The organism is Klebsiella sp. w6 (assembly GCF_033100215.1).
Classification (GTDB): domain Bacteria; phylum Pseudomonadota; class Gammaproteobacteria; order Enterobacterales; family Enterobacteriaceae; genus Klebsiella; species Klebsiella variicola.
Genome location: NZ_CP136907.1, coordinates 1,257,948 through 1,719,320, shown reverse-complemented (window position 1 = coordinate 1,719,320; position 461,373 = coordinate 1,257,948). Strand labels below are relative to the sequence as shown.

The 461,373-nt window shown below is 56.8% G+C and carries 400 protein-coding genes, 8 tRNA genes, 2 other RNA genes, 8 pseudogenes and 1 riboswitch (2 of these 419 running past the window's edge); of the genes and pseudogenes, 139 read left to right on the top strand and 279 right to left on the bottom strand.

All coding sequences use genetic code 11. The features are described 5' to 3' along the window. The 16 genes and pseudogenes from wcaJ to galF form a co-directional block, all read right to left on the bottom strand. Positions 1-277 carry the start of an undecaprenyl-phosphate glucose phosphotransferase gene (wcaJ, locus tag R0140_RS08270; protein ID WP_012541089.1) on the bottom strand. Its footprint begins 1,121 nt before the window's first position, so the window shows 277 of its 1,398 coding nt (coding positions 1-277); its start codon is at positions 275-277; its stop codon lies off the left edge, out of view. 213 nt (positions 278-490) lie between these two features. After that, positions 491-1,555, bottom strand: coding sequence for an acyltransferase family protein (locus tag R0140_RS08265; RefSeq protein WP_255944474.1), 1,065 nt, complete (start codon positions 1,553-1,555; stop codon positions 491-493). 7 nt (positions 1,556-1,562) lie between these two features. Next, positions 1,563-3,311 carry a right-handed parallel beta-helix repeat-containing protein gene (locus R0140_RS08260; protein WP_131032960.1) on the bottom strand — a complete coding sequence of 583 codons (1,749 nt, stop codon included), beginning with the start codon at positions 3,309-3,311 and terminating at the stop codon, positions 1,563-1,565. Between the two features lie 20 nt (positions 3,312-3,331). Beyond that, the gene (locus tag R0140_RS08255) at positions 3,332-4,093 is read right to left on the bottom strand and encodes a WecB/TagA/CpsF family glycosyltransferase (protein WP_233443932.1); all 762 of its coding nucleotides are present in this window, start codon (positions 4,091-4,093) and stop codon (positions 3,332-3,334) included. A 15-nt stretch (positions 4,094-4,108) separates the two neighbouring features. Beyond that, positions 4,109-5,278, bottom strand: a complete 1,170-nt coding sequence (locus tag R0140_RS08250; RefSeq protein ID WP_131032962.1) for a glycosyltransferase — start codon at positions 5,276-5,278, stop codon at positions 4,109-4,111. Positions 5,279-5,289: 11 nt separating this feature from the next. Then, a complete protein-coding gene (locus R0140_RS08245; protein WP_255944475.1) occupies positions 5,290-6,378 on the bottom strand; it encodes a glycosyltransferase family 4 protein in 1,089 nt (362 codons plus the stop codon). Then, a complete protein-coding gene (locus tag R0140_RS08240) occupies positions 6,378-7,643 on the bottom strand; it encodes an O-antigen ligase (protein WP_255944476.1) in 1,266 nt (421 codons plus the stop codon). Before R0140_RS08240 ends, R0140_RS08245 begins: the two co-directional genes overlap by 1 nt. Then, positions 7,627-8,781: a glycosyltransferase gene (locus tag R0140_RS08235; RefSeq protein WP_131032965.1), complete on the bottom strand. Its 1,155-nt coding sequence runs from the start codon at positions 8,779-8,781 to the stop codon at positions 7,627-7,629. Before R0140_RS08235 ends, R0140_RS08240 begins: the two co-directional genes overlap by 17 nt. Positions 8,782-8,791: 10 nt before the next feature. Then, positions 8,792-9,958, bottom strand: a complete 1,167-nt coding sequence (locus R0140_RS08230) for a lipopolysaccharide biosynthesis protein (RefSeq protein ID WP_131032966.1) — start codon at positions 9,956-9,958, stop codon at positions 8,792-8,794. 3 nt (positions 9,959-9,961) lie between these two features. After that, on the bottom strand, positions 9,962-10,912 hold the full coding sequence (locus R0140_RS08225; protein ID WP_131032967.1) for a polysaccharide pyruvyl transferase family protein: 951 nt from the start codon (positions 10,910-10,912) through the stop codon (positions 9,962-9,964). A gap of 84 nt (positions 10,913-10,996) precedes the next feature. Then, a complete protein-coding gene (locus R0140_RS08220; protein ID WP_012541079.1) occupies positions 10,997-13,168 on the bottom strand; it encodes a polysaccharide biosynthesis tyrosine autokinase in 2,172 nt (723 codons plus the stop codon). 17 nt (positions 13,169-13,185) lie between these two features. Further along, positions 13,186-13,617: an arsenate reductase/protein-tyrosine-phosphatase family protein gene (locus R0140_RS08215; protein ID WP_071822029.1), complete on the bottom strand. Its 432-nt coding sequence runs from the start codon at positions 13,615-13,617 to the stop codon at positions 13,186-13,188. A 6-nt stretch (positions 13,618-13,623) separates the two neighbouring features. Further along, complete coding sequence (locus R0140_RS08210; protein WP_012541078.1) at positions 13,624-14,757, bottom strand: polysaccharide export protein; 1,134 nt, start codon at positions 14,755-14,757, stop codon at positions 13,624-13,626. 145 nt (positions 14,758-14,902) lie between these two features. Further along, positions 14,903-16,336, bottom strand: a complete 1,434-nt coding sequence (locus tag R0140_RS08205; RefSeq protein WP_131032969.1) for a capsule assembly Wzi family protein — start codon at positions 16,334-16,336, stop codon at positions 14,903-14,905. 957 nt (positions 16,337-17,293) lie between these two features. Then, the gene (locus R0140_RS08200; RefSeq protein ID WP_012541075.1) at positions 17,294-17,923 is read right to left on the bottom strand and encodes a phosphatase PAP2 family protein; all 630 of its coding nucleotides are present in this window, start codon (positions 17,921-17,923) and stop codon (positions 17,294-17,296) included. 315 nt (positions 17,924-18,238) lie between these two features. Next, positions 18,239-19,213 (bottom strand): annotated as a pseudogene (galF, locus tag R0140_RS08195) (GalU regulator GalF). Positions 19,214-19,983: 770 nt separating this feature from the next. Between galF and R0140_RS08190 the strand changes: the two are divergent. Beyond that, positions 19,984-21,567: a TerC family protein gene (locus tag R0140_RS08190; RefSeq protein ID WP_012967582.1), complete on the top strand. Its 1,584-nt coding sequence runs from the start codon at positions 19,984-19,986 to the stop codon at positions 21,565-21,567. A 572-nt stretch (positions 21,568-22,139) separates the two neighbouring features. On the opposite strand, the gene asmA is transcribed toward R0140_RS08190, so the two are convergent. From asmA to alkA, 4 genes are all read right to left on the bottom strand, one after another. Continuing rightward, positions 22,140-23,987 carry an outer membrane assembly protein AsmA gene (asmA, locus tag R0140_RS08185; protein WP_008804088.1) on the bottom strand — a complete coding sequence of 616 codons (1,848 nt, stop codon included), beginning with the start codon at positions 23,985-23,987 and terminating at the stop codon, positions 22,140-22,142. 30 nt (positions 23,988-24,017) lie between these two features. After that, positions 24,018-24,599, bottom strand: coding sequence for a dCTP deaminase (dcd, locus tag R0140_RS08180; protein WP_004151145.1), 582 nt, complete (start codon positions 24,597-24,599; stop codon positions 24,018-24,020). 90 nt (positions 24,600-24,689) lie between these two features. Beyond that, positions 24,690-25,331 (bottom strand): uridine kinase, encoded by a 642-nt coding sequence (gene udk / locus R0140_RS08175; protein ID WP_002912442.1) that lies wholly within the window; start codon positions 25,329-25,331, stop codon positions 24,690-24,692. Positions 25,332-25,445: 114 nt separating this feature from the next. After that, the gene (gene alkA, locus R0140_RS08170) at positions 25,446-26,294 is read right to left on the bottom strand and encodes a DNA-3-methyladenine glycosylase 2 (protein ID WP_032740104.1); all 849 of its coding nucleotides are present in this window, start codon (positions 26,292-26,294) and stop codon (positions 25,446-25,448) included. Positions 26,295-26,431: 137 nt separating this feature from the next. On the opposite strand from alkA, the gene yegD reads away from it, so the two are divergent. The 5 genes from yegD to R0140_RS08140 all read left to right on the top strand — a co-directional run bounded on the left by yegD (position 26,432) and on the right by R0140_RS08140 (position 31,751). Beyond that, complete coding sequence (yegD, locus tag R0140_RS08165; RefSeq protein ID WP_016531337.1) at positions 26,432-27,784, top strand: molecular chaperone; 1,353 nt, start codon at positions 26,432-26,434, stop codon at positions 27,782-27,784. Between the two features lie 289 nt (positions 27,785-28,073). Then, positions 28,074-29,930, top strand: coding sequence for a sensor histidine kinase (locus R0140_RS08160; RefSeq protein WP_032740368.1), 1,857 nt, complete (start codon positions 28,074-28,076; stop codon positions 29,928-29,930). Positions 29,931-29,944: 14 nt separating this feature from the next. After that, on the top strand, positions 29,945-30,646 hold the full coding sequence (locus R0140_RS08155) for a response regulator transcription factor (protein WP_012541069.1): 702 nt from the start codon (positions 29,945-29,947) through the stop codon (positions 30,644-30,646). A gap of 237 nt (positions 30,647-30,883) precedes the next feature. After that, on the top strand, positions 30,884-31,024 hold the full coding sequence (locus R0140_RS08145) for a small membrane protein (protein WP_046621842.1): 141 nt from the start codon (positions 30,884-30,886) through the stop codon (positions 31,022-31,024). Positions 31,025-31,139: 115 nt separating this feature from the next. Then, positions 31,140-31,751, top strand: coding sequence for a helix-turn-helix transcriptional regulator (locus R0140_RS08140; RefSeq protein WP_032740105.1), 612 nt, complete (start codon positions 31,140-31,142; stop codon positions 31,749-31,751). Between the two features lie 274 nt (positions 31,752-32,025). On the opposite strand, the gene R0140_RS08135 is transcribed toward R0140_RS08140, so the two are convergent. Continuing rightward, positions 32,026-33,258 (bottom strand): dicarboxylate/amino acid:cation symporter, encoded by a 1,233-nt coding sequence (locus R0140_RS08135; protein WP_155869522.1) that lies wholly within the window; start codon positions 33,256-33,258, stop codon positions 32,026-32,028. A gap of 342 nt (positions 33,259-33,600) precedes the next feature. On the opposite strand from R0140_RS08135, the gene R0140_RS08130 reads away from it, so the two are divergent. From R0140_RS08130 to yegS, 8 genes are all read left to right on the top strand, one after another. Beyond that, complete coding sequence (locus tag R0140_RS08130; RefSeq protein WP_012541067.1) at positions 33,601-34,839, top strand: MdtA/MuxA family multidrug efflux RND transporter periplasmic adaptor subunit; 1,239 nt, start codon at positions 33,601-33,603, stop codon at positions 34,837-34,839. Then, positions 34,839-37,961, top strand: a complete 3,123-nt coding sequence (locus tag R0140_RS08125; protein WP_032740106.1) for an MdtB/MuxB family multidrug efflux RND transporter permease subunit — start codon at positions 34,839-34,841, stop codon at positions 37,959-37,961. The genes R0140_RS08130 and R0140_RS08125 overlap by 1 nt, the downstream gene beginning before the upstream one ends. Further along, positions 37,962-41,039, top strand: a complete 3,078-nt coding sequence (gene mdtC / locus R0140_RS08120) for a multidrug efflux RND transporter permease subunit MdtC (protein ID WP_032730809.1) — start codon at positions 37,962-37,964, stop codon at positions 41,037-41,039. A gap of 1 nt (position 41,040) precedes the next feature. Then, positions 41,041-42,456 carry an MFS transporter gene (locus tag R0140_RS08115; protein WP_032740107.1) on the top strand — a complete coding sequence of 472 codons (1,416 nt, stop codon included), beginning with the start codon at positions 41,041-41,043 and terminating at the stop codon, positions 42,454-42,456. Further along, the gene (gene baeS / locus R0140_RS08110; RefSeq protein ID WP_008804077.1) at positions 42,453-43,955 is read left to right on the top strand and encodes an envelope stress sensor histidine kinase BaeS; all 1,503 of its coding nucleotides are present in this window, start codon (positions 42,453-42,455) and stop codon (positions 43,953-43,955) included. The genes R0140_RS08115 and baeS overlap by 4 nt, the downstream gene beginning before the upstream one ends. Further along, positions 43,952-44,674: an envelope stress response regulator BaeR gene (gene baeR / locus R0140_RS08105; RefSeq protein ID WP_004201558.1), complete on the top strand. Its 723-nt coding sequence runs from the start codon at positions 43,952-43,954 to the stop codon at positions 44,672-44,674. Before baeS ends, baeR begins: the two co-directional genes overlap by 4 nt. 316 nt (positions 44,675-44,990) lie before the next feature. Beyond that, positions 44,991-46,352 (top strand): prephenate-dependent tRNA uridine(34) hydroxylase TrhP, encoded by a 1,362-nt coding sequence (gene yegQ / locus R0140_RS08100; RefSeq protein WP_008804076.1) that lies wholly within the window; start codon positions 44,991-44,993, stop codon positions 46,350-46,352. A gap of 242 nt (positions 46,353-46,594) precedes the next feature. Continuing rightward, on the top strand, positions 46,595-47,491 hold the full coding sequence (gene yegS, locus R0140_RS08095) for a lipid kinase YegS (protein WP_008804075.1): 897 nt from the start codon (positions 46,595-46,597) through the stop codon (positions 47,489-47,491). Positions 47,492-47,730: 239 nt separating this feature from the next. On the opposite strand, the gene R0140_RS08090 is transcribed toward yegS, so the two are convergent. The 10 genes from R0140_RS08090 to dalD form a co-directional block, all read right to left on the bottom strand. Continuing rightward, positions 47,731-48,504 carry an ABC transporter ATP-binding protein gene (locus tag R0140_RS08090; protein ID WP_032740108.1) on the bottom strand — a complete coding sequence of 258 codons (774 nt, stop codon included), beginning with the start codon at positions 48,502-48,504 and terminating at the stop codon, positions 47,731-47,733. A 10-nt stretch (positions 48,505-48,514) separates the two neighbouring features. Next, positions 48,515-49,378 carry an ABC transporter ATP-binding protein gene (locus R0140_RS08085; RefSeq protein WP_032740369.1) on the bottom strand — a complete coding sequence of 288 codons (864 nt, stop codon included), beginning with the start codon at positions 49,376-49,378 and terminating at the stop codon, positions 48,515-48,517. Next, positions 49,350-50,255, bottom strand: a complete 906-nt coding sequence (locus R0140_RS08080; RefSeq protein WP_032740109.1) for an ABC transporter permease — start codon at positions 50,253-50,255, stop codon at positions 49,350-49,352. The genes R0140_RS08085 and R0140_RS08080 overlap by 29 nt, the downstream gene beginning before the upstream one ends. After that, positions 50,252-51,289, bottom strand: a complete 1,038-nt coding sequence (locus R0140_RS08075; protein ID WP_317703966.1) for an ABC transporter permease — start codon at positions 51,287-51,289, stop codon at positions 50,252-50,254. The genes R0140_RS08080 and R0140_RS08075 overlap by 4 nt, the downstream gene beginning before the upstream one ends. Next, positions 51,286-52,908, bottom strand: a complete 1,623-nt coding sequence (locus tag R0140_RS08070) for an ABC transporter substrate-binding protein (protein ID WP_032740110.1) — start codon at positions 52,906-52,908, stop codon at positions 51,286-51,288. The genes R0140_RS08075 and R0140_RS08070 overlap by 4 nt, the downstream gene beginning before the upstream one ends. A gap of 119 nt (positions 52,909-53,027) precedes the next feature. Then, positions 53,028-54,182, bottom strand: coding sequence for a mandelate racemase family protein (locus tag R0140_RS08065; protein ID WP_008804070.1), 1,155 nt, complete (start codon positions 54,180-54,182; stop codon positions 53,028-53,030). Positions 54,183-54,479: 297 nt separating this feature from the next. Then, entirely contained in the window at positions 54,480-55,142 is a 663-nt protein-coding gene (locus tag R0140_RS08060; RefSeq protein ID WP_032740111.1) for an HAD family hydrolase, read from the bottom strand. A gap of 48 nt (positions 55,143-55,190) precedes the next feature. Then, positions 55,191-56,468, bottom strand: a complete 1,278-nt coding sequence (gene dalT, locus R0140_RS08055; RefSeq protein ID WP_008804068.1) for a D-arabinitol transporter — start codon at positions 56,466-56,468, stop codon at positions 55,191-55,193. Positions 56,469-56,538: 70 nt separating this feature from the next. Next, the gene (xylB, locus tag R0140_RS08050) at positions 56,539-58,002 is read right to left on the bottom strand and encodes a xylulokinase (protein ID WP_032740112.1); all 1,464 of its coding nucleotides are present in this window, start codon (positions 58,000-58,002) and stop codon (positions 56,539-56,541) included. A 10-nt stretch (positions 58,003-58,012) separates the two neighbouring features. Beyond that, positions 58,013-59,380, bottom strand: coding sequence for a D-arabinitol 4-dehydrogenase (gene dalD, locus R0140_RS08045; protein WP_016161512.1), 1,368 nt, complete (start codon positions 59,378-59,380; stop codon positions 58,013-58,015). Between the two features lie 206 nt (positions 59,381-59,586). On the opposite strand from dalD, the gene R0140_RS08040 reads away from it, so the two are divergent. Then, positions 59,587-60,528 carry a sugar-binding transcriptional regulator gene (locus R0140_RS08040; protein WP_008804065.1) on the top strand — a complete coding sequence of 314 codons (942 nt, stop codon included), beginning with the start codon at positions 59,587-59,589 and terminating at the stop codon, positions 60,526-60,528. A gap of 81 nt (positions 60,529-60,609) precedes the next feature. Here R0140_RS08040 and fbaB read toward each other — a convergent pair whose 3' ends face one another. The 3 genes from fbaB to thiM all read right to left on the bottom strand — a co-directional run bounded on the left by fbaB (position 60,610) and on the right by thiM (position 63,380). Then, positions 60,610-61,662 carry a class I fructose-bisphosphate aldolase gene (gene fbaB, locus R0140_RS08035; protein ID WP_004201578.1) on the bottom strand — a complete coding sequence of 351 codons (1,053 nt, stop codon included), beginning with the start codon at positions 61,660-61,662 and terminating at the stop codon, positions 60,610-60,612. A 147-nt stretch (positions 61,663-61,809) separates the two neighbouring features. Further along, on the bottom strand, positions 61,810-62,610 hold the full coding sequence (gene thiD / locus R0140_RS08030; protein WP_032740113.1) for a bifunctional hydroxymethylpyrimidine kinase/phosphomethylpyrimidine kinase: 801 nt from the start codon (positions 62,608-62,610) through the stop codon (positions 61,810-61,812). Beyond that, complete coding sequence (thiM, locus tag R0140_RS08025; RefSeq protein ID WP_016161514.1) at positions 62,607-63,380, bottom strand: hydroxyethylthiazole kinase; 774 nt, start codon at positions 63,378-63,380, stop codon at positions 62,607-62,609. The genes thiD and thiM overlap by 4 nt, the downstream gene beginning before the upstream one ends. Positions 63,381-63,414: 34 nt before the next feature. Continuing rightward, positions 63,415-63,512, bottom strand: a riboswitch (TPP riboswitch). A 184-nt stretch (positions 63,513-63,696) separates the two neighbouring features. On the opposite strand from thiM, the gene R0140_RS08020 reads away from it, so the two are divergent. Continuing rightward, entirely contained in the window at positions 63,697-64,119 is a 423-nt protein-coding gene (locus tag R0140_RS08020) for a universal stress protein (protein WP_032730814.1), read from the top strand. Here the strand turns inward: R0140_RS08020 and R0140_RS08015 are convergent. After that, on the bottom strand, positions 64,116-65,030 hold the full coding sequence (locus R0140_RS08015; protein WP_181404147.1) for a LysR family transcriptional regulator: 915 nt from the start codon (positions 65,028-65,030) through the stop codon (positions 64,116-64,118). The two genes, R0140_RS08020 and R0140_RS08015, sit on opposite strands and share 4 nt — an antisense overlap. A gap of 120 nt (positions 65,031-65,150) precedes the next feature. On the opposite strand from R0140_RS08015, the gene R0140_RS08010 reads away from it, so the two are divergent. Together R0140_RS08010 and R0140_RS08005 are read left to right on the top strand one after the other, a co-directional pair. Beyond that, on the top strand, positions 65,151-66,962 hold the full coding sequence (locus tag R0140_RS08010; protein ID WP_032740115.1) for an adenine deaminase: 1,812 nt from the start codon (positions 65,151-65,153) through the stop codon (positions 66,960-66,962). 2 nt (positions 66,963-66,964) lie between these two features. After that, positions 66,965-68,308, top strand: a complete 1,344-nt coding sequence (locus R0140_RS08005) for an NCS2 family permease (protein ID WP_012967563.1) — start codon at positions 66,965-66,967, stop codon at positions 68,306-68,308. Here the strand turns inward: R0140_RS08005 and R0140_RS08000 are convergent. Continuing rightward, positions 68,298-69,197 (bottom strand): LysR family transcriptional regulator, encoded by a 900-nt coding sequence (locus R0140_RS08000; RefSeq protein ID WP_032740116.1) that lies wholly within the window; start codon positions 69,195-69,197, stop codon positions 68,298-68,300. The two genes, R0140_RS08005 and R0140_RS08000, sit on opposite strands and share 11 nt — an antisense overlap. Before the next feature lie 183 nt (positions 69,198-69,380). On the opposite strand from R0140_RS08000, the gene R0140_RS07995 reads away from it, so the two are divergent. After that, complete coding sequence (locus R0140_RS07995) at positions 69,381-69,698, top strand: RcnB family protein (protein ID WP_002912749.1); 318 nt, start codon at positions 69,381-69,383, stop codon at positions 69,696-69,698. Further along, on the top strand, positions 69,673-70,134 hold the full coding sequence (locus tag R0140_RS07990; protein ID WP_022064805.1) for a GNAT family N-acetyltransferase: 462 nt from the start codon (positions 69,673-69,675) through the stop codon (positions 70,132-70,134). The genes R0140_RS07995 and R0140_RS07990 overlap by 26 nt, the downstream gene beginning before the upstream one ends. On the opposite strand, the gene apbC is transcribed toward R0140_RS07990, so the two are convergent. Then, positions 70,131-71,240 carry an iron-sulfur cluster carrier protein ApbC gene (gene apbC / locus R0140_RS07985; RefSeq protein WP_008804054.1) on the bottom strand — a complete coding sequence of 370 codons (1,110 nt, stop codon included), beginning with the start codon at positions 71,238-71,240 and terminating at the stop codon, positions 70,131-70,133. The two genes, R0140_RS07990 and apbC, sit on opposite strands and share 4 nt — an antisense overlap. Before the next feature lie 153 nt (positions 71,241-71,393). Here apbC and metG point away from each other — a divergent pair, with 153 nt between their 5' ends. Next, entirely contained in the window at positions 71,394-73,427 is a 2,034-nt protein-coding gene (metG, locus tag R0140_RS07980) for a methionine--tRNA ligase (protein WP_032740370.1), read from the top strand. A gap of 110 nt (positions 73,428-73,537) precedes the next feature. Here metG and R0140_RS07975 read toward each other — a convergent pair whose 3' ends face one another. The 3 genes from R0140_RS07975 to R0140_RS07965 are packed head-to-tail and all read right to left on the bottom strand — an operon-like array spanning position 73,538 to position 76,457. After that, the gene (locus R0140_RS07975) at positions 73,538-74,008 is read right to left on the bottom strand and encodes a YehS family protein (RefSeq protein ID WP_008804053.1); all 471 of its coding nucleotides are present in this window, start codon (positions 74,006-74,008) and stop codon (positions 73,538-73,540) included. A 47-nt stretch (positions 74,009-74,055) separates the two neighbouring features. Continuing rightward, positions 74,056-74,775: a two-component system response regulator BtsR gene (btsR, locus tag R0140_RS07970; protein ID WP_008804052.1), complete on the bottom strand. Its 720-nt coding sequence runs from the start codon at positions 74,773-74,775 to the stop codon at positions 74,056-74,058. Beyond that, on the bottom strand, positions 74,769-76,457 hold the full coding sequence (locus R0140_RS07965; protein WP_032740117.1) for a sensor histidine kinase: 1,689 nt from the start codon (positions 76,455-76,457) through the stop codon (positions 74,769-74,771). The genes btsR and R0140_RS07965 overlap by 7 nt, the downstream gene beginning before the upstream one ends. A 229-nt stretch (positions 76,458-76,686) precedes the next feature. Between R0140_RS07965 and R0140_RS07960 the strand changes: the two genes are divergently transcribed. Further along, a complete protein-coding gene (locus tag R0140_RS07960; protein WP_002912762.1) occupies positions 76,687-76,800 on the top strand; it encodes a protein YohO in 114 nt (37 codons plus the stop codon). Here R0140_RS07960 and R0140_RS07955 read toward each other — a convergent pair. From R0140_RS07955 to bglX, 5 genes are all read right to left on the bottom strand, one after another. Beyond that, positions 76,775-77,512, bottom strand: coding sequence for an ABC transporter permease (locus tag R0140_RS07955; RefSeq protein WP_022064807.1), 738 nt, complete (start codon positions 77,510-77,512; stop codon positions 76,775-76,777). The genes R0140_RS07960 and R0140_RS07955 overlap by 26 nt on opposite strands. Continuing rightward, positions 77,496-78,443, bottom strand: coding sequence for an ABC transporter ATP-binding protein (locus R0140_RS07950; RefSeq protein WP_032740118.1), 948 nt, complete (start codon positions 78,441-78,443; stop codon positions 77,496-77,498). The genes R0140_RS07955 and R0140_RS07950 overlap by 17 nt, the downstream gene beginning before the upstream one ends. Continuing rightward, a complete protein-coding gene (locus R0140_RS07945) occupies positions 78,436-79,593 on the bottom strand; it encodes an ABC transporter permease (RefSeq protein ID WP_022064808.1) in 1,158 nt (385 codons plus the stop codon). The genes R0140_RS07950 and R0140_RS07945 overlap by 8 nt, the downstream gene beginning before the upstream one ends. A 7-nt stretch (positions 79,594-79,600) precedes the next feature. Next, positions 79,601-80,518 carry a glycine betaine ABC transporter substrate-binding protein OsmF gene (locus R0140_RS07940; protein ID WP_032740119.1) on the bottom strand — a complete coding sequence of 306 codons (918 nt, stop codon included), beginning with the start codon at positions 80,516-80,518 and terminating at the stop codon, positions 79,601-79,603. Positions 80,519-80,654: 136 nt separating this feature from the next. Beyond that, positions 80,655-82,952, bottom strand: a complete 2,298-nt coding sequence (gene bglX / locus R0140_RS07935; protein WP_075205777.1) for a beta-glucosidase BglX — start codon at positions 82,950-82,952, stop codon at positions 80,655-80,657. Between the two features lie 194 nt (positions 82,953-83,146). Here bglX and dld point away from each other — a divergent pair, with 194 nt between their 5' ends. After that, complete coding sequence (gene dld, locus R0140_RS07930; RefSeq protein ID WP_008804046.1) at positions 83,147-84,892, top strand: D-lactate dehydrogenase; 1,746 nt, start codon at positions 83,147-83,149, stop codon at positions 84,890-84,892. Positions 84,893-84,977: 85 nt separating this feature from the next. After that, complete coding sequence (locus R0140_RS07925) at positions 84,978-85,532, top strand: GNAT family N-acetyltransferase (RefSeq protein WP_008804045.1); 555 nt, start codon at positions 84,978-84,980, stop codon at positions 85,530-85,532. A gap of 463 nt (positions 85,533-85,995) precedes the next feature. On the opposite strand, the gene pbpG is transcribed toward R0140_RS07925, so the two are convergent. Both pbpG and R0140_RS07915 read right to left on the bottom strand, forming a co-directional pair. Then, positions 85,996-86,946, bottom strand: a complete 951-nt coding sequence (pbpG, locus tag R0140_RS07920; protein WP_022064810.1) for a D-alanyl-D-alanine endopeptidase — start codon at positions 86,944-86,946, stop codon at positions 85,996-85,998. Positions 86,947-87,134: 188 nt separating this feature from the next. Further along, entirely contained in the window at positions 87,135-87,722 is a 588-nt protein-coding gene (locus tag R0140_RS07915; protein ID WP_008804043.1) for a Yip1 family protein, read from the bottom strand. A gap of 153 nt (positions 87,723-87,875) precedes the next feature. Here R0140_RS07915 and R0140_RS07910 point away from each other — a divergent pair, with 153 nt between their 5' ends. Continuing rightward, on the top strand, positions 87,876-88,445 hold the full coding sequence (locus tag R0140_RS07910) for a DedA family protein (RefSeq protein ID WP_094916842.1): 570 nt from the start codon (positions 87,876-87,878) through the stop codon (positions 88,443-88,445). 32 nt (positions 88,446-88,477) lie between these two features. Here R0140_RS07910 and mdtQ read toward each other — a convergent pair whose 3' ends face one another. Then, positions 88,478-89,917: a multidrug resistance outer membrane protein MdtQ gene (gene mdtQ / locus R0140_RS07905; protein WP_008804041.1), complete on the bottom strand. Its 1,440-nt coding sequence runs from the start codon at positions 89,915-89,917 to the stop codon at positions 88,478-88,480. Positions 89,918-90,045: 128 nt separating this feature from the next. Between mdtQ and R0140_RS07900 the strand changes: the two genes are divergently transcribed. Beyond that, on the top strand, positions 90,046-90,780 hold the full coding sequence (locus tag R0140_RS07900) for a class I SAM-dependent methyltransferase (protein WP_072122946.1): 735 nt from the start codon (positions 90,046-90,048) through the stop codon (positions 90,778-90,780). Positions 90,781-90,813: 33 nt separating this feature from the next. Here the strand turns inward: R0140_RS07900 and R0140_RS07895 are convergent, their stop codons facing one another. The 5 genes and pseudogenes from R0140_RS07895 to dusC all read right to left on the bottom strand — a co-directional run bounded on the left by R0140_RS07895 (position 90,814) and on the right by dusC (position 97,871). Then, positions 90,814-92,208 (bottom strand): glycoside hydrolase family 1 protein, encoded by a 1,395-nt coding sequence (locus R0140_RS07895; protein WP_200083417.1) that lies wholly within the window; start codon positions 92,206-92,208, stop codon positions 90,814-90,816. Positions 92,209-92,223: 15 nt separating this feature from the next. Next, a pseudogene (gene bglF / locus R0140_RS07890) lies at positions 92,224-94,198 on the bottom strand (PTS beta-glucoside transporter subunit IIABC). A 30-nt stretch (positions 94,199-94,228) separates the two neighbouring features. Continuing rightward, entirely contained in the window at positions 94,229-95,062 is an 834-nt protein-coding gene (bglG, locus tag R0140_RS07885) for a transcriptional antiterminator BglG (protein ID WP_002912842.1), read from the bottom strand. A gap of 155 nt (positions 95,063-95,217) precedes the next feature. Continuing rightward, positions 95,218-96,582: a carbohydrate porin gene (locus R0140_RS07880; protein ID WP_008804037.1), complete on the bottom strand. Its 1,365-nt coding sequence runs from the start codon at positions 96,580-96,582 to the stop codon at positions 95,218-95,220. Between the two features lie 356 nt (positions 96,583-96,938). Beyond that, complete coding sequence (dusC, locus tag R0140_RS07875) at positions 96,939-97,871, bottom strand: tRNA dihydrouridine(16) synthase DusC (protein ID WP_012541036.1); 933 nt, start codon at positions 97,869-97,871, stop codon at positions 96,939-96,941. 358 nt (positions 97,872-98,229) lie between these two features. Here dusC and R0140_RS07870 point away from each other — a divergent pair, with 358 nt between their 5' ends. The 7 genes from R0140_RS07870 to R0140_RS07840 all read left to right on the top strand — a co-directional run bounded on the left by R0140_RS07870 (position 98,230) and on the right by R0140_RS07840 (position 103,002). Next, positions 98,230-98,634, top strand: a complete 405-nt coding sequence (locus tag R0140_RS07870) for a CidA/LrgA family protein (RefSeq protein WP_004201620.1) — start codon at positions 98,230-98,232, stop codon at positions 98,632-98,634. Further along, positions 98,624-99,319, top strand: a complete 696-nt coding sequence (locus R0140_RS07865; RefSeq protein WP_008804035.1) for a CidB/LrgB family autolysis modulator — start codon at positions 98,624-98,626, stop codon at positions 99,317-99,319. The genes R0140_RS07870 and R0140_RS07865 overlap by 11 nt, the downstream gene beginning before the upstream one ends. Positions 99,320-99,447: 128 nt before the next feature. Continuing rightward, on the top strand, positions 99,448-100,332 hold the full coding sequence (gene cdd / locus R0140_RS07860; RefSeq protein WP_012541034.1) for a cytidine deaminase: 885 nt from the start codon (positions 99,448-99,450) through the stop codon (positions 100,330-100,332). Between the two features lie 276 nt (positions 100,333-100,608). After that, positions 100,609-101,340 carry an outer membrane permeability protein SanA gene (sanA, locus tag R0140_RS07855; protein ID WP_008804033.1) on the top strand — a complete coding sequence of 244 codons (732 nt, stop codon included), beginning with the start codon at positions 100,609-100,611 and terminating at the stop codon, positions 101,338-101,340. 114 nt (positions 101,341-101,454) lie between these two features. Beyond that, the gene (locus R0140_RS07850; protein WP_022064813.1) at positions 101,455-101,976 is read left to right on the top strand and encodes a hypothetical protein; all 522 of its coding nucleotides are present in this window, start codon (positions 101,455-101,457) and stop codon (positions 101,974-101,976) included. Beyond that, positions 101,909-102,559, top strand: coding sequence for a HipA domain-containing protein (locus R0140_RS07845; RefSeq protein ID WP_223169293.1), 651 nt, complete (start codon positions 101,909-101,911; stop codon positions 102,557-102,559). Before R0140_RS07850 ends, R0140_RS07845 begins: the two co-directional genes overlap by 68 nt. Next, positions 102,556-103,002: a helix-turn-helix transcriptional regulator gene (locus tag R0140_RS07840; protein WP_131000017.1), complete on the top strand. Its 447-nt coding sequence runs from the start codon at positions 102,556-102,558 to the stop codon at positions 103,000-103,002. The genes R0140_RS07845 and R0140_RS07840 overlap by 4 nt, the downstream gene beginning before the upstream one ends. A 41-nt stretch (positions 103,003-103,043) precedes the next feature. Here the strand turns inward: R0140_RS07840 and mglC are convergent, their stop codons facing one another. From mglC to folE, 6 genes are all read right to left on the bottom strand, one after another. Beyond that, entirely contained in the window at positions 103,044-104,054 is a 1,011-nt protein-coding gene (gene mglC / locus R0140_RS07835; protein WP_002912871.1) for a galactose/methyl galactoside ABC transporter permease MglC, read from the bottom strand. Between the two features lie 15 nt (positions 104,055-104,069). After that, positions 104,070-105,590, bottom strand: a complete 1,521-nt coding sequence (gene mglA, locus R0140_RS07830) for a galactose/methyl galactoside ABC transporter ATP-binding protein MglA (protein ID WP_008804029.1) — start codon at positions 105,588-105,590, stop codon at positions 104,070-104,072. Positions 105,591-105,708: 118 nt separating this feature from the next. Continuing rightward, positions 105,709-106,707 carry a galactose/glucose ABC transporter substrate-binding protein MglB gene (mglB, locus tag R0140_RS07825; RefSeq protein ID WP_008804028.1) on the bottom strand — a complete coding sequence of 333 codons (999 nt, stop codon included), beginning with the start codon at positions 106,705-106,707 and terminating at the stop codon, positions 105,709-105,711. A 296-nt stretch (positions 106,708-107,003) separates the two neighbouring features. Beyond that, positions 107,004-108,026, bottom strand: coding sequence for an HTH-type transcriptional regulator GalS (gene galS, locus R0140_RS07820; RefSeq protein WP_012967553.1), 1,023 nt, complete (start codon positions 108,024-108,026; stop codon positions 107,004-107,006). Positions 108,027-108,181: 155 nt separating this feature from the next. Further along, complete coding sequence (gene yeiB, locus R0140_RS07815) at positions 108,182-109,339, bottom strand: DUF418 domain-containing protein YeiB (RefSeq protein WP_008804026.1); 1,158 nt, start codon at positions 109,337-109,339, stop codon at positions 108,182-108,184. 15 nt (positions 109,340-109,354) lie between these two features. Then, the gene (gene folE / locus R0140_RS07810; RefSeq protein ID WP_008804025.1) at positions 109,355-110,023 is read right to left on the bottom strand and encodes a GTP cyclohydrolase I FolE; all 669 of its coding nucleotides are present in this window, start codon (positions 110,021-110,023) and stop codon (positions 109,355-109,357) included. Positions 110,024-110,383: 360 nt separating this feature from the next. Here folE and fghA point away from each other — a divergent pair, with 360 nt between their 5' ends. Further along, positions 110,384-111,217 carry an S-formylglutathione hydrolase gene (gene fghA, locus R0140_RS07805; RefSeq protein WP_008804024.1) on the top strand — a complete coding sequence of 278 codons (834 nt, stop codon included), beginning with the start codon at positions 110,384-110,386 and terminating at the stop codon, positions 111,215-111,217. A gap of 70 nt (positions 111,218-111,287) precedes the next feature. Here fghA and cirA read toward each other — a convergent pair whose 3' ends face one another. The 3 genes from cirA to yieE all read right to left on the bottom strand — a co-directional run bounded on the left by cirA (position 111,288) and on the right by yieE (position 116,074). Beyond that, complete coding sequence (cirA, locus tag R0140_RS07800) at positions 111,288-113,261, bottom strand: catecholate siderophore receptor CirA (RefSeq protein WP_016161549.1); 1,974 nt, start codon at positions 113,259-113,261, stop codon at positions 111,288-111,290. 299 nt (positions 113,262-113,560) lie between these two features. Continuing rightward, positions 113,561-115,030 (bottom strand): amino acid permease, encoded by a 1,470-nt coding sequence (locus tag R0140_RS07795; protein ID WP_008804022.1) that lies wholly within the window; start codon positions 115,028-115,030, stop codon positions 113,561-113,563. Between the two features lie 177 nt (positions 115,031-115,207). Beyond that, entirely contained in the window at positions 115,208-116,074 is an 867-nt protein-coding gene (yieE, locus tag R0140_RS07790; RefSeq protein ID WP_008804021.1) for a DNA-binding transcriptional regulator YeiE, read from the bottom strand. 267 nt (positions 116,075-116,341) lie between these two features. Between yieE and R0140_RS07785 the strand changes: the two genes are divergently transcribed. Beyond that, positions 116,342-117,391, top strand: coding sequence for a YeiH family protein (locus R0140_RS07785; protein WP_012967550.1), 1,050 nt, complete (start codon positions 116,342-116,344; stop codon positions 117,389-117,391). Between the two features lie 71 nt (positions 117,392-117,462). Beyond that, positions 117,463-118,317, top strand: coding sequence for a deoxyribonuclease IV (nfo, locus tag R0140_RS07780; RefSeq protein ID WP_012967549.1), 855 nt, complete (start codon positions 117,463-117,465; stop codon positions 118,315-118,317). 52 nt (positions 118,318-118,369) lie between these two features. On the opposite strand, the gene fruA is transcribed toward nfo, so the two are convergent. The 3 genes from fruA to fruB are packed head-to-tail and all read right to left on the bottom strand — an operon-like array spanning position 118,370 to position 122,150. After that, positions 118,370-120,064 carry a PTS fructose transporter subunit IIBC gene (gene fruA, locus R0140_RS07775; RefSeq protein WP_032755021.1) on the bottom strand — a complete coding sequence of 565 codons (1,695 nt, stop codon included), beginning with the start codon at positions 120,062-120,064 and terminating at the stop codon, positions 118,370-118,372. Positions 120,065-120,080: 16 nt separating this feature from the next. Then, positions 120,081-121,019 carry a 1-phosphofructokinase gene (gene fruK, locus R0140_RS07770; protein WP_004103928.1) on the bottom strand — a complete coding sequence of 313 codons (939 nt, stop codon included), beginning with the start codon at positions 121,017-121,019 and terminating at the stop codon, positions 120,081-120,083. Continuing rightward, on the bottom strand, positions 121,020-122,150 hold the full coding sequence (gene fruB / locus R0140_RS07765; RefSeq protein WP_008804018.1) for a fused PTS fructose transporter subunit IIA/HPr protein: 1,131 nt from the start codon (positions 122,148-122,150) through the stop codon (positions 121,020-121,022). Between the two features lie 334 nt (positions 122,151-122,484). On the opposite strand from fruB, the gene setB reads away from it, so the two are divergent. Next, positions 122,485-123,666, top strand: a complete 1,182-nt coding sequence (gene setB, locus R0140_RS07760) for a sugar efflux transporter SetB (protein ID WP_032755022.1) — start codon at positions 122,485-122,487, stop codon at positions 123,664-123,666. 34 nt (positions 123,667-123,700) lie between these two features. Here setB and R0140_RS07755 read toward each other — a convergent pair whose 3' ends face one another. Together R0140_RS07755 and R0140_RS07750 are read right to left on the bottom strand one after the other, a co-directional pair. Then, on the bottom strand, positions 123,701-124,837 hold the full coding sequence (locus R0140_RS07755; RefSeq protein WP_032733367.1) for an HlyD family secretion protein: 1,137 nt from the start codon (positions 124,835-124,837) through the stop codon (positions 123,701-123,703). Between the two features lies 1 nt (position 124,838). Next, a complete protein-coding gene (locus R0140_RS07750; RefSeq protein ID WP_008804015.1) occupies positions 124,839-125,183 on the bottom strand; it encodes a DUF3302 domain-containing protein in 345 nt (114 codons plus the stop codon). A 213-nt stretch (positions 125,184-125,396) separates the two neighbouring features. Between R0140_RS07750 and R0140_RS07745 the strand changes: the two genes are divergently transcribed. Then, positions 125,397-126,329, top strand: a complete 933-nt coding sequence (locus tag R0140_RS07745; protein WP_032755023.1) for a LysR family transcriptional regulator — start codon at positions 125,397-125,399, stop codon at positions 126,327-126,329. A gap of 2 nt (positions 126,330-126,331) precedes the next feature. Here R0140_RS07745 and R0140_RS07740 read toward each other — a convergent pair whose 3' ends face one another. Continuing rightward, entirely contained in the window at positions 126,332-126,586 is a 255-nt protein-coding gene (locus tag R0140_RS07740; protein WP_008804013.1) for a YkgJ family cysteine cluster protein, read from the bottom strand. 147 nt (positions 126,587-126,733) lie between these two features. On the opposite strand from R0140_RS07740, the gene yeiP reads away from it, so the two are divergent. Next, positions 126,734-127,306, top strand: a complete 573-nt coding sequence (gene yeiP, locus R0140_RS07735; RefSeq protein WP_002912951.1) for an elongation factor P-like protein YeiP — start codon at positions 126,734-126,736, stop codon at positions 127,304-127,306. 1,207 nt (positions 127,307-128,513) lie between these two features. Here the strand turns inward: yeiP and uxuA are convergent. Beyond that, positions 128,514-129,704, bottom strand: coding sequence for a mannonate dehydratase (uxuA, locus tag R0140_RS07730; RefSeq protein WP_008804012.1), 1,191 nt, complete (start codon positions 129,702-129,704; stop codon positions 128,514-128,516). A gap of 207 nt (positions 129,705-129,911) precedes the next feature. On the opposite strand from uxuA, the gene R0140_RS07725 reads away from it, so the two are divergent. The 9 genes from R0140_RS07725 (at position 129,912) to yejF (ending at position 141,567) form a co-directional block, all read left to right on the top strand. Further along, positions 129,912-131,378, top strand: a complete 1,467-nt coding sequence (locus R0140_RS07725; RefSeq protein ID WP_038421541.1) for a mannitol dehydrogenase family protein — start codon at positions 129,912-129,914, stop codon at positions 131,376-131,378. A gap of 120 nt (positions 131,379-131,498) precedes the next feature. Then, the gene (locus R0140_RS07720) at positions 131,499-132,476 is read left to right on the top strand and encodes a CobW family GTP-binding protein (RefSeq protein ID WP_032740147.1); all 978 of its coding nucleotides are present in this window, start codon (positions 131,499-131,501) and stop codon (positions 132,474-132,476) included. A gap of 37 nt (positions 132,477-132,513) precedes the next feature. Beyond that, a complete protein-coding gene (locus tag R0140_RS07715) occupies positions 132,514-133,227 on the top strand; it encodes a phosphatase PAP2 family protein (protein WP_008804009.1) in 714 nt (237 codons plus the stop codon). A 426-nt stretch (positions 133,228-133,653) separates the two neighbouring features. After that, a complete protein-coding gene (mepS, locus tag R0140_RS07710) occupies positions 133,654-134,223 on the top strand; it encodes a bifunctional murein DD-endopeptidase/murein LD-carboxypeptidase (protein WP_004201653.1) in 570 nt (189 codons plus the stop codon). 187 nt (positions 134,224-134,410) lie between these two features. Beyond that, entirely contained in the window at positions 134,411-135,973 is a 1,563-nt protein-coding gene (locus tag R0140_RS07705) for a cyclic di-GMP phosphodiesterase (protein ID WP_023298002.1), read from the top strand. Positions 135,974-136,041: 68 nt separating this feature from the next. Next, complete coding sequence (locus tag R0140_RS07700; protein ID WP_023298003.1) at positions 136,042-137,847, top strand: extracellular solute-binding protein; 1,806 nt, start codon at positions 136,042-136,044, stop codon at positions 137,845-137,847. Positions 137,848-137,856: 9 nt separating this feature from the next. Beyond that, positions 137,857-138,951, top strand: a complete 1,095-nt coding sequence (locus tag R0140_RS07695) for a microcin C ABC transporter permease YejB (RefSeq protein ID WP_008804006.1) — start codon at positions 137,857-137,859, stop codon at positions 138,949-138,951. Further along, the gene (locus R0140_RS07690) at positions 138,951-139,976 is read left to right on the top strand and encodes a microcin C ABC transporter permease (protein WP_012541016.1); all 1,026 of its coding nucleotides are present in this window, start codon (positions 138,951-138,953) and stop codon (positions 139,974-139,976) included. Before R0140_RS07695 ends, R0140_RS07690 begins: the two co-directional genes overlap by 1 nt. 1 nt (position 139,977) lies before the next feature. Next, entirely contained in the window at positions 139,978-141,567 is a 1,590-nt protein-coding gene (gene yejF, locus R0140_RS07685; RefSeq protein WP_032740148.1) for a microcin C ABC transporter ATP-binding protein YejF, read from the top strand. A 3-nt stretch (positions 141,568-141,570) separates the two neighbouring features. Here the strand turns inward: yejF and R0140_RS07680 are convergent, their stop codons facing one another. The 3 genes from R0140_RS07680 to rsuA all read right to left on the bottom strand — a co-directional run bounded on the left by R0140_RS07680 (position 141,571) and on the right by rsuA (position 144,158). Then, positions 141,571-141,915, bottom strand: a complete 345-nt coding sequence (locus R0140_RS07680) for a YejG family protein (RefSeq protein WP_002912974.1) — start codon at positions 141,913-141,915, stop codon at positions 141,571-141,573. A gap of 330 nt (positions 141,916-142,245) precedes the next feature. After that, complete coding sequence (locus tag R0140_RS07675) at positions 142,246-143,442, bottom strand: Bcr/CflA family multidrug efflux MFS transporter (RefSeq protein ID WP_008804003.1); 1,197 nt, start codon at positions 143,440-143,442, stop codon at positions 142,246-142,248. Then, positions 143,439-144,158: a 16S rRNA pseudouridine(516) synthase RsuA gene (gene rsuA / locus R0140_RS07670; protein ID WP_008804002.1), complete on the bottom strand. Its 720-nt coding sequence runs from the start codon at positions 144,156-144,158 to the stop codon at positions 143,439-143,441. Before rsuA ends, R0140_RS07675 begins: the two co-directional genes overlap by 4 nt. A 146-nt stretch (positions 144,159-144,304) precedes the next feature. Here rsuA and R0140_RS07665 point away from each other — a divergent pair, with 146 nt between their 5' ends. After that, positions 144,305-146,062, top strand: coding sequence for a DEAD/DEAH box helicase (locus R0140_RS07665; RefSeq protein WP_012541014.1), 1,758 nt, complete (start codon positions 144,305-144,307; stop codon positions 146,060-146,062). A 136-nt stretch (positions 146,063-146,198) separates the two neighbouring features. Next, the gene (gene rplY / locus R0140_RS07660) at positions 146,199-146,483 is read left to right on the top strand and encodes a 50S ribosomal protein L25 (protein ID WP_008804000.1); all 285 of its coding nucleotides are present in this window, start codon (positions 146,199-146,201) and stop codon (positions 146,481-146,483) included. A 58-nt stretch (positions 146,484-146,541) separates the two neighbouring features. Here the strand turns inward: rplY and R0140_RS07655 are convergent, their stop codons facing one another. Further along, entirely contained in the window at positions 146,542-147,429 is an 888-nt protein-coding gene (locus R0140_RS07655) for a LysR family transcriptional regulator (protein WP_008803999.1), read from the bottom strand. Between the two features lie 103 nt (positions 147,430-147,532). Here R0140_RS07655 and R0140_RS07650 point away from each other — a divergent pair, with 103 nt between their 5' ends. Continuing rightward, complete coding sequence (locus R0140_RS07650; RefSeq protein ID WP_016161563.1) at positions 147,533-148,819, top strand: serine hydrolase domain-containing protein; 1,287 nt, start codon at positions 147,533-147,535, stop codon at positions 148,817-148,819. 20 nt (positions 148,820-148,839) lie between these two features. On the opposite strand, the gene R0140_RS07645 is transcribed toward R0140_RS07650, so the two are convergent. Beyond that, the gene (locus R0140_RS07645) at positions 148,840-149,436 is read right to left on the bottom strand and encodes an NUDIX domain-containing protein (protein ID WP_016161564.1); all 597 of its coding nucleotides are present in this window, start codon (positions 149,434-149,436) and stop codon (positions 148,840-148,842) included. Between the two features lie 81 nt (positions 149,437-149,517). On the opposite strand from R0140_RS07645, the gene R0140_RS07640 reads away from it, so the two are divergent. After that, positions 149,518-150,279: a DeoR/GlpR family DNA-binding transcription regulator gene (locus R0140_RS07640; protein ID WP_008803996.1), complete on the top strand. Its 762-nt coding sequence runs from the start codon at positions 149,518-149,520 to the stop codon at positions 150,277-150,279. A gap of 19 nt (positions 150,280-150,298) precedes the next feature. On the opposite strand, the gene yejK is transcribed toward R0140_RS07640, so the two are convergent. After that, positions 150,299-151,306 carry a nucleoid-associated protein YejK gene (yejK, locus tag R0140_RS07635; RefSeq protein ID WP_008803995.1) on the bottom strand — a complete coding sequence of 336 codons (1,008 nt, stop codon included), beginning with the start codon at positions 151,304-151,306 and terminating at the stop codon, positions 150,299-150,301. Positions 151,307-151,492: 186 nt separating this feature from the next. On the opposite strand from yejK, the gene R0140_RS07630 reads away from it, so the two are divergent. The 4 genes and pseudogenes from R0140_RS07630 to R0140_RS27795 all read left to right on the top strand — a co-directional run. Then, a complete protein-coding gene (locus R0140_RS07630) occupies positions 151,493-151,720 on the top strand; it encodes a YejL family protein (protein WP_004195346.1) in 228 nt (75 codons plus the stop codon). An 18-nt stretch (positions 151,721-151,738) separates the two neighbouring features. Next, a complete protein-coding gene (gene yejM, locus R0140_RS07625; protein WP_008803994.1) occupies positions 151,739-153,499 on the top strand; it encodes an LPS biosynthesis-modulating metalloenzyme YejM in 1,761 nt (586 codons plus the stop codon). A gap of 76 nt (positions 153,500-153,575) precedes the next feature. Further along, a tRNA-Pro gene (locus R0140_RS07620) sits at positions 153,576-153,652 on the top strand. 188 nt (positions 153,653-153,840) lie between these two features. Then, positions 153,841-153,936, top strand: a pseudogene (locus R0140_RS27795) (AraC family transcriptional regulator); the annotation flags it as partial. A 12-nt stretch (positions 153,937-153,948) separates the two neighbouring features. Here R0140_RS27795 and R0140_RS07615 read toward each other — a convergent pair. From R0140_RS07615 to R0140_RS07590, 6 genes are all read right to left on the bottom strand, one after another. Beyond that, positions 153,949-154,737 (bottom strand): pyrroline-5-carboxylate reductase family protein, encoded by a 789-nt coding sequence (locus R0140_RS07615; protein WP_032740152.1) that lies wholly within the window; start codon positions 154,735-154,737, stop codon positions 153,949-153,951. 207 nt (positions 154,738-154,944) lie between these two features. Then, on the bottom strand, positions 154,945-155,484 hold the full coding sequence (locus tag R0140_RS07610; protein ID WP_032730830.1) for an L-2-amino-thiazoline-4-carboxylic acid hydrolase: 540 nt from the start codon (positions 155,482-155,484) through the stop codon (positions 154,945-154,947). 4 nt (positions 155,485-155,488) lie between these two features. Beyond that, positions 155,489-156,331 (bottom strand): transporter substrate-binding domain-containing protein, encoded by an 843-nt coding sequence (locus R0140_RS07605; RefSeq protein WP_032740153.1) that lies wholly within the window; start codon positions 156,329-156,331, stop codon positions 155,489-155,491. Continuing rightward, positions 156,321-157,073: an amino acid ABC transporter permease gene (locus R0140_RS07600; protein WP_012541007.1), complete on the bottom strand. Its 753-nt coding sequence runs from the start codon at positions 157,071-157,073 to the stop codon at positions 156,321-156,323. Before R0140_RS07600 ends, R0140_RS07605 begins: the two co-directional genes overlap by 11 nt. 9 nt (positions 157,074-157,082) lie before the next feature. Then, positions 157,083-157,781 (bottom strand): amino acid ABC transporter permease, encoded by a 699-nt coding sequence (locus R0140_RS07595; RefSeq protein ID WP_008803989.1) that lies wholly within the window; start codon positions 157,779-157,781, stop codon positions 157,083-157,085. 8 nt (positions 157,782-157,789) lie between these two features. Next, on the bottom strand, positions 157,790-158,530 hold the full coding sequence (locus R0140_RS07590) for an amino acid ABC transporter ATP-binding protein (protein WP_032740154.1): 741 nt from the start codon (positions 158,528-158,530) through the stop codon (positions 157,790-157,792). 333 nt (positions 158,531-158,863) lie between these two features. Here R0140_RS07590 and R0140_RS07585 point away from each other — a divergent pair, with 333 nt between their 5' ends. The 4 genes from R0140_RS07585 (at position 158,864) to eco (ending at position 161,434) form a co-directional block, all read left to right on the top strand. Next, positions 158,864-159,073 carry a YdgH/BhsA/McbA-like domain containing protein gene (locus tag R0140_RS07585; protein WP_004102265.1) on the top strand — a complete coding sequence of 70 codons (210 nt, stop codon included), beginning with the start codon at positions 158,864-158,866 and terminating at the stop codon, positions 159,071-159,073. Between the two features lie 70 nt (positions 159,074-159,143). Further along, the gene (locus tag R0140_RS07580; protein WP_008803987.1) at positions 159,144-159,332 is read left to right on the top strand and encodes a hypothetical protein; all 189 of its coding nucleotides are present in this window, start codon (positions 159,144-159,146) and stop codon (positions 159,330-159,332) included. Between the two features lie 348 nt (positions 159,333-159,680). Continuing rightward, complete coding sequence (locus R0140_RS07575; protein ID WP_032736040.1) at positions 159,681-160,790, top strand: AI-2E family transporter; 1,110 nt, start codon at positions 159,681-159,683, stop codon at positions 160,788-160,790. Positions 160,791-160,942: 152 nt separating this feature from the next. Then, positions 160,943-161,434, top strand: coding sequence for a serine protease inhibitor ecotin (gene eco, locus R0140_RS07570; RefSeq protein ID WP_012967533.1), 492 nt, complete (start codon positions 160,943-160,945; stop codon positions 161,432-161,434). 65 nt (positions 161,435-161,499) lie between these two features. Here eco and mqo read toward each other — a convergent pair whose 3' ends face one another. Then, complete coding sequence (gene mqo / locus R0140_RS07565; RefSeq protein ID WP_012541003.1) at positions 161,500-163,134, bottom strand: malate dehydrogenase (quinone); 1,635 nt, start codon at positions 163,132-163,134, stop codon at positions 161,500-161,502. Positions 163,135-163,492: 358 nt separating this feature from the next. Between mqo and R0140_RS07560 the strand changes: the two genes are divergently transcribed. Further along, on the top strand, positions 163,493-164,653 hold the full coding sequence (locus tag R0140_RS07560; RefSeq protein ID WP_075205778.1) for a SulP family inorganic anion transporter: 1,161 nt from the start codon (positions 163,493-163,495) through the stop codon (positions 164,651-164,653). Here R0140_RS07560 and mgtE read toward each other — a convergent pair. From mgtE to R0140_RS07530, 6 genes are all read right to left on the bottom strand, one after another. After that, the gene (gene mgtE / locus R0140_RS07555; protein ID WP_012541001.1) at positions 164,616-166,052 is read right to left on the bottom strand and encodes a magnesium transporter; all 1,437 of its coding nucleotides are present in this window, start codon (positions 166,050-166,052) and stop codon (positions 164,616-164,618) included. The genes R0140_RS07560 and mgtE overlap by 38 nt on opposite strands. A 155-nt stretch (positions 166,053-166,207) precedes the next feature. Next, positions 166,208-167,851 (bottom strand): multidrug ABC transporter permease/ATP-binding protein, encoded by a 1,644-nt coding sequence (locus tag R0140_RS07550; protein WP_016161571.1) that lies wholly within the window; start codon positions 167,849-167,851, stop codon positions 166,208-166,210. Between the two features lie 74 nt (positions 167,852-167,925). Continuing rightward, positions 167,926-168,579, bottom strand: a complete 654-nt coding sequence (gene alkB, locus R0140_RS07545) for a DNA oxidative demethylase AlkB (protein WP_008803980.1) — start codon at positions 168,577-168,579, stop codon at positions 167,926-167,928. Continuing rightward, positions 168,579-169,643, bottom strand: coding sequence for a bifunctional DNA-binding transcriptional regulator/O6-methylguanine-DNA methyltransferase Ada (gene ada, locus R0140_RS07540; RefSeq protein WP_008803979.1), 1,065 nt, complete (start codon positions 169,641-169,643; stop codon positions 168,579-168,581). The genes alkB and ada overlap by 1 nt, the downstream gene beginning before the upstream one ends. A 73-nt stretch (positions 169,644-169,716) precedes the next feature. Beyond that, positions 169,717-170,769: an FAD:protein FMN transferase ApbE gene (gene apbE, locus R0140_RS07535; RefSeq protein ID WP_032740157.1), complete on the bottom strand. Its 1,053-nt coding sequence runs from the start codon at positions 170,767-170,769 to the stop codon at positions 169,717-169,719. 103 nt (positions 170,770-170,872) lie between these two features. Further along, positions 170,873-171,964 (bottom strand): porin OmpC, encoded by a 1,092-nt coding sequence (locus R0140_RS07530; RefSeq protein WP_008803977.1) that lies wholly within the window; start codon positions 171,962-171,964, stop codon positions 170,873-170,875. 771 nt (positions 171,965-172,735) lie between these two features. Between R0140_RS07530 and rcsD the strand changes: the two genes are divergently transcribed. Both rcsD and rcsB read left to right on the top strand, forming a co-directional pair. Further along, positions 172,736-175,393: a phosphotransferase RcsD gene (rcsD, locus tag R0140_RS07525; protein WP_023298016.1), complete on the top strand. Its 2,658-nt coding sequence runs from the start codon at positions 172,736-172,738 to the stop codon at positions 175,391-175,393. Positions 175,394-175,408: 15 nt separating this feature from the next. Beyond that, the gene (rcsB, locus tag R0140_RS07520) at positions 175,409-176,059 is read left to right on the top strand and encodes a response regulator transcription factor RcsB (protein WP_004201684.1); all 651 of its coding nucleotides are present in this window, start codon (positions 175,409-175,411) and stop codon (positions 176,057-176,059) included. A gap of 45 nt (positions 176,060-176,104) precedes the next feature. Here the strand turns inward: rcsB and rcsC are convergent, their stop codons facing one another. Beyond that, the gene (gene rcsC / locus R0140_RS07515) at positions 176,105-178,945 is read right to left on the bottom strand and encodes a two-component system sensor histidine kinase RcsC (RefSeq protein ID WP_012540994.1); all 2,841 of its coding nucleotides are present in this window, start codon (positions 178,943-178,945) and stop codon (positions 176,105-176,107) included. A gap of 131 nt (positions 178,946-179,076) precedes the next feature. Beyond that, entirely contained in the window at positions 179,077-181,710 is a 2,634-nt protein-coding gene (gene gyrA, locus R0140_RS07510; protein WP_008803974.1) for a DNA topoisomerase (ATP-hydrolyzing) subunit A, read from the bottom strand. 146 nt (positions 181,711-181,856) lie between these two features. On the opposite strand from gyrA, the gene ubiG reads away from it, so the two are divergent. The 4 genes from ubiG to yfaE all read left to right on the top strand — a co-directional run bounded on the left by ubiG (position 181,857) and on the right by yfaE (position 186,701). Then, positions 181,857-182,585 (top strand): bifunctional 2-polyprenyl-6-hydroxyphenol methylase/3-demethylubiquinol 3-O-methyltransferase UbiG, encoded by a 729-nt coding sequence (ubiG, locus tag R0140_RS07505; protein WP_008803973.1) that lies wholly within the window; start codon positions 181,857-181,859, stop codon positions 182,583-182,585. 344 nt (positions 182,586-182,929) lie between these two features. Then, positions 182,930-185,215 (top strand): class 1a ribonucleoside-diphosphate reductase subunit alpha, encoded by a 2,286-nt coding sequence (nrdA, locus tag R0140_RS07500; RefSeq protein WP_008803972.1) that lies wholly within the window; start codon positions 182,930-182,932, stop codon positions 185,213-185,215. A 101-nt stretch (positions 185,216-185,316) separates the two neighbouring features. Next, positions 185,317-186,447: a class Ia ribonucleoside-diphosphate reductase subunit beta gene (gene nrdB / locus R0140_RS07495; RefSeq protein ID WP_004140835.1), complete on the top strand. Its 1,131-nt coding sequence runs from the start codon at positions 185,317-185,319 to the stop codon at positions 186,445-186,447. After that, positions 186,447-186,701, top strand: coding sequence for a class I ribonucleotide reductase maintenance protein YfaE (gene yfaE / locus R0140_RS07490; RefSeq protein WP_002913017.1), 255 nt, complete (start codon positions 186,447-186,449; stop codon positions 186,699-186,701). Before nrdB ends, yfaE begins: the two co-directional genes overlap by 1 nt. A gap of 426 nt (positions 186,702-187,127) precedes the next feature. Here yfaE and glpQ read toward each other — a convergent pair whose 3' ends face one another. Further along, positions 187,128-188,198, bottom strand: a complete 1,071-nt coding sequence (glpQ, locus tag R0140_RS07485) for a glycerophosphodiester phosphodiesterase (RefSeq protein ID WP_080923856.1) — start codon at positions 188,196-188,198, stop codon at positions 187,128-187,130. Between the two features lie 9 nt (positions 188,199-188,207). Continuing rightward, on the bottom strand, positions 188,208-189,554 hold the full coding sequence (gene glpT, locus R0140_RS07480) for a glycerol-3-phosphate transporter (protein WP_002913019.1): 1,347 nt from the start codon (positions 189,552-189,554) through the stop codon (positions 188,208-188,210). Between the two features lie 271 nt (positions 189,555-189,825). On the opposite strand from glpT, the gene glpA reads away from it, so the two are divergent. From glpA to glpC, 3 genes are read left to right on the top strand one after another with little or no spacing between them, the layout of a single operon-like run. After that, positions 189,826-191,448: an anaerobic glycerol-3-phosphate dehydrogenase subunit A gene (gene glpA, locus R0140_RS07475; protein WP_032740166.1), complete on the top strand. Its 1,623-nt coding sequence runs from the start codon at positions 189,826-189,828 to the stop codon at positions 191,446-191,448. Beyond that, positions 191,438-192,697 carry a glycerol-3-phosphate dehydrogenase subunit GlpB gene (gene glpB / locus R0140_RS07470; RefSeq protein WP_060876315.1) on the top strand — a complete coding sequence of 420 codons (1,260 nt, stop codon included), beginning with the start codon at positions 191,438-191,440 and terminating at the stop codon, positions 192,695-192,697. Before glpA ends, glpB begins: the two co-directional genes overlap by 11 nt. Then, the gene (gene glpC, locus R0140_RS07465; RefSeq protein WP_008803967.1) at positions 192,694-193,872 is read left to right on the top strand and encodes an anaerobic glycerol-3-phosphate dehydrogenase subunit GlpC; all 1,179 of its coding nucleotides are present in this window, start codon (positions 192,694-192,696) and stop codon (positions 193,870-193,872) included. The genes glpB and glpC overlap by 4 nt, the downstream gene beginning before the upstream one ends. A gap of 28 nt (positions 193,873-193,900) precedes the next feature. Here glpC and yfaU read toward each other — a convergent pair whose 3' ends face one another. From yfaU to R0140_RS07430, 7 genes are all read right to left on the bottom strand, one after another. Further along, entirely contained in the window at positions 193,901-194,704 is an 804-nt protein-coding gene (yfaU, locus tag R0140_RS07460; RefSeq protein ID WP_032736049.1) for a 2-keto-3-deoxy-L-rhamnonate aldolase, read from the bottom strand. Positions 194,705-194,718: 14 nt separating this feature from the next. Beyond that, the gene (locus R0140_RS07455; RefSeq protein ID WP_032736050.1) at positions 194,719-196,008 is read right to left on the bottom strand and encodes an MFS transporter; all 1,290 of its coding nucleotides are present in this window, start codon (positions 196,006-196,008) and stop codon (positions 194,719-194,721) included. A 42-nt stretch (positions 196,009-196,050) separates the two neighbouring features. Continuing rightward, entirely contained in the window at positions 196,051-197,256 is a 1,206-nt protein-coding gene (gene rhmD, locus R0140_RS07450; RefSeq protein ID WP_016161581.1) for an L-rhamnonate dehydratase, read from the bottom strand. 16 nt (positions 197,257-197,272) lie between these two features. Next, a complete protein-coding gene (locus R0140_RS07445; protein ID WP_023323050.1) occupies positions 197,273-198,052 on the bottom strand; it encodes an IclR family transcriptional regulator in 780 nt (259 codons plus the stop codon). 204 nt (positions 198,053-198,256) lie between these two features. Beyond that, positions 198,257-199,453, bottom strand: a complete 1,197-nt coding sequence (locus tag R0140_RS07440; protein WP_008803962.1) for a nicotinamide mononucleotide deamidase-related protein YfaY — start codon at positions 199,451-199,453, stop codon at positions 198,257-198,259. Positions 199,454-199,555: 102 nt separating this feature from the next. Continuing rightward, entirely contained in the window at positions 199,556-200,098 is a 543-nt protein-coding gene (locus tag R0140_RS07435) for a YfaZ family outer membrane protein (protein ID WP_004201712.1), read from the bottom strand. A gap of 274 nt (positions 200,099-200,372) precedes the next feature. After that, positions 200,373-201,302 (bottom strand): Rpn family recombination-promoting nuclease/putative transposase, encoded by a 930-nt coding sequence (locus R0140_RS07430; RefSeq protein WP_032733383.1) that lies wholly within the window; start codon positions 201,300-201,302, stop codon positions 200,373-200,375. 137 nt (positions 201,303-201,439) lie between these two features. On the opposite strand from R0140_RS07430, the gene nudI reads away from it, so the two are divergent. Continuing rightward, positions 201,440-201,865 carry a nucleoside triphosphatase NudI gene (nudI, locus tag R0140_RS07425; protein WP_032740172.1) on the top strand — a complete coding sequence of 142 codons (426 nt, stop codon included), beginning with the start codon at positions 201,440-201,442 and terminating at the stop codon, positions 201,863-201,865. Positions 201,866-201,920: 55 nt separating this feature from the next. Here nudI and menE read toward each other — a convergent pair whose 3' ends face one another. From menE to R0140_RS07390, 7 genes are all read right to left on the bottom strand, one after another. After that, positions 201,921-203,297 (bottom strand): o-succinylbenzoate--CoA ligase, encoded by a 1,377-nt coding sequence (menE, locus tag R0140_RS07420; protein ID WP_032740174.1) that lies wholly within the window; start codon positions 203,295-203,297, stop codon positions 201,921-201,923. Beyond that, positions 203,294-204,259 carry an o-succinylbenzoate synthase gene (gene menC / locus R0140_RS07415; protein WP_317703965.1) on the bottom strand — a complete coding sequence of 322 codons (966 nt, stop codon included), beginning with the start codon at positions 204,257-204,259 and terminating at the stop codon, positions 203,294-203,296. Before menC ends, menE begins: the two co-directional genes overlap by 4 nt. After that, positions 204,259-205,116, bottom strand: a complete 858-nt coding sequence (gene menB / locus R0140_RS07410; RefSeq protein ID WP_008803957.1) for a 1,4-dihydroxy-2-naphthoyl-CoA synthase — start codon at positions 205,114-205,116, stop codon at positions 204,259-204,261. The genes menC and menB overlap by 1 nt, the downstream gene beginning before the upstream one ends. Positions 205,117-205,130: 14 nt before the next feature. Then, complete coding sequence (gene menH, locus R0140_RS07405; RefSeq protein WP_110196982.1) at positions 205,131-205,889, bottom strand: 2-succinyl-6-hydroxy-2,4-cyclohexadiene-1-carboxylate synthase; 759 nt, start codon at positions 205,887-205,889, stop codon at positions 205,131-205,133. Continuing rightward, the gene (gene menD, locus R0140_RS07400) at positions 205,886-207,556 is read right to left on the bottom strand and encodes a 2-succinyl-5-enolpyruvyl-6-hydroxy-3-cyclohexene-1-carboxylic-acid synthase (RefSeq protein ID WP_032740179.1); all 1,671 of its coding nucleotides are present in this window, start codon (positions 207,554-207,556) and stop codon (positions 205,886-205,888) included. Before menD ends, menH begins: the two co-directional genes overlap by 4 nt. A gap of 82 nt (positions 207,557-207,638) precedes the next feature. Then, on the bottom strand, positions 207,639-208,928 hold the full coding sequence (menF, locus tag R0140_RS07395; RefSeq protein WP_032740180.1) for an isochorismate synthase MenF: 1,290 nt from the start codon (positions 208,926-208,928) through the stop codon (positions 207,639-207,641). A gap of 135 nt (positions 208,929-209,063) precedes the next feature. Continuing rightward, complete coding sequence (locus tag R0140_RS07390) at positions 209,064-209,525, bottom strand: GNAT family N-acetyltransferase (protein WP_032730853.1); 462 nt, start codon at positions 209,523-209,525, stop codon at positions 209,064-209,066. A 57-nt stretch (positions 209,526-209,582) separates the two neighbouring features. Between R0140_RS07390 and rnz the strand changes: the two genes are divergently transcribed. Then, entirely contained in the window at positions 209,583-210,503 is a 921-nt protein-coding gene (gene rnz / locus R0140_RS07385) for a ribonuclease Z (protein ID WP_032736061.1), read from the top strand. A gap of 53 nt (positions 210,504-210,556) precedes the next feature. Here rnz and nuoN read toward each other — a convergent pair whose 3' ends face one another. The 14 genes from nuoN to R0140_RS07315 form a co-directional block, all read right to left on the bottom strand. After that, positions 210,557-212,014, bottom strand: coding sequence for an NADH-quinone oxidoreductase subunit NuoN (gene nuoN, locus R0140_RS07380; protein ID WP_008803951.1), 1,458 nt, complete (start codon positions 212,012-212,014; stop codon positions 210,557-210,559). Positions 212,015-212,020: 6 nt separating this feature from the next. Further along, a complete protein-coding gene (gene nuoM, locus R0140_RS07375) occupies positions 212,021-213,550 on the bottom strand; it encodes an NADH-quinone oxidoreductase subunit M (protein WP_032740181.1) in 1,530 nt (509 codons plus the stop codon). 301 nt (positions 213,551-213,851) lie between these two features. After that, the gene (gene nuoL, locus R0140_RS07370) at positions 213,852-215,693 is read right to left on the bottom strand and encodes an NADH-quinone oxidoreductase subunit L (protein WP_012540986.1); all 1,842 of its coding nucleotides are present in this window, start codon (positions 215,691-215,693) and stop codon (positions 213,852-213,854) included. Beyond that, complete coding sequence (nuoK, locus tag R0140_RS07365) at positions 215,690-215,992, bottom strand: NADH-quinone oxidoreductase subunit NuoK (protein WP_002913148.1); 303 nt, start codon at positions 215,990-215,992, stop codon at positions 215,690-215,692. The genes nuoL and nuoK overlap by 4 nt, the downstream gene beginning before the upstream one ends. Next, on the bottom strand, positions 215,989-216,543 hold the full coding sequence (gene nuoJ, locus R0140_RS07360) for an NADH-quinone oxidoreductase subunit J (protein ID WP_004201743.1): 555 nt from the start codon (positions 216,541-216,543) through the stop codon (positions 215,989-215,991). Before nuoJ ends, nuoK begins: the two co-directional genes overlap by 4 nt. Positions 216,544-216,553: 10 nt before the next feature. Next, positions 216,554-217,096, bottom strand: coding sequence for an NADH-quinone oxidoreductase subunit NuoI (gene nuoI / locus R0140_RS07355; RefSeq protein WP_008803948.1), 543 nt, complete (start codon positions 217,094-217,096; stop codon positions 216,554-216,556). A gap of 14 nt (positions 217,097-217,110) precedes the next feature. Beyond that, on the bottom strand, positions 217,111-218,088 hold the full coding sequence (nuoH, locus tag R0140_RS07350) for an NADH-quinone oxidoreductase subunit NuoH (protein WP_002913156.1): 978 nt from the start codon (positions 218,086-218,088) through the stop codon (positions 217,111-217,113). Next, on the bottom strand, positions 218,085-220,811 hold the full coding sequence (gene nuoG, locus R0140_RS07345) for an NADH-quinone oxidoreductase subunit NuoG (RefSeq protein ID WP_032740182.1): 2,727 nt from the start codon (positions 220,809-220,811) through the stop codon (positions 218,085-218,087). The genes nuoH and nuoG overlap by 4 nt, the downstream gene beginning before the upstream one ends. 31 nt (positions 220,812-220,842) lie before the next feature. Continuing rightward, entirely contained in the window at positions 220,843-222,180 is a 1,338-nt protein-coding gene (gene nuoF, locus R0140_RS07340) for an NADH-quinone oxidoreductase subunit NuoF (protein WP_002913158.1), read from the bottom strand. Further along, complete coding sequence (nuoE, locus tag R0140_RS07335; protein WP_032740183.1) at positions 222,177-222,677, bottom strand: NADH-quinone oxidoreductase subunit NuoE; 501 nt, start codon at positions 222,675-222,677, stop codon at positions 222,177-222,179. Before nuoE ends, nuoF begins: the two co-directional genes overlap by 4 nt. A gap of 2 nt (positions 222,678-222,679) precedes the next feature. Next, positions 222,680-224,488: an NADH-quinone oxidoreductase subunit C/D gene (gene nuoC, locus R0140_RS07330; protein WP_008803946.1), complete on the bottom strand. Its 1,809-nt coding sequence runs from the start codon at positions 224,486-224,488 to the stop codon at positions 222,680-222,682. An 87-nt stretch (positions 224,489-224,575) separates the two neighbouring features. Next, positions 224,576-225,250 carry an NADH-quinone oxidoreductase subunit NuoB gene (nuoB, locus tag R0140_RS07325; protein ID WP_002913178.1) on the bottom strand — a complete coding sequence of 225 codons (675 nt, stop codon included), beginning with the start codon at positions 225,248-225,250 and terminating at the stop codon, positions 224,576-224,578. A gap of 15 nt (positions 225,251-225,265) precedes the next feature. Then, entirely contained in the window at positions 225,266-225,712 is a 447-nt protein-coding gene (gene nuoA, locus R0140_RS07320; RefSeq protein ID WP_002913181.1) for an NADH-quinone oxidoreductase subunit NuoA, read from the bottom strand. A 649-nt stretch (positions 225,713-226,361) separates the two neighbouring features. Next, entirely contained in the window at positions 226,362-227,288 is a 927-nt protein-coding gene (locus tag R0140_RS07315; RefSeq protein ID WP_008803945.1) for a LysR family transcriptional regulator, read from the bottom strand. A gap of 876 nt (positions 227,289-228,164) precedes the next feature. Between R0140_RS07315 and alaA the strand changes: the two genes are divergently transcribed. After that, positions 228,165-229,382, top strand: coding sequence for an alanine transaminase AlaA (gene alaA, locus R0140_RS07310; protein ID WP_008803944.1), 1,218 nt, complete (start codon positions 228,165-228,167; stop codon positions 229,380-229,382). A gap of 81 nt (positions 229,383-229,463) precedes the next feature. Further along, a complete protein-coding gene (yfbR, locus tag R0140_RS07305) occupies positions 229,464-230,063 on the top strand; it encodes a 5'-deoxynucleotidase (protein ID WP_002913188.1) in 600 nt (199 codons plus the stop codon). 45 nt (positions 230,064-230,108) lie between these two features. Here the strand turns inward: yfbR and R0140_RS07300 are convergent, their stop codons facing one another. The 4 genes from R0140_RS07300 to yfbV form a co-directional block, all read right to left on the bottom strand. Then, entirely contained in the window at positions 230,109-231,941 is a 1,833-nt protein-coding gene (locus R0140_RS07300; RefSeq protein WP_008803943.1) for an SLC13 family permease, read from the bottom strand. A gap of 76 nt (positions 231,942-232,017) precedes the next feature. Continuing rightward, positions 232,018-232,677: a sugar phosphatase gene (locus R0140_RS07295; protein WP_008803942.1), complete on the bottom strand. Its 660-nt coding sequence runs from the start codon at positions 232,675-232,677 to the stop codon at positions 232,018-232,020. 11 nt (positions 232,678-232,688) lie between these two features. Then, the gene (locus R0140_RS07290; RefSeq protein WP_012540982.1) at positions 232,689-233,183 is read right to left on the bottom strand and encodes a YfbU family protein; all 495 of its coding nucleotides are present in this window, start codon (positions 233,181-233,183) and stop codon (positions 232,689-232,691) included. 87 nt (positions 233,184-233,270) lie between these two features. Continuing rightward, the gene (yfbV, locus tag R0140_RS07285; RefSeq protein ID WP_002913194.1) at positions 233,271-233,726 is read right to left on the bottom strand and encodes a terminus macrodomain insulation protein YfbV; all 456 of its coding nucleotides are present in this window, start codon (positions 233,724-233,726) and stop codon (positions 233,271-233,273) included. 338 nt (positions 233,727-234,064) lie between these two features. On the opposite strand from yfbV, the gene ackA reads away from it, so the two are divergent. Together ackA and pta (R0140_RS07275) are read left to right on the top strand one after the other, a co-directional pair. After that, on the top strand, positions 234,065-235,267 hold the full coding sequence (gene ackA / locus R0140_RS07280) for an acetate kinase (protein ID WP_008803940.1): 1,203 nt from the start codon (positions 234,065-234,067) through the stop codon (positions 235,265-235,267). A 200-nt stretch (positions 235,268-235,467) separates the two neighbouring features. Then, a complete protein-coding gene (pta, locus tag R0140_RS07275) occupies positions 235,468-237,615 on the top strand; it encodes a phosphate acetyltransferase (RefSeq protein ID WP_012967509.1) in 2,148 nt (715 codons plus the stop codon). A gap of 90 nt (positions 237,616-237,705) precedes the next feature. Here the strand turns inward: pta (R0140_RS07275) and yfcD are convergent, their stop codons facing one another. Genes yfcD through yfcF form a run of 3 tightly spaced genes read right to left on the bottom strand, consistent with a single transcriptional unit; the run spans position 237,706 to position 239,561 of the window. Next, positions 237,706-238,251, bottom strand: a complete 546-nt coding sequence (yfcD, locus tag R0140_RS07270; protein ID WP_012540981.1) for an NUDIX hydrolase YfcD — start codon at positions 238,249-238,251, stop codon at positions 237,706-237,708. A 57-nt stretch (positions 238,252-238,308) separates the two neighbouring features. Next, on the bottom strand, positions 238,309-238,860 hold the full coding sequence (yfcE, locus tag R0140_RS07265) for a phosphodiesterase (RefSeq protein WP_012967508.1): 552 nt from the start codon (positions 238,858-238,860) through the stop codon (positions 238,309-238,311). A 56-nt stretch (positions 238,861-238,916) separates the two neighbouring features. Then, a complete protein-coding gene (gene yfcF / locus R0140_RS07260; protein ID WP_016161591.1) occupies positions 238,917-239,561 on the bottom strand; it encodes a glutathione transferase in 645 nt (214 codons plus the stop codon). A gap of 190 nt (positions 239,562-239,751) precedes the next feature. On the opposite strand from yfcF, the gene yfcG reads away from it, so the two are divergent. The 3 genes from yfcG to R0140_RS07245 all read left to right on the top strand — a co-directional run bounded on the left by yfcG (position 239,752) and on the right by R0140_RS07245 (position 241,721). After that, the gene (gene yfcG, locus R0140_RS07255; protein WP_012967506.1) at positions 239,752-240,381 is read left to right on the top strand and encodes a GSH-dependent disulfide bond oxidoreductase; all 630 of its coding nucleotides are present in this window, start codon (positions 239,752-239,754) and stop codon (positions 240,379-240,381) included. 65 nt (positions 240,382-240,446) lie between these two features. Then, the gene (gene folX / locus R0140_RS07250; RefSeq protein WP_002913200.1) at positions 240,447-240,809 is read left to right on the top strand and encodes a dihydroneopterin triphosphate 2'-epimerase; all 363 of its coding nucleotides are present in this window, start codon (positions 240,447-240,449) and stop codon (positions 240,807-240,809) included. Positions 240,810-240,827: 18 nt separating this feature from the next. Next, positions 240,828-241,721, top strand: a complete 894-nt coding sequence (locus R0140_RS07245) for a TIGR01777 family oxidoreductase (RefSeq protein ID WP_008803933.1) — start codon at positions 240,828-240,830, stop codon at positions 241,719-241,721. Here R0140_RS07245 and R0140_RS07240 read toward each other — a convergent pair. Next, positions 241,701-241,820, bottom strand: a complete 120-nt coding sequence (locus tag R0140_RS07240) for a hypothetical protein (protein ID WP_046621444.1) — start codon at positions 241,818-241,820, stop codon at positions 241,701-241,703. The two genes, R0140_RS07245 and R0140_RS07240, sit on opposite strands and share 21 nt — an antisense overlap. A 119-nt stretch (positions 241,821-241,939) precedes the next feature. Here R0140_RS07240 and R0140_RS07235 point away from each other — a divergent pair, with 119 nt between their 5' ends. Beyond that, positions 241,940-242,467, top strand: a complete 528-nt coding sequence (locus R0140_RS07235; protein WP_022066030.1) for a GNAT family N-acetyltransferase — start codon at positions 241,940-241,942, stop codon at positions 242,465-242,467. 5 nt (positions 242,468-242,472) lie between these two features. On the opposite strand, the gene hisP is transcribed toward R0140_RS07235, so the two are convergent. The 5 genes from hisP to argT all read right to left on the bottom strand — a co-directional run bounded on the left by hisP (position 242,473) and on the right by argT (position 246,550). Next, a complete protein-coding gene (gene hisP / locus R0140_RS07230; protein ID WP_008803931.1) occupies positions 242,473-243,246 on the bottom strand; it encodes a histidine ABC transporter ATP-binding protein HisP in 774 nt (257 codons plus the stop codon). 7 nt (positions 243,247-243,253) lie between these two features. Continuing rightward, entirely contained in the window at positions 243,254-243,970 is a 717-nt protein-coding gene (hisM, locus tag R0140_RS07225) for a histidine ABC transporter permease HisM (RefSeq protein ID WP_002913207.1), read from the bottom strand. After that, positions 243,967-244,653, bottom strand: coding sequence for a histidine ABC transporter permease HisQ (locus R0140_RS07220; protein ID WP_004201769.1), 687 nt, complete (start codon positions 244,651-244,653; stop codon positions 243,967-243,969). The genes hisM and R0140_RS07220 overlap by 4 nt, the downstream gene beginning before the upstream one ends. Before the next feature lie 64 nt (positions 244,654-244,717). Next, positions 244,718-245,500, bottom strand: coding sequence for a histidine ABC transporter substrate-binding protein HisJ (gene hisJ / locus R0140_RS07215; protein ID WP_002913209.1), 783 nt, complete (start codon positions 245,498-245,500; stop codon positions 244,718-244,720). A gap of 267 nt (positions 245,501-245,767) precedes the next feature. Then, the gene (gene argT, locus R0140_RS07210) at positions 245,768-246,550 is read right to left on the bottom strand and encodes a lysine/arginine/ornithine ABC transporter substrate-binding protein ArgT (RefSeq protein ID WP_002913210.1); all 783 of its coding nucleotides are present in this window, start codon (positions 246,548-246,550) and stop codon (positions 245,768-245,770) included. Positions 246,551-246,595: 45 nt separating this feature from the next. Here argT and R0140_RS07205 point away from each other — a divergent pair, with 45 nt between their 5' ends. Then, on the top strand, positions 246,596-246,757 hold the full coding sequence (locus R0140_RS07205; RefSeq protein ID WP_012540975.1) for a hypothetical protein: 162 nt from the start codon (positions 246,596-246,598) through the stop codon (positions 246,755-246,757). A gap of 65 nt (positions 246,758-246,822) precedes the next feature. Here R0140_RS07205 and R0140_RS07200 read toward each other — a convergent pair whose 3' ends face one another. From R0140_RS07200 to pdxB, 10 genes are all read right to left on the bottom strand, one after another. Further along, positions 246,823-247,407 (bottom strand): UbiX family flavin prenyltransferase, encoded by a 585-nt coding sequence (locus R0140_RS07200; RefSeq protein WP_008803929.1) that lies wholly within the window; start codon positions 247,405-247,407, stop codon positions 246,823-246,825. A 134-nt stretch (positions 247,408-247,541) separates the two neighbouring features. Then, positions 247,542-249,059, bottom strand: coding sequence for an amidophosphoribosyltransferase (gene purF / locus R0140_RS07195; RefSeq protein ID WP_002913213.1), 1,518 nt, complete (start codon positions 249,057-249,059; stop codon positions 247,542-247,544). A 33-nt stretch (positions 249,060-249,092) separates the two neighbouring features. Next, complete coding sequence (gene cvpA, locus R0140_RS07190; RefSeq protein WP_002913214.1) at positions 249,093-249,581, bottom strand: colicin V production protein; 489 nt, start codon at positions 249,579-249,581, stop codon at positions 249,093-249,095. Between the two features lie 216 nt (positions 249,582-249,797). Then, complete coding sequence (gene dedD, locus R0140_RS07185; RefSeq protein ID WP_317703964.1) at positions 249,798-250,499, bottom strand: cell division protein DedD; 702 nt, start codon at positions 250,497-250,499, stop codon at positions 249,798-249,800. After that, positions 250,489-251,757 (bottom strand): bifunctional tetrahydrofolate synthase/dihydrofolate synthase, encoded by a 1,269-nt coding sequence (gene folC / locus R0140_RS07180; RefSeq protein ID WP_008803927.1) that lies wholly within the window; start codon positions 251,755-251,757, stop codon positions 250,489-250,491. The genes dedD and folC overlap by 11 nt, the downstream gene beginning before the upstream one ends. Positions 251,758-251,832: 75 nt before the next feature. Next, positions 251,833-252,753: an acetyl-CoA carboxylase, carboxyltransferase subunit beta gene (gene accD / locus R0140_RS07175; protein ID WP_002913220.1), complete on the bottom strand. Its 921-nt coding sequence runs from the start codon at positions 252,751-252,753 to the stop codon at positions 251,833-251,835. Between the two features lie 186 nt (positions 252,754-252,939). After that, the gene (locus tag R0140_RS07170) at positions 252,940-253,599 is read right to left on the bottom strand and encodes a DedA family protein (RefSeq protein WP_008803926.1); all 660 of its coding nucleotides are present in this window, start codon (positions 253,597-253,599) and stop codon (positions 252,940-252,942) included. A gap of 26 nt (positions 253,600-253,625) precedes the next feature. Further along, positions 253,626-254,438, bottom strand: coding sequence for a tRNA pseudouridine(38-40) synthase TruA (truA, locus tag R0140_RS07165; RefSeq protein ID WP_008803925.1), 813 nt, complete (start codon positions 254,436-254,438; stop codon positions 253,626-253,628). After that, positions 254,438-255,451: an aspartate-semialdehyde dehydrogenase gene (locus tag R0140_RS07160; RefSeq protein WP_012967501.1), complete on the bottom strand. Its 1,014-nt coding sequence runs from the start codon at positions 255,449-255,451 to the stop codon at positions 254,438-254,440. Before R0140_RS07160 ends, truA begins: the two co-directional genes overlap by 1 nt. A 63-nt stretch (positions 255,452-255,514) precedes the next feature. Then, positions 255,515-256,651, bottom strand: coding sequence for a 4-phosphoerythronate dehydrogenase PdxB (gene pdxB, locus R0140_RS07155; protein WP_032736066.1), 1,137 nt, complete (start codon positions 256,649-256,651; stop codon positions 255,515-255,517). Positions 256,652-256,761: 110 nt separating this feature from the next. Between pdxB and flk the strand changes: the two genes are divergently transcribed. Further along, the gene (flk, locus tag R0140_RS07150) at positions 256,762-257,742 is read left to right on the top strand and encodes a flagella biosynthesis regulator Flk (protein WP_048268659.1); all 981 of its coding nucleotides are present in this window, start codon (positions 256,762-256,764) and stop codon (positions 257,740-257,742) included. Between the two features lie 58 nt (positions 257,743-257,800). Here the strand turns inward: flk and R0140_RS07145 are convergent, their stop codons facing one another. The 4 genes from R0140_RS07145 to R0140_RS07130 form a co-directional block, all read right to left on the bottom strand. Beyond that, the gene (locus R0140_RS07145; protein WP_032730860.1) at positions 257,801-259,474 is read right to left on the bottom strand and encodes a carbohydrate porin; all 1,674 of its coding nucleotides are present in this window, start codon (positions 259,472-259,474) and stop codon (positions 257,801-257,803) included. Between the two features lie 60 nt (positions 259,475-259,534). Continuing rightward, entirely contained in the window at positions 259,535-259,846 is a 312-nt protein-coding gene (locus R0140_RS07140) for a PTS lactose/cellobiose transporter subunit IIA (RefSeq protein WP_012967498.1), read from the bottom strand. Beyond that, positions 259,833-261,179, bottom strand: a complete 1,347-nt coding sequence (locus R0140_RS07135; protein ID WP_049152770.1) for a PTS sugar transporter subunit IIC — start codon at positions 261,177-261,179, stop codon at positions 259,833-259,835. The genes R0140_RS07140 and R0140_RS07135 overlap by 14 nt, the downstream gene beginning before the upstream one ends. 108 nt (positions 261,180-261,287) lie before the next feature. Further along, positions 261,288-261,602, bottom strand: a complete 315-nt coding sequence (locus R0140_RS07130; protein ID WP_049152771.1) for a PTS sugar transporter subunit IIB — start codon at positions 261,600-261,602, stop codon at positions 261,288-261,290. Positions 261,603-261,797: 195 nt separating this feature from the next. On the opposite strand from R0140_RS07130, the gene R0140_RS07125 reads away from it, so the two are divergent. After that, positions 261,798-262,535 (top strand): GntR family transcriptional regulator, encoded by a 738-nt coding sequence (locus tag R0140_RS07125; protein ID WP_012540966.1) that lies wholly within the window; start codon positions 261,798-261,800, stop codon positions 262,533-262,535. Positions 262,536-262,584: 49 nt separating this feature from the next. On the opposite strand, the pseudogene R0140_RS07120 reads toward R0140_RS07125, so the two are convergent. From R0140_RS07120 to fabB, 3 genes and pseudogenes are all read right to left on the bottom strand, one after another. Beyond that, positions 262,585-263,684: pseudogene (locus tag R0140_RS07120) on the bottom strand (IS3 family transposase). A gap of 76 nt (positions 263,685-263,760) precedes the next feature. Beyond that, positions 263,761-264,933: an MFS transporter gene (locus R0140_RS07115; RefSeq protein ID WP_080923832.1), complete on the bottom strand. Its 1,173-nt coding sequence runs from the start codon at positions 264,931-264,933 to the stop codon at positions 263,761-263,763. Positions 264,934-265,143: 210 nt separating this feature from the next. Beyond that, complete coding sequence (gene fabB, locus R0140_RS07110; RefSeq protein WP_032755070.1) at positions 265,144-266,364, bottom strand: beta-ketoacyl-ACP synthase I; 1,221 nt, start codon at positions 266,362-266,364, stop codon at positions 265,144-265,146. A 158-nt stretch (positions 266,365-266,522) separates the two neighbouring features. Between fabB and mnmC the strand changes: the two genes are divergently transcribed. Continuing rightward, complete coding sequence (mnmC, locus tag R0140_RS07105) at positions 266,523-268,511, top strand: bifunctional tRNA (5-methylaminomethyl-2-thiouridine)(34)-methyltransferase MnmC2/FAD-dependent 5-carboxymethylaminomethyl-2-thiouridine(34) oxidoreductase MnmC1 (RefSeq protein ID WP_094918157.1); 1,989 nt, start codon at positions 266,523-266,525, stop codon at positions 268,509-268,511. A gap of 61 nt (positions 268,512-268,572) precedes the next feature. Here mnmC and R0140_RS07100 read toward each other — a convergent pair whose 3' ends face one another. Genes R0140_RS07100 through prmB form a run of 6 tightly spaced genes read right to left on the bottom strand, consistent with a single transcriptional unit; the run spans position 268,573 to position 273,130 of the window. Beyond that, complete coding sequence (locus R0140_RS07100) at positions 268,573-268,854, bottom strand: YfcL family protein (RefSeq protein WP_008803913.1); 282 nt, start codon at positions 268,852-268,854, stop codon at positions 268,573-268,575. A 31-nt stretch (positions 268,855-268,885) separates the two neighbouring features. After that, the gene (locus tag R0140_RS07095; RefSeq protein WP_012540963.1) at positions 268,886-269,434 is read right to left on the bottom strand and encodes an elongation factor P hydroxylase; all 549 of its coding nucleotides are present in this window, start codon (positions 269,432-269,434) and stop codon (positions 268,886-268,888) included. Continuing rightward, positions 269,434-270,243, bottom strand: coding sequence for a sulfite exporter TauE/SafE family protein (locus R0140_RS07090; protein WP_008803911.1), 810 nt, complete (start codon positions 270,241-270,243; stop codon positions 269,434-269,436). The genes R0140_RS07095 and R0140_RS07090 overlap by 1 nt, the downstream gene beginning before the upstream one ends. Further along, the gene (gene mepA, locus R0140_RS07085) at positions 270,243-271,067 is read right to left on the bottom strand and encodes a penicillin-insensitive murein endopeptidase (protein WP_047666833.1); all 825 of its coding nucleotides are present in this window, start codon (positions 271,065-271,067) and stop codon (positions 270,243-270,245) included. Before mepA ends, R0140_RS07090 begins: the two co-directional genes overlap by 1 nt. A 2-nt stretch (positions 271,068-271,069) precedes the next feature. Then, complete coding sequence (aroC, locus tag R0140_RS07080) at positions 271,070-272,155, bottom strand: chorismate synthase (RefSeq protein WP_023323061.1); 1,086 nt, start codon at positions 272,153-272,155, stop codon at positions 271,070-271,072. A gap of 42 nt (positions 272,156-272,197) precedes the next feature. After that, a complete protein-coding gene (prmB, locus tag R0140_RS07075; RefSeq protein WP_002913346.1) occupies positions 272,198-273,130 on the bottom strand; it encodes a 50S ribosomal protein L3 N(5)-glutamine methyltransferase in 933 nt (310 codons plus the stop codon). Positions 273,131-273,297: 167 nt separating this feature from the next. Here prmB and smrB point away from each other — a divergent pair, with 167 nt between their 5' ends. Further along, positions 273,298-273,849 (top strand): endonuclease SmrB, encoded by a 552-nt coding sequence (gene smrB, locus R0140_RS07070; RefSeq protein WP_023323062.1) that lies wholly within the window; start codon positions 273,298-273,300, stop codon positions 273,847-273,849. 18 nt (positions 273,850-273,867) lie between these two features. On the opposite strand, the gene sixA is transcribed toward smrB, so the two are convergent. From sixA to R0140_RS07050, 4 genes are all read right to left on the bottom strand, one after another. Beyond that, positions 273,868-274,353 (bottom strand): phosphohistidine phosphatase SixA, encoded by a 486-nt coding sequence (gene sixA, locus R0140_RS07065; protein WP_008803906.1) that lies wholly within the window; start codon positions 274,351-274,353, stop codon positions 273,868-273,870. A 209-nt stretch (positions 274,354-274,562) separates the two neighbouring features. Then, entirely contained in the window at positions 274,563-276,707 is a 2,145-nt protein-coding gene (fadJ, locus tag R0140_RS07060) for a fatty acid oxidation complex subunit alpha FadJ (protein WP_047666834.1), read from the bottom strand. Continuing rightward, a complete protein-coding gene (gene fadI, locus R0140_RS07055) occupies positions 276,707-278,017 on the bottom strand; it encodes an acetyl-CoA C-acyltransferase FadI (RefSeq protein ID WP_008803904.1) in 1,311 nt (436 codons plus the stop codon). The genes fadJ and fadI overlap by 1 nt, the downstream gene beginning before the upstream one ends. A gap of 157 nt (positions 278,018-278,174) precedes the next feature. After that, on the bottom strand, positions 278,175-278,459 hold the full coding sequence (locus tag R0140_RS07050; RefSeq protein WP_012967491.1) for a YfcZ/YiiS family protein: 285 nt from the start codon (positions 278,457-278,459) through the stop codon (positions 278,175-278,177). Between the two features lie 373 nt (positions 278,460-278,832). Between R0140_RS07050 and fadL the strand changes: the two genes are divergently transcribed. Beyond that, entirely contained in the window at positions 278,833-280,155 is a 1,323-nt protein-coding gene (gene fadL, locus R0140_RS07045; protein ID WP_012967490.1) for a long-chain fatty acid transporter FadL, read from the top strand. A 62-nt stretch (positions 280,156-280,217) separates the two neighbouring features. Here fadL and mlaA read toward each other — a convergent pair whose 3' ends face one another. Further along, the gene (mlaA, locus tag R0140_RS07040; RefSeq protein ID WP_008803901.1) at positions 280,218-280,979 is read right to left on the bottom strand and encodes a phospholipid-binding lipoprotein MlaA; all 762 of its coding nucleotides are present in this window, start codon (positions 280,977-280,979) and stop codon (positions 280,218-280,220) included. 289 nt (positions 280,980-281,268) lie between these two features. Here mlaA and R0140_RS07035 point away from each other — a divergent pair, with 289 nt between their 5' ends. Both R0140_RS07035 and R0140_RS07030 read left to right on the top strand, forming a co-directional pair. Then, on the top strand, positions 281,269-282,198 hold the full coding sequence (locus R0140_RS07035; protein ID WP_023298041.1) for a formate/nitrite transporter family protein: 930 nt from the start codon (positions 281,269-281,271) through the stop codon (positions 282,196-282,198). A gap of 90 nt (positions 282,199-282,288) precedes the next feature. Next, a tRNA-Arg gene (locus tag R0140_RS07030) sits at positions 282,289-282,363 on the top strand. Positions 282,364-282,595: 232 nt separating this feature from the next. On the opposite strand, the gene R0140_RS07025 is transcribed toward R0140_RS07030, so the two are convergent. The 35 genes and pseudogenes from R0140_RS07025 to tssB form a co-directional block, all read right to left on the bottom strand. Beyond that, positions 282,596-283,819 (bottom strand): GIY-YIG nuclease family protein, encoded by a 1,224-nt coding sequence (locus tag R0140_RS07025; RefSeq protein WP_032740191.1) that lies wholly within the window; start codon positions 283,817-283,819, stop codon positions 282,596-282,598. Positions 283,820-283,890: 71 nt separating this feature from the next. Beyond that, positions 283,891-284,289 (bottom strand): YdcA family protein, encoded by a 399-nt coding sequence (locus R0140_RS07020; RefSeq protein ID WP_072023782.1) that lies wholly within the window; start codon positions 284,287-284,289, stop codon positions 283,891-283,893. Between the two features lie 305 nt (positions 284,290-284,594). After that, a pseudogene (locus R0140_RS07015) lies at positions 284,595-284,723 on the bottom strand (type VI secretion system lipoprotein TssJ); the annotation flags it as partial. Between the two features lie 75 nt (positions 284,724-284,798). After that, positions 284,799-285,356, bottom strand: a complete 558-nt coding sequence (locus R0140_RS07010; RefSeq protein ID WP_050484407.1) for a hypothetical protein — start codon at positions 285,354-285,356, stop codon at positions 284,799-284,801. Then, on the bottom strand, positions 285,346-286,230 hold the full coding sequence (locus R0140_RS07005; RefSeq protein ID WP_032740192.1) for a glycine zipper 2TM domain-containing protein: 885 nt from the start codon (positions 286,228-286,230) through the stop codon (positions 285,346-285,348). The genes R0140_RS07010 and R0140_RS07005 overlap by 11 nt, the downstream gene beginning before the upstream one ends. Beyond that, complete coding sequence (locus tag R0140_RS07000) at positions 286,231-288,702, bottom strand: type VI secretion system Vgr family protein (protein ID WP_049152783.1); 2,472 nt, start codon at positions 288,700-288,702, stop codon at positions 286,231-286,233. 4 nt (positions 288,703-288,706) lie between these two features. Next, positions 288,707-289,231 carry a type VI secretion system lipoprotein TssJ gene (tssJ, locus tag R0140_RS06995; RefSeq protein WP_064160751.1) on the bottom strand — a complete coding sequence of 175 codons (525 nt, stop codon included), beginning with the start codon at positions 289,229-289,231 and terminating at the stop codon, positions 288,707-288,709. A 160-nt stretch (positions 289,232-289,391) separates the two neighbouring features. Next, on the bottom strand, positions 289,392-290,474 hold the full coding sequence (tssG, locus tag R0140_RS06990) for a type VI secretion system baseplate subunit TssG (protein ID WP_064160750.1): 1,083 nt from the start codon (positions 290,472-290,474) through the stop codon (positions 289,392-289,394). Beyond that, positions 290,438-292,207, bottom strand: coding sequence for a type VI secretion system baseplate subunit TssF (gene tssF / locus R0140_RS06985; protein WP_110185080.1), 1,770 nt, complete (start codon positions 292,205-292,207; stop codon positions 290,438-290,440). The genes tssG and tssF overlap by 37 nt, the downstream gene beginning before the upstream one ends. 33 nt (positions 292,208-292,240) lie before the next feature. Continuing rightward, complete coding sequence (gene tssA, locus R0140_RS06980) at positions 292,241-293,848, bottom strand: type VI secretion system protein TssA (protein ID WP_070550110.1); 1,608 nt, start codon at positions 293,846-293,848, stop codon at positions 292,241-292,243. Beyond that, positions 293,845-294,042, bottom strand: coding sequence for a hypothetical protein (locus R0140_RS06975; RefSeq protein WP_317703963.1), 198 nt, complete (start codon positions 294,040-294,042; stop codon positions 293,845-293,847). The genes tssA and R0140_RS06975 overlap by 4 nt, the downstream gene beginning before the upstream one ends. A 296-nt stretch (positions 294,043-294,338) precedes the next feature. After that, complete coding sequence (locus R0140_RS06970) at positions 294,339-297,710, bottom strand: ImcF-related family protein (RefSeq protein ID WP_317704052.1); 3,372 nt, start codon at positions 297,708-297,710, stop codon at positions 294,339-294,341. Then, a complete protein-coding gene (locus tag R0140_RS06965; protein WP_032740193.1) occupies positions 297,703-298,911 on the bottom strand; it encodes a membrane protein in 1,209 nt (402 codons plus the stop codon). Before R0140_RS06965 ends, R0140_RS06970 begins: the two co-directional genes overlap by 8 nt. A gap of 2 nt (positions 298,912-298,913) precedes the next feature. Continuing rightward, positions 298,914-299,177: a PAAR domain-containing protein gene (locus R0140_RS06960; protein ID WP_009309568.1), complete on the bottom strand. Its 264-nt coding sequence runs from the start codon at positions 299,175-299,177 to the stop codon at positions 298,914-298,916. Positions 299,178-299,239: 62 nt separating this feature from the next. Further along, positions 299,240-299,539 (bottom strand): lysozyme inhibitor LprI family protein, encoded by a 300-nt coding sequence (locus tag R0140_RS06955; RefSeq protein ID WP_317703962.1) that lies wholly within the window; start codon positions 299,537-299,539, stop codon positions 299,240-299,242. A 216-nt stretch (positions 299,540-299,755) separates the two neighbouring features. Continuing rightward, positions 299,756-300,199, bottom strand: coding sequence for a hypothetical protein (locus R0140_RS06950; RefSeq protein WP_317703961.1), 444 nt, complete (start codon positions 300,197-300,199; stop codon positions 299,756-299,758). Between the two features lie 52 nt (positions 300,200-300,251). Continuing rightward, complete coding sequence (locus tag R0140_RS27790) at positions 300,252-300,443, bottom strand: hypothetical protein (RefSeq protein WP_368473240.1); 192 nt, start codon at positions 300,441-300,443, stop codon at positions 300,252-300,254. 213 nt (positions 300,444-300,656) lie between these two features. Next, positions 300,657-301,037 carry a DUF4087 domain-containing protein gene (locus R0140_RS06945; protein ID WP_072023783.1) on the bottom strand — a complete coding sequence of 127 codons (381 nt, stop codon included), beginning with the start codon at positions 301,035-301,037 and terminating at the stop codon, positions 300,657-300,659. 160 nt (positions 301,038-301,197) lie between these two features. Further along, the gene (locus R0140_RS06940) at positions 301,198-301,641 is read right to left on the bottom strand and encodes a hypothetical protein (RefSeq protein ID WP_110185078.1); all 444 of its coding nucleotides are present in this window, start codon (positions 301,639-301,641) and stop codon (positions 301,198-301,200) included. Beyond that, positions 301,638-304,040: a glycoside hydrolase family 24 protein gene (locus tag R0140_RS06935; protein ID WP_317704051.1), complete on the bottom strand. Its 2,403-nt coding sequence runs from the start codon at positions 304,038-304,040 to the stop codon at positions 301,638-301,640. Before R0140_RS06935 ends, R0140_RS06940 begins: the two co-directional genes overlap by 4 nt. A gap of 342 nt (positions 304,041-304,382) precedes the next feature. Continuing rightward, complete coding sequence (locus R0140_RS06930; RefSeq protein ID WP_317703960.1) at positions 304,383-304,853, bottom strand: DUF3828 domain-containing protein; 471 nt, start codon at positions 304,851-304,853, stop codon at positions 304,383-304,385. Positions 304,854-304,926: 73 nt separating this feature from the next. Continuing rightward, on the bottom strand, positions 304,927-305,280 hold the full coding sequence (locus tag R0140_RS06925) for a YbjP/YqhG family protein (protein ID WP_258316171.1): 354 nt from the start codon (positions 305,278-305,280) through the stop codon (positions 304,927-304,929). A gap of 200 nt (positions 305,281-305,480) precedes the next feature. Continuing rightward, positions 305,481-307,838 carry a type VI secretion system Vgr family protein gene (locus R0140_RS06920; protein WP_317703959.1) on the bottom strand — a complete coding sequence of 786 codons (2,358 nt, stop codon included), beginning with the start codon at positions 307,836-307,838 and terminating at the stop codon, positions 305,481-305,483. 635 nt (positions 307,839-308,473) lie between these two features. Beyond that, positions 308,474-309,022, bottom strand: a complete 549-nt coding sequence (locus R0140_RS06915) for a hypothetical protein (RefSeq protein WP_053091185.1) — start codon at positions 309,020-309,022, stop codon at positions 308,474-308,476. Next, on the bottom strand, positions 309,006-309,851 hold the full coding sequence (locus R0140_RS06910) for a CHAP domain-containing protein (RefSeq protein WP_064160745.1): 846 nt from the start codon (positions 309,849-309,851) through the stop codon (positions 309,006-309,008). The genes R0140_RS06915 and R0140_RS06910 overlap by 17 nt, the downstream gene beginning before the upstream one ends. 232 nt (positions 309,852-310,083) lie before the next feature. Continuing rightward, positions 310,084-310,617 carry a hypothetical protein gene (locus R0140_RS06905; protein ID WP_049152847.1) on the bottom strand — a complete coding sequence of 178 codons (534 nt, stop codon included), beginning with the start codon at positions 310,615-310,617 and terminating at the stop codon, positions 310,084-310,086. 7 nt (positions 310,618-310,624) lie between these two features. Beyond that, on the bottom strand, positions 310,625-312,946 hold the full coding sequence (locus R0140_RS06900; protein ID WP_207305353.1) for a pesticin C-terminus-like muramidase: 2,322 nt from the start codon (positions 312,944-312,946) through the stop codon (positions 310,625-310,627). Between the two features lie 9 nt (positions 312,947-312,955). Then, positions 312,956-315,313 (bottom strand): type VI secretion system Vgr family protein, encoded by a 2,358-nt coding sequence (locus R0140_RS06895; RefSeq protein ID WP_317703958.1) that lies wholly within the window; start codon positions 315,311-315,313, stop codon positions 312,956-312,958. Continuing rightward, positions 315,310-317,964, bottom strand: coding sequence for a type VI secretion system ATPase TssH (gene tssH / locus R0140_RS06890; protein WP_131027636.1), 2,655 nt, complete (start codon positions 317,962-317,964; stop codon positions 315,310-315,312). The genes R0140_RS06895 and tssH overlap by 4 nt, the downstream gene beginning before the upstream one ends. Before the next feature lie 175 nt (positions 317,965-318,139). Further along, entirely contained in the window at positions 318,140-318,631 is a 492-nt protein-coding gene (hcp, locus tag R0140_RS06885; protein ID WP_032740200.1) for a type VI secretion system effector Hcp, read from the bottom strand. A 2-nt stretch (positions 318,632-318,633) separates the two neighbouring features. Continuing rightward, entirely contained in the window at positions 318,634-320,310 is a 1,677-nt protein-coding gene (locus R0140_RS06880) for an OmpA family protein (protein ID WP_032740201.1), read from the bottom strand. Next, positions 320,310-320,999, bottom strand: a complete 690-nt coding sequence (tssL, locus tag R0140_RS06875) for a type VI secretion system protein TssL, short form (protein WP_032740202.1) — start codon at positions 320,997-320,999, stop codon at positions 320,310-320,312. Before tssL ends, R0140_RS06880 begins: the two co-directional genes overlap by 1 nt. Beyond that, positions 320,996-322,345 carry a type VI secretion system baseplate subunit TssK gene (gene tssK / locus R0140_RS06870; RefSeq protein WP_032740203.1) on the bottom strand — a complete coding sequence of 450 codons (1,350 nt, stop codon included), beginning with the start codon at positions 322,343-322,345 and terminating at the stop codon, positions 320,996-320,998. The genes tssL and tssK overlap by 4 nt, the downstream gene beginning before the upstream one ends. Before the next feature lie 11 nt (positions 322,346-322,356). Then, positions 322,357-323,901: a type VI secretion system contractile sheath large subunit gene (gene tssC, locus R0140_RS06865; protein ID WP_032755082.1), complete on the bottom strand. Its 1,545-nt coding sequence runs from the start codon at positions 323,899-323,901 to the stop codon at positions 322,357-322,359. A 42-nt stretch (positions 323,902-323,943) separates the two neighbouring features. Then, entirely contained in the window at positions 323,944-324,435 is a 492-nt protein-coding gene (tssB, locus tag R0140_RS06860) for a type VI secretion system contractile sheath small subunit (RefSeq protein ID WP_032755085.1), read from the bottom strand. 550 nt (positions 324,436-324,985) lie between these two features. On the opposite strand from tssB, the gene R0140_RS06855 reads away from it, so the two are divergent. Further along, positions 324,986-325,468, top strand: a complete 483-nt coding sequence (locus R0140_RS06855; RefSeq protein WP_008803899.1) for a WbuC family cupin fold metalloprotein — start codon at positions 324,986-324,988, stop codon at positions 325,466-325,468. A gap of 375 nt (positions 325,469-325,843) precedes the next feature. Beyond that, on the top strand, positions 325,844-326,704 hold the full coding sequence (locus R0140_RS06850) for a hypothetical protein (RefSeq protein ID WP_012967487.1): 861 nt from the start codon (positions 325,844-325,846) through the stop codon (positions 326,702-326,704). Here R0140_RS06850 and cynR read toward each other — a convergent pair. Then, complete coding sequence (gene cynR / locus R0140_RS06845; RefSeq protein WP_039102406.1) at positions 326,701-327,642, bottom strand: transcriptional regulator CynR; 942 nt, start codon at positions 327,640-327,642, stop codon at positions 326,701-326,703. The genes R0140_RS06850 and cynR overlap by 4 nt on opposite strands. A gap of 132 nt (positions 327,643-327,774) precedes the next feature. Between cynR and R0140_RS06840 the strand changes: the two genes are divergently transcribed. The 3 genes from R0140_RS06840 to ypdK all read left to right on the top strand — a co-directional run bounded on the left by R0140_RS06840 (position 327,775) and on the right by ypdK (position 329,836). Then, positions 327,775-328,233 (top strand): nucleoside deaminase, encoded by a 459-nt coding sequence (locus tag R0140_RS06840; RefSeq protein WP_032740207.1) that lies wholly within the window; start codon positions 327,775-327,777, stop codon positions 328,231-328,233. Beyond that, entirely contained in the window at positions 328,230-329,426 is a 1,197-nt protein-coding gene (locus tag R0140_RS06835; RefSeq protein WP_016161608.1) for a cyanate transporter, read from the top strand. The genes R0140_RS06840 and R0140_RS06835 overlap by 4 nt, the downstream gene beginning before the upstream one ends. Before the next feature lie 338 nt (positions 329,427-329,764). Next, complete coding sequence (gene ypdK, locus R0140_RS06830; RefSeq protein WP_099119320.1) at positions 329,765-329,836, top strand: membrane protein YpdK; 72 nt, start codon at positions 329,765-329,767, stop codon at positions 329,834-329,836. A gap of 70 nt (positions 329,837-329,906) precedes the next feature. On the opposite strand, the gene alaC is transcribed toward ypdK, so the two are convergent. Then, entirely contained in the window at positions 329,907-331,121 is a 1,215-nt protein-coding gene (gene alaC, locus R0140_RS06825) for an alanine transaminase (protein WP_008803894.1), read from the bottom strand. Between the two features lie 88 nt (positions 331,122-331,209). On the opposite strand from alaC, the pseudogene R0140_RS06820 reads away from it, so the two are divergent. Next, positions 331,210-331,383 (top strand): annotated as a pseudogene (locus R0140_RS06820) (phytanoyl-CoA dioxygenase); the annotation flags it as partial. Positions 331,384-331,397: 14 nt separating this feature from the next. Here R0140_RS06820 and R0140_RS06815 read toward each other — a convergent pair. After that, positions 331,398-331,505: pseudogene (locus R0140_RS06815) on the bottom strand (hypothetical protein); the annotation flags it as partial. On the opposite strand from R0140_RS06815, the gene R0140_RS06810 reads away from it, so the two are divergent. After that, a complete protein-coding gene (locus tag R0140_RS06810; protein WP_012540955.1) occupies positions 331,504-333,201 on the top strand; it encodes a sensor histidine kinase in 1,698 nt (565 codons plus the stop codon). The pseudogene R0140_RS06815 and the gene R0140_RS06810 sit on opposite strands and share 2 nt — an antisense overlap. An 11-nt stretch (positions 333,202-333,212) precedes the next feature. Beyond that, positions 333,213-333,950 carry a LytR/AlgR family response regulator transcription factor gene (locus R0140_RS06805; RefSeq protein ID WP_012967486.1) on the top strand — a complete coding sequence of 246 codons (738 nt, stop codon included), beginning with the start codon at positions 333,213-333,215 and terminating at the stop codon, positions 333,948-333,950. A 52-nt stretch (positions 333,951-334,002) separates the two neighbouring features. Here R0140_RS06805 and glk read toward each other — a convergent pair whose 3' ends face one another. Further along, on the bottom strand, positions 334,003-334,968 hold the full coding sequence (gene glk, locus R0140_RS06800) for a glucokinase (protein WP_012540954.1): 966 nt from the start codon (positions 334,966-334,968) through the stop codon (positions 334,003-334,005). A 263-nt stretch (positions 334,969-335,231) separates the two neighbouring features. On the opposite strand from glk, the gene R0140_RS06795 reads away from it, so the two are divergent. Next, positions 335,232-336,467, top strand: a complete 1,236-nt coding sequence (locus R0140_RS06795; protein WP_012967485.1) for an ion channel protein — start codon at positions 335,232-335,234, stop codon at positions 336,465-336,467. Here R0140_RS06795 and R0140_RS06790 read toward each other — a convergent pair. Then, positions 336,464-338,125 carry an alpha-keto acid decarboxylase family protein gene (locus tag R0140_RS06790; protein WP_023340586.1) on the bottom strand — a complete coding sequence of 554 codons (1,662 nt, stop codon included), beginning with the start codon at positions 338,123-338,125 and terminating at the stop codon, positions 336,464-336,466. The two genes, R0140_RS06795 and R0140_RS06790, sit on opposite strands and share 4 nt — an antisense overlap. A 180-nt stretch (positions 338,126-338,305) precedes the next feature. On the opposite strand from R0140_RS06790, the gene mgrA reads away from it, so the two are divergent. Beyond that, the gene (gene mgrA / locus R0140_RS06785) at positions 338,306-339,298 is read left to right on the top strand and encodes an L-glyceraldehyde 3-phosphate reductase (protein WP_177341814.1); all 993 of its coding nucleotides are present in this window, start codon (positions 338,306-338,308) and stop codon (positions 339,296-339,298) included. 130 nt (positions 339,299-339,428) lie between these two features. After that, positions 339,429-339,782: a DUF2502 domain-containing protein gene (locus R0140_RS06780; RefSeq protein WP_008803887.1), complete on the top strand. Its 354-nt coding sequence runs from the start codon at positions 339,429-339,431 to the stop codon at positions 339,780-339,782. A gap of 57 nt (positions 339,783-339,839) precedes the next feature. On the opposite strand, the gene R0140_RS06775 is transcribed toward R0140_RS06780, so the two are convergent. Further along, positions 339,840-341,081 (bottom strand): Nramp family divalent metal transporter, encoded by a 1,242-nt coding sequence (locus tag R0140_RS06775; RefSeq protein WP_012540951.1) that lies wholly within the window; start codon positions 341,079-341,081, stop codon positions 339,840-339,842. Between the two features lie 346 nt (positions 341,082-341,427). On the opposite strand from R0140_RS06775, the gene nupC reads away from it, so the two are divergent. Continuing rightward, positions 341,428-342,630 carry a nucleoside permease NupC gene (gene nupC, locus R0140_RS06770; RefSeq protein ID WP_012540950.1) on the top strand — a complete coding sequence of 401 codons (1,203 nt, stop codon included), beginning with the start codon at positions 341,428-341,430 and terminating at the stop codon, positions 342,628-342,630. Between the two features lie 48 nt (positions 342,631-342,678). On the opposite strand, the gene R0140_RS06765 is transcribed toward nupC, so the two are convergent. The 3 genes from R0140_RS06765 to R0140_RS06755 form a co-directional block, all read right to left on the bottom strand. After that, complete coding sequence (locus R0140_RS06765) at positions 342,679-344,850, bottom strand: EAL domain-containing protein (protein ID WP_032740209.1); 2,172 nt, start codon at positions 344,848-344,850, stop codon at positions 342,679-342,681. Between the two features lie 209 nt (positions 344,851-345,059). Beyond that, positions 345,060-345,135, bottom strand: a tRNA-Ala gene (locus tag R0140_RS06760). A gap of 41 nt (positions 345,136-345,176) precedes the next feature. Further along, a tRNA-Ala gene (locus R0140_RS06755) sits at positions 345,177-345,252 on the bottom strand. A 219-nt stretch (positions 345,253-345,471) separates the two neighbouring features. Here R0140_RS06755 and R0140_RS06750 point away from each other — a divergent pair. Together R0140_RS06750 and R0140_RS06745 are read left to right on the top strand one after the other, a co-directional pair. Continuing rightward, positions 345,472-345,825 carry a YfeC-like transcriptional regulator gene (locus tag R0140_RS06750; RefSeq protein WP_008803883.1) on the top strand — a complete coding sequence of 118 codons (354 nt, stop codon included), beginning with the start codon at positions 345,472-345,474 and terminating at the stop codon, positions 345,823-345,825. A gap of 3 nt (positions 345,826-345,828) precedes the next feature. Further along, the gene (locus R0140_RS06745) at positions 345,829-346,221 is read left to right on the top strand and encodes a MerR family transcriptional regulator (RefSeq protein WP_008803882.1); all 393 of its coding nucleotides are present in this window, start codon (positions 345,829-345,831) and stop codon (positions 346,219-346,221) included. A gap of 52 nt (positions 346,222-346,273) precedes the next feature. Here the strand turns inward: R0140_RS06745 and gltX are convergent, their stop codons facing one another. Further along, the gene (gltX, locus tag R0140_RS06740) at positions 346,274-347,692 is read right to left on the bottom strand and encodes a glutamate--tRNA ligase (RefSeq protein WP_008803881.1); all 1,419 of its coding nucleotides are present in this window, start codon (positions 347,690-347,692) and stop codon (positions 346,274-346,276) included. A gap of 259 nt (positions 347,693-347,951) precedes the next feature. Here gltX and R0140_RS06735 point away from each other — a divergent pair. The 6 genes from R0140_RS06735 to R0140_RS06710 all read left to right on the top strand — a co-directional run bounded on the left by R0140_RS06735 (position 347,952) and on the right by R0140_RS06710 (position 348,741). Beyond that, a tRNA-Val gene (locus R0140_RS06735) sits at positions 347,952-348,027 on the top strand. Positions 348,028-348,072: 45 nt separating this feature from the next. Beyond that, positions 348,073-348,148, top strand: a tRNA-Val gene (locus R0140_RS06730). Between the two features lie 46 nt (positions 348,149-348,194). Beyond that, a tRNA-Val gene (locus tag R0140_RS06725) sits at positions 348,195-348,270 on the top strand. Positions 348,271-348,274: 4 nt separating this feature from the next. Next, a tRNA-Lys gene (locus R0140_RS06720) sits at positions 348,275-348,350 on the top strand. Positions 348,351-348,372: 22 nt separating this feature from the next. Further along, positions 348,373-348,508: non-coding RNA, RtT sRNA (locus R0140_RS06715), on the top strand. Between the two features lie 95 nt (positions 348,509-348,603). Further along, positions 348,604-348,741: non-coding RNA, RtT sRNA (locus tag R0140_RS06710), on the top strand. 83 nt (positions 348,742-348,824) lie between these two features. On the opposite strand, the gene R0140_RS06705 is transcribed toward R0140_RS06710, so the two are convergent. Further along, positions 348,825-349,751 (bottom strand): LysR family transcriptional regulator, encoded by a 927-nt coding sequence (locus tag R0140_RS06705; protein ID WP_008803880.1) that lies wholly within the window; start codon positions 349,749-349,751, stop codon positions 348,825-348,827. Between the two features lie 88 nt (positions 349,752-349,839). On the opposite strand from R0140_RS06705, the gene R0140_RS06700 reads away from it, so the two are divergent. After that, on the top strand, positions 349,840-350,838 hold the full coding sequence (locus R0140_RS06700; RefSeq protein WP_008803879.1) for a bile acid:sodium symporter family protein: 999 nt from the start codon (positions 349,840-349,842) through the stop codon (positions 350,836-350,838). Here R0140_RS06700 and R0140_RS06695 read toward each other — a convergent pair. The 3 genes from R0140_RS06695 to zipA form a co-directional block, all read right to left on the bottom strand. Next, positions 350,835-351,053, bottom strand: a complete 219-nt coding sequence (locus R0140_RS06695; protein WP_002913440.1) for a DUF3820 family protein — start codon at positions 351,051-351,053, stop codon at positions 350,835-350,837. The two genes, R0140_RS06700 and R0140_RS06695, sit on opposite strands and share 4 nt — an antisense overlap. 1 nt (position 351,054) lies before the next feature. After that, positions 351,055-353,070, bottom strand: coding sequence for an NAD-dependent DNA ligase LigA (gene ligA, locus R0140_RS06690; protein ID WP_012540946.1), 2,016 nt, complete (start codon positions 353,068-353,070; stop codon positions 351,055-351,057). Between the two features lie 69 nt (positions 353,071-353,139). Beyond that, entirely contained in the window at positions 353,140-354,195 is a 1,056-nt protein-coding gene (gene zipA, locus R0140_RS06685; RefSeq protein WP_032740211.1) for a cell division protein ZipA, read from the bottom strand. A 230-nt stretch (positions 354,196-354,425) separates the two neighbouring features. On the opposite strand from zipA, the gene cysZ reads away from it, so the two are divergent. The 5 genes from cysZ to crr all read left to right on the top strand — a co-directional run bounded on the left by cysZ (position 354,426) and on the right by crr (position 359,297). Further along, a complete protein-coding gene (cysZ, locus tag R0140_RS06680; protein WP_008803876.1) occupies positions 354,426-355,187 on the top strand; it encodes a sulfate transporter CysZ in 762 nt (253 codons plus the stop codon). A gap of 176 nt (positions 355,188-355,363) precedes the next feature. After that, a complete protein-coding gene (gene cysK / locus R0140_RS06675) occupies positions 355,364-356,335 on the top strand; it encodes a cysteine synthase A (RefSeq protein ID WP_032740212.1) in 972 nt (323 codons plus the stop codon). Between the two features lie 380 nt (positions 356,336-356,715). Then, a complete protein-coding gene (gene ptsH / locus R0140_RS06670; protein ID WP_002913505.1) occupies positions 356,716-356,973 on the top strand; it encodes a phosphocarrier protein Hpr in 258 nt (85 codons plus the stop codon). A gap of 44 nt (positions 356,974-357,017) precedes the next feature. Continuing rightward, entirely contained in the window at positions 357,018-358,745 is a 1,728-nt protein-coding gene (gene ptsI, locus R0140_RS06665) for a phosphoenolpyruvate-protein phosphotransferase PtsI (RefSeq protein WP_008803874.1), read from the top strand. A 42-nt stretch (positions 358,746-358,787) separates the two neighbouring features. Next, positions 358,788-359,297 (top strand): PTS glucose transporter subunit IIA, encoded by a 510-nt coding sequence (crr, locus tag R0140_RS06660; protein ID WP_008803873.1) that lies wholly within the window; start codon positions 358,788-358,790, stop codon positions 359,295-359,297. A 40-nt stretch (positions 359,298-359,337) separates the two neighbouring features. Here the strand turns inward: crr and R0140_RS06655 are convergent, their stop codons facing one another. Then, complete coding sequence (locus R0140_RS06655) at positions 359,338-359,577, bottom strand: hypothetical protein (protein WP_012540941.1); 240 nt, start codon at positions 359,575-359,577, stop codon at positions 359,338-359,340. Next, positions 359,577-360,440, bottom strand: a complete 864-nt coding sequence (gene pdxK, locus R0140_RS06650; protein ID WP_012540940.1) for a pyridoxine/pyridoxal/pyridoxamine kinase — start codon at positions 360,438-360,440, stop codon at positions 359,577-359,579. The genes R0140_RS06655 and pdxK overlap by 1 nt, the downstream gene beginning before the upstream one ends. Positions 360,441-360,522: 82 nt before the next feature. On the opposite strand from pdxK, the gene ptsJ reads away from it, so the two are divergent. Then, positions 360,523-361,821 carry a MocR-like B6 salvage transcription factor PtsJ gene (ptsJ, locus tag R0140_RS06645; RefSeq protein WP_016161615.1) on the top strand — a complete coding sequence of 433 codons (1,299 nt, stop codon included), beginning with the start codon at positions 360,523-360,525 and terminating at the stop codon, positions 361,819-361,821. 181 nt (positions 361,822-362,002) lie between these two features. Next, positions 362,003-362,398 (top strand): YybH family protein, encoded by a 396-nt coding sequence (locus R0140_RS06640; protein ID WP_008803870.1) that lies wholly within the window; start codon positions 362,003-362,005, stop codon positions 362,396-362,398. Here the strand turns inward: R0140_RS06640 and cysM are convergent. The 5 genes from cysM to cysP form a co-directional block, all read right to left on the bottom strand. After that, positions 362,395-363,306: a cysteine synthase CysM gene (cysM, locus tag R0140_RS06635; protein ID WP_012540938.1), complete on the bottom strand. Its 912-nt coding sequence runs from the start codon at positions 363,304-363,306 to the stop codon at positions 362,395-362,397. The genes R0140_RS06640 and cysM overlap by 4 nt on opposite strands. Before the next feature lie 118 nt (positions 363,307-363,424). Further along, entirely contained in the window at positions 363,425-364,519 is a 1,095-nt protein-coding gene (gene cysA / locus R0140_RS06630) for a sulfate/thiosulfate ABC transporter ATP-binding protein CysA (protein WP_012540937.1), read from the bottom strand. Further along, positions 364,509-365,384, bottom strand: coding sequence for a sulfate/thiosulfate ABC transporter permease CysW (gene cysW / locus R0140_RS06625; protein ID WP_008803867.1), 876 nt, complete (start codon positions 365,382-365,384; stop codon positions 364,509-364,511). Before cysW ends, cysA begins: the two co-directional genes overlap by 11 nt. Further along, entirely contained in the window at positions 365,384-366,217 is an 834-nt protein-coding gene (cysT, locus tag R0140_RS06620; RefSeq protein WP_002913626.1) for a sulfate/thiosulfate ABC transporter permease CysT, read from the bottom strand. Before cysT ends, cysW begins: the two co-directional genes overlap by 1 nt. Then, positions 366,217-367,233 (bottom strand): thiosulfate/sulfate ABC transporter substrate-binding protein CysP, encoded by a 1,017-nt coding sequence (gene cysP / locus R0140_RS06615; protein WP_012540935.1) that lies wholly within the window; start codon positions 367,231-367,233, stop codon positions 366,217-366,219. Before cysP ends, cysT begins: the two co-directional genes overlap by 1 nt. Positions 367,234-367,433: 200 nt before the next feature. Between cysP and R0140_RS06610 the strand changes: the two genes are divergently transcribed. Continuing rightward, positions 367,434-367,796, top strand: a complete 363-nt coding sequence (locus R0140_RS06610) for an endonuclease domain-containing protein (RefSeq protein ID WP_071787359.1) — start codon at positions 367,434-367,436, stop codon at positions 367,794-367,796. A gap of 96 nt (positions 367,797-367,892) precedes the next feature. Here R0140_RS06610 and R0140_RS06605 read toward each other — a convergent pair whose 3' ends face one another. From R0140_RS06605 to R0140_RS06590, 4 genes are all read right to left on the bottom strand, one after another. Further along, complete coding sequence (locus tag R0140_RS06605; RefSeq protein WP_008803864.1) at positions 367,893-368,792, bottom strand: Dyp-type peroxidase; 900 nt, start codon at positions 368,790-368,792, stop codon at positions 367,893-367,895. Between the two features lie 94 nt (positions 368,793-368,886). Next, on the bottom strand, positions 368,887-369,462 hold the full coding sequence (locus R0140_RS06600) for an RpoE-regulated lipoprotein (protein WP_008803863.1): 576 nt from the start codon (positions 369,460-369,462) through the stop codon (positions 368,887-368,889). Between the two features lie 61 nt (positions 369,463-369,523). Continuing rightward, on the bottom strand, positions 369,524-369,973 hold the full coding sequence (locus R0140_RS06595) for a DUF2919 domain-containing protein (RefSeq protein WP_008803862.1): 450 nt from the start codon (positions 369,971-369,973) through the stop codon (positions 369,524-369,526). After that, positions 369,960-370,385 (bottom strand): GNAT family acetyltransferase, encoded by a 426-nt coding sequence (locus R0140_RS06590; protein WP_002913637.1) that lies wholly within the window; start codon positions 370,383-370,385, stop codon positions 369,960-369,962. Before R0140_RS06590 ends, R0140_RS06595 begins: the two co-directional genes overlap by 14 nt. A gap of 211 nt (positions 370,386-370,596) precedes the next feature. Between R0140_RS06590 and amiA the strand changes: the two genes are divergently transcribed. Beyond that, entirely contained in the window at positions 370,597-371,469 is an 873-nt protein-coding gene (amiA, locus tag R0140_RS06585; protein WP_008803861.1) for an N-acetylmuramoyl-L-alanine amidase AmiA, read from the top strand. Further along, on the top strand, positions 371,469-372,368 hold the full coding sequence (gene hemF / locus R0140_RS06580) for an oxygen-dependent coproporphyrinogen oxidase (RefSeq protein WP_023298048.1): 900 nt from the start codon (positions 371,469-371,471) through the stop codon (positions 372,366-372,368). Before amiA ends, hemF begins: the two co-directional genes overlap by 1 nt. Positions 372,369-372,411: 43 nt before the next feature. Here hemF and eutR read toward each other — a convergent pair whose 3' ends face one another. The 18 genes from eutR to maeB all read right to left on the bottom strand — a co-directional run bounded on the left by eutR (position 372,412) and on the right by maeB (position 389,794). Next, entirely contained in the window at positions 372,412-373,464 is a 1,053-nt protein-coding gene (gene eutR / locus R0140_RS06575; protein ID WP_023298049.1) for an HTH-type transcriptional regulator EutR, read from the bottom strand. A gap of 45 nt (positions 373,465-373,509) precedes the next feature. Beyond that, positions 373,510-373,995 carry an ethanolamine utilization microcompartment protein EutK gene (gene eutK, locus R0140_RS06570; protein WP_023298050.1) on the bottom strand — a complete coding sequence of 162 codons (486 nt, stop codon included), beginning with the start codon at positions 373,993-373,995 and terminating at the stop codon, positions 373,510-373,512. Between the two features lie 11 nt (positions 373,996-374,006). Further along, on the bottom strand, positions 374,007-374,666 hold the full coding sequence (gene eutL, locus R0140_RS06565) for an ethanolamine utilization microcompartment protein EutL (RefSeq protein WP_008803857.1): 660 nt from the start codon (positions 374,664-374,666) through the stop codon (positions 374,007-374,009). A 9-nt stretch (positions 374,667-374,675) separates the two neighbouring features. After that, positions 374,676-375,578 (bottom strand): ethanolamine ammonia-lyase subunit EutC, encoded by a 903-nt coding sequence (eutC, locus tag R0140_RS06560; protein WP_012967471.1) that lies wholly within the window; start codon positions 375,576-375,578, stop codon positions 374,676-374,678. Positions 375,579-375,598: 20 nt separating this feature from the next. Next, positions 375,599-376,960, bottom strand: a complete 1,362-nt coding sequence (gene eutB, locus R0140_RS06555; RefSeq protein WP_032740214.1) for an ethanolamine ammonia-lyase subunit alpha — start codon at positions 376,958-376,960, stop codon at positions 375,599-375,601. Positions 376,961-376,971: 11 nt separating this feature from the next. Then, positions 376,972-378,375, bottom strand: a complete 1,404-nt coding sequence (eutA, locus tag R0140_RS06550) for an ethanolamine ammonia-lyase reactivating factor EutA (RefSeq protein ID WP_023298051.1) — start codon at positions 378,373-378,375, stop codon at positions 376,972-376,974. After that, positions 378,372-379,604 carry an ethanolamine utilization protein EutH gene (gene eutH, locus R0140_RS06545; RefSeq protein WP_008803853.1) on the bottom strand — a complete coding sequence of 411 codons (1,233 nt, stop codon included), beginning with the start codon at positions 379,602-379,604 and terminating at the stop codon, positions 378,372-378,374. The genes eutA and eutH overlap by 4 nt, the downstream gene beginning before the upstream one ends. A gap of 199 nt (positions 379,605-379,803) precedes the next feature. Continuing rightward, the gene (gene eutG, locus R0140_RS06540) at positions 379,804-380,991 is read right to left on the bottom strand and encodes an ethanolamine utilization ethanol dehydrogenase EutG (RefSeq protein WP_023298053.1); all 1,188 of its coding nucleotides are present in this window, start codon (positions 380,989-380,991) and stop codon (positions 379,804-379,806) included. After that, on the bottom strand, positions 380,981-381,820 hold the full coding sequence (gene eutJ / locus R0140_RS06535; RefSeq protein ID WP_012967467.1) for an ethanolamine utilization protein EutJ: 840 nt from the start codon (positions 381,818-381,820) through the stop codon (positions 380,981-380,983). The genes eutG and eutJ overlap by 11 nt, the downstream gene beginning before the upstream one ends. Positions 381,821-381,829: 9 nt before the next feature. Continuing rightward, positions 381,830-383,233 (bottom strand): aldehyde dehydrogenase family protein, encoded by a 1,404-nt coding sequence (locus R0140_RS06530; RefSeq protein WP_016161620.1) that lies wholly within the window; start codon positions 383,231-383,233, stop codon positions 381,830-381,832. 11 nt (positions 383,234-383,244) lie between these two features. Further along, positions 383,245-383,532 (bottom strand): ethanolamine utilization microcompartment protein EutN, encoded by a 288-nt coding sequence (gene eutN, locus R0140_RS06525; protein WP_012540924.1) that lies wholly within the window; start codon positions 383,530-383,532, stop codon positions 383,245-383,247. 128 nt (positions 383,533-383,660) lie between these two features. Beyond that, a complete protein-coding gene (eutM, locus tag R0140_RS06520) occupies positions 383,661-383,951 on the bottom strand; it encodes an ethanolamine utilization microcompartment protein EutM (RefSeq protein WP_000387720.1) in 291 nt (96 codons plus the stop codon). Positions 383,952-383,989: 38 nt separating this feature from the next. Then, complete coding sequence (pta, locus tag R0140_RS06515; RefSeq protein ID WP_032740217.1) at positions 383,990-385,006, bottom strand: phosphate acetyltransferase; 1,017 nt, start codon at positions 385,004-385,006, stop codon at positions 383,990-383,992. Continuing rightward, on the bottom strand, positions 384,996-385,805 hold the full coding sequence (eutT, locus tag R0140_RS06510) for an ethanolamine utilization cob(I)yrinic acid a,c-diamide adenosyltransferase EutT (RefSeq protein WP_032740219.1): 810 nt from the start codon (positions 385,803-385,805) through the stop codon (positions 384,996-384,998). The genes pta (R0140_RS06515) and eutT overlap by 11 nt, the downstream gene beginning before the upstream one ends. Further along, the gene (gene eutQ, locus R0140_RS06505) at positions 385,802-386,491 is read right to left on the bottom strand and encodes an ethanolamine utilization acetate kinase EutQ (RefSeq protein ID WP_008803846.1); all 690 of its coding nucleotides are present in this window, start codon (positions 386,489-386,491) and stop codon (positions 385,802-385,804) included. Before eutQ ends, eutT begins: the two co-directional genes overlap by 4 nt. Next, positions 386,469-386,948, bottom strand: coding sequence for an ethanolamine utilization acetate kinase EutP (gene eutP / locus R0140_RS06500; RefSeq protein WP_023323086.1), 480 nt, complete (start codon positions 386,946-386,948; stop codon positions 386,469-386,471). The genes eutQ and eutP overlap by 23 nt, the downstream gene beginning before the upstream one ends. Before the next feature lie 12 nt (positions 386,949-386,960). Further along, on the bottom strand, positions 386,961-387,296 hold the full coding sequence (gene eutS / locus R0140_RS06495) for an ethanolamine utilization microcompartment protein EutS (RefSeq protein WP_032740220.1): 336 nt from the start codon (positions 387,294-387,296) through the stop codon (positions 386,961-386,963). A 218-nt stretch (positions 387,297-387,514) separates the two neighbouring features. Next, a complete protein-coding gene (gene maeB, locus R0140_RS06490) occupies positions 387,515-389,794 on the bottom strand; it encodes an NADP-dependent oxaloacetate-decarboxylating malate dehydrogenase (protein WP_008803844.1) in 2,280 nt (759 codons plus the stop codon). 294 nt (positions 389,795-390,088) lie between these two features. Between maeB and tal the strand changes: the two genes are divergently transcribed. Both tal and tkt read left to right on the top strand, forming a co-directional pair. Beyond that, the gene (gene tal / locus R0140_RS06485; protein WP_008803843.1) at positions 390,089-391,045 is read left to right on the top strand and encodes a transaldolase; all 957 of its coding nucleotides are present in this window, start codon (positions 390,089-390,091) and stop codon (positions 391,043-391,045) included. Between the two features lie 16 nt (positions 391,046-391,061). Continuing rightward, positions 391,062-393,056 (top strand): transketolase, encoded by a 1,995-nt coding sequence (gene tkt / locus R0140_RS06480; protein WP_008803842.1) that lies wholly within the window; start codon positions 391,062-391,064, stop codon positions 393,054-393,056. Here the strand turns inward: tkt and R0140_RS06475 are convergent. The 3 genes from R0140_RS06475 to aegA form a co-directional block, all read right to left on the bottom strand. Continuing rightward, entirely contained in the window at positions 393,046-394,092 is a 1,047-nt protein-coding gene (locus R0140_RS06475) for a DUF1176 domain-containing protein (protein WP_023298057.1), read from the bottom strand. The genes tkt and R0140_RS06475 overlap by 11 nt on opposite strands. Positions 394,093-394,155: 63 nt before the next feature. Next, complete coding sequence (gene nudK / locus R0140_RS06470; RefSeq protein ID WP_002913754.1) at positions 394,156-394,752, bottom strand: GDP-mannose pyrophosphatase NudK; 597 nt, start codon at positions 394,750-394,752, stop codon at positions 394,156-394,158. A 58-nt stretch (positions 394,753-394,810) separates the two neighbouring features. Continuing rightward, entirely contained in the window at positions 394,811-396,793 is a 1,983-nt protein-coding gene (gene aegA / locus R0140_RS06465; protein WP_023298058.1) for a formate-dependent uric acid utilization protein AegA, read from the bottom strand. 372 nt (positions 396,794-397,165) lie between these two features. Here aegA and acrD point away from each other — a divergent pair, with 372 nt between their 5' ends. Further along, positions 397,166-400,279, top strand: coding sequence for a multidrug efflux RND transporter permease AcrD (gene acrD / locus R0140_RS06460; RefSeq protein WP_032733414.1), 3,114 nt, complete (start codon positions 397,166-397,168; stop codon positions 400,277-400,279). A 127-nt stretch (positions 400,280-400,406) separates the two neighbouring features. On the opposite strand, the gene ypfM is transcribed toward acrD, so the two are convergent. After that, complete coding sequence (gene ypfM / locus R0140_RS06455) at positions 400,407-400,466, bottom strand: protein YpfM (RefSeq protein ID WP_100181659.1); 60 nt, start codon at positions 400,464-400,466, stop codon at positions 400,407-400,409. A 365-nt stretch (positions 400,467-400,831) separates the two neighbouring features. Between ypfM and R0140_RS06450 the strand changes: the two genes are divergently transcribed. Genes R0140_RS06450 through R0140_RS06440 form a run of 3 tightly spaced genes read left to right on the top strand, consistent with a single transcriptional unit; the run spans position 400,832 to position 402,546 of the window. Then, the gene (locus tag R0140_RS06450) at positions 400,832-401,185 is read left to right on the top strand and encodes an ArsC family reductase (RefSeq protein WP_008803838.1); all 354 of its coding nucleotides are present in this window, start codon (positions 400,832-400,834) and stop codon (positions 401,183-401,185) included. Positions 401,186-401,188: 3 nt separating this feature from the next. Beyond that, on the top strand, positions 401,189-402,316 hold the full coding sequence (gene dapE, locus R0140_RS06445) for a succinyl-diaminopimelate desuccinylase (RefSeq protein WP_012540914.1): 1,128 nt from the start codon (positions 401,189-401,191) through the stop codon (positions 402,314-402,316). A gap of 26 nt (positions 402,317-402,342) precedes the next feature. Further along, positions 402,343-402,546, top strand: coding sequence for a YpfN family protein (locus tag R0140_RS06440; protein ID WP_002913768.1), 204 nt, complete (start codon positions 402,343-402,345; stop codon positions 402,544-402,546). A 48-nt stretch (positions 402,547-402,594) separates the two neighbouring features. Here the strand turns inward: R0140_RS06440 and ypfH are convergent, their stop codons facing one another. The 6 genes from ypfH to dapA all read right to left on the bottom strand — a co-directional run bounded on the left by ypfH (position 402,595) and on the right by dapA (position 409,240). Continuing rightward, a complete protein-coding gene (gene ypfH, locus R0140_RS06435) occupies positions 402,595-403,290 on the bottom strand; it encodes an esterase (protein WP_008803836.1) in 696 nt (231 codons plus the stop codon). Positions 403,291-403,366: 76 nt separating this feature from the next. Then, a complete protein-coding gene (locus tag R0140_RS06430) occupies positions 403,367-405,370 on the bottom strand; it encodes a tRNA(Met) cytidine acetyltransferase TmcA (protein WP_110185287.1) in 2,004 nt (667 codons plus the stop codon). A 9-nt stretch (positions 405,371-405,379) separates the two neighbouring features. Continuing rightward, the gene (locus R0140_RS06425; RefSeq protein WP_023298061.1) at positions 405,380-406,249 is read right to left on the bottom strand and encodes a KPN_02809 family neutral zinc metallopeptidase; all 870 of its coding nucleotides are present in this window, start codon (positions 406,247-406,249) and stop codon (positions 405,380-405,382) included. 119 nt (positions 406,250-406,368) lie between these two features. Continuing rightward, positions 406,369-407,082, bottom strand: coding sequence for a phosphoribosylaminoimidazolesuccinocarboxamide synthase (purC, locus tag R0140_RS06420; RefSeq protein WP_002913801.1), 714 nt, complete (start codon positions 407,080-407,082; stop codon positions 406,369-406,371). Between the two features lie 228 nt (positions 407,083-407,310). After that, complete coding sequence (gene bamC, locus R0140_RS06415) at positions 407,311-408,345, bottom strand: outer membrane protein assembly factor BamC (RefSeq protein ID WP_008803834.1); 1,035 nt, start codon at positions 408,343-408,345, stop codon at positions 407,311-407,313. A 16-nt stretch (positions 408,346-408,361) separates the two neighbouring features. Next, positions 408,362-409,240, bottom strand: a complete 879-nt coding sequence (gene dapA, locus R0140_RS06410; protein ID WP_002913803.1) for a 4-hydroxy-tetrahydrodipicolinate synthase — start codon at positions 409,238-409,240, stop codon at positions 408,362-408,364. Between the two features lie 153 nt (positions 409,241-409,393). Here dapA and R0140_RS06405 point away from each other — a divergent pair, with 153 nt between their 5' ends. Together R0140_RS06405 and bcp are read left to right on the top strand one after the other, a co-directional pair. Then, positions 409,394-409,960 carry a glycine cleavage system transcriptional repressor gene (locus R0140_RS06405; protein WP_002913804.1) on the top strand — a complete coding sequence of 189 codons (567 nt, stop codon included), beginning with the start codon at positions 409,394-409,396 and terminating at the stop codon, positions 409,958-409,960. A gap of 3 nt (positions 409,961-409,963) precedes the next feature. Then, positions 409,964-410,434, top strand: a complete 471-nt coding sequence (gene bcp, locus R0140_RS06400; RefSeq protein ID WP_008803833.1) for a thioredoxin-dependent thiol peroxidase — start codon at positions 409,964-409,966, stop codon at positions 410,432-410,434. A 60-nt stretch (positions 410,435-410,494) separates the two neighbouring features. On the opposite strand, the gene R0140_RS06395 is transcribed toward bcp, so the two are convergent. Then, positions 410,495-411,559, bottom strand: a complete 1,065-nt coding sequence (locus R0140_RS06395; protein ID WP_008803832.1) for an AI-2E family transporter — start codon at positions 411,557-411,559, stop codon at positions 410,495-410,497. A gap of 54 nt (positions 411,560-411,613) precedes the next feature. After that, positions 411,614-411,730, bottom strand: coding sequence for a hypothetical protein (locus R0140_RS06390; protein WP_012540910.1), 117 nt, complete (start codon positions 411,728-411,730; stop codon positions 411,614-411,616). Positions 411,731-411,781: 51 nt separating this feature from the next. On the opposite strand from R0140_RS06390, the gene bepA reads away from it, so the two are divergent. From bepA to R0140_RS06375, 3 genes are all read left to right on the top strand, one after another. After that, positions 411,782-413,245, top strand: a complete 1,464-nt coding sequence (gene bepA / locus R0140_RS06385; protein WP_008803831.1) for a beta-barrel assembly-enhancing protease — start codon at positions 411,782-411,784, stop codon at positions 413,243-413,245. 9 nt (positions 413,246-413,254) lie between these two features. Further along, a complete protein-coding gene (gene arsC / locus R0140_RS06380; RefSeq protein ID WP_008803830.1) occupies positions 413,255-413,614 on the top strand; it encodes an arsenate reductase (glutaredoxin) in 360 nt (119 codons plus the stop codon). Between the two features lie 127 nt (positions 413,615-413,741). After that, on the top strand, positions 413,742-414,653 hold the full coding sequence (locus R0140_RS06375; RefSeq protein WP_012540909.1) for an Rpn family recombination-promoting nuclease/putative transposase: 912 nt from the start codon (positions 413,742-413,744) through the stop codon (positions 414,651-414,653). Here the strand turns inward: R0140_RS06375 and R0140_RS06370 are convergent. The 5 genes from R0140_RS06370 to bglK all read right to left on the bottom strand — a co-directional run bounded on the left by R0140_RS06370 (position 414,650) and on the right by bglK (position 420,003). Continuing rightward, on the bottom strand, positions 414,650-415,351 hold the full coding sequence (locus tag R0140_RS06370; protein WP_020947395.1) for a DnaA inactivator Hda: 702 nt from the start codon (positions 415,349-415,351) through the stop codon (positions 414,650-414,652). The genes R0140_RS06375 and R0140_RS06370 overlap by 4 nt on opposite strands. A gap of 98 nt (positions 415,352-415,449) precedes the next feature. Then, positions 415,450-416,736 (bottom strand): uracil permease, encoded by a 1,287-nt coding sequence (gene uraA / locus R0140_RS06365; RefSeq protein WP_012540908.1) that lies wholly within the window; start codon positions 416,734-416,736, stop codon positions 415,450-415,452. Between the two features lie 86 nt (positions 416,737-416,822). Beyond that, positions 416,823-417,449, bottom strand: a complete 627-nt coding sequence (gene upp / locus R0140_RS06360; protein ID WP_004201927.1) for a uracil phosphoribosyltransferase — start codon at positions 417,447-417,449, stop codon at positions 416,823-416,825. Between the two features lie 217 nt (positions 417,450-417,666). After that, positions 417,667-419,100 (bottom strand): 6-phospho-beta-glucosidase, encoded by a 1,434-nt coding sequence (locus tag R0140_RS06355; RefSeq protein ID WP_012967454.1) that lies wholly within the window; start codon positions 419,098-419,100, stop codon positions 417,667-417,669. Between the two features lie 9 nt (positions 419,101-419,109). Next, positions 419,110-420,003, bottom strand: coding sequence for a beta-glucoside kinase BglK (gene bglK / locus R0140_RS06350; protein WP_049153709.1), 894 nt, complete (start codon positions 420,001-420,003; stop codon positions 419,110-419,112). A 263-nt stretch (positions 420,004-420,266) separates the two neighbouring features. On the opposite strand from bglK, the gene purM reads away from it, so the two are divergent. From purM to ppx, 4 genes are all read left to right on the top strand, one after another. Continuing rightward, a complete protein-coding gene (gene purM, locus R0140_RS06345; protein ID WP_008803825.1) occupies positions 420,267-421,304 on the top strand; it encodes a phosphoribosylformylglycinamidine cyclo-ligase in 1,038 nt (345 codons plus the stop codon). Further along, entirely contained in the window at positions 421,301-421,942 is a 642-nt protein-coding gene (gene purN, locus R0140_RS06340; protein ID WP_049153712.1) for a phosphoribosylglycinamide formyltransferase, read from the top strand. Before purM ends, purN begins: the two co-directional genes overlap by 4 nt. 179 nt (positions 421,943-422,121) lie before the next feature. Next, positions 422,122-424,182: a polyphosphate kinase 1 gene (ppk1, locus tag R0140_RS06335; protein WP_004890441.1), complete on the top strand. Its 2,061-nt coding sequence runs from the start codon at positions 422,122-422,124 to the stop codon at positions 424,180-424,182. Positions 424,183-424,185: 3 nt separating this feature from the next. Then, positions 424,186-425,718, top strand: coding sequence for an exopolyphosphatase (gene ppx / locus R0140_RS06330; protein WP_008803823.1), 1,533 nt, complete (start codon positions 424,186-424,188; stop codon positions 425,716-425,718). 55 nt (positions 425,719-425,773) lie between these two features. Here the strand turns inward: ppx and R0140_RS06325 are convergent, their stop codons facing one another. Next, a complete protein-coding gene (locus tag R0140_RS06325) occupies positions 425,774-428,002 on the bottom strand; it encodes a sensor domain-containing phosphodiesterase (protein WP_049153714.1) in 2,229 nt (742 codons plus the stop codon). Positions 428,003-428,372: 370 nt separating this feature from the next. On the opposite strand from R0140_RS06325, the gene R0140_RS06320 reads away from it, so the two are divergent. Next, positions 428,373-428,546, top strand: coding sequence for a YfgG family protein (locus R0140_RS06320; protein WP_012967451.1), 174 nt, complete (start codon positions 428,373-428,375; stop codon positions 428,544-428,546). Positions 428,547-428,645: 99 nt separating this feature from the next. On the opposite strand, the pseudogene R0140_RS06315 reads toward R0140_RS06320, so the two are convergent. Beyond that, positions 428,646-429,555, bottom strand: a pseudogene (locus R0140_RS06315) (LysR family transcriptional regulator). A gap of 72 nt (positions 429,556-429,627) precedes the next feature. On the opposite strand from R0140_RS06315, the gene R0140_RS06310 reads away from it, so the two are divergent. Further along, entirely contained in the window at positions 429,628-430,917 is a 1,290-nt protein-coding gene (locus R0140_RS06310) for an MFS transporter (RefSeq protein ID WP_049153734.1), read from the top strand. A gap of 69 nt (positions 430,918-430,986) precedes the next feature. On the opposite strand, the gene guaA is transcribed toward R0140_RS06310, so the two are convergent. Then, the gene (guaA, locus tag R0140_RS06305) at positions 430,987-432,564 is read right to left on the bottom strand and encodes a glutamine-hydrolyzing GMP synthase (protein ID WP_016161630.1); all 1,578 of its coding nucleotides are present in this window, start codon (positions 432,562-432,564) and stop codon (positions 430,987-430,989) included. Positions 432,565-432,631: 67 nt separating this feature from the next. Continuing rightward, positions 432,632-434,098: an IMP dehydrogenase gene (gene guaB, locus R0140_RS06300; protein ID WP_004151980.1), complete on the bottom strand. Its 1,467-nt coding sequence runs from the start codon at positions 434,096-434,098 to the stop codon at positions 432,632-432,634. Between the two features lie 158 nt (positions 434,099-434,256). On the opposite strand from guaB, the gene xseA reads away from it, so the two are divergent. Then, complete coding sequence (gene xseA, locus R0140_RS06295; protein WP_008803810.1) at positions 434,257-435,648, top strand: exodeoxyribonuclease VII large subunit; 1,392 nt, start codon at positions 434,257-434,259, stop codon at positions 435,646-435,648. Here the strand turns inward: xseA and R0140_RS06290 are convergent. From R0140_RS06290 to R0140_RS06235, 12 genes are all read right to left on the bottom strand, one after another. Further along, positions 435,632-435,850: a zinc ribbon domain-containing protein gene (locus R0140_RS06290; protein ID WP_004201901.1), complete on the bottom strand. Its 219-nt coding sequence runs from the start codon at positions 435,848-435,850 to the stop codon at positions 435,632-435,634. The two genes, xseA and R0140_RS06290, sit on opposite strands and share 17 nt — an antisense overlap. Positions 435,851-435,899: 49 nt before the next feature. Next, positions 435,900-436,979: a Gfo/Idh/MocA family oxidoreductase gene (locus R0140_RS06285; RefSeq protein ID WP_049153716.1), complete on the bottom strand. Its 1,080-nt coding sequence runs from the start codon at positions 436,977-436,979 to the stop codon at positions 435,900-435,902. A 117-nt stretch (positions 436,980-437,096) separates the two neighbouring features. After that, complete coding sequence (der, locus tag R0140_RS06280; protein ID WP_008803808.1) at positions 437,097-438,575, bottom strand: ribosome biogenesis GTPase Der; 1,479 nt, start codon at positions 438,573-438,575, stop codon at positions 437,097-437,099. Positions 438,576-438,688: 113 nt separating this feature from the next. Then, positions 438,689-439,867 (bottom strand): outer membrane protein assembly factor BamB, encoded by a 1,179-nt coding sequence (bamB, locus tag R0140_RS06275; RefSeq protein ID WP_008803807.1) that lies wholly within the window; start codon positions 439,865-439,867, stop codon positions 438,689-438,691. Positions 439,868-439,877: 10 nt separating this feature from the next. Further along, positions 439,878-440,498, bottom strand: a complete 621-nt coding sequence (locus R0140_RS06270; RefSeq protein ID WP_004201892.1) for a YfgM family protein — start codon at positions 440,496-440,498, stop codon at positions 439,878-439,880. Between the two features lie 34 nt (positions 440,499-440,532). Further along, positions 440,533-441,807 carry a histidine--tRNA ligase gene (gene hisS, locus R0140_RS06265; RefSeq protein WP_012967446.1) on the bottom strand — a complete coding sequence of 425 codons (1,275 nt, stop codon included), beginning with the start codon at positions 441,805-441,807 and terminating at the stop codon, positions 440,533-440,535. Positions 441,808-441,898: 91 nt separating this feature from the next. Continuing rightward, on the bottom strand, positions 441,899-443,020 hold the full coding sequence (ispG, locus tag R0140_RS06260) for a flavodoxin-dependent (E)-4-hydroxy-3-methylbut-2-enyl-diphosphate synthase (protein WP_008803805.1): 1,122 nt from the start codon (positions 443,018-443,020) through the stop codon (positions 441,899-441,901). Positions 443,021-443,046: 26 nt separating this feature from the next. Further along, positions 443,047-444,039 carry a cytoskeleton protein RodZ gene (rodZ, locus tag R0140_RS06255; protein ID WP_032736108.1) on the bottom strand — a complete coding sequence of 331 codons (993 nt, stop codon included), beginning with the start codon at positions 444,037-444,039 and terminating at the stop codon, positions 443,047-443,049. Between the two features lie 276 nt (positions 444,040-444,315). Continuing rightward, positions 444,316-445,482, bottom strand: a complete 1,167-nt coding sequence (locus R0140_RS06250; protein ID WP_008803802.1) for a dual-specificity RNA methyltransferase RlmN — start codon at positions 445,480-445,482, stop codon at positions 444,316-444,318. Positions 445,483-445,965: 483 nt separating this feature from the next. Further along, positions 445,966-446,397 carry a nucleoside-diphosphate kinase gene (gene ndk / locus R0140_RS06245; RefSeq protein WP_004144312.1) on the bottom strand — a complete coding sequence of 144 codons (432 nt, stop codon included), beginning with the start codon at positions 446,395-446,397 and terminating at the stop codon, positions 445,966-445,968. Between the two features lie 160 nt (positions 446,398-446,557). Then, entirely contained in the window at positions 446,558-448,882 is a 2,325-nt protein-coding gene (pbpC, locus tag R0140_RS06240) for a peptidoglycan glycosyltransferase PbpC (RefSeq protein ID WP_110222368.1), read from the bottom strand. After that, on the bottom strand, positions 448,883-453,832 hold the full coding sequence (locus R0140_RS06235; protein ID WP_080923920.1) for an alpha-2-macroglobulin family protein: 4,950 nt from the start codon (positions 453,830-453,832) through the stop codon (positions 448,883-448,885). Between the two features lie 206 nt (positions 453,833-454,038). On the opposite strand from R0140_RS06235, the gene sseA reads away from it, so the two are divergent. Next, positions 454,039-454,896, top strand: a complete 858-nt coding sequence (sseA, locus tag R0140_RS06230) for a 3-mercaptopyruvate sulfurtransferase (RefSeq protein WP_080923921.1) — start codon at positions 454,039-454,041, stop codon at positions 454,894-454,896. A 226-nt stretch (positions 454,897-455,122) separates the two neighbouring features. Beyond that, positions 455,123-455,965: a hypothetical protein gene (locus tag R0140_RS06225; protein ID WP_008803796.1), complete on the top strand. Its 843-nt coding sequence runs from the start codon at positions 455,123-455,125 to the stop codon at positions 455,963-455,965. A 70-nt stretch (positions 455,966-456,035) separates the two neighbouring features. On the opposite strand, the gene sseB is transcribed toward R0140_RS06225, so the two are convergent. The 7 genes from sseB to iscA form a co-directional block, all read right to left on the bottom strand. Continuing rightward, positions 456,036-456,812 carry an enhanced serine sensitivity protein SseB gene (gene sseB / locus R0140_RS06220; protein ID WP_008803795.1) on the bottom strand — a complete coding sequence of 259 codons (777 nt, stop codon included), beginning with the start codon at positions 456,810-456,812 and terminating at the stop codon, positions 456,036-456,038. A gap of 97 nt (positions 456,813-456,909) precedes the next feature. Continuing rightward, entirely contained in the window at positions 456,910-458,196 is a 1,287-nt protein-coding gene (gene pepB, locus R0140_RS06215) for an aminopeptidase PepB (RefSeq protein ID WP_012967441.1), read from the bottom strand. 107 nt (positions 458,197-458,303) lie between these two features. Continuing rightward, positions 458,304-458,504 (bottom strand): Fe-S cluster assembly protein IscX, encoded by a 201-nt coding sequence (gene iscX / locus R0140_RS06210; protein ID WP_002913954.1) that lies wholly within the window; start codon positions 458,502-458,504, stop codon positions 458,304-458,306. Between the two features lies 1 nt (position 458,505). Continuing rightward, on the bottom strand, positions 458,506-458,841 hold the full coding sequence (gene fdx / locus R0140_RS06205; RefSeq protein WP_004201872.1) for an ISC system 2Fe-2S type ferredoxin: 336 nt from the start codon (positions 458,839-458,841) through the stop codon (positions 458,506-458,508). Between the two features lies 1 nt (position 458,842). Continuing rightward, the gene (gene hscA / locus R0140_RS06200) at positions 458,843-460,693 is read right to left on the bottom strand and encodes a Fe-S protein assembly chaperone HscA (RefSeq protein WP_022064875.1); all 1,851 of its coding nucleotides are present in this window, start codon (positions 460,691-460,693) and stop codon (positions 458,843-458,845) included. A 15-nt stretch (positions 460,694-460,708) separates the two neighbouring features. After that, the gene (gene hscB, locus R0140_RS06195; RefSeq protein ID WP_008803792.1) at positions 460,709-461,224 is read right to left on the bottom strand and encodes a co-chaperone HscB; all 516 of its coding nucleotides are present in this window, start codon (positions 461,222-461,224) and stop codon (positions 460,709-460,711) included. 74 nt (positions 461,225-461,298) lie between these two features. After that, positions 461,299-461,373, bottom strand: the 3' portion of a protein-coding gene (gene iscA / locus R0140_RS06190) for an iron-sulfur cluster assembly protein IscA (protein ID WP_002913979.1). It continues 249 nt past the right edge of the window; 75 of the gene's 324 nt are visible here — the last part of the coding sequence; the start codon falls outside the window, past its right edge; its stop codon occupies positions 461,299-461,301.

Here is a 461,373-nt window from a genome sequence, read left to right as displayed (position 1 = left end):
ATAGACTCAACGTCCAATTTTTAAATATTAAAATTATTTCAGCAGATAAATCAACTCCACGCCACGAACGATAAAAATCAGTTATACCACCTATCATTTGAAATATGACAAGCACAGTAAGAAATATAAGAATGTGTTTATACTGAACTGATTCCCCATTGAGTAAACAAGCAACATATATGCCGATAAAAATAATGCTAATATCAGAAAAACGCTGTACCATAGATAACAACGATGCATTAGCATTTGATCTAGTACGATGATGTGAGAATATCATAGTTATTTACTCTTTTGTAAATTCTGAACTGTTTAGAATCACTAATCCATTAAGATATTTATAAATATTCACAAAAACATATTTCAGACATAAAAACATCTTCGATCCAAAAAAAATAAAATTAGTTATAATGTTTTAGTAACAAAGAAGGAAGAAAATATTAACACAAGGCATAAAGCATAGCTTTTCGGAAAGAAAATTAAATCTAAAACATTAAATGCTACTTTTTTTTCTCGAGAATAGATTCTCCAGAGAAAAAACACCATTCAGAGAGAAAAGATGAATATGCATTTTTTTAAAAAATTTATAGAATAATATAGGCATTAAAATACCCAAAACGATTCCTAAAAAAAGATGGATACCCACATTGTAAACACCCAAAATTTTTGACATAAAAATCCTAACACCAGAACCCACCAAAACATGCATAAGATAAATTGGCATAGAATAACTGCCAAGGAAACATAGTAATTTTTTAATGAAAGATTTATCAAGCTTAGACAAAGCAATACAAAGGGCCACAATAACACCTGTTCCAATTAAGGAAAAAATAAGTGCTAAAACATTAAACTTGTAACCCATTACATTTTCAAATATGTATATTATTTGAAAGATAAAAGGGACTATAAAACTAGTTGCAAAAAAAACAGTATTCTTTTGTATTTTTATATCTAATCTATAGTACGAGAAAACTAATCCCGATAGTATAAACACAGAATTATGCACAATATAATTAAGGGGGTTTGTATCAAGGACATTTGAAAATGCCAGATAAATAAATATTGAAAGAAGAAAAGAAGAAACAATGACAAAAGTTGTATTTATTTTCAGTTTTTCTTTTAAAGTCAATATTAAAGAGATCAATATAAAATTTAAAAAAAGAGAATATAAAAACCAAAATTGAGCTCTGGGATGCCAAAGTAACCCAAAAACATCAGAAAGCCTTACATTTCCGTTAGTATATTTTGACAATAAGAATTCGGTCAGGCCTTGTATAATACTCCAAATAATATAAGGATAAAGTATTGTATCTACTTTATTAAAAATAAAGGATGGAAGACCGCGAACTTGAAAACTTTTCATTAAGAAAAGCCCAGAAAGGAAGAAGAACAACGGCATATGAAAGGAATATATTAAAGAATCGATAAAATGAAACCATTTAGTATCGCTTATGATCCCGGAATTATATAAACCTCTTGAGATATGTCCGTAGACTACAAGTACTATCCCAAAACCTTTGGCGTAATCAACCCATTCATTCCTGTTTGCATTCTGCATAATTACCTCAATGTGATTTAGTTTGGTATAATATATTACCTTGAGTTTTTGAATGCGGCTGTTCCGTATGAATTCTTATATTTCCTGCTGAATCATCCCAAATATAAAAATCACCAAGTTTTAAAAAATAAACGTTATCGTGATCAGCTTCGTTTGACCCTATTGCCAAGCTACAGTTTAATTCTAATGAATTATCTACAATTTTAGATGCAGAGATAGTTAAAGGAGAATTATTGTGATCATAAAAAACAAACTCGCCCCTATTTGTTATTTCTAATATTTTACGTCTAGCTTCAGTACTCTCGACTATGAAAGCTGGCTTGGTGTTATCATTACTAACAATTTTTTTGAATTCAGTTTCTGAACCCAATGTAGCATAATCATTGTTAATTATAGTTGATTTTAAACCATTTACTGGAGATATCATATAACTACTTTTATCGAAACTATCGCCAATTAAAGAACCTGAAGCACCATCATCTAACTCAAGAAGGTATTTTGGCCGTTGACTTTTTTCAGAATATGTAAAGTGCGAATTCCCTGTAATTCCAACTCCATGTACATTCTTTGAGAGAAAAATATTTGAGTATTGTCCTGATTGTGACTTAGAGTTATTAAAGAAAAAGTTGTTTACGATAAGATGGCCTTGTTTGCTAGGACTTTTACTTAAGATAATAATTCCATGCTCACCATTACTATTAATAACATTACTAGCAAGGTAACCGTTAATAGCATTATTTTTTAAAACAATACCGTTACGATGATTGAAATATATATCACTATTTGAAATCCTATTGGTAGGTTGCCCAAGGACTACACCATTTCCTTCTTTAGTATATCCAATAGCGCAATGAGATATATTCCAATCGACACCGTTTATTACGATGCAGTCATCATTGCTGTACTCAAATTGACAATTATCAAGTATTCCCATATGACGACCATATTCGGATAGTAGACAATGTCCTGAAAAAGAGTTTATATTACAATTATACATTAAAATAGAAGGTGAGTATTGTTTAGTATCGTTTTTCGCTATATACAAACCATTCAATGGTGAGCTTTGATTTACATTTCTGGCCGAGATGGTCAAGTCATAAAAAGTGGGTGATTCAGGGCAAGTAATAGTAATAAAGTTACCAGAAACTCCGTCAAGAGGAATTAAGGCCGCATCGATTCGTCTTCCGGCACCTTTAATAATAAGTGGACCATTAATGAAGAGATTTCGAGCACGATATTTTTTGGGTGCCAAGATAAGAACTTTGTTAATTGAGGCATCAAGCGCATTCTGTAAAGCAGTTGTATCATCGGTGCTTCCATCCCCTTTTGCCCCAAAAAACTCTGGTTCCATTAAGTATGTATTTTCACGCTTCCAGCGCCTTCCATCTGAAATAATAATTGTTCCATCATTATCTTTGCTGGTTTTATCATTTTCATCATAGTAAAACACACCTCCGCCTTCATTAGAAGAGGGGTAATAACCTTTTACACTAATTCGTTGGCCATGGTTTTCAGGAATAATTGTTCTTAATTCGTTAATCGATTCACATTGTCCGATTAACGCTAAACCTGTAGGTTTTGATAGTGCTGATGCGATTTCAAAATTTGAATTGTCACCAGAAGCTGGAGGTCTTGAATTATTTTGCGCCTTATTGGCCGAGATTTTAGTGACTTCAGCAGATTGACTTTTATTAGACAATCCCATATATGCTAAGGTTGCAATAAAAGATTTAAACAACAAGCTTCTTCTTTTCAATTTGCTCTCCTGTCACAAACTTAGACTCTATTTCTAAAGAATAAAAACCATAATACATATTTGAAATTTCGGTAATATCTTGGGACAAGCCTCCTCGGTTGACTTAACGCTCTATGTAACCACTCTAAATGAGCTTTCTGCATCCATGTTGGAGCCCTTTTAGTTTTTCCTGTAAGAAAATCTAAAGATGCACCAATACAAAATAGTTGAGCCGAAAAAGAATTGGGATTTCCGTTATTTATTCTTTGATAAAGTGAAAATGCAAGGTGCTCCTGTGACGGAGATCCTACAGCCAAGAACACAAAATCAGGATTACTGTTAATAATAAAATCAACACAAGCTTCAACTTCGTTAATTCTTTTTACAAATCCCATTGAAGGATTAAAATGTTCAATATTTTGCAATTGAAATAATTTTTTTAATTGCACTATTTGTTTGTCTGTTGTTCCTATAATAGTTACTCTAGCCCTTTTAACCCAGTCAAGCTTCAGTAACTCTCTAGTTAGATCGCTGCCTGGAACTACATTAAGAATAGTTTGTTCATTAAAGGTGGATAACTTTTGTACAATGCGACTATCACATAATCTATAATCTGATATTTCGTACGCTTTACAAAATGAAGGATCATCTAAATTTCGCAAGCGTTGTAAATGATCAATATTCGGAGTAACAATAATTTTAAATACATCTTTTCTAATGAAATTATGATGAATAATATCAAGAAAATCATTCATTGAGACATCATTAATTGTAATAGTGTCAAATTTTTTTAAATTAGTCATTTCCATAACTCCAAGCTATAATCTTCCTAATATTACTTCTTTAAATTTATTAATTTTACTTGAATACCATTCATTGCATTCATGCTTTAGAGCTAATAGATCATTTTGGCTTACTTTTCTTTCAAGGTTGGTCATAATCTGTTTGGCCATTTCAGAAGCTTGACGTGAACTATAAACATAAGAAGGTATATCTTCTAATCCACGCAAAGCAAACTCGGATGCAACAATAGGGCGCCCAATGGTAATTGCGTCTAGCGTTTTAATTTGGACACCAGCACCAGAAATAGATGGTATTGCAATAACTTTCGACCTCGATAAGAATTCGTGTGCATCCTCGACAAATCCCTTATACTTGACATTTTTAAATTTATCCGCTAACCAATCAGCACCTTTACCAGCAACTTGAATTGTAATTTCCATCGGTAACAAAGGATACACATTATCAAAGAACCACCGAAGCCCTTTCATATTCGCATCCCATGACCAAGTTCCTAGTAGAGATACATCATACTTTGCTTCAGGTAAAGGTTGTAAATCTGGTTCTAACAATGGCAATGCATCAAAAGTTATACAAGTTAAACTATTATATTCTGAATTATTTAGCTTTGAATAATACGCAGTATCATTTTCACTCAAAGACCATATTTGATTAATTTTTTTAATAGAGGACAGTTCAATTTTTTTTAATTTTGATGATTCTAAACGAAGAATATTACGTTTCAACCAATTTGAAGAGTCATTTGCAAGATCATCATAAAGCTGACTCTCAACATTATGACTTATCAAAATCACTCTTTGTTCGCTTGAAAAATAATCACATATCCATAGCATCTGCGTATGATCTATAAATATATAATCATATTGCTTTTGTTTGAGCTTAGCATTCACTATTTCTAGGAACTTAGCACCAACATACTTTTCAGATGAAAATGGTACCTTTTTAACTAATGAGCTCAAAAGCCACTTCAAAGTTTCCTTTTTGTGTCCCTGTGTTTCAATGACTCTTGCTTCAGCGACATTATAATTATTCGGAAGGCTCAAATTCGTTTCATCTGGCCTAACGTAGCCGACCACATCAACATCAGCGCCATTTGAAATCAATCCGGTTATTATCTGCTTTGTAACAATCTCCCCACCAGACTTTGCTTTTATAGGTAAGATCGTTGTTAAGAATAATATATTCATAAGCCCCTACTTTATATACCAAGTATTTTTTTACTTAGTTCAATATATATTTTTGAGTATTTGTATGTGTTGAAATCAGAATGTAAATATTTATATGCGTTTTCAGCAAGACGGTTTCTTAACTCTTCGCTATCCCAAAGCTTGTTAAGGTTTCTATCGAACGATTCAACGTCTCCTAATGAAGCAAAGAGGCAGGTATTATCATGTTGTCCATAATCTTCAAGGCCTGGAGTGTAATTCAATAAAACCGCTTTTCTAGCCGCAGCTGCTTCTAATAGAGTTGTGATACCACTAGCATGAAAATTAAACTTTAAAGGGATAACGACAAATTTACATGCATGGTATAAATATACCATTTCGTTATAGGAAGCTCTGATAATAGTAACATTATCCCTGGAAAAACTTCGTTTATGATGCTCAGGGTTTCCAGAACAAATGATAAACTGTTTATCAGGATTCTTTTCGGCAATAATGTTTAATAATTCCAGGTCGCGATGCTGATCTGTTCCAACGGACAAAATAAAATCTTTTTTATCGAATCCAATAGGTTTAACTGACAAGGCATTATATTCATACGCTGAAAAGTTAATCCCATATCTTGTATAGAGTAGTTGACTTTGTTCACATTGATATTTATTTATGAACTCAGCTTTTTCAGCCGTAGATAGGTACAATATCTTATCAATACTTTTTAATAATTTCTTTATTTTATTGAGTTGTTTATCAGAATAATTTTGCGAATGATCTATTAACCAAACAAAATTAGCGATATGCTTTGCAAAAAAATTATTTATTATAGGTATTCTTCTTAACCTAGCAATAAAAAGTGCATCTCTATCAACATGCGTCCAAACAACATCATATTTCAAAAGCAGCAATGGGAGTTTAATACAATACAAATATAACTTTCCAATTATATTATCTTTGAAAAGGAGTCGTTCAAATTTATTAAATCTACAATAATCAACTTCAATACCCGGCGTTACAGCATTTCCATAGCCGTAAAGCATACTGTCATTTCTTTTTCCTTCCAAGTACTCTTTTCGCCAAGCATCTGCTAATATAGTATGCCGTAAACCTAAGAAAACCAGCGCTTTCATTAATAGCCACTCCCTTTTTTCAAATCTTTTTTATTTCGATTAAAAAGCATATAAAAAATAAGCAACACCATGATTTGATATGGTCTAAAAAAGAAAGTACCAGTGAAAAGCATATTTAAATATAATACGCTAAAGCAAAATGTATAAAGCTTTGTATTTATTCTACTAAATGAATCTAACCATAGTTTACTGAACCAACTAAATGCTATCAAAAAAAGAATAAAACCATACGTATAGATAACACCTAACACACCTATATCAAGAGGACTGAATTTAGTATCTCCCATATTTATATCGGCTTGGTTACTTAGATATCCATTTCCAAGAATAAAATTATCTATAAAATTAGATTGCATAACCCTCAATATTCTTAGCCTTACTAAAGATGAACTGTCAGTGAGCGAGAGCGACCGTAGTATGTTCTGGTATAAATCTATGAGTTCACCGTAAGTAAAATACACAATAATTGATAATAAAACTGACATAAATACTAAAAGATATAGGATTACATACCTTGTACTATATACATACGTTCTTATATAACATAAGAAAAAAGAAAATGCTAACGCTCCGATAAAAACTCGCCCCTGAAAATAAAAAACCAAATAAATTATAGACAACCCTAAAGTAAACCAATATATAATTGGATATCTCGATTTATTTTTTGATGATTTATACCACGAGCAACATAATAACATAAATGGAAAAAATATATCGAATCTAAAACGATATGACCCATCACTACGCGTGTCTACTAATAAATTACCACTGGAAAAGTAGTAATATTCGGCATTTAGAGTATATGTAAGATATATCCACACTAACGTTATTAATAAAGATATTATAAACAACCATGAAATGACATATTCAAAAAAACGGTCATTATCTACTTTTATTTTATGCTTAAATATACCATAATATAATAAATATAGAACAGCGGCCATAATTGGTATTCTAAAAGCTAAAATACCCAATATAACACTTTGTCCGAAATTGATGTTGGCCATAACTGGAGAAAACACATTTAAAAAAAGAGTCAACCCAGCCGTAAATAGCACTTTTTTATCGAGGGAAACATTAGTTGATCGCCCCATCACATAAACAAGTATTAAAAGAACTAAGATCCCAGCAAGAACACCTATTTCAATAAAATAATATAATGGAAGCTCTAGTAGTTCAAAGGTACGCGCAGTAAAAATTATTGATATTACAAAGCAAAGGGCTAAAAGTCGATCTACCAGAGAAAGTTTAGTTTTTTTCATCATTAAGAACTCTCTTGTAGAGTGATTCATATTGATTACAAATTCTTTCACTAGAGAATTTTTCAACCACTCCTTTTTCTATTTTAAACTGCTGATTCTCATATGATTTTGAGACAGAAAAATCCTCTAGAGGGAAAATATTTGGAAATAGTGCAGCGATTTCTTTAGTTCCACCTGTCAAGTTTGTAAATACAGGCTTACCAGCTAATGCCAATTCTACAACACTCCTACCAAAAGGTTCGTTCCATTTGGTAGGAAGAATAATCAAATCAGTTATGGCTAAAAATTCGCTAAGACTCATAAACCCCGTTAAATCCACTCCAGCGTCACCAGCCATTGCTTTTAATTCTTCGGTTAACGAGTCTGTGGGACCAGCAGCAATAAACTTTAATTTTTTTTGATTATTTTGATGCAGGTGTGCTATTTTACAAAAAGTATCAAAGCCTTTTTCTACTGTTAGCCTTCCAAAAAAACCTATTATAACTTGTTCATCAGATTTTCTATTAACTTCCTGTTTAGAAACAGTATTATATATAGTTGTATGGATTCCATGCTTTGCAAAACCATTTTTTTGATGAAGCTGCATCATATATTCACTTATACCAACAAATGCAGCTACTCTTTTCGACATTATTGCTTTAAAAAAAGATAATAGCTTTACTTGCATACCAAATGGATTGATATTTTTCCCATTCTTGTATAGAGAAGCGTTAATATGCAAGAGATAATAATCCCTGGTTGTATGTACAACTCTAACTGAATTTCTTGCACATGTAAGCCAAGTAAGTGTTGATAATCCAAAGAGATTATTAGTGTGTACTATATCAGGCTTGAAACTTTGTATCTCTGCTGAAATAGCTTTTTGTATACTGAAATTAAAATTATCTTTAATATGGAAAATTAATTTTTGAAAAGGGTTTCTTTTTTCACTTACAAATGGCCAATATATATTGGTGTTTGGTATGCAAACAGATGTCACTCCTTCAATTAATGTTTCTTTTCTTTGTTTTTCATTTGTAATTGATACAACTTTTACTTCATGTCCCTTCTTTACTAACGACTCAGCCAAGAGTTTTACCGATACTTCGGCCCCCCCGACCTTAAATGGATAGTATAATGTATTAAACATCATAATTTTCATTTAGCTGTCCTTATATTTTAATTTTTATAAAGAAAAGAATTGATATCATCAGCCTAATAATACTACCAGTCATTAACGCAATGATCGCTCCCCACAACCCATAAGGTTGCAAAAAGAAGAAAATAGCCGCAAATGCAATCAATCCAATTAGTTGCCTTATTATTATTAATACTTGACTACCAGATATTAAGGCTTTTTGTGTTAATACCCATGCGATCCCACTAATTACCATATTGATAATAATATAAGGAAGATAGACATGCGATGATAAATATCTTTCACCGAATGCTATTTTTATTAGTAGTTCAGAAAATGCAAATGCACATAAACAACCAATAATCCCTCCAAATATAGCAACTTGTAGAACGATTTTTTCATTATTTTTTTTATTAATATAACCTGAGAATAAATAATCCGATAAGACATTATAAAATTTGAGGGGTAGTGTGTTAAAAGCTGCTGCTGTTGAATATAAACCTAGCGCTGAAATACCTGTAAAATTGCCTATTAAATATTTATCCATATTATTCGTTACAATACCAAATACTTGCATTGCATACTGCTTGATATAATATTTTATAAACATTAAACGTGGTATATCATCATTTGCGCTATTTTGATTCATAACTTTATAAATAAAATACACTCCCATGATACTTGATAACGTATTAGATAAAATAACCATCAAAATTGCGTAATCTGAACTTACTAACTTGTGAGTCATGAATACAATAGTTGTGATTACAAAAAAGAAAAAAGGAGATAAAAAGGAAAACAACTTATAGTATTTCAGACTACCCTGAATTTTTAACAACTCTATTGTAAGTTGCATCACACAAAGCATAACCACTTGTGTAATAAAAAATAAAATCTGATATGTTTGATTACTTAATAAAAATTTTACTACAAGCCCTATTAATAAAACCAATGATAATGTAGCCAAAATGGCTACATATCCTTTTTTCTTCCCATCTCGGACACAATACGCAATTGTGTTTCCTGCGCCTGAAATGAAAAAAGACGAAAATATTGTTGTGCTAACTATAAATAACTGGACATGGCCACGATCCTCAATAGTTAAAAGCCTTGTAAGTAATATAGCTTGAAAGAAAGTCAATAGCACATTACTAAAGCCTACACTCAATACTTGAGTTATACTCTTTAAATCTTTCTTCATGTCTTATTCTTCTAATAGTTTCGTTCCATCAATATCATATGTCCATTCTTTAAAATAACCACTATTCTTTCCATAAGCATTATCAATCACATCATTAGGTAATGATAGTAAGCAAGAAAAAATGTGTCCATGCATACGGGATGTAACTACCTTTTCATGGCTTGTAAAGTATAATGCATAACGTTGAACCATTTTGTAGGTATAGTTATACCATATAACATTCGAAATATTCTTTAATAAAGAGAGATTTGTGACCCCACCTATTCCATCAAGTTTTCTGCAGAGTTTTCTCATTAATAAATCTTTCGAAGTCAAAATATCTTCCCAATCAACATATTTATCATCACCGTTTTTATGCTCGAGAAGCCTACGCTGTACTTGATTTATTTCTTTATCATTTCTAATTAAATATAATGTTCCTTTGCTTTTCTGAGACTTCGGCAAAGTACCCCATAAACTGTGAGCCATGTCTGGCATTAAGAAGGTTTGAGATGTGAACTTTTTAAAAATTGAAAGACTTCTAGTATCGCGTGAGAAAATGATAAGATCTTTATGTGCTCCAAATGATTTTACTGATTTATTCAATTCGTGTTCATTTTCGAAAAATGCAGTTTGCGGTAAAATAATGATTCGTGTATCAGGAAAAGAACTTACCACGTCTTGTCTAAATTTTTGAAACTCAGGATATAAATCACCGAAATTCCCGCCACCCTGCATTAGAATTACAGTATTAGGGTTAATATATTTTTTTATTTCCTTAACTGAATAACGAGCATTGCTTCTTCGGAGCTTAATATTAATGTTGTTTTCTTTAAAGAAATTCTCTGTTCCATGATAGATTAATAAGTCCCCAACATTTAAATATACAGGATAATCTAAGAATATTACTTCGTTCTTATCCTTAATAAATGGCAAAATCTCGGTTAATTTATTTTTCAAATTATTCTGATGCATGAGTTACCCTATAATTTACACATAACGAATTCAATAACTAATCCAGCACATAAGATGCTGAATTAGTTATTTTATTTAACGACACTATTTTTTGTCAGTATTATATGAATAGCCATAATGGTTATAACCATAACCGTAATAACTACTTGCTTTTTTTACCACACCATTGAGTATGCAACCTTTGACTGGAATACCACTCTGTTCAAATCTCCGTTTTGAAATTTCGATCTCTTTAGCTGTATTTAATTCAAATCTAGCCACAAGTAATACCGTCCCTACGTATTGGCCGATAATCGCAGCATCAGTAACAGCTAATATTGGCGGGGTATCTACTAAAATCAAATCATATTCTTTAGAAACTGATTCTAAAAATAATTTCAATCTCTCATGCATTAGTAGTTCAGAGGGATTTGGTGGAACCTGTCCTCTAGTAATAATATCTAGATTATCCAACTGTGTGTTTAAAATCGCGCTACCGACTGTCGATTTCCCTGACAAGATTTCTGATATGCCGTTGCTGTTACTTACCCCAAATACTTTATGAATGTAACCTTTTCTCATATCAGCATCAATGAGGAGTACTCGCTTTCCTGTCTGAGCGACAATTGCCCCCAAATTGCTACTGATAAAGGACTTCCCTGCGTTTGGGCTAGCCCCAGAAATCATTAATATATTATTGCTAGATTCAAGCATTGCAAAATGCAAGCTAGTTCTTAAACTTCTTATTGCTTCAATTGCAAGATCAGCAGGATTTTCCAATGCAAGAAGAGATTCCCGATCCTCTTTGAACACATCCTTTGCAGCCAATCGTTTTCCATTTTTGAAATGTTTCTGCGTTAACCACTCCGAAACTGGAACACTTGCATAAACATTAATGCCCATGTCTTCGAGTTCTTCAGGCGATTCTATTCCACGGCGTAAAAACATTCTAGCTAAGACTATGCCGACTGAAACAAACAGGCCAAATACTAATCCGATCAGTACAACCATTATTTTTTTAGGCTTTACTGGTTTTGGTTCAGCAATAGCAGAATCAACGATCCTAACATTCCCAATTGTACTAGATTTGGAAATATTTAATTCTTGCTGTCTATTTAGCAGCTGCATATAGACAGCACGACCGGATTCAACATCTCTACTCAACCTTAAAATTTCCTGTTGAGTCGTTGGCATCGATGTAACTTGGTTATTCAGCCTAACTTTTTCTTGTGCTAAAGTCTTCTTTTTTTCAAGCAATGCTTTGTATGTTGGATGATCGGTCGTAAACAATTGAGAAATTTCAGCTTCTCTAAATGTAAGTTCATTTAGCTGATTATCAACATTAACGATTTGGTTTAAAACCGCTTGAGCTTCCATTGTTAAATCAACGGAGTCTTTTTTTCGCCTGTAGGCATTCAACTTATTTTCAGCATCATCAAGCTCGTCACGAACCTTCGGTAATTGCGCTTTCAAAAACTCTAAACTTTTTTCATCTTGCGCAGCCTGGCGTGAAATGTTTTGAGCCAAATAATTATCACTAATTGTATTTAAAATATCAGTAATCTGATTTGGATCTTCACCAACTAAAGTTAAGTTTAGCATGCCAGTGTCTTTACCCTGATCTGTGACACTGAATACCTTTAACAAATTATTAATAGCTTGTAACCGCGTAATCTTTTGGATAGTAAAGCTGGATCCTTTATCAGCGTTTATTTCATCCACTTTTATGGTAAATTCATTATTATCGATCAGTGTTCCTACTTTACCTTTAATCTCACCGGCACTTGTTGTTACAATAAAATTATGTTCATCTATAACTTCAAGTTTTACGTTTTCTATATCATTTTTTTTCAGAAGCAGCTTGCTTACTTTAATATTTCCGCCTTCTGTACCTGTCAAGCGAGCCCAACCGCGACCAAATACTGGGAAATAATCTTTTTGAATTGTTATTTCTAAATTCAGGTCATCAACTGTTTTACCCAACACCATACGAGATTGTAATAATGCTATCTCTGGTGCTGATTGCTGAGTACCAGTTGGTAAAACCTGATTTAAACTATCCAATAATGCATTTCCCTGCTTTTGTTCTACTTGAACTAGAGCATCTGCTTGATAAATCGGCGTAGAAAACATAGCATAGAGAAGTGCAATAACTGTAAAAAAAATAGTTACGCTAAGAATGAGTTTTCGATGATCAATAAACTCTCCAACTAAACGACCTAAGTCTAATTCATCTGCTTCTGATTGTTCTTGCTTCTTATAACTTATAGGTGCCATAATACGTCCCGCTTTATTCAACGAAGTCTCACAGCCCAGCTATGACATGCTTCATCTATTAATTGATAAACAAATTCAAAGGCTTCTCTGCTTTGCTTATATGGATCAGGAATTTCTCTATTTCCAATCCAATGCCCAATTAACATTGTTTTTCCTCGAGCATGAGGTGCAATTTTACTTACCTGTTCAATATGATTCTTATCCATTACTAGTATCAGATCATATTCGATACTCATAGCACTGGTGAATTGCGTTCCTGAATGCCCTTCAAGATTTATGCCTTTTTCATTTGATACCTGTAAAGCAAGAGGATCAGCTGGATGTCCAACCAAAGCTCCTACCCCAGCTGACTTTATTGTTTTTTCGGGTAACAAAGACTGTAATATTCGTTCCCCCATAGGAGAACGACAAATATTGCCAGTACATACCACTAATACAGAGTCAAACATATGTCATCACCAATTTTTAATATAGCGTGTAGTTTCTGTCATATCATGGACGCCTGTGATTGTTGGTACTAGCTGAGATATAACACGATTCCACCTTACAAGTGGAGCCGTAGTGACATAGACAATATCATAAGGCTGCAACTGAAACTCAGTACCCAGCACCATCGCTGAAGCATCTTGGGCATTAAGCTGATATATATTAGCTATTTTACCCTGCTTGTCATTTTTCAGTTGTCTTATAACAAATACCCCAGTGGCATCGCTAAAAGCTTGCGTCATACCTTCGGCATTGCCAATCGCTTCTGCTAAAGTCATCCCACTTCGATCCATTTTCATGGTACTTTGTTTGCCCACTTCTCCCATTACAAATACTTTTAAATCATCGTTTCGTGGGACAAATAATATATCACCCGGATACAGTAAATGATTTTGTGACAAGTCTCCTTTTTGCATCAGCGCATATAAGGATATCTTTGTATCCTTACCATTATGAGTTAACACAACATTGCGCCAATCAGCATCTGGAGCAAGACCTCCAGCGGCATTTATGGCATCCATTACCGTTAAAGGAATATTCGTTATCGGTTGTTGGCCCGATTTCATTACCTCTCCAGTAACATATGTTTTCTGCGATCTAAAAGCTGCAATGCTAACATCAACCTGAGGACTTTCGATATAAGTAGTTAAACGACTAGCTATTTCCTGGCGTACCTGGGTAAGAGTTTTGCCGGCAACCTGAACCCTGCCTATATAAGGGTAAAAGATTGTGCCATCAGAATTAACCCAGTTACCTGTATCGCTAGCACTGCGGTATTGGCCCGCAGGGGTTGTCAGTTCTGGATGATCCCATACGGTAACCATCAATACGTCGCCGACCCCAATGCGATATTCGTAACTTCGGAGCAAATTATCCAGCTGCGGGTTGGGTCTCGCCAGAACAGTCTCCGGACGGAGCTGATCGATAAGCCCCGGTGTCATTGGGTATACATTGACCAACTTATCCAGATCGTAATCGCTGTCCGGTAGTTCGACCACATTTTTGCGTAGACTATTTAATCCTTGACCAGGAATAATAGTACAGCCTGATAAAAAACTAATCGCCAACGCTAATGCCGAAAATCTAACAAGTTTTTTCTTCATAATGTCACATCATCAGTAAACCAAAATTTGCCAATTCCTGAGCAGCTGTGTTAGCCGTTACTTCCCTGCCGGCTTATGGGGAGAAAAAAGCTGACCGCGTCCTGCAGCGCTACCACCCTCTCTCCCCTATTTTCAGCATTCAGCCTTATAAACTAAATGGTATTTCTATCCCTGCGCTGGCCCCAACGTCGTCACTGTCGCTGTTGTTAGCGTTGGTGTACCACAGTGAAGTATTCAAACGGACCGACTGATATACATCCCCGCTCCAACCCAGCTGAACACCTTTCAGGGTATCTGAATGAGGAAATGCTTTATTTATTGATTGGTTCTCTGGGTTAACTTTGGCGTAAACCAGCCGCGTACTCCAGCGCTGGTTATCTTCTGTAATCAGTTCAACCTTACCGGCAATGAGTTGACCATCTCCGCCCATCGCATCCCCCAACGGATATCCCTGTTGGTAATAACCATCCTTATAAATATGATGCGTGTAAATGTAGTCAGTACGGCTCATATTAGATCTTGTATCGTGTGCCTCAACATACCAGTTTACCGCATCCTTACCCCAACCATGATGCCCTTCCACCCCACCAAGGAATGTATTTGCTGAAGGAAGGAAACCTGCCTCGTCTTCGCCGATCATCTGTCCGTAGAAACTGACCGGCCAGCCGAGAGTTGGCTCCAGTTTAAACTTAAAATCAAAGCCGGCCAGTTGGTTACCCGGTTCATTATCCGTACCTGTATTATCCTGTCCGGTGATCCCGTCCCAGAAACTGCTGAAGGATTGCGGACGCCCTTCCCCGCCCCACTGCATAATGCGCGATGCGCCTAACTCTAAAGACTGGAACGGCGTGAAGGTGAAACGGCCACCGATAATTTTTGTGTGCGGCACAGCGGTATATTGATTCATCTGACTGGCTGAGATCTGATACTGCCATGGGCCCACCCAGCGCAGCCACCAGGTTTCCGGTGCCGCCTGCTCAGCCCGCTGCATCAGAAAGCCGGTCATCGGCCGCATCGCATCCCCGCGGATCAAGCTACCTTCATACCCAGGTCCCCACCACTGCGGTACCTGGCCAAAGGAGAGCCACTGATTCCAGAACTTCACCGCGCCATAGGCGCCGTTGGCGTTGAAGCGCGATCCGTTGCTGATCCGCTCTCCCCCTTCGACGTTGCCCTGGAGGTGGACATCCCACCATTCTCCGCTGTTGTTAAACGCCAGGCCTAACGAGTTATCTGCTGGCTGCGTCTGGCCAAACCCCTGCGGAGTGCCCGGCTGATCGGTTGAGGTGTAGCCGGTGACCCGGAAATCGGCTTTTAAAGCAGACAGTCGCTGGTTGATACGAGCCAGCACCACTTGCTCAGAAGAATAAGACGGTTTAGCTTTTTTTAGCGCCCTGGAGATCTCTTCCTGGCTCAGCGGCCAGGTCGACAGGCTCAGATGGATGACCCCACGATCGGAAAGCCAGGCAAGGTCGTTTCGCAGATCGTTATCATTTGCTACTAACCCGGCCGCGTAAGCCTGGGCTCCCAGTGAGGAAAGCAAGCCCAATGTCACGGCAATGCGCGCAATTTTTATCATTGTACAAGATCCATTTTCAGCCCCGCAGTCGTATCTCAATGAGAATGGGGGGAATACCAAGATAGAAAGCGCTCGCGGCACCAGCTGACTTCGCTGTGCAACACCGGCGAGGCAAGTACAGTTACCCTAAGCTGCTCGTAGTCATTATCACATCCACCCAGCTCACAATGTAGGCGAATTTTACCGTACAGGCTATCGATGAGACGGGAAAGTTGGTGTACAGGCGATATCAGCAGCTGCTCCTGACCCATTTATGAGGATATCTGATGAGCTTGATAGATATCTTATGGCGTCAATCACCCAAAGTGCATCGATTTTTATAGCCGTTCAGAGAAGATATTTGTGCAGCAGCAGGTGGTTTCAGCGACGCTACCGCCCCTGGCTTAACAGCTACCAGCGTACTGACTACCTGAACGGCGTATTTAATCGGCCTGTGGGTGATAAGTTGGTCAGGCCTTTATTTTTGCGGCGTTAAGTCTACGGGATTTCGGCCACAATTGGGAGTCTTACTGCCGAATATCTGCCAATTAATCCCATCCGCAGTTTTATTGGCAAAAAATAAGCGGCTCGCCAATAAAGATTATTTATTGCTCGTATCTACCAAACATCTGCCTGGCGAAGCCATGCCGACTCAAACACAGATAACCCTATGTAAAAAAAGACTTTTTTCATCACGCCCACGTCATTTCAAAATCAGATGATGGCGCTACAGTCAACTACAATTTCTAATAGTTTCTCGATACAGGATTATTCATCCAACGTGGAACAGGTGCTTTCTGAACGCATTTAAGAAACGTCTGACCACGGCTATATCCACGCAAATTGACAATAACAATGTAGTAGCACTGCATTATTTCATAAATATGAATTATCAATTGACTGGCATATAGTAGATTATTTTCTTATTTGTCTAATTAACCGGCGAAAACTTAATTTCCCCTGTAAAACAAATGGCGATTACCAGGCCTGCTTATGCAGATCGGTACGCGTAAAGGGTTTATCCAGCGGTCCTACTGCGGTGGCAATTTGCCCCAGCAGGGACTGAGTCGGCGCTTTATTGCCGCTATGCAACAGGATAAGCGGGACCATCACCAGACACGCGACGCCCCCCTTCGAAATACTCACGCTTTCCGAATGGGTAGTACGTTTTTGCAACAACAGGAACAAAGCGCTGCCAGCAGCGCCGAGCAACAGGCCTGCGATTACTTCTGACACGGAATGTGCATTAATAACCAGCCGTGAATATCCCACCACGGCGGCCAGAATATAGCCGGTGGCGACGGCTGCTTTTTGCAAGCCCGCGGAAAAACGAGCGCTAAGCAGCCACAGGAAGATAGGCCAGAAGGCCGCGGAAAGCGCTGAGTGGCCGCTAAAGCCGGTGTAATCCAGCTCGCGAATGCCCAGACCCCAGCCCATAAAGGCCAGTTTGGAGGCGCAGACAATGGCGCCGGTGATGCCGAACAGCAAACTCCACTGCCACGCCAGCAACCGCGACGTTTTACGCAGCATCAGGACAATAAACAGCGCCGCTGCGCTGGGCAGCAAAACGGTGCTATCGCCAAAAAATGAGATGAGTTGCCAGTTCATATACCTGTGATCCTTCGATGATGTCCACTGCCGTGCTCAGGGATTATCCGTAATGTCTGTACCAGCTCGCATGCCAATTCATTTCACATTTTTATGCATGCAAGTGAGATGTTTAAAGCGGAAACATGATCGCAGTCAAGTTTTATTTTTGGCTGACGTTGACCGCTTTCCCTGCACTTTAGGAATTGTCGCACTAAGTGACTATTCACAAAGCATTATTGCCGCTACTCCGACCATTGCACCACAGAGGCCAGAGACAAACTACCAGAAGTCTCCGAAGCCATACGTTTCTTTACAATCGTTATAACATTCACGTTATGAATAATTTCTGCATAACGTTATGAGCGGCGTGGCAAAATACCCCTGCCCTGCCGCTCACTCTTACGCCGGCGCTCAGGCCAGCAATTTTTTAATGCTTTCGCGGAATTTGGTACCTTCTTTCAGGTTACGCATCCCGTAGGTGACGAAGGCCTGCATGTAGCCCATTTTTTTACCGCAGTCATAGCTTTCGCCGGTCATCAGCATTGCGTCAACGGACTGCTTCTTCGCCAGTTCGGCAATGGCGTCGGTTAGCTGGATACGGCCCCAGGCACCCGGCTGGGTTCGTTCAAGTTCAGCCCAGATATCTGCCGACAGCACGTAGCGGCCCACTGCCATCAGGTCGGAGTCCAGGGTCTGCGGTTCGTCCGGTTTTTCAATGAACTCAACGATACGCGCCACCTGCCCTTCCGCCACCATGGGCTCTTTGGTCTGGATAACGGAGTATTCGGAGAGATCCCCCGGCATGCGTTTCGCCAGCACCTGGCTGCGGCCGGTCTCGTTAAAACGGGCGACCATGGCAGCGAGGTTATAGCGCAGCGGGTCAGCGGTGCCGCCGTCGAGAATGATATCCGGCAGCACTACGACAAACGGGTTGTCCCCGACTACCGGGCGGGCGCAGAGGATGGAGTGGCCCAGACCCAGCGGCTGTGCCTGGCGCACGTTCATGATGGTTACGCCCGGCGGGCAAATGGCCTGGACTTCCGCCAGCAGTTGGCGCTTCACGCGCTGCTCGAGCAGGGCTTCCAGCTCGTAGGAGGTATCAAAGTGGTTTTCCACCGCATTCTTCGAGGAGTGCGTCACCAGGACAATCTCTTTGATCCCGGCGGCGACGATTTCGTCAACAATGTACTGAATCATTGGCTTATCAACGATCGGCAGCATCTCCTTTGGAATTGCCTTTGTGGCCGGCAGCATATGCATGCCTAGTCCTGCGACCGGAATAACCGCTTTCAAATTCGCCATATTCATCTTCACCTGTTTGGTTGCAAAACACGCAGTTTTGCAAAATTGTACATGTCACAAATCCATTGGAACTGATAATACACGGATACTGCCCGGGCATCTGCCCGCCAAATTCTTAAATTCACTGTCCCCTAAAAGAATACACACAACTTCCTTTTACCAACAGTTTGAAGTGAGAATAATCTTATTCTCCATCAGGATATTCAGCGGCCCGCTTCCCTGCACAGCGCGATGCCGCCGCGAGGCCCGTACATCGCGGCCTTTGGTACGCAGCCCCTGCCAGCTGCAGGCTGCGGCGCCCATGTGTCCGGAAAGAATAGATATAGATAATTAATTTCACCAGGCAATATATTTCAGCACAAACAGCCAGATATGGCAGGATAATAACCGTAAACCACGGCAGAGAACTGCGATCGGCGCTATTCTGCGCTCACTTCATGATGTGAATTATGCCGATTTTGTGAGCGGGCTTCGCACTTCACCCGGGGATGAGGAAGGGTGCCTACCGTGGAGAACGACGGGACTGCCCGCGCTTTTGCGCCGGGCAGAACGCAGCGGGTTATGGTTCTGATATCAGCAAGCTTATTCCAGCGCGTTCCGCCATATTGTTATTTTTCCGCTGATCTTTTCTGGAACATAATTCTTTTCTGTTCTCTTAATTTGCTGGAAATATATCCACCCCTGGCGGAGTGATATCCGCGTCGTTATTGCATTTTAGACTCATCTTATCCATGATCGTGGTAACACATACCGCAGTCGTACAGGTTTTAATACATATGGAATGGATTGCCGATCCGTCAATCTGGGCAGGTCTCGTCACGCTGGTGGTTATCGAACTGGTGTTGGGTATCGATAACCTGGTTTTCATCGCTATCCTCGCCGAAAAGCTGCCGCCCGCCCAGCGCGACCGCGCTCGTATCACCGGTCTGCTGCTGGCAATGGTCATGCGTCTGCTGCTGCTGGCCTCTATCTCCTGGCTGGTGACCCTGACCAAACCGCTGATTGTTTTTCACGACTTCAGCTTCAGCGCCCGCGATTTAATTATGCTGTTCGGCGGCTTATTCCTGCTGTTTAAAGCCACCGTCGAACTCAACGAACGGCTCGAGGGGAAGGACAGCGATAATCCCACCCAGCGCAGAGGGGCGAAATTCTGGGCCGTGGTGGCGCAGATCGTGGTGCTCGACGCCATCTTTTCGCTCGACTCGGTGATCACTGCCGTCGGCATGGTCGACCACCTGGCGGTGATGATGGCCGCGGTGATCATCGCCATCAGCCTGATGCTGATGGCCAGCAAGGCCCTGACGCGCTTCGTTAACAGCCACCCGACCATTGTCATCCTCTGTCTGAGCTTCCTGCTGATGATCGGCTTCAGCCTGATTGCTGAAGGCTTCAGCTTTATTATTCCGAAAGGCTATCTGTACGCGGCGATTGGCTTCTCGGTCATGATTGAAGCCCTTAATCAGCTGGCGCTGTTTAACCGCCGTCGCTTCCTGTCGGCCAATATGACGTTGCGTCAGCGCACCACCGAGGCGGTAATGAACCTGCTGAGCGGCCAGAAGGAAAAAGCTGAACTGGATGCTGACACGGCGTCGCTGGTGGCCGATCAGGACCATCATCCTTTGTTTAATCCGCAGGAACGGTTGATGATTGAGCGGGTGCTGAACCTTAATCAGCGCAGCGTCAGCAGTATTATGACGTCGCGCCATGATATCGAGCGCATCAACCTCAGCGCACCGGAGGAAGAGATCCGCAGCCTGGTGGAGAAAAATCAGCACACCCGGCTGGTGGTGACCGGCGGGAAAGATAATGAAGACCTGCTGGGAGTGGTTCACGTTATTGACCTGCTCCAGCAGTCCCTGCGCCAGGAGCCGCTGGATCTGCAGGTGCTGGTGCGGCAGCCGTTGGTCTTTCCGGAGGGGTTACCGCTCCTCTCCGCGCTTGAGCAGTTCCGTCAGGCCCGCACCCACTTCGCCTTTGTGGTCGATGAGTTTGGTTCCGTCGAGGGGATTGTGACCCTGAGCGACGTGATGGAGACTATCGCCGGTAATCTGCCCAACGAGGTGGAGGAGATCGACGCCCGGCACGATATTCAGCATCATCAGGACGGTTCGTGGACGGTTAACGGCCATATGCCGCTGGAGGACCTGGTGCAGTACGTTCCGCTGCCGCTGGATGATAAACGGGAGTACCACACCGTCGCCGGTCTGCTGATGGAGTATCTGCAGCATGTGCCGCAGGTGGGGGAGACTATTGAGATTGACGGCTATACCCTGCGCACGCTGCAGGTCGACAGCCATCGGGTGCAAAAGGTGCAGATCGTCCCGCCGGTAAAGCAGGATGAGCTGGATTATGAGGTGTAATCGTCAGGCATAAAACGGCCCGGGGTATCCCGGGCGGTGGGATGGATAATCAAACCCATGCCTGATGGCGCTTCGCTTATCAGGCCTACGGGATGGCAATGCAGACCGGGGTATTACCCCCAGCGCACAACCCAGGCCGTGTCAGACGTAGCCGCCACCCGGCATCAACGGGGCTCCACACTTTGACGACGTTCTCTCATCGCGGGGAATTGTTGCTCTAGAGCAGCCACACTGCCTGATGGCGCTTCGCTTATCAGGCCTACGGGATAGCGACGCAAACCGGGGGATTACTCCCAGCGCACAACCCAGGCCGGGTCAGGCGCAGCCGCCACCCGGCATCATCGTGACATTACACGTTGACGACATTCTCTCATCACGGGGAATTGATGCTCTACAGCAGCCACACTGCCTGATGACGCTGCGCTTATCAGGCCTACATGGATAGCGACTCAAGCTGATGATATTGCGCACAACCCAGGCCGGGTCAGACGCAGCCGCCACCCGGCATCAACGTGGCACACCCTCTGACGACAATCTCACAGCCCGGAAGGTCCGGGCCGCGGTCGTGGAGATTACAGCTTATCGAGCAGCTTCTTGGCGTCTTTGCTCTCTTTGCTGCCTTTATTACGCTCAACCCAGTCGTTGAGGCGCTGCTTCGCTTCATCCTGTAGCTGTTTGCGCAGGATCTGATCAACCTGCAGACTATAGCTCAGCGACTGCCAGTCGCCGTAGATGCGCAGCGGGATGGCGGTCTGTTTCAGGCGGTCGATAAGTTTGCCCTCCCCTTTCCAGCCGCCAAGCACGCGCACGTTAAAGCGCATATCGCAGTTCTCTTTCTGCAGATCAAGCTGACCTTCGCCGGTCATCGCCATCACGTCGGACTGCCCCTGCAGGCGGTTCAGCGTCACCACCCCGTTATCCAGCGTCAGCTGGCTGCTCACGGAATCCAGGCGGGTGGCATTGTCGTAATTCTCCTGCGCCCGCACGTTGGTGCTGCGCTCCACGGCCTGCTGCACCAGTTGCTGGAAATTCAGCCCCTCGGTACGGGTATCGGCCATCTGCAGCTGGGCCTGCCCCTGCCAGTGACGGCGGAAATCATCCGCGTCAATGCGCGTTCCGGAAAACTCGCCGGTCAGCGACAGCTTGCCGGTCAGGTTTAATGAATAGTTAAAGGCTTTGATCAGCGAACCGATCTCCACATTCTGCAGCGCCGGCTGGAACGTCGCCTGCGGCGTGTCGCCACGGGCATCCAGAGTGCCGGGGAGAGAGAGCTGCCCGCCGTCGAGGTTGCCCTGCATTTTGCTGACCGTCAGCAGCCCCTGCTGGTTGCTGATTTCGCTCTGCACCTGGGTGAAGTTCAGGCCGCGCCACTGCAACTGGTCGGCGCTCAGGGCCATCCGGCCGTTAAAGCCGCGCAGGCTCTGGTAATCTTCGCGCTCATCGCTGTCGGCGATCACCGGACGCAGCGGTCGCGTCTGGCTCTGGCCCTGCTGGCTGGCGCTGCTGTCGGTCGCTGGCGAGGAGGGTGCCAGCAGGCTGTCGAGATTCAGGGTGGTCGCGTGGAGATCCAGCGACCAGTCCGGGCGATCCCCCAGCACCACGCTGCCGTTGCCGGTAAGGGTGCTGCCGCTGGCCATCAGATTCAGGTTGTCAAAGCGCAGAGTTTTGCCATCTTCCTGCCAGCTGGCCTGCAGGCTGCCCTGGCCATTAATGCCATCAGGAGGCAGCTCGGCGCCGCGCAGCTGCCAGCTTAGCTGGCTAAAGTCGGCTTTTAAGGAGTGGGGATAGTCGCCGCCCTGCACGGTAGCGGAGAAGCTCAACGCCAGGTCGCGCTGGTCGCGGTTGATCCGGCCGGAGAAGTCGACGGTGGCCCGGTGATTCTCATCCTGCTCCATTTGCAGGCGGATATCACGCACAGTGACCTGCTCGCCATTCTCATGCTGGAAGAAGAGCACGCTGTCGGCCACCTGCAGCTGGCGCACGTCGTAGGACCACCCGCGGTCCTCCGGGGCCTGCGGCAGGGTGTTGTCATGCGGCACCACCGGCGCAGCGCTATCGCGAACCGCCTCGGTTTTCGGGGTCAGCTGGATCACCGCGCCCTTGAGCATCACCTGCTTCACCTGCAGCTGGTGCGACAGCAACGGCAGCAGCGCCACGTCGAGGCGCATGTTGTCGGCGCGGATCACCGGCTCTTCGGCGCCCCGGGCGGTCAGCGTCATGCGTCCGCTGAGAATGCTGAGCTGCGGCCAGACATGCCAGCGCAGCGGGCCATCGAGTTCAAGCTGATAACCGCTGCGCTCTGCCACCTCATGCACCATATAGGCGCGAAAATCGTTGGGATTGACCAGCAATACCAACGAGGTAAGCCCGGCGACAATGACCGCCAGCAGGATCATCAGCGTTGTCAGTATTCGTCTCATGGCACCCTCAGCAACACCCGGTTGACGTTATCAATCCTTGTCGATTCGGCTCGCCACCGCGCCCTGCTGGTCGCGATATTTGGCGTCTTCACGGCGGTTATACGGCCGGGCCGCCGGGCCCGATAATGGCTCAAAGCTTAGCGCGCCGATAGGCATTCCCGGGCGCAGCGCCAGCGGCAGTTTGCCGGAGTTGTAGAACTCAAGCACGATGCAGCCGGACCAGCCCGGGTCGATGCGGTGCGCGGTAACGTGCACCATCAGCCCCAGCCGCGCCAGTGAGGAGCGTCCGTCCAGCCAGCCCACCAGATCGGCAGGCAGAGTGACTGACTCATAGGTCACCGCCAGCGCCAGTTCGCCCGGATGCAGGAAAAAGGCCTCCCCTTCCGGCAGGACAATCTCTTCGCTCATCACGCGGTCCAGCGCGGCGCTGACCTCGGCCTTCGGACCGCTTAAATCGATAAACGGCGCCGTGTGGCCGCGGAAGGTGCGGAATTTATTACCCAGCCGTACATCAACCGTCGCGCCATTAATACGCTCAACGGGTGGGCGCGGATTGATGGCGAGTCGCCCTTCATCCAACCAGGCTTCGATATCTCGGTCACACAGACGCATGGGCTTTCTCCTTATAAGGCTGCTTCCCGCACGCTTCGCGGCGGAGAGGGCAACAGGGCTACTCTTTGCACGTTACACAATTCGGCCAGGTTATTCAAAGAACTGACTGATTTTGGCCTTCAGAATATCAATCGCGATGCGGTTTTTGCCGCCGCGCGGCACGATGATGTCGGCATACTGCTTCGACGGTTCAATAAACTGCAGGAACATCGGGCGCACAGTCTTCTGGTACTGAGCCATCACCGAGTCCATGGAGCGGCCGCGCTCGTTAACGTCGCGCTTAATACGGCGCATCAGGCAAATATCGAGCGGGGTGTCGACGAAAATAGAGAAGTTAAGCTCGTTACGCAGGCGCGCGTCGGTCAGCAGCAGGATCCCTTCAAGAATGATCACCTTCTTCGGCTCGACGTGAATGGTGTTCGGCGTGCGGGTATGCTCGACGTAGCTATAGACCGGCAGTTCAATCGGCTGGCCGCTTTTCAGCATCTGCAGGTGCTGGAACAACAGACTGTGGTCCATTGAGCTCGGGTGGTCATAGTTGGTTTTGACGCGCTCTTCCATCGACAGATGACTTTGATCTTTGTAATAGCTGTCTTCCGGAATGACGCCAATATGTTCGTCGCCAACTTGTTCACGCAATTCGCGATAGAGAGTACTGGCAATAAGACTTTTGCCAGAAGCCGATGCGCCGGCGATACCTACAATGACGCACTGATGGGACATATCAGTCATAAATTTTTGCGACCTGATTAACCTGGATAGAGATGGAGGGTGGCGGCGGACCGCCAAACGCGGCAATTATAGGGATTTCAGCGTCCCGATACCAGTGGTATGCGCCCCGGACGGCTATTCCGCCGCCGGGATCCAGTCATCGGTATACCAGATATGCAACAGCGCATACGATCGCATCGGCTGCCAGCGACGGGCATAGCGAGCGATGGCGGCCGGGGTCATTCCCGGAAAGCGCTGTTTAATCAGGTAATCATCCGGCAAAAAGATATCTTTCGCCTGCCAGCCGCGCAGAGCAAAGTAGTTTGCCGTCCAGCGGCCAATCCCGGGCAGGCTCTGCAGTTGACGCAGCCCGGCGTCGATGTCCGCTGGCGCCGTCAGGGGCAGCTCGCCGCTGAGCGCCGCCCGGGCGAGGTGGATCAGCGCCTCCGCGCGCCGAAGCGGCATTCCCAGCGCCTTCAGCGCCTGCGGGTCGGCCCGGGACAGCGCCTCTGGCGTCGGGAACAACACATAGCCGGGCGCCTCCGCCAGCGGTTCGCCCCAGCCAGCCGCCACTTTGGCAGTGAGCCGGGCGGCCATCGCCACGCTCACCAGCTGCCCCAGCACCGCCCGCACCGCCTGTTCGAAGGCATCCAGCGCCCCCGGCAGGCGCAGCCCCGGCCGCGCCTGGGCCAGAGAGCCCAACGCCCCGGCGACCTGCCGCGGGTCGCAGGCTAAATCAAACAGCTGGCCAATTCGCGCATAGCAGCTCTCCGCCACCGGTTGCAGCCCCGGGGAGAGGGTCACCCGCAGGCCCTGCGCCTCTTCGTCCGGCGCCAGATGAATCAGCCCGCGATGCCCTTCAACGCCAAAGCTGCGACTATAGCCTCCTTCATCAAAGCGCTCGACGCCGGCGACGGCACGCGCCTGCAGAAAACCAACCATCCACGCCCAGTCATAAGGCGGGGTCCAGGGTAACAGCTCCATAAGCTCTCCTTTATATAGCGTTTCAATGATAGTCGCCCTTGACCGTCAGCGCCTTGCTTTTAAATTCCAGTTGTCGGCTTGGCGACGATCCGCTAAAGTCGCCCCCCTTCTTCACCGGCATGGGGATTTTGCAGACGATGTTTATTGGTTTTGACTACGGCACCGCCAACTGTTCGGTGGCCGTGATGCGGGAAAACACCCCTCAGCTGTTGACACTGGAAAACGGCAGCGCGCTGCTGCCCTCGATGCTCTGCGCGCCAACGCGCGAAGCGGTCAGCGAGTGGCTCTATCGCCATCATGACGTCCCCACCCACAGCGATGAAAACCAGGCGCTGCTGCGCCGGGCCATTGCCGCCAACCGCGACGAAGACATCGAGGTGCTGCGCAACAGCGTGCAGTTCGGTCTCGCCTCGCTGCATCAGTATGTTGAAGATCCGGAAGAGGTCTACTTCGTTAAATCGCCAAAATCCTTCCTCGGCGCCAGCGGGCTGAAGCCGCAGCAGGTGGCCCTGTTTGAAGACCTGGTCTGCGCCATGATGCTGCACATCAAACTGCAGGCCGAAAGCCAGCTGCCCGAGCAGATCGACCAGGCGGTGATTGGCCGACCGATTAACTTCCAGGGCCTCGGCGGCGACGACGCGAACGCCCAGGCGCAGGGGATCCTTGAGCGGGCGGCTCTCCGCGCCGGTTTCCGCGATGTGGTCTTCCAGTTTGAACCGGTTGCCGCCGGGCTCGATTTCGAAGCCACCCTCAATGAAGAAAAGCGGGTGCTGGTCGTCGATATCGGCGGTGGGACCACCGACTGTTCCTTGCTATTGATGGGCCCGCAGTGGCGGGAGCGCGCCGACCGCCAGCAGAGCCTGCTCGGCCACAGCGGCTGCCGCATCGGCGGCAACGACCTCGACATTGCCCTGGCCTTCAAATGCCTGATGCCCCTCCTCGGTATGGGCGGCGAAACGGAGAAAGGCACTGCGCTGCCGATCCTCCCGTGGTGGAACGCGGTGGCCATCAACGACGTGCCGGCGCAGAGCGATTTCTACAGCACCGCCAACGGCCGTCTGCTTAACGATCTGCTGCGCAGCGCCCGGGATGCCGACAAGGTGGCTCTGCTGCTGAAGGTCTGGCGCCAGCGTCTCAGCTATCGTCTGGTGCGCAGCGCCGAAGAGAGCAAAATCGCCCTCTCCAGCGCCGCCAGCGTCGAAACCGCGCTGCCGTTTATTCAGGACGAGCTGGCCACCGCCATCGCCCAGCAGGGTCTGGAAGCCGCACTGGATCAACCGTTGACCCGCATTATGGAACAGGTGCAGCTCGCGCTCGACAGCAGCCAGACCACCCCGGATGTGATCTATCTTACCGGCGGCAGCGCCCGCTCGCCGCTGATCAAAAAGGCGCTGACCGCCCAGCTGCCGGGTATTCCGCTGGCCGGTGGCGATGATTTTGGCTCGGTAACCGCCGGGCTGGCCCGCTGGGCGCAGGTGGTTTTCCGCTAACCCCAGCCCACCGCCGCCGCGCAGCAGGTCTGTCCTGATCCTGCCGATGCAGATTACGCTGGAATATTCCTGGTCTCCCACGCAAAATGGCCTGTTCGTCCGGACAGGCCTGTCCACTCTTCCCCACTTCCGGGGGCGTATTATCCATACCGTAGCCAGATGTCTGCGGTCTGTATCGTTGGCATGCCGCAAGGGGGCGTGATTGAAAAGGGTGTCTGCGATCTTCGCAGCGGTCCGGCGTTGCCGGCCGCAGTTCCTGGCAGGCTGGCTGCTCAGCTGTGGATTATTCTTGCTGCTGGTCGCCCCACAGGCGCAGGCGGCGACGCGCCAGGTGGGCATTGATATTCCGGTCCAGTGGTACGCGGACGCCAGCGGCCAGATGACCATCGATCGCTTCGCCGCCCTGCCCACAGACCAGCTCGCCACCACCCGGCAGATCCCCTCCTTTGGTTATTCGCGAAAAACCTGGTGGCTGCGCAGCGAGCTGCCGGGAACGTGGTTTGCCGGGGAGCCGCGCTGGCTGCAGCTGGGCCCCTCTTTTGTCGACCATCTGACCATTTACTACCGGCCTCTGGGCAGCGATGCCCCCTGGGAACAGCGCACCTTTGGCGACCGCGACGTCGCCCGCGAGAGCGACCTGCACTACCGGGAAAGCGTGCTGATTATCCCCCCGCCGCCAACCGCCGCTGGCTATGAGGTGGTCTTTCGCCTGCACAGCACCAGCACCCTGATCCTGCTGGCCTCGCTCTCTTCGCCGCAGGAATTTGTACAACGGGCGACCGCCGACACCGCTTTCTGGAGCTTCTATTTCGGCCTGGCCGCCGTCGCCAGCGGCGTGGCGCTGTGGCTGGCGCTGGCCCTGCGCCGGCGTCTGCTGTGGGGCATCTGTCTTTTCTCGCTCAATTATCCGCTGGTGGCCGCCCTGCACGGCTTCCCGGAGTGGTTTTTCGGCCACGCGGCGCTGCCGTTCCAGGACTTCATGATCAGCAGCCTCTCCCTGTTCAGCTATGCTACCGCCCTCTGGCTGCACAGCGAGATTTTTGATTTGAAGAAGAATATGCCGCGGCTTCATCAGCTACTGATCGCCGCGGTGGTGCTCAACCTGGTGCTGCAGGTCAGTATTCCGCTCGGGTTTTACGGCTTCGCGATGCAGATAGAAGGGGTGATCTTCATCATTATCACCCCGGTGCTGCTGTTCACCTCCTGGTGGCTGTGGCGCAAAAAAGCCATCGACCGTAACACTCTGCTGCTGGGTCTGCTGCCGCCGTTCTACGTCGCCGCCGCGGTGCTGGTGCAGTTGTCGATCCACGGGATAATCCCGTTCCATATGGCGATCTATTCCCTCTGGCAGTATGCGCTGATCGTCCACATCATTACGGTGCTGATCATTGCCATCCTGCGGGTGCGCGCTGAAAACCGCCAGCTGGAGCAGAAGCAGCGCCTGGCGCGTGAGCTGCAGATAGAGCGTGAAGCCAGCTTCCATCAGCGACAGTTTATGGGCATGGTAGCGCACGAATTCCGCACGCCGCTGGCGGTGATCCAGGCGGCGCTGGAAAATCTCCGCCTCTCGGCCGCCTCGGCCAGCCAGGAGGCGCGCTTCGATCGCATCGGGCGCGCCGCCACCCGTCTGGTGCAGCTCACCGATAACTGCCTTGCCGACGCCCGGCTCGCCTCACACGACCTGCACGTCGATCGCCAGCAGACCGCCCTGCTGTCGGTGATCAACATGGCCGCCTCGGTGGTGGCCATCTCCCACGACCATTACCTGAACATCCGCCATCACGGCGCGGTGGAAAGCCCGCAGCTGCAGGCCGATGCCGGCCTGCTGTGCATCGCCATCGCCAATCTGCTGGATAACGCGGTGAAGTATTCGCCCCCCGGTGAAATCGCCATCGATATCCGCTCCGAAGCCGGGCATACCGAGCTGCGCATTCGCGACCACGGCCCGGGCCTGCCCGACGGGCAAGCGGAACTGATCTTTGAGCGCTACCGCCGCGGCGAGCACACGTCGCCGGTGCCGGGCGGCACCGGTCTCGGACTGTATGTTGCGCGTCAGATCGTGCAGGCTCATGATGGCAAACTGTGGCTGGCCGAGCATGGCCCGGACGGCTGCACCTTTATTCTCACCCTCCCCACGGTTGCTTAAGAGGAGAACGACGTATGGCTTTACGACTGGCGATAATTGAAGATAACGCCGATCTGCTGGATGAACTGCTGGCCTGGCTGGGCTATCGCGGCTTCGAGGTGTGGGGCTCGCGCAGCGCCGAAGCCTTCTGGCGACAACTGCACAGCCATCCGGTGGACATCGTGCTGATTGATATCGGCCTTCCCGGGGAAGATGGCTTCAGCGTGCTGAGCTACCTGCATGAGCTGGGGCACTACGGTCTGGTGGTGGTCAGCGCCCGCGGCCAGCAGCAGGATAAACTGCAGGCGCTCAGCCTTGGGGCCGATGCTTACCTGATCAAGCCGGTTAATTTCGCCCACCTTGCGGAGACCCTCACCGCCCTTGGCGCCCGCCTGCAGCAGGATCGACCCGCCGCCCTTCCGTCGGAGGCGCCCGGCACCGCGTCATCCGCCGCCACCGGACTGTGGCGTCTGCACGAGGATAAACTGATTTCTCCCGATGCCCGGACGCTGGAGTTAACCCAGCAGGAGTACCGTCTGGTGGAGCTGTTAATGCGCAATCGCAACGAGGTGTGCAGCAAGCTGGACCTCCATGCCTGCCTGTTTTCCCACGACAGCGAGCCTGACCTGCACCGCATCGACGTGGTGATTAGCCGCCTGCGCCATAAGGCGCGCCAGCAAGGGATCCACCTGCCCGTACGAGCGATCTTTGGCAAAGGACTGGCGTTTATTTCCTGATCGAAAGCGCGATCTGGCCGCTGCGCGGGGTGTGAATAACTCGCAAGTGTTAATTTTTCTCATTTTCTGAGAGAAATGAGAGGAATGAGACTGACGACGCGCTTAAGAACTTTCTTATAGTGCTAGCACATCAGGATGATGTCGTATGATTTTCAGTGGACAGGAAAACATATAACAAAACGTAATAGCCGTTCGCGGTAAATTCTGACACCATGCAGCACAAACAAGGTAAAAACGATGGCCATGCAAACGTGGTTAATATTATTGCTATGCATATTTTTCTTCAGCATCTCTGTATACAGTTTTATTTCCTATCTAAAAGACAGGAGACGGCAGAAGTTTACGTTTAACGATAAGCGTTCGACGCGTCGTAAATAATTCACTTTATAATAATTAAAAACGATTACAGGTACGTTTATAAAATCAACACACCGCATACGCCCGGAGGATTTGTCACAGCATGGCGTTATGTTTTGCATAAGGAAATAACGCCATGAGAAACCTTAATGTCACCATCAATACCCGCAACACCTTTGTACGTGAATCGCTGGTGGCCATGGTTAATGATCTCTCCCGGGACGATATGCGGGCCCGTTTCTCCTGGCGCAATAACGACCTGTCAGACGAAGATATTATTATATGCGAAGTGATCCCTGGTGAAATCTATCTGTGCAATACCCTGATTAAAAACAGAAAAAAAGGCAGCTCCCTGATTATCCTCCACAGCTACGACCAGCTGCCGGAAGACGATTTCATGATTAATTGCCTGAAAGGAGTCATTTTTGTCTCGCTGAAAACGGCCAGTATTCCACAGCTGCTGGCGATCATTAAAAGCGAACTACAGCATTGTATGGACCCGTCGGCCACTGACGCCACGAGCCGGGAACTGAGCTGCGCCAGCTGCCCGCATCGTGTCCTGTCGCGGTCGCAGACCGCTGTGGTGCACGGTATTCTTGAAGGGCTGGACATGAGTAAAATCGCCGCCCTGCAGCGGGTCAGTCCCCGCACCGCCGCTTACCATAAGAATAAGATTATGGAAAAATACAGCCTGAATAATAATCACGACTTTTTCCAGTTTATGAATCTGTTACGTGAGCGCTGGTAGGCAAATAGCGAACAGAAGAGAATAAGATATTCCCGTAGTGATATTGTCTGGAATCCGAAAATAGCCGCAGGATGCTAAAAAAGCGCCAGCGCTGCCGAACATAACGTTAAACTCTGACGCTTCCTCGGTATAAAGACGTTACCGCGCGTTTTTATATAAGAAAAAAGACTAGTTACGAGGAAAACTGATACTTCGTCACATTACCCCTGACGTGCCTGTCAGGGGTCTTTTTTTCCGTGCGGAATGGCGCCCTCTGTGAAAGGGCGCGGCAGGATCAGGCTTCCGCTTTCTCGGCTTCCCAGTCCGGCTGTGCTTCCTCGTCGGTCAGCAGACCTTCGTTTTTCGACAGCATGGCGGTGGCGATGCCGTTACCCAACACGTTGATGGCGGAGCGCCCCATGTCGAGGAAATGGTCGATACCCATCAGCAGCAGGATCCCGGCAACCGGAATATTGAAGCTGGGGATCGTGGCCGCCAGCACCACCAGCGCCGAGCGCGGCACCCCGGCGATGCCTTTCGAGGCCAGCATCAGCGTCAGCATCATGACCGTAATCTCGCTAAAGCTCAGCGGTACGTTATAGGCCTGGGCGATAAACATCGCGGCGAAGGAGCAGTAAACCATCGAGCCAACAAGGTTGAACGAGTAGCCAATCGGCAGGACGAACGAGACGATATTGCGCGAGCAGCCAAACTTCACCAGCCGCTCAAGAGTCTTCGGATAGGCCGCTTCGGAGCTGCTGGTAGTAAACGCCACCAACACCGGGTCCTTCAGCATGTTCAGCAGACGGAAGACCTCTTTTTTCAGCACCATATAGCCAACGGCAATCAGCACCGCGCTGGTCAACAGTACCGCCAGGTAGTAACCGCCGATGAACGAAGCATAGTTGAGCAGGATCCCCAGCCCCTGGGAGGCAATCACCGACGAAATGGCGGCAAAGATAGCCAGAGGCGCAACGTACATCACGTAGCCCGTCACCTTCAGCATAATGTGCGACACCACATTGAGCGCCGCCACCAGCGGGGCATTAAACTTCTCGCCCAGCGACGCGCCGGCGATGCCAAAGAACATCGAGAACACCACAATCTGCAGGATCTCGTTGTTGGCCATCGCCTCGGTGATGCTGGTGGGGATGGTGTGCGACAGGAATCCTTTCAGGCTCATGCCGCTGACCGCCAGGCCGGTATCCACCGCCTCTTTCGGCACCGCCAGGTTTAACCCGGCGCCCGGGTGCTGGAAGGTGACGATCACCAGCCCGACGAGAATGGATAATACCGAGGAGGTGATGAACCACACCATCGCCTTCCCGCCTACCCGGCCAATGGTCGCCGTCTCGCCGAGACGCATAATGCCGACCGTCAGGGTGCTGAACACCAACGGCGCGATGACCATTTTGATCAACCGCAGAAACAGATCGGTCAGCAGCGTAATGTTGTCCGCCCAGGCGGAGATGGTGGTCGGCGTCGCGTAGGCATGGATAGCCGCGCCGGAGAGGATCCCCATCAGCATAAAAATGACGATGAAGAGCGTGAGTTTGTTTGCGTTTGCCACAGCAATGACCCCTGATTATTTAACACGTTGATTTTTAAGTGCATATGTTATTATTATGAAAATGCACTGATTTATTCACCGCATAAATCTAATTAAAGCCCTCCCGGATACAACTATTTTTTACTTTTTTAAACTAAAAGTTGATATCACCCCGGAAATCTCCAACGAGACCGCCCGGCGTCGCGGCGGTTATCCAGACATTTCTCAACCTTCTTTTCATAATTCCTCCATTTTTACGGCCCCTTCCCTCACTAAACTAGTATCATTCAGCGAAACGCTTCAGGATGAGACCGTAAACTAATGAAAGGCAGTAACATACGTCGTTGGGGCGCCGCGCTGGCGGTAGTGATTATCGCCGGAGCCGCCTACTGGTTCTGGCACGATCGTGGCACGAGCGGCAGCAGCGCTCCCGCAGCGGGACAAGGCCCGCAGGGGCCGGGCGGCGCGCGTCATGGCCGTTTCGGCGGCGCGCTGGCGCCGGTGCAGGCGGCGACCGCGACCGAACAAGCGGTGCCACGCTATCTCACCGGGCTGGGTACCGTGACGGCGGCCAATACCGTGACCGTGCGCAGCCGGGTCGACGGCCAGCTACTGAGCCTTCACTTCCAGGAGGGACAGCAGGTCAAAGCCGGCGACCTGCTGGCGCAGATCGACCCCAGCCAGTTTAAAGTCGCCCTCGCCCAGGCGCAGGGTCAGCTGGCGAAAGATAACGCCACCCTGGCGAACGCCCGCCGCGATCTCGCCCGTTACCAGCAACTGGTGAAAACCAACCTCGTCTCCCGCCAGGAGCTCGACACCCAGCAGTCGCTGGTGGTGGAATCCGCTGGCACCGTAAAGGCCGATGAAGCCGCCGTCGCCAGCGCCCAGCTGCAGCTCGACTGGACCCGCATCACCGCGCCGATTGACGGCCGCGTCGGCTTAAAGCAGGTGGATATTGGCAACCAGATCTCCAGCGGGGACACCACCGGGATTGTGGTTCTCACCCAGACGCACCCGATCGATGTGGTCTTCACCCTGCCGGAAAACAGCATCGCCACAGTGGTGCAGGCGCAGAAAGCGGGCAAAGCGCTCAGCGTCGAAGCCTGGGATCGCACCAATAAACAGAAAATTAGTGTCGGCGAGCTGCTGAGTCTCGACAACCAGATCGATGCCACCACCGGGACCATTAAGCTGAAGGCGCGCTTCAGCAATCTGGATGACGCGCTGTTCCCCAACCAGTTCGTTAACGCCCGCCTGCTGGTGGATACCGAAGAGAACGCGGTGGTGATCCCCGCCGCCGCCCTGCAGATGGGCAACGAAGGGCATTTTGTGTGGGTGCTGAACGACGAGAATAAAGTCAGCAAACACAGCGTGACGCCCGGCATCCAGGACAGCCAGAAAGTGGTCATCAGCGCCGGGCTTTCCGCCGGGGATCGCGTGGTCACCGACGGGATTGACCGCCTGACCGAGGGGGCGAAGGTGGAAGTTGTCACCGCCAGCGGCAGCGAGCAGGCGCAGCCCGCTCCGCGCCAGAGCGGTAAACACGGAGCGCGTTCCTGATGCAGGTGTTACCCCCAGGCCGCACCGGCGGCCCGTCCCGGCTGTTTATTATGCGTCCGGTCGCCACCACTTTGCTGATGGTGGCGATCCTGTTAGCCGGGATCATCGGCTACCGCTTCCTGCCGGTCTCCGCCCTGCCGGAGGTCGATTACCCGACCATCCAGGTGGTTACCCTCTATCCGGGCGCCAGCCCGGACGTGGTGACCTCCGCTATCACCGCCCCGCTGGAGCGCCAGTTCGGCCAGATGTCCGGCCTTAAGCAGATGTCGTCGCAAAGCTCTGGCGGCGCCTCGGTAGTCACGCTGCAGTTCCAGCTGACCCTGCCGCTGGACGTCGCCGAGCAGGAAGTGCAGGCGGCCATTAACGCCGCCACCAACCTGCTGCCGAGCGATCTGCCCAACCCGCCGGTGTACAGCAAGGTGAACCCGGCGGATCCGCCGATCATGACCCTCGCCGTCACCTCCTCCGCGATCCCGATGACCCAGGTGGAGGACATGGTGGAGACACGGGTGGCGCAGAAGATCTCCCAGGTTTCCGGCGTCGGTCTGGTGACCCTCGCCGGCGGCCAGCGCCCGGCGGTGCGGGTGAAGCTTAACGCCCAGGCCATCGCCGCCCTCGGCCTGACCAGCGAAACCGTGCGCACCGCTATCACCAGCGCCAACGTTAACTCGGCGAAAGGCAGCCTCGACGGCCCGGCCCGCGCGGTGACGCTTTCCGCTAACGATCAGATGCAGTCCGCTGAGGATTACCGCCGGCTGATCATCGCTTATCAGAACGGGGCGCCGATCCGTCTCGGCGATGTCGCCAGCGTCGAACAAGGGGCCGAAAACAGCTGGCTCGGGGCGTGGGCCAATCAGCAGCGGGCCATCGTGATGAACGTCCAGCGCCAGCCGGGGGCCAACATCATCGACACCGCCGACAGCATTCGCCAGATGCTGCCGCAGCTCACCGAGAGCCTGCCGAAATCGGTAAAGGTGCAGGTCCTCTCCGACCGGACCACCAACATTCGCGCCTCGGTGCGCGACACCCAGTTTGAGCTGATGCTGGCCATCGCCCTGGTGGTGATGATCATCTATCTGTTCCTGCGCAATGTCCCGGCGACCATTATTCCCGGCGTCGCGGTGCCGCTGTCGCTGGTGGGCACTTTCGCGGTGATGGTGTTCCTCGACTTCTCGATCAATAACCTGACGCTGATGGCCCTGACCATCGCCACCGGCTTTGTGGTGGATGACGCCATCGTGGTGATCGAGAACATCTCGCGCTATATCGAAAAAGGCGAGAAGCCGCTGGCCGCCGCGCTGAAAGGCGCCGGGGAAATCGGCTTCACCATTATCTCCCTCACCTTCTCGCTGATCGCGGTGCTGATCCCGCTGCTGTTTATGGGCGATATCGTCGGCCGTCTGTTCCGCGAATTCGCCGTCACCCTTGCCGTCGCTATTCTTATCTCGGCGGTGGTCTCCCTGACCCTGACGCCGATGATGTGCGCCCGTATGTTAAGCCACGAATCGCTGCGCAAGCAGAACCGTTTCTCCCGGGCCAGCGAGCGTTTCTTCGAACGGGTGATCGCCGTCTATGGCCGCTGGCTGAGCCGGGTGCTGAACCATCCGTGGCTGACGCTCGGCGTCGCGCTGAGCACTCTGGCGCTGTCGATCCTCCTGTGGGTCTTTATCCCGAAAGGCTTCTTCCCGATCCAGGATAACGGCATTATTCAGGGTACCCTCCAGGCGCCGCAGTCGGTCTCTTTCGCCAGCATGGCCGAGCGCCAGCGGCAGGTGGCCAGCATTATCCTTAAGGATCCGGCCGTGGAGAGCCTGACCTCGTTCGTCGGGGTCGACGGCACCAACCCGGCGCTGAACAGCGCCCGTCTGCAGATCAACCTCAAGCCGCTGGATGAACGCGATGACCGCGTCCAGACGGTGATTAGCCGCCTGCAGCAGGCGGTGGACGGCGTCCCGGGCGTGGCGCTCTACCTGCAGCCGACCCAGGATCTGACCATCGACACCACGGTGAGCCGCACCCAGTACCAGTTCACCCTGCAGGCAAACTCCCTCGAGGCGCTGAGCACCTGGGTGCCGCCGCTGCTCAGCCGCCTGCAGGCCCAGCCGCAGCTGGCCGACGTCAGCAGCGACTGGCAGGACAAAGGCCTGGCCGCCTATATCAAGGTGGATCGCGACAGCGCCAGCCGCCTCGGCATCTCAATGGCCGATGTCGATAACGCGCTGTACAACGCCTTCGGCCAGCGGCTGATCTCCACCATTTACACTCAGGCGAATCAGTATCGCGTGGTGCTCGAGCAGGATACCGAGGCGACGCCGGGCCTGGCGGCGCTGGATAATATCCGCCTGACCAGCAGCGACGGCGGCATCGTGCCGCTGACCGCCATCGCCACGGTGGAGCAGCGCTTTACCCCGCTGTCGGTGAACCACCTCGATCAGTTCCCGGTGACTACCATCTCGTTTAACGTCCCGGACAACTATTCGCTGGGCGAAGCGGTGGACGGGATCCTCGCCGCCGAACAGTCGCTGGATTTCCCGACCGATATCCGCACCCAGTTCCAGGGCAGCTCGCTGGCCTTCCAGTCGGCGCTCGGCAGCACTGTCTGGCTGGTGGTCGCCGCGGTGGTGGCGATGTATATCGTGCTGGGGGTACTGTATGAAAGCTTTATCCATCCGATCACGATCCTCTCCACCCTGCCCACCGCCGGGGTCGGGGCGCTGCTGGCGCTGTGGCTGGCGGGCAGCGAGCTGGATGTGATCGCCATCATCGGCATCATTCTGCTGATCGGCATCGTGAAGAAGAACGCCATCATGATGATCGACTTCGCGCTGGCCGCCGAACGCGAGCAGGGCATGCCGCCGCGGGAAGCGATCTACCAGGCCTGCCTGCTGCGTTTTCGGCCGATCCTGATGACGACCCTCGCCGCCCTGCTCGGCGCCCTGCCGCTGATGCTGAGCACCGGCGTCGGCGCGGAGCTGCGGCGTCCGCTGGGGATCGGCATGGTCGGCGGTCTGATGCTCAGCCAGGTGCTGACCCTGTTCACCACCCCGGTGATCTATCTGCTGTTCGACCGCCTGTCGCTGCACCTGAAGCGCCGCTTCCCGCGTCAGGAAGAGGAGGCGTAAGTGAAGTTTTTCGCCCTCTTCATTTACCGCCCGGTGGCGACGATCCTCATCTCGCTGGCCATCACCCTGTGCGGCATTCTCGGCTTCCGGCTGCTGCCGGTAGCCCCGCTGCCGCAGGTGGACTTCCCGGTGATCATGGTTAGCGCCTCGCTGCCGGGGGCCTCCCCGGAGACCATGGCCTCATCGGTGGCCACCCCGCTGGAACGCTCCCTGGGACGGATTGCCGGGGTCAATGAGATGACCTCCTCCAGTTCGCTGGGCAGTACGCGCATCATTCTTGAGTTTAACTTCGACCGCGATATCAACGGCGCGGCGCGCGACGTTCAGGCGGCGATCAACGCCGCGCAAAGCCTGCTGCCGAGCGGGATGCCCAGCCGGCCGACCTACCGCAAAGCCAACCCGTCGGATGCGCCGATCATGATCCTGACGCTGACCTCGGACACCTACTCCCAGGGTGAGCTGTATGATTTCGCCTCCACCCAGCTGGCGCAGACCATCGCGCAGATCGACGGCGTGGGTGATGTCGACGTCGGCGGCAGCTCCCTGCCGGCGGTGCGCGTCGACCTCAACCCGCAGGCGCTGTTCAACCAGGGCGTGTCGCTGGACGCGGTGCGCACCGCCATCAGCGACGCTAACGTGCGCAAACCGCAGGGGGCGCTGGAGGACAGCGCGCACCGCTGGCAGGTGCAGACCAACGATGAGCTGAAGACCGCCGCCGACTATCAGCCGCTGATCGTCCACTACCAGAATGGCGCCGCGGTGCGGCTGGGGGATGTCGCCAGCGTCTCGGATTCGGTGCAGGACGTACGCAACGCCGGGATGACCAACGCCAAACCGGCGATCCTGCTGATGATCCGCAAACTGCCGGAAGCCAATATTATCCAGACAGTGGACAGCATCCGTGCCCGCCTGCCGGAGCTGCAGCAGACCATTCCGGCGGCTATCGACCTGCAGATCGCCCAGGACCGCTCGCCGACCATCCGCGCCTCGCTGGAGGAGGTGGAGCAGACGCTGGTGATTTCGGTGGCGCTGGTGATCCTCGTGGTGTTCCTGTTCCTGCGCTCGGGGCGCGCCACGCTGATCCCGGCCGTCGCCGTCCCGGTTTCCTTAATCGGCACCTTCGCCGCGATGTATTTGTGCGGCTTCAGCCTCAATAACCTGTCGCTGATGGCTCTGACCATCGCCACCGGCTTCGTGGTGGATGACGCTATCGTGGTGCTGGAGAATATCTCCCGCCATCTGGAAGCGGGGATGAAACCCCTGCAGGCGGCGCTGCAGGGGAGCCGCGAGGTCGGCTTTACCGTGCTGTCGATGAGCCTGTCGCTGGTGGCGGTGTTTCTGCCGCTGCTGCTGATGGGCGGCCTGCCCGGCCGCCTGCTGCGCGAGTTCGCCGTCACCCTGTCGGTGGCGATCGGCATCTCGCTGGCGGTGTCCCTCACCCTGACGCCGATGATGTGCGGCTGGCTGCTGAAAAGCGGTAAGCCCCACCAGCCGACGCGCAACCGCGGCTTTGGCCGCCTGCTGGTGGCCGTGCAGGGCGGCTATGGGAAATCGTTAAAATGGGTGCTCAGGCACAGCCGGCTGACCGGCCTGGTGGTGCTCGGCACCATCGCCCTCAGCGTCTGGCTCTACATTTCGATCCCGAAAACCTTCTTCCCGGAGCAGGACACCGGGGTGCTGATGGGCGGCATTCAGGCCGACCAGAGCATCTCCTTCCAGGCGATGCGCGGCAAGCTGCAGGACTTTATGAAGATCATTCGTGAAGATCCGGCGGTGGATAACGTCACCGGCTTTACCGGCGGCTCGCGGGTCAACAGCGGGATGATGTTTATCACCCTCAAGTCGCGCGACCAGCGCCACGAGACGGCGCAACAGGTGATCGACCGGCTGCGCAAAAAGCTGGCCAACGAGCCCGGGGCCAACCTGTTCCTGATGGCGGTGCAGGATATTCGCGTCGGCGGCCGGCAGTCGAACGCCAGCTATCAGTACACCCTGCTGTCCGACGACCTGTCGGCGCTTCGCGAGTGGGAGCCGAAGATCCGCAAAGCGCTGGCGGCGCTGCCTGAGCTGGCGGATGTCAACTCGGATCAGCAGGACAATGGCGCCGAAATGGACCTGGTCTATGACCGGGACACGATGTCGCGCCTCGGCATCAGCGTCCAGGACGCCAACAACCTGCTGAACAACGCCTTCGGCCAGCGGCAAATCTCCACCATCTACCAGCCGCTCAACCAGTACAAGGTGGTGATGGAGGTGGATCCGGCCTACACCCAGGACGTCAGCGCCCTCGACAAGATGTTTGTTATCAATAGCGAGGGCAAGCCGATCCCGCTGGCTTATTTCGCCAAATGGCAGCCGGCCAACGCCCCGCTGTCGGTGAACCACCAGGGGCTGTCGGCGGCGTCCACTATCTCCTTTAACCTCCCCACCGGCCGCTCGCTGTCGGAAGCCAGCGACGCCATTAACCGCACGATGACCCAGCTCGGGGTGCCGTCGAGCGTGCGCGGCTCCTTTGCCGGTACCGCTCAGGTGTTCCAGCAGACCATGAACGCGCAGGTGATCCTGATCCTCGCGGCCATCGCCACGGTCTATATCGTGCTGGGGATGCTGTATGAGAGCTATGTGCATCCGTTGACCATCCTCTCGACGCTGCCCTCCGCCGGAGTGGGCGCCCTGCTGGCGCTGGAGATATTCGATGCCCCGTTCAGCCTAATCGCCCTTATCGGGATCATGTTATTAATTGGCATCGTGAAGAAAAACGCCATCATGATGGTTGATTTTGCCCTTGAGGCGCAGCGTACCGGCAATCTGGCGCCGGAAGAGGCGATTTTCCAGGCCTGCCTGCTGCGTTTCCGGCCGATTATGATGACCACCCTGGCGGCGCTGTTCGGCGCCCTGCCGCTGGTGCTCTCCGGGGGCGATGGCTCTGAGCTGCGCCAGCCGCTGGGGATCACCATCGTCGGCGGTCTGGTGATGAGCCAGCTGTTAACGCTCTACACCACGCCGGTGGTCTATCTTTTCTTTGACCGTCTGCGGTTGCGTTTTTCGCGTCACTCCTCTCAACCGGTAAGCGAATAACATGACAGACCTCCCGGCCAGCGTGCGCTGGCAGCTATGGATAGTGGCGTTCGGCTTCTTTATGCAGTCGCTGGACACCACCATCGTTAACACCGCCCTCCCCTCGATGGCCAAAAGCCTCGGGGAGAGCCCGCTGCATATGCATATGATCATCGTCTCCTATGTCCTGACGGTGGCGGTCATGCTCCCGGCCAGCGGCTGGCTGGCCGACAGGGTCGGGGTGCGCAATATCTTCTTCACCGCCATCGTGCTGTTTACCGCCGGGTCGCTGTTTTGCGCCCAGGCCAGCACCCTTGACCAGCTGGTGATGGCGCGGGTGCTGCAGGGGGTCGGCGGCGCGATGATGGTGCCGGTTGGTCGCCTGACGGTAATGAAGATCGTCCCACGCGATCAGTACATGGCGGCGATGACTTTCGTCACCCTGCCGGGCCAGGTTGGCCCGCTGCTCGGCCCGGCGCTGGGCGGGGTGCTGGTGGAGTACGCCTCCTGGCACTGGATCTTCCTCATCAATATCCCGGTGGGGATCGTCGGCGCCATCGCCACCCTCTGCCTGATGCCCAACTACACCCTGCAGACCCGGCGCTTCGACCTCTCCGGCTTTCTGCTGCTGGCCGCCGGGATGGCGACCCTGACCCTGGCGCTGGACGGCCAGAAAGGGCTCGGTATATCGTCACGCTGGCTGGCGGGGCTGGTGGCCGTCGGCCTCGCCGCCCTGCTGCTGTACCTGTGGCACGCCCGCGGTAACGCCCGGGCGCTGTTCAGCCTCAACCTGTTTCGTAACCGCACCTTCTCCCTCGGCCTCGGCGGCAGCTTCGCCGGACGCATCGGCAGCGGCATGCTGCCGTTTATGACTCCGGTGTTTCTGCAGATTGGCCTCGGCTTCTCCCCCTTTCACGCCGGGCTGATGATGATCCCGATGGTGCTCGGCAGCATGGGCATGAAGCGGATCGTGGTCCAGGTGGTCAACCGCTTTGGCTACCGTCGGGTACTGGTCGCCAGCACCCTGGGCCTGGCGGCGGTCAGCCTGCTGTTTATGTTTAGCGCCCTGGCCGGGTGGTATTACGCGTTGCCGCTGGTCCTGTTTCTGCAGGGGATGATCAACTCCAGCCGCTTCTCCTCAATGAATACCCTGACGCTGAAAGATCTCCCGGACGATCTGGCCAGCAGCGGCAACAGCCTGCTGTCGATGGTGATGCAGCTGTCGATGAGTATCGGCGTGACCATCGCCGGGCTGCTGCTGGGGCTGTATGGCCAGCAGCATATGAGCCTCGACGCCGCCAGCACCCATCAGGTCTTTCTCTATACCTATCTGAGCATGGCGGCGATCATCGCCCTCCCGGCGCTCATCTTTTCCCGGGTACCGGATGACGTCGGCAGCAATACCGTCATCCGTCGACGCAACAGGAGTGGATCGTGAAATTTTGGCGCCCGGGCATTACCGGTAAGCTGTTCCTCGCTATTTTCGCCACCTGCATCGTGCTGCTGATCAGCATGCACTGGGCGGTGCGTATCAGTTTCGAACGTGGGTTTATCGACTACATCAAGCGCGGTAATGAGCAGCGGTTAACCATGCTCAGCGACGCGCTGAGTGAGCAGTATGCCCAGCACGGCAGCTGGGCGTTTCTGCGCAACAACGACCGCTTTATCTTCCAGCTGCTGCGCACCTTCGAACGGGATAACGACGACCGTTCGCCACCGGGACACGGCATGAAGCCGGGTCCGATGGAGGGTCAGGGGCCGGATGGGCCGCCGCCGGATGGGCCGCCCGACGGCTCCAGCGACACCCCGCCGCCGAGGCCGGAAATGCCGCCCCACGGCTGGCGCACCATGTTCTGGGTGGTCGATCAGTCGGGCCGCGTGCTGGTGGGGCCCCGTGAGCGCGTACCGGAGGACGGCACCCAGCGCAGCATTGTGGTCAACGGCGTGGAGGTAGGCAAGGTGATCGCCTCGCCGGTAGAGCGGCTGACGCGTAATACCGATATTAACTTCGACCGGCAGCAAAAGCGCACCAGCTGGCTGATTGTCGCCCTTGCCACCCTGCTAGCCGCGCTGGCCACTTTCCCGCTGGCCCGCGGCCTGCTGGCGCCGGTGAAGCGGCTGGTGGAAGGCACCCATAAGCTGGCGGCGGGTGACTTTTCCACCCGCGTGACGGTGACCGGCGGCGACGAGCTCGGCCGCCTGGCGCAGGATTTCAACCAGCTCGCCAGCACCCTGGAGCGCAACCAGCAGATGCGTCGCGATCTGATGGCCGATATCTCCCATGAGCTGCGCACTCCGCTGGCGGTGCTGCGTGGCGAGCTGGAGGCGATTCAGGACGGAGTCCGGCGCTTCACCCCCGAGTCCATCCCCTCCCTGCAGGCCGAGGTGGCTACCCTCACCAAGCTGGTGGACGACCTCCATCAGCTGTCGATGTCCGACGAGGGGGCGCTGGCCTACCAGAAAACGTCGCTGGATATCATCACCCTGCTGGAGGTGGCCGCGGGCGCTTTTCGCGAGCGCTTCGCCAGCCGGCAGCTGAGCATTCAGGTGTCGCTCCCCGAGCAGGCGATGATCTTCGGCGACCGCGACCGCCTGATGCAGCTCTTCAACAATCTGCTGGAGAACAGCCTGCGCTATACCGACAGCGGCGGCAGCCTGCACATCACCGCCCGTCGCAGCGGCCGAATGCTGGTGATTGACTTCGCCGACAGCGCCCCCGGCGTCAGCGATGAGCAGCTGGCCCGCCTGTGCGAACGCTTTTACCGGGCGGAAGGATCGCGCAATCGCGCCAGCGGCGGCTCCGGCCTCGGACTGGCGATTTGCCTCAATATTGTCGCGGCCCACGGCGGCACCCTGCGTGCCGACCATTCGCCTTTTGGCGGGGTTAGCATTAAAGTTGAGTTACCTCTGGAACATGATTTACCGAGAGACGTATGACTGAATTGCCTGTAGATGAAAACACCCCGCGCATTCTTATCGTGGAAGATGAACCGAAGCTCGGCCAGCTGCTGATTGATTATCTGCAAGCCGCCGGCTATGCGCCTACGCTGATTAACCACGGTGACAAGGTCCTGCCCTACGTTCGGCAGACGCCGCCGCACCTGATCCTGCTGGACCTGATGCTGCCCGGCACCGACGGTTTAACGCTGTGCCGGGAAATTCGCCGCTTCTCCGACGTTCCGGTGGTGATGGTGACGGCGAAAATCGAAGAGATCGACCGACTGCTGGGGCTGGAAATTGGCGCCGACGACTATATCTGCAAGCCCTACAGCCCGCGGGAAGTGGTCGCCCGGGTGAAAACCATTCTTCGCCGCTGCAAGCCGCAGCGCGATCTGCAGGCGCTGGACGCCCAGAGCCCGCTGATTGTCGACGAAGGTCGTTTTCAGGCCTCCTGGCGCGACAAGCTGCTGGACCTCACTCCCGCCGAGTTCCGGCTGCTGAAAACCCTCTCCCAGGAGCCGGGCAAGGTCTTCTCCCGCGAACAGTTGCTCAACCATCTGTATGACGATTATCGGGTAGTCACCGACCGCACCATCGACAGCCACATCAAAAACCTGCGGCGCAAGCTGGAGGCGCTGGACGCCGAGCAGTCGTTTATTCGCGCGGTGTATGGCGTTGGCTATCGCTGGGAAGCAGACGCCTGCCGACTGGCGTAGTTAGCCTTTTCCCGGCTCGCGCTGCGCTTAGCCGGGCTACACGTTCACCGCCATCTGCACACCGTAGCCCGGGTAAGGCGTTTACGCCGCAACCCGGGGAACTCCAGAGCCTATCCCCCCAGGCGTTATGAGTGCTGTCAGTGTGAGCACTGCCCAGGTTCAAAATGGCAAACAAATTAGCCATACTGAAAGATACCCATCTGATATTTACTCCCCTTCGCCGCGGCGCTACAATGCCCGCCCTTAATGTGGGGACACTCCCCAACTCGCCGCACCAGGTGCGGCGAATCTGACCTGTCATCAGAACGAGAACACCATGTTTAAACCAGAACTCCTCTCCCCGGCGGGAACGCTGAAGAATATGCGTTACGCTTTCGCCTATGGCGCCGATGCCGTTTATGCCGGCCAGCCGCGCTACTCGCTGCGCGTGCGTAACAACGAATTCAATCACGAAAATCTGCAGCTCGGCATCAATGAAGCCCACGCGCTGGGTAAAAAATTCTATGTGGTGGTCAACATCGCCCCGCATAACGCCAAGCTGAAAACGTTTATTCGCGATCTGAAGCCGGTGGTGGAGATGGGGCCGGACGCGCTGATCATGTCCGATCCGGGTTTAATCATGCTGGTGCGGGAACACTTCCCGGAGATGCCGATCCATCTTTCAGTGCAGGCTAACGCCGTCAACTGGGCGACGGTTAAATTCTGGCAGCAGATGGGGCTGACCCGCGTGATCCTGTCGCGTGAACTGTCGCTGGACGAAATCGAAGAGATTCGCCGCCAGGTGCCGGAGATGGAGATTGAGATTTTCGTCCACGGCGCGCTGTGCATGGCCTACTCCGGCCGCTGCCTGCTCTCCGGGTATATCAACAAGCGCGACCCGAACCAGGGGACCTGCACCAACGCCTGCCGCTGGGAATACAACGTGGCGGAAGGCAAAGAGGACGACGTCGGCAACATCGTCCACAAATATGAGCCGATCCCGGTGCAGACCGTGGAGCCCACCCTCGGCATCGGCGCGCCGACCGATAAAGTCTTTATGATTGAGGAAGCCAAACGTCCGGGCGAGTATATGACCGCCTTTGAGGACGAGCACGGCACCTACATCATGAACTCGAAAGATCTGCGGGCTATCGCCCACGTTGAGCGTCTGACCCAGATGGGCGTTCACTCGCTGAAGATCGAAGGCCGCACCAAATCCTTCTACTACTGCGCGCGTACCGCCCAGGTTTACCGCAAGGCGATCGACGATGCCGCCGCCGGAAAACCGTTTGATACCAGCCTGCTGGAGACCCTGGAAGGACTGGCCCACCGCGGGTACACCGAAGGCTTCCTGCGCCGCCATACCCATGACGATTACCAGAACTATGAGTACGGCTACTCCCTCTCCGAGCGCCAGCAGTTTGTCGGCGAATTCACCGGGGAGCGTAACGGCCCGCTGGCGGCCGTGGCGGTCAAAAATAAGTTCAGCGTCGGCGACAGCCTCGAGCTGATGACCCCGCAGGGTAACGTCAACTTCACCCTCGAGCATATGGAAAATGGCAAAGGCGAAGCCATGCCGGTGGCCCCGGGCGATGGTTATACCGTATGGTTGCCTGTGCCGGACGACCTGCCTCTGCAGTATGCGCTGCTGATGCGCAACTTCACTGGTCAGACAACCAGAAATCCGCACGGTAACTAGTTAATTTGCGTTATTTTTTCATGATGTAAGGATATTAGAATCGGATCACATACCGTTTCGATCGAAACAGGTATCATCCATTTCGCTGAAAAACATAACCCATAAATGCTAGTTGTACCAGGAACCACCTCCTTAGCCTGCGTAATCTCCCTTACGCGGGCTTATTTTTTTGCCTCTCCTCCGGTCTTCGCTTGCGTCATGCGGTACACTTTATGCAACATTAAGCAATAAAGGTTCCCTTGATGATGTCTACGTTTCCTGCCAGCTTACTGATCCTTAACGGCAAAGGTGCCAATGAACCGCAGTTACGCGAGGCGGTTAACCTGTTACGCGACGAAGGGATCGATATTCACGTCCGCGTCACCTGGGAAAAGGGCGATGCCGTGCGGTTTATCGATGAAGCCCTGCAGCTGAACGTTGAAACGGTGATCGCCGGCGGCGGCGACGGCACCATTAATGAAGTGGCGACCGCGCTGGTGGAGCGCGGTAGCAAGATGGCGCTGGGGATTTTACCTCTGGGCACGGCCAACGACTTTGCCACCAGCGTCGGCATTCCGCAGGATCTGGCCAGCGCCCTCAAGCTGGCGATCGTCGGCCGCGATGTGCCGATAGATATCGCCCGGGTGAATGATAAAACCGGCTTTATTAATATGGCGACCGGCGGGTTCGGCACCCGAATCACCACCGAAACGCCGGAAAAACTCAAAGCCGCGCTCGGCGGTGTCTCTTATTTAATCCATGGCCTGATGCGTATGGATACCCTGAAGCCGGACCGCTGCGAGATCCGCGGAGAGAACTTTCACTGGCAGGGCGATGCGCTGGTCATTGGCATCGGCAACGGCCGCCAAGCCGGCGGCGGCCAGCAGTTGTGCCCGGAGGCGTTGATTAACGATGGTTTGCTGCATCTGCGCATTTTCACCGGCGAAGAGCTGATCCCTGCCCTGTTCAGCACCCTGGCGAATCCGGAAAACTCGCCGAATATTGTTGACGGTGTCTCCTCATGGTTTGAGATCACCGCCCCCCATGAGATGACGTTTAACCTCGACGGCGAGCCGCTCAGCGGAAAAACCTTCCGCATGGAGCTGTTACCGGCGGCCCTGCGCTGCCGGCTGCCGCCCGACTGCCCGCTGCTACGTTGATCAGGCTTCGCAAAGCAAAGACGGCGCCCGGCTGGTATACAGCAGCCGGGTTCGTTGATTGAGCCTCTGAATGTTAAGGTAAAACGGCACCTGCGGCTGCAGGAAAAACCTGGGCAGGATATCGATCCAAACACCGCACTTACATTAATAGACGATATCTACAACCTCAAACTCACATAATATCAAATAATTACCCATTAAAATGGGCGCATCTGCCGTGAGACAATGCGCCATCAAGCTTAGTAGTCCGCCACCTCGCGCGCCATTTCGCGCGTATATTGCCGACTGGCGTTAACCAGCATCTGCGTATAGGCCGTCCGCGCCTCGCCGCTGACCAACGCATCGACCGTCAGGGTTTCGAGGATCTTCCCGTACTGCATCACCGCCACTTTCTGGCATAAGTGGGCAATAACCCCAAGATCGTGGGTGACCATCAGGTAAGTGAGCTTCGCCTCCCGCTGCAATTCCGCCAGCAGGTTAAGGATCTCAGCCTGCACCGACACATCCAGCGCCGACGTCGGCTCATCCAGCAGCAGCACCTGTGGCTCAAGAATCAGCGCTCTGGCTATCGCCACGCGCTGCCGCTGCCCGCCGGAGAGCTGATGCGGATAGCGCTCACGAAAAGCGCGGTTGAGGCCAACTTTATCCAGCAGCGCATTGATCCGCCGGTCGCGGTCATTTAAACGATGGATCTGCAGCGGCTCTTCGAGGATATCGCCAATGGTGTGACGGGGATGCAGCGATCCGTAGGGGTCCTGAAATACCATCTGCACCTGACGGCAGCGCTCGCGGCTAATTTCATGCCCTAAGGGCTGAGCATCGATGGTCAGTTCCCCCTGCCAGTGGGTAAACAGCCCCGCCAGGCACTTGAGCACCGTCGTTTTACCGGAACCGGACTCTCCTACCAGACCGTAGATCTCGCCGGGCTTAACGTGGAAACTGACGTCATACAGCACCTGGTTACGCTTCTCCCCCTCGCCAAACGCGAGGTTGAGATGTTGAACTTCAATCATTATCCGCTCCTTAATCCGTTAACCAGCTGGCCTGACGCTGCAGCACCGGCAGTATCGTGCGACGATGCTGCATATCCGGCAGCGAGTTAATCAATCCCTGAGTGTAGGGGTGACGGGCGTTATCGAGATCTTTAGCGGCGATGGACTCCACTACCCGTCCGGCGTACATCACCAGTACGCGGTCGCAGAAGCTGCGCACCAGGTTGATATCGTGGCTGATAAAAATCAGCCCCAGCCCGCGCGACTGAACCAGGTCATCCAACAGGCCCAGCACCTGCAGGCGCACCGACACGTCCAGCGCGGAGGTGGGCTCATCGGCAATGATCAGTTCCGGGTCGGTAATCAGCATCATGGCGATCATGATGCGCTGCCCCTGTCCGCCGGATATTTCATGCGGATAAAGCTGATAAACGCGCTCCGGCTGGCGAATACGCACCACCTTCAGCATCTCCAGCGCCCTGGCTTTCGCCTCATCTTTGCGCCCGGGATGATGAGTAAGCCAGGCCTCGGCGATTTGCTTACCCACGCAGACCACCGGATTAAGCGAATATTTCGGGTCCTGCATAATCATAGAGATACGTTTGCCGCGTACGCCGCGCATCTGCGCTTCGCTTAGATGCTGCAGATCGAGATCGGCAAACTGCATCCGGCTGGCGCTGACGCGGGCCTTTTTCGGATGCAGCTGCAGCAGCGCGCGCCCAACGGTGGACTTACCCGAACCGGACTCGCCGACAATGGCCAGCTTCTCATGCCCCAGCTGGAAGGAGACGCCGCGCACGGCGTGGGTCACCGCGCTACCGTTAACAAAGTCGACGCACAAATCGCGCACGTCGAGCAGCGGTGCATTATTCACTACGGGGATCGAGGATGTCACGTAGGCCATCTCCTAAGAAGTTGAACGCTAAGCTATTGATCAGAATCGCCAGCCCCGGAATGGTTACGACCCACCAGCACTCCATCATATAAGTGCGCCCGCTGGAGATCATCGCTCCCCACTCCGGCTCTGGCGGCTGCGCGCCGAGGCCGAGAAAGCCGAGGCCGGCCGCGGTCAGAATGATCCCGGCCATATTCATGGTGATACGGATAATGACCGAGGGCAGACACAGCGGCACGATATGGCGCCAGAGGACGCGGGCCGATGAAGCGCCCTGCAGACGCACGGCGGAGATAAAATCGGCCTGGCGCAGAGAGAGCGTTTCGGCGCGCGCCAGACGGGCAATCGGCGGCCAGGCGGTCAGCGTGATGGCGATAACCACGTGCTCCAGCCCCGGTCCTAAAGCGGCGACAAACGCCAGCGCGAGGACCAGACTCGGGAAGGAGATGAAAATATCGGTGACGCGCATCAGCACCATATCGACTTTACCGCCGAAATAGCCGGCGCTGACGCCCAGCAGCAGCCCGAGCGGACCGACAGTCACCGAGACCAGCAGCACGATATAGAGCGTGATGCGGGAGCCATACACCAGGCGACTAAAGATATCCCGACCAAACTCATCGGTGCCGAACCAGTGCTGTGCATTCGGCGCGACCAGCGCACTATTCAGGTTCTGTACCAGCGGGTTATAAGGCGCAATCAGCGGCGCGAAAATCGCCACCACCAGCAGCAGAAAGATAATGCCTCCGCCGATGGCCGTGAGCGGATTGCGCGCCATTTTGCCGATAAACCCGACGGCCCGCGCCGCCGCGCGTTGCAGCCGCTGACGGCCTTCGCCCGCACCGCCCGAAAGCGGCGAATCCAGAGAAACGGTCATGATTTTGTCCTCGGGTCAAAGAATTGATACAGCATGTCGGAGAGCAGGTTGAGCATCACGAAGATCACGCCCACCAGCAGCACGCAGCCCATCACCGCATTCATATCGCCCAGCAGCAGGCTACCGGTAAGGTAGGAGCCGAGACCCGGCCATGAGAAGACGGTTTCAATCAGCACCGCGCCTTCCAGCAGCGCGCCGTAGGCCAGCGCCACTACCGTCAGCAGCTGCACGAGGATGTTACGAAACGCATGGTTCCAGATAACCTGACGCTCGGTCAGCCCTTTCACCCGCGCGGTAATAATGAACTCCTGCGACAGCTGGGCCAGCATAAAGCTGCGGGTCATACGGCTGATATAAGCCAGCGAGTGAAAACCCAGCAGCGAGGCGGGAAGAATCAGATGATTAATGGCGTTCCAGAACACCTGGCCGTTGCCTGCCAGCAGCGCATCAACGGTCATCAGGCCGGTGCGGCGCGGCACCACACCATCCAGCCCGAGATCTACCCTCCCGGCGCCGCCTACCCAGCCAAGCCAGGCATAGAACACCAGCAGTCCCATCATTCCGACCCAGAAGATCGGCGTCGAGTAGCCCGCCAGGCTGATAATGCGTACCACATAATCGGAGACGCTATTGCGCCGCGCCGCCGCCAACACGCCCAGCGGAATACCAAGACCCGCGCCGACAATAATCGCCATCGTCGCCAGCTCCATGGTGGCCGGGAAGACGCGGATAATATCGTCCACCACCGGTTTCCCGGTCAGCAGCGCATTGCCCAGATCGCCGTGCAGCAGGTTGACGAAATAGATACCAAACTGGGTGGTCAGCGATTTATCAAACCCCAGCTGCTGGTAAACCTGCTGATAGGTGCTCTGGTCAGCATCCGGGCCGACAATCGCCAGCACCGGGTCGATGGGCATGACGCGGCCAATGGTAAAGGTCAGCAGCAGCAGGCCGAACAGCGTAATCACCACCTGCAGTAGCCGTTTGGATAAGCGCCGGCCGCGTGAGCCGGGCGCAAGGATTGCGGTACTCATCCTTTCTCTCCTTCGCGGACTTTATAGACGTCACGCAGAAAAGTGGTGGCGGAGGGGTGCGGCTGATACTCCCGTACCTCGTTGCGCACGACGACCGAATCAACCATCTGCGAAAGCGGAATTAAAGCCGGAACCAGCTGGTCGTAGCGTGTCTGGATGGCCTGGTAGTCAGCCACCTGTTTTTGCGGATCGCGTTCCAGCAGGGCCTGGTCAATCATCGTATTAAGCTGCGGGTCGTAAAAACCGGTACGCCAGCCCTGGAAGTTGGTCAGGCGCGCCTTATCGCTGTTATCCGGGTTATAGACCAGCGCGCGCAGGCTGGAGTGCGGATGCGGCTCCATCCCGCTGCCGCCGCGACCTACCAGCAGGTCAAATTTACGCTCGCGCATCGCGCCGTAGATCTGGTTACCGGTGCCGGTGATGATTTTGGCGTTAATCCCCGCCTGCATCAGCGTCGACTGCACGGCGATAGCGATGTTAAGAAATGGCTGATCGGAGAGTACCCGCAGCGTGGTATCAAAGCCGTTGGGATATCCCGCTTCCGCCAGCAGCTTTTTCGCCCGCGCCACGTCCAGCTTATAGCCAGGGTCGGGCAGCGTGGATGGCATGCCCGCCTTAATCGGCCGCTGGTGCAGCACGCCGTAGCCCGGCATCAGCGCTTTATTGATACCCTGATAATCAATCAGATAGCGCACCGCCTCGCGCACTTTCGGATTGGCGAAGTGCGCCTCTTTCATGCTCATCGCCACGTAGTACATGGTGCCGCGCTGCACCGCATCGACGGTCAGCTGCGGGTCGCTGCGCAGGGCGTTGATATCGGAAACCGCCATGTTGTTGGCAATATCGAGGTCGCCTTTTTCGATCATCAGACGCAAGGTTTGCGACTCCTGAAAATGGCGCAACACTACGCGGCTCATTTTCGCCTCGCCGCGCCAGTAGTCAGGATTACGCTTCATGCGCAGCACCTCTTTTGCCTGCCAGGTTTCCAGCGTAAACGGCCCGGAACCGGCTTCATGGGTGGTTAGCCAGCGGTTTCCCCAATCGTTATCCTGCTGGTGGCTTTGCACCGTTTTACTGTCCAGCACCCCGAGGTTGCCCAGCGCCGCCAGCGAGTAAATCACCAGCTGCGGATCGTTATCTTTGGGTAATACGATTTGCACCGTGAAGCGGTCCGGCGCGCTGACCTGGCTGTCGATATTTTTCTTACTGAAGCCATAGGATTTCCATACCGAGGCCTGGGCCAGGTTGAGGTGCAGGATGCGCCGCATCGACCACACGACGTCGGCGGCGGTCAGCGGGTTGCCGGAGTGAAACTTAACGTCATCGCGCAGATGAAAGGTCAGGGTTTTGCCGTCGGGGCTGATATCCCAGGATTTCGCCAGCGCGGGCTTAACGGTGGTGAGCTGCTCAGGGTCAAGCTCCACCAGCGAGTCGTAGAGGTTGACCACGATCCCCACCACTTCGTTACCGGTCATCGCCGCCGGGTCAAGGGTGAGCAGGTTATTCATATTCATCCCGATGATCAGCTGGTCGGGCGGGGTTTTCGCCACCGCCTCTCCGCTCCCCATCGACATGGCGAGCGCGAGAATACACGCTGCCAGTAAGGAGGTTTTTTTCATATCTCTGTTTGCCTGTACTGTAGGGTACATGTTGCCGGATGGCGGCATTTTCGCCTTATCCGGTCTACCGGGCCGCAGGCTCGATAAGCGCAGCGCCACCGGGCATTTATTTTTTTAAATCAGTCGTGGCTAACGGTATTGGCTTCGATATACGCAAAATTAATGTCTTCGCCGAGACCCGGACGTTGTGACAAATGCACAAATCCCTGATCATCCATCGGGTCGACAATGCTGTTGAGATAGGCCGCCGGTTCATCGTAGTCGAGGAACGGATGCAGCAGGCCGCGCTCATACCAACGGCAGTTACGGATCGCGCCGACCACCGCCAGGCTTGCCGCGCCGTTGCCGTGGACTTCGCAATCCATGCCGAAAGATTCCGCCAGCGCCGCCACCTTCATGGTCGGGGTAATGCCCCCCACGCCGTTAGCGCCGGCGCGCAGAATGTCGCAGGCTCCGGCTTTCACCCATTCGGCGCGCATGTGGTGCTTGCCGCCGAAGCTCTCCGGCCCGACGATGGGAATCGACAAGTTTTCCGCCAGCCACGCGTAGGAGGACATCGAATCCTCCTCCATCGGCTCTTCAAACCAGGCGAAATTGAGTTTTTCCAGCGCTTTGCCGATCCACAGCGCCTCGGCGCGGCTGTACCAGTGATAGCCATCAATCATCAGGTCAATATCCGGCCCTACCGCTTCGCGCACCGCCGCGCAGGCTTTAATATCCATTTTGGGATTGGGCGCAAAAGAGATTGGCGGCATCCAGGTGTGCAGTTTGATGGCCTTGTAGCCGCGGGCGACCAGCTTTTCGGCAAAGGCGGCATACTCTTCCGGGGTCGACAGGCCGCCCGGTAGATCGTCGCCGCACATGGTGCTACCGTAAGCCGGGACGGTGTCGCGATAGCCGCCGAGCAGCTTGTAGACCGGCATCCTGAGGCTGCGGCCAATCAGGTCCCACAGCGCCTGTTCAACAAACGACAGCGCGCGCTCCGTTAGCTGATGTGCGCTGCCGCGCTGCCAGTGGTTAAGATCCTGCCAGATACGCTCGCGGTTAAAAGGGTCCTGCCCCACCAGCACTTTGCGAAAAAAAGTATTCACCACGAACGGGCGCACGACTTCCGGAGGCGCAAACGAAAAACCCTGCGCCCCATCATCAGCGGTGATGGTCAGCATCGCCATTTTGGCCATGCTTTCAGCCCCCGGATGGGAGTGCCCGGCGCTGTCGGAAACCCGACGAGTGGGATACTGGAAAACGGTGACATTCACAGATTCAATTTTCATGCTCAATCCTTATCACGGCCAAATCCGATCGACAGAGGTAAATCGGCAAAGCGGTTTCACATTATTGAAAATACGTTTCAATATATAATCTAAGCACAATTACGTAGCAGTGCCTCGGACAAACACCGCTAAGCAAGGCCATAAATTTGGGCATTGGCACAACAAGACGTGACTGTTTTCACAAAAGATGAGCGAAATGTGAGGCGGATCGGCATGGAGAAAAAAGGGCGTGAGCGCAGAAAAGAGAGTGACCGACCGTGTACATCCCGGGATTTTCTGCGCTCACGAAAGCGTAAGTTATGCGACCGTCGCTGGCTCGGCGTTAAGCGCTTCCAGTAGTTCAGGTAAGGTTTGATAGCGGCCGACAGCGGCCTGATAGCGCCCCTGTCGGCTATCTTCGGCGACAACCACCGTTGGAATGCCAGCGGCCTGAGCCGCGCAAAAACCGTTGTAACTGTCTTCAATCACCAGGCACTGGCTGGCGTTGAGATTGAGCTTGCGCAGCGTCGTCAGGTACACCGCCGGGTGCGGTTTGCCGCGTGGTTCATCATCCGCGCTGCAAACCACGTCGAAAAAGTGCCAGAGCGAGAGCTTGTTCAGCACAGCGGCAATAACCTGGCGGGATGATGACGTGGCGAGCGCAATTTGATAGCCCGCCTCGCGAAAATAGCGTAACGCCTCATGCACGCCGTGCATCGGCTCGCCTTCGTTGGCGATCAGGCCGGTAATACGCTGCAATATCGCGGCTTCAAGCCGCTGCGGGTCGAGATCAAGCTGAAAATAGCGGCACCAGGTGCCGGCGATTTCGTCGAGGCGTTTGCCTTTGGTGAGGGTTTCACACTCATCCACGCTCGCCGTTGCGCCCCACTGCGCGAGGGCGTCAATCTGCGCCTGGCGCCACAGCGCCTCGGAATCAATAATCACGCCATCCATGTCAAAAATAACCGCCTGCATACTCATTCGTTCACCTCATTAAGGCTGGCATGCGCTTCATGCCAGCCGCATCACCTAAGAGAATTCAACCTGCTCGCGGGCGGTTGCTTCCTTGTGGGAGAACCCCGGCTGCTCCACGCGGATAAAGGCGCAGAGGAAAAAGGCCACCACGTACAATGCGGTGTAGGCAATCACCACCCCGATGGTGCTGAAGAACGGCAGCAACACCACGGCAATCGCCGGCGCGAGAAAGTTCGACATCCCCGCCGACAGGTTATAGACCGAAATCGCCGCGCCTTTGTGCTTCGGCTCCAGCGCCGGGAACACGGCGGCCAGCGGCACGAAGGCGGCGACAAAGATTCCTAGGGCGATAGCGGGGATCAGCGCCATCGCAAAGCTATGGCCAAAGTGCTGAGGGATGTAGTAAAACGCCAGGCTGGAGAGCGCCATCCCGATGCAGCCGAACCAGCGCACCACCTTCATCCAGCCCAGTTTTTCCCCCAGGATCCCCCAGAGCACGTTAGAGAAAATGGTGGTGAAGAAGAAGACTGCCCATACCTGGAGCCATTCTGAAGTGGTGAAGCCCAGCTCATCGACAAACATCATCGGCATAATGACCGCAAAACCGAACAGCGAGAGGGTATTGATAATCCTGACCATACTCGACAGCAGAATATTGCGGTTGGTATAGAGCAGCGTCGCGGCGCGTCCCAGCTCGGAAAATTTCTGGCGAGTGGTGAGATTCTGCATATGCTGCGGCGTTTGAATATGGCGCAGGGAAGCCAGGGCAATCACGCCTCCGGTGACGCAGAAGGCCAGCGCCAGCCATAAAGTCCCCAGTTCGCCAATGTGCGGAATGGTGAAGCTCGGAATATAGCTGCCGAACACGCCGATGCCGATGGAATAGACCGCCCAGAACCAACCGATGGCCGAGCTGGCATTGTCGCTTTTGACGTTATGGACAATCGCCACGATAAACGAGTAGAGGAACAGCGGATAGGCGAAGCCGCGGATGCCGTAGAAAATCAGGATCAGCGCATAGTTGGCGTGACCGAGGCCGAAAACGAGGAACAGCACGTGGAACACGCACCACAGCACGAAGCCAATCATCATCGTTTTCAGCGGGGTGATAATTTCCGCCACCACGCCGGAAATCCACGCCGACAGCGCGGCGGCCAGGCCGTAGAGGGTAAAGGCAAAGGAGGCCTCCGCCGGAGAGAAGCCGAGCGCTTTGATATAGTGCGACAGAAAGGCTAATTCAAAACCGTCGCCGGTCATAAATACGGCAATGGCGATGTATCCCCAGAGCAGGTTCAGGGGTAAACCGAGCCACTGTTTATTATTGATAGACATAATGACCTCGTTTTCAGGGTACAGGGTGGCCGCTCCGCGATGTGCAACGAAGCGGCTGTTATGATGAAAATCAGTGCTGCCGATAATTCAGGTCGTTTAAATACAGGTCTTTAAACTGCGCGTAGCGTTGCATCAGGGTGTGGTGGCGAACGGGATCCGCACGCCAGGTCTGCCAGACTTCCGGTTTTTCACACACCGCGGCAATCGGTTTGCCCGCCGCCAGGCAGGCCAGCCGCGCCGCGCCCAGCGCGCCGCCGGTCTCTCCCCCTTTATGGGTCACCACCGGCATAGCGAGAATGTCGGCCAGCAGCTGGGCCCAGAAAGGACTGCGGGCGCCGCCGCCCACCAGCGAGCACTGCGCGATGGGCGTACCGCTCTCTTTCAACGCCTGCAGGCCGTCGTTGATACCGAAGCTCACCCCTTCCAGCACCGCGTAGCCAAGCTGGGCGCGCAGGCTGGCGTGGGTCATGCCCCAGAACATGCCGCGCGCGTCAGGATCGTTATGCGGGGTACGTTCGCCGGAGAGATAGGGCAGGAAGAACGGGGCGTGGGCTTTCTCCTCCTCGCTGAGCTCGGCAATTTCCGCCAGCAGCGCCACCTCCGTGGTGCCGGTCAGGCGGCAGAACCACTGCAAACAGCTGGCGGCGCTCAGCATGACGCTCATCTGGTGCCACAGGTTCGGCAGCACGTGACAAAACGCATGTACCGCCGACTGCGGCGCCGGACGATAGGCGTCGGTCACCACAAACAGCACCCCGGAGGTGCCGAGCGAAATAAACGCATCCCCCGGCGAGACCGCGCCGACGCCAATGGCGCTAACCGCGTTATCCCCCCCGCCCCCGGCCACCACCACCGAGGCGTTCAGCCCCCAGCGCGCCGCCACCTGCGGATCAAGGGTGGCGGAAACCTCGCAGCCTTCGACCAGTGCCGGCATTTGGCTGCGCGACAGGCCGCACTTGTCCAGCAGAGCGTCGGACCAGTCGCGCTTCGCCACGTCCAGCCACAGCGTCCCGGCGGCGTCCGACATGTCGGAGACTTTCTTCCCGGTCATCCGATAGCGCAGATAATCCTTCGGCAGCAGCACCGTTGCGGTGCGCTGAAAGTGTTGCGGCTCATGACGGCGCACCCACAGCAGCTTCGGCGCGGTAAAGCCCGGCATCGCCAGGTTGCCCGCCACCTGATGCAGCTCCGGCGCCATCGCCTCCAGCTCGGCGCACTCTGCGGCGCAGCGGGTGTCGTTCCACAGAATGGCCGGACGGATCGTCTCCCCCTCTTCATCCAGCAACACCGCGCCGTGCATCTGTCCGGAGAGGCCAATCGCCTTGATGGCCGGCCAGTGCTGCGCGCATTTTTCCCGTAGCGTGCTCATCAGGTACTCCGTCGCCTCCCACCATAGCTCCGGCGCTTGTTCTGACCAGTGCGGATGGGGCCGCTGAATGCTCAGCGGCGCGCTATGGCTGGCGATAACCTCATAGTTCTCATCAATGACCAGCGCTTTGACTTCCGATGTGCCGAGATCGATACCCAGATACATAGCCACCTCTTTATTTAATCAGCGTGTAAACGGCGGCGACTTTCTCGCGCATCAGCGCCAGGAAATCCGCGTTATTGGCGAGGTCACCAAACAGGGCTTTATCGCGGGCATAGACAGCCACCGGATCCTGAGCCTCATACATCTCATGCACCGCCTGCGCATCCAGGATGCCGTCCTGGTACTGATAGGGCAGCGTTCCCTTATGCCACTGCTCCATAAAGACGAAGAACAGCGCCGGCAGCATGGCGGTCGCTTCCGGGCGGACGCCGCGCTGATAGCACTCCTGCAGCGTGGGGGCGATCATCGCCGGAATTTTCGAGAAGCCGTCGGCGGCGACGCGCTGGTTGGTGTCCTGGATATAGGGGTTGGTAAAGCGTTTGAGCACCACATCCCGGTAGGTGGGCAGATCAATGCCGTTATCGCCGAGGCAGGGAATGACATCCTCCGTGACGTAGCGGTCGGCAATGGCGTAGATAACATCGGTCAGCGTGCTTTCATGAATATACTGCTGGCCAATTAAGGTTCCCGCCCAGGCAATGCAGCTGTGCGACGCGTTCAGAATGCGGATTTTCGCCTCTTCATACGGGATGACCGACTCGACCATCTCCACGCCGACCGCTTCCAGGTTCGGGCGGGCATCACGGAAGTGGTTCTCCACCACCCACTGGATAAAGGTCTCCCCCATCACCGGCGCTTTGTCATCAATCCCGGTTTGCGCTTTGATACGGGCCGGCAGATCGGCCGCCGGACGCGGGGTGATGCGGTCCACCATGGTGTTCGGACAGGTGGTATTGGCCGCCATCCAGTCAATCACCGCCTGTTTGCCGGTGAGCTGCAGGAACTCGACCATGCCGTCGTGGAAACGCTCGCCGTTGTGGCGCACGTTGTCGCAGTTGAGCAGGGTCAGCGGCCCGGCGTCGTCGGCCATGCGCTTCTCCAGGATCCGCGCGAGGGTGCCATAAATAGTTTTGCACTCGCCTTGCAGGTCGGCCTGCAGATCGGGGTTACTGGTTTCCAGCTGATGGCGGGTGTTCAGGTAGTACCCCCCTTCCGTCACAGTAAAGGCGATAACTTTGGTCTGCGGGTTCGCCCCTTCGTTAATCAGCGGCTGCAGCCCGGCCTGCCACGGCAGCAATTTCTGGATAGAAGTGATTTCTTCATAGTCGCGCTCCCCTTCCGGGCTGACGGTCTCCAGGACGTAACGTCCTCCCTGCGCCGCCAGCGCCTGCACCACCTGCTCGGCGTCGTTACGAATATTTCCTGCCGCGATGTGCCAGCGCTTATCCCCGGACGCTATCAGACGATGCAGATACCACGCCTGATGCGCGCGATGAAAAGAACCCAGACCGATATGAAGCCATGTGAATTGATTGTTCATGTTCTGTTCTCCTTCAGTTGATGGCGCCACTGTAATTGATCATTTGACCAAAATAAGAGCCACGGATCACAAAAGAACAATTACTCAATTAAATTACAAATGACCAATAAAGAGCAAAAGCTTGCCAGTTATGCCAACCACGGCGAGAATGCGGGTATTCGCCGGGCCAATTGCGAGCCCTGGTCAGCAACTTAGGGCGGGAAACCATGAGTAAAGAAGACGATATCCGGTTGGATCAGAAGGTGCGTGCCGCATGGATGTACTACATCGCCGGTCAGAATCAGAGCGAGATCGCCAGCCAGCTGGGCACCTCCAGACCGGTGGTGCAACGGCTGATCGCCGCGGCGAAAGAAGAAGGGATAGTGTCGATTAATTTGCACCATCCGGTAGCAAACTGCCTCGATTATGCGCAGTTGCTGCAGGAAAAGTATCGATTGATCGAGTGCAATGTGGTCCCCGCCTTTAGCGAAGAAAGCACCCTCGACAGCGTGTCGTTTGGCTGCTATCAGCTGATGGCTCGCTATCTGCAGGATGATAAGGAGAAAATCATCGGCCTGGGCTCGGGCCTGACCCTGAAAAAAGCGCTGCAGCGCATCGATTTTGACAGCCTGAATACCCGCTGCGTGGCGCTGATCAGCGCCATGAACGCCGACGGGCAGTGCAATTATTACGATGACGTGCCCCTGCTGCTGACCCGCAAAATTAAGGCCAAGTACTATCAGTGGCCGGCGCCGCGCTACGCCCAGAGCGCGGAGGAGCATGAGATGTGGTGCACCAACCGCTTATTCCGCAGCGTCTCCGGCGTCGCACAAGAGGCGGACGTGATTTTTGTCGGCATTGGTCCCCTGGGCACGCAAAGTCCGATCTTTAAAGACGGGTTTATCAATCAGGCGCAAATGGATGAGCTGACCGCGCGCGGCGGCATCGGAGAGATCCTCGGACGGTTTATCGATGCGGAAGGCCACGTGGTAGACAGCGAGATCAACCGCATGATCACCAGCTATGATATCCGTCAGAACCACTGCCCGCGTATTGCCGCGGCCTGTGGAGAATACAAACGACCGGCGATCCTGGCGGCCCTTAAAGGCGGCTGGATCAATGGTCTGGTGACCGATGAGCATACCGCCCGCTGGCTGCTGACGCGGTAACGGCGCGGCCTGAAGGCGCATCAAGAACGGTAACCCCGGTGCGCGTCGCGCCACCGGGGATCCCAACGATACTCATGCTTATCAGGCGATAGTCACTTTCCCGTCAAGGTAGACGTCCTGCACGGCATTGATCAGCTTCACGCCGTCAGCCATCGATTTCTTAAACGCCTTCCGGCCGAGGATCAGCCCCATACCGCCGGCGCGTTTATTGATCACCGCCGTGCGCACCGCGTCGGCAAGGTCGGTCTCCCCGCCCGCCGCGCCGCCGGAGTTAATCAGCCCGGCGCGGCCCATATAGCAGTTGGCCAGCTGGTAGCGCACCAGATCGATGGGGTTATCGCTGGTCAGTTTGCTGTACACCCGATCGTCGGTATAGCCGAAGTTAACCGCTTTGTAGCCGCCGTTATTCTCCGCCATTTTTTGCTTAACGATATCGGCGCCGATGGTGGCCGCCAGGTGGTTGGCCTGACCGGTCAGGTCCGCGGAGACATGATAGTCGACGCCATCTTTCTTGAACGCCGAATTGCGCAGATAGGCCCACAGCACGGTGACCAGGCCCAGCTCATGGGCCCGCTCAAAGGCGGCGGAAATCTCTTCTATCTGACGACGCGATTGTTCCGAGCCGAAATAGATCGTCGCTCCCACGGCCACCGCCCCCATATTGAACGCCTGCTCAACGCTGGCGTAGAGGGTCTGGTCGTATTCGGTGGGGTAGCTCAGCGTTTCGTTATGGTTGAGCTTCACCAGGAAAGGGATGCGATGCGCGTAGCGGCGCGACACCGAGGCCAGCACGCCGTAGGTCGACGCCACGCAGTTACAGCCGGCTTCGATCGCCAGCTCGACGATATTTTTCGGATCAAAGTACAGCGGGTTGGCGGCGAAGGAGGCGCCCGCCGAGTGCTCCACGCCCTGGTCAACCGGCAGAATGGAAAGGTAGCCGGTTCCCCCCAGGCGTCCGGTATTGTACAGGGTCTGCATATTGCGTAGCACCGCCGGTGGTCGGTTATTATCCACCATCACCCGATCAACATAATCTGCCCCAGGCAGATACAGCTGGTCGGCCGGAATGGTTATACAACGGTGCTGCAACAGGCTCTCGGCATCTTTGCCCAGCAACTGCGTAATATCAGTCATAGCAATCTCCCGTAAGGCCGGCCGAAGCCGGCATGCATTATCCCAACCCAATTTTTTTGGGCAGGTTAAGCCTGGTACCGACTTAGCCTATTTTCCAGCCGGGGTGCCATTTTTTCAGGAGATTCTGCTGTCCCGTTGCGCTGCCATTTACCACCAGGCGTGGAAATGGTGCACCGGCCCGATGCCGTGGCCCACTTCCAGAGAGTCGGCCTGCGCCAGGGCCGCCGACAGCCAGGCCTTCGCCTCGGCGACGGTGGCCGCCCAGTCCGCATGACGGGGGCGCAGCGCCGCCAGCGCGGCGGAGAGCGTGCAGCCGGTGCCGTGGGTATTTTTGGTCTGCACGCGAGGCGTGGTAAACCGCTGTTCCCCTTCGCGGGTGAAGAGCCAGTCCGGGCTTTCGGCGTCGTCGAGATGGCCGCCCTTCATTAATACCGCGCCGCAGCCCAGCGCCAGCAACGCCCGCCCCTGCTTCAGCATCTCGCGCTCGGTGCGCGCATGGGGGGCATCGAGTAGCGCGGCCGCTTCCGGCAGGTTCGGGGTGATCAATGACACCTGCGGCAACAATCGTTGACGCAGGGTCTCCACCGCCGAGGCCGACAGCAGCGGATCGCCGCTTTTCGCCAGCATGACGGTATCCAGCACCACGTTGGCCACCCGGTAGCGCGCCAGCCGCTCGGCCACGGCTTCCACAATATCGGTCTCCGCCAGCATGCCGATTTTGGTGGTATCGATACGCACATCGCTGAACACTGAGTCGAGCTGCGCGGCCACAAAATCCGGTTCGATGCGATAGACCGACTGCACGCCGCGGGTATTCTGCGCCACCAGGGCGGTGATCACCGAGCAGCCATAGGCCCCCAGCGCGGAGAAGGTTTTCAGATCGGCCTGGATACCGGCCCCACCGCTGGGATCGGTGCCGGCGATGGTCAGGGCGTTGATGCGTTTCATCCCTGCACCTCCTGATACAGCGCGTCGAGAAACGCCGGAATAAAGCTGCCAGGGCCTCCCTGACGGGCGGCGATCTCCCCGGCCTGCTTCATCAGCCCGCAGGCGGCGGCCACGTTTTCCAGCCGGTCTCCCGGCAGCGCCGCGCTCGCCGCCACCACCGCCGACAGCGCGCAGCCGGTGCCCACCACCCGGGTCATCAGCGGATTACCCCCCGCCACGCTGAGCACCCGCTCGCCGTCAGTGACGTAGTCCACCTCGCCAGTGACCGCCACCACGGTAGCCAGCCGGCGAGCCAGCGCCTGGGCCGCCGGCAGCGCCGCGGCGGCCGTATCGGTGGTATCCACCCCGCGCCCGCCGGCGCTCATCCCGGCCAGCGCCAGAATTTCAGAGGCATTGCCGCGAATGGCCGCCGGCTGGAGGGCCAGCAGCTCGTGACAAAAGGCCGTGCGCACGGTCAGGGCGCCGACCGCCACCGGATCCAGCGTCCAGGGCTTTCCGGCCTGACGGGCGTGTTCCACCGCGACGCGCATTGCCACGGCGCGATCTTCGGTCAGGGTACCGACGTTAATTAACAGCGCATCGGCGATAGCGGCAAACTGCGCCGCTTCGCGGGGATCGATCACCATCGCCGGCGAGGCGCCGACGGCCAGCAGAACATTGGCGGTAAAGGTCTGCACCACATCATTGGTCATGCAGTGCACAAGGGGGGAATGGGCGCGCAGCAGATGGCGCAGGTGCGCGACAGGCGCGGGATTCAGCAGCTCAGGCATGGTTTGCTCCCGCCAGACGAGGTAGAAGCAATGACCCTGCGGTCTCTGACTTCCCTACGCTGGCATTATCCAGATCAGGTGGTACGGGTATTTCTCAGCCTTCAACGAAGAAGGGCACCCCGAGTCAAAATAGTGAAATTGTTAAGCGTTGTGGAATTTACCGCAACTCACCGGTTCATACAACAAGCCTTTAGCCCTGCAACGACACCCGCGCGGCCATCATGCTCATCAAGCGACCGGGCGGGATTGCATTCCGCTGCTGGCGGGCGGAAAATGATGACATCATGCGCTATTTAGCCTACCGAGGATATACGCCATGGCCGTTTATCACCATGCGCTGGTACTGATTAACAGCAGTCAGGACGGCATCCCGCTGCTCGAGCATGCCGCCAGAATGGCAGAAGAGAACGGCATGCGCATCACCATCGCCCACATCAGCACCGACTATCGGGCGCTGAACTATGTTTCCGACAGCCTGCGCGACGATCAGGTTTCACAGGAGGTGATCCAGGCCAAGGCCCTGCTCAACGAGCTGGCCTGCACTGTCTCCCTGCCGGTTGAAACCCTCTCGCTGGTGACCACCCGCCGGTTTGAAGACGTGGAAACCTGCGTTCGGCAGCGGCAGATCGATTTAATTATTGCCGGGCACCATAACCGGCTGCTGGGCGTCCTCTCCTCACATTCGCTGGAGTACATCAATCACTTAACCGTAGACGTGCTGATCAAGCACCTGCCCTAGCGCAATTCTCCCTGCAGCAGGGAAAAACAGGCTTCGATAAGCGGCGGCAGCGCCTGCGGGCCGCGCATCAGGGCCACCGTACGGGTCAGCGCCGGCTGCTGCAACTGGGCGACCTGGAGCGCCGGGTCCTGCAGATGGGTGGTGTACAGCGCCGGCAGAATCGCCACCGCTAAGCGCGAGCGCACCAGGCCATACAGGGTTTCGATATAGTCCACCTGATAGCGCGTGGTCAGCGTCAGGCGATGACTCTCCACTAATGCCGCCACCAGCCGTTGAATATTACCCTTCGAGAAGACGGCAATATCCCGCCCCACCAGCTGTTTCCACGGCAAGTGCGCCTGCGCGGCCAGCGGATCGTCACGGTGCAGCACCGCCACAAAGGGATCTTCGCGCAGCGGATAGACCAGCAGTTCAGCAGGCACTGAGCTGTCGATCGCCCCGATGCCGAAATCAATCTCGCCGCGCAGCAGCGCCTGGATAAGCGCATCGTTGGTCTGATCGTGAAATTCAATGTGCAGACGCGGAAAGGCCTGGGCCAGGGTCTGCGGCAGCAATGGGAACAGCAGCGAACTGACCGACGGCACCAGACCGATGCGCACTGTCCCGTCGCCGCCCGCCTCGACGATCTGCTGCATATCGAAAAAGGCCGCCTGCGCTACGCTGAGGATCCGCTGGGCGTGGGGTAAAATCGCCGCCCCCAGTTCAGTCAGGGTGACCGCCGAAGCGGTACGGTTGACCAGCTTGCCGCCGAGCACCGTTTCAATTTGCCGCAGCGCGCTGCTCAGCGCCGGCTGGCTAATCGCCAGCCGACTGGCGGTATCGGTAAAATGGCGCAGCTGGGCCAGAGTGACGAAATACTGAAGCTGTTTAAGAGAGAGCGCGGGCAGACGCTGCCAGGGTTCGTTCATTATCGGGTTCGCTACGGTGGTCCTGCACAATAACCCGAGCTTATCGGGTGATAAATTTATTCATCTGGGCAAACGTTTGCTGTGCCCATAGAGTATCCGCATTATCCTTGTGCCGGAGTGGTTATGTCCAGCAATGCTCAAGTCCGTCGTCGCGCCGTGCAGGCCGCGCGCGGCGAATCCCCGTTTGATCTGCTGCTGGTCGAGGCGCAGATCGTCGATATGGCCACGGGCGAAATTCGCCCCGCTGACGTCGGTATCGTCGGTGAAATGATCGCCAGCGTCCACCCGCGCGGCAGCCGCACCGACGCCCATGAAGTACGTTCCCTGGCCGGTGGCTACCTGTCCCCCGGCCTGATGGACACCCACGTACACCTCGAAAGCTCGCACCTGCCGCCGGAGCGCTACGCGGAAATCGTCCTCACCCAGGGCACCACCGCGGTGTTCTGGGATCCGCATGAGCTGGCCAACGTCCTCGGCGTCGAGGGCGTGCGCTACGCGGTTGACGCCAGCCGCCATCTGCCGCTGCAGGTGATGGTCGCCGCGCCGTCCAGCGTCCCCTCCACGCCAGGTCTCGAAATGTCCGGCGCCGATTTCGCCGGCGCGGAGATGGAGACCATGCTCGGCTGGCCGGAAGTACGCGGTGTGGCGGAAGTGATGGATATGCACGGCGTGCTGCACGGTAGCGAGCGGATGCAGGAGATTGTCCAGGCCGGTCTCAACAGCGGCAAACTGATTGAAGGCCACGCCCGCGGCCTGAGAGGCGCTGACCTGCAGGCCTACCTCGCCGCCGGCGTCACCTCCGATCATGAACTGACCTCGGCGGACGACGCGCTGGAAAAACTGCGCGCCGGTCTGACGATCGAGATCCGCGGCTCGCACCCCTATCTGCTGCCGGATATCGTCGCGGCGTTAAAAACGCTGCCGCACCTCTCCTCGCAAATCACCGTCTGCACCGATGACGTGCCGCCGGATATGCTGCTGGAGAAAGGCGGGATCATCGCCCTGCTTAATCTGCTGATCGAGCACGGTTTACCGGCGGTCGATGCGCTGCGATTCGCCACCCTCAACGCCGCTCTTCGCCTGCAGCGCCACGATCTCGGGCTGATTGCCGCCGGGCGGCGCGCGGATTTGGTGGTGTTTGATTCCCTGGAGAAACTGGTGGCCCGTGAAGTCTACGTTGGGGGGGAACGGCTGGCCCATGCTGGCCGCCTGCTGAAGCCGATCGCCCCCGCGCCGGGCGTGACGCCGCCGCGCGATACTTTGCCGATCGCCCCCCTCCGCGCCGATGACTTTGTTCTGCGCGTCCAGGGCATTCGTCACGGCGTCGCCCGCCTGCGTCATATCCGCGGCGCGCGCTTCACCCAGTGGGGCGAAGTGGAAGTGCAGGTTCGTGACGGGAAAGTCCAGCTGCCCGCCGGCTTCAGTCTGATCTGGGTTAAACACCGCCACGGCCGCCACGAGGCGACACCGCAAATCGCCCTGCTCGAAGGCTGGGGTGAGCTGCGCGGCGCCATCGCCACCAGCTACTCCCACGACTCGCACAATCTGGTGGTGCTCGGGCGCGACGCTGATGATATGGCGCTGGCGGCCAACCAGCTTATCGCCTCCGGCGGCGGGATGGCGCTGGCGCAACAGGGCGAGATCCTTGCCCATGTGGCAATGCCGATTGCCGGCATGCTGTCGGATCTCCCGGCCGCCGAGCTGGCGCGTCAGTTCCGCGAGCTGCGCGATCTGAGCAGCCAAGTCGCCGACTGGGAGCCACCGTACCGGGTGTTCAAGGCCATTGAAGGAACCTGCCTTGCCTGTAACGCCGGGCCGCATTTAACCGATTTGGGTCTGACCGACGGCGGCAGCCGTCAGATAGTCGACCCGTTGATAGCCTGCCGGGAGACCCCGGAGCCAACCGATCACAACAATAATCCTCAGGGAGCCTGAGCATGGCCGATAACACACTTCACTCATCCGACCGCGCTAACTGGCTGGAGCGCCGCTTTGCGCTGCGCTCGCGCGGCGGTACGCTACGCACTGAATGCCTGGCCGGGATCACCGGCTTTCTCGCCGCCGCCTATTTACTGGTGGTCATCCCGGGGCTGCTGGCGATCGGCGGGATGGACAAAGGCGCCGCCACCACCGGCACCATTCTGGTCTTCGTCGTCGGCTCTCTGCTGATGGCGTTTTATGCCAACCTGCCGTTTATCGTTGGCCCGGGGATTGGCGGCTCGGTGCTGGTGGGAGTGACGCTGGCCGGTAGCGAAGGGATTGGCTGGCAGACTGGCCTCGGGATTGCCTGCTGGTCGGGGATCCTCTTCTTCCTGCTGACCCGCTTTGGCCTGCGCGAAGTGGTCACCCGCTCGGTACCGCAGTCGATCAAGCTGGGGCTCACCGCCTCCATCGGCCTGTTTGTCGCCGTCCTCGGCTTTCGCAATGCCGGGCTGGTGCTGGCCAATGCGAAAACCAACGCGCTGATGCTCGGCGACTTTCTCGCCCCCGGCGCGCTGGTGGCGTTGTGCGGCCTGTTCCTGGCGATAGCCCTGCAGGCGCGTAAGGTTCCGGGCGCGATTTTGTGGGCCATTCTGTGCGCCACGCTGGTGGGCATCCCCTTCGGCGTCACCCATCTGCCGACAAGTTTTATCGACGTTCCCCATTCGCTAACCCCGGTGCTGGGGCAGGTTGATCTGCTGGGGGCGTTAAACATCGCCTTCCTGCCGTTCCTGTTCGTCTTTTTCGCCTCTGAGTTTTTCTCCACCATGGGGACGACGCTGGCGGTGGGCGGCGAGGCGGGGCTGCTGGATGAAGAAGGCAACATGCCGCAGATTAATCGCCCGTTTATGGTCGATTCGATTGCCGCCGCGCTCGGCCCATGGGTGGGCATCCCGGCGGCGACGGCGCTGATTGAGTCTTCGGCGGCAGCGGAAGCCGGCGGCAAAACCGGCCTCACCGCCCTGTCGGCGGCGGTAATGTTCCTGCTGATGCTGCTGTTCACGCCGGTGGCGTTGATGATCCCGAAAGAAGCCACCGCCCCGGCGCTGATCCTGATTGGCCTCAACATGTTCAGCGGCCTGCGCAAAGTGGATCTTGGCAACTTCACCGACGGGCTGCCGGTGCTGATGATGGTGATGATCACCCTTATCGCCAACAGCTTCGGCACCGGGATTGCCGGCGGGCTGCTGTTTTACATTGTGATCAAGGCTATCGCCGGCAAGTGGCGGGAAATCCCGATTGGCCTGTGGGTGCTGGCTGTCCCGCTGGTGTATTACTTCGCGACCTTAGTCAGGCATTAAGCCCTTCACAATGTGATTTCACCTCTTCATATAACAAACGCACCGCGGCAGAGAGCTGTTTGCGGTGCGGACAAATCAGATTCAACGGCACCACATCCCCCTGATAACGCGGCAGCAGGCGCCGCAGGCGCCCCGCCCGCAGATCGTCGCTGACGTCGAGCATCGATTTATAGGCAATGCCCTCCCCGGCCACCGCCAGCCGACGGATCACCTCGGCGTCGTCGCTCATCACCGTGCCGGAGACCTTCTGCTGCTGAACCACACCGTCGAGGCTCAGCGACCAGCGGTCGAACGGACGGCCGCGCAAAATGTAGATCAACGCATTGTGCTGGCTGAGATCCTCGAGGGTCTGCGGTTCGCCGTGGCGGGCGATCCACTCAGGCGAGGCCACCAGCACCCGACGATTTTCCGGCGCCACCGGCAGCGAGATAAACGAGGCATCGTCGTTATTACCATAGCGAAACGCGACGTCCACCGGATCTTTAAACACGTCGGTTAGCTGGTCGGAAAAGAGCAACCGCAAACGCAGCGCCGGGTGGCGTTGGCGGAAATCACAGAACAGGGTCAGGAGCAGGTTACGCCCGAGGTCCGACGGCACGGCAATCTGCAACATGCCGCGAACTTCATCGTCCGGGGTCTGGATCTTCTGCAGACCGGCCTCGAGGGTATCGAGCATCTGGGTGGCGTAGGGCAGCCAGGTCTCCCCCTCCGGCGTCAGGCGCAGGCTGCGGGTCGAACGGGCAAACAGGCGAATATTGAGGATCGTCTCCAGACGCTTAATCGCCGCACTGACCTGCGCCGGCTGCTGTCCGGCCTCGCGCGCCGCGTCGCTAAAACTGCCCAGTGCCGCGGCGCGGACAAATAAGGTCAGATCTTCCAGCCTGAACATGCCGATTCTCCCCTGCTTCAGATTGCTCCCAAAATACGCATCACCGTCGCTGCAACGCAAGCGGCGCAAGACTTGTGCCGTGTTTTGCTTACACTTTTTAAAAATCCAGTGCTTGCCATTTCAGCAACGCATCAGGAATGATACGAGGCTGCTAATTTGAGTCCAGGTAATATTGAGGAAATTATGCGTAAAACAAAAATGATGCTTCTGGGCGTACTTCTTGCCACCGCTGGCGCCAGCTGGACGGCTACTGCCGCGGGGATCGATCAGTATGCGCTGAAAGAGTTCACTGCCGATTTCACCCAGTTTCACATCGGCGACACCGTTCCGGCGATGTACCTCACCCCGGAATACAACATCAAACAGTGGCAGCAGCGTAACCTGCCTGCACCGGACGCCGGCAGCCACTGGACCTACATGGGCGGTAACTACGTGCTGATTACCGATACCGAAGGCAAAATCCTCAAAGTGTACGATGGCGAGATCTTCTATCATCGCTGATCCGCGCAACCTCCACGTCCGCCCCGGCGAGCCAGCGGACTCTCCGGCGCTGCGCCAGATCTTCCTGCGGGCGCGCAGTTTATCGTGGACCTGGCTTCCCGCCGCGGCGTGGCGGCTGGAGGATTTCGATGCCGCCACCGCGGATGAACAACTGTGGGTCGCGGAATGCGACGGCCAGCCGGTGGGCTTTGCCGCCGTATGGACCGCCGATAATTTCCTTCACCATCTGTTTGTCGACCCCGACTGGCAGGGCAAACATATCGGCAGCGCGCTGCTGGCGCAGGTCGAACAGAGCTTTACCGCCAGCGGAACGCTGAAATGCCTGATGGAAAATAAAAACGCCCTGCGCTTCTACCAGCGTCATGGCTGGACCATCGAAGCACAGGGCGCGTCGCCCGAGGGCAGATACTGGCTGATGCGCTCGCCGCGGCCTTAAACGGCGCGGAAGGCAATCTCACCCGGGATCACTTCTCCCTGCCAGTACATCTGGGCCGCCACCCGGCCCGCCAGCTGGCGGTAGATGTCGGTAAATTCGCTGTCCGGACGCGCCACCACCGTCGGCGTGCCGTTATCCAGATCTTCCCGCAGCGTAATATGCAGCGGCAGCTGACCCAGCAGCTGGGTGTGGTATTTCTCGGCCAGTTTTTGCGCGCCGCCGGTGCCGAAGATAGGCTCGTGGTGCCCGCAGTTGCTGCAGATATGCATGCTCATGTTTTCCACGATCCCCAGCACCGGCACTTCCACTTTCTCGAACATCACGATGCCTTTTTTGGCGTCGATCAGCGCGATGTCCTGCGGCGTGGTGACCACCACCGCGCCGGTCACCGGAATGTTCTGCGCCAGGGTCAGCTGGATGTCGCCGGTGCCCGGCGGCATATCCAGCACCAGGTAATCAAGATCCGGCCACAGGGTCTCCTGCAGCATCTGCATCAGCGCCTTGCTGGCCATCGGACCACGCCAGACCATGGCGTTGTCGTCGGTCACCAGGTAGCCGATAGAGTTGGTGGCCAGGCCATACTTGATGATCGGCGCCATATGGGTGCCGTCCGGCGAGGTCGGGCGACTGTCTTCGGCGCCCAGCATGGTCGGAATCGACGGACCGTAGATATCGGCATCCAGAATGCCCACCTTCGCCCCTTCCGCCGCCAGGGCCAGCGCCAGGTTTACGGCAGTAGAAGATTTACCGACGCCGCCTTTGCCGGAGCTGATGGCGATAATGTTCTTCACGCCGTTGACTCCGGGCTGGTTTTTCACGCGCTTGAGGGTCGCGATGCTGTGGGTCAGCTTCCAGTCGATGGCCTTCGCGCCGGTGATGCGCAGCAGCTCGGCGCTGCACTGCTCTTTCAGCACTTCGAAGGCGCTGCTCCAGACGAACGGCATCTGCAGCTCAATATGAACGGTATCGTCCAGCCAGGCGACATGGTGCAGCGCCTTGAGGGCGGTGAGATTATGCTTCAGGGTTGGGTGCTGGAAATTGGCCAGCGTCCCGGCGACCATCGCACGTAGGCGCTCAGGGGATTTGGCCTGGGATTGCGAATTCATCCCGACTCCTTTGTTGTTTTGAGATGCTTTCAGTAATCACAGAGTTTATCACAGCTAACGATTATCCATATATGGGCAGCCATTTATGGCGCACCCACAGCCCTTTTGGTAATATCGGAAGCCCTTTTTACAACAGAAGATGTAATGCTCACTATGACTCAAGTCGCGAAGAAAATTCTGGTAACGTGCGCCCTGCCGTACGCCAACGGCTCCATCCACCTCGGCCACATGCTGGAGCACATCCAGGCTGATGTCTGGGTCCGTTACCAGCGAATGCGCGGCCACGAGGTCAACTTCATCTGCGCCGACGACGCTCACGGCACGCCGATCATGCTCAAAGCGCAGCAGCTCGGTATCACTCCGGAGCAGATGATTGGCGAAATGAGTCAGGAGCATCAGACCGATTTTGCCGGCTTCGACATCAGCTATGATAACTATCACTCGACGCACAGCGACGAGAACCGCGAGCTGTCGGAGCTTATCTACACCCGTCTGAAAGAGAACGGTTTTATTAAAAACCGCACCATCTCTCAGCTCTACGATCCGGAAAAAGGTATGTTCCTGCCGGACCGTTTTGTGAAAGGCACCTGTCCGAAGTGCAAATCTCCGGACCAGTATGGCGATAACTGCGAAGTGTGCGGCGCGACCTACAGCCCCACCGAACTTATCGACCCGAAATCGGTGGTCTCCGGCGCTACGCCGGTGATGCGTGACTCCGAGCACTTCTTCTTCGACCTGCCGTCGTTCAGCGAAATGCTGCAGGCGTGGACCCGCAGCGGCGCGCTGCAGGAGCAGGTAGCGAACAAAATGCAGGAGTGGTTCGAATCCGGCCTGCAGCAGTGGGACATCTCCCGCGATGCGCCGTACTTCGGCTTCGAAATTCCCAACGCGCCGGGCAAATATTTCTACGTCTGGCTGGACGCGCCGATCGGCTACATGGGCTCCTTCAAGAACCTGTGCGACAAGCGCGGCGACACCACCAGCTTCGACGAATACTGGAAGAAAGACTCCACGGCCGAGCTGTATCACTTTATCGGCAAGGACATTGTCTACTTCCACAGCCTGTTCTGGCCGGCGATGCTGGAAGGCAGCAACTTCCGTAAGCCGACTAACCTGTTCGTGCACGGCTACGTGACGGTTAACGGCGCGAAGATGTCCAAGTCGCGCGGGACCTTTATCAAGGCCAGCACCTGGTTAAATCATTTCGACGCTGACAGCCTGCGCTACTACTACACCGCCAAGCTCTCCTCGCGCATCGATGACATCGACCTGAACCTGGAAGATTTCGTGCAGCGCGTGAACGCGGATATCGTCAACAAGGTGGTTAACCTCGCCTCACGCAACGCCGGCTTTATCAGCAAGCGTTTCGACGGTGTGCTGGCCGCTGAGCTGGCCGACCCGGCGCTGTATAAAACCTTCACCGACGCGGCAGAAAGCATCGGTGAAGCATGGGACAGCCGCGAGTTCGGTAAGGCAATCCGCGAAATCATGGCCCTCGCCGACGTGGCTAACCGCTACGTCGACGAGCAGGCGCCGTGGGTGGTGGCGAAACAGGAAGGCCGCGACGCCGACCTGCAGGCCATCTGCACCATGGGCCTGAACATGTTCCGCGTGCTGATGACCTGGCTGAAGCCGGTGCTGCCGCAGCTGGCGGCGCGTGCGGAGGCATTCCTCAACAGCGAACTGAGCTGGGATGCCATTCAGCAGCCGCTGCTGGCGCATAAGGTCAATCCGTTCAAGGCGCTGTATAACCGCATCGAGATGAAACAGGTGGAAGCCCTGGTGGAAGCCTCTAAAGAAGAGGTGAAAGCCACCGTGGCGCCGGTCACCGGTCCGCTGGCGGACGATCCGATTCAGGAGACCATCACCTTTGACGATTTCGCCAAAATCGATCTGCGCGTGGCGCTGATTGAAAACGCGGAATTCGTCGAGGGCTCCGACAAGCTGCTGCGCCTGACGCTGGATCTCGGCGGCGAAAAACGTAACGTCTTCTCCGGCATCCGCTCCGCTTACCCGGATCCGCAGCCGCTGATTGGCCGCCTGACGGTGATGGTCGCCAACCTGGCGCCACGCAAAATGCGCTTCGGCATCTCCGAGGGCATGGTGATGGCCGCCGGCCCTGGCGGGAAGGATATCTTCCTGTTAAGCCCTGACGACGGTGCGAAGCCGGGTCAGCAGGTGAAATAACAAAAAAGCCGGAGAGTATCTCCGGCTTTTTTTTGCCCGGCGGCGCTACGTTTACACGGGCCTACGGGTTTTGTCGGCCGGGTAAGGCGAAGCCGCCACCCGGCTAAACATCACGCCTTCGGGTGATGCACCCGGTGGGTCAACCCGCGCAGGAAGTTGCGCATAAACTGATCCCCGCACTCGCGGTAGTTTTTATGCTCCGGGGCGCGCATCATGGCGGTGATTTCCGGCACCGACACCCGGTATTTCTGCTCGCTCATGATCGCCTGGATATCGTCCGTTTTCAGCGAGAAGGCGATCCGCAGCTTTTTCAGCACCGTGTTGTTATTCACCCGACGCTCCAGCGCCAGCTCCGGCGCCGAATCATCTTTGCCGCGCTTGTCATAGATAAGGCCGTTGAGGAAACCCGACAGGATAATATCCGGGCAGCGGACAAAACCCTCTTCATCCTCTTTCGTCATCCAGGTATCGAAGCTGGCGGCGGTGGATTCCATATCGGCAAGCGCAAGAATGCGCACCATATCGTTATTATTGGCTTTCAGGGTGTAGCGCAGGCTACGAAGAATATCATTACTGAGCATGAGTGCCTTTTACTGTCGATGTTGCAATGGGGCGCAGTGTAGCAGTTTTACAGGCCAATCGCTTCTTTCAGGCTTTTTAAATAGCGCCGGCTCACCGGCACCGTTTGCCCGGCGCGCATCAGCAGCTCCGCCTGGCCATTCTCTTCCAGACGAATCTCCTTCAGGTGCGCCATATTCACCAGATACTGGCGATGGCAGCGCAGCAACGGCGTGCGGCTCTCGAGGGTGCGCAGGGTCAGCTCGGTAAAGCCCTCTTTTCCCTCGCGGTCGGTCACGTAGATGCCGCTCATCCGGCTGCTGACGAAGGCCACATCCTCCATCTGCAGCAGCCAGATACGGCTGTGGCCGGTACAGGGAATGTATTTCAGCGTCTGCCGGGCGTCATCCAGCAGCGACACGTCCTGCAGGCTGCGCTCCTGACGCAGGCGGGCCAGGGTTTTCTCCAGCCGCACGGCCTCAATCGGCTTCAGCAGATAGTCAAAAGCGTGCTCCTCAAAGGCTTTCACCGCGTACTCATCAAAAGCGGTGAGAAACACGATATAGGGGCGATGCTCCGGGTCGAGCATCCCGACCATCTCCAGACCGCTGATGCGCGGCATTTGGATGTCGAGAAACAGCACGTCAGGGCGCAGCTTATGTACTGCGCCAATCGCCTCCACCGCGTTGCCGCACTCGCCGACGATCTCGATATCGCGCTGAGTCTCCAGCAAAATACGCAGGTTTTCCCGCGCCAGCGGCTCATCATCGACGATCAATACTCTCAGCATGCATTCTCCTCCAGGGGCAGACGTAGGGTGACACGGGTAAAGCGCTCCGGCTCGCAGGTGACGCTGATGCCGCAGTCGGCGCCAAAACGCGCCCGCAGACGCCTGTCCACCAGATTCATCCCCAGTCCGCTGGCCTGGGGGTTGGCCCGGTACAGCCCGGCGTTATCTTCGATATCCAGCTGCAGCCAGCGATCGTCCTGGCTGGCGCGGATGGTAATTTCGCCGACGCCAAGATGTTGCGATGTACCATGCTTAATGGCGTTCTCCACGATCGGCTGCAGGGTAAAAGCGGGCAGCTGGTGATGCGCCAGCCCCTCGGGCACCGCCATCTGGATCTGCAGGTTAGCCTGGAAGCGAGCCTTCTCAATCTGCAGATAGGCGTTAACATGCTCGATCTCATCGGCAAGCGTGACAATTTCCGTCGGCCGTTTCAGGTTCTTACGAAAGAAGGTCGACAGATACTGCACCAGCTGGCCGGCCTGATCGCTGTCGCGGCGGATCACCGCCTTCAGCGTGTTAAGCGCGTTAAACAGGAAGTGCGGGTTGACCTGGGCGTGCAGGAGCTTGATTTCAGATTGCGTCAGCAGCGCCTTCTGCCGCTCGTACTGTCCGGCGAGGATCTGCGCCGACAGCAGCTGGGCAATCCCCTCCCCGAGGGTGCGGTTGATCGAACTGAACAGGCGATTTTTCGCCTCATACAGTTTAATGGTGCCTATCACCCGCTGGTTCTCACCGCGCAGGGGGATCACCAGCGTCGACCCCAGCTTACAGTGCGGATGAATCGAGCAGCGGTAAGGCACCTCGTTGCCATCGGCGTAGACCACCTCCCCGGTCTCAATCGCCCGTTGCGTATACGAGGAGGAGATAGGCTTGCCCGGCAGATGGTGATCGTCGCCGATGCCGGTAAACGCCAGCAGCTTGTCGCGATCGGTGATCGCCACCGCGCCGATATCCAGCTCCTGGATCAGCACCAGGGCCACCTTCATGCTGTTCTCTTCGTTGAATCCCTGACGCAGGATCCCCTCGGTCGACGCCGCCACCTTCAGCGCCGTGGCGGAAAAGGCGGAGGTGTATTTCTCGAACATCGCCCGTTTATCCAGCAGAATGCGCATAAACAGCGCCGCACCGACGGTATTGGTGACCATCATCGGCGCAGCAATGCTCTGCACCAGATGCAGGGCGTCCTGGAACGGGCGGGCAATCAGCAGAATGATCATCATCTGCACCAGCTCGGCCACGAAGGTGATCGCCCCGGCGGTCAGCGGGCTAAAGACCTTGTCCGGCCGGCCGCGTTTGACCAGCACGCTGTGCACCAGCCCGCCCAGCAGCCCCTCGACGATGGTGGAGACCATGCAGCTTAAGGCGGTCATTCCCCCCAGCGAGTAGCGGTGCAGGCCGCCGGTCAGCCCCACCAGCCCGCCGACCACCGGGCCGCCGAGCAGGCCGCCCATCACGGCGCCGATGGCGCGGGTGTTGGCGATGGAGTCTTCGATATGCAGACCGAAATAGGTCCCCATAATGCAGAAAATGGAGAAGGTGACGTAGCACAGCAGCTTGTGCGGCAGGCGAACGGTGACTTGCATCAGGGGGATAAACAGCCGGGTTTTGCTCATCAACCACGCGATGACCAAAAATACGCACATCTGCTGAAGCAGCAGCAACACCAGATCAAATTCGTACATACCCGCAAACCACACATTCCTGAAAGCGCGTACCATACCCTGCCTGGCGAAAACTTTCTTTGAAGCCCTGCATAAAAATGAAAAATGACGGACAGGATCACACTTTTTTCCGGCGCGTTGCGCAGCAAACGCGGCAAAAACCCCGGCGCGGCGCGCTAAACCGCAATTAATGTTTCATTAACACCTGCGCTTCACCGTATAATCCCCCTGTTAACATCAGGAGCCTATTATGAAGCCAGCGAAAATCGCGGTCGTCACCCTCTTCTTACTTATGGCCATCGGCGGGATCAGCGGCGTAATGCTGGCCGGCTATTCCTTTATTGTGCGTGGCGGTGTCGGCTGATCCAGCGGGTCAGACGCTCAAACGCGCGGTCGACGATAATCGCCGCCAGCGCCACCAGCAGCGCCCCCTGAACAATATAGGCGGTATTAAAGCCGCTCAGGCCGATGATGATCGGCGTCCCGAGCGTACTGGCCCCCACCGTCGAAGCAATGGTCGCGGTACCAATATTGACGATGACCGAGGTGCGGATCCCCGCCAGTATTACCGGGGCCGCCAGCGGTAGCTCCACCTTATACAAACGCTGCCAGCCGGTCATTCCCATCCCTTCGGCCACCCCTGACACCCCCGACGGTATCGACCCCAGCCCGGCCAGCGTCCCCTGCAACACCGGCAGTATGCCATACAGCGCGAGGGCGATGAGCGCGGGCAGCCAGCCAAATCCCAGCACCGGCACCGCCATCGCCAGCACCGCCACTGGCGGAAAGGTCTGCCCGATAGCGGCGATGGTCTCCACCAGCGGGCGAAACGCGCTGCCGGCGGGCCGGGTGACCGCCACCCCTGCCCCCAGTCCCACAACCGTTGCCGCGAGACTGGACGCCACCACCAGCCAGCCGTGATCGAGGGTTAGCGCCCAGAAGCTCTCCTGCTGATAGACCGGCCGCGGCAGCTCCGGGAACAGCCGACTGAACAGCGGCGCGCTGTAGGGCAGCCCTACCAGCAGACCGATAAACAGCGCGATAAGCCACCACAGCGGCTCACGAAGCGCCTTCATGGCTCGCCTCCTGGCGCAGCAGATCGGCAAAATGCAGCGTGCCGCAGGGCCTGCCTTCGGCATCGACCACCGGCAGCGCCTCGCAGCGCCGGGCGACAAACTGCGACAGCGCTTCCCGCAGGGTCATGGTGACGGTCAGCCCCTCGCCCGCCAGCCGTTCGCCGGGACGCAAATAGTCCCCCACCTCGCGCAGCGACAGCAGGCGCACGCCCAGCTCGCTGCGGCCAAAAAAGGTCTGCACAAAGCTATTTTTCGGCCGCAGGAGCATCTCCAGCGGCGCCCCCTGCTGGACCACCTCGCCCCCGTCCATCAGCACCAGGTGGTCCGCCAGACGCAGCGCTTCGTCAATATCATGGGTCACCAGCACAACCGTCCGCCCCAGCAGCCGGTGGATGCGCAGCATCTCCTGCTGCAGCGCCTCGCGGGTCACCGGGTCGAGGGCGCCGAAGGGCTCATCCATCAACAGCACCTCCGGATCCGCCGCCAGCGCCCGGGCCACCCCCACCCGCTGCTGCTGGCCGCCGGAGAGCTGATGCGGGTAACGGTCGCGCAGCGTCGCCTCCAGCCCTAACAACGCCATCAGCTCGTCGACCCGGTCGGCGATCCTCGCCCGCGGCCATTTTTGCAACTGCGGTACAGTGGCGATATTCTGCGCCACCGTCCAGTGCGGAAACAGGCCGATGGACTGGATGGCATAGCCCATCCGCCGTCGCAGGGTCAGGACCGGCTGCTGACGGATGTCCTCGCCGGCAAAACGAATAGTGCCCCGGTCCGGCTCCAGCAGGCGGTTGATCATCTTCAGCGTCGTCGACTTGCCCGAGCCGGAGGTCCCCACCAGCACCGAGAAGGCGCCTTCGCGCAGCTCCAGGGTCAGGTCCTTCACCGCCGGGTGGCCGGCAAACACTTTGCTGACCCCTTCAAACTCAATCATTGGCCTCTCCTTTTAGCCAGGCGCCCCACAGGGCGAACAGGGCATCCACCACCACCGCCAGGGCAATGGTCGGCACCACGCCCAGCAGCACCAGATCCAGCGCACTGCTCAGCAGCCCCTGAAACACCAGCGCGCCAAAGCCGCCGGCGCCGATAAGCGCGGCCACTACCGCCATGCCGACGGTTTGCACGCTGACCACCCGCAGGCTGCGCAGCAGCACCGGCATCGCCAGCGGAAGCTGCACCTGACGAAAGCGCTGCCCGGCGCTCATGCCCATCGCCGTCGCGCTCTCCAGGGCGTCCTGCGGCACCTGCTGCAGGCCGGTCACCACCCCGCGCACCAGCGGCAGCAGCGCATACAAAGTCAGGGCGATCAGGGCCGGCGCCATGCCGGTCCCGGAGACGCCCAGCTCGCCCAGCGCCGGGAAATAGCGCGCCAGACCGGCAAGTGGTGCAATCAGCAGGCCGAACAGCGCCACCGACGGGATAGTCTGGATCACATTGAGCACGGTGAAGGCCGGCGCCTGCCAGCGCGGACGTCGCCACAGCCATACCCCAAGCGGCAGGCCAATGAGCAGGCCCGGCAGCAGGGTGCCGAACAGCAAAAGCAGATGCTGGCGCAGGGCGTCGTCAAATACCTCCTGACGGTTGGCATACTCCTTCAGCAGAGAGAGCTGATCGAGCGCCCCGGTAGCAAGCAGGATGATGGGCAACAGCCAGACTTGCGCATTAAGCAGCCAGCGCCACAGCGGCCGGACGGTAAGATGACGGATGGCCTCGCTGGCCAGCAGCAGACAAAGCGCCAGCGACAGCCACAGGCCGCTGCCGGGCGAGGTGCGCGCCAGCGGCGAGCCGTGCCGGGAGAGCTCAAGCGCCGCCTGTCCGCTGCCCCAGATAAGCAGCGGGAAGAGCAGTTCGGCCAGCAGCAGGTGAAGAAGCGGCGCGGCCCTGCCTGGCAACCAGCAAAGCAGCATCCCGGCAAGGACTGCCGCCATCTGAACGCCGGCGAGCCAGGGCATCACCTGCCACAGCCCGCGCCCTTCGCCGGAGAGTAAGCGATTCGGCGCGTAAGTAATAAACGGCAGCGCCAGCGTAACCAGCAGCAGACCTGTCAGCAGCAGGCCGACGCGGTGAGTACAGCGAATGGTCACCGGTGGCTTACTTCAGCAGGCCTTTCTGCTGCAGAAAATCTGCCGCCACGCGCTTCGCATCCTGGCCTTCCACCGCAATACGGGCGTTCAACTGCTGCAAGGTTTTTTCATCGAGGCTGGCAAAGACCGGCTTCAGCCAGTCGGCGATCTGCGGATAGGCTTTGAGCACTGCCTCACGCACCACCGGCGTCGGGGCATAAATCGGCTGCACGCCCTGCGGATCGCTCAGCGTCTGTAACCCCAGCGCCGCGACCGGGCCGTCAGTGCCGTAGGCCATCGCCGCGTTTACGCCCGAGGTCTGCTGCGCCGCCGCTTTGATGGTCACCGCCGTATCGCCCCCGGCCAGCGACAGCAGTTGGTTCTGGTTGAGGTTGAAACCATACGCTTTTTCAAACGCCGGCAGCGCGTCCGGGCGCTCAATAAACTCCGCCGAGGCCGCCAGCTTAAATTCGCCGCCCTGCTTCAGGTAGCGACTGAGGTCGGCCAGCGAGGTCAGGTGATTTTTCTCCGCCAGGTCCTGGCGCACGGCGATAGTCCAGGTATTGTTGGCCGGCGCCGGGGTGAGCCATACCAGCTGATGTTTCTCCTGATCGAGGCGCTTCACCTTCTCATAGCCCTGTTGGGCATGCTTCCACGCCGGGTCGTTTTCATCTTTGAAGAAGAAGGCGCCATTGCCGGTATATTCCGGATAGATATCCAGCTCGCCGGCGACAATCGCTCCGCGCACCACCGGCGTGGTGCCGAGCTGGATTTTATTAATCGTTTTTACGCCGTGGCTTTCCAGCACCTGCTGGATCATATTGCCCAGCAGCGCGCCTTCGGTATCAATTTTCGAGCCGACCTTCACCGGCTCCGCCGCCTGCAGCGGTAAACTTATCAGGGCGGCCAGCGCCAGCGCACCGGACCATTTCATTGCCATCTTCATCCCGCGTCCCTCAGTTCTTTTGCGCTTCGCTTACAGAAGCTTAAGAGAAAAGCGTAGTCCATTTGCCAGCGATGCGAAAAAGAAAAGGCCGATTAATCGGCCTTTAACGTGTCACGTTGAGCTTAAGGGCTATTCCTTACAACAGTTCAAACTCGCTCTGCTTCACGCGGGCGGAGTCCACGCCGATAAAGACATTGAATTTGCCCGGCTCAGCAACGTATTTCATCTGCTGGTTCCAGAACTTCAGCGCGTTGACGTCAATCGGGAAGCTGACGGTTTGCGTTTCGCCCGGCTTGAGGTTGACCTTTTTAAAGCCGCGCAGCATTTTCACCGGCCGGCTCATGGAGGCAGTGACGTCCTGTAGATACAGCTGAATGACCGTTGCCCCTTCGCGTTTGCCGGTGTTGGTCACCTGCACGCTGGCGGTCACGCTGCCGTCGCGCGGCAGGGTGGCTGACGACATGGTGACATCGGAGACGCTAAAGGTGGTGTAGCTGAGGCCGTAACCAAACGGATACAGCGGGCCGTTGGCTTCATCGAAGTAACGCGAGGTGTACTTGTTCGGTTTCTCCGGATTATACGGCCGGCCGGTATTCAGGTGGCTGTAGTAGGTTGGGATCTGCCCCACCGAGCGCGGGAAAGACATCGGCAGTTTGCCCGACGGGTTATAGTCGCCAAACAGCACGTCGGCGATGGCGTGACCGCCTTCAGTGCCGGCAAACCAGGTCTCCAGCAGCGCATCGGCTTGCTGATCCTCTTTCACCAGCGCCAGCGGACGCCCGTTCATCAGCACCAGCACCAGCGGTTTGCCGGTGGCTTTGAGGGCGGCAATCAGATTGCGCTGGCTCTGCGGCAGGGTGATGTCGGTCCGGCTGGAGGCCTCATGCGCCATGCCCTGCGCTTCGCCCACCACGGCAACCACCACGTCGGATTGCTTCGCCGCCGCGACGGCTTCGTCGATCATTTCCTGCGGCGAGCGTGGGTCAACCTGCACCGCGTTCTCATACAGGTTAAGGAAATCGACAATGCCTTTATCGTCGGTAACGTTCGCCCCTTTGGCGTAAATCACTTTGCCGTTATCGCCCAGCGCTTCTTTAATGCCGGTCAGCACGGTCACCGACTGGTCGGCCACCCCGGCCGCGGACCAACTGCCCATCATGTCGCGTTTGCTGTCCGCCAGCGTGCCAATCACCGCGATGGTGCCGGATTTTTTCAGCGGCAGCGTATCGAGACGGTTTTTCAGCAGTACCAGGCTTTCGCGGGCCACTTCGCGCGCCTCTTTGCGATGCAGGCGGCTTTCCGCGTTGGTGTCCTGCGGGTCAGAATCTTTTGGTCCCAGGTGGCTGTACGGATCGTTGAACAGCCCCATGTCATATTTGACGTTGAGCACATGACGGGTGGCGTCATCCAGCTCAGCCATGGTCACCTTGCCTGACTTCACCAGCTCCGGCAGGTACTTGCTGTAATACTCGTCACTCATGCTCATGTTGATGCCGGACTTAAGCGCCACGCGCACCGCGTCTTCCGGGTCGGAGGCCACGCCGTGCTTAATCAACTCTTTGATGGCGCCGTGGTCGGAGACCGTGATGCCTTTAAAGCCCCACTGGTCGCGCAGGACGTCTTTCAGCAGCCAGGAATCAGCAGTCGCCGGGGTGCCGTTCAGCGAGTTCAGGGCCACCATCACCGCGCCGCTGCCGGCATCAAGCCCGGCTTTGTACGGCGGCATATAGTCGTTGAACAGGCGCTGCGGGCTCATGTCGACCGTGTTGTACTCTTTCCCGCCCTCCACCGCGCCGTAGGCGGCGAAGTGCTTGACGCTGGTCATCACCGAATAGCGGTCCGCCGGGCTCTTGCCCTGCATCGACTCCACCATCGCCTGGCCCATCATCGTGGTCAGATACGTGTCTTCCCCGAACCCTTCGGAAGCGCGTCCCCAGCGCGGGTCGCGGGAGACGTCGACCATCGGCGCCCAGGTCATGTTCAGGCCGTCATCGGCGGCTTCATAAGCTGACACGCGGCCCACGGTCTTCACGGCGTCAAGGTTAAACGATGAGGCCAGGCCGAGGCTTATCGGGAACACGGTGCGCTGACCGTGCAGCACATCGTAGGCAAAGAACAATGGGATCTTCAGGCGGCTAAGCTGCATCACCTGATCCTGCATCACGCGGATATCCGGCCGGGTGACGGTGTTAAAAATCGCCCCCACCTGACCGTTTTTGATCATTTCGCGGATCGCCTCTTTCGGGTTATCCGGGCCAACGCTTATCAGACGCAGCTGGCCGATTTTCTCGTCTACCGTCATTTTTTTCAGCAGATCGGTGACAAAGGCATCCCGCGCCTGCGGGGTCAGAGGGTGGTTACCAAACAGTTCATCCGCCAGCGCGGGTTGCAGCGCCAGACTCACGGCGACGCCTACAGTGCAGAGCCATTTCATTGTTATCTCGCTTTTTCTCAGACGGGGACTCGGTAAAACATAATAAAAACCGCAGTTTGCCATATATATAAACAACGCGCCCGCAGAATGCTAAGGTTCTTCTCTGATTTTTGCGAAACATTCATGCATCAAATTGTCATACAAAGCGCTATGCTTATCCTCGATATTTCGCGCACCACCACAAGGAGTGGAACATGTCATCTGCACCCACTAATACCCATAAAACGTTTCTGGCGGATCTGGCGCGCCTGGTTGGCCCTTCGCATCTGCTGACCGACCCGGCAAAAACCCAACGCTACCGCAAAGGCTTCCGCTCCGGTCAGGGCGAGGCGCTGGCGGTTGTCTTTCCCGGCACCCTGCTGGAACTCTGGCGCGTGCTTAACGCCTGCGTAGACGCCGATAAAATTATTCTGATGCAGGCGGCCAACACCGGCCTGACCGAAGGTTCGACCCCCAACGGCAATGATTACGATCGCGAGATCGTGATTATCAGCACTCTGCGCCTGGATAAACTGCATCTGCTGGACAAAGGCGAGCAGGTGCTGGCCTGGCCCGGCACTACCCTCTATTCGCTGGAAAAAGCGCTCAAACCGCTGGGTCGCGAGCCGCACTCAGTGATCGGCTCGTCATGCATCGGCGCATCGGTGATCGGCGGGATCTGCAACAACTCCGGCGGTTCGCTGGTGCAGCGCGGGCCCGCCTATACCGAAATGTCGCTGTTCGCGCAGATTGACGCCGACGGCAAGCTGAAGCTGGTCAACCATCTGGGCATTGATCTCGGCAGCACGCCGGAGCAGATCCTCAGCCGCCTCGACGACGAGCGCATCAGCGATAGCGATGTGCTGCACGACGGCCGCCACGCCCACGATCACGACTATGTGACCCGCGTGCGCGATGTCGATGCCGACACCCCGGCGCGCTACAACGCCGACCCGGACCGCCTGTTCGAATCCTCCGGCTGCGCCGGCAAGCTGGCGGTTTTCGCCGCGCGTCTGGATACCTTCCCGGCGGAAAAACGCCAGCAGGTGTTTTACATTGGCACCAACCAGCCGCAGGTATTGACCGAGATCCGCCGCCATATCCTCGCCGAGTTCCAGCATCTGCCGGTGGCCGGGGAATATATGCACCGCGATATTTACGATATCGCCGAGAAGTATGGCAAAGACACCTTCCTGATGATCGACAAGCTCGGCACCGACAAAATGCCGTTCTTCTTCACCATGAAGGGGCGCACCGACGCGATGCTGGAGAAAGTCTCGCTGTTTAAGCCGCACTTTACCGACCGCTTTATGCAGAAGCTCGGCCACGTCTTCCCGGCGCACTTACCGGAGCGGATGAAAACCTGGCGTGATAAATATGAACATCATCTGCTGCTGAAGATGGCCGGGGATGGCATCGAAGAAGCGCAGCGCTGGCTGACGGAATACTTCCAGCAGGCCGAGGGGGATTTCTTCGCCTGTACGCCGGAGGAAGGCAGCAAGGCGTTTCTGCACCGCTTTGCCGCCGCCGGCGCGGCCATCCGCTATCAGGCGGTGCATGCTGACGAAGTGGAAGATATTCTGGCGCTGGATATCGCCTTGCGCCGCAACGATACCGAGTGGTTCGAACATCTGCCGCCGGAGATCGACAGCCAGCTGGTGCATAAGCTCTACTATGGCCACTTTATGTGCCATGTGTTCCATCAGGATTACATCGTCAAGAAAGGGGTCGACGCCCACGCTCTGAAAGAGCAGATGCTGGCGTTGCTGAAAGCGCGCGGCGCCCAGTACCCGGCGGAGCATAACGTGGGTCATCTGTATGAGGCCCCGGAGAGCCTGCAGCAGTTCTATCGCCAGAACGATCCGACCAACAGCATGAACCCGGGGATTGGTAAAACCAGTAAGCAGAAATACTGGGGTGAAGCGGCACCAACGCCGGTCTCCCCGGCAGATCCGCAATAATCAGCGGCAGGACTATTCAGCCTGGCGCTTCTGTATTACGCTGCACGCCGGAGAATGTCTCTCCGGCAGATTCAGGAGCGCCGCCATGCCCGCAGAGGCCCCGTTACTCGACAGTGATTTAGAAATTCGTGAAGCGCTGCCCGACGATGCGCACGCCATCGCCGCGCTGTATGTCTGGCACGTGCTCAATGGCCGCGCTTCCTTTGAAGAGATCCCCCCTACCGTTGACGAAATGCGTAAACGGATCAAAACCGTCCGCGATAACGGGCTGCCCTGGCTGGTGGCGCTGTGGCGCGGCGCCATCGTCGGCTACTGCTACGCCACCTTCTATCGGCCTCGTCCGGCCTATCGTTACACGCTTGAGGAATCGATCTACGTGGAATCCGGGATGGGCGGGCGCGGCATCGGCAGCGCGCTGCTGTCGCGGCTGATCGCCGAATGCGAGAAAGGCCCGTGGCGGCAGATGCTGGCGATCATCGGTGATGGCCATAACAATGCCGGTTCGCTGGCGATCCATAAAAAGTTTGGTTTTACCGTGGCGGGTCAACTGCGCAGCGTGGGCTACAAAATGGGCGACTGGCGAGATACGTTGATTATGCAGCGCGCGCTGGGTGACGGCGACTGGACGCTGCCGGAGTGATATCCGGCGTCAAACCCCCGGCTCGCGGCGTAAACGCCTTAGCCGAGCTACCGTTCAGCGCGGTTCCGGAGAGGCGTCAGCCGCCATCCTGCACAAACACCGGCACTCGGCCTGATTGCCCGGCGGCGCTGCGCTTGCCGGGCCTGCGAAGGGGGCGAACCCGGCGCCAAATCACGTAGCCCGGATAAGGCGCAATGCGCCGCCATCCGGCACAAACGCGGCACGGTGTCGGGTATATTGCCCGGCGGCGCTGCGCTTGCCGGGCCTACGAAGGGGGCGAACCCGGCGCCAAATCACGTAGCCCGGATAAGGCGCGAGCCGCCATCCGGCACAAACGCGGCACGGTGTCGGGTATATTGCCCGGCGGCGCTGCGCTTGCCGGGCCTGCGAAGGGGGCGAACCCGGCGCCAAATCACGTAGCCCGGATAAGGCGCAATGCGCCGCCATCCGGGGGACATGTAGATTAATCGTTCTGCGCGGTCTGCGCGCCGCCTTTCAGCATCGCCTCCGCCATCTGCGATTCGCGCTGCTTTTTATAGCTCAGCGCCGAGGCGGGTACCGGCATCACTTTCCCGGTCTCGATCCAGGTCCGCAAGCGGCTGGCGTCGGCGAAGTGGGTGTATTTACCGAAGGCATCCATCACCACCAGCGCCACCGGGCGTTGGTTAATCACCGTACGCATAATCAGGCAGTGGCCGGCAGCGTTGGTGAAGCCGGTTTTAGTCAGCTGGATATTCCAGTTATCGCGATACACCAGATGGTTGGTGTTGCGGAACGGCAGGCTGTAGGCCGGATGGGCGAAAGTGGCGGTCTCTTCTTTGGTGGTGCTCAGCTGGCCAATCAGCGGATACTGCTCGCTGGCGATCAGCAGTTTGGTCAGATCGCGGGCGGTGGAGACGTTATGCACCGACAGGCCCGTCGGCTCCACGTAGCGGGTATGAGTCATGCCCAGCGCCTGGGCTTTGGCGTTCATCGCGCGAATGAAGGCATCGTAGCCGCCTGGATAGTGATGCGCCAGGCTGGCGGCCGCGCGGTTCTCGGAAGACATCAGCGCCAGCAGCAGCATCGTGCGGCGGCTGATTTGGCTGTTGAGGCGCACGCGGGAGTAGATCCCCTTCATTTCCGGCGTATGGCTGATATCCACCGTCAGCATCTCATCCATCGGCAGATGGGCATCGAGCACCACCATGGCGGTCATCACTTTGGTGATTGACGCCATCGGGCGCACCAGATCCGGCTGGCTGGCATAGATGATTTTTTTGGTGGCCAGATCGACGATCATGGCGCTGCCGGAGGCGATATCCGGCTGCGAGGCGGCAACCGCCGCGGAGGTTTTTGCTAACGCCTGGGGCGCAAAAGGCACAGCCAGCAGCAAGGTCAGGCTGAGCAAAGAGACTCGAAATTTCGGCATCATGGGCATTCTGAAAAGTATTTTTGCACGTTATGGAACGTACGCCGCGAGGTTAAGTGGGCAACATCGCTGGCAAACGCCATCATACCGCGCCGTAAGGCCCTGTGCCTAATAAGAATCGTGAAGAAATGCTGCATTGCCGACACAAAATACATATTTGCCGGCAATGCATATTATCCAGTGACGTGCGATCAGAAGAGTCGGTAACCATACCCCCACAGTACCACGGTGATCGCCAGCAGCACTTCCAGTACCAGCACTCCGATGGCCAGCGTCGAACTGGCGAAGCTTAACCCCTCTTCCCGGTTAATGCTCAGGAAGGTCGGGATGCCCAGATAGAGCAGATAGCCGGTGTAAAACAGCGCGATGGTACCGATCAGCGCGCACAGCCAGACCAGCGGATAGAGCGCCACAATCCCGCTCAGGAACAGCGGCGTGGCCACATAGCCGGCAAACACCATGCAGCGTTTCAGGGAAGGCTGCTGCGGATACTGCCTGGCCATCCACCAGATAACCCGCCCCATGATCGCCACCCCGGCCAGCATCACGGCATAAAACAGTACCGCCAGCGCCAGACCGGTCAACATCGACAGTTTAATAACGGTGCCGTCGCCGAAGTTCCAGCCCAGCTGCGTGGTGCCGATAAAGGCGCACACCACCGGAACCGCCGCCATCAGCAGCACATGGTGCGTATAGTGATGAGAAATGGTTTCATTCTCGCTCTTAATCACGCTCATTTCCCGGTTGGGATGAGCGAAGAGCCCCCAGACATGGTTCATAGCGTCCCCCTTGTCACGGCTTCGTACTGCACTGATCCAAGTATAATTCACCCTGTAGGTTATTTTGTGTACAGCGCAAAAAAACTGCGTCGCCGCGTTTTGGTCAGCAGGGTGTATGATTAACAGGTGATGAGATAAGGAGATAAGCTGTTTATGGATATCAATCACCTGATTTCCCAGTATGGCTACGCGGCGCTGATCGTCGGCAGCATGGCGGAAGGTGAGACCATTACCCTGCTGGGCGGCGTCGCAGCGCATCAGGGGTTACTGAAGTTTCCCCTGGTGGTGCTCGCCGTCGCCCTCGGCGGGATGATTGGCGATCAGCTGCTCTATCTGGTCGGCCGCCGCTTCGGGGGACGCATTCTGCGCCGTTTCGCCAGCCAGAAGGCGCGAATACGTAAAGCGCAGCGCATGATCCAGCACCGGCCGTGGCTGTTTGTCATCGGCACCCGCTTTATGTATGGCTTCCGGGTAATCGGCCCCCTGCTGATCGGCGCCAGCCGCCTGCCGCCGCGCATTTTCCTGCCGTTGAATATTGTCGGAGCGCTGGTGTGGGCCCTGCTGTTTACCACCATTGGCTATCTCGGCGGCGAGGTGGTTGGCCCGTGGCTGCACCATCTGGACGCCCATCTGAAGCACTGGATCTGGCTGATCCTCGCGGTAGGACTGGTGGTCGCCGCCCACTGGTGGCTCAGGCGGCGAGAAAGGAAGAAGAAAGACTAAACGGCGCCCCCGCAGGCGCGCCGTTGCGCCGGTTATTTCACGCTCTGGTGATAGCCGCCGCCGAGAGCAGAAGTCAGCTGAATGCTGGCGTCAATCCACTGGCCGTGCAGGCGCAATGCGGTAATGCGCTCCTGCAGCGCCGGAAGCTTCGCCATACTGACTCTGGAGCCGGGTAAGATCCCCGCCGCCATTCGGGCCTGCGCCAGGTTCACCACCCGCTGGGCGTCTTTTTCAACCTGCTGCTGCTGCTGGCTTTTGGCCATCAGCGTCTCGACCTGGCTGGCGGTTTTCGCCACCTGGTTGACGGCATCCACTACCGCTTTGTTGTACTGCGCTATCGACAGGCTGTTCTGCGCGCTGGCGATATCCAGATTGGCATTGAGGCGGCCGCTGTCAAAGATCGGCAGCGTCAGTCCGGCGGTGACGCCCATCTGCTGCGCCGAGTGACGGAAAAGATCGCTTAAGTGCAGGGCATCCTGCTGCAGGAACGCCATCAGATTGATGTCGGGATAAAACGCCGCTTTCGCCGCGTCCACTTCGCTCAGCGATGCCTCAATGTACCAGTGAGCAACCTGCAGATCCGGGCGGCGCGCCAGCAGCTCATAGCCGAGGGTATCAGGCAGCTGCGCGCTGACCGTCGGCAGGCTGACCGGTTTGAGATTCAGCGACTGGCTCTGGCTGTTGGTCAGGGCCATCAGGCGCGCTTCAATCTCTTTCATCGTGCCCGCCACGTCCGCCAGCTGCTGGTCGGTTTTGCTGACGTTAATATCGTTCTCCGCCCCTTCGGCGGAGTTGGTGATCCCGCGCTGCAACAGGGCCTTGTCGACCGTCACGATATTATTTTGCTCACCCTTCACCTGCTGCAGCACCGCTTTAATCGCCGCTTCCGTCTGCCACTGCCAGTACAGGCGCGCCACGCTGCCAGAAAGCAATTCGCGGGTCTGGGCCTGCTCCGCCACCTGGGCTTTCAGCTCGCCGATGCGCGCTTTCACCAGCGCGCGGTTTTTACCCCACAGGTCCAGATCCCAGCCAGCGGTCAGGCCGAAGGTGCCGTTGGTGTACCACGGGCCGGTATTGCCGTCGGTGTCGGTGGCGAACGGCCCCATCAGGCCTTCGGCCGACATGCGCTGGCGTTCAACATCGGCGGAGAAATCCATCTCCGGGCCAAGATTCGCCTGCGACATTCGCGCCTGCGCTTCGGCAAGCCTGATGCGCTGTTCGGCAATTTGCATATCCGGCGCATTGGCGAGTGCGCGCTGAATCAGATTATCCAGTTGGGCATCGTGGTAGTCTTTCCACCAGTCGGTCTGCGGCCAGCCATTTTTGACGGCGGCAGGGAGATCCATGGAAACATGGGAGGCTGGAATTTGCTGCTGCGGCGGATTAGCAACCTCATGAGATGGCGCGCAGCCAGCCAGCGCGATGGCCAGGGGCAATGCCGCCAGCACGCTTTTATTTAATATCAATTTCATTAGACAGGTCAGATAACTTAATCAGGTTGGTTATCATAAGTTAATTGAATTAAACGCGTTTAGTAAAGCGTGTGACTAAATTATTAGTTAGCTAAAAATAAACAACCTTATCAATTCAAGGGATGAATATGAGTCAGAATATTTATGACGACCCGCAGTTTTTTGCCGGCTATGCGACCCTCGATCGCTCGGTGAAGGGGCTGGATGGCGCACCGGAGTGGCCTTCCCTGCAGGCAATGTTGCCGCCGATAACCGGTTTGCGGGTGGTGGATCTCGGCTGCGGCTACGGCTGGTTTTGCCGCTGGGCACAGCAGCAGGGAGCCAGCCAGATAACCGGTTTTGATATCTCTCAGCGCATGCTGGCGCAGGCGCGGGAGATGACCCGCGGGGATGAGATTGTCTACCGCTGCGCCGATCTGCAAACCCTGACGCTGCCCACCAACAGCTGCGATCTGGTCTACAGCTCGCTGGCGCTGCATTATTTACCGGACATTGCCCCGCTCTTCGCCACCCTGCAGCAGGCGCTGGTTCCCGGCGGCACCCTGGTCTTTTCCGCCGAACATCCCATCTATACCGCCCCCTTGCAGCAGGGCTGGCGGGTGGATGACCAGGGACAGAAAAGCTGGCCGGTCAGTCACTATCAGCAGGAGGGTGAGCGCGTCAGCAACTGGTTTGCCGAGGGCGTCATCAAGCAACATCGCAAGCTCTCAAGCTGGATAAACGCGCTTATCGCCGCGGGTTTTGTGCTGGAGCAGCTGGATGAGTGGGGTCCGAGCGCCGAACAGATTGTCCAACAGCCCGCCCTGGATGAAGAGAAAGAACGTCCGATGATCTTTTTACTGCGCGCGCGTAAACCGGGCTAATCCCCCGCCCGGCGATGACCGGGCGGGCATCCTTTACGCTTTCAGGCTGGCGCCGCGGCTGGCAATCACCTCTTTATACCAGTCAAAACTCTTCTTCTTACTGCGCGCCAGGGTGCCGGTGCCGTCATCATGACGGTCGACATAGATAAAGCCATAGCGCTTCGACAGCTCCGCCTTCGAGGCGCTCACCAGGTCAATCGGCCCCCAGCTGGTAAAGCCCATCAGCTCAACGCCATCGTCAATGGCTTCCCGCGCCTGCACCAGATGGTCGTTCAGGTAACTGATGCGGTAGTCATCGTTAATGCTGCCATCGGCTTCCACCTTATCCTTGGCGCCCAGACCATTTTCCACGATAAACAGCGGCTTCTGATAGCGATCCCACAGCACGTTCAGCAGCGTACGCAGGCCCAGCGGGTCTATCTGCCAGCCCCACTCCGAGCTCGCCAGGTGCGGGTTCGGCACCATGCTGAGAATATTGCCGCGCGCCTGCTGGTTCAGCGCCTCGTCGGCGGTGACGCAGCCGGTCATGTAGTAGCTAAAGGAGATAAAGTCGACGGTGGTTTTCAGCGCTTCACGATCGGCATCGGTAATGGTGAGTGTGATACCGTTGTCGCGGAAAAAGCGCAGCATATAGCCCGGGTACGCGCCGCGCGCCTGCACGTCGCCAAAGAACTGCCAGCTGCGGTTCTCCTGCAGCGTCTCAAACACATCTTCCGGTTTGCAGCTCAGGGGATACATCAGCCCGCCGAGCAGCATATTGCCGATTTTGCCCTCGGGCACCAGCTCGTGACAGGCTTTAACCGCCAGAGCGCTGGCCACCAGCTGGTGGTGAATCGCCTGATACACCTCGCCTTTGCTGCTGCCGGCCGGCAGGCCGACGCCGGTCATCGGAGCATGCAGCGACATATTGATTTCGTTAAAGGTCAGCCACAATTTGACCTTATTTTTATAGCGGCTGAACACCGTGCGGGCGTAGCGCTCAAAGAAACCAATCACCTCCCGGCTGCCCCAGCCGCCGTAGTTTTTTACCAGCGCCCACGGCATTTCATAATGCGACAGCGTCACCAGCGGGGTGATGTTGTGCTTCGCCATCTCGTCGAACAGCTTGTCGTAGAACGCGAGACCGGCTTCGTTGGGCTCGGCGTCATCGCCGTTGGGATAGATGCGGGTCCAGGCGATGGACACCCGCAGGCAGTTAAAGCCCATCTCGGCGAACAGAGCGATATCTTCCGGGTAGCGATGGTAAAAATCGATCGCCACATCCTTAATACCGCTGTCGCCGGGTACGCGCTCGACCACCTCGCCGAACACGCCGTGCGGCTGCACATCGGAGGTGGATAAGCCTTTGCCCTCTTCCAGATAAGCCCCTTCCACCTGATTCGCCGCGGTCGCGCCGCCCCATATAAAATCCGCCGGGAATGTTTTCATCTCTCTCTCCTGTGATTAATGGCTGACTGACAACAGCGGCTGGCCGGCTTCGACGGCGCTGGACGCCACCGTATCAATTTCCCGGTAGTCGTCGCTGTTGCTGATAATGATCGGGGTCGCCAGGTCGTAACCGGCATCCAGAATCGCCTGACGATCGAACTCGATCAGCAGATCGCCGGCCTGCACCCTGTCGCCCTCTTTGACATGTGCGGTAAACGGCACGCCGTCGAGTTTGACCGTGTCGATGCCGACGTGGATCAACAGCTCAATGCCGCTGTCGCTCTGCAGGCCGATGGCATGTTTAGTCTGAAACAGGGAAGCCACTTCGCCCGGGAACGGGGCAATCACTTGGCCCACCGCCGGGATAATGGCGACCCCTTTACCGAGCAGGCCGCTGGCGAAGGTGCTATCCGGCACCTGCTCAAGGGCGATAACGCTGCCGCTCATCGGCGCCAGAATATCGTTTGCCGAGGCCGGGGCTACCGTCACGGCGCCCGGTGCAGCGCTGGCGCGCGGCATGCCGGCGAAGAAGGTCAGCACGCAGGCAAGCACGAAAGCCACGCCGGTGCCGATAAGCCCGCCCCAGACGCTGGCGTCAATCCCGCCAGGCGGGATCATCTGCGCCGGGAAAAAGATATTCGGCACACCGAACGAGTAAGCATGGCTATTACTGAAGGCAGTGATCGCCCCGCCGATGGCGCCGGCGATACAGCCGAAGATAAACGGACGACGCAGCGGCAGGGTCAGTCCGTAGATAGCCGGCTCGGTGATGCCAAACAGCCCGGCAGAGAAGGCGGAACCGGCCAGCATCCGCTGACGCGCATCGCGGGTGGCCAGCAAAATCCCCAGAACCGCCCCCACCTGGGCAATCACCGCCGGAAGAATAATCGGCAGCATGGAGTCGTGACCAAGTACTGTCATGTTGTTGATCATCAACGGCACCAGCCCCCAGTGCAGGCCAAAAATAACGCACACCTGCCACATGGCGCCCAGTACCGCGCCCGCCAGCCATGGGGCAAACGCATAAATGAACTGGTAGCCGTTGGCCAGCAGATGGCTCAGCCAGGTGGCGACCGGGCCAATCACCAGGAAGGTGAGCGGGACCACCACCGCCAGGCAGATCGCCGGGGTGAAGAAGTTTTTCATCGATGACGGCAACAGCGCGTTGCTCTTGCGCTCCAGCCAGCAGCAGACCCACGAGGCGAGAATAATCGGGATCACTGACGAGCTGTAGTTGATAAAGGTCACCGGGATGCCGAGAAAGTGCTCCACCGCCGCGCCCGGCGCCTGGCTGGCCTCAAAGGCCTGAATCATCAGCGGGTGGGTTAACGCCCCGCCAATCACCATCGAGATAAACGGATTACCGCCAAACTTCTTCCCGGCGGTATAGCCAAGAAACAGCGGGAAGAAAAAGAACAGCGCGTCGCTGGCGGCAAACCAGATTTTATAAGTCCCCTGCTCCGGCGTAAGCCAGCCGCAGGTCACCGCCAGCGCCAGCAGGCCTTTCAGCAGACCGGTCGCCGCCATCACGCCGATAAACGGTGTAAAAATGCCGGAAATGATGTCGATAAGCTGGCTTAACACCGATCCTTTGGCCGCTTTTTCCCCGGCAACCGGTTCGCTGTCATCGCTTAACCCCGCCTCCTGGCGCACCGCCAGCCAGACGTCGTGAACGTGGTTGCCAATCACCACCTGAAACTGGCCACCGCTCTCCACCACCATAATGACGCCCGGATTGGCCTTCAGCCCTTCGGCATCGGCTTTGCCGTTATCTTTCAGTTTAAAACGCAGACGTGTCGCACAGTGAACCAGACTCACAATGTTCTCTTTGCCGCCGACGCGGTTGAGAATATCCTGCGCGAGTGCTTTATATTCCATGCTCTTTTCCTTACTGCCGCTGCCCGCAGACAACCGGCGACTGAGTAGTAAAAAATAAAAAAACCCGAGAACCACGCCGGTCGGCGTCGCGCTCAGGTTTTGCCTGCATCATGCAGTAACAATCCAGTTTTGTTGGGGGGAATTAACGCCCCTCTTTTCTTACCCGTTCGATATGAATGGCAAGAAACATAATCTCTTCGGTGGTCAGCGACCGCTGATACTGCTTTTGCAGATGCGTCGCCACCGTTTCCGCACACTTCCACGCTTTAGCGTAGTTATCTTTCACCGCGCTGTGCAGCGAGACGTCGTCATCTTCCACCACCGTGCGCGTCAGCATCCGCTGGGCGAAGAACTTGAGATGAGTGACAAAGCGCTGATAGCTCAATGACTCTTCGTCATAGTTAAGCTGCAGCTGATACTTCACCAGCTGCAGGATCTCCTGCATCACCCGGGTCACGTGCATGACCTCCGGCATTTCGCTGTTGAGCTGCGCCGTCACCAGATGCAGGGCGATAAATCCGGCTTCATCCTCCGCCAGCTCCACACCAAGCCTTTTGGCAATAATGGCCCTTGCCTCCTGACCCAGCGCGAACTCCTTCGGATACAGCCGCTTAATCTCCCACAGCAGCACGTTACGCAGTGCGATGCCCTTTTTCTGCCGCTCGATAGCAAAATGACAGTGATCCGTTAATGTGATGTACAAACTTTCCTGTAGCTTGCCCAGCCGCCCGCGTGCCAGGTCGATAATGCGATCGCAGGTGGTCATCACTTCTAACGGTATCTGACTGAGTAACTCACCTAAGCGGCCTACCAGTTCATCGCTCTGTAAGGCGAAGACTTTTTCAATTTTACTGTCGTCCAGCACGTCGCCCGGGCGTTTCTGAAAGGCCAGCCCTCGCCCCATCACCACCTGTTCGCGCCGGTGCTCGTCAAGAACCACCACCACATTGTTATTGAGTACTTTGGCGATTTGCATATAGACCCCAGAAACAAAAAAACCTGACCCCCGACGAAACGCCAGGTGATCAGGTTTTGCCTGCCGCAGCAGTTGCAATCCAACACCCGCACTGTAACAACTTCTGCTGCGCGCTCAACCTGACAAGTGAAAAAACGTGATTAAGATCGCGACTATCAGAAAGTCACCACCGTTTTCCACTCCACCACCCATGCGTCCTGGGTCTGCGCGACGCCGCCCGGACGGTGCCAGTACTGCAGGCCCGGCTGCAGCTCCAGCCAGGAGACCGGGCGGAAGCGATAATAGAGCTCGCCGTTCAGCGAATGACCGGCCACCGGCTGGTAAGCCGGGTCGTTATAGTCGGTGGCGCCGCTGAGTTGATTCATATAGCGCTGGTTACGTGCGTAGTGGCTGCTCATGTCGATCCACGTCAGACCAAAGCCAATCCAGTCCTCCGGGCGGGCGTCAAACAGCCCGCGGTAGCGCATGGAGGCGGCGACGGCGGAGTGGATATAGTTACTGCGCTGGTCGCTGAGGCTGCCGCTCAGCGAGACGCTCATCCCCCGCAGCGGGTCGTCGGCGTGGCGGGTGATCTGCTGGTTCAGGCCGGCGTACATAAACCAGGTGCTGTCGTGCTCGGCGTAGCCTTGCGGATCGGTCGCCCCGACGCCGCCGGATTTGCCGCTGTAGAGGTCGGTTTGCGGCGCGTTGGTCCAGACCACACCCAGGTTATAGGCTCCCGGCAGGCCATTCATCAGCGGACGGGTTTCGATCTCCATCGGCAGTAAAATGCCTTTGCTGCCCTTCGTCGACCCGCTCCAGGCGTGACTGCGCGCGGTAGCCTGCGGGTTTTGCTCCATCACCCCGCCTTTCAGGGTGACCGTCGGCGTCAGCTTGTACTCCAGGGTGGTGCCCCAGGTGTGGATGTTCCAGTTATTCCAGGTCAGCGAGTTGGCCGATTTCCCACCGCACTGGGTCAGTAGCTGAAAATCGCAGGGAATGATCTGGTCGAAAGTTTGCACCTTGTTCATCATGCCGATGCGCCAGGTCAGGCGACGGTCGTCAAAGCTGCGGGCAAAGGTCAGCCAGCCGAGGCGGGTGATCGACCCGCCGCCCCAACTCTCCTGCGACAGATCGTTGAAACTCACCCGCGGATCCTGCAGCCGTTTCGTGGTGAGGTTATCATCGTGGTTACGGTTGACGATGTTGCCTTCGAGACGCGCATCCGGTATGCCGGTCCAGCGCTCCAGATCCTGGGTAAAGGTCAGCGCCACCTGGTCAATATAGGCCAGGTGTTTATCATGGTCGTAACCGCCGCCGGCGTTGTAGGCCATCTCGTTAAGATACCCGAGATTATAATGAAAGCCGTTCTCTTCGAGGATCGGACGAATGCCCAGCATATCGCCCAGCAGCCCCTGCTGTCCGGCTTCGAACCCCAGCACGCTGCCGTTCCAGGCCGGAGTTTCCGCGGCGCTGACGGCAGGCACCATTGCCGCCAGCGCCGCGCCGATCAAAAGCTGATTTATTTTTTTGTTATGCATTGTGATATCCACCGTGACTGAATAAAAACAAAGGGGATCCCCAGGTTATTTATTTACCTGTTTTCTTTTTTAAAAAATGAATGGCAAAGGGCGTCCGCCGGTAATAAAACCGCGACGATGCCAGAGAAAACGTTAATTACAACCTATTGTTTTACATAACCATTTTTTCACCATTGAATTTTAGCCAAAAAAAAACCTAAGCACTTTCCGCCACGAATGACGAAAATGCTTAGGTTTTGCCTGGGTTCAGTAGCAATCCTGAATTGATTGACCGCACATTATCACTTTATTCAACTCATGCCTACCAGCAATAGGCAGGCAAGTAATAATATGTGAAGCAAATAACAGTATGGTGTTTAATAGCGGGCGATGGCCGCCGCTATTTCAGCAGACGTTTGCAGGGCGCGAATTTCATTAAACAGAGTCAGCGCCTCACTATATTCCTTGCGTAAATAGCCTAACCATTGCTTAATTCTCGCCACATGATACAGACCGGTGTCGCCCTGCTTTTCCAGGCGGGTATATTTTTGCAACAGCTGAACCACCTGCGGCCACGGCATGCGCGGTTCGTTGTATTTGATCACCCGGCTGAGGTTCGGCACGTTGAGCGCCCCGCGGCCAATCATCACCGAATCGCAGCCGGTGACGGCCATACAATCCTGGGCGCTTTGCCAGTCCCAGATCTCGCCGTTGGCCACCACCGGAATGGTCAGACGCTGGCGGATCTCACCGATCGCCTGCCAGTTAATGCGTTCGGCTTTGTAGCCATCTTCTTTGGTGCGGCCGTGAACCACCAGCTCGCTGGCCCCGGCCTGCTGCACCGCATCGGCGATTTCGAAGCGCCGTTCGCCGCTGTCCCAGCCGAGTCGCACCTTGACGGTCACTGGCAGATGATCGGGAACCGCTTCGCGCATGGCTTTCGCACCGCGATAGATCAGCTCCGGATCTTTCAGCAGCGTCGCCCCGCCGCCGCTGCCGTTCACCAGCTTAGACGGACAGCCGCAGTTTAAATCCACCCCCCACGACCCCAGCTCCACCGCGCGGGCGGCGTTTTCCGCCAGCCACTCGGGATATTGTCCCAGCAGCTGGACGCGCACGCGGGTGCCGGACGGCGTGCGGCTCTGATGATGCAGTTCCGGGCACAGCCTGTAGAACGATTTTACCGGCAGCAGTTGATCCACCACGCGCAGAAATTCGGTGATGCACAGATCGTAATCGTTAACCTCGGTCAGCAGCTCGCGCACCAGCGAATCGAGCACGCCTTCCATCGGCGCCAGTAGAACACGCATATCGTTATCCGGAAAAAAAAGAGGCGCTATGGTAGCGCCTCCAGGCATTGGTGGAAAGCGCTCAATGCGTCCGGCCTGCCGTACGCCATTACCCGTTCGGCGAATGCGGCAAAGCGAGGAGATAATCTCTATGCTTTACAGGAGTCTGCGGCGTCTCATGCCGCCTTTATTTGCCGCGCCTCGTTCAAAAAGGTAGCGTGGGACTCCATATACCCTAAGCTGCGAGCTGTCGGGTCCTGCCGGGAGAGGCTATTGTTCCCGTACGCTATCAGCGCTATGCGTAGAATTCATGATGTGATCGGTAGCACATTTTAGGGATTAATTGTATGATGAATGCACTTCATCAAGGGTTATTACCATGAGTAAATCGCTGACTATTATCTGGCAGTACCTGCGGGCCTTCGTCCTGATTTACGCCTGCTTATACGCCGGAATTTTTATCGCCGGACTGCTGCCCATCACTATCCCCGGCAGCATCATCGGCATGCTGATCCTCTTCGTGCTGCTGGCGCTGCAAATTATGCCGCCGCAGTGGGTCAATCCTGGCTGCAATATCCTGATCCGCTATATGGCGCTATTGTTCGTGCCCATCGGCGTCGGCGTGATGCAATACTGGGATCTGCTGCGCGCCCAGCTGGGGCCAGTCGTCATCTCCTGCGCCATCAGCACGCTGGTGGTGTTTGTGGTGGTGAGCTGGAGCTCTCACCTGGTGCATGGCGAACGTAAAGTGATTGGGCAAAAGGAAAAGAAAAATGATGCATGAAATCTGGTGGTCGCTGCCGCTAACCCTGATCGTCTTTTTTCTCGCCCGCAGGCTGGCCGCCCGCTTTAAGTTCCCGCTGCTCAACCCGCTGCTGGTGGCGATGGTAGTTATAATTCCGTTTCTGCTGCTGACCGGGATCTCCTATGAGCGTTATTTTGCCGGCAGCAAAGTCCTGAACGATCTGCTGCAGCCGGCGGTGGTCGCGCTGGCCTTTCCACTGTATGAGCAACTGCACCAGATCCGCGCGCGCTGGAAATCAATCATCACCATCTGCTTTATCGGCAGCTGCGTGGCGATGATCACCGGTACTACCGTCGCCCTGCTGATGGGCGCCACGCCGCAAATCGCCGCCTCTATTCTGCCTAAGTCAGTCACTACGCCAATTGCCATGGCGGTCAGCGGCAGCATCGGCGGTATTCCGGCTATCAGCGCCGTGTGCGTGATTTTTGTCGGCATCCTCGGCGCGGTATTCGGCCATACGCTGCTTAACCTGATGCGCATTCGCACCAAAGCGTCACGCGGCCTGTCAATGGGTACCGCCTCGCACGCCCTCGGCACCGCCCGCTGTGCGGAACTGGACTACCAGGAAGGGGCGTTTAGCTCGCTGGCGCTGGTGCTGTGCGGGATCATCACCTCGTTGATGGCACCGTTCTTATTTCCGCTGATCCTCGCGGTGGTGGGATAAATTGTGATTTAAATCACATTTTTTAATGCAACAAATCAAAGTTGCATAAACAATGAGATATTCGTCACATATGAGACTGCTGGACGCCCGTACACTGGCTTCCCATTACATTGTTATGAGGCAACGCTATGCACTCACGTTTTCAAGCTGCTTTGACGACTCTGGCAGCAGACCTGCAGGCGGCCATCGCCCCGATGCTCGCCGACCCGCACTTCCCGGCGCTGCTCGAAGCCGATCAGGTGGCGACGCTGCAGCAGGCGACAGGTCTGGACGAAGACGCGCTGGCCTTTGCGCTACTGCCGCTTGCTGCCGCCTGCGCGCGCGCCGACCTTTCTCATTTTAACGTCGGGGCGATCGCCCGCGGCGTCAGCGGCCGCTGGTACTTTGGCGGCAATATGGAATTTCTCGGGGCGACCATGCAGCAGACCGTTCACGCCGAGCAGAGCGCCATCAGCCACGCCTGGCTGCGCGGCGAGACCTCCCTGCGCGCTATTACGGTGAACTACACGCCGTGCGGCCATTGCCGTCAGTTTATGAACGAACTGAACAGCGGACTGGCGCTGCGCATTCATCTGCCGGGCCGCGAAGCGCATGCCCTGGAGCACTATCTGCCGGACGCCTTTGGTCCGAAAGATCTGGAGATCAAAACCCTGCTGATGGATGCACAGGACCATGGCTTCCCGGTGAGCGGCGATGCCCTGACCCAGGCAGCCATTCAGGCCGCCAACCGCTGCCATGCGCCCTACAGCCACTCGCCCTCCGGCGTGGCGCTGGAGCTGAAAGACGGCACCATTTTCAGCGGCAGCTATGCGGAAAACGCAGCGTTCAATCCGACGCTGCCGCCGCTGCAGGGGGCGCTGAATCTCCTGAGCCTCAACGGCTATGATTATCCCGCTATCCAGCGGGCAATCCTCGCGGAGAAAGCCGACGCGGCGCTGATCCAGTGGGATGCTACCGTCGCCACCCTGAAGGCGCTGGGCTGCCAGAATATCGAGCGCGTCCTGTTAGGTTGATCAGCCTGAGCAGATTGCCGGATTACGGTTTCGCCTTATCCGGCCGACCTGTTATACCGTGATGTTGTCGGGTGGCACTACGCTTACCCGACCTACGGTTCGCGCCATGGCGAGCTGAAGATCTCTATGCCGGGTGTCGGCTCACGCCTTACCCGACCTGCGTTCGGCGATCTGTCTATATTGCTGAAAATCCCCGCAATCAAACGCGGGTTTCTTGCGCTTACCCGGCGGGTAAAGTAGCCTGAAGACTCCGTTGTCTATTATTGAGCCAAGTTCATGTTAAAGCGTGTGTTCTACAGCCTGTTAGTCCTGCTCGGCCTGCTGCTGTTGACCGTGCTGGGCCTTGACCGCTGGATGAGCTGGAAAACCGCGCCCTATATCTATGATGAGCTGCAGGACCTGCCCTACCGTCAGGTCGGCGTGGTGCTGGGCACCGCCAAATATTACCGCACCGGCGTCATCAATCAGTATTACCGCTACCGCATCCAGGGCGCGCTGAACGCCTACAACAGCGGCAAGGTCAACTATCTGCTGCTGAGCGGCGATAATGCTCTGCAAAGCTACAATGAACCGATGACCATGCGTCGGGACCTGATTAAAGGCGGCGTCGATCCTGCCGATATCGTGCTGGACTATGCCGGCTTCCGTACGCTCGACTCGATTGTCCGCACCCGCAAAGTGTTCGATACCAACGACTTCATTATCATCACCCAGCGCTTCCACTGCGAACGGGCGCTGTTTATCGCCCTGCATATGGGGATCCAGGCCCAGTGCTACGCGGTGCCGTCGCCGAAGGATATGTGGAGCGTGCGGCTGCGCGAGTTCGGCGCCCGCTTTGGCGCGCTGGCGGACCTCTATATCTTCAAACGGGAACCGCGCTTTCTCGGCCCTCTCATCCCGATTCCGGCTCAACAGCATGACGTACCGGATGACGCCCAGTCCTACCCGGCAGTCACTCCGGAGCAGCTGCTGGAACTGCAGAAAAACACAAAACCCGCCAATGAGTGATATAAGATGCATTAATCATGCGATGCCAAAACAATGCGTATTATAAGTAACGTTAATTGCATGAATGCTCTTTAATGAGTAATATTTCACTCATCATCCTTTTTGGAGGGCGAGATGGAAACATTAACGGTACAAGCCTTTCTCAATGCGGAGTGGCAAGACATTGCGTTGATAAAATTCCCCGGTAGTGAGCAAGGGGACTGGTTTACAACACAAATCGACTATCTTACCGATTACGCCATCGACTTTCTGGAACGCGATGACTATCACGCCGTGTCGCTCAACCATCCCGTTTCGCTTTATTTTGAGGATCACGGAAATCCTGGATGGTTAAGATTTATAGACGATATCATTCCAGGCGGCGCCAGCCGACGTTACTGGGTTAACTTTTTAGATATCAGTGAACTTCCTCAGGGCCAGCAGAATTTCATCTTGCTCAAATTCGGCACGATGTCGCCAGTGGGAAATTTACGCATTAAAGACTCGGTGCCGGACTGGGATAGTCTGGCAAGCAGTAAAACGTTCTCTGTCACTGATGTCATGAATCGTGCCAGTGATTTTCTCGACTATGACCAGGAACGAGGAGCCGCAGCAGGAGGGGCTACATTATCCCTCTCTCTGGTTGCCGCGATTTGATATCAGAAGAGACGGTGATGGCCGGATAATGAGATTGGGAATGGAGTCAGTCTATTCTCTGTTACAAAAAGCGCCAGCGACGATACTTGATCATGAAACCACGCTGCGGATCCTAATCGAAAAGATCACATCCAGTAATATGGTAAGAGTACAGAATTATCGCTTTGATGTTCAAGGATTTATCATCGATTGGGTACGTCGAGACTTATTAAACATTATTTTTGGCAATAGTGATAACCATGGACGTAATACTGCATTTATGAAAGCAGATAATGAAATTATCCTTGCGCCAATCTACGATTTTGCACCAATGAAAGCCGACCCGGAAGGTATACCGCGCACGATGAAGTGGTCATTAGCCTGCGAATCAGGAGGCGAATATAACTTTGGCGCCATCGCACAAGCTTTGGCTGAATGGATCACCCCTGACACATTGCTTAATGCTTTAAGTGAAACCGCATCTCAACTCGTTGATTTACCATCCCGTCTTAAAGTACGCGGCGTTCCTGTTCAGATTCTGGAAATGCCATCAATTGGTTTTAAATTTATACCTGACAAACTCGCTCGCTGGGGGCTGTTATGAAGACCCTGAATAAAAAAGAAACAGAAATCCAAAATACCTTAGCCCGGCTGCGGGCGGATAACCCACCATCCCTACCCGCCACCGGGGTAACGGCTGCGGAAAAAAAAGCTCGTTCAGAGATAAGCAGACAACGCGTCTCGGCTGGTTTAAAAAAAGTCAAAACGGTCGATCGTCAGGCGGTCATTCACGCCATTATCCATGACATCATGCTAGGCGCCATCAGCCAGGGAGAGGCCCTGAAAAAACTGAGAGTAGAAGTTCTGGGTTTACGCCAGGATGAATATGCCCGGCTAGTGGATGTCTCTCGTAAGACCTTATCTGATGTGGAAAATGATAAAGGCAATTATTCTGCCGAGATCATTAATAAAATCTATAAGCCGTTTGGCCTTGAAACAGGACTCGTCCCTATTTCTAAAACACTTATTTCTTCTCTATTTAAATAGTAAAAACCCGCGCCAGGCGCGGGTTTTTGATGCGTTCAATCTTATTTCTTACGGGCGTATTTCAGGGAGTCCAGCGCCACGGCGAAGATAATAATCGCCCCCTTAATAATGTACTGCCAGTAAGGGTTGACGCCGATATAGGTCAGGCCGTAGTTGATGACGGTGAAGATAATCACCCCGGTCACCACGCCGAATACGGTCCCTACCCCGCCGCTGAACGAAACGCCGCCCACCACGCAGGCGGCGATGGCGTCCAGTTCGTACATAAAGCCGAGGTTATTGGTCGCCGAGCCGATACGCCCGGCTTCCAGCAGGCCGCCGAAGGCGTAAAACACGCCGGAGAGGGCATAGATCATCAGCAGGTTCAACGCCACGTTAACCCCGGAGACTTTCGCCGCTTCCGGGTTACCGCCGATAGCGAAGATGTTTTTACCAAAGCGCGTCTTGTTCCACAGGATCCAGACAAAGAAGACGGCAATCAGCGCGTAGAAGGTAATGTAGGACAGGCGGAACGAGCCCAGCGCCACAAACCCCTGGGCAAAATGGGAGAAGTGGCTGTCAAAACCGGAGATCGGCGACGCGCCCACGAAGTCGTAGTACAGCGAGTTAATGCCGTACACGATGATCATAGTGCCGAGGGTGGTAATAAACGGCGTCACGTTCAGGTAGGCGATGACGATCCCGTTAATCAGGCCGATGACCGCCCCGATGGCGCACACCAGCAGGATCACCAACGGGATCGGCATGGTCGCCATATCCGGGAACACCTTGTTGGCATTATCCACCGCCTGCAGCATGGTGGCGGCAATCACCGCCGCCAGTCCCACCTGACGGCCGGCGGAGAGGTCGGTCCCCTGCGTGACGATAAGTCCGGCCACGCCCAGGGCAATAATAATACGCACCGAAGACTGAGTCAGGATATTACTCAGGTTGAGCAGACTTAAAAATGTCGGATCCTGGAAAATAATAATGGCCAACAGGACCAGAAGGACGACATATATCCCACCCTCTTTCAGGTAAGTGAGAAAACTCTTTTTATTTAACGCACTCATGTGAAGCCCCTGATCTTAAAGGTGCAATGACGCAAGACGCAGTATTTCGTTTTGCGTGGTGGTTTTAGTCTCTACAATGCCCGCGACAAGGCCATTGCTCATCACCAGAATGCGGTCGGTAATCCCCAGCAGTTCCGGCATTTCGGAAGAAATAATAATGATCCCTTTGTCTTTTTTAGCCAGCTCGGCAATCAGCTGGTAGATCTCGAATTTGGCGCCGACGTCGATACCGCGCGTTGGCTCATCCAGCATCAGGATCTCCGGCTGGGTCAGCAGCCAGCGGCCTATAATGACCTTTTGCTGGTTACCACCGGAAAGCGAACCGATCTGCGTATGCTGGCCGGGGGTTTTAACGCGCATCGAGTCAATAACCCACTGGGTGTCGCTCTTCATTCGCGAGTTATCCAGCAAGCCGATGCTGTTTTTATATTTCTTAATATTGGAGATCAGCGAGTTAAAACCGATATCCAGATAGGCATAAATCCCGGTGGAGCGCCGCTCCTCGGTCACCAGTGCAAAACCGTGGTTAATCGCCTCGTTGGCGCTGTGGTTGTTGATCTTCTTACCGTGCAGGGTGATGGTGCCGCTGGCCTTCTCACGGATCCCGAACAGGGTCTCCACGATGTCGGTGCGTTTAGCGCCTACCAGGCCGGCGATACCGAGAATTTCGCCCTTATGCAGATCAAAGGAGACATCGCGAATGGAGGGTTGACGCAGCGAGGTGAGATTGCGCACCTGGAGGATCACTTCTCCCGGGGTATTTTCGCGATCCGGAAAACGCTGGTTGAGCGAGCGCCCGACCATCATGGCGATAATCTTGTCCATATCCAGCCCTTCCAGCGGCTGGGTGGCGATCCACTGGCCGTCGCGCAGGATGGTTATTTCATCGCACAGCTGGAAAATTTCTTCCATTTTATGCGAGATATAGACGATACCGCAGCCGCGATCTTTCAGCTTGCGGATGATCTTAAACAGATGGTTGACCTCTTTTTCCGTCAGCGATGACGTCGGCTCGTCCATGATGACGATTTTGGCGTCATAGGAAAACGCCTTAGCGATCTCAATCATCTGCATCTGGGATACCGATAAGGTACCGACGCGGGCGCGCGGGTCGATATCAATATCCAGCTCATCAAAAATGGCCTTGGTATCCCGGTACATTTTGTCCTGATCGACAAACATGCCTTTGGTGGGATAGCGTCCGAGCCACATGTTATCCATGACTGAACGCTGTAAAACCAGGTTTAATTCCTGATGCACCATCGATATACCGTTTTCCAGGGCTTCTTTCGCCGAATGGAAATCGATCTCTTTTCCCTGAAAAAGAATGCTACCGGAATCTTTTTGATAGATCCCAAAAAGGCATTTTAATAATGTCGATTTGCCGGCGCCGTTCTCACCCATTAACGCATGAATGGAGTGCGGACGAACCTTCAGGTTGACATTATCAAGAGCCTTGACGCCAGGAAACGATTTGTTGATGTTGGTCATTTCCAACAAATATTCGCCTGACCGTTCGCTATTATTGCTGACCATAGTTATACCTGGCTGCGTTCATGCACGCCCCGTCCGGCGCAATTACGCCAGCAGGAGTCTGGTTCTGTATCAGGAATAATCGGGCGTGGTTAAACCACGCCCGCAACTCACATCACGATTACTTGCCGGTAAACTGGCTCAGGTTGTCTTTATCGACGCCCACGTACGGTACGCGAACAATCTTGTTGTCAATTTTCCAGTTGGTGCCCGCCGCGGCTTCTTTACCTTCCGCGAGGTTTTTCGCCAGATCGAAGGTCGCTTTCGCCTGGTTGTTGGCATCGTTCAGCACGGTACCGGCCATCGCGCCGGATTTCACCAGCGCCAGCGCTTCTGGCAGGGCATCGACGCCAAACACCGGAATGCTGCTCTTGTTGTGCGCTTTCAGCGCTTCAACCGCGCCCATCGCCATGGCATCGTTGTTCGCGATCACTACTTCAATCTTGTTCGCATTCGGGCCGGAGAGCCAGGCGTCCATTTTGTCTTTCGCCTGCGCGGTATCCCACATGGCGGTATCCAGTTGCAGCTGCTGGGTCTTCAGACCTTTATCATTCAGCTCTTTGATAACGTAGGTGGTACGCGCTTCCGCATCCGGATGGCCCGGCTCGCCTTTCAGCAGGACGAACTGGATCTGGCCGTCTTTATTCAGATCCCAGTTCGGGTTGGCTTTCCAGTGCTTGGCGATCAGATCGCCCTGAATAATCCCCGACTCTTTCGAATCGGTACCGACGTAATAAGCCTTGTCATAACTATCCAGCGCTTTGCGGGAAGGCTCTTTGTTGAAGAACACCACCGGAATATTCTGCCCGCGCGCTTTTTCAATCACCGTTCCCGCTGCCGCCGGGTCAACCAGGTTAATCGCCAGCGCCTTCACGCCTTTCGCCAACAGCACGTCAATTTGATCGTTTTGTTTCGACTGGTCGTTCTGCGAGTCATTCATCAGCAGCTGGACGTCAGGCGCGGATTTGCCATCTTTTTCAATTGCCTTACGCACCACCGACATAAAGTTGTCGTCATATTTATAAATCGTCACGCCGATACGGGTATCTGCTGCGTGTGCGGCGGCGCCAAATAACAGACCAGCCATTACAGCAGACAGGGTAAACACCTTCTTATTCATGGAATCTCCGGTTTTATTATGCAGGGTCATTATTGTGAAAAAGTGCGGGCGGGGTTTGTTGCATTAGTGTTACCGCACAACGCATTTCACGACGAAAATTCGGTCTTCCGTGTCGGGTAACGCTCCAGAAAGATACGGCTCTAAAACTCGTTTAACGCCTTGTTCCTACTTAAAAAAGTGAGGATAACCCATCACCTCGTGGTTCAGACTGGTAAACGCTGCCATCATAATCAGGCGAATGTTAATATACTGTGAATTTACTCACAAATTGAAAGCGGTTACATCCCATCACCGCTTCAGTTAGTGATCGGCCCCACAGTTTGCCGCTGGGCAACGGAATGACGGCGCACCAGCGTCGGCATAAAGCAGTGCGTTGCCTCGCGATCCAGCTTGCCGGCCGCCCCCAGCAGCGCCAGCTCGGTGGCCAGCTTTGCCATCGACATTACCGGATAGCGCACGGTAGTGAGTTGAGGATCGGTGTAACGGGAAATAGGAATATCATCAAAGCCAATCAGCGACAGATGCTGCGGCACGACAATGCCGTTGTCCTTCAGGGTCGTCAGCGCGCCGGCCGCCATGCTGTCGTTATAGGCAAATACCGCGGTGAGACCGAGATTGCGCCCCAGCAGTTCGACCATCGCCGCCTCGCCGCCCTGCATATCCGGGGAGCCAGAACCGACCCAGCTGTCCGGGGCGATGATGCCCTGCTCCTGCAGCGCTTTGCTCCACCCTTCCCGGCGCATATCGTCATCTTCAATGCCGTGGTTTGAGGAGAGATAGCCGATGCGCTGGTGACCGTGATTGAGCAGCATGCGGGTGGCCATCAGCGCGCCGCTGACGTTGTCGAGCCCGACGCAGCGATGGGCAAAGCCTGGCACAATGCGGTTGATCAGCACCATTCCCGGGATATGTTGCATAAAGTCGCTCAGTTCATCATCGCTGAGCGCTTTCGAATGGACAATCAGCGCCGAGCAGCGCTGGCGGATCAGCACCTCGATGGCGTGGCGCTCTTTTTCCGCCTCGTGATAGCTGTTGCCGATCAGCACATACTTCTGATGCTGCTGGGCGACGGTATCCACCGCTTTCACCAGCGCGCCGAAGAAGGCGTCGGAGACGTCCATCACCACCACGCCGATGGTATCGCTCACCTGGGTGGCCAGCGCCTGGGCGTTGGCGTTGGGTCGGTAGCCCAGTTGGGTCACCGCTTTCATCACGGCGTCGCGCGTATCCGGACTCACCAGCGCGCTGTTGTTCAGCACCCGCGACACGGTGGCCACGGATACACCCGCCTGGCGGGCGACATCACGAATGGTGATCATACTCAGCGACCTTAAGAGAATTACAGCACGTCACATTCACCTCCTGTGCTCAGCAAGGAGGCTATTCTGGCAGCGACCCGCGGTCCGCTACGTGAGTGAGGTCACACGGCTGGAAACGTTTACATCCGTTTTGTTAATGATTGTGATCGAGATCGTTATCTGGATGTGTCTTTCAATGATGTGCCTGACGCACGCAGGGTTAACTGACGCCACAGCCATTCCACCGGCCCCTGGCGGAAGCGGCGCAGCCACAGCGATGAGACAAGGAGGTTAACGGCCCAGATGGGGGGAACAAAGGCCAGCAGCTGCAGACGATCGAAGCGCATAAACAGCCCGAGATGATAAAACAGGGTGGTGCAGATCAGGGTCTGCAACAGGTAGTTGGTCAGCGCCATGCGTCCGACGCAGGCGATAGCGCCCACCAGGCGGAAACGGCACAGCTGCGGCCAGTAGCCCCAGGCCAGCGAGGCATAGCCGATCGCCTGTAAGGGGGCGCTCAGTTCGCGCGGCGCCTGCAGCAAAAACGCGCACCAGCGATAGTCCCAGGCCAGATACCACTGGGCGAATATTGCCGGCAGATTTACCGCCATGCCGGCAACCACCAGCAGGGCACCCGTGCGCCGGTAGTGACGCAGACTGAACTGCCCTTTGAGCCAGCCGCTGCGCATTAGCGCCGCGCCCATCAGCATCATCCCCGCCAGCTGCCAGCCATACTGGGCGCCCAGCGCCAGCAGATTGTCCGATAGCATATCCGCCCGGTTGCTGACCGCCTCCATGCCGCCGTGCAGCTTCCAGTACTGCTCATACTGCAGGTTCGCCGCATCCGGCACCCAGGAGCGATTCGCCGCCGTCCCGGAGATGACTCCCAGCAGGACCAGCACCGCAATGCCGATGAGGTAGAGCACCACCCCGGTATTGAACAGCGATTTGACATGGTGCGCCTCACGCACCATGCGCCAGCTCACCAGCCCCACCAGGGCGTAGGCCAGCAGAATGTCGCCATCCCAGAAAAAAAGACCGTGAATGAAACCGAGCAGCGCCAGCAGCGTCAGCCGCGACTGGATCCAGCGCTTCCCTCGCGGGAGCAATAGCTGCAGACCGGCGCCAAACAGCAACGCGAACAGGGTGAGAAACTTCACCTGCGCCAGCAGGTCGAGGAGTGCCCACGTCCAGGCATCGCTGAGGGTCGCGCTTCCTGACCAGGCGGGATTGAGGTAAGCGGCCTTCGGCAAGCCGAAGGCGCTGATATTGAGAAGCAGGATACCGAGGATGGCGACGCCGCGGACAAAGTCCAGCGTGACATTTCTCTCCATGTACCCTGCTCCGTTTTAGTTGTGGTGACGTACTGCGCGCAGGAATTCCTGGCGGGTATTCTGGCTGGATTTAAACAGGCCGCCGAGAGAGGTGGTGGTGGTGGCGCTGGTCGCATCGCGAATGCCGCGCGCCTTCACGCAGTAATGCACCGCGTCAATGGATACCGCCACGTTGCTGGTGCCGAGCAGCGTCTGCAGCGCGATCAGGATCTGCTGGGTCAGACGCTCCTGGACCTGCGGACGCTGAGCGAAAAACTGCACGATGCGGTTGATTTTCGACAGGCCGATCACCGCATCTTTCGGGATATAGGCTACTGTCGCTTTACCATCGATGGTGACGAAATGGTGTTCGCAGGTGCTGGTCAGGGTGATATCGCGCACGGTCACCATTTCATCAACCTTCATTTTGTTTTCAATGACGGTGATTTTCGGGAAGCGGGAGTAATCCAGCCCGGAGAAGATCTCATCGACATACATTTTGGCGATGCGATGCGGGGTCTCCATCAGACTGTCATCACTCAGATCCAGATTCAGCAGTTGCATAATCTCGGTCATATGACCGGTAATCAAACGCTTGCGTGTTTCGTTATCAATTTCTTGTACTGGCGCACGCATCGGCGTCTCCAGCCCACGAGCGACCAGCGCTTCATGAACGAGGACGGCTTCTTTACTCAGTGATGACATTTGGGTTTCTCCTGCAGGTGTGGCGCTCTTTGCTTTTTCTGGGGGCAAAGTTTGTATTCATTGTGCGTGAGGTGGCGCACAGAATCCAGTAGCCGTAACGATAATTATTGAAATTGGCGCTGCCTTTTATTAGGGCCTGAAGCCGCGCCTCAGGCGCGGCGCCAAATCCTTATCGCCGAATCCGGAATGATCTAACCGCTGTACGCATCCATAAGCGCCATCGCTACACCGGCATGTTGGCTATAAGTTGCATTAATGATGCAGTAAGTTCTCAAAAGGAGAAAGTGAAAGTTACTCACCGGCTAATGAAATATCTGTATTATGAACGTTTACGCGCCCCCCCCTTTCGAGGAGCCTTGCATGGAACTGCTTGAAGAGCATCGCTGTTTTGACGGTCGGCAACAACGCTGGCGTCATCACTCCCCTGTCCTGAACTGCGCCATGACGTTCAGCATTTTTTTACCGCCTGAGCGCGAAACGCCGCCGCCGGTACTGTACTGGCTGTCCGGGCTAACCTGTAACGACGAAAACTTTACCACCAAGGCGGGCGCCCAGCGCATTGCCGCTGAGCTGGGCATCGCGCTGGTGATGCCGGATACCAGCCCGCGCGGTGATGAGGTCGCCAACGATGATGGATACGATCTGGGGCAAGGAGCCGGCTTCTACCTGAATGCCACCGAGGCGCCGTGGGCGGCGCACTATCGGATGTATGATTATCTGCGCGATGAACTGCCCGCGCTGATCCGTAGCGAGTTTAGCGTCGGCGAACGCTGCGCCATCAGCGGCCATTCGATGGGCGGTCACGGCGCGCTGGTAATGGCGCTCAAAAATCCGGGCCGCTACGCCAGCGTCTCCGCCTTCGCGCCGATCGTCAATCCCGGCCAGGTGCCGTGGGGCAAGAAAGCGTTTACCGCCTATCTGGGCGCGGATGAATCGACATGGCAGTCGTGGGACAGCTGCGCGCTGATGCAGGCCAGCCAGCCGGCTGACGCCGTGCCGACGCTGATCGACCAGGGCGATAACGATCCGTTCCTCGCCGGGCAATTACAGCCGGCCGTACTGGCGGAAACCGCCCGCCAGAAGGCCTGGCCGTTAACGCTGCGTATCCAGCCTGGCTACGACCACAGCTATTACTTCATTGCCTCGTTTATTGAAGACCATCTGCGCTTCCATGCGCAGCATCTCTTTGCCTAAACGCCACTGCGCCGCGAAGCAGCTTCGCGGCGCATGCTCAGGCCCGCAGGCCACGTTTTAGTGCCGACGATCAGAAGCGATAATCCACCGCCATAAAGTAGCGACGGCCCTCTTCGGTATAGCTGTAGTCGTCCCGGCTCAGATCTTTATCACCCACGTTCTGCACCCCGGAGCGCAGTTTCACGTTTTTGGTCACCTGCCATGCCGCGCCAACGTCAAACAGGGTGTAGCCGCCCGGCGTTTTGCCGGTGGCGCTTACCGCGCGTTGCTGGCCGGTATAGTTGGCCGTCACGTAGAAGGACCAGTCGTCCAGCGGTTTCCAGTCAAGCGTGCCGTTGGCGGTATGGAACGGCAGCGTCTGCAGCGGTTTGTCGCCGCCATTGCTCAGATCGCGGCCATCGTTATAGGTGTAGTTCATCGTCAGCTTCCACTCATCGCCAAACGGGATCTTCACCTCCGTCTCCACCCCTTTGATGCGGGCTTTGTTGACGTTGAAATAGCGGAAGATCGGCACGCGCTTGCCGTTGACGGTTTTCCAGCCGACAAAGTTCGGGTAGCCCGGCGCTTCGCTGGCGCTGGAGGTGCGCAGAACATCGATCATATCGTCGACATTATTCTGGAAGGTGGTGATGCTGCCTTCAACATCCTGCAGCCAGCCCTCTTCCCCACGGTAGTAGAGACCGAGCTCGAAACTTTCACTGGTTTCCGGTTTCAGGTCCGGGTTACCGATGATGCTGCACGACCCGCGGCAGGAGTTGGTGGTCCAGTCGGGGTTAAGCTGCAGCAGCGACGGGGCTTTAAACGCCGTCGCCCAGCCGCCTTTGACGGTGACGGTATCGGTGGCGTTATACACCAGATAGGCGCGTGGGCTCCAGTGATCGCCATAGGTCTGATGGTCGTCCATACGAATGCCGGTGGTCAGCGCCAGCGGCTCGATGATGCGCCATTCGTCTTCGATAAACAGGGCGTACTGACTGGCGGAGGTCGACTGGCCGCCACTGCTCAGGTTGACCGGATCTTTGAGTTTATCGTGGCGCCATTCGCCGCCGAAGGTCACCAGCTGGTTAATCATGTCCAGCGGCAGGACATACTTGCCGTCGATGGCATTGCTTTCCGAGGTGATGGTCCCGTTCTGCCCCGGATTTTTGTTATCCACCTTTTCGCCGTAGAACTTGAGCTCGCTGTTGCCCATATCCCAGCGGCCATTATGGCTCAGGGAGTAGTTCTCACGCTCAAGGCGGTTGCGGTCAAGGGAATCGGAATCACGATCCTGACGGTCAAAGCCATAGCCCGCCGTAAAATCATGGTTTTCGCCCGGCGTCCAGGCGAATTCAACATTGCCATCGCGGCTGGTGAAGCCCTCGATGCGCGGCGTCTCGCCGGTGGCGCTGCTGGAAGACTGCGGATCGTCCTTGGCGCGTTTTGCCAGGCTGCCGTAGGCCTTCATCCCGAGCACGCCGTCGATCAGCGGACCGCTGGTGAAGAACTGACCGTTCCAGGTATCGCCGCGATCGCGGTGTTCCTGAATGGTGGTATCGGCGCTCAGCGTCCCGGTCCATTTCTGGCCGATTTTTTTGGTAATAATGTTGACCACGCCGCCGAGCGCATCGGAACCGTAAAGGGAGGACATCGGGCCGCGCACCACCTCGATACGTTCGATGGCATCCACCGGGATCCAGTTCAGGTCGAAGTCATTGTGGCGGAAGACGGCGTTGCGGGAGTTGACGCGTTTCCCGTCGACGAGGATCAGGGTATAGCTGCTGCTCAGACCGCGAATGCTGACGCCCTTGCGGTTATCTCCTTCGTTAGTGAGCTGGACCCCAGGGACATCGCGCAGTACGTCTTTCAGGTTCTGGACGGGCTTACGTTGTAAATCCTGCTGGGTGATGACGCTGATGCTCGCCGGCGCGTCTTTGACGCTCTGTTCAGTGGCCGAGGCGGTCACCACCAGCGTTTCTTCATTTACATCGGCGAGAGCCGGAAACGCCAATGATACGACGGACGCAGACAATCCCGCCCGGATAAAAGGGTTTAACCTGAACATTCCAAATCTCCATGAGGTGTACAACCAAACAAACAAAAAGGTGCTGCTCACACGCGCTGGCGGCCTGTCGCTCTGTCGGCGACATGCTCGCGCTGTTTTCTCGTCGATGTGGCTGGTCGCCCGATGTCAGTCTGACCCAATGGCAGAGACGGGGAGTGGCTTCATCCGTAATGCGCGAAAATGATAAAGATAATGATTACGATTATCAATATAATTATGAAGAATTGTGTCAAGCTGTAACCGTGCGGACATAAAAAAAGCCCTCTTTTCAGAGGGCTTTTATCGCACAATTGCGAAGATTAACGCTTAAAGCGGTCCGGGAAGGTCATTTCGCTGTAGCGAACAAAGCGGGTGCCTTTCGCCAGCTTGTAACCAAACCAGATGACGAGGAACAGCGGAATACCGATGTAGGTCGCCGCCACGCCGCCCCAGTCAATGGTGTCCTTGAGGAACGCTTCGTAGTTCTGTCCGAGGGTGATGATCAGGCACAGCACGAAGGCGAAGATCGGCCCCAGCGGGAAGAACCCGGAACGATACGGCAGATTATTAATATCGTTACCCTGCATGACGTAGCCGCGACGGAAACGATAGTGGCTGATCGCAATACCCAGCCAGGCGATAAAGCCGGTCATCCCGGAGGTGTTCAGCAGCCACAGGTACACCGTCTGGTTGCCGAACATGGACGTCAGGAAGCACAGCGCCGCGATAACAGTGGTCGCGTACAGCGCGTTGCGCGGCACGCCGCCACGCGACAGCTTCGAGAAAATACGCGGCGCTTTGCCGTCGCAGGCCAGGGTGTACAGCATACGCGTGGAAGCGTACATCCCGGAGTTACCGGCCGACAGAACGGCAGTCAGGATAACCGCGTTCATGATCGCCGCCGCCGACAGCAGACCAGCATGCTGGAAGACCAGCGTGAACGGGCTGACGGAGATATCCTTCACGTCGTTGCGCAGCAGGCTCGGGTCGGTGTACGGAATGATCAGGCTGATAATCAGAATGGCGAAAACGTAGAACAGCAGGATACGCCAGAAGACCTGGCGCACCGCGCGCGGGATGTTCTTCTCCGGATCCTCAGACTCACCGGCCGCGATGCCGATAAGCTCAGTGCCCTGGAAGGAGAAGCCGACAATCATCGCCACGCCGATCATCGCCGAGAAACCACCGGCGAATGGCGCATCAGCGATCCCCCAGTTGCTCCAGCCAGTGGGCTGCGACCCTTTGAAGATGCCGACAATCATCATCACGCCGACAATAATAAAGATAATGACGGTGGCGACTTTGATCAGCGAGAACCAGTATTCCGCCTCGCCAAAGCCGCGCACCGAGATCCAGTTCAGCAGGAACATAATGCCAAGGAACAAGGCACTCCAGATCCAGCCCGGGGTATCAGGGAACCAGTAGCTCATCACCAGTTGCGAAGCCACGAGGTCAACGGCGATCGTCACCGCCCAGTTGTACCAGTAGTTCCAGCCCAGCGCGAAGCCGAAGCCTTCTTCAACATAATTCTGGCCGTAGGTGGCGAAGGAACCGGACACCGGCATAAACGCCGCCAGCTCGCCCAGGCTGGTCATCAGGAAATAGACCATCAAACCGATCAGAATATAAGACAGCAGCGCCCCGCCGGGACCTGCTTGCGAAATGGTTGCGCCAGAGGCAACAAAAAGACCCGTACCGATGGAACCGCCAATGGCGATCATGGTCAAGTGGCGCGCCTTCAGTTCACGACGTAGCGTGGGCGCTTCTGTGGTTTTAGTTTCCGAAACCATGTGATAATGCTATCCATCCAAAAAATGAGGCGCGATTGTAGCAGACGATCGGGGTTCCATCCGGTACAAATGCAAAGTTATAAGAGAGCTTCATGATCGCCCGCAAATTATTAGTAAAGCACTAACCTGCGGAATTGCCAGCGAATTCCTCCCGTTATGAGGCGTAAAAACCGGGTGCTACACCTGGCAATATTGCAGAAAACGTTGTAATGCTTTGGAAATATGCTTCTGCCGATGATGGATCCGCCACAGCGTGCGCGTCAGCCGGGGCAATGGCACTTTCAGCTCCGCCAGCGTGCCCGAGGCCAGCTGTTCGGCAATCACCCGGCGCGATAAACAGCTGATGCCCAGGCCATGCCGGACGGCGTGCTTGATCGCCTCCGAATTGCCCAGCTCCATGCCCATATGAAACGCCGGCAGATGCGACAGCAGTACATAATCGACAATCTCCCGGGTACCGGACCCATGCTCGCGCAGGATCCACGGCGCCTCAGCCAGTTGCTGCAGGGTCACCTCCCCCGCCAGCAGCGGCGAATCAGGCGCAGCAAACACCACCAGCTCATCTTCCAGCCACGGCTCGGCAATGATGTCGGCGGCATGGCACGGCCCCTCAATCAGACCGAAATCCACCCGCAGGTCGGCGACGGCGTTGATCACATCCAGGCTGTTGCCGACGCTCAATTCCACCGGCAGTTCCGGGAAGTCATGGCGATAACGGGCGATGATCTCCGGCATAATATAGTTGCCGATGGTGCTGCTGGCGTAGACCCGGATCGCCCCGTTATCGCCGCGAAACAGCTGTTCGATCTCCAGCGCCCGCTCCAGCAGCGCCAGCGCACGCGGGTACAGCAGCCGTCCGTGCTCATTCACCACCAGTCGTTTACCGACGCGGTCAAACAGCTGCACGCCGAGCTGCCCTTCCAGATCGGTCAGCGCGGCGCTGACCGCAGATTGCGAAAGCGCCAGCATCTGTGACGCCTGAGTGGTTGACCCACTCTTATGGACTTCGGCGAACACTTCCAACTGCCGCAGCGTAATATGCATAACCCACCCGTTTAGTAATCCAACCTGAATAACCTTCCTTACTATGGTGACACAAATCGAGGCGGCTGAAGGAAGGAAAATCCGCTTATGTCACAAAATCATCGTCTTGCCGGGAAACCACCCCGCTTTCGCCGCATCGCTCCCCTGCCCCCCCTTGTCAGCGACGATGCGGTCCTTAACCACTTATTACGATTGATTATAAACATATAATCAATTTTATATTTAACCGCGCGCGGCGTAACCTTTAGGCAGACAAAGGAGAAGGTTATGACAGCACTCACTTTACCCACCAAACATCGTTCCCTGTGGCATTTTGTCCCAGGCCTGGCGCTGACCGCCGCGCTGACCGGCGCCGCCCTGTGGGCCGGGAGTTTCCCGGCCATCGCCGGCGCAGGCTTTAGCGCCCTGACCCTCGCTATCCTGTTCGGGATGGTCGTCGGCAACACGGTCTACCCGAAAATCTGGCAGCCCTGCGACGGCGGGGTGATCTTCGCCAAGCAGCACCTGCTGCGCCTGGGGATCATCCTCTACGGCTTCCGCCTGACGTTCGCCCAGATTGCCGACGTCGGCGTGAGCGGTATTTTGATTGACGTTCTGACGCTCTCCAGTACCTTTTTCATCGCCTGCTTCCTTGGCCAGAAAGTGTTTGGTCTCGACAAACACACCAGTTGGCTGATCGGCGCCGGCAGCAGCATCTGCGGCGCGGCGGCTGTGCTCGCCACCGAACCGGTGGTCAAAGCCGAAGCCAGTAAAGTGACGGTCGCCGTCGCCACGGTGGTTATCTTCGGTACCATCGCCATCTTCCTCTACCCGGCGATGTACCCGCTGCTGGCGCACTGGTTTACTCCGGAGACCTACGGGATCTATATGGGTTCCACCATGCATGAAGTGGCGCAGGTGGTTGCCGCCGGCCATGCGGTCAGCCCGGACGCCGAGAACGCGGCGGTTATCGCCAAAATGCTGCGCGTCATGATGCTGGCTCCGTTCCTGCTGTTCCTGGCGGCGCGTGTTAAACAGCTGACCCCGGCAGGCAACGGCGAGAAAAGCAAAATCACCATTCCATGGTTCGCGATTATGTTCATCCTGGTGGCGGTGTTTAACTCCTTCCATCTGCTGCCGAAAGCCGTGGTGGATATGCTGGTGACGCTGGATACCGTTCTGCTGGCGATGGCAATGGCCGCCCTCGGGGTTACCACTCACGTCAGCGCGCTGAAAAAAGCCGGGGCGAAACCGCTGCTGATGGCGCTGATGCTGTTCGTCTGGTTGATTGTCGGCGGCGGGGCTATTAACGTCGCTATCCACAGCCTGATGGCATAAAGCACTACATCTTTCTCCAGTTAAGCCGCTATCATTACCCACCCCCCAGCGGCTTTAACTGGAGTTTTTTTATGAAATACGTAGGAGCGCACGTGAGCGCCTCAGGTGGACTGGCCAATGCCGCCATTCGCGCCGCCGAAATCGAAGCAACCGCCTTCGCCCTCTTCACCAAAAACCAGCGCCAGTGGCGCGCCGCGCCGCTCAGCGACGAAACCATCGCCGAATTCAAAGCCGCCTGCGAAAAGTATCACTTTGGCCCCGGGCAGATCCTGCCGCACGACAGCTACCTGATTAACCTCGGCCATCCGGTGGAAGAGGCGCTGGAAAAATCCCGTGATGCCTTCATTGATGAGATGACCCGCTGCCAGCAGCTGGGGCTGACGCTGCTCAACTTCCACCCCGGCAGTCATCTGCAGCAGATCCCGGAGGAGGCGTGCCTGGCGCGCATCGCCGAATCGATCAATATCGCGCTGGCGAAGACCGAAGGCGTTACTGCGGTTATCGAAAATACCGCCGGCCAGGGCAGCAACCTCGGCTTTAAGTTCGAGCACCTCGCGGCGATTATCGACGGCGTGGAAGATAAATCCCGCGTCGGCGTCTGCATCGATACCTGCCACGCGTTCGCTGCCGGCTATGACCTGCGCAGCGCCGAAGCCTGCGAGAAGACCTTTGCCGACTTCGAGCGTATCGTCGGCTTCCAGTATCTGCGCGGCATGCACCTGAATGATGCCAAGAGTACGTTTGGCAGCCGCGTTGACCGTCACCATAGCCTTGGCGAAGGCAACATTGGCCACGACTGCTTCCGCTGGATCATGCAGGACAGCCGCTTCGACGGCATTCCACTGATTCTGGAAACCATCAACCCGGATATCTGGGCGGAAGAGATTGCCTGGCTGCGGGCGCAGCAGATCGCCGAAGTGGCGTAAAACAGAGACAAAAAAAGGGCCGAACAATCGGCCCTTTTTTATTACGGTAAGATTATGCCGCTTTTTCGACGTCCACTACCTGCGCTTCCGGGCGTTTCAGCACCGCGTAGGAGAGGCCCGCCACCAGCGTCCCGGCAACAATCGCCAGCAGGTAGCCCAGCACCGGCGTAATCGCTCCCGGGATCAGCAGGACAAACAGACCGCCGTGCGGCGCCATCAGTTTTGCGCCAATCGCCATCGAGATAGCGCCGGTTACCGCGCCGCCGACGATGCAGCAAGGCAGCACGCGCATCGGGTCACGGGCGGCAAAAGGAATCGCCCCTTCAGAGATAAAGCACAGGCCGAGAACCAGCGCGGCTTTCCCCCCTTCACGCTGCCCTTTGTCGAACTTATTGCGGGCAACCAGCGTCGCGATACCCATCGCCAGCGGAGGCACCATACCGGCCGCCATGATCGCCGCCATCGGCGCGTAGGTCTGGGTACTCAGCAGGCCCACGCCAAAGGCATAAGCCGCTTTATTCACTGGCCCGCCCATGTCGGTACACATCATCGCGCCGAGGATTGCGCCCAGCAGAACCGCGTTCGCGGTGCCCATGGTTTGCAGCCAGTGGGTCAGCCAGGCGAGAATACCGGCTACCGGTTTACCGATCAGGTAGATCATCGCCAGACCCACGATCAGGCTGGAGACCAGCGGAATGATCAGGATTGGCTTCAACGCTTCCATACTCTGCGGCAGTTTCAGCTTCGTGCTGATGGCTTTCGCCACGTAACCGGCAAGGAAACCAGCGATGATCCCGCCGATAAAGCCGGAGCCGCCGCTGACCGCCAGCATACCGCCGATAAGACCCGGGGTCAGGCCCGGACGGTCGGCAATGGAGAAGGCGATAAAGCCTGCCAGCACCGGTACCATCAGCGCGAAGGCCGAGCCGCCGCCGATCTGCATCAGCGCCGCCGCCAGGGTGTCTTTCACTTCAAACGCTTTGATCCCGAAGGCAAAGGAGAGCGCAATACACAGGCCCCCGGCCACCACCATCGGCAGCATGTAGGAGACGCCGGTCAGCAGGTGGCGGTAGGCGCCCGCCGACTCTTTTTTCCCTTCGCCAGCAGCCTGAGGTTTACCGGACGGCTGGTACGGTTTGGCTTCGGCCACCGCTTTATCCAGCTCCTGGGCGGTTTTCTTCAGCGCCAGACCGGTGGTGGTGCGATACATTGGCTTACCGGCGAATTTCGCCAGGTCCACCTCGATATCGGCAGCGACGATCACCAGATCCGCCTCGGCCACCTCTTCCGGGGTGATGGCATTGCCAGCCCCGACGGAGCCGCGGGTTTCCACCTTCACCCACCAGCCGCGTTTTTTGGCTTCGGTTTCGATGGCTTCTGCCGCCATAAAGGTATGAGCAACGCCGGTCGGGCAGGCCGTGACCGCGACAATACGTTTCGGTCCGCCGGTAGCCGCCGGGGCTGCCGCAGCGGCAGGGGCCGCGTACGGCGTTGCGTGACCTTTGGCTTCTCTGAGGAACAGCTCCGGGTGCGCCACGGCGCGATTAATATCGCCAAGGTAGACCTGTTTGCCGTTCAGCGCGCTGTCGGTGGGCAGCGCCGCGCCCAGCACAATCACCAGTTCGGCGTCGTTCGGGTTATCAATCAGTTCAAGGTGCGCTTTAGGCGCTGCCGCTCCCAGCAGGGTTTTCGCCATATAGGCGCGCGCCTGTCCGAGTCCGGCATCAATAATCAGCAGCGTTTTCATTATGCCTCTCCTGCTGTCAATTAAAGGGTTGTAAGTCGACGCGCGCCATCATCGCGGCCAACTGGGTACGGTCGGTAATACCCACGTTGCTCTGGCTGACGGCCAGGGCAGCGACGGCAGTCGCCAGGCGCAGGGTATGCTCGCTGGATTCACGCATCAGCAGGCCGTAAATCAGGCCGCCAACCATCGAATCGCCGGCGCCGACGGTGCTGACCACTTCCACTGAAGGCGGTTTGGCAATCCACTCACCGGAGGCGTTCACCCACAGCGCGCCCTCTTCACCCAGGGAAATCACCACGTGGGCGATACCCTGCTCGCGCAGCGCATGGGCGGCTTCGATAACATCTTTCATCTCCGGCAGCTTACGCCCGGCCCAGATCTCCAGCTCGCGACGGTTCGGTTTCACCAGCCATGGCGCCGCTTTCAGTCCGGCAACCAGCGCTTCGCGGCTGCTGTCGAAAATAATGCATGGGCACTGGCTGCGCAGACGGGTCATCCAGTCGGTGAAGGCCTCCGGGCTGACGCCGGACGGCAGGCTGCCGCTGACGCAGACCATATCGAACTGCCCGAGCCAGCTCAGGGAGTCGTTGACGAAGCGTTCCCAGTCGCCCGGGGTGACTTCAAAGCCGGAGAAGTTGAAATCCGTCACTTCGCCATCTTTTTCCGTCAGCTTAACGTTGATGCGGGTCCGGCCCTGCACCACCTGGAAACGGTTGGCGATCCCCAGCTCGCTGAACAGCTGCTGAAAGCCATCCTGGTTGTCTTTGCCCAGGAAGCCGCCGACGGTGACGTCAATACCGAGATCTTTCAGCACTTTCGCCACGTTGATGCCTTTCCCGGCGGCATGCAGGCCGGTGGTGCGCACCAGGTTCACTTCACCGCGTTCAATCTCCGGGGTGAACCCCACCAGATCGTACGCCGGGTTTAACGTAATCGTTGCTACACGTCTGCTCATTTATGCGCCCTCCCCAAGGCCTGCGGCGATCGCTTCGCCAATCGCATCCAGCGCTTGTTGCGCATCCTCACCCTGCGCGGTGAAACGCAGACGGTGACCTTTTTTCACACCCAGCGCCACGACCTTCATCAGGCTGCGACCGTTGGCCGGCTTGCCGGAACCGTCGAGGTTGGTGACGGTGATGTCGCTGGAGAATTGTTTAATCGTATTGACCAGCATGGTGCCCGGTCGGGCATGCAGGCCGTGCTCATTGCGCACCACGAATTCGGCGCTCAGCACGTCTTCCGCAATGGCATCGTCGCTGGTCAGCAGCGCCAGCACGGTGGCGGCGTCGGCTTTCAGCAAACGGTCAGCTTTCTTGTCCAGCAACAGCTTGCTCAGGCGGTTCAGCACCGCAGTCGGCTGCTCATCGGCCATCGCCACCGTGACCAGCAGGGAAACCGGCTGGTCGTCGCGGGTAAAGGCATTAGCCGCGCGGCTGACTGCCACGGCGCTGCGCAGATTGCCTTCCGCACTGTCGTTCAGCCAGACGCCCTGACCGAGGTTCAGCGGCGTATCGTTGATAGCGTGGCTTACGAATGCCGTGTCAGCGGCACCCACTTCTTTCAGTCGCGCCGCGTTCAGCGCCTGCAGGGTCAGCAGATCGCTGGCCGCCACGTCGAGGCTGAGGGTCTCGTTGTCCAGCTTCAGCGCTTCGCTCTGTTTTTCCCCCATCAGCAGCGCACGCAGCTCTTCCGCGGTGGTGGCGGACTGCAGCTGCGCGGCTACCGCGTCATCGCTTAGCACATGGGTCAGCTGACGCAGCAGGCCAAGGTGTTCATCTGAGCTGGCGGCAATCCCGATCGCCACATAGGCGGTCTGCCCTTCGCCCCAGGTGACGCCCTGCGGGAACTGAAATACCTGGACGCCGGTCTTCAGCACCTGGTCACGGGTGTCCGTCGTGCCGTGCGGGATCGCAATCCCGTTGCCGAGGAAGGTCGAGGTCTGCTGCTCGCGAGCCAGCATACCGTTCACGTAGCCATCAGCCACGTTGCCGGCGCTGACCAGCGCGGCGGCGACCTGCCGGATGGCCTCTTCTTTATTACCGGCCTGCTGGCCGGGATGAATATCCTGCACAGATAACTGGAACATGGTTCTCCTCTCCTGCTGAATTGAATCGTTTCAGCTAACTTGAGAAAAAAGGCGCCATCTGACGGGGAACGGATTGTCGAATGACGCTGAAACGTTTCAAGAATTTTGTACCTTTCTTGCTCAACGCGCAAGGTACGTCAGCGACTTGATTGCAGAACTTAGAGGTACTGCACACTTTTGCTGAAGCCTTTGCTATCGACCACCGCAAATGTCAGCTTTTTGCTGAACCTTATATTTTGAAACGCCTTTTTAATTATTCGTGCCATACTACTGTTTATTTTCAGCCAGCAGGCGTAAACTCCGCGCCGTCTCCTGAAACTACAGAAAACCGAACATGCAAAACCGTAGCGCCGCTCTTCCCCGACGCGGGTTCGATGTAACCTCTTCCGCATTCTTGATCGTCGCCTTTCTGACAGGCATTGCCGGGGCGTTGCAAACCCCAACCCTGAGCCTCTTTTTGACCAACGAAGTGCACGTCCGCCCGGCGATGGTCGGCTTCTTTTTTACTGGTAGCGCCGTCATTGGCATTCTGGTCAGCCAGTTCCTCGCCGGCCGCTCCGACCGCCGGGGCGATCGCAAACAGCTGATTGTCGTCTGCTGCCTGCTGGGGGTGCTGGCCTGCCTGCTGTTTGCCTGGAACCGGAACTACTTCATTTTGCTGTTTATCGGCGTCTTCCTCAGTAGCTTTGGCTCGACCGCCAACCCGCAGATGTTCGCCCTCGCGCGCGAGCACGCCGACAAGACCGGTCGCGAAGCGGTGATGTTCAGCTCCATTTTGCGCGCCCAGGTCTCCCTGGCATGGGTGATTGGTCCCCCGCTGGCCTACGCCCTGGCGATGGGGTTTGGTTTTACCGCAATGTATCTCAGCGCTGCGGCGGCGTTTATCGTCTGCGGGATCATGGTCTGGCTGTTCTTACCCAGCATGCATAAAGCGGCGGCGGTGGCGACGGGCCGGCTGGAAGCCCCGCGCACGCACCGCCGCGATGCGCTGCTGCTGTTTAGCATCTGCACGCTGATGTGGGGCACCAACAGCCTGTACATCATTAATATGCCGCTGTTTATCATTAATGAGCTGCATCTGCCGGAGAAGCTGGCCGGGCTGATGATGGGCACCGCGGCCGGACTGGAAATTCCTACCATGCTGATTGCCGGTTATTATGCCCGGCGCTTTGGTAAACGCTTTCTGATGCGCCTTTCGGCAGTGGCCGGTGTGTTGTTTTACGTGGGCATGTTGACGGTGCATACGCCGGTGCTGCTGCTGGCGATGCAGGTGCTGAACGCCGTCTACATTGGGATCCTCGCCGGGATCGGCATGCTCTATTTCCAGGATCTGATGCCGGGGCAAGCGGGCGCGGCCACTACCCTCTACACCAATACCACCCGCGTCGGCTGGATCATCGCCGGTTCACTGGCGGGGGTAGTAGCGGAGATCTGGAGCTATCACGCGGTGTTCTGGATTGCGCTGGTCATGGGTATCACCGCTCAGGTCTGCCTGTGGCGGATCAGGGACGTGTAGGCAAGACGGCCCGGCCGCGACCGGGCCATCCTGATTAATGATCCAGATAGAGGTAATGCAGCCAGCTGGTCATCCGTAGCAGGACTTTGCGCATAATCGACACATGGGCAAAATAATCGGTATAGACCGCCGCCTGCGCGCTGACCCCGTCCGGTAAATGTTCCACTTCCGGGTGGGGATCGAGGTCGATCAGCACATAGATACCCTCTTTTCCGGCTCCGGCGCTCAGCCCCTGCAGCGCACCGCTGGCCTGATAGCTGCCATCCGGGATCGCCGGCAGCACCCGCGATACCTTACCGCTATAGACGCTGCCCGGCAGACCATTAAACACCACCTCCGCGCTATCCCCGGCCGTCAGACGCAGAACCGAGTTCTGGCGGAATACCGCCACCACCTGGCGCTTTTGCTGGGGAATAAACACCAGCACCGGCTTGAAGGGCAGACGTACCGCGGTCATCCCCGGCCGCGCCAATAGCTGGGTAACGTAGCCATCGCTCGGCGCGCGAACCACGGTTTGCGCCAGATTATACTCCGCCTCGAGGATCTGCGATTTCAGACTGGCAATGTTGGCATCAAGCCCGTTATAGCGGCCAGACACCTGCTCTCTGGCGTTTTGTAATTGCGCTTTCGCCGCCTGCAATACCGCCGTCTGGATCTGCACCTGCTGCCTGGCGTGAGTCACATCCTGTTCCGAGAAAGGATTGACCGGCATGGCCGCCCCCTGAGCATAACGCTGGTAGTCACGGGTAACGCGATCGTACTCGGCCTGCGCCTGCTGCACTCTGGCGCTGGCATCGTCGATAGTCGCCTGCTTCGCCCGCAGCGTCGCCTCCCCGGCCGCCAGATCGGCTTTCAGCTTGTTCAGCCGCGCGCGGTAGCGGGTGTCATCGATGCGGAACAGCAGTTCGCCCTTCTTCATTAACACGTTGGTTTTAGTCGTAACCTCAACCACCTCGCCTGAGACCTGAGGCACCATCGGAATAGAAACGACAATTTTTTGCGCCCGCAGCGTATAGGGATGGTTATAGTTCATCGTTAATATTAACGCGCCTACGACCACTATTCCGCCTAATATGGCAGTGGGTATTGTCCATTTATTTACTGGAATGCGAAATATCTTAAAAACGCCCCAGGCGATGGCGACATAGCAAAGGATAATTAACAGATCCATATTATTTATCTTTATTCCCCGCTGACGCCTGCTGGCTGTTTTTTAACGCCGCTTCGAGTAATGCGATACGTTGCTCCAGTTCCTTGCGTTGCAGACTATCCTCGGTCTGCGAAGCCATCCCCCACCCGCGGTCAGGGCGGTACAAGGTGGCCCAGATCCACAGAAAAGGCCAGATAGCATGCAGGGTAAACAGGCTTATCCAGCCCGCCACATGAATCGCGTCCTGATGGGGGTGCTGCCGTTTTTGCGCGATATGATAGGGAATATCATGGATAATAATCACTCCATAAAATAATATGAGAAAAACCAGTATTAATACAAACAAAGCAAAATAATTAAGCAGCATGGTGCATATACACTCAGTAAGCCAGCGGGAAGATCGTTATTTTTAATGACGTCGAGGACCACAAAAGAAGCGATAAAACGCACAATTTTCCTTAAATAACGGACTGTTCAACGCAAAGGCCATCATACGTTTAGCTGATCAATAAATCACATGGCAATTCCGCCAAACTGGTATATCATTTTTGATATACCACAGATATCAGGCAGCGATAAGATGTTGAAAGACTTTAAAATGGATGAGCTGAGAATCATCAGCGCCATCGCCGAAACCGCCAGCGTGAGCCGGGCGGCCCAGCGCCTGAATATGCCCCAGTCTAACGTCTCACGGACGCTGACCAGCGTGGAGCGGAAAGTCGGTCTGGCCATTTTCCTGCGCGCCGCCCGAGAACTGGTGCGCACCGAGTTCGGCGAGCAGTTTATTCACGCCAGCCGCGCCGTCCTTGAGCAACATGAGCAGCTTATCAACCTCGCCGACCGTTATAAGAACACGCTGCAGGGCGTGGTCACCCTTGGGGCGCCCATTGGCATCCACCAGTTTCTCGGGCGCTATATTCTGCCGGCGCTGAGGAAAACCCTGCCGGAGCTGCAGATCAATCTGGTCACCCGCAACGCCAGCGAGCGGGAACAGAAATACGGCGCCATCTTCAATAGCGACTGCGATCTGCTGATAAGCCCCTTTAAGCCGCAGAATGAAAATCTCATCGCCCGCCCCTTTACCCGCTTTCGCACCGGCGTCTTCGCCTCTCCGGACTATCTGGCGCAACATCCTATCGCCGAGCCGGAGGCGCTGGTGGATCATGAGTGCATTACCCTGCGCATGTTGGGCGGCAGCGACAATATCTGGACCTTCAAAAGCAAAAACGGCGAACCGCTTAATCTCACGGTAAAGGGGGGATTCGTTTGCGATAACACACTACCGGCGGTGGAGCTGGCGAAGCTGGGGATGGGGATCGTCTATGCGCCCTACTATTCACTCGCCACCGAGCTGGCGGCGGGACAGCTGGTTCCCTGTCTGAAAAAGGAGCGCTGTATCGACCTGCAGGCCTGGCTTATCTTCCAGCGGCGGGACATTCTCCCCCTGCGCGTACAGGCGCTACTCGACGGCCTCAGCGCCCATATCAAAAACCTGTCTCATCTGCTGCTTTAAGCTCAGGGCGCGGTGGCCAGCTCAAGATCCAGCAGCCAGGTGATGGCGTCATCGCGGTGGGTGAAGCACATCTCGGGCGAGGGCTGCAGGCTGGCGCACACCTTCGGGCGCAGAGGGGAGCCGAAAATCAGGCACAAGTTGTGCTCGGAAAGCTGAATACAGCGGGTATTGGCGGGCTTGCCCTGCGGCATGCCGGGTATTGGCGATGATATAGAGGGAGCGATGCAACATGCGCCACAATCGGTACGACATTCCACAACCCAGCTCCCAAACGCTCATTTTGTGCCACAGCCTAAACGTTTTGCCAGAAGATAGCAAAACTCGCGAATTCCGCTTGCCTGAAGGCGCGGGCGCGAGTAGTTTTACGCGATATTTTTGACTCGTTAAGTGACAGGATTACTGCAATGCCAAGAGCGAATGAAATTAAAAAAGGTATGGTGCTGAATTACAACGGCAAGCTGCTGATTGTGAAAAATATTGATATTCAGTCACCCAGCGCCCGTGGTGCTGCGACACTGTATAAAATGCGCTTCTCCGATGTGCGTACCGGCCTGAAAGTGGAAGAGCGCTTCAAAGGTGACGATATCGTCGATACCGTGACCCTGACCCGCCGTTTCGTTGACTTCTCCTATGTCGATGGCAACGAATACGTGTTCATGGATAAAGAAGACTATACCCCTTACACCTTTACCAAAGAGCAGATCGAAGAAGAGCTGCAGTTTATTCCGGAAGGCGGGATGCCGGATATGCAGGTGCTGACCTGGGACGGCCAGCTGCTGGCCCTGGAGCTGCCGCAGACTGTTGACCTGGAAATTATCGAAACCGCGCCGGGTATTAAAGGGGCATCCGCCAGCTCCCGCACCAAGCCAGCCACTATGAGCACCGGCCTGGTAATTCAGGTGCCGGAATACCTGACCACCGGTGAGAAAATCCGCATTCATATCGAAGAGTGCCGCTATATGGGCCGCGCGGATTAATCCTCTGTGACGCACCGACAGTAAAAAAGGACAGCCGCTGGCTGTCCTTTTTATTTGGCGACGGTATGCCCCGATGCCGGGTAATATTCATTCAACACGGTTCCCGTATTTGTGCCGGATGGCGGCTGACGCCTTATCCGGCCTACGATCCGGGCGCCCTGTCGTTAATTTATTCACTATTCTTGCTGAAACTGCCGGTGTTGGCGGCCTCAAAATCGCTGAGACGTTCCCGGAAGGCCGGGGCAGCCCGCATGGATGCGGGCTGAGGGCCGTGTTTTGCATGGACGCTGCCTCGGCCCGACCCGAAGCCTGCAGGGATAAGTCGAAGGTACCACGAAGTGGCGATTTTGCTGGCCGGAGCCCGGGGGTACAGGGGGCGGCGGCGACTGGCCGCCCCCTGTGCGCTCCCTGCACCATGAGTGACATAACGCAGAAGAAATATCGGGAGCGCAATCTGTCCGGAAATAACAGAGAACACAGGTTTTTCCAGGGTCGACACTGTTGCAAACCGATCATAGTATCTACCCCATTGCGCCGTTATTTTGTCGGGTGGCGCTTCACTTACCCGACCCGGCTGACGCCCCGACAGTAAAAAGGGACAGCCGCTGGCTGTCCCTTTTATTTGGCGACGGTATGCCCCGGTGCCGGGTAATATTCATTCAACACGGTTCCCGTATTTGTGCCGGATGGCGGCTGACGCCTTATCCTGCCTACGATCCGGGCACCCTGTCGTTAATTTATTCACTATTCTTGCTGAAACTGCCGGTGCTGGCGGCCTCAACATCGCTGAGACGTTCCCGGAAGGCCGGGGCAGCCCGCATGGATGCGGGCTGAGGGCCGTGTTTTGCACGGACGCTGCCTCGGCCCGACCCGAAGCCTGCAGGGATAAGTCGAAGGTACCACGAAGTGGCGATTTTGCTGGCCGGAGCCCGGGGGTACAGGGGGCGGCGGCGACTGGCCGCCCCCTGTGCGCTCCCTGCACCATGAGTGACATAACGCAGAAGAAATATCGGGAGCGCAATCTGCCCGGAAATAACAGAGAACACAGGTTTTTCCAGGGTCGACACTGTTGCAAACCGATCATAGTATCTACCCCATTGCGCCGTTATTTTGTCGGGTGGCGCTTCACTTACCCGACCCGGCTGACGCCCCGACAGTAAAAAGGGACAGCCGCTGGCTGTCCCTCTTATTATCCCTGTTACCGAGATTACAGCAGTTCAGGGTATTTGGTCATTTTCAGCGCCAGCTCGACGCCACGCACTTCCGCCATCCCCTTGAGACGGCCAATCGCCGAATAGCCTGGGTTGGTTTTCTTGCGCAGATCGTCGAGCATCTGATGACCATGATCCGGACGGAACGGGATCGGACGCAGATCGCCAGCCTGCTTACGCCGCTGCTCTTCACGCAGAATCGCATCCACCACCGCCACCATATTGACGTCGCCGCTAAGGTGCGCCGCCTCGTGGAAGGTTTTCGGGTTCGCTTCACGACAGGTAGATCGCAGATGGGTGAAATGGATACGATCGCCAAAGGTCTCCACCATCTTCACCAGATCGTTATCGGCGCGGACGCCATACGATCCCGTACACATGGTGAAGCCATTATTGATGCTGTCCACTGTCTCTTTCAGCCACTGCATATCTTCGATGGTCGACACGATACGCGGCAGGCCAAGGATCGGCCGCGGCGGATCGTCCGGATGCACCGCCAGGCGGATGCCTACCTCTTCGCACACCGGCACGATAGCCCGCAGGAAGTAGGCCATATTCTCGCGCAGCTGCGCTTTATCAATGTGGTCATATTCCGCCAGGCGCGCGCGGAACTGGTCAAGAGTGTAACCCTCTTCCGCTCCCGGCAGGCCGGCGATGATATTGCGGGTCAGTTTCTCGATGTCCGCTTCGCTCATCGCCTTGAAATAAACCTCAGCCTGACGCTGCTCTTCTTCGCTGTAATCTCCTTCCGCGCCCGGGCGTTTGAGGATATGCAGTTCAAAGGCGGCGAAGGCGATCTGATCGAAACGCAGCGCCCGGGAACCGTCCGGCAGCTCATATTCCAGATCGGTGCGCGTCCAGTCGAGGATCGGCATAAAGTTGTAGCATACGGTATCGATGCCGCAGGCCGCGAGGTTGCGGATGCTCTGCTGATAGTTGGCAATCCAGGTCGCATACTCCCCGCTGTGGGTTTTAATATCCTCATGCACCGGAATGCTTTCGACGACCGACCAGGTCAGCCCTTTTGCCGCTAACAGCGCCTGACGCGCTTTAATCTCCTCTACCGGCCAGACCTGACCGTTTGCAATATGGTGCAGCGCAGTCACGACGCCGGTCGCCCCTGCCTGCCGTACATCATCAAGCGATACCGGATCGTTCGGCCCATACCACCGCCAGGTTTGTTCCATCGCTATGCCCTCACAAAAGTTGTTATACCAATAATGGCGACACTCATGACGACTACCATACATGTTTCTCCTCAGGCTGCAAACAGTGCCGGCGCATTGATTGATCCAGCTCACAGTCAGCGGATAATTTCGGCTTACCAATTTAATTTCCTGTCATATAACTTTAGACTGGCATTGTTAATAAGCAGTTAAACAGGTGTGTAAAGAATGACAACAATTGCAACCGCTACGCTACCGGAAAACGTGCAACGTCCTCAGTACGATCGCAGCCAGCTCCGCTCGCGTATTGTCCATTTCGGCTTTGGCGCGTTTCATCGCGCGCACCAGGCGCTGCTGACCGATCGCGTGCTGAATAACGTCGGCGGCGACTGGGGGATCTGCGAAATCAGTCTGTTCAGCGGCGATACGCTGATGAGCCAGCTTCGCGAACAGGACCACCTGTTTACCGTGCTGGAAAAAGGCGCCGACGGTAACCAGCCCATCGTGATCGGCGCGGTGCACGAATGCCTGAACGCCAGGCTCGATTCGCTGGCGGCAATTATCGAAAAATTTTGCGAGCCGCAGGTGGCGATTGTCTCGCTGACCATCACCGAAAAAGGCTATTGCATCGATCCGGCGACCGGCAAACTGGATCCGACGCATCCGCGCATCGTTCACGATCTGGAGAATCCGACGCTGCCGCAGTCGGCTCCCGGTATTTTAGTGGAAGCGCTGGCCCGCCGCCGGGACCGGGGCCTGCCGCCCTTTACCGTGCTCTCCTGCGATAACATTCCCGACAACGGCCACGTGGTGAAAAATGCCGTCCTCGGTATGGCGGAAAAACGCAGCCCGGCGCTGGCGAACTGGATCGCCAATAACGTCAGCTTCCCGGGCACCATGGTGGATCGCATTGTTCCTGCGGCCACCGCCGAGTCGCTGGCGGAAATCGCCGCCGTGCTGGGGGTCGACGATCCCTGCGCCATCAGCTGCGAACCCTTCATTCAGTGGGTGGTCGAAGACCACTTCGTCGCCGGACGACCGGCCTGGGAGACGGCCGGCGTGCAGATGACCGACGACGTGCTGCCCTGGGAGCAAATGAAGCTGCGGATGCTCAACGGCAGCCACTCTTTTCTCGCCTGGCTTGGCTATCTGGCAGGTCATGCGCACGTCAGCGACTGCATGCAGGATAACGTTTTCCGCCGCGCCGCTCACCAGCTGATGCTTGACGAACAGGCTCCGACGCTGACCATTACCGGCGTCGATCTCGAGGCCTATGCCGACAGCCTCATCGACCGCTTCAGTAATCCGGCGCTCAAACACCGCACCTGGCAAATCGCCATGGACGGCAGCCAGAAACTGCCCCAGCGCATGCTCGACGGCATCCGCGTACATCTTGAGCGCGGCAGCCGCTGGCCGCTGCTGGCCCTCGGCGTTGCCGGCTGGATGCGCTACGTCAGTGGTACGGACGACGCGGGTCAGACGATCGACGTGCGCGATCCGCTGGTCGACAAGATCCAGCAGCGGGTGGCGCAGAGCGATGAGCAGCAGCGCGTCGATGCGCTACTGGGTCTGGAGGAAATATTTGGCCGCGACCTGCCGCACAACGCGCAGTTTGTCGCCGGGATCCGCGCCGCCTGGCAGCAACTGGCGACGCACGGTGCCCGCGAGGCCGTGGCCCGCGCGCTAAATTCTTAACAATATTTGCGCTTATGCGGACAGAATCTTCTTCTGTCCGCCTCAGGACTTCTCTTTTCCCCCTTTTTTCGTCAGGATAGGCGTAACTGTTACAACATTACATTTATCCTGGAGAAAAGAGTGACCAGAACCAATTTGATCACCGGCTTTCTCGGCAGCGGTAAGACGACCTCAATTCTTCATCTGCTGGCGCAGAAGCCTGCGGATGAAAAATGGGCCGTACTGGTGAATGAGTTTGGCGAAGTCGGGATAGACGGCGCGCTGCTGGCCGACAGCGGCGCCCTGCTCAAAGAGATCCCCGGCGGCTGCATGTGCTGCGTTAACGGCCTGCCGATGCAGGTTGGACTGAATACCCTGCTGCGCCAGGGTAAACCCGATCGCTTGCTGATCGAACCCACCGGCCTTGGCCACCCGAAGCAGATCCTCGATATCCTCACCGCAGCGGTGTATGAACCCTGGATCGATCTGCGCGCTACGGTGTGCATCCTCGATCCCCGTCAGCTGCTGGATGGAAAAGTCGTTAATAACGACAATTTCCGCGATCAGCTGGCCGCGGCGGACATCATTGTGGCCAATAAAAACGATCGAGAAACGCCCGAAAGCGCCCACGCCTTGGCCGACTGGTGGCAGCGCTGGGGCGGCGATCGTCGCAAGGTGTCGACAACCCAGGGTAATATCGACCTCGCCCTGCTCGATGAGCCGCGCCGCAACACCGCCCCGTTGCCGGCGAGCGCGGAGCATGTTCACCACTCTCGCCCGACCAGCGGTCTCGCCGCACTCAGCCTGCCCGAGCACCAGCGCTGGCGCCGCCACCTCAACAACGGCCAGGGCTATCAGGCCTGCGGCTGGATTTTCGACGCGGAAACGGTCTTTGAGACCATCGGCCTGCTCGAATGGGCACGGCTGGCGCCCGTGGCGCGCGTCAAAGGCGTGATGCGCATTGCCGAAGGGGCCGTGAGGATCAACCGCCAGGGCGAGGATTGGCATATCGAGACTCTGAGCGTCCCCCCACCCGATAGCCGAATCGAGCTTATCTCGGCGAACGAAGCCGACTGGAACGCGCTCCAGACCTCACTGTTGAGGCTTCGTTTAAGTTGAGGCGGCTAAGGTTGCCGCCGACTGTCACAAAATCGCAATGGCTATGATGAAAAACCGAATTCCTTTAATTCTGCTGCTTAACATCGCGGGTGTGGCGCTATTTTGCTCCTGGTATCTGCCGGTCAACCACGGCGCCTGGTCGCCGGTCGACTCCGCGATCTTCCATTTCTTTAACCATGGCGTCAGCGTCAGCCACGCCTATGCCTGGCTGCTGGCGATCATCAACAATCGCGCCTTCGACGCCTGTTCGCTGCTGGCGATGGGCTGCCTGATGCTCCGCTACTGGCTTAAAGCGCCGCCAGCAGGCCGTCGCCAGATTGCCATCATGGGCCTGGTGATGCTGCTGGCCGCGGTGATCATTAACCAGCTGGCGCAGCACCTGATGCCGGTACAGCGCGCCAGCCCGTCGCTGTTTTTCCACGATGTCACCCGCGTCAGCGATGTCGTTAACTTCCCCACCAAAGACGCCTCCAAGGACAGCTTCCCTGGCGATCATGGGATGATGCTGCTGATCTTCGCGAGCTTTATGTGGCGCTATTTCGGCCGCCGCGCGCTAACCGTGGCGCTGGTGATATTTGTGGTCTTTGCTTTCCCGCGCGTCATGATTGGCGCTCACTGGTTCAGCGATATTGCCGTCGGCTCCCTGACCGCCGTGCTGATTGGCGCGCCGTGGGTATTGATGACACCGCTGAGCGATAAATTGATCGCCCTTTTCGACCGTTCTCTGCCCGGCGGAATATCGGCCAAATAATGTCGTGGTCGCCGTCTGGCGTCATTATCTATAAGGGGACCTTTTGGGTCCCCTTTTTCAATTGCGCTTTTTTTCAACATGATGTTCATCTTCTTGTCACATTAATCCCGTGACAAATGAAGGAATTGTCTGTTTTTTACCCGATACTGGCGCTATTTTGTCCTTTCCCGATGATTCACTTTTTGTCACCAAAATACTTATAAGAAATCGCGCAAAACCGCTCGCCATGCGGCGTTTGATAGGGTAATCTCGTTCTCGTTTTGCCTTTTCCGCAACATTAATTCAGGGCATGAATAAATTTGTGCGTGACTGCACAAATTTAAGCTTAAGGAATTGTCTCATTGCGGATGGGTATTTAGGCTCTAACACGTTTGGCATTTTTTATAACGACATTGTCGTTAAGGACAACAAGGGAAAATAAACAGCATGGTCAAATCTCAGCCGATTTTGAGATACATCTTGCGGGTAGCCCCCGCGATTGCAGTAGCGGTTCTGCTTTCCGCGTGTAGTTCAACAAGTACCGCCAGGAATATGCATTCTGAGACGCATGCTGTGGGTAGTGGCGATTTATCATCACTGCAAGCCTCTCAGGATGAATTTGAAACGATGGTCCGTAACCTGGACGTGAAGTCCCGTTTAATGGATCAGTATGCCAGCTGGAAAGGCGTGCGTTACCGCCTCGGCGGCAGCACCCGTAAAGGTATCGACTGCTCAGCGTTTGTGCAGCGCACCTTCCGCGAACAATTTGGTCTGGAACTGCCGCGTTCAACCTCTGAACAGCAGGAAACCGGAAAATCGATTTCCCGTACCCAGCTGCGTACTGGCGATCTGGTTCTGTTCCGCGCCGGCTCTACCGGCCGCCACGTCGGGATCTATCTCGGCAACAACCAGTTCGTTCACGCCTCCACCAGCAGCGGGGTGACCATCTCCAGCATGGATGAACCGTACTGGAAAAAGCGCTACAACGAAGCGCGTCGAGTTCTGAGCCGCTCGTAAACTGTCCTTACCGCCGCCGGTTATCCCTTGGCTGGAGGCGGGATAAAAAAACACTGCCCCGGCAGTGTTTTTTTTTGCCACCTGATTCTGAACGCCGCAAAATAAGCTATGTCTTTTAAGTGGGAATGAGAAAAACGACGACCGACAAACCGTTGATGCGATTCAATAACACGGAAAGACTATAGCTATGCTTACTCGCTACTTTTCACCCCAGCGTAAAATCTGGTTAACCAGCCTGTGCGTGGGGATTATCGTCGCGCTGCTGGCCGGCTGCATTCAGTTTATGGTGATTTACCATAACCGGGCAGAGCGTTTCGACGCCATTATCAACAACGTTGACACTTATCTTAAAAGCTATTTTCACGATCTCCGTGAGACCATTGATGGCCTGCAGCCGCTGGTGGATCAGCCCTGCGAGAATATCGACTCCGGACTCACCTCCCATGCCGCTTTCAGCCCCAACGTTCGCGCGTTTCTGCTGGTTAAAAATGGCGTCGTCTTTTGCTCCTCGGCGACAGGGGCCATGAATACGCCCCTTACTCAGCTTATCCCGGCGATCGATATTCGCAAACCCGTTGATATGGCGATTTTGCCGGGTACGCCGATGATGCCGAAAAGCGCAGCGCTGGCGTTATGGGTCAGCAAACCCGATGATGCAAACAGCGGCATTTTCGTATCGATCAACGCCAATCTCACGCCGTATATCCTCTATTCCGCACGACAAAATGATTTCAGCGGTATTGCGCTGGCCATCGGCCATACCGCCATCTCCACCTTCAGTAATCGGCTGGTGGATCCGCAAACCCTGCATAACGAACCGATCCGCCAGTTACAGATCGACGGTTTACCGCTGAAGGTCTACCTGTATGCCAACAGCTGGCTGGCGGAAAATACACAGTTTGCCCTGTTGCTCGGGGTAGTGTGCGGCCTGCTGGCGGGGTTGCTCTGTTATTACGTGCTGACGATCAAATCCGATCCGCGAAAATCGATACTGCTGGGGATCAAAAATAACCAGTTCTACGTCGTCTATCAGCCGGTCGTGAATGCCCAGACCCTGCGTATCAGCGGCGTGGAGGTGCTTATGCGCTGGCGCCATCCGGTGGTGGGTGAAATCCCGCCCGACGTCTTTATTAATCTGGCGGAAACCCAGCAGATGATCGTTCCGCTGACCCATCACCTGCTGGCGCTGATCGCCAGCGATGGTCAAGTGCTTAAACGGATCCTGCCGCGCGGCGTCAAGCTGGGGCTGAATATTTCCCCTGCCCATCTGCAGGCTGACAGCTTCCGCGACGATATGCTGCGCTTTGCCGCCGCGCTGCCCGCCGACCATTTTCACGTGGTGCTGGAGGTGACCGAGCGGGCGATGATTGATAAAGAAAAATCGATCGCTAACTTCGCCTGGCTCCACCAGCAAGGTTTTGAAATCGCGATAGATGATTTTGGTACCGGGCATAGCGCGCTGATTTATCTCGAACGCTATAACTTCGATTATCTGAAGATCGATCGCGGCTTTGTGCAGGCGATTGGCACCGAAACCGTGACCTCGCCGGTGCTGGATGCGGTACTGACCCTCAGCCGCCGGCTGAAATTAATGACCGTCGCTGAAGGAGTGGAGACCCAGGAACAGGCGGAGTGGCTTCGTGCCCAGGGTGTCAATTTCCTGCAAGGGTACTGGATAAGCCGTCCGCTATCGCTGGAGGCGCTGGTCGCCGCGCATGATGAACCTGCGAATTATTTCACAACGCGCTAAGTCTCACATATGATGCGGGAACAGAGGTCGGCTATGGGGGCCGACCGTGACAAGGTATTCTGCCGCCTATGTATGCGCGCCTCTTTTTAATTCTGCTTGCTCTGTTTAGCCTTAGCGCTAAGGCGCAAACAATAAAAGAAAGCGTCGCCTTTGCGATTATCGGTGAACCCAAATACGCCGCCAGCTTCAGCCATTTTGATTATGTCAATCCTGAGGCGCCGAAAGGCGGCACCCTCACCCTGGCGGCGATCGGCACCTTTGATAACTTCAACCGCTACGCATTGCGCGGCAATCCCGCCGTGCGCACTGAGGCGCTCTACGATACCCTGTTCACCACCTCGGATGATGAGCCCGGCAGCTACTACCCGCTGATTGCCGAGCGGGCGCGCTATGCCGAGGACTATTCCTGGATGGAGATCGCTCTCAACCCGCACGCCCGCTTCCATGACGGCACGCCAATCACCGCCCGCGATGTTGCATTTACCTTCAACAAGTTTATGACCGAAGGGGTGCCACAGTTTCGCCTGTTTTATAAAGGCACCACCGTGAAGGCCATCGCCCCGTTGACCGTACGAATCGACCTCGGCCAGCCCGGCAAAGAGAACATGCTGAGTCTGCTGAGCCTGCCGGTGATGCCTGAGTCGTTCTGGCGCCAGCACAAACTCAGCGACCCGCTGTCGAAGCCGCCGCTGGCCAGCGGGCCCTACCGCATCAGCGCCTGGCGAATGGGGCAATACATTACCTATTCACGCGTCGCCGACTACTGGGCGGCCGACCTGCCGGTCAACCGGGGTCGCTGGAATTTCGATACGCTGCGCTATGACTATTATCTCGACGACAATGTCGCTTTCGAAGCCTTTAAAGCGGGAGCCGTCGATCGCCGGGAAGAGACCGTCGCCAAAAACTGGGCTACCCGCTACGTCGGTCGCAACTTCAGCCGCGGCTACATTATTAAAGATGAGCATACAAATACCTCGGCGCAGGATACCCAGTGGCTGGCGTTCAATATTCAGCGCCCGGTTTTTGCCGATCGCCGGGTGCGGGAGGCCATTACCCTGGCGTTCGATTTTGAATGGATGAACAAGGCGCTGTTTTACAGCGCCTATCAGCGCGCCAACAGCTATTTCCAGAACACCGAATATGCCGCCCGCAGCCTGCCCGACGCCGCCGAGCTGGCCCTGCTGACGCCGATGAAAAACGAACTGCCCCCGGAGGTCTTCAGCCAGGTTTACCAGCCGCCGGTCTCCCGCGGCGATGGTTTCGACCGCGACAACTTACTCAAAGCCGATGCCCTGCTCAATGCGGCGGGTTGGACGGTAAAAAACCAGCGCCGGGTCAACGCCGCCACCGGCAAGCCGCTGCGCTTTGAACTGCTGATGCCAGCCGGTGGCAATGACCGCTGGGTGCTGCCGTTTCAGCACAACCTGCAGCGCCTGGGGATCGTCATGGATATTCGTCAGGTTGATAACTCGCAGTACAGCAACCGTCGCCGCAGCCGTGATTACGACATGATGCCGAGCCTGTGGCGTGCCATGCCCTGGCCCGGCACCGACCTGCAAATCTCCTGGGCCTCAGACTATATTCACTCCAGCTATAACGCACCGGGGGTACAAAGCCCGGTAGTGGATAAGCTGATTGCGCAGATCCTGCAGTGGCAGGGCAATAAGCAGAAACTGATCCCCCTCGGTCGAGCGCTGGACCGCGTGCTCACCTGGAATAACTACATGCTGCCGATGTGGTATATGGCGCAGGACCGCACCGCGTGGTGGAATAAGTTCTCTTTCCCCGAGACCCGCCCCATTTATTCCTCCGGGCTCGATACCTGGTGGTACGACGTGAACAAAGCGGCCACCCTCCCCGCGGACAGACGTTAAGGACATCCCATGGGCAGCTACCTGATCCGCCGTTTGCTGTTAGTGATCCCCACCCTGTGGGCCATCATCACCATTAACTTTTTTATTGTGCAAATCGCACCCGGCGGCCCGGTCGATCAGGCCATCGCCGCCATCGAATTTGGTCAGCACGGCGGGATGCCGGGTGCCGGCGACGGCGGGATGGGCGCCAGCCATGCCCGCACCGGCGCAGGGAACATCAGCGAGGGGCACTATCGCGGTGGGCGGGGCCTTGATCCGGAAGTCATCGCCGAGATCACCCACCGCTACGGCTTTGACAAGCCGCTGCACGAGCGTTACCTGAAGATGCTGGGCGATTATCTGCGCTTTGATTTTGGCGACAGCCTGTTTCGCAGCGCCTCAGTACTGCAGCTGATTAAAGACAGCCTGCCGGTCTCGGTGAGCCTCGGACTGTGGAGTACGCTGATTATCTACCTGGTTTCCATTCCGCTGGGTATTCGCAAAGCGGTCAGCAACGGCAGCCGCTTTGACATCTGGAGCAGCACGCTGATTATTATTGGCTATGCGATCCCCGCCTTTCTGTTCGCCATCCTGCTGATCGTGATTTTTGCCGGCGGCAGCTATTTCGACCTCTTCCCGCTGCGCGGTTTGGTCTCACCGAACTTCGACACCCTTCCCTGGTATCAGAAGATCCTCGATTACCTGTGGCACATCACCCTGCCTGTGCTGGCGACGGTGATCGGCGGCTTTGCCGCCCTGACCATGCTGACCAAAAACAGCTTCCTCGACGAGATCCGCAAACAGTATGTGGTCACCGCCCGCGCCAAAGGCGTCGGTGAGAAACAGATCCTCTGGGGACATGTGTTCCGCAACGCCATGCTGCTGGTGATCGCCGGCTTCCCGGCCACCTTTATTAGTATGTTCTTTACCGGTTCGCTGCTGATCGAAGTGATGTTCTCGCTGAACGGCCTGGGTCTGCTGGGCTATGAAGCGACGGTCTCCCGCGACTATCCGGTGATGTTCGGCACGCTCTATATTTTCACTCTGATTGGCCTGCTGCTGAATATCGTCAGCGATATCAGCTATACGCTGGTCGACCCGCGCATTGATTTTGAGGGCCGCTAATGTCTTTCTTCAGTCCCGTTAATCAGGCCCGCTGGGCGCGCTTTCGTCACAACCGTCGCGGCTACTGGTCGCTGTGGCTGTTTTTAATTCTCTTCTTCTGCAGCCTCGGCGCCGAGCTGCTGGCCAACGATCGCCCGCTGCTGGTGCAGTACCGGGGCCAGCTGTACGTTCCGGTGTTAAAAAACTACACCGAGCAAACCTTTGGCGGCGCGTTCGCTACCGCCGCCGACTATCAGGATCCCTGGCTGCAGCACCAGCTAGCCACCCACGGCTGGGCGCTATGGCCGCCGGTGCGCTTCGGCGCCACGACGATTAATTTTGCCAGCACCGTCCCCTTTCCGTCACCGCCCTCGGCCAGCAACTGGCTTGGCACCGACGCCAACGGCGGCGATGTGCTGGCGCGGATCCTCTATGGTACGCGCATCTCGGTGCTCTTCGGTCTGCTGCTGACGCTGTTCTCCAGTGTGCTGGGGGTGCTGGCCGGGGCGATACAGGGGTACTATGGCGGCAAAATCGACCTCTGGGGCCAGCGCTTTATTGAAGTCTGGTCAGGGATGCCGACCCTGTTTCTGATCATCCTGCTCTCCAGCGTCGTGCAGCCGGGCTTCTGGTGGTTGCTGGCGATCACCGTCCTTTTTGGCTGGATGACGCTGGTGGGCGTGGTGCGCGCTGAATTTCTTCGCACCCGCAACTACGACTACATCCGGGCGGCGCAGGCGCTAGGGGTCAGCGACCGGCAGATCATCCTGCGGCATATGTTGCCTAACGCAATGGTGGCGACCCTCACCTTCCTGCCTTTTATCCTGTGCAGCTCCATTACCACCCTGACGTCGCTGGATTTTCTCGGCTTCGGTCTGCCGCTCGGCTCCCCCTCTCTCGGCGAGCTGCTGCTGCAGGGAAAAAACAACCTGCAGGCGCCCTGGCTGGGCATTGCCGCGTTTCTCTCCGTCGCCGTACTGCTGACGCTACTGATTTTTATTGGTGAAGCGGTTCGCGACGCCTTTGACCCGAGTAAGGCGGTGTAATATGACCCACCCGCTGTTAGCTATCGACAATCTCTCTATTGCCTTTCGCCAGCAGGGCGAGACGCAGACCGTGGTACACAATCTGTCGCTCGAGGTGGCAGTCGGTGAGACGCTGGCGCTGGTAGGCGAATCCGGCTCAGGAAAAAGCATCTCCGCGCTGTCGGTGCTGCGACTGCTCCCCACCCCGCCGGCCAGCTACCCCAGCGGCGATATCCGCTTTCATGGCCAGTCGCTGCTGCATGCTGAGGAGTCGACCCTGCGCGGCGTGCGCGGCAACCGGATCGCGATGATCTTTCAGGAGCCAATGGTGTCGCTCAACCCCCTGCATACCCTGGAAAAACAGCTCTATGAGGTGCTGTCGTTACACCGGGGAATGCGCAAAGAGGCGGCGCGCGGGGAGATCCTCGACTGCCTGGAGCGCGTCGGGATCCGTCAGGCGCCGCGGCGGCTGGCGGACTATCCGCATCAGCTCTCCGGCGGCGAGCGCCAGCGGGTGATGATCGCCATGGCGCTGCTGACGCGCCCGGAGTTGCTGATCGCCGACGAACCGACCACCGCCCTGGACGTGTCAGTGCAGGCGCAGATCCTGCAGCTGCTGCGCGAGCTAAAGCGGGAGCTGAACATGGGGTTGCTGTTTATCACCCATAACCTGAGCATTGTCCGTCAGCTGGCTGACCGGGTAGCGGTGATGCAGAACGGCCGCTGTGTGGAACAAAATGACTGTCGGGCGCTGTTCAGCGCGCCGGCGCATCCCTACACCCAACGCCTGCTGGATAGCGAACCAGACGGTGAGCCGGTGCCGCTGGCCGTTGATGCCCCGATGCTGCTGCAGGCGGACGATTTAAACGTGGCATTTCCTGTTCGCAAAGGGATCCTGCGCCGGGTGGTCGATCACCATCGGGTGGTTAACAGCCTCAGTTTTCAGCTACGCGCCGGCGAGACGCTGGGCCTGGTGGGCGAATCGGGATCGGGAAAAAGCACCACCGGTCTGGCGCTGCTGCGCCTGATCTCATCCGAGGGAAAGATAACTTTTGCCGGCCAGCCGATTCAGGGGCGTAACCGCCGACAGCTGCTGCCGCTGCGCCGACAAATGCAGGTGGTTTTTCAGGATCCGAACTCGTCGCTCAATCCGCGCCTGACGGCGCAGCAGATCATTGAGGAAGGCTTGCGCGTCCACCAGCCGACGCTGACGGCAGCCGAACGCGAACAGGCAGTGATCCTTGCCATGCAGGAGGTTGGGCTCGACCCGGCCAGCCGCCAGCGCTACCCGGCGGCGTTCTCCGGTGGCCAGCGGCAGCGTATCGCCATCGCCAGAGCGTTGATCGTCAAGCCGCAGCTGATCGTCCTCGACGAGCCGACCTCATCGCTGGACAAAACCGTTCAGGCGCAGATCCTGAATCTGCTGAAAGCATTACAGCAAAAGCATCAGCTGGCCTATATTTTTATCAGTCATGATTTACGCGTGGTGCGGGCGCTGTGTCATCAGGTGATGGTGCTGCGTCAGGGAGAGGTGGTTGAACAGGGCGAGTGCCAGTCCGTCTTCAGCGCACCCCGACACGAGTATACCCGCCAGCTGCTGGCGCTGAGCTGACGGTCAGAAGGGGTTGTTGCCGGAGAAGGGCTCGGCGATGGCCACGCCAAAATTTTTCAGACGACAGGTGGCGGCGAATTCATCCTGCAGGTTAACGAACAGGCACGGTTCGCCTTCGCACTCAAGGACTGAACAGTCGACTTCGATGTCGCTTAACGCCTGGCTGAGCTTATGCATAACCGGCCAGGCTTTCTCACCGTCCGGACTCAGCAACTTCAGGGCAACGAGACTGTTCTCGTTCTGCGCGCCGTTTTGCGGAATCGGTTCAACTCTGGAACCCGCAAAACCGGCCAGCCAGCGATAGCTCTGCGGCAGACGGTGTACGATAGAGAGTTGTTGTGTATTCACGTGGTTTCCCCGGAAGCAAAAGGCTTCACAATAAATTTACATCAATATTAACACACTGTTGACAAATAGTCCTGCCTTGACGCAGAAAACGTTTACAGCCGCGGCGGGCCAGGGCTAAGCACTTATAAACCAGCGCGTTATTTTTATACCCGGCGAGCCGATTGGCGCTATATGTACCCGTTTCTGTGATCCAAAACAACTTTTTTATCGCAACAATGCGACTTTTTACACTAATTGATTTTACATAAAGGAAACAAATCGCAGAACCCTGAAGCTCATTCTGGTTGACATGTATCAAGAAAGGGGCGATTTCGCCCCTGAAAATGTGACCTAGTGTGCGATTTTTCGCCGACGGGAAGCGTAAAGCGAGAAGAAAATAGAACAGGTTGCGCAGAAGGCAATAGAGATCAGCATTGGCCAGGCGGTGGTAAACGTCGCCATCGACAGCAGCGCACCAATGATCGCCCCGATACCAAAACGAAACGTTCCGGCCAGTGACGAAGCGGTGCCGGCCATATGCGGAAACTCATCGAGGATCACCGCCATGGCGTTAGACGACACCATCGATACGCAGCCGACAAAGGCCGCCACGCCGATCACCAGCGACCAGAAGCCGACGTCCAGCAGCGCGCAAACCACCATCCATACCGCCATGGCAAACTGGATCCACAGCCCGGCGCGGAACATGCGCAACGCCCCCACCCGCCGCACAAACCGGCTGTTGAACATGGTCATCAGGAACAGGAAAACAATGTTCAGCGCAAAATAGTAGCCAAAGTGCTGAGGCGCGACGTGGTTAATATTGATGTAAACAAAAGGCCCGGCGCTGAGAAACGAGAACATCCCCGCGAAGCTAAAACCGCTCGCCAGCATATAGCTCAGAACCCGCTTGTGACGGAACAGAGTGGCAAAATTACCCAGCGTGGTGCGCAGATGGAACGGCTGACGCCTGTCAGCTGGCAGCGTTTCGCGGATAAACAGGCCGATCATCAGCGAGGCCAGCAGGGCCACCAGCGCGAGGATCCAGAAGATGGCATGCCAGCTAAACCAGACCAGCACCGCCCCGCCAACCATCGGCGCCACCAGCGGCGCAATGGTCGTCACCAGCATGACAAACGACATCATCCGTGAAAACTCATCTTTCGGATAGATATCGCGCATCAGGGCGTTGATCACCACGCTGGCGGCCGCGGCCGCCAGACCGTGGAAGAAACGCATGACAATGAGCATATCGATGGTCTGCGAAAGGGCGCAGGCCACCGCCGCCGCGGCGAACACCAGCGTCCCGCCGAGGATCACCGGCTTGCGACCAAGGCTGTCTGCCATCGGCCCGTACAGCAGCTGACCCAGCGCAAAGCCCAGGATATAGGTGCTGAGCGTCATCTGCGCGCTGCCGTCCGGGACGTTGTACTGGGCGGCGATCACCGGCAGCGCCGGAAGATACATATCGATCGACAGCGGCATCAGCATGGCCAGCAGGCCGAGGATAAACACAATTCCCAGAGAAGAATTCTGCTTCACTGTCACGTTTTACTCCGTGCCTGCGGGGCGCCTACGCTGGCGATTTCCGTTTCCGTCAGCGGACGATATTCACCCGGCGCCAGCGCGTCATCCAGCAGGATATCGCCGATGCGCTCCCGGTGCAGGCCAACCACATGGTTGCCCACGGCGGCGAACATGCGTTTCACCTGATGGTAGCGCCCTTCGCTGATGGTCAGGCGCACTTCGGTCGGGGTGATCACTTCCAGCACTGCCGGCTTAGTGAGATCTTTTTCATTGTGCAACTGGACGCCTTTGGCAAACAGCTCTGCGGTCCCTTCCGCCAGCGGGCTTTCCAGCTCCACCAGGTAGGTTTTTTCACAATGGTGGCGCGGCGAGGTAATGCGGTGCGACCACTGGCCGTCATCGGTCATCAGCACCAGCCCGGTGGTGTCGATATCCAGGCGCCCGGCGGCGTGCAGCTTGTGCGCCACCGGCTCATCGAGGAAATAAAGGATAGTCGGATGATCGGGATCGTCGGTGGAACAGACGTAACCCTGCGGCTTGTTCAGCATAAAATAACGGGGGCCGTTCTGCTGGGTCAGCGTATTGCCATCATATTCCACCTCGTGCTCTGGCTGGAGCTTAAAAGAGGCATCTTTCACAATGTCGCCGTCCACGGTAACACGGCTGCCGCGGATTTCACGCCCGGCAATAGCCCGGCTGACGCCAAGCTGCTGAGCGATAAACTTATCAAGTCGCATGAATTTTTTTAGCCTGTAATAGTGCTGGAGCGGGCAACTCGCCCGAAAAAGAAGAATTTCACTGGCTAGTATAACGGGCTCTTAACACCACTCAAGGGAAAAGATTCATGGCATACTATTCGCGAGTTAATTAGCCCCGTGAATTCATGACTTTTACATTACGCCCCTACCAACAAGAAGCCGTCGATGCCACCCTCGCCTGGTTTCGTCGCCATACCGAGCCAGCGACCATTGTCCTGCCCACCGGCGCGGGCAAAAGCCTGGTGATTGCCGAGCTTGCCCGGCTGGCCCGCGGCCGCGTGCTGGTGCTGGCCCACGTCAAAGAGCTGGTGGCGCAGAACCATGCGAAATACTGCGCCCTTGGCCTCGAGGCGGATATCTTTGCCGCTGGTCTGCAGCGTAAAGAAAGCCACGGCAAAGTGGTGTTCGGCAGCGTGCAGTCGGTGGCGCGCAACCTCGATCAGTTTCACAGTGAATTTTCGCTGCTCATCGTCGATGAATGCCACCGTATTAGCGATGACGACGACAGCCAGTATCAACAGATCATAAGCCACCTGCGGCAGGTGAATCCTCAGCTCCGGCTGCTCGGCCTGACGGCTACCCCGTTCCGCCTCGGCAAGGGTTGGATCTATCAGTTTCACTACCACGGCATGGTACGTGGCGATGAGAAAGCACTGTTTCGCGACTGCATCTATGAGCTGCCGCTGCGCTATATGATTAAGCACGGCTACCTGACGCCACCGGAACGCCTTGATATGCCGGTGGTGCAGTACGATTTCAGCCGTCTGCAGGCGCAAAGCAACGGCCTGTTCAGCGAAGCCGATCTTAACCACGAACTGAAAAAACAGCAGCGCATAACACCGCATATCGTCAGCCAGATCGTGGAGTTCGCCGAAAGCCGTAAAGGGGTGATGATCTTCGCCGCCACCGTGGAACACGCCCGGGAAGTGACCGGTCTGCTGCCGGCGGCGCAAGCCGCGCTGATCACCGGGGAAACGCCTGGACCAGAGCGGGATCGCATTATCGAGGCGTTTAAAGCGCAGGAGTATCGCTATCTGGTGAACGTCGCGGTGTTGACCACCGGCTTCGACGCCCCGCACGTTGACCTGATCGCCATCCTCCGCCCCACCGAGTCGGTGAGTCTTTACCAACAGATCGTTGGCCGCGGCCTGCGCCTGGCGCCGGGCAAAACCGACTGCCTGATCCTCGACTACGCCGGCAACCCGCATGACCTGTACGCCCCGGAAGTGGGGACGCCGAAGGGGAAAAGCGACAACGTACCGGTGCAGGTCTTCTGCCCGGCCTGCGGTTTCGCCAACACCTTCTGGGGCAAAACCACCGCCGACGGCACCTTGATTGAGCATTTTGGCCGCCGCTGCCAGGGCTGGTTTGAAGATGATGACGGCCACCGCGAACAGTGCGACTTCCGCTTTCGCTTCAAAAACTGCCCGCAGTGCAACGCGGAAAACGATATCGCCGCCCGCCGCTGCCGCGAGTGCGACACGATTTTGGTCGACCCGGACGATATGCTGAAGGCGGCGCTGAAGCTAAAGGACGCGCTGGTGCTGCGCTGCAGCGGCATGGCTATGCAGCACGGTAGCGACGAGAAAGGCCCGTGGCTGAAAATCACCTACTATGATGAGGACGGCGCCGACGTGAGTGAGCGCTTCCGTCTGCAAACGCCCGCCCAGCGTACCGCCTTTGAGCAGTTGTTTATCCGCCCGCATACCCGTACGCCGGGCGTGCCGTTACGCTGGATAACCCCGGCGGATATCATTGCCCAGCAGGCGCTGCTGCGCCATCCTGACTTTGTCGTCGCCCGAATGAAGGGGCAATACTGGCAGGTGCGGGAAAAAGTATTCGATTATCAGGGCCGTTTCCGTCGCGCCAATGAGCTGCGTTAATCCGCCAAAAACTGAGGTTTTGATTGCCGCTGTGCCGATTGGCGGCTATAATGCCGCCCGCTTTTGCATTCGCAAAGCAGATAATCTGCCTGCAGCTGGGTCGCCTGTTGCAGGCTTTATATATAGAGAGACATCAATGTTTACTATCAACGCAGAAGTACGTAAAGAGCAGGGTAAGGGTGCGAGCCGCCGCCTGCGCGCAGCTAACAAGTTCCCGGCAATCATCTACGGTGGCGAAGCTGCTCCGGTTGCTATCGAACTGGATCACGACAAACTGTGGAACATGCAGGATAAAGCTGAATTTTACGGCGAAGTTGTGACCCTCGTTATCGATGGCAAAGAAGAGAAAGTTAAAGTTCAGGCTGTTCAGCGTCACGCGTTCAAGCCGAAACTGACCCACATCGACTTCGTTCGCGCGTAATCGCCGATAGCAAGTTGTATGGCAAACGCCCTGGTGTCTTCTGACCCGGGGCGTTTTGTTATCGGCGCCGCCAAAGTTCCGGCGCCTCGTCCACGAGGTCGCTCAGCATCCGGTGCTTATTCATGCCGGGCAGCCAGAGCATCACCATGGTCACGTTCAGTCCCTGACTGCCGACCTCGGTAGCTATTTCAGCAACCCCCTGCCACTCGCCTGGCCGTAAATGTTCCGGTAAAAACCCCCAGCCCATCCCCTGCTCCATCGCATGGCGCAGCAGCGCGATTTCATTCATATACAGCGTATGGCCGGATATCTGTAGCCGGCGGGCGATCTGATCGTCACTGCGCCGGTGCATCACCAGCTGTGGCGTTAGCGATAAATTCAGCAATGTCAGCGGCCGTGCGGCGTCAGTAAACAATCCTTGCGCGGCGTAAAAACGTAAATCAACGGTGCCCAGCGCCCGCCACTCCATTTCGCTGCCCAGCGTACGATTATTAGCCTGGCAAATGGCCATATCCGCGATGCCCTCGCTCAGCGCCTGCTCGGCTTCGCGCCGCGAGGCGCTCCAGCAGCTTAAACGGATCTGCCGCCGGGCAAGCGTATCAGCCAGCAAACAGAGAAATTCACGCGGCACGAAGGGATCGTACACCAGACGTAACGCCTGCCAGGCCGTTTGCGGCAGCGTTTGCGCAAAAGACTCGAAAGCCTGCGCCTGACGCAACAGCAGGTGTGCCTGGCGAAAAAGCTGCTCGCCTTCGGCGGTTAGCGTCAGGCTACGCCCTTCACGGCTGAACAGCCGGTAGCCCAGCGCATCTTCCAGATAGTCCAGCAGATCGCGAAGCGTGGTCCGGTCTTTAGCTAAACGAATGGCCGCCTGCGACAGGCTGCCAGTTTCGGCGATGGTGGCGAAGGCCTCAATCTGTGCGAAAGAATACTGCAGGGTTTTCATCCCTCTCTCCCTTGCGGGGGAAAATCCCCCATTTGCTGATTTTAGCCTTCGCGAGCCGATTTATATACTGCGCAGCGAAACTATGGCAAACGAGGAAATGAAAATGATAAAAAAACCACTGGCTCTGGCGTTAATTTTGGCGGCGCTGCCGGCGGCGGCGATGGCGCAAAACTGCGGCGACCTGACGCTGGATGTCTGCCCCACCCCTTACGACCAAACGCTACCCGCGGCCAAAGACATGCTCACCTGGGATCAGGCGTCACGCGTCGTTGGCTTTCGTAACGACTATCGCAATTATGCCGGAGACGTCTTCCGCCACGGCGCAGCGGTCCCGCTGGAGCGTGCTGAAAAGCCACTGACCCACGCCAGCTATACCCTCAACGGCCACACCTGGACGCTACAGGATTACCTGAAGCGCGAGAACGTCAGCGGCATGCTGGTGCTGAAAGATGGCAAAGTCGCCTGGAAATACCTTGGCAACGGCAACACCGATACCACGCTGTGGACCTCGCGATCGGTGGGCAAATCGGTCGTCTCAACGCTGGTGGGCATCGCCATTCAACAGGGGAAAATCCACTCCCTCGATGACCTGATTACCGTTTATGAACCCGAACTGAAAGGCACCGCCTGGGACGGCGTAACGCTCAAGCAGCTCATTCAACATACCAGCGGCGTGGACTGGAATGAAGATTACACCAACCCGCAGTCGCACTTTGCCCGCCTGACCCAATGTGAAGCACAGCCCGGCGCCTATGATTGCGTACGTAAAATCGTATCGGCACTGTCGCGCAAACACCCGGCAGGCGAGCAGTGGTCCTACTCTTCCGGCGGCGCCTGGCTGCTGGGCGATGTGCTGGAACGCGCGACCGGTATGTCGCTGGCCGCCTGGCTTGAACAATCACTGTGGCAGCCTGCGGGTATGGCCCACGATGGCGTCTGGCATGCTTATCAGCAAGGGAAGCATGATGTTGGCGCCCACGGCTTTAACGCCACCCTCGAAGACTGGGGCCGCTTTGGCGAGTTTGTCGCCCGCGATGGTCGGTTAAGCAACGGCAAACAGCTGGTGCCCGCAGGTTGGTTCGACCAGGCCGCAAGCTGGACAAAAGCGCTGAACTCGGTTTCAGCAGCGCATCCGCAAGGTATCTACGGCTATCAGTGGTGGAACAACGCGATTCCGGCCAATGCGCAACACGTACAGCCGACGCCGCAGGAAGGACTGCAGGGCTCGCTGTGGGCGCTGGGGATCTATGGCCAGGTGATCATGGTGAACCGCGCGGAACATCTGGTGATCGTCCAGTGGTCGACCTGGCCGCAGGCGGAACCGTCCTTCAACGCCCAGCCGCTGGAAGCGGCGCTGATGTACAGCGCCATTGCCCGCGAATTGCGCTAATCTCCCCTGCTCCTTGCCGCTTAGCTGGCGAGGAGCGTATCGGCATTCAGCGCCAGATGCTGCAACAGCATTATCGTTTTCGCATCCATGATCTCGCCATCGCGAATAGCCTGCAGCGCCCGCGCCAGCGGCCACTCCAGCACTTCAATATCCTCACCTTCTGCCGCCAACCCGCCGCCGTCGCCCCGACGGTCATCGGCCTGATATTCCGCGATAAAAAAGTAGAGCTTCTCGGTCACGGAGCCTGGACTCATAAAGACAGTGAAGACGGGTTCGACCCGCGTCACGCGAAAGCCGGTCTCCTCTTCCGCTTCGGCAACGATCCGCGCCTCCGGCGAGGCGTTATCCAGCAGCCCGGCGGCAGCCTCAATCAGATACCCATCATGACCGTGGGTAAATACCGGAAATCGGAACTGGCGCGTCAGGACCACCGTCCGCTTCTCACGGTTATAGAGTAAAATGACCGCGCCGTTGCCGCGATCATAGGCTTCCCGGCTCTGCTCCTGCCAGCAACCGTCCCGGCGCAGCAGTTCAAAAGTATATTTTTTCAGGGTGTACCAGTTGTCAGAGAGCAGCGTCTCGCGAACGTGGCGGACGTGCGGTGCGTGAGTTTGCATGTTATATCCCCTTTGAGATGACAGCTGGCACCATAACATGCATAATCAGGAACAAACAAGATCATTCGTGAAGGAAAAATCATGCTCGCCAGTCAGAGAAAACAGCAGATCCTCCAGATCCTCACCGAGGAAAAACAGGTGATGTCCGGGGAGCTAAGCCAGCGGTTCAACGTCTCCGAGGACTCCATTCGCCGCGATCTGCGCGAGCTGGCGGCGGAAGGAAAACTGCAGCGGGTCCACGGCGGCGCACTGCCGGTTTCTGCCGCTATTGCGCCTATTGAAACGCGCAAAAGCGTGCAGATCGCCTCCAAGCAGGCGGTCGCCCGCGCCGCCGCCGCGCTGATCCAGCCTGGACAGGTGGTGATTGTCGATGGCGGCACCACCACTGCAGCAATGATCGGCTTTTTACCTGCGGAACTGAACTGTACGGTGGTCACCCACAGCCCCGGCATCGCCGTGGCGCTGGTGGACCACCCGCGAATCGAGGTGATCCTGCTCGGGGGCAAAGTGTTTAAACATTCGGTCGTCGCTGTGGGCGCCGAGACGCTGGCGGGTATGGCGCGGATCAATGCCGATCTGTTCTTTATGGGGGTGACCGGCATCCACCCGCGGGCAGGTTTCACTACCGGTGATTATGAAGAAGCGGGCATCAAACGCGCACTGGCGGCCAGAGCGGCGGAAACCGTGGTGATGGCGTCCCGGGAGAAGCTCAACGCCGCGTCAGCCTTTGCCATCGGCGAACTGAGCCTCGCCAGTACGCTTATCGTCGACGGTGAACCCGACGCCGCGCTGCGCCAGCAGCTGGTGCAGTGCGGCGTGGAGATCATCCCCGTTCAGCGATAGCGCCGACAGGGCATGGGGCTTAATTGCCGCCGGACGTCCGGCGCTGCAGCTGGTCGCGCAGGTTCGGCGGGGTGCCCTTAATGGTCAGGGTATCGGTGGCGGGATCCCAGAATACGCGTTCACCTAACAGCATGGCGTCGAAGTTAATGGTCAATCCGCCGCCGCTGCCGGCAAACTTGGTCAGCTGGCGTAAGGTGCTGCGATCCGCCGGGAAGCTCTCTTCCAGCTCATAGCCCTGCGCGGCAGTGAATTCCTGGAAGCTCTTTTCGCTGACGCCGGCGAGCTCTTTGGACAGCGACTCCAGCTCAATCTCTTCCCCGGCCTGCAGCTGTTCGTTACAGTACGCGTAGACCTGCTGACGCACATTCTGTCGCTCGGATTTATCAAGCTGAGCATCGGCGGCGAAGTCATCCACCGCCTGCAGCAGGCCGCGGTTCTGCGCTTTGGCGTTAAGCCCTTCGCTGGCGCCGAGGAAATCCATAAAGAAATCGGCCACTTTGCGCCCTACCCGCCCTTTCAGGAAGGTCAGATAGCGGGTCGACTCCGGGTTGGTTTCCCACTCGGTTAAATCGATGCGCGCGACAATATCAGCATGGTTAATATCCAGGTAATGGGTCGAGCGGATATCCAGCTCCTCGTTGACGCGCATACTGCTCAGGTTATTGAGCACCGCCACCAGCAGATACTCGACCGCCAGGTAACGATACTGGCAGAAGAGGACAATGCCCCCTTCGGCGAACGGGTATTTCGCCAGTTCATCGCGCAGACGACCAGTCGCCGCGCGGCTGAACGCCAGAAACTCTTCTTCCCCCTGACGCTGCAGACGCAGCGCCTGCGCCAGTTCACTCTCTTCATTGAACAGGCCATAGGCTTTGCTTTTGGCGCTATAGACCCGGTGCAGTTCAGCCATCATCTCGACGACCGTCGCATTCGGCTCCAGCAGTGACTCGCGCAGCACCAGCTCCAGATTTTGTTCATCACGTTTGATTAACTGATGCAGGGCAATCTGGTCGATATCCAGACTCATGTTAAACTCTCCTTTTAGACCGGGCGGTATTCAACCACCGCCGGGTTGCCGACGCAACTGGCGCCACACATTTCGACGTTGTTACCGACGATCGGTGCGCTTTTGCGTCGCGGCGAAAAAATGCGGAAAAAAAGCTGCTGCTACGGTAATATGTTGCCCTTTCACGAACAAACAGATTTTGAGTTTATGCCGCAAATTTCCCGCTATAGCGATCAACAGGTCGAACAGTTGCTCAGCGAGCTAACGAACGTCCTGGAATCACACAAAGCCCCGGTTGACCTTTCACTGATGGTGTTAGGCAATATGGTGACCAACCTGATCAACAGTAGCGTCGCGCCGGCGCAGCGTCAGGCCATCGCCCGTTCTTTCGCGCAGGCTTTGCAGTCTTCCATTAACGACGATCCGGCGCATTAAGGATAACAGCAACAGTATATGGTGACTCTACGTCAGCCCTACCGAGAAAAAGTCTCCCAGATGGTCAGCTGGGGGCACTGGTTCGCCCTGTTCAACATGTTGTTGGCCATGGTGCTCGGCAGCCGCTATCTTTTTGTCGCCGACTGGCCGACGACGCTTGCCGGACGGCTTTTTTCGTACGTCAGTCTCGTCGGACACTTCAGCTTCCTGGTGTTTACCAGCTATGTGCTGATCCTCTTCCCGTTGACCTTTATCGTGGTCTCGCAGCGCCTGATGCGCTTCCTGTCGGTGATCCTTGCCACCGCCGGGATGACGCTGCTGCTGATAGATAGCGAGGTCTTCACCCGCTTCCATCTTCACTTAAACCCGGTCGTCTGGGAGCTGGTCATCAACCCTGACCAGAATGAGATGGCGCGCGACTGGCAGCTGATGTTTATCAGCGTCCCGGTCATCTTTTTGATTGAAATGCTCTTCGCCACCTGGAGCTGGCAGAAACTGCGCAGCCTGACGCGCCGCCGTCATTACGCCCGCCCGGTCGCCTGGTTCTTCTTTCTGTCGTTTATCAGCAGCCACCTGGTCTATATCTGGGCGGATGCCAACTTCTATCGCCCGATCACGATGCAGCGGGCGAATCTGCCGCTCTCTTATCCGATGACCGCCCGCCGTTTCCTCGAGAAACATGGCCTGCTCGACGCCCAGGATTATCAGCGTCGCCTGGTGGAACAAGGGGCGCCGGAGGCGGTATCGGTCCAGTATCCGCTCAGCAACCTGCGCTACCGTGATCTCGGCGCGGGCTACAACGTGCTGCTGATCACCGTCGACAACCTGAACTATTCGCGGTTTGAAAAGACCATGCCGGCGCTGGCGGCGTTCGCCAAAGAGAACGTCAATTTTACCCAGCATATGAGTTCGGGTAATACCGCCGACAGCGGCCTGTTTGGCCTGTTCTACGGTATTTCACCAGGCTATATGGACGGTGTCCTCTCGGCGCGTATTCCCGCCGCGTTGATCACCGCCCTCAACCAGCAGGGCTACCAGCTGGGCCTGTTCTCCTCCGATGGGTTTAGCAGCCCGCTCTATCGCCAGGCGCTGCTCTCCGACTTCTCGCTACCGAGCGCGAAGACTCAGAGCGACGAGCAGACGGCCAATCAGTGGATCGGCTGGCTGGACCGTTACGCGCAGGATGAGAATCGCTGGTTCTCGTGGATCTCGCTCAACGGCACCACCCTCGACGACACGCAGCAACAGGGCTTTGTCCGCCGTTACAGCAAGGCGGCAGGTGATGTTGACGCCCAGATTGATCGGGTGCTGACCGCGCTACGCGCAGCCGGCAAGCTCGACAACACGGTGGTGATTATCACTGGCGGCCACGGCAAGCCGCTTAACGTCAAACACGACTCGTTCGACTGGTCGCGCGAGCAGTTGCAGGTGCCGCTGGTTATTCACTGGCCGGGCACGCCGGCGCAGGAAATTGCCACGCTGACCGATAACAAAGATGTAATGACCACGCTGATGCAGCGCCTGCTCCACGTTTCGACGCCAGCCAATGAGTACTCGCAGGGTGAAGATCTGTTCAGCGCCGCACGACGTCGGAACTGGGTCACCGCGGCCAACGGCGATACGCTGGCCATTACCACCCCGACCATCACCGTGGTCCTCAACCATAACGGCACCTATACCACCTGGAGCCGCGACGGCGAGAAAATTAAAGATCAGAAACCGCAGCTCAGCCTGTTGCTGCAGGTCCTGACTGACGAAAAACGCTTTATCGCTAACTGATTGATTAATTATGAATCAATCGCGCGCGACCCGCTTGCATTCGCTCGGGGAACGGGTAATATTGTTCCCCACGCGTCGGCACGTAGCGCAGCCTGGTAGCGCACCGTCATGGGGTGTCGGGGGTCGGAGGTTCAAATCCTCTCGTGCCGACCAAATCATTCACCGGTAAGTTTTGTTAACGACCGGTAACCCTACAGAAACCCGCACTCTCTCCGAGTTTGCGGGTTTTTTGTTGCCTGTTTTCCGTCGAATTTAAACGGGATCTTCAGGCATATTCCCCCTGGCATGTCGAATGACCAATGCCTGAACTTGTCCTGCTCCCCGTGGATTAATAGACGACGTTAGCGATCCGGCTGGGCGACCGTTCTCATGCAGCCTTAAGCCGTGCCTTTAAGCGCATCGCCGGAAAAGCGCCGGGTGCTGCACGGCCAGTGGCGGGAAGAAGGGGTTTAGCGCTGTCCCAGTTCACGGGTACGCCTGACCGCCGCCAGTACGCTGCGCTGAAGGCCTGCAGCAAAGTCACTGTTGTTCAGCTCATACAGAGCGTGGATCCCGACTCCCGCCGGTGAATTATTGATATCCAGAAGCTGACGCGGATGCTTCTGGCTTTGGCGCAGCATCTCGACCGCGCCGAGCAAGTTCTCCAGCACCACCTCCGTCGCCTGAGGCCGCGACAGCCCCGCCAGTACGCCGGCATCAGTAAGGGACTCAATAAAGTAGTAAATATAGTTAGGCCCCGCGACGCCAAAACCGGTAAAAACATCGATCAACCGCTCTGGCAAATACAGCACTTTGCCAAAACCGCGCAGAAACGGCTCGATCTCAGCCGCGCTGGCGTGGGCGTTTAAGGTCACGCCGCTATAGCCAAATCCGGTATCGGTCAGAGTATTGGGGATCGTCCTGACTATCGGCGTTGCCTCACCAAACAGGGAGGCCAGCGTTTCCAGGGTCACTCCCGCGATCAGAGAAACCACCGTCGTCGAGCCGTTTAGCTGGGCGCGCACGCGGCTCGCCACCGCCGCCAGATCGTCCTGTGGACGGATCCCCAGCACCAATAAAGAGGCCTCGCTTAAGCTACCGTCGCCCGACAACCGATAGCGGGAGTGCAAAGCCTCGATTCGCGCGCTGTCGATATCCTCCAGCGAGATCGCGTCCGCCCGCAGCGTACCGTTGCTTAATGACGCGCGAATAATCGCCTCCGCCATCTGTCCGGCACCAATAAAATGGACCTTTGCCATAGTTTTACTCCTTATTCAAAACGCTATTCGTCGTGACCAACACCGAAGCGCCAGCCTTGTCGCGCCGGGTCGGCAACGCGAATCCCCGTTCCGTCAGTGGGATAAATCCGTCCGTCAACGTCGCCGTCAACCGTGGTGAGCTTTTCCCCGCTCAGTGCCTGAATCGCCGCTTCTGGCTGATTAATAAACTGGTTGCGTGGCCCCCACTTAAGGTTGCCATTCCGCCTCATGCGACTCTGACTGATAAAAACGCAGCCGACAGGCGGCATCACCGCGAGCCAGCGCGGTCTGCACCTCTAAACGCAGCCCCGGAAACGCGTCGGTTAACGCATGATCCCCTTCCATGCAGATATCGCATAGCGTCTCAATTTCGCTGGCGCCCCGCCCCTGCTGCCGCCAGCAGTTGACGTAAGGACAGTAATGAAACAGGACGATAAATTCGGCCCGGCTGGCGCTAACGGGCTCCATCTCATAAACCTGAGATTCCAGACCGCAGGTAAACAGCCCGGCAAACTCCTGCAAATCCTGGCGATCGCGCATTTGCGCACGCAGCTTATGCCCGATATCGCGGCCATAGTGGCGTATGGCTTCACGCGCAAAATCATCCGCGATATGACGTTGTCGGCTTTCGTCCAACAGGTAACCGATGGTAGCCGCGCGTTTTTCAGTAATGGCGCGCAGCGCCAGGGTCACCTCATCGTTTAAGGTGGCGGCGTTATGCGCCGGTTCCGAGCTTATTTGCGTCATGCGTTTATTCCCAGTCGGTATTCACTTTCACGTCGCTGGCGCCCGGCAGGGCATACACATCTTCGGCGTACCATTTCCGTGAGAGCTCAGCGAGGGTGCCGTCCTTTTTCAGGGCAACCAACTGCGCATCAATCGCTTTGATCAGCTGCGGGTCGGTATTTTTTTTATACAAATAGACGTTAGGAAACAGGCCGACGGAATCCGAAGCTTTCAGATTGAGATTTAGCGCCTTATTTAACGCCAGCAGCGCGCCAATGGGATAAATCGCCGCATCGAATTCCCCGGAAGCGACCGCTTTAAAGATATCGGCGGCGGACTGCTCGCCGTTGGGCTGCAAGTTAATTTGTTGGCCTGGATGTTTTTTGTTGTAGTTTTCAATCACCGTATAACGGGCGTCGGAGGTGTGAATCGGCACCAGCTTTTTCTTACCGCTGGCGAGATCGCCAAGGTTATGAATATCGTTCTCATCGTTACGTACAATCAGGCGTAAATCGCTGATCCCGGTCGGCTCGCCGGAGTGGTCGTATTTTTCCGCCCGCTCTTTGGTAAGATAAAAGTGATCCGCCGCAAGGGTATACGCGCCGGTCGACAGGCCGACGATCATCGCGTCGCGCGAGACCGCATTAAAATGAAACGTATAGTCGGTTAACCGCTGGTCCAGCACCTTTAACAGATCGCCATCGTAGCCGGTAATATTGTTGTTATCGTCAACAAAGCTAAAGGGAAAACCATTAGCGTTAACGACAACCTCAATCGTCTTCGCGTGCGGACTTTTTTCAACCGCCTGTGCGGCGTTAATTCCCATTGCCAACGTCAGCGCACTCACCAGTAAAATTTTATTTTTCAAAATACCTTCCCCAAAATGATAACCGTGGAACACTCTTTTTTACGTTTCCTTGCCAGCGGGCGCGCAGAAACCGTTCTACACTGCGCAATGCTCTGGCAATTGCCAGGCACAGCACGATATAAATCACCAGCACGACGCAATAGGCTTCGACAAAATGAAACCCGCGCGCGGCGGCGATATTGGCTTTCGCCATCAGATCAATAACGGTGATGGTGTAAACCAGCGAGGTGTCTTTAATCAGATCGATCAGCACGCTGGTGAAGTTCGGCAGTGCGGATACTGCCGCCTGCGGAAAAATAATGCGTCGGAACTGCGTGAACCCGCTTAGCCCAATTGACCATGCGGCCTCGCGCTGCCCCTTATCAACCGCGTTCCAGCCTGCGCGAAAGGTTTCGGCGAAATACGCGCTGAAAATCAGCGATAGCGCGGTGACCGCCGCCACCAGTGGCGAGAGTTTATAGTGGTACATATTATCCTGCGGGCCGCCAAACAGCCCGGCGGCTATCCACGGCCAGACGTAAAAAAAGAAATACAGCATCACCAGTACCGGGACCGAACGGCTAAAGGAGAGAAATACCTTCGCCCCCCATTGAACCCCGGGAACCTGACGAATAATCACCCACGCCAGCGCCGCGCCCAGCAGAGTGGAAAAGAGTAAGGACAATAACGTTATCACCAGGGTAACCGGCAGCGCGCTTAAAATAAACGTAAAATTGTCCCGAATGAACGCCAGGCTAAACATGTTAATCTATCACTCCAGCAAGAACTGATACTTCTTTTCAATACGAGTGGTAAAATAGAGAATAATACTATTCAGCACCCAGTAAACGATAATAACACTAATAAACGCCGCAACCTGTTTAGCCCCATAGCTATTTTGCGAAATCTTTTGTGCACGGCCAAAAATATCTACAATACCAATAATATTGACCAGTGAGGTCATCTTCACGAGGTTAATTAAAAGATTACCAAAAACGGGAATGGCAATAATGAGCCCCTGGGGAAAAATAATCCGCAGCATTCCCTTATGCCAGGGAATATTGAGGCTGATGATGGCCTCTTTCTGGCCGGTATCCACCGCACGCCACGCGGAGCGCATCATTTCTGCAAAATAGGGACTGATGCTGACCGAAATAGACAACACCGCAAAGGTGGTATCGCTAATCCATAGCGGCGGCAGCGCCAGCGCAGTCAAAATTAATTTTCCGCCGAAGAAAAACAGCAGGATCAGCAGCGCCAGGGGGGCGCCACGCAGAATGTCGGTATACCCGTTTGCCACCGCGCTGAGCGGCTTAAAGCGACTAAACTGCAGCAGCACAATCAGCAGCGCGATCGTCAAACCAAGCAGCAGCGATGCCAGCGTTATCCCGAGGGTCACGGGTAAATTTTCCAGCAGTTTCGGCAATATTCCGGCGATATCCTGCCAGTTAAAGAGCGGGTTATTGTTCATCATTAGCCTCAGGCATGATAGTGCAGTTGCGCCAGAAACGCCCGGGTTCGCCCCTGCTGTGCTGCGCCAAATATCTGTTCCGCCGGGCCCTGCTCAACGATTTCGCCGTTTTCCATAAATACCACACGGGAAGCGACCTGGCGGGCGAACGCCATTTCGTGGGTCACGATAATCATCGTCTGCCCCGCAGCGGCAATCGTCTGAATAAGCTCCAGCACTTCACCAACTTTTTCCGGATCCAGCGCGGAAGTCGGCTCATCCAGCAGCAGAACGGCGGGGTTAATTGCCAGCGCCCGCGCAATCCCGATACGCTGCTTTTGGCCGCCGGAGAGACTGTGCGGATAGCTGTCTTTTTTATGCAATAACCCCACCTGCTTTAAGAGTCGTTCAGCAATATCCTGCGCCTCCTGACGCGGGCGCTTTTGAGCGTAAATCAGTCCTTCGGTAATATTTTGCAGTGCGGTCAGATTATGAAAGAGATTCCACGATTGAAAAACCATGGCGGTTTTTGCCCGTAGCTTTTCAATCTCCTTTTTGCCCGCTTTTGCGCAATCCAGCGCCACATCATCTATTCTTATTTGCCCGCTATCGGCAGGCTCCAGGAAATTAAGCGTACGTAATAACGTGGTTTTCCCTGAGCCGCTGGGGCCAATAATGCAAATAATCTCGCCGGAATGAATACTTAGCGAGACCTCTTTTAGCACTCTTTCACCGGAGAAGCTTTTACTGATCTTATTAATAATTATCATAATGAAATATTCGTGGATAATTTTTATTTGCCGCACGCCGGCGCTTATTGCTGCCTAAAAACTATATTGCTGCAGTTCAGATGATAGCAAACAAGAAAATCATCTATCGAAAGTTAAAAAATAACTTTTTATATATTTGTTATGACAATGAGGCTGAATTGTAATTTAACTTTCTTAACAAAACTGGATGGCGATACTTGACAATAATTATTCAAATTTACTGAACAATGAGAGCAAATTGTTTCGATTTTAATCATCCGACCGTCAGCCTATCATTTATCACATCGGGGCAACAACGCTCCAACACTGACAAAACACTTAAGGAATACGACCATGAAATCCATCAAAACTTTCGTTGCAGTTGCCGCACTCTCTATGATCTCTTTCGGTACTTTTGCTCAGAGCATCAGCGCCAGCGCTTCCACCCTGGACCGCGCAGAAGCCAAAATTGCCGCGCAGGCCGCAGAGCAAGGCGCGTCTTACAAAATCACCAGCGCTCAATTCAATAACCGCGTACATATGACCGCTGAGCTGACGAAATAAAATCGCCACATTGCCGGGCCGCCGGAAGAAACAGGCGACAGCGACAACACGATGAAATAAGGAACAGAACATGAAAAATATCGGCGTAGTCACCGCACTGCTGTTGGCCGCTACACTTTCGTCCGGCGTGATGGCCGCAGAGAAGAGCCAGACGCATCCGGAGGCGGGTTCAAATATCGATACATCGATGCATCAGAATCATATTGATGTCAGCCATGCCTTTGATAAAGAGAGCCTGACCGCAGGCAATCTTCAGTAAGACACTGCATAAGGCGCGCGTGGAAATATCCGCTGCGCGCTTTCTTTCTGCCCGTTTGACCATGGATTATCCGCCATAACCTCCGCTTTTGCCGTATCGATATACTACGCTTCTACACCTCGTTGCTTCCTGACAGCACATTTTGCAGATAACACTGCTTTCATCATGGGTACCGGACAGGCATTGAAAGCAGAAGTTGTCTGTTTTACTCAATAGCGTCCGCAGGGTTTTCTGCCAGGGCTTTTATCCACTTTTTCCCCTCTGTTATAGAGTACGACTATCCAGATGGTAAATTACGTCGTAGCATCTATCATTCGACTGTATGACTCATAAGCAGGAGCGGATGACATGAGAGTTAATGGACTTACCAAAGGATTTTTCATCCTTATCGTCTTTATTGTAACCCTGGCCTTTTTTGATGTTCTCTCACCCTATTATTCCGCCATCCTCTGGGCCGCGATCCTTGCGGTGATTTTTAATCCGGTCAAAAACAAGATTCGCACTCGCCTCGGCGAGCGCAATGGCCTCGCGGCGCTGCTGACCATCGTCATCATCTGCCTTATCGTTTTTACGCCGCTGGCGATCATCCTCTCGTCGCTGGCCTACGAGCTGAACGTGGTGTATAGCAAACTTCAGCATAACGACACTCAGTTCCCGACGGTGGTCGCCAGTCTGTTTGCTCACCTCCCCGGCTGGGCCAGAAGTTTCCTTGCCGAGCACAACCTCGATAGCGCGCAGCAGATCCAGCAGCAGCTCTCCGATGTTGCGTTGAAAAGCGGCCAGTATCTGGCCGGCAGCGCATTTCTGATTGGTAAAGGCACCTTTGGCTTTACCGTCAGCTTCGGCATTATGCTGTACCTGCTGTTCTTCCTGCTGAAGGATGGGCCTTACCTGGTGCTGTTGACTCTCGAATCTCTGCCGTTATCGAGCTATGTGAAGCAGCACCTGTTCGCTAAATTCGCCGCGGTCGCCCGCGCCACGGTAAAAGGCACCGTGGCCGTGGCGCTGGCGCAGGGGGCGCTGGGCGGCTTTGCCTTCTGGGTTGCCGGTCTGGACGGCAGCATTCTGTGGGGTGCGCTGATGGCGTTCCTGTCGCTTATCCCGGCGGTAGGCTCGGCCATTATCTGGGTGCCGGCGGCGATTTACCTCTTCGCCACCGGGCAGCTGTGGCAGGGCGCCTTTATCGTCGGCTTCTTTGTGATTGTGATTGGCCTGGTGGATAACATTCTGCGTCCGCTGCTGGTGGGCAAGGATACCAAAATGCCGGACTACCTGATCCTTATCGCCACGCTGGGCGGCATGGAGATCTACGGTATCAACGGATTCGTTATCGGGCCGCTGATTGCCGCCTTGTTTATCGCTTGCTGGAACCTGCTGTCGGGACGAGAGCATGCCGGTAATACCGATGAAATAGATGAAGAATTCATTGAGGAAGCGAAAAATAGCCGCAACGAATAAGCTTCATGGGCCGCCATGGCGCAAGGTGCGACACGGCATCACACCAGTACATAACACCATTCATTTTGAAAAAATTAGTAAATAAAACTTAACATTCAGCAAAGCAATGATAGGCTGTATCAGTCAGGAACGAAAATAAAGGATGATCAACCGTGAAAAAAATCACTACGCTAGCCGTTTCTCTGCTGACCGCCGCCTGCATGTCCGCTGGCGCCCAGGCCGCAGAACAGCCGCTGGAAAAAGTCGCGCCGTTCCCGAAAGCGGAAAAAGGCATGAAGCGTCAGGTTATTCAGCTGCCGCAGCAGCAGGATGAGTCAGCGCTGAAGGTTGAGCTGATAATCGGCCAGACGCTGGAAGTTGACTGCAACCACCATCGTTTAGGCGGGAAGCTGGAAAGCAAAACCCTGGAAGGCTGGGGCTATGACTACTATGTCTTTGATAAGCTGAGCGGCCCGGTCTCTACCATGATGGCCTGCCCGGATGGCAAGAAAGAGAAGAAATTTGTCACTGCCGGTCTCGGCGATGATGCCATGCTGCGCTACAACAGCAAGCTGCCGATTGTCGTGTACGCGCCGAGCAATGTCGATGTGAAATATCGCATCTGGCGCGCCGACGAAACCATCGGTAACGCCGTCGTCCGCTAAGTCGACCCATCAAACCGACAAAAAAAACGGCAGCCCGCAGGCTGCCGTTTTTGTCAGAGCGTTTGTCAGAGCGCGATATCCGCCATCGGCTTACCACCGCTCAGCGGCTTCAGCTCCGCCTGCGGGGCTTCATCCGCCACCGCGGCCGGCTCATATTTCAGCTCCAGCACTTCACTGGTCCACGCCAGCGCTTTCTCAATCTCCGCCGGGTTGCCATCAAGGCGAATACCGTAGGTCGGGATGATGGCCTTCAGCCTGGCCTGCCATTCCGGCGAATTGACTTTGTCTTTAAACACTTTTTCCATTAGCTGCAGCATGATAGGCGCCGCGGTGGAGGCGCCTGGCGATGCGCCGAGCAGCGCCGCGACAGTGCCTTCGTCATCGCTCACCACTTCAGTACCGAGGCGCAGTACCCCGCCCTTCTTCGCATCGCGCTTGATAATCTGCACGCGCTGACCGGCCTGCCACAACCGCCAGTCCTCTTTCCGCGCTTCCGGATAGTACTCGCACAGCGCCGCCAGGCGATCTTTATCTTTCTGCATCACCTGGCTAATCAGGTATTTCACCAGATCGAAGTTGTCCAGACCGACGTTGAGCATCGGCAGAATATTCGAGGTATTCGTCGAGGCCAGCAGATCCCACAATGAACCGTTCTTCAGGAAGCGGGTCGAGAAGGTGGCGAACGGCCCGAACAGCACCACGCGTTTACCGTCGATAATACGGGTATCAATGTGCGGCACCGACATCGGCGGCGCGCCCACTTCGGCCTGGCCGTAAACCTTCGCCAGATGGTGGTTCACCACCTCCGGATTTTCGCAGACCAGGAACTGGCCGCCGACCGGGAAGCCCGCATACTCTTTGGCCTGTGGAATGCCGGTTTCCTGCAGCAGCGTCAACGCCGCGCCGCCGGCGCCGATAAAGATGAATTTCGCTTTAATGACCCGCTTCTGACGACGGTTGTCGGCATCCGCGAGAGTGACCGTCCAGCTCTTGTCGGCGTTGCGCTTGAAGCGACGTACCACGGTACCCAGCTGCAGGGAGAAATTATCATGCTTTTGCAGGCCGGCGATCAGCTGGCGGGTAATTTCGCCATAGTTGACGTCGGTTCCCACTTCAGTACGGGTGGCGGCCACCTTTTGCTGCGGATCGCGGCCTTCCATTACCAGCGGCGCCCAGGCTTTGATCTGCTGATGGTCTTCAGAATAGCGAATACCGCGGAACAGTTCGCTCTGCTGCAGCGCCGCATAGCGCGCGCGCAGGAAGTTGACGTTATCTTCGCCCCACACAAAGCTCATGTGCGGCACGCTGTTAATGAAAGATTTTGGTTTGTTCAGGACGCCGCGCGTCACCTGATGCGCCCAGAACTGACGCGAGATATGGAAGGCTTCGTTGATGTCGACCGCTTTGTCGATATTGATGCCGTTGGCGGTCTGCGGCGTGTAGTTCAGCTCCATTAGCGCCGCGTGGCCGGTACCCGCATTGTTCCACCCGTTTGAGCTCTCTTCCGCCACGCTGGACATCTGCTCAACCATGGTAATAGACCAGTCTGGCTCAAGCTCCTGCAGCCAGGTTCCCAGTGTGGCGCTCATAATGCCGCCGCCAATCAACAATACATCCGTCTCTTGCTCATGGCGGGTGTTGGTCCGAGTGCTGTTGGGACCAACCGCCTGTGAGCGTGGTACGGCCATCTTTTTATTCATCGGATTTGAGCCTTACTTTACTCGCTGTTTTTATTTAGCGCAGGTGATACGATTCTCACCACTCACGTTACCACCGAAGCTCAAAAATTTAAATATTGTTTAAATTTTAAGTTCTGTTTTGAGATCCGTTATAAAAATGTTTAATAAATGTATACACCAAATCACTTTTTGTACTGGTAGCCTTGGGGATTCCGCGCTATCATCCTCGGTTTTGTGACAGACCGCACGGAAGCAGGGCCTGCCACCGCTCCCTCTTTTTTATAAGCTGCGAACTTTTTTTATGCCCCCAGTTTCTGACCCCGCCGCTTCCGGCAATCTGCGCCCCATCCTCCGCTCCCCGTCGTTACTGACGCGCGAAGTGCTGGCCGGCGTGCTTACCGCCCTGGCGTTAATCCCTGAAGTTATTTCGTTTTCGGTCATTGCCGGTGTTGACCCGCAGGTCAGCCTGGTTGCCTCGGTGGTGCTTTGCCTGGCGATGTCGGTCCTCGGCGGGCGCCCGGCAATGGTGACGGCTGCTGCCGGGTCGGTGGCGCTGGTCATTGGCCCAATGGCGCATCAGTACGGCGTGGGCTACATTCTGCCGGCGGTCATTCTGGCGGGTATGATTCAAATTTTGTTTGGTCTGTGCGGCATGGCGCGCCTGATGCGTTTTATTCCCCCGGCAGTGATGACCGGGTTCGTCAATGCCCTCGGGATCCTGATTTTCTTTGCTCAGGTACCGCACTTCTGGAGTCGCCAGCCGCTGATCGTCGGCCTGTTCGTCCTGACGCTGCTTATCGTCCTCTGGGCGCCGCGCTTCATTAAGGCCGTCCCGGCGCCACTGATCGCCATTGTCGCGCTCACTCTCTATACCGTCACCACTGGCCAGCAGTTGCCCACCGTCGGCGATGAAGGCTCGATGAGCGGCGGCCTGCCGGGATTCACTGCCCTGACCGTCCCCCTGAACCTGGCGACACTGCAGATTATCTGGCCGTGCGCCCTCAGTATCGCCTTTGTCGGTCTGATGGAGTCCCTGCTGACGGCTAAGCTGGTGGACGATCTCACCCATACCCCGTCGAACAAATCGCGGGAAAGCGCCGGGCTGGGTATCGCTAATATCCTTGCCGGCTGTTATGGCGGTATCGCCGGCTGCGCGATGATCGGCCAGACCATCGTTAACGTGGAGATGGGCAGAGCCCGCAGCCGTCTCTCAACGGTGATCGCCGGTCTGGTGCTGCTCCTGCTGGTGACAGCGCTCAGCCAGGTGATGGCGCAGATCCCGATGGCGGTGCTGGCAGGGGTGATGGTGATTGTGGCGGTGAAAACCTTTAGCTGGCATAGTATTCGCCCGGGCGAACTGGTGCGTAATCCGTGGCCGGAAACGCTGGTGATGCTGGTGACCGTCGCCGCAACGGTGGGAACCAGCAATCTGGCGATCGGCGTGCTGGCGGGGATCGTCGCCATGGCGCTCATCCCCCGCCGCCTGCGCACGAAGGCGCAGGCTACATCAGAAACAGCGTCGCCAGACCAAGGAAAATAAAGAAGCCGCCGGTGTCGGTGATAGCGGTGATCATCACGCTGGAGCCGACCGCCGGGTCGCGCCCCAGCTTCACCATAACCATCGGGATTATCACGCCCATCATCGCCGCCATCAGCAGGTTGAGCATCATGGCCAGCGTCATCACCCCACCGAGCTGCGGATCGTCATACAGCCACCAGGTAATGGCCCCCATAATCCCGCCCCATACCAGGCCGTTAATCAGGGCGACCCCCATTTCACGCAGGATCAGGAAGGTAAAGCTGCCGGGCTGGATCTGCTGTAGCGCCATCGCCCGGACGATCATGGTGATCGTCTGGTTGCCGGTATTGCCGCCGATCCCGGCGACGATCGGCATCAGCGAGGCCAGCGCCACCAGCTGTGAAATGGTGTGTTCGAAGCCGTCGATGACCCTGGAAGCGATAAACGCCGTACACAGGTTGACCGCCAGCCACGCCCAGCGCGTTTTCACCGCCTTGCTGACCGGGGCGAAGACATCCTCTTCATCGCTCAGGCCCCCCATCCGGCGCAGATCGTTATCGGTTTCTTCATAGACCACATCGACGATCTCATCGATGGTCAGTCGCCCGATCAGCTTACCATCGGCATCAATGACGGCGGCGCTGAGCAAGTCATCACGTTCGAAGGTGCGCGCCACCTTCTCCGCCTCTTCGTGCGGCTGAAAGGTGACCGGATCGCCCTCCATCACCTCCCCTACCCGCTTCTGCGCATCGTTGAGCAGAATGGTCTGCAGCTCCAGCTCGCCGAGCAGCAGCTTGTTACGGGTGGTGACGAACAGCTTATCGGTGTTTTCCGGCATTTTACCCAGACGCCGCAGATAGCGCTGCACCGCTGCCAGCGTGGCCTCCGGTCGCACCGTAATGACCTCAAACTCCATGATCGACCCGACGCTGTTGTCGGCGTAGCGCATAATCTGGCGAATACGGGCACGCTTTTCGGCAGGCAGGGTCGCCAGCAGCCGTCCGGTCAGGTTGCGCGGCAGATGCTGCAGCAGGTAAACCTGTTCATCGATATCCAGCGGCTGCATCGCCTGCAGCAGCTCGGGGTCGCTCATCTTGTCGATCAGGTCGCCCCAGACATTTTCTGAGGCTTCCAGCAGCACTTCGCCGCGTTTATCGTCAGGCACCAGGCACCATAGCGCGGTACGGGCGTCATAGGGGAGCGCTTCCAGCGCATCGGCGAGATCCGGCGGCGGCAGATGCGAGACCAGGATCTCGACTTCCGCCAGGTCATCGGCCAGCGTTCCTTCATCATAGCGTTCGGCCAGCGTCAGTTTGCCCAGCAGCGCGGAGGTCACTGCTTTATCGGTGCTCAAGAGCCAAATCAGACGGGCGCGCTCTTCGTCACGTAAGCGGGCGCTTTTTTTATGCAAAACGGACATCGATCGGGCAATCCTTTTGAGAATAGTGAGCCGGCCTGCGGGCCGGAAGCCTTAAGCATAGCGCGAGGAGGGGGAAATAATAACCGCCAGCAATGTAGTCGCTGAAAATTTCAGCGGCGCGGCACCCGGCTTTTCCCCCGGGCTCGCGGCGAGCATCAGGCCGTACGGGCCACCGCATCGCGGGAAGCCTGCGCCCGCTCCTCCCCGGTGAGCTCGGACAGCTGGCCGGCACGCATCTCCAGCAGGCGATCGGCGTGCTGGAAATAGTGATCGTCATGGCTGATGGCGAACACGGTTTTCCCCATCTGCTGCATCAGCGGCAGCAGCACCTGATAGAACTCGCGGCGGAAATGCGGATCCTGATCCGCCGCCCATTCATCCAGCAGAATGATGTCCCGGGACTCGGCCAGCGCCAGCAGGAGCGCCACGCGCTTCTTCTGCCCTTTCGACAGCCGGAGGTCGGCGATTTTCCCGTTCTCCAGCTGCAGCTTGTGGGCCATTTGCAGGCGCTCCAGCCACGTTGCCACCAGCGCCGGATCGGCCTCCTCTCCCTGCGGCCCGAGCAGGCGGTCAAACAGCCAGACGTCGGTAAACACCGCGGAGAACAGTTTGCGATACTCCTCCGGTTTATCCGCCGCCAGCGGCTGGCCGTCCACGAGGATCTGACCGGAAACCGGCTGATACAGGCCGGTCAGGAGCATCGCCAGGGTTGACTTGCCGCTGCCGTTGCCGCCGATCAGAAACACCAGCTCGCCGCGTTTCAGCGTCAGGTTAAGCGGCCCTACCGCAAAGCGCTGGTCCGGATAATGGAAAGTGACATCGCGCAACTCCAGCGTCTGCCAGTCAGGATGCGCCTGCGGCCGGGGAAATTCGGCTTGATATGGGGCGAGAGAGAACTGGCGCAGCTTGTTAAACGCCACCTGGGCGCTGAGCAAGGTGGGCAGCGCGCCGACGGCGGAGAGCAGCGGCGTGCGCAGAAACAGCAGCGTCAGGGAATAGGTCGCCGCCACGGCGGTATCGGCCCAGCCGAGGCTGTTGGCCATCCAGAACACCAGCCCTATGGCGCCAAGCATCATAATATTCGACCAGTTAACCGCGCTGAGATGGAAGGTATCGGCGCGAACGATATGGTGCCGATACTCCCGGGCGTCCGGGAGGTAGAGCTGATTAAACACATACTCCGCGCGTTCGCGATTGAGGGTCAGCTCTTTGCGCCCCTCCAGCACCGTCTGGTAGTCGTGATACAGCTTATCTTCCGTTTCGCGCAGGCTGGCCATATGTTTGTACACCCGCGACACCAGCACAAAACCGCCCCAGATGGTGAGCGCCATCCACAGCGCCGTCACCAGCATCATTTTGCCTGACAGCCAGGCCAGATAGGCGGCAGAGCCGAAGGTCAGAATGATCCCCTGCACCAGCTCCGGCAGGCGCACAAAGGCGATGGTGATGTTACGGATATCGCTGGTCAGCCCGGCAAGCAGCGACGCGCTGCCGATCTTCTCCACCTGTTCAATCTGAGTATCGAGGATGCGTTTAACAAATTCGCCGCGCAGGCGATAAACAAAATGGTGGCCGAGGGTGGTCAGCGCCAGCTGGGAGCCCAGCGTCACCGCCATCAGCAGCCCCAGCAGGCCAAGAAACTCCGGCAGGACCCGCAGCGAGGTATCGACAGCGGTAATCAGGCGCAGGTTAATGAAGGCGATTAAGCCGATACCCAGCGCGGCGCTGAGCAGACTGAGGGCAATCACGCCGAGAAACGGCCAGCGATACTGACGCCAGACGAGAGAGAGAAGTTCCATAACAGGCTATCCGGAAAAGCAAAACAGCCAGCAGTTTAAACGGCTCGCCGATGACATCAAGAATAATTCTTATTTTAATACTGGCGACTGCCCGCCTGCCGAAAAGTGAGGTTGTAACGACAGTCGCCCGTTTCGGGGTGATGCCCGGCTTTCAGCGGCTGAATACCATGATAAAACAGACGCGACTCGCCGCCCCAGACCACCACATCGCCATGCTCCAGCAGCAGCCGTTGTAGCGGGTCGCTGCGTTGCAACCCGCCAAACTGAAAGATGGCCGGCAGACCCAGCGAGACCGAGACGATCGGCGCCCGCAGATCCTGTTCATCTTTATCCTGATGCAACGACAGTTTTGCGCCCGGCTGATAGCGGTTAATCAGACAGGCGTCGGGGGAAAAGTTCGGATAGCCGCCGGCCGCGGCTGCCGCCAGCGCCAGTTCGCGGAATACGGCAGGCATCGGCGGCCAGGTTTGATCGGTTAACGGGTCGACCGGGTCGTACAGGTAGCCGTGGCGATCGGTGGTCCAGCCCAGCGCGCCGCAGTTGGTCATGGCGACCGACATGGTGTATCCGCCCGGCGTGACCATCTGGCGAAATGGCGACTGGCGGGCGACATCGGCAATCGCCTGCAGCAGCGCCGGGGCGCGCTCGCGGGCGAAGCGTCGGAGCACCACCGCACCGGGTGCCAGCGGCTCCTGCCACGGTGGCGTATCGCTAAACAGATCGAGCATTATTCCTCCTCGTATTGGGCCTCGCGCGCCAGCAGCTGCGCTTTCCGCGCCGTTCCCCAGCGATAACCGGACAGCGCGCCGCCCTCCCGTACCACCCGATGGCAGGGAACGATCACCGCCAGCGAATTCGCCGCGCAGGCGCCAGCCACCGCTCTTGCTGCTCGTGGCAGACCAATATGCTCTGCCACCTGGCGGTAGCTGCGGGTCTCGCCCGCCGGGATCTGCCGCAGCGCCTGCCAGACCTGCAACTGAAAGGCGGTGCCCTGCAGATCCAGCGGCAGCGATACCGGCCGCCGGCTGTCGTCGAGGTGGGCGAAAACCTCGGCCATTTGGCGACGGAACTCAGGGGTGCCCTGGCGCAACTCGGCGTTGGGAAAGCGCTGGCGCAGGTCGTCGAGCAATGCCGTATCGTTATCGCCCGGCAGAACGGCGCAAACGCCACGCTCACTCTGCGCCACCAGACAGCGGCCCAGCGCGCAGTCGCCCGTGGTCCAGGTCACCACGGTGGCGGCGCCGCCACGGCGAAACTGACGGGCGGTCATACCTAATGCCGCATCGGCCTGACGATAATAGCTGCTGCTGTCGGGAAAACCGGCCGCCAGCGCGGCGCGGGTCACCGTGTTCCCCTGCTCCAGCGCTTCCCGCAGACGTCGGGCGCGCCACGCCTGTTGCCACGCTTTGGGGGTCATACCGGTGACGGATTTAAACAAACGGTGGAAATGAAACGGGCTGACCGCCAGCTCACGAGCCAGCGCCTCAAGGGTCAGGGGCGCGTCCTGCTCCAGCAACCGGCAGGCCTGCGCCACTTTGTCGACCCTTTGCTGCTGCGGATCGTCTTTATCCGGCTGGCAGCGTTTGCAAGGGCGGAACCCCGCCGCCACGGCAGCGGCGACGTCGGCAAAAAAGCGCACGTTTTCCCGCCGCGCACGACGCGAGCGGCAGGAAGGGCGGCAGCAGATACCGGTGGTCAGTACCGCAAAGACAAACTGACCATCGGCCCGGGTATCACGTTCGCAGACCGCCTGCCAGCGGCGGTCATCGGTATCGGCAACTATCGGTTTCATGACGAGGCTCCTGCTGTAAGTGTATCCTCAGTCTGCGGCGACGCCCGCAGCAAAAAACCCGCAATCTTGCTTTTTAATTTTTCTCGCCGACGAGGAAGGTGCGAAACTGTGGCGACATCCAGGTTTTAAACCCCTCGCCCTCTTTGACGATCATATAGACTGCCAGCCCCTGCTCGCGCACCACCTGCTGCGCTTTTTCCGGCCCGAGCACCATCAGTCCGGTATCCCAGCCATCCGCCTCCAGCGCCGTTGGCGCAATGACGGTCACGGAGACCAGCTTATGGGTTATCGGCTGCCCGGTCTGCGGATCGATGACGTGCGAGATACGTTTGCCGTCGAGTTCATAGTAGTTGCGATAGCTGCCGGAGGTGCTGATGCCGTGACCATTGATGTCGACAATCGCCTGGACGGCGTTTTCCCGGTCAGTCGGTTTCTGGATCGCCACCCGCCAGGGCTTGCCTTCGCCGTTCATCCCGCGGCTCACCAGCGCCCCGCCTACCGACACCAGATAGCGGGAGATCCCCTCCTGCTCCATCAATCGCGCGAGGTGATCGGCAGCATAGCCCTCCCCCACCGTGGAGAGATCGACAAACAGATCGGGGATATCTTTTTGCAGGAATTGCCTGCCGCTCTGATTGATAACCTGCAGATGCTGCAGGCCGGTGCGCGCCTTCGCCGCGGCTATCGCCTGGGCATCCGGGGTGGTGACCGGCTGTTTATCCGGACCAAAGCCCCACAGATTGACCAGCGGCCCCACGGTAATATCCATCGCGCCGTGCGTTTTGGCGCCAATCCGCAACGACAGCGTCACGATGTCCGCCATCGCTTCGCTCACTGGCCAGGTCCGGGTATCCGCCGCGTGGTTGAAACGCATCAGCGCCGAGTCGTTTTTCCAGGTCGAGAGCAGGCGATCGTCGGCATCCAACTGGGCCTGAACCTTGGCGCGCAACGCCTCGGCCTTTGCCTCATCCACGCCAATGACGCTGACCCGCCAGAAGGTGCCCATGGTTTTGCCATCCAGCACGGTGGCCGTCGAAGCCGGGGTCGCAGGGGTGGTGGCTGAATCGCAGCCAGAGAGCAGTACGCAGGCGCCCAGCAGTGCGGCGCGAAAGAAAGTCATGTCCATTAGTCGAGGCTCCTCTTACCAGGGCGACAAGAGTATACCAGCGAGGTTAAACCAGACATAAAAAAAGGCGCCAGAGGCGCCTTTTTCTTGTGCAGCTTGCGACTTAGAACTGGTAAACCAGGCCCAGTGCAACCACGTCGTCGGTAGAAACACCGGCGTTGCGGGTGAAGCTGTTGTCGTCCAGCAGGTTGATTTTGTAGTCAACATAGGTGGACATGTTTTTGTTGAAGTAGTAAGTCGCGCCAACATCAACATATTTCAGGAGGTCCTGGTCGCCGTAGCCTTCCAGATCCTTACCTTTAGACTGCAGGTAAGCCACGGACGGACGCAGACCGAAGTCGAACTGGTACTGAGCAACCACTTCGAAGTTCTGTGCTTTGTTAGCAAAGCCCAGGGAACCGGCGCGGGTCGCGTTGTAGGTCTGGGTGTACTGAGTGGCCAGGTAGATGTTGTTCGCGTCGTATTTCAGACCACCGGTGTAGGTTTCAGCGTTGTCGCCGTTACCCAGAACCAGGTTGTTCTGATCGTCGGTACGTTTAGAGTGAGAGTACGCGAAACCAGCGCTGATGCCATCAAAGATGTCATAAGTTACAGAAGTACCGTAGCCGTCGCCATTCTGTTTCTGCGCGCCACGACCGTTGTTGGTCGCGCCTTCGCCGCTGACGCTGCCGTTTTTACCCTGGTACTGCAGAGCAAAGTTCAGGCCGTCAACCAGACCGAAGAAGTCAGAGTTACGGTAGGTTGCAACGCCGTTAGCACGGGACTGCAGGAAGTTGTCAGAACCGTAGGTGTCGCCGCCGAATTCCGGCAGAACGTCGGTCCAGGACGTTACGTCGTATACCACGCCGTAGTTACGACCGTAGTCGAAAGAACCCGCGTCACCAAATTTCAGACCGGCGAATGCCAGACGAGTCCATGCCTGATCGCTGGAGCTTTCAGTGTTGTTCGCCTGAACGTTGTATTCCCACTGGCCGTAACCGGTCAGTTGGTCGTTGATCTGAGTTTCGCCTTTAACGCCTACACGCATGTAGGTCTGGTCGCCGTCTACGCTCTTGTCGTCAGAGAAGTAGTGCAGACCATCGATTTTACCGTACAGGTCTAATTTGTTGCCATCTTTGTTATAAATTTCAGCCGCATTTGCTGCGCCTGCTACCAGCAGAGCCGGTACCAGGAGGGACAGTACTTTAACTTTCATGTTATTAACCCTCTGTTTGTTATATGCCTTTTATTATGCCACTGCTTACTGATTACCCTTCTAATCAGTCGGCTATTTCATTGTGCTGCAAAATGCAGAATAATCCAACAAGAATATGATACTAAAACTTCTAAGATGTTTCAAAATGCCCACAAGATGTTTCAATTTGTAAAAATGGCGGAACTTTTTGCACCACAAAATGGTCTGGGAAATACGCACTAATAATCAAAAAAAATATTTATTGGTTCACAATCAATCACATACACACAAATAACTCTATAGCACTGAATGGTAAAACAAAACTATCATTGGTGACTAAAATAACAGTCGCTATCATCATTAACTTTATTTATTACCGTCATTCAGTTCTGAATGTCTGTTTACCCCTATTTCAACCGGATGCCTCGCATCCGGTTTTTTTTACCCTTCTTTACACAACTTTAATTTATCTGTGCTACGGCAAAAAATTCCCTAACGACTATTAATCAATCAATTAGCCTGTCAATTGCCCTTATTCAGCCAATGTCTTGTTATTTCGTGCGATTCTTCCGCCTGTACTTTGTCAATATCGCGACTGGTCAGCGTTGTTGGCGCGGTTTCATTGGCGCTTCGATTCTAAGATAATTCCTGGAGAGTATCGCGCCGCTGGCACCATTCTGTAGTATGGATTTACGCCATTAGCCTTTATACTGCCTGCAGCATCTGCTTTGTTGCCAGTTACTCTGGCGCTACATCCTGTTTACAAACAATGATGAGTCGTTCAGCCACAAGATGACCCCGAAAAAATTCTCCCTGATCCCCGGCAACATCAGCCGCTTCTTCATTTTGATGGTTATTGTCCTGCTGGCGACGATGGGGGTGATGATTCAAAGTGCCGTCAATGCCTGGCTGAAAGAGAAGAGCTATCAGGTGGTTGATGTCTCCCACGCCTTGCACCAGCGCATTGACACCTGGCGCTATGCCACCTGGCAGATCTACGACAATATCGCCGCGACCTCGGCTAACGCTGCGAGCGGTGGCTTGCAGGAGACGCGTTTAAAACAGGACGTCTACTACCTTGAGAAGCCCCGGCGTAAAACCGAAGCGCTGATTTTTGGCTCCCACGATAGCTCGACCCTCGAGATGACGCAGAAAATGTCCGATTATCTCGATATTTTGTGGGGTGCGGAAACCATCCCATGGTCGATGTACTATCTCAATGGTCTGGACAATAGCCTGATTTTGGTCTCAACCCTGCCGTTGAAGGACCTCTCCTCAAGCTTTAAAGAGTCAACGATCAGTAGCGTCGTGGAATCCCGGCGCGCGGAGATGCTGCTGCAGGCCAATACCCTTGATGAGCGCGAGACCTTCTCGCCGCTGCGCCATCTCGCCTGGCAGAACGCGCACTACTTTACGTTACGCACCACCTTCAACCAGCCTGGACATCTGGCCACGGTGGTCGCTTTCGACCTGCCGATTAACGATCTGATCCCGCCAGGCATGGCGTTGGACAGCTTCCGTATCGAGCCAGACCCGTCGCAAAACATTGCCACCAATCCTGACAAAGAGACGACCGACCATATCGGGATCACCTTTAACGGCATGCAGATCGACATCGCCACCGATATCAGCACTACCGGTATGCAGTTGCTCTGGACGGTACCGCTGAGCAGCATGCTGCTGGCCGCCCTGCAGAATATTCTTCTGCCGCTGCTGCTCAACATTGGCCTGCTGGCGCTAGCGCTGTTTGGTTTTACCACCTTTCGTCACTTTAAAGGACGCAGCAATCCGTCTGGCGCCGGGCTCCCTTCCGCCGCCAACAGCGAACTGCGTCTGCTACGCGCTATAAATGAAGAAATTGTTTCTTTGCTGCCGCTGGGGCTGCTGGTTCACGATCAGGAAGCCAACCGAACCCTTATCAGCAACCCTATTGCCGACCATCTGCTTCCGCACCTGAATCTGCAGAACATCACCAATATGGCGGACCAGCATCAGGGGGTGATTCAGGCCACCGTCAATAATGAGCAGTATGAAATCCGCCAGTATCGCAGCCAGGTAGCCCCGCGCACGCAGATCCTGATTATCCGAGACCAGGACCGCGAAGTGCTGGTCAATAAAAAGCTCAAGCAGGCCCAGCGCTTGTATGAGAAAAACCAGCAGGGGCGGGCGGCCTTTATGCAGCATATTGGCAGCGCCCTGAAGCAGCCCGCGCTGAACCTGGCGGCAGAGGCGGCGGCGCTCGACAGCGCAGAGAACCGGACGCTGGCGCAGCATGCCGATGAGCTGGTCAAACTGATCGATGACATTCAGCTCGCCAATCTGCTGGAAAGCGACACCTGGAAAACCAGCCAGGCGCTGTTCTCGGTTCAGGAACTGATCGATGACGTTGTACCGGAAGTTCTGCCGGCGATGAAGCGCAAGGGTCTGCAGCTGCTGATCAATAACGCGCTCCCTGCCGGTGAGCAGCGCTACGGTGACCGTGAAGCCCTGCGACGCACACTGGTGCTGTTAATCCAGTATTCCATCACCACCACGCCTATCGGCAAGATCACCCTCGACGTTTGCCAGGACGAGTCGGCCAGCGATCGTTTGACCTTCCGCATTCTGGATACTGGCAACGGCGTCTCGGCAAACGAGATCGACAATTTGCACTTCCCGTATCTCAACGAGACCCAGAGCGATCTGTACGGCAAGGCGAACGCCCTCACCTTCTGGCTGTGCGACCGCATGACGCGCAAACTGGGTGGGCAGTTGACCATCAAAGCGCGGGAGTCGCTGGGAACGCGCTATACCCTGCACCTGAAAATGCCGGCCAGCGAAGAGGCGCCAGAGGCGGGCGAACATCTGCTGGATGACGTTATCGTCCTGCTGGATGTGACTTCCAGTGAAGTGCGGCGGATTGTCACCCGCCAGCTGGAGAGCTGGGGGGCGTCGTGCATCACGCCGGACGATCGGGCGACAAGTCAAGCGTTCGATCTGTATTTAACGGATAATCCGTCTAATCTTACTGCTTCGGGCTTGCTTTTAAGCGATGATGAGGTCGGGATACGCAAGATCGGCCCGGGACAACTGCGGGTCAACTTTAATATTAGCACGGCGATGCAGGAGGCTATCCTGCAGCTTATTGAGCAGCAGCTGGCGGAGGAGGCGGTTCAGCCCGCCACCTCAGGAAACGAGAGTAACGCCGAACTCCATGCCAGCGGCTATTACGCACTGTTTGCCGATACGGTACCGGATGATGTTCAGAGATTGTATACTGAAATCGAAGCGGGCGATTTTGCTGCTCTGGCGCAAACCGCCCACCGCCTCAAAGGGGCATTTGCTATGCTTAATCTGATACCCGGCAAGCAGTTATGTGAAACGCTTGAGCATCTGATTCGCGAAAAGGATGCGCAAGGCATAGAAAAATATATCAGCGACATTGACGCTTACGTCAAGAGCTTGCTGTAGAAGGTAGCCTTATACATGAACACTATGAACGTAATTATTGCCGATGACCATCCGATCGTACTGTTCGGTATTCGTAAGTCACTTGAGCAAATTGAGTGGGTGAACGTCGTTGGCGAGTTTGAAGACTCCACGGCCCTTATCAACAATCTTCCGAAGCTGGACGCCCATGTGCTGATCACCGATCTGTCCATGCCCGGTGATAAATACGGCGACGGGATCACGCTGATTAAATACATCAAGCGCCACTTCCCGGATCTGTCGATCATTGTTCTGACCATGAACAACAACCCGGCGATCCTCAGCGCGGTGCTGGATTTGGATATCGAAGGGATCGTTCTCAAGCAAGGAGCGCCGACCGACCTGCCAAAAGCGCTGGCCGCGCTGCAGAAAGGGAAGAAATTCACACCGGAAAGCGTCTCTCGTCTGCTGGAAAAAATCAGCGCCAGCGGCTATGGCGATAAACGCCTGTCGCCGAAAGAGAGCGAAGTGCTGCGTCTGTTCGCTGAAGGCTTCCTGGTGACCGAGATCGCCAAAAAGCTCAACCGCAGCATCAAAACCATCAGTAGCCAGAAGAAGTCGGCAATGATGAAGCTGGGCGTGGAAAACGACATTGCGCTGCTGAACTACCTCTCCTCCGTCTCGCTGAGTTCAACGGATAAAGAGTAATCCCTTTGTTTTCTCCGTCTCGCCCCGGCGAGACGGAGCTCCCCGTTATTCCCGCCCGTTACGTACCCGCGCCGCATACACCGTCAGCGTTTGCTTCAGCACGTCGAGGGTGACCGGCTTGGACAGGCAGCTGTCCATCCCCGATTCAAGACAGCGCTGCTTCTCTTCCGCCAGGGCATTGGCGGTGACGCCGATCACCGGCAGCGTCAGGCCAAGCTGACGAATGCGCTGCGTCAGACGATAACCATCCATATTGGGCATGTTGACGTCGCTGAGCACGATATCGATATGCTGTTTGCTAAGTACGTTGAGCGCGTCGACCCCGTCGTTAGCGGTCACGCACTGGTAGCCGAGCGATCCCAGCTGATCCGCCAGCAGACGGCGGTTAATCGGGTGATCGTCGACCACGAGGATCATCATGTCGTCGTTATTACCGATCTGCGCGTCCGGCGCCATCAGCGCCCGGCTATTCTCCGCGCTGTCGAGGGCGACGTGGAAAATACGCCCCAGCAGCGGCAGCAGTTCATGCGGCGTCGTCACGCTGTGCAGCCACTCTCCGGCCGCTCGCTCCTGCGGGATGCCGATATGGCGGCGGCAGAAGATGACCATCGCACTCCCCTGCCAGCCCCTCTGCGCTTCATCGTCAGTCAGCAAGACATCGTCGGCGTCCGGCGTTTCTCCGGCATGGCGGCGTACCGTCAGGCCGTGATAGCTGAGCAGCGACGTGACGAACATCGCCAGCGAGGTATTATGAATTGCCAGCCAGCAGGTCTTGCCTGCGAAACCGTCCGCCGTCACCTGCGGTGTGTTCTGCACGCCATACAGCGGGATACGGATGGTAAAACGGCTGCCCATCCCCGGCTCCGTTTCCACGGCGATATCGCCATCCATCATGCTGATCAGCTTTTCACAGATCGCCAGGCCAAGGCCGGTGCCCTGGAAGTTTCGCTGCACGCCGGTCCCCACCTGGAAGAAGGGATCGAACAGGCGCAACACCTCTTTCGCCGGGATCCCCTCCCCGGTATCGCGGACGCTGATCTGCAGATAATCCCCCGCACACTGGACGTGCAGGATAATACAGCCGGTGTCGGTGAACTTAATCGCATTGCTCAGCAGGTTAGAGATCACCTGCTGCAGGCGCATCGGGTCGCCGGACATCTGCTCCGGGACATCCGGCTCGATAAAACAGTACAGACCCAGCTGCTTGCGTACCACCAGCGGCAGATAGTTAGCAGAGATATGGTTCATCACTTCGCGCGGGGAAAACTCCCGCGGCTCGATCTTCAACTGCTCAGACTCGATTTTCGAGAAATCGAGAATATCGCTGATGATTTTCAGCAGCAGGCTGGAAGAGTTGTTCATCGCCGTCACCAGGCGATCAACGCCCTTCGGCAGGGCCTTAGTCTGCAGCAGATCGAGGTTACCGATGATGCCGTATAGCGGGGTACGCAGCTCATGGCTGACGGTCGCAAGGAACATCGATTTCGACTGGCTGGCCTGTTCAGCCGCCTGGGCCATCTCTTGCAGCGACTCCTCCATTTTCACGCGGGCGGAAACGTCCACCAGCACGCAAATGGCGACGTTTTCATTGCGATAACGCGAATGGACAAAGCTAATCTGCAGGTTGGTATGGTTGCTGGTCAGCACATCGACAAAGTTGACCTGCTGGCCGCAGATAATCTGCGTCAGCCGCTGGCGATCCTCATGGGTCAGCATATTCAGGTAGTTGTGCGCCAGCTCGTTACTGAGAATATTGGTCCCGTCGACGGTGCGCAGAATACAGATCCCCACCGGGGCTGAGGCCACGATTTTGCGGTTGAACTGTTCATGCTCTTCCAGTCGCTGCGCATCATTTTCCGCCGGGATAAAAATGCGCCGCTCATACATTCGCGCCAGCGCAAACAGCATTGCTCCGGTCAGAATATTGAGAATGATGGCGTTGATGATGAGCATGCGGATCCGCTCCAGCACCTGGTCCACCGAAACGGAATAGACGATACTTAAGGAGGACGGCGCCAGGCTTTTTTTCAGCACCAGCTCGCGAAAGCCTGCGCTGTAGCCAAACCACATCCGCTCCTGCATCCACTTCGCTTCGCTCTGGATTTTGCCTTCCGCGCCGGCCAGCGAGATCAGCGGCTGGCCGTTATCGTCAAAAATCGTCACGCTCATCGGCAAACTGCCTGGCGTGAAGAAGCTCTCCATACGGATGGTCTGCTCCACGCCGAGCATCGCCTGCAGACGGTTGGCCATATAGACCGGGGTCAGGGCATAAAAGTAGCCCACGCCGGGGCGCACGCCCTGGCTTATCCAGAACAGGTTGTTGCCGCGCTCGTTTTGCGGCGCGTTGCGATATTGCTCAATGCGCTGATGCAGGACTTTCAGCGCCTGATCGCGCTCAATCGGCACGTCCCGTAGGCCAAAGTTGGCCATGCAGAGGTTATCGCTGCCAATGAGAAAGATGCGGTTAAGGTCGTAGGCAGCGGTAAAATTATCCCGCCAGTAGCGCATAAACCACGCCAGTGATTGCAGCGAATTACGCCAGGTGCTGCTCATCGCGCTGCAGTCGGAATCTGGGTACAGGGGTTCAAAGTTAGGCACCGCGATATCGCCGTTTTGCCCTTGCGCTACCGCGTCCCCTGCCGACAAGCGGTTACCGGCGACGTACTTCAGCTCTTTAATCACGTCCGCCGTACGCTGAATATAGCGCTGGGCCTGGTCGGCGTTGAGATTGAGCTCCTGATGGATCTCGGCTTCCCGCTCGTGCAGGGCATTGACGATATAGAACACAGAGACAAACGCAATCAGCAGCCACAGTAATACCGCCAGCGCTCTGAACAGATAACGTGAAACCTTCAGGGTTGTATGAAACGAGGCAAGATATTTCAATGTGGCGATGCTCGGCCGTCAGGGACTCAACAGAATGGGGTTAAAGTAGCGGTAAACCGGCTTTGCCGCAATCTTAATGCAAAAAGGGCCGGGAGAATACCCGGCCCTTTCAGAACATTTACCTGGGACGATTACTCTTCGTCTTCGGCGATGTCGTCATCGGTATCCGCTTCCGGGGCGATATCGTCATCGCCTTCCGCTACGCTACCGTCGATGGCATCCAGTTCTTCGTCGTCCACCGGCTCTGCCACGCGCTGCAGACCCACCACGTTTTCATCTTCCGCGGTGCGGATGAGGATCACACCCTGGGTGTTACGGCCCACGATGCTCACTTCGGAAACGCGGGTACGAACCAGCGTCCCGGCGTCGGTGATCATCATGATCTGATCGCAGTCATCCACCTGCACGGCGCCCACCACGGAGCCGTTACGCTCGGTGACTTTGATCGAGATAACGCCCTGAGTGGCACGCGATTTGGTCGGATACTCCGCCGCTGCGGTACGTTTACCGTAACCGTTTTGCGTTACCGTCAGAATCGCGCCTTCGCCGCGCGGAATAATCAGCGAGACGACGCTGTCGTTTTCCGCCAGCTTGATGCCGCGTACGCCGGTGGCGGTACGGCCCATGGCGCGAACGGCGTCTTCTTTGAAGCGCACAACCTTACCGGCCGCGGAGAACAGCATCACTTCGTCCTGACCAGAGGTCAGATCGACGCCGATCAGCTCATCGCCTTCGTTCAGATTGACCGCGATGATACCGGCGGAACGCGGACGGCTGAACTCGGTCAGCGCGGTTTTCTTCACGGTACCGCTGGCGGTCGCCATAAAGACGTTGACGCCCTCTTCGTACTCGCGGACCGGGAGGATGGCGGTGATACGCTCATCGGCTTCCAGCGGCAGCAGGTTGACGATCGGACGACCGCGCGCGCCGCGACTGGCTTCCGGCAGCTGATAGACCTTCATCCAGTACAGACGGCCACGGCTCGAGAAGCAGAGGATGGTGTCATGGGTGTTAGCCACCAGCAGGCGGTCGATAAAGTCTTCTTCTTTAATGCGCGCTGCTGACTTGCCTTTACCGCCACGACGCTGTGCTTCATAGTCGGTCAGCGGCTGATACTTCACATAGCCCTGATGCGACAGGGTGACCACCACATCTTCCTGGTTGATCAGATCTTCGATGTTAATATCAGCGCTGTTGGCAGTGATTTCGGTACGACGTTCGTCGCCGAACTGGTCGCGGATCAGCTCAAGCTCTTCGCGAATCACTTCCATCAGACGGTCGGCGCTGCCGAGAATGTGCAGCAGTTCCGCGATCTGCTCCAGCAGCTCTTTATATTCGTCGAGCAGTTTTTCATGCTCAAGGCCGGTCAGTTTCTGCAGACGCAGATCCAGAATCGCCTGAGCCTGCTGCTCGGTCAGATAGTATTTACCGTCGCGCACGCCGAACTCTGGCTCCAGCCATTCCGGACGCGCGGCGTCATCACCGGCGCGCTCCAGCATCGCCGCAACGTTACCGAGATCCCACGCCTGGGCAACCAGCGCCGTTTTCGCTTCTGCCGGGGTCGGCGCGCGACGGATCAGTTCGATAATCGGGTCGATGTTGGCCAGCGCAACGGCCAGCGCTTCGAGGATATGCGCCCGGTCGCGCGCTTTGCGCAGTTCGAAAATCGTACGACGGGTCACCACTTCGCGGCGGTGGCGTACAAACGCGGCGATGATGTCCTTCAGGTTCATGATCTTCGGCTGACCATGGTGCAGAGCAACCATGTTGATGCCGAAGGAGACCTGCAGCTGAGTCTGGGAATAGAGGTTGTTGAGCACCACTTCCCCTACCGCATCGCGCTTCACTTCAATCACGATGCGCATCCCGTCTTTATCAGACTCGTCACGCAGCGCGCTGATGCCTTCCACGCGTTTTTCTTTGACCAGCTCGGCGATTTTCTCAATCAGGCGCGCTTTGTTCACCTGATACGGAATTTCGTGCACGATGATGGTTTCGCGGCCGGATTTCGCGTCCACTTCCACTTCCGCGCGCGCGCGGATGTACACTTTACCGCGACCGGTGCGGTAAGCCTCTTCAATGCCACGACGGCCATTAATAATGGCGGCGGTCGGGAAATCAGGGCCTGGAATATGCGCCATCAACCCTTCAATGCTGATGTCTTCATCGTCAACATACGCCAGACAGCCGTTGATCACTTCCGTCAGGTTATGCGGCGGTATATTGGTCGCCATCCCTACGGCGATCCCGGAGGCGCCGTTCACCAGCAGGTTAGGAATTTTGGTCGGCATGACGTCCGGAATACGCTCCGTACCGTCATAGTTGTCGACGAAATCGACCGTCTCTTTTTCAAGATCGGCCATCAGCTCATGAGCGATTTTCGCCAGACGAATTTCGGTATAACGCATCGCCGCGGCGGAGTCGCCGTCGATGGAACCGAAGTTACCCTGGCCGTCCACCAGCATGTAACGCAGCGAGAACGGCTGCGCCATACGAACGATGGTGTCGTATACCGCGGAGTCGCCGTGCGGGTGGTATTTACCGATTACGTCACCAACGACACGGGCTGATTTTTTATAGGCTTTGTTCCAGTCATTGCCCAATACGTTCATGGCGTAAAGTACGCGACGGTGTACCGGCTTCAGGCCATCTCGGACATCCGGCAGCGCACGGCCAACAATGACCGACATCGCATAATCCAGATAAGAGTTCTTAAGCTCTTCCTCAATGTTGACCGGTGTAATTTCTCTCGCAAGGTCGCTCATCTAACCGCTATCCCTCTACTGTATCCCGGATTCAAAGGTCGCAAATTATAACACAGCCGCGCTAATAGAGGTAAAGCAATACGGTTTATTCATGGCGCGCTGCTGATATACTCGCAGGTCTGAACAGAAAAGGAGTAAAAGCGCCCATGAATGCCGAAAAAACGTCGGTAGCCCCTAACGTCGATCATGCTGAAATCGCCAAATTCGAAGCCGTCGCCTCGCGCTGGTGGGATCTGGAGGGCGAGTTCAAACCGCTCCACCGCATCAACCCGCTGCGGCTGGGTTATATCGCCGAACGCTCCGGCGGCCTGTTCGGTAAAAAAGTCCTCGATGTCGGCTGCGGCGGCGGCATTCTCGCCGAGAGCATGGCGCGCGAAGGTGCGACGGTCACCGGACTGGACATGGGTGCCGAACCGCTGCAGGTCGCGAAGCTGCACGCCCTGGAGAGCGGTATTCAGGTGGACTATGTTCAGGAAACGGTTGAGGAACATGCCGCGAAGCATCCGCAGCAGTATGACGTCGTGACCTGCATGGAGATGCTGGAGCACGTGCCCGACCCGCAGTCGGTGGTACATGCCTGCGCGCGGCTGGTGAAGCCCGGCGGCCAGGTCTTCTTCTCCACCATCAACCGCAACGGCAAGGCCTGGCTGATGGCGGTGGTCGGTGCGGAATATGTCATGAAGATGGTGCCTAAGGGCACTCATGATGTGAAGAAGTTTATCAAACCGGCCGAGCTGCTGAGCTGGGTAGATCAGACTACTCTGAAAGAGCAGCATATCATCGGTCTGCATTACAATCCGCTGACCAACACCTTCAAGTTAGCGCCGGGGGTTGATGTTAACTATATGTTGCATACGACCGCCAAACAGGACTGAGGTCAGCACCTGCGCTTATGATGATTGCGCGGCATCAAGCCGCGTGATTATTTCTTCCGATGAAGAAATCAGCACTCGATCAAATTTTCATTTTTTTTTCTGTTTTATTGACTTCTTCTCCAGGCCTTATGCGACGTGGACTTGCGGATTATTACCCTTCCGCAACCTCAATTTAACGTCAAAATCAACCCTTGTACTCAAAAGATTCCTTACTAAAATACTCACCATATAGCGTTTCTTTTATCGACAACCCCCTACATATAGTATTTATCCACAGAGTTAGTCACAACGGCCTTCTGTGGATAAACGGGGGATATTTTCTTTCACGGACAGGTAAAATCCACATGAATCAGAGTCTGCTGGTGACAAAGCGCGACGGGACCACCGAGCGCATCAATCTCGACAAAATCCATCGCGTACTGGATTGGGCGGCAGAAGGACTGAATAACGTTTCGATTTCCCAGGTAGAGCTGCGCTCCCATATCCAGTTCTATGACGGCATCAAAACCGCGGACATCCACGAAACCATTATTAAAGCCGCTGCGGATCTGATCTCCCGCGACGCGCCGGATTACCAGTACCTCGCCGCGCGTCTGGCGATTTTCCATTTGCGTAAAAAAGCCTTCGGCCAGTTTGAGCCGCCGGCGCTCTACGATCACGTGGTGAAGATGGTCGAGAAGGGTAAATACGATCATCATCTGCTGGAGGACTACACGGAAGAAGAGTTCCAGCAGATGGACGGTTTCCTCGACCACTGGCGCGACATGAACTTCTCCTACGCAGCCGTTAAGCAGCTGGAAGGCAAGTATCTGGTACAAAACCGCGTTACCGGCGAAATTTATGAGAGTGCACAGTTCCTCTATATTCTGGTGGCTGCCTGCCTGTTCTCTAACTACCCGCGCGAAACCCGTCTGGACTACATTAAGCGTTTCTACGACGCGGTATCGACCTTTAAAATCTCGCTGCCGACGCCAATCATGTCCGGCGTGCGCACCCCAACCCGTCAGTTCAGCTCCTGCGTGCTGATCGAGTGCGGCGACAGCCTGGATTCCATCAACGCCACCTCCAGCGCGATTGTGAAATACGTTTCCCAGCGCGCCGGTATCGGCATCAACGCCGGGCGCATTCGCGCGCTGGGCAGCCCGATCCGCGGCGGCGAAGCCTTCCACACCGGCTGCATTCCATTCTATAAACATTTCCAGACCGCGGTGAAATCCTGCTCGCAGGGCGGCGTTCGCGGCGGCGCGGCGACCCTCTTCTACCCAATGTGGCATCTGGAAGTGGAAAGCCTGCTGGTGCTGAAAAACAACCGTGGTACCGACGCCAACCGCGTTCGTCATATGGACTACGGCGTGCAGATCAACAAACTGATGTACACCCGTCTGCTGAAAGGCGGCGACATTACCCTGTTCAGCCCTTCCGATGTCCCGGGCCTGTATGACGCCTTCTTTGCCGATCAGGACGAGTTTGAGCGCCTGTACACCCAGTACGAGCAGGACGACAGCATTCGCAAGCAGCGTATTAAAGCCGTTGAGCTGTTCTCGCTGATGATGCAGGAGCGCGCCTCTACCGGCCGCATCTATATCCAGAACGTCGACCACTGCAACACCCACAGCCCGTTCGATCCGGTGGTCGCCCCGGTGCGTCAGTCTAACCTGTGCCTGGAGATTGCCCTGCCGACCAAACCGCTGGAAGACGTCAACGACGAAAACGGCGAAATCGCGCTGTGCACCCTGTCGGCCTTCAACCTCGGCGCGATTGACAGCCTAGACGAGCTGGAAGAGCTGGCGGTGCTGGCGGTGCGTGCCCTGGATGCGCTGCTGGACTATCAGGATTACCCGATCCCGGCCGCCAAACGCGGCGCGATGGGGCGTCGTACGCTGGGCATCGGCGTGATCAACTTCGCTTACTATCTGGCGAAGCATGGCAAACGCTACTCCGACGGCAGCGCCAACAACCTGACGCACAAAACCTTCGAAGCGATTCAGTACTACCTGCTGAAGGCCTCCAACGAGCTGGCTATCGAGCAGGGCGCCTGCCCGTGGTTCAATGAAACCACCTATGCGCAGGGTATCCTGCCGATCGATACCTATAAGAAAGACCTGGACGGCATCGTCAGCGAATCTCTGCACTTCGACTGGGAAGCATTGCGCGAATCCATTAAAACCCACGGTCTGCGTAACTCCACGCTCTCCGCACTGATGCCGTCCGAGACCTCGTCGCAGATCTCCAACGCCACCAATGGCATTGAGCCGCCGCGCGGCCACGTCAGTATCAAAGCGTCCAAGGACGGTATCCTGCGCCAGGTGGTGCCGGATTACGAAAATCTGCAGAACGCCTATGAGCTGCTGTGGGAAATGCCGAACAACGACGGTTATCTGCAGCTGGTGGGTATCATGCAGAAGTTTATCGACCAGTCGATCTCTGCCAACACCAACTACGATCCGACGCGCTTCCCGTCCGGAAAAGTGCCGATGCAGCAGTTGCTCAAAGACCTGCTCAACGCCTATAAATTCGGTGTCAAAACGCTGTACTATCACAACACCCGTGATGGCGCAGAAGACGCTCAGGATGACCTGGCCCCGTCCATCCAGGACGATGGCTGCGAAAGCGGCGCTTGTAAGATCTAAGTTATTTTTGCCGGGTGGCGCGATGCTTACCCGGCCTACGATTGTGTAGGCCCGGCCAATGCAGTACCGCCGGGCAATACATTTCAACAGGACTCACTTCAATGGCATACACCACTTTTTCACAGACGAAAAACGATCAGCTGCTGGAACCGATGTTTTTTGGCCAGCCGGTTAACGTGGCCCGCTACGATCAGCAAAAATATGACATATTTGAAAAGCTGATTGAAAAGCAGCTCTCCTTCTTCTGGCGCCCGGAAGAGGTTGACGTTTCCCGCGATCGCATCGACTACCAGGCGCTGCCGGAACATGAAAAACATATTTTCATCAGCAACCTGAAGTACCAGACGCTGCTCGACTCCATCCAGGGCCGCAGCCCGAACGTTGCGCTGCTGCCGCTGATCTCCATCCCGGAGCTGGAAACCTGGGTGGAAACCTGGGCCTTCTCCGAGACCATCCACTCGCGCTCCTACACCCATATCATCCGCAACATCGTCAACGATCCGGCGACCGTGTTCGACGATATCGTGACCAACGAGCAGATCCAGAAACGTGCGGAAGGCATCTCTCACTATTACGATTCGCTGATCGAAATGACCAGCTACTGGCATCTTCTGGGTGAAGGCACCCACACTGTCAACGGTAAAACCGTGACCGTGAATCTGCGCGAGCTGAAAAAGAAACTCTATTTGTGTCTGATGAGCGTTAACGCCCTGGAAGCGATCCGCTTCTACGTTAGCTTCGCCTGCTCCTTCGCTTTCGCCGAGCGCAAGCTGATGGAAGGTAACGCCAAAATTATCCGCCTGATCGCTCGCGATGAAGCGCTGCACCTGACCGGCACCCAGCATATGCTGAACCTGCTGCGCTCCGGCAGCGACGATCCGGAGATGGCGGAAATCGCCGAAGAGTGCAAGCAGGAGTGCTATGACCTGTTCGTGCTGGCGGCGCAGCAGGAGAAAGAGTGGGCGGACTATCTGTTCCGCGACGGCTCAATGATCGGCCTGAACAAAGATATTCTCTGCCAGTACGTCGAGTACATCACCAATATCCGCATGCAGGCGGTGGGCCTCGATCTGCCATTCCAGACCCGCTCCAACCCAATCCCATGGATCAACACCTGGCTGGTCTCCGATAACGTCCAGGTGGCGCCGCAGGAAGTGGAAGTCAGCTCGTATCTCGTCGGTCAGATCGATTCTGAAGTCGATGCCGACGACCTGAGCAACTTCCAGCTGTAATGAAGCGGATTTTCCTGAAAATCTCTGACACTCGCCTTGAGTGTCAGGATGAACACCCTTCCCTGCTGGCTGCGCTGGAGTCGCATAATATCGATGTGGAATATCAGTGCCGCGAAGGCTATTGCGGTTCCTGCCGCACGCGTCTGGTTTCCGGCCAGGTTGACTGGCTGACCGAGCCGCTGGCCTTTATCCAGCCGGGGGAAATTTTGCCCTGCTGCTGCCGGGCGAAAGGCGATATTGAGATCGAGATGTAGTCTTGTCAGGTGGCGCTACGCTTACCTGACCTACAAAACCGCAGTTCGTAGATACTGTTATCGGTTTGCAACTTTTTCGCTTGAGAAAAACGTTTATCGCGTGTCGCTTCAGAGGATATTGCGCTCCCGGTTAATTTTTATGCAATATGTTTTCCGTGGCGCAGGGAGCGCACAGAGGGCGGCCAGTCGCCGCCCTCTGTACTCCCGGGCTCTGGCCGCCAAAATCGCCACTTCGTGGTGCCTTCGACTTATCCCTGCAGGCTTCGGGTCGGGCCGAGGCAGCGTCCCTGCAAATCACGGCCCTCAGCCCGCATCCATGCGGGCTGCCCCGGCCTGCCGGGAACGTCTCAGCGATTTTGAGGCCACCAACACCGGCAGTTTCAGCCAGACCGTAGGCCGGGTAAGGCGTAGCCGCCACCCGGCTTTTTAGCGTTTAGCGTTCAGGAACTGCACCGCTTTATCCGGGAAATCGGTAAACAAGCCGTCGACGCCCGCCTGGTGATACAGCAGGTCATAGAGCTGATTAACGTTAGTCGCGTACTCCGGCAGCTGATCCGCACGCACGGTGTACGGATGCACCTGCAGATGGCTGGCATGCGCCTCTTTCACCATCGCCGTCAGCTTCACCGCGCCCGGCTTCGAGCCTTCCGCCACCAGCATATGGTAATCCGGGCCAATACCGTCGGCGTACTGCGCAATCTGCGCCATCGCACCCGGCTGGAACATCCAGTCGTAGCTGTAGTTCACCCATTTGCCATCTGCCTGTTTCTGCTGGGTTTCATTCCAGTCGGTATAGGCGATGAGCTGCACCAGATTGAGATCCATGCCCATCTTCGGTTCCAGCTCATTTTTGATACGTTTGAGCTCGTTGGCGTCAAAGCACTGCAGATAAACCTTATCCTGCTTGCTGGTATAGCCATATTCCTTCAGCACTTTCAGCGTACTGGCGGCAATATCTTTGCCTTCCTGATGGTGGAACCACGGCGCTTTGATTTCCGGGTAGATACCGATATTTTTACCCGTCGAATGGTTCAGCCCCTGGACAAACTCAATCTCTTCTTCAAAGGTATGAATGCGAAAATCGGATTTGCCCATCGGGAAACGCCCGGGATAGGTTTGGACGTTCTTACCATTTTTCGGCTCAAAACCTTCGGTAAACTTCAACGACTTAATCTCGGCCAGGGTAAAGTCGATGGCGTAGAAACGGCCATCTTTACGCGCCCGCTGCGGGAAACGCTGCGCAACGTCAGTCACCCGATCGAGATAATGGTCGTGCAACACCACCAGCCGGTCGTCTTTGGTCATCACCAGATCTTGCTCAAGGTAATCCGCCCCCTGAGCGTAAGCCATCGCTTTCGTCGGCAGGGTATGTTCCGGCAGATACCCGCTGGCGCCGCGGTGGGCGATGACCATTTTCTCCGCTGCGACAGCGCTGAAGCACAGTGCCGAACTGGCCAAAATCATGCCGCTCATTAGCGCGGTGAGTTTCATGTTCATCGTCGCTCCTTAGGCTTGTTTCAGTTGTTGATGATGACGACGCTCGCCAAGCATCACGATAACCAGCAGGATAACCGCCAGCACGCTGCCGCCGATCATCACCATGAAGCCGCCGTCCCAGCCGAAGAAATCGACGGTGTAGCCGACGATGGCGCTCGCCGCCACGGAACCGCCAAGATAGCCGAACAGGCCGGTGAAGCCCGCGGCGGTACCGGCGGCTTTTTTCGGCGCCAGCTCGAGGGCATGCAGACCGATCAGCATCACCGGGCCGTAGATCAGGAAGCCGATAATAATCATACAGGCCATATCGACGCCCGGATTGCCCGGCGGATTGAGCCAGTAAACGACAGTGGCGATGGTCACCAGGGTCATAAAGAACACGCCGGTCGCGCCGCGGTTGCCTTTAAACACTTTGTCCGACATCCAGCCGCACAGCAGCGTGCCCGGGATCCCCGCGTACTCGTACAGGAAGTAGGCCCAGGAGGATTTATCCAGCGCGAAGTGTTTGACCTCTTTCAGGTAGGTCGGCGACCAGTCCAGAATGCCGTAGCGCAGCAGATAAACGAAGACGTTAGCGATAGCGATGTACCACAGTAGCTTGTTCGGCAGAATGTACTGCATAAAGATCTGCTTCGCCGTCAGCTCTTCTTCGTGCTTTTCACTATAGTCATCCGGATAGTCGTTTTTATACTCTTCGATCGGCGGCAGACCGCAGGACTGCGGGGTATCGCGCATCATCGCGAAGGCAAAAATGGCCAGCAGGATCGCGCCGAAAGCCGGCATATACAGCGCCGCGTGCCAGTCGTTAAACCACGCCATCCCCAGCAGGAACAGCAGCGGCGGAATACCGCCGCCGACGTTATGCGCGCAGTTCCACACCGAGACAATCCCACCGCGCTCTTTCTGCGACCACCAGTGCACCATGGTCCGGCCGCACGGCGGCCAGCCCATCCCCTGGAACCATCCGCAAAGAAACAGCAATACGAACATGATCATGATGCTGGAAGTCGCCCACGGTACAAAGCCCATCACCAGCATCACCAGCGCGGCGAGGATCAAGCCGGCCGGCAGGAAAATGCGCGGATTCGAGCGGTCAGAGACCGAGCCCATGATGAATTTCGAAAATCCGTAGGCGATGGAGATGCCGGAAAGGGCGAAACCGAGGTCGCCACGGGAGAAGCCCTGCTCAATCAGATAAGGCATCGCCAGGGCAAAGTTCTTACGAACCAGATAGTAAGCGGCATAACCAAAAAAGATGCCAATGAAAATCTGCCAGCGTAATCGACGATACAGCGGGTCGATCTCCGCTGCTGGCAAACGCGCTTTATGCGCGGCGGGTTTAAAAATACTTAACATATCAGCCTCCGTGGCCCTTGCTGTTTTCTACTGACGTCACGACAAAATCCCAGATTAATCACCAACTTCAAATATGGTCGCGATGGTAGGCAATACGTAGAGTTGATACTGTGAAACATCGCACAATTTGTTACAGAAATATGACAAAACGTTCTAATGTGAGCACGAAATCACATAACACGCTCAAATAACGCGCGAATATGCTCGAAATCAAACAATAACCTTATGAATTGTGGCTAAATGGCGTTAAACGAAAGCAGAGGAGCTGAAGATGACGGGACGTCTTGATAGCGAGGTCATTATCATCGGCGGCGGAGCAACCGGCGCCGGTATCGCCCGCGACTGCGCCCGGCGCGGATTACGCACGCTGCTCATTGAGCGTCATGATATCGCCACCGGGGCCACCGGCCGTAATCATGGACTGCTGCACAGCGGCGCCCGCTATGCGGTGACCGACAACGAATCCGCCCGCGAATGCATCAGTGAGAACCGTATCCTGCGCCACATCGCCCGCCACTGTATCGAACCGTCCGGCGGTCTGTTTATTACCCTGCCTGAAGATGACCTGGCGTATCAGCAGACTTTTATCACCGCCTGCCAGCAGGCCGGCATTGAAGCTACCCCGCTCTCCCCGCAGGAAGCGCTGCGCCGGGAGCCCGCCGTCAACCCGACGCTGCTGGGCGCGGTGCAGGTCCCGGACGGCACCATCGACCCGTTTCGCCTCACCGCGGCCAATATGCTCGACGCCCGCGAACACGGCGCGCAGATCCTTACCGGCTGCGAAGTAACAGGCCTGGTGCGCCAGGGCGATCGCGTCTGCGGCGTCCAGGTATACGACCGCCAACTTCACCAGGCCCGCACGCTGTACGCCGGGGTGGTGGTTAACGCCGCCGGGATCTGGGGGCAGCGCATTGCGGAATATGCCGACCTGCGCATCACCATGTTCCCGGCGAAGGGATCGCTATTGATCCTCGACCACCGGATTAACAACCTGGTGATCAACCGCTGCCGTAAGCCGGCCGACGCCGATATTCTGGTGCCCGGGGATACCATCTCGCTGATCGGCACCACCTCAATGCATATTCCTTATGACGACATTGACGACAACCGGGTAACGACGGCGGAAGTCGATACCCTGCTGCGCGAAGGCGAAAAGCTGGCGCCGATCATGGGCCGCACCCGGATCCTCCGTGCCTACTCCGGCGTCCGCCCGCTGGTGGCCAGCGATAACGATCCCAGCGGGCGCAGCGTCAGCCGCGGCATCATCCTGCTCGACCATGCCCAGCGTGACGGTATGGAAGGCTTCATTACTATCACCGGCGGCAAGCTGATGACCTATCGCCTGATGGCCGAGTGGGCCACCGACGCCGTCTGTCGTAAGCTGGGAAACACCACCCCCTGTAGCACGGCCGAGACCCCGCTGCCCGGTTCACAGGAGCCAACGGAAAGTACCCTGCAAAAAATTATCTCCCTCCCCACCCCGCTGCGCGGCTCGGCCGTCTACCGTCACGGCGATCGCACTCCGGCCTGGCTTGGCGACAGCCGCCAGCACCGTAGCCTGGTCTGCGAATGCGAAGCCGTTACCGCTGGCGAAGTGAAATACGCGGTGGAAAATCTGGCGGTCAACACCCTGCTCGACCTGCGCCGCCGCACCCGGATTGGCATGGGCACCTGCCAGGGGGAACTCTGCGCCTGCCGCGCTGCCGGACTGTTGCAGCGCTTTAACGTCACCACCCCCGCGCAGTCATTAACCCAGCTCTCGGCGTTTCTCAATGAACGCTGGAAGGGCGTTCAGCCCATCGCCTGGGGCGATGCACTGCGCGAAAGCGAATTTACCCGCTGGGTCTACCTCGGCCTGTGCGGACTGCCACAGGAGCACCAGGATGAAGTTTGATTGCGCAATTGTCGGCGGCGGGCTCGCCGGCCTGTTGTGCGGGCTGGCGCTGAATCAGTACGGCCTGCGCAGCGTCATTATCAGCCGCGGGCAGAGCGCGCTGCATTTTTCCTCCGCGTCGTTAGACCTGCTCTCGGCGCTGCCCAACGGCGATAACGTTACTGACGTCGCACAAGGTCTGCAGCAACTCGCTGAACAGCTTCCTGAACACCCTTATTCCCGGCTCGGCGCCGGGGCGGTACTCGAATACGCGACACAGACCGAAGCCCTGCTGGCCGCCTGCGGCGCGAACATGCAAGGCGAAGCGCGCCAACCTCATCTGCGGGTGACGCCGCTGGGGACGTTGCGACCGGCGTGGCTGTCGCCGGAAGAGGTTCCGCTGGCACCCTTCGCGCAGCAACACGTATGCCTGGTAGGGATTAGCGGTTTTGCTGATTTTCAGCCACATCTCGCCGCCGCCGCGCTCGGTCAACACGGAGTTACCGCCGCGGCGGTGGAAATCGAGTTACCGGTGCTGGATGTGCTGCGTGACAACCCCACCGAGTTTCGCGCCGCTAACATCGCCCGCGTGCTGGATGATGAGAATCTATGGCCGGCCCTGCATGCAGCGCTGCTGCCGCTGGCGCAGCAGCATGACCTGCTGATCATGCCCGCCTGTTTTGGCCTCGCCGACGATCGCCTGTACCGCTGGCTGCAGACGCGTCTGCCCTGCCCGCTGCGTTTGCTGCCGACGCTGCCGCCTTCGGTGCCGGGGATGCGCCTGCATAGCCAGCTTCAGCGTCAGTTCATTCGCGAGGGCGGCACCTGGCTTGCTGGCGATGAAGTGGTGAAAATCAGCCATCGACAGGGCGCCGTCGAGGCCGTCTGGACGCGAAATCACGGCGATGTCGCGCTGCGTCCGCGTTTCACCGTGCTGGCCAGCGGCAGCTTTTTCAGCAACGGTCTTGTCGCCACTCGCGATAGCGTGCGCGAGCCGATCCTCGGCCTCGATCTGCAGCAGACCCTGCCACGGGAAAGCTGGTACCAGCGCGATTTCTTCGTCTCACAACCGTGGCAGCGCTTCGGCGTGAAAACCGATGCCCTGCTGCGCCCCGTGCTGGGCGGGCAGCCGTTCCATAATCTGTTCGCCATTGGCTCATTGATCGGCGGGTTCGATGCCATTCAGCTCGGCTGTGGCGGCGGCGTCTGCGCCGTCACCGCGCTGCACGCCGCCAGACAGATCCACGCCCTTGCCGGAGACCGGCCATGAACGATACCCGTTTTGAAAGCTGCATTAAGTGCACGGTCTGTACCACCACCTGCCCGGTAAGTCGGGTCAATCCACGCTATCCCGGCCCGAAACAGGCGGGGCCGGACGGCGAACGTCTGCGTCTGAAGGATGGCGCGCTGTACGACGAGGCGCTGAAGTACTGCATTAACTGCAAGCGCTGCGAGGTTGCCTGCCCGTCGGATGTGAAAATTGGCGATATCATTCAGCGCGCCCGGGCACAGTACGGCCAGCAAAAGCCGACCCTGCGCGACGCCATCCTCAGCCATACCGACCTGATGGGCACCCTTTCCACTCCCTTTGCCCCCCTGGTCAACGCCACGACCGGTTTAAAACCGGTGCGCCGCCTGCTCGACGCGGCGCTTAAAATCGACCACCGGCGCACACTACCGAAATATGGCTTCGGCACCTTCCGCCGCGCTTACCGCCAGCTCGCGGCCAGACAGGCGCAGTACCCTGAGCAGGTGGTCTTCTTTCATGGCTGCTACGTCAACTATAACCATCCGCAGCTGGGTAAGGATCTGATCCGCGTCGTCAACGCGCTGGGTACCGGCGTGCAGTTGTTATCGAAGGAAAAATGCTGCGGCGTGCCGCTGATCGCCAACGGCTTTTTCGACAAGGCGCGTAAACAGGCGCAGAGTAACGTCGCTGCGATGCGGGAAAACACGCTGCCGATCATTGCCACCTCCTCGACCTGCACCTTTACGCTACGTGATGAATACCCTCATCTCCTCGATGTCGACAACAGCGATCTTCGCGATCGGGTCGAGCTGGCCACCCGCTGGATCTGGAAACAGCTGGATGCCGGCAAGACGCTACCGCTGCGCCGGCTGCCGCTGAAGGTGGTCTATCACACCCCGTGTCATATGGAAAAGATGGGCTGGTCGCTGTATACCCTCGAGCTGCTGCGGCTGATCCCCGGCCTGCAGCTGGAGGTGCTGGATTCACAGTGCTGCGGCATCGCGGGCACCTACGGGTTTAAAACTGAGAATTATGCGGTATCCCAGGCTATCGGCGCCCCGCTGTTCCGCCAGATTGAGGAGAGCGGCGCCGACATCGTCGTGACCGACTGCGAGACCTGCAAGTGGCAGATTGAGATGTCCACCCGCAAACGCTGCGAGCATCCGCTGACGGTACTGGCGCAAGCGCTCGCCTGAGCCCAGCGCCAGCCTCCGCCATCAATAGTTAATAGCTCGCTTTCTCCTGCGGCTGGGCGCAGGTGGGTTTGAACATCGCCAGCCGGCGGTCCAGCGCCTCGGTGTACAGCATGGTATCGACCCCGACGGCGACGAAGTTGGCTCCCCAGGTAAGACATTTTTCTGCCATCGCCGGGTCGACCGCCAGAAATCCGGCCGCTTTCCCCGCCGCGCGAATGCGCCGGATGCTCTGCTCGATCACCCGCTGCACGTCAGGATGGCCGGCATCGTCCGGGTGACCCAGCGAGGCGGAGAGATCCGCCGGACCGATAAACACCCCGTCAATGCCGTCCACCTCAAGAATCGCGTCCAGATTCTCCAGCGCGGTTCGGCTCTCGACCTGAATCAGCAGACAGAGTTCGTCATTCGCCTCCGCCATGTAATTCTCTATCCTTCCCCAGCGCGCCGCTCTCGCCACGCCAGCGCCAACACCGCGGCTACCAATGGGCGGATAACGGGTCGCCGAGACCACTTCCCGCGCCTGCTCGGCGGTATCGACCATCGGCACCAGCAAGGTTCTGGCGCCAATATCCAGCACCTGTTTTATCAGGCTGCGGTTGCCCTCGACCGGACGAATGACCGGCTGGCTGGCGTAGGGGGCAATCGCCTGCAGCTGATGATAAAGGTCCTGAATGGTGTTCGGGGCATGCTCGCCGTCGATCAGCAGCCAGTCGTATCCCGAGGTCGCGGCGATCTCGGCCATGTAGGAGGAGGTGGAGCTCAGCCACAGGCCGATTTGCGTCTCACCGCGTAATAATCCCCGTTTGAAGGGGTTAGATAACAGTGCGTTCATAGCGATTCCTTTATTCAATGCTGTACGCTGCCGCGCTGGGGTACCGCGCGGGTAAGGCTCAATGAAAAGATAATGACCACCCCGACAATGGCGACGCCGGCCAGGGTTAACAGTCCGGCGGCGCTGCTGGCGAACAAATTTTCGGCCTGCACGCGCACGATCGGCGCCAGAAAACCGCCGATGGCGCCAAACAGGTTAACAAAGCCAATCCCGGCGGCCAGCGCCGTGCCGGACAGCAGCTGCGTCGGCATTGTCCAGAAGACCGGCTGCACGGCAATCACCCCAACCGCCGCCACGCACAGCGCGATGATAGCCAGCACCGGCGCCACCAGTCCGGACACCGCAATCCCGACCGCCGCCGCCAGCAGCGTCAGGGCGGCAATATTGCGCCGCTCGCCGGTGCGATCGGAGTAGCGAGGGATAAGCCAGGTGCCAAACAGCGCTGCCACCCACGGGATAGCCGTCACCACCGAGGCAACGAAGCCGACTTTGGTGCCCAGCAGCGCGGCGACCTGGGTGGGCAGGAAGAAAATCAGACCATAGACCGCCACCTGAATGGTCAGATAAATCAGCGCCAGCTGCCAGACCCGCCCGTTACGTAATGCATCGGACAGGCGCGAGGTGATCTTTTTCTCCTCCTCACGCGCCAGCTCGCCGATCAGCGCTTGTTTCTCCTCCATGCTCAGGAAGCGGGCACGCTGCGGCGAATCGTCCAGCCAGAAGAAGGTGAACGCTCCCGCGGCGACGGCGAGCAGGCCTTCAATGACAAACATCCAGAACCAGCCGGGATGGCCCATCAACCCATGCATCTCCAGCAGCGCACCGGATAAAGGCGATCCCAGCGTCAGGGCCAGCGGCGCCCCCATATAAAACAGCCCCATAATGCTGGCGCGGTTTTGCTGGGGAAACCACTGTGAAGTGAGGTAGATCATTCCGGGAAAGAAACCCGCCTCCGCCGCGCCCAGCAGGGTACGTACCAGCAGGAATTTCGCTTCCGTATCCGCCCACGCCATCGCCGCCGACAGCACGCCCCACAGCAGCGTGGTGCAGCCGATCCATTTTCTGGCGCCAAATTTGCGCATCAGCAGATTGGCCGGCACCCCGAGGAAGGCATAGACCACAAAGAAGATACCGGCCCCCAGCGCGTAGGCCTCATTGCTGAGCCCGGTATCCAGTTGGTAGGTCTCTTTGGCGAAACCGATATTCGAACGGTCAAGAAACGCCAGCACGTACAGCGCCAGCATAAAGGGGATTAAGCGGGCGCGGTTTTTCTTCACCACGCTCTCCAGCAGAGTGTTGCTCATCATAATATCCTCAGGCGCGGGCCGCCGGGCAGCCCGACGCAATCAGTGTTGATAAGGACGCTTCAGGTTGCAGTCGCGATTGAGCTCGACGCCAAAGCCGGGTTTATCCAGGACCGATTTATGAATGCGCCCTCTCTCCGGCACCGGCTCGCCGAGCAGGATCGGGTCGAACTGCGGACGCAGCGTGGCGCAGTCCGGGCTGGTCATCAGAAACTCGCTGAACGGCGTGTTGGTGAAGGTGATCACCGCATGATGGGAGTAAACCGACGAGCCGTGGGGCACCACCAGCTGCCCGCGCGCTTTGGCGATGGCCGCGATCTCCACCAGGGTGGTTAAGCCGCCGCACCAGCCGACGTCGGGCTGCATAATATCGATGCCGGTTTCCGACAGGGTGCGGAAGGACTGCAGTGTGCCGTGGTGCTCGCCGCTGGTCACCATCATCCCGGCCGGCGCCTGGCGCTTCAGCTCGCGATAGCCTTCATACTGCTGCGGCGGCAGGCACTCTTCGATCCACTTGAGGTTATAAGGGGCACAGGCATGGGCAAGTTTGGTGGCATAGTTAACGTCCTGACTCATCCAGCAGTCCAGCATTAACCAGAAATCCGGGCCGCATTTTTCACGCATGTCAGCCACCATGGCGACGTCTTTGCGGATCCCGGCGTCGCCATCGTGCGGCCCCCAGTGGGTAGGCATTTTACCGCCGATAAAGCCCATCTCCTGCGCCAGGTCCGGACGCGCGCCGGTGGCATAGAACTGGATTTCGTCGCGCACTGCCCCGCCCAGCAGTTTGTAGACCGGCAGGCCAACCACTTTCCCGAACAGATCCCACAGCGCCAGGTCGACACAGGAGAGGGTATTCATCACCAGGCCGCCGGATCCCGCGTAGTAAAGGGTGGCGTTAAGCATCTGGTCATGGATCAGTTTGATATCGCTGACGCATTTGCCTTCGATAAAGCGGTTGAGATGTTTTTCCACGATAAAGCAGCCCATCTCCCCGGCCGTCGACACCGCAAAGCCGGTCTGTCCGTTGTCGGCTTCCACTTCCACAATCAGCGTCCCCAGCACGTTGATGCCAAACGACTGCCGGGACTGCTCATACTCTTTATATTTGCTCATCGGGGTGGCGATATGATCGTCAATCCAGTGGTTAGCCCCCTGGTCGTGGTAATCGCCACCGCCGGCGCCCTGCTCTGCCGTCGCGCCGCCAATAAACCAGGCGCGGACATGTTTAATTTTCGGTAGGGTCATGATGTTCTCCTTATGATCAGGCGAGTTGTTCGAAGGGGCTTTTCCACCCCAGCAGACGGGAAATATCTTTCGCGCAGGCAATCGCCTTACCGGCCAGATAATCGCGATTGTCTTCATTGATTTGCAGACGGGTGCCCACCACCGAGATGGCGGCGGTCAGGTCGTTATTGGCGTTAAACACCGGCGCGGCGACACAGCGCACATCCGGATAGTCCTCGCCATTATCAAAGCTCCAGCCTCGGGCGCGGATCCGCCCCAGCTCTTCCCGCAGCTGTTGAGCATCGGTGATGGTCGTTGGCGTGGCCCGCTCCCACTGCAGGTCGTCGATAATCGACGCCTGAACGCTGGCGGGCTGCCAGGCCAGCAAACATTTGCCGATCCCGGAGCGATAAAGCGACAGGCTCTTGCCTTCGTGCGAACGCACGCTAATGGTGGCGGGAGACTCAATTTTAAGAATGTAGTAGGCGTTACCCTGATCGATGATGCCCAGATGACAAAGCAGGCCGCACTCATCCATCAGTCGGGTGAGGCGCGGACGCGCCAGCTCGCGCAGATCCATTTTGCTCAGCGCCTGCCCGGCCAGCTCCACCAGCTTGGTCCACAGGCAGTAGTTATCCTGATTATCCATACTGATGAAGCGCTGCTTTTTTAGCTCGCCCAGCAGCAGATAAACCGTGCTTTTCGGGATCCCCAGTTCGGCAATGATGGTGGCTGCGCTGCAGGGACCAATCCGGCTGATTAAATTGAGGATCTCAATCGCGCGGGTCAGCGCCGGGACTTTTGTTGATTCCAACATACTGGACTCCAATCCTGAATACTGGAATCAGTGTTGCGATTGTGCGGGCGGTAAAGTGTGAGCGATATCGCGGGGCAATCGTTTTCCCGTATGCTGGACCATCCGCTGCAGATTATTGCGACTTAACGCACAGAATTTTTTCAGGAGAGTACAACAGGCTGGACAACCGGCGCCCGGGAGAAGCCCGCGCGCCGGGGAAACGACTTACAGCGAGAGGGAATCCACCACGTTAATCCAGCCATGTTCGCTGGCCAGCGGTTGACCATTCAGCCAGCGACGCAGCATGTTTAATGCCATCATGGCGCAGACTTCCTGGCGTACCGCCAGGCTGTGGCGGGTGACGCTGAACTTCACGCGCAGCGCGAAGGTGCCGTCCGGGGTGGCCAGGGCCACGTTAAGATGATCGTTCTCCTGGCCGCTCACCGCCAGGGCCAGGCCGGCAAAATGGTTTATTCGCCGCTCGGCCGCCCAGCGAGCCGCCTGCGCCAGCGTCTCCTCCTGTGCCGGAACCACTTCGCTGGCCAGCAGCGGCGCGCCGGCGCGGGACAGCTGCAGCGCCAGCAGGCCGCCGGTAAACTGCTCGCTGAGCGTCAGGCTCAGCTGCCGCTCCTGCAGGCAGCGCGCAATCTGCGCCGGTAACCCTTCCGTGCCTTCGAAAATCAGACTGTCGCCAGCCACCTTGCGGACTTCCGGCCACAGGGCCAGCATGGCGTCGCGCTGGTCAGCCGGTCCGGTTAGCTTGAGTTCGATAATCGGCATCGACGAACGGTAACCCATCACCACGCCAGGCGGTAACGTCAGCGGATTGAGGCTTTGCGCCAGCTCGCTCTCCGAGCGGCCAAAGGTGGTCAAACGCAGGCATACCGGCGGTTCCGGCAGCGTAAAGCGCTGACGCAGACGCGGTAAAATCTCCTGCTCGACCATCACCTTAAATTCAGAAGGTACACCGGGGGTGAAAAACATCAGGCAGCGGTTGAGCTGAACGGCAAAGCCACAGGCCGTGCCGACCGGGTTATTGATCATCTCGGCGCTGGCGGGGATTTCCGCCTGCTTGCGGTTACTTTCCGCCATCGGCCGGCCGCGCTCGGCAAAGAAACGGGTCATGGTTTCCAGCCACTCCGGATGCAAAATAAGCCCTTCGCCTTTCGCGGTGGCGGCGGCCAGCGCGCTCAGATCGTCGCTGGTCGGCCCAAGGCCGCCGTTAACGATCAGCACATCCGCCTGTTCGCTGCGTTCGCGCAGAATCGCCACCAGCGCATCAAGATCGTCGCCAACGGTATGGCGGCGCGTTAACGGTAACCCCTGATTAAAAAAGAAATCCGCCAGCCATGCCGCATTGGTATCAACGATTTGACCATGCAACACTTCATCGCCAGTGGACAGCATTTCCACATTCAACATTGCTCACTCCTTGCCTGCCAGGTGGCAAATACTATAACGCAAAGCGGGATGCTGACGAGGAGGAAAATCTGGCGCGGCAAGAAGATACCGCGCCGGAGGAGATTAGAAGCTGGCGCTGGCGCCGATGTACGGGCCGTCGGCGATGGTGTTATCGCGGTTGCCATCTTTACCCGCCAGGTTCAGATAGCGATAGCCTGCCTGGATGCTGAGCGGACGCATGATGGTCCAGCTGGCGCCGACATTAGCTTCCTGATAGCTGTCAATGCCGCTGGAGAGGGAATCCGGCGAGTAGTAGTAGTCGCCGTACAGGCGGAAGCTGTCGCCGATTTTCCACTGCAGGCCGCCGCCGACCGCTGCCGCATAACCTTCATCGCCCTGTTTCGGGTTGGTGTATACGCCTTTACCGCCCACGGTCGCGAGGAACGGCCCCAGCGGAATATTGAGCCCCAGGCCTAAACCCGCGGCGTCGCCGTCGTTATCGCTATGCAGCCAGTTACCGGAAACGGCCAGGCCGGTAGACTCCGTGCCAAACCCGACGCCAAGATTGGTGTAATGCTCGCCTGCTTCACCGGTAACGCTGATCGCATGGGCCGCGGAAGAAACCAGCATGACGCCAGCAAGCGCCATAAAAATGCTTTTTTTCATTATTTACTCTATCCAGAAAATTAAAATCAAAGAAGTCCCGAAAAAACCTGAAAATTCTACTGCGCACCCGTCAGGAATCAATGACCTGGCGAAATGAATTTTCACAAGAGTGTAACCAGTTGCGTTTTTTTATGGCATCGGGCGTTGTCGGAATAACGAACCGCCCGTTCAGCGCCATGAATATTCATGTTTATTATGATTAACGCTGACACATTGACGAAAACAGAGAACTGACGCCGCACGATCGGCGCGGCGCGGGTGGGTAAGGGAATAATTAATGCTGCAGCCGGGCCAGACATTCCGGGGCGAGGCCGGTCAGTTTCGCCACCAGCGACAGGTCAAGCCCGTTAGCGAGCATCGCCCGGGCAATACGCTCCGCGGTCTGCTGCTCACCTTGCTCCAGACCTTGTTGCAGACCTTGCTTTAACCCTTGCTGATGGCCGCGTTGTTCCAGAAACTGGGCAATATTCATGAGCGTCTCCTTGTGCGACCGCCGGGGAACGCTTTGCGCAAGATGGCGCAAAAAAGCGACCGGATCGGCGGCGTTTCCTGCCTGTAATAAATAGTGCAACAGCGTCTTTAGCTGCCTGCGGCTAGTGTATCCCAGTGCTAACAGGCTGACCAGCTGCTCGTGCAGGTCCATCATGTCGCGCTGGCGGATATGCTTCTGCAGCAGCTCCAGCATCGCCACGCGCCGGTGGCGCATGATTTCATCATCCGGGGTGGTGGTGATATCGATTAAGGGAAAATCATCACCATAGATCCGCCGCGCAACGTCCGGATCGGCAAAGCCTGCCAGCCAGCACATCGGGTACGGCCAGGGCGAAACGCGGCCATGATAAAACAGCAGGGGGATAACCAGCGGCAGCTGCGTATGCCCCTTATCCAGATGACGTTGCATCGCGGCGATGGCATAGCGCATCAGGCGAAAGGCCATATGGCGGTCCGCCGAGCTTTGGTGCTCAATCAACAGATAGATATAGCCCTCCCCCGCCTGCGTTTGCAGCGAGTAAAGGATATCGGAATGACTCGCTCGTAGCTCATCGTCAATAAAGCTCCCGGATTCCAGTTGCAGCGTATTCAGGTTGCATAACGCGCGCAGCGGTCCGGGGAGATGAATGTCAAGGAAGTCCTTTGCCGTCGCCCGGTGCGACAACAGGTGTTTAAATACGGCGTCATGCGGGGAATGGGGCGCCCTGTCCATGGCGAAACTCCATGCGATTATTTTCACCTAACTTAACACCCAACAGGACCAGGGCCGCATTTCGCTTGCGGTTTACCGAGGCGGCTCGCAAACTATTTCATCGGCATACCGCCCCATCCCTCTGAAGGAGAAAAACCGTGCGTCAAAGGACGATTGTTTGCCCGCTTATCCAGAATGAAGGCCATTATCTGCTCTGCAAAATGGCCGCCGACCGCGGGGTTTTCCCCGGGCAATGGGCCTTATCCGGCGGCGGCGTGGAGCCAGGGGAGCGTATTGAAGAGGCGCTGCGGCGGGAAATACGCGAAGAGCTTGGCGAAAAACTCATCCTTACCCATATCGCGCCGTGGAGCTTTCGCGATGATACCCGCGTCAAAACTTACCCGGATGGTCGGCAGGAAACGATCTATATGATCTACCTGGTCTTCGACTGCGTCAGCGCCAATCGCGACGTGACGATCAACGAGGAGTTTGACGATTACGCCTGGGTCAAAGCAGAAGATCTCAAAAACTACGATCTCAATGCCGCCACCCGCGTTACGCTCAGCCAGAAAGGGCTACTTTAGTCCAGCATACCACGTTCAACCCACCCGGCGTTATGCCGCGGGATATGGCGGGTGGCTACGATACGGTCGCATACGTCTGCTGTCTGGCCCATTCGCGCAGCGCCTGACGGGAAATCTTAATCCCACCGTTCTTTAACGTGTCCGGCAGCCGTAGCCAACGCACTGGCTGCTGGAAGCGCGCTAACCGCTCAGCGCTCCATGTCGCCAGCGCGCTCAACTCGCAGCCGTCATCGCATTCCACCACCGCGACCGGGCGTTGACCATATTCGACATCATCCAGCGGTACAATAAACACCTGTTGTACCGCTGGATATGCGAGTATCACGCGCTCGACCTCTTCCGGTTGAATACCTTCGCCGCCGCTAAAAAAAAGATTATCCAGTCGCCCAACAACCGTCAGCCGACCATTGTGTAATTCCCCGCGATCGCGTGTCGCAAACCAGCCTTCATCATTGGTTAATGGCAATAACTGACCGTCGCGCCAGTAACCCGCCGCCATACTCGACGCCCGCAGCCAGATCTCGCCGGCGACAATTTTCACCTCCCGCCCCGGCAGCGGTTCGCCCACATCCGCCGCGCCGTCGGCCGCTTTGGCACAGACCGTGGAAGCGAACTCGGTGAGGCCGTAGCCGCAGAAACTGCGTATTCCCTGCGCGAGTGCACGCTCAGTCAATTCGACCGGGATCGCTGCGCCGCCGAGCAGCACCGCCTTGAGGGAATGCGCAGCATCATCATTCAGCAGGCGCCACAGCTGAGTCGGCACCAGCGAAGCATGGGTACAGCCCTGCAGCATCTGCGCCAGCGGTTGCTTGTCGCGCACCGTCATTCGCGCGCCGGCCAGCAGCCAGCGCCAGATGATCCCCTGCCCGGAGACATGAAACAACGGCAGCGACAGTAGCCAGTCGTCTTCTGCGGCAAACGGCATCAGCGCCAGCACGCCAGCGGCGCTGGCCAGATGGGCGCTGGCGCTATGTACCGCCGCTTTCGGCAGGCCGGTTGAGCCGGAGGTTAACGTCATCGACACCAGCCGTTCGCCATGCCAGCAAACGGCATGGACGCCTTCGGCCGCCTGCAGAGTTAACGCCGGTAAATCCCCCGGCAGCGCAGCACCATTCAGCACCAGCTGATGCTGGACGTTTAACGCAGGCAGCAGTTCCTGCAGCAACACCTCTGGCAGCTGCGGATTCAGCGGCAACACCCGCGCCCCGCACTGCAGCAATGCCAGCCAGGCGAGTAGCGTCTCCGGCTGGTTGTAGGCCCGGAGCGCCACGCCATGACCTTCCATAACGCCCTGCGCGGCAAAGCCGGCCGCCAGCGCGTCAACCCGCGCGCATAGCTCACGCCAGGTCAGCAGCCGATCGTTCAGGCGTAACGCCTGCGCCTCACCGCGTAACTGGCGCCAGTGGCGCCATGGCCAGTCGGAAAACATCACAGCAGCGGCTCCAGCGCATCAATGTTGATCATCGGCAGCGTACTTTCCGGCCACGGCCGTACCAGTTGGGCGCTCATCAGCGCCAGCGTATCGAGTCCGGGGATGGTCTGCGGCGTCAGCCAGGCGGCAACCCGCGCCAGCTGGGTTAACCCGAGGCTGGACTCGATTGACGAGCTAATCACCGCGCTCAGCCCCAGGGCGTGTGCCGCGGCGACCTGTTGCTGAACCTTTTGCACACTGCCGGTCAGCGTCGGTTTGATCACCACCGCGCGCACGCCGGGCTCCGCGACAAAGCGGAAATCCGCCTCGCGCAGGCTTTCATCCCAGGCGATAGCGATCCCCGTCTCGCAGCTAAAGGCCCGCGAGTCCTCCCGCGTTTTGCAGGGTTCCTCAAGAAACGCAATGCGCTGGCGATATGCGGGATTGACGTATTTGGCGAACTGCTGCGCTTTAAGCGGCGTCCACGCCCGGTTGGCATCCAGCCGCAGCTGGAGATCGGGGATGGCTTCCAGTAGCAGATTAACCACCATGCCGTCGCGGACCGCCTCCCACAGACCCACTTTCACCTTAGCGACTTTCTCGCCGGGCATCGCCGCCAGTTTGGCGAACAGCTCATCCGGATCGCCGGAACAGAGCGGCGCTGCGCGATAATCCGCGGCCTGCGGTAGTTCGCCGTAAAGCTCCGCCTGCGCGCAGCTAATACCAAAAGCGACAGAAGGCAGTGTGGGAAGCGGCGGTTCCGCGCCGTCGCGCCAGGCCTGCGCCCACGCCAGCAGCGCCGTTTGCGCCTCTTCCAGCGTCTCGTCACTGAATCCCGGCAGGGGAGAAATTTCCCCCCAGCCTTCGCGTTCATCCTCCTGCAGGCGGATGAACAGCCCGTCGCGGGTTTTTAACCGCCGTTCGCGCAGAACCACGCCCGCGTCCATCGGGATCTGCCAGCGGTAAACCTGCGAAACGCGCATTATGGATTCCGTTTAAATTTGCTGAAGTCCGGCTGACGTTTCTGGTTGAAGGCATTGCGGCCTTCCTGCCCTTCTTCCGTCATGTAGAACAGCATGGTGGCGTTGCCCGCCAGCTCCTGCAGACCGGCCTGGCCGTCGCAGTCGGCGTTCAGCGCCGCTTTCAGGCAGCGCAGCGCCATTGGGCTGTTTTGCAGCATTTCACGGCACCAGCGCACGGTCTCTTTTTCCAGCTCCGCCAGCGGAACTACGGTATTCACCAGCCCCATGTCCAGCGCCTGCTGGGCGTCATACTGACGGCACAGGAACCAGATTTCGCGCGCTTTTTTCTGCCCGACGATACGCGCCATATAGGAGGCGCCCCAGCCGCCATCAAAGGAGCCGACTTTTGGCCCGGTCTGGCCGAAGATGGCATTGTCCGCCGCGATGGTCAGATCGCACATCATGTGCAGCACGTGGCCGCCGCCGATAGAGTAGCCGGCTACCATCGCCACCACCGGTTTCGGGCAGGTGCGGATCTGGCGCTGGAAGTCGAGCACGTTAAGGTGGTGAACGCCGGAGTCGTCCTGATAGCCGCCGTAGTCGCCGCGAACTTTCTGGTCGCCGCCGGCGCAGAAGGCTTTCTCACCTTCACCGGTCAGGACAATCACCCCGATATTGTCGTCATAGCGGGCATCCGCCAGCGCCTGAATCATCTCTTTGACGGTCAGCGGGCGGAAGGCGTTGCGTACCTGTGGGCGGTTGATAGTGATTTTGGCAATGCCGTCGGCCGATTTGTGATAGCGAATATCGGTATAGCCTTCGGAACAATCGTGCCATTCCACAGGGGCATAGAGCATTGCTTCATCAAGAGAGATCATAGAATGTCCTTCAGTTAACTTGCCAGAATCTGCGCCAGACAAGCAATCACCGCGGCGGGGTTGTCCCGGTGCGCGTTGTGTCCGGCATGGTGAATGATATGGGTATCGGCAGCGAGCACTTGCGCGATGGCGCGAAACTTCGCGTCGCGTTCGCCGCACAGGTAGTGAAAAGGAATATCGCGCGCCTGCAGAGGCGCGCGCAGATCGGCCTGCCCGGCAAGGGAGGTTGCCTGCAGCATCGCCGCCAGCGTGGCGCCGTTATTGCGGCGACGTAGGGCAACCAATGACTCGCGCTGCGCGGCATCCAGTGAGGCAAAAACCGGCTGCTGATACCAGTCGGCAAAGACCTGCGCCAACGGCTCGCGGCGAAAACGTTCTGCCCAGGCGCGGTCATTGCTGCGCCGCGCCTGCCGCGCTTCTGCATCCTGCAGGCCAGGATGGCCGCCTTCAACGATCAGGCCGCGCAGGCCCGCACGCGGCTGACAGGCGAAGTTCATCGCCACCCGGCCGCCCAGTGAGTAGCCAATCAGCCAGTAGTTAAGGATGTTGTAACTATTAAGCGTAGCCAGCAGCAGAGTATTGACCCCGGCAAAGTCCTGCACCGCGATATCCGCGGAGCCGCCGTGGCCCGGCAGATCGAGATATAGACGCGGCCAGGCGGGAAAAGCGTCGCCCACTTCACGCCACTCGTCGCGGTCGCCGGAAAACCCGTGCAGAAACACCAGCCAGGGATAACCTGACTGGCCGTTGTCGACCGCGGCGCTGAGGGTCACAGGCGGCTTACCTGCGCCAGCAGCTGCTGGAGAGTCTGCGTGCCGTCAGTCTCGTTGACCGCCAGCTCAATCACCGTCGCCCCCGCCCTGCGCCAGGCACCCGCCAGCGCCTCATCCAGCGACTGCCAGTCATCGGGACGATAATAGGCCAGGCCGAACATCGCCGCCGCGTGGCTGAAATCCACGTCCTGCGGCATTAAATAGAACTGGCGGCGCTCGTCCTGCGGTGTCGGCAGCATAGAGAAAATCTGTCCGCCGTTGTTATTTACCACGATCAGCACCAGCGGCGCCGACGCCTGGCGCAGCAGGGCCAGCGAGTTAAGATCGTATAAGGCCGACAGATCGCCGACGATCGCCAGCGTCGGCCGCGCACTGGCGCGCTGCACGCCGGCGGCGGTGGCGATTAAACCATCAATCCCGCTGGCGCCGCGGTTGCTGTAAACCGGATACCCGGCCGGTAGCTGCGCCAGGGCGTCGATCAGGCGCACCACCAGACTGTTACCGACAAACAGTTGCCCCTGCTCCGGCAGATAGCGCCGAATGCGCTGCGCCAGCTGCGCTTCGCCAAAAGGCTCATTGCTGGCGACCGCGGCCTGCCACGCCTGCCCGGCCAGCTGCGGGATCACCGTCGCCCACGGCTGGCGTTTTTCCGCCGGATGCAGCTCAAGCCAGCGCTCAACGCTGGCGAGCAGACGGCGGCCGCGGTGCTGCGCCGGGTCGAGGCGGCCTGGCAGATTATCCACCAGCCAGTATTCATCCGGCTCACAGGTCGCCTGCCACTGGAGGACGCGTTTGCCGGTCAGGCTGCTGCCGAGCTGCACCACGATCTGCGCCTGCGCCAGTTCGCTGACCGCTTTACCGTTGCCCAGCCACAGGTCGGCGCACGGCAGCGGCTGCCCGGTCTGCGACAGGACATCGCCGATCAGCGGCCAGCCGAGAGTTTGCGCCCACTCAGCCACTTTTTTCCCTTCCGCGGCGCTCATTCTCCCCGCCACGACGACGCCGCGTTTTTGCCGCCAGAAGAACCAGTCGCGCTGCTTCTCGCTCTCTAACTGCAGCGCCTGACGCAGCCAGGGTTTATCGCTCTGCCACCAGTTGCCGAGCTGCTGCTGCCACTCCACGCCGGTCTCATCCATATCGCCATACAGCGGTTCGGCGAACGGACAGTTGATATGCACCCCGCCGGCGTGCAGCGCCCCCAGCGCCTGGTCGATGGTTGAGACCAGCCAGCGGGCAGGAATATCCTGCGAGGGACGCGGCAGAGAAATCGTCTGCGACGGATGGGAGGCAAACATTCCGGGCTGGCGGATCGCCTGGTTCGCGCCGCAGTCGATCAGCTCCGGTGGACGGTCGGCGGTCAACAGGATCAGCTTTTCGCCGGTGAGGCCCGCCTCAATCAGCGCCGGATAGAGGTTTGCGGTGGCGGTCCCGGAGGTGACTATCACCGCCACCGGCTGCCGGCTGGCCTTCGCCAGGCCGAGCGCCAGGTGGCCGAGGCCGCGTTCGTCGAAATGGGTATGATGGATAAAGGCGCGGTTTTCCGCCGCCGCCAGGGTTAAGGGTGTCGAGCGCGAACCCGGCGCGATGCAGATATGCTGCACGCCATGGCGCGTTAAAGCTTCCAGGATCACCGCCGCCCAGCGTCGGTTAAATGCGCTTACTGACATGAAATTGTCCGGTATCAAATATTGATGCTAAGTATAGATAAGGCAAAGTGACGACGTTTTGATATGCATCGTCATTCCCGCCTTATGGACACAGCAGCGAGCGCAGCCCGGCCGCTTTGTTGTCAATCTCCTGCCACTCCTGCTGCGCATCGGAGCCGCTGACGATCCCCGCTCCGGCATACAACCGCAGGGTGTCGTGGTCCACTTTCGCCGAACGCAGCGCCACGCAAAACTCGCTTTGCGCCAGCGACAGATAGCCGGCGGACCCGGCATACCATTCGCGGGCAAAGGGTTCATGGCGCTGAATGAATGCCAGCGCCGCCCGACGCGGCAGGCCGGCCACTGCGGCGGTGGGCTGCAGCTGCAGCAGACAGCGGCTGTCGTCAGGCGCCGCCAGCTCAGTCCAGATGCAGCGCCTGAGATGCTGCACCTTACGCAGCCTCACCACCTGCGGCGGCAGGACGTCCAGCGCCGAGGCCTCACTCTGCAGACGCTGGCAAATATCTTCCACCACCAGCATATTTTCCCGCTGGTTTTTGTCGTCTTTCATCAACCAGTCGGCCAGTTGCTGCGCCTTCGCGTCTTCCTGATGGTTCGCGACGGTCCCCGCCAGCGCTTCGGTGCGCAGCAGCGCGCCGCGCCGGCGCCACAGCCGTTCCGGCGTGGAGCCGAAAAATGCCTGCCGGGCATTAAACGCCATCAGGAAATGAAAACAGTTAAGATTGCTGCGGCGGCTGGCCGCCATGATGCTCACGGCGTCCAGCGGCGCGGCAAACTGCAGGTCGGTTGCCCGCGCCAGTACCACTTTATCCATTTCACCGGCGCTAATCGCCTTAGTCGCCCGCGCAATCATTGCCTGCCATTGAGAATAGTCGGATGAGTGGCGCTCGCTCAGTAGCGGCGGGATAGCGCCAGGGGTCGCCTGAGTGGTGGTCAGACTGGCGAGAAACGCGCGGGCCGTCGCGGCATCCTCACGCAGGGAGATATCACTATGCAGCACCAGCCGCAGCACGGCCCTGCCGCCGCACCGGCGCCACTCCAGACGCGGCAGCACCAGGCTGCCCTGCTGCGGTTCAAACGCGTTCAGGCCGCCGATGCGCAGATTCTGCCGCCCGGTCTGGCGTAAAAAGCGGTTGGCCGCGTCGAGCGAGGGAAAGGTTTTTACCGCCCCCAGCGTCGCCAGTTCCTCATCGCCATTGCGCTGCTGCCAGTAAAACTGCGGCCATTGCGCCTGCTGGCCGCACCATAGTAGCGGATCGAAGGCATCATTCAGCGGAAAGGCAATATCGATAATTCGCGTGCCGGGCGAGTCTGGAAAAGACTCACCCAGGCCGTCTTGCAAACGGGCCAGCGCAGTGGAAACAGACAGCACGCAAACCTCCACGGTAGTAAAACCCCACATTATAAGGGGTTCGACGGCGGAATAGCAGTACCCATGACGAGGGAGCGGGTTTTATCTTACCCGCTCGCCGGGCCAAAGCAGCGTGTGGACGAGGGTGCAGAGGGGTCAGATAGCGCGCTTTTCTCGCGCCATGCCAATGTGGGGGATGCCATCCTCATCATAGACCTCGGTCACCGGCGTAAAACCGAAGTGGGCGTAAAAGGATTGCAGGTGCGCCTGCGCCCCGAGGTAAATTGCCTTTTGCGGCCAGTACTGCTGACAACTGGCCAGCGCCTGCTCCATCAGCTGATAGCCGAGCTTCTCACCGCGGGCGGCGGGGCTAACGATAACCCGGCCAATCACCACCGGCGCAAACTCCTCTTCGCTTTTGAGGATCCGCGCGTAGGCCAGCAGTTCGCCATCGCGCCAGCCGAGCAGATGGCGATTTTCACCGACCAAATCATCGCCGTCGACATCCTGATAGGCGCACTGCTGCTCCACGACAAAAACTTCACTGCGCAATTTCAGCAGCGCATACAGCTGGGGAACGGTGAGTTCACTATGGTGGAGATCCTGCCAGGTCATCATCTGTAGCTCCTTATTGATATACTGATACTTTGCGACTCGCCCTGAGGACACTGGACGATGGAATTAACTTTTTTGGGGACATCCGCCGGGGTGCCGACCCGCACGCGTAATATGACGTCGATAATACTGAATTTGCAACAGCCGACCCGCGCCGAAATGTGGTTGTTTGACTGCGGTGAAGGGACCCAGCATCAGTTTCTTCGCACGCCCTATCACCCCGGCAAACTGAATAAAATTTTCATCACTCACCTGCACGGCGACCACCTGTTCGGCCTGCCCGGCCTGCTGTGCAGCCGCTCGATGCAGGGGAACTCTCTACCCCTCACCCTCTACGGGCCAAAAGGGCTCAAAGAGTTTGTTGAGACCGCGCTGCGTCTGAGCGGTTCGTGGACCGACTATCCGCTCACCATCATCGAAGTCGGCCCTGGTCTGGTGTTCGACGAAGAGGGCTATCGGGTCACCGCGTACCCGCTCAGCCATCCGGTGGAGTGCTACGGGTATCGCATTGAGCAGCATGACAAGCCCGGCACCCTCGACGCCGCCCAACTGATTGCCGATGGCGTGCGTCCGGGGCCGCTGTTCCATCAACTCAAGCTCGGCCAGCGCGTTGAGCTGGAAGATGGCCGGGTCATTGACGGCAGCCGCTATCTGGGGCCAGCGACGCCGGGTAAAACGCTGGCCATCTTCGGCGATACCGCCCCCTGCCCGCAGGCGCTGGAGATGGCGCGCGGCGCGGATGTGATGGTCCACGAAACCACCCTTGAGCAGGCGATGGCGGAGAAAGCCAATAGCCGTGGCCACTCTTCCAGTCAGCAGACCGCGGCGCTTGCCAAAGAAGCGGGGGTCGGCATGCTAATCGCTACCCACTTTAGCTCGCGCTACGATGCCGAAGGCTGCCTGAAGATGCTGGCGGAATGCCGGGAGATTTTCGCCAATACGCTATTGGCGGAAGACTTTATGGTCTACAAGATGGCGTAAAATCCGGGCATAAAAAAACCGCCATCCCGGCGGTTTTTTATTTATAGCGCAGATTACATCAGCGGCGTCGCCAGCTGCACGATGCTAATCAGCGGCTGCGGCCAGATACCGAGCACCAGCACCAGCAGGGCGGAGATCAGCACCACGATACCGCCGGCGCTGTACTGCCAGTTCGACGGCGCATCGCGGTTCAGTTGCTCGGGTGCGCTCAGGTACAGGCTCACTGCCACGCGCAGATAGTAGTAGAGACCAATCGCTGAGCCGACAACCACTGCGGCAACCAGCCACCACAGGTGCGCATGCACACCGACGGCCAGCACGTAGAACTTACCGATAAAGCCGAGGGTCATCGGAATACCGGCCAGCGACAGCATCATCACCGTCATGACCGCTGACAGGATCGGACGGTGCCAGAACAGGCCGCGGTAGGAGAACAGCGAGTCCGCATCCGGACCGCGGTACGGGCTGGACATCAGGCTGACCACGCCGAACGCGCCGAGGCTGCTGAACAGGTAACCGGCCAGGTAGACGCCAACGGCTTCCATCGACATTTCGCCGCTCTGCAGGGCGATTAACGCCACCAGCAGATAGCCGAGGTGGGAGATGGAAGAGTAGCCGAGCAGACGCTTAATGTTGGTCTGGCTCAGCGCCATCAGGTTACCGAAGATGATAGAGGCGAAGGCGATCAGGCCCAGCACCACGCGTACCGCTTCGCTGTTGCCCACCGGCATGTACAGGAACAGACGCATCACCACACCGAAGATGGCGATCTTGCTGGCGGTCGCCAGGAAGGTGGAGACCGGCGCAGGCGCGCCCTGGTAAACGTCCGGCGTCCACAGATGGAACGGCACCAGCGACAGTTTAAAGCCAAGACCGACGATCATCAGACCGAGGCCCGCCAGCAGCAGCGGCTCGTGCAGCGTATTGTCCGCCAGGCTTTTACCCAGCGCGAGGAAGGACAGGTTGCCGGAGTTCGCATACACCAGCGCCATACCGAACAGCAGGAAAGACGAGGCTGCAGCGGAGAGGATAGTGTATTTGATGCTCGCTTCCAGCGAACGCTTCTGGCGGAAGGCGTAGCCGACCAGGCCGAACAGCGGTAGCGAAATCAGTTCGATACCGAGGAACAGCGCCGCCAGATGATTCGCACCGGCCAGCAGAATGCCGCCCAGCGCGGCGATCAGCACCAGCAGGTAGAACTCTTCTTTGTTGTCCTTGTAACCCTCAAGCCACGGGTAGGCGAAAGTACAGGTCGCGAGGCTCGCCAGCAACACCAGCCCGGTGTAGAGCATGGCGTAGCCGTCAACGCGGATCATCGGCGTGACGTCCATCGCCCCGTTCTGACCAACAAACCAGAGCGAGACCAGCGCGGCATTAAGCCCGAGAACCGACAGCGTGGCATTGAGAAAATGATTGCGTCGCCACGCAATGGAGAGCATCACAACCACCACCGTCAAGCCGACGATCAGCAGCGGTAGCAGTGCGATCAGTTGTTGTGGAGTTATTGTCATGGCGAATTACGGCCTTGTAGTAGAAACAGAATTAACAAACCACTGCTGAATGTTGCTCATCGCAGCATGCGAGGTGTCGAGGATCGGCTGCGGGAAGAAGCCCAACAGCACCAGCAGCACCACCAGCAGCAGGATGATAGACAGTTCACGCAGGGACATCCCCGGCAGTTCTTTCGCCGCGATTTCGCTTTTCGCTTTACCGAAGTAAGCGCGATGCAGCATCGACAGCGAGTAAACGGAAGCGAATACCAGACCAAAGGTCGAGATAACGGTGATCACCGGCACCACTTTATAGCTGCCGAACAGGATCATAAATTCGCCGACAAAGTTACCGGTGCCCGGCATCCCCAGGGTGGCGACAGCGAAGAACATCGACATCGCCGGCAGCCATTTAATTTTGCTCCACAAACCGCCCATCTGACGCATATCGCGGGTGTGCAGACGTTCGTACAGCTGGCCGCACAGAATAAACAGACCGGCCGCGGACAGACCGTGGGCGATCATCTGGATCACCGCCCCCTGATAAGCCAGCTGGCTGCCGGTGTAGATAGCAATCAGCACGAAACCCATGTGGGAAACGGAGGTATAAGCGATCAGACGTTTGATATCGGTCTGGGCGAAGGCCATCCACGCGCCGTAGAAGATACCAATCACGCCCAGCCACATGGCGATGGGCGCAAACTCGGCGGAGGCGTTCGGGAACAGCGGCAGCGCAAAGCGCAGCAGACCGTAGGCCGCAGTTTTCAGCAAGATGCCCGCGAGGTCGACGGAACCGGCAGTCGGCGCCTGAGAGTGAGCGTCCGGCAGCCAGCCGTGCAGCGGTACCACCGGCATTTTCACCGCGAAGGCGATGAAGAAGCCCAGCATCAGCAGGTATTCCACGCCGTGGGACATAGGCGTTTTCAGCAGATCTTCATAGTTGAAGGTCCACACGCCGGTCGCGTTGAAGTGGACGAAGGCCAGCGCCAGAATGGCGATCAGCATCACCAGACCGCTCGCCTGGGTATAAATGAAGAACTTGGTGGCCGCCGTGATACGCGTTTTACCGTCCGAGGCTTTATGACCCCACAGCGCGATCAGGAAGTACATCGGCACCAACATCATTTCCCAGAAGAAGAAGAACAGGAACATGTCGATGGCGAGGAACACGCCGATGACGCCGCCCAGGATCCACATCAGGTTGAGGTGGAAGAAGCCCTGGTATTTTTCGATTTCACGCCACGAACAGAGTACCGCCAGCACGCCGAGGAGACCGGTCAGCACCACCATCAGCAGCGACAGGCCGTCGATCGCCAGATGGATGCTAATGCCGAAGCGTGGGATCCACGGCAGCACGAATTCCGACTGCCATTGCGGAATACCCGCGGATTGCGTCAGAGAATAGCCGCCCTGCATCCACAGCTGCAGGCCAAGCGCCAGCGTCAGTCCCATGGTAATCAGCGCGATCCAGCGCGGCACTTTCACGCCAAAGCGTTCGGTCTGCCAGCACAGGAAGCCGCCGATAAAGGGGATTAATATCAACCAAGGCAATAACATGGTGATTTTTATTCCTTATTTAAGTCCGGTTCAGGCTATCTTACTCGTCATAGCGAACGTCGGCTGTGCTCACAATCCTCACGCATTTTAATACGCTCCGGTTGCTCCGCGCAGGCGGTGTCCACTCTGACTTCGCCGATAACGCCTGTCCTTTACGACCTGATTTTCAACGAATTCTCACAGAAAATTCACTTCGGATTGAGGCTTGTTTTGTCGGGTGACGCTAACGCTTGCCCGACCTACGGTCCCGTAGGCCCGGCAAGCACCGCGCCGCCGGGCGAAACAATCCCAATCCTCAAACTCAACGCAATACCATCAGCAGCGCCAGCACCACCACCGCGCCGATGCTCATTGATGCCACATACCAGCGCAGATAACCGTTCTCGCTCACCAGCAGACCTTTGCCTGCGAAGCGGGACAGAATCGCCGGGATATTCATCAACGCATTCAGCGGATCGCTCTTCAGCAGCCAGGCAATCCCGAGGAAAGGTTTCACGAACACCTTGTCGTATAACCAGTCGAAGCCCCAGGCATGGAACCACCAGGTACCGAAGAAGCGGCCAGGCGCGCTGTTGGCGATGGAGGTCACCAGGGTACGTTTACCCAGCCACAACCATGCGGCGATCAGGATGCCAGCAATCGCGATAATCCCGGAGGTAATTTCCAGCGTCATCACGCTGCCGTGCGCAAGCTCAGTGGTCTGCGGCAGTACGCCCTCCAGCGGCGGCACAATCAGCGCGCCAACAAAGGTGGACAGCACCAGCAGAACGATCAGCGGCAGATGATGGGTAATCCCCTTCCCTGCGTGCGCGTGAATTTGCTCTTTACCGTGGAACACGATGAAAATCATACGGAAGGTGTACAGCGAGGTCATAAAGGCGCCGACCAGGCCCGCCACCATCAGATTGATATGGCCGTTGGCCATCGCGCCCGCCAGAATCTCATCCTTACTGAAGAAGCCTGCGGTGATAAGCGGCAGAGCGGACAGCGCCGCGCCCCCCACCAGGAAGCAGACATACACCAGCGGAATAGATTTGCGCAGGCCGCCCATCTTGAAGATGTTCTGTTCGTGATGGCAGGCCAGAATGACCGAGCCAGACGACAGGAACAGCAGCGCTTTAAAGAACGCGTGGGTCATCAGGTGGAAAATCGCCGCATCCCATGCCTGTACGCCCAGCGCGAGGAACATGTAGCCAATCTGACTCATGGTCGAGTAAGCCAGCACACGTTTGATGTCGGTCTGCACCAGCGCGGCGAAGCCCGCCAGCACCAGCGTTACCGCACCAACGATACCCACCAGATGCAGCACTTCCGGCGTCATCAGGAACAGGCCGTGGGTACGGGCAATCAGGTACACGCCCGCGGTCACCATGGTGGCCGCGTGGATCAGAGCGGAGACCGGCGTCGGGCCAGCCATCGCATCGGCAAGCCACGTTTGCAGCGGCAGCTGAGCGGATTTACCTACCGCGCCGCCGAGCAGCATCAGCGTCGCCCACTGCAGCGTGGTGCTGCCGTTAGCGAAGTGCTGCGGCGCCAGCTCTACCATTTCACGGAAGTTCAGGGTGCCCAGTTCGTTATAAAGAATGAACAGCGCGAAGGCGAGGAACACGTCGCCGACGCGGGTGACCACGAAGGCTTTCATCGCTGCGGCATTGTTCTTCGGATCGGTGTAGTAGAAACCGATCAGCAGGTAAGAACAGAGGCCCACACCTTCCCAGCCGAGGTACATCAACAGCAGGTTATCGGCCAGTACCAGAACGACCATGCTGGCGATAAACAGGTTGGTGTAAGCGAAGAAGCGAGAGTAGCCCTCTTCGCCGCGCATGTACCAGGAGGCGAACATGTGGATCAGGAAGCCGACGCCGGTCACCACAGAGAGCATGGTCAGCGACAGGCCATCCAGCACCAGGTTGAAGCCGATGTTGAAATCACCGACCGACATCCAGTTCCACAGCGGTACGCTGACCGCTTGTTTGCCGTTAGCGAAAAAGTCGACGCCAACGTACGCGGTGACCAGCGCCGCCAGGCCTACCGACCCCATGCCAACGGTGGCGGAAAGGTTTTCCGACCAGCGCCCGCGGGAGAAGGCCAGCAGCACAAAGCCAATCAATGGCAAAAGAATGGTTAAGGCAAGCATGTTCATCCACGCAACTCACTTACTGAATCGATGTTCAGGTTCTGGCGGCGACGATGGAGCTGCAGCAGCAGCGCCAGGCCGATACTCGCTTCCGCAGCCGCGAGGCTGATGGCGAGGATATACATTATCTGACCATCTGCCTGGCCCCAGTAGCTACCCGCCACCACAAAGGCCAGCGCGGCGGCGTTAATCATGATTTCCAGGCTAATCAACATAAACAGCAGATTGCGGCGGATCACCAGCCCCGTCAGACCAAGCACAAACAGGATGGCCGCGAGGATCAGTCCATGTGTTAAGGGGATCATGCGTGTTCCTCCGTTTTTCTTTTGTCGCTGTCGTTCACGCGGTTGCTCAGCACCTCGCCGGCACGCTCTTCGCGGCCGATGTGGAAGGCGACCACCAGGCCCGCCAGCAGCAGCATGGAGGCCAGCTCCACCGCCAGGACGTACGGCCCAAACAGCGCAATACCCACTTCTTTGGCGTTGATCGCCGCGCCGTCGATACCCTGGTCGTTAATACCCAGGATGGCGTAAACGATAACAACCAGCAGCACTGCGGAAAGGATGGCCGGGCCAATCCAGATCCCCGGCTGCAGCCATTTGCGCTCCTGTTCGATCTCGCTGCCGCCCAGGTTGAGCATCATCACCACAAAGACGAACAGCACCATAATGGCCCCGGCGTAGACGATGATTTCCAGCGCACCAGCAAAGTAAGCGCCCAGCGAAAAGAACACCCCGGCAATCGCCAGCAGCGAAATAATCAGGTACAGCAGCGCATGTACCGGATTGGTGTGGGTGACGACCCGCAAGGTTGCGAGGATGGCTATCAGGCCACAGATATAAAAAGCGAATTCCATTGCCCTCTCCTTACGGTAACAGGCTCTTGACGTCGATTGGCTTAGCTTCGTTTTCCGCTTCACCTTTATCTTTGCCGTCGATTGCCATACCCGCCATCCGGTAGAAGTTATATTCCGGGTATTTGCCCGGACCGGAAATCAGCAGATCCTCTTTTTCGTACACCAGATCCTGACGCTTGTATTCACCCAGTTCGAAGTCCGGGGTCAACTGGATCGCCGTGGTCGGGCACGCTTCTTCGCACAGGCCGCAGAAAATGCAGCGTGAGAAGTTGATGCGGAAGAACTCCGGATACCAGCGGCCATCTTTGGTCTCTGCTTTCTGCAGCGAGATACAGCCCACCGGGCAGGCTACCGCACACAGGTTACAGGCAACGCAGCGCTCTGCACCGTCCGGATCGCGGGTCAGCACGATGCGGCCGCGGTAGCGCGGCGGCAGATAGACCGGCTCTTCCGGATACATCCGGGTTTCACGTTTGGCGAAGGCATGCAGGCCAATCATCCAGATACTACGGACCTGGGTGCCGAACCCCACCAATAATTCTTTTAAGGTCATGTTCAATTCACCCCTTATTGCGCCTGCCAGAGAATGACAGCCGCCGTTACCAACAAGTTGACCAGCGTTAACGGCAGGCATACCTTCCAGCCAAAGGACATTACCTGGTCATAGCGCGGACGCGGTAATGATGCGCGGATCAAAATGAACATCATCATGAAGAACGCGGTTTTCAGCGCGAACCAGATGAAAGGTGGTAACCACGGGCCATTCCAGCCGCCGAAGAACAGCGTGACGATCAGCGCTGAAACGGTGACGATACCGATGTATTCACCGACGAAGAACAGACCGAATTTCATGCCGGAATATTCAATGTGGTAACCATCGGCCAGTTCCTGCTCCGCTTCCGGCTGGTCGAACGGGTGACGGTGACACACCGCCACGCCGGCGATGGCGAAAGTGACGAAGCCGAAGAACTGCGGAATGACGTTCCACAGATGCGCCTGGTTGTTGACGATATCGGTCATATTGAATGACCCCGCCTGCGCCACCACGCCCATCAGGGAGAGACCGAGAAACACTTCGTAGCTCAGGGTCTGCGCGGAAGCACGCATCGCCCCCAGCAGCGAGTATTTGTTGTTGCTCGACCAGCCGGCGAACAGCACCGCATAGACCGCCAGGCCTGCCATCATCAGGAAGAACAGGATGCCGATGTTCAGGTCAGCCACCACCCACGTCGGGCTGACCGGCACGATAGCAAAGGCCAGCAGCAGCGAGGTAAAGGCGATAACCGGCGCCAGAGTAAAGATCACGCGATCGGAGAAGCGCGGGATCCAGTCCTCTTTGAAGAACATCTTGATCATGTCGGCGACCAGCTGCAGCGAACCGCCCCAGCCGACGCGGTTAGGTCCGTAGCGGTTCTGGAACAAGCCGAGCAGACGACGCTCGCCGAAGCTCATGAACGCGCCGCAGGTGACGACCACCAGCAGAATGACCACGGCCTTCAGGATGCTTAACAGAATGTCGATAAGATCCGGCGTTAACCAGCTCATGCTTTCGCCTCCTGCAGTGAATCAATACGCGATCCGGTCAGCACCGGCGCAATGCCCGGCATGCCCATCGGTAAGCCAACCTGTCCTGCGGTCAGGCCTTCAGAGATAACCAGCGGCAGACGCAGGGTCTGGCCTTCCACGCTAAAGGAGAGCATTGCCCCCGCGTTAACGCCCAGCTTCGCGGCATCCGCCGGATTCAGCTTGATGTACGGCTCAGGCATCCGGCTCTCGAACACCGGCGCGCGCTGTGACAGCTCATCGCTACCAAACAGGTGGTAATACGGCGCGATACGCCATTTGCCCTCTTCCGCCTGGAAGCTGGCCGGCACCGCGGTGAAATACTCCAGCCCGTTGGCGGACGCTTCAAACAGTCGAACACCCGGATCGCCGTGGCGCAGTTTCCCGCCCACTTCATCCTGGAACTTGTTCCATGCCTGCGGGGAGTTCCAGCCCGGCGCCCAGGCGAACGGGATCTGCGAACGCGGGGCGGACGGCTGGTTGTTCCCTTCCATGGAGAAGGCGAACATCGTGTCTTTATCCTGCGGCTGACGCGGCTCGTGCACGCTGATGTTGGCGCGCATCGCCGTGCGGCCGCTGTAGCGGTGTGGTTCACGCGCCAGCTTCTGACCGCGGATGCGGAAGGTCGCATCCGGCGCGGCATCTTTAATGCCCGCCAGCTGCGGCAGCGCGGCAATCGCCGCATCGATGACGTGGTCCAGCTGCGTCCAGTCAACCTGACGGTTGTTGACGGTGCTGTGCAGCGAATGCAGCCAGCGCCAGCTCTCCAGCATCACGGTTTTCGCATCGTAGTAAGCCGGATCGTAAACCTGGAAGAAACGCTGGGCGCGGCCTTCGTTGTTCACCACAGTCCCGTCGCTTTCCGCAAAGCTTGCGGCAGAGAGCACCAGGTGCGCTTTGTCCATAATCGCGGTGCGCTGATGGTCAACCACCATCACCAGCGGGGCTTTCGCCAGCGCAGCGTCAACGCGCGCGGCGGAAGCATGACGGTGAAGGTCGTTTTCCAGCACGATAACCGCGTCGGCGGCGCCGCTTTCCAGTTCGTCCAGCGCCTCTTCAAGCGAGCCGCCGCCGATCATGCCCAGACCGACGCTGTTCACCGCGCGGGCGACCATGGTCACGCCGACGTCGGCGCCGCGGCCTTTCAGGGCTTTTGCGACGTTAGCGGCGGCCTGGATGATCTCCATGCTGCCAGCGTTAGTACCGGAGATAATCAGCGGTTTTTTCGCCCCGGCCAGCGCCTGGACAATCACGTCAACCTTACCCTTCAGGTCCTGGCTCAGGCCATCAACCGCCGGCGCGCTGTCATCCAGCGCATGGGCGATAGCGAAGCCCAGACGCGCCTGATCTTCCACCGGCGCGCGGTAGGTCCACGCGGCAATGTCATCCAGGCGGGTGTCATCGATGTTGGTGACGAATAACGGGTGCTTGGCGCGCTGCCCGATGTTGAGGATCGCGGCGATCTGCCAGTCGGCTACTTTCTGCGCCGCTGCCATTTCGCGTGCTTTCCCTTTCACCGCCTGGCGGACTGCCAGGGCCACGCGCGCGCCGGTCTGGGTAATGTCTTCGCCCAGCACCAGTACCGCATCGTAGGATTCGATATCGCGCAGGCTTGGGGTATGGACCCCACCTTCACGCAGCACTTTCAGCATCATCTGCAGGCGCGCTTGTTCGCCTTTGGCGATGCCGGTATAGAAGTTTTCGGCGCCCACCAGCTCACGCAGCGCAAAGTTGCTTTCGATGCTGGCGCGCGGGGAGCCAATACCGATCACTTTCTTCGACTGGCGCAGGATATCTGCCGCGCCCTGCATCGCCTGCTCGGCGTTGAGAGTGATCAGATCGTCGCCGCGGCGCTGCACCGGCTGACGCGGACGGTCTTTCAGGTTGACATAGCCATAGCCGAAGCGACCGCGGTCGCAGAGGAAGTAGCGGTTAACGGTCCCGTTATAGCGGTTTTCGATACGACGCAGCTCGCCATAGCGTTCGCCCGGGCTGATGTTGCAGCCGATGGAACACTGCTGGCAGATGCTCGGCGCAAACTGCATGTCCCACTTACGGTTGTAACGCTCGGAGTGCGTTTTGTCGGTGAAGACGCCGGTCGGGCAGACTTCCACCAGGTTGCCGGAGAACTCGCTTTCCAGGGTGCCATCTTCCGGGCGACCGAAGTAGACGTTGTCGTGCGCGCCATAGACGCCCAGGTCGGTGCCGTCGGCATAATCTTTGTAGTAGCGCACGCAGCGGTAACAGGCGATGCAGCGGTTCATTTCGTGCGAAATAAACGGCCCCAGATCCTGATTGCGGTGGGTACGCTTGGTGAAACGATAGCGGCGGAAACTATGGCCGGTCATCACCGTCATATCCTGCAGGTGGCAGTTGCCCCCTTCTTCACAGACCGGGCAGTCGTGCGGGTGGTTAGTCATCAACCACTCCACCACGCTTTCGCGGAACTGCTTCGCTTCGCCGTCGTCAATAGAAATAAAGGTGCCGTCGGATGCCGGAGTCATACAGGACATCACCAGGCGACCACGCGTGTCTTCCGCGTTCTGATATTGCTTCACCGCACACTGGCGGCAAGCACCGACGCTCCCTAGCGCCGGGTGCCAGCAAAAGTAGGGAATATCAAGACCAAGAGAGAGACAAGCCTCTAGCAGGTTGTCCGCCCCGTTGACCTCGTATTCTTTGCCGTCTACATGAATCGTAGCCATTTGCGTGCTTCCAAAAATAAAAAACCTTTGATTACCAGCGCGTCTTAAGCAGGTTCGGCTGAATCCCGTTGATTGCATGGGTATTGCTGAACTGCTGCTTAATGCCAGCCTCGAATTCTTCGCGGAAATATTTAATCGCGCTCTGTAGCGGTTCGACTGCGCCCGGCGCGTGCGCGCAGAAGGTTTTACCCGGGCCCAGGAATCGACACAGTTGCTCAAGCGTTTCGATATCGCCAGGCTGGCCTTCGCCGCGCTCCAGGGCGCGCAGGATCTTCACGCTCCACGGCAGACCATCACGGCACGGCGTACACCAGCCGCAGGACTCGCGGGCAAAGAACTCCTCGAGGTTACGCACCAGCGAGACCATATTGATCTCATGGTCAACGGCCATCGCCAGCGAGGTGCCCAGACGGCTGCCCGCTTTACCAATGCTTTCGAACTCCATCGGCAGATCGAGGTGCGCTTCGGTCAGGAAGTCGGTCCCTGCCCCACCCGGCTGCCAGGCTTTAAACTTCAGGCCATCGCGCATGCCGCCGGCGTAATCTTCGAGGATCTCACGCGCGGTAGTGCCGAACGGCAGCTCCCAGACGCCCGGATTCTTCACCCGGCCGGAGAAGCCCATCAGCTTGGTGCCAGCATCTTTGCTGGTGGAAATGTTCTGGTACCACTCGACGCCGTTGGCGAGGATCGCCGGCACGTTGCACAGGGTTTCCACGTTGTTGACGCAAGTCGGCTTGCCCCACACGCCGGAGCTCGCCGGGAACGGCGGCTTGGAGCGCGGGTTAGCACGCCGGCCTTCCAGGGAGTTGATCAGCGCCGTCTCTTCACCGCAGATATAGCGCCCTGCCCCGGTGTGGACAAACAGTTCGAAGTCAAACCCGGTGCCAAGGATGTTTTTCCCCAACAGGCCCGCTTCAGTGGCTTCGGCAATCGCACGACGCAGATGCTGGGCCGCTTCGATATATTCGCCGCGCAGGAAGATGTAGCCGCGGTACGCTTTCAGCGCAAACGCGGAGATCAGCATGCCTTCCACCAGCAGGTGCGGCAGCTGCTCCATCAGCAGACGGTCTTTATAGGTGCCCGGCTCCATTTCATCGGCGTTACACAGCAGGTAACGGATGTTCATGGATTCGTCTTTCGGCATCAGGCTCCACTTCAGACCCGTGGAGAAGCCCGCGCCGCCGCGCCCTTTCAGGCCAGCGTCTTTTACCGCCGTGACAATCTCATCCGGCGCCATCCCGGTCAGGGCTTTACGTGCCCCTTCGTAACCGTTTTTGCTGCGATATTCGTCCAGCCATACCGGCTGCTTGTCGTCGCGCAGACGCCAGGTGAGCGGATGCGTTTCCGCAGTACGAATTACGGTTTTCATTTGTACTGCTCCAGCAGGTCAGGAATTGCCTCCGGCGTCAGATGACTGTGAGTATCCTCATCAATCATCATGGTCGGTCCCTTGTCGCAGTTGCCCAGGCAACAGGTCGGCAGCAGCGTGAAGCGGCCATCGAAGGTGGTCTGCCCTGGCTTGATATTGAGCTTCTTCTCAATCGCAGCCTGAATACCTTGATAACCGGTGATATGGCACACCACGCTGTCGCAGTAGCGGATCACGTGACGGCCAACCGGCTGACGGAAAATCTGGCTGTAAAATGTTGCCACGCCTTCGACGTCGCTGGCCGGGATCCCCAGCGCATCGGCGATCGCATAGATCGCCCCATCCGGCACCCAGCCGCGCTGTTTTTGGACAATTTTCAGCGCTTCGATGGACGCCGCACGCGGGTCTTCGTAGTGGTGCTTCTCGTGCTCAATAGCCTCACGCTCAGCCGCACTCAGCTCAAAAGCCTCGGTTTGTGGTTGTTGATTCTCGTGCATAATTAGCGGTCCACGTCTGACATAACAAAATCGATACTACCCAGATAGACGATCAGGTCGGATACCAGGCTGCCGCGGATCGCCGACGGGATCTGCTGCAGATGCGCAAAGCTCGGCGTACGCACGCGGGTACGGTAGCTCATGGTGCTGCCGTCGCTGGTCAGGTAGTAACTGTTAATCCCTTTGGTCGCCTCAATCATCTGGAAGGATTCGTTGGCCGGCATCACCGGGCCCCACGATACCTGCAGGAAGTGGGTGATCAGGGTTTCGATATGCTGCAGCGTGCGCTCTTTCGGCGGCGGCGTGGTCAGCGGGTGATCCGCTTTGAACGGGCCTTCCGGCATGTTATCGAGGCACTGCTGAAGAATGCGCAGGCTCTGGCGCAGCTCTTCGACTTTCAGCATCACGCGGGTGTAGCAGTCAGAGACGCCGCCCCCGGTCGGGACTTCGAAGTCGAAGTTTTCATAGCCAGAATAAGGACGCCATTTACGCACGTCGAAGCCGATACCGGTGGCGCGCAGGCCCGCGCCGGTGGTGCCCCACTCCAGCGCCTCTTTGGCGGTATAGGCTGCCACGCCGACGGAACGGCCTTTCAGAATGGTGTTGCGCAGGGCGGCCTTCTCATAGGAGTCCAGACGCTTCGGCATCCACTCGAGGAATTCACGCAGCAGGCGATCCCAGCCACGCGGCAGATCGTGCGCGACGCCGCCGATGCGGAACCACGCCGGGTGCATACGGAACCCGGTAATCGCTTCCACCAGATCGTAAATTTTCTGCCGATCGGTAAAGGCGAAGAAGACCGGCGTCATCGCGCCGACGTCCTGAATAAAGGTCGAGATATATAGCAGGTGGCTGTTGATGCGGAACAGTTCGGAAAGCATCACGCGGATCACGTTCACGCGATCCGGCACGGTGATCCCGGCCAGTTTTTCCACCGCCAGCACGTACGGCATCTCGTTGACGCAGCCGCCGAGGTATTCAATACGGTCGGTATACGGGATGTAGCTGTGCCAGGACTGACGCTCGCCCATCTTCTCGGCGCCGCGGTGGTGATAACCGATGTCCGGTACGCAGTCGACGATCTCTTCGCCATCCAGCTGCAGAATAATACGGAATGCACCGTGGGCAGACGGGTGGTTCGGACCGAGGTTGAGGAACATGAAGTCCTCGTTGTCGGTACTGCGCTTCATGCCCCACTCTTCCGGTTTGAAGGTCAACGCTTCCATCTCCAGATCCTGCTTGGCTTTGGTCAGCTCAAACGGATCGAATTCGGTAGCGCGCGCCGGATAGTCTTTACGCAGCGGGTGGCCTTCCCAGGTCGGCGGCATCATGATACGGCGCAGGTTCGGGTGGCCATCGAAGGTCATGCCAAACATTTCCCAGGTTTCACGCTCATACCAGTTGGCGTTGGGGAACAGTTTGGTGAAAGTCGGCAGATGCAGATCGTTTTCAGACAGCGCCACCTTGAGCATGATGTCGCGGTTGCGGTCGATAGAAATCAGATGATAGAAAACGGAAAAATCCGCGGCAGGCAGGCCATCGCGGTGCGTGCGCAGACGTTCGTCCATGCCGTGCAGGTCAAACAGCATCACGTAAGGCTTCGGCAATTTCTTCAGGAAATCACCTACCTCAAGCAGTTGCTCACGCTTCACCCACACCACCGGTACGCCGGTGCGGGTTGGCTGAACGGTAAAGGCATCCGGCCCAAAGCGGTTGCGCAGTTCGCCGATCACCGGGTCATCAAGGTGATCGCGGGTTTGCCAGGCTGGTGCGGCGTCATGCGCGGTTAAATCGGTCATATTGTTCACCATTGCAAAAGGTCCGTGGTGACTGCCGGGCGAGACTTCGCGTTGTTGTAGATTGATTTGCGAAGTGGTACTCCCGCCCGCAGGCGCAAATTAAATCTCGTCCGGCGTCCGCAGATTGGTCACTGCAATACGTTCGCCGCGTTTACGCTCGCGTTCCGACTGCATATTGGCGCGATAAACGCCCTGATCGCCAACCACCCATGAGAGCGGACGACGTTCTTTACCAATGGACTCCTGCAGCAGCATCAGCGCCTGCATATAGGCCTCTGGACGCGGCGGGCAGCCCGGGATGTACACATCGACCGGAATGAATTTATCCACGCCCTGGACGACGGAATAGATGTCGTACATGCCGCCGGAGTTAGCGCAGGCGCCCATGGAGATCACCCACTTCGGCTCCAGCATCTGATCGTACAGACGCTGAATAACCGGCGCCATTTTGGTAAAGCAGGTTCCAGCGACCACCATCAGGTCCGCCTGACGCGGAGAGGCGCGCAGAACTTCTGCCCCAAAACGCGCAACGTCATGCACCGCAGTGAATGACGTCACCATTTCCACATAACAGCAAGAAAGGCCGAAGTTATACGGCCAAATTGAGTTCTTACGGCCCCAGTTCACCATGTCATGCAGCGCGTGCTCGAGTTTCCCCATATACACGCTTTTATTGACTTCCTGCTCCAGGGGGTCGGTGACGATCTCCTGTTTCTGCAGGGGGTAACGGTCGTTCTCACCGTTAGGATCTATGCGGGTGAGCGTATAATCCATCTTATTGCCTCGCTTTTACTGCATATGACGGTTAGTGGGACTGTCTGTTTCCGGGTTAACCAGCGTGCGACGGGAACGCGCAGGCGTCCAGTCCAGTGCGCCGATGCGAACGAGATAAACCAGACCAGCCAGTAGCACTAAAATGAAAATTGCGGCTTCCACAAAGCCGACCCAGCCGCTCTCGCGGATAGAAGTCGACCATGCGTAGAGATACAGGGCTTCCACGTCGAAGATAACGAAGAACATGGCAACCAGATAAAACTTCGCAGAAAGACGTAAGCGGGCCGAACCAACGGAGTCGATCCCCGATTCAAACGGCGTGTTTTTGCTACGCGCGCGCGCGCGACCGCCAAGGTACCAGCCGCCGACGAGCATGAGGCAGCACAGGCCGATAGCGATGATGAGAAATATAGCGAATGCCCAATGATGAGCGATGACTTCAGTGGATGTTGACATACGCATTGCTTAACCAAAAAAGTGTAGCGCCAAAACCCTCTGCTCTTACTGGCAGATGAACGCCACAGCGTTTCACGGGAGGAATAAAAAAAACCGTGCAAAAAAGCGTCCCTGGTTGATGTGAGAAGCCCAGATGCCGTGGCTTTTTACCCCTTTCTTTAACCTTTTGTCAACTTTAACAAAAGTTTTCATAACATTAATTTACATTGGAATCTTTTCATTAACATTAAATGCCCTTTTATGCGAAATAACCTTGCATACTGTTCGGTTTTAGTGTTGTTGAATCGTGTCCGTTTCCGTCGTAAATCAAAAATCCCTTCTATTTTGACAGGATTTAGCCTCGATTCCTCCCCCCAAAGAGGGGTATTTTCTTGATCTGTGACACGGTTTTGTTAATTACCCCAGGAAATCGGCAACAATCCGTCCGGTTTTTTAACATTAGCAGGAAGTGTTGAAAGTGCAGGGAAAAGTCGACAAGGTGAGCGCCAGGTCACGCCAATACGCTGATTTTTCAGGAAAGAAATAAAAAAAACATTCAAAACATCAATAATAGTGCAAAAAAAAGAGCCACCAGGCGGGAAACCCTCCCCTGAGGCTCTTTTTGCTCACTTACATTCTGTTACCAGTTTTTGTGATCTTTGTTAGAAAATTGCCCTCACAAAATGAAGGTGTTATCTCCCTCTTGCGGAGTAAGTGCCGGCCCCGTTCGCCAGGGGTCGCTCTCCTGACTCAGTGACTGAAAAATCACCTGCGGCAGCTCGCTCACCGTCTGCGGATTGCAACTGACCACATACCGGGTATCCGGCAGGCCAGGCAATCCATCGCTGATGCCAGCCACGCGCAAATCGGGGCTCATCATTTCGACGGGTCGCGCGGTGACGCCCAGCCCGGCTTTGACCGCCGCTTTCACCCCGGAGAGAGACGAAGCGCCATGGGCCAGATGCCATGGGACGCGGGCCGCCTCCAGCGCGGCAATAATATCCTGGCGGAATGGACCTGGCTCTTCGAGCAGGATCAGGGGAATAGACTCCCCTTTCGCCAGCACATATTCCGCCGCACAGTACCAGAGGGTCGGTGACGTTCTCAGGATGAAAGAGGTAAAGCCGGGAGGCTGATGGGTGGTCAGCGCCAGATCCACCCGCCCCTCGGCCAGCATCGCCATGATGGCGGCATGGGGATGCACTTTGATCTCCAGCGTCATTCTGGGATAGAAGCAGCCGATGCGGTTTAATAAAAACGGCAGGATGGTATCGGCCGTTTCTTCCGACGCGCCGATGGTCAATCCACCTTGCAGGCTGCCATACATCAGCGACATGCAGGCTTCATCGTTAAAACGCAGGATCTTGCGGGCATAGCCCAGTAGCTGGATGCCTTGCTCAGTCAGCAGTTTATTACGCCCGTGACGGGCGAAAAGCTCTTTGCCGACCAGCTGCTCCAGGCGTTGCATTTGCTGGCTGACCGCGGACTGGGTACGACACACTGCGGCGGCGGCGGCGGCGAAGGTGTTCAAATCAGCGACCGCCACAAAGGTGCGCAGCAGATCGAGATCAAGGTTGAGTATCGGACGTGTTGTATTAATCATCTTTCTTCACTTACAGGTGGCTAACGCTGACCTGCCTTGTTGATGCTTTGCGCCAGGTTTCCGGCTATTCCCTGAGCCTCGTGCTCACCGTCAGATGGCGGATAAACAACTGGACGAACGTTATTACATGCCAAAGTACTCGTCTGGGCAAATGCGCAGAACCACGGAGTAATATATTGTTCGTATTTCTCATTGTTATTTATTACCACGGCCAGCCAGGTGTCATGCGTCGCTCCGGAAAAGCGGCCAGTGGTGGTGAGAAAGTCTCTCTTCCACCGCGCGTTCACACAGGGAAGAATGAACAATAAAATCCTGTAATAACAATATATTAAACATCAATCCAACCGGAGTGCTTACCGGCTACCACTGATATTAACGGCGATATTCTAACCGATTCCCGCCCTTTTTATAAGCCTAAATAAGGATTAACTCAGATAATTTTAAATTTTTTTCAACGTTTTATATAAATTAACAAACCTCAGATTATTACCTGTCAAAAATAATAATAATGCCCCCGCGGACTGTTTTTTATTGATATTATTTAACATCAAAATTACAAATCAGTCCCTATTGTATTAAGGATAGCGTTGTTTAGTCTGCCAACATTCTTCGTTCGCCCCTTCGTCACACAAACAAACCAGATAAATGATGGCAAAAAAGGCATATGGTCTACATATACGACCAAAAAAAGCATCATAAGCAGGTATAACCTACAACCTAAAACCGTAAGCGGCAGATAAATCAATTACGCTTAAAATCCTGCGTTAGCAAAATCTTCTCCTGCAAAGCCTTCAAAACAGCGGGGATGCGGAGTACATTGTTCCGTGCTGACTTCCACGGCAGGGAGTGGCGATAACAGCTAAAAGGTCAAGATTCATGTCCCCCATCGAAAAATCCAGCAAGTTAGAGAACGTCTGTTACGACATCCGTGGCCCGGTTCTGAAAGAAGCGAAACGTCTTGAGGAAGAAGGCAATAAAGTTCTGAAACTGAACATCGGCAACCCGGCGCCATTCGGCTTCGAGGCCCCTGACGAGATCCTCGTCGACGTCATCCGCAATCTGCCTACTGCCCAGGGTTACTGCGATTCGAAAGGGTTGTATTCGGCGCGCAAAGCCATCATGCAGCATTACCAGGCCCGGGGAATGCGTGATGTCACGGTAGAAGATATTTACATCGGCAACGGCGTGTCCGAACTGATTGTGCAGGCGATGCAGGCGCTGTTAAACAGCGGCGATGAGATGCTGGTTCCCGCGCCGGACTACCCACTGTGGACGGCGGCGGTGTCGCTTTCCAGTGGCAAAGCGGTCCACTATCTGTGTGACGAATCCGCTGACTGGTTCCCGGATCTTGACGATATCCGCGCAAAAATCACGCCGCGCACCCGCGGGATCGTGATCATTAACCCCAACAACCCCACCGGCGCAGTCTATTCCAAAGAACTGCTGCAGGAGATCGTCGAGATCGCCCGGCAGCATAACCTGATTATTTTCGCCGATGAGATCTACGATAAGATCCTCTACGACGAAGCCCAGCATCACTCGATTGCTGCTCTGGCGCCAGATCTGCTGACCGTGACCTTCAACGGACTGTCGAAAACCTACCGTGTTGCCGGTTTCCGTCAGGGGTGGATGGTGCTGAATGGCCCGAAAAAACACGCGAAGGGCTATATCGAAGGCCTGGAGATGCTGGCGTCGATGCGTCTGTGCGCCAACGTGCCGGCACAACATGCTATCCAGACGGCGCTGGGCGGCTACCAGAGTATCAGCGAATTCATCATTCCCGGCGGGCGCCTGTATGAACAACGCAACCGCGCCTGGGAGCTGATCAACGATATTCCGGGTGTCTCCTGCATGAAGCCAAAAGGCGCGTTGTATATGTTCCCGAAAATCGATGCCAAACGCTTCAATATTCACGACGACCAGAAAATGGTGCTCGACTTCCTGTTGCAGGAGAAAGTCCTGCTGGTGCAGGGTACCGCGTTCAACTGGCCGTGGCCGGATCATGTGCGCATTGTGACGCTGCCTCGTGAAGACGACCTGGAGATGGCGATCTCCCGCTTTGGCCGCTTCCTCTCCGGCTACCACCAGCTTTAATCGCTACGCCGCCGGCATTTGCATCCGGCGGCGATCCCTGCGCACAATGGAACCCGATGTTGTCACTGATTAAGGGTTCCTATGAGTCAGAGTCATTTCTTTGCCCACCTCTCCCGCCTGAAACTGATTAACCGCTGGCCGCTGATGCGCAACGTGCGCACCGAAAATGTCTCCGAACACAGTCTGCAGGTGGCGATGGTCGCCCATGCGCTGGCGGCAATTAAAAACCGCAAATTTGGCGGCCAGGTCAACGCCGAACGTATCGCCCTGCTGGCGATGTACCATGACGCCTCCGAAGTATTAACTGGCGACCTCCCTACCCCGGTGAAATATTTCAACTCCCAGATTGCCCAGGAATATAAGGCGATTGAGAAAATTGCTCAGCAAAAGCTGGTGGATATGGTCCCTGACGAGCTGCGCGATATTTTCGAGCCGCTGATTGATGAGCATCACTACAGTGAGGAAGAGCAGTCGATCGTTAAACAGGCTGACGCCCTCTGCGCCTACCTGAAGTGCCTCGAAGAGCTGTCTGCGGGTAACAACGAATTTCTGCTGGCCAAAGGCCGTCTGGAAAAGACGCTGGCGTCGCGGCGTAGCGCGGAGATGGATTACTTTATGCAGGTGTTTGTCCCGAGCTTCCAGCTGTCGCTGGATGAAATAAGCCAGGATTCGCCGCTGTAATTTTTCAGGCCGGGCAGCGGTTGCGCCCTACCCGGCCTGACCCCCTTAGAACGGAAACAGTACCGGGATCAGCAGCACGCAGACCACCATCACCAGTACGGTGAAGGGCACGCCAATCTTCACAAAGTCGCTGAAGGAATACTTACCCGGGCCAAGCACCAGGGTGTTGACCGGCGAGGAAACCGGAGTCATAAACGCCGCCGAAGCCGCCATCGCCACCACCATGGCGAAGGGATAGGGCGACACCCCCATTGACTTCGCTGCTGCCAGGGCTATAGGCGCCATCAGGACCGCGGTCGCGGTATTAGAGATGAACAGGCCTATCGCTGCGCACATTACAAACAGGCAGCCGAGCATCAGATAAGGCCCCTCGCTTCCGGCGACGTCCATCAGTCCCTTGACCACCAGATCTACCCCGCCGGTTTTCTGCAACGCCAGGGCAAACGGCATCATCCCGACAATCAAAATAATGCTTGGCCAGTGGATCGCCTTATAGGCGCTTTCGGCGTTGATGCAGCGGAATTTGCCCATCAGCAGGCAGGCGATGATCGCGGCAATCGGGTTGGGAATTTCATCAGTGAGCATCAGGGCTACCATCAACACCAGACAGAAAATCGCGTGCGGAGCCTGGCTGTGTGCCGGCGAAGCGTCATCCACTTCAACCGGCATATTGAGCACCACGAAATCACGCCCACGCTTCGCCAGCAGGGCAATTTGCCGCCAGTTGCCGACCACCAGCAGGATATCGCCGAGCTGCAGCGGCTCATCGACCACGGAACCATCCATCGCCTCGCCATCGCGCTTCATGCCGACGATATTGAGACCAAACCGGGTGCGGAACGCTATCTCACGCACCGTTTTACCAATCATCTCCGAATCCGGGATCAGCGACACCTCCGCCATGCCCACATCCAGCGCCTGATCGGCAAAATATTCGCCGCGCAGCACCATCGGCTCGAGCATCTGCTCACCACAGAACTGGCGTAAGTCGACATCGGAGGCGGACATATCGATCAGCAGGACGTCGCGGGCGCGGAATTCCGATACCCCGTTGACGTTAACAATCACCCGACGGAACCGCCGCCAGCGTTCGACGCCGATGACGTTGGCACAGTACCGCTCACGCAGTTTTAAATCATCAAGACGCTGGCCGATCATCGGCGAACCAGGACGGATCGCCAGCCGGCGGGCGCGGCCAGTGAGGTGATATTCGCGGATCAGATCGCGGAAGGTGCTTCTTTTACGGCCATCACGCGCGGATTCGCCATTCTCTGTCTTTAGCATAAAGCGCACCGCCAGCATATAGACGATGCCCAGGATCAGCACCACCAGGCCAATCGGCGTGACGCTGAAAAAACTGAAGCCGTGCAGCCCTTCGCGCAGCAGTTCACTGTTGACGACCAGGTTGGGGGGCGTTGCGACCAGGGTCATCATCCCGCTGATAAGTCCGGCAAAGCTCAGCGGCATCATCAGCCGCGAGGGAGAGGTATTCATCCGCGCCGACACGCTGAGCACTACCGGAATGAAAATGGCGACCACCCCGGTTGAACTCATAAACGCACCCAGCCCGGCGACGGTGAGCATCAGGTAAACCAGCATCTTGGTTTCGCTGTTGCCCGCCACACTCACCAGCCACGCCCCCATCTTGGTGGCCACCCCGGTACGCACCAGGCCATCACCGATAATAAACAGGGCGGCAATCAGGATCACGTTAGGATCGCTGAACCCGGAAAAGGCTTCATTCAGCGTCAGCGTGCCGCTGAGGACGAAGGCGACAATGACCATCAGGGCGATAGCATCCATGCGCACCTTGCCGGTAGCAAACAGCACAACCGCGATAGCCAGAAGGGATAAAACCCAAATCAATTCACCGTTCACAACGTTTCCTTGTCACAAGTGGGAGTCGACATAGTGGCATAAAAAAGCCCCGGCAACGCGGGGCGAAATCATACGTTTACGCTTTAAGACGCACATTAACATAGCCGTCCGCCTGGCGTTCGATCACCAGATCGTCCAGGCTACTCAGCACGAGGTCGGCTTCATCCAGTCGAGGGGCATCGGCAGGCACGTTGACCGCGATGGTGCGACACCCCGCCGCCAGGCCGGAGAGCAACCCCGCCGGCGCATCTTCTACCACCGCGCACTGATCGGCCGGTAGTCCCAGCCGCTCGGCGCCCAGCAGATAGGCGTCCGGCGCCGGTTTTCCGTGTTTTACCTGCTCAGCGGTGATGAAGACCTCCGGCATCGGCAGGCCTGCCGCGCGATGACGCGCGTGGGCAACCGGCACCGACCCGGAAGTGACAATCGCCCATGGGATCCCAGCCTCATTGAGGGTACTCAGCAGGGTTAACGCCCCCGGCAGAGCGACAATGCCCTCGATATCAGTGGCTTCAATCTGCTCGAGGAAGCGGAATTCGGCCTGGATATCCTCCTCGCTACGACCCGGCATAAAATGGCGAATAGAGGTAATGGCCTGCTTGCCGTGAATAAAACTGAGAATTTCATCATGGTCAATGGCGAAACGATCGCCCCACTTACACCATGAACGCTCCACCACCGGCAAGGAATCCACCAGCGTCCCGTCTAAATCGAACAGGAAACCTTTACACTGCACGGGCACCTCCCTCAGGCATTGATAATTTGGTTAATTTCATTACTGCTCAGGTGATACTGGCGCGGACAGGCGTGCCAGACGCTCAGCATCCGCTGATATTTCTCCCACATCGGGGTCTGCGAGTTAAAGCCATGAGTGCCGGCGTCAAAATGGCTGTAGCGGCCTTCAATATTGACCATAAAGCGTACATAGCCGAGAAAACGCGCTTCGGTGGCGGCATCAAATCCGAGGAAGGTAACCCGACGCTCGTCGATACCCGCCGCGTCTTTCAGGTTGGTCCAGGAGACATGTAGCGCGTGGTACATCTCCATGATATCGATAACGGTACGGCAGGTTTCTTCCGTCAGCTGGCCAAACTCGCGGTCCAGTTCGCGCATCTGCAGCCCATACCCACGCTCAATGATGGTTTGCAGACGACGGTAGCGTTCCGCATTGTCCGGGTCGAGCATCGTCATCATTTTGTACTGATTGGATAAAATCAGACGCTGCGCATTGGTCATTTCCATGTTGTGACTCCTGTAGCACGGTAGGGCGTGAAATAAAGAAGGCGCATAAATCATGCGCCTTCTTTTATATGCGTTTTCCGTAGTGAATTACAAATCATCAAGGAAAGTTTTATCCAGTTGTTTGAAGGCGCGCTTAAGCGTGTCAGCCAGCGCCTGATAATCGGGCTTGCCTTCGACCGGCGCCAGCGCCTGCCCCGCCTCCTGCAGTTTGCCGCGCACTTCGTAAAACCAGTTAAGAATGGAGGGCGGCAGCGGCGTCACCGAACGCTTACCCAACCACCATAATCCCTGCATCGGCAGGCTCAGGGCAAACAGCGCGGTGGCGACAGCGGGACCCAGCTGGCCGCCCAGGGCTATCTGCCAGCACAGCGTAAAAATGGCGATCGGCGGCATGATACGGATAGCATAGCGGGTGGCACGAATAATGCGGTTTTCGATAAACACCGGCGCGAGGCGCTTGTCGAGAGGCCAGGTCTTTGCGTAATGCTGCCCGCGGTTGAACAAGCTAAAGAAGCTAACGGGGCGTTTCTCAGGGGTCGACATGGCTTTACCTCAACTTTACATATAAAACTTAAAAAATTCGTGCAAAACACCAACTATGCATGACATCGTTCAAAAGATTTTGGCAAAGGATGCCGCAATCAGGTATCCTGTGCCCGCCTGAAAGGGCGGATAGACTCTTTTGCCAGGCTAGTCAAATTATCGCATATTCTGCCATTGGCTGAAAATTATGCAAAATGGCATAAAATCAAATGTACTTCTCTCATCGTGCCCGAAAACAGAACAAGGCATGATGTTAATCATAAATGTCGAGGTCATCCTGCGCTACGCTAATGACACACTGACGTTTTTTTAGCCACGTATCATAAAAAGGTACTTCCATGTCGAGTAAGTTAGTACTGGTTCTGAACTGCGGTAGCTCCTCTCTGAAATTTGCTATCCTTGATGCCGTTAACGGCGACGAATATCTGTCCGGTTTAGCGGAATGCTTCCACCTGCCGGAAGCCCGTATCAAATGGAAAATTGACGGCGGCAAACAAGAAGCTGAATTAGGCGCCGGTGCCGCGCACAGTGAAGCACTGAACTTTATCGTTAACACTATTCTGGCACAAAAACCAGAACTGTCTGCTCAGCTGACCGCAATCGGCCACCGTATCGTACACGGCGGTGAAAAATACACCAGCTCCGTGGTGATCGACGAGTCTGTGATTCAGGGTATTAAAGACGCAGCGTCTTTCGCACCGCTGCACAACCCGGCGCACCTGATCGGCATCGCTGAAGCGCTGAAATCCTTCCCGCATCTGAAAGACAAAAACGTGGCCGTATTCGATACGGCGTTCCACCAGACCATGCCGGAAGAATCCTATCTCTACGCCCTGCCGTACAGCCTGTACAAAGAGCATGGCGTTCGTCGTTACGGCGCGCACGGCACCAGCCACTTCTATGTGACTCAGGAAGCCGCTAAGATCCTGAACAAGCCGGTGGAAGAGCTGAACATCATCACTTGCCACCTCGGCAACGGTGGCTCTGTTTCCGCTATCCGTAACGGTAAATGCGTTGATACCTCCATGGGCCTGACGCCGCTGGAAGGTCTGGTGATGGGTACCCGCTCCGGCGACATCGACCCGGCAATCATCTTCCATCTGCACGACACCCTGGGCATGAGCGTTGACGCGATCAACAAAATGCTGACCAAAGAGTCCGGCCTGCTGGGTCTGACCGAAGTCACCAGCGACTGCCGCTACGTGGAAGACAACTACCAGGAAAAAGCCGACGCTAAACGCGCGATGGACGTCTACTGCCACCGCCTGGCGAAATACATCGGCTCCTACACCGCGCTGATGGACGGTCGTCTCGACGCCGTTATCTTCACCGGCGGTATCGGTGAAAACGCCGCGATGGTGCGTGAACTGTCGCTGGGCAAACTGGGCGTCCTGGGCTTCGAAGTTGACCACGAACGTAACCTGGCTGCCCGTTTCGGCAAGTCTGGCTTCATCAACAAAGAAGGCACCCGTCCTGCCGTGGTTATCCCGACCAACGAAGAACTGGTCATCGCGCAAGACGCCAGCCGTCTGACCGCTTAATTCCACACCGCCAGCCATAACCTTCAATAATTCGAGCTGCAGGAAGGCGGCGACGCAGCAAATCCCCGGTGGCGTACACCACGTACGCCACCGGGGTGAGCAAGTAGAGCCAACGCGCATGCAACTTGAAGTATGACGGGTAGCTGGTGGTGCTGTTTTGTATCCCGCCTGATACTGGCGGTAACGAAAGAGGATATACCGTGTCCCGTACTATCATGTTAATTCCTACCGGTACCAGCGTAGGCCTGACCAGCGTCAGCCTCGGTGTGATCCGTGCTATGGAACGCAAAGGCGTTCGTCTGAGCGTCTTTAAACCAATCGCCCAACCGCGCTCCGGTGGCGATGCGCCAGACCAGACCACCACCATCGTTCGCGCCAGCTCCTCCACGACCACCGCCGCTGAACCGCTGAAGATGAACCACGTTGAATCTCTGCTCTCCAGCAATCAGAAAGATGTGCTGATGGAAGAGATCATCGCCAACTACCACGCGAACACTCAGGATGCGGAAGTAGTACTGGTGGAAGGCCTGGTGCCGACCCGTAAGCATCAGTTCGCGCAGGCGCTGAACTTTGAAATCGCCAAAACGCTGAACGCGGAAATCGTCTTCGTGATGTCGCAGGGCACCGATACGCCAGAGCAGCTGAACGAGCGTATTGAACTGACCCGCAACAGCTTTGGCGGCGCGAAAAACACCAGCATTACCGGCGTTATCGTCAACAAACTGAATGCACCGGTCGACGAGCAGGGCCGTACCCGTCCTGACCTGTCCGAAATCTTCGACGACTCGTCGAAAGCGAAAGTCGTGAAGATCGACCCGGCTCAGCTGCAGAAAGGCAGCTCCCTGCCAGTACTGGGCGCGGTGCCGTGGAGCTTCGATCTGATCGCCACCCGCGCGATCGACATGGCGCATCACCTGAATGCCACCATCATCAACGAAGGCGATATCAACACCCGCCGCGTGAAATCCGTGACCTTCTGCGCGCGCAGCATCCCACACATGCTGGAGCACTTCCGTGCAGGCTCGCTGCTGGTCACCTCGGCAGATCGTCCTGACGTGCTGGTCGCTGCCTGCCTGGCCGCGATGAACGGCGTGGAAATCGGCGCCATCCTGCTGACCGGCGGCTATGAAATGGACGCGCGCATCAGCAAGCTGTGCGAACGTGCCTTCGCCACCGGCCTGCCGGTGTTTATGGTCAATACCAATACCTGGCAGACCTCCCTGAGCCTGCAGAGCTTCAACCTCGAAGTACCGGTTGACGATCACGAGCGCATCGAGAAAGTTCAGGAATACGTGGCCAACTACATCAACGCCGACTGGATCGAATCGCTGACCGCGACCTCCGAGCGCAGCCGCCGTCTCTCCCCGCCAGCCTTCCGCTACCAGCTGACCGAGCTGGCGCGCAAAGCCGGCAAACGCGTTGTCCTGCCGGAAGGCGACGAACCGCGTACCGTGAAAGCCGCCGCTATCTGTGCGGAACGTGGCATCGCCACCTGTGTGCTGCTGGGTAACCCGGATGAGATCAACCGCGTTGCCGCAGCGCAGGGCGTTGAGCTGGGCGCGGGTATCGAAATCGTCGACCCGGAAGTGGTTCGCGAAAGCTACGTGGCTCGCCTGGTCGAACTGCGTAAGAGCAAGGGCATGACCGAAGCCGTCGCTCGCGAGCAGCTGGAAGACAACGTGGTTCTCGGCACCCTGATGCTGGAGCAAGACGAAGTCGACGGCCTGGTGTCCGGCGCGGTTCACACCACCGCCAACACCATTCGTCCGCCGCTGCAGCTGATCAAAACCGCACCGGGCAGCTCGCTGGTCTCTTCCGTATTCTTCATGCTGCTGCCGGAACAGGTTTATGTCTACGGCGACTGCGCGATCAACCCGGATCCGACGGCAGAACAGCTGGCGGAAATCGCTATTCAGTCCGCTGACTCCGCCATTGCTTTCGGTATCGAACCGCGCGTAGCGATGCTCTCCTACTCCACCGGTACCTCCGGCGCGGGTAGCGATGTCGAGAAAGTCCGCGAAGCGACCCGTCTGGCGCAGGAAAAACGTCCTGACCTGATGATCGATGGCCCGCTGCAGTACGACGCCGCCGTCATGGCTGACGTCGCGAAATCCAAAGCGCCGAATTCGCCGGTTGCTGGCCGCGCGACCGTGTTCATCTTCCCGGATCTGAACACCGGTAACACCACGTACAAAGCGGTACAGCGCTCTGCCGACCTGATCTCCATCGGGCCGATGCTGCAGGGTATGCGCAAGCCGGTCAACGACCTGTCTCGTGGCGCCCTGGTTGACGATATCGTCTATACCATCGCTCTGACCGCGATCCAGTCAGCTCAGCAGCAGAAGTAATTCCCCGCTGAGATAAAAGCAAAAGGCAGCCAGATGGCTGCCTTTTTTCGTCAGGAGGCGAGCAGCTGTTGCTGCTGCGCGATTGCGGTATTACTCGCCCTCTTCCGCGTCATCATACTCATTACCCGCGTTACGGGTCATCCACAGCGCCAGCGCTTTCAGCGAGTCCGGCGTGAATTCATCGCAGCGGGCGGTGATCTCTTCCGGCGTTAACCAACACACCTCGCTGACCTCTTCTTCCTGCAGCGCAAATGGCCCATGCGAGACGCAGCTGAACAGGCTTCCCCAGACGCGACAGAACTTATCTTCGTAGTAAAACTGACCGTGATCGGCAAACGGTACTCCCGCGATGCCTAACTCTTCTTCGGCCTCGCGACGGGCAGACTCCAGCAGTTGCTCATCGGCCTGAACGACGCCGCCGGCGGTGGCATCCAGCATGCCCGGATGAAAGTCTTTTGTCTCGGTGCGTCGCTGCACCAGAATTTTTCCCATTCCGTCGTGAACGACGATATAGGTCGCCCGGTGACGCAGGCACTGCGCGCGCATCTGCTCGCGGCTGGATTGTGCTATCACCTCATTGTTTTCATTAACAATATCGACCCATTCTGTGCTTGCCAAATGATTCTGTTCCGCCATCAGGAAACCTTACTTTGAAAGCGCTCTTGCGGCGCGTCTTTATGATTGAGGGCTAAATTACGGGTAAATTGCGACCTCTGCAATAACCTGATTATCATTGAGTGCTAAAACCTGCAGACGCCCCTGATCCAGCAGCCCATAGCTGGCGGAATATCCCCCTTTCGGGATACTCACTGAGCCAGGGTTAAACAGGTAGATCGCACCGCGTTTTTCCGCAACCGGAATATGAGTATGGCCGTAAGCCAGAACATCGCCAGCGTCCAGCGGCGGCAAATTTTCCGGGCTATAAAGATGGCCATGGGTCAGAAACAGGCGGTAGCGTTCGCTGAGCACCTGTTGCCAGGGCGCGGTCATGGGAAAACGAAGTAGCATCTGATCCACTTCGCTGTCGCAATTGCCGCGAACGGCAATAATGCGCTCCGCCACGCTGTTAAGCCGCTCGGCCACCTCCGCCGGCGCATACCCTTCCGGCAGCGCATTGCGTGGCCCGTGATTGAGCACATCGCCGAGAATAATAAGCCACCTGGCGCCGCTTTGCGCGAATCGTTCAAGCACGCGTTCCGTAGCGGGCAGCGAACCGTGAATATCGGAGGCAAACATCAGTTTCATAGATTCCATCTCCACTGGTTACAATGCCACTATGATAGCGGAAGCGCGGCGGGCGATCAGCCTGCGCGTTTGGCGGAAAGCGCGGCGTAACGCTGGATTGAGGCCCGTTGCCACTGAAAAGTCGCATAATCGGCCAGCGTCTCCGGCACCTCATCGCCATTGAGAACCAGACGATTGAGCATCAGCGCCAGGTCGGCGTCGGCAATGGACCATTCGCCAAATAAATTTTGCCCGCCGTGGGCCAGTAGCATGGCGGCGGTGGTAAACAGTTTTTCCGCAGATTGCTTGCCTGCCTCGCTGAGGGCCGGCATTTTCACCCCGCCAAACACCACGGCGGTGGATCGCTCTTCACGAATCGGCACCAGATCGCTGCGCAGCCAGGCCTGGATCTGCCGGGCGCGGGCGCGTTTTTGCAGATCATGCGGGTAAATGCGCTCCCACTCCGGCGGGGCGAAACGCTCATCCAGATACTCGGTAATCGCCGAGGACTCGCTCAGCGCGAAATCATCAACCTCCAGCAGCGGTACGCGACGGGTGGCGGTATAGCCCGTCCAGCCGGCCTGCAGATGTTCGCCGCGGTTCAGATCGACGGTTTTAAGGCTAAAAGGCAGGCTCTTTTCCTGCAGGGCGACATAGACAGACATCACATACGGTGAGAAAAAATCGGCATCGGACCACAGGGTAATCACAGGCTGGCTCATGGCTTCCTCAAGGATGGTAGACAGGACAATAAGCCAACATAGCCTGGCTTGCCGGGGATGTCACTGCTCGTCCGCGCGTCAGCATCACGTGGCTGCCTCCAGACCGATGCGCCGCTCGCGGATTTCCTCCCGGGTTGCGCAGCTTCACCTATACTCGAACAGTTTGCGACCCACGACGGCGGGAAATATTATGATCGATCTCTACTATGCACCCACCCCAAACGGCCACAAAATCACCCTGTTTCTCGAAGAGGCGCAGCTGGCCTATCGGCTAATTCGGGTCGATATCGGCAAAGGGGAACAGTTTCATCCACAGTTTCTGGCGATTTCGCCGAATAACAAAATCCCGGCGATTGTCGACCATATGCCTGTCGATGGCGGAGCGCCGTTGAGCGTCTTCGAGTCCGGCGCCATCCTGCTCTATCTGGCGGAGAAAAGCGGCAAGCTGCTGAGCGGTGAACTGCGGGAGCGCTATATTACTCTGCAATGGCTATTCTGGCAGGTCGGCGGTCTTGGGCCGATGCTGGGACAAAATCAGCATTTTGCCCACTCGGCGCCGCAAACGGTGCCCTATGCTATTGAACGTTTTCAGGTGGAAACCCAGCGACTGTACGGGGTTCTCAACCACCGCCTCGAAGCCAGTCCGTGGCTTGGCGGCGACCATTACAGCATCGCCGATATTGCCGCCTGGCCCTGGGTCAACAACCATGTCCGACAGCGTATCGATCTGGCGAACTATCCGGCGGTGCATAACTGGTATGAGCGCATTAAGCAGCGACCGGCGACCATTGAAGCGATGCTAAAAATTCAGCCTTATTAACCCCCTGCTCGCCCGTCGCGCTTTGTTGTATGATTGCAGAACTTACAACACGGAGGAAGCCTGCAATGTCTCAACCAGACGCCATTATTCGTATTAAGAACCTGCGCCTGCGTACTTTTATTGGAATTAAAGAGGAAGAGATCGCCAACCGCCAGGACGTGGTGGTGAATGTGGCGATTCACTATCCCGCCGATAAGGCGCGCGATAGCGAAGACATCAATGATGCGCTGAACTACCGCACCATTACCAAGCGCATCATCAGCCATCTTGAGAATGGCCGTTTCTCGTTGCTGGAAAAATTAACTCAGGATGTGCTGAATATCGCATGCGAACATCACTGGGTCACATATGCTGAAGTGGAGATCGATAAACTTCATGCGCTACGCTATGCCGACTCGGTGTCGATGACCATGAGCTGGCGGCGATAACGATGTCAGGGAGGTGGTATGAAGATCCTGCTTACGGGTGGCACCGGCCTGATTGGCCGACATCTGATACCCCGGTTGCTGGAGCTGGGGCATAGCGTCACGGTTTCCACGCGGCACCCGGATAGCGCCCGCGCCCGCCTCGATCCGCGCGTCACGCTGTGGCGCGATTTCGAAGGCCATCACCACCTCAATGATATTGATGCCGTTATTAATCTGGCAGGTGAGCCCATAGCTGATAAACGCTGGACGGCCGAGCAGAAACAACGCTTGTGCCATAGCCGCTGGGATCTCACTCAGCGGTTGGTGGGCCTGATCCACGCCAGCGACACGCCTCCCTCCGTGCTGATCAGCGGGTCTGCCACCGGCTACTACGGCGATCTCGGCGAGGTGGTGGTGACCGAAGAAGAACCACCGCACAATGAGTTTACCCATAAGCTTTGCGCCCGCTGGGAGCAAATTGCCTGCGAAGCGCAAAGCGAACGTACCCGCGTCTGCCTGCTGCGCACCGGCGTGGTACTGGCCCCGCGGGGCGGTATTCTCGGCAAAATGACGCCCGCCTTTAAGCTCGGCCTCGGTGGGCCTATCGGCAGCGGCAGACAGTATCTGGCCTGGATCCATATCGACGATATGGTTAACGGCATTCTGTGGCTGCTGGATAACGATCTACGCGGTCCGTTCAATATGGTTTCTCCCTACCCAGTGCATAACGAACAGTTCGCCCACGCCTTGGGTCATGCGCTCAATCGACCAGCCATTTTCCGCGTTCCTGCCGCTGCTATTCGCCTGCTGATGGGTGAGTCTGCCGTCCTGGTGCTCGGTGGCCAGCGCGCGCTGCCTAAGCGACTGGAAGCCGCTGGCTTCGCCTTCCGCTGGTACGATCTGGAAGAAGCGCTAAAGGATGTGCTGCGTTAATGGCTGACACAGGGGAGCATTGGCTCCCCTGATTCCATTCTGCTGGCTCATGCTCCACGCCTGGATGGCGGCCTCACCCTGGCGCTGCAGCATCGCCATATTCACGACAACCAGCGCCCTTAATCGCCTGAATTCACCGCCAGCCGGCCGGTTCGCCGATGTTACCTGGCGAAGCAAAGTGCTAAGGTAGGCTTTTCTTTCTGCGTATTGACTGCTTTATGACAACCATCACCACACCACGCCTTTCGCTTACCCGCTTTGTTACCGATGACTGGCCCTTTTTTCTGCGCCTGCGCCAGGATCCGCTGGTGATGCGTTTTATGGGGGAAGTGTTAAGCGAGACGGCGCTACGCAGCGTGTTTGCCAGCCGCTGTGCCGATCCCGGGGTGTTTGTTTTGCGTGATAAACGCGGCGACGCGCTGGGCGATATTGGGCTACGCATCAGTCCGAAAAATCCGCACGAGGCTGACGTCGGCTACGCCCTGTTACCGCAGGCTCAGGGAAGAGGCTATGCCAGCGAAGCGCTGCGCGCGATCTGCGATTATGGTTTCAGCACGCTGGGGGTGCAGGCCATCAATGCCTGGGTGCTGAGTGAAAATCATGGCTCATCGCGCCTGCTGGAGAAGCAAGGCTTTGTGCGCACCCAGGTGCTGGAGAAAGCCTATCATCTGAACGGCATCGATTACGATGACTGGATCTATCGGCTGGAGCGGGAAGTTCACCCGACGCCTACAGACGCCGGGTGAGCCGGTTATTTCAGCGACCCTTTCAGAAACTGCTGCAGGCGCGGGCTTTTCGGCGCGCCAAACAGCGCGTCCGGATGTCCTTCTTCTTCAATTTTGCCCTGATGCAGGAAAATAACATGCGAAGAGACGTGGCGGGCAAAGCCCATTTCGTGGGTCACCACCACCATGGTTTTTCCCTCTTCCGCCAGCTGCTGCATGATACGCAACACTTCGCCCACCAGTTCCGGATCCAGAGCGGACGTTGGCTCATCAAACAGCAGCACTTCCGGCTCCATCGCCAGCGCGCGGGCAATCGAGACACGCTGCTGCTGGCCGCCGGAGAGATGCACCGGGTATTTCGCCTGCTGACGTTCGTCAATCCCGACCTTGGCCAGGTATTTTACCGCGCGATCGCGCGCTTCCTGTTTGCTTAAGCCCAGCACCTGAATCGGCGCCTCCATGACGTTCTCCAGCACCGTCATATGGCTCCACAGATTGAAATGCTGGAACACCATGGTCAGGCGGGTGCGCAGCAGGCGCAGCTGGTTCTTATCAGCCACCTTCAGCTGGCCGTCCTTATCCCGCACCAGGCCAATATTCTGGCCACTGACGACGATCGTGCCTTCGCTCGGTTTTTCAAGGAAGTTAATGCAGCGCAAAAAGGTACTTTTTCCGGAACCCGATGAACCGATGATACTGATAACGTCCCCGGCTTTCGCCTGCAGGGAGACGCCCTTCAGCACCTCGTGTTCCCCATAGCGTTTGTGCAGATCGATAACGTTTAATTTATTGTCGGACATGGCGTTCTCAATGCGTCGAAGAAGGTTTGATATGCTGCAACCAGCGCTTTTCCGCTTTACGGAACAAGCTAATCAGCACATACGAGATAATTAAATAGAGCACCGCGGCGATGCCAAAGGCGGTGAACGGCTGATAGGTCGCGGAGTTAATATCGCGAGCGATTTTCAGCAGATCCGGCACCGTAGCGGTAAACGCCAGCGCGGTGGAGTGCAGCATCAGGATCACTTCGTTACTGTAGGCCGGTAGCGCAATGCGCAGCGCGGAAGGCAGAATAATGCAGCGGTACAGTTTGACGGACGAGAAGCCGTAGGCCCGTGCCGCTTCAATTTCTCCGGCGGGTACTGAGCGGATCGCCCCGGCGAAAATTTCAGTGGTATAGGCGCAGGTATTCAGGGTTAACGCCAGCACCGTGCAGTTTAGCCCGCTGCGGAAAAAAGCGTTCAGCAGCTCCGTGCCTTTGACGATTTCCAGGGTATACATGCCGGAGTAAAAAACCAGCAGTTGTACATACAGCGGCGTGCCGCGAAAGATGTAAGTGAACAACCAGATGGGGAACTGGATAAATTTATTGCTCGAGACGCGGCCAATGGCCAGAAACACCGCCAGAATGCCGCCCATCACCACCGAAGAGATCAGCAACCATAAGGTAATCGCCACGCCGGTAAAGCGATAGCCGTCGGTCCACAGCAGTGATTTCCAGTACTCCTGAATAATTTCAATCACAGGTCAGCCCTCTTCACGCCAACGGTATAGCGGCGTTCGAGCAGCAGCAGTACGCCATTAGAAAGGGTGGTAAACACCAGATAAATCAGGCCGCAGACGATGGCGAAATAGAACGGCTGCCAGGTGCTTTTCCCGGCCAGCTGCGTGGCTTTGACCACATCCTCCAGCCCCAGCAGCGAGACCAGCGCCGTTGCCTTGAGAATAACCTGCCAGTTGTTGCCGATCCCCGGCAGCGCGTAGCGCATCATCGCCGGGAACAGAATACGCCGGAACGTCTGCCCGCCGCTAAAGCCAAAGGCGGTAGCCGCTTCGATATGCCCCTTCGGCACCGCAAGGTAGGCGCCGCGGAAAGTTTCCGTAAAATAGGCGCCATAGATAAAGCCGAGGGTAATAATCCCGGCGATCATCGGATCGATATCAAACTGCGCCATGCCCAGCGCATCGGTGACGCTGTTCAGCGCAATCTGCAGGCCATAGAAAATCAGCAGCATCAGCACCAGATCGGGCACGCCGCGAATCAGTGTGGTATAGCCTTCAAATACCAGCGCCAGAGGACGGTTGCTCGATAACTTTGCGCCAGCGCCCGCCAGCCCTATCAGGACGGCGAGAACGACCGAGCTGAGCGCAAGCTCCAGGGTGACGAGCGCACCCTGCAAAATAACCTGTGAAAACCCATACAGCATGCTGCCTACCCTGTCTGTCATTCACCATTGCGCGCGAAACGCACGCAATGGCGAGGCGTGAGAATTATTCGCCGTATACGTTAAAATCGAAGTATTTTTTCGCCAGTTTGTCGTAGGTGCCGTCCTTACGCATCTCTGCAAACGCCTTATTCAGCGCTTCACGCAGTTCGTTGTCTTCCTTACGCAGCCCCATACCGGTACCGACGCCGAACAGCTTCTCGTCTTTAATCGATGGTCCGCCAAACTGGTAATCTTTACCGATAGGCTGTTTCAGGAACCCTTCACTGGCCGCGACCTCATCCTGGAACGCGGCGTCGATACGGCCGGCGGTCAGGTCGGAATAGATATTGTCCTGCCCCTGATAGGAGACAATTTCGATACCTTTCGGCGCCCAGTGCTCATTGCCATAGGTTTCCTGAGTCGTCCCCTGCAGCACACCCACGCGCTTACCCTTCAGGGTGGCGAGATCCGGCGTTACCGGGCTGCCTTTTTTCACCACCAGACGCGAATCTGCCGCGTACAGCTTGTCAGTGAAGGCAATTTCCTGCTGGCGCTTTTCGGTAATCGACAGCGAAGACATAATCGCGTCGATTTTCTTGGCTTTTAAGGAGGGGATCAGTGCATCCAGCGGGTTTTCAACAAAGGTACATTGGGTATTAATACGCTTACACAGCTCTTTTGCCAGATCGATATCAAAACCGACCAATTCTCCCTGCGCATTCTTCGATTCGAAGGGGGCATAAGTCGGATCGGTGCCAATACGAATTTTTTGCGGAATGGCGGCAAAGACTGTGGAAACGCTGGAAAGGGCCAGCGCTAAAGAGAGAGACAACGCCAGTTTTTTCATAACTATCCTCGACAGACTGTCATTCTAACGGGTTTATTAGAACTATTTACGCCAGTTATCGTGCCATTATTCGCCCCTTAAGGGCAAAGATTTATGCACCAGAAAGGCCGATTTTTTGCATCAGAAACGCTTAACTATGCATTTTTTAGCCAAAAAAATGGCTGCTTTTGCACTGAAATGATCCGCAGCGTGTTTGGATGCACCATTTTGGGGCATGGATACGAACCTGGCGGCAGGCCCACCCTATTGTGCGGGCCTGCAGCAGTCTTAGTCGCCGTACACGTTAAAATCGAAGTATTTCTTCGCCATTTTGTCGTAGGTGCCGTCTTTGCGCATCTCGCCCAGCGCTTTATCAAACGCGGCTTTCAGCTCGGCGTCGTCCTTACGCAGGCCGATACCGGTGCCGTCGCCAAAGTACTTTTTGTCTTTAACGGACGGGCCGGCGAAGGCGAAATCTTTCCCGGCAGGCTGTTTCAGGAAGCCTTCGCTGGCGGCGACTTCATCCTGCAGCGCCGCATCCAGACGGCCAGCTGCGAGATCTGAATAGATCAGGTCCTGGTTCTGGTAAGCCACCACGTCAACGCCCTGGCTGCGCCAGCGGTCGTTAGCATAGGCTTCCTGAGTCGAACCTTGCAGCACCCCGACGTGCTTGCCTTTCAGCGCCTCCAGCGTCGGCTGGATCGGCGACCCTTTGGCGGCGATCAGACGCGAGTCAGCGGCATAAAGCTTGTCAGAGAAAGCGATCTCTTGCTGACGCTTCTCGGTAATGGAGAGCGAAGAGATGATGGCGTCAATTTTCTTCGCCTTGAGGGAGGGGATCAGAGAGTCAAAATCACTGCCGACCCAGGTACATTTCACCTTAATTCGGGAGCACAGTTCGTTGCCTAAATCGATATCAAAACCAACAAAGTCCCCTTTTGCGTCTTTCGACGAAAATGGCGCATAGGTCGCGTCAGTGCCAATGCGAATGCTCTGCGGCAGAGCAGCAAACACGCTGGCCGTGCTGCTCATTCCCACGAGTAAAGAGAGAGCCAGAATCGTCTTCTTCATACAGTACCCTTAAGTGTCGTGTCGTGATGTGGTGCGTTGCTTGTTATGGTGATTGCCGATCAATCCTGCAGTTTTTGTGCCATCTTCCCGGTGCGTGCCGGGAACAGGGTTAAATTTGTTAAAATAAAGTTGCAGGATTGTCTTGGAAGGGAAGATACCAGCATTACTGGCGAAACCGCAGTGCCTCAGCGCAAAAAGACGAAATAAATGTCGAGGATTTGATCGGGACGACAAATTTGCACCACTGCGGCGCAAGCGTACATTGACTGCACTTATTTAGTGCAATCCTGTGCCCCCTGCCAGCGAGTAAACAAGTCTTGAGACAGGCTAATATCGAACTGATCGAGCACCCGGTTGACGGTTTGGTTGATGACATCATCCAGGCTTTGCGGCCGATGATAAAAGGCCGGCACCGGCGGCATTATCACCGCCCCGAGCTCCGCGGCCTGAACCAGTAGTCGCAGATGGCCGAGATGGAACGGGGTCTCCCGCACACAGAGCACCAGCGGACGACGCTCCTTCAGCACGACATCGGCCGCCCGCGTCAATAGGCCATCCGTATAGCTATGGACAATGCCAGAGAGCGTTTTCATTGAGCAGGGTAAAATCACCATACCGGCGGTTTTAAACGAACCGGAAGAGATACTGGCGGCGATATCGCGGGCGTCATGCACCACATCGGCCAGCGCCTGCACGTCGCGCACGCTGAAGTCGGTCTCGAGGGCCAGCGTTTGCCGTGCCGCCTGGCTGAGGATCAGATGGGTCTCAATCTCCGGCACATCCCGCAACACCTGCAGCATCCGCACGCCATAGATAGCGCCGCTGGCGCCAGAAATGCCAATAATCAGTCGTTTCACGTTCTGTTACCCCTTGCGCGTGTGCCGCAGACTTTGCCGGATTATAGCCTGTGGCGCAACTATTGATGCGCAGTTGATGGGCGAAAAAAAGCCCGCCGTCCCTCAGGAGCGGCGGGCCGCGACGCGCGAACGGGTTAACCCTCGTTGTGCATCTCGAGGTTTTCGACTTCGTTCTGCAGCTGGACCGCTTTGGCATCATCGTTACGCAGGGAGTCAAGATAGTCGAGGTACTGCTGGTCGACATCCCGGGTCACATATACGCCGTTGAAGACAGAACATTCAAACTGTTGAATATCCGGGTTCTCCGCGCGCACTGCGTCGATCAGATCGTTGAGATCCTGGAAAATCAGGCCATCGGCACCGATGATCTGGCGGATCTCATCCACTTCGCGGCCATGGGCGATCAGTTCGTTGGCGGTCGGCATATCGATACCATACACGTTCGGGAAACGAATTTCCGGCGCAGCGGAGGCCAGATACACTTTTTTCGCCCCCGCTTCGCGCGCCATCTCAATGATCTGCTCCGAGGTGGTGCCGCGTACAATGGAATCATCGACCAGCAGCACGTTCTTATCGCGGAATTCCGCACGGTTGGCGTTGAGCTTACGGCGAACAGATTTACGACGCAGCTGCTGACCGGGCATGATAAACGTCCGGCCGACGTAGCGGTTCTTCACAAAGCCCTGACGATAAGGTTTGTCGAGAATGCGGGCGATTTCCAGCGCGATATCGCAGGAGGTCTCCGGGATCGGGATAACGACGTCAATATCCAGATCTTCCCACTCGCGGGCAATCTTTTCGCCCAGCTTAGTCCCCATGTTGACGCGGGCGCTGTAGACGGAAATTTTGTCAATAAACGAGTCCGGACGGGCAAAATAGACGTACTCGAATAAGCATGGGTTGCTGACCGGATTATCGGCACACTGACGGGTATACAGCTGGCCTTTCTCAGTAATATAGACCGCTTCGCCCGGCGCGACATCGCGCAGGAATTCAAAACCAAGCGTATCAAGCGCCACGCTTTCCGAGGCCACCATATACTCAGTGCGACCGTCGCCAACGTCACGTTTACCCAGCACCAGCGGACGAATGCCGTTAGGGTCGCGGAAGGCCACCATGCCATGACCGATGATCATCGCGACGCATGCGTACGCGCCGCGGATCAGGCGGTTGGTCGCCGCAATCGCAGCGAAGATGTTGTCCGCTTCCAGCGGGTAGTGACGGAAGTTATCCAGCTCACTGGCGAAAATATTGAGGAGGATTTCGGAATCAGAGGTGGTATTGATATGGCGGCGTTTTTCTTCAAACAGCTTTTTACGCAGCTCGTGCGCATTGGTCAGGTTGCCGTTATGCGCCAATGTGATGCCATACGGCGAGTTAACGTAAAACGGCTGCGCCTCGGAGGCGCTGGAGCTGCCCGCCGTAGGATAACGCACGTGGCCAATACCCATATTGCCCTGCATACGCTGCATGTGGCGGGCTTCGAATACGTCGCTTACCAGCCCGTTAGCCTTACGCAACCGGAAGCAGTTGTTGGCATCAATGGTGATGATGCCAGCGGCATCCTGTCCACGGTGCTGGAGCACCGTTAGCGCATCATAAATCGACTGGTTAACCGGCATAACACCGGCGATACCGACAATACCGCACATACGTCTTTTCCTCGTTCAGCAACGACCCAAAGTCTATACTTTAGGCAAGAAACTTGACGAGCTTTGCAGGTATTCAAAAAACCATCTGATGACAGGGGTAAAATAGGGAATAAACTGCGACTGATGCCAGTCATCGCTCTTCGCCATCCCGGTAAAGGTGTCCAGGAAGAACAAGATAGCGGCGATGATCAGCACCCCACGTAGCGCGCCGAAGCAGATCCCCAATACCCTGTCGGTTCCTGACAAACCGGTCTTCTCCACCAGTTGGCCTATCACATAGTTCACGATAGCGCCAACGATGAGCGTCACGATAAACAGCGCCGCAATAGCAATCCCATTTCGAACCCGTTCATCCTCAAAGCCCGTAAACCAGACAGACAGGTCAGCGTAGTAATGGCTGGCGACATAAAACGCGCAACCCCACGTCACTAACGATAAAGCTTCGCGAACAAAGCCGCGGATCAGGCTGACCAGGCAAGAAAGACCCAGCACCGCCATAATGGCGTAATCAATCCAGACCATATACGTCCCACGATTTACGCCCTGTCGTCCAGTTCGGGGCGCATTCTAACAGAAAAAGAAAACGTTTGCGTAGGGATTTCCATGCCCTACAGAAATAAAAATGGCGCTGAAAAAACATTCAACGCCAGACTGCCTTTCGCCTCTTGAGGGCGGCTGAGACAGGGTTTGCGGGGCGTTTCTCCCCGCCACGTTCTCTCCGCATGGCGGAAAAAACAATCAGTTTGGGGTGAAGCCCATCACGACCCCGCTAAGCCCGGAGATCTGCTGTAGATCGCCCAGCTGGCCTTTCAGCTTGTCTTTTGACGCATCCGGGCCGACGAGGATGCGGGTAATTTTACCCTGTACCGGCGTCGAAGGCGACGTATAGACTTTGAACCCCGAGGCCCGCAGTTTACCCACAATCTCATTCACCTTATCGGCGTTCTTCAACGCGCCCAGCTGAACCACATAGGCTTTCCCGGTCGGCGCCGGCAGGGCCGCCTGCTGCTGCGGTGGCTGTTGCTGCTGTGGCTTAGCCGGCGGCGGCGTTGGCGTCGCGGCCTGCTGTTGCGGCTGCGGCTGCGGCTGTGGTTTCGGCTGCGGCTTGGGCTGCGGTTTCGCGGCCACCACCGGCTCCTGAATGTCATCGAAGCTGTTGCTGTTCACCGGAATACGCGATGGATCTAACGATGGCGCGGCGGCATCGCCCGCCCGCACCTCTTCCGCCGCTCCTTCCGGCGGTTGCGAAGGCAACGCCTGGGTCGCCGCTGGCAACATATCCGGTTCATCGCGATCGCCCGGTTTCGGCACCAGCGGGATCGCGGCAAACTCATCCTGGTAATGCTTTTTCTGCCCGTCCAGCAGCCCTGGCAGGATAATCACCCCCAGCGCCACCAGCACGATTGTCCCGACTAAACGGTTCTGAAACTTACTCGCCACCGATTCTCCCCGCGTCTATCTCTTCCATAACCTGCGCTACGGTGTGAAACGAACCACACACCAGCACGGTATCTTCCACTTTAGCGTCAGCCATGGCCGCATGCCACGCCTGCGCCACGCTGGTATAGACTGTGCCGCCACGCAAATGTTCCACCAGCTGCTCCGCCGTCGCGCCACGCGGGCCTTCCAGCGGCGCGCAGTACCAGGCGTCGACGTCCGGGGCCAGATTGGCCAGCGTGCCGGCAATGTCCTTATCATGCAGCATACCAATAACCGCCAGCACGCGTCCCGTTTTCGCTAACGTTTTGAGACGCCCGGCGAGATAGGCCGCCGCGTGCGGGTTATGCGCTACATCGAGGATCACCCGCGGGGCATCGCTGATTATCTGAAAACGGCCCGGCAGCATCGCGTCGCGGATCCCATCGCGTAGGATGGCGTCATCCACGGCAAGCCCGCTGGCGCGCAGCGCCGCCACGGCCGTCGCCGCATTCGGCAACGGCACCTGAGGCAACGGCAGGCGGCTTAACGCCCCGGCCGCGTCGCGGAAGGACCAAGTCTCGTCCTCCACCTCATAGCACCAGTCGACGCCGCGGCGCTGGAGCAGCGCGCCCTTCTCGCTGGCCACGTCGGCAATGGTGTGCGGCATATCCGGCTCACCCACCACCGCCGGTTTACCGGCGCGAAAGATACCCGCTTTTTCCCGGCCGATACTTTCGCGATCCGGCCCCAGCCAGTCGGTATGATCGAGGGCGATGCTGGTGACCACCGCGACGTCGGCATCTACGATATTGGTGGCGTCGAGACGGCCACCCAGCCCGACCTCAAGGATCACCACATCCAGCTGCGCCTGCTTAAACAGCCATAGCGCCGAGAGCGTGCCGTACTCAAAATAGGTCAACGAGATGTCACCGCGCGCGGCTTCGATTTCAGCAAACGAGGCCGTATGCGCGGCCTCCGGCAGTTCCGCTCCCTGAATGCGCACGCGTTCGGTGTAGCGCACCAGATGCGGGGAGCTGTAGACCCCCACTTTATAGCCGGCCGCCATCAGGACAGTTTCCAGCGTGCGGCAGGTGGTGCCTTTGCCATTGGTGCCCGCGACGGTAAAAACAAATGGCGCCGGTTTAACGATATCCATCTGCCCGGCGACCTCGCTGACGCGTGCCAGCCCCAGGTCGATGGTTTTACTGTGCAGATGTTCCAGATAAGAAAGCCACGTAGCCAGGGGCGACGTGGCCTGAGGAATAGGATCTTTTTCCATGATGCCCGTAAGAATTGACGGTTAACGCGTATGAATAAAAAAGGGCAGCGCCGCCAGGCCCTGCCCTCTGCTTTATCAGGCCTCAGGTTCCTGATCCGGTGCCGGCGGCACCACCACGCCTTCATGAGGCGCTTCCGAAACGGCAACCGGCGCCGGCAGGTTCATCAGCTTCGCCAGAATGCTGGCCAGCTTGAGACGCATTTCCGGGCGGCGAACGATCATATCGATCGCCCCTTTTTCAATCAGAAACTCGCTGCGCTGGAATCCCGGCGGCAGCTTCTCGCGTACGGTCTGCTCAATTACGCGAGGACCGGCAAAGCCGATCAGCGCTTTCGGCTCGGCAATGTTCAGATCGCCCAGCATCGCAAAGCTCGCCGATACGCCGCCCATGGTCGGGTCGGTCAGCACGGAGATGTACGGCAGTCCGCGCTCCTGCATTTTCGCCAGTGCGGCGGAGGTTTTCGCCATCTGCATCAGCGACATCAGCGCTTCCTGCATACGGGCGCCGCCGGAGGCGGAGAAGCAGATCAGCGGGCAGTTGTCTTCCAGCGCCTGCTCCACGGCGCGCACAAAGCGTGCGCCGACGACGGAACCCATTGAGCCCCCCATAAAGGAGAACTCAAAGGCGGCGGCAACCACCGGCATCGCGTAGAGCGTACCTTTCATTACCACCAGCGCGTCTTTCTCGCCCGTCTCTTTCTGAGCGGACGCCAGGCGGTCTTTGTATTTTTTTGAATCGCGGAACTTCAGCACATCTTTTGGCTCAAGTTCGCTACCCAGTTCTACCAGAGAACCTTCATCCAACAGGCTATGCAGGCGATTACGCGCCGACATGCGCATATGGTGATCGCACTTAGGACAAACCTCCAGGTTGCGCTCCAGCTCGGCGCGGTAGAGTACCTGACCGCAGCTATCGCACTTGGTCCATACACCCTCAGGAATGCTCGCCTTGCGGGTGGGAGTGATGTTGCTTTTAATTCGTTCAATCCAGCTCATTGATAACCTTTCTGCCTGAACCTGGTCGATGCCAGTTTTGTCGTAAGGGGCGCATAATGCCATTTTTGCCTCTTACAGACCATGAATGTTGCACATTAAATCATATCATCCCGGAACATGGGATAAAAAAGTGGTCAAACCGCTGCGCGCGACGATCATGTTCGGTCACGCGCAGCGCAGGGCGAACTACTTCGCCTGCTTTGACGCCGCCCGCTTATGGCGGATGATCTCAATCACACCCGGCAGGACGGAGAGGACAATGATCGCCACGATCAGCAGCTTCAGGTTCTCCTGCACCACCGGCAGATCGCCAAACAGATAGCCGGCGTAGGTGAACAGCAGCACCCACAGCAGCGCCCCGACCACGTTATAGGCTGCAAAATGACGATAGGACATATGCCCCATTCCCGCCACAAACGGCGCGAAGGTTCGGACTATCGGCACAAAGCGCGCCAGGATAATGGTTTTTCCGCCGTGACGTTCATAGAAGCTATGGGTTTTATCCAGATAGCTACGACGGAAAATCTTCGAGTTCGGATTACTAAACAGCTTCTCGCCGAACAGTCGGCCAATGGTGTAGTTGACCGCATCGCCGACGATGGCCGCGATGACCATCAGCAGTACCATCAGGTGAACATTGAGATCGTTCGTCGGCAGCGCCGAGAGCGCGCCCGCGACGAACAGCAAGGAATCGCCCGGCAGGAATGGCGTCACCACCAGCCCGGTTTCGCAGAACAGAATCAAAAACAGAATGGCATAAACCCAGACGCCGTACTGGGCAACCAGTTCGGCAAGGTGCACATCAATATGCAGGATGAAATCAATTAAAAAGTGAATCAAGTCCATGTTTGTCTTTACCCTTAATGACTCTATTAGTCCGCCAGAAACAGCGGGCCCATTGGCAGCACCGGTAAATCATAGTGGGCCGGGTAATCCACCGACACCAGATACAACCCTTCCGCTTTTGCCGTTGCCGCAGCGAGCGTCCTGTCTTTTGCTGCCAGCAGTTCTGCCATCCAGCTCTCTGGCTGGTTTCCGGCCCCGACTTCCATCAGGCTGCCCACAATATTCCTGACCATATGATGTACAAAGGCATTCGCTTTGATATCCACCACCACATACGCGCCGTAGCGGGTAACGTTAATATGCATCACATTCCGCCACGGGGTACGCGACTGGCACTGTACCGCGCGAAACGAGGTAAAGTCATTCTCGCCCAGCAGACACTGCGCAGCGCGCTGCATGCGCTCGGCGTCGAGCGGCTGGTGAAAATGCGTCACGCCATGACTTAGCACCGCCGGGCGCAGGCGATGATTATAGATGACGTAGCGATAACGGCGCGCCGTGGCGCTGAACCGGGCGTGAAAATCCGCCGGCACATGTTTAACCCAACGCACCGCGATGTCACCAGGTAAATTCGCATTTACCCCCAGCGTCCAGGCGGCATCTTTACGCTGCGCCCGGGTTTCGAAATGCACCACCTGGCCGGTGCCATGGACACCGGCGTCGGTGCGGCCAGCGCAAAAGACGGTAATCGGTTCGTTCGCCACCTGCGAGAGCGCCTTTTCCAGCTTCTCCTGCACACTGCGCACTTCGTTTTGCCGCTGCCAGCCGTAATATTTGCTACCGTCGTACTCGATGCCCAGCGCGATTTTAAAGATCGGCTGTTGCTCCATCTCAGACATCAGTACAGGTACTCCTCAATCAGCTTCTCGGCGATTTTCACCGCCATCAGCGCCCCGCCGAAGCGCACGTTATCCGCGACGGACCAGAACTGAATCTGCTCCGGCATGCCGTAATCGTTATGCACGCAGCCGATGGAGAGACGAGCGTTGCCGGAGGCATCGCCAACCTGGGTCGGGAATTCTCCCTCTTCAGAAAGTTCGATATCCTCGCCGCGGGTAAAGGCGTCACGCGCCTCTTCCGCCGCCAGCGGACGCATCGCTTCAAAGTTCACCATCTGCGCATGGCCGTAGAAGACCGGCGACTGGACCACGTTGGCGGAGATCATCAGCCCATCATCCTGAAGAATTTTGCGCGCTTCATCGACGATACGGCGCTCTTCGCGCACGCTACCTTCCCGATCCGGCAGCAGCGGCAGCATGTTGAACGCCAGCTGGCGGCCAAAGAAATCGTCTTCATCGATGGGGATGCCGTTCAGCAGCTTGGCGCTCTGCCCTGCCAGCGCATCCACCGCTTTTTTCCCCTGCCCCGAGGCGGAGAGCAGGTTGGTGACACTGATCCGCGATAGTCCCCCCTGGTCGATAAGCGGCTTGAGCGCCGTCAGCAGCTGGCTGGTCAGGCTATTGGGCACTGCAATCAGATTGCGGTTGCGGTAATCGCCTAACACGAACGGATTCACGTCCGGCACCACCAGCGGTACGTCTGGCTCCAGCGCAAACAGGCCGCTGAGATCGATAACCAGACACCCGGCGTTGGTGGCGTCTTCAATATACGCCGCGCTGGCTTCGACGCCGGCGGCGAAGAAAGCCAACTGGGCCTGGGTCCAGTCAAACTCGGCAGCGTCTTTGACGATCACTGACTTGCCACCAAAACGCAGATGTTCGCCCGCGCTTTCATTGCGCGCCAGAGCAAAAATCTCCCCCACCGGGAACTGGCGTTCAGCAAGAGTTTCGAGCAGGGCTTCGCCTACGGCGCCCGTTGCGCCCAGTACGGCAATATTCCAGCCTTCAGACATGGTGGTTTACTCCAGAAATAAAGCGGCCCTGCCGGAGTATCCGGCAGGGGCATTAAGAAGACATTAACGAACAGGATGATGCACAGCGTTAAAACCGAGCTGGCGCAATAGCGTCGCCGCCTGCGCATCGCTGCACTGTACGTACAGCGAAGACCATTCGCGGCGTTCCTGATAGTTTTTACGCAGCTTGTCAAATTCACCGGCGACGCCGGCCACCTTCCGCAGCGGCGCATCATCGCGGCGCACATCATACACCAAGTGGACCAGCCTTTTCAGCGTCGGCTGATCGAGCGGCCCATGCAGGGTGATGCGGCCAAATTCCGGCGCTGGCAACAGGGTATCCAGCGCCACCTGCTGCGGATGGCCGATAAAGGCGCTGTAGGCTTCAAAAACCTGCGTTGTCCCGCGCGCTTTCCCTTCGAGGGTGTAGCCGGCGATATGCGCGGTACCGATATCCACTCGCTTAAGAAGCTCTACGTTAAGATCCGGCTCCGGCTCCCAGACGTCCAGCACTACGCTCAGCGGCTGTCCAGCTTCCAGCCGTTTCAGCAGCGCAGCGTTATCCACCACCGGTCCGCGGCAGGCGTTGATCAAAATCGATCCTGGCTTCAGACGGCTAATCAGCGACTCATCCGCCAGATGCAGGGTTTTATATGGCCCTTCTTTATACAGTGGGGTATGGAAGGTGAGGACATCAGCTTCCTGAACCAGCGCATCGAGGGAGCGGAAATCGCCTTCGTCTCCGCGATCGGCGCGCGGCGGATCGCAGAGCAGCGTTTTGATCCCCAGCGCTTCCAGCCGTTTTTGCAGTCGTCCACCGACGTTGCCGACGCCAACGATCCCGACGGTACGATCGCATAGCGCGAAACCGTCGCGTTCGGCCAGCATCAGTAGCGATGAAAAGACATACTCCACCACCGCAATGGCGTTGCAGCCGGGCGCCGCGGAGAAACCAATCCCTGCCTGCTGCAGCCACGCCTGATCGACGTGATCGGTGCCAGCGGTAGCGGTGCCGACGAACTTAACGGCCTTACCGGAGAGCAATGCTTCATTGACCCGGGTGACCGAGCGTACCATTAAGGCATCCGCATCGGTCAGGGCCTCAGCCGGGACCGGACGCCCCGGAACCGCTTGCACATCGCCTAAACGGCTAAAAAGCTCACGGGCATAGGGCATATTTTCATCAACGAGGATTTTCACAGTTCAGTACCTGTCTGAAAACGAGAGTTAACCGGGGAAGTGTGCCATAATCTGGCCGCCAGGCATACTCATCACCTGGTTCCAGCACTGCGATATCGAAAGGATGAATCATGACGCACCCCCTTGCAGATATGCCAGACCGCCCTCCGGGGCGAGGTCCATCAGGCACTGCCGCCACCGGCGAACCTTCGCTTTCCATGCAGCAACGCACCGTCCTGGAGCGACTGATCACGCGCCTGGTGGCGCTGACCTCGCAGCAGAATGCGGAAGTGTGGGCCTGCGTCAAGCATGATCTCGGACTGAAAGGCGACACGCCGCTGCTGGCCTGCCATTTCAGCGCCGCGGAGGCCAGTCTCAATCAGCGTTTAGCCGCCGCTCAGGACAATCATCATCATCGTCAGACGCTGGCGCAGCTCAGCGATCTGCTGGGTCAGGGCAATAACCGTCAGGCGGTCAGCGATTATATTCGTCAACATTATGGGCAAACGGCGCTGCATGCGCTAAGCCAGCCGCAGCTGGAGAACATTCTGCACCTGCTGCAGCGCGGTCAGCTGTCGATCCCGCAGCCGCAGCAGCGCCCGCCGACCCTGCGCCCGCTGTTGCCGGCCGAGCACAACACGCTCAATCAGCTGGTGACTAAGCTGGCGGCTGCCACCGGCGAACCGAGCAAGCTGATTTGGCAATCCATGCTGGAACTTTGCGGCGTCAAATCCGGAGAGCTGATCCCGGCGACGCACTTCACGCCGCTTTCATACTGGCTGCAGGCGCGGCAAACGCTGAGTGCGCAAAGCGCGCCCACGCTCACCTCGCTGCAGGGTGCGCTCAAGCAGCCGCTGGAGGCCGCAGAATGGCAAAAGATTGTCGACTTTGCCCGTCGCAGCTGGCAGGTCACCCCGCAGACGACGCTGAGCCCAGCGCAGATCCTGGCGCTGTTGAACAAGGTGTTTGTGCTGCGGGTAGCCCGCGCCCAGGAGACGCTGGCCATCCCGCAGGAAGAGCCCGCGCCGAAACGAGCGTGGGCCGCTAAGCCGTGGCAGCTGGCGCTGGGCGGTGTGCTGATCCTGCTCCTCCTGCTTTGGCTCCTGCTGTAGCCCACACCGTAGGAAAGCGCGCCCGCCTCATGCGGGCGCCCGTTAAGTGATTTGCCGGTTACCACCACACCTCGGCCTGAACGCCAACCATAAACTCATCTTTGCTGTCGTCGTTGAACGCAAACTGCGACAACTGGTTATCGAGAATATTGATATACGTACCATAAAAGCGAATTTCAGGACGTGACCCCAGCAGGCTCGGCCCAACCTTCAGCGCATGGTACAGCGTCGTTTTATACGCTGACTCCTGCAGATCGTCACCCTGACGGGTGTTGTTTTTCTGGGTAAACCACCCCAGCTCGATCCCGGTCTGGTTCCAGGTGTCCCATATCCACGCCGGGCGGATCACCGCGCGCAGGCTGTCGAAATCGCTGTGCGCTCCGCTTTCATAGCTATACACATCATTGCCATGGGCCCACACCAGCGAATTGGCCATGATAATGCGATCGGCGAGATACATTTCCCCCTGCGAGATCAGACGCCAGGCCACGCCGTTGGTATGATCGCCATAGTAATAGCGCCCGCTGGCCATGGAGTTACTGGCGCCGGAGAAGTTGGCGAAACTGCTGGCGTACGAGTTGTTCGCCACCTGCAGCGTAAATTCGTTAAAGCCCTTGCGCTCCAGCTCCTGACGAATAATGGCGGTGGCCATCCAGGTATCTTTGAACCGGAAGTAGCTGTTGTTATCCTCGTTTCTCTCCTGCTCGTCATTTTTATTTGCGAACGCATATTTGCCCATTAGCGACAGAGACCCCGACTGCCACAGGGGAATATTGCGATAGCGCAGGTCGACTGAGTTGGTGTTCATCTGAGTGGTTTGTGTGAAATCTCGTGAATATACGTCGACGTCGTTCCTGCTGATGGACGCATCCAGCTGGCCAACCCCCAGCGCCCAGTTCTGGATCCCGACCCCGGCCGCAACGTCGGTGGTCAGTGACTTCCAGTCCAGCATCTGAATTTCATACTCGGGCAGTTTATGTTTGCCGACCCAGAAATCCGCCTCTGGCGCGAACGGCAGGAAACCTTTGGTGGTCAGGTAAATATCACTAAACTGCAAAATGCTGTCGGTATCCTGGCCAGCAAACCAGGCGTCGTTATACTGCTCGCCGACGTTACCGTCGTACGTCACAACGGCATTCGCCGTTTTGCCATCCTGGTTATAGACCCGCTGATTCAATGTTAAGTCGAACCAGCCACTCATTTCATTACCGAAACGACCCAGCGAGCCCGGGGCGTAGGTCTGCGACGATCCGTGATTTGACGTTCCCCAGCCGGAACGGAAGTATCCCTGGTAGCTAAAGCCGATATCGTCTTTAACAAATTTACTGATGTCCTTCAGGGTGACGCTTTCCAGTTTCGGCTTCTGGCCTTCGGTATCAATAACCGCCACCTGCTGAGTGGCTTTCACCTGCACCGGGGCCGCTTTTTTACTCAGTTCATTATTTTCATTGGCTATATTTTCCGCCACCGGCGACGTTGCTGTTGGATAACCCGTCGTGACATGACGTTTTTCATTCTCCTTAATACTTTTTTGTAATTCGGCCACCTTACCTTTATAGGTCGATAATTGTGATTGCGTTTTTTGTAGCTCTTTTTTATTCGCCGACAGTTCAGACTCCAGTAATTCCAGACGCTGTTCAATGGTTAATTTAGCCGCCATCACATCACTTGTCGAAATAGCCAGCAGTACCGATAAAGACAATAAGCTCACCTTCAATTGACTTGAATACATAGGGTACCTTTACATATTGTTATAATTGGCCTTCAGCCAGAACGGCTGAAGGCGGGTAAATCAGGCAGAGCGTTCCTGACGCAGGGCAATAATTTCTTTGGCTAAATCCTGGCACAGCATCGCGGTCATTAAGTGATCCTGTGCGTGCACCAGAATAAGGTTAACGGTGATTTTTCCGCAGCCTTCGTCCTCACCTATCAACGCCGTTTGGATCTGATGCGCAGCCCGACAGGCCGCTTCCGAGCTGGCCATCAAGTCCGCTGCCCGCCCCCATTCCCGCTGCCGGGAGGCGGCAATCGCCTCCATGGCGTCTGAGCGCGCCTGACCGGCATAAATCAGCAACTCCATGACCGTACTTTCATCTGCAAACATCGCCATCCTCCTGGTCGGTCGCCGCCGCGGTATTGACCTTGTTAGCGGCAATCACAAACGGTAAGTAAATGAGTGTTGAAACCGCGAGGCACAGAATGCCGACAAACAGCGCCAGCCAGTTGCCGCCGGTGCCAAAGAAGGCGATAAGCGGCCCGGGCGTGGTCCAGGGTACGGCGTAAGCAATCGGCGGAATAAACTCCATGCTAATAAAGAAATAACCGATCAATGAATTCACAAACGGCACCAGAATAAACGGGATCACCAGGATGGGGTTAAGCACAATCGGCAGGCCAAACATCACCGGTTCATTGATGTTAAACAGGCCCGGCACGAAGGCCATTTTTGCCAGGTCACGGTAGTCTTTGCGCCGGGAGGCAATAAAGATGGCCAGTAACAGGCCCAGCGTCATACCCGACCCGCCGCAGTTAGCAAACGCATCGTTGATACCAGTCCATGTAATGGGGTACGGCGCTCCCCAGGTGCTGCCATGCGAGGCGGCATAGGAGAGATTTTCGAGGTTGGCTTCCGAGAAGATGGTCTCGCGGATGGCGGCCACGGTGTTCGGACCATGGATCCCCAGCACCCACAGGAAATTCGCCACCAGCCCCAGCACCAGAACCGTCACAATGTTGGTCCCCATATCCTTCAGCGGCGCCTGAATAAGGGTATAAATCAGATCGTTAAGACCATTCGGCGAAATACGCGTCAACAGATAGTTGAGGATCGAAAAGAAGATCATCACGAAGAAAATCGGCAACAACACCTTAAAGGAACGCGCCACCGCCGGCGGCACCGCAGCCGGCATCGTGATGGTCACCCTTGGGTTGCGCGCCAGGCGGCAAAAGACTTCACTGGAAATCAGCGCGACGACAATCGCCACAAACAACCCCTGCGGGCCAAGATATTTGGTCGCCAGATAGGCCTGGCCATCGATGATGGTATAAGGCGTGTACACCACAAAAAAGGCGCCGATCGCCGTCAGGCCGCACAGGAGATCGTCCTGCTGATAGCTGATCGCCATATTGCGCGCCACCAGAAAGGTGATCAATATCGCCATGATATTGACCGAACCGTTCATTACCGGGGTGAAAATCTGCTGCGCCTCCGCGAGATGGGGGAATATCGACCCTAAATGCAGAATACTGGCGATAAATCCGTCAGGCGACAAAATAGCAAAGTTGATAAGAATAATCAGCGAACTGGCCATGACGATGGGAAACGAAAGAATAAACGCATCGCGAATCGCTGAAACGTGGATCTGAGAATTTAACTTAATCGCGACAGGCACGAGGATTTTTTCCATGCCGCGCTCAAAGGTATCCATGAAACTCATGACGAACCCTTATTCATAATAATTTATTAACGTCATCGTGTTTTTTAGCCGCAGCAGCCCAGGGCAGCAACGAAAGTACCCACACGATAACGGGGATAAATGAGAAAACTATTGGTTTGCCAATAATGCCAGCGCACTTTCCAGAACAGCTTTACCGTCCATTTGCCCATAATATTTCATATCAATCACCGCCACGGATATTTTTCCCTGAGCCACCTCTTCTATTTCCTTTTTTTGAAAGCGGACCTGTGGTCCCAAAAGGACGACATCTACTTCATTGTTCTTAATTTTTTCTTTAGCTTCAGAAATGGCCAGCGCATTGATATTAACCTGAGCCTTAATATTTTCAGCCTGCTCCAGCATGCGTTTCACCAGCATACTGGTCGACATTCCCGCCGCACACACTAATAATATATTTTGCATTACCCCTTCCTGTTTTATTTATGACCTCAATTGACGAGCACTTTAATAATTGTTAATTTTCTTAACCGCGGTTTTGATCACAGTTAGCCATACCAAAGTGGTGCAGAAGCAAAGCAAAAAATGAACGTCTTGCCCTGTATTTAACAACATACGTTAGCAAGCCCATGTTTCCAAAGGGATTGTGGAGGTTCAAAAGTGGTTTACAAAAATATCGTCAATTTGCTTAAAAACAAAATTAATAGCCCGTTCTACAACATTGGCGATCTTCTGCCGGCCGAAAAAGAGTTGGCAGAACTTTATGATGTTTCGCGCAATACGTTACGTAAGGCGCTGAAAACCCTGGAAGAGGATGGTTTAATCGAACGCCGACATGGCTCAGGGACATGGATTAGAAATAAGCATTTCCAGGCGTCGGTGACACACTTAGACAGTTTTACCGAAATTGCCCGTAATCAGGGGAAAACGCCCTCCAGCCAGATCCTCAAATTCGAGTTACAGCCAGCGTCGGAGGAAATTGCCCGTGGACTGCAATTGCAGCATGGCGAAGCGGTATATTATGCTAAGAGATTACGTTTTATCGATAATATTGCCATGCAATTAGAAGAAACCTGGCTCTCCGCGACCCGTTTTCCCGATCTGACCATCGCGCATATGAAGAAATCGAAGTTTTCATATATAGAAAACGAATGTGGGGTAAGAATAAATGGATGTTACGAATCAATAGTGCCGGTGCTCCCAACGCCTGAGCTGGCAACCCTCCTGCATATCAGCGCTAAAGATCCGATTATCCGCATGCAGACGCAGGCGATTGATGAACACCACCAGCCTATCGATTATTCCATTCTGTATACCAATATGTTTGAATTCCAGGTGAAGTATTATCTGCCGCGACAGACGGCGTCCGGTCTGCCCGCAAGCAAGACCGGACAATAACTTAACCCTGGCGGCGATGACCTTGGCCCAAAATCAGTGCAGTGCTAAATCAGAGATCTTCGTCTTTCCGGAGACTTCGGATGAATTCAGCCGGAGTCATGTCATTTAATGATGAATGCGTTCTCTCATGATTATATTCCCTGCGCCAGTTGTCGAGTTTGTCCTGCGCATCTTCCAGCGAGAGAAACCAGTGAATGTTCAGGCATTCATCCCGCAGACTGCCGTTAAATGATTCAATAAACGGGTTATCCGTTGGTTTTCCGGGGCGGGAGAAGTCCATTGTGACACCGTGCTCATACGCCCATTTATCCAGACTTTTCGAGATAAACTCGCTGCCGTTATCTGTCTGAATACGTACCGGCAGGCGCTTGCCCAGCACCCGCAACCTTTCCATCACACCGACCACATCCTCACCTTTCAGCGACTTTCCGGCATGGATCGCCACACACTCCCGACTAAAATTATCCACTACAGTCAGCGCCCGGAAACGTCGTCCGTTAAACAGGTTATCCGACACGAAATCCATACTCCAGCACTGATCGACACCGGTCAGGACCGGACGTTGCTGACGATGTGCTGCACTGACATGCCTGCGGGGGCGCTTTCTGCGCAGGTTGAGGCCTTCCAGACAGTAAATCCGGTGTGTTTTCTTGTGGTTAACAGGCCAGCCTTCCCGCCGCAGCTGAATATGAATACGCGGGCAACCGTAGCGGATCCGGGTTTCCGCTATTTACCGGATACGCAGGGTTATCGCCCGATCATCCCGCCGGCTCTGCCAGTGGTAAACGGTTCTGCTCTGCATCAGCAGTCCGCATCCCCGCCGGACACTGATACGGTAAGCCTCCCGCAGAAAATGCACCGCCTGACGCTTCTGAGCCGGCCTCAGAACTTTTTTTTGATAACTTCCTGCAGCATCTCCTTGTCCAGACTTAAATCAGCCACCAGACGTTTCAGACGCTGATTCTCTTCCTCAAGCTGGCGCAGGCGGCGCAGCTCTGTCACGCCCATGCCGCCAAACTTTTTCTTCCAGTTGTAAAATGTGGCTTCAGAAATGCCCATCTTTCTGCAGACTTCCTCCACCCGAGTGCCGGTTTCGGCCTGTTTCAGCGCAAATGCTATCTGTTCTTCGGTATAGCGGGTCTTTTTCATGGCGATGTGCCTCTCTGTGAGATGGAAGAAAGACCGGAGACTTCAGTTTAGCCTGGCACTGTTTTCAGGGAGGAGATCAGCGAAAAGAGACGAGGGTGACGAGGATCCCCAGCGCCGCGCAGAGGGCGCCGGCAAGGAACACCGACGAGTAGCCCAGCGAGGTCGCCAGCAGGCCGGTCAGCGGCCCGGTCAGGCCATAGGAGATGTCCTGAAAGGCCGCATAGCCGCCGAGCGCGGTGCCGCGCACCTGCGCCGGGACGCGCTTCACCACCTCCACGCCGAGCGACGGGAAAATCAGTGAGCAACCGCATCCGGTTAGCGCCGCACCGGCCAGCGCCAGCCAGGCATTCGGCGCCAGCCCCAGCAGGGTCAGACCAACCGCCTCTATCATCAGCGAAACCATCGCCACCCTGACGCCGCCAAACCGGTCCGGCATCCAGCCAAACAGAATACGCATCACGACGAAGGCGCCGCCAAACGCCGTCAGGGTAAAGCCGGCCATCGGCCAGCTATGGCTGGCGAAATAGAGGGAAACGAAGGTGCCGATCACCGCAAAACCAACGCCCTGCAGGCCCAGGCCAATGCCTGGCCGCCAGATCATGCCGATGACGCTCCATAATGAAGGCCGCTCGCCACCGTGAGCCGCCACTTTGCGCACGGTACCGTTAATAAGCCAGGCAACGAGCGGTAACCCCATGGTGACGCAGGCCAGCACCGCCACGCCGAAATGGCTATAGATCAATAATCCCAGTGGGGCACCCACCGCCAGCGAACCGTACATCGCCATGCCATTCCATGACATCACTTTGCCGGAGCGGGCCGGCCCCACCAGCCCCATCCCCCAGCTCAGGTTACCGGTCAGCAGCTGGCTTTCGCCAAACCCGAGGATCAGGCGGCCCAGCAGCAGCAGGCCAAGCCTGGCGAGCACCGGCAGCGGCAACAGCGCAGCGGCCAGCCATGCCGCGCCCGCCAGGGCGCAGGCCAGCATCCCTTGCAGGACGGAGCGTTTAGCGCCGTACTGGTCTGCCAGGCGCCCGGCGTAGCCGCGGGTCAGAACGGTGGCGAGGAACTGGATCCCTACCGCCACGCCAACCACGGTGTTGCCAAATCCCAGCTCCTGATGGACAAAGAGCGGGATCACCGGCAGCGGCAAACCAACGGTCATGTAGGTCAAAAAGACGGCAAACGTAATACGGAAAAGCGAAAAATTCGCTGAGGAATGGGATGTTGTTTCAGTAACTGCGGACATGCATTACTCCAGATTCGCAGAGTAAGGCGAGCAAAGCGACACGCCCCCTCCACCTGATTATCAGGGTTAAGGCGCGTTGGTTGACGTTAAACGCTTACGCATTAGTGGAGAGACTAATGGATCCGCCAGCAGTGTGCCTGCAGGCCCTTACCCTGTCAAGATAACAAAAAAGGGGAGCCGGTGGCTCCCCCTCTGCACTTCGCATACTGATTAGGCGTTGTATTTACGCATCACCAGCGTGGCGTTGGTGCCGCCGAAGCCGAAGCTGTTGGACATCACGGTGGTCAGCTTAGCGTCAGTCGGTTTGGTGACGATGTTCAGGCCGGCAGCCAGCTCGTCCAGCTCTTCGACGTTGATGCTCGGCGCGATAAAGCCGTGCTCCAGCATCAGCAGGGAGTAGATGGCTTCCTGTACGCCCGCCGCGCCCAGCGAGTGGCCGGTCATCGCTTTGGTTGCCGAGATAGCCGGGCTGTTGTCGCCGAACACTTCGCGGATGGCGCCCAGCTCTTTCACGTCGCCGACCGGAGTAGACGTACCGTGGGAGTTCAGGTAATCGATCGGCGTATCAACGCCGTGCATCGCCATCTGCATGCAGCGCACTGCGCCTTCACCAGACGGGGCGACCATGTCCGCGCCATCGGAGGTTGCGCCGTAGCCGACGATTTCGGCATAGATATGCGCGCCACGCGCCAGGGCGTGTTCCAGTTCTTCCACCACGACCATACCGCCGCCGCCGGCGATAACGAAGCCATCACGGTTCGCATCATAAGTACGGGACGCTTTTTCCGGGGTGTCGTTGTATTTGGTGGACAGTGCGCCCATGGCGTCGAACTCGCAGGCCATTTCCCAGCACAGCTCTTCGCCGCCGCCGGCAAAGACGATGTCCTGTTTACCCAGCTGGATCTGCTCTACCGCGTTACCAATACAATGGGCGGAAGTGGCGCAGGCCGAGCTGATGGAGTAGTTAACGCCGTGGATTTTGAACGGCGTAGCGAGGCAGGCGGAAACGCCGGAAGCCATCGCTTTCGTGACTACATACGGGCCCACGGCTTTCAGACCACGCGGGCTACGCATGGCATCAGCGCCGAAGACCTGGAATTTCGGGGAGCCGCCGCCGGAGCCTGCGATCAGGCCAACACGCGGGTTGCTCTGGTATGCTTCCGGCGCCAGACCTGCGTCGGCAACGGCCTGTTCCATGGACAGGTAAGCATAGATAGAAGCGTCGCTCATAAAGCGCACTACTTTGCGGTCAATGAGGCCAGTGGTATCCAGTTTGACGTTGCCCCATACGTGGCTGCGCATCCCTGAATCTTTAAGCTCCTGAGAGAAAGTGATCCCTGAACGTCCTTCACGCAGAGATGCCAGGACTTCCTGCTGGTTATTACCGATGCTGGAAACGATGCCCAAGCCAGTAATCACTGCACGTTTCATTAAATACCTCTGTAAGTCGCACTATTTTAAGTTTCGTGTCGCACAATAGCGTACACTTGTACGCCGAACAAGTCCGATCAGACATTTTGTGTATAAATTTGCGCCCTCAGGCACACATCGTTAAGATCGTGCTACGCCTTGTGATTCGAGTAACTTACGTGAAACAAAACGCCATACAACCCGCCAACCTGGAATTCAACGCTGAGGGTACACCTGTTTCCCGAGATTTCGACGATGTTTACTTTTCCAATGACAACGGTCTGGAAGAGACTCGCTACGTTTTTCTCGGTGGAAATCGCCTGCCGGAGCGTTTCGCCAGCCACCCTCGCCCGCTGATGATCGTCGCGGAGAGCGGCTTCGGTACCGGGCTCAATTTCCTCACCCTGTGGCAGGCGTTTGACGTTTTTGTTCGTGATAACCCGGACGTTACCCTGCAAAGGTTACATTTCATCAGTTTTGAAAAATATCCGTTAAAGGCTGAGGATCTCCGCCTGGCGCACCTGCGCTGGCCAGAGCTGGCTCCGTGGGCGCACCAGCTGCAGGCGCAATGGCCGTCGGCCTTCGGCGGATGCCATCGTCTGCTGCTCGACGGCGGGCGGGTGACGCTCGATTTGTGGTTTGGCGATATCAATGAGCTGACCAGGGAGCTGGATGATTCGCTGAACCAGCAGGTGGACGCCTGGTTTCTTGACGGCTTTGCCCCGGCCAAAAATCCCGACATGTGGACCCAGGATCTGTTCAATGCCATGGCACGTCTGGCGCGGCCCGGCGGGACACTGGCCACCTTTACCTCCGCAGGGTTTGTCCGCCGCGGCCTGCAGGAGGCCGGCTTTACCATGCGTAAAAGCAAAGGCTTCGGCCGCAAGCGGGAGATGCTGACCGGCGAGATGGCGCAAACGCTGAGCTTTCCTGCGCGCGTCCCCTGGTTCGCTCGCAGTAGCAGCGATGCCCGCGAGGTAGCCATCATCGGCGGCGGGATCGCCAGCGCCCTGCTCTCCCTCGTGCTGCTGCGCCGCGGCTGGCAGGTGACCCTCTACTGCGCCGACGACGCCCCGGCGCAGGGCGCCTCCGGCAATCGCCAGGGTGCGCTGTATCCGCTGTTAAGCCAGCACGATCCGGCGCTGGCGCGCTTTTTCCCGGCAGCCTTTACCTTCGCCCGCCGAATGTATGACGCGCTGCCGGTGATGTTCGATCATCAATGGTGCGGTGTCACCCAGCTCGGCTGGGATGAAAAAAGCGCGCACAAAATCGCCCAGATGCTGGCGCTGAATTTACCCCCGGACATCGCCTGCGCGGTGACGGCGGAACAGGTTGTCGGGTTGACCGGCGTCGATACCGGCTGCGGCGGCATCACTTATCCGGCCGGCGGCTGGCTGTGCCCGCAGCAGCTCACCGCCGAATTGCTGGCGCTGGCGGCAACTCGCGGACTGCACGTGCACTATGGTTATCACGTTGAAACGCTCAGCGCGGTGGGCGATGGCTGGCTGCTCAATCAGCAGCGCAATCATCAGGCGGTGGTGCTGGCGAACGGCCACAGCATCGCGGATTTTGCGCAAACCGCGCAGCTGCCGGTCTACCCTGTTGGCGGCCAGGTCAGTCATATACCTACCACCCCGCGGCTTTCCGCCCTGCGCCAGGTGCTGTGCTACGATGGCTACCTGACGCCGCATAATCCGCAAAATCAGCAGCACTGTATTGGCGCCAGCTACCATCGCGGGAAGACCGACACCACCTTCAGCGAGGAAGATCAGCAGCACAACCGGCAACGGCTGATCGACTGTTTCCCGAACGCGGAGTGGACGCTGGACGTGGATATCAGCGCCAATGCCGCCCGCTGCGGCGTGCGCTGCGCCACCCGCGATCACCTGCCAATGGTCGGCAACGTGCCAGACTATGAGGCAACATTGACGCAATACGCCAGCCTCCACGAACAGCAGGATCACGCCGGTCGCGCGCCGGTCTGTCACAACCTGTTTATGCTTGGGGCGCTCGGATCGCGCGGACTTTGCACCGCGCCGTTAAGCGCTGAGCTGCTGGCGGCGCAGATGAGCGGTGAACCGCTGCCGCTGGATAGCGATACTCTGGCGGCGCTGAATCCGAATCGGCTGTGGGTGAGAAAACTGCTGAAGGGAAAAGCGGTGAAATAAAACCATGAGGGCAGGCAATTTCCCGGGTACGGCTGACGCCTGACCCGGGCTACAATATGGCTCAGGCCTGATTTTTCGCCTGTTGATACAGGTTATGCCACATCCCCTGCACCAGAATTTGGTCCGGCGGCGACAGTTCGCCAGCGCTGATGGCCTTCTCCAGGCTCTGGCTGACCTTACTGTTTACCGCTTCAGCAGAATGCTCGCCCTCACCTTCCAGCTCAGCCACCGCCAGCGTCAGGTGGCCGCGCAGATAACCGCCGGCAAACAGTTCATCATCACTGGCGTGGTCTACCATGTTGTCAATCAGCGCCAGAATGCGTGATTCAAACTCCGCGATCATCATCTTACCTCTTGTCATGTAATGTGTGGCCTTAGTGCAGGTCTTCCGGCCACGGAAAGTGTTCCGCCGTCAATGTCGGCGTTTGATAATAATGTTGCAATGCGCGAATAAAACGCGCCGGACGTTCGGGGATCCCTTGTTCAAGCAAAGTCATCACCCGAGCATGGACCCGGCGCTGGAAGGCGATGCGATCGGGCTCAACGTCTCCTTCCAGATTGTCACAGCTGACGTTAAACGGAAATCCCGCCGCCACGCAGAACAGCCACTCATAGGCCTGCGGTTTCACCTCGACGTCCTCAAACTGGCTTTGAGTCATCGCATCGCGGCCATCCGGGCAGTACCAGTAGCCAAAATCGACTCGTTCGCGGCGCGCTTTGCCGGCGACACACCAGTGAGAAATCTCGTGCAGGGCGCTGGCAAAAAACCCGTGCGCAAACACGATACGGTGATAGGGCGTGTCGTCATCGGCCGGAAGGTAGATCGGCTCATCGTCGCCTTTTACCAGGCGAGTATTAAATTCTTCGGCAAAGCAACTGTCGAAAAGGTCAATCAGTTGCTGATAATGGTGTTGCTGTTGCATTAATGAATTCCCAACCACTGCAAAATCTCAGCCCCGTGGCTGTCATAGAGAAGCTTCGCGCTCATCACCGCCGAGACGATAACGATCATCGGCCGGATCAGCGACTGTCCTTTACTCAGCACCAGCCGGGAGCCGGCGCGAGCGCCAATAAACTGGCCGGCCATCATCACAAAGCCGGTGGCCCAGATGACCTTCCCGCCGATGATAAACAGCAGCAGACCGCCGACGTTTGAGGTCGCGTTCAGCAACTTGGCATGGGCCGTCGACTTCGCCAGGTTAAATCCGGCCAGGGTGACAAAAGCCAGTGCATAAAACGAACCGGCGCCGGGGCCAAAAAAGCCGTCGTAGAATCCTACGCTGCCGCCAGCAACCAGCGCAAACGGCAGACCGTACAGCCGACGCTGCCGGTCCGCTTCGCCCAGTTTCGGCATCAGCAGAAAATAGAGACCGATGCCGATCACCAGCAACGGCAGGATCTGCTTAAGAATATCGGACTGGACGTGCTGGACCAGCAGCGCACCCGCGGTTGAGCCGATAAAGGTCATCAGAATATTCAGCTTCTGATCGGCGAGGCTAACCACCTTACGGCGGACAAAATAGAGGGTCGCCGATAGCGACCCGCCGCAGGCCTGCAGCTTATTGGTCGCCAGCGCCTGCGCCGGCGGCATTCCTGCCGCCATCAACGCCGGAACGGTCAGTAAACCCCCGCCTCCCGCCAGTGAGTCAATAAAACCGGCCAGGATGGCGACAAAGAAGAGTACCACCAGCACCAACGGCGATACGGCAAACAACTCGATAAAACTATCCATTACAGCACATGCTCATCCAGTAGCGCCTGGCAGGAAGGCGGCAGCGGCGGCGGCGTCTTCTTCACAGGGGGGGTAGACCCGGGTTTAGGTGGTTCGAACCAGCTCTGCAGCTCCGCTCCGCAGCCATCGCCGGGCGGCGGTGGCGCCTGATCCTCGCACTCCAGACTTCCCGCCGGGCAACGCAGTCGGACGTGCATATGAGCGCGATGCTGGAACCAGGGACGGACTTTACGCAGCCACTGGCGGTCGATGCCCGCGTCCAGGCACAGTTGCTGTTTAATCGCCGGGTTGACGAAAATACGGGTGACCTCGCTATCTTCCGCCGCCAGCTTGATCAGCTGGCTGATTTGCGGGCTCCACAGCGACGGCACCACATGCTTGCCGTCGCTGGCGACCAGATCCAGCGCCTGCGGCTTCAACAGTTGAGACGATGTCCAGCGCGTTTGCGGCAGCTGGAGGAAAATATCGACATCCAGGCCCGTCTGGTGACTGGCGTGACCGCCGTTAAAGCGCCCGCCTGCCGGCATCCCCATGTCGCCAATCAGCACGGTTCCCATTCCTTTATTGTGCACCTGATTACTCAGGCGCTGAATAAACTGAACCAGATCCGGATGACCGAAGTAGCGACGCTGATCGGTACGCATCACCTGATAGCCGGTGGCGCTCAGAGGGAGCGCCTCGGCGCCCACGATACAGCCATTGGAAAATGCGCCGATTGACTGGGCGCTGCCGCCGATCGGCTGGGATATTTTCTGCCACGGAGTCGCGGCCAGGCTACCGGCGCTGGCCAGCAGCGCGAGCAGTGCGATAACGGTGTTTTTCATGGTTACCAGCGTGGAATTGTCGTCGTCACATCGCCATTCTGCGCGCGCTGACGCATAAAGTGATCCATCAGGACGATCGCCAGCATCGCCTCAGCGATCGGTACGGCGCGAATGCCGACGCACGGATCGTGACGCCCTTTGGTGATCATCTCCACTTCTTCGCCAAAGCGGTTAATCGTATGACCGGGAACGGTAATACTGGAGGTAGGTTTCAGCGCAATATGGGCAACGATCTGCTGTCCACTGCTGATACCGCCAAGAATGCCGCCGGCGTGGTTGCTCTGGAATCCGTCTTTGGTGATTTCATCGCGGTTTTCGCTGCCGCGCAGCTTCACCACTTCAAAGCCGTCGCCAATTTCCACCCCTTTCACGGCGTTGATGCTCATCAGCGCGTGGGCGATATCGGCATCCAGGCGATCGAAGACCGGCTCGCCGAGGCCCGGCGGTACGCCGTCAGCCACCACCGTCACTTTCGCGCCAATGGAGTCACCCTCTTTTTTCAGGCCGCGCATCAGTTCATCCAGAGCGTCGATTTTATCCGGGTCCGGGCAGAAGAACGGGTTCTGCTCGACCTGATCCCAGTCTTTGATGGCCAGCGGAATATCGCCCATCTGCGTCAGGCAGCCGCGAATGACGATGCCGAACTTCGCGGCAAGGTATTTTTTGGCAATCGCCCCGGCCGCTACGCGCATCGCGGTTTCGCGCGCAGAAGAACGACCGCCGCCGCGATAGTCGCGCAGACCATACTTTTGCTCGTAGGTGTAATCGGCGTGGCCCGGACGGAACAGATCTTTGATTGCGCCGTAATCCTGCGAACGCTGATCGGTGTTCTCAATCAGCAGACCGATACTGGTCCCGGTAGTAACGCCTTCGAAGACGCCGGAAAGAATTTTGACCTGATCCGGCTCGCGACGCTGCGTGGTGTAACGCGAGGTGCCCGGGCGACGACGATCGAGGTCGTGCTGCAGGTCGGCTTCGGTCAGCGGGATGCCCGGCGGCACGCCGTCGACGATGCAGCCCAGCGCCAGGCCGTGCGATTCGCCGAAGGTAGTGACGCGAAAGAGTTGTCCAATTGTATTTCCTGCCATCACGGCTCCAATCTTTTTCGTTATGTTGGCGTGTTGTTTTTTTTAGTCTTTATAAATACCGAAGTGCGCACGGGCGTCAATCAGCTGCTGTTTGGTCAGCATGAAGACACCGTCGCCGCCGTTATCAAACTCAAGCCAGGTAAACGGCACGTCCGGATATTGCTCCATCAGATGTACCATGCTGTTACCGACTTCACAAATCAGAATCCCGTCATCGCTGAGATAATCCGGCGCGTTACCGAGGATACGGCGCGTCAGCTTCAGGCCGTCGCTACCGGAGGCCAGACCCAGCACCGGCTCATGCTCATACTCTTCCGGCAGATCGGCCATGTCCTCTTCATCGACATACGGCGGATTGGTGACGATCAGATCGTACTGCAGCTTCGGCAGATCGCGGAACAGGTCGGAGCGGATCGGCGTCACGTGATGGATCAAGCCATGGGACTCCACGTTGTGCTCGGCGACGGCCAGCGCGTCCGGGGAAATATCCACGGCGTCGACTTCGGCTTCCGGGAAAGCATAGGCGCAGGCGATGGCGATGCAGCCGCTGCCGGTGCACATATCAAGGATATGCTGCGGCTTATGGTTAATCAGCCCGGCAAACTGATTGTTGATCAGTTCGCCAATCGGGGAGCGCGGGACCAGCACCCGCTCATCGACGTAAAACTCATGCCCGCAGAACCACGCTTTGTTGGTCAGATAGGCGACGGGAATGCGCTCGTTCACGCGGCGGATCACCCGCTCAACGATGCGGTGTTTCTCGCTGGAGGTCAGACGCGCAGTCCGCATATCTTCCGGGATATCCAGCGGTAGGTAGAGCGACGGCAGCACCAGCTGTACTGCCTCGTCCCACGGGTTATCAGTCCCGTGACCGTACCAGATATTAGCAGCACTGAAACGGCTTACCGCCCAGCGCAGCATGTCCTGAATGGTATGCAGCTCATTGACTGCCTCATCAACAAAAATTTTATCCACGACAACCTCCAGGGCACACTCTGCTATAAATTCGGCGGCTAGTGTGCCATGAAGACGGCGATAAATCAGCATTCTTGCGTGGGGTGACCGGGGAAAAAACAGGTTTTCCTTGCCCGAAGGGATATTGAGTCGGGTAAACTAGCGCAAAGTATTAATGAGAGTGGACAATGAAAAAGAAGACATCGCTAAGCGAGGAGGATCAGGCGCTGTTCCGTCAGTTAATGACCGGCACGCGAAAGATCAAGCAGGACACCATCGTTCACCGTCCGCAGCGCAAGAAAGTCACTGAGGTTGCTCCGAAGCGTTTGCTGCAGGAACAGGCCGATAACAGCCACTATTTCTCTGATGAGTTTCAGCCGCTACTGAATACTGAAGGCTCGACGAAATATGTCCGCGCCGACGTCAGCCATTTTGAGCTGAAAAAGCTGCGCCGTGGGGATTATTCGCCGGAACTGTTTCTCGATCTGCATGGGCTCACCCAGCAGCAGGCCAAACAGGAACTGGGCGCGCTGATTGCCGCCTGCCGCCGCGAACATGTGTTTTGCGCCTGTGTGATGCACGGGCACGGCAAACATATTCTCAAACAGCAAACCCCGCTGTGGCTGGCGCAACACCCGCATATTATGGCGTTTCACCAGGCACCAAAAGAGTACGGCGGTGACGCCGCACTGCTGATACTGATTGAGGTAGAGGAGTGGCAACCGCCGGAGCTGCCTTAACGGCGGGCTCCGGGGCCGTCAGATGGCGTTGGCCATCTTGAGATTGCAGGGGCTTTTCTGCCAGAGGTATTCACCCTTGCCGTCGGCGTCCAGCGTCACGCAGGCGATAGCCGAGGTGGTGAACATCGGAGGCGTTTCCCCCGGACACAGCTCTGAGACCAGGTACCCCACCAGCGGCAGGTGGGAGACGACCAGCGCCGTCGCCACGCCTTCATTCGCCAGCGCCTGCAGATAGGCGCTAACCAGGCCTACGTCGCCGCACGGCGTGAGTTCCGGCATCACGTCGACATGTTTCGGCAGGTTCATGCACTCCCCAACAATATCCAGCGTCTGTTCTGCACGCAGATAGGGACTGACAAGAACGCGCTCAATATCCACTTTTTGACCTTTCAGCCAGGTTGCCATCTGACGAGACTCATCACAACCGCATACGGTTAATGGACGAACTGAGTCGCTGGCTGCATCGAGGGCAGCGTCGCCGTGACGCATAATAAAAACTTGCATATTGCACCGCTTTTGTTAACCAGAAGCACCGTAGTTTGGCCTGCGAAGACAATACGCAGGTGACCCGGTGGCCGGGCATTGTGCCTGATCCATTCAACGAATGAAACGCTGTTTTTTACCTCAATGGCGTAAGTATAGTCAATCATTGTTTACAAAACAGCCAATCAACAGCGTCATCCGCAGCCGGATTTATCTTCTTTGACCACAACTTAGGTCAGCCGTTCATCCGCTGGCCAAAAGGTTGTCCCCTGTTCGGCCATGCGTAATAAAGTGTCACAGGGTGTAAAACGTGGGCCGTACTGGGCGGCCAGGCGCTGCAGGATCGCGGCAACTTCACCCGCGCCGATAGTATCCATATACCGGAACGGGCCGCCAAGAAATGGCGGAAACCCTATACCAAAGACGGCGCCGATATCGCCATCGCGCGCGCTACGGATAATCTGCTCATCAAAGCAGCGCGCCGCCTCGTTAAGCATCATCATCACACAGCGTTCCGCCACCTGCTGCGCGGAGAGCCGCGACTGGGGGCGGTCGATGCCGAGCAGCGGATAAACTGCCGGGTCGGGCCGTTTTTTGCTTTTACGCCCTTTTGTCTCATAAAGATAGAAACCACGATTATTTTTTCTACCTTTGCGATCGTCCTTCAAAATCGCGTCAATGATGTTTGCAGGTGGGCTAAAACGTTCTCCAAACGCGCTCTCCAGCACGGGGATAATTTTGGTGCCGGTATCGATGCCAACCTCATCCAGCAGTTGGATTGGCCCTACCGGGAAACCGAATTTAACCAGGGCCTTATCAATCTCTTCAACCGGTTCGCCCTCCACCAGCAGGCGCATCGCTTCATTGATATAGGGCGCGAGGATGCGGTTCACATAGAAGCCCGCTTTATCCGCCACCACAATCGGCGTTTTCCCCTGACGTTTAGCCAGTTGCACCACGGTGGCGATAGCCTGCGGATCGGTTCCCTTATGCGGGATCACTTCAACCAGCGGCATTTTTTCCACTGGACTGAAGAAATGCAGGCCGATCACTCGCCCGGGGCGACGGGCCTGGGCGGCAATATCGCCTATCGGTAACGATGAGGTGTTCGACGCAAAGATGGTCTGCGGCCCGCAATATTGCTCCACTTCGCTGACCATCCGCTGCTTCAGGGCCAGGTCCTCAAATACCGCCTCGATCACCACGTCGCGATGAGCAAAGCCCTGATAGTCGGTGGCGCCGGAGATCATCGCCATCTGGCGATCGCGCTCACTGGGGCGCAGACGACGCTGGCGGACCTGTTTATTCAGCAGCTCCCAGCTGTACTTTAAGGCATGGTTAATCCCACGCGGCTGGATATCTTTAATGCGCACCGGCAGCCCGCCCTTACAGGCGGTCACATAGGCGATCCCCCCGCCCATCAAGCCGCCGCCCAGCACCGCAATGCTCGTCAGCGGTCCGGGCTCTGCTTCGGCGCCACGGTCTTTTTTCAGATCGGTACTGGCAAAGAAGATCGAACGCAGCGCTTGCGACTGCGGGGTCATCGCCAGTTCGCCAAACGCGCGAGCTTCTTCGGCGTAACCGCTGCTGCAACCGTGGGCCAGGCCATTCTCGACAACCTGCAGAATTCGCTTCACCGCCGGATAGTTCCCCTGGGTCTTGCGCTGCGTTTGTTTGCCGACGAAATGGAATAACAGATGGCGGCCCAAAGGCCCCGCCAGCACGCGTTCGCGTACGGGCATATCCCGACTGGCCGGTCGCCCCTTCAGCGCCAGCTCCACCGCCGCCTGCAATAAAATCGCCTGCGGAACCACCTCGTCTACCAGACCGGCCTTCAGCGCCTGGCGCGCACGCAGCTGCCTGCCGGTAAGCATCATATCCAGCGCTGTACTGACGCCAATCAGCCGCGGTAAACGCTGCGTTCCCCCGGAGCCCGGCAGCAGGCCAAGCTGCACTTCCGGCAAACCGAGTCGGGTTTTTTCGTCATCGCTACAGATCCGGCCATGACAGGCCAGCGCCAGTTCCAGACCGCCGCCGAGGCAGGCGCCGTGGATAGCGGCAATCACCGGGATCGACAAGCCATGGATCTCAGCCATAATCTGCTGTCCCTGGCGCGCCAGCGCTTCCGCTTCCTGCGCGCTGCGGCAGCGGGCAATCATGTTAATGTCTGCGCCGGCGATAAAGTTATCCGCTTTGGCGGAGATAAACACCACGCCGCGCACCGACTTATCATCACGAACCCGACGTATCAGCCCCCGCACCTGATTGCCGAACTCAGCTTTCAGGGTATTCATTTTCTCACCCGGGGCATCGATGGTGATCACCGCGATCTTGTCCGCACGGACCTCAAGCTTAAAAGCGGAAACAGCATCCATTATTCAGCCTCCACGATCATCGCCGCACCCAGACCACCTGCCGCGCAGGCCGTCACCAGACCGAATCCCCCGCCCCGTCGCCGCAACTCATGCAGCGTTTGGGTGATCATCCGCGCGCCGGTGGCAGCAAAAGGATGGCCATAAGCAATAGATCCGCCGAGGACGTTAAACTTGCTCTCATCCACCTCACCGGTGGCCTGCGAGCGTCCCAGCACTTCACGGGCAAAGCGCTCGCTTGCCAGACACTGGAGATTGGCCAGCGTCTGCGCAGCAAAAGCTTCGTGCATATCAATAAGCGTCAGATCCGCCAGCGTCAGACCTGCCCGCTCCAGCGCCAGCGGCGTGGACCATGCGGGACCCAGCAGCATATCCTGCCAGACGTCGATGGCGGTAAAGGCATAGCTGCGCAGATAACCCAGCGGCGTCAGACCCAGCTCTTTGGCCCTCGACTCGGTCATCAGGATCACCGCCGCCGCGCCGTCCGTCAGCGGCGTGCTGTTGGCTGCGGTGACGGTGCCATGTTTGCGGTCAAAGGCAGGGCGTAACTTTTGGTAATCTGCGAGGGTTGAATTTTTACGAATATTGTTGTCCTGCTCCAGCGGCTCGCGGAAAGGGGGCGCGTAGGCCGTCATCACCTCAGCTGACAACTTTCCCTCTTCCCAGGCTTTGGCCGCCAGCTGGTGCGAACGATGCGCCAGCGCATCCTGTTGTTCCCGGGTGATGCCCCAACTTTTCGCCATCTGTTCCGCGGTATCGCCCATCCGCAAACCGGTTGAATATTCCGCCACCGCCGGGGGGACCGGCAGCAAGTCGCGCGGCCGCAGACGGGAAAACAGCTTCAGCTTTTGGCTCAGCGTGCGGGCTTTATTGGCATCCACCAGCGTGCGGGCCAGTGTTTTACTGACCCCAATGGGCAATACAGAAGAGGAGTCGGCGCCGCCGGCGATACCGGCGCGGATGGTGCCGGCCATCAGGCTTTCAGCAACATTCGCCACGGCCTGGAAGCTGGTAGCGCAGGCGCGACTGACGCTATAGGCATCGGTGTGCACGCTCATTCCAGTGCCGAGCACGATTTCCCGGGCGATATTCGGCGCCTCCGGCATCTGCACCACCTGGCCAAAAACCAGTTGCTCAATGACGTCCGCGGGAATGTCACTCCGGGCGAGCATTTCGCCAACCACCATTTTCCCTAAATCAACGGCCGGAACGCCATGAAAAACCGTCGCCTGGCGCGCAAATGGCGTGCGTAACCCCCTGACAATGGCAATGCGATCGCCCTGACGGGTGATAAGCGGTAATGCCTGACTCATAACGCTCCCCTGTTAAGCAAAACAACCAAGTGGTCTGACCTGATAACAGTCTTAACTAATTTTTTACATTAAGCCAATCGGGGAAGCGAAAAATTGCGAGCCAAAACACATTGAACAGAAAGGTAACGCCCCTTCTACGGGGCGTTAAACGGAGGGATTAACGTAATCCTAACTGGAAGATCAGCGATTCGGCTTCGCAGCTAAAAATAAAATCGATATCCAGCTGTACGCCGCCGTCAACATCGGTGAAGGTCGGGTTGATTTTGCACGGTTCAGATTGCACATTACGCGCTTTCTCGCTCAGCGCAGCGAGCGTTTGCTCCGCTTCCGCGCGGTTGGCGAACACGCGGCTGTATGAGGCGGTGCAGTCGGTGTTGTCCACAATGGTGCCAACATCCATACAGCAGCATACCGGGGTTTCATCAGCGCTACATTTACTCATCGTAGATTTCCTCTGTATAGGCACCTTCGGTGCCAGACAAATAATGTGCCTATTTTACGCCCTGCCCCCGGTGAGCCTCCAGCCGAGAATCGCCATCACCGCGTTAAGTGACAGAAATCACACTTAAAAATGATCTAAAACAAAAATCAGCTTTTCTGCCTCTTACTCCCCCCGACAATTTTGCCAGCTGGATCGCGTTTCTGTTATCACAATTGAAAAACTTCATAAACAAACTTGCAACAACTCATCTGGTCAGACCTATACTCAGCGCACTGGTCTGATTTCTCTGTTGTACCACAGACCCTACACTTCCGCGCTTCTGTTACGGCATGTAACATAGTTTAAAAAAAAATAACTCAATGAGGTTATGGGCATGAGCCAGAAAACCCGCTTTACCCAATCTGCCCTTGCAGTGGCTGTAGCACTTGTTTCCACCCAGGCCTGGTCAGCAGGCTTCCAGCTCAACGAATTCTCTTCATCAGGGCTGGGTCGGGCCTATTCCGGTGAAGGGGCTATCGCAGACGATGCAGGCAATGCCAGTCGTAACCCGGCATTAATTATGATGTTTGACCGTCCAACTATGTCGGCGGGCGCCGTTTTTGTTGACCCGGGTGTCAATGTCTCCGGCACCTCTCCCACCGGCAAGAGCCTGAATGCGGACAATATCGCCCCGACGGCGTGGGTTCCCAACTTCCACTTTGTCGCGCCGATTAACGATCAATTCGGTTGGGGGGCATCCATTACCTCTAACTACGGCCTGGCAACGGAATACAACGATGACTATGCGGCTGGCAGCATGGGCGGTAAAACCGACCTGACCACCGCGAACTTCAACCTGAGCGGCGCCTACCGTCTCGACAGCAACTGGAGCTTTGGCTTAGGTTTTGACGCGGTCTACGCCAAGGCGAAGATCGAGCGCTATGCGGGTGACCTGGGTCAGATTGTCGCTGGTTCTGGCGCACTGCCGCCGGCGCTGGCAGGCCAGGTGGCGAAGATCCCTGCCGACACGCAGATCGCCCATCTTAACGGCAACGCCTGGGGCTTTGGCTGGAATGCCGGTATCCTCTATGAGCTGGATAAGAACAACCGCTACGGTTTTACCTACCGTTCCGAGGTGAAGATCGACTTCGACGGTAACTACCGCAGCAGCCTGCCGGCGGCCTATAACCAAATCCTCGGCAACTTCGGTCTGCCAGCGGGCACTAACGGCCAGACCACTGGCGGTTCTCTGACCCTTAACCTGCCGGAAATGTGGGAGCTGTCGGGCTATAACCGCGTGGCGCCGCAGTGGGCGGTCCACTATAGCCTGACCTACACCAGCTGGAGTCAGTTCCAGGAGCTGAAAGCCACCGGCAGCAACGGCCAGACGCTGTTCTATAAAGAGGAAGGCTTTAAGGACGCCTACCGTCTTGCGCTGGGGACCACGTATTATTACGACGATAACTGGACCTTCCGCACCGGTATCGCTTTCGATGACAGCCCGGTGCCGGCCAACAACCGCTCCATCTCCATTCCTGACCAGGATCGCCTGTGGCTGAGCGCGGGTACCACTTACGCGTTCAACAAGGATGCGTCGGTTGACGTCGGTCTTTCCTATATGCACGGCCAGCACGTTGAAATTAAGGAAGGCCCGTATACCTTCCGTTCCGAAGGGACCGCCTGGCTGTACGGCGCCAACTTCAACTACCGCTTCTGATAAGCCGCACGCAACAAAAAAGGGTGAACAACATGTTCACCCTTTTTTTTATCATTCGCAGATTACTGTGAATCAATGTCTTTCAGTTCATCCTGAATAGCCTGGGCATTCGGGTTGTCCGCCGGGGTCAGCTTACCGCCGTTGGCGATAAAGTCATGGCGCTGGAAGTAAGCTTCACGCACCAAAATGTAAGGATCGGAAGACTGACGGAGCAGGCCGTCGGAATCCAGCAGCTGGGCACGCGTTTCAATCCCTTCGACAGCCCATTTACCAATCGACATCGGCCAGGTCAACCAGGAGAGTACCGGGTAGAGGCCATCGGCCATATCACCGCCTTCATCGCGCAGCGTAAAGCTACCGTAGAATGGCAGTTGCACATACGGACCATAGCCGACGCCATAATGGCCGAGCGTGCTGCCGAAACGATGCGGTTCAACGCGCTGCAGCTGCGGATTCGCCATGCCCGCGACATCGATCAGACCGCCCATCCCGAGGATGGTGTTCAGGAAGAAACGGGTAAAGTGCACCATACCTTTATAGGGGTCGCCCTGCAGGAAGGAGTTCACCATTACCGCCGGCTCTTCAAGGTTGCTGGTGAAGTTGCTCAAACCATTGCGCGCCGGCTGCGGGACGTAGTCACGCCATGCCACCGCCACCGGGCGAAGCACGTAAGGGTCGACCACGTTAAAGTTGAAATTGAACATCGTGCGGTTAAACCCTTCTAACGGGTCTGAACGCCCCTGCGGCTGATCGCCAGAGCTGGAACTGGCACATCCCACCAGCAATGTGGCGCCAAGCGCAAGCGCCGACAGGCGATAATTCATAGGTGTCTCCCTGGTTTTTATGGCTATCGCGAGTTGCCATCCATGACGGAAAGACAACGTTTCCGCCCGTATAGATGTGAGCGATTGTAACAGCACGTTGAACGATGTCTATATCACCCAAGTTGTTGATTTGATCATAGCCTGGGAATAACGAGATCGCGGGGCTCCTATTCTACCGGAGCAACAAAAATCTGACGTTACCATTTTTGCGATTTCAGAGTATGCCCAGCCAGACGGCAGGGAAAGCCGCTACGCTATATCTATATAGATTGATAGCGAGGGCCACGAAATGGATGAACTAGACAATAACAAATTAAAACCAGCGGATGACGAGCGAGAAGTCGAAAGTGAAGAAAAACAGCGCGGAGAGGAAATAGAAGTGGATGAAGATCGCCTGCCCTCGCGGGCGATGGCCATCCATGAACATATTCGCCAGGAAGGGGAAAAAGAGATGGAACGCGATGCGCTGGCCTTGCTGTGGTCAGCCATTGCGGCCGGTCTGTCGATGGGCGCCTCCCTGCTGGCAAAAGGGATTTTTCACGTCAAACTGGAGGGGATCCCGGGCGGGTTTTTACTGGAAAATCTCGGGTATACCTTCGGCTTTATTATCGTGATCATGGCCCGCCAGCAGCTGTTCACGGAAAATACGGTTACCGCCGTTCTGCCGGTGATGCACAATCCCACACCAGGTAACATCGGTTTGCTGATGCGGTTATGGTCGGTGGTGCTGGCTGGCAACCTCATCGGTACCGCAGTGGCCGCATGGGCCTTCAATTTTATGCCCGTCTTTGATGAACCAACTCGTCAGGCCTTTGTCAGCATCGCCGAAGACGTAATGAAAAACAGCCCGACGGAGATGTTCGCTAATGCGATTATTTCCGGCTGGCTGGTCGCCACCATGGTCTGGATGTTTCCTGTCGCCGGTGCGGCCAAGATCGTGGTGATTATTCTCATGACCTGGCTTATCGCCCTGGCGGATACGACTCATATCGTGGTGGGATCGGTCGAGATCCTTTATCTGGTGTTTAACGGAAGCCTGCCCTGGAGCGACTTTATCTGGCCGTTCGCCCTGCCGACGCTGGCGGGAAATATCTGCGGAGGGACCTTCATCTTCGCGCTGCTGAGCCATGCGCAGATCCGTAACGATATGAGCAGCAAGCGAAAAGCGGAAGCCCGCGCCCAGGCCGCGGAGAAAGCCAAAAACGCCGACCAGGCTTAAAAAAAAGCGCCCTGAGTGGCGAGGGTTTAAGCAGTCAGACGGCATGGCTCTTACTCAGGCGGGCAAAAAACGCTATACTCGCACCGCCTTGTCCCCTTAGTTAAATGGATATAACGAGCCCCTCCTAAGGGCTAGTTGCAGGTTCGATTCCTGCAGGGGACACCATGCCCAGCCGCAATAATCTTCTCTCTCGATCGACATCCGTTGCGTTACATCGCCATTACCTGCAATCTACAATCGTCCTTCCGCCTCGCCCTTTTTCCGCTCTTATCTGGTTAAGACAGCGGTGTTTTCATGGGGTTCATTTTGCTTCCCACGCCAAGTCGGTCGCTACGGGAAATGATATCATCACTGCCAAAAGCGCTTTCACACACGTGTAACTATCCAGCCTCCTATTTTATGCAGCTTCGCTTTCTGCATATTCAAGACTCTGCAGATATTGCAATGCTATCGGGTCGGCAACATATTCAACCTGACCATGATGGCGCTCAACTTCATCAATAATCCGACTAAGCTCAACCCGAAAAAACTCCTTGCGCAGATTAACTTTATTAATGCGATAATTTTCCAGGTGATCGTGCAGCGTTCTTTCCAGTGCGGGGGCATCGTCGCAGGAAATCATGGCATGGACGTCAAAATCAAAAGGTACCGCCGCTCCACTTAGCTCTTTCACTCGCTCCATAGGTTCCAGCCGTCGGGTCATACCAATTTTGAAGACATTTTCACCGAAGGAGCCGATATTCGAAATCACATACACATGTCCCTGTCTGGTGAGCTGAGCCATGGATTTGGCGCGTTCATACTGCTGATGTACTTCCTGGATTTTCTGCTCCAGCTCCAGACGCTGTCTTTCCAGCTCTTCCCGGTGTGTGCCTTCAGCGGCGAGAAGGGCTTCCCCCAGTAAACGCTGCTGCTCAGCAAGGCGTTGCTCCTCTTCTTCCGCTTCGCGCTGCTGCTGCTCCAGTTCATCCTGACGCTGTTTTTCTTCCCGCATCTGACGCTTAAGCTCAGCCTGATACTCTTTTTCTTCCTGCGCTTTTTCCAGCAGGGCGACCTTATCCAGAAACTGCTGCTTTACACCTTCCCAGTCGGCGTTATCTTCAAGTTCCAGAAAGGTGATTTTCTCGCTAATGGCCGCGTAAGCGTCTCTCTCCTTCCTGAGCTGGTCGTATTTGCTTTGCCAGTTATTTACCGTGGTGCCGGAAAGTAGTGTTTTGACTTTGAATTTATACGCGGAGTCCACAATACGCTGCAATGCCCTGGAGGCTTTATTTCTGGCATTGCGAAATTCATCCCACTGACCGGCAAGCTGTTGCTTTTCCTGATACAGCTTGCAAGCCACTTCGGTACTGACGATTTCGTCAAAGGCTTTCTCTTTTTTTGCCAGATCTGCGGCTTTTTTTCTAAAGCCGCGATAAATAATAATCCGTATTATCAGTGCAATGGCTAGCAGTAACCCAAAGAACAAACCAATAACGCCTGCCGGATTCGATACGGATTCAATGAATCGCTCATTAAGATTGATTAATGCCTTTACCGCAACATAAACTCCCCAGACCATCACGCCTATAATGACCAAAATGAGAATTGCAACATTATCATCCTTTTTTCTTCGTGCCATATTTACTTCCTGTTTTATTTTAATCTTGATGAATTACGCGGAATAACAGAAAAATGATGCTCCGCTCCCTGTTAATACTGATTTCCGGAACAAATCGGTAAATGGGTAAAGCCGGGCTTACTGGCCATATAAAGAGGCGCACAGGTGGGCTGGCGGGCTGGTGTTTCGACCGGCTCATCGCTTTCAATAACGCGTTGTGGCTCTTGCTTTTTCGCTGTTGTCGCCTTTTTGATTTGTGTTTTATGGGAGGGGGTGGAAGGTTTAACCCGCTCGCGAGTTACAGAATCACCATATCCAGAGCAAAATCGCTTTGATTGACTCAGGCTTCCGTCATTACAGACAAACCGGCCATCGGATGTACAATGCGCTATCCCGCCTTTTGAACCGGAGCAGGGCTTTCTTCCACGAGCAGCGTCAGCCTGAGTGGTCAACAAAATGCCTGAAAGCAAGAGAAGAATTAATTTTTTCATTTCCATATCCGTGTTGTATTTCGTTATTTGGGGTTCTGTTCCCTGTCAGTTATTAACTGATTCGCCAGAGAATACGCAATGATTAACTGACAGATAAATTATCACTTCTTCCGTTTTCAGTTTATTGGTGGCCGCTGTGCGCAGGACATGGCGGGTGTGGTTATTCCGGTTAACGGGGTCAGGATATCCATTACGCCGGAGAGTCGTGCAGTGCATACGCGATGTACGGCAGGTCAATATTACTGTTGCTGTATGCCATCACCACTTCGGTGGTGACCGCATCATGACGCACAAATACTGAGGCATCCATCAGCGTTAATGGCCGTGCACGGGGTAAAATCCAGATGCAGTTTTTTAGTATTCCTGTAGAAGATGGATTTCGTGATGCTAACCTTACCGTCCGTGACGGTCTGCGTCAGGCCGCAGCCCGCGATACAAACCTAATATACCAATAAAATTTACGTAGCAATTTTGGATAATCGAAATGAGTAATACTGTATATACTTTAGCTAACGGCGGTGTTCCAGAAATTCAATGGCACCAATCGATAAATTACTTCGTTCAAGATATTGTTTTCTTTCTTCCTCTCTTAAACTTTCCCAAAATGGTTTCCAGTATACGTTCCACCAAAACTCCATATCTCCTTGCAGACTACCATAAGCACCAAAGTCCTTATCAGGAAATGCACACTCTGGCTCTGGAGGTTCTAAGCCTTTCTCACAAAGGCAATTGATAAATTCATTATCATTTGTGATAAGTCTTACAATATCCTGTTCAAACTCCTTAAATTTATAACAAACGAGGACTTTATTATGGTCTGAAACCTTCTCTTTTACCTCGCTTATTTTCACCTCCCTGTGAAAAAATAATTCAATCAAATGTTCAATGACTAATATGTCCTCAGGTTTTATCATAAAACATGCTGAATGTGCATATACATTGCTTTTATCTAGAGAGGAAAATAAAGGATACCCCCCCTCCTCTGGCAACGCCATAAATTGAGCATGAGGAAAATCATCCTGTAATCTGTTTTTTTTCCTGAATAAGTTAAATAAGTTAATTTTCATCAATATAGTCCGCCACCCAATCTGCACCAAAATAACCAGCGGTTCCGAATATAACTCCGCCTATAAGCCCTGTTAGCACCGCCCCAGGGCCCGTCTCAATGCCAACCGCCGCACCAGCCACTGTACCTATTTTTGCTCCAGCTACAGCCATCCCCCATCCTCCAGCTTGCCTAATGACTTCAGCGGTTATCGGTTTCACACTCCCGTTTTTAAGCGATTTTTCTGACGCCTGTTCTAGATCATAAGCTGTAAAGACAATTCCTGTCACCTGTACGACACGAGCGGCACGTGTAAAGTACTTTGCGTATTTTAATGTCTCTGGAGTGAAAACCGCGGATGCGGGTATTTTTTCACCGTGTAGCAATACTTCCCTATCTATATCCTTAACATATTTTGATATTTTATCAATACGTTTTACCAAGTGTGGATTTTGGCTCTTGTAATCATCAAGGCTCTTAAGTATTTCTTCTGTAGAAATTAATTTCGCACCCGACCTTACAGCTTTTTCAACATCAACAATAATTGTTTTACCTTCAAATCTTGGAGATCCTTCCGGAAAGGCAGAGCTAGTGGAAATATATGATGAAGCGTTCTCCCCCATCACATGCTCAGCTACAGAGTAGGATGCTGAAAAATTCTTTGGAATTAAACCATACCGTTCAGGGTTAGTTTCTGAAAGCATTTTTGCTTCTGATAAGTCCATCTTTGAAAGATAGGAATCAGAATTTGAAGCATATATTTTCCTAACAAGAAAACCGTCTTTCCCTGGCTCATCAACAACGATAAAGAAGAATGCACGGGCTGGCATTAACATACCAGTTATTTCGTACGTTGAATGTGGAGTTTCATTAGTTAAAGTTGAATGCTCAGTCATCTACCATCTCTCCAGAGCCAGGACACCTAGCCAAACGGTAAGTTTGGCTGATTCTTTTGAAAAAACGCGTTTGCACAGACCTTGATTGTCGGTGACACCTTTAAATGTTTCACCATTTTCGCTAGAGATAAAATATGGGACATTGGCCATGGGCTTACCACTATCATCCAAGATTCGGAATTGTTCATCGAAGAATCCATTCCGGATTAAATCGTCAACTAATGGCATTGATATTGATGGCGTTGGTGTTGAATTTGCACCAGCAAACATCGTCCGCTTCACCTTGCGTATATAGGTCGCCGTCGTACCATACTCGACCTTCCCGGCCTCAAGTCGCAGGTAGCTCCCGCCACCGATAAGCGTGATACGCTTCTTCCCGGCAAACGAGATGTCACTCGCCGAACTCAGCGTCAGCTTCTTCTCAGCAAACAGCCGCAGGCTGGCATTCTGCGCCTGCACCTCGACCGGCCCTTCTCCGGATTTCAGACTCAGCTGGCCGGTGCGGGCAAAGAGCCCCAGCTTCTCCCCGGCCAGTGCGGTCATGTTGCCCATGACACCGGCATTGATATCCTCCCCGGCATTAATGGCGACATTCTTCGTGGCCGTCATTTGCAGATGCTCCCCGCTGGTCAGCGCCATGCCTTCCGGGGCTGAGAAAAGCACAGCTTCATTGAGCGGTTTCAGCCTCTGCTCAAACATCTGTATCTGGCTGTCCACATCCGCCTTCAGCGTCTGCGCCTGCTCTGCCGCCATTTTCAGCTGCTGCAGTTGCTGGTTAAGCCGGTCGATTTCCTTCAGGGCCGTATCCCTGTCCAGTGCGTCACCCTGCGCTTTCAACTGCGCATCCGCACTGACAAACAGCCCTTTTCTGGCACGGATAACCCCGTGTTCATCGGTACGCAGTTCGGCCCCCTGGCCGCGACGTTGTCCCTGCGCGTCCACCAGATGCCCGCTGTTGAGCTGTGTCTTACCGTATTCCGTGGCGAGTTTGATATGCTCCTCACCCCGTTTGTCTTCCATCCGCAGCTTGTTGTTCGCCGGGGTGCGCAGCACGTTGCGGGTGTGATTGTCCCGGTTCACCAGGTCGGGATGTTCGGAGTCGTGCAGCGCATACGCGATGTACGGCAGGTCAATATCGCCATTGCTGTACGCTATCGCCACCTCGGTTCCATCGATGAGCGGCGTATGCCAGCCCAGCGTTTCACCGGCATAAGGTTTCGCCATCCGCAGCCACAGGTAACCGTAACCGGCTTCCGTCCACTCCCGGTCGAAGTCCAGCTTCACCCGGTAGCGCCCCTGCTCGTCCAGGTGTGCGTAGGTATCATTTTTTTCGCGACTTTCGATCCGGGCCGGGAGCGTACCCGGGATGACCGGGCGAGGGATCTCTACCGGACGGAAGCAGTAACGTTCGGTATAAGGCTGGCCCCAGACTGACACATGCAGACGGGAATCACGGGCCCCCCGGTAGGTCACCAGGGTGAGGACGACGCCTTCTTTCAGGGCTGCAATGACATCGCCCAGCGGCTCCAGCACCTGTCCGGGTGTGAGATGAGCAGCGTTGCTGAACAGATGAATACGGGCTGATTTATTCAGCTCCCGCTCGTGATGGATGTGCGCATAGAACGCCCCGGATTCGGTTTCCGGCTCCGGGCTGGCGTCATCACCCGCGTCACGATACGGCGCGGCGTAGCGGTAATGCTCCCCGGTGGTGACCGCATCATGACGCACGCTGACTGTGGCATCCATCGGCGTGGCGGCGGTCCGGTAGTTGTAATCCCGCGTGGCAACGGTGCCGGTGGCGATGTTGTGCCAGGTTCGCACATCCCAGACCGATTCTGCCGCGCCGTCAAACAGGCCCGATGGTTCGCTGTAGGGCAACTGTACATCAAAGTGGTAGTTAAGCTGGCTGTCGGCCAGTATATAGGTATCCAGACCGCGCACATCATCCATCTCCGTGCGCCAGTAAATCCCCACCTCGGACAGAATGCGCCGGATGAACTGCAAATCCGTTTCCCGCCACTGGGTGATAATTTCACGCGGCGGGTAGGTGCGCTCCAGGCGGAAGTCAAAATCAGGTCCTTCCAGGCCATGTTTGCGTAGCACCTGCTCCACCACCTCAGGAACGGACTGGTTCTGATATACCGCGCACTGTCGGGTGTATCCCAGGAGCGCCAGGCGCGAACTGAGCGTAAGCCGGTAGTGAGACTGGTCCTGAGAGGTGGACAACCATTCCAGGCGGGTCACCATGCCGTGAACACTTTTACCGCTCCGCATCCGGAAAGAGGCATATTTCATCAGCACCTCTTCCGGGGGGATGTTCGCCTGAAGCGTGGTGAACTCGATGTCCCAGCTGAACGGCTCGCTCAGGGCTTCCCGGCCGCGAAAGCGCAAAACATCCGGCTTCACCGAACTGTCATTGATATCCAGAAAGTAACGGGTCTGCCCGTCAAAAAGCGCCAGCCAGTTATCCATTACGTCACTCCTTTATCGGTACAAGACTAAGCCAGCCATCACCCAGTTCAATAGTGCGGGGTTTGTCCGGGTCAAGATCGTCACGGGTCAGTACCAGGCACCAGCGGTTGTCCTTCTGATCCGGTCGGTTAAACAGCCCCGCCACCGCCACGAACTGCGCCTCTTCATCCATAGGCATATTGAGCGTCACGCTGCCACTGGGCATCACCAGCAGCTCCTTTGATGCCAGCACGTCGTCCTTAAGTACCGTATCGGCCCTGCGCAGCAACGTCTGGTAATCAGCGGCATCAACCGCTTTACGATCCCTGAGCTGATAAACCCGCACCATGGTCGCCAGCGGCGTCTGTGCACCATCGGCGTTGATGGCGGTGCGCGGGGTAAAATCCAGATGCAGCGTTTTAATTTTTTTGTAGAAGATGGATTTCGTGATGCTGACCGTACCGTCCGTGACGGTCTGCGTCAGACCGCAGCCTGTGAGCAGACCGCAGGCAATAAGCGTCAGCGCCCACCAGCGGGTTATTGTTGCCATTCAAAAGCTCCTTTTACCCCCTCCCTACTTCTGATTGCTGATGCGTTGGCTGCACACACTCGCCCCGGTCACATAGTTATCTATGCTCCCGGAGACTCATGCGTTTGCCGCCTTCCTGCAATCAGAAGTATTGTGGGGAGAATGAATGATTGATTGATGATTAGTCGAAGCGGTAATGCCCGTCTTCAGCGGGAGATAAAACCGAGCATTGTAGCCCTTCATAACAGCCCAGGCTGACGGTCAGACTCTCCCGGCTATTGCTGAGCTTGCCCGCTTTCAAACCCAGCAAACCGGTACGGCCCAGCTGGATACGCCTGCCTGTGCTAAGGCGGGGCTCAGGCAGCAACCGCACGGGTACGGTGAGGCGCAGTCGGGCGTCACTGCGGTAGCCAAGATAGACACGCAACAGGACCAGCAAATCGGTATGGAGGGCACCACCGGGTAACCAGCCTTCCGCCTCGTCAGGATCCGCTGTCTCCAGCGTCACCAGTACCCGGCTGCATGCTTCCTTTGCCGTTTTGCCCAGCGTGGCACGTTGCGAAAGCCGGATGCGGTTTCCGGTCCCCAGCCCACTGCGGTTACCGATATGGACCTTAACCGGATCGGGTTCGGTGATAATTGCCCGGGTATTCGGTGCCAGCAGGCTCACCAGGGCCCGAATGCCTTCGGCGTTACGGGTGGGTAATCGCATAGTGCCCAGCAGGGCCAGGAAACGGGAAACCGGCGTGGCCACCTGTTCCGCCGTGCCCGGGATACCAAGTCCCACCAGCCCCAGCAAACACTGAGAGGTGGCATCGCGGCCTCCGGCCTCGAAAGTGGCCGGCCAGGCGTATTTTCGCCAGATCCGGTAATACTGCGTGGTGATCCGGTGGCTGAATATATCCAAAAACGAGGTGGCCGCCTCGTGACCTTCGCGGCTCTGCGCAATATCATCCAGCCAGGACGTCGGCAGAGGAGAGTCCACGCCATACACCCCGAGAAATGTCGTGCGGACCGTTGGGGGAAATGTCGGATGGTCTTCGTCGATCTCAACCGCCTTCAGGGTACTGACCGGGAAACCCATACCAGGCCAGGGTCTGAATCGTACCGGATCGTCGCCCGGATGGCTGGTGGAGCCCAGTTTCGGCGCGTCCGGATTTTCCTGTTCCAGCAGCTGGCAGAAACGATAGAAATTGGCCCGCCAGATGTCTTTATTAAGAGCTAATGTCAGCCCGGTACGTGCTGGCTGTGATTCTCGCGCCATCTCAGTCGTTTCCCTGTTGGTTGCAGTACCAGCGTGAGCTGGTTAAAGAGGTGAATATCGGCATAGAGCGCGAAGAATCGGTGCAGCATCTCGCCAAAGAGATTCACATCGCCCTCGCCTGCAAAATTGTCCCTATTCAGCGTGACCTCAATGTCCACGCCCCGGAGCATAAAACCCTTCTCAAAACGGCGGATCAGGGTGTGCTTCACGGCGACTATTGCTTCAAGCCGACGGCGGTTCATTTCATCGTCGGTCCAGTCATAGAGCGCTAGCGTGCCCCGCAGCACTTCCGGATTATCCATCATGCTCAGGAAGTTTGAACCGAGGTGGCTCATCACCCGCCAGTGAAAACGGTCGTTTGCCGGGGGATATAACGGCATCGTCGGTGCGGTGACGTTCAGGACCCTGACGGGCACCTTGCCGGTTTTAACCACCCTGTCCAGCAGGGTGCTTTCCAGTGCCTTACGCGGAAGCTGGCCGTTGGTGCCGGTTATTCGCATCGAAAGTGACTCCGGTTTATCGGACAGTTGCTCCAGTTCGAACGAGCGCCCCCCGAGAATTAGCCAGGTGTCATACAGGCCAGAGGGACCGCGTTTCACGCGGGTATGGAAATAACGCTCAGGAGCATCGTGGCGCATCATACCGCCACGGTGCCGAAAGCTGGTGAACGGCACATAAGGATGTTTGCCATTCTTCACCGCGCCATGGATGTTATCGACGCTGTAAATTTCGGTGTGCCCATCCTGAAGACGCAGCGGCCTGAGCAGATATTCATTCTCCAGCGGGTTAAGCGTCAGCGGGTCGGCTTCCAGGGTAAAGAGATTGATGACCGGTGCACAGTGCAGCCGGAAGTTTTCCGTCTCAAAAGGCAGATCGGATGACCAGGCTTCACTGAGCACCATGTCGATTTCAAACCAGGTGCTGGCCGCAGTGAGCCCGATGGTGTCGAGACCGCGCAGCTCAACAAACATAAACTTCGGACGGAAGCTGAAATACTCCAGCAGAAGCTGGTAACCACTGAAGGCAGTGTCGGCTTTCTTCCACAGGCCATCATTGTCGTCAAAGCCCATGGGTTTGCACCAACCATTAAACTGATGACGTTCAGTATGCGTCCCTGCATGCCGGGCATACATGGCATGTACACGCCGGGTCATTGCCAGATGCAGCGCTGAGCTAACTGGACTCTCTGCGTTAAGAAAAATGGCGACTTTATCGATCCCGGCTTTACGCCAGTCCACTTTTTCAGGGCATTCGAAGCGCAGACGGATAGCTGACCGGCCATCGGTTTCAGTATGGAGGCGAGCCTCCGCAAGTTGCAGCGGTTGTAGCGACACATCGCGGGTCGTCCGATACTGACAGGCGGTTTTATGCGGTCCTACAGGCCGTGACAAAACGGAGAAGCCTTCCGCCAGCATTTCGGCCTGACGCAGACTACGCCAGTCAGGGAAGAACTCGACGATGGCCAGTGACGGGATAGTCCGCATATAGTGCGGCCACAGCAGACTCACCAGCCCTTCGGTCAGTTCCGGCAGATCATCATCCAGCTTTTCACGCAGACGGCCCATCAGGAAGGCAAAGCCTTCGAATAGACGTTCCACATAGGGATCGCGGGCGCCAGGTTTATCAAGATTAAGCATTGCTGCCCGGTCCGGATGAGCCCGGGCAAACTCTTTACCCGCCTCACGCAGGTAGCGCATTTCCGCTTCGTAATAGCGCAGGGTTAAATCATCCATGAACGGTATTCCTGAAAATTATTAAAGAGAACATTAGCCACAGAGCACCATGGCACGGGCCGGGTCAATGGCAATAAGCCCGGCAATTAAAGACTCCATCTCAGGCATCAGACGGGCTTTATCGGATTCGCTACGACCGGCTTTCAGGCGCAGCAGTTTCAGGCGACGGGCATGGATTTCAAACAACAGACCGGGTTCCCAATCTCCCAGCGTCAGCTGTGGCGCACAGATGGTCAGTTCGCCAAGCAAATGAAGCGCCATTTCGTTTCGGCCATACTGCTCTGCCACCCGGGCCATCAGCAGGCGTATTAGCCAGCGATGGCGCGGAGTGTCCATCCCCGGTCGGGACTGGAGCCAGGTAAGCGCCGCTTCGGGACCTTCCGTATCGCTCTTTTCCATGGCTTCCGACTCAAGGAGCAGCACATCATCAGCCGGACCATTAACGACGGTAGCGAGTTCATCGCCGTACATCAGGCCTTCTTCATTCACTTTTTCCGCAATCCAGGCGGTGGTGACTTCGTCGGCAAAGGGGGTACCGTCATTCCATGCCAGACCTTCCAGGCCCGGGAGGCGTTTAAGCAGCAGCCGCAGATCGCACAGGACGGAGTCTGTCCAGGTATCCCAGGGTTGACCGGCATGGCTGAGCCCCTGCCAAAGGTACCACTGAAGATCGAACCAGAAATGATTGACCCCTTCGCAATACATCTGGCTGGCCTGCTCAACCAGTTCGGTCCAGTTTTTCTGAAGATATAGCCGCTTATGTTGAGCGCGATACTCGGGTTTCGGCGGTACCAGGCGGGTGCGACCGCTACTGTCGAGTGGGGGGATCTGATTGACCGTATCCCACCGTACGGTCTTTATCAGCCGGTGAGAAGCCAGCCAACCCTGAGGTTGTTCGCTCAGCCAGCGGGAAAGTAATTTTGCCTGGTCGAGTAGATCGCGGCCCGACTTCACGGCTGACAGTTGCGGTGAATCCGAATGGGCTGGCTCACGCCCGTGATCCTGGGCGCTGCTGTTCTGAGGGACCAGTGCTTCCATGCCACCGGAACGTGCCAGGCGGTTTTCAAGAGCGGTACAGAGACCTGCAAAAGACGGTTTTTCAGCTTCCGGCCAGTCAGCCACGGCGGACTGAAGCAGGTTAATGGCGCCAGCCGTCAGACCAGCATCATTGCGGTCTACCTCAGGCCATAACAGCAGTGCATCAATCACTTTTGCACTGTTCAGCCACTCCAGCGCAGCTTTACGGGCTACGGGACGCTGGGGATGACATGCCTGCCCGTAGCGAGTCAGCATTGCGACAAGCAGCAGTAAACCTTCGGCCAACCCTTTTTCACCGTCGCGGCTGAGTCGGGCCTGAACATACCAGGTCACCACACGAATGTCTTTGGCGCATTCGCAAAGACACTTCCGGGCCAGCTCGCACAACCGTGCTGAATCGGTACCCGATATCTTATTGATCTCTTCACGCATCAGCAGAAAATTATCATCGTATGCGGGATCGTCCCCGGTTTCAGACCCGGAGGTGAACGGGTGCAGCCAGTTATCCCAGAGCAACAGGGCATCATTTGCCCGGGAGGTGAGGCGCTGCCTTTCTTCCTGGCTGGTGGCGCAGGCGGTTAACAGATCTTCCGGTGAGCTCATTCTTTTTCCCGTTTGTTAGTCTCTTTCATAAACCTCATGGCCGCTTCCAGAGAAGCGTCGTCCTTACCATTGACGATTTGCAGTGGCTTCCATTTCAGCAGCATACTTTTCTCCTCCCCCTGAGTAGGTTTGCCCTTCCAGTCGCTTTGCCAGTGGGCTTTTATGACATGGGGGCGAAGACGCTGATGTGGCATGGAGAGGCTGTCCCTTGATGACTGGCTTCCGGCGCTCGCGGTGCCTGCCTGAGCGCCGAAGCGGCCCGGACACCCGCAAAAATTTGCACGGGTTTATCCGGAGGAATGAAGCGCTGATGCTTTCCGACGCGTCTGGGTTCGGGTCTCACAGGTTTCCCTGTTTCCCCACTCGCTATTCTCCGAGCAAAGCCAGAACAGCACCGGCAGTACGGCGTGCCAGAATCCACGGTTCCCCTTCTCCTGCTTACTGATGGCCGTGGAGACAGAAGCTTCAAGGGTGAACAATGCGCCCATCGTTACTGGATCGCTTCTGCGCCAGCGGCAACATTAAAAATAGCGTTGGGCAGCGTGAACCCCTGCAACTTCAGTAATTCAAGAGGACCACTGCCAAGTTCGCTACGCATCACAAACTTCAGAGGATTGCCATCCGAGGTGATCCATACCAGTTGCGTCCGGCTGGCATCAAGAGGAGTGAGCAGGGCTTTGTCCAGCAGGCGAATGAAGCCCCAGTTACCCTGGTTATTGGCGTAGAGTTGCATACCACTGTTTACACTACGCCAGCTCAACGATACGCCTGGATAGTAGCTATTCCCCGGCCAGGTGAAGCTTTGCCAGCTTTCCATCTGATTGAAGTAGTCCAGGTTCTGCTCATCGAGGGTCAGTTGTACTCTGGCAACATCCTTTGAAGGACGCGCCATCAGTTCGAAGTGAATACCTGCATCGCCCTGAGAGAACACGATATCAGACAGCTCTGCCAGCTGATTAATCGCCCGCAGGAAATCCGGACTGACAACCATCCCCTGACTTGCGGAAGGGTCAACGACCCAGCGATTTCCCTCCTGGTGGAGGATCCCGCCAAGATTAGTTTTCAGGAAGGTAGTGATTCGACCCGAGTCGCTACGCAGGAACTGAGCCAGTAACGGCAAGGAGGCATCGCTGCCGGTAGCCTTAAACGGATACCGCCCCGCAAAGGCCTTATTCCACTGTTCGACAATGGTCGATTGCCAGCGGGTATTGAGACTACCCGCTGCCGGGGCAAGGACCTGCCGCCAGGCCAGATCCAGCGGTTGCACAAACAACGACTGACCAAATCCGTTCCACTCCTGCCCCAGGCTTGCCGCAACCAGACTGCCATAATCGCGGGTGTCCGTCAGGTCGATGGCTTTACCCTGGAATACAGTCTGTGCCAGCATCTGCGACATCGCTTGCGGATCCGGGGCGCTGGTGACCTGCTGAAGCTTCAGCCGCACCTGGGTAACGCGGGCCAGCCAGGACTGGAAACTGAGGTTACCGTTGCTACCAGTGCCCTCTTTACCTTCCATGAATCCCGTCAGTGGTCCAAAAACGTCCTCCAGTGGACCTTTCGGCCCCTGCGCCTGCTCAATGAACTGTCGGGTATATTTTTTCCGACCAACCAGTTTTTTCGCTGAATCCACTATCGAATCAGCCAGTGCCTCACCCTTCTCTCCTGTTTTTCCCTGCCAGGCCAGCGTATTCATTAAGGCCACAAGCGGAGACTGACGGACATCGCCGATCAGACTGAGCTGGGCAATTGCTTCAGAAAGAGACGTGGCTTCCTGCCACTGAATGCTGTTGACCATGTTCAGCCAGGCATTACCAAAATCGGTAAAATACCGTTCTGTCAGGCGGGCCTTCAGCGCCTCCGGGGAGATATCACTTCCTGCCTGGTGCGTTTTATCCGTCAGGACCCAGTCGATTTCATCACGTCGTGTCTTAACGACCTCGTTAATTGCATCCTGTACCTGCTCTTCCCAGGCCTGGCGCGTAAACATTCCTGGGACGATTTCGTCAGTGCTGAATACCGTTGAAGCATCGGTATCACCGGTCATATCAGCAAGTGTTAAATCAGGCCAGTTACTGGCCACGCGCTTAAGCATGTCCTGGTACAGTCCGGCCTCAGCGTTCCGCTGGCCAATCTGCTTGAGCAGGATCTGACGGACCGTACTGATTAATTCAGCGTCAGGCTTAATTTTCCACTCCGGATGTGTCGGGAGGTTCTGCGCATAAAAACCCAGTAATTTAGGGGCAATTTCCTGCCATGTCCCATCCGGCACATTCTGGCGTTTCGGCCAGGTTATTAGTACATTTTTCGCCAACCATCCTTCATCGGCTTTGTCCGGTCTGGCCATCATCAGGTAAGCTTTCAGGACATCGTAGGTCCGTTGCGTTCCCTGCATCCTGGCGTCACTGGCCGGAGGAAGTTGCACAAAGGTATTCAGTTGTTGTTTCAGATGTTCTGCAGTGGCATCCCTCATCAGCTGTGCGTTGTTTTTCGCATACAGGGGCCAGAGTGCGGCCAGCGTGTCGCTGTCCTGATTAAGACCAAAGTGGGTGTACCACGGAGCGCCGGTCGCCTCACGATGTTGCAGACGGGCAATGGCTTGCTGGAGTACGAGCTGGTTGTGCAGGCGTTCAGCCAGGGATTTTGCGGTATCCGCTGCCTGCCTGGCCGTCTCCTGCGCCTGATAAATCTGGGTACGGTTAACGACGAGGGACAGCAGTGTACCGGCCCCCCACAGGACAATCAGGGAAAGCAGAATTAACCGCAGCATCTTCAGCCAGTTGAAGCCCAGCTTCCTGCCGCTGACGGCATCACAGTCATCAATGACGGCTTTCCATGTCGGTGTGTCGAGGCGCGTGTTCGGTACCGTTCCGGCAACGGCCAGTTCAGGGCTGAACATGACACCGCGTAAACGCCAGGCCGCAGATCCCTGCATCAACCCACTGAGCAAAACAGTCAGACTGGCTTTCAGTTCGTATTGCAGACGGGAAGATAACTGAAGCAGGCAGTTATGAGCCGGATTATTCAGTATCTGTGCCATACCGGCTTTTTGCAGGCGCTGAGACAGCGTAGTCAATGCCTTATCCGCCTCTTTTATAGTGCCTTCCGGCCCGAAAATAACCCCTGTTGCAACTGTTTCCTGTCCCTGCTGAGCGCCGTTGGCGTTATCAGTCAGCCACAGCCAGACGGGCGCCTGCCAGCCTAACAGGTGGTCGGCTTTCTGGCGGCAACGCAAGAAGGCATCCCGTTCGCTATCCGTCGGGAGGGCTGAAGTACTCGTCACCTGAATGATGCCATCAACCGGTTGCCCGGATCGCAAGCGTTTCAGTTTTGCAAGAAAGATCTCATCCGGGAGTGACTGCGCATCACCGCCATAAATCAGCACATTGCCGTCGCCTTCCTGCCAGAGGTCATGACACAGGCCCGGGGCCACTTTCTGGACGTCGTCCGGATTACCCATCACCAGCAGTAGACGCACCTTACGCTGCCAGCGGCGCCCATAGCGAAAGCGCAGGTGCTCGGACACCGCCTCTTCGCTGAAGACAGGTTGTTCGTCGTCTTCTTCACTGAGAATGGTGTTCGTCACCGGAGTGATACTCTCAGCCTTTTTCTGGCCCCACTGGAAATACAACCCGGATTTACCGGCGAAGTCGAAAGCCTTCTCTGTCAGCCAGCCGAGTAAAAACAACGCGGCAACCAGTATGGCGCAGAATGTGAGTATGCGCTGGCCGTCATAGGGACCGAATCCCGTGGCCGAAGCTACGTATTCCGGAAAGGCATATAACAAAAATGCCACGATGACCGTCATAAAAAAAGCGACAGTGACAACGGAGCCGATGAGTGTTTTGACTTTTACCTTAGTCATTCTTAGGCGTTTCCTTGCGAACTTCTTCTTTGGTGATGACAGCGATCCAGATGTCGTCCTTATCAACGGCGGGTTGTGCGGCGATAACTTGGGGGCCCCGTTGTTCAACGTCAGCATTAGCAAGCGTGATGGCCAGCCATGGAGCAGCATGGCCGGTATATCCCAGCACGGGATCGATACTGGAATTGTCTTCTGAAAGACTAAATTCCACTTCGCTCTCTTCGCAGGCATTATTCCAGCCGCTGCCCGACGTCAATGTGGGACCGGAGATCCAGCTTCCTTTGAGTTCATTGGGCAGGGTCTTCGACCAGAGCAGCGCCCGGGTGAGCGTCTTTGTGAGCGTTGTTTCTGTTCCCCTTTCGGGGCGATGGAGGCGGAGCGCATCCGGCCAGGCATTGGCTTTGCGGTTGCTCAATACCACCATTGATACAGCATCAGCATCTTCTTCCCGGGGAGACGCCGGTAACGACAGCGTGATGGCAACCAGAATGCCCGGGGTGTCCCATCGCTTGTCCAGCCAGGCATCAAACGCCCCCAGCCCTTTTCCGGCCATCAGGCGAAAAATCCTGCCCGTCTTGAGTGAGAGCTCGGCTTTAAGCTGCTCTTCAATCAGGGGATACAGATCGTTATCACAGTCCAGCATCAGCCAGCATGGCAGCTCGGGCGGAAGCGGCTTAACTATCCCCTCTACACGCGTGGTCAGTTTATTAACCACTGCTTTCAGGGCCTTCGTTAAATCTGTCTGATATTCTGGTAATGCCGCGTATCTGACCGGTTTGTCACATCCTCGTGGGCAAGAGAAGTCGATAACCGGAGCTGCGACTTTCATTGCCTTCAGCAGGTCATCGGCTTTGTTTCCAACCGGAGCATGGATGTGCGTACCGAGGATCCAGGCGCAGCGCTGACCGCGCAGAATTTCACTGTCAATAAGCGCTTCTCGCTCGACATTACGGGACTCGGCCCCCACCTGTTCGGCTTTGTAGGCAAACCGGCGTAAGCCGAAAATAAGCCCCCAGGTGCAAAACGGGAGGCCCAGAGCGGTGAACCAGAAGACAAATCCGGTTCGCTCTGACGTCCAGCACCATAGCGTGAGCGCTATGCCCACCAGCATGACAAACGCGAGGAATAGCAGCCAACGACCGGTGCCGGGACGCGCTACCTTAGGAGCCTTTTCAGGGATGGCATCCAGCCAGACGGGCATAATCAGGCAACCTTTGCAGCGGCAAATGAACTGATCAATGTGCAACCACAGGCACATTTGTGACCGTGAAAGGCAACCGGGATACCATGATCAAGATAATCAGAATTGCCTTCTATGATAGTTGTAGGGCCATGTCCCGGAACCGGGCAGGACACTTTGTCGCCTTTACGGGCAACACCGATACCACCGAATTTCATCGTTTCTGAGGCGGTCAGTACTGAACCACCGTGGGTAGTTTTATCGCCTTTGCGGATAATCTGAAGCATTAATAAGGACCTCTGCGAGTTAATAATTATCATTAGGTTAAAGTAACTAGTCCCCAGACATATTAATTCTGAATCTGTTCCAGTAAGTCATTTAACTCATTCACTCTTGAAATATTCATGTCCATACAGCATACGCTGAACATTGGCGAACCGATTATAAATCCTTGAATATCACACCAATTTTCACGTGAAGCAATCCAGTTTTTTTGTGCTGTCTCGAATTTACTTGTAATGTCAGGTATTCCACGCGCTTTAATGATTTTGTATATTTTCTGGTAAACAATTTTCATGTCTTTCTTTGCGGCGTCTGATGCCTGGTCGGCACAACCCATAACAACAGAGTTATTTATATCTTGATTCATTTTGCGACAATCAGTTTCAATCTTGGAATAGTAGCTTAGTGCAGCATGTGAAATACAAGGGAGTATTAGAAGTAAAGTCAGTATTTTGTTCTTAATCTTCATTTTATTTGAATAATCCAGTGGAGGAACTAGTAATTTAACTTACCTATAAGTGCCTGGTTCTACAATTGAAAAGACCCATTCAGGACTCAATGGCATGTAAATGCTTTTGAATATTTATTCTGTATCATACTCGTCACCATTCCATCGCAAGATATACTTAGGTCCGCAAAAAATATCTTTTAGCCCTTTGTGTGATTTTTTTGATATTCCAATGGATGTACACATATATGTTGCATCTATTGATTTTCCATCATGCATTGTGATTTCGAATGTTAAAGTTGGAGAGTTGTCGAGATTAGACATACAGTCCGATTGATCACAAGTGCCGGGTGGCATTGAACTCAGAAACGTATGCTCGATGATATCTTTTTTACCGTCACCATTTAAATCAGTAGTACCGCGACCTGTTTGCCCATCGACAAAGCCAGAGTTTTTCAGCTTACTTGCCGTTACCAGCATATCAACATCTTTGGTTTGAGAACATTGAGCATATGTTGCCGATGCCATTAAAATTAACATAGCCAAAGAGAGTTTTACGTTTATTTTAATAATTATCAACCGTCTTCATATAGGTTTTAATAAAATCATTTAGTTGCTCTACACCATCACATTAGCATTGGTTTTCTCTCAAATATGTTCGTTGACCCTCCATCGAGTTATATAAGCTGCATCGTTCAGAAAAAGACTTGCGTTGACTATTATAAAACGCCATATCAATTGAATACTCCTTACCAGATTTGGTAATAATTTCTTTAATGGAGTCCTCTGTTTTGTTTGTGCTGGTTTGTATGCAATCGATCATATCCGAATGAGATTGCATTGAGCAATTGCAAACCTGTGGTAATTTTGCAAATGAAATTACTGGCAAGCTCATGGGTAATGCGAATAATATAATCTTCATCCTTTAACCCCAATTTCAGCTAATAATTTTAAGATTTGAAATGCTGAGGCTCTTTGTATGAAAAACCTCTGATTTTTGTAAGAATCTAAAAAGTTTATCCACATGTGAACAATACTAATTATCATTCATTACATTTTCAATTTCTTCTGTTTTTTCTCTAAGTGATGGGTCCGTTTTGCATACGCGAAGAGGGAGTGCCTTGAAGTTGAATATTCTTGTTATTTCTTTTGATTCCTTTGATGCCTCAGATAGTATGCAACCACAACCATATCCGTAACTATTATTTGTGTTAATAAATTCTTTAGAAGGAAAGCCGACTAAATATTCCATTTCCTTTGGTCCTTCTTTTCCTTGGGTTGAAATTGTCCAGTCACCATCTTTATCCGTCAACCAGTAGTTTCCTGGGGTTGGATTTTCTAACCATCCACATCTATTTTCTTTAGCATATAATGACGGGGCGATTAGTAAAACTAGCAAAGCTATTTTTTTGTTCAAGATATCTCTCCTGCATTAAGTTGTTCTAAAAGACTTTCCGCAGAATGTTTGATTTCATCTACCTGAAGCATTGTATTTTTGAATCCATCAAAGCAAAAACCATAGAGCCTGACAATAAATCTGTTTTACTAAATCATTATTGAAATTAATGATTATCAGATTAATAAAGTTCGGGGATAATATCCTGCATAGGCTCCAAATCTAGCGTGGTAGATTTCTCATTTATTTCTTCCCCTGATAGATTAAATGTCTTGAACGTTTCACCACATGAATTGCAACCACCTGCGCCGGATAAAATAATTCTATCATTTTTACATGAGGCTCCGTAGAAGACGAAATTCATCATTTTTATTTTTTCGTCTTTGCTGTTAATGCGTTCTACAAGACCTGTAAACTTTGATAGATCATGGTTTTCCTTACCAAGGACGAAAATTTGCTTGCTGCAAATTGGTATGTCAAGTTTATCCTGGTCACCCTTAAGGTTATTTACACTACAAAATGATTCGATACTGTATTGAATACCACCGCAAGAAGATTTGAAAACAGTAGGAATGTTTGCATTACAAAATGCTGGAATTAGTAGAAGGAAAATGATTTTTTTCATAAATACTCCGGATGATTATCTTCAATAAATTTCGTCATTTCTTCTGAAGTGGCGTGTAAACTTGTTTTACCTAGCTTTTCTTCAGCTAAGAAGACTTCATATTTTTCCATGATCATTTTTTTATTTGCAGTTGGTTGACCATGTGGTGAACCAGGTAAACTGGCCCACTCAATACGACATAAATGTATTGCTTCGCTAATCTTGTCCTGCATTACTGCGTCTAATGCTTTTCGACCTGCAATGAGCGCTATACAACCGAGGTCTTGATTACTCTGACTGAAATCTGAGAAAGAATATCTACGTTGCAGATTTCTCCATGTCCCGTATAAAAATTGATAAGCTCCAGTCGCAGTCGAAACAACACCATTAGCTTCATGTCTGGTATTGGGGTGTTTACTAAAATCTGTAAATTTTGCACCAGTAAACATCGTTCTGTATCCGTCTTCCTGAATGGTCCCCTCACCAATGCGGATCATTCGTAGAAATGCACGTAAACGAAGTATTCTAATATTTACATTAGTCTGAATTAGAGAGGCTAAAAATTTTAAGGGGTGCATATGCCACAATGAAGGCCCTAGTTTTTCGGATGTAACATCCTGCATCCATGCCATTTTATCGATAAAATCTTCGCTATATTTCTTCCACTCCGGGGCATCTTTTTTCAGCGCATTGAGGAATGGTTGCCAGATAGCATCGCCTTTTTTGAAGTACCAGTCGCTTGGATGTTTTACAATTGTTTTCTGAATAACGTCACGATAGTCGGGATTGTGAAGTGCTCTCCAGTACTCCATTGGAGAATAGCGGTCGCTTCCGCTGTCAATTTTATCCAGCAGGCGCTGATAATTATGCTTCACGAGAGCATGACTGGTTCGTGTATCATCTATCGCGGCCTGGTAGAGCGAATCGATGAGGTTACGGAAGAATCCAGTGGGCTGGTTTTTTCCATCCAGGTAATCAAAGCTGGCTGGTTCTGCGGTTTCAGTTCTGAAGCCCAGCTTTGCCAGATCATACTGCGACAAAAGTTGAGGTTCCGCCTGGCCTTTAGGGACGTAAGCATTTTCTGGTCGCAGCTGCCAGTATTCCTGTTTGGTCGACTTATCGACTTCTGTTTGCACCTGACGCAGTGGAAGGATCCCCGCCCTGGTTGTTACCTTTGTATCCTTTGTGAATGTTCCTGTTGCAACATCTTTTTTGTACAACGCTAGGCCCGGAGCGTACTTCAGCCAGAGTGGGTTCTTTTCTCCCACCTGCTCAGGGTTGGTCAGGAACGTTTCCAGGTTATTATCCATACTCGTGCATTCGATATGTACCTGGTACCGCGCTTCATATCCGCCGTCCTTAGGTGCCTGATAATATCCCATATGACCAATAGGGTCACCTGCACTGATAGCAAAGGGAGTCGGACATACAACCTGGTCAAATTTCATCGCTTCTTTTGCTGGCGGCATGAGTTTCTGCCACCAGGAAGGCTGTACCACCCCATCTGTGCCAGGTGACAGGTTGTTTTTGTCCACAAGCATCCAGTATTGCTGCCCTGGGTTCAGGGATGTTTTCTTACCCTTTTTCAACGCCTGTTCTGAGAGGCTAACAAAGGTAACAAGGCCATACTCTCGCTTATTAAATGCAACGGTATGGAGGCCGCTGTCTGTTTTATCCCACTCAACAATAGATCCTTTTGGGATCGTGCCCTTGCGATAGCTTTCACTGGTACTTTTATTGTTGGTACTGGCGGTCATGACCCATTCTGGATCGTAGGCAGTAAGCGTATCCTGGACTGTCCACTTGGTTTCCGCTGGATTGACACTATAGGCTGAATAGGGAGCCAGGTGCATATACAGGGTATAGAAATGCAGCCCGCTGGATTCCTTCTCCCCCGGTTGAATAAAGTGTTTAACCAGAACAAACGAACCGGAAAAGCTAAGCGGGCCGGATTCCCACCCAAGCGTGAGATAATCCTTGCAGACACGATAAGCAACCACTTCACCGTCAGCCATGCATCGCACAGCCTGCTCACCTTTAAAGGGGACCGGGAAATCCAGTGCTTCGAGAGGCGACTTGCCGCTAAGAGCACACCACGGAGTCGTGGCTTCCGTGATATGGATCCCGCCATGCCACATCCCACTTCGGCCAATCATATACTGCCCGGTGGATTCCCCCCCGATATGAGAGAGGATCTCTTCCTGATTTTTGAACTTATTTCCCCGGTTATTAGAAGGGATCGGCCAGACAATTTTAATTTTTCCTTTTTGGGTAGCCGTGGCGTTCTGCTCTGATGTGGTATTATCGCCATAACGATAAAGTGTATAGGGTATGTTTTGATCACGATATATCTGGGCAGGATAGAACCCCCTTTCCTGGACAAAATCAGATACCCAGTGTGTACCATTAAACATCGCCATATGACCATGCACATGGTGTGGTGCTGCCTGGATTACGACAACATCCCCCACTTGCTGACCAGAAATTGTGAATACACCGCCAGTACACACTGTTGTAGCGCCACCCACAACTTTAAAGTTATTTTCAAGCAGCCATGGGCCATAATTTTTAGCTGATTCAATTCCTGAATTTTTTGCAGATGCCCCTCCAGCGATTAATGCTTTTTTAACATAGCGTGCACATTTTGACTCGCCATATTTAAGCTTTTTATCTATGCCATTTTTAAAATTCTCAGCGTTAATTTTCGCTCTGGCCAGGGCTTGAGTGTTTAAAACACTAACTGCTACATTCTTGTCCAGCATTTATTCTCCCCCCTCTGCTTGTCGAGGACAATAAATACTACTATGAGATATGGGCTTAACAGAATCCATTAACCATTTCCCTTTTTCTTTAACCAGGTTAACGGCATACAGGGATACACCCTTACCATATCCTAATGTTAGCTTCACTTGTGCGACCTGGTCATTCTCTGAAACAGTTTCCACATTAATGCTGTCCTTCCATTCTTCACAAATATCCTGAGCATCGACAAAATAATCAGCACCCGATTCATCATTATCCCGCAGACTTCTGAGATGCTCAGTTGTAGATTCAAAAATAGCTTTTTGAGTTAGTTTATCAGCTGATTCCATATCAGGCATTTCAGACGCAACAAGGTAATCATGATAAAAATTTGCAACAATTTCCCGAGGCATTGAACTATCGTCTGCTGAAGCTGAGGCTATACTGGCCACGCAGAATAAGCAGCAAGCAAAAATAATCTTCTTCAACATGAACGTCTCTCCGTAGATATGTTGGTATTTGTATAAGTAGTCGAGGTGAGAAATTTAGAAAATGACCACGTTCTTATTGTTCCGTTACGCTGGTGATTTTCCACTTCCTATCAATTTTTTCTAGCACAACATTAAATGTAACTTTAGGCTCGGAACCTGCTCCTAAAATAACGTTGACTGAAGAGTCATTCTCTTTCTGATATACATCAAAGGTACTTATACTTGCTTTCCATGAAGGATAAACATCTTGTGATTTTGTAAAATAATCAACATCAGTATCAACCCAAGCACCATGCCAGTTACAAATATAACGCCCTTTAAACTGCTTGCATTCGCGCTTTTGTGAACATTTTCCTTCGAGTTCTTCTGCCGACACTGAATCATCAGAATCATAATTACACATCATTGAGTCGTTAATGCTTTTCATTAACTCATCAGAAACATATTGGCTGAGAAATCGACTGTTGTCCGATGATTCTTCTTTCAAATATGACTTATAAAAATTGTACACGATGCTTTCTGGGCTTGTTTGCTCGGATGCCTGTGTAAAATTTGATAAACAAAGCAAAAATGCAAATAAAAAAAAACATTACGCATATGAGGAATTAATGGATCCATCATCAGCCCTTAGTCATTGAAAGATTTGCTGCTGATTTTGCTTTCCTGAGTGATATCCGTCAGGCTGAAATTGGGTGTTTCGTTGGGGAGATTTGCGCCCGATCCTGGTACCAGATAGTCAGACGTCTTCATAATGAACTCACCTGATGAGCCATGCTCAACCCCGTTCTTACTCAGCCTCAGGTAAGATCCGCCGCCGTTCAGCGTCAGCGTTTCCGGGGTGCTGATAATAATTTCGTCTTCACTACTGGTCACCGTCAGTTGCTTTTCAGAAAACAGCCCCATCGTGTTGTGCTGCGCCTGAATATCAATATCCCCCTGATTGGCGACAACCTTCGCCCCCTCTTTATGCGCAAACATACCCAGGGCTTTTTCAACCGTTACAGAAACATTTTTCATCGCACCGATATCAAGATGCTGACCGGCATTGATCATGGTATTGCGGGTACTGCTGAGCTGAAGGTGTTCACCTGAGGTCAGTGCCACTCCCTGCGGCGCGCTCGCCAGCAGCACCGCCGACTGGAGATCCCTGATTTTGTCGGTCACAAAATTTATCTGGGTATTGATGTCGCAGATCAGGGTCCCGGCCGCTTCGGCGGCGCTGTTCAGGGCCTGCATCTGGCTGTTGGCCTGGTTTATCTGGTTGATGGCAGGGGCCATTTCAAGCACAGGCCCCTGTGCTTTTGCCTGTTCATCCGCCGTCAGGTAGAGGCCTTTGGCTGCGCGGACCGCGCCAAACTCATCCGTTCGCAGCTCAAAACCAGCGCCGCGCTGCTCACGCTGTGCGTTAACCAGATGGCCCATATTGAGCTGGCTTTTGCCGTATTCGGTGGCGAGCTTGATATGCTCTTCCTGGCGCTTGTCCTCCATCCGCAGCTTATTGTTCGCCGGCGTGCGCCACACGTTACGTGTATGATTCTCGCTGGTAACATGGTCCGGATGCTCTGAATCATGCAGGGCATAAGCGATGTAGGGACGATCCGGGTCTCCACCGTCAAATACGACGGCCACTTCCGTTCCGTCGAGAAGCGGTGAGTGGAAGCCGTATGTATCACCGGCATACGGTTTCGCCAGCCGCAGCCACAGATACGCATAGCCCTGTTCGGTACTGTTGCGGTCAAAGTCCAGTTTCACCCGGTAGCGGCCTTCCTGGTCGAGCCAGGAACAGGTGTCGCCTTTCTGCGTGCTCTCGACCCGGGCAGGTAGTGAACCAGCTATCACCGGGCGACTGAGCAGCGCCGGACGATAACAGACGGTTTCGCTGTAGGGGATGCCCTCAAACGTCAGCGTAAAGCTACTTTTGCGTGAACCGCTGGTGCGTACCGTGGTGATGACGATACCTTCTTTTACGGCATCGGGTAACGTGCCGTCCGTTTCCAGTACCTTACCCGGCGCCAGATGAGGGCTGGAGGAATGCCCGCTGACGTGATATTGCGCGTTCAGAATACGTTCGTGACGCAGACGGGCAAAGTATGCCCCGGACTCTGTACTTTCCGTATCACCTGCTGTCAGGAAGGGTTCCGCGTAATGGTACGTTTCCCCGGTGGTGATCCCTTCCCTGCTGAAAATGCTTTCGGCACTGTCCTGCGGCGTCAGCGCTTCCCGGTAGTTGTAGTCCCGGGTGGTCACACTCCCGCTCACCACCTTATATGCGGTCTGAATATCCCAGATGCTCTCCTGTCCGCTGTCACTCATCCCGGCCTGGTTGCGCAGTGGCAGCGTGACACCGAACTCATACTGCTGCTGACTGTCCTGAAAAATCACCACGTCCTGTTCAAGTCGGCTGTCCATTTCATAGCGCCAGTAAATACCCACCTCCGCCAGCAGGCGCTGAATAAACTCAAGATCGGTCTCCCGCCACTGGGTGATGAGTTCCCGGGATGGATATTCGCGGGAGAGCCGGAACTCGAAATCAGGCCCTTCCAGACCGTGTTTACGCAGTACCTTTTCCACGACTTCAGTGACTGACTGATTGAGATAGATTTCGCTCCCTTTCGTATAGTCCAGAAGGGCGATGCGGGGAACGATCGTCATAGCATAACGGGTATCGTCATTTGACGTGGACACACGGCGAAACGACTCCACCACGCCGAAAACCGTCCGGACCGGCAGCGCCGGGGTGCCGTCAAATCGCGGGGTCAGGAAAGTGAATGATGCGGGTTTCAGCAGTAATGCGTCGCAGGCAATATCCGCAGAGGAGCAGGTGACCGCCACGTCATACCGCCAGGGCTGACTGAGGGATTCCACCACGCTGTAACGCAACACATCCAGGAAATCGCTGCATTCATGCACATCAACCCGATAACGTGACTGGCCGATCAGTTTTTCTGTTGGACTGAGCCTTTTATTAATCTGTGTTCCACTCATTACAGTACTCCTTCTGCCTGACCGCCAAATACCAGCACTTTGGGGAAATTTATATACTTCTCAGCCCACAAGGACGGAGGCGAGATACTTTTTCCATAGCCGCCATCGCATCTTTCTGCGCAGTCCGGATATAAACCCTTCGCTCTGTGATAATATATTCACCGAAATATTCCTTATCCGAGATAAAAAGCTCTGTTGCTTTACCATTTCTGATTCGAAAGCCATCTTTATGGGTAGCGGCATCTAATTACCAATACAATCTTGCCATGAAAATGTATGATCAACTACTTCACTGGACATATCGATAATGATAGATAATTTTTTGCAAAAATCTTATTTAAATTCCGTAAATAACCCTTCCAATTCTGTAAGGTTAATTATTTTACCGAAAATCACTCCACACATTAAAATATAATTCACACTCATTTTCTTTCACTACAAGAGAATAATCACTTTCCTCAACACGGGTTTCTTTCTGCATATCTTTCTGGCATTCGACAATTATATTGTCGCAGATTTACCCAAGAAAATTTATTGCCCAGCCATGTTATTACAGTATTATTAGTATTTGTTCTCGTTTGTTACGACTGATAGTTTGATGGGGTTCCTAATATTTAACTGGCCTTATTACATAATCAACCAGCACAATTAACATCTGTTAATTTTATTGAATCATCAAACACTTTCTTAAAATTATAAAAACAACTAAACTCTGATGAATTTTCAGACACGGGAATTATCGCCAATATATTTTCAAAAATAACAATGTTAGTTTCTTGGTTTTTCATGATTTTAAAAGAATAGGTTGTATTTTTTTTGATGTATACCATAGAATTATTTTGATCTTCTCCTGAAGCGGAAAGTATTTTCTCTTTCACAAAACTCAAAAAGAAAAACCTTGAGTCACCTCCATTAAATAAAATATTTATATCGTTTAAGAAAATATCTTTTCTTTTATTTAACCCCTGGTATTGTTCAGGAGGAGATACATCATAATTGGAATGCATATCAGGGATAATCTTATAATCAACAAGAGATATATAGTCATCCTTACTAACGCTACCAGAAGAGAAAGTTACGACAAAACGATTGAAATACTCAAGCATTGAGTTATCTCTTGCATTGGCGTAACTCATAAAAAACAACAATAAAAGAAAAACAAATGTATTAATGTGAATCTTCATACGTTGGGGTAACTCCATTGATATCATAAACATGCAAATCAAAGTCTTCTTTTGGCACAACGTACCCTTTTGGTTTCATTATATACCTTGTACTGGACAATGCGTTAGCCCTTATTGATATACAATTTGCCGTTCCTATTCTACCCCCTCCCTGATTCCCTCCAAGGATTAATATACTTCCTTGAGAATTTTTGCCATAAACAAACCCAACATGACTATAATTCATCACAGCTATAGCTCCATAGAAAGGTTTATCTACTTCTTCTCCATTTTTCCAAGCACCAGCATTCCATGAATATGCTAACGCACTGCGTGTAACTAATTCAGCATAACCGGCCTGAATCATGATCCAGTTTACAAATGATGAACACCATGAAACTGAATGATCACTACCAGCAACATTAGTCGTTTGGTGATATTGTTTTATTTGATTATCGAGTTCTGGATCAGTCTCTATCAAGTCTTTAAATTTTTTATATTCATTGATAGCAACAGACATCCACAACGGACCGTGTGATACCGACTGCAAAGTCGACAAAAAAATTACCGGATGAAAATGCCACACCGCCTCATCCTTATCAAACGGCGGCACCTTACTCATCCACTCCAGGTCCGCCTGCCATTTCTCGCAGTATTTCACTTCCAGCGAGTCCAGATCCTTATAAAATCCTTCCCAGCGCCCTGTCGCACGGCCCCCATACCACTCGCTTTGTTGCTTTACTATTAACCGGTTGACCACATTCTTCACCAGCGGATCCCGTACTGCCAGCGCCTGCCTGATTTCTTCTGCCGTCACTTTCCCGTCGCGGTTGCTGTCCATCTCCGCCATCAGGTCACGATAAAACTGTGGTACCAGACCGTACTGATATCCCGCGCCCTGTTCAGCCCTTCGGCTTATCGCCCCAAACGCCTGGGGGATCTAGGGCTGTTCATCACATCATCACCGCTATCTTCCTCCAGCGCCCGGAACCCAAGTAACCCATTGATAAAGAATCTATGAGAGTCTCCTGCATTGATTCAGCTTGTTGTTCGACCCTGAACTTTCATGCGGTAGATAAAAATCATACACCATACTTAACGCGCAAAAATTTCTTTATTTTCTCCGCATTATCCAATGGGAAGTTTTGAATGTTTCCGTTACTTTTGATTTGATAACCAGATAATTGAGAGTCTTTTTCCCCATCCAAATTCTTTATATACCCTCGCCCTTCGTCATGTTTATATGATTTAACCTCATAATAATACGGATATTCGACACCATTGCCTTCATAATTTACATGCCATCGAAGAAGAACAACAACATTTCTATACCCATTTATTTGCATAAAGAAAATGGTAATTAATTCCACCGGGGCATCAGAGTAATAGAAGGTATCGACTTTAGAGTTATATAACTTACCATTATTAATACGGCTTAGATAAAAATATATATCCCTTTTATCAGGCGTATATTGAAAACAAATAAATCCATTAGTAAAAGAGTTATCTTCAAATGGTCCCTGAACAAGGGCGTTAGGGTTATCACCGCACGCATAAATCATGCTTGAAAAGAAGAGTAACACAAGAACCAACATTCTTGTAATGCTATTTTTCATTTTATCCTCAACAGAAAATTTCATTTTCTATTAACTTTGCTTCGCCATCTCTACGTAGCCCAAGCCCTCGCTGATGGGGCCATAAACGCTTCATACTTCTCAAACGCTCAGGAATTTTTTTTATATTACCCTGCTCTAAATCATCACGAATCTCTCTCATTTCACGACGTCTATCTATTAGATCTCCTGGCTTAGGAAGTGCTAATGATGGTCCACGATTATATACTAATGATAGTATGGCTCCGGCACTGTCTGGAGGAAGAATTATTGCCTGGGGATAAATATCAACAACGATCTGACAATATCGCTCTTTTAATACCATGGCCATGTCTAATGCTTTATCTTTTTCGATTGTAATGTCAAACAACTCATGGACAATTGCTCGAGCCTCGTTACCTTTCTTACCAATTGCAGAAAGTAATCTTTCAACCTGTGAATTAGAGTAATACTCAGATAGCAATGCCCTTGCCGATGAAGTAGTTTGCTGCCCCAAATCATATCCATATCCGACAGTGACGCCACTTGATTGGTCTCCTTCTGGGACATATGGTTTAGGCATATATGCCTCCCAGGATAATATGAATTCTGCTGATTTCTTTGAAATTCTATAAACACCTAAAGTTGTTTGGAATTCAATCACATCTGTAAATTTATCAATAATAGCATCTAAAAACACCACCGGATGAAAATGCCACACCGCCTCATCCTTATCAAACAGCGGCACCTTGCTCATCCACTCCAGGTCTGCCTGCCATTTCTCACAGTATTTCACTTCAATCGAATCCAGATCCTTATAAAACCCTTCCCAGCGCCCTGTCGAGCGGCCCCCATACCACTCGCTGTGATGCTTTACTATTAACCGGTTAACCACATTCTTCACCAGCGGATCCCGCACTGCCAGCGCCTGCCTGATTTCTTCTGCCGTCACTTTCCCGTCGCGGTTGCTGTCCATCTCCGCCATCAGGTCACGATAAAACTGTGGTACCAGACCGTACTGATATCCCGCGCCCTGTTCAGCCGTTCGGCTTATCGCCCCAAACGCCTGGGGGATCCAGCTCTCATAAGGGCTGTTCATCACATCGCCCCCGCTGCTTTCCTCCAGCGCCTGAAACCCAAGTTTCTCTAAATCGTACTGGTTAACTTCCTCAACATCATTTTGTGGTAACCAGCCACTGCCGCTGACTTTATACCACCATTTTTGTGACTCATCCGAGACGGGCGTTGCCGCTCCCCGGGAGAGCTGGCACTGCGCGCCCAGCCTCGCCGATGTCGGGGTAAATACCGGCTGTCCCGCGGCATCCTGTCGGGTAAACAGGGATTTTCCCTTTGGCGCCAGCACTGACCTTTTTTCACCCTTCACACACGCCGGATTGGCTAAAAATCCGGGCATTCTGCTGTCCGTACTCAACACTTCCAGATGGACAAACCATTCCCTGTCCACAAGCTGATTCCCCTCACCCGGCGACTCCATACAGCCCATAAACCCGACGGGCGTTCCGGCGCTGACCTTCCATTCCTCCGTTCCTTCCGTCAGTTCCACGGCGTCAAAAGCACCTTTTTGTTTTGCCTTCTGCATCCATTCCGGCATCAGCCCCTGAATTTCACCATCCGGCTCCACCAGCACCGGATCCAGCGTGACCCAGTACTGTTCTTTGCCCGGAACGCTATCTTTCAGCAAACGGACCAGACCAAAGGTTGTCAGTGTCGCGTTTCCGTTCTTCGTGACATAAAAACGCCCCGTCCGGGAAGAGACAAAACGGTCGCCTGCGCTCAGACTCTTTTTCGTTTTTGCCGGAGCAGGATATGTCCCGGCCTCACCGTTGTCTGGCTCCCCCTCCGGTAACCCGTATTGTCCGTTTTTATACTGGCGTAACAGTATGCCACTGTGACCATCCCTGACTTTATAGCAGGGAGATTTCGGGTAATCAGCGACCGGAGCCAGATGCATATACAGGCTGTAAAACTCCAGCCAGCTCTTTTCCTTTTGCGGGTCAGGCTTGCACTGTGATTTCACCAGCACAAAGCTGCTGCTGTAGCGCAGTTGTTGTCCGCAGTATGGCGCTGTCAGGTATTCATTGTTTATCCGGTACGCCACTACCGTACCGTCTGCCATAAACTGGAGAGGTACCGGTTCTTCAGTATTAACGGCGTCTGGTTTTAGCGCCGAGAAAGGATTAGAGACATCGCTGATATGGATCCCGCCGTGCCACAGGCCATTCGCGCCCAGCAGCCATGTCCCGTGCGCTTCCCCGTCGATAAGCCGCATGACATCGTCCAGTGCGCAAAGTTCTTTACCGTTGGTGTCCCTCAGCGGGTAACTGATTTTCATATGCGTTCCTTACCTTGAAATCCTTCCGCGCCGTCGGGGTGGGACCAGTTCCAGTGTGGTTTTCCTGAAGGTCTCCGTGACACCTTTCAGTGACACCCCGGTACCGGGGATCAGATAGTTCGCCACTTTCAGCACCATCATTCCCTCAGAACCATGCTCGATCCCGTTTTTACTCAGCTTCAGATACGATCCGCCGCCATTCAGCGTCAGTATCTCCGGCGTGCTGATGGAAATCCCGTCCTCGCAGCTGGTTATCGTCACCTGCTGCTTTGCCAGAAGCCCCATCGTGTTGTGCTGCGCCTGAATATCAATATCTCCCTGATTAGCCACCAGCTTCGCCCCCTCTTTATGCACAAACAGACCGAGGGCTTTTTCCACCGTTACCGACAGATTTTTCATCGCACCGAGATCAAGATGCTGACCGGCATTGATCATGGTGTTGCGGATGCTGCTGAGCTGAAGGTGTTCACCTGAGGTCAGTGCCACTCCCTGCGGCGCGCTCGCCAGCAGCACCGCCGACCGGAGGTCCCTGATTTTGTCGGTCACAAAATTTATCTGGGTATTAATGTCGCAGATCAGGGCCCCGGCCGCTTCGGCGGCGCTGTTCAGGGCCTGCATCTGGCTGTTGGCCTGGTTTATCTGGTTGATGGCAGGGGCCATTTCAAGCACAGGCCCCTGTGCTTTTGCCTGTTCATCCGCCGTCAGGTAGAGGCCTTTGGCTGCGCGGACCGCGCCAAACTCATCCGTTCGCAGCTCAAAACCAGCGCCGCGCTGCTCACGCTGTGCGTTAACCAGATGGCCCATATTGAGCTGGCTTTTGCCGTATTCGGTGGCGAGTTTGATATGCTCTTCCTGGCGCTTGTCCTCCATCCGCAGCTTATTGTTCGCCGGCGTGCGCCACACGTTACGTGTATGATTCTCGCTGGTAACATGGTCCGGATGCTCTGAATCATGCAGGGTATAAGCGATGTAGGGACGATCCGGGTCTCCACCGTCAAATACGACGACCACTTCCGTTCCGTCGAGAAGCGGTGAGTGCAAGCCGTAAGTATCACCGGCATACGGTTTCGCCAGCCGCAGCCACAGATACGCATAGCCCTGTTCGGTACTGTTGCGGTCAAAGTCCAGTTTCACACGATAGCGGCCTTCCTGGTCGAGCCAGGAGTACGTATCACCTTTCTGTGTGCTTTCCACCCGGGCAGGCAGCGAGCCGGATATCACCGGGCGACTGAGCAGTGCCGGGCGCCAGCAGACGGTTTCGCTGTAGGGGATACCCTCAAACGTCAGCGTAAAGCTGTTTTTACGTGAACCGCTGGTACGTACCGTGGTGATGACGATACCTTCTTTTACGGCATCGGGTAACGTGCCGTCCGTTTCCAGTACCTTACCCGGCGCCAGATGAGGGCTGGAGGAATGCCCGCTGACGTGATATTGCGCGTTCAGAATACGTTCGTGACGCAGACGGGCAAAGTATGCCCCGGACTCTGTACTTTCCGTATCACCTGCTGTCAGGAAGGGTTCCGCGTAATGGTACGTTTCCCCGGTGGTGATCCCTTCCCTGCTGAAAATGCTTTCGGCACTGTCCTGCGGCGTCAGCGCTTCCCGGTAGTTGTAGTCCCGGGTGGTCACACTCCCGCTCACCACCTTATATGCGGTCTGAATATCCCAGATGCTCTCCTGTCCGCTGTCACTCATCCCGGCCTGGTTGCGCAGTGGCAGCGTGACACCGAACTCATACTGCTGCTGACTGTCCTGAAAAATCACCACGTCCTGTTCAAGTCGGCTGTCCATTTCATAGCGCCAGTAAATACCCACCTCCGCCAGCAGGCGCTGAATAAACTCAAGATCGGTCTCCCGCCACTGGGTGATGAGTTCCCGGGATGGATATTCGCGGGAGAGCCGGAACTCGAAATCAGGCCCTTCCAGACCGTGTTTACGCAGTACCTTTTCCACGACTTCAGTGACTGACTGATTGAGATAGATTTCGCTCCCTTTCGTATAGTCCAGAAGGGCGATACGGGGAACGATCGTCAGCGCGTAACGGGTATCGTCATTTGACGTGGATATCCGGCGAAACGACTCCACCACGCCGAAAACCGTCCGGACCGGCAGCGCCGGGGTGCCGTCAAATCGCGGGGTCAGGAAAGTAAATGATGTGGGTTTCAGCAGTAATGCGTCGCAGGCAATATCCGCAGAGGAGCAGGTGACCGCCACGTCATACCGCCAGGGCTGACTGAGGGACTCCACCGAACGGAAGTTCAGCACATCAAGAAACTCAGTACAGTCATGCACATCAACCCGGTACCGTGATTGCCCTGAAAGCTGTTGCACCACGCTGGTAGCCTGGTTGATCAGGGAATTGCTCATGACGGCTCTCCTTCTGCCTGTGCGTCAAACTCCAGCACAATGCCCTCTTCTTCATCCCAGGTCAGCTGTAGTGAAGACGGCTTTTGTTTTGCCGCCATATGGCTCAATAACTGCTGGCTCAGAACCGGCAGGATCTGCTTATTAAGAAGGCTGTCCACGTTGCGGGCACCGGTATCCGGCAGCAAACACGCCTTCGTTAGCGTGTCGATGAGTCTTTCGTCAATGTGCGTGGAAATGCCGTAGTGGCGTTGCAGACGCGTGCTCACCTGTGCGAGCTTCATGCCGACGATGGTGCGCATGGCATCCATTGCCAGCGGGCGGTATATCACCGTCTGGAAGCGAGCCAGCAGCGCTGGCTGGAAATGATCGCGCAGGATCGGGCGTAACAACTCATGCAGATCGCTCTCAGTAGCTTCTGGTTGCTCTTCCAGCAACTGCATCAGCGGGTCACTTCCCAGGTTGGATGTCATCAGGATCACGGTATTGCGGAAATCAATTTCACGCCCTTCTCCGTCCCGCATAAAGCCCCGGTCAAAGACCTGATAAAACAGGTTCATTACATCCCGATGGGCCTTCTCCACTTCATCGAGCAGCACAACGCTGTAAGGCCGCTTACGGACGGCCTCGGTGAGAATGCCGCCCTGACCATACCCTACATAGCCCGGAGGAGAACCTTTCAACTGCGATACCGTGTGCGGCTCCTGGTATTCAGACAGGTTAATGGTAATGAGCGATTTTTCACCACCATACATAACATCAGCAAGTGCCAGCGCGGTTTCTGTTTTACCTACCCCGCTTGGACCCACCAGTAAAAACACCCCCTGCGCTCCGTTCTCCGGCGTCAGACCAGTTTTTGACGCCCTCAGGCGCTGGGCTATGGCGTTCAGCGCCGCGTCCTGACCAACAACGCGTTTTGACAGGCTGTGCTCAAGACTCAGTAATTCCGTCTGCTCGTCCTTCATTAATGAAGAGAGCGGCACCCCGGTCCAGTCAGCGATGACGGTCGCGACGGTACGGGCGTCCACGTCGAGGCCCAGTAGTGGGTTAGTCTGTTGTATCCCGCGCAGTTGTTGTTGCAGATCAGGGATTTCCGCCTGGCGGGAGATGTCGCTGCGGCAGGCCAGCAGTTGTTCCGTCAGCTTCAGTTCTGCGCCGTACTGCGTTTCCAGTTCATCGAGTTGCAGGATAATGCGGACTTCGTCCCGTTCGATGGCGGCCAGAGGCTCGCGGTGCGCCTCTTTGCCCACCGCGATATCTTCCAGCAGCGCCTGCTTTTCCATCGCCAGCGCGGTGAGCTGCACTTTCAGCCGGGTCAGCGGTTCCGGGATGGTATCCAGGCTCATACGGATACGCGCGGAGGCGGTGTCCAGCAGGTCCACCGCCTTGTCCGGCAACTGGCGGCCTGTGAGATAGCGTCGTGAAAGGGTGACGGCAGCGCGTACTGCCTCATCGGTGATATGCACGCCGTGGTGCTCCGCGTAGCGTGACTTAAGGCCACGCAACATCAGGCAGGCCGTATCATCATCGGGCTCATCAACCTTGACCATCTGGAAGCGGCGCTCCAGGGCTGCGTCGCGTTCGAAGTACTGCTTGTATTCACTCCAGGTTGTGGCCGCGATAGTACGTAGCTCGCCACGCGCCAGCGCCGGTTTCAGCAGGTTAGCCGCATCCGCCCCGCCCGCCTGATTACCCGCCCCGATGATGGTGTGCGCTTCATCAATAAACAGCAGCACCGGTAACGGGGATTGCTGCACCGCTTCGATAATGTTTTTCAGGCGCTGCTCAAATTCGCCCTTCACACCCGCCCCCGCCTGCAAAAGGCCGAGGTCAAGAGTGCGCACGGAGACCGGCTTCAGGCTGTCAGGAACGTTGCCTTCCGCGACTCGCAGCGCCAGCCCCTCGACCAGTGCGGTCTTGCCGACACCCGGTTCACCCACCAGTATCGGGTTGTTCTTGCGGCGTCTTGAGAGAATATCCACCATCTGGCGGATTTCATTGTCGCGCCCGAACACCGGGTCTATTTTTCCGTCGCGGGCGCGGGCGGTGACGTCAAGGGTTAATTTGTCCAGCGCGTTCCGCAGTGCATCACTTAAGCCGTTGTTGCCGGAAACGCCCATATCGCGGGAGAGGTCGTCATTCCGTGTTGAAAGCGACGGGCGCAGACATTCCACCTGCTGCACCTCCAGACGTTCATCCGACTGCGCATCCAGCACAGGATGCAGACGCTCCAGCTGGCTCTGCGCCAGGGTCAGCAGCGGCCACAGCCCATCGCAACGGATGAGTGACGGTTTTTCCACCAGGGCCATCAGCAGGTGCAGGCTGCGTATCTGCTCTTCACCCTCCAGCGAGGCACGCAGCCAGGCCTCTTGCATCAGCGTCTGTATGGCGTCCGACAGCTGCGGGCGGCTACGCACAGAACGGGGAAGCTTATCCATAAAGGTCAGTAAATCCTGCCATATCGCATCCATATCCCACGTATAACGCCGCGCCAGCACCGTCAGGTCGCCCTCGCCCTGCTCCAGCAGTTTCAGCAGCCAGTGCTCCGGCAGGATTTCCGCGTGTGAGCGGGTCTGGCACAGGGAGGCGGCGCCTTCCATCGCGCGGGCGCTGTAAGGGTTAAGACGACGTAACAGGATGGCGGGATTGTCCATGAGATTCTCTCTTTAGCAGTTCGCAGACACGCTACCGCCCGTCGCTGTTTCCTTTTTGATAAGGAGTCCAAAGCGCATCAGGTCAGGCAGGAAGATTGTGTTTTTCTTTGCTCAACGCCCGTGAAACAGACGCTCAGCAAAAAGAGCGGACAGAGAGGCTCTGTCCGCCAGGTTCTTACGCCGTAGTGCGTTCGTTCCAGGAATCGGAATGAATGATGTTGCCGTCTTTGTAGGTCCAGGTGATTTTTTCGTAGCGCAGTTCGATCCGCTCAAGGTGGTTGTGCTTCTCGAAAGAAGGATCTTTGATGTCGTGCATCACTGGATTCACTTTCACCACTTTCACGTTTTCCAGCTTCGTGTTGAAGTACTCCACTTCCTGACCCGCGTCGTTGATCTTGTACCACTTGAATTCAGCAGATTTCAGGGTCTGGCCGGTGGTCACCGCCTTGTACAGATACGGGCTGGAAGAGTCGATTTCTTTGGTGAACAGGAACGGCGTGTGGATACGGGTTCCGGTCAGCTTGCCGGTGTTGTTATCGGTCGGGATGTACAGGTTATGCTCCTGCGCCACCACCTCAATGCTGCCCTCACGATCCTTCACATCCACGGAACCTTTAATGTCCGCGCCACCGTCGTCTTTCAGCCACAGATAAACTGGGATTGCCATGTTTACTTCTCCATCTCTCGAGTTGAAACGTCACCTACATCCTGTGACGCATGTTTTGCGCCTGGCAGACGACAGGCGTCAGCCTGCGGTACCAGACTGATCTCGACACGCCGGTTATGCGCACGGCCATCAGGCGTGTCGTTTGATGCAATCGGTCGACTGTCGCCGTAACCCTGCACGGCAAAGCAACTTTCCGGTACGTCCCCGGTATCACGCATCCAGTTACGGACGGCCTCAGCTCTTTGCAAAGACAAGGTTTGATTTAGCTGAACGCTGCCGGTGTTGTCTGTATGACCGCTGACCACGATCAGCCAGCCTGGTCTGGCTTTAATCCCTACCAGTGCATTAACGAGTATTTTGGTTGAGCCGTCTTTGAGTACCGATTTGCCGGAGTCAAACAGTGACATGCTGTCGAGTCGTACAATTTTCGGTACCGGTTTCGGTTCAGGGGCGGGTGGCGGTGTCCAGGTATCGATAGCCTGCTGCAAGGCCAGCCACAGACGTTGTCCCGGGTAATAACCCAGGCTGTAACGTAAAGGTTCTCCCTGACGCTGCCAGCGTTCAAGCAGGAGCGCATCCTGTTTCAGTGCAGCCAGTGATTCTGCTTTAGGGTGGTAGTGATTCATTGGAATAGCATTCCAGCGCTGTAAATGGGTACTGACATGACGGATAAGATCACGATTATTGAGGGCGGAGATGCCCAACGCCGTAAGAACACACAGCCAGATCAGCAGAACCAGAAGACGGGTACGCTGGCCTCCCTGTACTATCGAGGCAAACGGCGCCAGAAGTGGCAAAACCGCATCCGGGAACAGACTTGTCGATGACTGCCCGGGAGCTCGGGAAAACTGCAAGCAGGTGCGGGAATAGAGCCAACCGGCCCAGACAGACCGAGTCTCTGGATTGACTACTCCGAGACGCATGATCACGGAAAATACACGCACAGGCGGCGTTAGGCCGTCAGGTTTCTCCAGCTCATCAGCCAGCGTATTACGGATAAAGGAAAATGCCTGGCTGACTGTCGGCAGCGCCAGGATATTGTCGTCCGTCTGCTGCCAGTCAATGAATGCCTGCGGCGAATCATTAAACGGACATACCATCGGCTTGTCACCCCGGACGATTATCCATGGCGTTTCAGGCCCGGAAAATTCAGCGCTTAACACAGCCGGCAGTGTGATACCCGTCAGGGATTTAATCTGTTTACACTGCTGGCGGAGCGTTTTCAGTGCGGAACGAAGTACGGCTTCATCCTGATGACGGTCTGGCAGGCAACGGTACATTACCGAGAGCTGACCGACCTGGTGCGGGAACTGCGTCTGTATGCTGCGGACAACGTCAGTTAACCGGCTGACGTCGCCGACCCGTAGCCACCATCCCTGGGCTGTTTTACGTAGAGTGCTTCCCTGAAACAACGCATCCAGCATGTCGCCACACACCAGTACAACGGGGCCCTCGGCGTCGAGTAATGGCAGTTCAGCCGCCGGGAGGTTAGCGTCGGATACGGGCTCCTCATGCCGACAGTTTTTGAACACATACCAGCCTGCCAGAAGAATAATCAGCGCAGTGGACAGGCCGTTAAATACGTTGCCTGTCGGAATGAAATACCACAGCAACCACAGTAACCCGGCTACGGCTGCTAAAGTGTGTAGGGCTACCGAAATGATGACTTTTCTGCGCATTAGCCATGCAGCTCCGGTATTTGTGCTGACAACAGCGCCTGAAGCCACAGATGGCCACCCCACCAGATAACCCCGGTCAGAATGACGGCCAGCACTATCCAGAACCAGACCGAGCGCATCAGACTCCAGCGATGTTTCCCCATCCGGTAAACAACCATCGACAGGCCAGCATCAGGTGGAGAAACTCGCTCAGAAAGAGCTTTCACTACCTCATCCCGCTGTGACTGGCTGACCGCTTTCAGGCTGTATAATCCCTGAAAGCCCAGCGCTATCACCCGGTGATAGCAGGTTAAAACGGCCGGGTTCGGTGAAGGTTGACGCAGAACCTCTGCAATCCGATCCCATAGTGCTTCACCTGCCCGAAGTGAGCCAAAAAAACGGGCCTGAAGCGGTGCTTTACGCCAGACCATCTGGCCTTCATCTACTTTCGGCTCCTCTCCTCCTTCGCTTTTTTCGGGCTTACGGCTCATCACCGTTTCATCCAGCAAGGCACATTGTGCGTAGGAAATATGTTCCACACTGGCATCGTCATAACCGGCACGCTCCAGCGCTTCCCGCACACTTTCAACTTGTTTAACGCATGTGTTGTAAAGCGCAGAGCCATTAAGCGTGATGGCGCCTTTCTTAAGCATGGTGACGGTGAGCCAGGTCTCCGTCATTAGCTGGTCGATATCGATATCCTGTCTCATGAGCGCAATACCGCAAACAGTTCAAGTTCCAAAGCACCAAGTAACTCAGGCACATAGAACATACACACCCCCTGCTCCAGCATTTCATGCGCAGCGTGGCTTTCTATATCAAGTGCGAAATACTGGTTTTCCATGCGTACAGGTAACGCTGCCGGGACCCTGCTCACCGGTATCAACGGGATACCCTTGAGCGCAGCGCCATAGATTTCGCGCACATCATCAGGTGAACCTGCCTGACAGAGTGCAGGAAATTTCTCGGCAACCTGCCAGGCCGGGATATCCGAGCGTACAGAAAGATAGAGATCGGCCTCTTCACGCAGACGGATATCGTGGAGGTTGGCCTTCCAGGTCTGTCCGTCCGGGCGGGACATTTCCAGAGCAATAACCCGAGATGGCAAGCTTGCCTCCAGCAAACCCGTTATCAGGTCAAACAGCGGAGGAAACGCCTTAGCTGGCTCCTCGTGGTCGTAACCCGGTATGGCGTCGAGATCATGGTCCAGGGAAAAGGTCAACATACTGCCTGCCAGACGAGCGAGCTCAGCCCATACCTGTTCAGGTGGACGTGAAGGAAAACGCTCGTATTCTGTTAGCACTGTGGCGTGAGAATTCAGTGCATTCAGCAACCAGAAAAGGGAAACATCGGCGACGGCAAAATCGGCGAGCCTTTCGTTGCTTTCTCGTCGCATCGTCATCAGACGCTGGCGTCGGGAACGTAACTGGCGATTAAGCAACATCAGACGTTCGTGAAGGACCGGGCTTGCTCCAAATGACGCCACTGGAGGAATAAAAGAGGGATCCTGTCGCCACGCATTTTGTCCATCCCGAATCAGTCTTGCGACCGGACACACTTTCCAGGAATCATTGCTTTCATGGGCAAACCGGATGGTGAAATTAAACCGGGCAACTGCCATAGATTCTTCTTCAGAGCCAAAGGCATCCTGCAATGTTATCCACTCTTCACGATAGCGAAGCGGCCGTTCTGAACGGACGCCCTCCTGTTCAACGTTGCTCATACCTGGCTGCATGTGCGGCAATGCAATGACGACAGTTACCGCATCACGACCTGCCAGCTGGCTGGCATCTAACTCACGCGGCGCCGGAGGCAGATCGCTCCTTTGCGCATCAATTAATGAACCATCTTCCAGCCAGAGGCGTAACTGCGTAATCTGGATCAGGCCGGACGAAAGAAGACTGTCATTAAACTCAATCTTTTCCACGCCCCAGGGGAATGGGGATGCCAGCGCTGCTGCACCGGCACTGCGGAAAGACTCCCATTCAGCCTGCTGCTGGAACTGTTGAGGGGACAGTAAAGCCCCCTCGTTCCACAGTGGACGATAAATTTTCATCCCATCCTGCCTTATGCTTTTGCTTTGGGCATCTGAGATACCAGCGACAGATTGACGTCCATCCCCTCGACCTGGAAGTGCGGTACCGCGTACAGCTTCACGCGGAAGAAGCCTGGGTTATCCTCAATATCTTCCACCACCACGCTGGCATCGCGCAGCGGATGGGAGGCCTGCAGCTCGTCGCCAGGGTCGGTCATTTCAGTCACCAGGCTCCGCACCCAGGTGTTCAGCTCCAGTTCCAGCAGCCGTCGGTCCTTGGTGGTGCCGATATTCTCGCGCTGGATCATCTTCAGGTAGTGCGCGATGCGCGACAGCAGGAAGATGTAAGGCAGACGCGCGTTGATGCGGCTGTTGGCGGTGGCGTCGGCGGTATCGTACAGCGCCGGTTTCTGCGCGGAGTTGGCCGAGAAGAAGCAGGCGTAATCGCGATTTTTGTAGTACGACAGCGGGATAAAGCCCAGGCTGGCGAACTCAAACTCCCGCGTTTCCGGGATCATCACCTCGGAAGGGATCTTCACCTGGTTGCCGGTGCCCAGATCGTACAGATGGATGGGCAGATCTTTCACCGCGCCGCCGGCCTGCGGACCGCGGATCTGCACGCACCAGCCGTTATTGACAAAGCTCTTCACCATATTGGAAGCGAAGGAGAACGCCGCGCTGGTCCACAGATACTTTTCGTGGTCCGGACCTTTCACCTGCTCGACATAGTTGAAGCTGCGCACCGGCACGGTGTCCGGACCGTACGGCAGACGACCCAGCACGCGCGGCATCACCAGACCGATGTAGCGGGCATCGTCGGTTTCACGAAACGCCTTCCAGCGAATATATTCCGCGCGATCGAAGTAGTTGCCGATATCCTTAATAGCAGCCACCTCTTCCATGGTCTCTTTGAGAAAGAAGGCCGGGCCGACGGCGCCGATAAACGGCATATGGGCGGCCGCAGAGACGCGGGAGATATTGCGCAGCAGCGCCACATCCTGCGGGCTGGCGTCGAACTCATAGGCCGAGATCACCGAGCCGATCGGCTCGCCGCCGGGAGTGTCATACTCCGCGGTATAGGTGTGCCAGTAGAGTCCGCTCTGGATAAGCTCCGGCGCGTCCTCAAAGTCCTGGCGCAGATCGTCTTTGGCGACGTCAAGGATCTCCGTCTTGACGTTCTGCCGATAGTCGGTGTTGTCCACCAGCTGTTTGAGGCCGCGCCACAGGGATTCGACCTGCTGAAACTCCTGATGGTGCATCACCGCGTCCAGCTGACGGCTTATCTGGAAATCCAGTTCGGCGATATGGTGGTCAATCAGCGTTTTGTCGAGCTTTTCCACCCGCTGACCGGACTGACGGATGCGCTCCATAAACACCTGCATCGCCGCGGTGAGACGTTCCGCCGCTGACGCCTCGGAGAGCGCGGCATCGTCCAGAAAGTCGTTGATATCCCCGAGGCAAGACGCCGGGGCGAGATTAATTTTTTCAAACAGCGAGGCGTAAACGCCCTCGCCCGCCCTATTTTCCTGCAACGTGGTTTGCCCCTGAACAGGGGCGTTTTCTGTGGTAACAGACATTAGCATTTTCCCGGTTAATCCATTAACAGACTTGCCCCGCCATTATTTCGGGGCAAGCGCACTCATTTCGTCGCGTAATTCCTGGGACTGCGCCGGATCTTTCAGGATTGCCTCAAGCTCTTTTCTGAAAGTGGCGTTATCAAGCAGATTGGATTTGAGATCGCGTAATAAATTACGCATCGCCAGCATGGCGCGGAGTTGCGGAATTTGCCGGGCAACCTGCTCCGGTTCAAAATCTTTGATGTCGGTAAAACGCAGTCTGACGTTCTCCTCTTCACCATTGCCGGCCAGCGTATTTGGCACCGAGAGGTTAACTTCCGGGCTAAATTCCGAAAGTACGCTGTTAAAGTTATTTTTATTGACGTTTATTTTTTCTCTTTCCGATAAAGGCCGGTTTTCCTTACCATGACTAAAATCGCCAATGGTAAGCAGCTTCAGCGGCAGTTCGACCTTCTTCTGCGCGCCGCCGGTATGAAGAGATAATTTGAGATTAATGCGCGCCCTGGGGATTTCATTCTGGAACGTATCAGCCACGTTTGTCTTTTCCTTAGTTAATTATCATACGCATTTTCGCCTTATACTTAATTAGGGGCAATGATAAAACAACGCTGAACAAAACAGCAAGCCACCAGCTATTAGTAAAACTACAATACAAATACAGCAACAATTCATATCAATAATGAATGATAATTACATCAATCATTAAAGATAAAAATCGCATAACATTAAAAAATCCCACACCATAAAACTATCATTTAATGATTTAATTAATCAGCACAAATTTGCTTTAAATCAAGATTGATATATTAAGAGCGTCAATATTAATAAATTTATTGATATTGCGGCATGAAGAATTATAACAAAAGATGTATTGACGCATTTACACTAATACTCAGCAAAAAAATGACTTACTTTCACATTTCTACAGCTACCTTCATGATGTAACGGTGTGACGGTATCATCTGTTACCGATGATGTAGACACATGTCTCACAATTCCGCGTACAATGCCCCTTGGCTTAAACAGTCACAAGCCACTACCCCAGTGCAACCTTCTCTGGACGATACAGGAGCCAGGCGTTGATATGAAACAGATCACCCTCAGCGATATGCAGCAGCAGAGCGAAGCGGCAGCCAGTGCCCCGCGCTTGCGTGCCCATCGCAATTTTCATCCCGAACTAAGCGACCCGGTACAGCGCCTCGCCATTGCGATGGAACCCGGCACCTATATCCGTCCGCACCGGCACAGACATACCTTCGAACTTTTGCTGCCCCTGAAAGGCCGCTTTGTGGTACTGAATTTTGATGACAATGGCGTAGTCACCCGCCGGGTGGTGCTGGGTGAAACCTGCACGGCGCTGGAAATGGAAGCCGGTACCTGGCATACGGTGCTCTCGCTCGACCCGGGCGGGATGGTTTTTGAAGTTAAGCAAGGTGCTTATCAGCCGCTTGCCGAAGTTGACACCATGGCCTGGGCGCCTGCCGAAGGCCAACCGGGCACCGCAGAGATGATGGCATGGTATGCCATCGCGCAGCCGGGTGACCGTTTTCTGTCGACGCCACAATAACAACAGCTACACCAAACAGACGCGACTGGCGTCTGTTTGCCCCCCTGCCGACCACGAAGGTCGCCAATTGACTGTCCCTTTCTTCGTACTCCGCTCGTGCTCGCCTTCAACATTCCTGCAAAAAGATTCCTGCCAGAAAGAAATGCTTATATTGAGCAAACTATTTTTCTCTACGAATAAGAGATGATAAGATAACGGGATAAAGTAAATACGCGGCAGCAAAACAATAAAAACAGCCAACTTATCGACATATTATTCTCAATGTGAATGGGTTTTGTTAATCAGGTAAAGGAAGTCAGCGGGAAGAATAAATCCTTGTCATCGATGCTTTTTGCTCACCATGGCGATTTATTTTTTCATCGACGTACAATTCTTATGAATATTACAGAACGGAATATCTGGAAGCTAAATAATTTACCGCCAATGGAGTATTGCTCTCTGGCGCGGGCGCAAAAATTATTAAACTGCGAACTTGAAGACATTCTTCACTGGCATGATATTGGTGCGATCAATCTCTGTCTGAAGCTTAATCCGACGCGGGGAACATTAAAAATAGCCGTCCTTTCTCATCAGGAAAAAGACGTGACCACCGCGCTTAATCCGCTTGCCTCTGCCGAGGAAGTGGAGACTTTCTGGTCACCCCACTCCCATATCCGCAGCATTCTGCGGCTTGATGGCGATATTCCGATTGTGGAAACATTACGCGGAAATACGGTGACGCAGTTTAACGTAAAAGTGTCCGCATCCGGACTCTGGCACCCACACAGTCGGAATTTAATGGCGCTACTGGAGGCGCCTGATGATATTCTTTACGAAAACAGACTCAGCATGATGCTGCCCGACAAACCGTTTGTCTATTGTCATTTCATTCCGGATGAAGACGAATACTCTGCTATATCATTGAACCGCATCTATATCACCAGCCAGGCCATTGAGAAAATATACGCTCACAGTATTAGCGCCCGGCCTATGGACGTGACAAAAAATTCGCTGCTGGAACAAACCAGTTACATCCATCAGGAATTAACCGTCCTGCCGCAAAATGAGGTATTGCTGGAATTTATCCATTACCTTATTCAGTCCCATACCGTATTTAATGAGAAATTACAGAATATGGCCGAGCCAGACAAGACTCAGCTCTTTCATCACGTACTGGAAAGGCTCAAAGAAGAGGGCATGCTCCGGGAGAATACCCTGCCCGATGAGGCCGATATCCTCAGCGAAGCCGATCGTTAGTCCAGGCTCGTCGGCAAGTGACGCAGGTCCTCATACAGGGCCTGGCCGTTTTCCTGCTCAAGCGTTACCGCGATCTCCCGCGCCAGCGCAATGAATTCGCGCGCCGCAGCGCTCTGCCATGCGCCCTGGCGCTGCAGCAAACAGGCCGTGCGCTGCAGCAGCGCGGGCTTAAGCTCAATGGCCACGAGGTCATCATACTGTCCGGCGATCGCCGCTGGCAGCAGCGTCGCAAGCGGCGTGCCGCGAATAACCGTTAGTACGGCGCCGATGGAGTTGGCCTCCATCCGCACGTCAGGTTCAAGCCGATGGCGGCGACAATAGCGGTCGATCTGCTCCCGGGTGGCAAACTCGCTGCTCAGCAGGATCAGGGGCTGCGCGTCGAGAGCCTGTAGCTGCAGGTGGCTCTCATGAGCCAGCGGATGCGCGCGGCTCACCACCAGCGCGAGGGTTTCCGTCAGCAGCGGCTGAACCACAATATCCCGCGAGAGGCTCTCGTCAAAAGCAATTCCCACATCCAGTTCATCCTCCAGAAGCATCGTTTCCATCCGCTCCTGGTTCATCTCCTGGATAAGCAATTTCACTCCGGGGTAGCGTCGATAGTACGCCTCCACCAGCGGCCCCAGCATGTAAGTGGTAAAGGTCGGCGTCATGGCGATGCGGAGTTTACCACGCTGCAGATCTTCTGCGTCGTGCAGGGCGCGCCGCCCCTCCTCAAGATCGCGTAACACGCGGCGGGCATACTCCAGCCAGATCTCTCCGGCATCGGTCAGGCGGGTATAACGACCAGAGCGGTCAAAGAGCTGAACCTCCAGCATCGCTTCCAGCTGGCGGATCTGCTGTGACAGCGCAGGCTGGGAGACATGGAGCGCCGCGGCGGCGCGGGTAAATCCACGATGTTCTGCCACGGCGATAAAGTAGGAAAGATGGCGCAGGAGCATCCGCTTACCTATAAGCAATTCAAATAGGGTTCATCATAAATAAGTCTTTTAACTTATGAAACAAGATACGTACTCTCTACCTACCATCCTCTGCGTTTTTCACCATCAACATCATCTTATGCAGGAGTGACTATGTCCGCTGACGATCGCTATCTCCAGCGCGCATTAGCGCTGGCAAAACAAAATATTGCTGACGGTGGCCGCCCCTTCGGCGCCGTTCTGGTGCGGCATGATGAGATTGTCGCCGAAGCCGTCAATACCTTTCATCTGAACGGTGACCCAACGGCGCATGCCGAACTGAATGCCGTTCGCGATCTTGCCGCCAGACTGGGAAGCGCGGTGCTGCGCGAATGCGTTATCTATGCCAGCGGGCAACCTTGTCCTATGTGCCTGAGCGCACTCTATTTAACCGGCGTGCGGGAAGTATTTTTCGCCAACAGTAATCAGGATGGCGAACCCTTTCAGCTCTCAACCACCGCGATTTATCAGCAGCTGCAGCAGCCGCTGTCCCGGCAGACGCTGCCAATCCACCACTGCCCGCAGCCGGAGGGGCCGGCACTTTATCAGCGCTGGGCGGAACAGCAACCATGACGCCCATGCTGCGACAGAATCTGACGCTGTGTGTCCTGGTACTCATTGGGATAAACATGCGTCCGCTGCTCACCTCGATAGGTCCCTTGCTGCCGGATATCCGCGCCGCCAGCGGGATGAGCTATACCCTGGTCGCGCTCCTCACCGCCCTGCCGGTCATCGCGATGGGCGTGCTGGCGCTGGCCGGCGGCTGGGTCGATCGCACTGTTGGTCAAAACCGCAGCATTGCGCTGAGCCTGCTGATTATCGCGGCGGGTGCCCTGCTGCGGGAAAGCGCCCCACATAGCGGTTTGCTGCTCAGCAGCGCCCTTGCGGGGGGAATTGGCATCGGCATTATCCAGGCCGCCATCCCGGCGGTGATAAAGCGTCTGTTCGCCCGGCGTACGCCGCTGGTGATGGGACTATGGTCGGCGGCGCTGATGGGCGGCGGCGGGTTAGGCGCTGCGTTCACGCCATGGCTGGCGTCACGCAGTACGGTCTGGCACCAGGCGCTGGCCTGGTGGGCGCTCCCTGCCCTGCTGGCCCTGCTCGGCTGGCTGGCAATTTGCCGGCAATTGCCTCGCGCACCGCATCAGACCAGCGCTTCCCCCCGGGTCGCGATTATTGGCCAGCGCCGCGCCTGGACGCTGGGACTCTATTTCGGACTGATCAATGCCGGTTACGCCAGTCTGATCGCCTGGCTGCCGCCCTACTATATCCAGCTTGGCGATAGCGCCCAGTACAGCGGCTCGCTGCTGGCGCTGCTGACCGTTGGGCAAACCGCGGGGGCGCTACTGCTCCCGGCGCTGGCTCGTCAGGATGATCGACGCCAGCTTCTGCTGTTCGCTCTGGCGCTACAGCTCATTGGCTTCTGCGGCTTCATCTGGCTGCCGCAGCACGTCCCAGCGCTGTGGGCCATCGCCTGTGGAGTGGGTCTGGGTGGCGCCTTTCCCCTGTGCCTGGTGCTGGCGCTGGATCACGCTGGACAACCGGCGGTAGCCGGCCGGCTGGTGGCGTTTATGCAGGGTATCGGATTTATCATCGCAGGCCTCTCCCCCTGGCTTTCCGGCCTGTTGCGTAGCCTGAGCGGGAACTACACGCTTGACTGGTCCTGGCATGCGCTCTGCGTCCTGCTACTCATGGCGCTCACACTGCGCTTTATCCCGGCTCACTACCCGGCCGAGTGGCGGCCGCGCGCCTCTGACCAGCATTAAATCGGCGGCGGCGCGTAGCAAAGAAATTGCGCGCGCCCTCGCTGGCCGTCCTCCATTTTGCCCATCGCCAAAATCCGTTTTAACAGCGTCGCTGGCGTGAAATTTATTACCGGGTGAAATTAATGTGTCGCCGAATCACGACACTCCTAAGTAACTAAAAATTAATAAAAAAATGCCCCTTGTTTCCCTCATTTTTTAGGCGTACATTAGCGCCATCTGGAGCACAAAGCGCACAGAATTGCGAGCTGCCGCAACGTGATTTTTCACCTGCGACAGCCCTGGAATAACAGAACAATTAATTCATTTGAACGTCGCACAAGCGCGTGGAGTGATGAATCGTGAAATACTTCTTTATGGGCCTCTCTTTTATGGTCATCGTTTGGGCCGGTACTTTTGCCCTGATGATCTAGACTGCAGCGGTGTCAAAAAAAACGGGAGCCCACTGGCTCCCGTTTTTGTTATGGCGTATTCGCCGAAGCGCTAGCTCGCGGCGGGCAGCAAGCCATCGGCGCGGAACATCGCCTTGATGCCACGGATCGCCTGGCGCGTACGGTCCCGGTTTTCGATCAGCGCGAAGCGGACGTGAGTATCGCCATAGTCGCCAAAGCCTATCCCCGGCGAGACGCAGACCTTCGCTTCATTAAGCAACTTTTTCGCAAACTCCAGCGAGCCCATGGCAGCGTAAGGTTCCGGTATTTTTGCCCAGACGTACATGGACGCTTTCGGACATTCCACCATCCAGCCGGCTTCGTGGAGCCCTTTCACCAGCACATCGCGACGGCGCTTATATTGTTCGGCAATTTCACGCACGCACTGCTGATCGCCCTCAAGGGCAGCGATCGCCGCCACCTGCAGCGGCGTAAACGTGCCATAGTCGTGATAGCTTTTGATGCGAGCGAGGGCATTCACCAGGGTCTTATTGCCGACCATAAAGCCAATGCGCCAGCCGGCCATGTTATAGCTTTTCGACAGGGTAAAGAACTCGACGGCGACATCACGCGCGCCGGGCACCTGCATAATGGAGGGCGCTTTCCAGCCGTCATACACGATATCGGCATAGGCCAGATCGTGGACGACCAGGATGTCATACTGCTTCGCCAGGGCGACGACCTTTTCAAAGAAGTCCAGCTCCACACACTGCGCCGTTGGATTCGAGGGAAAACCAAGGATCATCATCTTCGGCTTCGGGTAACTCTCGCGGATGGCGCGTTCCAGCTCGTTAAAGAAATCCACACCTTCCACCAGCGGCACCGAGCGCACCTGCGCCCCGGCAATCACCGCGCCATAGATATGAATCGGATAGCTGGGGTTTGGCACCAGCACCGTGTCGCCATGATCCAGGGTCGCCAGCATCAGGTGCGCCAGCCCCTCTTTCGAACCAATGGTGACGATCGCTTCCGATTCCGGATCGATGTCAACGTTATAGCGTTCTTCATACCAGCGTGAAATGGCGCGACGCAGGCGCGGGATCCCCCGCGAGGTAGAGTAACCATGGGTATCAGGCCGTTGGGCAACGGTGCAAAGTTTTTCCACGATATGCGGCGGCGTCGCGCCATCGGGATTGCCCATACTGAAATCAATAATATCCTCGCCGCGCCGACGCGCAGCCATTTTCAGTTCAGCAGTAATATTAAAAACGTACGGGGGGAGACGATCGATACGCGTAAAACGGCGTTCAGGACTGGATTCAGCCATAGGTTCCTCTGATTAACGTTAGCGCCCGGACCGTCCGAGCGACGCTGCCGCTGTTGCGGCTCGTTTAGAAAATAACCTGAAAAAAAACATGTTGTCGAGAGGGCCGGTAAAAAATATTCCCTGGCATATAAAACGGGTACCGACGGCGCTAAATACGGCAGTTCATCGCCGGAATATTCCAGAGTTGTATAAGAGTGGTAACACATTGATATCTTTATTAACACAGAATTTTATCGTTAAAAGCCAGGGCTGCCGCTCTCGCGGTGGCCCCCCACCAATCCCCTTTAAAAAGTATGCCTTTTCCTCATTATATTTCTGCGGCTGGTCTTCTGCCGTCAGGTTTTTTATCATGTTCTTTTCTGGCCACTGACGCGGCGCACCCATGCACGAAATTTTTACGATGATGCTGGCGGTCTATGATCGTGCGGCCCTGATGCTTATTTGCCTGTTTTTCCTCATTCGCCTGCGCCTGTTCCGCGAACTGTTGCATAAGTCGGCCCATACGCCGAAAGAGCTGCTGGCCGTGACCGCCATTTTCTCGCTGTTCGCCCTGTTCAGCACCTGGTCCGGCGTCCCGGTGGAAGGCTCGCTGGTAAACGTACGCATTATCGCCGTCATGTCCGGCGGGATCCTGTTTGGTCCGTGGGTAGGGGCAATTGTCGGGGTGATTGCCGGCGTACACCGCTACCTGATTGATATCGATGGCGTCACCGCCGTGCCCTGCTTTATCACCAGCATTGTCGCAGGCCTGCTGTCAGGATTGATTAACCGTAAAGTGGCCCGCGATCAACGGTGGAAAATCGGCATTCTGGCCGGCATGGTGTGTGAGACCCTGACCATGATCCTGGTGGTGGTCTGGGCGCCTTCCCTGAGCCTCGGCCTGGATATCGTCTCTAAAATTGGTATCCCGATGATCCTCGGCAGCGTCTGCATCGGTTTTATCGTGCTGCTGGTACAGAGCGTGGAAGGGGAAAAGGAGGCCAGCGCGGCGCGGCAGGCAAAACTGGCGCTCGATATCGCTAACAAAACCCTGCCGCTGTTTCGTCACGTTAACAGCGATTCTCTGCGCCAGGTATGCGAGATTATCCGCCGCGACATTACCGCTGACGCGGTGGCGATCACTAATACCGAACATGTACTGGCCTACGTGGGCGTGGGGGAGGCCAACTATCAACACCACGACGATGTCATCAGCCCTACCACCCGACAAGCGATTCGTTATGGAAAAATCATTATAAAAAACAATGATGAAGCCCACCGCACGCCGGAGATCCACTCCTTGATGGTGATCCCGCTGTGGGAAAAAGGGGTGGTGACCGGCACGCTAAAAATCTATTACTGCCACGCCCATCGCATCACTTCGACGCTGCAGGAGATGGCGATTGGCCTGTCGCAAATAATCTCCACCCAGCTGGAAGTCTCCCGCGCCGAACAGCTGCGCGAGATGGCCAACAAAGCGGAGCTGCGCGCCCTGCAAAGCAAAATTAACCCGCATTTTTTATTCAATGCCCTGAACGCGATCTCCTCCTCGATTCGCCTTAATCCGGACACCGCGCGCCAGCTCATTTTTAATCTGTCACGCTACCTGCGCTATAACATCGAATTAAAAGACGATGAGCAGATTGATATCAAACGAGAGCTGTATCAGATCAAAGATTATATCGCCATTGAACAGGCGCGATTCGGCGACAAGCTGACGGTCATCTATGATATTGACGACGACGTCAGCTGCGTGATCCCGAGCCTGCTTATCCAGCCGCTGGTGGAGAATGCCATCGTTCATGGTATCCAGCCCTGTAAAGGCAAGGGGGTGGTGACGATCGGCATTAACGAGTGCGGCAATCGGGTTCGCATCAGCGTTCGCGACACTGGCAACGGCATCGATCCCGCCGTGGTCGCTCGCGTGGAAGCCGACGAAATGCCGGGAAATAAAATCGGCCTGCTTAACGTTCATCACCGGGTGAAGCTCCTCTACGGCGAGGGGTTGCATATCCGCACCCTGACGCCAGGAACAGAAATCGCCTTTTATGTCCCCAATCAACACACGCCGCAGGCGCTGACGGAGTCTCTGTTGTCATGAGCGGAGAAAAGATGAAAGTTATTATTGTGGAAGATGAGTTTCTGGCTCAGCAGGAGCTCTCCTGGCTTATCAACACCCACAGCCAGATGGAGATCGTCGGCAGCTTTGACGATGGCCTGGACGTACTGAAGTTTCTCCAGCACAACAAGGTCGATGCCATTTTTCTCGATATCAATATTCCGTCGCTGGACGGGGTTTTGCTGGCGCAAAACATCAGCCAGTTTGCCCATAAGCCTTTTATCGTTTTTATCACCGCGTGGAAAGAGCACGCCGTGGAAGCCTTTGAGCTGGAGGCGTTTGACTACATCCTGAAACCCTACCAGGAGTCACGCATCATCAATATGCTACAAAAGCTAACCGCCGCCTGGCAGCAGCAAAATAACGTCGCTGCGGGAGCGACCAGCGCGGCGCCACGAGAAAACGACACCATCAATCTGATAAAAGATGAACGAATAATCGTCACCAGCATTCATGATATTTATTATGCCGAGGCGCATGAAAAGATGACGTTCGTCTATACCCGCCGGGAGTCATTCGTCATGCCGATGAACATCACCGAATTCTGCAGCAAACTGCCCACCGCACATTTCTTTCGCTGCCACCGCTCGTACTGCGTGAATCTCAGCAAGATCCGCGAAATTGAGCCGTGGTTTAACAATACCTATGTGCTGCGCCTGCGCGACCTTGAATTTCAGGTGCCGGTGAGCCGCAGTAAAGTGAAAGAGTTTCGCCAGCTGATGAATCTGTAGAGGCGGGAAGTCCCGCCATCCGGGCTACGACGGTAGCCCGGGAGGGATGCGCTTATAACACCTGGCCCAGCGTCTGACGCAGATGCGCGCCAGAGCCCAGCAGGCCCGGGTTTTCATGCACGATCAGGTAAACCGGAATATCCTGAACATAAGCTTTGAAACGGCCTTTGTCTTCAAAACCGCCGCGGAAGCCGGAGGCTTTAAAGAACTCCAGGAAGCGCGGCACGATGCCCCCGGCGATATACACGCCGCCAAAGGTCCCGAGAGTCAGCGCCAGGTTTCCGCCGAAGCGGCCCATAATGACGCAGAACAGCGATAGCGCCCGGCGACAGTCGGTACAACTGTCCGCCAGCGCTCGCTCGGTGACCTCGCGTGGCTGCAGGTTTTCCGGCAGGCGGCCATCAGACTTCACAATCGCGCGGTACAAATTGACCAGTCCGGGACCCGAGAGCACGCGTTCTGCGGAAACATGCCCCAGCTCGGCGCGCAGCTCTTCCAGAATAATCCCCTCTTCTTCGCTGTTCGGCGCAAAATCGACATGACCGCCTTCGCCCGGCAGGCTGACCCAGCGCTTGTCAACGTGCACCAGATGCGCCACGCCAAGCCCGGTTCCGGCGCCATAAACGGCGATCGGTTTGCCCGCTACCGGAGCGCTGCCGCCAAACTGAATGAGGTGCTCGGCTTTCAGCATCGGGATGGCCATGGAAACGGCGGTAAAATCGTTAATTATCTCCAGATGGGCAAAGCCAAGGTTGCGCTTCATTTCAGCGATGGAGAAGGCCCAGGTATGGTTGGTCATCGCTACCCAGTCGCCGGTGATCGGGCAGGCAATGGCGATACAGCCTTCGTTGACGGTCACCTGGTGCTCCTCCAGATAGACGCGCACCACCGCCTCCAGACTGGGATAATCGAGCCCGGAATAGGTCTTAGCACGAGAGATCTCTCCGCTCGCCAGATCACATAGCGCCAGGCGGGCGTTGGTCCCCCCGACATCTCCTACTAAAGCAAATTTTGTCATTCCGTTACGGCTCCGCTAAAGTCAAAATAATTCTTTTGGCACACTGTAAATTCATGGCGGCTTAACAACAACGTCCAACGCGCAGACGCCCCTTGTTTAGCGACACAGGTCACATTTAGTTTGTAATCTATGCAAGGTAGTCTGTAAACGACGCCTCGGATATCAGACGCCGCCTTAACTTTATCGTTTCAGCACCATTTGCATCGACGGCCCCTACCGACGAAGGCAAAGTAGTGCTTCAGAACTTTAACAAGGACATTTTCATGCTCCATCCTCGCGCCAGAACAATGCTGATCCTGTCGGTGCCGGCCATCCTGATAGGTATCGCCTGCAGTCTGATCCTGATCGGCGCGATGAAGGTTGCCGCGCTGCTACAGCGCGTGCTGTGGAGCAATCTGCCCACCCAGTTGGGGATCAGCGCTGACAGCCCGCTATGGATTATCGCCATGCTCACGGCGACAGGGATCGCCGTGGGCCTGATAGTCCGCTACAGCCCGGGACACGCCGGGCCGGATCCGGCGACCGAATCGCTCATTGGCGCCCCCATTGCAACCGGCGCGCTGCCCGGACTGCTGGCCGCGCTGATCCTCGGCCTTGCCGGCGGCGTCAGCCTCGGCCCGGAGCATCCGATTATGGTGGTGAATATTGCGCTGGCCGTCGCCGTCGGTTCACGGCTGTTTCCGCGCGTCAGCTCGCTGGACTGGACCATCCTCGCGGCCTCAGGCACTATCGGCGCCCTCTTCGGCACCCCGGTGGCCGCCGCGCTGATTTTTTCGCAAACCCTCAACAGCAGCAACGAGTCGCCGCTGTGGGATCGCCTTTTTGCGCCGCTACTTGCCGCCGCCGCGGGCGCGCTGACGACCGGGCTGTTTTTCCATCCCCATTTCACGCTGCCGATCCCCCATTATGGCCAGATGCACTTCGTCGATATCATCAGCGGCATGATCGTCGCCCTGATTGCTATCGCCGTCGGCATGGTGGCCGTCTGGTGTCTGCCGCGCCTGCACGCCCTGATGCATCGCCTGAGAAATCCCATCCTGACGCTGGGCATCGGTGGGTTGCTGCTGGGGATCCTCGGGACCATTGGCGGACCCTTAACGCTGTTTAAGGGGCTGGATGAGATGCAGCAGCTGGCTTTCAGTCAGACGCTAACCGCCGCGGATTTTCTGCTCATCGCGCTGGTCAAGCTGGCTGCGCTGGTGCTCGCCTCCGCCAGCGGCTTTCGCGGCGGGCGAATTTTCCCGGCGGTCTTCGTTGGGGTGGCGCTGGGGCTGATGCTGCATACCCACGTGGATGCCGTGCCAGCGGCGATCACCGTCTCCTGCGCCATTCTCGGCATGGTGCTGGTCGTCACCCGCGACGGCTGGCTGAGCCTGTTTATGGCCGCCGTAGTGGTCCCGGATACGACGCTGCTGCCGCTGCTGTGCATTGTGATGCTCCCGGCCTGGCTGCTGCTGGCCGGGAGGCCGTTGATGATTGCTAAACGAACTGGCGACTAAACGCGGCTGTTTCGTTCCTCCAGCGCCTGCGTCACCGCACGCAGGAAATCGGGGATATCCATTTTCGGTAGCATCACTTCGACCAGGGTAAGGGTATCGGAGGTGATGCTTTCCGCCATCGCTTCCCGTAGCTCAGCCGTGTGCGTGACCCGCCAGCAGCGAGAAACAACGTCCGGGGCGAAGGCTTCCGGCAGCCGCTGCCAGTCCCACAGGGCGATGTCATTGTAGCGCTGCTCAGGGCCATGAATCGCCCGCTCCACGGTATACCCTTCGTTATTCAGCAACAGAATAAGCGGTTTTTGCTTATCGCGAAGCATAGAGCCCATCTCCTGAATCGTCAGTTGGGCGGCGCCATCGCCGACAATCAGCACCACCCGCCGCTCTTCCGCCGCGGTTTGCGCGCCATAGGCGGCCGGGAGGGTAAAACCAATCGACCCCCACAGCGGCTGAACGATCAGCGATGCCTCAGAGGGAAGCTTAAGCGCCGCGATGCCAAACGCCGCCGTCCCCTGATCGGCGAGGATAATATCGCCGGGGCGCAGCGCATCCTGCACAGTCGACCAGAAATTCTTCTGGGTTAACTCGCCTTCGGCCTCCTCTTCCACTTCCGGCGCCACGACCTGAGGCGCCGCCCACTCCGCCGCCAGCGGGGCGGAAAGCGTCATTAATGCAGCCAGGGCTTGATCCATCGGCACGCCGCTGAACCAGTGGTCGCCCACCCTGACGGCGAAGGGCTGGATCTCAATGGTCTTCTCCCGCGCCAGATGCTGGGTGAATCCCGCGGTGATAGTGTCGGTGAAGCGCGTACCAATGCAGATGATGGTGTCGGCGTTTTCAATCGCCTCCCGGGTCTGCGGGGCGCTGGCGATCCCGCTATAGGTCCCGACAAACCCGCTCAGCTGCTCATCGAACAACCCCTTGCCCATTAGCATGGTGGCATGGGCGATGGGGGTTTTCGCCACCCACTCCCGGAGCGTGTTCTGCAGGCCATAGCGTTGCGCCAGGAAATCCGCCAGCAGAGAAATGCGTCGGCTGCCCCGCAGCAGGCGGCTGGCATGTTCTCGGAACCCGGCGAGCTGGTTTTCATCCGCCGGAGCGGGCTCCACCAGTAAGCGCTGGGCTGGGGCAATCGCTGCCGCTCTGGCGACATCGGCCGGCAGCATCAGATAGCCGGGCCGATGATGCGTCAGCATATCGCGCAGGACACGGTCGATCTCATAGCAGGCGTTGCCGGCGGTCAGCAGCGCCTGGCTGCAGGTGATCTGCTCGCTCATGCGGGCGAAATGGCGAAAATCGCCATCGCCGAGGGTATGGTGCAGCAGTTCGCCACGCTGCTGAGCGCCGGTAGAGGGCGCGCCGACGATATGCAATACCGGAATATGTTCCGCATAGCTACCCGCAATGCCGTTCAGCGCGCTCAGTTCGCCGACGCCGTAGGTGGTCAGCAGCGCACCGGCCCCTTTGATGCGCGCATATCCGTCAGCGGCATAGGCCGCATTCAGCTCGTTGGCGCAGCCAACCCACCCCAGGGCGCTGTGCGCGATGACGCGATCGAGAAACTGTAAGTTGTAATCTCCTGGTACGCCGAACAAGCGGTCAATACCGCAGTCAACGAGGCGATCCAGCAGATAATCCCCAATAGTGTAGGTCGGTTGCATGTCCATTATCCTCATTTTGGTGCAGGTGTAATTTGAGTATTGAATAAGCGATCCGCCTGTCCAGAAGGGGGACGATAAAGCCGGTGTAAAGCAATAGTTACGCCCAAAAAGCAGTGTACTCCATGCAGAACATTGATTAGTGTAAACGTATACACACCCTATTTTATCTGCGGAGGAAGAATGGTTTACCAGGCAAGCACGACGCGATATCAAACGATGGAGTATCGTCGCTGCGGGCGCAGCGGCCTTCAGCTCCCGGCGATTTCTCTCGGCCTGTGGCACAACTTTGGCGACGAAACGCGCGTGGAGATCAGCCGGCAGATGCTCCTGCACGCGTTTGACCTTGGCATAACTCATTTCGACCTCGCCAACAACTATGGGCCGCCGCCGGGTTCAGCAGAGAGCAATTTTGGCCGCATTCTGAAAGAGGCGCTCCAGCCCTATCGCGATGAGTTGATCATCTCCACCAAAGCGGGCTACACCATGTGGGACGGCCCGTACGGCGACTGGGGTTCACGCAAATATCTGGTGGCCAGTCTTAACCAGAGCCTGCAGCGCATGGGGCTGGAGTATGTCGATATTTTTTATCATCACCGCCCGGACCCGCAGACCCCACTGACGGAAACAATGCGTGCGCTCGATCATCTTGTCCGTCAGGGTAAAGCGCTGTACGTCGGGATCTCCAACTATCCGCTGGCCCAGGCGCAGGAGGCGGTGAAGATCCTTAACGACCTCGGTACGCCCTGCGTCATTCACCAGCCCCGCTATTCGATGTTCGAACGCAGTGCGGAAGATGGGCTGCTGGATTTTCTGCAGACGGAAGGGGTGGGAAGTATAGCGTTTTCACCGCTGGCGGGCGGACAGCTTACCGATCGCTATCTGAACGGTATCCCGGCCGACTCTCGCGCCGCCAGCAGCAGTCGTTTTCTGCAGCCGGAGCAACTGACCGCCGCGCGATTAGAAAAAATTCGTCAGCTAAATACGATAGCGGAAGAGCGCGGGCAGAAGCTGTCGCAGATGGCGCTGGCCTGGGTTCTGCGCGAGGAGAAAGTGACCTCCGTGCTGATCGGCGCCAGCAAAACCGCGCAGCTGGATGATACCGTCGGCATGCTGCAGAATCGCCATTTCAGCACCGAAGAGTGCGCGGCCATCGACGCCATCCTTGCGCTGTAAAGCAAATGTTACTTTAGCAAAAAGTGCTCTTTTCTGCGCTTTCGGAGTTCGTCCGATGCGGCGGGTCTTTACCGGCCCGTAATATCAGGTTAACAGGCCGCTTACGGCCCCGATCGTGAAGGAGAAGAGTATGTTCAGGTCACTGATTCTGGCAGCAGTACTGCTGGCCGCAGCGCCACTAGTCGCTAACGCTGGTGAAATCACCCTGCTGCCATCGGTAAAATTACAAATAGGCGATCGTGACAATTACGGTAACTACTGGGACGGTGGCGGCTGGCGCGACCGTGATTACTGGCGTCGTCACTATGAATGGCGTGATAACCGTTGGCATCGACATGACAACGGCTGGCACCGCGGCTGGGACAAGGGTAAAAATAAGGCCTGGGAGCGCGGCTATCGTGCTGGCTGGAGCGACCGCGACGACCACCGCGGCGGCTGGGGACGAGGCCCGGGCGGACGTGGCCATGGCCATGGTCATCACTAACAGACGAAAAGGGGAGCCTATTGGCTCCCCTTTGCTTTAACCAGCGCGGGTCAAGAACTACGCCACGCCGAGCAGCGATCCCACAATTAACCAGCCGTTCAGACTCACCACAATGGCGACAATCACCCAGCCAGTGACTCTCACCCAGCGGGTATTCACCAGGTCGCCCATCAGTTGCGCATTGCTGGTAAATATCAGCAGCGGCACCAGAGCAAGCGCAATACCAAAGCTCAGCAGCACCTGACTCATCACCAGGATACGCGTAGGATCCAGCCCCAGCAGGATCACCACAAACGACGGCAGCATGGTGACCGCCCGGCGAAACCACAGCGGAATATGAAAGCGGATAAACCCCTGCATGACGACCTGCCCTGCCAGGGTACCCACTACCGTCGATGATAAACCTGCAGCGACCAGGCTCAGACCAAAGATGGTCGCCGCCGCGTGGCTCAGCAGTGGCTCCAGCGTTCTGTAAGCCTGATCGAGATCGGCGACGCCGGTATGGCCGTTGAAATGGAATGCCGCCGCGGCGGTCGCCATCATCGCCAGGTTGACAAACCCGGCAATGGTCATGGCGATCGCCACATCCCAGCGGGTCGCGTTATAGCGTTCTTTCCGCGTACCGCCGTGCAGATGCTGGGTAAGCGAGGAATGTAAGTAGATAACGTGCGGCATAATGGTCGCCCCCAGTACCCCGGCGGCTAAGAATACCGCCTCGCCGTTGGGCAGCGTAGGGATCACCAGCCCTTTTGTCAGGGGGGCCAGCGCGGGCTGAGAAAAGATCAACTCCACGACATAGGCCACAGCGACAAACAACAGCAGCCCGCCGATCACCTTCTCCAGCGGCTTTTGCCCGCGCCGCTGCAGCATCAGGATCAGGAAGGTCGCCACCCCGGTCAGCACCGCCCCCTGCAGAAGCGACACGCCCAGTACCAGCTTAAAGCCAATCGCAGCGCCGATAAATTCAGCCAGGTCGGTGGCCATCGCAATGATTTCCGCCTGCACCCAATAGAACCACACCACCGGTCGCGGGTAATGGTCACGGATCTGCTCGGCCAGATTTTTGCCGGTGGCAATGCCCAGTTTGGCAGAGAGCACCTGGATCAGCATCGCCATCAGGTTGGCCCATACCACGACCCACAGCAGCTGATAGCCAAAGCTGGCGCCAGCCTGAATGTTAGTGGCGAAATTACCGGGGTCGATATAGCCAATGGCAGCGACGAAAGCGGGCCCCATGAGGGCGAGCTTCACCTTGCGCGCGGCGCGACTACTGCTATTCTCAACGCGACTGCTAGTCATCTTCTGCCTCTGGAAATATAGCCTTTGCTATGTTTCATGCTATCAAAATGCGAATGATTATCAAGTTCATTTAAAATGGAGATAATGATTGCTGTGATAGGCGGGAACAATAGCTGGCCGGAAATGAAAAACGGGCGTTAGAACACGAGAGCGTGCCCAGCACTAAGAGTAGTACAAGAATGCAACTTTTAAAACCTTTACGTAACATAACAAAAGTGGATGTTTGATCACTATTTTTGCCATTGGTCACAGTTCCTTGCAATAGTGTGCAATTGATCTCGTTTTCTTTAAAGCCGTTGCATAGAATGTGCACGGAAATTTAACCTGCCTCATATTTGGAGCAACTATGGACCGCGTCTTGCATTTTGTCCTCGCGATCGTTGTGGTGGCTATACTGGCCCTGTTGGTCAGTCACGACCGTAAAAAGATCCGTATTCGTTATGTTGTTCAACTGCTTGTCATCGAAGTCCTGCTGGCCTGGTTCTTCCTGAACTCCGATATTGGTCTGGGTTTTGTGAAAGGCTTCTCTGAGATGTTTGAAAAGCTTCTCGGGTTTGCCAACGAAGGGACAAACTTCGTGTTCGGCAGCATGAACGATAAAGGTCTGGCCTTCTTCTTCCTTAAGGTTCTGTGCCCTATCGTCTTCATTTCCGCGTTGATCGGTATTTTGCAGCATATTCGTATCCTGCCGATTGTCATCCGCGCCATCGGTACCGTTCTGTCGAAAATCAACGGCATGGGCAAGCTGGAATCCTTCAACGCCGTGAGCTCGCTGATCCTCGGTCAGTCGGAAAACTTTATCGCCTATAAAGATATTCTCGGCAAAATGTCGCGCAACCGCATGTACACCATGGCGGCGACGGCGATGTCCACCGTGTCGATGTCGATCGTAGGCGCGTACATGACCATGCTGCAGCCGAAGTATGTCGTCGCGGCGCTGGTGCTCAACATGTTCAGCACCTTTATCGTTCTGTCATTGATTAACCCGTACCGCGTGGAAGAGAGCGAAGAAAATCTGCAGATGTCGAATCTGCACGAAGGCCAGAGCTTCTTCGAAATGCTGGGCGAGTACATTCTGGCGGGCTTTAAAGTCGCGATTATCGTGGCGGCGATGCTGATCGGCTTCATCGCACTGATCTCGGCCCTGAACGCCCTGTTCGCCACCGTGACCGGCTGGTTCGGCTACAGCATCTCCTTCCAGGGGATCCTCGGCTATATCTTCTACCCGGTTGCCTGGGTGATGGGTGTGCCGGCAAGCGAAGCGCTGCAGGTGGGCAGTATTATGGCCACCAAGCTGGTCTCCAACGAATTCGTCGCCATGATGGATCTGCAGAAAATCGCCTCGACGCTCTCTCCGCGTGCGGAAGGCATTATCTCTATCTTCCTGGTCTCCTTCGCCAACTTCTCATCTATCGGCATCATCGCCGGGGCGATCAAAGGCTTGAACGAAGAACAGGGTAACGTGGTTTCTCGCTTCGGTCTGAAGCTGGTCTACGGCTCCACGCTGGTTAGCGTGCTGTCCGCCTCGATTGCGGCACTGGTTCTGTAACAGGCGCCTATCATCTGAGCCGGGCAATGCCCGGCTTTTTTTTACCCGTCATTCGCCCAACGGCTGAGGCTTACCGACCAGGTAACCCTGCAGATAATTCACGCCCAGTTCCAGCAGGCGCGCTTTTTGCGATTCGCTTTCGACATATTCCGCCACCACGCTCATCTGTTTCGCCCGCGCCATTTCGACAATCGATTTCACCATAATGGCGTCCAGCGGGTCCGTCAGAATGTCGCGGACGAAGCAGCCATCAATCTTAATGATATCGGCCTGCAAATGCTTCAGTCGTTCATAGTTCGCATACCCGGTGCCAAAGTCATCAATGGCGATAGCGCAGCCAAACGCGCGCAACGCTTCAAGATTTTGCTGGCTGGTGTCGGCATTGGAGAAAGCCTGCTCTTCGGTCACCTCAATGGTGATAAGATCTGGCGAAATGCGATAGCGTTGAAACAGCGCGATAATCTGCGCCGCGCTATCCTTTTGCATCAGGGTTGAAGGCAGCAGGTTGACCGAGAACCGCTGGCCGGGATGCTGATGGAGCGAACTGAACAGGGTCTCAAGCACCAGCATGTCAAAACGCTGGCTGAGGTTAAACTGCACAATCAGCGGGATAAACTGATCCGGCATAATGACGCTATCGCCACAGCGCATGCGCGTGAGGATTTCATGATAGCCCTCCCCCTCCGCATTTTGAATCGGTTGCGCATAGAGCACCAGCGCCCGCTCTTTGAGAACCTGCTTGACGCGCATCAGGAGGCGTACCTGCTCGGTGGTTTGATCCACCACCAGTTCCTGCTCCTCATCCAACGCCAGCACCCGGCGTTCACTGCCCGCCTGTTCGGAAAGCCAGCTGAGCTGGCCCAGCATCTGGTGCAGCGTCTCACCCTGACCGTCATCACGGCTCCATGCCGCGCCAAACTCAAGATCCAGCGGCTGATTATGCCAGCTGAACTTTTTGTGGTTGAGGATGGCGACCATATGGTTTAGCCGCGCCGCAGGGTCCGGCCCGTCAAGCACGAGGATCAATTCGCTGCCGGGAACCTGGAAGACTTTATCCGTTGCCCCCAACAGCGGCTGAAGCGCCCGGATGATTTGCCGTTTACAGTCCACCCCCATCATTAGCCCATAATGTCGGCTAAGAAAATCGAGATTATCGATACGCAAGCTGCAGATAGCCTGCAGAGGACTACTCTGTAAATGGCTCACCAGCGCGCGCAGATTAGGTAAGCCCGTCAGCGGATCCTCTTCCGCCTGGCTACGCCAGCGGCGTTTATTGCGATCGCTACGGGCATAGGTGTCTGCCATATAAAACAAACAGATAGTGAAGGAGATCAGGACCGACAGCACAAAGGATAATGAATACTCGCTTTGGACGCCCTGGAGAAAGTTTTTATTATACACCACCAGCAAAAAGGCTGAGACAGACCATGAAATACGCAGCAGCGCATGACCAATCCGGCTAATCCCGATAAAGTAGACAATAAATATCACCGGAACTAAATAACCGGCAATAAATTCAGACTGATACGGCGCACACAGTACAGTTAATAAAAGCGCCAGCGAGATAAACCAATATAGGGTAAAAGAACGATGTTTGGGTGCCAGCCATGGTAAACATTCCTGACGCCAGAAACGTCGGGCATAGTGCGGACTGATAATCATCCGCATTGGATAATAAAGAAACGTCGTAAAAATTAATGCCGCGCTGATTAAACTTTGGATATCTATTACGGTATAAATCAACGGCATACTACCAAAGTAACTGGTAATAGATAATGGAAACGCAAAATATTGCCCGGCAAGGTACATGGTGATTTTCAACAGCACCGGCGCGAAGAAGCCGCCCCAGAAGATCCGCGCCCCCATATGTTTCGCCGTGGGGCCACACCGCCAGCGCTTGCCCACCATCAGGCGTAAAACAGCGCAGGAGACAAACACAGCAAACAGCTGACAAAAGAGCAGAATAAGCGCCTGTGACAGCGTTAACTCAATGAGAAAGCTATTGGTAATGGCAAACGCGAGAATTAATGGTGCGATCGCATAGCGGCCAAAGATAAAAATAACAGAAAACATTACGCTGATTGGCAGCCAGGCAATATAAATAAGATTGCCATCAATAACCGTTTGCGGTGAAATAAAACGAGCCAGCGGAATAGCGACTAAACTGACGAGAAAGGCCAACAGAGTTTTTTTGATATTAATGTTAATTTTATCAAGCATTATTGTTAATTAAAACTCCGGCAACCTCATTACGTTTAATGGGGGAAATGTTATGTTGCTTATTTAGGGCAGGCAAGGTGAATTATCAGGAAAAAGTCTGAAATTACTTTCGATTTTAATAGCTGGAGATTAACTGACTTAACCAGAAAGTGCTTTACATGAAAACAGCTAAAAACAAAAACCCCCGCCGAGGCGAGGGTTCTGAATTTTGGTGGAGCTAAGCGGGATCGAACCGCTGACCTCTTGCATGCCATGCAAGCGCTCTCCCAGCTGAGCTATAGCCCCACAGGACCTCTTTACGAACCAAATCTGCTGGGTGCAGAATTTGGTGGAGCTAAGCGGGATCGAACCGCTGACCTCTTGCATGCCATGCAAGCGCTCTCCCAGCTGAGCTATAGCCCCGTAACGTAAAGCGTGTCGTGTTGACGGGCGGCATAATATGAATTCCTCGCTCAGGTGTCAACGGCAAAATTATCCTTCGCAATTCAATCGCTGAAAAAGCAGGCAACTTGCTGACATTGCGAGCCTTATCGCAGCCAGAAGTTAAACAGGTCACTTTTTCACGTAAAAGGATGCTATAACATGAGCAGCTAATTCCCATACATTTACTCAGGAAATAGTATGCTCAAGGAACGAATGACACCTGAAGAAATCGCCCATCTGACCGGCTATAGCCGGCAAACCATCAATAAATGGGTGCGGAAAGAAGGCTGGCAAACCTCTCCGCGGCCTGGCGTCCAGGGTGGCAAAGCGCGGCTGGTCCATGTCAATGAGCAAGTCAGGGAGTTTATCCGCAGCGCTCAGCGCGTGGCAGAGACACCAGGCGCCTATTCTACCCACGACAGCGATCTGGAATCGCTGCTGCTGACCCTTAGCAAAGAGCTCACTCCCAGCGAGCAGAAGCAGCTGATGTCGCTGTTGCTGCGCGAAGGGATCACCGGGTTACTACTTCGGTTAGGGATCCGCGATCGGTAAAGCATGATGAAACTGAAAGATAAAATGACACCCGCAGAGCTCGCCGACTGCCTGGGACTGGCCAGACAAACGATCAATCGCTGGGTTCGCCAGCAAAAATGGCGCACGGAAGCGATACCCGGCGTCAAAGGAGGACGCGCGCGACTGGTGGTCATCGACAAACCGGTGCTCGAATTTCTGACCAATGCGCCTGCCAGGCGCCATCTGTTTACCGACAATCATTTGGCGGAATCGCCCGGCGCTTATCTGGTCAATGAGGCTGACGTGGTCTGGCGGCAAATCACGGAAACCCTGCAACTGATGACTCCGGCCGAACAGCTGCAGCTTCGCGATCTGCTGGCCCGGGAAGGGATTAGCGGCTTTCTTGCCCGCCTCGGCATCGCCAGCCCGGCGTAACAGACAAAAAAAACGGCAGGAGTAACCTGCCGTTGTTTCATCCACGTCCCAATCAGGACGCCTGACCTTCACGTTCAGCGATAAAAGCCAGCGCTTTGTTGATACGCTCAACGCTACGGGATTTACCGATAGCGTGGACGGTGACGTCAAGCGCAGGAGACTGCCCTGCCCCGGTAACCGCCACGCGCAGCGGCATGCCGACTTTACCCATGCCGACTTCCAGCTCATCAGCGGTTGCCTGAATTGCATGGTGAACGTTTTCCGCTGTCCAGTCGCCGATCGCCGCCAGCTTGTCGCGAACCACTTCCAGCGGCTGACGCGCCACCGGACGCAGATGTTTCTTCGCCGCATCGGCGTCGAACTCAGCGAACTCTTCATAGAAGTAGCGGCAGCTCTGAGCAATCTCTTTCAGCGTTTTGCAACGCTCGCCCAGCAGTTTCACCAGCTCGGCCAGCTGTGGGCCATTACGGGTATCGATATTTTCCTGCTCGATGTGCCACTGCAGATGCGTCGCCACGTATTCCGCCGGCAGCGTATTGATGTAGTGATGGTTCAGCCACAGCAGTTTGTCGGTGTTGAACGCACTCGCGGATTTGCTGACCGCCCCCAGTGAAAAGAACTCGATCATCTCTTCGCGGGTGAAGATCTCCTGATCGCCATGGGACCACCCCAGACGTACCAGATAGTTAAGCAGCGCTTCCGGCAGGTAGCCATCGTCACGATACTGCATCACGCTCACCGCACCGTGGCGTTTGGACAGTTTTTTACCGTCATCGCCGTTGATCATCGACACGTGGGCGTAAACCGGCACCGGCGCATTCAGCGCTTTGAGGATGTTGATCTGGCGCGGTGTGTTGTTGATATGATCTTCACCACGGATCACATGGGTGATCGCCATATCCCAGTCATCTACCACCACGCAGAAGTTATAGGTCGGGGAACCATCGGTACGACGAATGATCAGATCGTCCAGCTCCTGGTTGCTGAACTCGATAGGTCCGCGGATCTGATCGTCAAAGATCACCGACCCTTCCTGCGGGTTGGCAAAACGCACCACGCACGGCTCATCGTCGGCATGATGCTCGTGGCTATGGCGGCAGCGGCCATCGTAACGCGGCTTCTCACCGTTCGCCATTTGCTCTTCGCGCAGCGCTTCCAGACGCTCTTTCGAGCAATAACATTTATAAGCGGTGCCAGCTTCCAGCATCTCATCGATCACGTTGTTATAACGGTCGAAACGTTTGGTCTGGTAATAAGGGCCCTCATCCCATTGCAGATTCAGCCAGTTCATGCCATCCATGATGGCTTCAATTGCTTCCGGGGTGGAGCGTTCGAGATCGGTGTCTTCAATACGCAGCACAAACTCACCGCCGTGGTTACGAGCAAAAAGCCAGGAATAGAGAGCAGTACGCGCACCGCCAACGTGCAGATAGCCTGTTGGGCTTGGCGCGAAGCGAGTTTTGATTTTCATGAATTGGCCTTACGTTTAATAAAGATGCCGATAGCCGGCAATGTCCGGTGGAAATTATGGGTCAATATTCTAACACCGTGGGCTGATTCCTCAATGTTGATCCCGTCGGAACGTCACGGTTTGCCATTTTTGTTTATAAATCATGCTACGCCGCCGGTTTTACGATCGCTTTGTTTAATTTTACGACGAACGAACGAATTCTTTAGAAAAGGCGTTGACTCATTTTCAACTCTCCCTATAATGCGACTCCACACAGCGGGGGTGATTAGCTCAGCTGGGAGAGCACCTCCCTTACAAGGAGGGGGTCGGCGGTTCGATCCCGTCATCACCCACCACTACTTAACGTAGTCTCCGCCGTGTAGAACAGAAAATTGAGAAGTGGGTGATTAGCTCAGCTGGGAGAGCACCTCCCTTACAAGGAGGGGGTCGGCGGTTCGATCCCGTCATCACCCACCACTTTCTCGCCAGCTGGATTTTCTGTCAAAATGTGAAGTACCGAAGTGGGTGATTAGCTCAGCTGGGAGAGCACCTCCCTTACAAGGAGGGGGTCGGCGGTTCGATCCCGTCATCACCCACCACTTCGGGTCGTTAGCTCAGTTGGTAGAGCAGTTGACTTTTAATCAATTGGTCGCAGGTTCGAATCCTGCACGACCCACCAATGTAAAAAGGCGCCCTAAAGGCGACTTTTTGCTATGCGCCGAACTCAACGATTCGAACCTGCAGCAGGTTCGGGTCGAACGCAGTGAGACAACGGAGCCGCTTGCGGCGACGGCCCGAAGGGCGAGGCGAAGCCGAGTCATCCTGCACGACCCACCAATGTAAAATGGCGCCCTAAAGGCGACTTTTTGCTATGCGCCGAACTCAACGATTCGACAAAATTGTCGGGAACAATTTTGAACGACGCGGCAGCGTTGGCCCGCAGGGCGAGTCTCAGGATGAGACGAGTTTCTCTGCAGCAGGTTCGGGTCGAACGCAGTGAGACAACGGAGCCGCTTGCGGCGATGGCCCGAAGGGCGAGGCGAAGCCGAGTCATCCTGCACGACCCACCAATGTAAAAAGGCGCCCTAAAGGCGCCTTTTTGCTATGCGCAGTTTGCGGTCTTGCCGCGAGTTCCCCCGCAGCACTCCCCCTGTCAGCGCTGATACAGCGGATCTTCCACCCTCGCAGCGGTTAAATTTGCCCCTTCTTCACGCACAATTTCCCATAACGCCTGAGCGGCGGTCGACAGCGAGCGATTTTTCCGGCATGCCAGCATCAACTGCCGCTCCATCACCGGGGTCAGCCGCTTCACCGTCAGATGGCTCCCCTGCGGTAACGGCAGCGCCAGCGCCGGCAGAACGCTGATGCCAATTCCCGATTCTACCATCGGAAACAGCGTTGCCGGGTGACCAATCTCCTGCACAATGTTCGCCCGGATAGCCAGCCGGCTAAGGGCCGCATCAATCAGCGGACGGCTGCCGGAGGCATAGTCCTGCAGGATCAGTCTCTCATCCTGCAGCGCTTGCCACGGCACCTCCGTCAGGCCGGCAAAAGGATGATCCTCCCGGCAGAGCAGCAAAAAAGGTTCCGCGAGGACCACTTCACACTGCAGATCTGCCGCCGGGCCGGGGTCGATCACAATGCCGAAATCCACTTCCCCATGGCGAATACTCTCCAGCACCCACTGCTGGGGCCGATCGTGCAACACAAAATCGATATCTGGATAACGACGGTTGCTGTGAGCAATACACTGCGGAATCAGGTGGGCGGAAATCGTCTGACTGGCGGCGACCTTGACGGTACCGCTCATCTGCTGGCCGACGCGCCCGGCGTCGCGCAGGGTAATCGTCAACTCATCGAGCAAACGCTCCAGCCGCCCCGCCAGCTGCTGACCCGCTTCGGTGAGCACGACTTCGCGAGTGGTACGGTCGAGTAGCCGGACGCCGGTCTGATGCTCCAGCTCCTTAACGCTATGGCTGACGGCCGACTGACTTAAGCCAATCATCTCCCCTGCCCGGCTGAAGCTTCTGGCCCGGGCGACGGTGACGAATACTTTTAACTGACGCAGAGAGTAATTCATCTTTTTTATTCATGAATAGATGCAATAAATCAATTTTATTTCTCAAATGAAAAAAAGCACAATAGCGCATCTCTTTTCAGGAGCGTTTATGAAACTTTTCCGCATTCTCGATCCGTTTACGGCAACCCTGGTCACCGTTGTCCTGCTGGCCTCATTCTTCCCCGCCCGTGGCGCTTTCGTTCCCTTCTTTGAACATCTGACCACCGCCGCCATTGCCCTGCTGTTTTTTATGCACGGCGCTAAACTCTCCCGGGAAGCGATTATCGCCGGCGGCAGCCACTGGCGTTTGCATCTGTGGGTGATGTGCAGCACCTTTATACTCTTCCCGGTACTCGGGGTTCTGTTTGCCTGGTGGGCGCCGGTGAATGTCGATCCGATGCTCTACAGCGGCTTTATCTATCTGTGCATTCTGCCGGCCACCGTGCAATCCGCTATCGCCTTTACTTCGCTGGCCGGAGGCAACGTCGCGGCGGCGGTGTGCTCAGCCTCGGCCTCCAGCCTGCTGGGGATCTTTGTTTCACCGCTGCTGGTGGGCGTCCTGATGAACCTTCATGGCGCAGGCGGCAGCCTCGAGCAGGTCGGTAAAATCATGCTGCAGCTGCTGCTGCCTTTCGTACTCGGTCACTTATCACGGCCGTGGATCGGCAACTGGGTGGCGAAGCATAAGAAGTGGATTGGTAAGACCGACCAGACCTCGATTCTGCTGGTGGTTTACTCCGCCTTTAGCGAGGCAGTGGTGAATGGCATCTGGCATAAAGTCGGTCTGGGATCGCTGCTGTTTATCGTGGTGGTCAGCCTGGTGCTGCTGGCCATTGTCATCGCCGTTAACGTGTTCGTCGCCCGCCGCTGCGGCTTTAACAAAGCCGATGAGATTACCATCGTCTTCTGCGGTTCGAAAAAGAGTTTGGCCAACGGCATCCCGATGGCCAATATTCTCTTCCCGACCTCCATCCTCGGCATCATGGTGCTGCCGCTGATGATCTTCCACCAAATCCAGCTGATGGTCTGCGCGGTGTTGGCGCGGCGCTACAAGCAGCAAACCGATGCGCGTCTCGCTGAGGAAAAGGCCAACGCCGCCAAAGCTTAACGCGCTTTCTTCAGGGGCTGAACCAGATCGCTCAGCCCCTCGGTTTTAATCAGCAGGGTCAACGCCATCAGCTCGCCGAGATGGCCGGCAGGAAACTGATCCTTACGCGCAAACCACAGTAAATACTCTTCCGGGACATCGATTAAACGACGTCCCTTGTATTTACCGAACGGCATCTCAGTATTGGCTATTTCGACCAGCTGCGCTTTATCCACGTTATTCTCCCAGCAGACGCATCATTTCGGCTTCGTCAATCACCTCAATGCCCAGCTCCTGCGCTTTCGCCAGCTTAGAACCCGCTGCTTCGCCGGCAATCACCAGGTCAGTTTTCTTCGACACACTGCCTGCCACCTTCGCCCCCAGCGCGACGAGACGCGCTTTGGCGTCATCCCGCGATAGCTGACTCAGGCTGCCGGTCAGGACCACGGTTTTACCCGCAAACGGGCTATCAATCTCTTCCGCCTTCACCACGACTGGCGCCGGCCAGTGAACGCCTTCGGCCAGCAGCTGCGCGATGACATCGCGGTTACTCTCTTCGGCAAAGAAGTTGAAGGTATGGGTGGCAACCACGATGCCAACATCAGGGACCTTTTGCAGCTCCTCAATGGAAGCCTGCTCCAGGGCTTCAAGAGTGCCGAAATGCGCCGCCAGGGCCGCCGCTGTCGCTTCGCCTACCTCGCGAATACCCAGAGCGTAGAGGAAGCGTGCGAAGGTCGTCTCTTTGGCTTTTTCCAAAGCATTGACCACATTTTGCGCGGACTTCGGCCCCATCCGATCCAGCCCGGTGAGTTTCCCGGCGCTCAGGCGGAACAGATCCGCCGGCGTATGGACATACTCTTTCTCCACCAGTTGGTCGATGATCTTGTCACCCATGCCGTCAACGTCGAGCGCGCGACGGGAGACGAAGTGCTTAAGCGACTCTTTACGCTGCGCGCCGCAGATAAGGCCGCCCGTACAGCGGGCTACCGCCTCGCCCTCCACTCGCTCAACGTCGGACTGACATACCGGGCAGTGGGTCGGGAAGACCACATCCCGGGCATCCGCCGGACGCTCGGAAAGCACCACATTGACCACCTGCGGGATCACATCGCCTGCCCGACGAATCACTACCTTGTCGCCGATTTTCAGACCTAAGCGTTCGATTTCATCGGCGTTATGCAGGGTGGCATTGCTCACCAGCACGCCGGCGACATGGACCGGCTCCAGGCGCGCCACTGGCGTGATCGCCCCGGTGCGCCCTACCTGGAACTCCACATCCCGGACGAAAGTCATCTGCTCCTGTGCCGGGAACTTAAAGGCCACGGCCCAGCGCGGCGCGCGGGCCACAAAACCCAACTGCTCCTGCAGCGCCAGCGAATCGACTTTGATCACCACGCCATCAATGTCAAAGCCCAGATGAGGACGATCTTCCTCGACTTTACGATAGTAAGTGAGCACTTCCTCGGGAGTATGACACAGGGTGACGCGATCGCTCACCGGCAGTCCCCATGCTTTGAACTGCTGCAAACGGGCCGAGTGGCTGGCCGGCAGCTCACCGCCCTCCAGCACGCCAACGCCGTAGCAGAAGAAAGTAAGCGGTCGCTTCGCCGTGATGCGCGGATCGAGCTGGCGCAGCGAACCCGCCGCCGCATTACGCGGGTTAGCAAACACTTTTCCGCCGGTGCGGCGCGCTTCTTCATTGATTTTTTCAAACCCGGCCTGCGGAAGGAAAACCTCACCACGCACCTCAAGACGTGCCGGGATATTCTCGCCATGCAGCTTGAGGGGGATAGTGCGAATGGTTCGCACATTGGAGGTAATATCCTCGCCGGTGGTACCGTCGCCGCGGGTCGCGGCCTGCATCAGTACGCCGTTTTCGTAGAGAATACTCACCGCGAGGCCGTCGAGCTTAAGCTCGCAGCAGTAGGTGAGATCGTCAGTGCTTTTCAGGCGATCCTGTACCCGCTTGTTGAAGGCGAGAAAGCTCTCTTCATCAAACACGTTGTCCAGCGACAGCATCGGCACTTCATGGCGGATCTGGCTGAAGGCAGTCAGTGGCGCCGCCCCCACCCGCTGAGTCGGCGAGTCCGGGGTAATCAGCTCCGGATGTTGACTCTCCAGCTCGCGCAGCTCGCGCATCAGGCGGTCATATTCCGCATCGGGCACTTCCGGCGCGTCCATAACGTGGTACAGATATTCATGATGGCGAAGCGTGGTTCGCAGTTCAGTCAGTTGTTGTTCGATCGGTTCCATATCACACCATCAATGATAAAAAACCCCCGACAGGCGGGGGTTGAGAAGGAGTTGAGATAACGCGGGACGTCAGGCGTTCGCGTCTTTCACTTCGCGAATACGATCCTGGTATTCACGCAGTTTTTGCGGCGTCATCATGCGACGCTGATCGTCAAGCACCACGCCGCCCACTTCATCGGCGATATACTGCGCAGACTGCAGCATCAGCTTGAAGTTCTGCAGTTCATCACCGTAGGAAGGGACCTGCATAAAAATAGTCACCCCAGGGGTCATCATATCCGCCATGCTGTCCGGATTGAAGGTCCCCGGCTTCACCATGTTGGCCAGACTGAACAGTACCGGGCCGCTGCCATCCGGGCTCAGATGGCGGTGGAAAATATTCATTTCACCAAACTTGAAGCCGGCCTGCTGGATGCTGTTGATCAGCACCTCACCGTTAAGCTGTGCGCCGTGATGGGCGGCGACGTTCATCACAATGACCGTCTCTTTACGCTCTTTCGGCTGCGGCGCGGCAGGCTGCGGCGGCTCTACCGGCTGCGGCTCGGCGACGGCGGGCTGCGGCGCGGCAACAGGCTGTGGCACAGGCTGCTGCGGGGCGGCTGGCTGCGGCTGGGCAACGGTCGGCGTCACCGGCTGCGGTGCGACGGGCTGCTGCACAACGGGCTGCGGCTGATGTTGGGGTTGCACGGGCGGCTGCGCGGGCTGCGGCTGTTGCCAGGCAGGGTGCGCAGCCGCATGCTGCTGTCCCTGCGGTTGAACCGGGGCCTGGCGCGGCGATTGCTGCGGCTGGCGAACCGGTTCATCAGGACGCACAGGCTGCTGCATCTGGCGCTCGTAAGGCGGCTGGTACTGGTGCTGCGGCGCCTGACGAGGGGCTTCATGCTCCCCATGCGCGCCGTGCGGGGCGTGAGTGACCGGATGAACGCGGACTTCACCTACGCCTTCAACATTATCATCAAAGTCTTCGTTTTCCGACTCATCGTCGCGCGACTTCATACGTTTCAGTGGGCGATCGCGAAACATCGAAGAACGTTCTTTACGGCTGGTCCAAAAACCATGTACCAGTAAAGCGATTATGGCGATCGCGCCAACAATGATTAATATCAGACGCAAATCCTGCATCATTATATTCTCTGTTGTTCTAACACCTTGCCACCACGGCAAACATTTACTCACTAAGAGTATTTGCCGATTACCTCAAGTGCAAGTGCGTCGGTCGCTTTCACCACATAAAGATGAACTAAATCGTGCTTTTTGCTGTTTTTTCGAACATTTCCTAACTGGTTATTGTCTGGCGACCCGATAAAATAAGCGAGCATTCACACTGGATGTTAAAAAAGGAGCATTGCCTGGCTATGGTTTCATCATCCGCACCGACCCCGCGTAGCGGCGTTTATTATTTTTCGCAGGGCTGGAAACTCATCGGGCTGCCTGGCATACGGCGTTATGTCTTTTTGCCTTTGCTGGTTAACGTGCTGCTGATGGGCGGAGCCTTCTGGTGGCTGTTTACCCGTCTCGACAGCTGGATCCCCTCGCTGATGAGCCATGTGCCGGACTGGTTGCAGTGGCTGAATTACCTGCTGTGGCCGGTAGTGGTGCTCTCGATTCTGCTGGTGTTTGGTTACTTCTTTTCGACTATCGCCAACTGGATAGCTGCGCCGTTCAGCGGCCTGCTGGCGGAACAACTTGAAGCGCGTCTGACTGGCGCCACCCCGCCGGACGTCGGCGTCTTTGGCATCATGAAGGATATTCCGCGCATCATGAAACGTGAGTGGCAGAAGCTGGCCTGGTACCTGCCCCGCGCCATCGTGCTGTTGCTGCTCTACTTTATACCCGGCGTTGGCCAGACGGTGGCCCCGGTACTCTGGTTCCTGTTCAGCGCATGGATGCTGGCGATTCAATACTGCGATTACCCCTTTGATAATCACAAGGTCCCCTTCAGGACCATGCGCGAAGCGCTGCGCAGCCGCAAAGTGATGAATATGCAGTTTGGGGCGCTCACCAGTCTGTTTACCATGATCCCGGTGTTAAACCTGGTGATCCTGCCGGTGGCCATCTGCGGCGCCACCGCGATGTGGGTCGATTGTTATCGCGATAAACACGCGGTCTGGAAATAGCCCCAACATGTTCACCCCGGGAGCGGCTGAGGCCGCTCCTTATATCTCGCTTATTCCTTCTTGCTTATCATTATTTCCCTTCCGCATATAGATATGCTAAATCCTTACTTCCGCATATTCTTTAAGCGGGTATGCTGATGCCGTACCCCCAAATTTCATACAGTTAAGGACGGGCCATGAGTAAGATTTTTGAAGACAACTCCCTGACTATCGGTCACACGCCGCTGGTACGACTGAACCGCATTGGTAACGGCCGTATCCTGGCAAAGGTAGAATCTCGTAACCCGAGCTTTAGCGTAAAATGCCGTATCGGCGCCAATATGATCTGGGATGCTGAAAAGCGCGGCGTTCTGAAACCTGGCGTGGAACTGGTCGAACCGACCAGCGGCAACACCGGTATCGCCCTCGCCTACGTGGCGGCGGCCCGCGGCTACAAGCTAACGCTAACCATGCCGGAAACCATGAGCATTGAGCGCCGCAAACTGCTGAAAGCGCTGGGCGCCAACCTGGTACTGACCGAAGGCGCAAAAGGCATGAAAGGCGCTATTCAGAAAGCGGAAGAGATCGTCGCCAGCAACCCGGAAAAATTCCTGCTGCTGCAGCAGTTCAGCAACCCGGCTAACCCGGAAATCCACGAAAAGACCACCGGCCCGGAAATCTGGGAAGACACCGATGGTCAGGTGGACGTCTTTATCTCTGGCGTAGGCACCGGCGGTACGCTGACCGGCGTCAGCCGCTACATTAAAAATACCAAGGGCAAAAAAGATCTGATCACCGTCGCGGTCGAACCGACCGATTCGCCGGTCATCTCCCAGGCGCTGGCGGGTGAAGAGCTCAAGCCAGGCCCGCACAAAATTCAGGGTATCGGCGCCGGCTTCATTCCTGGCAACCTGGATCTGAAGCTGGTGGACAAAGTGATCGGCATTACCAACGAGGAAGCTATCTCCACGGCGCGCCGTCTGATGGAAGAAGAAGGCATCCTGGCGGGTATCTCTTCCGGGGCCGCCGTTGCCGCCGCGTTGAAGCTGCAGCAAGATGAGGCCTTTACCAATACGAATATTGTGGTTATCCTGCCTTCCTCAGGTGAGCGTTATTTAAGCACCGCGCTGTTCGCCGATCTCTTCACTGAGAAAGAACTGCAACAGTAGTGCCAGCTTGTAAATAATGTGTAAAAAAGCACCTTTTCAGGTGCTTTTTTGTGGCATACGTCAAAGTTTTACCCCTCCTGGCATTGATTCACCTCGTAGGGTCTGGTATTTAACCAGCACATTTATTTTGATGCGCGAAATTATTCAGAAGAGGATTTCCGCCAGCTGAATCGATTTTATGATTTGGTTCAAGTCTTCCTTTCGCGGCATAATGTTTAATGACGTGCTAGACGTCAATGGCCCGCAGGTCTTCGCAGCGCCAGGCGCTGCCGACGCCAAGGCCGGAAACGTAACGCCGGCGCTAACAATACAGGCTAAAGTCGAGTCGTTAGACTAGACTTTAGGTCCACAACACTAAACCTATAAGTTGGGGAAATATAATGTTCCAGCAAGAAGTTACCATTACCGCTCCGAACGGTCTGCACACCCGCCCTGCTGCTCAGTTTGTTAAAGAAGCTAAAGGCTTCACTTCTGAGATCACTGTAACCTCCAACGGCAAAAGCGCCAGCGCCAAAAGCCTGTTCAAACTGCAGACTCTGGGCCTGACCCAGGGCACCGTAGTGACCCTCTCCGCTGAAGGCGAAGATGAGCAGAAAGCTGTTGAGCATCTGGTTAAACTGATGGCTGAACTCGAGTAAGTTCACGGGTTCTTTTTCATATCAGTCACAAGTAAGGTAGGGTTATGATTTCAGGCATTTTAGCATCCCCGGGTATCGCCTTCGGCAAAGCACTGCTGCTGAAGGAAGATGAAATTGTCATCGACCGGAAGAAAATTTCTGCCGATAAGGTTGATCAGGAAGTCGAACGTTTCCTGAGCGGCCGCGCCAAGGCCTCCGCCCAGCTGGAGGTCATCAAAACCAAAGCTGGTGAAACTTTCGGTGAAGAAAAAGAAGCCATCTTCGAAGGGCATATCATGCTGCTGGAAGATGAGGAGCTTGAGCAGGAAATCATAGCCCTGATTAAAGATAAGCACATGACTGCCGACGCGGCAGCCAATGAAGTTATCGAAGGTCAGGCCACTGCCCTGGAAGAGCTGGACGATGAATACCTGAAAGAACGTGCGGCTGACGTACGCGACATCGGTAAGCGCCTGCTGCGCAACATCCTTGGTCTGTCGATTATCGATCTGAGCGCGATTCAGGATGAAGTCATCCTCGTCGCCGCCGATCTGACCCCGTCTGAAACCGCACAGCTGAACCTGAAAAAAGTGCTGGGCTTCATCACCGACGCGGGCGGCCGTACCTCTCACACCTCCATCATGGCGCGTTCCCTGGAACTGCCGGCCATCGTGGGCACCGGTAGCATCACGGCGCAGGTGAAAAACGGCGATTATCTGATTCTCGACGCGGTGAACAACCAGGTTCTGGTCAACCCGTCTAACGAGCAAATTGAAGCGCTGCGTAATCTGCAGGCTCAGGTTGCGGAAGAAAAAGCCGAACTGGCGAAACTGAAAGATCTGCCGGCGATTACCCTCGACGGCCATCAGGTTGAAGTCTGCGCAAACATTGGTACCGTTCGCGATGTCGAAGGTGCTGAGCGCAACGGCGCCGAAGGCGTAGGCCTGTATCGTACCGAATTCCTGTTCATGGACCGTGACGCGCTGCCAACTGAAGAAGAGCAGTTTGCGGCCTATAAAGCGGTGGCTGAAGCCTGTGGCTCTCAGGCCGTTATCGTGCGTACCATGGACATTGGCGGCGATAAAGAGCTGCCATACATGAACTTCCCGAAAGAAGAGAACCCGTTCCTCGGCTGGCGTGCCGTGCGTATCGCGATGGATCGTAAAGAGATCCTGCGCGATCAGGTGCGCGCCATCCTGCGTGCCTCCGCTTTCGGTAAACTGCGCATTATGTTCCCGATGATCATCTCTGTTGAAGAAGTGCGTGCGCTGAAGAAAGAGATCGAAATCTACAAACAGGAACTGCGTGACGAAGGTAAAGCATTTGACGAATCCATTGAGATCGGCGTGATGGTGGAAACACCGGCTGCGGCGACCATTGCTCGTCATCTGGCCAAAGAAGTTGATTTCTTTAGTATCGGCACCAATGATTTAACGCAATATACTCTGGCAGTTGACCGTGGTAATGATATGATTTCACATCTTTACCAGCCGATGTCACCGTCTGTACTGAATCTGATTAAGCAAGTTATTGATGCTTCTCACGCTGAAGGTAAATGGACTGGCATGTGCGGTGAGCTTGCGGGCGATGAACGTGCTACACTTCTGTTGCTGGGTATGGGGCTGGACGAATTCTCTATGAGCGCCATTTCCATCCCGCGCATCAAGAAGATTATTCGTAATACGAACTTCGAAGATGCGAAAGTATTAGCAGAGCAGGCTCTTGCTCAACCGACAACGGACGAGTTAATGACGCTGGTTAACAAGTTCATTGAAGAAAAAACAATCTGCTAATCCAAGAGATGCGCGGCCCAAATTACTGCTTAGGAGAAGATCATGGGTTTGTTTGATAAATTGAAATCTCTGGTTTCTGATGACAAGAAAGACACCGGAACTATTGAGATTATTGCTCCCCTCTCCGGTGAGATCGTCAACATCGAAGACGTGCCGGATGTGGTTTTTGCGGAAAAAATTGTGGGCGATGGGATTGCCATCAAACCGACCGGCAACAAAATGGTCGCGCCGGTAGACGGTACCATTGGTAAAATTTTCGAAACCAACCATGCGTTCTCTATTGAATCTGATAGCGGCATCGAGCTGTTCGTTCACTTCGGTATTGATACCGTTGAACTGAAAGGCGAAGGCTTCAAGCGTATCGCTGAAGAAGGCCAGCGCGTGAAAGTCGGTGACCCGGTTATCGAATTCGATCTGCCGCTGCTGGAAGAGAAAGCCAAGTCTACCCTGACGCCGGTGGTTATCTCCAACATGGACGAGATCAAAGAGCTGATCAAACTGTCCGGTAGCGTGACTGTGGGTGAAACCCCGGTTATCCGCATCAAGAAGTAATGCTTGCTGCATAAAAATGGCGCCGAAAGGCGCCATTTTTTTATATCGCGCTGGTCACCGGCTGATAGCACTTCTCCCGGGACAAGATGCGCAATCCCTCCGGCGTGCTCTCCAGAATACGACGCTCACTGTCAGAGACCAGCAGATCGCACTGGTACCCTCCGGCCAGGCCGAACAGCGACCGCGCTACGCAGGCATCCTCCAGCGCCGCCTCCCCTGTGGTATCAAAATGACCGACAATACGCCCCTGTTGGCGGATCACTAACCGATAGCTTTTCATCAGTTTTTCTCCCGTGGCGGCAGGATCAGTTCGTCACACCCCTGCGCGGCAGTCCAGTTCATGACCTCCAGCACGCGCCGGGCGGCAGCCTGCGTCGCCGCCCCCAGCGCCAGGCCGGTGAGCAGACCGCTCACCAGCTCTGCACAGAACAGATCGCCCGTTCCCTTCAGGTCCGTTTCCACCCGCGGGTGGGCCACCACCTCCACCGCATCGGCCGTCACCACCAGCACATTTATCGTCGAACGCGCCTCTCCCGGCGCGCTGGTGATCACCACCCATTTGAGGGTATCTGACAGCAGGCTTCGCGCCGCGGCGACCGCCTCCTGCTGATTGCGACAGCGCTGGCCGCTCAGCGTTTCCAGCTCAAACAGATTGGGGGTGATCCCTTGCGCCAGTGGCAGAAGATGCTGACGATAGGCGTCCGGGATCTCAGCCTTAACGTAGATGCCGCTGTCGACATCGCCGATGACCGGATCCACCAGAATGCACAGCCCGGGATGGCGGGCCCGCACCCGCGTCAGCCACTGCGCCAGACGTTCGATTTGCACGGCGTTGCCCATATAGCCGGTGGTCACTGCACGCAGTTCGCGCAACGCGTCGCGTTCCTCCAGCGCCTGCAGATACCCGACAAACCACTCCTCCGGAATAATGCCGCCATAGAACGTCTCATAATGGGGCGTATTGCTGAACAGTACCGTCGGCACCGCCAGCACGCGCAAACCGTGCTGTTTAATGGCCGGAACCGCGATGCTGTTGCCAACGCTGCCATAGACTACCTGGGACTGCACAGCGACGATATCGACTTCCGACGCCCGGCTTGTGTCGTGAAAGAGCACTGATTGTATGTCATCTTGCTGGCCCATCTTTTCTCCCCCCGCTGGACAGCGGGTCACGCACTGATTATGATTCGTCCTATGCTAAATTTCATTTTGTCATAGGTCAATAATGTTTACCGGAAAAACCGCCAGCGATATCTTCGATCATATCCGCCATCTGGTGCAGAGCGGTGGGTTGCGGCCCGGAGAGGTTCTGCCACCGGTACGCGAGCTCGCCAGCCAGCTGGAGGTGAATCGCAATACCGTCGCCGCCGCCTATAAACGGCTGGTCACCTCCGGGCTGGCCGTCAGCCAGGGACGAAACGGCACGGCCATTAAAGCACGGGATCCGCTGCCGGCGCTGGAGGGCGGTGACCCAACGACGCCGCTGAACGATATCTCCAGCGGCAATCCGGACCCCGCCAGACTGCCTGAATTAACCCGTTATCTGGGCCAGCTTGCCCGCACACCACGCCTGTATGGCGATGCTCCCATCGAGCCGCGGCTTGGTCAATGGGCCGAGGCGTGGTTTGCCAAAGAGATAGCGGTTCCCTTTGCGGTGAATCTCGCCAGCGGAGCGATTGACGCCCTGGAGCGTCTGCTGAGCGCTCTGCTGCTGCCCGGCGACGGCGTTGTGGTGGAAGATCCCTGTTTTCTCAGCAGCATCAATATGGTGCGTTACGCCGGCTTTACCCCCTGCCCGGTAGCGGTTGATGCCGAGGGGATGGATCCTGACGGCCTGGAGGAGGCGTTACGCAACGGCGCACGGGCGGTGATCTTAACCCCGCGCGCGCATAATCCTACCGGCTGTAGCCTGACGGAAACCCGGGCGCATGCCCTGCGGGAGGTGCTGGCCCGCTATCCGCAGGTACTGGCGATTGTTGATGACCATTTTGCCCTGCTGTCGGCCACGCCATGGCACTCCCCTCTTCCTGCAAGCACGCAACGCTGGGCGCTTGTGCGCTCAATGTCAAAAACCCTCGGGCCAGACCTGCGGCTGGCCTTTATCGCCAGCGATGCCGATACCTCAGCGGCGCTGCGCCTGCGGCTTAACGCCGGCAGCCAGTGGGTCAGCCATCTGCTGCAGGACCTGACGCTGGCCTGTCTGACCGATGAGGCGTTTATCGCCTCGATGACGGAGACCCGTCGTCATTATCGCCAGCAGAATGAGAAACTGGCGGCGGCGCTGGCCCGGCACGGCCACAGCCATGCTACGCCTGGCGATGGCCTTAATTTCTGGCTGCCGCTGCCAGCGGCGAGCCAGCCCTACGCCTTACGCCTGGCCCGCGCCGGCTGGCTGGTCCGGGAGGGGGAAATATTTGGTGTCCGAACACCTGCGCACGGGCTGCGCCTGTCGCTGGGCCGTCTGAGTGACGCTGAGATTTCCCGCCTGGCGGCTGATATTGCGCTGGTCTTAAACCAACCCTGATGCAGGCCGTATCATTCGGCATGTTGAAGCATCTGCCGCACAGGTGAGTGATGGCAGCTGCCGATAAATTAATGAAAAAGCAAACGAAAGCAGGCACAGTCTTACCTGCATACCCTGCTCGCCCGGACGAATAAAACAGTCCCGGTGGCGGACAAATCGCTCACAAGAAGGAGCACCAGAGATGCATCACACTGACCTGGCACTGAAGGCGGTCATTGAAGCCTGCGACCGCGCTATCTCACAGGAAGATTACGATACCCTGATGGCCTATTACGCAGAAGACGCCGCGCTGGTCGTCAAACCGGGCATGGTGGTCAGAGGGAAAGAGAATATCCGCAAAGCCTTTATCGCCATTGCCGACTATTTCCAGCACCGACTGGTGGTGACTCAGGGGAAAATGGAGGTTATTGAAGGCGGCGGCAATGCGCTGGTGATTATGGAGACCCGGCTGGATATCCCGACGGCGGACGGGATATCCCAGGTCACACGGCGCGCCACCTATGTCTTTCAGAAGCAGGGCGAGCGCTGGCTGTGTACGGTCGATAACTCCTACGGCACCGACCTGCTTGATGATTAAATGCCAGCCCCCTGGCTAAAATGTTCTTCGCCGAACACGCCGGTGGAAAGGTAACGATCGCCGCGATCGCAGACGATCGCCACCACCACCGCGCCAGGATTTTCACGGGCAATGCGTAACGCGCCCGCCACCGCGCCGCCGGAACTGACCCCGCAGAAAATGCCTTCCCGCACCGCCAGCTGACGCATGGTATTCTCGGCATCCTGCTGATGAATATCCAGCACCGCATCCACCAGCGAAGCGTTAAAGATCCCCGGCATATACTCTGCCGGCCAGCGACGGATCCCGGGAATACTGCTGCCCTCTTCCGGCTGCAGGCCGACAATGGCCACCGGTTTACTCTGTTCGCGCAAAAAGCGCGATACGCCGGTAATGGTGCCGGTGGTCCCCATGCTGGAGACAAAGTGGGTGATACGTCCCGCGGTCTGCTGCCAGATTTCCGGCCCGGTGGTAGTGTAGTGGGCGTAGGGGTTATCCGGGTTGTTAAACTGATCGAGCAGTTTGCCCTCTCCGCGCTGCGCCATCTCAAGGGCCAGGTCGCGGGCCCCCTCCATTCCCTGCTCTTTAGTGACCAGAATCAGCTCGGCGCCGTAGGCACGCATCGCCGCCCGGCGCTCCTGGCTCATGTTGTCAGGCATCAGCAGCTTCATATGATAGCCTTTCAGCGCGGCGATCATCGCCAGCGCAATACCGGTGTTACCGCTGGTCGCTTCGATCAGCACGTCGCCGGGCTGAATTTCGCCGCGCTTTTCCGCTTCGACGATCATTGACAGCGCGGCGCGGTCTTTTACCGAGCCGGCCGGATTATTGCCTTCGAGTTTGACCCAAACTTCGCTGCCGTTGTCAGGACCCAGACGCTGAAGCTTGACCAGAGGGGTATTGCCGATGGTGTGTTCGAGTGTATTCACGATTTTTACTCAATAAAAAAGCCGGGTTGCGCTTCGCTTACCCGGCCTACAAGACGCGTAAAAATTCCAGGCCCGGAAAGCGTAGCCTTACCGGGCGATAGACCTGCTCAATAAGCTATCAGGCCGACTCCGCCAGAGCAAGCTCGCCGCGCGGCTCGATACGCTCGGTACCGTTATACAGGCGCGCGTTTTGCAGGCCAACGAACAGCCGTTCGCCTCGGGACGGGGCCTCATCGCCTGCCAGCACCACGCTCAGCGGTTCGTCATACCACCCCAGAGGCTGAACGACTAATTGGGTGTAGTGCCCTTTCGGGCTGGCTTCCAGCACCTGCACCGGCAGCGGGGAATCCAGGCTGGTCCGGCGGCTGATGTCCACTTCCCACGGACGCAGGAACAGATCCACCGGCCCCTGGTATGTTGGGGTATAGCCTAACGGCCAGCGGTGCGCGCCAACGTGGAACTGTCCACCGCGGATAATGCCCTGCAGGCGGTTTACTTCGCCCATAAACTCCAGTACGAAACGGGTCGACGGTTCACGCCACACGCGCTCCGGGGCATCGGCTTGTTCGATGTTGCCCTGACTCATCACCACCACCCGGTCAGCAACTTCCAGCGCCTCTTCCTGATCGTGGGTGACGAACACGCTGGTAAATTTTAACTCTTCATGAAGCTGACGCAGCCAGCGGCGCAGCTCTTTACGCACCTGCGCATCCAGCGCGCCGAAGGGTTCATCCAGCAACAGAATTTGCGGCTCCACCGCCAGGGCGCGCGCCAGCGCCACACGCTGCTTCTGGCCGCCGGACAGCTGCGCCGGATAGCGATCCGCCAGATGAGCTAGCTGCACCATCTCCAGCAGTTTGGTCACCTTGGCTTTGATCGCCGCCGCATTGGGTCGTTCACGGCGCGGCAGCACGGTCAGGCCAAAGGCGATGTTATCGAACACCGTCATATGACGGAACAGCGCATAGTGCTGGAAGACGAAGCCCACTTTACGGTCGCGGGCGTGCATCCGGCTGACGTCGGTGCCGTGGAAACGGATATGACCGCTGGTCTGATGCTCCAGCCCGGCGATAATTCGCAGCAAGGTGGTTTTTCCGGAGCCCGAGGGCCCCAGCAGCGCAACCATTTGTCCGGAAGGGATATCCAGCGAGATATCATTCAGCACCTGGGTGCGACCAAACGATTTCTTAATATTGGCAATCTCAATGCTCATGATTTCCCTCCTGTTGCGCGCGTTCTTTCTGATTGGCCAGACGCCATTGCAACATACTCTTTAAAAACAGGGTCAGAATAGCCATTAACGTCAGCAGGGCCGCAGCGGTAAACGAGCCGACGGTATTGTAATCCTGCTCCAGTAGTTCAATTTGCAGCGGCAGCGACAGCGTTTCTCCACGAATCGAACCGGAGACTACCGACACTGCGCCAAATTCGCCGATGGCGCGGGCGTTGGTCAATACCACGCCGTACAGCAGCGCCCAGCGAATATTCGGCAACGTCACCCGGCGGAACATCTGCCAGCCGGAAGCGCCCAGCAGCACCGCGGCTTCATCTTCATGACTGCCCTGGCTCATCATCACCGGCACCAGCTCGCGCACCACAAACGGACAAGTGACAAAGATGGTCGCCAGCACCATGCCCGGCCAGGCGAACATGATCTGCAGGTTATGCGCATCAAGCCAACCGCCCAGCGGGCCGTTAGAGCCATAAAACAGCAGATACACCAGACCGGCCACCACCGGCGAGACGGCGAACGGGATATCCAGTAACGTCAGCAGCAGCTGGCGGCCGGGAAAAGTAAAACGTGTCACCAGCCAGGCCAGCAGCGTACCGAACACCAGGTTCACCGGTACGGTAATCAACGCAATCATCACTGTCAGCCAGATGGCATGCAGCATGTCCGGGTTGGCCAGGTTTTCCAGCACCGGCATCAGCCCTTTGCTGAAGGCCTGGATAAAGATATAGAGCATCGGCACGACGAGGATGAAGGCGGAGACCACCATCCCGACGCCAATCAGAAACCATTTCCCCCAGTTGATGCGGGGCGCGTCGTAGCGTTTCAATTGAGTAACTTCCGCCATTAGTGACCTACCACGCGTCGACCAAAGCGACTCTGCAGGGTATTGATGGAAAAGAGCAGCAGCAGTGAGGCGGCCAGGATCACCGAGGCGATCGCGCTCGCCGCCGGATAGTCAAACTCCTGCAGACGAATAAAGATCATCAGCGAGGTCACCTCTGTCTTCCACGCGATGTTGCCAGCGATAAAAATCACCGCGCCAAACTCGCCGAGGCTACGGGTAAACGACAGGGCAATGCCCGCCAGCAGCGCCGGCGACAGCTCCGGCAGCACCACTTTGCGGAAACTCTGCCAGCGCGTCGCCCCCAGCGTTTCCGCCGCTTCCTCATACTCGGGTCCCAGCTCCTCCAGCACCGGCTGCACGGTTCGTACCACGAACGGGATGCTGGTGAAGGCCATCGCCACGGCGATGCCGAGCCAGGTATAGGTCACTTTAATATCGAACTTCGCCAGCCATTCACCGTAAATTCCGTTAACCGAAAACAGCGAAGCCAGCGTCAGGCCGGCCACCGCCGTCGGCAGCGCAAACGGCAGATCCATTAAGGCATCCAGCAGCGTGCGGCCAGGAAAACGATAGCGAGTGAGGATCCAGGCCATCAGCAGACCAAAGACGCCGTTAAAAATCGAGGCCACAAACGCCGACAGCAGCGTCACCTTATAGGCCGCCACCACCTGCGGATTGGTGATCACATCCCAGTATTGCGCCCAGCTCATCTGCGCCAGCTGCATCACCAGCGCGCTGAGTGGTAATAACAAAATCAGACAGACAAACAGCAGGCTGGTGCCGAGGCTCAGGGTAAAGCCCGGCAGCACGCGCTTGGACGACACAGCAAACATTACTTACGCCCCGCCGCCAGCAGTTTGTCCAGTTCGCCGCCGCTGGCGAAGTGGGTTTTCATCACCTCAGGCCAGGAGCCAAACTTGTCCTCTACGCGGAACAGCTCGGTCTGCGGGAATTTATCCTTCAGGGCGTCCATCACTTTCGGGTTGTTTACCCGGTAGTAGTAGTCGGTAATGATGGTTTGCGCCTGCGGGCTGTAGAGCCAGTTCAGGTAGGCTTTCGCCGCCTTTTCCGTGCCATTGGCTTTGACGTTTTTATCCACCCATGCCACCGGGAACTCCGCCAGAATGTTGGTTTTCGGGATCACCACTTCAAATCCCTGCGCCTCATACTGCTTACGAATATTGTTCACTTCCGATTCGAAGCTAATCAGCACATCGCCCAGGCCGCGTTCAGCAAAAGTGGTGGTCGCCCCGCGTCCGCCGGTATCAAAGACTTCGACATTCTTCAGAAACTGGGTCATAAACTGTTCGGTTTTGGCTTTATCGCCGCCGTCGGCTTTATCCGCCGCGCCCCATGCCGCGAGGTAGGTGTATCGGGCGTTACCCGAGGTTTTCGGGTTCGGGAAAATCAGCTTGACGTCAGAGCGAACCAGATCGTTCCAGTCATGAATGTTTTTCGGGTTGCCTTTACGCACCAGGAAACCCATCGTCGAATAGAACGGTGAGCTGTTGTTCGGCAGACGGCTTTGCCAGTCGGCCGGGATCAGGTTGCCTTTATCATGCAGGATCTGCACGTCCGTCACCTGGTTGTAGGTGACCACGTCCGCCTTCAGGCCCTGCAAAATAGCCAGCGCCTGCTTGGATGAACCGGCATGCGACTGCTTGATGGTCAGCTTGTCCCCGCCATTGTCTTTCGCCCACTGCTGCTCAAAAGGCGGGTTAAGGGCGGCAAACAGCTCGCGGGAGACATCATAGGAGCTGTTCAGCAGCTCCGTCGCCTGCGCCTGCGCGGCCAGCAGCATGGAAGCCGCCAGCGCCAGATATCCTTTTTTCAGTGATTTAACGGCCATTGCGCACCCTTATCAACGTTGAACATTTTCTGATGATCATCATATTTATAACGGGTACGAAAGGAGTAACGGTTTTATATACCGTTTGGCGATTTGGAAGTCGAAAAGAGAATAAGCAACTGGCAAAGCTTTGCTGAAAGCGGCTCGCAGATTAGACGTGTCATTGTGACAAACGGCAGCCAGGCGTGCACTGTGTTTATATGAAAAACACACAGATATTTGCTCGTCAGCTCAGACGTAGCTTAACGCCAACAGAACGTCGACTATGGTACTTACTGCGCAACCGCCGTTTTGCTTGCTATAAGTTTCGCCGTCAGCATCCTGTTGGCCCCTATATTCTCGATTTCGCCTGCTGCGCAACACGGCTGGCGATTGAACTCGACGGCGGTCAACACGATGAGAGGCGCGTCTACGATGTTCGCCGCACCCGCTGGCTACAGAGCCAGGGATGGCGGGTTTTACGCTTCTGGAATAATGAGTTTGAAGAGTATGAGGATGCGGTGATGCAGAGAATACTTGAAGCGCTTGAGTCGCCGATGCCCTCACCCCGCCCCTCTCCCTGAGGGAGAGGGAGAAAGAGAGTCCGCACGCAGATTCCATAACCGCACCGAACGGTTCCCTCTCCCCCTTGGGGAGAGGGTTAGGGTGAGGGGAAAAAATTACAGCGCCTGAATACGCTCCAGGGATGGCGCGAAGTAATAGCCACCGGTCACCGGTTTAGTGAAGCGCAGCATCGCGTCGCGTTTGCCGTCGGTATCGCCGAACATGCTCAGCAGCTGCTGCTCGATGTTATACAGGCGCGCGCAGTAGGCGCAGAAATAGAGACCATGGGTGCCGCTGGCGGTGCCGTACGGCAGGCTCTGACGGACGATTTTCAGCCCTTTGCCATCTTCTTTTAAGTCCACGCGGCTCAGGTGCGACGTGACCGGACGCTCGTCGCCATCGATCTCTTCGTTGGCTTCTTTGGTACGGCCGATCATCATCTCCTGATCCGGTACGCTCATGCGGTTCAGCTGTTTGAGATTATGCTCCCAGCGCTGGACGAACACGTAGCTGCCGCCCGCGTCAACACCGTCTTTAATGACCGCCACTTCGCGGCGGGTTTCTTCCCCCGCCGGGTTTTCGGTGCCGTCGACGAAGCCGCTGAGATCACGCTCTTCCACCCAACGGAAACCGTGGATCTCTTCTTTCACGTCGATAGCATCGCCAAAGGCAGCCATCGCGGCCTGCGCCACCGAGAAGTTAACTTCATGGCGGGCGGATAAAATATGAATCAGCAGGTCATACTGGGTGGACGGCGCCAGCCCTTTGCCATAGACCGGAAAATCTTTTAACTCTTCCGCCCCTTCGCCGCCGCTCAGCTGACGCCAGACGTTATTGCCGAACGCCACCACCGCCCCGAGTTTAGCGTCGGGGAATTTAGCCTGGAAGGTGGCCACGTTATCGACAAAATTTTTGCTCGCTTCGCGCAGGGCGTTAACGTCCCCTTTGACATTGGCTTCAATCCAAATCGCCGCGCGGCAATGTTCCGGCAAAATGCCGCTCTGAACCTGAGACATCGCTCCTCCTGAAATGATGCAACTACAACGCTGTCGCGTTGCTAACGCGCCATTGTAACCGTTTTTCAGGGCCGTCGTGTCTCTTCAGATCAATTTAGCGACGCCAGATAATTTTGCTGACCTTCCAGTTTTTCAGCGTATCGTCGGAGGGCATCAGCTCGTCCGGGCCGCTCCAGTGGCCGGTAAAGGCATAGCTGATATGCTGGCTCCCCTCGGCCTGACACTCGACGACCGCGCCATTGTCATTGCTGCCTTTCTGGCAGTTGCCGAAGGCTTTGCTGTACAGGTCGCTAAACGGTGTGCCGATTTTCACGCCGCTGGCGGTTTTGATTTCGGCATCACGCACGTCAATCCGGCTGATGGTACCGTTGTCGCCATTGATGGTCAGCGCCACGCTGTTGTCTTTCAGCGCTTCAAAATAGTGGACGATATTGCCCTTATCGGTCTTCATCCCGCTGCGTAAACGGTAGTCGCTCCCCAGCGCATCGCTAATAGCCTGTTCGTTGAGCGGCGTGGAAGCCGTCAGTTTACCCACTCCCTGCTCGGTCACCTCGGTGGAAGCGCCAAACCAGTTCCACGGATAGGCCGCCGACCAGTTGACTGCGCTCATCGTGGAGCAGCCGGTCAGCGCCAGCGGAAGCGCACAGAGCATTAAACGTAGCGATTTCATATCACAATCCTTTCTGAGTCATTCAACGCATGTTGGAGTTCACGATCGGCAAAAAGTGCCCTTAAAAGGTGGTCTGGCGAAAACAGGCGCCCAGGCGACGGCTGGTTAACAGCCACCACAGGGCATAGCCATCCGCCACCAGCAGCCCGATAGTTAGCGAGGAGGGAGATTCGCCGCTCAGCCATAGCATCGGCTGCCACAGCAACAGCAGCAATTGCGATAGCACCAGCAGCCAGCGCATCGCCCGCCACGCGCGCGGCAGACGCTGACGGTAGCCGCTAAGCAGAAAGGCCAGCACCGCCGGCACGCCGGGGAGTAAACCGAGCCAGAAGCGGTCGTGATCGGGATAGAACAGATTAAGAATCGCGTCGCCCTGCTGGCGCGACGCGCCGGCCATCAAAAACAGCACCCACGTGCGGGCCTGCAACAACAGCACGCACCAGAAGAGCAAAGGCAGGCGCAGACGGCCATGGGCATCAAAATCGGCGGGGATAAACTCAGTATTCTTCATCTTCGATCAGGCGCTTGCCCAGGGTCAGGACATCGGCGTATTCATAGCCCAGCCGCTCGTACATTCCCTGCACCACGTCGTTGTCTTCACGGACCATAATGTTGATTTTCGGGCAGCCGCGGGCAATCAGCTTTTTCTCGAGCCGGTTGAGCAGCGCGTTCGCGATACCCCGGCCGCGATATTCCGGATGGACGCCGAGATAATAGGCCGATCCGCGATGACCGTCATATCCGCCCATCACCGTGCCGACCACTTCGCCATTCACTTCCGCCACCAGAAACAGGCTGACGTCATGATTCAGCTTGCGCTCAATATCCATCTCCGGATCGTTCCACGGGCGCAGCAGATCGCAGCGCTCCCACAGCGTCACAACCTCTTCGAAATCCTGCTGGCGAAAAACGCGAATCTCCATGGTATTCCCCACCATTGACGGTTAAAAACAGTGATTATGGCGCGAATATAACTGATAGCCAATATCAGGCGAAATCAGCGACAAAAAATGGCATAATATGACTTTGTCATGTATTGAAATGAAAAGTAAAACAATTCTTATTTTGAATGGTCGTAACGGCAAACGCGATACGATATAACATTGGACATCACTTGTTTACAATTCAGGCCGAATGAGCACTTTTAAACCCTTAAAAATACTTGCTTCGCGCCGTCAGGTGCTGAAAGCCGGGCTGGCTGCGATGACGCTGAGTGGCGTCGCCGCACAGGTCAGCGCAAAAGAGCAGCCACTGAAAACATCAAATGGACACAGCAAACCCGCCGCTAAAAAGGCCGGCGCCCGCCGCGTTGTGATGCTCGACCCGGGCCACGGCGGTATCGACACCGGGGCTATCGGCCATAACGGTTCGAAAGAGAAGCATGTAGTGCTGGCGATCGCTAAGAACGTGCGCAGCATTTTGCGCAGCAACGGCATCGACGCCCGCCTGACCCGCACCGGCGATACCTTTATCCCGCTGTACGACCGCGTGGAGATTGCCCATCAGCACGGCGCCGATCTGTTTATGTCGATCCATGCCGACGGCTTCACCAACCCGAGCGCCGCCGGCGCCTCGGTGTTTGCGCTGTCAAACCGCGGCGCCAGTAGCGCCATGGCAAAATACCTCTCCGACCGCGAAAACCGCGCCGATGAAGTTGCCGGTAAGAAAGCGACCGATAAAGATCATCTGCTGCAGCAGGTGCTGTTCGATCTGGTGCAGACCGACACCATTAAAAACAGCCTGACGCTGGGCTCGCATATCCTGAAAAAGATCAAACCGGTGCATAAGCTGCACAGCCGCAATACCGAGCAGGCGGCGTTCGTGGTGCTGAAGTCGCCGTCCATTCCGTCCGTGCTGGTGGAAACCTCGTTTATCACCAACCCGAACGAGGAGAAACTGCTCGGCACCACCGCTTTCCGGCAGAAAATCGCCACCGCGATTGCCAACGGCATTATCAGCTATTTCCACTGGTTCGATAACCAGAAAGCCCATTCGAAGAGACGTTAATGAAACCCGATGCCGCGCAGGTTAAAACTTTTCTGCTCCAGCTCCAGGACAACCTTTGCCAGCAGCTGAGCGCTGTCGATGGCGCACCGTTTATTGAAGACGCCTGGCAGCGGGAAGGCGGTGGCGGCGGGCGCAGCCGGGTGTTGCGCGACGGCAACGTGTTCGAACAGGCCGGGGTTAACTTTTCTCACGTCCATGGCGATGCGATGCCCGCCTCGGCAACGGCCCATCGCCCGGAGCTGGCCGGACGCAGCTTTGAAGCCATGGGCGTCTCGCTGGTGGTTCATCCGCTTAACCCCTATGTGCCCACCAGCCATGCCAACGTGCGGTTCTTTATTGCCGAAAAGCCTGGCGCCGACCCGGTGTGGTGGTTCGGCGGCGGCTTCGATTTAACCCCTTACTACGGCTTTGAAGAGGATGCCGTCCACTGGCATCGTACCGCCCGCGATCTGTGTCTGCCGTTCGGCGAAGCCGTCTATCCGCGCTATAAAAAATGGTGCGATGATTACTTCTATCTCAAGCACCGCCAGGAGCAGCGCGGTATCGGCGGTCTGTTCTTTGACGACCTGAATACCCCGGATTTTGACCACTGCTTCGCCTTTATGCAAGCGGTCGGGAACGGCTATGCTGACGCCTATTTACCCATCGTCGAACGCCGAAAAGCCACGCCGTACGGCGAGCGCGAGCGCCACTTTCAGCTCTATCGCCGCGGCCGCTACGTCGAGTTCAATCTGGTCTGGGACCGCGGCACCCTGTTCGGCCTGCAGACCGGCGGGCGTACGGAGTCGATTCTGATGTCGATGCCGCCGCTGGTGCGCTGGGAATATGATTATCAGCCCGAGCCCGGCAGTCCCGAGGCGGCGCTGAGCGAGTTTATTCAGGTGCGCGACTGGCTGTAACGGCCGGATGGCGGCTGGCCACCCGGCAGCGGCGTCGCTTCGCTCACACCCACTGGCGCAGGCGATGGTGCAGCGTCATCGACGGTTTCTCAGCAAACAGCTGCTGATAGTCGGTGGCGAACTGCCCCAGATGCCAGAATCCCCACTGCATGGCCGCCTCCTTGACCGTCTCCCGCTCTGACCAGGGACTTATCAGCTCCCGGCGTACGGCGTTCAGACGGATCCGTTTGAGCCAGGCGTTGGGGCCAATCCCCAGAATCGCATGGAAGGCGTTTTGCAGGGTGCGACGGCTGACGTACAGCTGCTGGCACAGGTCGAGAACGGTTAGCGGCTCCGCGCTGTTTTCCAGCACATATTCGCGGGCCTGCGCCAGCAGGCGGCGGTAGCTCTGGTGGCTGATACTCTCCGCGCTCACCATCGGCTGCGCCTCTTCCAGCATCGTCCCCATCGCCAGCAACAGATTATCCCGCAGCACCTTGCGCACCGCAGGCTGATGAAGGGTATCCGGATGCTCGCTGAAGGTGGCCAGCGCCTGCTGCACAAACCCCCACAGCGCGGCCTTATGCGGCTCCCGAACTGCCAGCGCTGACTGGTTGCGTAGCATATGCAGCACTCGCTCCGGGTGGTGCAGGAAACTGGCATGGCGAGAAATCACCTCCTGGGAAATGACTACTCCGAGGATGGTGTAATCATCCGGCGTGCTGAGCTCGAACTCCGTACCGCCGGGACGGGTGGCGATTTCTGCCCGGCCCAGGCACTGCGAACCAATAAACCCCTGCTCTCCCCGCGCCGCCGGAATACCAAACCAAAAGGAGTTCGGCCAGACCACGCAGGACTGGCGCAGCGCCAGCCCGGTAAATTCGCGAAAGACCTGGATCTCATCGAGCAGAATTTCGGTAAACTCGCCGCGAAACTGCCCCGGATGCAGCTGATCGTAAATCTGTTGCCAGGCGGTAATGGTCAGGGCGTGCTCATATACATCGGTTGTGTGTCGTTGATGAATATTGTCAATTTCAACCTGGGGCGTCAGCCTGGTGTCTTCCGGCAACGCCTCGCAACAGAGATGGTGCAAATTTGCAGAACGACGCTTTTTCATAATCGTTAAAGCCGGGGGCAAGCCGCTCCCGGCACCTCCGACAGGTTATGGATTTTTGAGACGATAGCGGCTACTGCGTTTGCGTAGCGTCCCTGCGGAAAAGAGCTGATCCAGCGCCTGGCGGGCCTTATCCAGCGGCCAGGCAAAATGCGCGGCGACCTCGCCGGCCGTCATGCCCTGACGAACTGATGCCAGCAGCGTCAGTAACGCTTCCGATGACGCCGGGTCAGCAGGCGGCAGGGGCGCTGGCGGCGGTGGCTGAAAGCCGCCGATCAGCCACTGGGTATCCTCTTCCGGACGGCCGATTTCCCGACGGCTGATCACGCAGCCGGTCCGCCGGGCGGCGGCGGCCCCGGCGTCCAGCGCAGCGCGGCAGGCCGCCAGATCCCCCTCCACCACCAGCGTCAATCTGCCGGGGTCGAGCACTTCATGACTGAGCAGGCGCACATTGGCCGCCTTGAGCATGGCATCCGCGGCGTCTACAGCGGCGACCATGCCCTCCACTTCCAGCAATCCCAGCGCATTGATCATCGCTCCCTCCGTTACGCACGCTGAACAGGATGACGGGCAATATCGAGAACGGCATCGGTAAAGGCGTTGCAGGCGGCTTTACAGGCGGCCTGACTTCCCGTCAAAAAGGCGGCCGAATAGTTGGTTTCCGACGGCGGCGGGACGTAGGTCACCAGCTGAACGTCGGCAGACTTCATCGCCGCATCGATGCCGTACGTCGCCTCCAGCGGCGGCGCCACCAGATAAGCGATCGGATCGCCCAACGCGATGCCAGCGGTGGATGAAAGATAAGAGCCGGTACGCGACACCACGTGCGCCAGAAACGCGGTATCTTGCGCGTCGTTAGCCCACTGGAACGCCGCCCCGCTTTCAATATGCGCCATCATGGCATCCAGCCCGGCGCGAACTTCCGCCGGGTTCGGGCCGCCGAGCATAATCAGCACTTCACCGGCGGTGGGCGACGGGCCGTGAGCTGCTCCGGCATACAGGGAGCGGCCATAGACCACCTCCACCATCGCCTGCTTTGTCGCTTCATCGGCGGCAATATACGTCACGTCATCAGAATCTGCCGTGATGAGTCCTAGGCTACGTATATGTGGCGGTAATTTAAGCTCCCGGGCAAAACCGTCATTCACCGAGGCAATGACGCGCATGGCAGTGACCGAGGGTCGAATCAAATCTAATGCGGGCATGATGCCTCCTTAACGGCTCATGTTGATGCCGGAAGCTTTCTGCTCCAGCATGCGTTTGGCTAAATCCACGATCACCGCGGCGGCTTCTACCGGCGGGGTGCCGCCCTGGTGGATATTGGAGATACAGGTCCGGTCGGCCTCGACGGTGGTCGCCACCCGCGGGGAGTACACCGCGTAGCAGGAGAGGCTCTCTGACTGGCCAAGTCCCGGGCGCTCGCCAACCAGCAGGATCACCACCTTCGCGCCGAGGATCTCGCCGATCTGATCTTCAATCTTGACGCGGCCATAGCGCACGAAGAACGGCGTCCCGACCTTCAGACCCGCCTGTTTCAGGCCGGCAAGCAGCGGCGGCAGGATCTCTTCGTAGTTGGCGGTGATGGCATCCGTCGACAGGCCATCGGACACCACCACCTGCACATCCGGATCCATCACGCACTGCGCCTTCAGCGCATCGATGGCCTCCGGACTGAGACGGCGTCCCAGATCGGGGCGCGTCAGGTAGCGATTTTTGTCGCTGATTTCCGAACGCACTTCCAGCAGCCCCTGCGCTTTCACCCACGCCTCCGGCACCTCTTTGAGCACCGTATCTTTCGAGCGCGAGTGATCCGCCAGGAAGCGCAGCAACGCGAGGGTGCGCGGACGCGGACCGGCGCGACCGGTGCAAACGCGCGCTGCGGTGCTGCGTTTCAGTTCGGTCAGCACTTCGGCGCGGTGCGGATGTTGTACGCCAATCCAGGCTTTCGCTTCCGCAGAGCCCAGATCCAGCGCGCAGCTTTCCACTGTTGCGTCGGTGGCGCACGCGGCAGCGTGGCAGGCCGGCGTCGTCGCTACGGGGGCCTCTGGCTGTGTCTGTGGCTGTCCCATTGACGCCATTACGCTGCGTACAATGTCTTCAATCTGTTTTTGATCCATGATGTGTCATCCCCGCGTCATCAGAAGAACAGTGACGGATCGCCCGCCCGTTTGGTCAGACGACCATTTGCCATAATGCCCATCCGTTCCAGCCAGCCTTCGAACTCCGGTGACGGACGCAGACCCAGCAGCTGGCGCACGGTCGCGGTATCGTGGAAGGCGGTAGTCTGGTAGTTGAGCATGATGTCGTCGCCGAGCGGCATGCCCATGATGTAGTTGCAGCCAGCGGTCGCCAGCAGGAACATCAGGTTTTCGTTGAGGTTCTGATCGGCATCGGCATGGTTGGTGTAGCAGCAGTCGCAGCCCATCGAGATGCCGCTCAGCTTGCCCATAAAGTGGTCTTCCAGCCCGGCGCGAATAATTTGTCGGTCGTTATAGAGGTACTCCGGCCCGATAAAGCCCACCACGGTGTTGACGAGGAACGGATCGTAGTGCCGCGCCAGGCCATAGTTACGCGCTTCCATCGTCACCTGGTCGGCGCCGAAGTTAGCGCCCGCGGAGAGCGCCGAGCCCTGCCCGGTTTCAAAGTAAAGACAGTTCTCCCCGGCGATGCGGTTAAACTCCGCTCCCACCGCCCGCGCTTCATCGAGCATCGCCAGTTCGACGCCGAACTCTTTTAGCCCTTTTTCGCTGCCGCAGATGCTCTGGAAGATAAGCCCCCCCGGCGCGCCGCGGCGGATAGCTTCGATCTGGGTGGTGACGTGCGCCAGCACGCAGCCCTGGGTCGGGATGGAAAACTTGTCGATCACCCCGTACACCGTATCCAGCACGCGACTCAGGTTCTCCACGTCGTCAGTGACCGGGTTGACGCCAATCACCGCGTCGCCCGCGCCGAAGGAGAGCCCTTCGTAGATTTGCGCGGCAATACTCTGCACGTCGTCGCGGGTATCGTTCGGCTGCAGGCGGCAGCTAAAGGTCCCCGGCAGACCGATGGTGGTATTGGCTTTTTTGATCACCGGCATTTTTTTGCCGCCATAGATCAGATCGGCGTTGGAGCAGATCTTGGCCACCGCCGCCACCACCTCGGAGGTCAGCCCTTTGCGGACAAAGGCGATATCGTCGCTGGTGACCTCGTCGTTGAGCACGTATTCGCGCAGGTCGCTGATGGTCCAGTGTTTGATCCGCTGATAGGCGGTTTCGTTCACGTCATCCTGGATCAGGCGCGTCACGCAATCCTCCTCATAGGGGATCACCGGGTTATTGCGGATATCGGCCACCGTCATATCGGAAAGCACCTGCTTGGCGGCCACGCGCTGCTGCGAACTCTCCGCTGCCACGCCCGCCAGCACATCCCCCGAACGCAGTTCGTTGGCTTTCGCCAGCACCTCTTTAACATCCTTAAACTGATAAACATTGCCGAACAATGTGGTCTTTAGTTTCATAAGTCGTTCCCTCAGGAAGGAAATGCGAGTGATTTCACCGTCACCGGCACAACCGATCCGCCAAAAAGAGGCGTACCAATGTCGATATAGTCCCCCGCCCGGACGCTCACCTCATCGATGACCGCCAGCGGAAGGTGTGGAAGCTGCGGCCGCAGCAGCATGCCCAGCGCTTTGCCAAAATCCTGCTCGGCCACCAGCAGCAGCGGACGCGGATTGGGAAAGCGGGCGACAAACGCCAGCAGGGCGTCAATTACGGTCAGTAAGGTGGCGTAGCGCACCGGAAGTGAAGCGGGAAGCGCCAGCACGTAAGCGTCCGCCTCGGGGGCCAGATCGAGCTGCGTCAGCGCCTGCCGCCAGGCGTTCGGCAGATCGGCGGCCTCCTGCGGGATAGCCACCGGCAGATTGCGCAGCGGCAGTTGAACCCTCTCCAGCCAGATGGTGCTCCCGGACAGGGACAGCGTATGCGCCCCGGCGCCAATCACCGTGGCGCGCACGGTTTGCGTCGGAAACTGCACGTTCATTTCACGCAGGCGCGGATGCTCGTGCAGGGCCGTGGCCAGCAGCGGCCCGATATCGGAAAAACAGAAAGGATCGGCGGGTTGATGGCGGTAGCACTCCCCCACTCCGCCGGAAAGAGTAATCACCTCCGGCTGAACACCCGCAGGCAGTACTTCGGTTTGCATCAGCCCCTGCGCCAGCGGTGAGAGCCTGCCGTCGATCACCTCAACGATCAGCCCCGCCATCCGGCGCGCCACCTGCGCCAGCTGACCCGCAGTCAACGATAAAGCATCGGTTCCCGGGCCGAATACCGCATCGACAATCCGCTGTCCTGGCGAGTGCGCGTGGACCACGCGCCCCTGAGCGTCGGTTTCCAGCAGGCGGCCGCCGACGTTGAGGCAGGCGGTGGCGCTGAGGTTACCGGCGTCAAACAGGGCATAGTTCGAGGTACCGCCGCCAATATCGATATTAAGCACCCGGCACATCCGCTGCCGGGACAAGGTCTGCGCCCCGGCGCCGTGTCCGGCAATGACCGACTCCAGGTGCGGCCCGGCGCTGGCGACGACAAAATCGCCCAGCGACTGCGAGAGCGCCATCACCGCCGGGCGGGCATTGCGGGTTTTCGCGCTTTCACCAGTGATGATGATCGCCCCGGAGTCCACCGCTTGCGGGGCAATCCCGGCGGCCCGGTACTGAGCCAGAATCAGCGCCTCAAGCTCGGCCTCTTTCAGTTCTCCCTGCTTATCAACCGGCGTAAAAAAGACCGGGCTTTGCCAGCTAATGTCGCGTTTGATGAATTCGTAGCGCGGCACCTGGGAGACCGCCGCGCGGTTCACCAGCTCGAGGCACGAGAAGATCACCTGCGTGGTGGTGGTGCCGATATCAATACCGACGCTCAACAGCTGGCGCGTGTTCACGAGTGCGCCTCCGCTTCGGTGTTGGCAGGCGCCGGTACGTTTTCATCTTTTGGCACCAGCAGCATCGCCACGCCAATCGCGGTAACGCCGCCGACCAGCTTGCCGACGATCATCGGGAAGATCATGGCGTTCATGTTGGCCGCCGCAAAACCGAGATGGTCGCCGAGGGCGAACGCCGCTGACACTGAGAAGGCGCAGTTGATCACTTTTCCACGGGTATCCATCTGCTTCATCATGCCGAACATCGGGATATTGTTCGCGAGGGTAGCGACCATGCCGCCGGCAGCCATATTGTTGATTTTGAGGAGATTACCGACACGCATCAGCGGCTTTTCAAACCAGCGGGTCAGCAGGAGCACCATCGGGTAAGCGCCGAGCAGCACGCAGGAAATAGAGCCAATGACTTCGATGGCGCGCATCACCTCGCCGGGCTGGTCACCAGGCGCCATAAAGATCGGGTCGAGTCCTGGGATCAGCTCCCAGCCGAGCAGGAACTTGATCACCGCCGCCGCCAGGCCGATGGTGATCAGCGCCACGAGGAATTTGGCGAAGATCTGGAAGCCGTTGATCATTTTTTCCGGAATGAACTTCAGCCCCAGCGCCACCAGCACGGCGACGATGATCACCGGGATCATATTCATCAGGATCAGCGCGAAGGTAAACGCTACCGGCTGGCCGTTGATCTCCACCCCGGAATACATCGCCACCAGACCGCCGGCGATACAGCCGATGGGAATAGTGACAATGCCCGCCAGCACGCCGAGCGCCAGCCAGCGGCGATCGGCAGGTTCGATAATGCCGAGCGCCACCGGAATGGAGAACACAATGGTCGGCCCCATCATGGAGCCGAGGATCAGGCCCGAGTACATCCAGGCCGCCACGTCGCCGCCCGCCAGCTCTTTGGCGAGGAAGAAACCGCCCATATCGCACGCCAGCAGCGTGCCGGCAAACATCGACGGGTTGGCGCCAAGCATCTCATACAGCGGGATAATCACCGGACCGAGCAGATGGGCCAGCACCGGCGCCAGGGCGGTCATCCCGACCATCGCCAGGCCCAGCGCGCCCATCGCCATAAACCCTTCTTCAAACTGACCGCCGGATCCCTCAATGCTTTTCCCCAGTTTGCCGAGAAAGCGCGCCGAGCCGCCGAACTGCGACAGGATCCTGTCCACGGCGGCAATCAGCATAAAGAACATCATGATGTACATGATGATTTCGTTAATTCCCATAGCCCTTACTCCCTGTCATTTATGATTGGTAGATACTGTGAATACCGGGACATTAGCCGCACTCGGGGAACTTTCCCGGGTCGAGGCGTGAACGCCTTACCCGGGCTACGGCATAGCAGACGGCTGTGATCCTGTAGCCCGGCTAAGCGCAGCGCGAGCCGGGAAAGCCACAGCCACACGCCTCCGGGAAAATCCGCATTTATTGCGCCACCGCGTACAGCTCGATAATCTGCTCCCGGGTGGCGGTGCGTGGATTGGTGCGCAGACAGATGTCGTCCTGCGCCGCCTGTGCCCAGGTGGCGTAGTGCGCGGGCGTCGCGCCGGCATCCGACAGCCGCATCGTCAGACCGACTTCCGCAATCAGTTCGCGCACGGCGGCGATTGCCTCAAGGTCATCGGTTTTCCTGCCGGTCAGCGCCCGGCCGATCTGGCTGAAGCGCCCCCGGCACACCATACGGTTGAAGCCCATCACCGTTGGCAGCAGCATGGCGTTGGCCAGACCGTGCGGAATATGCAGCGCCGCCCCCGGCTGATGCGCCATGGCATGGCATAGCCCCAGCCCGGCGCTGGAAAACGCCATCCCCGCCATGCAGGAGGCCAGCAGCATGCTCTCCCGCGCCGCCAGATCCTGGCCGCAGCCCACCGCTTTCGGCAGCGCTTCGCCGATCATGGCTATCGCCCCCATCGCCAGACTGTCGGTAAACGGCGTGGCGTGACGGGCGCTGTAGGCCTCGACGGCGTGGGTCAGCGCATCAATCCCGGTCATCGCCGTGACAGACGGGGGAACGCCCTCAGTTAGGGCGGCGTCGAGGATCGCCACATCCGGCATCAGCGAGGCATGCGCCAGCACCTGTTTGCGTCCACTCACCGCATCAATAATCACCGTCACGTTGGTAGTTTCTGACCCGGTGCCGGCGGTGGTCGGCACCGCAATCAGCGGCAGACGTGGCTGTAATTCGCTGTGCTCCGTCATCTCCCCCAGCGTCTGCTCAGGGTTGGCGACCAGCAGCGCCACCGCTTTCGCCGCATCCAGCACCGAGCCGCCGCCGAAGGCCACCACGCCGTCGCAGCGCGCGTCCCGCAGCTGGGCGACCGCAGCGCAGACATCGGTGACGCAGGGTTCGCCGGCGGGACAGGGCCAGAGGGTCATAGCGACTCCTTTCATCGCCAGGCTACGCTCCAGCCCGGCGGTCATTCCCGCCTGATGGAGAAAACGGTCAACCATGACAAACAGATGCTTCAGGCCCCGGGCCTGCGCTTGCGGGCCGCAGGCCGCCAGCGCGCCGACGCCGTGCAGCGTCACCGGCGGAACGTTGAAGCTTTTCACTTGCTGAAGATTCAGCGTATCGAAGGCGTGGAACAGCGCCGTCTGCAGTTCAGCTTGCATAGATCCCCTCCGCTTTTTCCCTCCCGCTGTTGGCGATTGCCAGCGGGGTCATAAACAGGCTGTGCCGGGGTAAATGCACCTTCAGCGTCGGGAAACATTGGCAAAAAAGCGCCCTGACGCCCGGCTGCATGCAGGCGCCGCCTGCCAGCCACAAATCACCAATCCCTTGTCCGGTAATATGTCGGGCGACAATCTCAGCCATCTTCTCGTACACCGGTTTCACTACCGGCCAGATCTCTCCGGCATGGCGGCGCTTGTACTGCTCAGCCTCTTCCAGCCCGATGCCGCGATTCCCGGCCAGAGTCAGGGAGATATGGTGTCCGCCGGTGGCTTCATCCGCCGAATACGTCACCCTGCCCTGTTTAACGATGGCGATCCCGGTGGTGCCGCCGCCGATGTCCACCACCCCGGCATTATCGAGCTGCAGCAGATCCGCCACCGCGGTGGGCTCATCCAGCACATGACTGATCTCCAGCCCGGCGGACTCCAGGACGTTGATCGAAATGCGCGGATCGGTGCCGGGCGGAAACGAGGTCGCCGCATGCGTAAAGCGGCAGCCCAGCTGCTGTTCGAGGGTCGCGAGATGACGGCGCACGAGGGTGACGGCGCCGAAGAAGTCCCAGACGATGCCGTCGCGCACCACATCGGCCCAGTCAAGACATACCGCAACCGGCTGGCCATCACGGTCGACCACCATCGACACCACGTCGCAGGTACCTAAATCGATACCCAGCCACAGCGGCGACTCGCTGGCGGCGGGTGCCTGGTTACACAGAGCAGCGGCTTTTTGCAGTCTCGGCGAAAGCCAGCGTTGTTCGTCGTGCGCCATGTTCATCCCTTATACGATTCGAAACGCATCCACCAGCACGCAGCGGCGCAGACGAACGAAGGTCCGCGCGCTGGTCACCCCCTCCCCGGTTGGGGTGGTGATGGTCATGGTGGTCCAGCCCTCGCCGCCCAGCCCAAGCCCGGCGATGCACGGCCCGTTTTTGACGAAGATGCTGGTGTCGATGGCATTCGCCATCTGGTTCATGTTGTCGATGTTGCGCGAGTGCATCGCCGCCGTATGGTGGCAGCCGCCTTCCAGTTGCACCGCCAGGGCGATGGCCTCCTCGACGTTCGCCACCCGCACCACCGGCAGCACCGGCATCATCAGTTCAGTCACCGCAAACGGATGGCTGGCAGGGGTTTCCACGAACAGCAGGCGGGTTTGCGCCGGCACCTGCAGGCCAATCGCCGCGGCGATTTTGCCCGCATCGCGGCCGACCCAGTCGCGGCTGACCGTGCCTTTGCCGCGCTCGTCGATATTTTTCAGCAGCAGCGGCTGGAGCTGTTCGGCCTGCGCCGCCGTGAGTTTCACCGCCTGCTGGCCTTCCATCAGGCGCATCAGTTCGTCGGCGACGCTATCGACCACGATCAGCACCTTCTCGTCGGCGCAGATGATGTTGTTATCAAACGAGGCGCCTTTGACGATCGCTTGCGCGGCGCGCGGCAGATCGGCGGTCTCATCCACCACCACCGGCGGGTTGCCGGCCCCGGCGGCAATCAGACGTTTGTTGGTATGTTTGCGCGCCGCCTCGACCACTGCTTCGCCGCCGGTCACCACCAGCAGGCCGATACCAGGGTACTTAAACAGCCGCTGGGCGGTGTCGATATCCGGGTTCGCCACGGTCACCAGCAGGTTGGCCGGGCCGCCGGCGGCCACTACCGCCTGGTTAAGCAAGGTGATCGCCCGCTGCGAGACCTGTTTCGCCGCCGGATGGGGGGCAAAGACTACGCTGTTGCCGGCGGCAATCAGACTGATGGCGTTGTTAATCACCGTCGCCGCCGGATTGGTCGAGGGCGTGACCGAGGCCACCACGCCCCAGGGCGCGTTTTCAATCAGCGTCAGGCCGTTATCGCCGGTCAGCACCTGCGGAGTCAGACACTCCACGCCTGGCGTACCCCGTGCCTGCGCCACGTTTTTGGCAAACTTATCTTCAACGCGTCCCATGCCGGTCTCCGTCACCGCAAGCTCCGCCAGTTCACGGGCATGCTTTTCACCCGCCTCACGAATGGCCTGAATCACCTGCTGACGCATCGCCACCCGCTTTAATCCCTGCTGGGCCGCCGTTGCCGCCGCGACAGCGTCATCCAGTGAGGCAAAAACGCCCCTATCATGAACGGCGTCAGCAGGCTGACTGCTGTCTTTCATTTTCAGCAGTACCGCTTTCACTACCTGTTCAATGTCCTGTTGATTCATGATTTTTCACCCTACTTATGGAAGAGCACCTGACCATCGGCCGCAGCCTCATCCACGATGCCAATCACGCACAGATCGACCGGAGAGGCGCCCTGTGCGTGCGCCTGTCGCGCCGAGCTGCCGCTGACCAGCAGCACCCACTCCCCGCATCCCGCGCCGATGTTGTCGATGGCGACCGCGCATTGCCCGTCGGGTTCGCCGCGGGCATTGAGCATCTCCACCATCAGCAGTTTGTCGTGGGCCAGCCCTTCATGGCGTACGGTGCAGACCACATATCCGGTTACGACAGCCAGCTTCATGTCCATCTCCGCGTGTGATGTGCAGGCCGGAAAAGCGCAGCGCCATCCGGCATTCATGCCTTTTCATGGCCGGATAGCGACGCGCTGACGTCTCATCCGGCCCGAACTTTCCGGCACCCCCTCCCCCGTTAGATGTTGCTGTCGCCCTTGAAGCTGATCGGGAAGACCTCTTCCAGATCGCCATGCGGGCGCGGGATGACATGTACAGAGACCAGCTCACCGATACGCTGAGCCGCCGCCGCCCCGGCATCCGTGGCGGCTTTGCACGCCGCGACATCGCCGCGCACCATGGCGGTCACCAGGCCGCCACCGATCTGTTTCACGCCTACCAGCTTGACGCGGGCCGCTTTGACCATGGCGTCGGAGGCCTCAATCAGTGCAACCAGGCCCCGGGTTTCAATCATTCCTAATGCTTCCATTGTGTTTTCCTCTCATAAGGGGTCCTGAAGGGGACCATTCATTCAACCAGCGTGGACGAGTCGGGGATCCGGCTTGCGTCCGTCTGGCGCGGTACCGACGCCACCAGCGCCAGTTCGATAATTTCCTCTACGCTACAGCCTCGCGAGAGGTCGTGAAGCGGGGCGGCGAGGCCCTGGATCAGCGGCCCGATGGCGCGATACCCTCCCAACCGCTGGGCGATTTTGTAGCCGATGTTGCCCGCCTCCAGCGACGGGAAGACCAGCACGTTGGCCCGCCCCCGCAGCGGGCTGCCGGGCGCTTTGTGCGCGGCGACGTCGGGTACGAAGGCGGCGTCAAACTGCAGCTCGCCATCGACCATCAGCTGCGGCGCCCGCTGACGCACGATCTCCGTGGCCTGCTGGACGTTAGCGACGCAGGGATGCCGGGCGCTGCCGTGCGTGGAGAAAGACAGCATCGCCACCCGCGGCGCTTCGCCAGCGATCGCTTGCCAGGTCTCGGCGCTGGCAATCGCGATATCCGCCAGCTGCGCCGCCGTCGGCAGCGGCACCACGCTGCAGTCGGCAAACCCCAGCGGCTGGCCGGCATACTGGGGCAGCATCAGAAACAGCGAGGAGAGCGTTTTACACCCCGGCTGCAGGCCGATAAGGCGCAGACCGGCGCGCAGCACGCTGGCGGTTGACGAGAGATTCCCGGCGATACACACCTCGGCCTCACCGCCGCTAACCATCGCCGCGGCGAACATCAGCGGGTCGGCCAGCTTGTCGACGGCATCGGCGGGCGCTTTATCGCCGGCGCGCGCCTGCCAGGCGGCGGCAAACGCCTCGCGCATCGCCAGGTTGCTGTGCGGATCAATGATCTGCACTCCGGTCAGCGGCAGACGTTCGCCAAGGGCGAACTGCCGCAGCGCGAAGGGACTGGCGACGAGGATCGGACGCGCCAGGCCCTGCTGCTGCAGATAATGCGCCGCCTTCAGCACACGGACGTCCAGCGCATCCGGGAACACCACTCGGGCGGGGGCGCGCAGCGCCAGTTTGCGGCATTGGTCAATGATCATCTTCACCTCCCAGGTGCTGCTGCAGCTGGCTGAGGGTTGGCGGCGAATCCGTCACGCCCAGGATCATCATCACGTAGACCGCGCTGGAGAGACGGTTGATCGCTTGCATAATATCGGCGCGCCGGACCGCAAATTGCGGCGTGATAAACACCTGCGCCGCGGTCACCTCCGCCTCGCGGACTTTGCCGCGCAGCAGATTAAGCAGCGCGACCTCGCGCCCATGGCGGGCCTCCGGCACCAGGTGATCGTGGCCCAGGAAGCGCAGCGGCTGATGGGACAGACGGTGTAGCTGTCCCTCGCTGAATCCGGCTATCGACTGCGCCGCCAGCGGCTCCTCCAGCGCGTCGGCGCGCATGATGTTGCCCAGCCGCGAACGGATATCCATCAGCCACGGCTGCCAGGACTCCGCCAGTTCAATTTGCAGCCACACCGTCAGAGCGATGGTGCTGTCCAGCACCGCACGGAAGGCCAGCCGCGGATCGTTTTTCGCCACCAGGGTATCGGCCGTCAGGTGGGTCAGGGTGTCCGGCTTTTTATCCACTGGCTGGTGACAGAGCTCGCAGCAGGCCTGGGGCGGATGGTCGCGGCTGGTCAGGACATGCACCGGCTGCGGCGTCTGTTCGTCATCCTCGACAAACAGGCGCCCCTGGCGGTCGAGAAATTTGACCCGCAGATGCCGACTTTCCAGCAGCTCCCTCGCCGAGGGCGTCAGGCGAGCGTCGGCAGGAAGATGGATTTCACCGCCTTCGCTGAGCGTATGATTCGCTCTGAGCCACGCTTCGGTAATGAAATCGTTCATAGCGATTGCCAGTTTGCCGGCCAGGCGACGTACAGGAAGCGCACCGTCGACGGGGTACCGAATTCGATGCTGGCGCCTTTCGGGATAAACATGACGTCCCCTGCTTTGGCAATCAGCGTTTCCCCCTGATGGCGCACATGCAGCTCGCCCTCCAGCACCATATCGATTTCGTCGTAGTTCAGCGTCCACGGGAAGAAGGCGTTCTCCCACTGCATAAATCCGGCGGCCATGCTGCTGCCATCCTGGTCGGTCACCAGGTCCGTTAAGCCGACGCAGTGCGGCTGGGCGCCGTCGAAGCGGCCAAACTTCACGCTGCTGCCGTCGATCACTTTGATGCCGCCTTTGCCGGTCACGGAGTCAAATCCTGGCTGCATCGCCTCCTGCTCCAGGGACTGCTTCTCCTTCATCACCTTTTCCATCAGCTGCGCCACCAGGCTTTCGGTAAACTGGCCTTCCGGCAACTGCGCCAGGATGGTTTCGCGGATCCGCTGGCTTTCCGTTTTGTCGCTGTCCGCCGCTGTCGCCGCCGGCGCGGCGCCATCATCCTCGGTGATAGTGAATCCCAGCAGCTCGGCGACTTCGCGCGCTTCCGGGGTGATAATGCTGGCGCGCAGAACAACTGACATCGCCTGTTCGCCGCGCGCGTGGGCGGCACGAATATCGTTAGCGGTAATGAGTTTCTTCACCTGGCCCTTCCTCCTTTTGGCTGAGCTCACTCAAATAATTTTCCAGCGACGCGACGCTTTGCGGATCGCAACCGTTGAGGGCGAAAACCGGCGCCTGAAACCCCATCCCGTCCAGCAGCTGTCGCACCGCGGCGACGTTGGCATCCGGCAGATCCGTTTTGCTGATCGCCACGATAAGGTGCTTTCGGCTGCCAATATCCAGTAACCCGGGAGGCAGGCGGCTTTCGGTATCATTGGCCGCATGGACATAAATCAGGGTGTCCACATCCTGCAGGGTGGTAATTAAGGCGTGATACCAGCGAGGATGGCTGAAATATTCCCCGGGTGTATCGATGTCGCCACGATCGTTAAATTCCAGCGCCTGCGTTTTTCTGGCGAGGGAATAATTTCCCTGCAGGGCATTAAATAATGTGGTTTTTCCTGCACCGACGGCGCCGACAATGGCAATACGCTTCATGGTCGCTCTCAATTAACTTTTCGTTAATTCGCACAAGGTATAATTTAATAAGCGGCCTAACCCGCCGATGGTCTGCTGGAGCGCCTCCTCCACCGCGCCGACCGAACCGTAGATCACCAGCGCGCCGCTAAACCGGTCGAGAAAACCGATGTGCACATCGGCGGCCTTCATCGCCAGATCGCCGGCGATCATCGCTGTTTCCCCCGGTGTCAGCGTCATAATGCCGATCGCGCCGGATTCGGGTACGCCGATCTTTTTCGCCAGCTCCGCTCCCGGGTGGGCAATCAGATGCGCCAGTGTGACCTGTTTGCCTGGTACGAATTCCTGAATAATGCGTTCTTTATCCATGACTGATTGCCCCCCTGAAATCTGTCCTCATGGTGACGGTATTTCAGCGCGGCAAATAACAAATTTCGGCAAGTGGGGTTAAAAGGTGAAGTGGATCACTCAGGAGAGAAAATAATAATGCGGCGGAATTAAAAAGGCAGGCTCAGCGTTTTTACTCGCCGGCCTGCCTGATATTGTGCGCGGAAAACTCTCCGCGCGTTAATGGGAAAAAAACGAGATTACAGCGGTTCGGTTTGCGCTTCGACAACCGCCAGCGCCACCATATTCACAATGCGGCGTACGGAGGCGATCGGCGTCAGAATATGCACCGGCTTCGCCACCCCCATCAGCACTGGTCCGACGGTCACCCCTTCCGAACTGGAGACACGCAGCAGGTTATAGCTGATCCGGGCGGCTTCCATATTCGGCATCACCAGAATATTGGCCGATCCCTTCAGCGGGCTGTCCGGCATGCGGTCGTTGCGGATGCTTTCCACCAGCGCGGCGTCGCCATGCATTTCGCCATCGATCATCAGCTCCGGGGCGCTCGCCTTCACCAGTTCAAGGGTTTTGCGCATCTTGCTGGCTGACGGGCAGTCGGCGGAACCAAAGTTGGAGTGCGACAGCAATGCCACCCGCGGCTCAATACCGAAGCGACGCACGCTTTCCGCCGCCATCAGGGTGATCTCCGCCAGCTCTTCCGGGGAGGGATCGTGATTGACATAGGTGTCGGCGATAAAGGTGTTGCCGCTCGGCAGCAGCAGCGCATTCATCGCCCCGGCGGTGCTGACGCCGTCGCGATAGCCAAACAGCGGCTGCACCACGCGGTAGTGGTCGTGGTACTCGCCGATAGTCCCGCAGATCATCGCATCCGCTTCACCGCGATGAACCATGATGGCGCCAATCACCGTGGTGTTGCTAATCACCGCCCGCTGCGCCTGCTCCTGGGTAATGCCGCGGCGCTTCATCAGCTGGTAGTACTCGCTCCAGTACTCTTTAAACCGCGGGTCGGATTCATTATTGACGATCTCAAAGTCAACGCCGGCCTTGATCTGCAGACCCAGCTTCTGGATGCGCATTTCAATCACGCTAGGGCGCCCCACCAGAATCGGTTTGGCCAGCCCCAGCGACACCAGCTCCTGAGTGGCGTGCAGCACCCGGGTCTCCTCCCCTTCCGCCAACACCACGCGCTTCGGCTCTTTGCGCGCCTGAGAGAAGATAGGCTTCATAAACAGGTTGGTTTTATAGACGAACTCGCTCAGCTTCTCGATATAGGCGTCAAAATCAGCGATGGGGCGCGTTGCCACGCCGGAATCCATTGCCGCCTTCGCCACCGCAGGGGCAATCTTGACGATCAGCCGCGGGTCGAACGGTTTCGGAATGATGTAGTCCGGACCAAAGCTTAAATCCTGATCGCCATAGGCGGAGGCCACCACTTCGCTCTGCTCAGCATGGGCCAGCTCGGCAATGGCGTGCACCGCCGCCAGCTTCATCTCTTCGTTGATCGCCGTCGCGCCGACGTCCAGCGCGCCGCGGAAGATGAACGGGAAGCAGAGCACATTGTTGACCTGGTTAGGGTAGTCGGAGCGACCGGTACAGATGATGGCGTCATCGCGGACCTGCTTCGCCAGCGGCGGCAGAATTTCCGGCTCCGGGTTGGCCAGGGCAAGGATCAGCGGCGCGCGCGCCATCTTCTTCACCATCTCCGGAGTCAGCACTTTCGGGCCAGAGCAGCCGAGGAAAATGTCGGCGCCGTCGATCACATCATCAAGCGTACGTTTGCCGTCGTCTTCCACTGCGTAGGCGGCTTTGGTTTCCGCCATGTTCGGTTCACGGTCTTTATAGATGACACCTTTCGAATCGCAGACCACGATGTTGTGCTTTTGCATCCCCAGCGCCACCAGCAGGTTCATGCAGGCGATCGCCGCCGCGCCCGCGCCGGAGACCACCATCCGCACGTCGGACAGATTCTTCTCGACGACGCGCAGACCGTTGAGGATCGCCGCGGTGCTGATGATCGCCGTGCCATGCTGATCGTCATGGAAAACCGGAATATTCATCCGCTCGCGCAGCTGCTGCTCGATGTAGAAACACTCCGGCGCTTTAATATCTTCCAGGTTGATACCGCCGAAGGTCGGCTCAAGGGCGGCGACGACGTTAATGAATTTGTCCGGATCCAGCTCATCGACTTCGATATCAAACACATCGATGCCGGCGAATTTCTTAAACAGGACGCCTTTGCCCTCCATCACCGGCTTGCCGGCCAGCGCGCCGATATTCCCCAGCCCCAGCACCGCGGTGCCGTTGGAGACGACCGCCACCAGGTTGCCGCGGGCAGTGTATTTGTAGGCGGCCAGCGGATCTTTTTCGATTTCCAGACAGGGGGCCGCGACGCCCGGCGAGTAGGCCAGCGCCAAATCGCGCTGGGTGGCGAGAGGTTTGGTCGGCGAGACCTGGATTTTTCCGGGAACCGGAAATTCGTGGAAGTCGAGGGCGCTCTGTTTTAACTGCTCATCCATTTTCTATTCCTTTCTTTCACGTATCGTTCGTAGGGGAAAAGCGTGATGACCATCCTGTCGTTCACCTTTCAGTGGCAGACAGTATCCCTCCTGGCGGGGCGATAAACTTTGAACACCGCCAAACTCTGGCCATCGCTATGATCTGGTTGTTATCAATTTATAGCGGTTATGTTACCCGGATTCGCCGCCAATAATAGCCCCGTCTGCTATGCTTTTTGGTTATGTACCTCATCACTATTTATACCGCATACCGGCAAGCACTCATGTAACACCTTGTTCCAGGAGGACTTATCTATGAATCAGCTAGACAGCATCAAGCAGTTCACCACCGTGGTCGCCGACAGCGGCGACATCGAATCCATTCGCCACTATCATCCGGAAGATGCCACCACTAACCCCTCCCTGCTGCTGAAGGCCGCCGGCCTGGCGTCCTATAGCGGACTCATTGACGACGCCATCGCCTGGGCGAAAAAGCAAGGAGGCGGCCGTGAAGCGCAGGTGACTCACGCCTGCGATAAGCTGGCGGTCAATTTTGGCGCGGAGATCCTCAAAAGCATTCCGGGCCGGGTCTCCACCGAGGTGGACGCCCGGCTCTCCTTCAACCGGGAGAAGAGCATCGAGAAGGCGCGCCATCTGGTGGCGCTGTATCAGGAGATGGGCATTGATAAGTCGCGGATCCTGATCAAACTGGCATCCACCTGGGAGGGGATCCGCGCCGCCGAGACGCTGGAAAAAGAAGGCATCCACTGCAACCTGACGCTGCTGTTTTCCTTCGCCCAGGCCCGGGCCTGCGCCGAAGCCGGGGTCTATCTGATCTCCCCTTTCGTCGGGCGTATTTATGACTGGTATCAGGCGCGTAAGCCGCTGGATCCTTACGTGGTGGAGGAAGATCCGGGGGTGAAATCGGTGCGCAATATCTATGACTACTTCAAACAGCATAAATACACCACCATCGTGATGGGCGCCAGCTTCCGCCGCACCGAACAGATCCTCGCCCTGGTCGGCTGCGACCGGCTGACCATCGCCCCGCCCTTGTTAAAAGAGCTGCAGGCCAGCGACGCCCCGGTGGTGCGCAAACTGATCCCTGCCAGCCAGATCCTGCCGCGCCCGGTGCCGCTCAGCGAGGCGGAGTTCCGCTGGGAACATAATCAGGACCCGATGGCGGTCGAAAAGCTGGCGGAGGGGATCCGCCTGTTCGCCGTCGATCAGCGCAAACTGGAAGATCTGCTTGCCGCCAAACTGTCACTTTAGTCTCACGGAGAAAACTATGTCCCGAAGAGAGCTTGCCAACGCCATCCGCGCCCTGAGTATGGACGCGGTGCAGAAAGCCAATTCCGGCCACCCCGGTGCGCCAATGGGGATGGCAGACATTGCCGAAGTGCTGTGGAACGATTTTCTCAAGCACAATCCGCAGAACCCTGGCTGGGTGGACCGCGACCGCTTTATTCTGTCCAACGGCCACGCGTCGATGCTGCTCTACAGCCTGTTGCACCTGACCGGCTACGATCTGCCGCTGTCAGAACTCAAGCAGTTCCGTCAGTTGCACTCAAAAACGCCGGGCCACCCGGAGCATGGCTATACCCCCGGGGTGGAGACCACCACCGGCCCGCTGGGCCAGGGGCTGGCGAATGCCGTCGGCATGGCCATCGCCGAACGCACCCTGGCGGCACAGTTTAACCGCCCCGGTCATGAGATTATCGACCATCACACCTGGGTTTTCATGGGCGATGGCTGTCTGATGGAGGGGATCTCCCATGAGGCCTGTTCGCTGGCCGGTACGCTCGGACTGGGTAAGCTGATCGGTTTTTACGATCACAACGGCATCTCCATCGACGGCAAAACTGAAGGCTGGTTTTCCGATGATACGGCCGAACGCTTCCGCGCCTATCACTGGCATGTGATCGGTGACATTGATGGTCACGATCCGCAGGCCATTAAACAGGCCATTGCGGAAGCGCAGGCGGTGAAAGATAAGCCGTCGCTGATTATCTGTCGGACCATCATCGGCTTCGGTTCGCCCAACAAAGCGGGGTCGGAAGAGTCTCACGGCGCGGCGCTGGGCGAAAAAGAGGTGGCCCTGGCCCGCCAGCAGCTGGGCTGGAAATATCCGCCCTTCGAGATCCCGAAAGAGATCTATCAGGGCTGGGATGCGCGTCCGCGCGGCGAAAAAGCCGAGCACGCCTGGAACGAGAAATTCGCCGCCTACCAGCAGCAGTTTCCGGAGCTGGCCGCTGAGCTGACTCGCCGCATGGATGGCACCCTGCCGGAAGACTTTGCCGCGACCGCCCGCGACTACGTGGCGAAACTGCAGGCCGAGCCGGCGAAAATCGCCAGCCGCAAGGCCTCGCAAAACGCGCTGAACGCCTACGGCCCGCATCTCCCGGAACTGCTGGGCGGTTCGGCGGATCTTGCGCCGAGTAACCTGACCATCTGGTCTGGCTCGACATCGATTAAAGACGATCCTGCGGGCAACTATATCCACTACGGCGTGCGCGAATTTGGCATGACCGCGGTGGCCAACGGCATCGCCCTGCACGGGGGCTTCATTCCGTATACCTCTACCTTCCTGATGTTCGTGGAGTACGCCCGCAACGCCGCGCGCATGGCGGCCCTGATGAAGGCCCGGCAGATCATGGTCTATACCCATGACTCCATCGGTCTCGGGGAAGATGGCCCGACGCACCAGGCGGTGGAACAGCTGGCCAGTCTGCGTCTGACGCCGAACTTCAGCACCTGGCGCCCCTGCGACCAGGTGGAGACCGCCGTCGCCTGGCAGGCGGCCATTGCGCGCCAGAACGGACCAACGGCGCTGATCCTGTCGCGGCAAAACCTGGCGCAGATGCCGCGCACCCCGGAACAGGTGCAGGCTATTGCCCGGGGAGGCTACGTGCTGAAAGATGCCGGCGGGAAGCCCGACCTGATCCTCATCGCCACCGGCTCGGAAGTGGAGATCACTGTGCTGGCCGCAGAAAAACTGTTGGCGAACGGGGTGAATGTGCGGGTCGTCTCGCTCCCTTCCACCGATGTGTTTGATGCCCAGGATGAGGCCTGGCGCGAGTCGGTGCTGCCGTCGGACGTCAGCGCCCGGGTGGCGGTCGAGGCCGGGATAGCGGACTACTGGTATAAATATGTCGGCTTAAAAGGCAAGATCGTCGGCATGACCGGCTATGGCGAATCCGCCCCGGCAGAGCAGCTGTTTCCGTTCTTTGGCTTTACGGTCGACCATATCGTCGCCACCGCGGAGCAGGTGCTTAACGGGTGATCCACAGCGTGGGCCAGGCGTCTGGCCCCTGCCAGTTATCACACGTCGGCTGCTGCGCGTAGCGGGAGAGACTGAACCGCTGGCCGTCAAAACGCCAGCGGGTCTGGATCCCGCAATCGCCGGCCTCGCGGCCTTTATCCAGGGTCACCAGCTCATGGCGGCGATCATCGTAGCTGGCGTTGATAAGCTCGATCTCCCGCGGTGCCTCGCCCGGTGGCTGAAACGGCAGCGTCAGCCGCACCTGACGGGCGACATAGGGCCGCTGGCGGGAGACCAGCCAGGCCAGCCAGACGGTGTTGTACGCGCCGGATTCGCAGCTGGTCATCAGCAGCACTTTGTCATCCGTCAGCGCAGTAACGCGAATTTCACGGCGGAAGGGATCGAGGGAGCAGTTGCTGTTGGTCATCCGCTCATTACCGTAGTCCATCAGATCGTTGAGCTCCTCACGCCCCAGCGGCGACTGCGCTGTTTCCGCGGTCGCCACTGCGCGCAGCGCCGGGGCCGGCGGTACGCTGAGCGGCGGCTCTTCCCCTTTGCCGACCCAGGCCGTTTCACTGCCTACCCGCTTTTGCCGATCGTCGATAAAAAACAGAGCCGCTTTCAACCCCTGCAGGGAGATGCTCTGCAGGCCATTGGCCAGCGAGAGAGCTTTCCCCTCCTGAACCTGCTGGAGAAATGCATCGATCGTCACGCTGTCGGCGGTTTTAATGAGCTTATCTTCAATGTGCCAGCGCTTGTCGGTCAGGGACAACGGCTTGCCATCCAGCAGCAGGCGCGGCGCTATTGGCGCGAGCGTCGCCACCGGATTGCCGGTGCCACCCAGTTCGATACGCAGGTTGGCGTCAGTCACCGCCCCGGCGCTGCGGCTGAGGGTCATCACCAGCCCATAATGCAGCCCCACGTTACGGGTGACGCAGAAATTTTGGTTGTTACAGGTGACCTGCCAGTCGTTGAAGCGCTGCTGCGTCGGTGCCGACCATGCCTGCGAGCAAGGCAGCACCGCCAGAAAGAGGAAATAAATGATGCGAAAAAGCATGAACCGCCCGACCCCAGATAAACCCGACCACGGCGCCTATCCTGGACAACGGCAGCTGCTTACTCAATCGGATTTGTCAGAGTTCCCCGACATCAGGCCGGAGGTTTGCAGATACTGCAGCAGAATGACCGCCTTACCGTCGCGGATCTCACCGTCAGCGACCATCTGCAGCGCCTGGCTAAAAGGCAGCTCCAGCACCTCGATGGCTTCATCATCCACCCCGCCGCCGCTGGTGGTTCGCTGCGCGTCGCTGTACTCGGCGATAAAGAAATGCACCACTTCGGTGACGCCCCCTGGCGACATAAACAGCTCAAACAGCTTACGCACCTCGCCCACTTCGTAGCCGGTCTCTTCCACCGCCTCTTTACGAATGCAGGCTTCCGGCTCGTCGTTGTCCAGCAGCCCGGCGCAGGTTTCAATCAGCATGCCGTCATGATTGCCATTGACCCAGGTGGCGACCCGGAACTGCCGCACCAGGACCACCGTCTGCTTATGGCGGTTATACAGCAGTACGGTGGCGCCATTGCCGCGATCGTAGACTTCGCGCTTATGGCGCACGACGCTGCCGTCCGCCCGCGTTAGCTCATAAGTCATGTTGCGTAGTACGAACCAGTTCTCAGAGAGGATTTTATCTTTAATGACGTGAATATTGAGTGACATACCGACCCCACAGCGTAAAAGGACGCCCTCATACTACGCTGCGGGGCCGGGTTTGTCGTCAGTGAAGCGGCGTCGTTTTCAGCGCCAGATAGTCCAAAATCCCCTGCGCCGCGTGACGGCCTTCCGCCATCGCCGTCACTACAAGGTCTGCGCCGCGCACGGCATCGCCGCCGGCAAAGATCTTCTCCTGACTGGTCTGGTAACGGTAACGGCTCTCGACGCCGGCTTTGATGCGCCCCTGGCTGTCCAGCGCCACGCCCGCCGCTTCCAGCCAGGGCATGCGGTGCGGGTGGAAGCCAAAGGCCATGATCACCGCATCCGCCGGCATAACAAACTCACTGCCGGGGATCGGCGTCGGGCGGCGTCTTCCTCCCGCGTCCGGGGCGCCCAGCTCGGTGCGCAAAAAGCGTACCCCGTTCACTCGTCCGCTTTCGTCCAGCTCCAGGGTCACCGGCTGGACGTTAAACTCAAAGACCGCCCCCTCTTCGCGGGCGTTTTTGACCTCTTTTTTCGAGCCCGGCATGTTGGCTTCATCCCGCCGATAGGCGCAGGTCACCTGGCGGGCGCCGTGACGCAGCGCGGTGCGCACGCAGTCCATCGCTGTATCGCCGCCGCCCAGCACGACGACGTTCAGCCCGGCAGTGTTGATATAAGGCTCCTGAGCCGATGCCGCCAGCCCCATCACCTGTTTGGTGTTGGCAATGAGGAACGGCAGCGCATCGTAAACGCCGGGGGCCTCTTCGTTCGGCAACCCCGCCTTCATGGAGCGATAGGTTCCGGCGCCGACGAACACCGCGTCATAGTCGGCCAGCAGCGTCGCCATGGGGATATCTTTCCCCACCTCGCAATTGAGCTCAAAGCGGATACCCATCTCGCTGAAAATGGCCCGCCGCCGGGCCAGCAGCGATTTATCCAGCTTGAACGCCGGGATGCCGAAGGTCAGCAGACCGCCAATCTCCGGATGACGGTCAAAAACCACCGGCTGGACGCCGTGACGCACCAGCACATCGGCGCAGGCCAGCCCGGCCGGCCCGGCGCCGATAATCGCCACCCGCTTACCGCTCGGCTTAACCTGCGAGAGGTCCGGACGCCAGCCGCTGGCCAGCGCCTGGTCGGAAATATAGCGCTCAATGTTGCCGATGGTGACTGCGCCGCTTTCATCGCGCAGGGTGCAGGCACCTTCACACAGCCGGTCCTGGGGGCAGACGCGACCGGTGATCTCCGGCAGGCAGTTGGTCTGATGGGAAAGCGCGACCGCGGCGGCGATATCCCCCGCCTTAACCAGCTCGACCCACTGCGGGATATGGTTATGCAGCGGGCAGGTCCATTCGCAAATACTGTGTTCCCCACACGTGAGGCAGCGGGCGGCCTGCTGCTGCGCCTGCGCCGGGGTGAACGGCTGATAGATCTCCTCAAAGTGGCTCTTACGCGCCTCCGCCGCCAGCTTATCCGGCTCCCCGCGCGGCGGCGTCATCGCCATTTGCCTGACCTTCGCGCCAACATTGGGCTGGCTGCAGGTCGCCGTACCGCGCTGCCACGGCTGCACCTCCTGGCATGCCGAGCGCAGTCGCCGCTGCTTCGCCAGCGCGGTCAACGTCTCATCGTCGGCGAGGGTCAGTGCCTGCGCGGGACAGTTTTCCACACAGGCCGGTCCCGCCTCGCGGCCCTGGCACAGATCGCATTTCAGCGCGCTGGCCTTTACCAGGCCCGCAGCCTGCGGCGTCACCACCACCTGCATCACCCCGAACGGGCAGGCCACCATGCAGGATTTACAGCCAATGCATTTCTCCTGACTGACCTGAACGCTGTCGCCGGACTGGGCAATGGCGTCGTTGGGGCAACTGCGGACGCAGGGGGCGTCTTCACAGTGGCGGCAGGTGATAGCGTTACGCTGGCCCGCCGCTTTGATGACGGTGATACGAGGTAAAAAGCGCTGCGGGGTCAGCACGTGTTGTTCCTCGTTATGCGCCATTACGCAGGCCACTTCGCAGGCCTGGCAGCCGATACATTTTCGACTATCGCTCAAAATAAAGTGGTTCATGGCTTCCTTTTGTCTTCTTGGTGAATAACCCCTCAATGCGCATGACTATTTATTACCCGACAAGACGGCGCCGGAACAATGTCCAAATGCCCAGGATAAACTTTTTCTGGAGAGAATCCGTTTTGGATCAATTTTTTTGACTTAAATGAAATGAGGTTTCACACCGGCAAGAGATAATGCGCCTGTCTGAGGCTGCAAAGCAGACTCACTGCCTGCTGGCAGGAAAGTTCGAGGTTTCTTTACGATACGGCAAAAGCAACATGATAAATTACACTATCTCCTTAATTTCTCCACGATTGCCGGAGGCGCTGGCGCTAAAGTGGCACAGGCTGTGCAATAACAAAAAAATGTGCATATGAGGTCTTTATTCTGATGGCGAATTTCTTTATCGATCGCCCCATTTTTGCGTGGGTGCTGGCAATCCTGTTATGTCTGACGGGCACCCTTGCCATTTTGTCGCTTCCCGTTGAACAGTATCCCGACCTCGCCCCGCCGAACGTGCGGATCACCGCCAACTATCCCGGCGCCTCCGCGCAAACCCTGGAGAATACCGTCACCCAGGTTATCGAACAGAATATGACCGGCCTCGATAACCTGATGTATATGTCATCCCAGAGCAGCGCCACTGGCCAGGCGACGATCACCCTCAGCTTCACCGCCGGTACCGACCCGGACGAAGCCGTGCAGCAGGTTCAGAACCAGCTGCAGTCGGCGATGCGTAAACTGCCGCAGGCGGTGCAAAACCAGGGGGTGACGGTGCGCAAGACCGGCGACACCAATATCCTGACCCTCGCCTTCGTCGCCACCGACGGCAGCATGGATAAACAAGATATTGCCGACTACGTCGCCAGTAACATTCAGGACCCGCTCAGCCGCGTCAACGGCGTGGGGGATATCGACGCCTACGGCTCGCAATACTCAATGCGCATCTGGCTCGACCCGGCGAAGCTCAATAGCTACCAGCTGACCACCAAGGATGTGACCGACGCCATCAGTTCGCAGAACGCCCAGATTGCCGTCGGCCAGCTTGGCGGGACGCCTTCGGTCGATAAGCAGGCGCTAAACGCCACCATCAACTCGCAATCTCTGCTACAAACCCCGGAGCAGTTCCGCAATATCACCCTGCGCGTCAATCAGGATGGTTCAGAGGTGACGCTGGGCGATGTCGCCACCGTCGAGATGGGGGCGGAGAAGTACGACTACCTCAGCCGCTACAACCGGCAGGCCGCTTCGGGCCTGGGAATTAAGCTTGCTTCCGGCGCCAACGAAATGGCCACGGCGGAGCGCGTGATCAATCGCCTCAATGAGCTGTCGCAGTATTTTCCTCACGGTCTGGAATATAAAGTCGCCTACGAGACGACCTCCTTCGTAAAGGCCTCCATCACTGATGTGGTCAAAACGCTGCTGGAGGCGATCCTGCTGGTCTTCCTCGTGATGTATCTGTTCCTGCAGAACTTCCGCGCCACCCTGATCCCGACCATCGCCGTGCCGGTGGTGCTGATGGGCACCTTTGCGGTGCTGTATGCCTGTGGCTACAGCATCAACACCCTGACGATGTTCGCGATGGTGCTGGCGATCGGCCTGCTGGTGGATGACGCCATCGTGGTGGTGGAGAACGTCGAGCGCATCATGAGCGAGGAGGGCCTGTCGCCACGCGAGGCGACCCGCAAATCGATGGGACAAATTCAGGGCGCGCTGGTGGGGATCGCCATGGTGCTGTCGGCGGTGTTTGTGCCAATGGCCTTCTTCGGCGGCACCACCGGGGCCATCTATCGCCAGTTCTCAATCACTATCGTCGCGGCGATGGTCCTCTCGGTGCTGGTGGCCATGATCCTCACCCCGGCCCTTTGCGCCACGCTGCTCAAGCCGGTTAAGCCAGGTGAATCCCATGAAAGAAAAGGCTTCTTCGGCTGGTTCAACCGCACCTTCAACCGCAGCGCCAGCCGCTACGAAACCTTTGTCGGCAAAATTCTTCACCGCTCGCTGCGCTGGATGCTGATCTACGTCGTCCTGCTCGGCGGGATGGTGTTCCTGTTCCTGCATCTGCCCACCTCGTTCCTGCCGCTGGAGGATCGCGGGATGTTCACCACCTCGGTCCAGTTGCCGAGCGGCGCTACTCAGCAGCAGACGCTGAAAGTAGTGCAAAAAGCGGAAGATTACTTCCTCAATAATGAGAAGCAGAACGTCGAATCGGTATTTGCCACCGTCGGTTCCGGCCCCGGCGGCAACGGGCAGAACGTGGCCCGCATGTTTGTGCGTCTCAAAGACTGGGACCAGCGCGACCCGGAAACCGGCTCCTCCTTTGCCATTATTGAACGCGCCACCAAAGCGTTTAATCAGATCAACGAAGCGCGGGTCATCGCCAGCAGCCCGCCGGCCATCAGCGGCCTCGGCAGTTCGGCAGGCTTCGATATGGAGCTTGAGGATCACGCCGGTAAGGGGCACGATGCGCTGATGGCGGCACGCGATACGCTGCTTGAGCTGGCCGGCAAAAACCCACTGTTGACCCGGGTCCGCCATAACGGGCTCGACGACAGTCCGCAGCTGCAGGTCGATATCGATCAGCGTAAAGCGCAGGCGCTGGGCGTCTCCATTGACGACATCAACGATACGCTGCAAACCGCGTGGGGGTCGAGCTACGTCAACGACTTTATGGATCGCGGCCGGGTGAAGAAAGTCTACGTCCAGGCAGCGGCGAAATACCGGATGCTGCCAGACGATATCAATCTCTGGTATGTCCGCAACAGCAGCGGCACGATGGTGCCGTTCTCGGCCTTCGCCACCTCACGTTGGGAGACAGGCTCACCGCGTCTGGAACGCTACAATGGCTACTCGGCGGTGGAGATCGTCGGTGAGGCGGCGCCGGGTATCAGTACCGGCACCGCGATGGACATGATGGAGAAGCTGGCCGCGCAGTTGCCAACCGGCTTTGGCCTCGAATGGACCGCCATGTCCTACCAGGAACGCCTCTCTGGCGCTCAGGCGCCGGCACTGTACGCGATTTCGCTGCTGGTGGTGTTCCTGTGCCTGGCGGCGCTGTACGAGAGCTGGTCGGTGCCGTTCTCGGTGATGCTGGTGGTCCCGCTCGGGGTGATTGGCGCCCTGCTGGCGACCTGGATGCGTGGCCTGGAGAATGATGTTTACTTCCAGGTGGGCCTGTTGACGGTGATCGGCCTGTCGGCGAAAAACGCCATTCTGATCGTTGAGTTCGCCAACGAGCTGAACGAGAAAGGCCAGGATCTGCTCAGCGCCACGCTGTCGGCCTGCCGTCAGCGCCTGCGCCCCATCCTGATGACCTCGCTGGCGTTTATCTTCGGCGTGCTGCCGATGGCGACCAGCACCGGGGCCGGTTCCGGCAGCCAGCATGCGGTCGGTACCGGGGTGATGGGCGGGATGATCTCCGCCACCGTGCTGGCCATCTTTTTCGTGCCGCTGTTCTTTGTGCTGGTACGTCGCCGCTTTCCGCTGAAGGAGCGTCCGCAATAAGCCGTCGGGCGTTGGCGGCGAGCCTTAATAACAGAAAAGGCGACCCTTAAGGTCGCCTTCTTTATGTGTTCAGAACCATGACGCGCTTATTTACTTCGCGTTATTCCCCTGCTCACATTGCGGAAATTTATTTACGAAGCATGCCTTCAATAAAATCTTTCCAGTTCCCCAGTTCATGTTCAATCATAATAGCCTCTCTTATTATTATGGTCGATTCTATATAACTTCATTGCTGATGGGAAGTTGTGCTCCCCTATTGCTCTGATTGTCTTGTGGACGTCTGACAGAGATAAAACCTCTGGTTGCCGCCACTATGCCGTTTCGTATGTAAAAATTATGTGACGCAGAGCACTCTCAGGCAACATTTTCGCAATATTGTTAATAGCCTCACATCACTTCCGCGAATGAGCAAAATTTCACCACGCCGTCAATTGAACGAGATACCCGGTAAAAAGTTATATTTATTCATCTGAATCACGTATTATTTCAGTAAGACTTATATATTCGGAAATATCTGAGTTAACCGCTTAATTGAATGTGAAAGGTTTATCTATGCTCACCATGTACGGAATTAAAAACTGCGATACCATTAAAAAAGCCCGTCGCTGGCTGGAAGCGCATCAGATTGCGTATCAGTTTCATGACTACCGCGCCGATGGCCTTGACCGCGCGCAACTGGATACCTTTATTGCCGAACTGGGCTGGCAGGCGCTGCTGAACACCCGCGGCACCACCTGGCGCAAACTCGACGAGTCGCTGCGCAACAGCATCGATAATGCCGACGCCGCCGCCGCATTGATGCTGGAAATGCCGGCGATTATCAAACGCCCATTGCTCTGCGCGCCCGGTCGTCCTATGCTGCTGGGTTTTAGTGAAGCAAGTTATCAGCAGTTTAACGAGGTATAGTCTATGTCTTGCCCGGTCATTGAGCTGGCTCAGCAGCTTATTCGCCGCCCTTCCCTTAGCCCCGATGATGCGGGATGCCAGGCGTTAATGATTGAACGCCTGCGTGCGATCGGCTTTACCGTTGAACCGATGGATTTCGGCGATACACAGAATTTCTGGGCCTGGCGCGGCCACGGCGAGACGCTGGCCTTCGCCGGCCACACCGACGTGGTCCCGGCAGGCGACGCCGACCGCTGGATCAACCCCCCGTTCGAACCGACCATCCGCGACGGCATGCTGTTCGGCCGCGGCGCAGCAGATATGAAAGGCTCGCTGGCGGCGATGGTGGTGGCGGCGGAACGTTTTGTCGCGCAGTACCCGAATCATCGCGGCAGACTGGCGTTTTTGATCACCTCAGATGAAGAGGCCAGCGCCAAAAACGGCACCGTCAAAGTAGTGGAAACGCTGATGGCGCGTAACGAGCGTCTGGATTACTGTCTGGTCGGCGAACCCTCCAGTACCGAGGTGGTCGGCGATGTGGTGAAAAACGGCCGCCGCGGCTCGCTGACCTGCAACCTGACCATTCACGGCGTGCAGGGCCATGTTGCCTATCCGCACCTTGCCGATAACCCTGTCCATCGCGCGGCGCCGATGCTGGCGGAGCTGGTCAATATCGAGTGGGATAAAGGCAATGAATTTTTCCCGCCAACCAGTATGCAGATCGCCAACGTACAGTCCGGTACCGGCAGCAACAACGTGATCCCCGGCGATATGTTCGTCCAGTTCAACTTCCGCTTCAGTACGGAACTGACGGACGAGATGATCAAAGCCCGCGTGGTCTCCCTGCTGGAAAAATACCAGCTGCGTTACAGCGTGGAGTGGTGGCTCTCCGGCCAGCCGTTCCTCACCGGGCGCGGTAAACTGGTGGATGCGGTGGTGAGCGCAATTGAGCACTATAATGAGATCAAACCGCAGCTGTTGACCAACGGCGGCACCTCTGACGGTCGGTTTATCGCCCGCATGGGGGCGCAGGTGGTTGAGTTGGGCCCCGTGAACGCAACCATTCACAAAATTAATGAATGTGTGAACGCCGCCGACCTGCAGCTGCTGGCACGGATGTATCAACGCGTAATGGAACAGCTGGTCGCCTGACGAATTGACGTAAAGAGGAAGCGCGCATGGAATGGCTTATTAAACACTGGTGGATTCTGGTTCTGGTCTTTTTGGTGGGGGTGATTATCAACGTGATCAAAGATCTGAACCGCGTTGACCACAAAAAATTCCTTAACAACAAACCCGATCTGCCGCCGCACCGCGATTTTAACGATAAATGGGACGATGACGACGACTGGCCGAAGCACGACCAGTCGAAGAAACCGTAAGTTTGCCTTTATCGCGGTACTGCCCGCCTGTAACCCCGTCCGCCGGGGTTACAGCATTTCGATGATATCGTCCCCTTTTGGCGTACTGCCGCTCAGCGCCTCATCAAAATAGTGCTTCGGCACGGTATAACGCAGACGCTCGATGGCAAACTGCATGCTGCGATCGTCAATGGCATGCCCCAGATCGTCAACAATATCTAAGGTCACGTCGCCGCCCGCCTGCTGTAATGCCTCCTGAGCCGACACCGCCCACGCCAGGTCGATAACCCGATCTTCCCCCCCGTGGATCAGATGAATGGTGGTGGCCGTCGTTGCCGTCATCGGCAGCGTCGCGTAGCGGCCATTAAAGGCGATCACTCTTGAAGCCAGATCTGGCGCCGCTTTGATACTCTCCAGCGACATAATCGCCCCCTGAGAGAAACCGATCAGCGCGGTGGCCAGTGGACTGACGCCGCTTTTCTCTTGCCAGTAGCGCACAATGTCAATGAAGGTCGGCATAATGGCATCGATGCGCTGCTGACGATTCTCTTCCGTCACTCCCTGCACCGAAAACCACTGCCGACCGTTGGGACCGCAAGGTTCGACCCCGCCGATGCTGACAATTAGCGCATCGGGAAACTGCGGCGCGAACCAGCTGCCGATTTGCCCCATAGAGACCGGGTTATCACCCACACCATGAAACAGCAGCAACAGCTGTTGCGCAGGCGTCGCAGGGCTTTGAACAATAAAATGATCGTGTTTCATGGCTGTCTCCTTAGTGTATGCCGGCAGTTTACGCCGCTCGCCAGATATGACCATGCCATTTAACTGAATGAGTTAGTTAAAATAATTGCAGATGCGCCACCTGCTGACGCAGCGCCTCAGCACGCGCTGCATCGAGGAAGCGCAAGGCGTCAGCGGCCTCAACACGCCATCTCGCCAGCAGGGCTTTACGCCCCGTCAGCCGCAGCGCAGCACACAGCGCGGCTTCCTCTTCCCCCTGCAGACGTCCGCGCAGAGCCGGCAACGGCATGTCGGCCTGCATCAGCAGGCGGTTGAGGCAGCCCAGCGCCGCGGCCAGCGGGCGATGGGCGAAAGCAAAGCTCGCCGCTTCCAGCCAGTCCTCATCACTAAGCATAGCGTCTGCGACGGCCGGCAGCGGCGCGGATTCGTCCCGCCACGGGCGAAGCCAATATTCATCCCGCAGCAGCCGCTGCGCCTCCCGCTGCGCGAGCTGGTGCCCCGCCGCAGTCAGCGGGAACAGAGCCATCGCGGTATAGCAGCCGCTGCTGGCCTCGCGATGGGTTCCCAGCCGCACGAGGATAAACCCGCAGCGTTGCCAGAAGCGCCACAGCTCAGGGGTATAGCCGAAGCTGACGGACAGATAGTCATAGCCTGCGGCATCGGCGGCGATACTGGCGATCATCTTCTGCCCGAGACCATCGCGCTGACGGGCAGGATGGACAGCGATCCGACTGACCCGCAGCCCGGACAGCGTCGCCGCCAGGGGACTGCCGCCATGCGCCGCCAGCGACTGGGCGACCAGATTCCCGCGCGGCCGGCGAAACCCTGCCCACACCGCCCGGCTAAGTTCGGGAGAAAGTCCCCCCTCGGCCACCAGCCACAGCGCGCCCGCCACCGCGCCGCTGGCGCGAGCGCAGCGAAAAGCCTGGCCGGGGGCATCCATCATGCGCCGCAGATCGAGCGGGGAAGTCCGGTAGTGCGCCCCGGACAATAGCTGGTACATTGCCTCCGGTAGCGCTGGCTGCGTTTGCCAGCTGGACTGATTGACCGCTTCCAGCACCACCTCCCCCGTCGGCGCGTCGCGAAATGACTCATCGTTAAAGATCAGCAACTGACGGATGGCTGACTCCAGCGGACAGCCCGCCGCCCAGCGGATCGGGGCGCTCAGGCTGAATGACTGCAGACGGGGCAGGCTGGCGCAAAATTTCAGCAGGAATCCGCGACCGGTGCCTTCATAACCCTGCACCGTCGTGGTGAGTAGCGTGCGGGGAAAACGGCTCACCAGCTGCCGGAGAAGCGGAGCCGGGATCGACGCGGCCTCATCGACAATCAGCCAGGCCGCCGTTTCTTGCGACGCCAACAGCGCATCGGGCGCCATAAAGCGGAACGCCTCGCCGGAAAAGCTCGCCAGCACCTCGACGGCGCTACGCGTTGGGGCGGTGACGATGGCCTCGCCCTCAAGCTGGCGCAGCAGCATGCCCGCGAGAGCGGATTTCCCTCGCCCGCGCTCTGCCGTCACCGCCGCGATACCGGGCGGCAGCCGCGACAGTTGCTCAAGGATTAGCGCCTGCTCGGCCTGGGGGTGGCCATCGGCGGGATGCCAGTCAGGGCGCGGGGCGGCCAGCGGGAAGCGCGGCCGGTCCGACTGCTGCCAAAGCAGCACCTCCGGATCGGCGATAAACTGCCGGCAGCAGCGGTGAACAAAGTTGGGGGTAACGATAGGGTCGGGAATATCGCTCCAGCGCAGGGAGTCCTCATCCGCCCGGGTCGGCCAGTCGGCGAAGGGGGGCGTCAGCAGCACCAGCCAGCTTCCCGCCCGCAGCGTACCGCTCAGGGCCGCCAGGGCCGCCACGTCACACCCGCGCCGGGCATCGAAAAAGGCGTGCATCACTTCCCGACCCAGCAGCGTCTTCAGGGCGCCAGGCGCCACGCAGGGCGCAGAAACCGGATCGGAGCCTACCCACAGACCATCGCCGCCGAGCCGCTCCCGTAGCGCCTGCGCCTGCTGCAGCGTCCAGGCCTCATCGCCGCTGAGCACCAGCAGGCGACGGATCCCCTCCCGCGCCATCTGCGCGGTGAGGTCAAGCAGCGCGTCCATCATCGGTGGCGATTACAGCGCGCTGCCGAAGGTGTTGCACTGCGCCGGATCGCCGCTGTCGAAACCGCGTTTGAACCAGGTGTAGCGCTGTTTTGACGTGCCGTGGGTAAAGCTGTCCGGTACCACGCGCCCCTGGCTCTGCTGCTGCAGACGGTCGTCGCCGATGGCTTCGGCAGCGTTCAGCGCCTCCTGCAGATCGCCGGTTTCCAGAATATCCTGCTGCTGCATATTATGGCCCCAGACGCCGGCGAAGCAGTCCGCCTGCAGCTCCATCTTCACCGACAGACGGTTGGCTTCGGCCTCGGTGGCATGCTGCTGTTGCTGGCGAACTTTCGGCTCAATGCCCAGCAGTTTTTGCACGTGGTGGCCCACCTCATGAGCAATGACGTACCCCTGAGCAAAGTCGCCGTCGGCGCCCAGTTTATTTTTCATCTCATCGTAGAAGGACAGATCGATATAGACCGTGCTGTCGGCAGGACAGTAGAACGGCCCCATCACCGACTGACCGGTGCCGCAGCCGGTACGTGTCGCGCCGCGGTAGAGCACCAGTTTTGGCTGGGGGTACTGGCGGCCCATCTTTTCAAAGATCGGTCCCCAGGTATCTTCGGTAGTGGCCAGAATGACGGAAGTAAACTTCGCCGCTTCATCGTCTTTCGGACTGATGGAGCGCTGCGTGGAGGTCTGCTGCTGCGGCATCGGCTCCCCGGTCAGCATGCCGGTCAAATCCACGCCGTAGTAGCCCGCCACCAGCACAATAATCAGCAGTACAATGCCGCCCTTCCCGCTCGGCAGACGGAAGCCCCCGCCGCCGCCAAACGGCGAGCCTGATTGACCACGTCGATCTTCAACATTGTCGCTTTCGCGACGCCCTTGCCAGCGCATAAGCACCTCATTCCCTGTTATGTATCAATAGCAGAGATCGTAGGCGGTTCAGCGCAGGATTACCACAGGAAACAGCAAGAGACGCCAGAAGATGAGGCCATCTTCTGGCGGCGGGCGGGTTAGTCGAGCTTAACGCCCAGGCGGTGAGCCACTTCTTCGTAGGCTTCGATCAGGCCGCCAAGGCTCTGGCGGAAGCGGTCTTTGTCCATTTTATCGAGGGTGTTTTTATCCCACAGACGGCTGCCGTCCGGCGAAAACTCGTCGCCCAGCACCACTTCGCCTTTGAACAGACCAAACTCCAGCTTAAAGTCCACCAGAATCAGACCGGCGTCATCGAACAGCTTTTTCAGCACGTCGTTGGCTTTGTAGGTCAGCTCGCGCATCCGCGCCAGATTCTCTTTGCTCACCCAGCCGAAGGTTTCGCAGTAGGAGTCGTTGACCATCGGATCGTGCATAGCATCGTTTTTCAGGAACAGGTCGAACAGCGGCGGGTTCAGCTCGATACCTTCTTCAATGCCTAAACGTTTTACCAGCGAGCCTGCCGCACGGTTACGCACCACGCACTCTACCGGCACCATATCCAGTTTTTTCACCAGACATTCGGTATCGGAAAGCAGCGCTTCCATCTGGGTAGGGATGCCCGCTTCTGCCAGTTTGCTCATAATGAAATGGTTGAACTTGTTATTCACCATGCCTTTACGATCGAACTGCTCGATGCGCGCGCCATCACCTGCTGACGTATCGTTACGGAATTCCAGTACCAGCAGGTCCGGATTATCGGTGCTGTATACTGTCTTCGCCTTACCACGATACAACTCAGCTTGCTTTTTCATCTTTCACTACTCCAGTGATATTGAGCCTAAAAATACGTTTCCACCTATACACAAAATCATTCAAAGTGCATCGAGGCGGCAACTGAGCGAATCCCCAGGAGCTTACAAAAGTAAGTGACTGGGGTGAACGAAGGCGGCCAACAAAGAGGCAATTTGAAGGATGATGTGTATACGCACACGTTTGCGTCACTATATATTAAAAGGGCCGGATTGCTCCAGCCCTTTTGATTACTTGTTAAATGCGGCCTGGAATACGGCTACCAGGGCGTCATTTTGCGACTGCGTCAGAGTGTGACCTTTCGGGTCGATGAACTGCAGGCTACTGCGGTTATCGAGGTCACCGACCTGCAGTTTGTAGTCACCGGAGGCCAGCTGCGGGTCACGTGCGCCCAGCTCCTGCCAGCTGCTGTCAGACAGCGGCTTGTAGGTCAGCGCCATGCTGCCCTGAGAGCGCGTGCTGTCGGTCACTTTCATTCCCACTTTTTCGAGGGCGCCCGGCAGACGTTGCCACACCATGTTAAACGGCGCGCGAACGACAAGCATCGGCAGGCCGGTATCGTCGGCAGCGCTCTGCACGTCGAAGGTGGCGCCAGCACTGCGCTGGGCCGCGTTCTGGGCGCTGGTGGCGCTCGCATCAAGGCCTTCAGAAATGACGTTCAGCATGGCGGTGCTGTAGCGCTGCAGTGACGCCGGATCGGCAACCGGTTTACCCGCCTGCTCCAGATTCACCAGCTTAACGACCACCGCTTGCTGATAGCCCTGCGGTTTGACGGAGATTTGATAACGACCGCGATACTGCTGATCTTCATCAAGGCGGTTCCACTCAACCCAGTCGGTGTTCAGCGTCTGGCTCGCATCATCGCGTTTCGCGATAACGTAGTTCTTCGACTGAAGGATACTGGTGACCTGCGCCCACAGCGAGCCGCTGCGGCCGTTCTCAACCATCAGCGTCGCGGTATCGCCATTAAACTGGGTCCGCGCACCGCTGACCAACGCCAGCGGCTGCGCCGGCGGGCGAATGTCCAGCGCTTTGCCCACCGCGCCGGTGCTGTTGGCCACCGGAATGTTGTAATCGCCCACCTGAATCGGCAGGATCATCCCCGCCGGCGCGTGAAGTTCGCTCAACGGTGACGCCTGTAAATAGGCCTCATCACCGCTCACCTGACGCTTATAGCGCGAGTCGGAACTACAGGCCGCGAGGAGTAGAACCAGCGAAACACCCGCAACCTTCGCCAGGCGCGACTTCTGTACTGAGTAAGCCATCAAATCTCCCTAAACTTTACAGCAAACCGGCATGCTTCAGCGCGGCGGTGACGGCTTCACGACCATGGTCGGTGATGGGCGTCATCGGCAAGCGCAGCGTATCGGTCGCCACAAGACCCAACGCCTTGCATCCCCATTTCACCGGGATAGGATTGGGTTCGACAAATAATTTTGTATGCAGTGGCATCAGACGCTGATTAATCGCACGCGCTTCGGCAAATTGACCCGCCAGCGCCAGACGGCACATGTCGGCCATTTCGCGCGCCGCCACGTTGGCGGTGACGGAAATCACGCCCACGCCGCCGAGCTGCATGAAGTCCATACCGGTCGCATCGTCACCGCTCAGCAGAATAAAGTCGTCTGAAACCAGCTCTTTGATCTGGTGAACGCGACTTAAGTTCCCTGTAGCTTCCTTAATACCGACAATATTTTTAATTTCCGCCAGACGGCCAACGGTTTCCGGCAGCATATCGCAACCGGTACGGGACGGCACATTATACAGAATTTGCGGCAGGTCAGTATGTTCAGCGATAGCTTTAAAGTGCTGGAACAGGCCTTCCTGGGTCGGGCGGTTATAATAAGGAGTGACCGTCAGGCAGCCGACAACACCGCTGTCGTTAAAACGTTTGGTCAGGCTAATCGCCTCTGCGGTTGCATTGGCTCCCGTGCCAGCGATAACTGGAATACGCCCGTCGGCCAGTTCCAGCGTCATCATCACTACGTCGCCATGCTCTTCATGGCTCAGCGTTGCGGATTCACCGGTAGTCCCTACCGAAACGATCGCCGAGGTTCCGTTGGCGACATGGTAATCAATCAGTTTTTTCAGGCTTGTCCGGCAGACATTACCGTTTTCATCCATCGGCGTGACAAGCGCTACAATACTTCCCGTGAACATGGGCCATCCTCAGAGCAGAAGTGCGACAAGATTCTCAATGTTACGTTTGGAGCTGCAATAAAAGCAAGAGACCCGACGCCATCAGGGATGTTGTATGGCGGTTTTTTTTATGCTTTCCTAATGTTACCTCACCTTTTTAAAGGAAGAACAGGTTTGACAGCCTCATTACAACACTATCTGGTTATTACCGCCCTGGGGGCTGACCGTCCCGGCATCGTGAATACGATCACTCGCCACGTCAGCAGCTGCGGTTGTAATATCGAAGACAGCCGGCTGGCCATGCTCGGTGATGAGTTTACGTTTATCATGCTGCTTTCCGGGTCGTGGAATGCGATTAACCTGATCGAATCAACCCTGCCGCTGAAAGGTGCGGAGCTGGAATTGTTGATCGTGATGAAACGCACCACTGCGCGCCCGCCGCAGGCCATGCCAAACACCGTTTGGGTCCAGGTTGAGGTGCCGGACTCACCGCATATCATCGAGCGCTTCACTGCCCTGTGCGATACCTGGAATATGAATATTGCGGAACTGGTGTCCCGCACTCAGCCGGGAGACGGCGATTCCGCGCAGCTTTTTATCCAGATAACTGCCCACAGTCCTGCGACGCAAAATGCAGCAAATATCGAACAAGCGTTCAAAGCCCTATGTACAGAACTGAACGCACAAGGCAGTATTAACATCGTTAATTATTCACAGCATGATGAACAGGATGGAGTTTAACCCATGACCCCACTGAAAGCCGGTGATATCGCACCGAAATTTAGCTTACCGGACCAGGACGGCGAGGAAGTAAATTTAACCGACTTCCAGGGACAACGTGTCCTGGTTTATTTTTACCCGAAAGCCATGACCCCGGGCTGCACCGTCCAGGCGTGCGGCTTGCGCGATAATATGGACGACCTGAAGAAAGCCGGTGTAGAAGTGCTGGGCATCAGCACCGATAAACCGGAAAAGCTCTCCCGTTTCGCCGAGAAAGAGCTGCTGAACTTCACGCTGCTGTCTGATGAAAACCATCAGGTTTGCGAGCAGTTTGGCGTCTGGGGCGAAAAATCCTTCATGGGGAAAACCTACGACGGTATTCACCGTATTAGTTTCCTCGTCGATGCCGATGGCAAAATCGAACACGTCTTTGATGACTTCAAGACCAGCAATCACCACGACGTGGTGCTGAACTGGCTGAAAGAAAACGCCTGATGCAGAGCAAGACGCCGGGGGAGGAGATCCTCACCCGGCGTCTTTTTTATCCCGAACACGTCAGTCGTCGTCAACCACCAGGCCATCCGGCCAGGCATGCACTACCGCTTTAATCAGCGTGGCCAGCGGAATGGCGAAGAAGACGCCCCAGAACCCCCACAACCCGCCAAAGATCACCACCGACAGGATAATCACCAGCGGGTGTAAATTGACCGCTTCCGAGAACAGCACCGGGACCAGCAGGTTGCCGTCCAGCCCCTGAATAATCAGATAGACCGCGAACAGGCTCCAGAACTCGGTGCCAGCGCCAAACTGAAACAGCGCCACCCCCACCACCGGAATGGTCACCACAAACGCGCCGATATAGGGGATCAGCACCGAGAAGCCCACCAGCACCGCCAGCAGCAGCGAGTAGTTGAGGCCAAAGAGAATAAAGCCGATCCAGGTGGCGACGCTGACGACAATCATCTCCAGCACCTTGCCGCGAATGTAGTTGGTGATCTGCTGATTCATCTCCTTCCAGACCTGCCCGGCAAGGCCACGATTACGCGGCAGTACGCGGCGCACCGCGTTGAGCATCTGCTCTTTATCCTTCAACAGGAAGAAGACCATCAGCGGCACCAGCACCAAATAGACCGCCAGGGTAAGCAGCCCCACCAGCGAGGCCAGAGAGTACTTCACTACCGAGTCGCCCACCGTCAACATCCGATTGCGCATATTTTCCGCCATCGCATCGATGATGCCGGCATCCATTAACGCCGGATAGCGCCGCGGCAGCGTAGCGGCAAAATCAGAGAGTTTGTTGAGCATACCCGGCATATCGCGGATGAGATAGATCCCCTGCTGCCAGGCCACCGGCAGCACCACAAAGGCCAGCAATAGCAGGATGCCCACAAAGAGAATCAGCACCAGCGAGGTCGCCCAGGTGCGCGACAGGCCAATCCGTTCCAGACGAACCGTCGGCCACTCCAGCAGATAGGCCAGTACGATAGCCACCAGTAACGGCGCTAACAGACCGCTGAAAAAGAACATGATGCCGAAACCGGCAAGCAAAATAACCAGCAGCGCTATCGCCTCAGGGTCGCTGAATCGACGGCGGTACCACTGCATTAACATCTCAAGCATAAAACCTTCCCTGAAGGGCCAAGCGGCGACAATCCGGGGAATTGTATCGAAATGTCACAAAAAAGACTTCGCTTTTTGATGCGCCGCAGACAAACCGTTCTCCGCCGTGAAGATCATATTTTCAAGGCGGCCAACGCCAGCTAAACTCGCTGGGATGCGGCCAGGGAACATTGCGTCGCACAATCGGTCAAACTGGCACACCCACATTACAGGACAGAGGTTATGTTCAGGCAGTTGAAGAAAACGCTGGTGGCGACCGTCATCGCCTCGCTGACGCTGGGTTCGATAGGCCCTGCTTTTGCTGACTCCGCAGATACGCTGCCGGACATGGGGACCTCTGCAGGAAGCACGCTGTCGATTGGTCAGGAAATGCAGATGGGGGATTACTATGTGCGCCAGCTGCGCGGCAGTGCGCCGCTGATTAACGATCCCCTGCTGGTACAATATATCAACGGGCTGGGCATGCGTCTGGTGGCACACGCCAACTCAGTGCGCACCCCGTTCCATTTCTATTTGATTAATAACGACCAAATCAACGCCTTCGCCTTCTTTGGCGGCAACGTGGTCCTCCACTCCGCCCTGTTCCGCTACTCTGATAATGAGAGCGAACTGGCCTCTGTCATGGCGCACGAAATCTCCCACGTTACGCAGCGGCATCTCGCCCGCGCGATGGAAGATCAGAAGCGCAATGCGCCGCTCACCTGGGTCGGTGCCCTGGGTTCGATTCTGCTGGCGATGGCCAGCCCGCAGGCCGGGATGGCGGCGCTGACCGGGACGCTGGCCGGTACCCAACAGGGCATGATCAGCTTCACCCGCCAGAACGAAGAAGAGGCCGACCGGATTGGCATTCAGGTTCTGCAACGCTCGGGATTCGACCCACAGGCTATGCCGATGTTTATGGGTAAACTGCTTGACGAGTCGCGCTACTCGACGCGACCGCCGGAAATGCTGCTCACCCACCCCCTGCCGGAAAGCCGACTGGCCGATGCCCGTAACCGCGCCAACCAGATGCGCCCGGTGGTGGTACAGTCCTCAGCGGACTTCTATCTGGCGAAGGCGCGTACCCTCGGGATGTACACCAACGGCGACAACAAGCTGGGCACCGATCTGCTGAACGCCTGGGATAAGGGCAATATTCGCCAACAGCATGCCGCCCAGTATGGTCGCGCTCTGCTGGCGATGGAAAGCAACAACTTTGACCAGGCACGCAAAACGCTGCAGCCGCTGCTCAGCGCCGACCCGCAAAATGCCTGGTATCTCGACCTGGCCACGGATATCGACCTCGGGCAGAAGAAAACCAGCGACGCCATCAATCGCCTTAAAAACGCCCGCGAGCTGCGCACCAATCCGGTACTGCAGCTGAACCTGGCCAACGCCTTGCTGCAGGGCGGACAGCCCGGGGAAGCGGCGACCATTTTGAACCGGTATACCTTTACCAATAAAGAGGATGGCAACGGCTGGGATCTGCTGGCCCAGGCGGAAGGCGCGCTGGGCAATCGCGACCAGGAGCTGGCGGCGCGGGCAGAAAGCATGGCGCTCGTCGGTCAGCTGGAACAGGCGATTTCCCTGCTCAGCAGCGCCAGCTCGCAGGTGAAACTTGGTAGCCTGCAGCAGGCGCGTTACGATGCCCGTATCGACCAGCTACGCGATCTGCAGGCCCGCTTCCGCCCCTATCAAAAAATGTAAGGAGACCCCATGACCGACGCGGTAACAATTTACCATAACCCACGCTGCTCGAAGAGCCGCGAAACGCTGAGCCTGCTGCAGAGCCGCGGCATCGATCCACAGGTGGTGCTTTATCTCGACACACCGCCGGATGCCGATACGCTGCGTGAGCTGCTGCAGCTGCTGGGTATGGAGAGCCCCCGCGAGCTCATGCGCCAGAAGGAGGATCTGTACAAATCGCTCAATCTTGCCGACCAGGCGCTTAGCGACGCGGCGCTGATTCAGGCGATGGTCGACAATCCTAAGCTCATTGAACGCCCTATCGTCGTCAGCCGCGGCCAGGCGCGTATTGGCCGCCCGCCGGAGCAGGTCCTTGAGATCGTAAGCTAACCCACCTGCGCCGCGCTTTCGCGGCGCTTTTTTTACGTGGCCGATTCCAGATCTTCCACGCCAATCCCTCCCGCCCGCCGGACGATGCTACTGTTCATCTATCGCTCAATCCACTGGACGGATGAACATGAAAAAACCGACCTCCACGCCCCATGACGCGGTGTTTAAAACCTACCTCTCCCATCCCGATACCGCCCGCGATTTCCTGCAACTGTATCTGCCCGAAACGCTGCTTAAAGTATGCGATCTGCGTACGCTGCATCTCGAGTCGGGGCATTTTGTCGAAGACGATCTGCGCCCCTTTTATGCCGACATTTTGTATTCCCTGAAAACCACGGCGGGAGACGGTTATATTTATGCGCTTATCGAACACCAGAGCACGCCCGACCGGCATATGGCCTTTCGTCTGATGCGCTATGCCATCGCCGCCATGCAGCGTCATCTCGATGCCGGTCACGATCAACTACCGCTGGTGATCCCTGTCCTCTTCTACCACGGTCTGGCCAGCCCCTACCCATACTCTCTACGCTGGCTCGATGAATTCGCCGCCCCGGAACTGGCCAACCGTCTTTATCACGAAGCGTTTCCGCTGGCGGACATTACCGTCATTCCGGATGACGACATTGCCACCCACCAGCGCATGGCAACGCTGGAGTTACTGCAAAAACATATTCGACAACGCGATCTGGCGCAGCTCCTCGACAAGCTGAGCGAATTATTATTGACTGGACTGGCGACACAATCGCAGGTACAAGCCCTGATGCACTATCTGGTGCAGGCAGGCAATACGCGCGAGCCGATCAAGTTCATACGCGAACTGGCGTTACGTACGCCGCAACATAAGGAGACGTTGATGACGATTGCGGAATATCTCGAGCAACAGGGACTGGAGCGGGGACTGGCGCAGGGGCGACAGGAAGGCCGGAAAGAAGAGGCACAGCGTATCGCCGCCGCCATGCTACACAGTGGCCTGGCGCGCGATCTGGTCGCTCATCTGACCGGACTGACGGAGCAGGAGCTGGCCCCACTGGCGGACTAGAGCTTAAGGATCTCTTTCACGAAGGGGATCGTCAGCTTGCGCTGGGCGGTAATCGAGGCGTGATCCAGCTGATCGAGGGTCATAAACAGCGAGCGCATCTCGCGATCCAGCCGCTTCAGCAGGAAGCGGCACACGTCTTCCGGCATCTCGAAGCCGCGCAGTCTGGCGCGTAGCTGCAGCGCCTGCAGTTTGTCTTCATCCGACAGCGGCTGCAGCTTATAGATCTGCCCCCAGTCCAGCCGTGAGGCGAGGTCCGGCAGACCAAGATTCAGCTGCCGCGGCGGCCGATCGCCGGTGATCAGCAGTCGGGTTTTGCCTGATTCCAGGATCCGGTTGTAGAGATTAAAGATGGCCATTTCCCAGGGCTCATCCCCGGCGACGCATTCAATATTATCAATGCAGACCAGCGCCAGCTGTTCCATCCCCTCCAGTACCTCGGGCACAAACCACGTCCGTTTATCCAGCGGCACGTAGCCCACCGCATCCCCGCGCTGGGAAAGCTCGGCGCAGGCGGCGTGTAACAGGTGGCTGCGACCTGCCCCTTCACGTGACCAGATATAAATGTACCCGCTGTGTTCCTGGCGCAGTACGTTCTGGAGGGCAGCAAGTAGGGAAGGATTATCACCCGGCCAGAAACTTGCGAAGGTTTCGTCGTCAGGAAGATACAGTGGCAAAGAGAGCTGTGCCGGTGCGTTCAGATGGACCTCAACATAGGCTTACAGAAAAACGCGGAGAGTTTACCACAGATTTAGGTCAGGAGAGAACCGGGCGGGATCGCCGCCCGGTCAGGAGATCGTTATTTAACCTCTTCGCTATCCGCCGCGTCGAGGACCACCTCTTCCGGACGCAGGACGCTGATAAGCTTGAAAATCAGGCTCAGCGCGATGCCCACGATGGTCGCCAGCGCCATCCCTTTCAGCTCGGCGGCGCCAATGTGTACTTTAGCGCCGCTGACGCCGATGATCAGGATCACGGAGGTGAGGATCAGATTCTGCGCTTTACTGTAATCCACCTTCGATTCAATCAGTACGCGGATCCCCGAGGCGCCGATCACCCCGTACAGCAGCAGCGAAACGCCCCCCATCACCGGTACCGGAATGATCTGGATAGCCGCCGCCAGTTTGCCGACGCAGGAGAGCAGAATCGCAATGATCGCCGCGCCGCCAATAACCCAGGTACTGTAAACCCGGGTAATCGCCATCACGCCGATATTTTCACCGTAGGTGGTGTTGGGCGTCGAACCAAAGAAGCCGGAGATGATCGTCGACAGGCCGTTGGCAAACATCGAACGATGCAGACCCGGGTCGCGGATCAGATCGCGCTTAACGATATTGGCGGTCACCACCAGGTGCCCGACGTGCTCAGCAATCACCACCAGCGCGGCGGGCAGAATGGTGAAGATAGCAAACCACTCAAAGCGCGGCGTGTAGAAGGTCGGCAGCGCGAACCAGTGCGCCTCGGCGATCGGGGTGGTATCGACCACCCCCATCACAAACGACAACGCATAGCCCACCAGCACGCCAATCAGGATTGGAATAATCGCCAGGAAGCCGCGGAACAGCACAGAACCAAATACCGTCACCGCCAGCGTTACCATCGAAATAATAATGGTTTTGCTGTCGGGGGCTTGACCGTCGGCTGGCAGCAGCCCGGCCATATTAGCCGCCACACCCGCCAGTTCGAGGCCGATAACCGCCACGATGGCGCCCATCGCCGCCGGCGGGAACATCACATCCAGCCAGCCGGTACCGGCTTTTTTGACAATAAAGGAGACGAGGCAGAACAGCACGCCGCACATAATAAAACCACCCAGCGCCACTTCGTAGCCCAGCGGCAACAGCAGCAGTACTGGAGAAATAAAGGCGAAACTCGATCCCAGATACGCCGGGATTTTGCCTTTACAGATAAAGAGGTACAACAGCGTACCAATACCGTTAAACAGCAGGACGGTGGCCGGGTTGATGTGGAACAGGATTGGCACCAGCACCGTTGCGCCAAACATAGCAAACAGGTGCTGCAAACTAAGCGGGATAGTCTGTAAAAGCGGCGGTCTTTCACTCACCCCGATAGCACGGCGCGTCATAGTGTTTTCCTCTGAGATGGTTAGTTATGTGTGTTTTATTCAAAAAAAAGCCGACTTTCAAAGTCGGCTTATTTATCGTTATTCGATTATTTCGTACCAAAGATCTTGTCGCCGGCATCGCCGAGACCGGGAATGATATACCCGTGTTCATTCAGTCCCTTATCGACAGAGGCGGTGTACAGCTCAACGTCCGGGTGCGCTTTCTCCAGCGCGGCAATCCCTTCCGGCGCCGCCACCAGTACCAGCACCTTGATGCTGGTGCAGCCGGCGTTTTTCAGCAGATCGATAGTGGCGATCATCGACCCACCGGTGGCCAGCATCGGATCAACCACCAGCGCCATACGCTCATCAATGTTGGACACCAGCTTCTGGAAGTAAGGTACCGGCTCGAGAGTCTCTTCATTACGATAGATACCCACCACGCTGATACGCGCGCTGGGGACGTGCTCCAGCACCCCTTCCATCATGCCAAGGCCTGCGCGGAGGATAGGCACAACGGTAATTTTCTTGCCCTTGATCTGCTCAACTTCCACCGGGCCATTCCAGCCTTCGATGGTCACTTTCTCGGTCGCCAGGTCGGCGGTGGCTTCATAAGTCAGTAAGCTGCCCACTTCTGAGGCGAGTTCACGGAAGCGTTTGGTGCTGATGTCGTGCTCGCGCATCAGGCCCAGCTTGTGTTTGACGAGTGGGTGTTTGACTTCCACAATCTTCATTCTCTTTCTCCTCTGAGGGGCGGCCACAAAAAAAATCGCGGGATTATACCGCTTTTTGCGGATTGTGCCATACCCATCTTGCTTGACGTATATCAAGCAAAGTGATTTAGAGACAAAAAAACCGGAGGCAAGGCTCCGGCTTGGGTGCGGGGTGCAGTCCATACGCTTACGCGGGCCTACGTGTATTGTAGGTCGGTTAAGCGTTAGCGCCACCCGACTACGACAGGTTCTCCCCGTTGCTGGCAATCACCTGTTGATACCAGGCAAAGGACTTTTTCCGGCTGCGAGCCAGCGAGCCATTGCCTTCATTATCTTTATCGACATAAATGAAGCCGTAGCGTTTTTTCATTTCCCCTGTGCCGGCGGAAACCAGATCGATACAGCCCCACGGGGTGTAGCCCATCAGATCAACGCCATCCTCGACCACCGCCTTTTTCATCTCCGCGATATGGGCGGAGAGATAATCGATACGATACTGGTCATTGACGCTGCCGTCCGCTTCACGGACATCGATCGCGCCAAAACCATTTTCGACAATAAACAGCGGCAACTGGTAGTGATCCCAGAACCAGTTCAGCGAATAGCGCAGGCCAACCGGGTCAATCTGCCAGCCCCAGTCCGACTTTTTGACGTACGGGTTGGAGACCAGGCTGGTGGTTTCATCATAGTCGAGCAAGGGGTTGTCTTCGGTGGCTTTGGTAGCGAACGACATATAGTAGCTAAAGCCAATGTAGTCGACACAGCCCTCGGTTAACGCCAGGCGATCAGCTTCGGTGATATCCAGGGTAAAGCCGCGGCGGGCAAAATAGTTGAGCAGATGCTGCGGATAGCGGCCGCGCACGTGAACGTCGGTAAACCAGTAACGGCGGTGCATGGCGTTCATCGCCATCATCATATCGTCCGGGGCGCAGGTCAGCGGATAGATCGGACACATAGCGATCATGCAGCCAATCTGCAGTGCAGGGTTGATCTCGCGCGCCGCTTTCACCGCCAGGGCGCTGGCCACCAGCTCATAGTGCGCGGCCTGGTACATCACCGGTTCCCGGTCTTCATCCGGCAAATATTTCAAACCGGAGTTGGTGAAGGGGGCAAAGTCCTCATGGAAGTTGGCCTGGTTGTTGATCTCGTTAAAGGTCATCCAGTACTTCACTTTATGTTGATAGCGGGTGAAGACGACCCTGGCAAAGCGCACGAAAAAGTCGATCAGCTTCCGGTTGCGCCAGCCGCCATACTCGGTGACCAGGTGATAAGGCATTTCAAAATGCGACAGCGTAATCACGGGCTCAATGCCGTGCTTCAGGCATTCGTCGAACAGATCATCATAAAACTGCAGGCCAGCCTCGTTGGGCTCCAGCTCATCGCCCTGCGGGAAAATACGCGTCCAGGCAATCGAGGTGCGAAAACATTTGAAGCCCATCTCGGCAAACAGCGCCAGGTCCTCCGGATAACGATGATAAAAATCGATCGCCTCATGGTTCGGGTAGTTTTTCCCCGCCACCACGCCGTCGGTAATTTCACGCGGCACGCCGTGGGCGCCGGCAGTCATCACGTCCGCCACGCTGATCCCCTTGCCGCCCTCCTGCCAGCCGCCCTCTAACTGATGCGCGGCGACCGCGCCGCCCCACAGAAAACCTGCTTTAAATCCGGACATAGTCTCTCCCTAATGTCGATCGTCGCCAGGCGAACGATAGTGCTGATTGAAATGGTAAACCGCGCCAATCAGGCCGGCATCGTTGCCGTGACTGACGGTATCGAGATAGTCGGCAATGCCAAACCAGGCCAGATGCTGGCGCAGCAGCGCCAGAAATCCTGGACGTTCCACAATGCCGCCGCCGATAAAGATGGTCTGCGGATCGAAGATATTAACGAGGTTATAAAGGCCATGGCCCAGGCCATTGAAGAACTCGGCGACCAGACGCTGGCAAACCGGGTCGCCGGCGTCATAGCGGTCAAAAATCATTTCGCCTGTCACGCTCTCCAGCGGCGCAGCGATATGTTCCGCATAGCGATGGCGCAGCACTCTGAGGGTGCAGTTCTCATTCATCGAATAGCGACGAGGATCGCGTCCGCCGGGACGCTCAGTGAGCATGTAGCCGAACTCACCGGCGCGAAAACGCGCCCCGTGAACCAACTGATGATGGCAATAAATCGCGCCACCAATGCCGGTGCCAATGGTGAGTACCAGAAAATTGGCCATTTCCGCCGCTTTGCCCTGCCAGCGCTCGGCCAGCAGCACACAGTTGGCATCATTTTCAACTGAGACCGGCAGTCCGGTCCGGGCTTCAAGCCATGCTTTCATGGCGAAGTTATCAAATCGACGAATAGCGCCGCCCATGGTGATAAAGCCGCTGTGCGGATCAACATAGCCTGGCGCGCTGATGGCTACCCCTTCACACGACGGGTGGGCCGCCAGCCATGACAGCATTGCCTGTAAGATATGATCGCCATCGCTGTCATTGATCGACTGCTTCGCGCTTTCCAGTAGCCTGCCATCGCGGGTCATCACGCCCATCTTTAATGCGGTGCCACCGATATCAAATGCCGCAATTTTCATTCATCCCTCTCCTGACCAGCGTCAATCACTGGCAAAATGCGTGGCAAACCAACACAGAAACCGGTTTCAGTATTATGATGAGGATTCCTTAAGGCTGAGGCAAGCACAAGACTGTACCCGGTTTCATTTTCGTGAGCAGTATCAAATTTGACCATCTATCCGCTGTTTCACGCCGACTGTAAAGCAGGCTCGCAAACGTTTGCTTTCCCTGTTAGAATTGCGCCGATTTTTCTTGCTTACCGCAAACGCGTGGAGACTTCGCAGTGACCGACAAAACCTCTCTCAGCTATAAAGATGCCGGCGTGGATATTGATGCAGGCAACGCTCTCGTCGACCGTATTAAGGGCGTGGTGAAGAAAACCCGTCGCCCGGAAGTGATGGGGGGACTGGGCGGATTCGGCGCGCTGTGCGCACTGCCGCAGAAATACCGCGAGCCGGTACTGGTCTCCGGCACCGACGGCGTCGGTACCAAGCTGCGTCTGGCAATGGATCTGAAGCGTCACGACACCATCGGCATCGACCTGGTCGCCATGTGCGTGAACGACCTGGTGGTTCAGGGTGCTGAGCCGCTGTTTTTCCTGGATTATTACGCGACCGGTAAACTGGACGTCGATACCGCGGCCAGCGTCATTAACGGCATCGCCGAAGGCTGCCTGCAGTCCGGTTGCGCGCTGGTGGGCGGTGAAACCGCAGAAATGCCGGGGATGTATCACGGTGAAGATTACGACGTAGCGGGTTTCTGCGTCGGGGTGGTGGAAAAATCAGAAATCATCGACGGCAGCAAAGTGGCCGACGGCGACGTGCTGGTGGCGCTGGCGTCCAGCGGCCCGCACTCTAACGGCTATTCACTGGTGCGTAAGATCATTGAGGTTAGCGGCGTTGACCCGCAGACCACCGACCTTGACGGCAAACCGCTGGCCGACCATCTGCTGGCGCCAACCCGCATCTATGTGAAATCGGTGCTCGATCTGATCGCCAGCGTTGACGTCCACGCTATCGCCCACCTGACCGGCGGCGGTTTCTGGGAAAATATTCCGCGCGTGCTGCCGGATAACACCCAGGCGATCATTGATGAGTCCTCCTGGCAGTGGCCGTCCGTCTTCAACTGGCTGCAAACCGCCGGTAACGTCAGCCAGCATGAAATGTACCGTACCTTTAACTGCGGCGTGGGGATGGTTATCGCCCTGCCGGCTGCAGAAGCAGACAAGGCCATTGCCCTGCTGAACGAGAAAGGTGAAAACGCGTGGAAAATCGGGTATATCAAAGCTTCCGATTCCGAACAGCGTGTGGTCATTGCATGAAAAACATCGTGGTGCTGATTTCCGGTAGCGGCAGCAATTTGCAGGCGATCATCGACGCCTGCGGCCGGAAACAGATAAACGGCACCCTGCGGGCGGTATTCAGTAACAAGGCTGATGCGTTCGGCCTTGAACGCGCGCGCGCGGCCGGCATCCCGGCCCACGCGCTGGCGCAAAGTCAGTTTGCCGACCGGGAAGCATTCGATCGTCAGCTGATGCATGAAATCGACGCCTACGCCCCGGATTTGGTAGTGCTGGCGGGCTATATGCGTATCCTGAGCCCGGCGTTCGTCAGCCATTATCAGGGACGTCTGCTGAACATCCATCCTTCGTTACTGCCGAAGTATCCTGGCCTGCATACTCATCGTCAGGTGCTGGAAAACGGTGATGAGGAACATGGGACCTCGGTGCACTTCGTCACTGATGAGCTGGACGGCGGTCCGGTTATCCTGCAAGCCAAGGTGCCGGTCTTCGCTGGCGACAGCGAAGATGAGGTGACGGCGCGGGTTCAGACCCAGGAACATGCCATTTATCCGCTGGTCATCAGCTGGTTCGTCGATGGGCGTCTGCGCATGGCAGGCAACCACGCCTGGCTGGATGAACGACAACTTCCGCCCCAGGGCTATGCCGCTGAAGAATGAACAACAGCCCCGCCTTTTCCTGTCGCGGGGCTTTTTTTTAATTAAAATTGTTTATTAATCAATCATCTCACAGAAATATTTCTTCTTACTGTCATATTGTTGTGACACAGTAAATCGCTATGCAGAAAAATTCGTCATAATAGTCTACGTCCTGTGAGTAAAACGGAGTGTGAGCGGTAATGGGCCAGGAAAAGCTATACATCGAAAAAGAACTCAGCTGGTTGTCTTTTAACGAACGCGTGCTGCAGGAAGCGGCGGACAAAAGTAACCCGCTGATTGAGCGCATGCGCTTCTTAGGGATCTACTCCAACAACCTTGATGAGTTTTACAAAGTGCGCTTCGCTGAGCTTAAGCGCCGGATTATTATCAGTGAAGAACAAGGCAGTACCGCCCATTCTCGCCACCTGTTAGGCAAAATCCAGGCCCGCGTTCTGAAGGCCGATCAGGAATTCGATAGTCTGTATAACGAACTGCTGCTGGAGATGGCGCGCAACCAGATCTTCCTCATCAACGAGCGCCAGCTGTCCGTCAATCAGCAGGCCTGGCTGCGCAACTACTTTAAACAGTATTTGCGTCAGCATATCTCGCCGATCCTGATTAACCGTGAAACGGACCTCGTGCAGTTCCTGAAAGATGATTACACCTATCTGGCGGTGGAGATTATCCGCGGGGAAAACATCAACTATGCCCTGCTGGAAATTCCGTCAGACAAAGTGCCGCGCTTCGTAAACCTGCCGCCGGAAGCGCCTCGCCGCCGTAAACCAATGATCCTCTTGGATAACATCCTACGCTACTGCCTGGATGATATATTTAAAGGCTTCTTTGATTACGATGCGCTGAACGCCTACTCGATGAAAATGACCCGTGACGCCGAGTACGATCTGGTGCATGAGATGGAGTCGAGCCTGATGGAGCTGATGTCTTCCAGCCTCAAGCAGCGCTTAACCGCCGAGCCGGTTCGCTTCGTCTACCAGCGCGATATGCCGGACGCGATGGTCGAAATGCTGCGCGATAAGCTCTCCATCTCCAATTACGACTCGATGCTGCCGGGCGGCCGCTACCACAACTTTAAAGACTTTATCGGCTTCCCGAATGTGGGTAAGGCTAATCTGGTCAATAAGCCTATGCCGCGCCTGCGTCATCTGTGGTTTGATAAATTCCGCAACGGCTTCGACGCCATCCGCGAACGCGACGTCCTGCTCTACTATCCCTATCACACTTTTGAGCATGTGCTGGAGCTGCTGCGTCAGGCCTCGTTCGACCCCAGCGTACTGGCGATCAAAATCAACATCTACCGTGTAGCCAAAGATTCGCGCATCATTGACGCGATGATCCACGCCGCCCATAACGGTAAAAAAGTCACCGTGGTGGTGGAGCTGCAGGCACGCTTCGATGAAGAGGCTAACATTCACTGGGCGAAACGCCTGACGGAAGCGGGGGTCCACGTGATCTTCTCCGCGCCGGGTCTGAAGATCCACGCCAAGCTGTTCCTTATCTCGCGTAAAGAAGGCGATGAGGTGGTGCGCTACGCCCATATCGGTACCGGTAACTTTAACGAGAAGACCGCGCGGATCTACACCGACTATTCGCTGTTAACCGCCGATGCGCGCATTACCAATGAAGTCCGCCGCGTGTTTAACTTTATTGAAAACCCCTACCGCCCGGTCAGCTTCGATTACCTGCTGGTGTCGCCGCAGAACTCGCGCCGTCTGCTGTATGAGATGATCGATCGCGAGATCGCCAATGCGCAGAACGGGCAACCCTCCGGGATTACGCTGAAGCTGAACAACCTGGTGGATAAAGGGCTGGTGGACAGACTGTACGCCGCCTCCAGCTCCGGCGTGCCGGTCAATCTGTTGATCCGCGGCATGTGCTCGCTGATCCCTGGACTGGAAGGCATCAGCGATAATATCCGCGTCATTAGCATCGTTGACCGTTTCCTCGAGCACGACCGGGTCTACTGTTTTGAAAACGGTGGCGATAAACAGGTCTGGCTCTCCTCTGCCGACTGGATGACGCGTAACATCGATTACCGTATTGAAGTTGCCGCCCCGCTGCTCGACCCGCGTCTGAAACAGCGAGTGCTGGATATTTTTGATATCTTGTTCAACGATACGGTAAAAGCGCGCTATCTTGATAAAGAACTGAGTAATCGCTATGTGCCGCGCGGCAATCGCCGTAAAGTGCGTGCACAGATGGCGATTTACGATTATCTCAAATCACTCGAACAACCCGACTAACCTATGCCAATAAACGAAATAACCCCTCGGCCGCAGGAATTCGCTGCGGTCGACCTTGGTTCGAACAGTTTTCATATGGTGATCGCCCGTGTCGTCGATGGCGCCATGCAGATCATTGGACGCCTGAAACAGCGCGTGCATCTGGCCGATGGCCTTGATGAAAACTCGGTGTTGAGCGAAGAAGCGATGACCCGCGGGCTGAACTGCCTGTCGTTGTTTGCTGAACGTCTGCAAGGGTTCTCCCCTTCCAGCGTCTGCATCGTCGGGACGCATACGCTGCGTCAGGCGACCAACGCGGCGGAGTTTCTGAAACGCGCGGAAAAAGTGATCCCCTACCCGATCGAGATCATCTCCGGCAATGAAGAAGCGCGCCTGATTTTTATGGGCGTTGAGCATACGCAACCGGAGCGCGGTCGTAAGCTGGTGATTGATATCGGCGGCGGTTCGACCGAGCTGGTCATCGGTGAAGATTTTGAGCCCCGCCTGGTGGAAAGCCGTCGCATGGGCTGCGTGAGCTTCTCGCAAGCCTACTTCCCTGGCGGGACAATCAATAAAGAAAATTTCCAGCGTGCTCGTCTTGCGGCGGTACAAAAACTGGAAACCCTGGCCTGGCAGTTCCGTATTCAGGGCTGGACCGTGGCGCTGGGCGCCTCCGGCACCATTAAAGCTGCGCAGGAAGTGCTGGTGGCCATGGGTGAGAAGGACGGGTTTATTACGCCGGAACGCCTCGAAATGCTGGTCAGTGAGCTGCTGAAGCATAAAAACTTCGACGCGCTCAGTCTGCCAGGCCTCTCTGAAGATCGTAAAGCGGTCTTTGCACCGGGGCTGGCGATTCTGTGCGGCGTGTTTGACGCGCTAGCCATTAAAGAACTTCGTCTGTCCGATGGCGCCCTGCGTGAGGGCGTGCTGTACGAAATGGAAGGCCGCTTCCGCCACCAGGATATTCGTAGCCGCACAGCGCAGAGTCTGGCGAATCAGTACAATATCGATCGCGAACAGGCACGCCGGGTGCTGGAAACCACCACCCATATGCTGGAACAGTGGCAGGAACAGAACCCCAAGCTGGCCAATCCGCACCTTGCGGCGCTGTTGAAGTGGGCGGTGATGCTCCATGAGGTAGGGCTGAATATCAACCATAGCGGTATGCATCGCCACTCGGCCTACATTCTGCAGAACAGCGACCTGCCGGGCTTCAACCAGGAGCAGCAGATGCTGATGGCCACCCTGGTGCGCTATCATCGCAAAGCGATAAAACTCGACGACCTGCCGCGCTTTACGCTGTTCAGGAAAAAGCAGTTTCTGCCGCTGATCCAGCTGCTGCGCCTGGGCGTGCTGCTGAATAACCAGCGTCAGGCCACCACCACGCCGCCGACCCTGCGGCTGCAGACGGAAGCTCACCACTGGACGCTGACCTTCCCGCACAACTGGTTTAGCCAGAATGCGCTGGTGCTGTTGGATCTGGAAAAAGAGCAGCAGTACTGGGAAGGTGTGCCGGAATGGCTGCTGAAGATTGCAGAAGAAGAGCCAGACGCCTGATCGGCGCTCCTGAATATTCTCCATGCCGGGCCATCGCGCCCGGCTTTTTTCTGCTTCAGGCAGTCATCCCTTCCGCCAGCTGCGCCAGTGGTACCGGTACGCCGATATCGTAGCCCTGCAAATAATCGATCCCCAGCGCGATGACCGTCTGGCGTATCTCCGGCGACTCGACATATTCAGCCACCACCTGCATGTTCTTCATACGCGCCAGACGACAAATAGAATCCACCACCTGGTAATCGAGACTGCTGGCAAGCAGATTGCGAATAAAGCTGCCGTCGATTTTAAGAATGTCGACGTTCATCGTTTTTAACCGGGCGTAGCTGGCGTAGCCGGTACCAAAATCATCGATCGCCACCCGGCAGCCCAGCGCCCGCAGATGCTCTAAAGTCTGACAGACCAGCTCAGGGTTACTGAGCGCATAGTTCTCGGTCAATTCGAAAATAATCTGCCATGGCTCAATGTTGTACGTCTGCAGCAGCGCTTCGACTTCCTGAGGAAACTGGCTGCGGCTCAACGTGACCGGAGAGAGATTGATCGCCAGCCGCAGACCGGGCAGTGCCCGCCGGTGGGTATCCATAAAGGCTAGCGTGTGCTCAATGACCCACTGATCCACACGAGAGGAGAGGCCAAACTCATGCGCCACCGGCAGGAACGCGTTTGGCCCCGTCAGTTCGCCCGACTCCCCTTCCATCCTCAGCAACACTTCATGGTAGTTATCGCCGCGGATGCCCTGGATAGGCTGCGCCATCAGGACGAAGTGGTCTTGCTCCAGCGCCTTGAGGATGCGATTCATCATCACCACTTTATCTTTCAGATCCTGTTGAACATGGCCGGCGCCGCGGCGCTGCATATTCTCCGGATGGCCGCTGGCCAGCGACATGTCGGCAATCGTGTTTAGTTCGCCAAGCAGCAAATACAGATGTTTGACCGGTGAGCGCACGTTGCAATAGCTCATGCCGATCCGCGGCTGGAGGGGAACCCCGTCCCAGTAGAAACGGAACTGCCGCAGGGAGCGGTCGATCAAATGAATACGCGCCTGATGCCCTTCACTGTTGAGGCGAAAAACCAAGTCATGGCCGGCAAGGTGATACACCGCTTCGTTAGGCTGCAGTAACGCGCTCAGGTGGTTCGCCAGCATTTGCTTATACTGAATGCGTAACAATACGCCGTAGTGGCGGCCCAGCAGTTCCAGCTCAGGAATGCGCAAAAAACAGAGCGTCGACCAGCTCGCGCCGTTGAGCGCCCGACTCAGCGCCCGCAGATTAGGCATATGTACGACCGGGTCGAGGAAAGCCATCTGCCGGACGCGAGCGTAGATCAGCCGCTGCTGTGTCGCCAGCATCGCCGTGTAGGCGACAATAAACGAGAAAACCAGATAGCTTGAGGAGGTGATCGCCAGTTGGGTGTTATAGCTTGGATAAACCGGTAAGTAACGGTAATGAAAATGGATCACGGCAATCAGTACCGGCGTCCAGATCAGCGAGATAAAACGATAGCCAAAACGCATGGCTCCCCAGAGCATGACCGGCATAAGTAATGATAACGTATAATTCGTACTAAATATGGTGCTGGTATCATTAAGCGGCATCAATAATAGCCCCAGCAACAGGATTAATATCGCCGCCCAGCAAATGATTTCAATTGTTTTTATTTTTGGATCAATTTGTAAGCGAACCTGAGAAATAAATCCGCGAACATGAAAAGGATTCCGAATTATCCGCAGCAGAAAATAACACAGCGGCACGCCCGTCAGACACCCCACCATCAACGCCTGAAAGGTGATTAACGACCGTAAACTAAAGGGCGTAATTCCCGTCATCTCCGTCGTACGTGGATGCAGTCCCAGATACTCAGCGATCTGTGACAGAATAAGAAAAATGACCGAGGGAAGCAGCATCTGCCAGAACAGACGGTGCGGCATCAGTTTGACGTTACCGTGCGAGACCTGCTGGCGCCGGGGTACAAAGATGCGATATCCGCCCCAGCACAGAACGCAGGGGATGAGAAAATGAAACAACACGCCGATAGCCTGCTCGGGCGTCATCCCTCGGGCCAGCGTGAGCAGCAGGCCAATAATAATACCCGGGATCGCCGCCCAACCGAAAAACATCATCAGGCTGAGTACTAATGCCAGAGGAAGATAATAAAGGAATACCATGTGGCCATTGAGCATGGTGTAGGTATTCGCCCATCTGGCGAAGGGTAATAACAGTGAAGGCAGAACAAGGGGTAAAGCCCACCACTTGTCGCGATATTGTTGATAATATTTTAATAAATTCATAGGTGCTCTACAGAGAGCCTCTGCTCCTGCGAGGCATATTCAGGCAGGCATCCAACCACCCCATGCTGACCGCATAAGTAATAACGATACGGTAATGTTCGCTGATTTTAGTGGTCAAGAGAATGGGACTGTTGATATAAATCAACAAATACTGACGCTAACATTAATAAAACTTATTTTTTTACCTTTTTATCGCTAATAAAGTGAGCATGTAAATACGATGATTATCTTATATAACATTAATTAATGTTTTCACTGCGGCACTTTTACATCTGCATCAATTGACCCCACCTCGTTCCTGTGCCTTAATACCCCCATCGCCCATCTTCGGGTATACTTCAAGGAACCTTTTGTGAGTCAGGCACCCAGTATGCGTAAACGACATCGATTTAACCGTCGCATGACCCGTATCGTACTGCTTATCAGCTTTCTCTTCTTCTTTGGACGCTTTGTCTACTCCTCCATCGGCGCCTGGTACCATCACCAGGATAAAAAAGCGTCGCAGGAGTCTTCACTCACCGTCGAGCCCTCCGCTCGCGAGTAATTCTTTGATTATAATACTGGAAGCGCCACACTCCGCAGACAGAGTCGCTCGCTGCTGATGTATTGTCTTTGATACGGTAATTTTGCCGTCGGCGATTTATCAGCGTACGGCATGCAGCAGGCGCAGCATTTCCGCGATACCTTTTGTCACAATTTTGTCCTGACGCATGACTACCGCCAGCTGTCGATATAGCCGCGGCACCAGCGAGTGCACGCTTAATCCGTCGCGATCCTTCTCCTGCTCCACCGCCATGCGGGGCACGATGCTGTAGCCCAGCCCTGCCCGCACCATCCGTTTAATCGCCTCGATGCTGCCCAACTGCATCACCGGCGTGACCGCCACTCCCGCCGAGCGGAACCAGCGGTCAATCAGATCCCGGGTGCCGCTGCCTGCTTCGAAGGCAATGAGCGGCAGCGCCAGCAGTTCTGCAGGAGTATAATCCGCCAGCGTCCCCGTCTCGTGACTGGCATGGATAACCACGAACTCCTCGTCAACCACTGAGGTCACCGCCAGACTGCGTCCCTGTACGGGCAAGGTAACCAGCCCGAGATCGAGGCGATTTTCCTCCACCGCCCGGACGATATCCAGCGTGTTGCCGGTGGTCACCCCCACCGTCAACAGCGGATGCTGCTGACGAAGATGCTGCAGCAGCGGCGGGAGAAGATGAATGCAGGCCGTCGCGCCGGTCCCCAGCGTTACCGCCCCATTAACTTCCTGACTGAATGCGCTGACCGACTGCATTGCGCTATTCACCGCCCGATCGATCTGCTCGCTGTGGGCCAGCAGTGCCATTCCCGCCGCCGTCGCCTTGATCCCGCGGCCGGTACGCTCCAGCAAACGGGTCTGTAAAAACTGCTCCAGCTGACGCACCTGCAGGCTAACGGCAGGTTGGGAGATCCCCAGCGCGTCGGCGGCGGCAGAAAAGCTGCCGCGCTGTACGACCAGCCGGAAGGTCGCCAGGTTTCCCAGGTTCAGTGTTGTCATACAAAGTTTCTCTTATACCGCACATAAGGTGGCCGCTCTGCCAGAACAATAGCCTGCCGGGTATGCTCAGGACAACTGCCTTAACGGAATGAAAACCATGGAAACACGCGCTATTCCCCGACGGCTCGCCTTCACCGCGGGCGGTCAGCAACTGATCAACTGGGGGATCTCTTTTTATATGCCCGGCACCTTTGCCGGGGCTATCGCCGCCGACAAAGGATGGTCCTTGCCGCAGATCTATCTCGGCCTGACGCTCGCCATGCTGATGATGGCCGCTGTTTCTCCATTCGTTGCCAGGCTGCTGGCTCGCTTTGGCGGAAGGCTGGTGGTCACCAGCGGAACCTTACTGATAGCCGCCAGCTGCGCCATGATGGCCTGGCGCCCTTCGCTGGCCGGCTGGTACGGCGCCTGGCTGCTGACCGGCATCGGCATGCGGCTCTCGCTGTATGATGCGCTGTTCGCCGCAGTGGTGAATCTGTACGGTCAGCAGGCGCGGAAAACTATCTCTCATATCACTCTCGCTGGCGGTCTGGCCTCTGCCCTCTTCTGGCCGCTGGGCGAGGTGTTATTAACTATCATGCCCTGGCAGAATGCCCTGCGGATCTATGCGCTGCTTGGCCTGCTGAGCGCATGGCTGAGTTATCAACTGCCTCGCCAGCGGCTCAGTTCACCGGCGAAATCACCAGCCTCGCAAGCGACAGCAGAGGGCGACCGGCGTAACGGGGCGCGTTACGCGATCTTCATTGCGCTGATCACCTTCATCTCTAACGGCACCTCCACCCATCTGCCGGAGTTTATCAGCCACTTTGGTCTGCCGGTTGCCGTCGGTATGCTGTGGGGATTCGGCCAGACCGGCGCCCGGCTGGGGGAAGTGCTGGCCGGTCCCCGGGTCACCCCACTCACGCTGACGCGTTTTACTGCGCTTGCCATGCCGCTCTGTTTTCTCCTTGGATTGAGCAGCACGGCTTATGCCGGGTTCGCAGCCGGGTTTGTGCTGGGGTATGGCGCGATTAACGGGCTGGTGACGATTGTCAAAGCGACGCTACCGCTGGCGCTGTTTAGCGCAGAAAGCTATGCCTGCCGCACCGGTATCCTGCTAATCCCCGGGCAACTGATGGCGGCTGCCTCACCCTTTGCCTACGCATGGCTGAACCACCGGCTGGGCATTATCGGCGGAATGTGGGTGTCCACCGGGTTAACGCTGATCGTTGCCGGACTGGCGCTGGCGATGGTGCGCGGGGCGGGCAAGGCACAGCCGGGCAAATTTCCCGCCCTTCATCCGACGGCGGCAAAAAATGGGCCAGCTGAACATCTGCCGGAACCGCAAACGGGGAATTCACAGGGAAACCTCACCCTGCCAGATAACCTTCTGGGACGACGGGATTGAAGGGATGTCTAAAGTAAAAAACCCTCTGTAAAAACAGAGGGTTTCGTTTCATTCAGCTAACGACGGGGATCATTCCCACTCAATCGTTGCTGGCGGCTTACCGCTGATGTCATACACCACGCGGGAGATACCGTTCACTTCATTGATGATACGGTTAGAGACGCGGCCGAGGAAATCATACGGCAGGTGCGCCCAGTGCGCGGTCATAAAGTCGATAGTTTCCACTGCACGCAGGGAAACGACCCAGTCGTATTTACGCCCATCGCCCATCACGCCGACGGAACGAACCGGCAGGAACACGGTAAACGCCTGACTCACTTTGTTGTACAGGTCAGCTTTGTGCAGCTCTTCGATGAAGATAGCGTCCGCACGACGCAGCAGGTCGCAGTACTCTTTCTTCACTTCGCCCAGCACGCGCACGCCGAGGCCCGGGCCCGGGAACGGGTGACGGTAGAGCATATCGTACGGCAGGCCCAGTTCCAGACCGATCTTACGCACTTCGTCTTTGAACAGCTCACGCAGCGGCTCAACCAGCCCCATCTTCATCTCTTTCGGCAGGCCGCCCACGTTGTGGTGAGATTTGATGACGTGCGCTTTACCGGTAGCGGAAGCGGCAGATTCGATAACGTCAGGGTAGATGGTACCCTGCGCCAGCCATTTGACGTCGTCCAGCTTCAGCGCTTCTTCGTCGAACACTTCCACGAAGACGCGGCCGATGATTTTACGTTTCGCTTCCGGATCGTTCTCGCCTTTCAGCGCATCGAGGAAGCGCTGCTCGCCTTCAACGTGAACAATGTTCAGGCCAAAGTGGTCGCCAAACATGTCCATCACCTGCTGCGCTTCATTCAGACGCAGGAGGCCGTTATCCACGAATACGCAGGTCAGGTTTTTGCCGATGGCGCGGTGCAGCAACATCGCGGTCACCGAAGAGTCCACGCCGCCGGAGAGGCCAAGGATCACTTTGTCATCGCCAACCTGCTGGCGGATACGCTCGACGGCGTCGTCGATGATTTTCGCCGGGGTCCACAGGGCTTCACACTGGCAGATGTCGCGCACGAAGCGCTCCAGCATACGCATACCCTGACGGGTGTGGGTGACTTCCGGGTGGAACTGCACGCCGTAGAAGCGTTTTTCTTCATTGGCCATGATGGCGAACGGGCAGCTATCGGTGCTGGCAACGGTCACGAAGTCCGCCGGGATCGCGGTGACCTTGTCGCCGTGGCTCATCCACACGTCCAGCAACGGTTTGCCGTCCGCGGTCAGGGAGTCTTCGATACCGCGCACCAGCGCGCTGTCGTTAACCACTTCAACCTGCGCGTAGCCAAACTCACGCTCGTTAGAACCTTCCACATGGCCGCCCAGCTGCATCGCCATGGTCTGCATGCCGTAGCAGACGCCAAATACCGGCACGCCGGCTTCAAACACATACTGCGGCGCGCGCGGGCTGTTCTCTTCGGTAGTACTTTCCGGGCCGCCGGAAAGAATGATGCCGCTTGGATTGAATTCGCGGATCTGTGCTTCCGTGACATCCCACGCCCACAGCTCACAGTAGACGCCCAGCTCACGCACGCGACGCGCCACCAGCTGAGTATACTGAGAGCCGAAGTCGAGGATGAGAATGCGATGTTTATGAATGTTTTCCGTCATTGACGCTAATTCCGAGGCAAGTGAAACAGAGTAAATAAATCGCCCGACGCTAGGTCGGGCGAAGAAATCAGGAGCCCAGACGGTAGTTCGGGGACTCTTTGGTGATGGTCACGTCGTGAACGTGGCTTTCCTGAATGCCCGCACCGCTGATGCGTACGAATTCAGCTTTGGTACGCAGCAGGTCAATGGTACCACAGCCGGTCAGACCCATACAGGAACGCAGACCGCCCATCTGCTGGTGAATGATTTCTTTCAGGCGACCTTTATAGGCCACGCGGCCTTCGATACCTTCCGGCACCAGTTTGTCAGCGGCGTTATCGCTCTGGAAGTAGCGGTCAGAGGAGCCTTTAGACATCGCGCCAAGAGAGCCCATGCCGCGGTAAGATTTGTAAGAACGGCCCTGGTAGAGTTCGATTTCACCCGGGGATTCTTCGGTACCCGCCAGCATAGAGCCGACCATCACCGCGGCCGCGCCGGCAGCGATGGCTTTGGCGATATCGCCGGAGAAACGGATACCGCCGTCAGCGATAACCGGAATACCGGTCCCTTCCAGTGCTTCCACCGCGTCGGAAACGGCGGTGATCTGCGGCACGCCCACACCGGTGACGATACGGGTCGTACAGATGGAGCCCGGGCCGATACCCACTTTCACCGCGCTGCAACCGGCTTCCGCCAGCGCGCGCGCGCCTGCACCGGTGGCCACGTTGCCGCCGATGATCTGCAGGTCCGGGTATTTCGCGCGGGTTTCACGAATGCGCTGCAGGACGCCTTCAGAATGACCGTGCGAGGAGTCGATCAGCAGAACGTCAACGCCCGCGGCTACCAGCGCGTCTACGCGCTCTTCGTTGCCGGCACCAGCGCCGACCGCCGCGCCTACGCGCAGACGTCCCTGCTCATCTTTACAGGCATTCGGTTTACGTTCTGCTTTCTGGAAATCTTTAACGGTGATCATGCCGCGCAGGTGGAAGCTCTCATCCACGACCAGCGCCTTCTCAACGCGTTTTTCATGCATCTTAGCGAAGACCACCTCGCGGCTTTCGCCTTCACGTACGGTAACCAGGCGCTCTTTCGGGGTCATATAGACGCTGACCGGCTGGTTCAAATCGGTGACGAAACGCACGTCGCGGCCAGTGATGATACCGACCAGCTCGTTCTCTTCGGTCACCACCGGGTAGCCGGCGAAGCCGTTACGCTCGGTCAGCTCTTTCACTTCACGCAGGGTGGTGGTTGGCAGAACGGTCTGCGGGTCGGTGACCACGCCGGACTCATGTTTCTTCACGCGACGAACTTCTTCCGCCTGGCGCTCGATGGACATGTTTTTGTGAATAAAGCCGATGCCGCCTTCCTGTGCCAGGGCAATAGCCAGACGCGCTTCCGTTACGGTATCCATGGCTGCGGAGAGCATAGGAATATTCAGACGAATGGTTTTCGTCAGCTGAGTGCTGAGATCGGCAGTATTCGGCAGAACGGTAGAATGAGCGGGAACGAGGAGGACGTCGTCAAACGTCAGGGCTTCTTTAGCGATACGTAGCATGGGCAATATCTCGACCAGGGTGGATAAATATTGCCGTGGCATTATACAGAGCGTAACCGATTGCATCTACCCTTTTTTGCAAATAATACTTGCCATCCCCTCTGAGCGCGTTACTATCGACTGAATAACCTGCTGATTTAAAGTTTGATCTTGCTCACATGTTACCCTCTCAATCCCCCGCAATTTTTACCGTAAGCCGCCTCAATCAGACGGTGCGTCTGCTGCTTGAGCGCGAAATGGGCCAGGTTTGGATCAGCGGCGAGATCTCTAACTTCAGCCAGCCCTCCTCTGGCCACTGGTACTTCACCTTAAAAGACGATAACGCCCAGGTGCGCTGCGCGATGTTCCGCAACAGCAACCGCCGGGTGACGTTTCGCCCACAGCACGGGCAGCAGGTGCTGGTTCGCGCCAACATCACCCTGTATGAGCCGCGCGGCGACTACCAGATTATTGTCGAAAGCATGCAACCCGCCGGCGAAGGGTTATTACAGCAGAAGTATGAGCAGCTCAAAGCACAGTTAACGGCGGAAGGACTGTTCGAGCAAAAACATAAGCAGGCGCTCCCCTCACCCGCCCACTGCGTCGGCGTCATCACCTCGAAAACCGGTGCGGCGCTGCACGATATTCTCCATGTCCTCAGGCGCCGCGATCCCGGGCTGCCGGTGATCATCTACCCAACCGCGGTCCAGGGTGACGATGCCCCAGGGCAGATTGTGCGCGCCATCGCGCTGGCCAACGCGCGCCAGGAGTGTGACGTACTGATTGTCGGACGCGGCGGCGGTTCGCTGGAGGATCTGTGGAGTTTTAACGATGAACGGGTGGCACGGGCTATTTTCGCCAGCCAGATCCCTATCGTTAGCGCCGTCGGCCATGAAACCGACGTCACGATCGCCGATTTTGTTGCCGACCTGCGAGCACCGACTCCCTCAGCCGCCGCGGAGATCGTCAGCCGCAATCAGCAGGAGCTGCTGCGCCAGCTGCAGTCCGGACAGCAGCGTCTGGAGATGGCGATGGACTATTTCCTCGCCAGTCGCCAGCGCCGTTTTACCCAGCTGTTCCATCGCCTGCAGCAACAGCATCCGCAGCTGCGCCTGGCCCGCCAGCAGACCGCCCTGGAACGCCTGCGCCAGCGGATGCGTATCGCCGTGGAATCGCAGCTTAAGCGCGCCGAACAGCGGCAAAAGCGCACCGTTCAACGTCTGGATCACTACAACCCGCAGCCACGGATCCACCGGGCGCAATCGCGGATCCAGCAGCTGGAATACCGGCTGGCGGAAAATATGCGTGGCCGCCTCAGCGAGCGGCGTGAACGGTTTGGCAACGCGGTGACCCATCTGGAGGCGGTGAGTCCCTTAGCCACTCTGGCGCGCGGCTACAGCGTCACCTCGGTGAGCGACGGTACGGTGCTGAAACAGACAAAACAGGTCAAAACCGGCGATCTGCTCACCACCCGCCTGAAAGACGGCTGGGTCGAAAGCGAAGTGAAGCAGATCGCGCCGGTGAAAAAAACGCGGGCCAGAAAGCCTTCACCCGCTAAACCAGCGGAATAAATTCCACCCGTTTTTTCGAGATCAGGCCATGCCCATGCTGGCAAAAGTAATCCACCGCGCCGCACGCCTTGAGCACCTCCAGCGGCTGGTGGCATTCCGGGCAGCGGGCCTCGAGGGCAAATACCCTTTCGCACTGGGCGCAATGCGCGCTGCTGCCTTTGACATCTAACGGCGCGTGGCACAGAGGGCAATCAAGTTCCATAACCATTCCTTTCAATGTTTATCTGCACCTATTTTATCATGTTCCGGCTTCAATGAGGGCCGCGTAATTGCTGCTGCAACCTGAGCAGCCATTCCACTTCCTCAAGCCGACGTCGCGTCAACCCGGCCACGCTGTCGGGCGCCCGGATAAACAGATTATCCGCGCCGAGGATCTGCTCATCGAGGCAGTGCGAATAGATCGTCCCGGGGCGGGTCCAGCGCTGGATCCGCTCGCCGTCGTGCAGCGTCACCACCTCGCCCTCAGGGGAGCGGTCGAGGATGAGGATTCGCCCGTCCCGCAGCCCTATCCGCATTCCCTTTTGCCCGCCTGCGTGGCCCGCGTATTTGTTTAGCCAGATATTAAGCGGGATAGTGCCCAGGGTTCCCTGCAGATGCGCCTCCCCCTCTGCGGTGACCGTATCCCCAGGGGCAATGCCATGGCCGAGGCGGTCTTTCGCCACCCGAAGGGAAAGGCTCAGCGCCGTATCGCTTCCGCTGGCGTGCAGGGTTTCGCGGAGCATCGCCAGGACATGGGTGCCGATATCAAGGATCACCCCATCAGGGTGACGCAGCTGCCGGGTATCCAGCTCCCCGGTGGCAAAATTGAGCGCGACCGGCTCTCCGGCAGCGTTAAAGCCGCTTGGCTCCTGTAAATAGCCTTCGAGCCAGACGATATCCTGCGCTGACAGGTGCGGCGGCGGCAGGCGGCTGGCCTCCCCTTCCGCCCGCCACCGTGGGCCAGGAGCGTTCAGCGCAACGCCTCGCGCCATCCAGTGGTCAAGAGCCAGCACCCGCGCGGCCTGCTCAGGCGGCGCCAGCAGCGCCCGCAGCCGGGCGGCCTGCTCAAGGTTGGCCACGATCGGCTTTTCCACCACGATGCGGGAAATGCCGCTGGCTAACGCCCTCTCCAGCACGGGCAGATGCTGAAGTGATGAGGTGGTAATGAAGAGCGTATCCAGAGGTTCGGCCAGCAGTGCCGACAGCGAATTACAGCGCTGGATCCCCGGCAGCGCTCTGCTGCTGTCCAGATCATAGCCATGGCAGCGGTCGATGACGTTTCCCAGGCGACGCAGCGCCGGTAAATAGGCGGTTTCCACCACCGCGCCGAGGCCGATAAAACCAATCTGCATAGTAAGTCCACCTTTGAGCCGCTCTGTTCCCCGCGAAGTATCGCGGGATTATGGCGGAAGGTTTTGACATTTACCGGCATGGCGGCCACAAAAAACCCGCCGAAGCGGGTTTGATGATTATTTGCTTTTCTTGATGTGCTTGATCAAGCGCTTACGTTTACGCATCTGGTTCGGCGTCAGGGTGTTGCGCTTGTTGGCGAACGGGTTTTCCCCTTCCTTGAACTGGATCCGGATTGGCGTACCCATCACGTCCAGGGATTTACGGAAGTAGTTCATCAGGTAGCGCTTGTAGGAATCCGGCAGATCCTTCACCTGGTTACCGTGGATTACCACGATAGGTGGGTTGTAGCCCCCGGCGTGGGCATATTTCAGCTTCACGCGACGGCCACGCACCAGCGGTGGCTGATGATCTTCCGCCGCCATGTTCATGATCCGGGTCAGCATCGCGGTGCTTACGCGGCGGGTGGCGCTGTCATAGGCTTCGCGTACCGATTCAAACAGGTTGCCGACGCCGCTGCCGTGCAGGGCGGAGATGAAGTGCACCCGGGCAAAGTCGATAAAGCCCAGACGATAGTCGAGGGTCTCCTTCACCTGCTCCTTCACTTCCTGACTCAGGCCATCCCACTTGTTAACAACGATCACCAGCGAACGACCGCTGTTGAGGATAAAGCCCAGCAGCGAGAGGTCCTGATCGGAGATCCCTTCGCGAGCATCGATCACCAGCAGCACGACGTTGGCGTCTTCAATCGCCTGCAGCGTTTTGATCACCGAGAACTTTTCCACGACGTCGGTGATTTTCCCGCGCTTACGTACCCCGGCGGTATCGATGAGCACATATTCACGCTCGTCACGCTGCATCGGGATGTAAATACTGTCGCGGGTGGTGCCCGGCATATCGTAAACCACCACGCGATCTTCACCGAGGATGCGGTTGGTGAGGGTTGATTTACCGACGTTAGGGCGTCCAACAATCGCCAGCTTGATCGGCAGATCCTGCGGATTGAAGTCGTCCTCCGGCTCTTCTTCCGCTTCACCATTCTGCTCGGCTTCGAATTTTGCCCAGTATTCGGCGTCTTCATCCACCTCTTCCTGCGGGCTGATCTCATCCACCCATGGCAGCAGGGCCTGCTCCAGCAGGCTGGTCACGCCGCGGCCGTGCGAAGCAGCGATAGGATAGATATCACCCAGGCCTAAGGACCAGAAGTCCGCCATCGCCTGGTCGACATCGATGCCGTCGGTTTTATTGGCCACCAGGAAGGTGGGCTTTTCACGAGAGCGCAGATGTTTAGCGATGGCGATGTCCGCCGGCATCAGGCCTGCGCGCGCATCGACCATAAACAGCACCACATCGGCCTCTTCGATAGCCAACAGCGACTGCTCCGCCATCCGGGTTTCCACGCCCTCTTCCGTACCATCAATACCACCGGTATCGATACAGATGAATTCGCGGCCTTCGACTTCGGCCCGACCGTACTTACGGTCACGAGTCAGCCCCGGGAAATCCGCAACCAGCGCATCACGAGTGCGCGTCAGGCGGTTAAAGAGCGTGGATTTTCCAACGTTAGGGCGCCCGACAAGCGCGACCACAGGTATCATGTTAAATGCCTCATACAATCACTAAGCAACATCGTCTTAACGACGTTTTTAAAAAAGTCAAAACGGCCCCTGTCTGCCAGGGGCCGTTTCTTAATCATTCACGACAGCGGTAATTAACGCGTAATCGCGTACAGCGTACCGTCTTTCGCCTGGATCAGCAGTCGACCATCTGCAACCACCGGATCGGTCAGGAAGCCGGAACTATCGACTTTCTGCTGTGCCACAAAATGGCCATCTTCCGGATTCACCCAGTGCATGTAGCCTTCGCTATCACCGACGACCAGATTGCCATTATACAACACCGGCGCGGTCAGCAAACGGTGCAGCAGATCGCTTTGCGTCCACAGGGTCACACCACCATCGGTGGTCAGTGCCAGCAGGCGATCGTTCTGGTCAACCAGGTAGATACGGTTACCATCGACGATGAAATCATTCACCGAACCCAGCTCGCGTTTCCACATAATCTGGCCGCTACGCAGGTCCAGCGCGGTCAGGTTACCGTTATAAGCCAGCGCATAAACCACACCGTTAACGATGATCGGCGTCGTGTCGACGTCGTTCAGGCGGTCAATTTCCGTCGGGCCGGTGGCCGTAGAAATACGCTGCTGCCAAATCATCTGCCCCTGCTGCATCAATACTGCACTGACGCGGCCGTTGTCGCCGCCGACGATCGCCGCGCCATAAGCGGTCGCAGGCGCAGACTCGCCGCGCAGGGAGAGTGCCGGCATATCGAGGTTAACGGTCCACTTCACGGCACCATCGGTCTCATTCAACGCCTGCAGCTGGCCGTTACTGGTATGCACCAGCACCATGCCATCGCTCACCACCGGACGCGACAGCGCCTCGCCAGCAACGCGGGTTTGCCAGGCAACGGTACCATCGCTGGTATTCAGCGCATACAGCTGCGCTTTCTCACTGCCAATATAAACATGGCCGCCAGAGACGGTCACACCGCCGGAAAGCAGCGCTGGCACGCGCGAGAACCAGCCATCTTTCTCCGCCAGGTTCACAGACCACACCTCTTTGCCGTCGTCCGCGTTCAGCGCTTTGACGGTGCCTTTACGGTCAGCAGCATACACTACGCCGTCGGCGAAGGCCGGATGAAGGTTAGAGTAAAATTCGCCGATACCATCGCCAACCGAGGTGCTCCAGGACGTGGACGGCGTAAACTGGTTTTCTACCGTCGGCAGCGGTGACATTTTCACCACATCTTCTTCGCTATTAAACAGCGAACACCCGCTCAGCAAGGTAACGGAAAGCAGCCCTGGCAAAAGTAATTTACGCAATTGCATCGAGTCCCTCTCAGATGGACAAATTATTCATTTTCATACGCATCATTTCGCTGAGCGCAGGAGAAGCATCGCTTTTCACGCCAGCTTCCCACGCCGCACGGGCCCCTTGCTTATCGCCTTTGCTCAACAGAATTTCGCCGCGCAAATCGGCCACAATGGCGGTCCAGCCCTCACCTTTGATGCTGTCGAGGGTTTTCAGCGCCGCATCAGCCTGTTTCATCTGCAGCTGAACGCGGGCAAGACGCATGCTGATAACCGATTTCAGGTTATCATCAGACGCGGCCGCCAGCCCCTGCTGCAGCTGCTTTTCAGCGTTAGGCAGATCGTTCTGTTCAACAAAATGCTGTGCCAGCTCGAGGGAGGCGAAGGCGCCGTAGGTATTTTTATTGTCAGCCGCGAATTTCTCCGCCCCTGACAGTACTTCTGGCGTATTCGATTTCAGCGCGGAAGTCGCCTGTTCGTAAGCCAGAGACGCGTCTCTGGCCGTATCCTGCTGATGGGAGGTCCAGTAGCGCCAGCCAACCAGCGCGCCAATCCCTAAAATCACCCCGACCGCCAGCGCTTTGCCGTTTTCGGCAAAGAAGCGCTTCAGCGCATCGACCTGATCGTTCTCGTTGTTAAAAGTTTCCACGCAGTCCTTCTCCTGACTAATAATTCCCGGGAGATTAACCCAGAAGTGTGCGCAAATGCGCGGCAACGCTCTCCTGCGTTACGGTAGTTTGCTCACCTGAGCGTAAATCCTTCACTACCACGTTTCCGTCAGCGATCTCTGACTCACCGACCACCAGGGCGATACGGGCGCCCCACTTATCGGCGCGGGCAAACTGCTTCTTAAAGTTGCCGCCGCCGTGGTTGGTCATCAGCTTGACGCCGGGCAGCGCATCGCGAACCTGCTCAGCCAGACGCATTGCAGCAGACTGAGTATCGGTCCCGGAGGCTACCAGGTATATATCGACAACAGGATCGGCTTTAAATTCCGGATTCACTGCCTGGACCAGTAAAACAAGACGTTCCAGCCCCATAGCAAAACCCACGCCCGGGGTGGCACGACCGCCAAGCTGCTCAACCAGACCGTCGTAGCGGCCGCCGGCGCAGACGGTGCCCTGGGAACCGAGGCTGGTGGTTACCCACTCGAACACGGTACGGTTATAGTAGTCGAGGCCGCGTACCAGACGCTGGTTGACGGTGTAGCGGATCCCGGCATCGTCGAGCAGCGCGCACAGGCCGGCAAAGTGGGTTTTCGACTCTTCGTCGAGGTAGTCGCCGAGCGCCGGCGCGTCGTTCAGCAGCGCCTGCACGTCCGGGTTCTTGGAGTCCAGCACCCGCAGCGGGTTGGTGTACATCCGGCGTTTGCTGTCTTCATCCAGTTTATCGGTAAACTGCTCCAGGTAAGCGACCAGCGCGTCGCGGTAGTTGGCACGCGCTTCCAGCGAACCGATGGAGTTCAGCTCAAGGCTGACGTGATCGGAGATGCCCAGCTCACGCCACCAGCGCGCGGTCAGCATAATCAGCTCGGCATCGATGTCCGGGCCCTGCAGGCCAAACACTTCGGCGCCAATCTGATGGAACTGGCGGTAGCGACCTTTCTGCGGACGCTCGTGGCGGAACATTGGCCCGACGTACCACAGACGCTGTTCTTGATTGTACAGCAGACCATGTTCGATGCCGGCACGTACGCAGCCCGCCGTCCCTTCCGGACGCAGCGTCAGGCTGTCGCCGTTGCGGTCCTCAAAGGTGTACATCTCTTTTTCAACCACGTCGGTCACTTCGCCGATCGCGCGTTTGAATAACGGGGTCTGCTCTACAATCGGCAAACGGATTTCGCTGTAACCGTAGCTACCGAGCACCTGCTTCAGTGAGCCTTCAATGCGCTGCCAGAGAGCGGTTTCGCCCGGCAGATAATCGTTCATGCCACGGATGGCTTGAATGTTCTTTGCCACGTTTATTCTCTTTATATATACAAAAATGAACCCCGGCGCCTTGCGCCCGCAGGTTCAATCATACACGGGAAGCGTATCGCTTCCCAACACGTTATTTTGCTTCAAGCTGTTGAACGTCAATACGACGGGCTTCATCGAGCATCGAGGCTTTGGCACGAATACGCGCTTCCAGCTGGTCGATCATGTCGTCGTTGTCCAGTCGATCTTTACGCACGCCGTCTTCATAAAGGCCGCTTTTCTTGTTGCCGCCGGTCACGCCGAGGGTGGAGACCAGCGCTTCGCCCGGACCATTCACCACGCAGCCGATGATCGAAACATCCATCGGGGTGATGATATCTTCCAGACGCTGCTCCAGGGCGTTGACCGTACCGATAACGTCAAACTCCTGACGCGAGCAGGTTGGGCAGGCAATGAAGTTAATGCCGCGAGCACGAATGCGCAGGGACTTGAGGATATCGAAGCCGACCTTGATCTCTTCCACCGGATCCGCCGCCAGCGAGACGCGCAGCGTATCGCCGATCCCCTCGGATAACAGCAGGCCCAGGCCGATCGCGGACTTCACCGCGCCGCTGCGTGCCCCACCCGCTTCGGTGATCCCGAGATGCAGCGGCTGATCGATCTGTTTCGCCAGCAGGCGATAAGACTCTACCGCCAGGAAGACGTCGGAGGCTTTAACGCTGACTTTAAACTGATCGAAGTTGAGGCGATCGAGATGATCGACGTGGCGCATAGCAGATTCGAGCAGCGCCTGCGGCGTCGGCTCGCCATATTTTTCCTGCAGATCTTTTTCCAGCGAGCCGGCGTTGACGCCGATGCGAATAGGAATGTTTTTATCGCGTGCGCAGTCCACAACCGTGCGAATGCGCTCTTCGTTGCCGATGTTGCCCGGGTTGATACGCAGGCAGTCAACACCGTATTCGGCGACTTTCAGCGCGATACGGTAGTCAAAATGGATATCGGCGACCAGCGGGACGTTGACCTGCTGTTTGATCAGTTTGAACGCTTCGGCGGCATCCATCGTCGGAACAGAGACGCGGACGATGTCCGCGCCGACGCGCTCTAACGCTTTGATTTGGCTTACCGTCGCGGCCACATCGGTGGTACGCGTATTGGTCATTGACTGGACGGCGATGGGGGCCCCATCGCCAATTGGCACATTACCAACGTAAATACGTTTAGATTTTCTACGTTGAATCGGAGCCTGGTTATGCATGAAAAATCTCCCGCGTTACCCGTCTGTTACTGCGCCGGTGATTGTTCGGCATTGAGGGTCAGACGCGCAACCTGGTTAGTTCTGATAAAACGACTCAAATCGACTGGCTTGCCGAGGAACTGGATCTGTACCGCTGCCGGGGCGCCAATTTTCAGTTTATACGGCGCCTGACCGCTCAGGTTCAGGTTGCCGCCTTTACGCTGCAGGCCGCTGAACAGTTTTTTACCGGTGGCATCGCTCACTTCCAGCCAGCAGTCGGCGGAAAAGTTCATCACCAGATCCTGTGCCGACGCCGCAGGGGTCGTGACGTTCGCCTGATCGGTCGGTAACGGCGAGGCCGGCGTTGCCGGGGTCGTCGGGGCCGTTCCGGCGGTATCGACATTAGCCTGAGAAGGTGCCACGACCGCGTTATTGTCCGCTGGCGTCTGAGCCGGGGCGCTGGTGGTCGGTGCGCTGGCGGTAGCGGTTGGCGCGCTGTTCGCGGCGCTATCGGTGCCTGAGTCTACCGGCGCGCTGGTATCCAGCGGCACGTTCTGGCTGTTGGCGTCACCGCCGTTCAGCTCAGCGGAAGACTGATCGGCCATGGTCGAGATCTCTTCCTGCTGCGCCTTATGGTCTTGCCACCACCAGGCACCGCTCAGGCCGATAACCACAAACAGCACCAGCCAGGTAAAGCTCATCAGCCAACCATCGCGCTTTTTGCGACGCTTGCCTAAAGAGAAGCTCTGCATTGGCGCGACCTTTGCCGCACGGATAGGCGCTTGCTTGGCCATCATCGGCAGCAGTTCTTCTTCAGGGATATGTACGAGGCGAGCGTAGGAACGGATGTAACCGCGCAGGAAGGTGGAGGCGAGGTCGGCAGGTGCCTTATCGTCTTCAATATCACGAACCGTGGACACCTTCAGGCATAAGCGTTCGGCCACCGCTTGCTGGCTAAGTCCGAGTTGTTCGCGGGCGTGACGCAAACGCGCGCCCGTGGTGTTTGCTTCTTGATGATCTTGAGTGGCTTCAGTATTCATTCGCTACAACTACTGGTACGTGAAATTTAAAGTTCAGCGCGGGAAAACGCCGGCGCCGCGAGACATCTGTGGTACGTCAGCCTCACAGTATAGGACTGTCAGGCGCGCGATCACAGAGACGAATCAAAATTGAATGCTAAGCGGTTGTTGTGCCGCTACATACTGCCTCAAAGTCGACAAAAACGCACCGTAATTATTAACTGAATCAGCGTATTTCGCCTGGTTATTGGTCATAAATATGACCCGCGCCGCCTGTGCTGCACGGGTCATCATTTGTCAGACCGCTTTTACGTCAATCGCTTCACCCTGCATCCGCTTACGCAGCGTGCGCTTGGTACGGTCAATAACATCGCCCGCCAACTGGCCGCAGGCGGCATCAATATCGTCACCGCGGGTTTTACGCACGATGGTCGTAAATCCATACTCCATCAGGACCTTGGAGAAACGGTCGATGCGGCTGTTGGAGCTACGGCCGTAAGGCGCCCCCGGGAAGGGGTTCCATGGGATCAGGTTGATCTTGCACGGGGTGTCTTTCAGCAGCGCCGCCAGCTCGTGGGCGTGCTCGGTACCGTCGTTGACGTGATCCAGCATGACGTACTCGATGGTCACCCGGCCCTGGTTGGCGTTGGACTTCGAAATATAACCACGCACCGAGTTGAGGAAGGTCTCGATGTTGTATTTTTTGTTGATCGGGACGATTTCGTCACGAATGGTGTCGTTCGGCGCGTGCAGGGAAATCGCCAGCGCAACGTCGATCATATCGCCGAGCTTATCCAGCGCCGGCACCACGCCTGACGTCGACAGGGTGACGCGACGTTTGGAGAGACCAAAACCGAAGTCATCCAGCATGATTTCCATCGCCGGGACGACGTTGTTAAGGTTCAGCAGCGGCTCGCCCATGCCCATCATTACCACGTTGGTGATCGGACGCACGCCGGTGGTCTTCACCGCGCCGACGATTTTCGCCGCGCGCCAGACCTGGCCGATAATTTCGGACACCCGCAGGTTGCGGTTAAAGCCCTGCTGGGCGGTGGAGCAGAATTTACATTCCAGCGCGCAGCCTACCTGTGAAGAGACGCACAGGGTGGCGCGGTCTTCTTCCGGGATATAGACGGTCTCGACGCGCTGATCGCCAACGGCGATCGCCCATTTGATGGTGCCGTCGGTTGAGCGTTGCTCTTCCACCACTTCCGGGGCACGGATCTCAGCGACTTCTTTCAGTTTGCCGCGCAGGACTTTGTTGATGTCGGTCATTTCATCAAAGTCGTCGCAGCAGTAGTGATACATCCATTTCATCACCTGATCGGCGCGGAAAGGCTTCTCGCCCATGTTTTTAAAAAACTCGCGCATCTGCTGACGGTTTAAATCCAGCAGGTTGATTTTGGCATCTTTGTTCGGCACCGTCAGAGCGGCGGTATCAGGCGTGACAATTTGTTCAGACATAATGTTTTCCGGCCTCGTTATTACACGTTATGGCCCCAGGTGGGTTGAAAAAGAAACGCCCCGGAGAGCGACTGCTCGTCCAGGGGCGCTATATTCTACAAATTCTGGCGCATCATTGCCACGTTTGCACAAAGCAATGATAAAAAATCTGTAACTGACTGCTCAATCCTCTAAGGCTTTTCGATTGTCGCAAGGCGGCAAGCAAGTGGCAAATTCGTCGGGAACGAATTTGACCAGCCGTAGGCTGGCCTCCAGTGAGAGGCAGGAGCCTCTCATTAATCCCCGGGAGCATAGATAACTATGTGACCGGGGTGAACGCGCGCAGCCAACGCCGCGACGGTCGAAAAGACGAGGTTTGTATCTCCAAAGTATTTCAGGTCACAGCGAGGCGGCGAGTTCGCAAATCCCCGGGAGCATAGATAACTATGTGACCGGGGTGCGCGAAGGAAGCCAACAATGCTGTGGCGTGAAAGACGCAGGAGATTAGCGAGTGCGCGGGCAAACCTCGCCTTCAGCAAAGAAGAACGCGATTTCGCGAGCAGCGGATTCTACAGAATCGGAACCATGGGTGCCGTTCTCAGTGAAGCTATCAGCGTAGTCAGCGCGCAGGGTACCGGCCAGAGCGTTCGCCGGGTTGGTGGCGCCCAGCAGGTCACGGTGACGCTGAACCGCATTTTCGCCTTCCAGGACGGAAACCACGATCGGGCCGGAGGTCATGAATTCAACCAGACCATCGAAGAACGGACGACCTTCGTGCTCAGCATAGAAACCGCGAGCCTGCTCAACGGTCAGATGCAGCATTTTGGTGCCGACGATTTTGAACCCTGCAGCTTCAAAGCGAGAAAAGATGCTGCCAATAACGTTTTTTGCCACCGCGTTTGGTTTGATGATGGAAAAAGTACGTTCAATAGCCATGATTACCTCTAATTAAATGTTCTGTTGTTGCGCATACGATCGTATGGCCTGGCGCGCATTATAATGAGCAACGTCGGCGATGCCTACGGATGAAGGTAACATTTTGTTAAAATAAGATGAGTATTGGAAACACAAACCGCCAACAACAAATTTACCCTGGTTATTGCAGGGTGAAACTGGCGGCCGCCGTTTGCCCAGCCTCATCCATGACCACCAGCTGCCACTCGCCAGGCTTATCCAGCGTTAGCGTGGTTGTCGCACCGGTGGCATCTAACGGCTGGCCGTTGATAAACCACCAGCGCCGCCCTTCTCCACCGCTGGTTTGCACGGGTAACATCACCCGCGCCTCGCCCGGCAGACGTTTTATTAACGCCCCTTCGCGAATACCTGACAACACCAGCGGCGCGGCATTCTGAGTTTGCAACGGTGGGCACACTTTCGATACCGGCCCCAGACGCGCGCGACGGCGCTCCCTGGCCGGCAGCCACGGTTCCAGCGGCAGCGGCCAGACATCAATAACGACTTCAGTCGCACCCGGACAATCCGCGGCCACCCTTTCCCCTGCTGCGTTGCGCCACACCGGGAAGCGGATCCCGCGCACGCCCTCCTGCCCGGGCAGCAGCAGCGTCGGTGGCTGGCTGGCATCCAGCAGCCAGCTGGCTAAGCGCCGGCGGCAGTTGCTGTCACCGGCCGGTAGATCCTGCCCGCCTGGCCAGCAAATAGTCCCGCGGCTCACCGTTTGCGGGCGCGGGTCGACCGGCAGCCCGCCGCGGCTCATCGCCTGGCGCGCCAGCAACAGATTATTGACCTGGTTTAACAGCGGCACGGCGCTGGCGAAGCCAAACTGGCCCACCACCGGCGTACCGTCTGGCCGTCCGGTCCAGATACCTATCAGATATCGCGCATTGAGGCCGACCGCCCACGCATCGCGATAGCCATAGCTGGTACCGGTTTTCCACGCCAGCGGCACCACTTGCGGCAGTGAGGCATCGGGAACCGGTTGCGCTTCGCCAGCCAAAATGCGCCGGACAATCCACGCCGCGCCGGGTGACATCAGCGATCTTTCCACCAGCGGGTCGTCGGGCTTCAGGCGCAGCCGCGCCGCCTTGCCGTGACGGGCAAAGGCGCTGTACGCCGCGACGATATCTTCCAGCCGTGCCCCGGCCCCACCGAGGATCAGCGACAGGTTCGGCTCTGCGCCAGCGGGCAGCGTCAGGGGCAGCCCGGCGTTGCGTAAATTCGCCGCGAAACGTTTGGGCCCGTAGGCTTCAAGCACCTGCACCGCCGGCAGATTCAGGGAGCGCACCAGCGCCTCGCTGGCGCTCACCGGGCCATGAAATCCGCTGTCAAAATTGCCGGGACGATAATCGCTAAAGCGTCGTGGAACATCCTGTAATAACGACGCCGGATGGATCAGCCCGTCATCCATCGCCATCGCGTAGACAAAGGGTTTCAGCACCGATCCCGGCGAACGCACCGCCGAGACCATATCAATATGGCCGAAGCGGCTGTCGTCGGTGATATCCGCCGATCCCACCCAGCCGCGGACTTTCATATCCGTGTGATCGACGACAACAATCGCCAGTGAGCTGCGCGGCGACAGGCGCGATTTCCAGTTCAGCGCCAGATCCTCAAGCTGCCGCTGGAGCCCGGCATCGAGCGTTGTCGTCACCTTTTCGTCGCGACTGGTCGCCAGCGCCCGGCGCGAAAAAAGCGGCGCCAGCTGCGGCATCTGCCGCGGGAATAGCCATACAGGTTCCTCCATCGCTTCCTGTACCGGCCGTTGCGGCCAGACGCCCTGGCTGACCATGCGCGTGAGGACTTTATCGCGCGCCGCCTGGGCCCGCTGCGGCCAGCGGTCCGGGCGCAAACGACTGGGCGCCTGGGGCAGCACCGCCAGCAGCGCCGCCTCGCCGTAGCTGAGCTGAGCGGGCGGTTTGCCAAGATAAGCCCAGCTGGCCGCGCCGATCCCCTGCAGAGTGCCGCCAAAAGGCGCGCGGTTCAGATACAGGGTAAGAATGTCGTTTTTTGACAGATGCCACTCCAGCTGCAGCGCCCGCCATAGCTGTCGTAGCTTGCCGCCGAAGGTGCGCGGATGAGGGTCGAGCAGACGCGCGACCTGCATGGTAAGCGTGCTGCCGCCGGAAATGACCCGCCCGGAGGTTAAATCCTGCCAGGCGGCGCGCAGCACCGCGAAGGGATTGACCCCTGGATGTTTCCAGAACCAGCGGTCTTCATACTGGATGAGCGCCTGCAGATAGCGCGGCGACACGTCGGCGAGAGTCACCGGATAACGCCAGACGCCCTGCGTATCGGCAAAGCGCCAGAGCGGCGTGCCGTCTTCCGCCACCACCACGCGGGCAGGCGTGACGTCCTGCAGCGGCAGCGGCCACAGGCGATCGGCGGCCAGCACCGCCAGCCACAGCAGAAAAATAAACGCCGCCAGCCAGCGCCAGCGGCGTTTAACCCGAGGCAATACGCGCATTTACGGCGTCACGGTGAGCGGACCGCTGGCCGCCCCGGTCGCCCGCCACTGCGGCACATACATCGATTCCACCTGGGGCTGCGGGACCTGATAAGTGCCCGGCGTCACCGCCCGCGCCAGATAGACCAGCGTCACCGGCTGGCCTTCATTGACAGCGACAGCGGCGACGAAACGGTCGTCACGGAACTCGATATGCTGAATATCCGCCTGCTGCATCTGGTTAAGGAGATTTTGCACCGCGTCGCCATTCTCCTGCAGGCTGGCGCTGCTGTTGGCCAGATTCTGGTTTTCCAGTTCCAGACCGGCAGGCAACAGATCAACCACCAGCGCGTCAGGCACATTGCGTTTGGCGGTCACCTCCAGCTTCACCAGCACCAGTTCGCCGCTGCGCAACGAGGTCAGCGATTTCTGCTGGCCGTGGGTATCGAAAATAGCGCGTTCAATCCCCAACACGTTGCCGCCCGGCTGTGGCGCGCTTTGCGGATAGCCGCTGCTGTCGAGACGCAGCCACAGCGGCTGACTGCCGGTATTACTCACTTGCAGCGTCGCCAGCCGATCGCCGTCGAGGTTACGGGTTTGCGCTTTGTCGCCGGCCAGCGGCTCAGCCTGCAGCGAGGTTTGCGCCTGCCAGTTGCCCGGCAGGTCGGCAAGCGTACGTCCGGCAAGGAACAGGGCGTTGGTTTCCTGGGTCGACAGCCAGCGCTGGCCGTAGGTCTCTTCCGACAGCGTGCTCAACAGCGTGTTTTGCACCTCCGGCAGCAACTTGTTCTCTTCCAGCAGCGCCAGCTTCAGGGCGTCATCGCGAAGCGGGCTACCGTAATCGCCCAGCCAACGATTCTCATCCTGGCGCGGGGTGGCAACCGCCAGCTTCATGGCCTCATCGCCGCGCGGCGCATCGCCCATGGTTTTCAGCGCAATGCCGAGCTGCAGCAGCGGCAAGCCGGATCGCGCCTGGTCGTGACGGCTCCAGATTTCACGCAATGCGCCGAGCGGGGCTTTTTGCTGACGCGCCAGCACCAGCGCGGCGTATGCCTGGGCGGCAAAGCGGCTGGCCTGGGCGTCATCGCTGTAGCGCACGGTCATCAGCCCCGGCTCCTGCAGATAGCGCAGCAGGCGTTCGTTACCTTTATTAATGGCGTTGACCGGTACGCTATAGCCCTGCTCGCCCGCGCGGACGAGGAAGTCCATGGCGTAGGCGGTCAGCCAGTACTCTTCCGGCCCCTCTTTATCCCACAACGCAAAGCCGCCGTTTTCCAGTTGCATCTGCAGCAGGCGTGAGATACCAACATCGATTGCCGCGCGGCGTTTTTCATCGCTATCGCCGCTGATGCCCAGCGCTTTTAGCTGCGCCGCGCTGGTGTACAGCGACGGGAACAGGCCGCTGGCGGTCTGCTCAAGGCAGCCGTAAGGATAGGCTTTCAGCTCACGGATATAGCGCGCGAGGTTCAACGGCGGTTTCCCGCTGAGCAGCAGTTGGCCCTGCAGCGTTTGCGGGGCGAACCCCTGGCTCTGCGCCGCCGGCGCCTGCCAGCTTTCGCCGGGCTGTAGCACCGCGCCGCTGTTGACAGTCTGGGCCGGGAAAGCCGGGCGGACGCCGATTCTCCACTGTTTCTGCAGCGGGGCGAAGGTTTCTCCCGGCAGACTCAGGCCGCTGATAGTAGCATTGACCTGACCATCGCCGAATCCCGCCAGCGCGCTCACCGGTATAAACAGCGTGCTGCGCGCCCCCGGCGCCAGTTGCACCGGCGGCAGTTGACTCTCGCTCAACGTTACCAGCCCGCTGGCGGTAAGGTGAACCTGCAGGGTTTGCGGTTTATCGGTCAGATTACTGAGATCCAGCGCCAGCCGTGTGGTGTCGCCGCTGGCGAGGAAGCGCGGGGTGTTCAGTTCGGCGATGACCGGGGCGGCCACCACCACTTTATCTTCGCTGCTGCCGAAGTCATCCGCCGTCCACGCCTGGGCCATCACCCGCAGCTCGCCGTTAAAATCGCCAATGGGTAACGTCACCGTGCCTTCGCCCTGATCGTTCAATACCACCGGCTGCGCCTGCTGGGCGACGATCGTCACGTGGTTGACCGGCGGTTTGCCGCCGCGTTTTAACTCGTCGCCATCGCCGCCGAAGCGCAGGCTGGCCACACGTCCCTGCCCTTCGATCACCTGGCCGTAGATGTCATAGATATCTGCGCCGTAACGCTTCTGGCCAAAGAAGGCGTTCCACGGATCCGGGGTAGCGTAATCGGTGATATTCAGTACCCCGCTATCCACCGCCGAGAGCAGGACGTTGACCTGTTTCGGCGCCTCGCCCTCTTTGACGCTGGCTTTCACTTTCACCGTCAGCGGCTGGTTGGGGCGCATTTTGTCCGGAGCCTCCAGCGCCAGCGTCAGGCGGCGGTTTTCATCGCCCAGCGGCAGATGCAGCAGGCCGACCGCGCGTTTCGGCGTCGCCGAGCGGGATTTATCGCCGGGGCGAACCACCAGCGTGCTGAGGTAGAGATCGTGGCGGTTCCAGGCTTTATCCACCGGAATAGACAAATCCATCCCCTCCGCCGGGACGTCAATTTCCTGCCACCACAGCGGCCCTTCGCTGGATTCCACCATCGCGTAGCCTTTACCCGCCGCCGGGGCGGCGATGTGCAGCTTGATGGTGTCGCCCGGTTTATAACTCGGTTTATCCAGCTTCATGGTGACCCGATCAGGACGCGCCGCGCCGGTACCTTCGCTGTTATCCTGCCAGCTATAGCCGGCCCAGAAGCGCACGCTGCTGACCACGTCGTCCGGCCCTTTCACCTCCAGGCGATATGAGCCCCACTCTACCGGGAAGCTCACTTTGCCGGTTTGTCCGGCCTGCAGATCCAGCGACTCCTCGCCCTCCTGCAGATCTTTCTGATCGAACTGCGACTGCCAGCCTTCGCTATCGGACCAGTTCCAGTAGTAGTCGCGGCGCTCGCGGATCAGCCGTACCTGCAGGCCCGAGACCGCTTTTTTCTCGCCTTTGGCGTCGGCATAGACGATATCAAACGCAGCGTTACTGTTCTCATCGACCACCGGCTGCTTCACGGTGGTATCGGTGCGGTAATCGTAAACGTCCTTCAGCGTAAATTGCGGGCGGATCCCCGGCAGCGCCCCGGCGGGCCAGATCGGCTGCTGTACGGTACGGGTCACCGGACGCCCCCCGGATTCCAGCAGGCTCGCCTGCAACACCACCTGCAGCGGCGAATGGCTATCCTGCCACTGGCTTGAGGTGGTCACTTCGCCATGGCCTTTTTCGTCCAGCGTCAGCTGGACTTCATCCAGACTACGGGAGAGGTTTTCTTCCGCAATATCGCCGAACTGGAAGCCCGGCAGCGCGGCGACGGCGTCGCGCAGCGGGCGCAGGAACAGCTTGCCCTGCAGCTGGTTGCCGCTGGCCGGCGCGCCGTAGAGATAAGCGCCGCTGACGCCAAAGGTGACGTCGGCATCCGGCGCGACTGGCTCGGCCTGCGGCGTCAGGTTCAGGGCCATGCGTTCCGGCATAAAGTCTTCGACGTGGAAGTCCCACTCGCGCGGCTGGTTATCGCCGGTGCTGGCGCGAATGTGCCACATGCCGGTAGCCGCGCCGCTGTCGAGCGGATAAGTGAACTGGTACAGACCATTCACCGGTTTGCTCATCACCGAACGGATCACCTGGCCGTCCGGCTGAACCACCTCCAGCTTCACCGGCTGCTCCGCCAGCGGCTTGCCGTCGCTATCGCGCAACAGCGCATTGAGGATCACCGTTTCGCCCGGCCGATAGAGATCGCGCGGGCCAAACATAAAGAACTGTTTGCTAAAGCCGGGCGCCCCTGCGATAGAGAATTCCGCCAGATCCAGCGCCGGCAACTTGAGATCGAGCAGCGTCGTCTGCCCCTCTTTACGCGCCAGCAGCAGCGCGGCTTCTTTATCGGTTTGCAGAGTAACGTGGCCCTGGCTGTCGCTTTTCGCCTCCGCCAGGGTCTGCCCTTTGGCGTTGAGCAGCTGGACGTCGATACCAGACTGGGCGGCGCCGTTTTCCAGGCTCTGGGTAAAGACGTCCAGCCGGTTGTGGTAGCGATGCGCCGAGACGCCGATATCGCTGAGGGTAAACAGCGTCGCCGCGTTGCTGTAGCTATAATGGCCCGCCGGGTTCATCACCGCCACGTAGACGCCCGGCTGCTGGAGCGGCTTGATATCGTTCAGCGGCAGCAGCAGCTTTTCGCGGGTATTGCGTGCCGGGTTGAGATCGAAGCGGCCGGTATAGACCAGATCCGCCATCTTCAGCAGCTCATCAGACTCCCAGTTGCTTAACGAGTTGCGGTATTCCCACTGGCTGACAAACGCGGAGAGTGATTCCGGCTTAATACGGAAGAAGTTAACGTCGACATTATCAACGTTCAGCGCCATCACCGGCAGCCCGGCGACCACGTTGCCCGGCAGCAGCGAGCCGCGGCTGGCGAAACCAACGCTCGGTGCGATATCGCGGGTGGTCAGGGTCTTCTCGAACGGTTTGTCGAGCGTGGCCTTGTTCAGGGCGGTCAGCGTCGGGTCGACCGAGACAATCAGCTCGCGCTTTGGCTCAAGGTGACGCAGACGCAGCTCTTTCAGATTCGGCGCCAGCTCCCAGGCACCGTCCACCTTACCGCTTTTCTTGTCGACCAGATGCACGCTGCGGGAGAAATCCTGGTCCGGCTGCAGCGGCACGGAAAACGTCAGCACCAGGGTCGCGGCGCCATCCAGTTGCACCTCCGAGGCGTCGAGCAGCGTCAGCGCTTTGCCCTGGCTTTTTTCCGCCAGCGCCGCCAGCTGGGCGCGGTCCGGTTTTGCCGTCGCGCCTGGGTTGCTATCCGCAGCTGGCGCCGGGGCCGTGGCCTGCGGCGTACCGCTGTCATCACACCCGGTTAATGAAAATGCGGTAAGGAGCGCCAGTGACAGCGCCGCTAAACGAAATGGTTTCATCCTTCTAACCCCTCGGCCGGTGGGCCTGATGCAAATTATCACTTTTTATTATGCGTTAAGGCGGCACTTCTCAACAGTGATGACGCGGGTTTCTGCCGATTAATCAGAAAAGTGCCGTGACGTCGTCCCCACTCTGACGTCCTTAACTTGTCAGCGTGAGATAAAACGCCGACAATTCAGTCATGAATTGTAAAACGGAGGCACCCATGTCCACCTCGTTTTTTGTCGCCGCCGACTGGCTGGCAGAACATATTGATGATCCGGAGATCCAGATTATCGACGCCCGTATGGCGCCCGCCGGGCAGGAGGCCCTGCGCGATATGGCCGCGGAATACCGCGCCGGCCACGTGCCGAACGCGCTGTTTTTCGATATCGAGGCGCTGTCCGATCACACCAGCCCGCTGCCGCATATGATGCCGCGCGCCGAGGCGTTTGCCGTCGCCATGCGCGAGCTGGGCGTCTGCAGCGATAAGCACCTGGTGGTTTATGACGAAGGCAATCTGTTTTCCGCGCCTCGCGCCTGGTGGATGCTGCGCACCTTTGGCGTGGAGAAGGTGTCCATACTGGCCGGTGGGCTGGAGGGCTGGCGACGTGACGAACTGCCGCTGGAGCAAGGCGTGCCCGAGGTGGCCGAAGGGGAATTCGACGTGCGTTTCGATCCCCAACAAATTAAGCGCCTGACCGACGTCCTGCTGGTCAGCCATGAAGGGTCGGCGCAGATTGTCGATGCGCGTCCGGCGGCCCGGTTTAACGGCCAGGCCGACGAACCGCGCCCGGGCCTGCGTCGCGGGCATATCCCTGGCGCGCTTAACGTGCCGTGGACGGAGCTGGTGATTAACGGCGAACTGAAAACCGTCGACGAGCTGAACGACATCTTTTTACGTCAGGATGTCGATTTTGAACGGCCGATCATCGCCAGCTGCGGATCGGGGGTGACGGCGGCGGTGGTCGTGCTGGCGCTCACCACGCTTGGCGTGAACGGCGTCTGCCTGTACGACGGCTCCTGGAGCGAATGGGGCGCGCGGAGCGATCTGCCGATTGAACCGGCCCCTGCCGCTCCGTAAACACGGCGTGACCGCGGGCCTCCCGTCCCGCGGTCACTAAATAATTTCTGATTTTCCCTCTCCCCTCCTTCTGCTTCTCGCTAAACCGGTTACTCTGTGCTGCCGCAAGGTTTGTACCTGCCGTATTCGCTTTGCCTGATGAGGAGGCAGAGCACCGGTACGGAATTCCTCAGGACTGATAGCGCATCCAGTCCGTCCCAATCTGATGTCACCACAAGGAGTGAAAATGGCATTAGTCTCTAACCCACATTCTGCTGATTCACCGCGCCGTCCCTGGCTGGGAGGCATAGCTGGCCTGCTGGCGGGCGGAGTCATTCTTTATTTTTGGCCGCAATGGAACCGGACATGGTTAAGCCTGGTGCCTGTGCCGGTTTCTGTTTATACCCGCTTTCTCGGGGTCACGCTGGAAGAGGTCCCGTTAATAACCTATGGTCACCAGGCGCTGCTGGGTTTTCTGATGGTGCTGCTCGCGCCCGGTTACGGTAAGTCGACCCTTGCCGCGTGGATGATGCATAACCCTGCGTCAAGCCGGCGCTGGCCCGGCGAGGTTCTCCGCGCCTGGGGCATAAAATTTGGCCTGCTGATTATCGTCTTTTGCAATCTGTTCTTTTTATCCCGGGTCGGATCCGGGACCCTGGCGTTATATATTTTTATTCTCCAGCACGTCAGCGTTGCCGCGGCGGTGGCGTCAGGGGTGCTGCTCCTGCGTGACGCCCGACGTCTGGCCCGCACGTTCGACGCTCAGCTGGCGGACCTGCGCCTCCTCGTGATACTCACTCTGGGGTTTCAGACGATTTTGCCGGCGCAGATCGCGCTGATGAGCGCCCGGGGCGTGAATACGCCGCTGGGCTGGTACATTGTTATCGCGCAAATGGCAGGGGTGTTACTGGCGTTTATGCTGGTCGGCGGGCTGGTGGCAGCGCTACGTTCTTTGCTGGGCGAGGAGAGATGTCGGGCATGGCGTGGGGATATGGCGCTCTTCAACGGCATTGTCACGCTGTGTGTGACGGGATTTCTTATCTATAACATGGCGTCAGCCTATCCGCGGATCTTTGCTGCGCTGCATTAACCCTGGCAAAGCCGATTTTCGGCCTCACACTGGAAGCATAAAGAAACAGCGGGGGCAGCCGCCCCCGCGGTCAGATAATGCGGTTTTGTTTGAAATCGCGCAGGAAGCTGCCCCAGCGCTTTTCATAGAACGGTGTGATATGGGCAATCATAAAGTGGCTGATGCCCTTCTCGCCTTCCACCACCTGACAAATATCGATCGGCTCATCGCCGGGCAGGGTATCGGTCGCCACGCTGCCGGTGGTCTGAATAATGGACTCGATATCCCCTTCCGCTTCAATACCTATCAGCAGATTAGCGGGCGCGTCGGCGTGCTCTTTGATCGAGCACAGGAACGCCCGCTTGACGGTTTTCAGCGTTTTGAACAGCGTGGTCAGCGAATCGACCATCTGCGCCGGCGGGTCAGCGACTTCAGACAATAACAGCGCTTCGCCCCCTTCCAGCACCGTCTGGGTGCTGAGCGGGCTGCCCTCTTCCCCGAGCAGATGGCTGATTTCACGCGGGGTGAACTCTTTGCCGCTCGGCAGCTTCGGGTTGAGGAACAGCGATTCGCCCAGCGTCATCGCCATCAGCGTACGGGCCGGCATCATCACGAAAGCCTGTTCGTCTTCCACCGCCTGCTGTAGCGCCTCCAGCGAGGTAAAGAACGGGATCACCGAGCTGCCGTCATCTTTTTCCCAGTGCTGCAGATCCAGCGCGCTGTCTTCGACAATCTGCTCACCATCGGCTGCACTGCCGGGTACCCAGACGGTCGCCTCCAGCAGCGCGCTGAAAAATGCCGGACGGTGGGCGGGCTCAGTCGCCGCTTTTTCCAGCAGGGTTTCTAATTCATTTTTCGTATCAGACATAGTTTGGCTACTTCACAATGAATTGCCCGGCGGCCATTCGTCCACGCGGGCATACGGTTTTCCTGGCCGGGTAAGCGTAGCGCCCCCGGCAAGGCCGTTACTCAGCCGTCAGCAGGTTAGCAATGGTACGCACGCCAAGACCCGTCGCGCCCGCCGACCACTGCTCAACGGCAGATTTACGGTAGGTTGCCGAACAGTCGATATGCAGCCAGCCCTGATGGTAGTTTTCCACGAAGTGGGACAGGAAACCCGCCGCGGTACTGGCGCCAGCCGGATAGGCGGCACTGCCGGTGTTGTTCAGTTCAGCGAAGTTCGACGGCAGCTGGTTGCGGTGGAACTCGGCCAGCGGCAGACGCCAGAAGGCTTCGTTTTCCGCCTGGGCGCTCGCCAGCAGGCGATTCGCCAGCGCATCGTCAAAGCTGAACAGCGCGTGGTAGTCATTACCCAACGCGGTTTTCGCCGCGCCGGTCAGGGTGGCGGCATCGATGATCAGCGCCGGCTTCTGCGCCGAAGCGTCAATCAGGCCATCCGCCAGCACCAGGCGGCCTTCGGCGTCAGTGTTCATCACTTCAACGGTTTTGCCGTTACGATAATGAATAATATCGCCGAGTTTAAAGGCGTTACCGCTGATCAGGTTGTCGGCGCAGCACAGGTAGAGCTTCACGCGCTTGTTCAGCCCGCGGGTAATGGCAAAAGCCAGCGCGCCGGTGATGGTCGCCGCGCCGCCCATATCGGATTTCATTGAATCCATAAAGGCGCTCTGTTTGATGCTGTAGCCGCCGGAATCAAAAGTGATGCCTTTGCCCACCAGGCAGGCGTATACCGGGGCTTCTTTATCGCCGGTCGGGTTATAATCCAGCGCCAGCAGGACCGGCGGACGCTCGGAGCCGCGGCCTACGGTGTGCAGACCGAGATAGCCCTGCTCACGCAGATCTTCGCCTTTGGTGATGCGATAGCTCATCTGCTCGCCCGCCACGCTGCACAGCAGGTCCACGGCGCGCTGTGCCAGCTGCTCCGGGCCCAGCTCTTCCGCCGGCGCGTTGATGGTGTCGCGCACCCAGTCAATAATGGTCAGACGGTTGTCCAGCTCGCTACGCTGCGCATCGTCCAGGGTCGGCCATTCAACTTTACGGGTGCCTTTCGGACCTTTATAACCCGCCCAGAACGCCCACGCGCGGTCGGTGTCCCAGCCTTCGCCGCTTAACGCGACATGTTTGATGCCCATACCGTCAATTTTACGCGCCGCGCGCTGAATCAGGCCCAGGTCGTCTTTGCCGTTGAGGTGCAGGGCGATGCCGTCGTTATTAATGCTGTAAGACGCCTTTTCTCCCCAGCGCGCATCGGCTGGCTGAGTAGAAAGCGTAATCTTCATGGCTTCGGTCATTATCATTATCCTTCTTAGCAAACGGGCCACCGTATGGCAGCCCGTAATGTTCTCTCGCTCGATGATTCATCCGACTTAATACCGTCGCATAAATCATAACGCGAAAATTATTCGGCTTCGTCTAACCAGACTAACAGAATCGCCTCGAGAATTTTTTCATTGGATGCGTTTGGGTCGTCATCGAACTCTTCCAGATCGCAAATCCACTGATGCATGTCGGTAAAGCGAACGGTTTTCGGATCGAGATCCGGATAAGCGTCGTACAGCGCTTCGCCGATTTCACGGCTGTCGGTCCATTTCAGTGCCATATTAATGCTCGCGTGCGTGGTTGATGGTGTAACGCGGGATCTCAACGACCAGATCTTCGTCGGTGACGCGCGCCTGGCAGCTCAGGCGGCTGTCAGGCTCCAGTCCCCAGGCTTTATCCAGCATATCGTCTTCATCTTCGGTACTTTCCGCCAGCGAGTCAAAGCCTTCACGCACGATGCAGTGGCAGGTGGTGCAGGCACAGGATTTTTCGCAGGCGTGTTCAATCTCGATGCCGCTACGCAGCGCCGCATCCAGAATAGTTTCACCAGTCTCAGCTTCCACAACGATGCCATCCGGACACAGGTCCTGGTGGGGCAGAAATACAATTTTTGGCATTTTAAACCTCGTCCACGGATTGGCCTTTCAGCGCGATACGGACCGACTGATCCATACGGCGGGCGGCGAATTCCTGGGTTTGTGTGTCGATATTTTTAATCGCTTCTTTAATGGCGTCGGCGTCGTCGCCTGCCGCCGCGGCGCGTACCTGCTCCGCAGCGGCATCGATAGCCTGACGCTCCGCGGCGCTTAACAGCGCGGCGTCGGCGGCCAGCGCGCTTGTCAGGCTCTCCAGGACACGGGCGGCTTCCACTTTCTGTTCAGCCAGCATGCGCGCCTGGACATCCTGTTCGGCGTAGCTCATCGAATCTTTAATCATGGTGGCGATTTCGCCATCGGTCAGACCGTAAGACGGTTTCACCTGGATAGAGGCTTCCACCCCGGTCGATTTTTCCATCGCCGTGACGCTCAGCAGACCGTCGGCATCGACCTGGAAGGTGACGCGAATATGCGCCCCGCCCGCTGGCAGAGCCGGGATCCCGCGTAGCGCAAAACGCGCCAGCGAGCGGCAATCCTGCACCAGCTCACGCTCGCCCTGCATCACATGAATGGACATCGCCGTCTGACCATCTTTGAAGGTGGTAAACTCCTGCGCGCGGGCCACCGGAATGGTGGTATTACGCGGGATCACTTTCTCCACCAGGCCGCCCATGGTCTCCAGCCCTAACGACAGCGGGATAACGTCGAGCAGCAGCAGTTCGCTGTCCGGCTTGTTGCCGACCAGAATATCCGCCTGAATCGCCGCGCCGATGGCGACGACTTTGTCCGGGTCGATGGAGGTCAGCGGGGTGCGGCCAAAGAATTCGCCAACGCGTTCGCGCACCAGCGGCACGCGAGTGGAACCGCCGACCATCACCACTTCCAGCACCTCTTGCGCCTCAACGCCGGCGTCTTTCAGCGCGCGACGGCAGGCCAGTAAAGTGCGTTTTACCAGCGGGGCAATCAGATCGTTAAACTGGCTGCGGGTGATATCGCCCTGCCAGCCGCCGACCTCGACGTGCGCTGCCTCGGCATCGCTGAGGGTGATTTTCGCCGCGATGGCGGCATCCAGCAGCTCACGCTGCAGGCGGTTATCGCTGCGGTCGCTGAAGCCCGCCTGCTCGCGCAGATAGTCGGCCAGCAGATGGTCGAAATCATCGCCGCCGAGCGCCGAGTCACCGCCGGTCGCCAGCACTTCAAACACCCCGCGGCTTAAGCGCAGAATGGAAATATCAAAGGTGCCGCCGCCGAGATCGTAGACCGCAATTACCCCTTCCTGACCGGAATCGAGGCCGTAGGCGATAGCCGCCGCGGTCGGCTCATTGAGCAGGCGCAGCACGTGCAGCCCCGCCAGACGCGCCGCGTCTTTGGTCCCCTGACGCTGAGCGTCGTCGAAATAAGCGGGAACGGTGATCACCACGCCGTCGAGTTCGCCAGCCAGCGCTTCGGTTGCCCGGGCAGCCAGCGCTTTCAGGATGTCGGCGGAGACGCGAATCGGGTTCAGCAGGCCGCCGGCGGTCTGGATCATCGGCAGGCCGTTTTCACTGGCCTGCAGCTGATACGGCAGATGCGGGTAGCGGTTTTGAATATCGGCGAGGGAGCGCCCCATCATTCGCTTCACCGAGCTGATGGTATTGGCAGGATCCTGGGCGGCGTTAAGCCGGGCATCATAGCCGACGGTCAGCCCCGAAGCGTGGTAGTTCACCACCGACGGCAGCAGATAGCGGCCTTGATGGTCGGGCAAGGTTTCGGCCTGGCCGCTACGCACGGTAGCCACCAGAGAATTGGTGGTGCCCAGGTCGATACCGGCCGCCAGACGACGCTGGTGCGGCGCGGCGCTCAGGCCGGGCTCACTAATTTGTAATAAGGCCATAATTGCTTCCGAAAATTAAAAATCGAGCAGTTTTTCTTCGAGTTCTTCAGCACTGCTGCGCAGTTTATCAAGAAAACGGAGCTTACGTACCGTATCCGCCGCCGCCTCCCAGCTCTCATTATGCAATTGGTCAACCATCAGTTGATGGCGGGTATCAAACAGCGCTTTCACTCGTTTGATAAAGGCTTCCAGCCGCGCATCGTCTTTCGCCTTACCGATCTCGTCGAGCTCTTCGCGTAGCTCCAGCTGTTCCATCAGGAATGCGGTATCGCGAACGGTATGCTGCTCGCTGGCCAGATCGAAGCCATGAAGCGAGAGGAGGTATTCCGCCCGGGTCAACGGATGGCGCAGCGTCTGCCAGGCCTGGTTTATGGTCGCGGAATGCTGAACCGCCGCAAGCTGTTCCGCAGCAGGCGCGCTGGCAAATTTATCCGGATGGTACTGGCGCTGCAGATCCTGATACCGGACAGCCAGTTGTTCAAGCGAGAGGGTATAGCTGGCTGGTAACCCGAAGAGGGTGAAATAGTCCATAGTAACCTCAGGGTCATGCATCTAAATGAAAACCCCACGCGCGGCGTAACCGCGGTGGGGTTGGGGATGACCGATTATACGTTAAAGCTTTCGCCGCAGCCGCACTCGTCTTTGACGTTAGGGTTGGTGAACTTGAACCCTTCGTTGAG

Bases quoted from the DNA above. Each gene is read 5' to 3' on its own strand.
- mqo (WP_012541003.1), bottom strand. From the start codon at position 163,134: ATGAATAAAAAGATGGCCGTACCACGCTCACAGGCGGTTGGTCCCAAC.
- mepA (WP_047666833.1), bottom strand. From the start codon at position 271,067: ATGAAAAACACCGTTATCGCACTGCTCGCGCTGCTGGCCAGCGCCGGT.
- R0140_RS06965 (WP_032740193.1), bottom strand. From the start codon at position 298,911: ATGCCCGTCTGGCTGGATGCCATCCCTGAAAAGGCTCCTAAGGTAGCG.
- R0140_RS07440 (WP_008803962.1), bottom strand. From the start codon at position 199,453: ATGTTGAATGTGGAAATGCTGTCCACTGGCGATGAAGTGTTGCATGGT.
- sseA (WP_080923921.1), top strand. From the start codon at position 454,039: ATGTCCACCTCGTTTTTTGTCGCCGCCGACTGGCTGGCAGAACATATT.
- R0140_RS06835 (WP_016161608.1), top strand. From the start codon at position 328,230: ATGACGCCCATGCTGCGACAGAATCTGACGCTGTGTGTCCTGGTACTC.
- R0140_RS07645 (WP_016161564.1), bottom strand. From the start codon at position 149,436: ATGCAAACTCACGCACCGCACGTCCGCCACGTTCGCGAGACGCTGCTC.
- eutL (WP_008803857.1), bottom strand. From the start codon at position 374,666: ATGCCCGCATTAGATTTGATTCGACCCTCGGTCACTGCCATGCGCGTC.
- R0140_RS07705 (WP_023298002.1), top strand. From the start codon at position 134,411: ATGCTTACTCGCTACTTTTCACCCCAGCGTAAAATCTGGTTAACCAGC.
- R0140_RS07630 (WP_004195346.1), top strand. From the start codon at position 151,493: ATGCCGCAAATTTCCCGCTATAGCGATCAACAGGTCGAACAGTTGCTC.
- R0140_RS07435 (WP_004201712.1), bottom strand. From the start codon at position 200,098: ATGAAAAAAAGCATTTTTATGGCGCTTGCTGGCGTCATGCTGGTTTCT.
- R0140_RS07035 (WP_023298041.1), top strand. From the start codon at position 281,269: ATGGATGAACTAGACAATAACAAATTAAAACCAGCGGATGACGAGCGA.
- maeB (WP_008803844.1), bottom strand. From the start codon at position 389,794: ATGGATGAGCAGTTAAAACAGAGCGCCCTCGACTTCCACGAATTTCCG.
- R0140_RS06290 (WP_004201901.1), bottom strand. From the start codon at position 435,850: ATGGAACTTGATTGCCCTCTGTGCCACGCGCCGTTAGATGTCAAAGGC.
- R0140_RS07715 (WP_008804009.1), top strand. From the start codon at position 132,514: ATGGCTATGATGAAAAACCGAATTCCTTTAATTCTGCTGCTTAACATC.
- menC (WP_317703965.1), bottom strand. From the start codon at position 204,259: ATGCGCGTTTCGCAGGTTTACCGCTGGCAGATCCCGATGGACGCGGGC.
- flk (WP_048268659.1), top strand. From the start codon at position 256,762: ATGACGCACCCCCTTGCAGATATGCCAGACCGCCCTCCGGGGCGAGGT.
- R0140_RS07755 (WP_032733367.1), bottom strand. From the start codon at position 124,837: ATGGATCTGTTAATTATCCTTTGCTATGTCGCCATCGCCTGGGGCGTT.
- eutT (WP_032740219.1), bottom strand. From the start codon at position 385,805: ATGAACGATTTCATTACCGAAGCGTGGCTCAGAGCGAATCATACGCTC.
- R0140_RS06840 (WP_032740207.1), top strand. From the start codon at position 327,775: ATGTCCGCTGACGATCGCTATCTCCAGCGCGCATTAGCGCTGGCAAAA.
- yejK (WP_008803995.1), bottom strand. From the start codon at position 151,306: ATGAGTCTGGATATCGACCAGATTGCCCTGCATCAGTTAATCAAACGT.
- R0140_RS08190 (WP_012967582.1), top strand. From the start codon at position 19,984: ATGGAATGGATTGCCGATCCGTCAATCTGGGCAGGTCTCGTCACGCTG.
- dalT (WP_008804068.1), bottom strand. From the start codon at position 56,468: ATGTCTATCAATAATAAACAGTGGCTCGGTTTACCCCTGAACCTGCTC.
- R0140_RS06765 (WP_032740209.1), bottom strand. From the start codon at position 344,850: ATGCTTGATAAAATTAACATTAATATCAAAAAAACTCTGTTGGCCTTT.
- eutM (WP_000387720.1), bottom strand. From the start codon at position 383,951: ATGGAAGCATTAGGAATGATTGAAACCCGGGGCCTGGTTGCACTGATT.
- R0140_RS07000 (WP_049152783.1), bottom strand. From the start codon at position 288,702: ATGGATAACTGGCTGGCGCTTTTTGACGGGCAGACCCGTTACTTTCTG.
- truA (WP_008803925.1), bottom strand. From the start codon at position 254,438: ATGTCTGAGATGGAGCAACAGCCGATCTTTAAAATCGCGCTGGGCATC.
- R0140_RS07870 (WP_004201620.1), top strand. From the start codon at position 98,230: ATGAGTAAATCGCTGACTATTATCTGGCAGTACCTGCGGGCCTTCGTC.
- R0140_RS07940 (WP_032740119.1), bottom strand. From the start codon at position 80,518: ATGAAGATGGCAATGAAATGGTCCGGTGCGCTGGCGCTGGCCGCCCTG.
- R0140_RS07900 (WP_072122946.1), top strand. From the start codon at position 90,046: ATGAGTCAGAATATTTATGACGACCCGCAGTTTTTTGCCGGCTATGCG.
- mdtQ (WP_008804041.1), bottom strand. From the start codon at position 89,917: ATGAAATTGATATTAAATAAAAGCGTGCTGGCGGCATTGCCCCTGGCC.
- pbpG (WP_022064810.1), bottom strand. From the start codon at position 86,946: ATGATGCCGAAATTTCGAGTCTCTTTGCTCAGCCTGACCTTGCTGCTG.
- R0140_RS06440 (WP_002913768.1), top strand. From the start codon at position 402,343: ATGGAATGGCTTATTAAACACTGGTGGATTCTGGTTCTGGTCTTTTTG.
- yieE (WP_008804021.1), bottom strand. From the start codon at position 116,074: ATGCATATTACGCTGCGGCAGTTGGAAGTGTTCGCCGAAGTCCATAAG.
- bglX (WP_075205777.1), bottom strand. From the start codon at position 82,952: ATGAAATGGCTCTGCACTGTAGGCGTCGCCGTGAGTCTGGCGCTGCAA.
- R0140_RS07610 (WP_032730830.1), bottom strand. From the start codon at position 155,484: ATGACGCAAATAAGCTCGGAACCGGCGCATAACGCCGCCACCTTAAAC.
- bglK (WP_049153709.1), bottom strand. From the start codon at position 420,003: ATGAAAATTGCGGCATTTGATATCGGTGGCACCGCATTAAAGATGGGC.
- R0140_RS08000 (WP_032740116.1), bottom strand. From the start codon at position 69,197: ATGTTCAGGCTGGAAGATCTGACCTTATTTGTCCGCGCCGCGGCACTG.
- R0140_RS06225 (WP_008803796.1), top strand. From the start codon at position 455,123: ATGGCATTAGTCTCTAACCCACATTCTGCTGATTCACCGCGCCGTCCC.
- yegD (WP_016531337.1), top strand. From the start codon at position 26,432: ATGTTTATTGGTTTTGACTACGGCACCGCCAACTGTTCGGTGGCCGTG.
- amiA (WP_008803861.1), top strand. From the start codon at position 370,597: ATGAGCACTTTTAAACCCTTAAAAATACTTGCTTCGCGCCGTCAGGTG.
- mgtE (WP_012541001.1), bottom strand. From the start codon at position 166,052: ATGTCCGTTTTGCATAAAAAAAGCGCCCGCTTACGTGACGAAGAGCGC.
- R0140_RS07895 (WP_200083417.1), bottom strand. From the start codon at position 92,208: ATGAAAACATTCCCGGCGGATTTTATATGGGGCGGCGCGACCGCGGCG.
- R0140_RS06805 (WP_012967486.1), top strand. From the start codon at position 333,213: ATGAAAGTTATTATTGTGGAAGATGAGTTTCTGGCTCAGCAGGAGCTC.
- xseA (WP_008803810.1), top strand. From the start codon at position 434,257: ATGTTACCCTCTCAATCCCCCGCAATTTTTACCGTAAGCCGCCTCAAT.
- eutC (WP_012967471.1), bottom strand. From the start codon at position 375,578: ATGGATCAAAAACAGATTGAAGACATTGTACGCAGCGTAATGGCGTCA.
- nuoM (WP_032740181.1), bottom strand. From the start codon at position 213,550: ATGTTATTGCCTTGGTTGATATTAATCCCCTTTATCGGCGGCTTCCTG.
- R0140_RS08210 (WP_012541078.1), bottom strand. From the start codon at position 14,757: ATGAAGAAAAAACTTGTTAGATTTTCGGCATTAGCGTTGGCGATTAGT.
- R0140_RS07990 (WP_022064805.1), top strand. From the start codon at position 69,673: ATGGCGAGATCTTCTATCATCGCTGATCCGCGCAACCTCCACGTCCGC.
- nuoL (WP_012540986.1), bottom strand. From the start codon at position 215,693: ATGAACATGCTTGCCTTAACCATTCTTTTGCCATTGATTGGCTTTGTG.
- yegQ (WP_008804076.1), top strand. From the start codon at position 44,991: ATGTTTAAACCAGAACTCCTCTCCCCGGCGGGAACGCTGAAGAATATG.
- R0140_RS06390 (WP_012540910.1), bottom strand. From the start codon at position 411,730: ATGTTCCCTGGCCGCATCCCAGCGAGTTTAGCTGGCGTTGGCCGCCTT.
- R0140_RS08090 (WP_032740108.1), bottom strand. From the start codon at position 48,504: ATGATTGAAGTTCAACATCTCAACCTCGCGTTTGGCGAGGGGGAGAAG.
- R0140_RS07430 (WP_032733383.1), bottom strand. From the start codon at position 201,302: ATGGACAGGGCGCCCCATTCCCCGCATGACGCCGTATTTAAACACCTG.
- ptsH (WP_002913505.1), top strand. From the start codon at position 356,716: ATGTTCCAGCAAGAAGTTACCATTACCGCTCCGAACGGTCTGCACACC.
- R0140_RS06530 (WP_016161620.1), bottom strand. From the start codon at position 383,233: ATGAATCAACAGGACATTGAACAGGTAGTGAAAGCGGTACTGCTGAAA.
- ndk (WP_004144312.1), bottom strand. From the start codon at position 446,397: ATGGCTATTGAACGTACTTTTTCCATCATCAAACCAAACGCGGTGGCA.
- yfcF (WP_016161591.1), bottom strand. From the start codon at position 239,561: ATGAGCCAGCCTGTGATTACCCTGTGGTCCGATGCCGATTTTTTCTCA.
- R0140_RS06235 (WP_080923920.1), bottom strand. From the start codon at position 453,832: ATGAAACCATTTCGTTTAGCGGCGCTGTCACTGGCGCTCCTTACCGCA.
- tssH (WP_131027636.1), bottom strand. From the start codon at position 317,964: ATGGACAATCCCGCCATCCTGTTACGTCGTCTTAACCCTTACAGCGCC.
- R0140_RS06355 (WP_012967454.1), bottom strand. From the start codon at position 419,100: ATGTCCGGATTTAAAGCAGGTTTTCTGTGGGGCGGCGCGGTCGCCGCG.
- R0140_RS06930 (WP_317703960.1), bottom strand. From the start codon at position 304,853: ATGTTGAAGAAGATTATTTTTGCTTGCTGCTTATTCTGCGTGGCCAGT.
- menB (WP_008803957.1), bottom strand. From the start codon at position 205,116: ATGATCTCTCTTGATGAAGCAATGCTCTATGCCCCTGTGGAATGGCAC.
- R0140_RS07995 (WP_002912749.1), top strand. From the start codon at position 69,381: ATGCGTAAAACAAAAATGATGCTTCTGGGCGTACTTCTTGCCACCGCT.
- R0140_RS07020 (WP_072023782.1), bottom strand. From the start codon at position 284,289: ATGAAAAAATTAATTCTTCTCTTGCTTTCAGGCATTTTGTTGACCACT.
- R0140_RS07965 (WP_032740117.1), bottom strand. From the start codon at position 76,457: ATGTACGAATTTGATCTGGTGTTGCTGCTGCTTCAGCAGATGTGCGTA.
- R0140_RS07655 (WP_008803999.1), bottom strand. From the start codon at position 147,429: ATGAAAACCCTGCAGTATTCTTTCGCACAGATTGAGGCCTTCGCCACC.
- glpQ (WP_080923856.1), bottom strand. From the start codon at position 188,198: ATGAACATGAAACTCACCGCGCTAATGAGCGGCATGATTTTGGCCAGT.
- alaC (WP_008803894.1), bottom strand. From the start codon at position 331,121: ATGGCTGAATCCAGTCCTGAACGCCGTTTTACGCGTATCGATCGTCTC.
- bglG (WP_002912842.1), bottom strand. From the start codon at position 95,062: ATGCAAATCGCCAAAGTACTCAATAACAATGTGGTGGTGGTTCTTGAC.
- R0140_RS08230 (WP_131032966.1), bottom strand. From the start codon at position 9,958: ATGAAGAAAGATTTAAAGAGTATAACTCAAGTATTGAGTGTAGGCTTT.
- glpT (WP_002913019.1), bottom strand. From the start codon at position 189,554: ATGTTAAGTATTTTTAAACCCGCCGCGCATAAAGCGCGTTTGCCAGCA.
- mepS (WP_004201653.1), top strand. From the start codon at position 133,654: ATGGTCAAATCTCAGCCGATTTTGAGATACATCTTGCGGGTAGCCCCC.
- eutK (WP_023298050.1), bottom strand. From the start codon at position 373,995: ATGATCAATGCGCTGGGATTGCTGGAAGTGGAGGGCATGGTCGCCGCT.
- R0140_RS06915 (WP_053091185.1), bottom strand. From the start codon at position 309,022: ATGAAGATTCACATTAATACATTTGTTTTTCTTTTATTGTTGTTTTTT.
- rcsB (WP_004201684.1), top strand. From the start codon at position 175,409: ATGAACACTATGAACGTAATTATTGCCGATGACCATCCGATCGTACTG.
- dapA (WP_002913803.1), bottom strand. From the start codon at position 409,240: ATGTTCACGGGAAGTATTGTAGCGCTTGTCACGCCGATGGATGAAAAC.
- hisJ (WP_002913209.1), bottom strand. From the start codon at position 245,500: ATGAAAAAACTGGCGTTGTCTCTCTCTTTAGCGCTGGCCCTTTCCAGC.
- nuoC (WP_008803946.1), bottom strand. From the start codon at position 224,488: ATGGTGAACAATATGACCGATTTAACCGCGCATGACGCCGCACCAGCC.
- nuoH (WP_002913156.1), bottom strand. From the start codon at position 218,088: ATGAGCTGGTTAACGCCGGATCTTATCGACATTCTGTTAAGCATCCTG.
- glk (WP_012540954.1), bottom strand. From the start codon at position 334,968: ATGACAAAATTTGCTTTAGTAGGAGATGTCGGGGGGACCAACGCCCGC.
- purN (WP_049153712.1), top strand. From the start codon at position 421,301: ATGAAAAACATCGTGGTGCTGATTTCCGGTAGCGGCAGCAATTTGCAG.
- R0140_RS07575 (WP_032736040.1), top strand. From the start codon at position 159,681: ATGAGAGTTAATGGACTTACCAAAGGATTTTTCATCCTTATCGTCTTT.
- R0140_RS07595 (WP_008803989.1), bottom strand. From the start codon at position 157,781: ATGAACAATAACCCGCTCTTTAACTGGCAGGATATCGCCGGAATATTG.
- R0140_RS06880 (WP_032740201.1), bottom strand. From the start codon at position 320,310: ATGCGCAGAAAAGTCATCATTTCGGTAGCCCTACACACTTTAGCAGCC.
- glpB (WP_060876315.1), top strand. From the start codon at position 191,438: ATGAAGTTTGATTGCGCAATTGTCGGCGGCGGGCTCGCCGGCCTGTTG.
- hemF (WP_023298048.1), top strand. From the start codon at position 371,469: ATGAAACCCGATGCCGCGCAGGTTAAAACTTTTCTGCTCCAGCTCCAG.
- R0140_RS07650 (WP_016161563.1), top strand. From the start codon at position 147,533: ATGATAAAAAAACCACTGGCTCTGGCGTTAATTTTGGCGGCGCTGCCG.
- nuoB (WP_002913178.1), bottom strand. From the start codon at position 225,250: ATGGATTATACGCTCACCCGCATAGATCCTAACGGTGAGAACGACCGT.
- R0140_RS08240 (WP_255944476.1), bottom strand. From the start codon at position 7,643: ATGATGAAAAAAACTAAACTTTCTCTGGTAGATCGACTTTTAGCCCTT.
- cvpA (WP_002913214.1), bottom strand. From the start codon at position 249,581: ATGGTCTGGATTGATTACGCCATTATGGCGGTGCTGGGTCTTTCTTGC.
- metG (WP_032740370.1), top strand. From the start codon at position 71,394: ATGACTCAAGTCGCGAAGAAAATTCTGGTAACGTGCGCCCTGCCGTAC.
- fabB (WP_032755070.1), bottom strand. From the start codon at position 266,364: ATGAAACGTGCAGTGATTACTGGCTTGGGCATCGTTTCCAGCATCGGT.
- R0140_RS07530 (WP_008803977.1), bottom strand. From the start codon at position 171,964: ATGAAAGTTAAAGTACTGTCCCTCCTGGTACCGGCTCTGCTGGTAGCA.
- R0140_RS07580 (WP_008803987.1), top strand. From the start codon at position 159,144: ATGAAAAATATCGGCGTAGTCACCGCACTGCTGTTGGCCGCTACACTT.
- cdd (WP_012541034.1), top strand. From the start codon at position 99,448: ATGCACTCACGTTTTCAAGCTGCTTTGACGACTCTGGCAGCAGACCTG.
- alaA (WP_008803944.1), top strand. From the start codon at position 228,165: ATGTCCCCCATCGAAAAATCCAGCAAGTTAGAGAACGTCTGTTACGAC.
- R0140_RS07745 (WP_032755023.1), top strand. From the start codon at position 125,397: ATGTTGAAAGACTTTAAAATGGATGAGCTGAGAATCATCAGCGCCATC.
- ubiG (WP_008803973.1), top strand. From the start codon at position 181,857: ATGAATGCCGAAAAAACGTCGGTAGCCCCTAACGTCGATCATGCTGAA.
- R0140_RS08020 (WP_032730814.1), top strand. From the start codon at position 63,697: ATGGCCGTTTATCACCATGCGCTGGTACTGATTAACAGCAGTCAGGAC.
- apbE (WP_032740157.1), bottom strand. From the start codon at position 170,769: ATGGACATGACTTTCTTTCGCGCCGCACTGCTGGGCGCCTGCGTACTG.
- apbC (WP_008804054.1), bottom strand. From the start codon at position 71,240: ATGAATTCGCAATCCCAGGCCAAATCCCCTGAGCGCCTACGTGCGATG.
- R0140_RS06855 (WP_008803899.1), top strand. From the start codon at position 324,986: ATGAAACAGATCACCCTCAGCGATATGCAGCAGCAGAGCGAAGCGGCA.
- R0140_RS07925 (WP_008804045.1), top strand. From the start codon at position 84,978: ATGCCCGCAGAGGCCCCGTTACTCGACAGTGATTTAGAAATTCGTGAA.
- rodZ (WP_032736108.1), bottom strand. From the start codon at position 444,039: ATGAATACTGAAGCCACTCAAGATCATCAAGAAGCAAACACCACGGGC.
- R0140_RS06940 (WP_110185078.1), bottom strand. From the start codon at position 301,641: ATGAAAAAAATCATTTTCCTTCTACTAATTCCAGCATTTTGTAATGCA.
- ackA (WP_008803940.1), top strand. From the start codon at position 234,065: ATGTCGAGTAAGTTAGTACTGGTTCTGAACTGCGGTAGCTCCTCTCTG.
- nuoN (WP_008803951.1), bottom strand. From the start codon at position 212,014: ATGACAATAACTCCACAACAACTGATCGCACTGCTACCGCTGCTGATC.
- mlaA (WP_008803901.1), bottom strand. From the start codon at position 280,979: ATGAATTATCGCCTGTCGGCGCTTGCGCTTGGCGCCACATTGCTGGTG.
- tkt (WP_008803842.1), top strand. From the start codon at position 391,062: ATGTCCCGAAGAGAGCTTGCCAACGCCATCCGCGCCCTGAGTATGGAC.
- R0140_RS06640 (WP_008803870.1), top strand. From the start codon at position 362,003: ATGCATCACACTGACCTGGCACTGAAGGCGGTCATTGAAGCCTGCGAC.
- R0140_RS06285 (WP_049153716.1), bottom strand. From the start codon at position 436,979: ATGCAGATTGGTTTTATCGGCCTCGGCGCGGTGGTGGAAACCGCCTAT.
- uxuA (WP_008804012.1), bottom strand. From the start codon at position 129,704: ATGGAACAAACCTGGCGGTGGTATGGGCCGAACGATCCGGTATCGCTT.
- R0140_RS08265 (WP_255944474.1), bottom strand. From the start codon at position 1,555: ATGCAGAATGCAAACAGGAATGAATGGGTTGATTACGCCAAAGGTTTT.
- fruK (WP_004103928.1), bottom strand. From the start codon at position 121,019: ATGAGCAGACGTGTAGCAACGATTACGTTAAACCCGGCGTACGATCTG.
- tssA (WP_070550110.1), bottom strand. From the start codon at position 293,848: ATGAGCTCACCGGAAGATCTGTTAACCGCCTGCGCCACCAGCCAGGAA.
- nfo (WP_012967549.1), top strand. From the start codon at position 117,463: ATGAAATACGTAGGAGCGCACGTGAGCGCCTCAGGTGGACTGGCCAAT.
- R0140_RS08010 (WP_032740115.1), top strand. From the start codon at position 65,151: ATGTCCAGCAATGCTCAAGTCCGTCGTCGCGCCGTGCAGGCCGCGCGC.
- R0140_RS06475 (WP_023298057.1), bottom strand. From the start codon at position 394,092: ATGCTTTTTCGCATCATTTATTTCCTCTTTCTGGCGGTGCTGCCTTGC.
- R0140_RS07700 (WP_023298003.1), top strand. From the start codon at position 136,042: ATGTATGCGCGCCTCTTTTTAATTCTGCTTGCTCTGTTTAGCCTTAGC.
- purF (WP_002913213.1), bottom strand. From the start codon at position 249,059: ATGTGCGGTATTGTCGGTATCGCCGGTGTTATGCCGGTTAACCAGTCG.
- R0140_RS07160 (WP_012967501.1), bottom strand. From the start codon at position 255,451: ATGTCTGAAGGCTGGAATATTGCCGTACTGGGCGCAACGGGCGCCGTA.
- R0140_RS07600 (WP_012541007.1), bottom strand. From the start codon at position 157,073: ATGTTTAGCCTGGCGTTCATTCGGGACAATTTTACGTTTATTTTAAGC.
- R0140_RS06250 (WP_008803802.1), bottom strand. From the start codon at position 445,482: ATGTCTGAACAAATTGTCACGCCTGATACCGCCGCTCTGACGGTGCCG.
- R0140_RS06375 (WP_012540909.1), top strand. From the start codon at position 413,742: ATGAAAAAACCGACCTCCACGCCCCATGACGCGGTGTTTAAAACCTAC.
- R0140_RS06750 (WP_008803883.1), top strand. From the start codon at position 345,472: ATGCTCAAGGAACGAATGACACCTGAAGAAATCGCCCATCTGACCGGC.
- yfcE (WP_012967508.1), bottom strand. From the start codon at position 238,860: ATGAAACTGATGTTTGCCTCCGATATTCACGGTTCGCTGCCCGCTACG.
- R0140_RS07025 (WP_032740191.1), bottom strand. From the start codon at position 283,819: ATGGCACGAAGAAAAAAGGATGATAATGTTGCAATTCTCATTTTGGTC.
- R0140_RS07975 (WP_008804053.1), bottom strand. From the start codon at position 74,008: ATGCTCAGTAATGATATTCTTCGTAGCCTGCGCTACACCCTGAAAGCC.
- fghA (WP_008804024.1), top strand. From the start codon at position 110,384: ATGGAACTGCTTGAAGAGCATCGCTGTTTTGACGGTCGGCAACAACGC.
- cysA (WP_012540937.1), bottom strand. From the start codon at position 364,519: ATGAGCATTGAGATTGCCAATATTAAGAAATCGTTTGGTCGCACCCAG.
- rhmD (WP_016161581.1), bottom strand. From the start codon at position 197,256: ATGACCCTACCGAAAATTAAACATGTCCGCGCCTGGTTTATTGGCGGC.
- asmA (WP_008804088.1), bottom strand. From the start codon at position 23,987: ATGAGACGAATACTGACAACGCTGATGATCCTGCTGGCGGTCATTGTC.
- R0140_RS06775 (WP_012540951.1), bottom strand. From the start codon at position 341,081: ATGACTAGCAGTCGCGTTGAGAATAGCAGTAGTCGCGCCGCGCGCAAG.
- rsuA (WP_008804002.1), bottom strand. From the start codon at position 144,158: ATGCGACTTGATAAGTTTATCGCTCAGCAGCTTGGCGTCAGCCGGGCT.
- R0140_RS07840 (WP_131000017.1), top strand. From the start codon at position 102,556: ATGAAGACCCTGAATAAAAAAGAAACAGAAATCCAAAATACCTTAGCC.
- R0140_RS06310 (WP_049153734.1), top strand. From the start codon at position 429,628: ATGGAAACACGCGCTATTCCCCGACGGCTCGCCTTCACCGCGGGCGGT.
- R0140_RS08140 (WP_032740105.1), top strand. From the start codon at position 31,140: ATGAGAAACCTTAATGTCACCATCAATACCCGCAACACCTTTGTACGT.
- R0140_RS07235 (WP_022066030.1), top strand. From the start codon at position 241,940: ATGACAACCATCACCACACCACGCCTTTCGCTTACCCGCTTTGTTACC.
- R0140_RS07220 (WP_004201769.1), bottom strand. From the start codon at position 244,653: ATGCTGTATGGGTTTTCACAGGTTATTTTGCAGGGTGCGCTCGTCACC.
- der (WP_008803808.1), bottom strand. From the start codon at position 438,575: ATGATACCTGTGGTCGCGCTTGTCGGGCGCCCTAACGTTGGAAAATCC.
- R0140_RS07915 (WP_008804043.1), bottom strand. From the start codon at position 87,722: ATGAACCATGTCTGGGGGCTCTTCGCTCATCCCAACCGGGAAATGAGC.
- R0140_RS07455 (WP_032736050.1), bottom strand. From the start codon at position 196,008: ATGAGCAACACTCTGCTGGAGAGCGTGGTGAAGAAAAACCGCGCCCGC.
- R0140_RS06425 (WP_023298061.1), bottom strand. From the start codon at position 406,249: ATGCGCTGGCAAGGGCGTCGCGAAAGCGACAATGTTGAAGATCGACGT.
- eutN (WP_012540924.1), bottom strand. From the start codon at position 383,532: ATGAAGCTGGCTGTCGTAACCGGATATGTGGTCTGCACCGTACGCCAT.
- bamC (WP_008803834.1), bottom strand. From the start codon at position 408,345: ATGGCTTACTCAGTACAGAAGTCGCGCCTGGCGAAGGTTGCGGGTGTT.
- R0140_RS08070 (WP_032740110.1), bottom strand. From the start codon at position 52,908: ATGAAAAAAACCTCCTTACTGGCAGCGTGTATTCTCGCGCTCGCCATG.
- R0140_RS07615 (WP_032740152.1), bottom strand. From the start codon at position 154,737: ATGGCAAAGGTCCATTTTATTGGTGCCGGACAGATGGCGGAGGCGATT.
- eutR (WP_023298049.1), bottom strand. From the start codon at position 373,464: ATGAAAAAGCGTCGTTCTGCAAATTTGCACCATCTCTGTTGCGAGGCG.
- R0140_RS06850 (WP_012967487.1), top strand. From the start codon at position 325,844: ATGAATATTACAGAACGGAATATCTGGAAGCTAAATAATTTACCGCCA.
- yfcG (WP_012967506.1), top strand. From the start codon at position 239,752: ATGATCGATCTCTACTATGCACCCACCCCAAACGGCCACAAAATCACC.
- R0140_RS27790 (WP_368473240.1), bottom strand. From the start codon at position 300,443: ATGATCGATTGCATACAAACCAGCACAAACAAAACAGAGGACTCCATT.
- ppk1 (WP_004890441.1), top strand. From the start codon at position 422,122: ATGGGCCAGGAAAAGCTATACATCGAAAAAGAACTCAGCTGGTTGTCT.
- R0140_RS08060 (WP_032740111.1), bottom strand. From the start codon at position 55,142: ATGAGTATGCAGGCGGTTATTTTTGACATGGATGGCGTGATTATTGAT.
- R0140_RS06780 (WP_008803887.1), top strand. From the start codon at position 339,429: ATGTTCAGGTCACTGATTCTGGCAGCAGTACTGCTGGCCGCAGCGCCA.
- R0140_RS07445 (WP_023323050.1), bottom strand. From the start codon at position 198,052: ATGTTGGAATCAACAAAAGTCCCGGCGCTGACCCGCGCGATTGAGATC.
- udk (WP_002912442.1), bottom strand. From the start codon at position 25,331: ATGACTGATATGTCCCATCAGTGCGTCATTGTAGGTATCGCCGGCGCA.
- R0140_RS08235 (WP_131032965.1), bottom strand. From the start codon at position 8,781: ATGAAAATTATGATGTTTAATACATTATACTATCCATTTAAGGTCGGG.
- R0140_RS07390 (WP_032730853.1), bottom strand. From the start codon at position 209,525: ATGATGACCTGGCAGGATCTCCACCATAGTGAACTCACCGTTCCCCAG.
- R0140_RS07290 (WP_012540982.1), bottom strand. From the start codon at position 233,183: ATGGAAATGACCAATGCGCAGCGTCTGATTTTATCCAATCAGTACAAA.
- pbpC (WP_110222368.1), bottom strand. From the start codon at position 448,882: ATGCGCGTATTGCCTCGGGTTAAACGCCGCTGGCGCTGGCTGGCGGCG.
- nrdA (WP_008803972.1), top strand. From the start codon at position 182,930: ATGAATCAGAGTCTGCTGGTGACAAAGCGCGACGGGACCACCGAGCGC.
- dcd (WP_004151145.1), bottom strand. From the start codon at position 24,599: ATGCGTCTGTGTGACCGAGATATCGAAGCCTGGTTGGATGAAGGGCGA.
- R0140_RS07640 (WP_008803996.1), top strand. From the start codon at position 149,518: ATGCTCGCCAGTCAGAGAAAACAGCAGATCCTCCAGATCCTCACCGAG.
- gltX (WP_008803881.1), bottom strand. From the start codon at position 347,692: ATGAAAATCAAAACTCGCTTCGCGCCAAGCCCAACAGGCTATCTGCAC.
- yegS (WP_008804075.1), top strand. From the start codon at position 46,595: ATGATGTCTACGTTTCCTGCCAGCTTACTGATCCTTAACGGCAAAGGT.
- R0140_RS06600 (WP_008803863.1), bottom strand. From the start codon at position 369,462: ATGAAATCGCTACGTTTAATGCTCTGTGCGCTTCCGCTGGCGCTGACC.
- tssG (WP_064160750.1), bottom strand. From the start codon at position 290,474: ATGGCGCGAGAATCACAGCCAGCACGTACCGGGCTGACATTAGCTCTT.
- R0140_RS07690 (WP_012541016.1), top strand. From the start codon at position 138,951: ATGTCTTTCTTCAGTCCCGTTAATCAGGCCCGCTGGGCGCGCTTTCGT.
- aroC (WP_023323061.1), bottom strand. From the start codon at position 272,155: ATGGCAGGAAATACAATTGGACAACTCTTTCGCGTCACTACCTTCGGC.
- cysP (WP_012540935.1), bottom strand. From the start codon at position 367,233: ATGGCCGTTAAATCACTGAAAAAAGGATATCTGGCGCTGGCGGCTTCC.
- R0140_RS06655 (WP_012540941.1), bottom strand. From the start codon at position 359,577: ATGAAAAGCTATCGGTTAGTGATCCGCCAACAGGGGCGTATTGTCGGT.
- nrdB (WP_004140835.1), top strand. From the start codon at position 185,317: ATGGCATACACCACTTTTTCACAGACGAAAAACGATCAGCTGCTGGAA.
- R0140_RS07725 (WP_038421541.1), top strand. From the start codon at position 129,912: ATGACAACAATTGCAACCGCTACGCTACCGGAAAACGTGCAACGTCCT.
- R0140_RS08220 (WP_012541079.1), bottom strand. From the start codon at position 13,168: ATGGCACCTATAAGTTATAAGAAGCAAGAACAATCAGAAGCAGATGAA.
- nuoI (WP_008803948.1), bottom strand. From the start codon at position 217,096: ATGACCTTAAAAGAATTATTGGTGGGGTTCGGCACCCAGGTCCGTAGT.
- R0140_RS07955 (WP_022064807.1), bottom strand. From the start codon at position 77,512: ATGAAGGCGCTTCGTGAGCCGCTGTGGTGGCTTATCGCGCTGTTTATC.
- R0140_RS07750 (WP_008804015.1), bottom strand. From the start codon at position 125,183: ATGCTGCTTAATTATTTTGCTTTGTTTGTATTAATACTGGTTTTTCTC.
- argT (WP_002913210.1), bottom strand. From the start codon at position 246,550: ATGAAGAAGACGATTCTGGCTCTCTCTTTACTCGTGGGAATGAGCAGC.
- cynR (WP_039102406.1), bottom strand. From the start codon at position 327,642: ATGCTCCTGCGCCATCTTTCCTACTTTATCGCCGTGGCAGAACATCGT.
- R0140_RS08125 (WP_032740106.1), top strand. From the start codon at position 34,839: ATGCAGGTGTTACCCCCAGGCCGCACCGGCGGCCCGTCCCGGCTGTTT.
- R0140_RS06810 (WP_012540955.1), top strand. From the start codon at position 331,504: ATGCACGAAATTTTTACGATGATGCTGGCGGTCTATGATCGTGCGGCC.
- glpA (WP_032740166.1), top strand. From the start codon at position 189,826: ATGACGGGACGTCTTGATAGCGAGGTCATTATCATCGGCGGCGGAGCA.
- R0140_RS07795 (WP_008804022.1), bottom strand. From the start codon at position 115,030: ATGGTTTCGGAAACTAAAACCACAGAAGCGCCCACGCTACGTCGTGAA.
- R0140_RS07240 (WP_046621444.1), bottom strand. From the start codon at position 241,820: ATGGCGATGCTGCAGCGCCAGGGTGAGGCCGCCATCCAGGCGTGGAGC.
- R0140_RS06450 (WP_008803838.1), top strand. From the start codon at position 400,832: ATGCTCACCATGTACGGAATTAAAAACTGCGATACCATTAAAAAAGCC.
- bepA (WP_008803831.1), top strand. From the start codon at position 411,782: ATGTTCAGGCAGTTGAAGAAAACGCTGGTGGCGACCGTCATCGCCTCG.
- uraA (WP_012540908.1), bottom strand. From the start codon at position 416,736: ATGACGCGCCGTGCTATCGGGGTGAGTGAAAGACCGCCGCTTTTACAG.
- fruA (WP_032755021.1), bottom strand. From the start codon at position 120,064: ATGAAAACGCTGCTGATTATTGATGCCGGACTCGGACAGGCGCGCGCC.
- glpC (WP_008803967.1), top strand. From the start codon at position 192,694: ATGAACGATACCCGTTTTGAAAGCTGCATTAAGTGCACGGTCTGTACC.
- R0140_RS06590 (WP_002913637.1), bottom strand. From the start codon at position 370,385: ATGGAGATTCGCGTTTTTCGCCAGCAGGATTTCGAAGAGGTTGTGACG.
- R0140_RS07010 (WP_050484407.1), bottom strand. From the start codon at position 285,356: ATGAAAATTAACTTATTTAACTTATTCAGGAAAAAAAACAGATTACAG.
- yeiP (WP_002912951.1), top strand. From the start codon at position 126,734: ATGCCAAGAGCGAATGAAATTAAAAAAGGTATGGTGCTGAATTACAAC.
- baeR (WP_004201558.1), top strand. From the start codon at position 43,952: ATGACTGAATTGCCTGTAGATGAAAACACCCCGCGCATTCTTATCGTG.
- fadI (WP_008803904.1), bottom strand. From the start codon at position 278,017: ATGAGTCAGGCATTACCGCTTATCACCCGTCAGGGCGATCGCATTGCC.
- R0140_RS06905 (WP_049152847.1), bottom strand. From the start codon at position 310,617: ATGAAAAATAGCATTACAAGAATGTTGGTTCTTGTGTTACTCTTCTTT.
- cysK (WP_032740212.1), top strand. From the start codon at position 355,364: ATGAGTAAGATTTTTGAAGACAACTCCCTGACTATCGGTCACACGCCG.
- R0140_RS08205 (WP_131032969.1), bottom strand. From the start codon at position 16,336: ATGATAAAAATTGCGCGCATTGCCGTGACATTGGGCTTGCTTTCCTCA.
- R0140_RS06920 (WP_317703959.1), bottom strand. From the start codon at position 307,838: ATGAGTGGAACACAGATTAATAAAAGGCTCAGTCCAACAGAAAAACTG.
- sanA (WP_008804033.1), top strand. From the start codon at position 100,609: ATGTTAAAGCGTGTGTTCTACAGCCTGTTAGTCCTGCTCGGCCTGCTG.
- R0140_RS07115 (WP_080923832.1), bottom strand. From the start codon at position 264,933: ATGTCCGCAGTTACTGAAACAACATCCCATTCCTCAGCGAATTTTTCG.
- galS (WP_012967553.1), bottom strand. From the start codon at position 108,026: ATGATCACCATTCGTGATGTCGCCCGCCAGGCGGGTGTATCCGTGGCC.
- R0140_RS08215 (WP_071822029.1), bottom strand. From the start codon at position 13,617: ATGTTTGACTCTGTATTAGTGGTATGTACTGGCAATATTTGTCGTTCT.
- R0140_RS07140 (WP_012967498.1), bottom strand. From the start codon at position 259,846: ATGTTTGCAGATGAAAGTACGGTCATGGAGTTGCTGATTTATGCCGGT.
- tssK (WP_032740203.1), bottom strand. From the start codon at position 322,345: ATGAAAATTTATCGTCCACTGTGGAACGAGGGGGCTTTACTGTCCCCT.
- bamB (WP_008803807.1), bottom strand. From the start codon at position 439,867: ATGCAATTGCGTAAATTACTTTTGCCAGGGCTGCTTTCCGTTACCTTG.
- thiM (WP_016161514.1), bottom strand. From the start codon at position 63,380: ATGCCTGAGCTGCTGAATCCCGCGCCTGTCGCGCACCTGCGCCATCTG.
- guaA (WP_016161630.1), bottom strand. From the start codon at position 432,564: ATGACGGAAAACATTCATAAACATCGCATTCTCATCCTCGACTTCGGC.
- R0140_RS08075 (WP_317703966.1), bottom strand. From the start codon at position 51,289: ATGAGTACCGCAATCCTTGCGCCCGGCTCACGCGGCCGGCGCTTATCC.
- btsR (WP_008804052.1), bottom strand. From the start codon at position 74,775: ATGCTGAGAGTATTGATCGTCGATGATGAGCCGCTGGCGCGGGAAAAC.
- purC (WP_002913801.1), bottom strand. From the start codon at position 407,082: ATGAAAAAGCAAGCTGAGTTGTATCGTGGTAAGGCGAAGACAGTATAC.
- R0140_RS07845 (WP_223169293.1), top strand. From the start codon at position 101,909: ATGACCAGGAACGAGGAGCCGCAGCAGGAGGGGCTACATTATCCCTCT.
- R0140_RS08145 (WP_046621842.1), top strand. From the start codon at position 30,884: ATGGCCATGCAAACGTGGTTAATATTATTGCTATGCATATTTTTCTTC.
- R0140_RS06700 (WP_008803879.1), top strand. From the start codon at position 349,840: ATGAAACTTTTCCGCATTCTCGATCCGTTTACGGCAACCCTGGTCACC.
- R0140_RS07170 (WP_008803926.1), bottom strand. From the start codon at position 253,599: ATGGACTTGATTCACTTTTTAATTGATTTCATCCTGCATATTGATGTG.
- R0140_RS07550 (WP_016161571.1), bottom strand. From the start codon at position 167,851: ATGGAACTTCTCTCTCTCGTCTGGCGTCAGTATCGCTGGCCGTTTCTC.
- folC (WP_008803927.1), bottom strand. From the start codon at position 251,757: ATGGAAAAAGATCCTATTCCTCAGGCCACGTCGCCCCTGGCTACGTGG.
- R0140_RS06595 (WP_008803862.1), bottom strand. From the start codon at position 369,973: ATGAAGAATACTGAGTTTATCCCCGCCGATTTTGATGCCCATGGCCGT.
- yejF (WP_032740148.1), top strand. From the start codon at position 139,978: ATGACCCACCCGCTGTTAGCTATCGACAATCTCTCTATTGCCTTTCGC.
- nuoK (WP_002913148.1), bottom strand. From the start codon at position 215,992: ATGATCCCCTTAACACATGGACTGATCCTCGCGGCCATCCTGTTTGTG.
- tal (WP_008803843.1), top strand. From the start codon at position 390,089: ATGAATCAGCTAGACAGCATCAAGCAGTTCACCACCGTGGTCGCCGAC.
- R0140_RS07245 (WP_008803933.1), top strand. From the start codon at position 240,828: ATGAAGATCCTGCTTACGGGTGGCACCGGCCTGATTGGCCGACATCTG.
- R0140_RS06705 (WP_008803880.1), bottom strand. From the start codon at position 349,751: ATGAATTACTCTCTGCGTCAGTTAAAAGTATTCGTCACCGTCGCCCGG.
- eutH (WP_008803853.1), bottom strand. From the start codon at position 379,604: ATGGGAATTAACGAAATCATCATGTACATCATGATGTTCTTTATGCTG.
- ligA (WP_012540946.1), bottom strand. From the start codon at position 353,070: ATGGAACCGATCGAACAACAACTGACTGAACTGCGAACCACGCTTCGC.
- dapE (WP_012540914.1), top strand. From the start codon at position 401,189: ATGTCTTGCCCGGTCATTGAGCTGGCTCAGCAGCTTATTCGCCGCCCT.
- R0140_RS06605 (WP_008803864.1), bottom strand. From the start codon at position 368,792: ATGTCTCAGGTTCAGAGCGGCATTTTGCCGGAACATTGCCGCGCGGCG.
- acrD (WP_032733414.1), top strand. From the start codon at position 397,166: ATGGCGAATTTCTTTATCGATCGCCCCATTTTTGCGTGGGTGCTGGCA.
- alkB (WP_008803980.1), bottom strand. From the start codon at position 168,579: ATGCTCGATCTGTTTAGCGATACGCCACCGTGGCAGGAGCCGCTGGCA.
- yejM (WP_008803994.1), top strand. From the start codon at position 151,739: ATGGTGACTCTACGTCAGCCCTACCGAGAAAAAGTCTCCCAGATGGTC.
- iscX (WP_002913954.1), bottom strand. From the start codon at position 458,504: ATGGCACTGAAATGGACCGACAGCCGTGAAATCGGCGAAGCGCTGTAC.
- R0140_RS07865 (WP_008804035.1), top strand. From the start codon at position 98,624: ATGATGCATGAAATCTGGTGGTCGCTGCCGCTAACCCTGATCGTCTTT.
- guaB (WP_004151980.1), bottom strand. From the start codon at position 434,098: ATGCTACGTATCGCTAAAGAAGCCCTGACGTTTGACGACGTCCTCCTC.
- ypfH (WP_008803836.1), bottom strand. From the start codon at position 403,290: ATGAAACACGATCATTTTATTGTTCAAAGCCCTGCGACGCCTGCGCAA.
- R0140_RS06975 (WP_317703963.1), bottom strand. From the start codon at position 294,042: ATGCCACATCAGCGTCTTCGCCCCCATGTCATAAAAGCCCACTGGCAA.
- folX (WP_002913200.1), top strand. From the start codon at position 240,447: ATGTCTCAACCAGACGCCATTATTCGTATTAAGAACCTGCGCCTGCGT.
- pta (WP_032740217.1), bottom strand. From the start codon at position 385,006: ATGATCATTGACCAATGCCGCAAACTGGCGCTGCGCGCCCCCGCCCGA.
- R0140_RS06610 (WP_071787359.1), top strand. From the start codon at position 367,434: ATGAAAAACACACAGATATTTGCTCGTCAGCTCAGACGTAGCTTAACG.
- R0140_RS06955 (WP_317703962.1), bottom strand. From the start codon at position 299,539: ATGAATCAAGATATAAATAACTCTGTTGTTATGGGTTGTGCCGACCAG.
- R0140_RS06395 (WP_008803832.1), bottom strand. From the start codon at position 411,559: ATGCTTGAGATGTTAATGCAGTGGTACCGCCGTCGATTCAGCGACCCT.
- menD (WP_032740179.1), bottom strand. From the start codon at position 207,556: ATGTCAGTAAGCGCATTTAACCGACGCTGGGCGGCGGTGATCCTGGAA.
- dalD (WP_016161512.1), bottom strand. From the start codon at position 59,380: ATGAACAATCAATTCACATGGCTTCATATCGGTCTGGGTTCTTTTCAT.
- cysT (WP_002913626.1), bottom strand. From the start codon at position 366,217: ATGTTTGCTGTGTCGTCCAAGCGCGTGCTGCCGGGCTTTACCCTGAGC.
- R0140_RS07665 (WP_012541014.1), top strand. From the start codon at position 144,305: ATGACTTTTACATTACGCCCCTACCAACAAGAAGCCGTCGATGCCACC.
- R0140_RS07135 (WP_049152770.1), bottom strand. From the start codon at position 261,179: ATGAGTTTCATGGATACCTTTGAGCGCGGCATGGAAAAAATCCTCGTG.
- R0140_RS06960 (WP_009309568.1), bottom strand. From the start codon at position 299,177: ATGCTTCAGATTATCCGCAAAGGCGATAAAACTACCCACGGTGGTTCA.
- R0140_RS07910 (WP_094916842.1), top strand. From the start codon at position 87,876: ATGGATATCAATCACCTGATTTCCCAGTATGGCTACGCGGCGCTGATC.
- rplY (WP_008804000.1), top strand. From the start codon at position 146,199: ATGTTTACTATCAACGCAGAAGTACGTAAAGAGCAGGGTAAGGGTGCG.
- R0140_RS08245 (WP_255944475.1), bottom strand. From the start codon at position 6,378: ATGAAAGCGCTGGTTTTCTTAGGTTTACGGCATACTATATTAGCAGAT.
- tssC (WP_032755082.1), bottom strand. From the start codon at position 323,901: ATGTCTGTTACCACAGAAAACGCCCCTGTTCAGGGGCAAACCACGTTG.
- R0140_RS07785 (WP_012967550.1), top strand. From the start codon at position 116,342: ATGACAGCACTCACTTTACCCACCAAACATCGTTCCCTGTGGCATTTT.
- sixA (WP_008803906.1), bottom strand. From the start codon at position 274,353: ATGCAAGTTTTTATTATGCGTCACGGCGACGCTGCCCTCGATGCAGCC.
- mglA (WP_008804029.1), bottom strand. From the start codon at position 105,590: ATGGTCAGCAATAATAGCGAACGGTCAGGCGAATATTTGTTGGAAATG.
- setB (WP_032755022.1), top strand. From the start codon at position 122,485: ATGCAAAACCGTAGCGCCGCTCTTCCCCGACGCGGGTTCGATGTAACC.
- R0140_RS08155 (WP_012541069.1), top strand. From the start codon at position 29,945: ATGGCTTTACGACTGGCGATAATTGAAGATAACGCCGATCTGCTGGAT.
- R0140_RS07950 (WP_032740118.1), bottom strand. From the start codon at position 78,443: ATGATTGAGTTTGAAGGGGTCAGCAAAGTGTTTGCCGGCCACCCGGCG.
- hisP (WP_008803931.1), bottom strand. From the start codon at position 243,246: ATGTCCGACAATAAATTAAACGTTATCGATCTGCACAAACGCTATGGG.
- R0140_RS07695 (WP_008804006.1), top strand. From the start codon at position 137,857: ATGGGCAGCTACCTGATCCGCCGTTTGCTGTTAGTGATCCCCACCCTG.
- R0140_RS07315 (WP_008803945.1), bottom strand. From the start codon at position 227,288: ATGATTAATACAACACGTCCGATACTCAACCTTGATCTCGATCTGCTG.
- tssL (WP_032740202.1), bottom strand. From the start codon at position 320,999: ATGAGACAGGATATCGATATCGACCAGCTAATGACGGAGACCTGGCTC.
- sseB (WP_008803795.1), bottom strand. From the start codon at position 456,812: ATGTCTGATACGAAAAATGAATTAGAAACCCTGCTGGAAAAAGCGGCG.
- arsC (WP_008803830.1), top strand. From the start codon at position 413,255: ATGACCGACGCGGTAACAATTTACCATAACCCACGCTGCTCGAAGAGC.
- aegA (WP_023298058.1), bottom strand. From the start codon at position 396,793: ATGAACCACTTTATTTTGAGCGATAGTCGAAAATGTATCGGCTGCCAG.
- fdx (WP_004201872.1), bottom strand. From the start codon at position 458,841: ATGCCAAAAATTGTATTTCTGCCCCACCAGGACCTGTGTCCGGATGGC.
- R0140_RS06320 (WP_012967451.1), top strand. From the start codon at position 428,373: ATGCGTAAACGACATCGATTTAACCGTCGCATGACCCGTATCGTACTG.
- R0140_RS08005 (WP_012967563.1), top strand. From the start codon at position 66,965: ATGGCCGATAACACACTTCACTCATCCGACCGCGCTAACTGGCTGGAG.
- R0140_RS06325 (WP_049153714.1), bottom strand. From the start codon at position 428,002: ATGAATTTATTAAAATATTATCAACAATATCGCGACAAGTGGTGGGCT.
- yfaE (WP_002913017.1), top strand. From the start codon at position 186,447: ATGAAGCGGATTTTCCTGAAAATCTCTGACACTCGCCTTGAGTGTCAG.
- yeiB (WP_008804026.1), bottom strand. From the start codon at position 109,339: ATGGAGAGAAATGTCACGCTGGACTTTGTCCGCGGCGTCGCCATCCTC.
- R0140_RS07590 (WP_032740154.1), bottom strand. From the start codon at position 158,530: ATGATAATTATTAATAAGATCAGTAAAAGCTTCTCCGGTGAAAGAGTG.
- nupC (WP_012540950.1), top strand. From the start codon at position 341,428: ATGGACCGCGTCTTGCATTTTGTCCTCGCGATCGTTGTGGTGGCTATA.
- fbaB (WP_004201578.1), bottom strand. From the start codon at position 61,662: ATGACTGATATTACGCAGTTGCTGGGCAAAGATGCCGAGAGCCTGTTG.
- folE (WP_008804025.1), bottom strand. From the start codon at position 110,023: ATGTCATCACTGAGTAAAGAAGCCGTCCTCGTTCATGAAGCGCTGGTC.
- hscA (WP_022064875.1), bottom strand. From the start codon at position 460,693: ATGGCCTTATTACAAATTAGTGAGCCCGGCCTGAGCGCCGCGCCGCAC.
- tssJ (WP_064160751.1), bottom strand. From the start codon at position 289,231: ATGGCAACAATAACCCGCTGGTGGGCGCTGACGCTTATTGCCTGCGGT.
- dusC (WP_012541036.1), bottom strand. From the start codon at position 97,871: ATGCGTGTTCTACTGGCGCCGATGGAAGGCGTGCTCGATTCGCTGGTG.
- eutJ (WP_012967467.1), bottom strand. From the start codon at position 381,820: ATGGCGCACGACGAACAACGCTGGCTTTCGCCGAGACTGCAAAAAGCC.
- thiD (WP_032740113.1), bottom strand. From the start codon at position 62,610: ATGAAACGCATCAACGCCCTGACCATCGCCGGCACCGATCCCAGCGGT.
- cirA (WP_016161549.1), bottom strand. From the start codon at position 113,261: ATGTTCAGGTTAAACCCTTTTATCCGGGCGGGATTGTCTGCGTCCGTC.
- nuoE (WP_032740183.1), bottom strand. From the start codon at position 222,677: ATGCACGAGAATCAACAACCACAAACCGAGGCTTTTGAGCTGAGTGCG.
- cysW (WP_008803867.1), bottom strand. From the start codon at position 365,384: ATGGCGGAAGTTACTCAATTGAAACGCTACGACGCGCCCCGCATCAAC.
- R0140_RS06790 (WP_023340586.1), bottom strand. From the start codon at position 338,125: ATGCAACCGACCTACACTATTGGGGATTATCTGCTGGATCGCCTCGTT.
- nudK (WP_002913754.1), bottom strand. From the start codon at position 394,752: ATGTCACTCAATATTCACGTCATTAAAGATAAAATCCTCTCTGAGAAC.
- R0140_RS06910 (WP_064160745.1), bottom strand. From the start codon at position 309,851: ATGGCGGAGATGGACAGCAACCGCGACGGGAAAGTGACGGCAGAAGAA.
- yfcD (WP_012540981.1), bottom strand. From the start codon at position 238,251: ATGGCGGAACAGAATCATTTGGCAAGCACAGAATGGGTCGATATTGTT.
- R0140_RS06900 (WP_207305353.1), bottom strand. From the start codon at position 312,946: ATGAAAATCAGTTACCCGCTGAGGGACACCAACGGTAAAGAACTTTGC.
- yfbR (WP_002913188.1), top strand. From the start codon at position 229,464: ATGAGTCAGAGTCATTTCTTTGCCCACCTCTCCCGCCTGAAACTGATT.
- smrB (WP_023323062.1), top strand. From the start codon at position 273,298: ATGAAAAAGAAGACATCGCTAAGCGAGGAGGATCAGGCGCTGTTCCGT.
- R0140_RS07095 (WP_012540963.1), bottom strand. From the start codon at position 269,434: ATGCAACAGCAACACCATTATCAGCAACTGATTGACCTTTTCGACAGT.
- pdxK (WP_012540940.1), bottom strand. From the start codon at position 360,440: ATGGGCCAGCAAGATGACATACAATCAGTGCTCTTTCACGACACAAGC.
- fadJ (WP_047666834.1), bottom strand. From the start codon at position 276,707: ATGGATGCTGTTTCCGCTTTTAAGCTTGAGGTCCGTGCGGACAAGATC.
- R0140_RS08080 (WP_032740109.1), bottom strand. From the start codon at position 50,255: ATGACCGTTTCTCTGGATTCGCCGCTTTCGGGCGGTGCGGGCGAAGGC.
- R0140_RS07100 (WP_008803913.1), bottom strand. From the start codon at position 268,854: ATGATCGCGGAGTTTGAATCACGCATTCTGGCGCTGATTGACAACATG.
- dld (WP_008804046.1), top strand. From the start codon at position 83,147: ATGTCATCTGCACCCACTAATACCCATAAAACGTTTCTGGCGGATCTG.
- R0140_RS08040 (WP_008804065.1), top strand. From the start codon at position 59,587: ATGAGTAAAGAAGACGATATCCGGTTGGATCAGAAGGTGCGTGCCGCA.
- eutG (WP_023298053.1), bottom strand. From the start codon at position 380,991: ATGCAAGCTGAACTGCAGACGGCGCTGTTCCACGCCTTCGATACGCTG.
- R0140_RS06745 (WP_008803882.1), top strand. From the start codon at position 345,829: ATGATGAAACTGAAAGATAAAATGACACCCGCAGAGCTCGCCGACTGC.
- eutB (WP_032740214.1), bottom strand. From the start codon at position 376,960: ATGAAACTAAAGACCACATTGTTCGGCAATGTTTATCAGTTTAAGGAT.
- fruB (WP_008804018.1), bottom strand. From the start codon at position 122,150: ATGTTCCAGTTATCTGTGCAGGATATTCATCCCGGCCAGCAGGCCGGT.
- mgrA (WP_177341814.1), top strand. From the start codon at position 338,306: ATGGTTTACCAGGCAAGCACGACGCGATATCAAACGATGGAGTATCGT.
- ada (WP_008803979.1), bottom strand. From the start codon at position 169,643: ATGAAACCGATAGTTGCCGATACCGATGACCGCCGCTGGCAGGCGGTC.
- mglC (WP_002912871.1), bottom strand. From the start codon at position 104,054: ATGAGTGCGTTAAATAAAAAGAGTTTTCTCACTTACCTGAAAGAGGGT.
- R0140_RS08130 (WP_012541067.1), top strand. From the start codon at position 33,601: ATGAAAGGCAGTAACATACGTCGTTGGGGCGCCGCGCTGGCGGTAGTG.
- upp (WP_004201927.1), bottom strand. From the start codon at position 417,449: ATGAAGATTGTGGAAGTCAAACACCCACTCGTCAAACACAAGCTGGGC.
- ptsI (WP_008803874.1), top strand. From the start codon at position 357,018: ATGATTTCAGGCATTTTAGCATCCCCGGGTATCGCCTTCGGCAAAGCA.
- R0140_RS07050 (WP_012967491.1), bottom strand. From the start codon at position 278,459: ATGAGTAAATGTAGCGCTGATGAAACCCCGGTATGCTGCTGTATGGAT.
- R0140_RS06430 (WP_110185287.1), bottom strand. From the start codon at position 405,370: ATGATGGACGCGCTGCTTGACCTCACCGCGCAGATGGCGCGGGAGGGG.
- tssF (WP_110185080.1), bottom strand. From the start codon at position 292,207: ATGGATGATTTAACCCTGCGCTATTACGAAGCGGAAATGCGCTACCTG.
- cysZ (WP_008803876.1), top strand. From the start codon at position 354,426: ATGGTTTCATCATCCGCACCGACCCCGCGTAGCGGCGTTTATTATTTT.
- zipA (WP_032740211.1), bottom strand. From the start codon at position 354,195: ATGATGCAGGATTTGCGTCTGATATTAATCATTGTTGGCGCGATCGCC.
- R0140_RS08250 (WP_131032962.1), bottom strand. From the start codon at position 5,278: ATGAATATATTATTCTTAACAACGATCTTACCTATAAAAGCAAAGTCT.
- xylB (WP_032740112.1), bottom strand. From the start codon at position 58,002: ATGTATCTGGGTATCGATCTCGGCACATCGGAAGTCAAAGCGCTGGTC.
- R0140_RS07145 (WP_032730860.1), bottom strand. From the start codon at position 259,474: ATGTATTCAAGTCAATTGAAGGTGAGCTTATTGTCTTTATCGGTACTG.
- R0140_RS06935 (WP_317704051.1), bottom strand. From the start codon at position 304,040: ATGGCGATGTTTAATGGTACACACTGGGTATCTGATTTTGTCCAGGAA.
- R0140_RS08255 (WP_233443932.1), bottom strand. From the start codon at position 4,093: ATGACTAATTTAAAAAAATTTGACACTATTACAATTAATGATGTCTCA.
- accD (WP_002913220.1), bottom strand. From the start codon at position 252,753: ATGAGCTGGATTGAACGAATTAAAAGCAACATCACTCCCACCCGCAAG.
- hcp (WP_032740200.1), bottom strand. From the start codon at position 318,631: ATGGCAATCCCAGTTTATCTGTGGCTGAAAGACGACGGTGGCGCGGAC.
- R0140_RS06970 (WP_317704052.1), bottom strand. From the start codon at position 297,710: ATGACTAAGGTAAAAGTCAAAACACTCATCGGCTCCGTTGTCACTGTC.
- R0140_RS07880 (WP_008804037.1), bottom strand. From the start codon at position 96,582: ATGCATAACAAAAAAATAAATCAGCTTTTGATCGGCGCGGCGCTGGCG.
- hscB (WP_008803792.1), bottom strand. From the start codon at position 461,224: ATGGACTATTTCACCCTCTTCGGGTTACCAGCCAGCTATACCCTCTCG.
- R0140_RS08200 (WP_012541075.1), bottom strand. From the start codon at position 17,923: ATGAACTGGCAACTCATCTCATTTTTTGGCGATAGCACCGTTTTGCTG.
- R0140_RS08225 (WP_131032967.1), bottom strand. From the start codon at position 10,912: ATGCATCAGAATAATTTGAAAAATAAATTAACCGAGATTTTGCCATTT.
- mglB (WP_008804028.1), bottom strand. From the start codon at position 106,707: ATGAATAAGAAGGTGTTTACCCTGTCTGCTGTAATGGCTGGTCTGTTA.
- yfaU (WP_032736049.1), bottom strand. From the start codon at position 194,704: ATGAACGCACTGTTATCTAACCCCTTCAAACGGGGATTATTACGCGGT.
- yfbV (WP_002913194.1), bottom strand. From the start codon at position 233,726: ATGTCGACCCCTGAGAAACGCCCCGTTAGCTTCTTTAGCTTGTTCAAC.
- ispG (WP_008803805.1), bottom strand. From the start codon at position 443,020: ATGCATAACCAGGCTCCGATTCAACGTAGAAAATCTAAACGTATTTAC.
- eutS (WP_032740220.1), bottom strand. From the start codon at position 387,296: ATGGATAAAGAACGCATTATTCAGGAATTCGTACCAGGCAAACAGGTC.
- R0140_RS07850 (WP_022064813.1), top strand. From the start codon at position 101,455: ATGGAAACATTAACGGTACAAGCCTTTCTCAATGCGGAGTGGCAAGAC.
- ppx (WP_008803823.1), top strand. From the start codon at position 424,186: ATGCCAATAAACGAAATAACCCCTCGGCCGCAGGAATTCGCTGCGGTC.
- R0140_RS07205 (WP_012540975.1), top strand. From the start codon at position 246,596: ATGGTGATTGCCGATCAATCCTGCAGTTTTTGTGCCATCTTCCCGGTG.
- pepB (WP_012967441.1), bottom strand. From the start codon at position 458,196: ATGACCGAAGCCATGAAGATTACGCTTTCTACTCAGCCAGCCGATGCG.
- rnz (WP_032736061.1), top strand. From the start codon at position 209,583: ATGGAATTAACTTTTTTGGGGACATCCGCCGGGGTGCCGACCCGCACG.
- crr (WP_008803873.1), top strand. From the start codon at position 358,788: ATGGGTTTGTTTGATAAATTGAAATCTCTGGTTTCTGATGACAAGAAA.
- R0140_RS08135 (WP_155869522.1), bottom strand. From the start codon at position 33,258: ATGCTGATGGGGATCCTCTCCGGCGCGGCTATCCATGCCTACGCGACG.
- R0140_RS07960 (WP_002912762.1), top strand. From the start codon at position 76,687: ATGAAGCCAGCGAAAATCGCGGTCGTCACCCTCTTCTTACTTATGGCC.
- R0140_RS07130 (WP_049152771.1), bottom strand. From the start codon at position 261,602: ATGCAAAATATATTATTAGTGTGTGCGGCGGGAATGTCGACCAGTATG.
- R0140_RS06925 (WP_258316171.1), bottom strand. From the start codon at position 305,280: ATGAAAAGCATTAACGACTCAATGATGTGTAATTATGATTCTGATGAT.
- R0140_RS08065 (WP_008804070.1), bottom strand. From the start codon at position 54,182: ATGAAAATTGAATCTGTGAATGTCACCGTTTTCCAGTATCCCACTCGT.
- nuoJ (WP_004201743.1), bottom strand. From the start codon at position 216,543: ATGGAATTCGCTTTTTATATCTGTGGCCTGATAGCCATCCTCGCAACC.
- nuoA (WP_002913181.1), bottom strand. From the start codon at position 225,712: ATGCGTATGTCAACATCCACTGAAGTCATCGCTCATCATTGGGCATTC.
- fadL (WP_012967490.1), top strand. From the start codon at position 278,833: ATGAGCCAGAAAACCCGCTTTACCCAATCTGCCCTTGCAGTGGCTGTA.
- ptsJ (WP_016161615.1), top strand. From the start codon at position 360,523: ATGTTTACCGGAAAAACCGCCAGCGATATCTTCGATCATATCCGCCAT.
- eutP (WP_023323086.1), bottom strand. From the start codon at position 386,948: ATGAAGCGTATTGCCATTGTCGGCGCCGTCGGTGCAGGAAAAACCACA.
- alkA (WP_032740104.1), bottom strand. From the start codon at position 26,294: ATGGAGCTGTTACCCTGGACCCCGCCTTATGACTGGGCGTGGATGGTT.
- rcsD (WP_023298016.1), top strand. From the start codon at position 172,736: ATGACCCCGAAAAAATTCTCCCTGATCCCCGGCAACATCAGCCGCTTC.
- gyrA (WP_008803974.1), bottom strand. From the start codon at position 181,710: ATGAGCGACCTTGCGAGAGAAATTACACCGGTCAACATTGAGGAAGAG.
- nuoG (WP_032740182.1), bottom strand. From the start codon at position 220,811: ATGGCTACGATTCATGTAGACGGCAAAGAATACGAGGTCAACGGGGCG.
- R0140_RS08115 (WP_032740107.1), top strand. From the start codon at position 41,041: ATGACAGACCTCCCGGCCAGCGTGCGCTGGCAGCTATGGATAGTGGCG.
- R0140_RS06895 (WP_317703958.1), bottom strand. From the start codon at position 315,313: ATGAGCAATTCCCTGATCAACCAGGCTACCAGCGTGGTGCAACAGCTT.
- bcp (WP_008803833.1), top strand. From the start codon at position 409,964: ATGACCCCACTGAAAGCCGGTGATATCGCACCGAAATTTAGCTTACCG.
- nuoF (WP_002913158.1), bottom strand. From the start codon at position 222,180: ATGAAAACCGTAATTCGTACTGCGGAAACGCATCCGCTCACCTGGCGT.
- R0140_RS07090 (WP_008803911.1), bottom strand. From the start codon at position 270,243: ATGGATAGTTTTATCGAGTTGTTTGCCGTATCGCCGTTGGTGCTGGTG.
- R0140_RS06795 (WP_012967485.1), top strand. From the start codon at position 335,232: ATGCTCCATCCTCGCGCCAGAACAATGCTGATCCTGTCGGTGCCGGCC.
- R0140_RS07005 (WP_032740192.1), bottom strand. From the start codon at position 286,230: ATGACTGAGCATTCAACTTTAACTAATGAAACTCCACATTCAACGTAC.
- R0140_RS07585 (WP_004102265.1), top strand. From the start codon at position 158,864: ATGAAATCCATCAAAACTTTCGTTGCAGTTGCCGCACTCTCTATGATC.